Genomic DNA, 452,339 nt, shown 5'->3' with positions numbered 1-452,339 from the left:
CCTGGTACTTGCCCTGGTGGGTGAGGAGGGCGCGGTGGTTGACGTCGCCGACCGCGTAGAGCCAGTCGGATCCGCGGACGAGCATCGTGTCGTCGACCTCCAGCCACGAGCCAGGCTGGAGGTCGACGGCATCCAGCCCGAGATCGTCGGTACGCGGGACGCGACCGGTCGCGACGAGCACCTCGTCGGCGCGGACGCGCGTGCCGTTCGACAGCTCGAGCTCGACCTGACCGTCGTCGACGCGCTGGGCGGAGGCGAGGTCGGTGTGCAGCAGCACCCGCGCGCCGCGGTCGGTCAGCGACTGCGCGACGAGGTCGCCCGCGAAGGGCTCCATCGGTCCGAGCAGCCGGCTGCGCGCGATGAGCGTCACCTCGCTGCCGAGGTCGACGAACGCCGTGGCCATCTCCGCGGCGACGACACCGCCGCCGACGATCGCGAGCGAGCCCGGGATCTCCTGCACGGCGGTCGCTTCGCGACTCGTCCACGGAGAGACATCGGCCAGGCCGGGGATATCGGGGAGGAGAGCCGCCGAACCGGTGCACACCGCGACGGCGTGACGTGCGATGAGGGTGGTGAGCGAGCCGTCGGGTCCGGTGACCTCGACGCGCTTCTCGCCGGAGAGGCGGCCGTGCCCGCGGACGAGGTCGACGCCGGCCCCCTGGAGCCACTCGACCTGCGACGCGTCGTTCCAGTCGGAGGTCAGCGAGTCGCGGCGGCGAAGCACCCCGGCGACGTCGATCTCGCCCGTCACAGCCTGCTTCGCACCGTCGACCGCGCGCGCCGCGCGGAGGGCGGCGCCGGCTCGCAGCAGACCTTTCGACGGCATGCACGCCCAGTACGAGCACTCGCCGCCGACGAGTTCGCTCTCGACGATGGCGACGCTCAGGCCGCCCTGCACGGCGCGGTCGGCGACGTTCTCTCCGACGGGACCGGCTCCGATGACGACGAGGTCGTAGGTGCGTTCGCTCATGTCGCGACGCTAACCCCGGTTGCGGGCTGTGCGCCAGCACTTGCGCTCAGCGGGGTCGCGCGTGCCGCCAACGGGCTGAGCGGCTCGATCCGACCCGTGGGCGGGGATGGCAGGGGGTTGAGCCTGTGCGCGGTCCGGTCGGGCGGCGATTCGTCGGCCGGCGACGCAGGGGAGTTCTCCCCATCGACGCGGCGTCCAGGCCCCCGATAGCGTGTGAGCGTCGGCCGGACCGAGCCGGCGGAGGGGGCCCGATGTCAGACGTCGAGATCTACTATCACGCGCTCACGAGCGCCGCGGATGCGATCCAGACGCGGGTCTCGAGCGCGGTGATGGACAACGCCGACATCCAAGGCGACGACACCGGTGTCGAGAACCCCGCGCACCGGGTCGCGCTCCGTCTCGAGATGAACCGGCGGCTGAGCGGACTGAATCGCGCCGTGCTCGAGCGCACGACCGCGGCATCCCAGGTCGGCGCGTTGCTGACCGCGATCGCGACGCGCTACTCCGACCTCGACGTCGAGCTCACCGGGCAGGAGCAGCCGTGACCCTCACCTCTCCGAACCGCGGCTACCCGCTCGAACGCCTCGAGGGCAATCCCGGGTCGATGAGCTGGTGGAGCAGCGCGTTCAGCCGTGTCGCCGGCTCGCTCGGTGAACTCCGTACGACCGTCCAGTCCGCGACCGACCTCGACGGTGTCGGTGCATCGATCCGGTCGGCTCGCTCCAAAGCGCAGGAGGTCGCCAGCGCCTTGGCCGCGGAGATCGCCGAGGCGGAGCTTCTCGCGGGGGTGCTGCAGCGGTACGCGGACGCGTTCTCGTCGTCGGCGGAGGCGGCGAACCGGCTCATCGACGACATCGAGTCCGCCCACGCTTCGTTGGCATCGGCATCAGCCGCAGCCGATGAAGCGGGGCTGAACGCGCTATGGACCTCGCGCTCCGGCGAGCCGGCCGACGTCCGGCGCGCGAACGATGCGGCGCAGGATGCCGTCGCCGCCCGGGATGCCGCGGCGCGCGATCTGGCCGATCTTTGGGAGCAGTTCGAGAGCCACTACTCCGCCTGGGATGCGGCCTACGACGCGGCGCTCGCCGAGCTCGCCGGCGGTGCGGGGCCGGCGATGACGTCGCAGGCGCAGAACCTGCTCGACCAGCTGCTCGCGGCGGACACCCCGCAGGCGGTGCTCGAGCTGTGGCTCGCACACCCCGAGCTGCAAGACGAGATCGCCCGAGCGCATCCCGACATCATCGGCAACCTCGACGGCATCCCCTACGACGTCCGCGGGCGGGTCAACCGAGAGCGCCTGGAGGCGTTGTACAACTCCAACCTGACCGGAGAGTTCGGCGACCAGATCGACGCGCTCTGGAACACCCTCGTGCAAGGTGCACCGCCGCCACTTCTGGTTTCATTCGATCCGGACGGGTCGGCTCAGGTGACGGCCGCTCTCGCGTACGGCGACCTCGCGACCGCGACCGACATCAACGTGCTCGTGCCCGGGATGCTGTCGAACGTGACGGGGATGGGCGAATGGGGCGATTCTGCGCGTGCGCTCAACGCCGCCGGGTCGAACATCGCGAGTGTCGTGTGGTTCGGGTACGACTCGCCCACCGTCGCAGAGGAGCCGTCCATGCAGCGGGCGAACGACGGCGCTCCGGCTCTTCGTGCCTTTCTGCTCGGTCTTGACGCAGTGCACCCCGCGGCAGAGAAGGCCGTCATCGCGCACTCTTATGGCAGCACCACCGCCGCCCTCGCGATCGGGTCACGCCCGGACGCTCTCGGCGTCGACCAGTTCATCGCCGTGGGATCGGCCGGATTCCCGAGCGACCCGCAGATCTTGTCGAACCTTCAGAACGCCGAGGGCCTGAGGATGTACGCGACGCTGTCCGAGAACGACGCCTGGGCGCGGATCGGCCGCGACACGAGCTGGGGTGGCGCGCACGGCACCGTACCGGAGACTCTTCCGGGAATGACGGAGTTCGGCAGCGACGGTGGCCGCGCCGACGGCGAGGACCTCGCCCCGACACCTGGGCATGCCGCGCATTCGGGTGGGAACGGGCCGCTTCCCTCCGGGGACGGCGAGGGATACCTCGTGGAAGGATCGGAGTCGTTCTACAACATCCAGCAGATCATCCTGACCGGTGAGCCCGGGACGGAGATGGACGGCGAAGGCAGCGAGAGCGGCTTCTGGGATCTGCCCGACTGGCTGGAGTGGCTGCCCGTTGACCCTTACCGGACGTGACTGATGAGATCGACCTCGCGGATGACGATGACGGCGCTCGCCGTCGGATTGGTGTTGACGATGACCGGATGCGGTGGGCAGGGCGATCCCGGATCGACCGGAGGCGCCGGTGGCGGCGAGTCCGGTGAGACGTACGCCCAGGCCGAGCAGCGGTTCACGGCGCTCGCGACCGGCGTGCACTCGGTCATCATGGCCATCGAGCCGACCGAGTGGAGTGTGGTCGACGGCGCGTATGGTGCTCACCCGACCGGGTGCCAGTCGGGCCTCAGCGAAGAGGGCGGGTATCGTCTCGTGGCGGTCCGCGGGATCGAGCTTCCCGGCCGTGACCCGCTGGAGGTCGCTCAGGCGGCCACGGGAGCTTTCGATGCTCTCGGTATCGACAGCGACACCGCCGACCGTGGGCAGGGAGATGCGCGCGAGGTGACCGTCGTCGCGACAGGCGGCATCGCCGAGCGGACTGTGGTCACCATTCGCCCGGCAACGGGCCAGGTGAGGGTGTCGGCCGAGACGGAGTGCGCGCCCGGATCAGCGCACGACCTCGCGACGCAGGTCTTCGGCGAAGAACGGCTGCCCGCGGATGTCTGGCGCCGGCTCCCGGCCTTCGACGGTCCGACATCCGAGCCGTCGTTCTCGTTCCCGCCCGACGGGCCGCTGTACTACGACGAGTCCGGCAACCCCGTGCAGCCGCAGCCCAGCGGCGACTGATCGCGTGCGCGCTCGTCAGCGTCTCGCCGTCGTCGCGACGATCGTCGCCGTTGCGGGCCTGACCGGTGCGTGCGCCGGTACGCCCGACGCGGATCCGTACCCCCGGGCGCGCGAGCAGTTCACGGCGATGGCCGACGAGCTGCATACGGTGATCATGGCCATCGAGCCGACCGATTGGCGAGTCGACCAGGGACAGTACGGAGCCCGCCCGAGCGGATGTCAGCTGGGCGTCAGCTCGGACACGGGATATTCGTTCACGGCGGTGCGCGCGCTCGATCTGCCGGGCCGGGAAGCCGCGGAGATCGCGGCGGCGGCATCCGAGGGCTTCGCCGAGCTCGGTGTCGACGCGGAGACCGTCGAGCGGGGTTCAGGGGATGCGCGGGAAGTGACGGTGGTGGGCGAGAGCGATGCCGCGCGCACCGTGGTGGTGATCCGTCCGGTCGATGGCCGTGTGCTCGTCTCCAGCGAGACCGCCTGCACGCCCGGGTCGAGCTCGGAGATCCTCACTGCGATCTTCGGGGAGGAGCAGTATCCCGACGACGTCTGGCGTCGGCTTCCCGCGACGGAGGGGCCGTCATCGGTGCCGCAGTTCTCCTTTCCGCCCGGCAGCCCCCTCCACTACGACGCCACCGGCGCGCCCATCCTGCCCCCGCCCCGCTGACCTCCTCGTCGACTCGCCAGAAAGTGCGGGTGCGGGAGGGGCGGCATCCGCATTCTGTGGCGAGTCGACGCAGCAAAACCTCGGAACGGTCGTGTCCGATTTCCGCGAGCCGGTGTCGGCGGAGCGTGTCAGGCTGGGGGCATGACCAGTGACGGGATGACCTTCGACGAGCGGTATCGCGCCATCGACGCGCGCGACCGCCGCTTCGACGGCCAGTTCGTCACGGCGGTGCGCTCGACGGGCATCTACTGCCGCCCGAGCTGCCCCGCGCGCACACCTCAGCCCGCCAACGTGACCTTCTACCCGACGAGCGCCGCCGCTCACGAGGCCGGATACCGCGCGTGCAAACGCTGCCTGCCCGAGGCCACGCCCGGGTCGCCGCAGTGGAACCTGCGCGGCGACCTCGCCGCGCGAGCGATGCGTCTCATCGCCGACGGGGTCGTCGACCGCGAGGGCGTTCCGGGGCTCGCATCGCGCCTCGGTTACTCGTCGCGTCACCTCACCCGACTGCTCACCGCGGAGCTGGGGGCCGGCCCGCTCGCGCTGGCCCGCGCGCACCGTGCCCACACCGCACGTGCCCTGCTCGTCGACACCGACCTCGCCATCGCCGATGTCGCCTTCGCCGCGGGGTTCGCGAGCGTGCGGCAGTTCAACGAGACGGTCGGTGAGGTCTTCGCAATGCCTCCCGGCCAGCTGCGCGCGCGCCGGCAGGCGGGGGAGCGGATGCCGGGCCGCATCGACCTCGTCCTCCCGGTGCGCGAGCCGTTCGACGCCGCGGGCCTCTTCGGATGGATGCGGGCCCACGCCATCCCCGGGGTCGAGTCGGGCGACGAACGCTCATTCGCCCGCGTGATCCGTCTCGCCGGGGGACCGGCGTGGTTCGAGGTGCGCCAGGATGACGCGGGGCGCGTGCGCCTGCGCGCCGAGCTGGCCTCGCTGGCCGACCTGTCCACCCTCATCGCGCGGGTCCGGCGGCTGTTCGACCTCGACGCCGATCCGACGGCGATCGACGAGGCCCTCGCGCGGCATCCCGCACTCGCGCCTCTCGTGGCGCGGATCCCGGGCGTCCGCCTGCCCGCGGCGATGGACCCCGACGAGATGCTCATCCGCGCGATGATCGGCCAGCAGATCAGCGTCGCCTCCGCCCGCACCGTGCAGGGGCGCCTGACCGCCGAGCTCGGCGAGCCCGTCCAGACCGCCGCCGGCCCCGCGACACTCTTCCCGACGATGGCGGCGATCGCCGAGCGCGGCGCTGAGGTGCTGCGCGGGCCCGGGGCGCGCATCCGGGCGATCGTCGGCGCCGCCACCGCGCTCGCCGACGGCTCGCTGCGTCTGTCTCCCGGTGACGACACGCACGAGCAGCGCGCGGCGCTCCTCGCCTTGCCAGGCATCGGCCCCTGGACCGCCGACTATGTGCGGATGCGGGTGCTCGGCGACCCCGACATCCTGCTGCCCGGCGACGTCGCGGCACGCGCGGGGGCGGCCGCCGCCGGTATCCCCGCCGGCCCGTCCGAGCTGGTCGCCTGGGCCGAACGCGCCGCCCCCTGGCGCAGCTACCTCATGGCCCACCTCTGGTACGCCGCCCCCGTCACGCAGGCGTGGCGCGAAAGCGCGACCGAGCCGACCCTCCCGCCGTCCCGAAAGGCCCGAGCATGACCGCCGTCTCCCACGCCCCCGCCCCGATCGACGCCACCCGGGTCGAGACCGCTTCGATCCAGACGGTCGAGACGCCCGACGGCCCCTTCACGATCCTCGAGTCGCGCGGCGAGGTGCTCGCGTCGGGGTGGACGGCCGACCCGGTCGCGATCGTCGACCGGCTCCGGCCCGCCGCCCGCCCCATGCGGGTCGTCGAGGCTCCCACGGATGCCGCCGCCGCGGTCGCCGCGTACTATGCGGGCGACCTCGCGGCGATCGACGCGGTGCCGGTGCGCCAGTCGGGAACGGCGATGCAAAGCGCCGGCTGGCAGGCGCTCCGGCGGATCACGCCGGGCGAGCCGCTGACCTACACCGGCTTCGCGGCGGCGCTCGGTTCTCCCGGAGCCGTGCGTGCCGCGGCATCCGTCTGCGCCCGCAACGCCGCGGCCCTCTTCGTGCCGTGCCACCGCGTACTCCGCACCGGTGGGGCGCTCGGCGGGTTCGCCTGGGGCGTCGAGGTCAAGCAGAGTCTCCTGACGCGCGAGGCGCGGCTGGGCGGCTGAGCCGGCGCCAGTTTTTCCTTGCACTCAGCGAATACTCAGGTATAGCCTGGAGGGCTCCCGTGTGTGCAGCGGGTGCTCTGTCCGCTCGACCTCAGGAGGAAGCCATGTCCCCGGCCATCGTCATCACGAAGTCCGTCGCTCTCCTCATCATGATCGACGGACGCCCCGCACGCGGAGGAATCGCCCGGTAGCTCCGGGAAGCGCTTCGCCGCTTCCGACGTTTCCTCCCGCGGGGCCCCGGTCCCGCTTCGCCGCGCTCGCGCGCGCCCCTCGCCGTCTTCGGCATCCGCTCGACACACCTCAGGATCATGACTTCCTCGACGCCCCCTCGTCTGTCCACGCCGCGCGCGCTCGCGCGTCTGCTCCCCTTCGCCAAACCGGTGCTGCCCCGGCTGAGCCTCGGCTTCGCCAGCGCGCTCATCGCGAGCCTGCTGGCTCTCGGCATCCCGCTCGTCCTCGAGGTGATCGTCGGCCCTGACGGCCCGATCAACTCGGGCGACCCGTGGCTCATCGTCCTCGGCGCCGGCGCCGTGCTCGCCCTCGGTCTGCTCGAGGCCCTCATGGTCTGGGCGCGCCGCTGGTTCGTCCTCGCCCCCGCGACCAAGGTCGAGTACGAGCTGCGCACCGACTTCTTCGCGCGCCTGCAACGGCTGCCGGTCGCCTTCCACGACCGCTGGCAGTCGGGTCAGCTGCTCAGCCGGATGATGCAGGACATCAGCCTCATCCGTCGCTGGCTCGCCTTCGGCATCGTCCTGCTCGTCGTGAACATGCTCACCATCGTCGTCGGCTCGATCATCCTGTTCCGGTGGCACTGGCTGCTCGGCACGATCTTCGTCGTGGTCTCGGCGCCGCTGTGGATCGCGGGATTCATCTTCGAGAACCGCTACGGCCTGCTCTCTCGGCAGAGCCAGGACCAGGCGGGCGACCTCGCCACAGCCGTCGAGGAGTCGGTCCACGGCATCCGCGTGCTGAAGGCGTTCGGCCGCGGCGGACACGCCCTGCAGAAGTTCACGCGCCAGGCCGAGACCCTGCGCGAGACCGAGGTCAAGAAGGCCAAGGCGGTCGGCTGGATCTGGTTCTGGCTCGTGCTGCTGCCCGACATCGCCTTCGCCCTGTGCCTCGGCGCGGGCATCTACCTCGTGCAGGCGGGCGAGCTCGGCGTCGACTCGCTGATCGCGTTCTTCGCGATGGCGACGATCCTGCGCTGGCCCGTCGAGTCGATCGGGTTCCTCTTTTCGTTCCTCGTCGACGCACGGACGGCCACCGACCGCATCTTCGAGGTGTTCGACGAGCAGAACACCATCGTCGACCCCGAGAACCCCGCGACCATCGCGCAGCCGCGCGGCGAGCTCGTCTTCGAGGGCGCTCATTTCCGGTACCAGGACGCCCCCGAGAGCGAGCGCGACCTGCTCGACGGCATCGACCTCGCGCTGCGGCCGGGGGAGACGATGGCGCTCGTCGGACTCACCGGCTCGGGCAAGACGACGCTCACGACCCTGCCGGGGCGCCTGTACGACGTCACGGGAGGCCGCGTGCTGCTCGACGGCGTCGACGTGCGCGACCTGCGGCTCGACGAGCTGCGCCGTCACGTCGGCATGGCGTTCGAGGACGCGACGCTGTTCTCGCAGACCGTCCGAGAGAACGTGCTGCTCGGTCGCGAGGACCTCGAACGCGGCAGCGAGGAGGCCGAGCGCGTCATGCGCGAGGCTCTCTCGGTCGCGCAGGCGAACTTCGTCGACTCCCTTCCGAACGGCGTCGACACGGTCATCGGCGAAGAGGGGCTGAGCCTGTCGGGCGGACAGCGGCAGCGCCTGGCGCTCGCCCGAGCCGTGGCCGCGCGCCCGGCCGTGCTCGTGCTCGACGACCCGCTGTCGGCGCTCGACGTCGACACCGAAGCGCTCGTCGAAGATGCGCTGCGCGAGGTGCTGGCCGACACGACGGCGCTCATCGTCGCGCACCGCCCCTCGACCGTGACCCTTGCCGATCGTGTGGCACTGCTCGAGGAGGGGCGGGTGACCGCGGTCGGCACCCACTCCGAGCTGCTGCGCACGAGCGAGCACTACCGGCACGTGATCTCGAGCCTCGAGGACGAGCAGGACCGACACGAGCAGGAACGACAGGATGAAACGGAGGTGACCCTGTGAGCACCGTCACCGGGACGAGCGGCGAGGACCGCTCCGATTACACCCGCGAGGAGAGCCGAGAGATCCGGCGACGCTCGCTGCGTCTGCTCGGGTCGCTGGTCTCCCCGCTGCGCATGCAGCTGGCGCTGGCGGCGGTCGTGCTCGTCATCTCGACCGCGCTGCGCGTCGCGGGCCCCGCGCTCGTCGGCTGGGGCATCGCCAACGCGCTGCCGGCCGTGCAGGAGCAGGCTGACTGGATGCCGACCATCGCGGTCGTCGTCGTCTTCCTCATCACCGCCGTCGGCGGCGCAGCGCTCATCGGCTGGTACGCCGTGGTCGCGGCACGTCTGACCCAGGCGGTCATGATCGACCTGCGCAAGCGCATCTTCCGCCACACGCAGCGCCTCAGCCTCGAGTTCCACGAGTCGTACACGTCGGGGCGCATCATCTCGCGCCAGACGAGCGACCTCGACACCATCCGTGAGCTGCTCGACGGCGGCCTGAATGAGCTCGTCTCGGGTCTGCTCTACGGCGGGTTCACGCTCATTGCGCTGCTGCTGCTCGACTGGCAATCGGGCGTCATCCTCGCGGTCATGGGCATCCCGCTGTTCCTGCTCATGCGCTGGTTCTACCTGCGGTCGCAGGTCGTCTACCGCGAGTCGCGCGTCATCAGCGCGAAGGTGATCGTGAAGTTCGTCGAGTCGATGACCGGCATCCGGGCCGTCAAGGCCTTCCGCAAGGAGCCCGCGAACGACGCAGAGTTCGGGGGGCTCTCGAGCGACTACCGCGATGTCAACATGCGCTCGATCCGCCTGTTCGGAACGTTCGAGCCGGCGCTCATGGCCGTGGCATCCGTCTCGCTCGCCCTCGTGCTCGCCTGGGGAGGATTCCGGGTCGTCGACGGCACGCTGAGTCTCGGGTTCCTGCTGTCGGCCGTGCTGTACGTGCGGAACTTCTTCGCGCCCATGCAGGAGGTCGCCTTCTTCCTCAACTCGTACCAGTCGGCGACGGCGGCGCTCGAGAAGGTCTCGGGTGTGCTCGAGGAGGACCCGACGGTCCCCGACCCGACCGATCCCGTCGAGCTGCGGGAGGCCCGCGGGCACCTGCGGTTCGAGGACGTGACGTTCGGCTACTCGGATGCCGTGACTATCCTGCCCGACTTCGCGCTCGACATGCCCGCGGGGCAGACGATCGCGCTCGTCGGCACGACCGGTGCGGGCAAGTCGACGCTCGCCAAGCTCGTCGCGCGGTTCTACGACCCCACGAAGGGGCGGGTCACGCTCGACGGCGTCGACCTGCGCCGGCTGCATCCGAAAGATCTGCGCCGCGCGATCGTCATGGTCACGCAGGAGGCCTACCTGTTCAGCGGGACGGTCGCCGACAACATCGCGCTCGGCAAGCCCGACGCGACGATGGATGAGATCCAGGCGGCGGCGAAGGCCGTCGGGGCGCACGAGTTCATCGAGCGGCTGCCCGACGGATACGCAACCGACGTCAACAAGCGCGGCGGGCGCGTGTCGGCCGGGCAGCGTCAGCTGATCTCGTTCGCGCGAGCCTTCCTCGCCGACCCGGCGGTGCTGATCCTCGACGAGGCGACGGCGTCGCTCGACATCCCGAGCGAGCGGCAGATCCAGGAGGCCCTGGGCACGCTGCTGGCCGACCGTACGGCGATCATCATCGCGCACCGCCTGTCGACGGTGGCCATCGCCGACCGGGTGCTCGTGATGGAGCACGGCCGCATCATCGAGGACGACACCCCCGCCGCGCTCATCGCCGGCACGGGCAAGTTCGCCCAGCTGCACAGCGCCTGGCGCGAGTCGCTCGTCTGAGCTCACGCCGAGAACGCACCGCCCCCGCGAGAACGTACCGGGGGCGGTGCGTTCTCGGCGTAACGGTGCGTTCTCGCCGCCGGTCAGCGGATATCGCCGGCGCGGTGGGTGACCGCGGCGAGGGGGTGAGAGGTGCCGAGATCGGCGAGGGCCACCACTCCGTCGATGCCGACACCGACGGGGTCGACCAGGCGTACCGACGCATCGCCCGTGTGCAGGTCGGCGGTGAAGGCCTCGAGCAGCGGGATCGAACCGAAGACGCCGCCGATCGCGCACACCGGGAAGGTCTCCTCGTCGGTGCGCACCTGGGCGATCGCCGCGCGCACGCTCTGCGCGAGCTCGTGCGCGGCGCGGACCGAGATGTCCTGCGCGACGGTGTCGCCGGCGACGGCGGCGCGCGCGACGACGGCGGCGAAGCTCGCCACGACGCGGACCCGATCGGGATCGGCCTGCAGGCTCATGTACGCCTGCGACAGGTCAGGCCACCGGTCCGACACCGTCGCCGTCAGCTCGGTCGTCGGCCCCCGGCCGTCGTAGGCGCGCATCACGGCATCCAGGGCCTCGCGGCCGATCCAGTAGCCGCTGCCGGCGTCGCCCATGATCCACCCCCACCCGTCGACGCGCGCAGTGGTCTCCGCGCCGACGGCGAGCGTGACGACTCCGGTTCCGGCCGCGATGACGGCTCCGCGTCGGTCACCGAGCGCGCCGAGGAACGAGGTCGTCGAGTCGTGGGCGAGCACGACGCCGCGCACGCCCTGCGCCGCCGTGAGCGCGAGCATCGCGTCGGCGTCGGCGTCGGCGTTCGCGTCGGTCAGCCCCGAGATGCCCGCGACCACGATGTCAGCGGGCGAGCCTGTGCGCGCCGCGGTCTCGGCGACGACGGCGGCGAGCTGGGGGAGCAGCGGCTCACCGGTTCGGATGCCGGGGAAGAGCAGGTCTTCACCGGATGCCGCAGTCGCGCGCACCTTGATGCCGCTCTGCCCCGCGTCGATCGCGAGCACGCGTCGTTCGCTCACGGGGTGCCCCCGAGCACGCGGCGCAGGAAGCCCGCCTGCGCCTCCCACTGGTATCCCTGGCCGCCCTCGTGCTCGTTGAAGGGGAAGACCGACATCTCCTTGTGCGCGCCGCCGTAGGCGTTGAACGCGGCGTAGACCGTCGAGGGCGGGCACACCGGATCGAGCAGCCCGACCGAGAACAGGGTCGCCGCGTCGGCGCGGCGGGCGAAGTTCACGCCGTCGAAGTACGACAGCGTCTCGAAGACCCGCGCCTCGGCGCCGCGGTGCACGGCGAGCCAGCGCACGACCTCCTGGTAGGGGTCGCTGCCGGTGAAACCGATGGCGCGCTCGAAGTGGCAGAGGAAGGGAACGTCGGGCATCGCCGCGACGAGTCCGTCGCTCAGGCCGGCGGCCGCGATGGCGATGCCGCCGCCCTGGCTGCCGCCCGTGACCGACACCCGTGAGGCGTCGATCTCCGGCAGCGACCGCACCGCGTCGACCGCGCGCACGGCGTCGGTGAACACGCGCCGGTAGTAGTAGGTCTCGGGCGACTCGATGCCGCGCGTCATGAAGCCGGGCACGGCGGGGCCGGAGCCGTGGGGGTCGGGAGTCTCGCCGCCGCTGCCCCACACACTGCCCTGTCCGCGGGTGTCCATGACGAACGAGGCGTACCCGGCAGTGGCCCAGGCGAGCCGCTCGGTCGGCAGGCCGCGTCCGCCGCCGTAGCCGACGAACTCCACGACCGCCGGCAGCGGGCCCTCGCGATGCGCGGGGAGGATCAACCAGGCCTTCACGGGATCACCGCCGTACCCGGGGAAGGTCACGTCGTGCACGTCGACCGTCGCGTACAGCTCGGATGCCGCGGACACGGTCACCTCACCGCCGGCCTCACGCGATCCCGCGAGCGTCGCCGACCAGAAATCGTCGAAATCGCTGGGCTCGCTCACCTCCGGGCGGTAGTCCTGAAGTTCGGCGAGCGAGAGATCGAAGCGCGGCACGCGCTCACCCTAGCGCGAAGCCCGGAACCGTGAGAGATATCTCGACATCGAGAGAACCACCCCCGTGCGATACGCTGAGGAACGACCCTCGACGCGCTTTTTGGAGAGACGACACGTGCCCGACTCGACCATCATCTACACGTACACCGACGAGGCGCCGGCACTGGCCACCGCCTCCTTCCTGCCCATCGTCGAGGCCTTCGCCGGTGCGGCCGGCGTGGCCATCGAAACCCGCGACATCTCGCTCGCGGGTCGCATCCTCGCCGCCTTCCCGCAGAACCTCACGCCCGAGCAGCAGGTCGGCGACGCCCTCGCCGAGCTCGGCGGCCTGGCGACGCTGCCCGAGGCCAACATCATCAAGCTGCCGAACATCTCGGCCTCGATCCCGCAGCTGAAGGCGGCCATCGCCGAGCTTCAGGCCGCGGGATACGACATCCCGAACTACCCGGACGAGCCGCAGAACGTCGACGAGAAGGACGTGCGCGCGCGCTACGACCGCATCAAGGGCTCCGCCGTGAACCCCGTGCTGCGCGAGGGCAACAGCGACCGCCGGGCCCCGCTCTCGGTCAAGAACTACGCCCGCAAGCACCCGCACCGCAACAAGCCGTTCGCCGACGGGTCGAAGACTCGCGTCGCGACGCTGGGCCACGACGACTTCAAGTCGAACGAGACCTCGACGGTCATCGAGGGCGACGACGTCCTCGCCATCCGCTTCACGGCTCAGGACGGCACCGTCACCGAGCTGAAGTCGGGCCTGAAGGTGCTGCCGGGCGAGGTCGTCGACGCGACCTTCCTCTCGGCCGCAGCCCTCGACGCCTTCCTCGCCGACACGGTCGCGCAGGCCGCGTCGGACGACGTGCTGTACTCGGTGCACCTGAAGGCGACGATGATGAAGGTCAGCGACCCGATCATCTTCGGCCACGTCGTCCGCGCCTTCTTCGCCGACGTGTTCGCTCGCTACGGCGATGACCTCGCCGCTGCCGGCCTCACCCCCAACGACGGCCTCGGCGCCATCCTCGCGGGCCTCTCGCAGCTCGCGAACGGCGACGAGATCCGTGCCGCCTTCGAGGCCGCCATCGCCTCCGGGCCCCGTCTGTCGTACGTCAACTCCGACAAGGGCATCACGAACCTGCACGTGCCCTCCGACGTGATCGTCGACGCCTCGATGCCGGCCCTCATCCGCAACGGCGGCAAGCTCTGGGGCGCCGACGGCGGCGAGGACGACACGATCGCCGTCATCCCCGACTCCTCCTACGCCGGCGTCTACCAGGCGACGATCGAGGACGTCATCGAACACGGCCCGCTCGACCCGGCCACGATCGGCTCGGTGCCCAACGTCGGCCTGATGGCGCAGGCGGCCGAAGAGTACGGCTCGCACGACAAGACCTTCGAGATCCCGGCCGCCGGAACCGTCGAGGTCGTCGACTCGTCCGGGTCGGTCCTGCTGTCGCACGAGGTTCAGGCGGGCGACATCTGGCGCGCGACGCAGACGAAGGATGTCGCGGTGCGCGACTGGGTCAAGCTCGCCGTCACCCGCGCGCGTGCGACGGGCGTGCCCGCCGTGTTCTGGCTCGACGAGAACCGTGCCCACGACGCGAACCTCATCGCGAAGGTGAAGACCTACCTCGCCGAGCACGACACGGACGGGCTCACGATCGAGATCCTCGCTCCCGCCGACGCGACGCGCTACTCGCTCGAACGCATCCGCCGCGGCGAGGACACCATCTCGGTCACCGGCAATGTGCTCCGCGACTACCTGACCGACCTCTTCCCGATCCTCGAGGTGGGCACGAGCGCCAAGATGCTCTCGATCGTCCCGCTGCTGGCCGGCGGTGGTCTGTTCGAGACCGGCGCGGGCGGTTCGGCTCCGAAGCACGTGCAGCAGCTCGTCGCCGAGAACTACCTCCGGTGGGACTCGCTGGGTGAGTTCTTCGCCCTCGCGGCGTCGTTCGAGCACCTCGCCGAGTACACCGGCAACGCTCACGCGAAGGTGCTCGCCGACACGCTGGATGCCGCCACCGGCACGTTCCTCGAGCAGGACAAGTCGCCGGGTCGCGCACTCGGCACGATCGACAACCGCGGCAGCCACTTCTACCTCGCGCTGTACTGGGCGCAGGAGCTGGCGGCTCAGACGGTCGACGCCGAACTCGCCGCCGCCTTCGCGCCGGTCGCCGAGACCCTCGCCGCGAACGAAACGGCGATCGTGGAGGAGCTGATCGCGGTGCAGGGTTCGCCGGCCGAGATCGGTGGCTACTACCGTCCCGACGCCGAGCTGGTCGCGGCCGTCATGCGGCCTTCGGCGACGCTGAACGGCATCATCGACGGGCTTTGACTCCGCTCTGACACAGCGAAACGCCCCGGCCGCTTCGGCGCCCGGGGCGTTTCGCGTCGTGCGTGGGGGAGTCCGTCAGAAGCGGATCTCGGCGACGACCTCGCCGTACTCGGTCTCGTTGACCGGCGTGAAGCCGACACGGGTGAAGAACGCTTCGGGCCCGCCCTCTCCGGCCTCGTAGATCACGTTGAGGCAGTCGAAGCCTCGCTTGCGCGCCTCGTCGACGAGCTGTTCGACGGCGAACCGTCCGACACCGCGGCCCTGGTCGTCGGCGTCGACGTTGATGCGCCACAGCACCGAGCGGAAGTGCTCGTGCGGCGCGTCGGGGTCGAAGCCCGCGCTGACGAAGCCGACGACCTCGTCACCGTCCAGGATCACGCGCTGCCACGAGGTCGCCGGGTCGACCACGGTCGCCGCGATCGCGTAGCTCTCGGGCACGACGAATCGCTCCTGCCCGGGCTTCAGCGACAGGTTGTTCACCGCGACGATCGTCGACGCCGACAGTTCTTCCACTCGGAGGTCAGCCATGGTCACAGGCTAACGGTGATCGATCGACCGCGCATCGGTCGATCGGGGGATGGGCCCGGATGCGTCGATCAGGCGTGGACGTAGACGTCGGTTCCGGCGACAGCCCACTCGTAGATCTGGGCGGCGCGCGAGTCGGGCATCCCGACGCAGCCGGCGCTCATCCGGTTGCCCCAGTTGCTGTGCCAGTAGACGCCGTGGAACGCCTGGTCGCCGTTGAAGTACATCGCCCACTTCACATCGGGCTGGACGTAGCTCACGCCCGAGTCGGCCGCGGTGCCGCGCATGTCCTGGCGCGGAGTCTTCCACCCGATCGTGTAGTAGCCGGTCTGGGTGTCAGCGCCGGGGCGGCCGGTGGAGACGAGCCACGAGTCGACCACGGCGCCGTTCTCCTTGAGGTAGAGGCGCTGTTCGCTCAGGTCGACCTCGAGCAGCCGTGTGATGGTCTCCGTCGTGACGGGGACGACCTCGACGGGCAGGCGGTAGGCGGCATCACCCGTCGCGAGCTGCTCCGCGAATCCGGCGGCGATGCCGTCCGTCGAGCTCAGCGTGCGACCGTCGAGGCCGGCGTCGGAGTCGTCGATGATCTCACCCGCGGCGTTGGCGAACACCACGCCGTTGACGGGCGCCCGATCGACAAGCCCCGGAAGGGTGTCGACCACGGGCTGGATGGCGGCGGGGTCGGCCGTGATCTCGAACGAGCCGTCGTCTTTCGTGCCGACCGTGAGCCAGCTCGCGGCCGTCGCGCGGTCGACGGGGACCGTGCGCTCGTCGCCGACGTAGAAGCCGACGCCGTCGAGCATGCTGTTCAGCGAAGCGGCGGCCTCCTCCGCCGCGGCGGTGGTGGTCAGCGCCGTCACGGGCGTGAGCTCGGGGTCGATGACCGCGTCGGTCGTGCCGGAGTCGAAGGCGCTCTGCAGGCCCGCACGGGCCGCCTCGGGGTCGACGCCCGCACCGGGGACGTCGGGACTGACGACATACGACGAGCCGTCGAAGGAGACGGATGCCGCCGTAGGCTCGACGTACAGGTCGCCCGCGGCGCCTCGCAGGGCGGTGGTGGCCGTCGCTTCATCGAGGGCCACGGGAGCAGCGATGGGCTCGCCGAACCACTGGGTGATGTTCCAGGCGGGCCGCGCGTCGAAGGCGGAGGAAGCGAGCTGCGTGCCGTCGACCTGTGCTCCGAGATCCGCACCGGAGACGCTGTCTCCGCCCTCGCCGAGCGTGACAGTGGTCTGATCGAGGCGGTCCTGTACGGCGGCCGCAGCGGCGCCCGGCGTCATGAAACCGACGGGAACACCGCCGATCGAGGTGCCGGGGGCGATCAAGAAGAGCGATGCGGCGGCGCCGCCGAGCGCGACGACGCCGACGGGAATGCCGATCCACAAGCCGAGGTGCCGCTTCTTGGGCGCCGGCTCCACGGGCGCCCATTCGACGCGCTGCCCGGCATCGTCCGAGGGCGTGCCTCGCTCGGCCGTGCTCTCGTGATCATGCTTCGACGCGACATCCGTCACCGCTGTACCCCCGTCTGCGCGTGAAAGCGCACTCGGTTCTTATGGTACGCGAAGGCACTCGGAGAGCGGCCTGAGTGAAACCAGAGCGTTATCTGGCGGCGCGATCCGGATCGCGCCGATGCGTCATTCCGTGCCGCAGAGCTCGGTGTAGGTGTCGATGCTGCCCTGCACGTCGCTCAGCGCCGTGGTGAGCTCCGTCGCACGATCGGTGTCACCGGCGGCCACAGCCTCCATCGATTCGGCGGCCGAGGAGAACGCCGTCTGCAGGTCGGGCAGGATGCCGGACACCTCTTCGTTCGTCACTTGGGCGGCGGCGTCGCCCATGCCGTCCGAGATCGTGCGCAGCGCGCCGGCGGCGGCGGCGGGATCGGAGGGGTCGATCTCCTGGATTCCCTGCGTCGCCTCGGTCATGACGTCGTTGACCTGGGTGCACGCCTCCTCGACCGACTGGGTGCTTGCGGGGGTCGAGCCCCCAGCAGCGGAGCCGTCTCCGCCGGTGCACCCGGTCAGGGCGACGAGCGCCAGCGCGGTGACGGTGAGGGCGGTCAGGCGACGGTTCATGGGGTTCTCCTCGATGCAGCGATCTCTCCACCCTACGGAGGCGCGACGATCGAACGTTCCCCTTGACATCTGCAGGGGAGGCAATGTGCGGATGCAACGGGTTTGTAAACATCGCTAGCAAACCTGGACGCAACTCTTGTGTCCGCCACATTCGTAAGGTCTACTAACAAACATGGCGAGCACCGATACCGAGGCCCCGCGGCGCACGACGCGCACCCGGCGCCCGGGCGCGAAGATCCTGCCCGAGCACGCTCGGGCGCATAACCGCGCGCTCGTGCTCGAACGGCTCTTCCACGGCGGAGCGATGAGCCGTGCTGACCTCGCTCGCCAGACCGGCTTGACCCGGGTGACGATCTCCGACCTCGTCGCCGAGCTCATCGGCGACGGCTTCGTCAGTGAGCGAGGCACCCGCGAGGCCGCCGGACCGGGCAAGCCCGCGATCCTCGTCGACCTCGCTCGCGACGGCCACCGCATCGTCGGCCTCGACCTCTCCGGGAGCGACCGTTTCCTCGGTGCGGTGATGACCCTCGACGGCGAGATCGTCGCTCGTCACGAGGTCGCCGTGCCCCGAGGCCGCGACGACATCCTGCCGGCGGTCGTGCACCTCGCGCGAACACTGGTGGACGACGCGCACGCGCCGGTGCTCGGCGTCGGCGTCGGCACCCCCGGTGTCGTCGATGACACCGGAGTCGTCCTCGCGGCACCCGGCCTCGGCTGGGATCGCCTCGACCTCACCGGCATCCTGAGCGAGGCGGTCGGCGCCCCGGTGCTCGTTGCCAACGACGCCAACGCCGCAGTGCTCGCCGAGCACACGTTCGGCGGTGCCGGCGACGACATCATCCTCGTGAAGGTCGGCCGCGGTGTCGGTGCGGGCCTGCTCACGGGTGGCGAACCGCTGCGCGGCGCGCGCTCGGCCGCCGGCGAGATCGGCCACGTGACGGTGGGCACCGACGGCGGCCCCGATTGCGCGTGCGGGAAGGTGGGATGTCTCGAGGCCTGGATCTCGGTTCCGTCGCTCTCCGCGCGTATCGCTGCCGGCGCCGCGAGCGACCGCGACGGTCTGCTGCGAGACGCGGGCGAACGTCTCGGCATCGCCCTGGCCCCCATCGTGGGTGCTCTCGACCTGTCGGAGATCGTCCTCTCCGGCCCCGCGGAACTTCTCGACGGCACGCTTGCGAGCGCCGCCGCCGAGACGGTGCGCACACGCACGCTCGCCACGTTCCACGACGAGCTGCAGGTGCGGATGACGGAGCAGGGCCAGGACATCGTCCTGCGCGGTGCTGCCGTCATGGTCCTGTCAGGGCGTCTCGGCGTCTCCTGACTTCGCTCCACAGCTCCATAGCCCCACCTGCACCACCAGCTCCACACCCGGGCGAGCCATCCGACTCGTCGACACCAGAGAAGAAGGAATCACCATGAAGAAGAGCCTCGGAGCACTGTCGCTCCTCGGTGTCTCCGCCCTGCTGCTCGCCGGTTGCGCGAGCGGCGACGCGGGACAGAGCGCCGAGACCGGCGACCTGACCGTATGGCTGGTCGGCACCGACACGCCTCAGGACGCCCGCGACTACCTCAAGAAGACGTTCGAAGCAGAGAACGAGGGCTGGACGCTGACGATCGAGGAGAAGACCTGGGCCGACACCGCGGACAACTACGTCGCCGCGCTGTCGTCGAACGACGCGCCCGATCTCGTCGAGGTCGGCAACACGCAGTCGCCCGGCTTCATCGATCAGGGTCTGTTCCTCGACATCTCCGACCTCCAGGCGGACCTCGGCGGCGACGAACTGCTGCAGAGCTTCGTCGAGCTCGGGTCGGCGGACGGCAGCCTGTACGCCGCTCCCTACTACGCGGGGTCGCGCATCGTCTTCTACTCGCCCTCTTCGTACAGCGGCGAGGTGCCGACGACGCTCGAGGAGTACGTCGCCGACGGCATCGCTGCGACGACCGCCACCAAGTCGGGCATCTACGCCCCCGGCAAGGACTGGTACAACGCGCTGCCCTACGTCTGGGCGAACGGCGGCGAGATCGCGACGCAGGACGGCGACACCTGGAAGGGCGGCTTCTCCAGCTCGGGCGGCATCGCCGGTCTGACGATGCTCCAGGACGTCTACCAGAACGCGACGACCGCGCCGGCTGACGCGGACGAGACCGATCCGCAGGTTCCGTTCTGCGCCGGCGAGATCGGCTTCCTCTCGGCTCCGGCGTGGGTGAAGTGGTCGATCCTCGCGCCCGCCGACGACGCGAAGGCCCCGGGCTGCCCCGAGACGGTCGGCGCCGATCTGAAGGCGTTCGCTCTTCCGGGCATGACCGCCGGTGAGGTCGCTCCGGTCTTCGCCGGAGGCTCGAACATCGCTATCGCGGCGAAGTCGGACGCTCCCGACAAGGCCGAGGCCGCACTCAAGATCATCCTCTCGGAGGGGTACCAGAAGATCCTCGCCGAGAACGGGCTCATCCCCGCGCTGACCTCGTTCGCCGACTTCCTGCCCGATGACGAGATCACGGTCGAGGCGGCGAAGGCCGTCGCATCGTCGAAGGCCGTTCCGGCGAGCCCCAACTGGTCCGAGGTCGAGTCTTCCGGTGTGATCAAGGACGCTCTCGTCAAGATCGCGCAGGGCGGCGACGTCACGGCGATCGCGACCGAGCTCGACGGTCAGATCGAAGCCATCCTCAACAAGTAGTCGTGAGTCGTGGGGCGCGGGAGTCCGCGCCCCACGAACACCGCAGAGAGGACAGCACGATGACTAACGTGCTCACCCGAACGCCGCGACGGCCCGAGCCGCGGGCGAAGCACGGGCCGCCGCCTACCGCGCGGCAACGGTCTCGGCGTCGCCGCGACAACGTCGGCGCGCTGACGCTCCTCGGCCCCTCGCTCATCATCCTCGGGGTGATGGTCGGGTACCCCGCCGTACTGATGCTCGTGCAGTCGTTCACCGACTACGCCATCCGCAACAAGGTGCAGGGCACGCTTCCCGACTTCATCGGGTTCGAGAACTACCTCGAGGTCTTCACGCAGTCCGACTTCCCGGCCGTCCTCGTCCGCAGTCTCGGGCTGATGGTGGCCATGACCGTGCTGATCGTGGGGCTCGGCGCCCTCGTGGCGGTGCTCATGACGCGCCTGCGGCGCGGGTGGCGCATCCTCGTCTCGCTCGGTCTCCTCCTCGCCTGGGCGATGCCGCCGCTGGCGGCGACCACGGTCTGGGGATGGATCTTCGACTCGCAGTACGGCATCGTCAACTGGGCGCTGAACACGATGACCGGCTCGACCGACTGGACCAACCACTCGTGGCTGGCGAACCCGTGGTCGTTCTTCTTCGTCCTGACGGTGATCGTGGTCTGGCAGGGCGTGCCCTTCGCGGCCTTCACCCTGTACGCGGCGCTGGGGCAGGTCCCCGCCGAGGTGCTCGAGGCGGCATCCCTCGACGGCGCGGTCGGGTGGCAGCGCTTCCGACTCGTCGTGTTCCCGTATCTGCGCAACGTCGTGACGGTCGTCGTGGTGCTGCAGGTCATCTGGAACCTCCGTATCTTCACGCAGGTCTACGCGCTGCAGCAGCGTGGCGGCCTCATCTCCGAGACCAACGTGCTCGGCACCTACATCTTCCGGCAGGGCCCGGGGGAGTTCGGCGTCACGAGCGCGATCGGCGTGCTCATGGTCGTGCTGCTCCTCACCCTCTCGTGGGGATACATCCGCACCACGCTCAAGGAGGAGGAGCTGTGAGCACCCAGGTCACCCCGGCGACCCAGCTCGGCACGATCGGGGTCGATGAGGTCATCGGCGAGGTGGGCCGGGCGAAGCGCCCCCGGCCGCGCTCGCTCGCCGTGCGACGACCGCCGCGCCGCCGCATCCTCTCGCGCGCAGGACTGAACCTCGCCGCGCTCGTCGTGTTCGTGTGCTCGGTGTTCCCCGTCTACTGGATGCTGAACATGTCGTTCACGCGCGGCGAGAGCATCATCAGCCGCACCCCGAGCTTCCTCCCCTTCGACTTCACGCTCGGCAACTACGCCACGGCATGGACGCGCGAGGCGGCCCCGGGGCAGACCGACTTCGTGCACGGGCTCCTCTCGTCGACCCTGGTGACGGTCGGCGTGCTCGTCATCACGCTGGTGCTGGCCTTCCTCGCCTCGATCGCCGTGGCCCGCATCCGCTTCCGTGGGCGGCGCTCGTTCATCGTCGCCGTCCTCATCGTGCAGATGATCCCGGGCGAGGCGATGATGTTCACGATCTACGGCATGATCGACGACTGGCGCCTGATGAACACCCTCGTCGGCCTCGGCATCGTCTACGTCGCCGCCGTCATCCCCTTCACGATCTGGACACTGCGCGGATTCGTCGCGGGTGTTCCGGCCGATCTCGAAGAGGCGGCCATGATCGACGGGTGCACCCGCACCCAGGCGTTCTGGAAGGTGACGTTCCCCCTGCTGGCGCCCGGACTCGTCGCCACGGGCATCTTCGCCTTCATCCAGTCGTGGAACGAGTTCACCATGGCGTTGCTGCTCATGAAGGGCTACAACCTGACGCTCCCGCCGTGGCTGCTGTCGTTCCAGTCGGCGACGGCAGCGACCAACTGGGGCGCCGTGATGGCGGCATCCACCCTCATCTCGATCCCCGTCGTGATTTTCTTCCTCATCGTGCAGGGGCGGATGTCGGGCGGGCTCGTGTCGGGGGCCGTGAAGGGATGACGCTGCGCATCGGTGTCGACGTGGGCGGCACGAAGATCCTCGCCGTGTCCGTGGATGGCGACGGCAACGAGATCGCCCGGCTGCGTCGGCCGACCGGGTGGGGCGGCGATGTCGTCGCCGACGGCGTCGCGGCGGTCGTCGCCGACCTCGCGGGGGCTGAATCGGTCGTCGCGGTCGGCGTGGGCGTGCCCGGGCAGATCCTGCCGGGCAGCGGCGTCGTCGAGCATGCCCTGAACCTCGGAATCGACCGGTACGACCTCGCGGGAGCCGTCGCGGCGCGGATCGGCATTCGACCGGTGATCGACAACGACGTGCGGTACGCGGCGGTGGGTGCCCGGGCACTCCGTGCCGGGGGAGGATCGCTCGCTTTCCTGAACCTCGGAACCGGCATCGCCGCGGGCATCGTCGACGAGACGGGCCCGCGCCGCGGCGGGCGCGGCGCGGCCGGTGAGGTCGGGCACATCCCCATCGACCCGAATGGGCCCCGTTGCCGCTGCGGACAGCGCGGATGCATCGAGGCGTTCGCCGGCGGGGGAGCCGTCGCCGAGCGCTGGGGCGGTTCCTCGCCGCTGCCCGTGCTCGCGGTCTTCGATGCTGCGGATGCGGGGGACGAGCGCGCCGACGGCATCAGAGCGGACGTGGTGCGCGGCGTCGAGGCGGCGGTCCGGCTGCTGGTGCTCACGACCGACGTCGACGTGGTCGTCTTGGGCGGGGGCGTCGCCGCGCTCTCCGATCGGCTGCTCGTCCCGGTGCGGGCCGCTCTCGCCGCATCCGCCGGCGCGTCGCCGTTCCTGCGGTCGCTGCGGTTGGACGAGCGGGTCGAGCTCGCGCCCCGGGACGTGCCCGTGGGGGCGCTGGGTGCCGCCGTTCAGGCCCAGGCGAGCGGAAGCAGGTGCTCGGTGCTGAGCGGTGCGAGCGGCAACGCCGCGGCTTCGGGAGCGGTGAGCCAGCGCGCCTCCGCGATCTCGGCGGCGGCGCTGACCGACGCGGGGTCGAGCGTGATCGCGAACGCCTCGGCGACGACGCGGAAGCCCGGCTCGTTCGCGGCATCCGACTCGAACCGGCCGAGGTAGACGAGGTCGGGCTCGGCCACGACGACGCCGAGCTCCTCGTGCAGCTCGCGGACGAGGGCCGCGCCGGCGGACTCGCCCGGCTCGGGCTTGCCACCGGGCGCCATGAACCGCTCGGTGCCGCGCTTCCGGACGAGCAGGGTACGCCCGTCGCCGTCGGTCACGACCGCCGCACTCACGTGGACCTCCCCGGCCGGGACGGAGTCGCTCACGGCGCGAACACCTTTCCGGGGTTCAGGATGCCGGCGGGGTCGAAGACCCGCGCGATGCGCCGCTGGAGCTCCCACTGGTCGTCGCCGAGCTCGTCCGCGAGCCAGCGCCGCTTGAGGACGCCGACGCCGTGCTCGCCGGTGAGCGTTCCGCCGAGGCGCAGCGCCGACTGGAAGAGGTCTTCCGCCGCCTCCCAGATGACCTCCGGGACCTCGTCGCCGTCGAAGATGAAGTTCGGGTGCAGGTTGCCGTCGCCCGCGTGGCACACGGTCGGGATCGTCAGACCGAAGCGCTCCTCGATGCGGGCGATCTCGTCGAACATCGCGGGCAGGGCGCTGCGCGGCACCGAGACGTCCTCGATGAGCGCGGTTCCGAGGGTCTCCATCGCGGGATGCATCGACCGCCGCACCGTCCACAGTTGCTGGGCCTCGGCGTCATCGGCGGCAAGGCGCACGGTGCCGCCGGCGGCCGCGAGCACCGCGACGACGGCCTCCGCCTCGGCCGTCGCGCCCGGGCCGTCGGTCTGGACCGTCAGCTGCGAGGCACCGGGCGTGGGGGCGGGAAGCCCGAGCAGGCGGTGCGAGGCGGCGAGGGAGGTCGCGTCCATCAGCTCCATGATCGCCGGCTGGATCCCGGCCGCCGTGACCGCCGATGCCGCGACCGCGGCGGAACGCACATCGGAGAACGTCGCGGCGATCGTCCGGGCCTGGCCGGGGACTAGGCGGCGGAGCTTCAGCGTCGCCGCGACGACGACGCCCAGGATGCCCTCCGACCCGATGACGAGCGAGGTCAGGTCGAGGCCGGTCACGCCTTTGACGGTGCGATGTCCGAGACGCATCAGGCGACCGTCTGCCAGCACGAGATCGAGGCCGAGGACCGCGTCTCGCACCACCCCGTACTTCGCGCAGAGCAGGCCGCCCGCGCCGGTGGCGATGTTGCCGCCGACGGTCGAGATGTCGCGGCTCGCGGGATCGGGCGCCCACCAGAGGCCGTGCTCCGCGAGCGCCGTGTTCAGCTGCCCGTTGAGGATGCCGGGCTCGACGACGGCGATGAGGTCGTCGGGGCGGACCTCGAGGATGCGGTCCATCGAACGCAGCGAGAGCCCGATCTCACCCGCGCCCGTGTTGGCGCCGCCCGCGAGGCCGGTGCCGGCGCCCCGCGGCACGACCGGGGTGCCGGTCGCGGAGGCGATGCGCATCGTCGCCTGGACGTCCTCGACGGTGCGGGCGTGAACGACGGCGAGGGGCGATCCGGATGCCGCCTGGCCCGACTTGTCCGCCCGAGCGGCGGCCCGACCGGCATCCGAGACGTCGACGCGGTCGCCGAGCTCGGCGACGAGCCGGGCGACGACGTCGGGAGCGGTCATGACAGGCGCCGGCGACCGGCGATCACACCGCAGGTCACCGCGATGACCCCGAAGACGAGACCGACCCAGGCCTGGTCCATGCTCCACCACGCGATGGTGGCCGAGGCGTAGACGAACAGCTCGACGAGGGCGCGCACGAACGGGTGCACCATGAGCACGGCACGCGGCGAGACGAACAGGGCCCACAGGAGGATCGCGGCGACCGGAGCGCCGATGCCGAAGACCAGGTTGAGGGGGAAGTCCCACGCCGCGAAGCCCCAGATCGCGAAGGTGACGAAGGCGAAGAGCTGGCAGGCGAAGGCGAGGAGGTCGATCGCCGAGAGAGCCCGTCGCGTGCCGGCCGCCTGCTGCGGCGCCTCGGGGGTGGCGGGACGGACGTTCGGCAGTTCGGACATGCCTCCGATTCTAGGCGCCGGCCTCACGTCGCCGACCTCGGGAGGGACCTCGGGCGAACGGGTCACGCGCGCCCGGTCCAGACGCGGCGGACGCGCAGGTCGGCGTCGAGCAGGACGGCATCGGCCGGGCTCCCGATCTCGAGCCTGCCGAGGTCGGGACGTCCGATCGCGCGGGCCGGAGTAGCCGTCAGCGCCGTCACAGCTGTCGGCAGCGCCACGCCCGCGGCGACGGCCGTCCGCAGCGCGGCATCCTGCGTCAGGGTGGATCCGGCGATCGTGTCGTCGGCGAGCCGCGCCACGGAGTTCTCGACGCGCACCGCGAGCGCCCCGAGCACGTAGTCTCCGTCGGCCGATCCGGCGGCCGCCATCGCGTCGGTGACGAGCGCGATGCGCCCCGGTGCGGCGGCGAAGGCGATCCGCACCACCTCGGGGGCGAGGTGCACGCCGTCGGCGATGACCTCGAGCGTGACGCGTGGGTCGGCGGTGGCCGCGCCGATCGGACCGGGCTCACGGTGGTGGAGGCCCGGCATGGCGTTGAAGGCGTGGGTGAGGATCGTGGCGCCGGCGTCGAAGGCCCGTCGGGCGGTCTCGGCGTCGGCGTCGGTGTGACCGACGGCGGCGGCCGCACCCGCGGCGACGATCCGCTCGATCGCGGTGAGCGCGCCCGGCAGCTCCGGAGCGATCGTGACCTGGCGGATGGTGCCGCGACCGGACTCGAGCAGCCGCGCGACGGCGTCGGCCTCGGGCCCGATGAGCAGTTCCGGATCATGGGCGCCGTGATGCCCGGGATCGAGGAACGGCCCCTCGAGGTGCGAGCCGAGCACCGTGGCATCCGTTTCCGCGAGGTCGGCGATGGCGGCGACCCGTCGGACGAGGTCGTCGACGGATGCCGTGACGAGCGAGATGACCGCTCGGGTCGTGCCGTGCGCCCGGTGCAGCGCGCGCGCGGTGCGGATCGTCTCGGCACCGTCGTCGTATGCCGCGCCGCCGCCGCCGTGGCCGTGGATGTCGATGAAGCCGGGAGTGAGGATCGCGCCGGGGCCGGCGGCATCGGTGGCATCGACGACCTCGTCGACCGGTTCTTCGGCGACGGCATCGCGCCACGCGCCGCCGGTGCCCTGCGCGGCGACCCGCCCGTCGCGCACGACGAGCCAGGAGTCGGGCATCTCGCGGCCCCCGTCGACGAGCCGAACGGAATGGATGACGCGGTTCAGACCGTCCATGCGACCTCCGGGGAAGCGGGGAAGCGGATGCCGAGGGTCGTCCACAGCGGTCCGAGCGCGCCGACGCGTTCGCGGAAGGACTCCCACGTGCGGTTGTCTGCGCTGCCGGTCGCAGCCGACCAGGCGGCTTCAGCGGCCGCCGCGATGCGAGGGAAGGCGAGTGCATCGATGTCGTCCAGGTCGCGGACGGTCTCGGTCCACAGCGGCGCTTCGACCCCGAGGATGTCGTCTTCCGAGATGCCGGACACGACCTCGCCGGGCTCCCACGAGTAGGCCCGTTCGAGGCTCGTCGGACCGTTCGCCCAGGTCAGGCCGAGGGGAGCATCGGCCGTCGGTTTCATGTCGAGGTACACGGCGTCGGCGGGCGAGAGGATGACGCGGCCGCCGCGCGCGACGAAGGCCCGCGCACGTTCGTCGGCACCGTCGGTCGGCGAGACGAGGCCCCAGTACTGGCCGATCGTGCCGGGCGCGAGATCCGCGGCGGCGCCGGCCTCGTGCCAGGCGATCGGCGTCTTGCCGAGGTCGGCGATGACCCGCGAGGTGCGGGCCACGAAGGCCGCGAAGTCCTCCGCCGGGGTGCCGTGCGCCTCGTCACCGCCGAAGTGCAGGTAGGGGCCGGGGGTCAGCTCCGCCAGCTCCGTCAGGACGTCGTCGACGAAGGCATCGGTCTCGGGTGCGCCGATGCGCAGCGACGAGAAGCCGACGCCCATGCCCGTGTACGCCTCGCCGGCGACGGGAGCGGGGCCGCCCGCGGCATCCCACCCGTCCAGCGCCGGTGGCGCGGCGACCTCGGGGTAGGGGAGCCCGACGGCGTGGGTGTGGCCGGGCATGTCGAACTCGGGCACGACGGTCATGTGGTTCGCCGCGGCGCGGGCGATGATCGCGCGGTAGTCGTCGGCCGTGAAGAAGCCGCCGGCGCCGCCGCCTACCGCGCTCGCCGCCGCCCGGGCGGTGAGCTCCGGGCGGCGGGTCAGCGCGAGCCGCCATCCCTGGTCGTCGCTGAGGTGCAGGTGCAGGACGTTGAACTTGAGGCTCGCCGCCCGCTCGAGGTAGGCGGTGACGGTCGCGACGTCGTGGAAGTGGCGGGCGACATCGAGCATCACGCCGCGATACCCGAAGCGGGGGGCGTCGTCGATGTCGACCCCCGGAATCACCCAGCCGTCGGACGAGCGGGTGATCAGCTGGCCGAGAGTCTGCACGCCGTAGAAGAGGCCCGCGGAGTCGGCGCCCCGGATCGAGATGCGGCGGTGGTCGACCGACAGCCGGTACGACTCGGGCGGTCCGTCGCTGTCGACCGAGAGGTCGATCGCGGCGCCGTCGAGCTCCGCGGTGCTGTCGGGCTCCGCGGTGCTGTCGGGCTCCGCGGTGCTGTCGGGCTCCGCGGTGCCGGCGGCCGCGGTGAGGTGCACGCCGTTCCGGGTCAGGACGAGCCGGTGCAGGACGCCCGCGGCATCCGGGTCTCCCGTCACCGCGACGGTGTCCGTCAGGGTGAACGTCACCCCCTTCGCGGGCGTGACCGAGGCGGGCAACGGGACCAGCGGCAGCGACATCAGCGCGCCCCTATCTGTAAGGGTGCCTAACAAACTTTGAGCCAGCGTATCAGTGCGGCATCCGTTATGCTCGACGCGTCGCGACTGGCGTTGAGGTGGGCCACCACCGGGGAGCGACCGACACGGCATTCGACCGCACGCCTGGGCCGATGTGGAACCTTCACTGCTCGTAAGCTCCGTCCCGAAAGCCGTCGTCTGGAGATCGTCATGACCGATTCGTACTTCAACGCCCCGCTCGCCGAGGTCGACCCCGAGATCGCCCAGGTGCTCGAGCGCGAGCTCGACCGCCAGCGCGGCTACCTCGAGATGATCGCGTCCGAGAACTTCGTGCCTGTCTCGGTGCTGCAGTCGCAGGGTTCCGTGCTCACCAACAAGTACGCCGAGGGTTACCCGGGTCGCCGCTACTACGGCGGCTGCGAAGAGGTCGACGTCGCCGAAGAGCTCGCGATCGAGCGGGCCAAGGCGCTCTTCGGCGCCGAGTTCGCCAACGTCCAGCCCCACTCGGGCGCGACGGCCAACGCCGCCGTCCTGCACGCGATCGCGCGCCCCGGTGACACGCTCCTCGGCCTCTCGCTCGACCACGGCGGCCACCTCACCCACGGCATGAAGATCAACTTCTCGGGCCGGCTCTACGACATCGTCGCCTACGGCGTGAACCCGGACACCTCGCTGATCGACATGGACGAGGTCCGTCGCCTCGCCCTCGAGCACAAGCCGAAGGTGATCATCGCCGGCTGGTCGGCCTACCCCCGCCAGCTCGACTTCGCCGCCTTCCGTGCGATCGCGGACGAGGTCGGCGCGTACCTCTGGGTCGACATGGCGCACTTCGCCGGTCTCGTCGCCGCCGGTGTGCACCCGTCGCCGGTGCCGCACGCCCACGTCGTCTCGTCGACGGTGCACAAGACCATCGGCGGCCCCCGCTCGGGCATCATCCTCACCAACGACGCCGACCTGGCGAAGAAGATCAACACCGCGGTCTTCCCGGGCCAGCAGGGCGGCCCGCTCATGCACGTCATCGCCGCGAAGGCGACGGCGTTCAAGCTCGCCGCGACGCCGGAGTTCAAGGAGCGCCAGGAGCGCACCGTGCGCGGCGCCGCGATCATCGCCGACCGTCTGACGCAGCAGGATGTCGCGGGTGCCGGCATCGCCGTCCGCTCGGGCGGCACCGACGTGCACCTCGTGCTCGTCGACCTGCGCGACGCGGCGATCGACGGCAAGCAGGCCGAAGACCTGCTGCACGAGATCCACATCACCGTCAACCGCAACGCGGTGCCCAACGACCCGCGCCCGCCGATGGTCACCTCGGGCCTGCGCATCGGGACGCCCGCTCTCGCGACCCGCGGCTTCGGCGACGCCGAGTTCACCGAGGTCGCCGACATCATCGCGCTCGCGCTGCAGCCCGGCGCCGACCTCGATGCCCTGCGTGCTCGCGTGGCGACGCTCGCCGACGCCTTCCCGCTGTACCCCGGCCTGCAGCAGTAACCCGGCGTCGCCGGTCGCCGACCGGTCGCCGAGAACGCACCCTCCCCGCGAGAACGCACCCCGCACGGTACGTTCTCGCCCGGAGCGTATGTTCTCGGCGACCGCGCCCCGGCGACCGCGACCCTCTCGAACGGAGAACGACATGACCGCGCAGAAGCTCGACGGGCGGGCCACCGCCGCTGCCATCAAGACCGAACTGGCCGACCGCGTCGCCGCGCTGAAGGCCCGCGGAGTCACCCCGGGCATCGCGACGGTGCTCGTCGGGGCCGACCCGGCATCCCAGCTGTACGTCGGGATGAAGCACCGCGAGTCCGAGGCGATCGGCATGAACTCGATCCAGATCGAGCTGCCGGCCGAGTCGACGCAGGCGGAGGTCGAGGAGGTCATCGACCGCCTCAACGCCGACCCGACGTGCCACGGCTACATCGTGCAGCTGCCGCTGCCCAAGCACCTCGACACCGACCGCATCCTCGAGCGCATCGATCCGGCGAAGGATGCCGACGGCCTGCACCCCGTCAACCTCGGGCGTCTCGTGCTCAATGTCAACGACCCCATCACGACGCCGCTGCCGTGCACGCCGCGTGCCGTCATCGAGCTGCTGCAGCGCAACGGATACGACCTCGCGGGCAAGAAGGTCGTCGTCGTCGGGCGCGGTGTCACGATCGGCCGGTCCATCGGTCTGCTGCTGACCCGCCGCGAGATCAACGCCACGGTGACCCTGACTCACACCGGCACCGCCGACCTCGGCGCGCACCTGCGCGAGGCCGACGTCATCGTGGGTGCCGCGGGCGTGAAGCACCTCGTCACCGCCGCGGACGTCAAGCCAGGCGCCGCCATCCTCGACGTGGGCGTGACCCGCGAGAACGATCCCGAGACCGGCAAGTCGAAGGTCTACGGAGACATCGCGCCGGATGTCGCCGAGGTCGCGGGCTTCCTCTCGCCCAACCCGGGCGGCGTCGGCCCGATGACGGTCGCCCTGCTGATGACCAACGTCGTCGAGGCCGCCGAGCGCGCGACCGCCTGACCCTGCTTCCTCCACCCGTCGACTCGCCAGAAAGTGCGGATGCCGGCCCGCCCGGATCCGCGTTCTCTGGCGAGTCGACGGGAGCTCAGAGGAAGCGGGAGAGGAAGGCGCGGGTCCGGGGCTCGCGGGGAGCGCCGAACACCTCCGACGGCGCGCCCTCCTCGACGATGACGCCCTGGTCGAGGAAGACGACGCGGTCGGCGACATCCCGCGCGAACGCCATCTCGTGCGTCGCCATGAGGATCGTCGAGCCGGCCACCGCGAGGTCGCGGACGAGCTCGAGCACCTCCCCGACGAGTTCGGGGTCGAGCGCCGAGGTGATTTCGTCGAGCAGCAGCACTTCGGGATCCGTGGCGATCGCGCGGATGATCGCCGCTCGCTGCTGCTGACCGCCCGAGAGCCGGTCGGGGTGCTCCCCGGCCTTGTCGGCGAGCCCGATGCGCGCGAGCAAGTCCCGCGCACGCGCCTCCGCCTCGCGCCGCGGCACACGGTGCACGACGCGCGACGCGAGGGTCACGTTGTCGAGCACGGACAGGTGGGGGAAGAGGTTGTAGCTCTGGAACACCGCTCCCAGCCGCGCGCGCACCGCGTTCGCGTCGACCCGGGGGTCGGAGATGTCCGCGCCGGCGAGGAGGATCTGCCCGTCGTCGATCGGCTCCAGCAGCCCGAGGCAGCGCAGCAGCGTCGACTTGCCCGAACCGCTTGCGCCGATGAGGGCGACGACCTCGTTCCGGGCGAGCGACACATCGACGCCGCGCAGCACCTCTTTGTCGCCGAACGACTTGCGGATGCCGCGGGCGCGCAGCACGTCGGCGACGCTGCCGGGCTCGGTGTCGAGCGCACTGCCGGGTCGATTCCGGCTCACAGGATCGATCCCGTCTGCTCGCGGCGTCGGAGCCTCGCGGTGTACCAGTCCGTCAGTCGGATCGTCGGGATCGCGAGCAGCACGAACAGCACGCCTGCCACGACGTACGGGGTGAAGTTGTAGGTCGTCGCGACCACGCCCCGCGCCTCGGCGATCGCGTCGAACGCCGCGAGGATCGAGATCAGTCCGACATCCTTCTGCATGGAGATGAAATCGTTCATGAGCGGCGGGGTCATCTTGCGCAGCGCCTGCGGCAGCACGACCCGCACGAGGGTCTGCGGGTAGCTGAGCCCGAGCGCGCGGGCGGCGAGACGCTGCGACGGATGCACCGACTCGATGCCCGCCCGCACGACCTCCGCGACGTAGGCGGAGTACGTCAGCGTGATGGCGAGGACTCCCAGAAGCACCGGATCGATGCGGGTGTTCAGGATCGTCGGCAGCCCGAATCCGATCAGATAGAGCACGATGACGAAGGGCAGACCGCGGAAGAGGTCGGTGTAGGCCGCGGCGATCAGCCGGAGCGGGAAGAACACCGGTCCGCGCAGGGTCCGCAGCAGCGCCAGTACCAGCGCCACCGCGGCGACCGTGAAGACCGAGATGGCGAGCACCTGCAGGTTCACGAGGAAGCCCTGCCACACCTCGGGGAGGGCCTGCAGCGCGACGGCGGGGTCGAAGAAGCTCCGCTGGACGGTCGCCCAGCCCTCCGTGTTGATCACGGTCACCCAGACGACCGCGGCGAAGGCGAGTGTCGAAGCGACGGCGATCAGGACCGACCGGCGCTCGCGGCCGCGCCGGTACGCTCGGCGCTCGAGTTCGAGCGCGCTCGGGACGGAGGTGGTCACGGATAGACGCTAGCGCGCCCTCACTGGAGGAGCGTCACGCCCTCCGTGAGTCCCGAGAGCCACTTCTGCTCGAGCTCGGCGAGGGTGCCGTCCTCGCGCAGCTCGTCGACGGCGGCCGTCACGGCGGGGGTGAGCGGCGAGTTCTTCGCGAGCAGCAGGCCCCATTCGTCCTCGATGCCCGCCTTCGGCAGCTCGCCGACGAAGAACGAGTTCTCGATGTAGAAGTTGACCGCGAGGTAGGCGGTGGGGGTGTCGAGCACGATCGCATCGATCTGTCCCGCGCCGAGCGCGGCCACGGCATCCTCGTTCGAGTTGTACAGGCGAGCCTCGGCGTCGGGCGCGACCTCTGCGAGGGTCTGCGCGCTCGTGGAGTTGGCCATCGCGCCGATCGTGAGGTCGGTCAGCCCTGCGATGTCGGAGACGCCGTCGGCCGCGCCGCCCCGGATCGCGACGATCGACTGGCTCGCGGAGTAGTAGGGCGAGGAGAAGTCGACGCCCTGCTTGCGCTCGTCGGTGATCGTGTACTGCTGGACGTTGATGTCGAAGCTCTTCGGACCCGGCGCGATCGCGGCCTCGAAGCTCGTGCGCACCCACACGACGTCGTCCGGTGCGAACCCGAGCTTGTCGGCGACGGCGTAGGCGACGGCGGCCTCGAACCCCTCGCCCGACTCGGGGTCGTCGTCGACGAAGTACGGCTCGTAGGCCGTCTCGCCCGTGGCGAAGGTGAGCTTGCCGGGGGTGACGTAGTCCTCGGCAGCGGGTCCCGACGCGGCATCGCCCGAGGCGGCGGGCGCGGGCGAGGACGAGCAGCCGGCGAGGACGATCGCCAGAGCGGCGACGCCGATCGAGGCGGCGCGGACGAGAGAGCGGGACATCGGGGAACCTCCGGGTGCGGATGCCGCGCATCGGCGTGCTGTCACCGGCGGCTGCATCCATTCTCACCCGGCCGGGATGCCGCGGCGCGCGCGGGTCGTCGTGTTACGCGGCCTCCCTGCGGGCCCGGCTGCGGGCCCGAACCCCGCGAGGTCCCACTTGGGCCGGGTAAGCGCGGCTCACACCCGGCCCAAGTGGGACCTCGCAGGGGGTGGACCCGCGGGGGTGGGGTCGGGCAGGATCGGCGGCGTGCGAGACGACGGCGGTGGGGGAGGGTGCAGGGCAGCGGGGGCGATCACGACGCAGCGGCTGCGCTCGCACCTGCTGAGCGAACCCGCGTCGTCACTCGGCGAGGCCGGGGCCCACATGCTCGCCGTGCAGGCGCAGGAGTTCTGGTCGGGTCGATGGGCGCTGGCGGTCCGCACCGACGGCGAGCCTCCGCTGAGCGAGGTGGATGCCGCGTTCGAGGACGGCACGCTCGTGCGCTCATGGACCCAACGCGGCACCCTGCACATCGTGCGCTCGGTCGACCTCGCCGGGATGCTCGCGGTGACCGCCGACCGGCAACAGCGTGCCGCGGCGGGCATCCTGCGCGGGCTCGCGATCGACGAGGCGGTGCTGGCGACGGCTGAGCGTGCCGCCCGACAGGCGCTGCGCGGCGGGAACCGGCTCACGCGCGACGAGTTCGCCGACCTCCTGCGCGGTGCCGGCATCGGGACCGAGCGCTCGCGCGGCAACCACATCCTCTCGGCGCTCGCCGTCCGCGGAGTGCTCGCCTTCGGCCCGGTGGTGCCGCGCGAGGGTGGACCGACCCGCGACCAGTTCTTGGTCGCCGTGGACGAGTTGCCGTCCGGACGGGTGCCCGATGATCCGTTGGCCGAGATGTTCGCCGGCTACATCCGCTCGCACGGACCGGCCCGCGTCGAGGATTTCCGCTGGTGGGCGGGGCTGCCGATCGGAATGGCACAACGTGCGGCCGAGGCGGCCGGCGACCGCGTGGTCGAGATCGAGGCCGGACTGTTCGCGGCACCGGGCGCGGGGCCCGGCGTGCCGGCATCCGTTGCCGGGGTAGACCCGGAGCGCGACAGCGGGGATGTCGTCGCCCTGCCCGCCTTCGACGAGTACTTCCTCTCCTACGCCGACCGGACGACCGTCTGCGCCCCCGACCTCGCGGCTCGGATCGGCCCCACCCTGAACGGTCAAGTCGCGCCGATCCTGGTCTCCCGGGGACAGGTGATCGGCACGTGGCGCCACTCCGTCGCCGCCGGGCGGCACCATCTGCCACCTGAGCCCGCGCTCGTGACAGACCCAGCGGTCGCGGCATCCGCGATCGAGGCGTCGCTCGCCCGGGTCTCACGCTTCCTCGCCGGCTGAGCTCCCGCGTGGGGGTGCGCTAACTCCTCACACCCGCGGCGGCCATACGTCCGCACCCGCGCGAGCTCGTGATTCCGGCCTGCCGACGGCGTGAATCTGAGGAGTTATGGCGCGCCGGCCGCGAGTCAGCCGGCGGCGTGGCGGTCGAGGAAGGCGTAGACCTCGCCGTCGTCGACACCGGGGAAGTTGCCGCGCGGCAGCGGCGAGAACATCTGCATGTGCACGCGGGCGCTCGGCCAGGCCTTGCCCTCCCATCGCGACGTCAGGTCGGGGTCGGGCCGCCGGCAGCATGACTCGTCGGGGCACGTGGATGTCGCCCGCTTCTGCGTCTCGCGGCCGCGGAACCAGCGGGCGTCGTCGAACGGCACGCCGACGGTGATCGAGAACTCGCCCTCGGCGGTGGTCCCGGTCTGGCTCGAGCACCAGAACGTCCCGCCCGGGGTGTCGGTGTACTGGTAGTGCTCGACCGTGCGGTTCTGCTCCTCGAACGCCGACCGCGCCGAGAAGGCCCGGCACACGACCTGGCCCTCCACGCTGCCGGTGACGTCCATCGGCAGCGGCAGGCCGTCGTTCTCGTAGACCCGTGTGATGGCCCCCGCGCCATCCACGCGCAGGAAGTGCAGCGGGATGCCGAGATGCCGGGTCATGAGGTTCGTCATGCGCATCCCGGCTGCCTCGTGCGTCACCCCGAACGCGTCGCGGAAGTCCTCGACCGCGAGGTTGCGGTCCTTCTTCGCCTGCGACAGGAACGCGACCGAGGCCGTCTCGGGCATGAGGCAGCACGCGGCGTAGTAGTTGATCTCGAGGCGCTGCTGCAGGAAGTCGGCGTAGTCGCTCGGGGGAGTGTGGCCGAGCAAGCGGTGCGCCATCGCCTGCAGCGCCATCGACCGCAGGCCGTGACCGCCCGGGATCGAGGCCGGCGGAAGGTAGATGCGCCCGTTCTCGAGGTCGGTGACCGAGCGGGCCGAGTGAGGAAGGTCGGCGACGTAGAGCAGCTCGAACCCCAGCTGCTCGGCCATGATGCTCACGGTGCGGTGCGTCAGCGCACCCGAGGTGTGTCCGGCCGCCTTGAGCTGCTTCTCGGCGAGGCGCTCGATGTCAGGGAGGTAGTTCGCGACCTCGCGCATCCGCAGGCGCAGCTCCGTGTTCGCACGCCGGGCTTCCTCCGGGGTCGCGATCGCCTCGCGCTCGCGGCGCTGCAGTTCGCGATGCAGTCCGAGGATGGACTCGAGCGTGTCGTCGCTCATCGTCTTGCCCGCGCGCACCGGTGCGATGCCGAGTCGCCGGAAGACGGAACTGGCCTGCGCCCGCTCCAGCTCGAGCTCGAGGGCGGCCCGGCGGTTCGGGGGCTCCGGGGAGAGGAGGTCGGTCACGTCGGTGCCGGTCGCCGACGCGATCGCCTGCAGCAGCGAGAGCTTCGGCTCGCGTCGACCGTTCTCGATCAGACTCAGCTGGCTGCCGGCGACGCCGACCTGAGCGCCGAGCTCGTCGAGTGTCAGCCCGCGGGCGACACGGTGATGGCGGATGCGGTGCCCGAGGGTTGCGAGTTCGATTCCGGATGCGGCCATTCCTTGATCATAGGGAAAGAATCGGGTTTCTTGAAGGCATTAAACGCCGCAAGACGGGGTGTTCGTGCGTTGGAATCGTCAGGTATCACCGATCTCGCCGCCGACGTAGGAGACCGACATGGCCATCGCCGACCTCTTCACCCGCCCCGCCGTCACCGGCACAACCGCAGCGGGCGCCGCTCCCCGCCGCGCGCGGCCCGACCTCGGCGCCCGGCCGTCGGCGGCATCCGGTCCTCTCGGCGATCTCGTCGCCTGGGTCGACGAGATCGCCGCGCTCACGCAGCCCGATCGGATCCACTGGGTCGACGGGTCGGCGGCCGAGAACGACGCACTGCTGCGCGAGATGGTCGACGAGGGCAAGCTCATCAAGCTCAACCCCGAGTGGCGGCCCGGGTCGTACCTCGCGCGCTCGCACCCGAGCGACGTCGCCCGCACCGAGGCGCGGACCTTCATCGCGTCCGAGCGCGAGGAGGATGCCGGCCCCACCAACAACTGGGTCGCACCCGACGACATCCGGGCGACCATCACGCCCCTGTTCGCGGGTTCGATGCGCGGGCGCACGATGTACGTCGTGCCGTTCTCGATGGGGGCGCTCGGCGGCCCGCTCTCGCACATCGGCGTGCAGGTCACCGACAGCGCCTACGCGGTGGCGTCGATCGGCATCATGACCCGCGTCGGGGCGGCCGTGCTCGACGAGATCGCCGCCGGCAAGCCCTGGGTCAAGACCGTCCACTCGGTCGGCGCGCCGCTGGCGCCCGGCGAGGCGGATGTCGCGTGGCCGTGCAACGACGAGAAGTACATCGTCCACTTCCCCGACACCCTTGAGGTCTGGTCGTTCGGGTCGGGCTACGGCGGCAACGCCATCCTCGCCAAGAAGTGCTTCGCGCTGCGCATCGCGTCGGTGATCGGCCGCGATGAGGGTTGGCTCGCCGAGCACATGCTGCTCATCCGGGTCATCGACCCGGCCGGCAAGGCGTACCACGTGGCCGCGGCGTTCCCCTCGGCCTGCGGCAAGACGAACCTCGCCATGCTGCGCCCGACCATCCCGGGCTGGCGCGTCGAGACCCTCGGCGACGACATCGCGTGGCTGCGTCCGGGATCCGACGGGCGGCTGTGGGCGATCAACCCCGAGGCCGGGTTCTTCGGCGTCGCGCCGGGCACCGGCGAGTCGACCAACGTCACGGCGGTCGAGACGCTGTGGGGCAACACGATCTTCACGAACGTGGCGCTGCGTCCCGACGGCGACGTCTGGTGGGAGGGCCTCACGGATGAGGCGCCCGCCGAGCTCATCGACTGGGAGGGCAAGCCCTGGACCCCCGACTCGGGTCGGCCGGCCGCGCACCCCAACTCGCGCTTCACCGTCAGCGCCGCTCAGTGCCCGCAGATCGCGTCGGACTGGGATGCCGCCGAGGGCGTGCCACTCGACGCCATCCTCTTCGGTGGTCGCCGGGCGACGAACGTCCCCCTCGTCGTCGAGGCGACCGACTGGACGCACGGCATCTTCATCGGCTCGAACATCTCGTCGGAGCGCACGGCGGCGGCCGAGGGGACGCTCGGGGAACTGCGCCGCGACCCCTTCGCCATGCTGCCGTTCTGCGGCTACAACATGGGCGACTACTTCGCCCACTGGCTGAAGGTCGGGCAGCAGCTGCGGTTCGACCGGGCCCCGCGGGTGTTCCAGGTGAACTGGTTCCGCAAGGGCGGCGACGGGCGCTTCCTCTGGCCCGGGTTCGGTGACAACTCGCGCGTCATCGACTGGATCGTCCGCCGCCTGAACGGTGAGGTCGGCGCGGTCGACAGCCCGATCGGACGCCTCCCGCTCACCGAGGATCTCAACCTCGACGGCATCGAGGTGCCGCAGCGCGATCTCGACGAGCTGTTCGCGGTCGACACGGAATCGTGGCTGCGCGAGGCCGATCTCACCGAAGAGTTCTACGACACCTTCGGTGACCGGCTGCCCGCGGCCCTGCGTGCCGAGCTCGAGGCCCTGCGCTACCGCCTCGGCCACCGGGCCTGACCCCGGCCCGCCACGAGAACACACCGTCGCCGCGAGAACGCACCGGAAAGGGTGCGCGTTCGCGGCGATGGTGCGTTCTCGGCGTCAGACCAAGAGCTGGTGCTTCGCGAGGTCGCGGTACAGCGGGACCGTGGCGACGAGCTCGGAGTGCGTGCCCTGGCCGACGACCCGGCCGTGGTCGAGCACCACGATGACGTCGCTGTCGACGACGGTCGAGAGCCGGTGCGCGATGACCACGAGGGTGCGGCCCGTCGCGACGGCGTCGATCGCCTCGCGCATCCGCTGTTCGTTGAGTCCGTCGAGCGAGGACGTCGACTCGTCCAGCAGCAGGATCGGGGGCGCAGCGAGCAGCGCGCGGGCGATCGCGAGGCGCTGACGCTCGCCGCCCGAGAGCATGACGCCCGCCTCGCCGACGGGCGCCTGAAGACCGAGCTCGCTGCGCTCGAGCACATCGCCGAGGTTGACGGCGCGCAGCACACGCTCGCACTCCGCGTCCGTAGCCCCGGGCGAGGCGAGGCGCAGGTTGTCGGCGATCGTGCCGGCGAGGGTGGGGGCGTCCTGCTCGACGTAGCCGAGCTGCGCGCGCAGCTCGGCCCGGGGGAGGGACCGGATGTCGTCACCCCCGACGAGCACCGCTCCGCCGGTGACGTCGTAGAACCGCTCGATCAGGGCGAGGGTCGTCGACTTGCCCGCACCCGAGGGACCGACGAGGGCCACGCGCGCACCGCGGGGAACGCGGAAGCTCACGCCGCGGAGCACCTCGCCCTCGGGGACGGCGGTCGCTCCGGCTGTCGCTGCGGACGAGGCGGCGGCGTCTGCGCCGTTCGCCGGCGAACCCGTCTCATCGGCCGTGACCGCAGCGACCGCCGAGGTGTCGACGCGTGCGTCCGCGAGGGTGCGCAACGCTTCGTCGGATGCCGAGCGCCGGGCGGCGACGACGGCCTCGGGGTATCGGAAGTGCACGTCTCGGAACTCGATCGCGACATCGCTGTCGCCCGAGACGGCTACGGTGGCTGCAGCATCCGGATCGGCCGATTCCTCCGTGGGCAGGTCGAGCACCTCCTGGATGCGGCCGAGCGCGCCGAGCGCCTGATTGACGGAGGTGATCGCCCCGAGGAACGACGCGAGCGGCTGCACGAGGAAGAACAGGAACATCACGAACGTCACGAGGCTCGCGATCGAGATGGCGCCCGAGGCGACGCGGTATCCGCCGACGCCGAGCACGACGAGCAGTGACAGCTGCAGCGCGACGCCCGCGACGGGCACGACGAGGGCCGACGCCTTCGCGACGCGCACGCCCGCGTCATAAGCCTGGCGTGCGGCCCCCGTGACGGCGGCCTCCTCGCGCTCGGTCGCTCCGGCGGCGCGGATCGTGCGGATCGATCCGATCGCCCGCTCGACACCCGAGGCCAGCTCGCCGACCCGTTCCTGCTGTTCGCGCGTGGCGCGACGGATGCGGGTGCTGAGACCCACGACGACGGCGACCGAGGCTCCGATCACGATGACGATGAGCAGCAGCAGCAGCGGGTCGATGAAGAGCATCGCGACGATCGCGCCGACGAAGATGAGCGCGTTGCCGACCGAGTCGGCCAGCCCCTGGGTGAGCACGGCGTAGAGCAGGGTCGTGTCGGTGCCCACGCGCGAGACCAGGTCGCCGGTGCGTCGGGCGTCGAACTCCGAGATCGGCAGTCGGAGCAGGCGTGCGATGAGCCGGCGGCGGCTGGAGAACACCACCGCCGTGCCGGTGCGCTGGAGCAGATAGTGCTGGAAAGCGCCGATGGCCGACGAGACGACGACGAGGATCACGAGCGCCCACACGAGGATGCCGAGGGTGTCACCCACCTGCACACGCTCGATGACCTGCCCGACGACGAGCGGCTGGCCGAGCGTGGCCACCGCCTCGACGATGCTGAGTACCGCGACCGCCACCAGCACGCCCTTGTGCTCGAACAGGTACGGGAGCAGCTGCGACAGGCGGGCGCGCGGGCCCTCGTCGGTGCGGCGGCGGCCGCCGCGCAGGCGGCTGCGGGTGTCGGACATGCGGTTCCCTCGGTTCGGCGAAGCTCTCTCCTTCGACCGTACTTCTTTCATCGAGGGTGGTTGTCCGTCCGCGGTATCGATGGAAGAGTGCCCGGATGCGTTCGATCACGAAACGTCAGGCGGCACCGCTCGCCGCGGCCGCGTTCGTCGTGCTCACGCTCACCGGCTGCACCGGTCCGGTTGCAGACGGCGAAGCGGCAGAGCCGTCGGCATCCGTCGGTTCCACGCCATCTCCCACGCCGACATCCGACGCGCGCACCGACGAGCAGCAGTTGCCCCTGCCGGTCGATGAGATCGCGGACTGGGCCAAGACAGCGGTGCCCCGGTCTTCGGACACCACCGGCATGGGGACGCTGTCGGGGTGGCTGAGCCAGCACACGTCCGCACACCAGACGTCGCAGTTCTCGTCGCTCCCCGCCGGGACGTACCAGGCGCAGGTCGCGTGCCGTGGTGCCGGCACGATCACGGTGACCGCGGGCCCGATCGACAGCGCGTCATCGGGCGATCCCGTGACGTGCGACAACAGCACGATCGCCTTCGACGTGACCGTCGAGCAGCCGGGGGTGAGCGTCACCATGGACCTCGCCGGCGACCCCACCATCTACGCGCTCTCGCTGGAGCGGACTGCTTAGCCCCTCAGCGCTCGACGAGAACGCCGTCGGCGTCGGCCCAGACGTGTCGGCCCGGCGTGAAGACCACGCCGCCGATGGTGACCGGAACGTCGACCTCGCCGAGGCCTTCCTTCGCGCTCTTGCGGGGGTTCGAGCCGAGCGCCTTGACGCCGAGGTCGAGCGACGCGATCGCGACACGATCGCGGATCGCCCCGTTCACGATGATGCCCGCCCAGCCGTTCTCGACCGCCGACGCGGCGATCAGGTCGCCCACGAGAGCCGACTCGAGCGATCCGCCGCCGTCGACGACGAGAACGGCGCCGCCGCCCGGCGTCGCGAGCACGCGCTTCACGAGCGCGTTGTCGCGATGACAGCGCACGGTGCGGATCGGTCCCGCGAAGGCGGTCCGGCCGCCGAGGTCGAGGAACTGGACGCCGAGCGAGTCGAGCTCGTCGCCGCGTTCGTCATAGAGGTCTGCGGTGGCGGTCATCATGTCGACAGGGTAGCGGCGACCGCCGAGCCCAAGCCGTCAGGCGCCCGTCGCGATGGGTCGATCGGGATGCTGCGACCACTGGCTCCACGAGCCGGGGTAGAGCACCGGCCGGTATCCCGCGAGGCTGAGGGCGATGGCCTCGTGCGCGGCGCTGACGCCCGAGCCGCAGTAGACGCCGACCGTCGCGCCGGGTTCTGCGCCCAGCGCCGCGAACCGTTCGCGCAGCTCGTCCGAGCTCCGGAACCGCCCCGACTCATCGCTGTTCTGCGTCGTCGGCGCCGACACCGCCCCCGGGATGTGGCCGGCGCGCGGGTCCATCGGCTCGACCTCGCCGCGGAACCGTTCGCCCGCGCGGGCGTCGAGCAGCAGACCGGTGCGGGCCTGATCGAGGACGTCGTCGATCCCGAGCACCGGCAACTCGCCGGGCGAGACGACCGCGGTACCCGGACGCACGTCTGCCGCGTCGCCCTCCTCGAGGTCGAACCCCGCGTCGATCCAGGCGGCGAGGGCGCCGTCGAGCACCCGGACGTCGGCGATGCCGGCATCCCGCAGCACCCACCAGGCGCGGCCGCTCGCCAGGTTGGCGACATCGTCGTAGACCACGACGGTGTCGCCCTCGTCGATGCCCCAGTCGCGCACGGCGGCCTGCAGCGTCTCGGGGGAGGGCAGCGGATGCCGGCCCTCCGTCGGCTCGCCGTGCTCAGCGAGCTGGGTGTCGAGGTCGGCGTAGCGCGCGCCGGGGATGTGGCCCGCGCGGAACGCCGGGCGTCCGTCGGGGCGGTCGAGCCACCACCTGACGTCGAGCACCCGCACGGGGCCGCCGTCGGGGTAGCGGCCCGCCCCGATGGCGGTCCGGAGTTCAGCGGCAGTGGTGAGGATGCGGTCCATGCGTGCGATTCTCGCGCACCGCGGCCCCGGTCGTCGTCGGACGTCGTCGCTAGTGTTGTCGCGTGCCAGAATCCGTCATCTCCGCCCGTGGGCTGCGCAAGACCTATGCCGTGAAGGGCAAGCCCGACTTCGTCGCCGTCGACGACCTGTCGTTCGAGGTGGCGCCCGGAGAGTCCTTCGGGCTGCTCGGCCCGAACGGCGCGGGAAAGTCGACCACGATGAAGATGATCGGCGCGGTGTCCACCCGTAGCGGCGGCGACCTGCAGATCCTCGGGCTCGATCCCGATCGCTACGGCCCCGAGATCCGATCCCGGCTTGGGGTGGTGCCCCAGCAGGACAACCTCGACGGCGAGCTGAACGCCCGCGAGAACCTCTACATCTACGGGCGGTACTTCGGTCTTCCGGGCAAGGTCTGCCACGAGAAGGCCGACGAGCTGCTCGCGTTCGCGCAGCTGGAGGACAAGGCCAAGAACAAGGTCGATCAGCTGTCGGGCGGCATGAAGCGGCGCCTCACGATCGCGCGCGGCCTCATCAACGACCCGCGCATCCTGCTGCTCGACGAACCGACGACGGGCCTCGACCCCCAGGCCCGCCACGTGCTGTGGGACCGGCTGTTCCGGCTGAAGGAACGCGGCACGACGCTCGTGCTCACGACGCATTACATGGACGAGGCCGAGCAGCTGTGCGACCGGCTCATCGTGGTCGACAAGGGCCGGATCATGGCCGAGGGCACGCCGGCCTCGCTCATCCGCGAGCACTCGAGCCGTGAAGTCCTCGAGGTGCGCTTCGGGTCCGACCGCAACGAGTCCGCGGCCGCTCAGCTGCGGGGCATCGGCGACCGCGTCGAGGTGCTGCCCGACCGCATCCTCGTCTACGCGCACGACGGTGAGGCGGCTCTCGAGCGTGTCTCGGCGGTGGGGCTCACGCCGCTCACGAGCCTCGTGCGCCGATCGAGCCTCGAAGACGTCTTCCTGCGCCTGACCGGACGGTCGCTGATCGAATGAGCACCCAGACCGCGCACCCCACGCTCGACGATCTCCGGGCCGAGGCGATGGCCGGTGGGCGCAAGCCCCGGCGCTACGGCACCTGGTACGTCGCCGAGCACATGGTCCGTGCGATGCGCGCCTACGGCTGGACGATCGTCGTCGGCGCGGTCGGGCAGCCGATCATGTATCTGCTCGGGCTGGCCGTCGGGCTCGCGGCGCTCATCACCGCGCCGATCTCCTCCCACGGCCAGGAGGTCGGCTATCTCCCGTTCGTCGCGCCGGCGCTGCTCGTCACCGCCGCGATCGCCGTGGCCTCCGAGGAGATGACCTATCCGGTGATGGCGGGCTTCAAGTGGCGCCGCTACTTCTACGGATTCAACGCGTCGGCGCTGTCGAGCCCGCAGATCGCGAACGGTGTCATCATCGGTGCGACGGCGCGGATGATCGTCGCCGTCGGTGCTTACTACCTCTTCATCTGGCTCCTGCCGTTCGGCGCTGTCCCGAACCCCGCGACGGGCTGGCTGTCGATCCTCGCCGGTGTCGCGGCCGGTATCGCCTTCGGCATCCCGCTCATGGCGTATGCGGGCTCCATCCAAGACGACAAGGGGCAGTTCGCCCTCGTGCAGCGCTTCATCTTCATGCCGATGTTCCTCTTCTCGGGCACCTTCTACCCCGTGGAGACACTTCCGATCGGCCTGCAGTGGATCGCCTGGATCTCGCCCCTGTGGCACGGCGCTGAGCTGGGGCGCGCGGCGACCTACGGGGCCGACATCGGCGTCGGGATGATCGCCGTGCACGTGCTCTACCTGCTCGCGCTCGCCACCGTCGGCTACCTCTGGGGCCGCCGTGTCTTCACCGAGAGGCTCGCGAAATGAGCGCCGTGATCGCGCCGGAGACGCCGACGGGCCGCCGCGGGGGCGTACGCGCACTGTGGGCCGGCAACCCGGGCGCGGTCGTGCAGCGCGGTCTCATCGCGGCTCGTTCGTCGAGCTGGATCGTCGTCCTCTCGGGCTTCTTCGAGCCCGTGTTCTATCTCGCGTCTCTCGGCATCGGGCTCGGCGCCCTCATCGGCGAGGTCGAGACCTCGTCGGGAGCCGAGGTCCCGTACGCGGCGTACATCGCTCCCGCGCTGCTCGCGGTCTCGGCGATGAACGGTGCCGTGTACGACTCGACGTGGAACGTCTTCTTCAAGCTCAACTACGGCAAGCTCTACGAGGGGATGCTGTCGACCTCGCTCGGGCCGCTCGACGTCGCCCTCGGCGAGATCCTGTACGCGCTGCTTCGCGGTCTCGTCTACGCCACCGGCTTCATGATCATCATGCAGGTGCTGGGGCTGAACCTCGCATGGACCGCCGTGCTCGCCCTCCCGGCGGTGCTGCTCATCGCCTTCGGGTTCGCGAGCATCGGCATGGCCGTCACGAGCTACATGAAGACCTTCCAGCACATGGACTGGATCAACCTCGTGCTGCTGCCGATGTTCCTGTTCTCGGCGACCTTCTACCCGATCACGGTCTATCCCGAGTGGGTGCAGGTGATCGTGCAGGCGCTGCCGCTGTGGCACGGCGTCGAGCTGATCCGCGGGCTGACAACCGGCATCCTCTCCGCCGGAATGCTGTGGCACGTGCTCTACTTCGTCGTGATGATCGCGCTCGGTCTCGTATTCACGACCAAGCGGCTGCGCGCCCTGTTCCTCGACTGACGCGCCGCGACCGCGCAGAGACGACGGATGCCGCGAGCCCGAGGGCCCGCGGCATCCGTCGTCCGAGGCGGGGATCAGCGTGTGGCTGCCGCCTCGCCGATGTTCGCGTCGTACTCGGAGTCCTTGGTCTCCTTCGACAGCCACAGGGCGATGAAGGTGAGCACGGCGGAGGCCGTGAGGTACACGCCGACGAGCCAGGTCGAGCCGCCAGCGAGCGCCCACAGGGTCGTCGCGATGCTGGGCGCGACGGCGGCACCGAGGATCGACGCCACGTTGTACGAGATGGCCGAGCCGGTGTAGCGAACGTTGGTCGGGAACAGCTCGGGGAGCAGCGCGCCCATCGGGCCGAACGTCGCGCCCATGAGCATGAAGCCGAGCACGAGGAACGCCTGGACGAGCGCCCCGGTGAACTTCGGGTCGAGCTGCGGTGCGAGGAAGACCGCGAACAGCAGGCCGAACACCGCGATGACGCCGGTGACCCACAGCAGCAGCTTGCGGCGGCCGATCGAGTCGGCGACGGGGCCCGACAGCAGCGTGAAGATGCCGAAGAAGATCACGCCGACGATCTGCATGATGACGAAGTCGGTGAACCCGAACCCGAGGCCCGGAACGTAGGCCGCCGCGTCGAAGGCCGCGCCCGATGCCTCGGCGGTCGCCTGCGCGGTCTCGAGGGTCGGCTTGGTGCCGTACGCGAGGGTGAAGCTCGTCATCAGGTAGAAGAGCACGTAGGTCGCGAGCATGATGAAGGTGCCGAGGATCAGCGCGCGCCAGTGTCCGCGGATGACGGATCCGAGCGGGAACTTGCGGATGGCGCCGGTCTTCTCCGCCTTCGAGAACGTCTCGCTCTCGACGAGCTTGAGGCGCACCCACAGGCCGACGATGACCATGACGGCGGAGAACAGGAACGGCACGCGCCAGCCCCAGGCGAGGAACTCCTCGGAACGCTGGGCCGGGCCGTCGGGGTGCGGCAGCGCGAAGTAGATCACGAGGAAGACCGAGTTCGCGATGATGAAACCGATCGGCGCGCCCAGTTGGGGGAAGGTGCCGTACCAGGCGCGCTTGCCCTTCGGGGCGTTCTCGGTGGCGACGAGCGCCGCTCCCGACCATTCGCCGCCGAGGGCGAAGCCCTGCGCGAGACGCAGCACGAGGAGCAGCAGCGCCGCCCACCAGCCGATGTCGTTGAAGGTGGGGAGGCATCCGATGAGGATCGTCGCGATGCCCATCGTGAGGAGCGAGGCGACGAGGGTCGCCTTGCGGCCGAACTTGTCGCCGAAGTGGCCGAAGACGACGGCGCCGATGGGACGCGCGATCATCGCGGCGCCGAAGACCGCGAACGAGGCGAGGAGCGACGCGGTGTCGTCGTCGCTCGGGAAGAAGAGGATCGGGAAGACCAGGACCGCCGCGGTCGCGTAGACGTAGAAGTCGTAGAACTCGATCGTGGTGCCGACGAGGCTGGCGGTGATGACGCGGGAACGGGGGTTCGCGGGCGCGGTGGGAGCCGCGGTGGCGGATGACATGTGCGGTGTGATGCCTGTCTGGGAGAACGGGTGAGCGCCCTCGTGGGAGCGTGCCGGTGGGCGGACGTCCGAGGCGGGGTGGTGCGGCGGACGTTCGACGCGGGGATCACCGGCGGCGTCGACGGTGTCGGCGACGCACGATCGTCCATTCTACGGCGGATGCCGCGACCCGGTGTTCCGAGTCGCGGCATCCGCGCGTGGTGGACCGCAGTCCGGGGGCGTCAGCGCCAGAGCACCGCGATCGCGACGTTGGCCACCGTGCCGATTCCGATCAGCCAGAAGATGGCGGCGGGAACCGCCTGGGTGCGCTTCTGGCGGGCCGAGCCGATGCCCAGCAGCGCACCGATCACGAGCAGGATGACGAGCTTGACGGTGATCTTGACGTAGTTGAACTCGTGGTCGGTTCCCCACGGTGCTGCCAGGGCGAGCCCGGCGACACCGGCGACGAGGAGGCCGTAGCTCATGACCCGCGTGATGCGGCGGGCGCCGAGGGCTTCGACGAGCCAGGCGCCGAAGAGCGTGGCGAAACCGATGAGGTGGACGACGAGGACGATTCCGCGGAGGGTTTCCATACCCTCAGCCTAGCTGAAGGTATGGGGTGCCGACACAGTGTCAGCCGCGAAGCGAGCGCAGCGTCAGCGCCGTGCGCAGTGCAGCATCCGCCGCCTCCGCGCCCTTGTCCTCCTTCGAGCCGGGCAGACCCGCCCGGTCGATGCCCTGCTGCTCGTCGTCGAGGGTGAGCACGCCGAAACCGACCGGCTTGCCCGTGTCGATCGCGACGCGCGTCAGCCCGTCGGTGGCCGCCGACGACACGAAGTCGAAGTGGGGCGTTCCGCCACGGATGATGACGCCGAGGGCGACGACGGCATCCGCTCCGGAATCGAGCGCGGCCTTCGCTACGACCGGGAGCTCGAACGATCCCGGCACGCGCACGAGCCGCCAGGCTGCGCCCGACTCCTCGAGCACGCGCTCGGCGCCGGCGATGAGTCCGTCGGTGATGACGTCGTGCCACTGGCCGGCGACGACGACGACCTTCAGGTCGCCCGCGTCGATCTTCTGGCGTTCGGGAGCGCCGTGTCCGCTCATGCGATGTTCTCCGAGTTCTGTCGAGGGTCGGTGGTCTCGTCCGCGGGGGCCGCCACGGTGCCGCGGGCGAGCGCCGCGCTCAGCTCGGCGTCGTCGATGATGTGGCCCATGCGGTCGCGCTTCGTGGCGAGGTACTGGTGGTTGTTGGCGCCCACGCCGACGAGCAGCGGAACCTGCTCGGCGATGTCGAGGCCGAGCGCGCGCAGCTGCGACACCTTGTCGGAGTTGTTCGTCAGCAGGCGGATGCTGCCCACGCCGAGATCGGCGAGGATGCCGGCAGCCGCGGCGTAGTCGCGGGCGTCGGCGGGAAGCCCGAGCGCGAGATTCGCGTCGAGGGTGTCGAGCCCGCGCTCCTGCAGCTGGTAGGCGCGGAGCTTGTTGATCAGCCCGATGCCGCGACCCTCATGACCGCGCATGTAGATGACGATCCCGCCGTCGCGGTCGATCGCGTCGAGGGCGGCATCGAGTTGCGGGCCGCACTCGCACTTGAGCGAGCCGAACGCCTCGCCCGTGAGGCACTCCGAGTGCACACGCACGAGTGGGGCGGCATCTGCGAGGTCGCCCGAGACGACGGCGATGTGGTCGGTGCCGGTGACGCGGTCCTTGTACGCGAGGAAGCGGAACGTGCCGTGCGACGTCGGCACCTGCGCCTCGGCACGCAGGCTCACGCGGCGCCGGTTCGAAGCGGCACCCCCGGCGGGACGCGGGTCGGTCTCGTCGAGGTGCGCGATGAGCTGCTCGATCGTGATGACCGGGATGCCGTCGCGCTCGCTGAGCTCGAGCAGGCCCGGCATCCGCATCATCGAGCCGTCGTCTGCGACGATCTCGGCGATCGCGCCGACCGGCTCGAGACCGGCGAGCTGCATCAGCTCGACCGCCGCTTCGGTGTGACCGCTGCGCTCGCGCACACCGCCCTCGACGGCGCGCAAAGGCAGGATGTGGCCCGGACGGATGACGCTGCCCGGCGTCGACGCGGGATCGGCGAGCACCGTGAGGGTGCGGGCGCGATCGGCCGCGCTGATGCCGGTGGTCACGCCGTCGGCGGCGTCGACCGAGACGGTGTAGGCGGTGCCGCGGGCATCCTCGTTCGTCTCGACCATCGGCGGGAGATCCAGCCGGTCGGCCCACTCGGCGGGCATCGGCGCGCAGATGAAACCGCTCGAGTGACGGACCGTCCACGCGATCCACTCGGGTGTGGCGAGCGCGGCCGACAAGATGACGTCGCCTTCGTTCTCGCGGTTCTCATCGTCGGCGACGATGATCGGCTTTCCGGCCCGCAGCGCGTCGAGCGCCTCGGAGAGGGGAGAAAGGCTCATCGGGAGCCTCCTTCGTTCGAGAGGGTGGTGAATGCCAGCAACCGCTGGACGTGTCGGGCGAGGATGTCGGTCTCGAGGTTGACCGCGTCGCCGACGATCCGGTCGCCGAGGGTTGTCGCGGCGAGCGTCTCGGGGATGAGGGAGACCTCGAGCCAGGCCTCCGCGACGTGGGCGGCGCTCACGGCGCTGACGGTCAGGGAGACGCCGTCGACCGTGATCGACCCCTTGTCCACGACGAGCGGGGCGAGGTCGGCGGGCACGGAGATGCGCAGGACGCGCCACTGCTCGCCGGGGCGTACCTCCAGGACGTGGCCGAGTCCATCGACGTGTCCTTGCACGATGTGCCCGCCCAGCCGGGTGTGCGCCGCGAGCGCGCGTTCGAGGTTGACGGCCCGGCCCGGCTCGATCCCGGTGAGGCTCGACACGTCGAGGGTCTGGCGCATGACGTCTGCCGTGAACCAGTCGTCGCCCTGGTCGACCACCGTGAGGCAGACACCGCTGACGGCGATCGAGTCGCCGTGGCCGGCATCCGACACCGCCTTCGGCGCGCGCACGGTGATCCGCACGCCCTCGCCCGACGGCTCGACGGCGACGACCTCGCCGATCTCTTCGATGATTCCGGTGAACATCAGGCGTCTCCTTCGGACGGGGATGTCGGGGGCGCGGGGGAGGCGACGATCAGCAGGTCGTCGCCCAGGGTCTCGACCGAGCGCACGCGCAGACGTCGCTGGTCGGTGATCGTCTCGACGCCGAGCGAACGCAGCGCCGGGCGGTCGTCGCCGGCCGTGCCGGAGCCGATGAGGGTCGGGGCGATGTAGGCGAGGATCTCATCGGCGAGCCCTGCCCGAATGAAGGCGCTGGCGATGGTCGGGCCGCCCTCGACGAAGACGCGCTGCACCCCGAGCTCACGCAACTGCGTCATCAGCGAGGGCTCGTTCGCGCTCTCGCCGCCGAGGTTCTCGCCGTCGCGGTGCAGGAGGGGCAGCGGGTGTCGACGCACGAGCGCGTCGTCGGGCACGGCACGCTGACCGAGGACGACGGGCATCGGCTGCCGCTCGTAGAGAGTGCCGTCGGGACGCCGCGCCGTCAGGGCGGGATCGTCGGAGAGCAGGGTGCCGGTGCCCACGACGATGGCGTCGGCCTCGCTGCGCCGGCGGTGGACGTCTGCTCGTGCGGCGGGGCCGGTGATCCACTGGCTCGTGCCGTCGGGTGCCGCGGCGCGACCGTCGAGCGACTGCGCCCACTTCACGGTGACGTGCGGCCGGCCGAGGCGCTGCACGGTGAGCCAGTCGTGGATGAGCGCGTGACCGTCGTCGGCGAGCACCCCGCCGACGACGTCGACCCCGGCATCACGCAGGCGCTGCGCGCCGCCGGCCGATGCGTCGCCCGGGTCGGACGCGGAGTAGACCACCCGCGCCACGCCGGCCTCGATGAGCGCGAGCGCGCACGGGCCGGTGCGGCCGGTGTGGTTGCAGGGCTCGAGGCTCACCACGGCGGTGGCGCCGCGGGCCGCGCCGGCGGAGAGCTGAGTGAGAGCGTCGACCTCGGCGTGGGGAGTGCCCGCGCCACGGTGCCAGCCCTCGGCGAGCACGGACCCGTCGGGTGCCAGGAGCACGGCGCCGACCTGCGGGTTCAGCCCGCGCGGACCGTTGCCGGCGAGCTCGAAAGCGCGACGCATCGCGGCGATCTCGCGGTCGGTGGTGCCCGGCATCCTTCGTCCTTCGGTCAGTCTCCGGGGACGCGGGCGGGCGCGCGCAGCGCGAACGCTGCCGTGCTTCCTCTCATCCGGACTAGCGACTCGCGTCGCATCACCGTCGGTCCCGGAATTCCACCGGATCAACCTCTCGGCCCGAGGGCCTCGAGGGTCGCGGACTCTCACCGCCGGTTCGGATTCTCACCGACCCCGGAGCACGTTCAATACTCCGATCGTACTCAACGCGGCGCTGCCTGCGGCATTCCCGACTTCCGCCGTCACTTGAGCAGGCGGGAGAGTCGGCGATCCGCGAGCAGCTTGCCGCCGGTCTGGCACGTCGGGCAGTACTCCAGGCTGTTGTCGGCGAAGAAGACGCTGCGCACCTCATCGCCGCAGACCGGGCACGCCTCGCCGCGGCGCCCATGCACCCGCATCCCGCGGCGTTTGGCGTCCTTCAGGTCGGCAGGAGGCTTGCCCGATGCCGCGGCGACGGCCTCGGCCAGCGTCGCGCTGAGTGCGGTGTAGAGCCGGTCGACCTCCGCGTCGTCCAGATTCGCGGCCAGCGCGTAGGGCGACATCTTCGCCGCGTGGAGGATCTCGTCGGAGTACGCGTTGCCGATCCCCGCGACGATGGACTGATCGCGCAGCACACCCTTGATCTGGGTGCGGCGGCCCGCCAGCAGGCCCGCCAGGGTGTCGCGGTCGAACGAGGGATCCAGCGGGTCGGGACCGAGCCGGGCGATGCCCGGCACCTCGGCCGGATCACGGACGACGTAGACCGCGAGCGACTTCTTCGTGCCGGCCTCGGTCAGATCGAACCCCGAGTCGTCGTCGAAGCCGACGCGGAGCGCGGTCGGGGTCTTGCCGGGGCGGATGACGGTCGACGGCAGCGCGTCGTACCAGCGCAGCCACCCCGCCTTGGCGAGGTGGAAGACCAGGTGCGTGCCGCCGTCGGTGGCCAGGTCGACGAACTTGCCGTGACGGGATGCAGCGGTCACCGTCGCGCCCTCGAGGGTCTCGATCGGCGGGTCGTACGTCTTCAGCGCGGAGATCGCGCTGACCCGGGCTTTCGTGATGCGGCGTCCGGCGAGGCGACCGCCGAGGTAGTCGACGAGTCCCTGCACTTCCGGCATCTCGGGCATGGCGTCATCCTGGCACGCACCACCCCCACGCGGCACGGGCTTGCGCCCGGACCGCGGCCTGGTTCAGGCGTGGTTCAGTCGGCGAGGATCGGCCAGGGCTGCGGCGCGCGGTCGTCGTCGGGCAGGACGCCGGCGATCCAGCCGTCGTGGCGGGCGTCGCGGTGCGGGAGCCCGCGCCGCAGCATCCCTTCGTACCGGAAGCCGAGGCTGCGCGCGGTGCGCGCCGATGCGACGTTGCCGACGATCGCCCGCCATTCGATGCGCGCGAGCGACAGCGGCTCGGCGAAGCCGAAGTCGATGACCGCGCGGGCTGCCTCGCTCAGGTAGCCGTGCCCGCGCGCCGATACGCTCATCCAGAACCCGATCTCCGCGGCACCTTCCGGGCTCACGCGGTGCAGGCCGATCATGCCGATCCACTGGCCGTCCCGGCGGATGCCCCACGTCAGCTCGGACTGCTCGTCCCACCAGGCCGCAGCCTTCGCGATGAACTCCTCGGCGTGCTCGCGCGTGTAGGGAGAGGGCACGGTGGTCCAGCGCGGGACCTCGGGATCCTGCGCCGCCGCGGTGATCGCGTCGACGTCGTCGAGAGTGGGCGTCGACAGCTCGAGCCGCGCGGTTCGGAGGGTCACCGGTTTCATCCCCCGACCCTACCGAGGCGGGCCGGCCGGTTCGGGTCGTGCCCAGCCTTCGTCGCGGTGCCGCGAACAGGCTCAGCCCGGTGTCGCCGTGCCTCGCGCCCCCGGGGCCCGCTCTCAGCCTGTTGACGGCACGCGTTTCAGCTGTTCCGGGGATCGAGCTCCGGTCAGCCGACATCCCGCGCCGGGACGGAGGACTCCTCGTCGTGTGCGTGCCAGGCGGCGTCCAGCCGTGCCGTCAACAGGCTGGCGGCGCCATGGCGCCTCTCATCGCGCGGAACGCGGCGCCTGAGCCTGTCGGTGGCACGGATCAGCGACTTCCGCACAGGCAGCGGGCGAGTCTGGCTGTTCACAATTTCCTCCTGCGCAGGCCATGCACGGGACCACGGACGACACCGTGTCGGCATGGACCCTCACGCCTCGTCAGCCTGGCTTCCCGCAGAGATCATGGAGTTGCGTCGTTGGTCGACATCCGATCTGCGCGCGGGTGGTCTCCGCAAGCGCGACATCGCGGATGCCGTCTCCGCCGGGCGACTTGTGAGGCCCCTGCGGGGCTCGTACCTCGTCGCGGATGCGCCACCAACCGTCGTCGTCGCGGTCTCGCTCGGCGGTCGTCTCACCTGTGTGAGCCTGTTGCGCCTTCTCGGGGTGTTCGTCCTCGAGCCGGCCGGGCCGCATGTGCAGCTACCGCGGACGGCCTCGCGCGTGCCGACGCGCGAGACCCTCGCGGGGTCGAAGTCGGTGCTGCATTGGACACCTCCCATCGCTCCGCGCCCCAGATGGTTCGCGTGCTCGAGCATCATCGACGCGCTGGTCCGCGCGGTGCAGTGCCAGTCACCCCGAGCTGCCGTCGCGACGCTCGACAGCGCGCTTCATCTCGGGCTTCTCCAGGCCGCGGATCTCGACAGCGTCTTCGCGGCCCTGCCTCTCCGATACCGCCCGATCCGGCGTCTGATTGACGGGCGGGCCGAATCCGGACCAGAGACGCTCATGCGGCTCCTCCTGCGCGGAATCGCCAAGACGGTCGAGGTGCAGGTGCGCATACCTGGAGTCGGACGAGTCGATCTGCTCGTCGATGGTTGGTTGATCGTGGAGTGCGACAGCGATGCTCATCATTCCGGGCTCGACGCGCGCCGACGAGACAGCGCGCGCGACCTCGCGGCCGCAGCCCTCGGCTACCTGACGCTACGACCGATGGCGGCGGACATCATGTGGCGACCCGATCGGGTCCTCGAAGCCGTGCGCGGCGTTCTCGCATCCGGTGTGCGGCCGGCTCGCGTGCGCTGACGCTTCTACCAGCGGATGCCTGCTGCTCTGCGTGCCGTGCGCAGGCTGAAACGGCTCGCGGTGGGGCGTAGGGGCTTGGGTGGGGCGCTGAGTCTGTTGACGGGACGGAGATGACGCGAAGACAGGGCTGTTCTCCGGCCCGCCCGGCCCGTGGGGCGGTTCTCGCTCGGTGGGTCGACAGGTCTCGCTCGACGCGCCGACCGGGCGACCGGAGTGCGGATGCCTGCTGTTCCGCGTGCCGTGCGCAGGCTGAAACGGCTCGCGGTCGGGCGTAGGGGCTCGGGTGGGGCGCTGAGCCTGTTGACGGGACGGGGACGGCTCGAAGATGGGGCGCCGGCGCGACGGCTACCCCGCAGGACGGGGACGGCTGCCCCGCAGGACGGTGCCGGTAGGCCCGTCGGTGGCGACGGGGGTTCCGGCAGCCCCGCCGGTCGGGACGGGGCCGCCCGCAGCGGACGGGCCCCCGCAGCGGCGAGGACGGGGCCGTCCCGGGATCAGGCAGAGGGGTTCTGCGAGATGTAGACCGCCATCGCGGCGAGGTTCGTCAGGGGAGCCATCGCACCGTTGCCGGGTGCGTCGAAGACCATCGCTTCGACGCCGGCCTCGGCGTAGGACGCGACCCACGCCGCGGCCGACGGGAGCGGCACGGCGAGGAGGCGCGATGCCTCCTCTTCGGGCAGGCCGAAACCGAGGGCGGCTTCATGGGCGCGGTCGGCGGTGGAGAACGCGAAGATCACGGCGCCCTCGTCCGAGCGCAGCGCGAACGGGGTGGGCTCGTCGTCTGAGCCGCGGGCGATGAAGAGCCAGCGGTCGAGCGCGAAGGCGGCGCGCCAGAGTCGCTCCTGCACGGCGGCGTCGGCGGGGGAGGCCTTCGATGCGGCGGCCGACTCATCGAGCGCCTCGATCAGCTCGGGCGCGGGCTCGACCGGCATCTCCGGTGCGGTGGTCGCCGGCGCCGCGTTCTGGTTGCCGTCGGTCGCAGCGGGCAGTCCGGCGTCGGGCGCGGTCGATTCGTTGTCAGACACGACGCAGCAGTCCCAACTTGTCGTAGACGTCAGCGAGCGTGCGGTCGGCGACCTCGTCGGCGCGCGCGGCGTTCGACGCGAGCACCCGGTCGAGCTCGGCCGGGTCGTCGAGCAGCTCGAGGGCACGCTCGCGGACCGGTCCGAACTCGGAGACGACGACCTCGGCCAGTCCCTTCTTGAAGTCGCCGTAGCCGCGACCGGCGTACTCGTCCTCGATCGAGGGGATCTGGCGGCCCGTCAGCGCGGCGTAGATGACGAGCAGGTTCGAGACGCCGGGCTTGTTCTCGCGGTCGTAGCGAACCGAGCCCTCGGAGTCGGTGACGGCCCGCATGACCTTCTTCGCCGACACCTTCGGGTCGTCGAGCAGCCACAGCACGCCGGCATCCGACTCGGCGGACTTCGACATCTTCGAGGTCGGGTTCTGCAGGTCGTAGATGCGCGCGGTGTCCTGCTGGATGACCGGCATCGGCACGCGGAACGTCTCGCCGTAGCGCGAGTTGAACCGCTCGGCCAGGGTGCGCGTCAGCTCGACGTGCTGCTTCTGGTCGTCGCCGACGGGCACGATGTCGGTCTGGTATAGCAGGATGTCGGCGGCCATGAGCACCGGGTAGGTGAAGAGCCCCACGTTGGTGGCGTCGGCGCCGTAGCGCTGCGACTTGTCTTTGAACTGCGTCATCCGGCCGGCTTCGCCGAACCCGGTGATGGTCGAGAGCACCCAGGCGAGCTCGGCGTGCGCGCGGACGTGCGACTGCACGTACAGCGTCGAGCGCGAGGGTTCGATGCCCGCCGCGATGTACTGCGCCGCGGTGCGCCGGGTCTTCGCCCGCAGCTCGGCGGGGTCATTCGGCTGAGTGAGGGCGTGCAGGTCGACGACGGAGAAGAACGCGTCGTAGGTCTCCTGCAGGTCGCGCCACTGCATGAGAGCCCCGATGTAGTTGCCGATCTGGAGCGAATCGGCGGACGGCTGCATTCCGGAGTACAGGCGGGGCTTGGTCACCAGAAGAGTCTACGGGCGTCGCCCCGCGGGCCGTCGCCCCGTCGCCTCGATCAGCCCGGGAAGACGTAGTCGGCGACGACGGGGGCGTGGTCGCTCCACCGGGTGTCCCACGACGGCGCGCGCACGACACGGTAGTCGGTGACGCGCTCCGCGAGCTGCGGCGTGGCGAGGTGGTAGTCGATTCGCCACCCGGTGTCGGTGTCGAACGCCTTTCCGCGGTTGGACCACCACGTGTACGGACCGTCGACCTCGCCGGCGAACCGACGTCCCACGTCGACCCACCCGAGGCCGGTGCCCCGCTCGCCGTCGACGGTGTCGATCTCGACGCCGGCGGGCGCGGTGAACCGGTCGAAATAGGCCCGCTCGCGCGGGAGGAAGCCGGCCTTCTTGCGATTGCCGCGCCAGTTGCGGATGTCGAACTCACGGTGGCCGACGTTCAGGTCGCCGGTGATGACAGCGAGTTCGCCGAGCTGCGGCATCCGCTTCTCCATCGCATCGAGGAAGGCGTACTTCGCGACCTGCTTCTCGGTGTCGGCCTCGCCGGTGAAGACGTACGCGCTGACGACCGTGAGGTGCTCGCCCGCGACCTCGATGTCGGCCTCGACCCAGCGTCCCTTCGAGTCGAGATCGTCGTCGCCGAGCTCGATGCGCCAGACGTCGAGGGGCTCACGGGCGGCGATAGCGACACCTGCGCGCCCCTTCGCGAGCGCCTCGTCGGAGACGAAGTGCCAGTTCGGCAGGGCAGCGGCGAGGTCGGAGGCCTGGGCGCGGACCTCTTGGAGGGTCAGGATGTCGACGTCGGCGGTCTCGAGCCACTCGTGCATTCCCTTGCGGGCGGCGGCGCGGATGCCGTTGACGTTGACGGAGGCGATGCGAAGACGACGTGACACGTCTGCCAGCGTAACCGCGGCCTCCGACAGGGCTCACCGCGCGGCGCGCTGCTCCGCGTCGAGACGTCGCAGCAGCTCGCGCGCCCGCTTCACATCCCGGCGGGCGGGAACTCGCCGCCACCACCCGGCTTCGGCGAGGGCGTGCTCGGCGTCGCGCAGCTGTGCCTCGGCGACCACACGCAGGGCGCGCCGCTCGTCCTCGCGCCTCTCTTCCTCGGTCCTCACCTCGAGCGGGATGCCGTCATCCGCCGCCGACACGGCCACCCACGACGCCGCGACGAGGATGACGATGCCCGCGAGGCGCAGCCAGAGGAGGAATCCGATGAGCACCGAGAACGTCGCGAGGAGCGGGTTGGTGGGGGAGTAGACGGCGAGGAAGCCGGCGCCGAGCTGCAGCACGCTCAGCGCGACGCCGCCGAAGATCGATCCGGGGATGATCTTGCGCCAGGGCAGCGCGGTCCCGGTCAGAAACCGGATGAGCGCGGTGAGGGCGGCCGCGTTGATCACGATCGCGACCAGCACAGACGCGAGTCGGCTGAGCACGTCGATCGTGGTCGACTCGTACGGGATCTCGAAGAGGTCGAACACCTGCCGAACGATGCCGCCCGCCACCAGACCCAGTGCGGCGCCGAGCACGAGCGCGAGGCCGAACAGCAGGGCTGCGCCGAAGTCGCGCAGCTTCAGGAGCAGGTAGTTGCGCGTGTCGAAGGGCAGGCCGAAGATATCGCGCACCGCGCGGCGCGTGAACGTCACGAACCCGATGGCCGTCCAGATCGCGACCGCGAGGGCGACGGCACCCGTCACCGCCAGGACGCTGCCGCTGTTGCGGGCGATGTCGGCGACGTCGGTGGGGGAGACCGGACCGCTGCCGGAGATCAGCCCCGGGATGTAGCTGTTGACGACGTCGATGAGGGCGTCGATCGCCATGCGCGATCCCCCGAGCCACAGCCCGACGACGGCGAACGCCGTGTAGATGGTGGCGAAGAGGGCGAAGAGCGACTGGTAACTGATGCTCGCGGCGAGGAGGAAGCCGTTGTGCCGCAGGAAGTGGCGCCATACCCGGATCGGGAACCAGCCGAGCGTGCGACGCGTGATCGTCGTCGCACGCTCGATGGGCTGGTCGAGCCGCTCGCGCAGCCGAGACGCATCCCACCGTTCGCGCAGCGCATCTGTCGCGGAAGGGTCGGGATCCACGTCGTCGAATCTATCGGCAGCGGTGGCGCGAGCTGATCGGGCGCGAGCCCGGCCGGCTCAACGCCCGCGGAGAACCGCCTGCTTGACCTCGGCGATCGCCTTGGTGACCTCGATGCCGCGCGGGCAGGCCTCGGTGCAGTTGAAGGTCGTGCGGCAGCGCCACACGCCTTCCTTGTCGTTGAGGATGTCGAGGCGCACGTCGCCCGCGTCGTCGCGCGAGTCGAAGATGAAGCGGTGCGCGTTGACGATCGCGGCGGGGCCGAAGTACTGGCCGTCGGTCCAGAACACGGGGCACGACGAGGTGCACGCGGCGCAGAGGATGCACTTGGTGGTGTCGTCGAAGATCTCGCGGTCGGCGATCGACTGGATGCGCTCCTTGCCGGCCTCGGGCTTCGAGTTGGCGATGAGGAAGGGCTGCACGTCGCGGTAGGAGGCGAAGAACGGCTCCATGTCGACGACGAGGTCCTTCTCCAGCGGCAGGCCCTTGATCGCCTCGACGTAGATCGGCTGCGAGATGTCGAGGTCCTTGATCAGCGTCTTGCAGGCCAGGCGGTTGCGCCCGTTGATGCGCATCGCGTCGGACCCGCAGATGCCGTGCGCGCACGAGCGGCGGAAGGTCAGCGACCCGTCGACATCCCACTTGATCTTGTGGAGGGCGTCGAGGACGCGGTCGGTCGAGTAGAGCTCGACGTCGTAGTCGACCCACCTCGGCTCGCTGTCGACCTCGGGGTCGAAGCGCCGGATGATGAAGGTGACCAGGAACGACTGGATGCCGGTGTCGTTCGCCGCCTCGGCAGGGGCCGCGGCATCGGTTTCGACGATCGTCATCAGTACTTCCTCTCCAGCGGCGGGTACCGCAGTTCGCCGTTCTCGTTCTTGGTGAACACGACGGGCTTCCAGTCGAGCCGGATGTGGTCCTCGGCGTGCGACGAGTGGGGGTCGCCCGACAGATAGGCCATCGTGTGCTTCATGTAGTTCTCGTCGTCACGCGTCGGGAAGTCATCGCGCATGTGGCCGCCGCGACTCTCCTTGCGGTTGCGAGCGGCGACCACGACGACCTCGGCGATGTCGAGCAGGAAGCCCAGCTCGACCGCCTCGAGCAGATCGGTGTTGAACCGCTTGCCCTTGTCGTCGACGTGGATGTTCTTGAACCGCTCGCGCAGGTCGGCGATGACGTCCATGACGTGCAGGAGCGACTCCTCGGTGCGGAACACCTGGGCGCCCTTGTCCATCTCGTCCTGGAGCGTCTTGCGCAGGACCGCGATGCGCTCGGTGCCGGGGTTGTTGCGCACGCCTTCGATGAGTTCGCGCACGTCCTTGGCGGGGTCCGCGGGCAGCGGCACGAAGTCGGCGGTCTTGACGTACTCGACGGCGTTGCGGCCGGCGCGCTTGCCGAAGACGTTGATGTCGAGCAACGAGTTGGTGCCGAGGCGGTTCGAGCCGTGCACCGAGACGCACGCGCACTCGCCGGCGGCGTAGAGGCCCGGCACGACGGTGGTGTTGTCGGCGAGCACCTCAGCCTCGACGTTCGTGGGGATGCCGCCCATCGCGTAGTGCGCCGTGGGCATGACGGGCACCGGCTCGACGACGGGGTCGACGCCGAGGTAGGTGCGGGCGAACTCCGTGATGTCGGGGAGCTTGGTCTCGAGGACTTCGGCGCCCAGGTGCGTGCAGTCGAGCAGCACGTAGTCGCGGTGGGGACCGGCGCCGCGGCCTTCGGCGACCTCCTGCTGCATGCATCGCGAGACGATGTCGCGGGGAGCGAGGTCCTTGATGGTGGGCGCGTAGCGCTCCATGAACCGCTCGCCCGACGCGTTGCGGAGGATCGCGCCCTCGCCGCGTGCGCCTTCCGTGAGCAGGATGCCGAGACCGGCGAGGCCGGTCGGGTGGAACTGGAAGAACTCCATGTCCTCGAGCGGCAGGCCCTTGCGCCAGACGATGCCGACGCCGTCGCCCGTGAGGGTGTGGGCGTTCGAGGTCGTCTTGTAGATCTTGCCGAAGCCGCCGGTGGCGAAGATGACGGCCTTCGAGTGGAAGACGTGCAGGTCACCGGTCGCCAGGTCGTAGGCGACGACGCCCGCCGTCTGGGTCGAGCCGTCGGGCGCGGTCACCGTGATGAGGTCGAGCACGTAGTACTCGTTGAAGAAGTTGATGCCGAGCTTGACGCAGTTCTGGAACAGCGTCTGCAGGATCATGTGGCCCGTGCGGTCGGCGGCGTAGCAGGCGCGGCGCACCGGCGACTTGCCGTGGTCGGCGGTGTGGCCGCCGAAGCGGCGCTGGTCGATCTTGCCCTCGGGGGTGCGGTTGAAGGGCAGGCCCATGTTCTCGAGGTCGATGACCGCGTCGATGGCCTCCTTGGCGAGGATCTCCGCCGCGTCCTGGTCGACGAGGTAGTCGCCGCCCTTGACGGTGTCGAAGGTGTGCCACTCCCACGAGTCCTCTTCGACGTTGGCGAGCGCCGCCGCCATGCCGCCCTGCGCCGCACCGGTGTGCGAGCGGGTCGGGTACAGCTTCGAGATCACCGCGGTGCGGGCACCCGGACCGGCTTCGATCGCCGCCCGCATGCCGGCGCCGCCGGCGCCGACGATGACGATGTCGAACTGGTGGTAGTGGATGCCGTCCTTGACGACGACCGCTTCGGTCTGGGTGCTCACGGGGCGAGCCTTTCGTTGCTGTGATTCACGTCGTCGGAGCGCAGGGTCAGCCCTGGCAGGTCTCCCAGAGCATGCTGTCCGCGGTCACTCCGAGGCAGGGGTCGAAGGTGAACACGACCAGGGTGCCGAGCAGGATCAGCAGACCTGCCGAGAGCCAGATGGCCCACACGAGGACCTTCCGCGCCGTCGCACCCGTGACGTAGTCGTTCACGATCGTGCGCATGCCGTTCGCGCCGTGGATCAGGGCGAGCCAGAGCATCAGCACGTCCCACCACTGCCAGAACGGGCTGGCGAACTTTCCGGCCACGAAAGCGAAGTCGATGCCCTTGATGCCCTCGCCGAGCATGAGGTTGACGAAGAGGTGGCCGAAGATCAGGACGACCAGCAGCACGCCGGAGGCGCGCATGTAGACCCAACCCCACTTCTCGAGGTTGGCGCCCTTCTTGCGGACCTGCGGGCTGCGGGGAGCGGCAAGGGTGTCGGCGGTCATCAGTGACCCCCTCCAATCTCGGAGAGAACGATGGGCACGTGACGCGCCGCGAAACCGATGATGGTGACGGCCCAGACCGCGAGGACACCCCACCACAGCTGACGCTGGTGGCGCGTCGCCCACGGCCACAGGTCGACGGCGATGATGCGCAGACCGTTGAAGGCGTGGTAGACGATCGCGGCGACGAGGGCGACCTCGCCGAGACCCATGATCGGGTTCTTGTAGGTGCCGATAACGGCGTCGTAGGCCTCGGGCGACACGCGGATCAGCGCGGTGTCGAGCACGTGGACCAAGAGGAAGAAGAAGATGGCCACGCCGGTGATGCGGTGAAGCACCCACGACCACATGCCCTCGTTGCCGCGGTACAGCGTGCCGCGCGGGGTCTTGGATGTGGTCTGGGCTACCGACGGTGTGACGCGTGCTGGTGCAGACACGGTCGTCCTCCCTGGATCGAACACGGTTCGTGGGGGCGATCGATGCCCCGGTGGGGCGATTGACCCCCGGCGTCACATGGGCGCACATCGATTCTAGGCCGGGAAAATGACGCGGGGCGACGAAGGGCACCCTAAAGAAAGCGGGTTCTTGCGCCGGGGGCTGCGGCCGCGTCCCGGTACGCTCGGAGCATGATCGACGAGATCCCGGACTTCTACGCCGTCATCCCTGCAGGAGGCGTGGGCAGCAGGCTGTGGCCGCTGTCGCGTGCCGACGCGCCGAAGTTCCTGCACGACCTCACCGGATCGGGCCACTCGCTGCTGCGCGACACCTGGGACCGGCTTGCGCCGCTCGCAGGGCCCGACCGCATCGCTGTCGTCACCGGTCGCGCCCACCGTGCGGCCGTCGAGTCTCAGCTCCCCGGCATCCCCGACAAGAACGTGTTCCTCGAATCGGAGCCGCGCGACTCGGCGGCCGCGATCGGTCTGGCGGCCGCGATCCTCCACCGGCGGCATCCCGACGTCATCATCGGCTCGTTCGCGGCCGATCACGTGATCCGCGGCAGCCGGGTCTTCGAGTTCGCGGTCCGAGACGCGGTCGAGGTCGCGCGCGAGGGCTACATCTGCACGATCGGCATCACCCCCTCCGAGCCCGCTGTCGGCTTCGGCTACATCAAGCGCGGCGGCGAACTGATCGTCGAGGGCGCTCGCGACGCCTCTCTCGTCGAGCGTTTCGTCGAGAAGCCCGACCTCGAGACGGCGCGAGCCTATGTCTCCGACCGGTCGTACCTCTGGAATGCGGGCATGTTCATCTCGCGGGCCGATGTCCTCCTGGCCGAGATCGAGGCGAACAGCCCCGAACTGCACGCGGGCCTGCTCGAGCTCGCCGAGGCCTGGGACGATCGCGACCGGCGCGGTCCCGCCGTCGACCGCATCTGGCCGCAGCTGAAGAAGATCGCGATCGACTACGTCGTCGCCGAGCCCGCCGCCGAGAAGGGCAAGCTCGCCGTCGTGCCGGGGCACTTCGACTGGGACGACGTCGGCGACTTCGCGAGCCTCGCGAAGCTCAACTCCAACGGACGCAAGAACGACCTGGCCATCCTCGGCGAGAACGCCCGCATCCTCTCGGACGCGGCCAGCGGCATCGTGGTCAGCCACACCTCGCGGGTCATCAGCCTGATCGGCGTGAAGGACATCGTCGTCGTCGACACTCCCGACGCGCTTCTGGTGACCACGAGCGAGAACGCGCAGCGCGTCAAGCACGTGGTCGACGCCCTCAAGCTGACGGGACGCGGCGACGTTCTGTGACGCGCACATTGCGTCTTTGTAACCATTCGCGGGGCGGGGTGCGTCCGGGGTGCAACCCGGACGAAACAGTAGGTAACTTCTTTCCAGCCGCCGCGAAGTCCGCGGCGCCTTCAATGTGGAGGCTGCATTGACACTCTCGACCCCCCAGAAGCTCGTCGGCATCACAGCTGCCGCGGGCCTTCTCGTCGCCCTCGCCGGTTGCGGAGCCGCACCCGATGAGGCTGGCGGATCCGCCGCACCCGAGGCGGGCTCGGACTTCACCCCCTGCCTGGTCTCCGACGAGGGCGGCTGGAACGACCGTTCGTTCAACCAGTCGGCGAAGGAGGGCATGGACCGCGCGGCGAAGGAGCTCGGCGTCGAATCGATCGAGGTCGAGTCCACCACCGAGAACGACTACGCGCCGAACCTCGAGACGCTCGTCTCGGAGGGCTGCGACCTGATCGTCGCCGTCGGCTACAAGCTCGCCCCGGCCACCGTCGCGTCGGCCACCGCGAACCCCGACATCGACTACGCCATCATCGACGACTACGCCGACACCGATTTCGACGGCAAGACCGACGCCCCCAACATCAAGCCGCTGGTGTTCAACACCGCGGAGGCCGCCTACCTCGGTGGCTACGCGGCGGCCTCGTGGTCGGCTGAGGCCGGCGTGAACAAGGTCGGCACCTTCGGTGGCGACAAGTTCAACTCGGTCACCGTCTTCATGGACGGCTTCCAGCTCGGTGTCGAGAAGTACAACGAGGACAAGGGCGCGAACGTCGGCGTCGTCGGCTGGGACATCACCGCTCAGGACGGCAACTTCACCGGTGGCTTCACCGCCAACGACACTGCGAAGCAGGTCGCTCAGGGCATCCTCGACCAGGGTGTCGACGTGATCCTGCCCGTCGGCGGCCCGATCTACCAGAGCGCCGCGCAGGCCATCCGCGAGGGCAACCGCGACGTCGTCATGCTCGGCGTCGACAGCGACCTCGCCGTCTCGGACGACACGGTCGCCGACCTGACGCTCGTGTCGATCCAGAAGGCGATCGACGTCTCCGTCTACGACGCCACCGTCGCGGCGCAGGGCGGCGACTTCACGACCGACCCGTACGTCGGCACGCTGAAGAACGAGGGTGTCAAGCTGTCGAGCTTCCACGACTTCGAGTCGCGTCTGCCGGCCGGTCTCGCCGACGAGCTGACCGCCCTGCAGGAGGCGATCGTCGCCGGTGACATCACCGTGGACTCGCCGAACTCTCCGTGAGCTCATGAGTCGTCGGGGCCGGGGGACGGAAGTTCCCCGGCCCCGACCGCTGTCCACCCACCATCCGTCGCATAGATTGGCCGACATGAAGCTCGAACTCCGGGGCATCACCAAGCGCTTCGGCACCCTGGTCGCCAACGACCACATCGACCTCGTCGTCAGGCCGGGCGAGATCCACGCTCTCCTCGGGGAGAACGGCGCCGGCAAGTCGACGCTCATGAACGTCCTCTACGGCCTCTATCAGGCCGATGAGGGCCACATCCTCCTCGACGACGTCGTCCAGGACTTCCGCGGACCCGGCGACGCCATGAGCGCGGGCATCGGCATGGTGCACCAGCACTTCATGCTCGTCCCGGTCTTCACCGTCGCCGAGAACGTCATGCTCGGTCACGAGAACACCAAGGGCCTCGGCGTCCTCGACCTCGCCGCGGCCCGCGCACACGTGCGTGCCGTGGCCGACCGCTTCGGCTTTCAGATCGACCCCGACGCCGTCGTCGGAGATCTGCCCGTCGGCGTGCAGCAGCGCGTCGAGATCATCAAGGCGCTCTCGCGCGAGGCCAAGGTGCTCGTCTTCGACGAGCCCACCGCGGTGCTCACGCCGCAGGAGACCGACGAGCTCATGGCGATCATGCGCCAGCTGCGCGACGAGGGCACCTCGATCGTCTTCATCACCCACAAGCTGCGCGAGGTCCGCGAGGTCGCGGACCGCATCACCGTCATCCGGCTGGGCAAGGTCGTCGGCGAGGCATCGCCGACGGCGAGCAACGCCGAACTGGCGGCGCTCATGGTCGGCCGCCCCGTCGAGATGGTCGTCGCCAAGGGGGCCCCGAACGTGGGGGAGGGCGGCCTCGTGCTCGACGGCATCCGCGTCGTCACGCCCTCGGGGATCGTCGTCGTCGACGACGTCGACCTGCAGGTGCAGTCGGGCGAGGTCGTCGCGATCGCGGGCGTCCAGGGCAACGGCCAGACCGAGATCGTCGAAGCGATCCTCGGGCTGCTGCCGATCGACCACGGCTCGATCCGCCTCGACGGCGACGAGCTGGGCGGGCGCAGCGTGCGCGCGATCCTCGACCGCGGTGTCGGCTTCGTGCCCGAGGATCGCAAGGAGGACGGTCTCGTCGGGGCGTTCTCCGTGCAGGAGAACCTCATCCTCGACCGCTCCGACGACCGCGCCTTCACTCGTGCGGGCACGATCGACCGCCGCGCCCTCGAGGCGTTCGCGCGTGAGCGCATCGCCGAGTACGACATCCGCACGCAGGGCCCCGACACGGCGGTCGGCACCCTGTCGGGCGGCAACCAGCAGAAGGTCGTCATCGCACGCGAGATGGCCCGCCCGCTGCGTCTGCTCGTCGCGGCGCAGCCCACGCGCGGCGTCGACGTGGGCAGCATCGAATTCATCCACAAGCGCATCATCGAGGCCCGTGACTCCGGCGTCGCCGTCCTCGTCGTCTCGACCGAGCTCGACGAGGTGGTCGCCCTGGCCGACCGCATCGCGGTGATGTACCGCGGTCGCATCGTCGGCGTCGTCCCGGCGACGACGCCGCGCGACGTGCTCGGCCTGATGATGGCCGGCGAGGTCCCCGAGGAGTCAGCAGCATGACCACCCCCACCCCCGGTCCCGGCCCCGACCTCCCCGTCGAGCCCGCGGACTCGCAACTGCCCCCCGTCGGCGGACCCCTGACCGGCAAGCCCGAGGTGGCCCCGCCGCCGACGACGAACCGCATCATCAGCGAGGTGATGCGCAGCAGCGGCGTCATCACCGTGCTCGCCATCGTGCTCGCGCTCATCGTCGGCGGCATCATGATGGCCGTCACGGACGAGCGCGTGGCCGCGGCATCCGGCTACTTCTTCGCCCGCCCGGGCGACACGCTGGTCGCGATCTGGCAGTCGGTGTCGGGCGGATACGACGCCCTGTTCCGCGGCGCCGTGTTCAACACGCGCGTCGACGGCTTCGCGACGCAGATCCGTCCGCTCACGAACACGCTCGGCTTCGCAGCGCCGCTGATCGCGGCGGGTCTCGGTGTCGCGCTGGCCTTCCGAGCCGGTCTGTTCAACATCGGCGGCCGCGGCCAGATCCTCATCGGCGCTGCGTTCGCGGCCCTCGTGACGTTCAACCTCGACCTGCCGATGTTCATCCACCTGCCGCTGACCCTGATCGCCGGCATCGTGGGCGGGGCCCTGTGGGGCGGGCTTGTGGGACTGCTGAAGGCGCGCACCGGCGCGCACGAGGTGATCCTCACGATCATGCTCAACTACATCGCCTACTACCTCGTCAGCTGGATGGTGCGCACCCCCTCGCTGCTGCAGCAGACCGGCACGACGCAGTCGATCTCGCTGCGTACCCCGGACTCCGCGCAGTTCCCCGAGCTGCTCGGCCCGCAGTATCCGCTGCTGGACTGGGGCTTCATCGTCGTCATCATCGCGACGATCGTCGTGTGGTGGGTCATCGAGCGCTCCAGCCTCGGGCTGCGCCTGCGCGCCGTGGGCGAGAACCCGCACGCGGCACGCGCCGCGGGCATCTCGGTCGAGCGCATGTACATCTACGCGATGCTCTTCGCCGGCGGGCTCGCGGGCCTCGCGGCCATGAACCAGGTGCAGGGCCAGGTCACCACCGGCTTCACCGGCTCGATCGACGCGGGCATCGGATTCGACGCGATCACGGTCGCCCTGCTCGGGCGTTCGCGTCCGTGGGGCGTCTTCGCCGCCGGCATCCTGCTCGGCGCGCTCAAGGCGGGCAGCTTCACGATGCAGGGCTCCGAGGGCATCCCCGTCGAGATCGTGCTCGTGGTGCAGGCGCTCATCGTCCTGTTCATCGCAGCCCCGCCGCTCGTCCGGACGATCTTCTTCCTTCCCAAGACCGAAGCTGAGAAGCGCGCGTCGGGCCGCACGAAGAACTCGTCGCGCCGCGCCGCTGTGAAGGCGGGTGCCTGATGGCAACGACCGATCTGACCTCCGCCGCCGCGGCCCCCGCCGCGGTGAAGGTCCGCCACCTCAAGCCGGCCATCGCGCTCGGCGTCGCCACCGTGCTGCTGGCACTGCTGTTCGCCCTGGTCCCGCGCGGCGGCACGAGCACGTTCCGTCTCGCCGACGGCGGGTCGACGATCCCGATCCCGGACGTCGCCCTCCCGACGGGGCCGACCAGCTGGGCGCTGCTCGCCCTGATGGCCGTCATCACGGGCGTCGCGGCGTGGGACGCCCTCGCCTATCGCCGCCCTCGCACCTGGCTGATCGCGGTGGCCGGTTTCGTGGGGGTGTTCGCCTTCCTCGTCTGGGCCGCGGCCGAGGGGCTCGTGCCCGTCATCGGTCTGCTGTTCGGTGCGGTGTCGCTGTCTGTCCCGCTCATCTTCGGCGCCCTCGGCGGCGTCATCGGTGAACGGGTCGGTGTCGTGAACGTCGCCATCGAGGGCCAGTTCCTGCTCGGCGCCTTCGGCGCGGTGCTCGTCGGCAGCATCACCGGCAACCCGTTCATCGGACTGATCGCCGCCATGGTCGGCGGCGTCCTGGTGAGCCTCGTCCTCGCGGTCTTCTCGATCCGTTACCTCGTCGATCAGGTCATCGTCGGCGTCGTGCTGAACGTGCTGGTGACCGGCCTCACCGGCTTCCTCTTCGGAGCGCTCCTCGCGCCGAACGAGGCGACGCTCAACCGCGCGACGACCTTCCAGCGCCTGCCGATCCCGCTGCTCAGCGACATCCCCGTCATCGGACCCGTGCTGTTCAACCAGACGTTCATCGTCTACCTGATGTACGTCACGGTCGGTCTCGTCGCGTGGGGTCTGTACCGCACCCGCTGGGGTCTGCGTCTGCGCGCCGTCGGCGAGCACCCGCAGGCGGCGGACACCGTCGGCATCAAGGTGAACCCGACCCGGTTCTGGAACGTCAGCCTCGCCGGTGCGATCGCCGGCGCCGGTGGTGCGTACTTCACGCTGGTGTCGGTGCCGACCTTCACCAAGGAGATGACCGCGGGCCTGGGCTTCATCGCCCTCGCCGCCGTGATCTTCGGACGCTGGGACCCGATCCGCGCCACCCTCGCGGCGCTGCTGTTCGGGTTCGCGACGAACCTGCAGAACCTTCTGACGGTGCTGCGGACGCCGATCCCCAGCGAGTTCATGCTCATGCTGCCCTACCTCGTGACGATCCTCGCGGTCGCCGGGTTCGCGGGGCACATCCGTGGGCCGGCCGCCGCCGGCAAGCCGTACATCAAGGGGTGACACCGCTGTGACAGACATCGATTGGGACGAGCTGCGCGCCGTCGCGACGGAAGCCATGACGCGCGCCTACGCGCCGTACTCGCGCTACCGGGTGGGCGCGGCAGCGCTCGTCAGCGACGGACGCATCGTCTCGGGATGCAACGTCGAGAACGCGTCGTACGGCGTCGGGCTGTGCGCCGAGTGCGCCCTCGTCGGCGACCTGCACATGTCGGGCGGCGGACAGCTCGTCGCCTTCGTGTGCGTCAACAACGACGGGCAGACGATCATGCCGTGCGGTCGGTGCCGCCAGCTGCTGAACGAATTCGCCCTGCCCGGAATGCTGCTCGAGACCGTCTCGGGCATCCGCACGATCGACGAGGTGCTGCCCGATGCGTTCGGGCCCCGCGACCTCGAGGAGGCCGCCCGATGAGCGCCGAGTCCACCGCATCCGCTGTCGAGGCGTTCGACGCCGTCGACGTCATCCGCACCAAGCGTGACGGGGGTGCCGTCCCTGAGGACGCGCTCCGCTGGATGATCGACGCGTACACGCGCGAGTACGTCGCCGACTCGCAGATGGCGGCTTTCGCGATGGCGGTGCTGCTCAATGGGATGCAGCGCGACGAGATCCGCGTCATGACCGACGCGATGATCGCTTCGGGCGAGCGCATGAGCTTCGCCGGTCTCGGCAAGCGCACGGTCGACAAGCACTCCACCGGCGGTGTCGGCGACAAGATCACTCTGCCGCTCGCGCCGCTCGTCGCCGCGTTCGGCGTCGCCGTGCCGCAGCTGTCGGGACGCGGCCTCGGCCATACCGGCGGCACGCTCGACAAGCTCGAGTCCATCCCCGGCTGGCGTGCCGCGCTGTCGAACGACGAGATGTTCGCGCAGCTTCGCGACGTCGGCGCCGTGATCTGCGCCGCGGGATCGGGCCTCGCGCCCGCCGACAAGCGGCTGTACGCGCTCCGCGACGTCACCGGCACGGTCGAGGCGATCCCGCTGATCGCCTCGAGCATCATGTCGAAGAAGATCGCCGAGGGCACCGAGTCGCTCGTGCTCGATGTGAAGTTCGGCTCCGGCGCCTTCATGAAGGACGTCGACAAGGCTCGCGAGCTCGCCCGCACGATGGTCGCGCTCGGCGCAGACTCGGGGGTCGCGACGACCGCGCTCCTCACCGACATGAACGCCCCGCTCGGTCTCGCGATCGGAAACGCGAACGAGGTCCGCGAATCGGTGGAGGTGCTCGCCGGCGGCGGCCCCGCCGACGTCGTCGAACTGACCGTCGCGCTCGCGCGCGAGATGCTCGCGCTCGCGGGTCAGCCCGACGCCGACGTGGAGGCCGCCCTCGCCGACGGCCGGGCCATGGACGTCTGGCGCCGCATGATCCAGGCACAGGGCGGCGACCCGGATGCCGCACTCCCGACGCCCCGCGAGACGCACACGATCACCGCGCCGACGGCCGGCGTCGTCTCTCGCCTTGAGGCGCTGCCCTTCGGCATCGCCGCCTGGCGTCTCGGTGCCGGCCGTGCGCGTGCCCAGGACCCCGTCATCCACGCCGCGGGCATCGACCTGCACGTCAAGCCGGGCGACGAGGTGGCAGCCGGTCAGCCGCTTTTCACCCTGCTGGCCGATGATGGTGCGCGGTTCGACCGCGCTCTCGACGCGCTGCACGGCGCGTGGGAGATCGACGACGACGCCCCGCCTGCGGGGCCGCTCGTCCTCGAGCGCATCACAGCCTGAGCCCGCCGGCACACCCCGTCCGTCCACCCGCCCGTTTCTTCCGGAGGAGCCCGTCATGCCGATCGAACAGCACGCCGACGTCAAACTGCAGGGCGTTTCCGTCCGGTCGCTGCCGAAGGTGTCGCTGCACGACCACCTCGACGGCGGTGTCCGCCCCGCGACCATCGTCGAACTGGCGGACGAACTCGGGCTCGACGTGCCCGAGACCGACGCCGACGACCTCGCCGACTGGTTCGAGGAGCAGAGCGACTCGGGTTCGCTCGTCGACTACATCAAGACCTTCGAGGTCACGCTCGGGGTCATGCAGACCGGCGAGGGACTGCGCCGCATCGCGCGCGAGTTCGTCACCGACCTCGCCGCCGACGGCGTGGTCTACGGCGAGGTGCGGTGGGCGCCCGAACAGCACCTGCGCGGCGGACTGTCGCTCCAGGAGGCCGTCGACGCCGTGCAGGAGGGCATCGAGGAGGGCGAGGATGCCGCCGAGGCGAAGGGTCACGACATCCGCGTCGGTCAGATCCTCTCGGCGATGCGTCAGGCCGACCGCTCGCTCGAGATCGCGCGTCTGGCGGTCGACAACCGCGGTCGCGGAGTCGTCGGCTTCGACATCGCGGGACCCGAGGACGGCTTCCTCCCCGCACAGCACCGCGAGGCGTTCGACTACCTCGCCTCGGAGTTCTTCCCGGTGACGGTGCACGCGGGCGAGGCTGCGGGACTCGACTCGATCCGATCGGCGCTCATCGACGGCCGGGCGCTGCGCCTCGGTCACGGCGTGCGCATCGCGTCGGACCTCAACGTCGTCTCGCGTGAGGGCGAAGAGGTGCTCGTCCAGTTCGGCGACCTCGCCCGGTGGGTGCGCGACCGCGAGATCCCGCTCGAGCTGTCGCCCTCGTCCAACCTGCAGACCGGAGCCATCGCCGGATGGGGCACGCAGTGGGAGGACCACCCCTTCGACCTGCTGTACCAGCTGGGCTTCTCGGTCACCGTGAACGTCGACAACCGCACGCAGAGCCGCACCTCGCTCACGCGAGAACTCGCGACTCTGGCGCAGACCTTCGACTACGACCTCGACGACCTCCAGGCCTTCCAGCTGAACGCCGCCGCCGGTGCTTTCCTCTCGGTCGAGGAGCGCGAGGAGCTGATCGAGGTCATCGCCGAGGGCTTCGGAGCCTGACCCCGAACTGGGACCCAACTCCTCAGATTTGTGCCGATTGCGCGGAGTTTGCGCGTTCCACCGAGGCCCTGAAGCTGGATCTGAGGAGTTAGCGCGCCGGACGGTTCGACACCACAGCTCGGAGCTGGTGCGCCAGCCGGTCGCGGTGGTGGAAGATGTCCTCGGCGAGCGGACGAATGGTCATGTACCCCTGGGTCGCGGCTGCGAGATCTCGTCGCTTGTCGCGCTTCTGGGCATCCCAGCCCGAGTGGTGGGCCTCGCTGTCGCATTCGATGATCAGCCACCCCTCGACGAGGAAGTCGACGCGGCCTACCCCGGGGATGACGACCTGGCTCTCGAAGCGGCACCCGATCGACCGGAGAATGAGGCGGAGGAGCGACTCGGAACCAGATTCTGCTGAGGGGTCGAGCAGTGGACGGAGGCGTCGGTAGCGGCGCGGCAATCTCTGAAAGACATCCTCGATGTCCTCCGCGTCGATCATGCGCTGGTGCCAGGCGTTGTCGAGAGTGGCGACCGCTGCGCGCGGATCTTGGCAGCGGCAGGCCTGCGCAAGGGCCGACACGAGATCGGCGGCAACCGAAGTCGGCGGGTCGTCATCGATTCGCCAGTGCCGGATGACGCCGTCGGGCGCCGCCGGAAGCCTGCTGGACCCGACGCGGGCGTTCACATGCAGAGAGTGTCGATCCAGGACGAACACGCCGACAGCTTTCAGCAGCGACACGCAGTCGAGACGGCAGCCCAGACGCGCCGCCGCCAGGAGATCGTGATGAGTCGAGGCGGGAAGGTAACGGCCGCGGCGGACACGGACCAGCGTTCCCTCCGCGAGCGCGCGGTCGATCTCTGAACGGCGGAGACCGAGGTCTGTCGCGCTCTTCCAATCCGTCGGCAGCACTCCGGCAGTATGCGAACTCCGTGCCTCCTGCGGGGGCGTAGTGCGCTGCTGTGGACAGCAGGCCCCGGAATCAGCTCGGGGGAGGATCCGCTGCCCCGGCATCAACTCCTCAGTTTCTCAACCTCCGCAGGACCCGCTGCAGTCTCGGGCGTCTTCGGCGCCCACATCTGAGGAGTTATGCCGCCCGGGCCACCGGGTCAGCGGGGGAGAGAGGCCACGAGGTCCGACAGAGCCGCAGTAACCTCGGCGCGCATGTCGGGATCGGAGATGGTGGGGGTGCCGTCGCCGGCCTGCGGGCCGTAATCGCCGAAGGATGCGTGGCTGGCGCCGTCGATCTCGACGAAGGTCGTATCCGCGGGGAGGAGGTGGCGGTTGTCGTCGACCTTCTGAGGGGTCGTCAGGCCGTCCTCCGAGCCGGACAGGCTGAGCACCGGCAGCCCCGACGCCGACAGATCGGTCGCGCAGTACGACGCGAACAGGACGAGCCCGTCGGCATCCGCGGCCAGCTGACAGGCCCGTACGCCACCGAGCGAATGCCCACCGACCAGCCAGGTGTCCACACCGGGGACGAGCTCGGTGAACGACGAGAGCGGGCGAGGGTCGAAGAAGGCGAGGTTCAGCCACGGCCGGGTGATCACCACGGTGACGTCGTCGTCGGCGACGACATCGGCCAGGATCGCGGCGTATGCCTCGGCCTGCACCTTCGCACCCGGCACGAAGACGAGTCCGACCTCTGCCGGTCCCGCAGCCGGTTCGAGCACGAGACTGCCGCCTGCCTCCGACATGACGATGCGCTCGTCGGCGCGGACGGCGTCGAGCGGCCCCGCCTCGGCGTCCATGACTCCGACCTGGCTCCAGACCAGCATGCCGATCACCGCGGCCGCGACGATCCCGACGACCGACAGAACGACGACGAGGACGATCCGACGCCGTCGCGAGCGACGGTGCGGGCGAGCGGGCTCGTCACCCGTCGCCTGCACCGCTGCCGCGTCGCTCATCGAGCGTCGGAGCCGATCGCCGCCTGACGTTCGGAGACGGCGCGCTCGACCCGCGGGTACAGCGGGTGCGAGGGCTCGAGTCCGGTAACGGATGCCGTGAAGGATGCCGCGTCCTCGGCGCGCAGGCGCTGCTGAAGCTCGACGGACTGCGGGTCCTCCGGGTCGTCGAACGCGAGGGCGGCACCGATCGCCGCGACCAGCGCATCGACCGACAGGCCGGCCTCGGCTGCTTCCGCGGCCGGGCCGACGAAGCGCTCGTGCCGGGAGAGCTTGCGCAGTGGCTGACGCCCCACACGTCCGACGGTGTCGGGCAGCTCGGGGTTGGCGAAGCGCCGCAGGATCGTGGCACGGTAGTCCGCGAGCTCGCCGGCGTCGAGACCGTGCTTGTGGACGAGGAGCGCCGAGGTCTCTTCGAGCGCGGCCGAGACGCTCGCGGCGATCTCCGGCACGGCGAGGGCTTCGGCCACGGTCGGGGTGCCGGCCTGCGCGCCGAAGTAGGCGGTCGTGGCGTGTCCGGTGTTGACCGTGAAGAGCTTGCGCTCGATGTACGGCTCGAGGTCCTCGACGAAGTGCGCGCCGGGGATGTTCGGCAGTTCGCCGCCGAACGGGCCGGACTCGATCGCCCACTCGTAGAACGGCTCGACCGTGACGTCGACTCCGGCGCCGGCGGGCTGCGCGGGCACGATGCGGTCGACGGCGGTGTTGGCGAAGATCGCTCGGCCCGAGACGGTCTCCCACGCGTCACCGGCCTGGGCGCGGATCTCGTCGCGCAGCAGGTCGGTGGCGCCGATCGCGTTCTCGCAGGCCATCACGGCCAGCGGTGCCGCGGCCGGGTCGCGCAGAGCGAGGCCGGCGAGGATGTGGGGCGCGATGAACTTCAGAACGGTGGGACCCACCGCGGTCGTGACGACGTCCGCGTTCGCGACGGCATCCGCGACGGCCTGCGGGTCCTCCGCGCTGTTGAGTGCGCGGAAACCGGTGACGGTGCGGTCGACACCGCCCTCGCCGACCTCGTGGACGGTGTACTCGGAGGCGGCGTTGATGGCGTCGACAAGGGGAGCGGCGACGTCGGAGAAGACGAGCTCGTAGCCGCCTTCGTTCAGGAGGAGGCCGACGAAGCCGCGGCCGATGTTGCCGGCTCCGAAGTGGACCGCGGTGCTCACTGGTTCACCGAAGCGAGCAGGGCGTAGAGCTCATCGGGGGTCCGCGCGGCCTTCAGGCGAGCGACGTCGTCCTCCTCGGAGAAGAGCAGGGCGATCTGAGACAGGATGTCGAGGTGCTCGTCGCCCTTGCCGGCGATGCCGACGACGAACGAGACCGGCTCCCCGCCCCAGTCGACACCGCCGTCGTAGCGGACGAACGACAGCGCCGAGTCGAGGATCGCGTCCTTGGTCTCGTTGGTGCCGTGGGGGATGGCGAGCTCGTTGCCCATGTACGTCGACACGGTCTGCTCGCGCTGCTGCATGGCGTCGAAGTACGCGGAGGTCACGGCACCTGCGGACTCGAGCAGGTCAGCGGCCTCCTTCATCGCCTGTTCGCGGGTGGCGCTTCCGGAGTGGATGCGGATCTGACCGATGTTCAGGACCTCACGTGCCATGTCTGTCTCCTTCGAATGATGTTGCTGGGGGATGACGCGGGGCCGGGGCGGATGGACCGCCCCGGCCCCGGTCTGGGTTTCGAGCCTACGCGTCGGCGTCGTGCTGCTTGCGGACCATCTCCACGACCTCGTCGTACTTCGGCGAGTTCATGAAGTTGTCCACCGACACGTGAACCGCGTCGGGGTTCTGCGCCTTGGCGCGGTCGGTCAGCTGCTGCTGCGTGATGACCAGGTCGGCGGTGCCGTCGAGGTTCGCGATCGCCTTGTTGACGACCGTGACGTCCTCGATGCCGGCCTTCTTGAACTTGTTGCGCAGGACGCTCGCGCCCATCGCGGACGAGCCCATGCCGGCGTCGCAGGCGAACACGACCGACTGGATTGGCTTCGTCGCCGTCGCGGTGGCGGCGCCGGTCTCGGCTGCTGCACCGGTGGCGGCGGCAGCACCCGATGCGCGCAGACCCGACAGGGCCTCCGAGCTCTTGCCCTTGTTGGCCTCGGTGCGTGCGATCGCGTCCTCGAAGGTGCCCTCACCAGCCTGCTCGCGAGCGAGGTCGCGCTTGCGGCTCGCCAGCAGGATCGCCGCCGAGACCGCGAACGTCACACCGGCCGAGATGATCACCGAGAGGATGACGCCGAGGTGGCTGCCCGGGGCGGTCTGGATGAGCACCGCGAAGATGGATCCCGGCGAGGCCGCGGCGACCAGGCCGGAGTTGAAGATGGCGTTCGTGGCAACACCACTGGCGCCGCCGGCGATGAGCGCGACGATCAGGAGGGGCTTCGCCAGCACGTACGGGAAGTACACCTCGTGGATGCCGCCGAAGAACTGGATGATGAACGCACCCGGTGCGGTACCGCGCGCGATGCCGACCCCGAAGACGGAGATCGCGAGCAGGAGGCCGGCACCCGGGCCGGGGTTCGCCTCGACGAGGAAGAGCAGGCTCTTCCCGGTCTCGAGCGACTCCTGGGTTCCGAGCGGGGTGAACACGCCGTGGTTGATGGCGTTGTTGAGGAACAGAACCTTCGCGGGCTCGACGATGATGCTCGCCAGCGGGATCAGGCCGCGGTCGACGAGGAAGCCGACGGCGCCACCGAGCACGTCGGTGACGAACTTCATCACCGGGGCGAGCCAGAAGAAGGCTGCGAGCGCGGCGAAGAATGCGACGAAGCCGGCGCTGAAGTTGTCGACGAGCATCTCGAATCCGGCGCGGACCTTGCCCGCCCACAGCTTCTCGATCCACTTGAGTGCCAGGGCGGTCAGGGGACCGGCGACCATTGCGCCGAGGAACATGATGGTCCCCGAGGCGCCCACGATGACGCCCATCGCAGCGACGGCGCCGACGACACCGCCGCGGACACCGAAGACCATGCGGCCACCGGTGTAGGCGATCAGGGTGGGCAGCAGGTAGGTGATGATGGGACCGACCAGGCCGGTCCACTCGGTGCCGTCAGGGGTGACCCCGCCGCCGAGCATGCGGGAGTCGGCCCACTGCCAGGCCTCGATCGGCCCGTCCTGTCCGACCCATCCCGTGTCGATGAACAGAGCGGTGATCAGACCCCATGCGATGAAGGCCGCGATGTTGGGCATGACCATTCCCGAGAGGAAGGTTCCGAAGCGCTGGACGCGGACCCGGACCCCACCTCCCGCGGGTGGTGTTGACGTCGTTGTCATTTCTGGTTCTCCTTCTGGTGCAGTGTGTGGTGCGGGTGCTGGTGCTGATCAGATGCCGGCGGCGGTCTGGGCGGCGGCACGTGCCGAGGCCGCGTCGGTCGCGGTCAGGGCGGCCTCGGCGATGCGGCGGGCGTCGTCGAGGGTGTGGTTGAGCAGGGTGGCGCGAACGTCGGCGAGCGCGGTGGGCGCCATCGACAGGCTCGTGGCGCCGAGGCCCACGAGCACGACGGCCAGCAGCGGGTCAGCTGCGGCCTCGCCGCAGATGCCCACGGGCTTGCCGTTGGCCTGGCCCGCCTTGCCGGTCTCATGGATGAGACGCAGCACAGCCGGGTGCCAGGGGTCCTGGAACGACGACACCGAACCGAGCAGGCGGTCGGCGGCGAGCGTGTACTGGGTGAGGTCGTTGGTGCCGATCGAGGCGAAGTCGGCGACCTTGAGGACGTGGTCAGCGAGCAGCGCCGACGACGGCACCTCGACCATGACACCCGCGGTCTTGATGCCGTACTCGCGGGCGATGCCGACGAAGTACTCGGTCTCCTCGACGGTCGAGACCATCGGCGCCATGACCCACAGGTCGGCCTCGGTCGCGGCATCCGCCTCGGCGAGCGCGGTGAGCTGTTCGCGCAGGATGTCCTCGCTGGCGCGCAGGGCGCGGAGACCGCGGAGGCCGAGCGCCGGGTTCTCCTCGTGCGCGTCGTTGAGGAACGCGAGCGGCTTGTCGGCGCCGGCATCCAGCGCGCGGACGACGACCTTCTGGCCCGGGAACGCCTGCAGCAGCTTCGTGTAGGCCTCGCGCTGCTGGGCGACGGTGGGCGCCTGCGACGAGCTGAGGAAGAGGAACTCGGTGCGGAAGAGGCCGACGCCCTCGGCGCCCAGCTCGACGGCCTGTGCCGCGCCCTCGGGCTTGCCGAGGTTCGCCAGCAGCGGGATGGCGGTGCCGTCGGCGAGCGCGCCGGGGGTGATCGGGGCGGATGCCGCCGACTTGCGCTCGTCGGCACGGTTCTGCGCCTGTGCGAGCTCGTCCTCGCTCGGGTCGGTCGTGACGACGCCCTTCGCGGCGTCGACGATGACCGTCTCGCCCTCGGAGAGGCTGGCGGCGTCCGTGACGCCGACGACGGCGACGATCGACTTCTCGCGGGCGAGGATCGCGGTGTGCGAGGTGGGCCCGCCCTCGGAGGTCACCAGCGCCAGGACCATGTCGAGGTCGAGCAGCGCGGTGTCGGCGGGGGCGAGGTCCTTGGCGACCAGCACGAAGGGGTGGCCCGGCTCGGGGACACCCGGTGCGGGGACGCCGCGGAGGTGAGCGATGACGCGCTGCGCGACGTCGTCGAGGTCGGCGGCGCGCTCGCCGAGATAGCCGCCCATCGCGGACAGCTGGTCGCGGAACGAGGCGAAGGCGTCGTACACGGCGAACTCGCCGGTCTTGCCGGCCTGCAGGCGGGTCGAGACCTCGGCCTCGAGGCTCGGGTCCTCGGCCATCATGGCCTGCGCTTCGAGCACGTCGCGGGCGGCGCCGCCCGCCTGTGCGCCACGCTGTTCGAGCTCGCGCGCGACAGCGGCGACGGCATCCTTCACGCGCGCCGTCTCCTCGTCGAGCGACAGCTCCGACTTCTCGTCCTTCGGCGCGGGAAGCGGCTCCGCCATCCGTGCGATCGGTCCCTGCGCGACTCCCAGGCCGATGCCCACTCCGCGAAGCTCACTCATTGCTCGATCTCCTTCGTATCGTCCGTGTTCGTATCGATGGTCGTTCGTGGTCACTCGTCGTGATCGGTGGCGAGCAGGTCGGCGAGTTCGTCCAGGACGCTCTCGGCGCTGTCGCCGTCGGCCGTGAGGGTGACGTAATCGCCGTACTCGACGCCGAGCGCGATGACTCCGAGGATGCTCGCGGCGTTCACGGGAGAGCCCGAGCCCTTCGCGATCGTGACGTTGGCACCCGACTGCTTGACCGCCTGGGCGAACAGCTTCGCGGGACGGGCGTGGAGCCCGTTGGACGATCCGATGCGGACGGTACGCGATGCCTCGCTCATGAGGGGGTCCTCTCCGTTGAAGGGATGTCGGTGCTGGAACGTGTCGTGGTGGTGGCCGGAGCGGTGATCAGCGCGAGCGTCCGGCTCCCGTCGAGATCTCGGAAGATGTCGGCGGGCATCAGGATGACGCGCGTTCCGCGGGCAGCCGCGGCCTCGGTGATCCGGTCCAGCTTCGGGATGAGCTGGGGGCCGACGAGGACGATGTCCGCCGCGTCGAGATCGATCGGCAGTGACTGCTCGGTTCCGGCGGTGGCGGTGATGTCCAGGCCACGCGTCTGCGCCGCATGGCGCACCCGCTGTGCGACGAAAGTACTCGACGCGCCCGCGCCGCATACGACCAGGATCCTCATCGACCCGCCTCCTCCTCTCCCCATTGTTGTGAGACCCCTGAGAGGCGACAAGGTCTTCCTGCTTCCGCAGGGGCGGAAGGTCGGCCGGGCCATGATGGAATGGGAGCGTGACCAGGAGCCGGCAGGACCGCGTCCTCGCGATTCTCGCGCGCGACGGCGACTGGGTGACCGCAGCCGCGCTCGCGGATGCGATCGGGGTCACGCCGCGCTCGATCCGCAGCTACGTCACGGCCCTGAACGCCCGGGTGCCGGATGGCGTCGTGGTCGAGTCCGGACCGCAGGGCTACCGCGCGGGGCCGGAGAGCGCCGCGGCGGTGCATGTGGGCGACGCCGGCACTCCGCGCGACCGGCTGCACCGTCTGGTGCGCGCGCTGCTCGATTCCCCGGACGGAATCGACGTCTTCGAGACGGCCGAGGCCTTCTTCGTCAGCCCCGCCACGATCGATGCCGATCTCAGCCGGGTGCGCGGGCTGCTCGGCGGCACCGAGCTCAGCCTGGAACGCACGTCGTCGCGGGCACGGCTGCGCGGCACCGAGATGGCCCAGCGACGGCTGCTCAGCAGGCTCGCCCACGAGGAGACCGATGACGGCTCCTTCGACCTCGACAGCCTCCGTCGCACTCTCGGCGAACGGTCCGTCGGGGCGGTCGCCTTCGGCCCCTTCAAGGACGACCTGGTCACCGAGCTGACCGAGCTCGGCTACTTCGTCAACGAGTTCGGCATCGGGGATGTCGTCATGCACATCGCCATCGCCGCCGACCGGATCACGCGGGGTCGGGCTCTCGAAGTGGCGGAGGCCGACGACGCCGCGTTCCGCGCGGAGGTCGGCGACATCCTCGACCGCCTCACGCGCCGGCACCTCGGCGTCGTGCTCGGGTCGGGCGACCGTCAGCATCTCGCCGCCCTCGTGCTCACGCGCGTCGTGGCGCCCGGTGCGACCGAGCCGGCGGCGCTCATCCGCGAGCGCATCGACCCGGACGTCGCGACCGCCGTCCGGGACGTCGTGCGGCGGGCGGCCGCGGAGTTCCTCGTCGACATCGACCAGGAGGACTTCGTGCTGCGCCTGTCGCTGCACGTGCAGAACCTCAAGCACCGGGCACGCGAGCAGGCGTGGTCGCGCAACCCGCTCACACGATCGCTGAAGACGACGTATCCGATGATCTTCGAGGTCGCCGTGTACATCGCCGACGCGCTGCGGGGTCTGCTCGGCATCCCGCTCCTCGACGACGAGATCGCCTACATCGCGATGCACGTCGGCGGGCGCCTCGAACGCAGCCGGCTCTCGGCGCAGGCGCTGACGGCGACGATCGTGTGCCCCGGGTACTACGAGCTGCACGAGCTGTTGCGCTCGAGCGTCGACCGTTCGCTGGGACAGGCACTCGACGTGGTGGGCGTCGAGACGCGCGTCGACCCGGACTGGGCCTCCATCGACACCGACCTCATCCTGTCGACCATCGCGCCTCCGGTCATGAGCGACCGGATCGTCCACATCCAGCCCTTCCTCACCGACGCCGACATCGATCGGGTGCAGACCGCCGCCGCGCGGCTCCGCCGGGCCCGGCGCCTGACGCGCTTGCGCGCCGAGCTGGAGCGCTACTTCGACCCGTCCGCGTTCATCCGCGGGCTCGACGGCGACGGGGGAGAAGAGGCCGCGATCCGCCGGCTGGGCTCACTGCTGGTCGATCAAGGCGTCATCGACGACGACTACATCGAGCGCACGATCGAGCGCGAGCGGCTCTCGTCCACAGCCTTCACCGACGCGCTCGCCGTCCCGCACGCCATCGGGATGACCGCGACGCGTACGGCCATCTCGCTCGGGATCGCCGACCCTTCGATCGCATGGGGTGACGGCCGGGTGCAGGTCGTCGCGATGGTCGCCTTCTCGGAGTCGGACCGCGCCGCGTTCCAGACGGTCTTCGAGCAGCTGGTCGAGGTGTTCAGCGAGCGCGAGAGCGTGCAGCGCATCGTGCGACGGGGGACCACCTTCAGCGCCTTCCTCGACGAGCTCGTCGCGGTCGTCGACGGCTGATCGCTCGCGCTCAGCGGGCGAGTCGTGCTTCGAGCCCCAGCTTCACCGCAGGCCACTCGTGCGGGAGCACGGAGTACACGACCGTGTCGCGGAGCGTCCCCTGCGGGCCCAGCCGGTGGTTGCGGAGCACACCGTCCTGCTTCGCGCCGAGACGCTCGATCGCCGCGCGCGACTGGCGGTTGTGCCACGACGTGCGGAACTCCACCGCGATGGCGTCGCAGCTCTCGAACGCGTGGCCGAGCAGCAGACGCTTCGCGGCCGTGTTGACCGCCGTCCGCTGCGCCGACGGCGACAGCCAGGTGTGCCCGATCTCGACGCGGCGGTTGGGCTGGTCGATGTTGCAGAACGTCGTCATCCCCACCGCGACATCGTCGCGCAGCACGGCGAAAGGGTTCATGTGGCCCTCGTCGCGCCAGGCGAGACGCTGCGCGATGTCAGCGGGAACGGACGCGGGAACCGAGGTGTACCAGGCGTACTCGAGGCCGGCCGTGGCTCGCGCGAGGTCGTCGGCGTGGTCGAGGTCGAGCGGGACGAGTCTCACGTGGTCGTCAGCGAGCTCCACAGGTTGCGTCAGCAGCACTCCCGAAGCCTAGCGGCGCGGATACGCGATACAGACGTCGGACGGGTGGTGCTGGTGGGGTGTGCGGGGTCGCTCGAGGCGACATCAGCCCCGCGCGTCCGACGAATGTATCGCCAGAAGCGCGGGACCGTGCAGGCCGGAGGGCGGGGATCAGCCGATGGCCGCGAGCAGCTCGCGCACGCCGGCCTCGAGCGCGGCGAGCCGGGATGCCGCGTCGGCGGCCGAGTCTCCGCGAACATCGAGGTACAGCTTGAGCTTCGGCTCGGTGCCGCTCGGGCGCACGAGGATACGGGCGTCGCCCTCGAGCCAGAGGCGCAGGATGTCGCCGAGCGGCGGACCCGATACCGGAGCGGCGAGATCCTCGAACGACACGACTGCCGCGTCGCCGATGCGGGTCGGCGGTGCCGCGCGGAGCGCTGCGGTGATGCGTCCGATGACCGCGAGATCGTCGACCCGGACCGATACCTGCCCGCTCGCGAAGCTGCCGAACTCGGCGTCGAACTCGGCGAGGAGATCGCCCAGCGTCCGACCCTGTTCGCGCGCCTCGGCGGCGAGGCCGAGGATCGCGATGGCGGCCGAGATGCCGTCCTTGTCCTTCACGGTCTCGGGGTTCACCAGATAGCCGAGTGCCTCTTCGAAGCCGAAGACGAGTCCGGGGGCGCGCGAGATCCACTTGAAGCCGGTGAGGGTGGCGTGGAAGGCGAGGCCGTGGCGCTCGGCGACGACCTGGAGCGCCGGCGAGGATACGAGCGAGCAGGCCAGCGACGCGCCCTCGGCGACGCCGCCCTCCGCGGCTCGACGTGCCGCGCGCCAGCCGAGCAGCAGGCCGATCTGGTTGCCGGTCAGTCGCCGCCAGCCGCCCTCGACGGCGGTATCCGGAATGGCGACGGCGAGGCGATCGGCGTCGGGGTCGTTCGCGAGGATGAACTCCGCGTCGTTCGCGCGGGCGGTCTCGAGTGCCAGATCCATCGCGCCCGGTTCCTCGGGATTCGGGAACGCGACGGTCGGGAATCGGCCGTCCGGCTCGGCCTGCTCGGCGACCGGGACGGGGTGCGGGTAGCCCGCAGCGTCGAGGATGCGCAGCATGGTCTCGGTTCCGACACCGTGCATGGCGGTGTAGACCCAACGCATCCCGTTCGCGCCCGCGGGCGCCGGGGCGACGGTCGCCGTCGCGGCGACGTACGCCTCGACGACGGTGTCGTCGGCGGTCTCGTACTGCTCGGAGCGGGGGAGGACCGAGATGTCGCCGGCGTCCGCCACCCGCTGGATGTGCGCGGCGATCTCGCCGTCGGCGGGCGGGACGATCTGCGAGCCGTCGTCGGCCCCGCCGAGGTACACCTTGTAGCCGTTGTCGTCGGGCGGGTTGTGGCTCGCCGTGACCATCACACCGGCGTCGGCGCCCAGGTGCCGCACCGCGAACGCGAGAACCGGCGTCGGGAGCAGCCGCGGCAGCAGGATGGCGCGCAGCCCCGCCCCCGCGAAGATCTCGGCCGAGTCTCGCGCGAACCGCGCTGAGCCCCGGCGGCCGTCGTAGCCGATGACGACGACGGGGGGAGCATCCGGTCCGGCCTTCTCGAGCAGATACGCCGCGAGCCCCGCGGCTGCCTGCGTGACGAGCACGCGGTTCATGCGGTTGCTGCCGGCGCCGAGGCGGCCGCGGAGTCCCGCGGTGCCGAAGGCCAGGCGCGTGCTGAAGCGGTCGACGAGGTCGGCCGCGGCCGCTTCGTCGCCTGACTCGGCTGCGGCGATGACGGCGGCCAGCTCATCGCGGGTCTCGGAGTCGGGGTCCTGCGCCATCCAGGCGCGCGCAGCTTCCCAGGGAACCGCCGGCGTCGTCGCGTCGACATTCACGCCCGTGACCGGCTCGTCCGCGCCGGTCACAGCGCCTCGATCACGCGGGCGAGGAGCGCCGAGATCACCGGCTCGGCCTCGCGCCCGGCCTCGATCACCTCGGCGTGGCTGAGCGGGGTCTCCTGGATGCCGGCGGCGAGGTTCGTGATGAGCGAGAACCCGAGGATCTCCATGCCGGCCTCGCGGGCGGCGATGGCCTCGAGCGCCGTCGACATGCCCACGATGTCGCCGCCGAGCGTGCGAGCCATGCGCACCTCGGCCGGCGTCTCGTAGTGCGGGCCGCGGAACTGCGTGTACACGCCCTCGTCCAGCGTGGGATCGATCGAGCGCGCGATGTCGCGCAGTCGCGAGGAGTACAGGTCGGTCAGGTCGACGAACGTCGCGCCCTCGAGGGGCGAGTCGGCGGTGAGGTTCAGGTGGTCGCTGATGAGCACCGGCTGGCCGGGCCGCCACGTCGGCTTGATGCCGCCCGCGCCGTTGGTCAGCACCATGATCTTCGCGCCGGTGGCGGCGGCGGTGCGCACGCTGTGCACGACCCGGCGAACGCCGTGCCCCTCGTAGTAGTGGGTGCGGGCGCCGATGACGAGGATGCGCTTGCCCTCGGGGGTCAGGATGCTGCGCAGCGTCCCGACGTGCCCCTCGAGTGCGGGTTTGCTGAAGCCGGTGACGTCGGTGGCGGGGATGGTCGCCGTGGTCTCGCCGATGAGCTCGGCTGCCCGACCCCAGCCGCTGCCGAGGGTGAGCGCGATGTCGTGGCGCTCGACGCCGCTGATACGGGCGATGTCGGCCGCAGCCTCGCGGGCCACATCGAGCGGGTCGACAGCGGGATCGTCGAGCGGGTGCGCGGAGGAGTCAGGCATCCCCCCACTCTAAGACTCGCGACCCTCCAGACGCAGGCGTGCGCGACCGACTCCGCGGCTGAGGAAGAATGGAGACCATGTCGCCTCTCAGCTTCGAGCGCACCCAAAGCGTCGCCGTCCTCGGCGGCGGCCCCGGCGGATACGAGGCGGCCCTGGCCGCCGCCCAGCAGGGTGCGGAGGTGACGCTGGTCGAACGCGCCGGCGTGGGCGGCTCGGCCGTCATCACCGACGTCGTCCCCTCGAAGTCGCTGATCGCCACGGCTGATGCGGCCGTCGCCATCAGCGAGGCATCCGATTTGGGCGTGCAGCTGTTCGCGCGGTCCGACTCCGGCACTCCGCTCAAGCCGGAGGTCGCCATCAATCTCGCGGCCGTCAACCGCCGGCTGCTCTCTCTCGCTCGCCAGCAGTCCGACGACATGCGCGCGCAGCTCGTCGAAGCGGGCGTGCGCATCATCTCCGGCCACGGGCGCCTCGACGGCACGCACGCCCTGATCGCGGCGACAGGCCCCGGTGGCACCGACTTCGACCGCGTGGAAGCCGACACCCTCGTCGTCTCCGTGGGGGCGTCGCCGCGCGAACTGCCCAGTGCGAAGCCCGACGGGGAGCGCATCCTCACCTGGACGCAGCTCTACGACATGAAGTCGCTGCCCGAGCACCTCATCGTCGTGGGATCCGGTGTGACGGGAGCGGAGTTCGCCTCGGCCTACATGAACCTCGGGGCGAAGGTGACGCTGATCTCCAGCCGCGACCAGGTGCTCCCGGGCGAGGACGTCGACGCGGCCGCCGTCATCGAGAAGGTGTTCAAGCGCGGCGGGATGACGGTGCTGTCGAAGTCTCGCGCCGAGAAGGTCGAGCGCACCGAGAACGGCGTCGTGGCGACCCTCTCGGACGGGCGCACGGTCGAGGGGAGCCACTGCCTCATGGCGGTCGGCTCGATCCCCAACACCGCCGGCATCGGTCTCGAAGAGGCGGGCGTCCAGCTGACGGATTCGGGCCACATCCAGGTCAACCGCGTCGCGCGCACATCCGTGCCGAACATCTACGCCGCGGGTGACTGCACCACGTTCGTGCCGCTCGCCTCGGTCGCCGCCATGCAGGGGCGCCAGGCCGTGTTCCACGCGCTCGGCGACACCGTCATCCCGCTCGAGCGTCGCCGCATCACCGCGAACATCTTCACCGCGCCCGAGATCGCGACGGTGGGCCAGCAGCAGAAGGACATCGAGTCGGGCCTGGTCAACGGGTACGTGCACAAGCTCCCGCTCGCCGCGAACCCGCGCGCCAAGATGATGGGCGTCAAGGACGGCTTCGTGAAGATCATCGCGCGCGAGGGCTCGGGAACCGTCATCGGCGGTGTCATCGTGGCGCCCCGCGCCTCGGAGCTCATCTACCCGATCGCGATCGCCGTCGAGCGCCGTCTCACGGTCGACCAGGTCTCGCGGGTCTTCGCGGTGTACCCCTCGCTCACGGGCAGCATCACGGACGCCGCTCGCGCGATGCACCTCGTCCAGCGCGACGAGGACCCGCTCTCCTGAGCCGAGCGCACGAGCGTCGGAGAATCGCGCGAAAGTCGGAGTGATCCTGGCGATCGCTCCGATGTACGCGCCTCTCTCCGACGCTCACGCGCGGTCATGCGGCGCCGTGTCACCTCACATCGGCGTAGTAGCGCGTCTCCGGCTCGGCGCGGACGGCAATCCTGACGGCTGTGGTGCGGGTGGCATCAACGAGCTCGAGAGCGTGCGGCTTCTCGTCGCAGTCGATGCTCGTCTCCACGCCACGCGAGCCGGACGTCGTCGAAGCCTCGACGAACACCGTCGCGGTGTGACCGCCGAAGCACCGCACCTCGACCACACTCGCCGGCGCCGGCTCGGCGAGCGTCAGGATGACCCCTGCGCTCCGGTCGCCGGAGTTCTCCAACGGCATCGTATGGCCGCTCGTCGTGCCGATGCCGACATCCGCGCCGGCTTGTTCGGCCGCGACCGCGGCGAGCCACCCGTCGGCCGCCGCGAGGTCGACCGTGTCGGAAGCGCAGGCGCTCAGCCCGAGAGCGAGCCCCAGCAGGCAGACGATGGGAAGAACACGTGCAGGGCGGCGCATGCCCCCACCCTAGGGGTCAGGAGATGGTGAGCAGGGGGTGACCTGCGCCCACGGTGGTGCCCGGCGTCGCGTCGATGGAGCCGACGACGCCGTCCTTGTGGGCCTGGATGGGCTGCTCCATCTTCATCGCCTCGAGCACCACGACGAGGTCGCCCTTGACGACCTGCTGGCCGGCTTCGACCGCGACCTTGACGATCGTCGCCTGCATCGGTGACTTCACGGCGTCGCCGGATGCCGCGGCGCTGGCGTTGGCCGCGTGCGAGCGCCGCGAGGGCGGCACCTGGGCGGGGCGGCCCACCGCGACCGGCGGGGAGGCGACACGGTCGGGCAGGCTCACTTCGAGGCGCTTGCCGGCGACCTCCACGACGACCGTGTGGCGGCCGCTGGGCTCGGCGGGAGCCTCGAGCTCGCCGTCCCACGCCGGGATGTCGTTGACGAACTCGGTCTCGATCCACCGCGTGAACACGCCGAATGTGCCGTTCTCCGCCGTGAAGGCGGGCTCGCGCACCACGCGGCGGTGGAACGGCAGGACGGTGGGCATACCGGCGACCTCGAACTCGTCGAGCGCGCGGCGAGAGCGCTCGAGTGCCTCCTCACGGGTGCGACCCGTGACGATGATCTTTCCGAGCATCGAGTCGAACGCGCCGGAGACCGAGTCGCCGGCCGTGACACCGGAATCGAGACGGATGCCGGGACCGCCGAACGTCTTGAAGACGTGGATGCGGCCGGGCTGCGGGAGGAAGTTGCGTCCCGGGTCTTCGCCGTTGATGCGGAACTCGATCGAGTGTCCGACCGGCGCAGGATCGTCGTAGTCCAGCGTGCCGCCCTCGGCGATGCGGAACTGCTCGCGGACGAGGTCGATCCCGGTCACCTCTTCGGACACGGGGTGCTCGACCTGGAGGCGCGTGTTGACCTCGAGGAACGAGATCGTGCCGTCGGCGCCGATGAGGAACTCGCAGGTTCCCGCCCCGACATAGCCGACCTCGCGCAGGATGGCCTTCGAGGCGGAGTAGAGGATGTCGTTCTGCTCGTCCGTGAGGAAGGGCGCGGGCGCTTCTTCGACGAGCTTCTGGTGGCGTCGCTGCAGCGAGCAGTCGCGCGTGGAGACGACGACCACGTTGCCGGCTGCGTCGGCGAGGCACTGCGTCTCGACATGGCGCGGCTTGTCGAGGTACTTCTCGACGAAGCACTCGCCGCGGCCGAACGCGGCGATCGCCTCACGAGTGGCCGACTCGAACAGCTCGGCCACCTCGTCGAGCTCGCGCGCGACCTTCAGACCACGCCCGCCGCCGCCGTAGGCGGCTTTGATGGCGATCGGCAGGCCGTACTCGTTCGCGAAGGCGATGACCTCGTCGGCACCGTCGACGGGCCCGGGGGTACCGGGCGCGAGCGGAGCGCCGACCTTCTCGGCGACGTGCCGCGCGGTGACCTTGTCGCCGAGAGCCTCGATGGCCTCGGGGGAGGGGCCGATCCAGGTGAGTCCCGCGCCGATGACGGCGCGGGCGAACTCGGCGTTCTCCGCGAGGAAGCCGTAGCCGGGGTGCACGGCGTCGGCGCCGGAACGTCGCGCGACGGAGAGGATCTTCTCGATGGAGAGGTAGGTCTCGGCGCTCGTGGACCCCTCGAGGGCGTACGCCTCGTCGGCGAGGCGGGCGTGGAGCGCGTCGCGGTCCTGGTCGGCGTAGACGGCGACGGACGCCTTCCCGCTGTCACGGGCGGCGCGCACGATACGGACGGCGATCTCGCCGCGGTTCGCGATCAGGACCTTGGCGATCTCAGGCATGAATGCCAGCCTAGCGAGCACGCGGCCCCGTCTTTTGGATCACTCGCACAAAGTGACCAGCCGAACGTGAGTGGATGCCTACGAAGCGGGCCCGCCGTTCATGATGTCAGCCGCGTGGTCCAGAGGTCGGGCCAGGCCACGCCGAGCTCACGGACGAGGCGGCGCAACGTCGACAAGGACATCCCGACGACCGTGGAGGGATCGCCGTCGACCCGCGTGATGAAGGGGCCGCCGAGGCTGTCGACAGTGAAGGCTCCCGCCACCTGCAGAGGTTCGCCGGTGCCGACGTACGCCGCGATCTCGTCGGCGGTGATGTCGTCGGCGAAGGTCACCGCGGCGTCCGCGACGGCGTACGCCTCCTGCGCAACGGTCCCCGGGCGCACGCGGATCACCGAGTGCCCCGAGTGGAGGATGCCTGTGCCCCCGCGCATCCTCTCCCACCTCGCGGTCGCCACGTCGGGCCGGAGCGGCTTGCCGAGGACCTCGCCGTCGAAGGCGAACATCGAGTCGCCCCCGATGACGATGCCGTCGAAGTCGGGTTCGAGTCGCGCGAGCGTCGCGACCACGTCGGCCGCCTTGCGTCGCGCCAGCAGCAGGACGTGCTCGTCCGGCGGCAGCACGCGACCCTCCTCGGCCTCGAGGGCGGCGATGACGGCCTCCTCGTCGACCTCGGGGGCACGGGTCGCGGGTTCGATGCCCGCCTGACGCAGCAGCATGAGGCGGGCGGGGGAGGTCGAGGCGAGGCACACGCGCATGCCGTTCACGCTACCTGCGGGCGCGCGTGTGCGAGCATCGAGGGATGCAGTCCGGCGACCTCCTCGATCTCGACGTCACCGACGTCGCCCACGGCGGCGTCTTCGTCGCACGACACGAAGGCCGCGTCGTCTTCGTCCCCGACGCGATCCCCGGTGAGAGGGTGCGCGCGCGGCTGACCGACACCGCGAAGTCGTCGTTCTGGCGTGCCGAGGCCTTCGAAGTGCTCGAGGCTTCGCGGCATCGGCGACCGCACGTCTGGTCGCCCGCCGACATCGGCACCGCGCCGGAGAACCGCCCGGGCGGGGCCGACTTCGGGCACATCGACCTCGAACACCAGCGCGAGCTCAAGCAGCGCGTCCTCCGTGACGCTCTGAAGCGCTTCGGCGGTGTCGACAGCGACGTCGTCGTCGCGGCAGCCGGCGCCGACGAGACGCCGGACGGCACGGGATGGCGCACGCGCGTGAGCCTCCACGTCGACGGGGATGGACGCATCGGGCCCTTCGCCGCGCGCTCGCACCGCGTCGTCGAGGTCGACGACCTGCCGCTCGCCACCCCGGCGATCGCCGAATCGGTAGCCCGCGGCCGGTCGGCCGCTCCCGGGCGCCTCGACCTCGTGCAGCCCTCCGACGGGCGCGTGCGAGCCCTGGCCCGCCCGGAGACGCCCCGCGGTCGAGGTCGGGGCGGTCCGCGTCCGGTGGCCGACCCGGCGCTGCGCGAAACCGTGATCGAGAGGGTCGGCGACCGGGAGTTCCGCGTCGACGCCGGAGGGTTCTGGCAGGTCCACCGGCTCGCGCCGGTCGCGCTGCGCGACGCGGTCCACAGCGGCCTGCGATCCGCCGGCCGAACCGTCGATCCCGACGCATGGCACCTCGACCTGTACGGCGGGGTCGGTCTCCTCGCGGCCGCCGTCGCCGAACTGGGAGGCACGGCCACCCGCATCACGAGCGTCGAGTCCGACACCCGCGCCACCGACCACGCCGGGGAGAACCTGGCCGAGTGGGTGGGTGCCCGCGCCGAGACCGGCCGGGTCGACCGCTGGCTGGCGCAGGTCGAGGAGACCGCATCGGCTGCCGAACGCGCCCGGCTGCGCGCCGGGGTGACGGTTCTCGACCCGCCGCGGTCGGGAGCGGGACGAGACGTCGTCGATTCGCTGCTGCGGCTTCGGCCTGCGACCCTCGTCTACGTCGCGTGCGATCCGGTCGCCCTCGCGCGCGATCTCGGCATGCTGCGCGCGGGCGGCTACGCGCCGGTGTCGTTGCAGGGCCTGGACCTGTTCCCCCATTCGCACCACATGGAGGCGGTTGCGGTACTCACCGACGAGGGCCCCCTGTCCTAGGCTGAGCCCATGACACGGGTGGCACTCATCGACGATCACGAGTCGGTCCGGCTCGGGCTCGCCGCCGCCTGCTCCCGAGCGGGAGTCGGGGAGGTCGTCTTCACCGGCAGCACCGTCGCCGAGTATCTGCGATGGCGGAAGGACACGGGGGAGTCACCGGCGGATGTCGTTGTGCTCGACCTCATGCTCGGCGACGGCGCCACCGTGGCGGAGAACGTCGCTCAGCTCGTCTGGGACGGATCGCAGGTCATCATCCACAGCGTCGCCGACCGGCCGGCGGCGGTGCGTGAAGCCCTCTCTGCGGGCGCGTTGGGCGTCATCAGCAAGTCGGCGCGCACCGACGACGTCGTCGCGGCGGTTCGGACGGTGGCGCGGGGCGAACACCTGGACAACGTCGAGTGGGCCAGCGCGGTCGACGGCGACCGGGCGTTCGCCGATGCCCAGCTCTCCGCACGCGAGCGCGACGTGCTCCGCCTGTACGCCGCCGGACTGCCCCTGAAAGCGGTGGCCGAGCGGCTCGGGATCGCCTACTCCACCGCGAAAGAGAACATCACCCGGGTGCGCGTGAAGTACGTCGAGGTCGGCCGTCCCGCACCCACCAAGGTCGACCTCCTCCGCCGTGCGATGGAAGACGGTCTCGTCGGCGAAGCCTCCGATGCCCGCTGAGACCCCGGGCACCGGCACTACCCGCCCGCGTCGTCCCGCGGAGTTCCGCGAGGCCCTGGCCCAGACTCAGCGCTTCACCCAGTCGCGCATCGACCGCATCCTGGGCATCGTCGTCGGCACCGGAAGCGCCGTCATCGGAATCCAGGCGCTCGTGGGAGCGCTCAGCACCCCCGCCGGACATTCCGCCTGGCACACGATCCTGCTGATCGTGGTCCTGGGCACGCTGCTGATGATGTGCGTCGCGTTGATCACCTCGCGGGCCGTCCGCGTGTTCGCCGCGATCTTCGCCGGCGTCTTCCCGATCGCGACCGTCCTCTGGCCGCTGGCGGCCGACCGGTCGACCACCGTCGACGAGCAGCCCTGGTTGTGGTTCCTCATCAACGTGGGGACCGTCGCGGCCGTCTTCTGCATGCCGCTCGCCGGACAGATCGTCTGGGCGTTCCTTCTGCCGTTGCTGTACGGCGCGATGCGGCTCACACTTCTGCCTCTCACGCCCGCCACCGTGCTCGACGTCGCGCTCGACTCGGCGTTCGCGATCATCCTCGCGAGCGTCCTGATCGTCGTCGGCTGGATCCTCCGGTCCCTCGCGGCGAGCATCGACAGCGGACGGGAGGGCGCGGTCCGCTCCTTCGCGCAGGCGGCCGCAGCAGACGCGGTCGAGAAGGAGCGGGTCGCCGTCGCGGCACTCATGCACGACAGCGTGCTGGCAGCACTGATCGCGGCCGAACGCGCCGAGACCGACCGGGAGCGGACTCTCGCGGTCGCCATGGCCCGCGAAGCGCTCACGCGACTGGCGAACGTCGACCAGGAGGTGGGCGAGGGCCCCGACGCCCCCATCCCGGCAGGCGTCGTCGGTGCCGAGCTCGAAGCGACGGTCCACCGACTGTCTCCGGACGCCGGGGTCTCTCAGCGGATCGAACCCGATGCCCGGTCTGTGCCGGGCCGTGTCGCCCGAGCGCTGCACCTCGCGGCGGCGCAGGCGGTGACGAACTCGGTCGAGCATGCCGGCGCTGCGAATCTGCGCGTGTCGTTCCACGCCGACAGGGCTGGGCTTGCGATCACCGTCGCCGACGACGGACCCGGTTTCGAGGCGACGCGCGTCGCCGAGGATCGCCTCGGGATCCGTGCCTCGATCATCGCGCGGGTGGCCGCTGTGGCCGGGGCCGCCACGGTCGACTCCGACGCATCAGGGACGACCGTGTCCATCAGCTGGCAGGAGAGCTCATGAACCGCTCGGTCCGCTGGGTGCTGTCGGCACTCGGGGTCGCCTTCACGGCGTACTTGGCGGTCGGCGGCATGTTCTGGACGCGCCCCGTCGATGTCCCCGTCGTGCTGATCCTGAATCTCGTCGTCTACCTCGCCGTCACGGGCCTGTGCATCTTCTGGCCCACGCGGCCGATGGATGCGGCGGCGAAGCCTGCCGCGGAGGTTCCGGCGATGAGCGCCGTGACGGCGGGCATGAGCCGTCCGGCGCCGCTGCCCCTGTGGATCGCGCTCCTCGCCCTCGCGGTCACCGTCGTGATCCCGTCAGCCACCTGGTGGGCCGCGGGCGAAGAGGGGCGGCTGCAGCCGTTCGCTACCTGGAGCCTCGGCGGGCTCGGTGCCTTGATGGCTGTCCTCGTCGTTCGCCGGCGCTCGATCGTGGCCTGGTCGGGCATCGTCGTCCTGTTCCTGCAGTCGGTCGTGTGGATCGGCCCGGAGCCGACGCTCTCGCTGGGAGCCGTCGGTTCGGCGATCTGGGTGGGCGGAGCGCAGATCATCGTCCTGCTGATCGACCGCGCGGCCGTCGAGACCGCGCAGCTCACGGCGCTTCAACGCGAGGCGTCCGAATGGCTCGCCACACAGGAGGGTCGCCGTCGCGAGCGCCGGGTCCGCGTGCAGCGCGCGCTCGCCGTTGCGGGGCCGGTGCTCTCGCGCACCATCAACGCGGGCGGCGACCTCGACGACGACGAGCGTCTGCAGGCGCGGCTCGCGGAAGGGCGTCTGCGCGATGAGCTGCGCGGTCCGCGGCTGCTCGACGACGCGGTGCGCCGCGTGCTCGAAGACGTCCGGCGAGCCGGATCCCACGTCACTTTCCTCGACGAGGGCGGCCTCGACGGCCTCGATGAGCGCGAACTCGCCGCCATCCGCGCCGAGCTCGCCGACGTGCTCGATGGGGCACGGTCGGAGCGGCTCTACATCCGCACCTCGACGCATCCCGACACGGCGGTCACGGTCGTCGGTCGCTCGCGTCATGACGACGATGCCGATGAGACGGTCGATCTCTGGCGCGAGATCGCGCGGCCCCGCCCGCGTCTCTGACCGAACGGAAGGTGCTGGGGGCGAGGGGCGGCGAAGCCGCCCGCCCCTCGCCATGCGAGTGGTTACCCGAAAACCGACTCGCAGCAGTCACCGGCTAGAAGCTCGGGTGACCGAACGCAGTAGCGTTCCAGCACATTCAGTCTGCGGCAGCGTGCCAGATCCGTCTGTAGGTATTTCGGGGGACAAAATCAGTGTCGCCCGTCAACCGGTGAAACGCCCCCAGCCGAAGCCGCGCCGCAGCGGCGTCCGCAGCGCGCGTGCCGAGCGCCGCCAGGCGGACTCGGGGGCCGGCTCGGGGGCGATCGCCTCCGCGGCTTCCTGGGCGTACGACTCGCTCACGACGGCGATGACGGCGGCCAGCTCCTCCGGGGTCGGATCGCCGCGCCGCACCTCGATGCGCAGGGGTCGCTCGTCGTGGCCCGCCTCGTCCCGGGAATCCTCTCGTCCGCTCACAGCGGGATGTTCCCGTGCTTCTTCGCGGGCAGCTCGGCCCGCTTCCCCCGGAGCGCGCGCAGCGACTTCGCGATGTAGACGCGCGTCTGCGCCGGCTCGATGATGCCATCGAGCTCGCCCCGCTCGGCGGCCAGGAAGGGGGAGGCCACGTTGTAGGTGTACTCGGAGGCCAGGCGCGACCGCACCGCGGCGACATCCTCGCCTGCCTCTTCGGCGCGCTTGATCTCACCGCGGTAGAGGATGTTGACCGCGCCCTGGCCGCCCATCACAGCGATCTCCGCCGTCGGCCAGGCGACGTTCACGTCGGCGCCCAGCTGCTTGGAGCCCATCACGATGTAGGCGCCGCCGTAGGCCTTCCGGAGGATGACCGTCACGAGCGGAACCGTCGCCTCGGCGTAGGCATAGAGCAGCTTGGCCCCGCGGCGGATGACGCCGGTCCATTCCTGATCCGTGCCGGGAAGATAGCCCGGAACGTCGACGAGGGTGACGATCGGCACCGAGAAGGCGTCGCAGAAACGAACGAACCGGCTCGCCTTCTCGCCGGCATCGATGTTCAGAGTGCCCGCCATCTGCGAGGGCTGGTTGGCGATGATGCCGACCGTCCGTCCCTCGACCCGGCCGAAGCCGACGACGATGTTCGGTGCGAACAGCGGCTGCACCTCGAGGAAGTCGCCCTCGTCGACGATCCCCGAGATGACCTGGTGGATGTCGTAGGGCTGGTTGGGTGAATCGGGGATGACGACGTTCAGGGCACGGTCGTCGTCGGTGGTCTCCCACTCGAAGCCGGTCTCGTACACCGGGGCGTCCGACATGTTGTTGTCGGGCAGGAAGCTCAGGAGCGACCGGGCGTAGTCGATCGCGTCGTCCTCGTCCTGGGCCAGGTAGTGCGCGACACCCGAACGCGTGTTGTGGGTGTGGGCGCCGCCGAGCTCCTCCATGCCGACGTCCTCGCCGGTGACGGTCTTGATGACATCGGGGCCGGTGACGAACATCTGGCTCGTCTTGTCGACCATGATGACGAAGTCCGTGAGGGCGGGGGAGTAGACCGCGCCGCCCGCGGCGGGCCCCATGATCAGCGAGATCTGGGGGATCACTCCCGACGCCGCGGTGTTCAGGCGGAAGATCTCACCGTACTTGCCGAGCGCCACGACGCCCTCCTGGATTCGGGCGCCACCCGAGTCGAGGATGCCGATGATCGGCATCCCGCCGCGCAGCGCGAGCTCCATGACCTTGATGATCTTCTCGCCAGCGGACTCGCCGAGCGAGCCGCCGAACGTCGTGAAGTCCTGCGAGTAGACCGCGACGGTGCGGCCGTGGATCGTGCCGACGCCCGAGACGACGGAGTCGCCGTAGGGGCGGGACCGGTCCATGCCGAACGCGGTGGTGCGATGGCGCACGTACTCGTCGAGCTCCACGAACGACCCCGGGTCCACGAGCATCTCGATGCGCTCGCGGGCGGTGAGCTTGCCCTTCTTGTGCTGCTTCTCGCGTGCCGCGGTCTCGGCGTCGACGACGGCCGTCTGGTAGCGGGCGCGGAGGTCGGCGATCTTGCCGGCGGTCGTGGACAGGTCGGGCTGGTCGGTCACGCGTTCCACCCTATCCAGCGCGGCCCCGCAGCCGTTGGAGCACACCCACAACGACGACGGCGATCGCCTGTGGAAACCCTCGGGCGCAACCCCTCGCCGAGCCGCGATCCGGCATCGTAGGGTGACGCCATGACGATCCCCGAGAACGGCTATCCCCGCGCGGCCGCGGTCTCGCCCCGCGTGCACGTCGTCGAGCACACCGATTCGACCAACGCCCACCTGCGTCGCGACGTCGAGGCCGACCCCGATGCCCACCCGCACCTCTCGGTGCTCCTGACGACCGACCAGCGCGCCGGTCGCGGCCGGCTCGATCGCAGCTGGACGGCTCCCGCGGGCACCGCGCTCGCGATCTCGGTGCTCCTGCGCGTGGGCGCTGTGCCGGTGCACTCGCGCGGCTGGATCCCCCTGGTCGCCGGTCTCGCGATGAGCGACGCCGTCTCCGCGCAGCTGCACGACCGGCAGGTCGGTGTGAAATGGCCCAACGACGTCCTCGTCGACGGGCGGAAGATCAGCGGCATCCTCGCCGAGGTCCTGCCGGGCGAGGCCGGCGACGTGATCCTGGGTGCCGGGGTCAACACCACGATGGCCGAGGTCGACCTGCCGGTCGCCACGGCGACCTCCTTCGCCGTGCTGGGGGTGGAGGTCGACGAGGACCGACTGCTCGCGGACTACCTCAGGGGCCTGCGTGACCACATCGCCCACCTCGCGGTGAGCGGCGCCGACGACGCCCTCCGGGAGCGGGTCGCCGCGGCGTGCGTCACGATCGGCGAGGACATCGTCGTCTCGCTGCCCGGCGGCGAGACGCTGACGGGGACGGCGGAGCGCCTCGATGAGGACGGGCGCCTGGTCGTGCGGACGGGGGCTGTCGAGAGCGTCGTCGGAGCCGGCGACGTCGTGCATGTCCGCGGAGTCGGCTGAGGCCTCGCGGCATCCGGGCGTGCCGCCGAGGCGTTGTCGCACCCGCGGGCCATGATGGTGCTGTGACACAGCCAGCAGCCTCGTTCGGTCGCCCCGTCGCGCCAGCGCTGGGTGCCGCGGCCCCCGAGCTTCGTGTCGCGCGCTTGCGCCCGCACGCCGGGCCGCTCCTCTGGCCGGCGCTGCTGCTCATCGTCATCGCGGGTGTCACGGGATACTTCACCGGGAACGTGCCCGACCCCTTCACCGACGTGATGCTCTGGTCGGCCGCGGGGCTGGTGGTCGTGCTCCTCGTCGTGCTGCCGTACCTGCGCTGGCTCGCGCATTCGTACACGATCACGACCCGTCGGGTCATCGAGACCTCGGGACTCATCGTCCGTCGCCGGTCGGAGCTCAGCCATATCCGTGGTTACGGCATCGACGAGTCGCGCGGCCCGATCCAGCGCCTGAACGGGACGGGAACGCTGACGCTCTCGAACGGCGTCGACCCCGCCATGCGGCTGCGGAGCATCCCGACCGTCGCCCTCGTCCACGAGGTGCTGGCAGACCAGGTCGAGGTGAGCCAGATTCTGGCGCATCGCGACTCGCACAGCATGCCGATCATCGGCTCCGACGCCTGAGCATGATCGCGCCCGCTCGCGCGTGCGACCCCGTCTCCGTGTGCGGGATGATGGATGCGAACCCGGAGGAGGCGCCATGTCGTTGCGAGTAGGAATCGTCGGCGGAGGGCAGCTGGCCCGCATGATGATCGCGCCGGCCCTCGAGCTGGGACTCGATGTGCGCGTCCTGGCCGAGGAGCCGGGCATGTCTGCAGCCATCGCGGCGACCGCGACGGGCGACTACCGCGACCTCGAAACGGTTCGGGCCTTCGCTCGCGATGTCGATGTCATCACCTTCGATCACGAGCACGTTCCGCAGGAGGTGCTCCGGGCGCTCGTCGATGACGGCGTCGCCGTGCACCCCGGTCCCGACGCTCTCTTCTATGCACAGGACAAGCTGCGCATGCGCGCGAGGCTCGCCGAGCTCGGGATGCCGCAGCCCGAGTGGGCCGCGATCTCCGATGCCGCCGGCCTGCAAGCCTTCCTCGACGACAACGGCGGGCGCGCGGTCGTGAAGACGCCGCGCGGTGGATACGACGGCAAAGGCGTTCGTGTCGTCCGTTCCGCCGCCGACGCCGCTGACTGGCTTGACGCCCTCCAGCCGGGGGGACAGCTGCTCGTCGAGGAGCTCGTCGAGTTCACGCGCGAACTCGCGCAGCAGGTGGCGCGGCGGCCCTCCGGGGCGTGGCGTTCGTACCCCGTGGTCGAGACCGTGCAGCGCGACGGGGTGTGCGCGGAGGTCATCGCCCCGGCTCCGCGGGCGGGTCAGCGCCTGATCGAGGTCGCCGAGAACATCGGGGTCGCGATCGCGGAAGGGCTGGGTGTCACCGGCATGCTCGCGGTGGAACTCTTCGAGACGGCCGATGACCGGCTCCTCGTGAACGAGCTCGCGATGCGCCCGCACAACAGCGGCCACTGGAGTCAGGACGGCGCCGTGACCGGACAGTTCGAGCAGCATCTCCGCGCAGTGCTCGATCTGCCCCTCGGCGACACGGCTCCGCGAGCGCCGTGGTCGGTCATGATCAACATCCTGGGCGGTCCCGTCTCCGACTCGCTCGCCGCGCGCATCCCCGCCGCTCTCGAAGCCCACCCCGGTGCGAAGGTCCACACCTACGGCAAGGCCCCGCGTCCCGGGCGCAAGGTCGGACACGTCAACCTGTCGGGCGACGACCTCGACGCCGTCGTCGGCGACGCCCGCGTGGTGGCGGCGAACTTCGACGACTGAGCCCTCGGGGGTACCGCGCCGCTCCGGGGATTCCACAGGTGGCCCGCCTAACCTGGGTCGGTGACATCCTCGCCGCTGCATTCGTCGGACGCTCCGCTCGTCGGAGTCGTCATGGGTTCGGACTCCGATTGGCGCGTCATGAGCGACGCATCCCAGGCGCTCACCGACCTCGGTGTCGCGCACGAGGTCGAAGTCGTCTCGGCCCACCGCACCCCCGACAAGCTGCTCCGCTACGGTCGTGAGGCACGCGCGCGAGGGCTGCGCGTCATCGTCGCCGGCGCGGGGGGAGCGGCGCACCTCCCGGGCATGCTCGCGTCGCTGACGCCGCTGCCGGTCGTCGGCGTGCCGGTGCAGCTCGCGACCCTCGACGGACTCGACTCGCTGCTGAGCATCGTCCAGATGCCCGGCGGCATCCCCGTGGCCACCGTGTCGATCAACGGCGCGAAGAACGCCGGCCTCCTCGCTGCGCGCATCATCGGCGCGGGCGACGCTGAGCTCGCCGATCGGCTGGAGGAGTACGCCCGCAGCCTCGAGCAGCAGGTCGAGGAGAAGAACCTCCGACTCAAGGAATCCCTGTGACCGTCACCGCTCCGCCGCGCAACTCCGCACGGCCGCGACGCGGAAGCCTCATCGAGGAGCGGCCGCTGCGGCATCCCGACACTACCTCGCCCGAGGTCATGGGTCGTCGCGGGTGGTGGCTCGTCGTGCTCAACTTCCTCCTGCCCGGCTCTGCCCAGGTGCTCGCCGGGAATCGCCGACTGGGGCGTTTCGGTCTCGCCGCAACGATCACGATGTGGGTCATCGCACTCCTGACCGTGCTGACCGGTCTGCTGTGGCGCCCGCTGCTGCTCTCGCTCGCCACCAACTGGTTCGTCCTGCTGATCGTCCAGGTTGTGATCGCGTTCTACGCGGTGCTGTGGGTCGTGCTGACGGTCGACACGTTGCGTTTGGTGAAGCTCGTGCGCGCGGGCACGGTGGCCCGCATCGGCGTCCCGCTCCTGGCCATTCTGCTCGCCGTCGCGTCGACGTCGGCCGCCGCGTGGACGTTCGACCGCGTGAACTCCGTTCGCGAGACGCTCAGCACGGTGTTCGGTGCGAGTGGGCCGAGCGTTCCGCCGTCGGACGGCTACTACAACGTCCTCCTGCTCGGTGCCGACAGTGGTGAAGGCCGCGACTCCATGCGCTTCGACTCGATCTCCGTCGTGTCCGTGAACGCGGAGACCGGGGCGACCACGATCACCGGTGTCCCGCGCGACATGGGGCACTTCCCGTTCGCTCCGGGGCCGATGAAGGATCTGTATCCCGACGTCCACGAGGGACGCGTCGACCCGAACTGCGGGTGGAGCAGCGGCATCAACCAGCTGCAGACCGAGGTGGAGATCTGCCGCGACGGCAACGCGATGTACCCGGACGCTCGAGGCGACGGGTCGTCACCGGGGGTCGAGGCGACCAAGGACGCCGTCGAGGGGATCCTCGGAATCACGATCCCGTACTACGTCTTCATCGACATGAAGGGCTTCGCCGACCTCGTCGACGCCCTCGGCGGTGTCGACATCAACGTCGTGGAGCGCCTGCCCAAGGGCGGCGGGCCCCAGTACGAGGGGCAGCCGGCCGAGGACTGGGCCGAGGGATGGATCGAGGCGGGTCAGCAGCACATGGACGGTGACACCGCCCAGTGGTATGCCCGGTCGCGCTACACGACGAGCGACTTCGACCGGATGCGTCGCCAGCGCGAGCTGCAGCAGGCGATCCTCGCGCAGATGACACCGCAGAACGTGCTCGACCGCTTCACCGAGATCGCGGATGCCGGGCAGGTGCTCGTCCAGACCGACATCCCCGCCGATCTGCTGCCGTTCCTCGCCGATATCGCGATGAAGGCCAAGGAACAGCCGGTCACCACGATCGAGCTCACGCCCGAGAACGGAATCGAGGAAGCGGATCCCGATTGGGCCCTCGTCCGGCAGATGGTGCAGGACGCGCTCCACCCGCAGACCCCGACCCCCGCGCCGGAGGGCTGAGCGATGACCACGGTTCTGCGGGTCGTGCTCGACCAGCTGGTCGATGTCGTCGACGCCGATTCCGCCGAGGCGTCCCTCGAAGTGGCGCGCGCGCTGGTCGCGACGGCGCCGGCGCGATGCGAGGTCGCTGCGGTCGTCCCCTCGGACGCCGCGGAGGCGGCTGCTGGGGTCGGCGGCCTGGCCCAGACCGTCCGAGCCCCGTTCCCGCGGACCGGTCTGCTGGCCTCCTGGCCGATGGGAATCCCGGGAGGCGTCGCGGGAGGGCTGCTGCATGCGCCGACCCTGCTCGCGCCGCTCGTCAAGCACGATCGGGCTCATGACAACGAGCAGACCGTCGTCACGCTGTGGGACCTCGCGGTCTGGGACACGCCCGCACTGTTCCCCCGCGCGACGGTGCTCGCGCACCGCGCGCTGCTCAAGCGCGCCGAGAAGCACGCGGACGCCGTCATCGTCCCGGCGCATGCCACCGCGCATCGCCTCGCGGAGATCGCCCCCAAGCTCAGCGGCCGGATCCGCGTCATCCCCGGGGCCGCGCCCGCCGCCTTCCGTGTTCCCACCGACGCCATCGGGCGGCGGCGCGAGCTCGGCGTGCCCGACCGGGCGGCGGTCGTCGCGGGCGGCACAGAAGAACAGCTGCGGGCCGTGCTGGCCTCCATCGCCGGAGAGCAGACCTCCAGCATCGTCGTGTTCGACGAGCCGGCCGACCTCGCGAGCGCCATCGCCGAGTCCGGGATCGACCGCGGCCGGGTCATCGTGCCCGGCCGGCTGGATGCTGCCGATCGCGCTGCCGTGCTCGACGCGGCCGTCCTGCTGATCGCGCTCTCGGACGGATCGGGCTTTCCCTGGCGGGCCGTAGAGGCGATGGTGCTCGGGGTGCCGGTCGTGGCCTGCGACTCGCCCGTGCACCGCGAGGTGCTGCTCGACGGTGCGCGCATCGCGCCGTTCGACGAACTGCGGGATGCGGCGGGGGAGGTGCTCTCGTCGCCGGACGAACTGCACCGGTGGGCTGTGCGCGCCGGCGATCGTGGCCGCGCGTTCTCGTGGCGCGATCACGCCGAGCGGGTGTGGGCGCTCCACGCCGAGTTGTGACGCGGGCGCCGGTCCCCGTCGTGCGCGGTGTGTCGCCGGAGCTCCGCCCTCCGATGGGTGGGACAGGGAGTCCCGGCTAAGATGACTTGGTTGAGCGGAGAGAACGGTACGCGCGTATGAGCCTGCATGATCGCCCAGACCCGACGGTCGACATCGTCATGCGCACGAAGGACCGCCCCCTCTTCCTCGCCCGCGCGATAGACGACGTCCTCGCTCAGACGCACACCGGATGGATGCTCGTCATCGTCAACGACGGCGGTGCCCCCGGTCCCGTCGACGCGATCGTCGCCGACCGTGCACATGCGCTGGCTGGTCGCGTCAGCGTCCTGCACCGTGAGGTGTCCGGGGGGATGGAGAGCGCGGCGAACGCGGCTATCCGCTCCTCCGGCAACACATGGATCGCCGTCCACGACGACGACGACACGTGGGATCCGCGCTTCCTGGAAAGCACGTCCAGCTGGTTGAGCGACAACAACGATGCCTCGGCCGTCGCGGTGCGCACCGAGATCGTCTGGGAACGGGTCGAGGGCGAACGCATCGTCGAGACTTCACGCGAGATCTTCCTGCCCGACTTGCAGCAGGTGACCCTCGCGCAGCTCATCCGCTTCAACTGCTGCGTGCCGATCTCGCTGCTCTACCGCCGCTCGGCGCTCGAAGGGGTCGGTCTCTTCGACGAGAGCCTCGAAGTCGTCGGCGACTGGGAGTGCAACGTCCGCCTCGCTGTCGCGGGGCCGATCGGGTTCCTCCGCGACGAGCCGCTCGCGCAGTGGCGCCAGCGTCCTGGTCTTGCGGGAGTGCTCGGCAACTCCGTCATCACCAAGCGGGACGAGCACTACCGGGCCGACCGCCTGGTGCGCGACCGCGAGCTGCGCCAGGTCGTCGAGCGCGACGGCGTGGGGATGCCGCTTTACCTGACCCGATTCCTCGACGACCGGTTCGACGAACTGCACCGGCGACTCGACGATGTTCGAGATCGGCTCGCGCGCCAGCAGGCGGTCGAGGACCGACGCCCGGTGAACCGCCTCAGACGACTTGCTCGGCGCACGCTGCGCCGCGGAGGGAGATCATGACCGCCGACGTTTCCGTCGTGGTGCCGACCCACGCTGAGGGTCGCATCCTCGTGTCGACACTGCGATCCGTCGCCGAGGCCGCGTCCCACGCGGCGAGTGCGGGCCTGCAGGTCGAGCTCGTCCTCGTGATGGATCGTATCGACGCCGAGACCCGTCGGGTCATCGAGGTGCACGCGACCCCGGCATCCGTGGCGCCGGCGGAGCTGCGGCTGCTGGAGGTCGACAACGGCGACCTCGGGATGTCACGCAACGACGGCGTCGCCGCGGCGACCGCGCCGGTCATCGCGATCCTCGATGGCGACAACCTCGTCTCGGCGACGTGGCTCGCGCGCGGGGTGCAGACGATCCGCGAGCGCGGCGAGCGCGCCATCGCGCATCCGGAGAGCATCGTCTCGTTCGGTGCGCGCCGCACGCGCTGGGACCTCCAAGGCAGCGGCGACGCGGACTACCGGCCAGGCCTTATCGCGGCGGTGAACCCGTGGGACGCGTGCGTGATCGCCCACCGCTCCACGTTCGCCGAGGTTCCCTACCTGTATCTCCCTCCGTCCCGCGGACACGGCCCGGAGGACTGGGCGTGGAATCTCGCGACCCTCGACGCCGGCTACGAGCACGTCGTGGTCCCCGAGACGGTCATGTTCTACCGTGTGCGCCCCGGATCGCTTCTCGACGCCCACGGCGACAACCTCCTGCCGCCCTCGCCGTACCTCGCCTCCCTCGAGCGTGCGGCGTCTGTCGTCGCGACAGAGCCGGCCGCTGACGACGCGGTCGCGCGCACCCCGCGCGACGTCTTCCGCGAGGTCGTCCCGCGCCCGATCCGCCTCGCCGCACGCACCGTCGTGCGCGGGGGGCTTCGCGCGGCGCGCATCGGCGAGAGTGTCGTGCGCGGGCGGGGGCTGCCGTCGGCGCCGGCGGAGCATGACGACGACCTGCTGAGCCCGTGGCTCGACGACGCCTGGCGTGCGGCGAACCGGATCGAGCCCGAGGTGCCGTTCCCGCGCGCGGACGCTGTCGCGTCCTACGAGACCTGGGGGCACCCGTGGGGGCCGTGGGAGAGTGAGCGGGCCGTCGCCTACTGGCGGCTGGTGGACGCGTTCGGCGGTGCGCCCGACTACCTTTTCGTCGCCCCGTGGGTGCGCACGGGAGGTGGTGATCGGGTGCTGCTGCAGTACATCGCTGCCGTACGCCGACTCCGTCCCGACGCGCGGATCGTGCTGCTGACCACCGAGCCCGACGAGTCCACGCGGCTGTCGGAGGTGCCCGCGGGCGTGCGCGTCGTGCAGCTGCGCGATTACCTCTCGCGCGCGGTCGACCGCGAATGGATGGTCGGCCGGTTGCTGCCGCAGCTGCTCACCCAGCTGCCGCCACAGACCGTGCACCTCTTCAACTCGACCGTCGGCTACGACGTGGTCGAGCGCTTCGGGCGGATACTGTCGCTGCGCACGGCGTTCTTCGTCTCGACGTTCGTGCTCGACCGCACGCCCGACGGCGAACGCACCTCGGTGCTGTTCTACCGGCATCCGCGCTTCCTCGACCCCATCCAGGCCGTGCTGGTCGACAGCGAGGCCTTCGCCGCCACGATGGTGCGCGAGCAGGGCTACGCGGTCGAGAAATTCCGGGTGCAGCGCCAGATCGTCGCCGACGTCGCGGTGCCGACCCGTAACCGGCCCGACCGATTCACTGCCGCCGACCCGCTCCGCGTGCTGTGGGCGGGTCGGTTCGACCTGCAGAAGCGGCTCGACGTGCTGGCGGACGTCGCCGAAGAGGTGCAGCGGCGGGGGCTGCCCGTGCAGATCGACTTCTACGGAGAGGCGGTGATGGGCGATCCGGGGCTCGAGGATCACCTGAGCCGGCTGCGGGCGGCGGGAGCGGTACGTCATCCTGCCTACCACGACATCGCTGAGGTGCCGCTCGAGCAGTACGACCTCTTCCTCATGACGAGCGAGTGGGAGGGTGTGCCCAACACCCTGCTCGAGGCGATGATGGCCGAACTGCCCGTGCTCGCCCCGCTCGTGGGCGGCGTCGGCGAAGTGCTCTCGGAGCAGACCGGCTACCCGGTGGCGCGGTTCGACGATGCCGGCGGGTACGCCGACGCGCTGGCCCGTGTCATCGACGGTGCGCCGGCGGCGCGTTCACGCGCACGAGCGGCGCGCCAGCTGGTGAGCGAGACGTTCTCGCAGGCGGCGTTCGACGCGGGCATTGGTGCCCTGCCGTCGTACCTCGACGGGCTGAGCGAGTCCGCCGAGACCGGCGTCACGGCGGCGGACCCCAGCATTTGCTTCGTCGCGGACGACGAGACGGTCGAGTTTCTGCAGTCGGACGCGCGCCGCGTGCTGCTGTTCGCGGGTTCGGCCGGATACGCGAACCTCGGCGACATCCTCCAGCACAAGAACGTCCTGCACCAGTGGAAGCAGGACGCCCCGGACGTCGTGCCGGTGAGTGTGTTCCACGTCGGATCGGCCGAGAGCCCGGACCACCTCGAGCAGCTGCGCAGCTGGTACGCGACGCGCCACATCGTGTTCTTCCACCGTCCCGACGAGGAGGTGCCCGAGTGGCTGCGGCCGACGATGGCCGCCGAGGAGCGTCGCGCGCCCGTCCACGTCGTGGGCGGCGGGTATCTCAACGCAGAATGGGGACCGGGCTACCTCGCCGTGCTCGACGCGATGGATACGCACTTCGGTGCCGAGACGTATGTCTTCTCGGGGATGCAGATCGACGAGTTCATCGTGCCCCTCATCGTCGACTTTGCCGCGCGCCATCACCTCAGCGCTTTCGGCACGCGCGACGACGAGTCGTTCGAGCGTGCTCGCGCGGCGCTCGGCGCCGTCGCAGCCCGCACGTTCGACGACTTGTGGGAGATCGTCTCGCGCTGGGTCCTCCAGCCGCAGCAGGGCGAGCATGGGCCCTTTCATCTGGGACTCCACATCAACGCCTCGGGGTACGTCGGCACGGACGTTGTGGAGCAGATCGCGGGTATGCTCCGCGATGTCCTCGAGGCGCACCCCGACGCTCGCGTGACACTGCTCAACGCGTACGACGACCGCCGCGCGGAGGTCATGGACACGCTCGCCGCGCTGCGGCTGTTCGGAGACAGTTTCCCGTTCACTCAGTTCGACGTGGTAGATCTCGCGCGGATCTCACTCGAGACCGGGCCTCGCGACGACACGCCCACCGAGATCGCGCAGCTGCACCTCGATGCAGCTATCACCTGCTCGTATCACACGACGATGATCATGCACTCCCTCGGGATACCGGCGTTCCTGCTGCGCCGCACCGCGTACTACGCGCAGAAGGCGCGCATCTTCGAGCTGCCTGACGATTTCGCTACCTTCCTCGCCGAGCCCGCCCGCTTCCTCAAGGACTTCTCCGCCGAGGAGCGCGAGCGTCGGCAGTGGACGTCTCGTCTGGCCGCGTGGATCCGCGGCGAGTCGGTCGTCCTCGGTGAGCGATCGTGAGCGCAGCCGGCGTCGCGTCGAAGAACTTCCGACCTGAGATTCAGGCCCTTCGCGCCCTCGCGGTCGCGATCGTCGTCCTCAACCACCTGTGGCCCGGGCGCCTGCCCGGAGGCTTCATCGGCGTCGACGTCTTCTTCGTCATCTCCGGCTACCTGATCACCGCGCATCTGATGCGCGAGGCGGGTCGCAGCGGGAAAGTACGGCTCGGTGCGTTCTGGGCGCGACGTGCGCGGCGGCTGCTGCCGGCGAGCATGCTCGTGCTCGTCGTCTGCGCCGTGGCCGTCGTCACCATCGTGCCGATGGCGCAGTGGGAGCTCGCTCTCGGACAGATCGCCGCAGCGGCGATCTACGGCGTCAACTGGCTGCTCATGGCCCAGGCCACCGACTACTTCACCTCCGCCAACTCGCCGTCGCCCGTGACGCACTTCTGGTCGCTCTCGGTGGAGGAGCAGTTCTACCTCGTGTGGCCGCTGCTGATCGTCACCGCCTTTCTGCTGGCGCGCGGCTCGCGTCGCCGCGGGGCGATGCTGACCTCCGTCATCCTCGGAGGGGTGTTCGTCGCGTCGCTCGTCTACAGCATCGCCATCTCGGGCTCGCAGCCGAGCGTCGCCTACTTCTCCACCCTGACTCGTGCCTGGGAGTTCGCGGCCGGCGGCCTGCTCGCCCTCGCCCTCGCAAAGGCCCAGCTCCCGGCGCGGGCGAGCGTCTGGGCGAGCTGGCTCGGATGGTCCGGTCTCGCGCTGTCGACCGTGATCATCTTGCCCGAGACGGTGTTCCCCGGATGGATCGCGCTCGTCCCCGTCGTCTCGACTCTGCTGGTCATCGCCGCGCGCAGCGGCACCGGGGGACCGAACCTCAACGACGCGTCGGGCTTCGCGCCCGTGCAGTTCATCGGCGATATCTCGTACTCGCTCTACCTGTGGCACTGGCCGCTCATCATCCTCACGCCTTTCGTGCTCGGCCGTGAGCTGGGCGACCTGTCGCGCATCGCGGTACTCGTGCTGAGCGTCGTCCTGGCGTGGGCGAGCAAGCGCTGGATCGAGGATCCTGTGCGCTCCTCGTACGTGCTGACTTCGCGCAGATCGTGGGTCACCCTGACGGCGACCGTCACCGCGATGGCCGTCGTCGCCGCGGTCGCGCTTGTGCCGGCCTCGCGCGTCGGGGTCATCCGTCAGGATGTCAGCGACCAGATGTCGGCGCTCGCCTTCGAAGCCGACCCGTGCTTCGGCGCCCTCGCCGCAGAGAACGACTGCGCCGACTCGCACGAGCTGCGCTATCCGGATGCGGTCGTCATGGACTTCTCCGCGAACGGCGGCACGGTCCCCGGCTACGCGCCCGAGTGCGTCACTCCCGAGGCGGCCCCGCTCGTCACGGCCTGCACGTACGGCCCACCCGCTGACGGGGCGACGCGCACCGTCGCGCTCATGGGCGACTCGCACGCGGCGCATTACACCTCGGCTCTCGCCAAGCTCGCGGTCACCGAGGGATGGCGCGTGGTGTCGGTCGCGCAGTCCGGCTGCATGCCCGTTGGGTTCGACGACCGGCTGGTGGCCCTGTGGGCCCCCGAGAAGGCGAGCGACTGCCGCGCCTGGGCGGAGCAGGCGATTGGCTACCTCGCGCAGCGCTCCGACATCGACACCGTCGTGTACTCGAGCATCTCGCGGGAGTACGGCTACGTCGACGGCACGCCGACGGACCAGCAGGACATCAGCGAGAGCTACATGCGCTCGTGGCAGCCCTGGGTCGACGCGGGGAAGCGCGTGCTGGTGCTCGCCGATACGGCGTTCCTCAATCGCGGCGGCATCCTGGAGTGCCTCGCAAAACAGGAGGGCGTCGCCGACCCGTGCGCGAGCCCCCGCGACACCGTCCTCGCCAAGCCCGATCCCATGATCGTCGCGGCCGAGCGGATGGCGCCCGGCGCCGTCGGCGTCTTCGACCCGAACGACTTCATCTGTGATTCGGACCTCTGTCACGCTGTCGTGGGCGGCATTCCCGTCTTCGTCGACCACAATCACTTGCTGCAAGCTTTCGCGATGACGCTCGCGGGCCCGATCTCGGCTGCGATGCGCGCGCTCGAAGGAGAATCATGAGCTCAGAAGGCGCGCCGTCATCGCGACGCACCTCTCTCGCCGCGCGCGCACGACGCGCGGGCGTGCCGTTCCGCGGACCCATCGTCGAGACGGGGCGCTGGACGCGTCGGATTGTGTTCGTAGCGTTCGTCGCCGCGGTGGCCTTCCTCGGCGTCCAGGCGGTCACGAGCGTCTTCCAGGCCCTCGACCACGCCACTCGGTTCTCCGGCTACGCCCTCGACGGCGCGTTCCAGCTGTACAACCCATTGCGACGCCTTGCTGACGGCCAGCTGCCGGGCCGCGATTTCCCCTTCTTCCACGGAGTCGGCATGCCGTGGATCCATTACCCGCTGTACGTCGTGTTCGGACAGAACATCTTCGCGTCCGAGATGTCACGCTGGCTGCTCAGCCCCGTGATGTTCGCCATCAGCGGCGGTGTGTTCCTGCGCGCCCTCTTGGGGACGTGGACCCGCGCCGTCATCGGGCTCGCCGTGATGACGGCGATGTCGAACACGGTCCCGCAGCTGAACCTGGTAGATCCGGGCAACTCGATGATCGGCATCCGTTCGATGACCGTGCTGTTCATCGCCGCGGCGATGCTCTGGCCGGTGCGCCGGCAGCGGTTCGCCTTCGGCTTCTTGCAGGCGAACACGCCCCTGCTCATCGCGTACGCTCTCCTCGGGGTCAGCCTCGCGCTCGGCAGCGAGCAGGGCGTCGCCGCGATCGGCGCCTTCCTGCTCGTACGGTTCTTCCAGAACGTTCGCCGGCTGCGCTGGGGATGGCGTCCGTTCGCGCAGAGCGCCGTCGACGCCCTCGCAGCCGTGTCATCCGTGCTGGTGGTGCTCACGATTCTCACCGGGGGATCGGCCCTGAGCGCGCTGCGGTACGCCCTGGTCGACATCCCCGCCGATCAGGGATGGGTGTTCGGGTCGATCCCGAACGTCGCGCCGACAGCCGATGCGCTGGTGTGGGACCTCATCGGCGGTCCCGTCCTCGACCTGCGGGCGATGGTGCCCGGCTTCCTCCTCACCGGGCTCGTCGCCGTCGTGCTCGTCGTCATCGCGCGCCGCATGCGGGCCATCCCCCCGGTCGCTGTGCCCGTCGTGATCATGCTTTTCCTCGCAGGCCTCGCGACCCTCGCCGCCTTGCTGGGCTACATCTCGCTCATGACGCAGCTCGCCCCCTTCGGGCGTCTTGCGACGGCGGTCGCGGTGGGCGCCGGCACGGCGATTGTCATCACTGCGATGGCACGCACCGAGGCCGCGATCCGCAGCGGTCGCCGATTCGCGCCCGCCTTGGTCGCGCGCCCCGTGGCGGCGGCGGCCATCATCGTGGCGGGCGTCTTCTTCGTTGCCACGAGTGTGGCCGCGCGCACCCCGGTGCTGCAGGAGATCCCCAAACGAGAGGTCATCGCTGCGGCGATGCAGGGTCCGACGCAGGACGACTACGAGGTGGCGGGTCCAGGATTCCGTGGTGCCATGGACGCGATCCTCTCTCGGATTCCCCCGGGCGCCGACATCTGGGCGACCTACTCGAGTCTGTTCAACAGTCAGCGTGACGTGTTCGTGCCCGCGCCGGGCGGCGAGGACTACATCATCCACGCTCTCGGCGCCGAGCGTCGCGAGGCTTACGAGAACGCGTTCGACAGCGTCAAGCCCGAGGCCGTCATCACGACGAACCCCAACTACACGATCTACGAGGAGTGGCTGTGGGGACGCTACCCCCAGTTCTACGCCACGCTCTTCCAGGACTACACGCTCACCGTCGAGACCGGCAGTCACCTCCTTTGGCTGCGCAACGAGGTGCCCGCGCCCCGCGACGCGCCCACGGTGCAGGCGGATGTGCAGGGCGACGGGACGTTCTCCCTGCCCGGCAACAACACCGACCGGGTGCAGTACTACGAGCTGACGGTGCAGTACGTTGCTTCTGGCGGTGATCTGCCCATCGTCAACAGACTGCCGCGGTTCTACCTCGACGTCAGCGGCTCCGGGCTCGCGCTGAGCGGGGAGATCCTGCCCCCGGACGAGACGAGCTGGTCGATCACGGTCCCGGTGCTCCCGGGGTCGGCGGGCGTCTCGGTGAGCCCGTACATCGGAGGCGTCGCGCGCTTCGCGTCGCTCGATGTGACCGGTGCCGAGTACCGTCAGCTCGACGTCGCGCCCGAGAACGACCGACTGATGCTCCTCAACTACTGCTCATGGAACAGGACCAATGATCTCTGCACTGGCTAGAAGGGCGCGTACCTCCGCCCTGTTCCTCGCCGCGAGCGGGCGCCTCGGCGTCGGGTGGTGGCTGCTCGTGCTGGTGGGCGTCTATCTCGTCCTCCAGATCGTATTCGTCGTCGCCAGCTTCGGCTCCGCGCTCGTTCCGAACGGCCCCGTCACCTCCGCACTGCATACGGGACTCGCCTCGAACCTGTGGTCCACGGTGGATTACCCGGCGGACGGCGTGGGACATGCCAGCGAACGGTACCCTTTCGCGGGCATCAGCGACGCGTTCACGCAGTGCATCGCACTGACGATGAACGTGCCCCATCCCGATGGTGGACTGCTCGACGCCGCCTTCGCTGGACGGCACCTGGGCACGTGCTCCGAGGCGGCGCCCGCCCTCGAGCAACTGTTCGCCGGGGCGACGGACGTGCCCGAACGTACGTACAACCGCTACTGGAACGGCTACTCGATCCTCACCCGCCCGCTGCTCGTGCTCGGCGGGGTCGGTGCGGTCCGCGTCGTCGTGGCAGCGCTATTCGCGGCCGCCCTCGTGTTCGCCGCCGTCATGCTGGGTCGCCGAGTCTCCCGTCTCGCGCCGCTCGCGCTCGTCCCCGTGCTGCTCTCGACCAATCTGCTGACGCAGACTCTCGACGCCTTCCCCCACGTGCTGGCTTTCGCCGTGCTGCTGGCGGGCGTCGGCGTCGGCGCGTGGGTCGGACGGGCCTCATTGCCGTTCATCTTCCTCACGGGAGCGGCGGTCGCCGGCGTGTTCAACTTCGTCGACTATCTGCTCAACCCGCCGGTGGCGTGGTCGCTGTTCGTCTTCGCCGTCGTCGCGGCGCGCTGGGCGGGCGGTCGGGTCGGCATCCGCGGTCTCTGGTCGGCCGGGGGAACCGCGGCGCTGGCGTGGATCGTCGGCTACGGCGCGACCTGGGTCACCCGGTGGGCGATCGCAATCGCGATCTTCGGCGACAGTGCCTGGAAGGAGATCCTCAGCGTCATCGGCACGCGAATGCAGGGGCAGTCCGACGGCCTCGTGCTGGCCGGACCCCTGGAGGCTTCGAAGCGCAACGTGGGCTTCTGGCTCACGACGATCCCCACGGCGCCCGCGGTCGCCGTGGTTTCGGCGCTCGCGGTCGTCGTGGTCCTCGTCGTTCTTGCCGTGCAGCGGCGGTGGCAGGCAATCGGGGTGTTCGCCGCGCTGGCCGCGCCCTCGATGCTCGTGCCGCTATGGTTCGAGCTGCTCAACAATCACTCGCAAGTCCACCTCTTCTTCGTCTACCGCGCCGTCCCCGCCGCGGTGGGCATCGCGCTCGCCGCGGCACTCGTCGTCGTCGCGCGTCCGCGCCGCAGGCGTGACACGACCGCGCCCGCGGCCGCGAACGAAGGGATCGCCCTGTGAAGCGTCTGATGATCCAGACCGCCCAGTACTTCTGGGTCGCCCTTGTCGGCTTGGTGGTGGACTTCGGTACTCTCGTCGTGCTGACCGAGTTCTTCGGAGTCAACCCCCTGCTGTCGGCTGCCGCCGGCTTCCTCCTGGGTCTTGTTGTGAACTTCGTCCTGAGCGAGCGCTTCGTCTTCCGAGACCCGAAGTTGGGATCGCGCTGGGTCCGGTTCGGCCTCTTCGCCGTCATCGGACTCGTCGGCCTGGGCATACTGACGTTTCTGATGTGGTTGCAGGTCGACGTCCTGGGCTGGAACTACATCGTCGCGAAGGTCGCGGCGACCGTGTTCGTCTACGCCTGGAACTTCATCGCGCGGCGAGCGATGTATCACTCATGAGCTCCACCACGATGAGCTCCACGACCACAAGTCGCGACGCATACGACCTGATCGTCATCGGGGGAGGGTTTTTCGGGCTTCGCCTCGCGCTGCACGCGCGCGAGGAGATCGGCCTTGATCGCGTAGCCGTCTTCGAGCGCGAGCCCGAGCCGATGAACCGGGCCTCCTATGTCAACCAGGCTCGTGTGCACAACGGCTACCACTATCCGCGCAGCATCCTCACCGCCTACCGGTCGCGCGTCAGCTCGTCGCGCTGGGCGCAGGAGTATCCGGATGCGGTGGATGCTGACTTCACGCACTACTACGCCGTCGCACGCAAGATGTCGAAGGTGACCGCGAAGCAGTTCGAGGTCTTCGCGGCCCGCATCGGCGCGTCGCTGGCCGACGTCTCGGATCCGTTCATCGCCGGAGCGTTCTCGCCCCTTATCGAACGAGCATGGGAGGCCGAGGAATGGGCGTTCGACTCGCGCAAGCTGCGTTCTGTCGTGCTCGACCGCATCGCTGCGATCGGCGGAATCGACGTGCGCTTGGGCGAGGGAGTGGACCGCATCGAGCGGATCGAGAGCGGTCTCGCCGTCGTCACCCCGGTCGCACGTGCATCGGCACCGTTCGTCGTGAGCTCGGTCTACTCGCAGATCAACACCTTGCACCGAGCTTCAGGCATCCCGACCGTACCCCTGCAGCTGGAAGTCACCGAGATGGCGCTTGTGCGCCTGCCGCAGCGCTTCCGGAAGTCGGCCTTCACGGTCATGGACGGGCCGTTCTTCTCGATCATGCCGTTCCCCTCGCGCGGCCTGCACACGCTCTCGCATGTGCGTTACACGCCGCACCTGCGCTGGCTCGACACCGCCGCGGCGCCCGACACCCGGGCGATACCGTCCGTGGAGGCGATGAGCGCGGGCGCGAGCACGTTCCGTGAGATGATCGCGGACGTCCGGCGCTATGTCCCCGCCCTCGCAGACACCGAATACGTCGATTCGCTCCGCGAGGTGAAGGTCGTGCTGGCGGATCAAGACCGTACCGACAGTCGGCCGATCCTCGTGCGGACGGAGCCGGCGCTCCCAGGATATGTGTGCATCATGGGAGGCAAGATAGACAACGTCAACGACGTCCTACACGAGGTGGCTGCAACACTCGACCTCGGCCGCCCGTTCTCTGGAGATCCCACGAATGACCCGATCTGATACCGGCGCGCCCGCGCGCACCGACGCGTTCGTCAGCGTCGTGACCGTGGTCGATGCCGACGTCGACGACGTGCGCGGCCTGATCCTCGCGACCCAGCAGCTCCTCGAGCGCGACTACACCAACTACGAGGTGATCGTCGTCGACAACGGCCTGCGGCCCGAGACCGTGGCTGGGCTGCGAGAGCTGTTGACCGACATCCCGTGCGTGCGCGTTCTTCGGCTTTCGCGCCGGTTCCCCTACGACACCGCACTGTTCAGCGGGCTCGAATCGGCCATCGGTGACTTCATCGTGGTCTTCGAGGCGGGGCGCGACCCTGTCGGGATGATCCCGGCGTTCGTCTCGGCGCTGCTCAACGGCACCGACATCGTGCAGGGCACGAGCACCGGTCCTATCGAGGGATCCCCCATTCACCGGGCGGGCCGGTCGCTGTTCTACTGGTACAACCGTCAGGCGCTGCGCATCGTTATCCCGGTGCGTGCGACCTACTTCACCGCGTTCACCCGTCGGGCCGTGAACTCGCTGCTCAGCTCCGACCGCCAGTACCGCTACCTGCGCCATCTCATGCGCCACATCGGGTACTCGATCCTCGACCTGCCGTATACGCCCCGGCGCGTCGCGGCTCCTTCTCGCGGATTCTTCTCGGCCGCCCACGACGCCGTCGAGATGGTGACGAGTTATTCGATCCGGCCGCTGCGCGCTGTCTCGATCACTGGCGTCCTGGTCGCCGCGCTCAATCTGCTGTATGCCCTGTACGTCGTCATCACCTTCTTTGCAGCAGACGGGGTGGAGCGGGGATGGACGACGACGAACCTCCAGCTCGCGGTGATGTTCTTCGTGCTCTTCCTCTCGCTGGCCGTCATCTCGGAATACGTCGCGCGACTGCTCGCCGAGACTCGACGAGAGCCTGCGTACTTCATCATGGAAGAGCTCACCAGCGACCGGCTGCTCGCCGACGAGACGAGGCGGAACATTGTCTGATTCACCCTCCCGCGTGGTTCCCGATTACCGCACGGACGACTTCCGCCCGCGCGGCTCCGACGTTCTCGTCGCCGTGTTCGTCATCAACGAGGGCGAGAAGGTTCGCGGTCAGCTGCGTCGGATGCAGCCCTATACCGACGATCTCGACGTCATCGTCGCCGACGGCGGCAGCACCGACGGATCGCTCGACGAGCAGTTCCTCCGTGAGGTCGGCGTGCGGGCCCTGCTTACCAAGACGGGCCCCGGCAAGCTGTCGGCGCAGATGCGGATGGCATTCGCCTGGGCGCTCGAGCAGGGCTACGCGGGCGTTATCGCGATCGATGGCAACGGCAAGGACGGCATCGAGGCTCTGCCTGAGTTCGCCCGCCTGCTCCGCGAGGGATACGACCATGTCCAGGGTTCGCGCTTCATCCCTGGCGGTCGCGCCGTGAACACGCCGCTGTCGCGTCTCATCGGGCTGCGCGTGCTCCACGCACCCCTCATCAGTCTCGCGTCGGGTATCCGCCAGACCGACACGACGAACGGCTTCCGCGGCTACAGTGCGGCGCTGCTCGGCGACCCGGTGGTCGACGTGTTCCGCGACGTCTTCCAGACCTACGAACTCCACTACCATCTCGCGATCGAGGCGGGCCGCAACTCTCACTTCCGGACGATCGAGACTCCCGTGAGCCGTACCTACCCCCGGGGCAAGGTGCCGACGAAGATCAGTCCCGTCCGCGGGAACGCGCACGTGCTCGGCGTCCTCTTCCGGGCCGCAGCCGGCGCCTACCGCTCACCCCTCGCCAAGGACAAGCTCTCATGACGAACGCTCTTATTGGATACACCGGATTCGTCGGGGGAAACCTCCGCGCAGCTCGGAAGTTCGACGCGCTCTACAACTCTTCGAACGTCGCGGATGCGGCCGGACGCGCCTTCGACGAGGTCGTCTTCTCGGCGGCGAAGGCCGAGAAGTGGCGGATCAACCAAGAGCCCGAACGGGATGCAGCGCACATCGCCGAGCTCGAGGGCATTCTGTCGTCATTCGAGGCGCGCCGTCTCGTCCTGATTTCGACCGTCGACGTCTACCGCGACCCGGTGGCCGTCGATGAGGCGACAGTCCCCGAGACCGAGGGCCTGCACGCCTACGGCCTGCACCGCCTGCAGCTGGAGCAGTTCGCGCGCGAGCGCTTCGACGAAGTCCTTATCGTCCGGCTCCCCGGTCTCTTCGGCCCCGGAATCAAGAAGAACGTCATCTTCGACCTGCTCAACGACAACAACATCGACCGTATCCACCCCGACGGCGAGTTCCAGTACTACGACCTGACGCGCCTCGCCGACGATCTCGATATCGCACGCGCGGCAGGCCTCGAGCTCGTCAACCTCGCCACCGAACCCGTCTCGACGCGGCGTGTCGCGACCGAGGTCTTCGGCCGCGATCTCACCGCGCCCGATGGTGTGTCGGCCGGCCGGTACGACATGCGCACGCGGCACGGCGAGGTCTGGGGTCGCCACGACGGCTACCTCGCGTCGGCATCCGAGGTCGTCGACGCCATCGACGCCTTCGTGCAGAGCGAGAGGTCGCGCTGATGGGCGTTCTGGCGGTCTCCAACATCGCGTGGGATGCCTCGGAGGAGGCCGACGTCGCTGCTGCGCTGCAGCGCGCCGGAGTGCGCTCGGTCGAGATCGCGCCCACGAAGGTGTTCGCGGACCCGACCGACGTCTCGGACAACGCGATCGCGACTTACCGTGCCTTCTGGGCGGACCACGGCATCTCGGTCGTGGCGTTCCAGTCGATGTTGTTCGGGTATCCAGATCTGTCGATCTTCGGCGATGACACGGTCGCGCGACAGACGATGGACCGACTCAGCGCCTTCATCGACCTGGCGGGACGGATGGGCGCGGGAAGGCTCGTCTTCGGCTCACCGCGCAATCGTCGCCGACCCGAGGGCGTCGCCGACGATGTCGTGTGGCGCCGGGCGATCGACTTCTTCGCCTCGGTCGGGGAGCGTGCCGAGAGCGCCGGTGTCGTGTTCTGCATCGAACCGAACCCGCCGCAGTACGGCTGCGACTTCGTGACTACCGCGGCCGAGGGCGAGCAGCTCGTCCGAGACACCGCGACGGCGGGCTTCGGCCTGCACCTCGACGTGGCGGGCATGACACTGGCGGGCGACACGCCGGCCGAAGCAATCCGGTCGGCGCGCGACGTGCTCTGCCATTACCACGTCAGCGCTCCTGAGCTTGGGCCGATCGAGGAGGACGTCGTCGACCACGTGTCGGCGTTCCGCGCGCTCGGCGAGATCGGCTACGACGGCCACGTGTCGATCGAGATGCGCTCGGGCGCGGTCGGCGAGGGTGTTTCGCGCGTCGTAGCCGCCGTCGCGGTGGCGCGTCGCGCGGCCGAGGCCGCGAACTTCGACCTCAGTGAGACGGGAGCGCGAGCATGAGCGCGGAGTCGACACGCGGCGACCAGAACCTGGTCGCTCCGGGAGCTTCCCTCGGCCTGCTGTCAGTGCTCGCGCGCCGTCACCTGCTGTGGCTGCTCGTGCGGAAGGACGTTCAGATCCGCTACCGCGGCTCGGTCCTCGGCTGGGTCTGGTCCTACCTCAAGCCAGCGGCGCAGTTCGCGGTGTACTACATCGCGGTGGGGGAGTTCCTCCGGCTGAACAGCTCGATGCCCAACTTCCCGATCTACCTGTTCTCGGGGCTCGTGCTCATCAACCTCTTCAACGAGGCGTTCGGCAATTCCACGCGCGCGGTCGTGGACAATTCCGACCTCATCAAGAAGATCTACCTGCCGCGCGAGCTCTTCCCGGTCTCGTCGGTGATCATCGCCTTCGTCAACTTCCTGCCGCAGCTGCTCGTGCTGCTCGTGGTGTGCGGGTTCGTCGGATGGCACCCGTCGCTGCTGCAGATCGCTTGCATCCTGCTCGCGATGCTGATCATCGTGACGCTCGCGCTCGGCCTGGGGCTGCTGTTCGGGGCCATCAACGTCGGACTGCGCGATGCGCAGAACATCGTCGAGATGATCCTGCTGTTCACAACCTGGCTGTCGCCCGTGCTCTACAACATCTCGCTCGTGCGCGGCGTGGTCCCCGACTTCGTGCTCGTGCTCTACCAGCTGAACCCCATCACGGGAGCCGTGGGGCTCATGCATTATGGCGTCTGGTTCCCCACGACCGACCAGACGCCCGAAGTCGCCTCGCTCGTGGGATCCGACATCCTCTTGTTCGGCGGGCTCGGTCTCGCCCTCTCGCTCGTCCTCCTCATCGTGGGGCAGGTCGTCTTCCGCAAACTGGAGAAGTCCTTTGCACAGAACCTCTGACAGCGCCGTGCACTCGCCCTCGGCCGCGATCGTCGTCTCGGACGTCACGAAGCGGTTCACCCTGCGTCACACGCACTCGATGAAGGAGACCTTCGTCGCGTGGACGCGCGGCAAGCCCATCTCCGACAGCTTCCTCGCCCTCGACGATGTATCGTTCTCGATCGACCAGGGTGAGTCCGTGGCCCTGCTCGGCCTCAACGGCTCGGGCAAGTCGACCTCGCTCAAGCTCATTTCGGGCGTCCTCGTCCCGGACGAAGGGGAGGTGCTGACGCGTGGCCGGGTGGCTGGACTGATCGAGGTCGGCGCGGGATTCCACCCCGACCTGTCCGGCCGAGAGAACGTCTACCTCAATGCTGCCATCCTCGGGATGTCGCAAGCCGAGACGGATGCGCGCTTCGAGGAGATCGTCGCGTTCAGCGGCATCGAGCGGTTCATCGACACCGAGGTCAAGCACTACTCGTCGGGCATGTTCGTGCGCCTGGCGTTCGCCGTCGCCATCCACACTGAGATGGACACGCTGCTCGTCGACGAGGTCTTGAGCGTGGGCGATGAGCCGTTTCAGCAGAAATGCATCGAACGCATCCGAGAGCTGAATGATGGCGGCAAGACTTTGGTTGTGGTCAGCCACGATCTCGCGACGGTGAGCCAGATCTGCCGACGCGGCGTCGTGATGCAGTCGGGCCGAGTGCTCTTCGATGGTCCGATCGACGAGGCGGTATCGGCGCTGCGCGCCTCTGCAGCCTGAATCTGCCCCACAAGTAACACCTGTCACATCCGCATCACCCGAGTTAGAATCCCCTCATGTCTCTGCGTGCGCGTATGTGGACGCTCGTCGCGGGCGTGTTCGTCGTCGTTCTCCTCGGCGCGATCATCGTGATCGGGATGTCGCTCTTCGGCGACCGCGAGGGTGACGCGGCCGGTCCGATCGATCCGCCTGACAGCGAGCAGTTCGTCACTCCGCTGCCCACCCCGACCGCCCTTCCGCCAGAGCAATCGGCCGCCCCGACCGACCCGTCAGCGCCATCGCTCGCGGCCGTGACCGTCGTCCTCGCCGCATGGCAGGTCACAGACGCCGGCGCGATCGAGGCATCCGCGTTCGTCCAGGCTCTCGTCGAAGACGACGGAACCTGCGTTCTCCACGCCCGGTCGGGTGAGACCGTTCGCGAGATCGCGGGCACCGCCACCCCGACCGGCCAGAACACCTCGTGCGGCTTTCTCGTACTGCCGGCCGATGAGCTGGCCGCGGGGGACTGGACGATCTGGTTCGACTACACTTCACCGACGGCAGCAGGCACCTCGGAGGCCGTCACCCTCGCCTACGACAAGGACGCTCGATGATGTCTCGTCTCCTCACCGCGCGCACGCTCGGTGTGCTGATCGTCGCGGTGCTGCTGGCCGGAGTGATGGTGTCGGTGACGCCGCCGACTTCGGCCAGTGCCGCCGACGCACGCAACTTCGATCCCGGCAACATCATCTCGGACGCGAACTTCTACTCCACTTCGACGATGAACGCCGGCGACGTCCAGGCATTCCTCGACGCCAAGGGCAACCGCTGCTCACAGAACTGCCTCAAGAACTTCTCGATGAACACCGTCGCGAAGCCGTCGGAGGCGGGGCTCTGCAACGGCTACACCGGCGGTCTCCGCCGAACCGCCGCGGAGATCATCGACGGCGTGGCGAAGTCGTGCGGCATCAGCCAGAAGGTGCTCCTCGTGCTCCTCGAGAAGGAGCAGAGCCTCGTGACGATGAACAACCCCGCGGACTGGCGATACCGCTCCGCCACGGGCCAGGGGTGCCCCGATACGGCGCCGTGCGACGCCGCGTACTACGGCTTCTTCAACCAGGTCTACGGGGCCGCGCGCCAGTTCAAGATTTATCAGAAGTACGCCGACACCTACTGGTACAAGGCGGGGATGACGAACAGCATCCTCTATTCGCCGACTCAGTCGTGCGGCCGCAAGTCGGTTTACATCGTCAACCAGGCCACCGCGGCGCTGTACATCTACACTCCCTACACGCCCAATGACGCGGCGCTGCGGGCGCAGTGGGGCGAGGGCGACGGCTGCTCGGCGTACGGCAACCGCAACTTCTACATGTTCTGGGCGACGTGGTTCGGCGACCCACGCGGCTCGCTTCCCGAGGCCGAGATCCAGGCCGTCCGCGAGGCCAACCCGGCGCTGGGTGCCGCCCGGTCATCGGTCGAGTGCAACGATGCACGCACGGGATGCCAGCAGCGCTTCGAAGCGGGCGGGGTCTTCTGGACCGTAACCGACGGCGCGAAGAAGGTCGACGGGGGCATCTGGGGCCTCTACCAGCAGAGCGGGCAGCAGACCGGATACCTGGGCTACCCGAAGGGCAATGCCGTCTGGTCCGACGTCAACCAGGGCGGGTGGATACAGCCGTTCCAGCTCGGCTCGATCTACTGGTCGTCGGTGGCGGGCGGTCGTATCGTCTCGAGCTCGATCGGCACTGAGTACCAGCGTTGGGGCGGCCCCGCGGGCGCACTCGGCTGGCCGATGACCGACCAGCGCTGCGGCCTCGTCCGTGGGGGATGTGAGCAGGTCTTCCAGAACGGTTCGGTCTATTGGTCGGCGAACGGCGGTGCATGGGGCGTCCGCGGCGGCGTCAAGCAGAGCTTTGACGCTCTCGGAGGCCTCGGCGGAACGATCGGCTACCCCGTCGGGCCGGAACAGCACCGCACGGTCAACGCAGAAGGGTGGGTGCAGGGCTTCGAGGGCGGTGCGATTTACTGGCGCGACGGCTGGGGCATCCACATGTTCGGCGCGATCCGTGATGCTTATGCCGGCGCCGGATACAGCGATGGACGCCTGGGCTGGCCCACCTCCACGCAGAACTGCAGGTCGGACGGATGTCGTCAGGACTTCCAAAACGGCTCCATCCTGTGGACCGCCGCAGGGGGCGCAAAGATCGTCGAGGCGGCGTTCCTCCCCGTGTACGCGGCCCAGGGCTATGAGAAGGGCGGACTGGGCTACCCCACCTCCGACGCGCTGACGCGCTCGGGCAATGGCGACGGCCTCGTCCAGGGCTTCCAGGGCGGTGCGATCTACGCTCCTGCCGCCAGCGGCAAGGTGATCCTGATGTCCGGACCGATCCGCGACGAGTACGCGCGCCAGAACTACAACTGGGGCGACCTCGGCTGGCCACTCGACACGCAGAAGTGCGACCTTGCTCAGGGTGCATGCAAGCAGGCCTTCGCCGGAGGCGACATCTACGCGCATCCGACGCTAGGTGTCTCGCGCATCGATAAGGCCATTGTCGTTCCGTTCAACGCGCGCGGGGCCGAGAGCGGCTTCCTGGGCTTCCCGCTCGGTGCAACGCAGCGACGTGACGGCAATGGCCAGGGCTTCGCGCAAGCGTTCGAGAAGGGTGCGCTGTATGTCATCGGCTCACGCGCGTCGGTCATCACCGGCCCTATCCGCGACGAGTATGCCCGCCAGAACTACAACTTCGGCACTCTCGGATGGCCGAAGGCAGATGCCGTGTGCGGCCTGACCGGCGGCGGATGCAAGCAGGAGTTCGACACCGGTTGGATCGTGTCGTCCGCGAAGACGCCGGCGATCCGCATCGACGGCGGCCTCTGGGAGACCTGGATCGCGCGCGGCGGCGAGAGCGGCGAGCTCGGATACCCGACCTCGGCGGCCTACGCGCGCAACGGTGGTGGCTGGAGTCAGGACTTCGAGCGCGGACGCCTCTCGTGGACCGGCGATCGCGGCGGATTCGTCGAGTCGTCGTCCTCCTCCAGCGCGACAGCCCGCAACCGATCCACCCCCGAGACTGGCACCGCTCCCACGACCGAGAACTCACCCGCCACCGGGAACACGCCCGCGCCGAGCGAGACGCCGACCACAGGAACTGCCCCCGCGACCGGCACCACGCCGGGGACGGGGTCGGCCCCCGCGACGCAGCAGCCCGCGACCGGGTCGCTCTCGGGCAACGGCTAATCCCGCTCGGCCGGGTGGCGGGCCCGACGGTCCCTGCCCGGTCGAGCCCCCGTGCGAGCCTCAGCCCCGGGTCTCAGCGCTCGGTCGCCGCGTAGTAACGCTCGACCCTGTCCTTATCGGCGGCCCACCACGCCTCGTTTGCGCGGTACCAGTCGATGACCTGTCCCAGGCCCGTCGCGAAGTCTCGGTGGCGGGGACGCCATCCCAGCTCGTCGCGGAGCTTGGTGGCGTCGATCGCGTACCGGCGATCATGACCCGGGCGGTCCGCGACGAGGTCGTAGGCGTCCGAGGGCTGTCCGGTGAGCTCGAGGATGAGCTCGACGACGCGGCGGTTGCTGCGTTCGCCGTCCGCACCGACGAGGTACGTCTCGCCGATCGTGCCGTTCTCGAGAATGGCGAGGACCGCCGATGAATGGTCGTCGACGTGCATCCAGTCGCGGACGTTGCGTCCGGAGCCGTAGAGCTGCGGACGACGCCCCCGCAGCACATTCGTGATCTGGCGGGGGATGAACTTCTCGACGCTTTGGTATGGGCCGTAGTTGTTCGAGCAGTTGCTGATAGTGGCGCGGATGTCGAACGAGCGCACCCAGGCCTTCACGAGCAGGTCGGAGGCGGCTTTACTCGCGGCATACGGTGACGACGGGTCGGGTGCCGTCCGCTCGTCGAACCTCGCGGTGTCATCGTAGGCGAGGTCTCCGAAGACCTCGTCCGTCGAGACGTGGTGCAGCCGCGCGCCGTGCGCACGTACCGCTTCGAGCAGTGTGAAGGTGCCCACCACGTTCGTCTCCACGAACGGACGCGGATCGTGCAGTGCCCGGTCGTTGTGCGACTCGGCGGCGAAATGCACGACGGCGTCGCTCTCGGCTACCAGCGGCGACACGAGAGCCGCGTCACCGATATCCCCCAGCACGAACCGCACGCGCGGCCCGAGCAGGTCGGACACCGTGTCGATCCGCCCTGCGTATGTGAGCTTGTCCAGGATCGTCACGTCGTGCGAGGTGGCGCCCATGACGTGACGGACGAAGTTCGAACCTATGAAGCCGGCTCCGCCGGTGACGAGGAGTCTCGTGTCGGCCTCCTCGCTCAGGCCGCGAGTACGCCGCGGAAGTAGTCGATCGTTCGCTCGAGGCCGGCGGTGAGTGCGACCGACGGCTTCCAGCCGAGCTCGCGCTGGGCGATGTCGATGTTGGGCTGGCGCTGCTTCGGGTCATCCTGCGGCAGCGGGCGGTGCTCGATCTCGGAGGTGCTGCCCGTGATGCGCAGAACCTCGTTCGCGAGCTCGAGCATCGTGAACTCGCCAGGGTTGCCGACGTTGATCGGCCCCGTGACGCCGTGATCGGTGTTCATCAGGCGAACCATGCCGTCGACGAGGTCGTCGACGTAGCAGAACGAGCGGGTCTGCGATCCGTCGCCGTAGATCGTGATGGGCTCACCGCGGAGAGCCTGAACGATGAAGTTCGACACGACACGGCCGTCGTTCGGGTGCATCCGAGGCCCGTACGTGTTGAAGATGCGGATGACCTTGATCGAGAGGTCGTGCTGGCGCCGGTAGTCGAAGAACAGGGTCTCGGCGGCGCGCTTTCCCTCGTCGTAACAGGAGCGGGGCCCGATGGGGTTGACGTTGCCCCAGTAGTCCTCGGTCTGCGGGTGGATCGCGGGGTCGCCGTAGACCTCCGAGGTCGATGCCTGGAGGATCGGCACGCGGAGGCGCTTCGCGAGACCGAGCATGTTGATGGCGCCCATGACGCTCGTCTTCGTGGTCTGCACCGGGTCGTGCTGATAGTGCACCGGCGACGCGGGGCACGCGAGGTTGTAGATCTTGTCGACCTCGAGGTACAGAGGGAAGGTCACATCGTGACGGATCACCTCGAAGTGCGGGTTGTCGAAGAGATGCTCGACGTTGCGTCGGGATCCGGTGAAGAAGTTGTCGACGCAGATGACTTCATCGCCTTCGGCGAGAAGGCGCTCGGACAAGTGGGACCCGATGAACCCGGCTCCGCCGGTGATCAGAACTCTCGATGACACTTCCGCAGTCTACCAGCGGGACCCGCGCGCCTCAGCGGGTCGTCGAGACCATCCGCGCTTTTCCGAAGGTGCGGCCTAGCTGCCCCTCGAGGCGCCCGACGAACATCGGCCAGCCGTCGCCGATCGTGATCGGCGCGGGGTTGCGGACCCCGTACAGCAGACCGGCACCCGTGAAGGCGAACCGCCACCACAGCGGGTAGCGGTGGACTCCGAGAACCCGGGCAGTACCACGACCGTATGCACGCAGCTTGCGGCGCCGCTCGGAGGTGGACAGACCGAACCCGGTCGAGATCCCGTCCACGTGGACGTCCGCGGGGAGCCAGCGGAAGTCGTGCGTCAGGCGCGGCTCGTGTGCGAGCGCTCGCAGAAGAAGGTCGGTGCCCTCGGCGACCTGCCACGGGGTGGCGGCACCCGGGCCGAGCCGCTCGTCGAAGCCGCCGATGGCGTCGAAGAGCGATCGGCGCATGAGGATGCCCATCTCGATCACAGCCCAGACGTTGAAACGGTCGAGGGGCGTGCCGGGCGCGGGGAGCGTGGTCTTGGGTCCGCGCTCATCCCACGACGTGAAACCGCCGGCGATGAAGTCGTCGGCGTCGACGGCCGCATGCAGGGCGGCGACCGTCCCTGCCGGGTAGACCGTGTTGTCGTTCGGGAACGTGACGACTCGTTCGCCTGCGGGAAGCGCGGCGACGCCGGTGTTCCGACCGAGCGAGGCGCCGCGGGCGGAGGTGGCGGCGGTCACGGCCATCCCGCGGCCCGCGTATTCGGCGACGAGGGCCGCGACCTCGTTCTGTTCGCCCTGCGCGACGATGGCGACTGCATCGCCGTCGCGCAGTTGCGGCTCGAGGGAGTCGAGCAGGGTGCGGAGCGGGCCGAGGCGGCCCAGGGTCGTCACGACGAAGCCGAGGTTCACGCTTCTGATTGTCCCCTGTCGACGGGGCCGACGCGCAATCCCGCCGAACTCAGCGATGATTCCCGTCCAGCAGTGCGTTCCACGCGGTGGTCGTGGCCGCCCAGGTGAATCGTTCCGCGTTGTGCCGGCTGCGCTCGCGCAGGTCGGTCCGGCGAGCGGGATCGCGCACGAGCTCCATCATCAGTGCACCGAGAGCCGCAGGCTCTGCCGCGGGGAAGTAGAGCGCCGAGTCCTGCAGGATCTCGCGGTTGACGGGGATGTCGGAGGCGAGCACGGGCGCTCCGTAGCTCTGCGCCTCGAGAGGTGGCAGCCCGAAGCCCTCGTGGAAGGACGGCCAGATGAACCCGTCGGCGTCGGCGAAGACGCCGGCGAGCTCGGAATCGGAGACGGGGCCGCGCCAGCGGATGCGTCGCGACGGGATGCCCTTCTCCGCGGCGTAGGGCTCGAGGTCGGGATCGAGCCTGCCGACGAACTCGACGACGATCGGCACATCGTCGTCGACATGACGCAGCGCGTCGATGACGGCGCGGGTGTTCTTCGCGGCGCCGTGGCGTCCGAAGGCGACGAAGCGGATCTCGGTGTCGTCCGCGGCCGGGCGCGTCGCATCCGGCGACCCCAGGCTGTCGGCTCCCTCGTAGACCACGTCGATCGTCTCGGGCGACACACGGAACCGCTCGGCGATCTCGCGCTGCGATGTGTGGCTCACCGTCACGAGCCGTTGGCCACGGCGCAGCATCCCGAATCGCACGGCGAGGTGCCACTGGACGCGGAACAGGAAGGTGAAGTCCCCAGGACGGATCGTGGGCGCGATGTCGTGCAGGACGGTGAACTGGTTCCGGTATGCCACGGGTGCGATGTTCGCCAGGTTCAGCAAGACGGGGGAACCGTGCCGGTGCAGCCAGCGGGGGAGCTCGAGCTGTTCCCAGACCGGCCCGGCCGACCGTCCCACCTTCTCGATTCGAACGCCATGGATGCCTGATGTATCCGCCGAGGCGGGGACGAGCAGAACGACGTCGTCGCGAGACGCCGCGAGATGCTCGGTGAGCTCGGTCGCGAAGCGGCGCACGCCCCCGAAAGAGTCAATGAGGAAGCGGCCGTTGACGGCGATGGTCATCGTGCGGTCCTTTCGGATGAAGCCGCCCGAGCGGCGCTCACGGCGTGGGCTCGACGCGGGTATTGCGGAGATCATGCAGAACGCGCAGGCACCGGCGGGCGAGGAGCACCGTGGCCGCGCCCTCGGTGACGGCGTAGCCGAGGGCCGCGCCGACGGGACCCCAGGCGATGCCGAGCCCGATCATCAGCGGAATGCCGAGGGCGGTAGCGATCAGCGTCGCACGCATGACCGCACCGGCTTGCCCGGCGGGAAAGAGCACCAGGCGCGCCACGGCCGTGCGGACCGAGAAGAAGAAGAACACCGCTCCCAGGACGGCGAGGATCTCGAACGGCGCTGGTGCGTTGGGCAGGTAGACGCTCGTCAGCCAGGGGCCGACCAGGGCCAGTCCCGCCCACCCCGCGACACCGGTCGCGGTCGCCAGGCCGATCGCGATCGTCATGCGGCGTCCGCGATGGCTTCCGTGCGCCTCGCCGATCCACGCCTGAAGTGCGTTCGCGAGCGTCATGGGGATGAACTGGCCGAGCTTGAGCATCTTGTCGCCCGTTGCATAACCGGCCGCGGCGATGGGTGTCGCCGTGACGTTGACGACCGGGGCGGGGACGCTGGAGTAGCCGCTCAAGCCGGCGTCGTTGAGGGCAACTGACAGGTTGGAGCGCAGAAGGCGGGGCAGGTCGCGGGGCCGCGGCCACGGACCGGGATGCCGACGAAGCAGGCGCACCGTGAAGATCGAGGTGCCGACCAGCGTGACGAGGATGCCGGCGAGGGGATACAGCACCACGATGCCCGTCGAAAGCACGAGCCCGGCCGCCGCGAGGTTCGCGAGCAGACGCGGCGCCGCGTCGTAGATGACGATCGTGCGGGGGTCCCCGATGCCGGCGCAGAACCAGGTGAACGACAGGGCGATGAGCGCCCCCTGCATCCCCATCAGGATCGTCAGCCATTCGGAGCCCGGCGTCGCGATCAGCCAGCAGATGACCGCCAGTGCGGGCAGCGCCAGGATCGAGATCGACAGGCGCACCGCGATCGACTCGCGATAGAGCTTCGCGCGCTCGTCGTCGCCCGCGGCGACCGAGATCAACGCCGGGCCGATGGTGGCCCACCCCCAGCCGATCGCGATGGCGGCGAACGTGCCGATCGACTCGCCGGCGATCGCGCTCGCCCACCCGCCGGGACCCGCGATCGTGGTGACGGCAGGCAGGGCGATGATCGGGGAGAGCGCCGCGATCGCCGGTACGAGAAGGAAGCCGAGCAGGCGGCGCTTCATCGAGGGTTGAGTGGTCACCGGGAGGACTCCGACAGGGTCGCCTCGAGGACAGCGGCGGTGGCGTCCGCGGCGTCGTCCCAGGTGAATCGTGAGGCCCAGGTCTGCGCGGCGGCTCGTGCCTCGGCATCCCCGGGGTCGCTCACGGCTCTGGTGATCGCTGCGCCGAACTGCCCGGGGTTCGTCGCGTCTGCATAACGGGCGGCATCGCCCCCGACCTCGCGCAGCACCGGCACATCATTGGCGAGGACGGGGACACCCCGGCGCAGCGCATCGACGACCGGAAGCCCGAACCCCTCGACGAGCGAGGGGCAGACATAAAGGTCCGAGACCTGGAACAGCGCTTCGAGCTGGTCGTCGCTCACCCAGCCGGGCAGGAGGACGTCGCCGTCGAGCCCGAGCCGCGAGACCTCGTCCGCGAGCGGGTCGGGGAGCCGGCTGCCGGCGATGACCGTGAGAGGGCGGGCCTCCGCGGCAAGCGTCGCGAGCGCCTCCAGCAGCCCGACGAAGTTCTTGTGCGGCATCCGGTTGCCGACGCTCAGGGCGATCGGTCGATCGGTCGGGAGCCGGAGCGTGTCGAGGGCAGACCACGGGTCGTCGACGGGGCGGGGGTCGGCGCTGCCGTTGTGAACGACCGAGATGCGCTCGGCGGGGACGCGCAAGTTGCGCGCGATGCTCGCGGCGGCAGCATGAGACACCGTCAGCACGCGATCGGCTGTCTGCGCGGACCGGCGCATGAGCGTCGAGGTGACGGTCCGTTGCGCACGTTGCGCGAGGGTTCCCCGCACCTCGTCGTAGATGGCGTCGTGCACCGTGACCACGCGCGGCGTGCCGCGGAGGATCGGGCCGAAGTTGGCCGGAGCCCAGACGAGGTCGGCGCGCCCTCGGCGGGCGACGACCTCGGTCGCCGCCACGGCCCCCAGCGCCCACGTGGCGGGGTCCGCGCCGATCCAGGCGAGCGACTGGACGTGCCCCGGGAAGAAAGCACGGACCTTGTCGGCTCCGACTCGCCCGGTCAGCGCGGCGAACCGCACGTCGGGGAATCGCTCGGCGAGTCGAGGGGTCAGCTCGCGCACATAGGTCTCGGTGCCGCCGCGCGACCCGGTGAACCCCAGCAGGTCGACGAGCACCCTCCGCGACGGCATCAGCTCTCGATGACGGCTTCGGGACGCTGCTCGCGCCGCGGCGTCGTGAGGACGCCCGAGAAGAAGCTCATCATGATGGTCTGGAATCCGAGGATGATGGTGAGCGCGCTCGGAACGGCGATGCGGACCGCCTGCGCGGCATCCTGCTGGCCGAAGTCGGCGCTGCCCCAGACGCTGACCTGCACGATCCCGATCACGATCCCGAGCAGGAACAGAGCGACGCCTGCGAGCAGCCCGCGTTCGGCGGACCATTTCGCGACGATACGGCGGTACCGCTCACTGGTCGGGAGGAAGCCCTCCTGGGTCGCGTACAGCTTCGTCAACCAGAAGAAGAGCAGCGCTTGGAAGCCCGTGACGCAGAGGGCGCTCGCATAGACCATCGTCGTGACGTCGAAGCCGATCCCCCCGATCTCGACGCCGCCGAACGCGAGCACCGCGACGGCGATGGCGCCGAGGAAGAACGCCACGAGGCCGGGGTAGACGAAGAGCCAGCGCGGAGCGAAGAGAAGCAGGAACCGCAGGTGACGCCAGCCGTCGTGCCAGCTGCGGAGGTGCGGCGGACGGGACCGGCCATCCTTCTTCAGCGTTGTCGGGACCTCTTCGATCCGGTACTTCGCGAGGGAGGACTTCACCACCATCTCGGAGGCGAACTCCATACCCGTCGTCTGGAGGTCCAGCGCGCGCATGCGGTCGCGGTTGAAGCCCCGGAGGCCGCAGTGGAAGTCGCGGACGTTCGGCCGGAAGAAGAGCTGACCGATCGTGGACAGCACCGGATTGCCGAGGTACTTGTGCAGCGGCGGCATCGCGCCCGGGGCGATGCCGCCGGCGAAACGGTTGCCCATCACGAGGTCGGCTCCCGCGCGCAGACGCTCGACGAACGGCTCGAGGTTCTCGAAGTCGTAGCTGTCGTCGGCGTCGCCCATGATGATGTAGCGGCCGCGGGCGTTGTCGATGCCGTTGATGAGCGCGGCGCCGTATCCGCGACGGCTGGCCGCCGATACACGCGCGCCGAGGCGGAGCGCGATCTCCTGCGAGCCGTCCGTGCTGCCGTTGTCGGAGATGAGGACTTCGCCGGAGATCCCGGTGCGGGCGAGGAAGCCCTGGGCCTTGCGGATGCAGACCTCGAGCGTCTCGGCCTCGTTGAGGCACGGCATGAGAATCGTCAGTTCGACCTCGGTGGACGGGGATGCAGCTGTCACGGAGTGTCTTCTTTCGTCTTCCGGGCGATGCGCCGCGGGGGTTCGAGGGCTTCGAGGATTCCCTCGACGGTACGGCGGATTGTTCGGGTCTCGATGGCGGAGTCGTACCAGGCGCGTGCGGTGCGACGGAGCTCGTCGCCGCCGTCTGCGACGGCGCAGATGGCGGCCGACAGGTCTTCGGCCGACGCGGAATCGGCGACGACGCCGTTGACTCCCGCCTCGACGAGTTCGGTGGCGGCGTTGCCGGGGTCGGACACGAGGACGACGGGCGTGCCGTGCGCGTTCGCCTCGACGACCACCAGGCCGTAGCCCTCGCGCCGTGACGGATTGACGACGCAGAGGGCTCCTTGCATCAGCTCCGCGAGCCGTTCCTCGTCGACGAAACCCGGGAACTCGGTCCACTCCTCGCCGGCGGCGTCCGCGACGGCGGCGCGGACGGTGTCGCCGCTCGGTCCTCGCCCCAGCACGACCAAGCGCAGTCCGGGGAGGTCACGACGTGCCTGCGCCACCGCGGCCGGGAGAGTCTCGACCCGCTTGTCGGGGATGTGTCGCCCCACGTAGAGGACGTACGGCGGTTCCGACGCGGGGGTGACCGGGCCGGCCTCGACCGTGCCGTCGATGAGTCCCGGGCTCACCACCGGAGCCGAGCGCAGGCCTTCGGCCCGCAGCCGTGTCGCGCTGAGCTGAGAATGGCAGGTCGCGAGCGGCGTGACCGCGATCGCGACGCGCTGGAGCACCCAGGCGATGGTGCCGGTGACGGCACCGGAGTATTCGATCCACTGGCGCCGCGGCCAGACTTCGAGGTAGTCGACGACCAGCCGTGTGCCCGACCCGAGAAGCGCGAGACGGGCGGCGAACACATTGAAGATCGGTAGTCCGCTCACGATGACCGCGCCGTAGCGACGACGCCGGCGTACGAGCGTCCCGAACAGGCCTGCCGCGAACCGGATCGCCGCGGGGATGCGCCGCACGCCGTCGGCGGAGTAGAGGGAGAGGCGGCCGGTGACCGGAACCACCGTGAAGGCCTCCGGCAGTTCGCCGTCATCGTCCCACTGACGCGACGTGAGGTAATCGACCTCGTGGCCGAGCTCCACCAGCTCGTCTGCGAAGGCGCGGTACTGCCGCTCCCCGCCTCCGGTGGTGAAGGGGAAGAGGCAGTCGTAGGCGACCGCGACACGGCGACGCGGGATCACCATCAGCATCCTTCGATGCGGAACAGGCGTGCTTCGGGACCTTCGGAGTCCACGAGAACGAGGTGCTGGCCCGGTGCGAGATCTTGGATGCCGTCGTAGGTGACCGCCTGCGACTGGTCCATCACGTCCTGGCGGCCGAAGTCCAGGACGTAGTCAATTCCGAGGTCGTCGACCGTCGAGCAGACGGCCGGGTCGGCGTCGATGTTGCGCAGATGGGAGTTGAGGTACACCAGTTCGGGGGAGGGGGATCCGAAGATGTGCCGTTGAGTCACATCGCGATCGGACAGGGCGAGCGCGAGCGACGCGCCGGTCCGCGGGCTTCCGATGATGAGCGCGTCCTCGGTGGTCTCCTCGGGCAGTCGGTCGAGCAGAGCTCGTTCGTCGGCGGTGAGGAGGATCGAGTCGTCGGTGTAGGCGTAGGCCTCGTGAACCTGGGAGATCGCGATGCGGACGTTGGGGCCGACAGCGACGGAGAAGAGGGCGATCAGAGCTACCACGAGAGCGACGACGCGGGCCCAGTTCGGGGCTGAGAGCCGCGCGAGGGCTCGGCGGCCTGCGTCGTAGATTCCCATGGCACCGAGGACGGCGACCGGGATGGCGGCCATCGGCAGCAGAGCCGCCAGACGGTTCGAGTCGTTGTACCAGGGGTTGGTGAGGAACTCGCGGAGCGGGTGGTCGATACGCAGGCCCGAGGCCACGACGAACAGCAGTACGGCGACGGCGAAGGGAGCGAGCATGGGGAGAGACTTCGGTCGTCGCATCGCCACGACCGCTCCGGCCACGAGGAGGACGGCGATCACGATGGTCGGCGTGTACCCCCGAGGGGAGGCCAGCGCGGCCTCACCGAACGCTTGCGCAAGGTTCTGCCAGGGCTTCCAGCCCGAGTGCTCGGCCGAAGTGCGGAAGATCGACCACGTCGCGGCACAGACCACGGCAAAGCCCGCGGCGCTCGCAGCGAGCGTCCACCACTCACGCCGCGACCGGCCCGCGATCGCGCGTGCGAGCAGCGTGCTCAGCGTGGTCGCGGCAGAGAAGGCGAGAAGGGCCAGGAAGGCGTTCGGGTGTCCGAGGAAGACGCCGCCCGCGAGAAGCACCACGAGGAGCACCGCGCGGACGACCCCAGCGGGTCGGCGCTCGCGGAGCGAGAGGACCACAGCGGCGAGCCCGGCGGGCGCCATGGCGTAGCCGACGAGGTTGGGGTAGAGCACTCCCCAGTTGAGGAAGAGTGCGGGGAACGCGCCGAAGCCCGTCGACAGAGCCGCGGCGGCGACGTAGGCGGCTCTGCGACGGTGGAACATCGCCCCGACGAGCGCCATCATCGAGGCAGGCCACAAGATGGCGACGAAGCCAAGATTCGCGGCGTTGATCCCCACCGGAACCGAGACGCCCGTCAGCTCGACGACGAGCGTCGTGATGGCGTGCCACGCGTTGGGGTAGCCGCCAATGTCCGAGGTGGCGCCGATCTGGAACGGCGACGCGCTGCCGCTCTTCACGGCGAGGGCGATCGCGTTGAGGTGGACGATGTTGTCGAATCGCTGAGCGATGTTCTCAGGACCGCCGAAGGCGCGTGCGAACAGGAGGCCGAGGCCGCCGGCTGCCGCCGCCAGTGCGCCGGCCGTGGTCAGCAGTGTGCCGCGGGATGAGGGCGCGTCGTCTCCTCCCGCGAAACGGCGGAGCACGAGACCGATACCTGCGACGACCGCCGTGATGATTGCGAGCGGGATCAGACCCCAGCGCAAGCCGACGAGCGGTGCGATCGTGGCGGCGATGGCGGCGATGGTGACCGAGATGGCCGGCGCGAGGAGCCAGCGAGAGGGGTTGCGCACCCCCCATCCGGCAGCCATAACGATGCTGCCCGGGATGATCAGGAGGAGCGCAGCGACGAGGATCGACGGAAATATGCTGATCCAGCTGTCCATTCGATCCCGACTCCGTCACTTCGACAATTCGACATGCCATCGTAGCCGACGCCTCCGACAGGCTTTCCCACGCTTTCCTCAGGCCAGCGGAATGCGTCGCGTAGGATCGATGATGCCCCGCGCGGGGGCGCCCATTCGCTTGCCCCGTAAACGAAAGCCTTCGCCCATGGACCTCCTCATCGTCGGCTCCGGCTTCTTCGGCCTCACCATCGCCGAGCGTGCTGCAGCAGCCGGCCGCAAGGTGACCGTCATCGACCGCCGTCATCACATCGGCGGCAACGCCTACACCGAGAACGAGCCGACGACCGGCATCGAGGTCCACAAGTACGGGGCTCACCTGTTCCACACCTCGAACGCGACGGTGTGGGAGTACGTCAACCGCTTCACGCAGTTCACGAGCTATGTCCACCGCGTCTATACGACGCACAAGGGCGTCGTATACCCGCTGCCGATCAATCTCGGCACGATCAACCAGTTCTTCCAGGCGGCCTACACGCCCGGCGAGGCACGCGACCTCATCCAGGAGCTCGCCGGCGAGTTCGACCCGAAGCAGGCCAACAACCTCGAGGAGCGCGCCATCGGTCTCATCGGCCGACCGCTGTACGAGGCGTTCATCCGCGACTACACCGCGAAGCAGTGGCAGACCGATCCGAAAGAGCTCCCGGCGGAGATCATTTCGCGTCTCCCGGTCCGTTACACCTACGACAACCGCTACTTCAACGACACGTGGGAAGGCCTCCCGGTCGACGGCTACACCGCCTGGCTCGAGCGGATGGCCGATCACGCCAACATCGAGGTGAAGCTGAGCACCGACTTCTTCGACGAGTCGCAGCCGCTCAACAAGAAAGACACCGTCGGCCAGGTGCCCGTCGTCTACACCGGTCCCGTCGACCGCTACTTCGACTACACCGAGGGCGAGCTGTCGTGGCGCACGCTCGATTTCGAGCAGGAGGTCCTCGACATCCCCGACTTCCAGGGCACGAGCGTCATGAACTACGCCGACGCCGATGCGCCGTACACCCGCATCCACGAGTTCAAGCACTTCCACCCGGAGCGTGCCGACCGCTATCCGACCGACAAGACCGTCGTCGTGCGGGAGTACTCGCGCTTCGCGACCCGTGCCGACGAGCCGTACTACCCCGTGAACACCGCCGACGACCGCGCCGGTCTGCTGGCGTACCGCGATCTCGCCAAGGGAGAGCAGGACGTGCACTTCGGCGGGCGCCTGGGCACCTACCAATACCTCGACATGCACATGGCGATCGGCTCCGCGCTGTCGATGTGGAACAACCACCTCGCGTGAGGCTGTCGTGGGTTCGTTGACGACCCGTCCGCGCGGCACGGCCAGCGCGGCGACGGATGCAGACCGCTGGGGATATCGCGCCGACATCGACGGTCTCCGCGCCGTCGCCATCCTGCTGGTCGTGACCTACCACGTCTGGCTGGGGAGGGTGTCGGGCGGCGTCGACGTGTTCCTGATGCTGTCCGCCTTCTTCCTCACGCGGACGTTCCTGCACCGCATCCACACCGGAACGCCACCAGACATCGCACGCCGGCTGGTCGGGACGTTCCGGCGGCTCCTGCCCGCCGCCGCGGTCACGCTCCTGTTCGTTCTCGTGCTGGCGCGAGTGGTCTACCCCGCGACGATGTGGCGTTCGCTCTGGGAACAGACATGGGCGTCCTTGCTCTACGTCCAGAACTGGGTTCTGGCCGCAGATGCGGTCGACTACTACAACCGCGGGGAGGCGCCCAGCCCGCTCCAGCACTTCTGGTCGCTCTCCGTGCAGGGGCAGGCGTTCGTGCTGTGGGCTGTTCTCTTCGCGCTCTGCCTCCTGATCATCCGGCGCTTCCGATGGTCACCCGACGCGGTCGTCGCGGCGGTCTTCGGAACGGTGTTCGTGCTGTCGCTGGCCTACTCCATCGTGCGGACGGATGCCGCTCAGCAGCTCGCGTACTTCGATACGGGCGCTCGACTGTGGGAGTTCGCCGCGGGGTCGTTGCTGGTCGTGGTGCTCCCGCATCTGCGCCCCGGGCCCACCGTGAGCGCCGTCCTCGGTTGGGTCGGCATCGGCGGGCTCCTCGCCTGCGGCGTGGTGCTCGACGTCGAGGGCGGGTTCCCCGGATACCTCGCCCTCTGGCCCGTCGTCTGCGCCGCGATGATCGTGGTCTCGGGGACCGGTGACGCGGGGCGCGGCCCCGCCCGGTTCCTCGCGTCGCGACCGCTTCGACTCGCCGGCCGCGACGCTTACGGCCTCTACCTCGTGCACTGGCCGATTCTCGTCACGTGGCTCGTCGTGCGCGAGCGCACCGAGGTCGGAGCCGTGGGCGGTGTGGCGATCGTCGCTGCCTCCCTGGTCGGCGCGAGACTGCTGACCTTCGCCGTGGACCACCCCGTCCGGCAGTGGCGGCGCTCGGAACGCAGCGTCATACCCTCCATCGCTGTCGTCGCGGTCGCCGCTCTGGTCGTCGTGGTCCCCGTCGGGACATGGCAGGGTGTGACCGCCTACCGAGAGCAGCGGATCGCGGCGCAGCAGCTGACGGCGAACCCCGGGGCGCACGTGCTCTTCGACGACGAGGTCTCCGAACCCGACCCGGAATTCCCGATGATCCCGCTCGCGACGGCGATCGAAGACGAATGGGTGCAGCTCGAGCTCGAGTGCAGCGGTGCGCGCGCCATCACCGACGACATCCTGCACGGGTCTTGCTCGGAAATGCCCGGGACCCAGCGCGCGAGCGAGCTGATCGCGGTGATCGGCGACTCGCATGCGCAGCAGATGACAGCGGCTCTCCTTCCGATCGCGGAGCAGCGCGGCTGGGGTGTCATCACCCTCGTGCGCGGTGGCTGTGCCATGGGCCTCGACGATCCCGGCTTCGATCCCGACTTCTGCCCGCAGTGGCGTGAGGCGGCCATCCGCCACGTCGAGGCAATCAAGCCGTCGGCGGTCATGACCATCGTCACCGCCGCTGATGCGGGCGAGGAGGACGAGAGCCTCCGGCCGGGTATCGAGCAGTTCATCGACCGGATGGACGCCGCCGACATCCCGATCATCGCGGTTCGTGACAACCCGCGGTTCGGTTACAACATGTTCGGTTGCGTCATCGAATCCGATGATCCGGAGGGCTGCTCCATGCCGCGGGGCAGCTCGCTGGCGGCCGCGAACCCGGCGCGCGTCCTGCAGCGCGAGAGCATCACGCACGTCGACCTGACCGAGTGGATCTGCCCGGATGACGTCTGCCACGCCGTCGTCGGCAATGTCGCCGTCTATCGCGACGACAATCACCTCTCCAGCACCTATGCGCGTACGCTCGCGCCGGTGCTCGAACGGCAGCTCGCGTCTCTGCGGTGAGGCTCTTTGCGGAGTCCCGCGCTCACAGGACCGTAGGATCGAACGCGTGAGTCCCGCCGTCGTCGGCGCCCCCGGATCGCCGCGGCGCTACCTCCACTCTCTGTGGCTGCTGTCGGCACGCGACCTGCGGGTGCGCTACTCCACGAGCGCGCTCGGCTACCTCTGGTCGGTCCTCGACCCGCTCGTCATGAGCGGCATCTACTGGTTCGTCTTCACGCAGGTCTTCCACCGGGACGTCGGTGAGACCCCGTACATCGTGTTCCTCATCACCGCACTGCTGCCGTGGGTGTGGTTCAACTCCGCCGTCACTGACTTCACGCGCGCGTTCAACAAAGATGCCCGGCTGGTGCGGTCGACCTCGATCCCTCGATCGATCTGGGTGGGACGCATCGTCCTGAGCAAGGGCATCGAGTTCCTCTTCTCGCTCCCCGTGCTCGCGGTGTTCGCGATCTTCGGGGGAGCGACGGTCAACGCTGCGCTCCTGCTCTTCCCCCTGGCCGTCGTGCTGCAGGTGATCCTGCTGCTCGGCCTCGGGCTCATCGTCGCGCCGCTCTGCGTGCTCTGGGGAGATCTCGAGCGCACCACACGGCTCGTGCTGCGGGCACTGTTCTACGCGTCGCCGATCATCTACGGCGTGGCCGACCTGCCGGGAGTCTTCAAGGAGATCGGCGCCCTCAACCCTCTGGCCGGCATCTTCACGCTCTACCGTGTCGGGTTCTTCCCGGACCAGTGGGACACGCTGTCGGTGATCGTCGGGGCCGTCACCAGCATCCTGGTCTTCGGGCTCGGACTTCTCGTCTTCGGACGACTTGAGCGCCCGGTGCTGAAGGAGCTGTGATGACCGGTCTCGCGATCGAGGTACGCGACCTCGGTGTCCGATTCCGCCGCAATCGGCGCGGCAGACGCAACCTGAAGGACCTGTTCGGCGGCGCCTCGCGTCGCAGTCGCCCGGGCGAGTTCTGGGCTCTTAGAGGCGTCTCGTTCTCGGTCGAGCCGGGCGAGTCGATCGGCGTCGTCGGGCGCAACGGACAGGGTAAGTCGACGCTCCTCAAGCTCGTCGCCGGGGTTCTGCTGCCCGATGAGGGCCGCGTCGATGTGAACGGTGGGGTGGCGCCGCTCATCGAGATCACGGGCGGCTTCGTCGGCGACCTCACCGTGCGGGAGAACGTGCGCCTGACAGCGGGTCTGCACGGGATGTCGAAGGCCGAGGTCAACCGCCGGTTCGACGACATCATCGATTTCGCTGAGATCGGTGATTTCGTCGACACCCCCTACAAGCACCTCTCCAACGGGATGAAGGTGCGCCTGGCGTTCTCGGTGGTGTCGCAGCTCGACGAGCCGATCCTCCTCGTCGATGAGGTGCTCGCCGTCGGTGACCGTGCCTTCCGCGCGAAGTGCTACAAGCGCATCGATGAGCTGCTCGCCGAAGGGCGGACCCTGTTCTTCGTCAGCCACAATGAGAAGGACCTGCGGCGCTTCTGCAAGCGCGGCCTCTACCTCGACAAGGGGTCACTAGTCCTCGACGGATCGATCGGCGACGTGCTCGACCGGTACAACGAGGACCACAACGGGGGAGCCTGAGGCTCAGCGCTTCGCCGGGTCGAAGATGCTCTCCCACGACTCGGGGGACGTCAGCTGACCCATGGCGCGGCGATATCGTCGCGACAGCTTCGGCCAGTCGCGCCTGAGCTGCGCATGCAGGCGCAGGCTCTCGCGGAGCATGCGCCGGAAGGCCGCCCGGTCGCGGGTGTAGATGTTCTTGCCCGCCCCGTCGGCCGCGCTCACCAGGGCGCTGTCGTAACGAGGTACGCGCCACCAGTTCGCATCGCCCTTGCCGAATTCCACCTCGGGCTGAGCGACGTTCTCCGGGCGCGGAGCGTGCAGCCAGTGCGACGCGAGCGTCGAGAGGGTGAACCAGCGCAACGCGAGGCCGGTGGGGCTGTCGAAAGTGTGCCGGGGGAGACGCTTGAAGACCTGGCGTCCTTTACGGGAACGGAGCGGAACGCCGGTGTCGCGGTGCACGACGGTCTCGGGGAAGTCCTTCTGGAGAGCCCGCGCGGCCGGCATGGCCGTAGCGATCCCGGCCGCCATGTGGTCGGGCCCAGACAGGATGTCGCGCAGCGCGCGATGGCGCAGCGCGACGGGGTAGTACTGCATCATCATGAGGTGCTTGAGGTCGAGACGCCGGCTGTGTCGTAGCAGCGTGCCTCCCCGCGGGCTGTTCGAGTGCAGCAGTGCCGCGACGATCCGGTTGCGGGCGTGGAAGTAGGCCTGCCAGTCGATCGAGTCGTCCTTACCGACCCACGACACGTGCCAGAGTGCGACTCCGGGCATCGAGACGGTGGGGAACCCGGCGTCGCGGGCACGCAGGCAGTACTCGGCGTCGTCCCACTTGATGAAGGCGGGCAGAGACAGCCCGACCTGGCGGATGACCTCGACCGGGATCAGGCACATCCACCAGCCGTTGTAGTCGGCGTCGAGCCGCATGTGCAGCTCGGGGGACTGCCGCAGGTTCGCGACCGAGAAGTCGTGCGGCATCTTCTCCTGCTGCAGCGTGCGCCACATGAACGGCTCATCGTCGACGACCTCGGCCCAGGCGTGGAGCTTCGGACGGTCGAGCAGATCGAACATGTGGGCGCCGACGATCGTCGGCGTCGTGGCGTACCGACCGAAGACGATCGAGCGACGGAGCGACTCCGGCTCGATGCGCACGTCGTCGTCCAGCAGCTGCACGAAGTCGCTCTCCGGCCGCTGCAGCGTTTCGTGCATCGCGCGGGCGAAGCCGCCGGAGCCGCCGAGGTTCGGCTGCGTGACGATCTGGAGCGTCTCGCCGAGACTGTCGGCGACCTCCGTGAAGTCGGGCTGAGCATCGACGCGATCCGTGCCCTGGTCGATCAGGAAGATGCGATCGACCAGCTCGAGGACGTCGGGTGCCGCATCGAGGGCGCGGAGGGTCTCGACGCAGTAGTCGGGCTTGTTGTAGGTCGTGATGCCGAGCGAGGCCTTGCCCGACCGGGCCGGCTCCTGCTCGGTCGTCCACTCCGCCCCGAGGAACCGGGCATCGTCGCGATCCGCCGCGATGTCGAACCAGATCCATCCGCCGTCGCTGTACTGGTTGAGGGTGAGGTCGAACGTGCTGGTCGCTTCGCCGGTGACCTCGCGGGTCTCCAGCCGCTGGCGGGTGCCGCCGCCGTTGGAACGGTAGACGAGGACCGTGGCGGTACCCTCGGTGCGCACCGTGAGCGTCACATCGCGCACCGGTGTCCAGTGCTGCCAGTACGACGCCGGGAACGCGTTGAAGTAGGTGCCGAACGAGACCCGCCGCCCGCTGACGATACGTGCCTCCGAGCGGCCGAGGATGTTCGACAGCTGGGCCCGCGACGACACGCGCACGGGCTCCTCGTCGATCTCGGTCCACGTCTCGGGGTCGACGTAGAGCGGCAGGAGATCGGGGTCGTGCTCGAGCGGGAGGACGGCGCGCTGCAGCAGGTGGGGCATGATCTGTCTTTCGTCAGGGACGGGCCGGCTGATCGATCAGCGGCTTCATCGGCTGCCAGGAGCGGTCGCGTGCGATGCGCCGCCCGTCGCGGAGGCCGCGGAAGAGGTTGGAGGTGCCGCGCACCGTGCGCTCGACGAGGAAGAGCCGGATCAGCTCCTTGCCGAACGTGAGCGTCGTCCCGAGGCCGAACAGCACCGGGTTGTAGACGCCCTTCGTCCGGTAGTACTGCTTGATGTGCGCCCGGTTGCGCATGATGTAGTACCGGTAGGCGTCGCTCGAGGCGTTCATGTGGCGGATGCCCATGTCCCACTGGCGGATCTCGCGCGTGCGGCGCAGGACGAATTCGTCGACGATGACCGACGTCGTGATTCGCGAGGCGAGCCAGCCGTAGAGCTGGTCGTCCCAGTAGATGAAGAAGCGCGGGTCGGGCAGTCCGATGCGGGCGACGATGTCGCGGTGGATGAACATGCCCTCGAAGCAGCCGGAGTTCATCTCCTTGTACCCGGACTCGCCGAAACCGGCGGGCGCGAAGGGGATGGGGATGCCCATGCGTTCGGCGATGCGGTACTGCCAGTAGAACTCGCTGCCGTCGTAGTCGTACCGGCGACCCTGGATGCTGCGGAACCGCGGCGCCCAGCATCCCATCTTGGCGAGCCCGTCGGGCAGCACCTCGACGTCGTCGTCCATGAGCCAGATCCACTCGGACCCGAGCTCGTAAGCGACGCGCACGCCCTCGCTGAAGCCGCCGGATCCGCCCGTGTTCGTCTCGAGACGCCGGTACTCCAGCTGCGTCCCCAGCCGTTCGCGGAACGACTCGACGACGGATGTCGTGTCGTCGGTCGATGCGTTGTCGATGATGACCACGCGCCCGGGCTTCGGTTCCATCCGGACGATGCTCTCGAGCAGCCGCGTCAAGAGCGCGGAGCGGTTGAAAGTGACGACGGCGATGGTCGCCGATGTCGGGTCGAAAACCTGCACGCTCACCGGCCCGATCCTACCGTGCGATGCCGTGCGTTCCCGTCGAGGTGTCGTCGGGCAGCCCGGCGGCGGGCGATCCCGGCCGCGCGGCGTCCCGGATGTTCTCGCGCCACGACTTCGACTGCCCGGCTCGCAGCGCGCAGAGGACGAGCATCAGCCAGCCGTACCCGTGCAGCGGGAAGCTCTCGAACAGGGCGTCGACGAGGACCGTCACGAGGATGAGGGGAGTCCAGGCGTAGAGGATCGACCGGCGTTCGCTCGCGACGAGCCACGCGCGTCCCAGTGCCAGTCCGGCGAAGGTGATGAAGATGAGGAGACCGACCCACCCGAGCTGGAGCACGACGTCGACGTACGCGTTCAGCGCCGAGTTGTGGCGGTCCCCGAGCGCGAAGTTGATCGCGTTGAAAGGGAAGTCGGTGCGCGACCACGGCCCGAACCAGCCCCATCCGCGCACCGGCTCGACGCGAACGAACGAGGCGACCTGGTCCCACAGCTCGGCCCGGATCGAGAAGTCCGTCCCGGCTCCGATCCACGCGATGATGCGCTCGCGCAGCAGATAGCCGACCATCGCGCTGACGATCACGGTGGCACCGAGCACGGACTGTACGGTGCGTCGGAGTGCGTGTCGGGTGCGACGCACGAGGCCGAGTGCCGCCGTCGCGACGGCCGTGGCGACGGCGAGGACGAGGACGGTGGGGGAGTCGGAGAGGGCGGCGAGGAGCGCGGCCAGCACGGCCGAGAACAGCGAGACACCGGTTCGCACCGACACCGTGCGCCACTCGATGTAGAACGTGATCAGTGCCAGGACCGCGATGAAGCCGAGGGAGTTGCGGGTGCCGAAGATGCCCTGAACCGGCCCGAGAGCGGCGATGTCCCCTTCGATGCCGAGGAAGGTGAACGGCATGTCGAAGAACACACCCGAGAGCAGCTCGAGCAGGAGCGACAGCACCAGCAGCACCCGGAAGACGTCGGCCAGCGCGCGGACCGTCTGCAGGGTGTCGCGCGTGTTCGCGATGACGACGGCGAGGAACGCGATCGCCGCGAGCGCGAGCCAGCCACTGACGGTCCCGGAGGTGTCTGTCGTCCACGTGACGCTCGCGAGGGCCCAGCCGAGGAACAGCACGAGGGTCGATGGGATGAGGCGCACGAGGGTGAACTCGCGACGGCGGACCAGCAGCACGGCCGCGCCGACCGCGCACAACCCCGCGATCACGGTGAACCAGGTGACCCGGCCCGCGGTGCGGTCGACGAGGTGCTGAGCGAACACCGCGGCGATCGCCGTGTGTGCGAACGCCTGCGCGAACGCCGCGGAGTCGAGGGTGCGGACGACCCAGGAGGCGGACAGCCCGGGCGGGGTCGTCACGCCACGCCTTCGACGGGCGCGCCGCGCTCGATCGGGGCACCGCCCTCGAGGGGCCACGCGGCAGCGAGTGTCGAACGACGCCGGACGGGTGTGCCGCGAACGGAGGCGGGGGCCTGCTTGATGGCGAAGGCGAGCATCACGAGCAGGAACCATCCCCAGTTCAGCAGAGGCGACGACTCGGTGATGCTCTGGACGAGAAGGATCGTCGCCACGAGCGCGGGGATCAGCAGGAGGCGCGACCGCGGTTCCCGCTGGGCGCCGGGGCGGGGGATGCGGCCGAGCGCCAGGAACCATGCGCGCCAGGTGAAGGCGCCGAGGGCGACGGCGAACAGCACCACGCCCACCACCCCGAGCTGCATGGCGACGTCGAACCAGGTGCTGTGCGCTTGCATCACCGTGACGCCGCGGTCGACGATCCAGCCGTCGAAGAAGGGATCCGTGGGCACCCACGGCACCGAGTAGCCCCAGCCGATGATCGGGCTCTCGGCGAATCGCTCGCCCACCGTCGCCCAGATCTCCTTCCGACCGCTGAGGTCGGAGGAGCGTCCGAGCATCTCGAACAGGGCTTCGCGGACGAGCCACAGGGTCGTGATGAGGGCGACGCCCGTGACGGTGAAGACGATGTAGAGGATGCGGCGGGTGCGCGCTGTGCGCGCGCGTCGCATGAGCAGGACGACCACGATGACGATCGCGATGGCGATCGCGCACATCGCGGCAGTGGCCGACGAGCCGCGCCAGAAGCAGAAGGCTGCCAGCAGCGTCCACACCACCAGCGGGCCCCGGCGGCCGGCGCGGGTGTTGATCTGCAACCCGAAGACGACGAGTCCGAGCAGCGCGATGTAGGCGAGCGAGTTCGCGTTGCCGAAGATCCCCTGGATGCGGTCATCCGTGAAGAGCTTGTCGCGAGACCAGAACATGATCGGGTCGCCCGTGAAATCGGGCCCCGGGCGGACGAAGCCCGGGAGGATCGGCCCGCGCCAGATGAGCGAGACCCACAGCTCGAAGGCCAGGGAGAGCGCCAGCATCCACTTCACCGCCGCAGCGATCGCCTCGATGATCTGACGTCCCGTGAGGACGGACGCGACGAAGATGGCCTGCGCGGTGGTCGCGAGCAGCAGCGCCAGCGTCATGGCGGTCGCGCGCGGCCATTCCGTCCACAGCAGCGAGACCACCGCCCACCCGACGTAGGCCAGGGCGAACCACGGCAGGCGGCGCCAGCGGCGGCGGGGTCGCTGAATCAGCCAGATCGCCGCTGACACCGTCGTCGTGACGGCGACCACGACGGCCGAGCCGCCGACCCCGATCGCCATGAGCCAGGCCGTGCCCGCCATCGAGGAGGCGATGATCAGGGTGCACCAGGCTCGCACGAGCCGGAGCGGGAGGCGCCGCGGCGATGAGGTCGTCGCCGCATCCGTTCCGGATTCCCCGCGCGTATGACTGGCCATGATGCTCTCAGATTAGCCGCAGGGGCTGAGAGCCATCACGTACCCCGGAGCGCCTCCGGCTGCTCGGGAAGGCGGTCGCCCTGCTCCGCGTCGAGACGTTGCTCGGCCGGACCGCGCCCGACGAGCGGGGCCTGCTTGATCTTGAACGCGAACAGGATGATGAGGAACCATCCCCAGTTCAGCAGCGGTGCCGACTCGGCGAGCCCCTGGACGAGCAGGATGGTCGCGACGAGGGAGGGAACGAGCGTCAGAGCCGTATACGGGCGATCGGCCACGAGGTCCCACCGGGGCCGATCGACGGCGAAGAACCAGGACCGCCAGACGAACGCCAGCAGGGCGAGCGCGATGAGAGCGACGCCGATGAAGCCGAGCTGGAGCGCGACGTCGAGCCACATGTTGTGCGCCTGCATGACGCTGACGCCGTGGTCGACGATCCAGCCGTCGAACGCCGGGTCCGACGGAACCCAGGGGGTCGAGTAGCCCCACCCGATCAGCGGCCGCTCGGCGATGCGCTCGCCGACGGCGTCCCAGATCCGCTGACGTCCCGTCAGATCGGACGAGCGGCCGAGCAGATCGAACACCGTGTCGCGCGCGAGCCCCACGACGGCGCCGCCGAGGCCGGCGACGACGAGGTACATGACGTAGAAACGCGTGCGCTCGCCGGGGCGGCGCGCGGTGCGCATCAGCAGGATCGTCACGAGCACGACCGCCACAGCGATGGCGCACAGGAGCGCGGTGGCCGAGGCCGCCCGCCAGAAGAGGAAGACAGCGAGCGCCGTCCAGAGCCCGAGCAGGAACCTGCGCGGCGCGCCCGATGCCATTCGCACGATGAAGACGATGATCGCCAGGAGGGCGATGTAGGCGAGGGGGTTGGCGTTGCCGAAGATCCCCTGCAGGCGGCCGCCGTTGAAGAGGTTGTCGCGTGACCAGAGGGTGATGGGGTGGCCGGCGTAGTCGGCATCCGGTCGGACGAAGCCCGGGAGGATGTCACCCCGCCAGATGAGGGCGACCCACAGTTCGAACATGATCGACAGGGCCAGCATCCACTTGAGCGCCGCCGCGACCGCGCGCAGGATCTCGCGCCAGGTCAGCACCGCGCCGACGAACATCGCCTGCACGGTCGTCGATACGAGCAGCAGCAGCGTGAGCTCGGTGGCACCCAGCCACGCGGACCACAGCATCGACATCACGGCCCACGCGACGTAGGCCAGCGCGAACCACGGCAGGCGGCGCCACTGCACCCGCGGCCGCAGAGAGACCCAGAGGACCGTCGACACGAGTCCGGTCGCGACGACGACGACGCCTGCGACCGCCGGGCCGAACGCCATCAGCCAGCTCGTGCCGGCCATCGACGCGGCGATGACGAAGACGCACCACGCCCGCAGGAGGAGATGCCCGGTGGTCTCTCGCGCGGGCGCCGCGGGAGGCGCCGAGACGGGGTGGCGTGAGTAGACGGCCATGGTGCAGACAGGCTATCGCGGCGGCGCGTCCGGCACCCGATCCGACAGTGCGCGCGCTCTAGGCTGGGCTCGTGCTGATTCCGATCTCGAACATCGCCAGAGACTACGCATGGGGCTCCCAGACGCTCATCGCCGAGCTGCAGGGTCGCGAGCCGTCGGGGGAGCCCGAAGCGGAGATCTGGTTCGGTGATCATCCGGGCAGCCCGTCGCGCGTCGACGACGGCACGGGACGCCCGCTCGACCTCGCCCTGTCCGAGGCCGGGCTCGCGCCGCTTCCCTACCTGCTGAAGATCCTCGCGGCGGCGACATCGCTGTCGATCCAAGCGCACCCTTCCCGAGAGCAGGCAGCCGTGGGATTCGCGCGCGAAGAGGCGGCGGGCATCCCGCGGGATGCCGGGGACCGCCTCTACCGCGACGAGAATCACAAGCCCGAGATCATCGTCGCCCTCTCGGATTCATTCCGCGCGCTGGTCGGATTGCGGCCGATCGCCGACACCCAGCGTCTGCTCGCCGCTCTGGGCGAACGTGCGGGCGTCGTCGCGTTGGCCGCTGCGCTCACGCCGACCGACGCCGAGGACGAGTCTGCGGCGCTCCGCCGCGTCATCGGATGGGCGCTCTCGGGCGAGGCATCGGATGTCGTGACCGACCTCGCCGCTGCGCTCGATCGATCCGTGGGGGCGGGCCGCTCGGACTCGGACTTCGCCGCCGAGACGGCCGTGCTCAGCGAGATCGCGGGTGCATTCCCCGGCGACCCGGGGCTCATCGTGGCGACCCTCATGAATCTCGTCGAGCTGCGACGAGGCGAGGCGCTCTTCGCGCCGGCGGGTGTGCTCCACGCTTATCAGGAGGGCCTCGGAGTCGAACTGATGGCCGCCAGCGACAACGTGCTCCGCGGTGGCCTCACGCCCAAGCACGTCGACGTGACGGAGCTGCTGCAGATCGTCAGCACCGACAGCGGTCCCGCGCCGATCGTCGAGCCCATCGAGGTCGCTCCCGGGGTGTTCGGCTATGACGTCGGCGTGCCGGACTTCCGTCTCGCGCGCGTCGAGACGACCTTCGAGGCGGTCACCGAGATCGCGCTCGCCGGCACGGCGATCGTCCTCGCGACCCGCGGCGACGTCGTCGTCGAAGCGGACGGTAAGCGCGTGGAGCTCGTGCCCGGCACGGCGGCCGTCGTCGCGGCGGCGTCCGTCGCGATCGGCGGCGCGGGGGAGGCATTCGTCGCGCAGCCCGGCGCCTAGCGAGTCGCGACACGCCGATGGAGCGTCGCGAAGCTTAAACATGGGCTTGAGGGTTTACGATCCGCGACTTGACCCAGAGGAATCACACGGGTGTAATTAATGCGAGACACGCGGCTCGCGTGCCGGCCGGCGAGGAGGGGACACGATATGACGGCATACCGTTCGGGCGTTCCCGACAACTGGTTCGTCGATCCGGTCAACCTGGGCGTGCCCGGTGTTCGCCGCGTCGACACCGACGGTGACGACAATGCGCTCGCCTGGCAGACCGACGCGCTCTGCGCGCAGACCGACCCCGAGGCGTTCTTCCCCGAGAAGGGCGGCTCGACCCGCGACGCCAAGCGCATCTGCACGTCGTGCGACGTCCGCGGGGAATGCCTCGAGTACGCCCTGCAGAACGACGAGCGCTTCGGCATCTGGGGCGGCCTCAGCGAGCGCGAGCGCCGCAAGCTGAAGCGTCGCGCAGTCTGACGAGCTCCGGCGGCCGGGGTCGCTGATATCGGCGAACCGCCTCGCCGCTGTCGAGCTCGCTCAGAATCGCCACCTAGGCTTGCTCCGTCATGCCCGCCCGTGTTCATGCGCTCCTGGTCGTGCGTCCCGATGGACGCGCACCGGCGGCCTTCCATCTCACGCGCACGCTCGCCGCGCTGCGCGATCAGACGCGCGCCGTCGACGCATTGACGATCGTGCTGTGCGGCGGCGACGACCGTCTGCGCGCTCTCGCGGAGGAGTCGGGTGCCGAGGTGGTGATCGCCGCGCCGTCCCGAACGGGCTTCGCTGCCGCGCTCCGGCTGGCGTCACGACGTCTCGACGGTGACGCGGTGTGGCTGCTGGCGCAGGACGTCGCGCCCGAGCCGCAGGCGCTGCAGCGGCTGGCCGCCGCCCTCGAGACGGCGCCGTCCGTCGCGATCGCCATTCCGAAGCTCGTCGAGTGGGATGACAACACGCGCATCGTCTCGCTGGGACGCTCGATGACGAGGTTCGGCGCTGCGGTCGGTCTCGCTGACGGTGAGCACGACCAGGGCCAACACGACGGTACGGACGACGTCCTCGGCGGTGATGTGCGCGGCATCCTCGTCCACACCGCGGCGTGGCGGGAGCTCGACGGGCTCGACGATGCCCTCGCCGGTGCCGACGAGGGGCTCGATCTCGGCGTGCGTGTGCGTCTGGCCGGCGGCCGCGTGGTCCTCGCGCCCGGGGCGCGCATCGCCGTCGCGCACGACGGCGTGGCCGGCCCCCCAGCACCGCGGACCACGGGCGCCCGCGCCCGCGTCACGCATGCCGCACGCGTCGCGCAGCTGCATCGGCGATTGGTTTACGCCCCGCCGCCCGTCGTCGTACTGCACTGGCTCACGCTCCTGCCACTGGCGCTCTGGCGCAGCGTCGTCGACCTCGTCGGCAAACGTCCCGCGCGGATCGGCCCGGAATGGTCGGCCGCCGTGACCGTGCTGGTCCGGTTGCGTGCCGTCGCCCGCGCCCGACGTCGGATCGCTCGTCACCGGCGCGCATCCTGGTCGCAACTGGCGTCGCTGCGAGTCAGCTCACGGGTCATGCGGCAGCGTCTCATCGAGGATCAGCCCGCCGGCGACGGTCCGCGTCGGACCGAGCTCGGCTTCTTCTCCGGCGGTGGTGCGTGGGCAGTCCTCGCAGCCCTCGTCGTCTCGATCGCGGCGATGCCCGCGGCATTGAGCTGGCCCTCCATCGGCGGCGGAGCCCTCGCTCCGCTCGCCGCCAACGCGGCCCGCGCCTGGTCCGAGGCGACGGGTGCGCAACGACCGCTCGGGTGGGAAGCGGTCGGCCCCGCTGACCCGTTCAGCGCCGTTCTCGCTGTGCTCGCATCGTTCTCGCCGACGGACCCGTCGCGCGCGCTCGTGGTGCTGTGGCTCCTCGCCCTCCCGCTCGCGGTGCTCGGCGGATGGTTCGCTGCCACGCGCGTCACCGAGCGTGCGGCGCTGCGCATTGTCGGTGCCGCGATCTGGGCACTGGCGCCGATGTTCCTCGTGGCACTGGTCGACGGGCGCCCGGCATCCGTCATCGTCCACCTCGTGCTGCCGTGGCTGGCGTTCACCGCTGCCGGCGCTCACCGTTCGTGGGGCAATGCCGGTACGGCTTCGATCCTCCTCGCCGTCGTCTTGGCCTGCTCCCCGGTTCTGTCCGCTCCCGTCGTGATCATCTGGGTCTTCGCCGTCGTGCTGTCGATGGTGTTCCGGGGCCGGCGCGCGGCGTTCCGGTGGCTGTGGATCATCGTCCCGTCGCTCGCGCTGTCGGCACCGCTCGTTCTCGCCCGGCTCCGCGCCGGAGACCCGTGGTCGCTGCTGGCCGACCCGGGGGTGCCGTGGAGCGGCCCGCGATTCGCCGATGATGTCGTCGGGAGATTCCTGTTCGCCGCCGGGTTCCCTGCGGATGCGGGGTGGGCGGCCTTCACGGGAGCCTCCGGCCCGGTGTGGTGGTTGCTGCTGTTCACCGCGCCGCTGCTCGCGCTCGCGCTCGCCGCTGCCGCGTCGACGCGTCGCTTCGTCGGAATCGTGCTCCTGGCCGTCGCGGGTCTCGGAGTCGCGACCGCCTTCGCCGCGGCAGGCCTGGCCGTCGCCATCGACGGGACGACCGCGATCCCGCTCTGGCCGGGCGCCGCCCTCAGCCTCGCGTGGATCGGAGTCGTCGGCGCGGCGCTGTTGACGCTCGACAGCGTGGTGCCGGTTCGAGCGGTCCGGACGGTCGCCGCCGCGATCGCCGTCGCCGGTCTGGTCGTCGCAGCCGTCCCGACGCTGACCGCTCACGCGCGGGATGCCGCGGCCGTCGGTCGCGGCGAGACGAGCACCCTTCCCGCGTTCGTGGCGGCCGAGGGGGCGAACACGCCGGGACTCGGAACCATCGTGCTGACTCCCACCGACGACGGTGTCGCGGTCGATGTCGTCTGGGGCGGCAGCGCGACCCTCGGCGGCCAGTCCTCACTCGTCACCGCGCGCACGGAGCTGACCGATGCCGATCGGGAAGCGGCGCAGGTCGCCGCCGACCTCGTCGCCGATACCGCGAACGACGTCGTCGGCGAGCTGCGCGACCACGGTGTCGCGTTCATCCTGCTCGCCTCGAACGGCGACGACGAATCCGCGGCGGCCCGCAGCACACGCCTCGCGGCGGCGACGGCGCTGGGCAGCCGCGACGGCTTGGACGCCGTCGGCTCGACGGACAAGGGCGAGCTGTGGCGCCTGTCCGGTGAGGTGGCTCCCCGGGCGGACGCGCCGGCATCCGCGCGCGCATTCGCCGCCGCAGCGTGGAGCGGCATCGCCGCGGTGTTCGCCATCGCCCTGCTGCTGGCCCTGCCCACGCGGGGCAGCCGATCGGCATCTCGGGCCGCTCCGCGTCTCGTGGGGATACGCGCGCTCCGCAGGAGGGACCGATGACCACGCGAACTGCACTCGTGACCCGTCTCGCGGCGGGAGCCGTGACCGCTGTCGTCATCGGCGGCGGCGTGATCGCTGCCGCTGCCGCGCCGTGGCCGACCCTCACGCGCGAGCCGATGTCGCTCGACGTTGTGCCCGAGGCGGCGCGCTCGGTCGCGGCGTGCGACGGACCCCTGCTCGCGCTCGGCCGTGACGCGACGGCTGCGAGCGCGATCACCAGCGCCGCGTCGTCGACCGTCGTCGCGGCTGCCGACGGGGCCGAACCCACCGAGTACACCCTCGCCGCCCCTGACCGTGCGGACGACGGTGCACCGCCGGCGGCCTTCTCGGCAGAGCCGACGGGAGGTCGGCCGACGGATCTCGGCGCGGCGTCGGCCGCATCGCTCGACGAGGCCGACCTGCGCGGACTCGCCGTCTCGGCCTGCACGCGTCCCGCGATGGAGTCGTGGCTGGTCGGCGGATCGGCGGCGACGGGCGCCAGCGACCTGGTCCTCCTGACGAACCCGGGCGATGTCGCCGCGACCGTCGACCTCCGCGTGTTCGGCGCCGACGGTATGCAGGAACCCGTCGCGGGACAAGGCATCGTCGTCGGGGCTCGCTCGCAGCGCGCCGTCCCCCTCGCGGCTCTCCGTCGCGGCGAGCAGAGCCCGGTCGTGCAGGTCACGGCCCAAGGCGCCCCCGTCCGGGCCTCGCTGCAGTCGACACTGACCCGCACGCTCATCGCGGGCGGAGTGGACCAGATCGGCGCGAGCGCGCTCCCCGCTCCCCAGCAGGTGATCCCGGCCGTGAACGTGACGGTCGCACCCGACTCCGGCGCTTCGGCCGGAGGGCTCTCGGTGCGCCTGATGGCCACAGCGGCCGACGCAGGCGCGAGCGTCACGGTGCGTTCCGTCGCGGACGGCGGCGTGGTGTCCCAGCAGGATGACATCGCCCTCACCGCCGGCCGGCCGGTCGAGCTCGAGGTGACGGGGATGCCCGTCGGCGACTACACGGTGACCGCGACCGCGGATGCGCCTCTCGTGGCGGCGGCCTGGACATCGACCGACCTGGCGGCCCCTGCCGACTTCGCCTGGGCGGTGGCAGCGCCGCTCGTCGAGGCCCCCACTCTCGTCGCCGTCGCGCCGGCCCCCGCGCCGACGCTCACGCTGACGGCCGAGCGCGAGACCGTCGCCACGGTGACGCCGGTGAGCGGCGGAACGCCCCGGACGGTCGAACTCGCCGCCGGGCAGTCGCGGACGATCGATGTCGAAGCCGGGACGATCTACCGGGTCGACCCCGGGGCCGGCGGCATCCGCGGTTCCATCGGCTTCTCGGGCGACGGACAGCTCGGAACCTACCCGGTGGCCGGTTCCGCCGCAGCAGCGGCCGAACTCACCGTCTATCCCTAGGCGTCGGTCAGAGGAAGCGGAAGCGATCGGGCCCGAGATCCCACGGGTCGCGATCGAGGTACTCGGCCGCAGCGCGGAAGACGCAGCTCTCGACCATCATCCGGCGGTGCAGGTCGTCGTTCCGGTGCAGTCGGTTCAAGCGCTCTATCGGCAGGCGGTACAGCACGATCCGTTTCTCGGCGGCGAAGACCTGCCAGCGAGGGATGCCGTCTTCGTCGCTCGCCGCGGGCATCCCGGCGACCTCGAAGCGGACCTCCCGCAGCTCGGGCCAGGCGCTGCGCAGGAACTCAGCAGCGGTGCCCACCGACAGATCGAATCGCTCGGAGCGCGTCTCGAGGGGAGGGAGTGGCGGCCGCACGACGGGGCTCCGGTCATCGCGGCCATGACGGCCGTGCCGCGACGGCCGGTTCCGCCGCGGCGGGACGGGTCGGGAACGACGCCGGATCATGAGGCCATCCTATGCCGCGAGGGGCGGAGGCTCGGCGCGGCATCCGGACGTACGGGGTACACGGCGTTACCGTGGATGCGATGCGCGAGAGACTGTGTTCGAAGGTGGGCTGCGCCCGCGAGGCCGTGACGACCCTCACCTTCGACTACGGCGACCAGATGGCCGCCCTGGGTCCGCTCGGCGGCGGAACGGACCCGCACGCGCACGACCTCTGCGCCATCCACACCGAGCGCCTGTCGGTGCCGAAGGGCTGGGTCGTCATCCGGCACGAGACCCTGCGGGTCTGACCGGGAATCCGCGCGGCGTCCCCTGGGCCGCGCCGACGAGCGCCGCTGCGCGCTCGTCGGTTCGCATGATCGCGGCGTACTCGCGGTCGCGTCGCACCGCCACGACCGCTCGCACGAGCGTCTCCGGGTCCGAGTGCGGCAGGGGTGAGACGAAAGGTGCGATCTCGGCGGCGATCATCGCCGCCGAGCGCGAGCGCGCCCCCGGTTCCATGCCCTCGGCCGAGCGTGCGAACTGAGTCGCCCGTCGGGCGATGCGGTCGGGCAGTCTTCCCACATCGGCCACCTCCGCCCATTCCTGCAGCTGACCGGGGACGGGCCCGGCGGGGGTCGGGAGGCGGGGCGCGCGCGTGCGTTCGCAGTACGTTCCCGCGACCATGTCGCCGAGGCGGGTCGATCGCGGGGTGAACGTCGCGACGATCCCCGCGAGTGCGCCGAAGGTGAACCAGATCTCCAGCACACCGACGAGGGCGCGGATGAAGGCCTGTCGGAATCCGGTGGCGCCACCGTCGGTGCGGACGATGCGACCGCCGACCGCCAGCTTCCCGAGGCTGCGGCCGCGCGTGAGCGTCTCGATCGCCGTCGGGATGACGACGAGCACGAGGACGAGCGCCGAGACGACGAGGATTCCGGACAGGTTCTCGAGGCCGAGGCCCCCGACGACGAAGCCTCCGACGAAGTAGGACAGCAGCAGCAGCGCGACGCCGCAGAGGACGTCGATGAGAGCTCCGAGCGCGCGGAGGAAGAAGCCGAGGGGCTGAACGTCGAGTGCGACCGCCTCGCCGGTGAGGATCTCGTCCTGGGCGATCTGCACCGGGGGAGCGGGCGTGGTCATGGGTACAGTTAAGCAAATGGACCTCGACGCCCTCGTCGCCGCGCGTCGCGCCGAATGGGATCGGCTCGACGCGCTCGGCCGCGCCCGCCGCTTGTCGAGCGACGAGGTCGACGAACTGGTCACCCGCTATCGCGCGGCGTCGGCCGATCTCGCCGACATCAAGACCTCGGCGGGTCGCAGCGTCGAGGGCGATCGGCTCTCGATGATCCTGTCGCGCGCACGTCTGCGGCTGACCGGAGCCCCCGAGAACGTGCTCCGGCAGCTGCCCCGCTTCTTCCTGCAGCAGCTGCCGGCCGCGCTGTACCGCGTGCGCTGGACCACGCTGGCGGTCGCCGTCGGCTTCGTCGTGATCAGTGCCCTCGTCGCCTTCTGGGTCTCGGGCGATCCGGCCGCGGTCGCCGCCCTCGGCTCGCAGGCGCAGCTCGAGCAGTATGCCGAGAACGACTTCACCGCCTATTACAGCGAGAACCCCGCCGCGGTGTTCGCGGGAACCGTGTGGACGAACAATGCGTGGATCGCCGCCCAATGCGTGCTGTTCGGGATCACCGGCCTGTGGCCGGTCATGGTGCTCATGCAGAACGCCGTCAGCATCGGTCAGGCAGCGGCGATCCTCATCTCGTTCGACCGCGGCGACGTCTTCCTGCTGCACATCGCACCGCACGGCCTGCTCGAGCTCACCTGCATCTTCGTGGCCGGGGCGACGGGTCTGCACATCTTCTGGGCGTGGGTCGCGCCCGGGCGGCGCAGCCGCGGCGAGGCGCTCGCAGCCGCCGGCAGATCCCTCGCGACGGTGGCGATCGGACTGATCCTCGCCCTCGCGCTCTCCGGGCTCGTCGAGGGCTTCGTGACGCGTCAGCCCTGGCCGTGGCCGATCAAGATCGGCATCGGTGCACTGGCCCTCGCCGTGTTCCTCGCATACATGCTGGGCCTGGGCCGCATCGCGGCGCGGCGGGGCGAGACCGGTGACCTCACCGAATACGAGGCCGGCACCCCGCGTCTCGTCGCGGGCTGACGAGCGCGTTCACCGCGGCTTAATTTGATCTGATCAAAAATGCCGGATACGATCGGGGCATGACGATCGCGACCGCTCCCGAGGCCATCCGCGCCTTCGGTCTGCGTGTGACCGAGTCCCGCTCCGCCGTCTACGACGCTCTGCATGCGAGCCCCCACGCCAGTGCCGACGAGGTCTATGCGGCCGTCGTCCAGCGGATGCCGCAGACCAGTCGGCAGTCGGTGTACAACGCCCTCAACGACTTCGCCGACGCCGGTCTCGCTCGGCGCATCGAGCCCGCCGGCCGCTCCATGCTGTTCGAGCTGCGCGTCGGCGACAACCACCACCACCTCGTGTGCACCGAGTGCGGCCGGGTCGAAGACGTCGACTGCGCCGTCGGGCACACGCCGTGCCTGCACCCGTCCGACGACCACGGGTTCGAGGTCGCCTCGGCCGAGGTGACCTACTGGGGTCGGTGTGCGGCGTGCGCCGCATCCGCGCCCCCGGCAGCATCCTGATCTTCTCTCTCTCCCGAAAACCCCCAACGGAAGGATCCCCATGAGCGATCGCGACCAGCAGTCCGCGCCCATCGGCGAGGACGTGACCGACACCGACCAGGCGGTCACCCCCATCGACACACCCGAAGACGAGCGCGCCGACGGCGAGACCCGGCCGCGTTCCAACGACGCCGGCGGCTGCCCCGTCATCCACGGCGGCGAGCAGGGACAGGGGCACGGCCACGGATCGCACGGCGGACAGCCTCACCCGACGGTCGGCAACGCCAACCACGTCTGGTGGCCGAACCAGCTCAACCTGCGCATCCTGAAGAAGAACCCCGCCGTGGCCAACCCCGTCGGTGAGGACTTCGACTACAAGGCTGCGTTCGAGTCGCTCGACCTCGCCGCCGTGACGAAGGACATCGAAGAGGTCCTGACCACGTCGCAGGACTGGTGGCCGGCCGACTTCGGTCACTACGGCCCGCTCATGATCCGTATGGCCTGGCACTCGGCCGGCACGTACCGCGTCACCGACGGCCGCGGCGGCGGTGGGGCCGGCCAGCAGCGCTTCGCCCCCCTGAACAGCTGGCCCGACAACGTCAACCTCGACAAGGCTCGGCGCCTGCTGTGGCCCGTCAAGAAGAAGTACGGCCAGTCGATCTCGTGGGCTGACCTCATGATCCTCGCCGGCAACGTCGCGCTGGAGTCCATGGGCTTCTCGACCTTCGGCTACGCCGGCGGCCGTCCCGACGTCTGGGAGCCGGACGACGACGTGTACTGGGGCCCCGAGACGACGTGGCTCGCCGACGAGCGCTACTCCGGCGACCGTGACCTCGAGAAGCCCCTCGCCGCCGTGCAGATGGGCCTCATCTACGTCAACCCCGAGGGTCCGAACGGCGAGCCCGACCCGCTGAAGTCGGCCCGCGACATCCGTGAGACGTTCGGCCGCATGGGCATGAACGACGAGGAGACCGTCGCCCTCATCGCCGGTGGCCACACCTTCGGCAAGACCCACGGCGCGGCCCCCGACTCGAACCTCGAGGACAACCCCGAGGCCGCGGGCGTCGAGATGCAGGGCCTGGGCTGGAAGAACAACTTCGGCACCGGCCACGGCGACGACACGATCACGTCGGGCCTCGAGGTCACCTGGACGTATCACCCCACCCGCTGGGACAACGAGTTCTTCCACATCCTCTACGCCTACGACTGGGAGCTCATGCGCAGCCCCGGCGGCGGACACCAGTGGCGTCCCGTCAACGGTGCCGGTGCCGACATGGTGCCGCTCGCGCACTCCGACGGCCGCCGCGAGCCGCGCATGCTCACGAGCGACCTCGCGCTGCGCATGGACCCCGCCTACGACGAGGTCTCGCGTCGCTTCAAGGACGACCCGGTGGCCTTCGGCGACGCGTTCGCTCGCGCCTGGTTCAAGCTCACGCACCGCGACATGGGCCCCATCGCCCGCTACCTCGGACCCGAGGTGCCGCAGGAGGAGCTCATCTGGCAGGACCCGCTGCCCGCCGTCGACCACGAGCTGATCGATGACGCGGATGCCGCCGACCTCAAGGCGCGCATCCTCGCGACCGACCTGACCGTGAGCGAGCTCGTCTCGACGACGTGGGCCGCGGCCTCGACGTTCCGAGGCAGCGACAAGCGCGGCGGCGTCAACGGCGCCCGCATCCGTCTCGCCCCGCAGAAGGACTGGGAGGCCAACAACCCGGCCCAGCTGCAGCGCGTGCTCGGCGTGCTCGAGAGCGTGCAGGCGTCGTTCAACGACGGCCGTGCCGACGGCAAGAAGGTCTCGCTGGCCGACCTCCTCGTGCTGGCGGGCAACGCCGGTGTCGAGAAGGCCGCGCGCGACGGCGGCGTCGAGGTGACGGTTCCCTTCCGTCCCGGACGCACCGACGCCACCTCGGAGCAGACCGACGAGCTGTCGTTCAGCCACCTCGAGCCGGTCGCCGACGGGTTCCGCAACTACTACGGCCCGAACGCGTTCCTGCCGGCGGAGCACCACCTGATCGACAAGGCGAACCTGCTGACGCTGAGCGCTCCCGAGATGACCGTGCTCGTCGGTGGCCTTCGCGCCCTGGGAGCGAACTACGACGGATCGTCGTTCGGCGTGTTCACCGAGCGTCCGGGCGTGCTGACGAACGACGTGTTCGTGAAGCTGCTCGACCTCGGCGCCACCTGGAAGCCGCTCGACCCCGGCTCGCACGCCTTCCGCGGCGTGAACGCCGACGGTTCGGAGATCGGCATCGGCACGCGCGTCGACCTGCTGTTCAGCTCCAACTCGGAGTTGCGCGCCATCGCCGAGGTGTACGCCTCGGATGACGCGAGCGAGAAGTTCGTGCGCGACTTCGTCGCCGCCTGGACCAAGGTCACCGAGCTCGACCGCTTCGACCTGCGCTGACCCGCAGCATCCCTGCGAAGGCCCGTCCCGATTCCCCGGGGCGGGCCTTCGTCGTCGCTGCTCGCGCTGGTTCGGGTTCGGGTTCGGGTTGGCAGTTGGGGCCCCAACCTGGGTCTCGTAGGGGCGCGAGCTGCCAGGTGAGCAGGGGCTGCGGGTTTGGGTTGGCAGTTGGTGCCCAAACTTGAGGCTCGAGAGGGCGCGAGCTGCCAGGTGAAGGGGATGCTGCAACGCGGGGCCCGGGGTGGGGCAGGGCTACACGGCTGGGTTGGCAGTTGGTGCCCAAACCCGGCTCGGAAGGGGGCGCGAGTTGCCACGTGAGCAGGGGCTGCGGGTTTGGGTTGGCAGTTGGGGCCCCGACCTGGGGCGTGTAGGGGCGCGAGCTGCCAGGTGAAAGGGATGCCGCAACGCGGGGCCCCGGGGTGGGGCGGGGCTGCGGGTTTGGGTTGGCAGTTGGTGCCCAAACTCGAGGCGCGAGAGGGCGCGAGCTGCCAGGTGAAGGGGATGCCGCAACGCGGGGCCCGGGGTAGAGCACGGCTGCGGGTTGGGTCAGAGGCGGCCGGCGGCCTTCAGTGCGAGGTAGTGGTCGGCGATCGCGGGGGGCAGCACGTCGGGCGTCGCGCTGAGGGCGGCGCCGCCGGCGCGACGGATCGCCGCCGCGACCGACTCCGAATCACGCGTGGCGTGCGCGATCGCGGCTTCGCGGTAGACGTCCTCGGCGGTACGCTCAGCCGGCGCAGCCTCGGGTGCATCCTGTGCCGACCCGACGAGAACGGTGGCGCGCTCCGTCAACGATGGCAGGGCTCCGAGGAAACCCCGGGCGGCATCGGGGGCGTCCTGCGCGGTCAGCAGCACCACGAGAGAGGGCCGTGACGTCAGCGCACGCACCTCCGTGAGTACGGCGTTCCAGTCGGTGTCGATGAGCGTCGGCTCGACCGGTGCCATCGCGTCGACGAGGGCAGGCAGCAACCGCGGGCCGTCGATGCCGGTGACTCGCGCGCGCCGAGCACGGTCGAACATGAGCAGATGGACATGGTCGCCGGCACGTTGGGCGAGGGCGCTGAGCAGCAGCGCCGACTCCATCGCGGCATCCAGACGGACACCGTCACCCACGCGCGATGCGCTGGTGCGGCCCGTGTCGATGACGATCACGACGTGTCGATCGCGTTCCGGACGCCAGGTGCGCAGCATCGTCGTCCCGGCGCGGGCGGTCGCGCGCCAGTCGATGGAGCGGACGTCGTCCCCTCGCACGTATTCGCGCAGGCTGTCGAACTCCGTGCCGCGCCCGCGCACCTGGACGCTCGTGTTGCCGTCGAGCTCGCGCAGCCGGGCGAGCCGCGACGGCAGATGCCGACGCGAGGCGAACGGGGGCAGCACGCGCAGCGCACCCGGTGCCGCGATCACCCGCTGCCGCCCCGCGAGCCCCAGCGGGCCGCGGCTGCGCAGCGCGACGAACGCCGAGCGCAGCTCGCCCCGGCGCCGGGGCAGGAGCGGCATGGCGACAGCTCTCCGCTCACCTGCAGGAAGGTCGACGGCGGCGCGCGCGTCGCCGGCACCGGCGGTCGGCTGCCAGCCGTCGCGAAGGAGACCACGGATACCGCGGGCCCCGCGATTGCGCAACAGGATGCTCGTCTCGACGGGCTCGCGCGCCCGCGCGCGTGAGGGGATGCGGCGCTCGATCTCAACGGTGCGCAGCGGTCCGGCGGCTATGACGTCGACGGTGGCGAGGACGAGGCACAGCCCGATCCACGCGAGCGCCGCCCACGCCGCATCGAGCCCCGCCGCGGGGGCGAGGACGACGGGCACGACGCCGGCGGCGACGAGCAGCACGAACAGGCCGGAGAGGTACACGACGCCTCAGATCGGTACGCGGGTCTGCTGCAGCACGGAGCTGAGGATCGTGTCCGCGGAGACGCCCTCGATCTCGGCATCCGGGCGCAGCTGCAGCCGGTGGCGCCACGCGGGAACGAGCATCGTCTGCACGTGGTCGGGCGTGATCGCCGGGTAGCCGCCCAGCCAGGCCCACGCCTTGGCGGCGGCGAGCAGCGCGGTCGCGGCGCGCGGGCTCGCGCCCAGCTGGACGGACGGGGACTGCCGTGTCGCCCGGGCCAGATCCACGACGTAGCCGAGGACGTCGTCGGAAACCGCCACAGCGGCCGCGGCCTGCTGAGCGGCGCGGATCTCGGCGGCGGTGACGACCGCCGACACGCCCGCGCTCTCGAGGGATCCGGGTCGGAAGCCGTCGGCGTGGCGGCGCAGCACGGCGATCTCGTCGTCGCGCGCGGGCAGGTCGATCACGAGCTTGAGCAGGAAGCGATCGAGCTGGGCCTCGGGCAGGGTGTAGGTGCCTTCGTGCTCGACCGGGTTCTGCGTCGCGGCGACGAGGAACGGATCGGGCAGCGGACGCGAGACGCCGTCGGCCGAGACCTGGCGCTCCTCCATGGCCTCGAGCAACGCGGCCTGCGTCTTCGGCGGCGTGCGGTTGATCTCGTCGGCGAGGAGCACATTGGTGAAGACGGGCCCGGAACGGAACTCGAACTCTCCGGCGCGGGCGTCGTAGACGAGCGATCCGGTGACATCGCCCGGCATGAGGTCGGGGGTGAACTGGATGCGGGCGGTGTCGAGGCCGACCGCTCGGCTGAAGGTGCGCACGAGCAGCGTCTTGGCGACGCCGGGCACGCCCTCGAGCAGCACGTGTCCGCGGCCGAGAAGCGCGATCAGGAGGCCCGTGACGGCCCCGTCCTGTCCGACGACGGCCTTGCCGACCTCGAGCCGGACGCGGTTCATCGCCTCGCGCAGGTCGCCGGGTGCGGTCTCGCTCATGGGGTGTTCCTTTCGGGACGGACGGATCGGAGGACTGCTGCTTCCACCTCGCGCAGACGGTCGGCGGCGTCGACGAGGTCGCGATCGTTACGGGGGAGGTCATCGAGCAGGATGCCGCGGACGCGCGCGCGATCGTCTCCGATGCGGCTCGCCGCGGCATCGGAGACCGCGCCGGCGTCGGCGGCGCCGAGTCCCAGCAGGCGCGCGATGCGGCGCAACGTCTCGCGGCGGAGCTGGTCGAGCGCGTGCACGGGGTCGGCTGACGCGGCGTACAGGCGTGCCCGCCCCTCGGTGGTCTCGGACGCGCGGACGGTGACGGGCAGATTCTCCGCCACGAGCGGGCCGAAGCGCCGGCCCCGCCAGATGGCGGCCGCGACGGCCGAGGCGACGAGCAGGAGAATCGACGGCGTCACCCAGGGAGGCGTGAGCTCACCCAGCGACGGCGCGGCGGTGAGGGAACCGTCACCGATGGACGGCAGGTACCACACGACAGTGCCGGTGCCGCCCAGCAGATTCAGGCCGAGCGCGGCGTTGCCCTCTTCGGCGAGCCGTTGGTTGACCAGCAGCGCGGTCGCGTCCAGAGCGACGACGGTGTCGGCGCCGCGGTCCGAGACGATGAGGCCGTAGCCGTCGCCGGCCGCGTAACAGGTGCGGTCTGCCCCCTCTCCGCTGAACACCTCGCCCGGCCGGACCGGTCCGCTGACGGCGGCGGCGGGCAGGTCGCACGAGGGTGCGGCGGCTGAGCCGTCGCCGAAGCCGGCACTGCGCGGGTCTCCGAGGAGCACACGCAGATCGCGCGTGCGTGGCTCGAGCAGGACGACGCCGGAGGCGGCATCCCGCAACTCCCGGAGGTCGTCGTCGTCGAGGGGTGCGGTGTCGGCTATCGCGAGCGTCGCGTCGCCGCCCTCGAGCGCCTGGAGGGCTGCCGTGCGGTCGCGGGCGATCTCGACCTCGACGCCGCGATCGCGCAGCAGTTCGGCCAGTGCGCGCGAGCCCTCCGGCCCCGCGGCCTCCGGATCGAGGAGGCCCTGTGCCGGCATGGTGTTGATGCCGGCGATGGCGGCGACGGCGATGCCGGCGACGAGAAGGCCGGCGGTCACCGCCGCCCAGCCGAGCACCGAGCGCGATCGACGGGCGACGGGCGGCGTCGCGACCCCCGCGCTCATACGGGCACCTCGACCCGCGCGCCGGCCAGTCGCTCATCGAGGGCGCGCACGGCGGCGTAGCCCTCGGCTGTTCCCGGGCGTCGAAGGTAGCGAACGTCGTCGAAGGTCCGCGCCACCGCTTCGAGCTCCACGCTCTCTGCCGGGAAGGCGCGCCCCGCCTCAGCAGCGAAGCGATGCACGGTCGTGCCCGGGGCCGGGTCGACGATCGTCCGCTCGGCGAGTCCACGGGCGAGCGCACGCATCCGCAGCACGATGGCTTCGTCCCACGCGCTGCGGCGCGCGGCATCCTCGGCGTCCGAGCGCAGCTGAGCGGCGCTTCTCGTCTCGTCGTCACCGAAGAGCGGCACGCTCGCGCGCGAGCGGACGACCGCGCGGGGACGCCCCCAGATGAGGATCGCCACGGCGACCAGCACCAGCAGCACCACGATCGCGCCGACCGCGAGCCACGGGCCGAGCGTCGCGGGTACCTGCCCGCTGAAGAGAGCCGCGAAGAAGTCGACGACGCCGCGCGCGAAGCGGTCGATCGGGGTGGGCTCGGCTTCCTGGTACGCGGTCTTCGACAGTTCCTCTTCCGCCCATCGACGGGCTTCGTCCGGGTCGGGCGCGATCGGGGTGGCGAAGAGCCTCATGCGCGGTCAGCGCCCGGAGCGGTCCAGTCGGTCGACGACGGGCGGTCCGCCGGTGCGACGGGGGGCTCGGCGGCCGTGGCGGGCTGTTGCGGCGCGGGCGATCCGGCGGGCGGGGACTGAACGGGCTGATAGCCGGCGTACTGCGCGGGCGGCGGCGGGTAGCCCGGCTGCGTGCCAGCATAGGCCGCGGGCGGCTGCCAGCGTCCGTCCATCGCGCGTCCCACGTTTCGCCGATACGGATCGGGCGCAGGCGTGCCGGCATCGCGCTGATCGATGTACGCCGACAGATCGAGGTCGAGTCCCTCGCGGCGCATCCGGCAGTCGATGTAGACGAGCGCGCCGGCGGTCGACTGGACGATGACCGCGATGGTCTGGATGAGGGTGACGAACGCCTGGGCGAACAGCGTGCCGACGAGCAGGGCGATGATCTGGCCGGGTTCGGGGTCGCCGGTCGGAGTGATGACCGATGTCAGCCCCATCGTGACGAACGAGAAGGGCACGCTGATGACCTGCGCGAGGATGCCGAAGCTCGTCGAGATGATGACGATGATCCCGAGGGTCGGCCAGAACCGGCCGCGGGTGAGCCGCCAGGATCGCCCGATCGCCCCGAAGACGCTCGCCTGCTCGAGGACGATGACCGAGGGCACCAGCAGCAGCTTCGTGCTCAGCCACAGGCTGAGCGGTATCGCCGACAGGGCCAGGAGGATGGCGAGGACGATCGCCGCCGGCCCCACGCTCACGGCGAGCCCGATGACGCCCGCGGCGAGGACGCCGATGACGACGGCCACGATGAGGAAGACCAGAGCGGAGTATGCGATCAGTCGCCACGCCACCGGCTTCACCCGCCGCCACAGCGCGCCGAGCGTGTGCTTCTCGGCGACGACGGCATGGGCCACCTCGCTGACCACGACGCCTTGCACGAGTACGCCGAGCGCGCCGGAGGCCAGCGACAGCACCAGCGCCGTCGCCCCGCTGATCGCGATGGACCCGGCCAGGACCGTCTCGAACTCGTCGGTGCCGGGGCGCAGCGACGCGAGTCGGCCGAAGGTCGCGAAGCCCACCGCGACGATGCCCGCGGTGGCGACGAGGATCGCGACCGTCTGCACGACCAGCGCGAAGCCCAGCAGCACCTTGGGGTTCTGCCGTAGGGCGGAGAACGAACGGCCCAGGATCACCCCGAACGAGAGTGGATGAAGCGGGATGATGCCGGGACGCGGCGCCGGCGTCCACGCGGGGTATGACGTCACGATGCACTCCTGGAACAGTCGGCTCGGTCGAACCCATCGTGTCACACGAGGGCGCGGCATCCGGAGTCGCGGGTCCGTGGGTCGGGTACGGTGAATACGCGCACGTCGCGCGCGAGCCCGAGCCGAAAGACGAACGCCGCCCATGACTTCTCGCATCCTGGTGGTCGATGATGACACCGCACTGGCGGAGATGATCGGCATCGTGCTGCGCACCGAGGGGTTCGACACCGTCTTCTGCGCCGACGGCGCGGCGGCTGTCGAGACCTGGCGCACCGAGAAACCCGACCTCATCCTCCTCGACCTCATGCTCCCCGGCGTGGACGGCATCGAGATCTGCACGCAGGTGCGTGCGGAGTCGGGCGTGCCGATCATCATGCTGACCGCGCGCACCGACACGGCCGACGTCGTGCGCGGGCTCGAGTCGGGCGCCGATGACTACATCGTCAAGCCGTTCAATCCCAAGGAGCTCGTCGCCCGCATCCGCACGCGCCTGCGCCCCGCGGTCGCGTCGGCCTCCGAGTCGCTGCGCATCGGCGATCTCGTCGTCGACGTCGAGGGCCACGAGGTCCGGCGCGGCAGCGACGCCATCGCGCTGACGCCGCTGGAGTTCGAGCTGCTCGTCGCGCTCGCCTCGAAGCCGCAGCAGGTCTTCTCGCGCGAGATGCTCCTCGAGCAGGTGTGGGGCTACCACTACAAGGCCGACACGCGGCTCGTGAACGTGCATGTGCAGCGGCTGCGGGCGAAGGTCGAGATCGACCCCGACAACCCGCGCATCGTGACGACCGTCCGCGGCGTCGGCTATCGCGCCGGCGCCGTCATCTGACGCGCCGATGCCCATCCGCACCGTCACGACGGCGACGGTCGCGACGCACGGCTGGCGGTCCTGGGGGCGGCGGCTCGCCCGGACCTGGCGACGATCGCTGCGGTTCCGCACCGTCGCGATCACGCTGGGTGCCACGGCGCTGACGATCACCGTGGCGCTGGTGTGGATGTCGCTGGCGATTCAGAACGACCTCTTCGAGTCGCGCACCTCGCAACTCCTCGGAGAGGCTCAGCGCGCGACCCAGTCGGCGCAGGCGACCCTGGATGCCGCCGAGGTCGGGGGCGATGTCGTCGCGGTCGACAACCTGATGGAGAGCGTGCGCACGTCCATCCAGCGGCAGTCCTCGACCGATCGCATCGCCGCCTTCCGGATCTCCTCGGAACCGTCCGCCATCGCGCCGCAGGACTTCGACTCGGCGGGTCTCCCGGCCGACCGCATCAGCGACGCGCTTCGCGCACAGGTGCAGAGCGACGACGAGCTGCAGTGGTGGCAGCCCGTCGGCTTCGCCGTCTCCGGCGGCGGGCAGGTGCCCGGCATCGTCGTCGGGCAGCAGATCGTGCTGCCGGAGGTAGGCGCCTACGAGCTGTATCTCGGGTACGACCTCGCCAGCGAGGCCCAGACGCTCGGCTTCGTCCAGATCACGCTGTGGATCGTCGGCGTGGGGCTGGTCGTCCTCATCGGCGCGATCTCGTGGATCGTGCTGCGCTCGGTCACCGAGCCGATCGCCCAGGCCGCCGAGAGCAGCTCGCGACTGGCGGCGGGAGACCTCGCGGTGCGGCTGCAGGTGCGCGGCGAGGACGAGTTCGCGACCCTCGGACGGTCCTTCAACGCGATGGCCGACAGCATCGAGTCCCAGATCAAGGAGCTGGCGGAGCTCTCGCAGGTTCAGCAGCGCTTCGTATCGGATGTCTCGCACGAGTTGCGCACGCCGCTGACGACGATCCGGCTGGCCTCCGACATGCTGAACGATCGGCGCGAGGAGTTCGATCCGGTGGCGGCGCGCGCCGCGGAGCTGCTGCACGACCAGGTGCACCGGTTCGAGGTGCTGCTGACCGATCTGCTCGAGATCAGCCGTTACGACGCGGGCTCGGTGCAGCTCGAGAGCGAGCCGACGAGCATGACGCAGCTCGCGGAGGATGTCATCGCATCGATGGAGCAGCTCGCGGAGCAGCACGGCAGCGACGTGCGCCTCGTGGCACCCGGGGGCTACTCGCCCGTGGAGATGGACCCGCGACGCGTGCGCAGGATCGTCCGCAACCTGCTGGGCAACGCGATCGAGCACGGCGAAGGCCGACCGATCGTCGTCAGCGTCGACAGCGATGCCCGAGCGGTCGCGATCGGCGTGCGCGACTACGGCCTCGGGATGCGCCCGGCCGACGCCGAGCGCGTCTTCGACCGTTTCTGGCGCGCCGATCCGTCACGCAAGCGCACCATCGGGGGCACCGGCCTGGGGCTCTCGATCGCCCTCGGCGACGCGCGGCTCCACGGCGGCACCCTGGCGGTGTGGTCCGAGCTCGGGCGCGGAACGAATTTCGTCCTCACCATCCCTCGACGCAGCGAGCCGCTCGACGGGCACTCCCCGCTCCCGGTCGATCCCGGTGAGGATGGCGTACCCTTCGACGACCTGGGCCTGACCCAGCCGATCTCCCTTCCTCGTTCCGCGAAAGGCTCGTCGTGATGCGTCTGCGCCCGGTCGCCGCCGTCCTGGGGATGCTGTTCGTGCTGCTGCTCGCGGGCTGCACGGGGCTGCCGACCTCCGGTCCGGTCGTCGCGGGCGCCCCGATCGATCAGGAAGCCGGCTCGGTCGACTTCTCGTTCCTGCCCGACGATCCGCCCCCGGGAGCAACGCCGCAGCAGATCGTCGCGGGCTTCCTCGCGGCCGGGTCGGGGCCTCGGGACGACTGGGGGACCGCCCGGCAGTTCCTCGCACCGGACTTCCGATCGTCGTGGCAGCCGACCGCGCGCGCCACGATCGACCTTCCCGGCGAACGGGTGTACACCGTCGCCGGCGACGGGACCGTCACGGTCTCCATCACCCCTGAGGCCGCGGTCGACGCGTCCGGCGCACTGTCGGTGACCGACGGCGGATCCATGCCGCTCGACTTCGCTCTCGTCGAGGTGGACGGCGAGTGGCGCATCTCGGACGCCCCCGACGGCGTCGTGCTCGACCGTGCCCGGTTCCAAGCGGTCTTCCGCGAATACTCCGTGATGTACTTCGATCGCTCGTGGACGTATCTCGTGCCCGATCGTCGCTGGTTTCCGGCGACCAACGCGGCCACCCACATCACCGAGGCCCTCATCGACGGCGACCCGAGCCCGTGGCTGTCCGGCGCGGTGTACTCGGCGTTCCCCGAGAGCCTCGAGCTCGCGACCCGCGCGGTTCCGCTCGAGGGGGGCGTTGCACAGGTGCCGCTGTCGCAGTCTGCGCTCGCGATCGTGCCCGAGACCCGCAACCGGATGCAGGCGCAGCTCGACGCGAGCCTCCAGTCCGCCGGCATCCGCGGCGCCCAGATGTCGGTCGACGGTGAGCCCGTCGCTGCGCAGGCGGTGGACGTCCGTCCTATCCGCGTCGACGTCCGACCCGCCGTGCTCACCGAAGACGCTTTCGGGTTCCTCTCCGGCTCCGAGATCGAGCCGCTGCCCGGGCTGTCGACCGTCATCCCCGAGCTCGACCCCGAGTCGATCCAGGTGGGGACCGACCGGAGTGCGGCCGCTGTGCGCACGGCCGCCGGTGCCGTCGTGCGCGCGCGCGATGACGCCACCTTCGAGATCGTCGACGAGCGGGCGGGCCTGATCGACCCCACGATCGATCCGCAGGGATTCATCTGGAGCGTTCCCGCCAGTGCGCCGTCGGGACTGACGGCGACCGGGGCGGACGGAACGGTCGTCTCCATCGCGAACGCCTGGCCGGGCGCATCGCAGATCTCGAGCATCGAGGTGTCACGGGACGGAACGCGCATCGCCGCCCTGGTTCGCGACGGCTCGCGCCCGGCGCTGTGGATCGCCGGCATCCTCCGCGACGACGACGGCTCGCCCGTCGGGCTCGGCGATCGTGAGACCGTGACCCAGCTGCCGGGTACGGGCATCGACGCGAGCTGGGTCGACGGTTCGACCATCGCGGTCCTCGCCGAGGACGGCGACGCCGATGTCGTCATCTCGCAGTCGGTGGGCGGGTTCGGCGAGCGGATCACGGCGCCGGCGGGGCCGGTCGCCATCGCAGCGACGAATCAGTTGCGCGCCGTGCGGCTGCTCGACGGCGAGGGCGTGCTCTACGCGCAGAAGGGCCAGGCCTGGCCGACGGTCGCGGGCGGCATCCGGGTGCTCGCCAGCCAACAGGGTTCGCCGCGCTGACTCCTCCCCACCGACCGTGTCGGCGCTCTCTTCCACAACGGGGAGGTTCGGTGCCAGGGGCGACGCGAGCGCCTCGACAGCATGGAAGCGTGCAGCCGATCGCCTCCCGTTCCGAGTCCTGGCGAGAACACCTCGCGGACGCGCTCGACCTCCTGATGCCCGTCTGGTGCGCCGGATGCGACGCACCGGGACGCGCGCTCTGCGCGACGTGCGTCGCGGAGCTCCCGCGACCGCGCCGGCGCGATGCCGACGGTCTCGACGTCCGGAGCCTCGCGCGGTACGAGGGCGCTGCGGCACGCATCATCCGAGCGCTCAAGGAAGACGGCCGCACCGGATTGTGCCGCCCCCTCGGCCGTCTGGTGGCAGGCCTCGTCCGCGATGCGGGGTGGGAGGACGCCGTGCTCGTTCCCGTTCCGCCGTCTCGGGCGGCCCTGCGACGACGGGGGTACGCCGTGCCCGAGATGATCGCACGGCACGGCGACGTCCGCACGGCACGTCGGCTCCGCGTGCGCGGCCGCGTCCTCGATCAGCGCCGCCTCGACCGCGCCGAGCGGCAGCGGAATGTCGCGGGCTCGTTCGTGGCACGGCCCGGGACGACGGCCGCTGTCATCGTCGACGACGTCATGACCACCGGGGCGACGCTGCGCGAGGCGCAGCGTGCGCTCCGCGAGGCCGGCTCACGCGTCGTCGGCGCCGTCGTGCTCGCGGACACGCCCTTGCGGATGACGGTCGGAGATATTCCTGGCGGTTCATGAGTGACATTGCTCGCTCGCCGCACTAGCGTGGGGGAGACCAAGGCGAACGAAGGTCCGCCCTTGAACCGGGCGGACCGGAGCAAGGAGGTCAGGATGGAAACCAGCATCGTCGGCGTGGGAGTCGGGATCACGGATCGCTTCCGCACGGTGGCTGAAGAGAAGTCCAGTCGCATCGAGACGCTCGCACCCCGTGCGCAGCGCCTCGACATCAAGGTCACGCATCACGCCTACCGCAACGGGCGCATGGATGATGAGACCGTCGAACTGACCCTCACCGGAAAGGGACCGATCGTTCGGGCCGAGGCCACGGACGGCGACAAGTTCGTCGCCCTCGACCTCGCGGTCGACAAGCTCGTAGAGCAGGTGCGTCGCGCCAAGGACAAGCGGGTCGACGCGCGGAACCACCCCCGCGGGGCCAAGCTCGACAAGGGAACCGGAGCCCTGGAAGGCATCGACGTCGAACCGGCGTCGGTCGACGTCCTGCGCGCCGTGGCGACGGGCGAGGTGCCCGTCATCGGCGACTCGGCGGAGGAAGAGGACTACACGCCCGTCGTCATCCGCACGAAGGAGTTCGGTGCTGAATGGATGACCGTCGAGGAAGCCGTCGACCGGATGGAGCTCGTGGGCCACGACTTCTTCCTGTTCATCAACGCGCGCACCGACCACCCGAGCGTCGTGTATCGCCGCAAGGGCTGGGACTACGGTGTCATCTCGCTGACCGCAGCCGCCCCGCCGGAGGCCGAGCTGGCGTCCTGACCTGAGGACGACGACGGGGGCGGGTGCCATCACGGCATCCGCCCCCGTCGTGTGCCGGTCGAAACCGGGCCGTCAGTCGAACATGCCGTCGAGCATGCTGCCGATCACGAGACCGCCCAGGATGCCGCCGACCATGTTGCCGCCGCTGCCGCGACCGCCCCAGCCGCCGCCGTATCCTCCGGGGCCGCCCCAGCCGTCGTTCGGGCGCGAGCCGTCGATGTCGCGCTGGGCGAGCTGCAGGGCTTCGCCGGCGAGAGCGGCGCAGCGCCGCGCGTCGGCCAGCGCCTTCTCGCGATCGTCCTCGGAGATCGGACCGACCGGGGCGAGCCCGAGTCGCAGGCTCTCGGCCTCGGCCAGTCGCGTGCGCGCGTCCGCACCGATCCAGCCGCGGTGTCCGGCGATGACGCTGCGCGCGACGGACAACTGTCGGTCGGCGTCGTCGATGGCGTGTCGCACGTGGCTCTCGGGCGGGATCGGGCGGGCCGCCCGCTCGCGGGCGGTGTCGACGGCGACGTCCAGCGCGGCGTTCTTCTCGCGGAGCATCGACAGCTCGGCGAACGGGTCGCCCTTCGAACCGGCGGGGCTGACGCGGGTCAGCGCCTGCTGGAGCTCCGCCATCGCGGTGGTGACCGCCGGGGTCTGCGGTGCCGTCCGCGCGGCGACGAGGTCGTCACGCGAGTCGGCCACGACATCGGCGAGCGTCGACTGCGCTCGCAGCGCTTCGACCTCGAAGTCGTCGACCGCGTCGAGCAGCGTGCGCGCGCGGCGCACCGCTTCGGTCGCCGTCTCCAGCGCGATGTTGGCCGGCCCGCGCTCGCCGGCAGCACGCCGGCGCTCGGCGACATCCGCCCCGTGCTCGGCGAACTCGAGGAGTCCGGCGGCCTCGTCCGCGTTCCCGCTGACCCGGTTGAGCGCGTCGGGGTGATAGCGGCTCGAGACCCGGTCGATGACGGCGCGTGCGGGGTCGATGCGCTCGCGCAGAGTGGCGACGTCGGCGCGGATGCCGGCGAGGATCTCGGGCGCCCGCCGCGCGCGCTCGATCGCCTCCGACAGGGCCGATACACGGTCGTCGAGCAGATCCTGAGCCCACTCGCACAGCTGGACGATGCGCGCGTTGCGCGTGCGCACCTCTTCCGGCGTGTCGGGGATCTCGTCGTGGTTGAGCTGCTTGAGGTGGAACGCCTCACCGAGGTGGTGGCGCACGGCGGCGATGGCCTCGCGCAGAGGAGCCGTGGCCTCCTCGCCGAGCTCGGCCTCGGCGAAGACCATCTCGTCGCTCGTGACGCGCAGGCGCTCGTCCGCCCCGACGAGGGCGATGTCGGCCTCGCGTGCCAGGTTCGCGTCCGCGTCCGCGACGTCCTGCTGTTCCCGCTTGCGTCTGCCCCAGAATCCAGCCATGTTCCGATCCTAGGTCTCGGCGGTCGGCGGAGGAGGGGATGTCGTCGTCTCTCGCAGGCGACGCCAAGGTCACGGGCCGATAACATGGCTCCATATGCCCGTGCGTACGCGCGGGCGCGGCCGACGTGGCGTCGGCGCACCCGACAGATGGAGATCCGCTGTGGCCAACCCTCTCGAGAAACTGCTCCGCGCCGGTGAGGGCCGTGTGCTGCGCCGCCTGCAGCAGATCGTCAAGGCCGTGGGCGCGCTCGAAGAGGACTACGCCCGCCTCACCGACGACGAGCTGCGGAACGAGACCGCCGAGCTCCGCACGCGTCACGAGGCCGGCGAGACGCTCGACCGGCTGATGCCGGAGGCGTTCGCCGCGGTCCGCGAGGCCGCCAAGCGCACGCTGGGTCAGCGCCCCTACGACGTGCAGGTCATGGGCGGTGCGGCCCTCCACCTCGGGAACATCGCCGAGATGAAGACCGGTGAGGGCAAGACGCTGACGGCCACCTTCGCGGCCTACCTGAACGCCATCGCGGGCAAGGGCGTCCACGTCATCACCGTCAACGACTTCCTCGCCTCGTACCAGTCCGAGCTCATGGGTCGCGTCTATCGCGCGCTCGGCATGACGACGGGGACGATCGTCTCGGGTCAGACCCCCGAGGTCCGACGTGAGCAGTACGCGGCCGACATCACGTACGGCACCAACAATGAGTTCGGGTTCGACTACCTGCGCGACAACATGGCGTGGCGCCGCGAAGACCTCGTGCAGCGCGGCCACTTCTTCGCGGTCGTCGACGAGGTCGACTCCATCCTCATCGACGAGGCCCGGACCCCGCTCATCATCTCGGGGCCGTCGTCGGGGGAGGCGAACCGCTGGTTCGTGGAGTTCGCGCGCGTCGCCCTCACCCTCGAACCGGGTGTCGACTACGAGGTCGACGAGAAGAAGCGCACCGTCGGAGTGCTCGAGCCCGGTATCGAGAAGGTCGAGGACTACCTCGGCATCGACAACCTCTACGAGTCGGCGAACACCCCGCTCATCTCGTTCCTGAACAACTCGATCAAGGCGCGTGCCCTGTTCAAGCGCGACACCGATTACGTCGTGATGAACGGCGAGGTCATGATCGTCGACGAGCACACGGGTCGTATCCTCGTCGGCCGCCGCTACAACGAGGGCATCCACCAGGCCATCGAGGCGAAGGAAGGCGTTCCGGTCAAGGCCGAGAACCAGACGCTGGCCACCGTCACGCTGCAGAACTACTTCCGCCTCTACGACAAGCTCTCGGGCATGACCGGTACCGCCGAGACCGAGGCGGCCGAGTTCATGTCGACCTACAAGCTCGGCGTCGTCCCGATCCCGACGAACAAGCCGATGATCCGCAAGGACCAGCCCGATCTCGTCTATAAGAACGAGACCGCGAAGTTCGCGCAGGTAGTCGAGGACATCGTCGAGCGTCACGCGACGGGTCAGCCGGTGCTCGTGGGCACGACGAGCGTCGAGAAGAGCGAGTACCTCTCGCGCCTGCTCGCGAAGAAGGGCGTCAAGCACGAGGTCCTCAACGCCAAGAACCACGCCCGTGAGGCCGAGGTCGTCGCCCGCGCCGGCCGCCTGGGCGCCGTCACGGTCGCGACCAACATGGCCGGTCGCGGTACCGACGTCATGCTGGGCGGCAACGCGGAGTTCCTCGCCGTCCAGGAGATGAAGTCGCGCGGGCTCGACCCCCTCGAGACCCCGGAGGAGTACGAGGCCGCGTGGGACGAGGTCTTCGCGTCGGTCCGCGAGACCGTCGCCGAAGAGGCCGAGAAGGTCGTCGCAGCCGGTGGTCTGTACGTCCTCGGCACGGAGCGTCACGAGTCGCGCCGCATCGACAACCAGCTGCGCGGTCGTTCGGGCCGTCAGGGCGACCCCGGTGAGAGCCGGTTCTACCTGTCGCTGACGGACGACCTGATGCGTCTGTTCCAGTCGGGCGCGGCCGAGGCGATCCTCGCGCGGACGAACTTCCCCGAGGACGTCGCGATCGAGTCGTCGATGGTCTCGCGGGCGATCAAGAGCGCGCAGGCGCAGGTCGAGGCGCGCAACGCCGAGATCCGCAAGAACGTCCTCAAGTACGACGACGTGCTCAACCGTCAGCGTGAGGCGATCTACGCCGACCGCCGCCAGGTGCTCCACGGCGACGACCTGTCGGAGCGCGTGCAGCACTTCATCGAAGACGCCATCAGTGCCGTCATCGACGACCACACGTCGTCGGGCCACACCGAGAGCTGGGACTTCGACGCTTTGTGGACCGAGCTGAAGACGCTCTACCCCGTGGGTGTCACGATCGACGAGGTCGTCGCGGAAGCGGGGAACAAGGGGCGGATCACCGCCGAGGTGCTCAAGCGCGAGCTGCTCTCCGACGCGAAGATCGCCTACCAGAACCGCGAGGAGGCGCTCGGCGAACCCGCTATGCGTGAGCTCGAGCGGCGCGTCGTGCTGCAGGTGCTCGACCGCCGCTGGCGCGACCACCTCTACGAGATGGACTACCTCAAGGACGGGATCGGCCTGCGGGCCATGGCTCAGCGCGACCCGCTCATCGAGTATCAGCGCGAAGGCTACGAGATGTTCCAGTCGATGATGAGCCAGATCAAGGAGGAGTCGGTCGGCTTCCTCTACAACCTCGAGGTCGAGGTGCGCTCCGCCGAGAGCGGCGAGGTCGACGCCAAGGGGCTCACCCCGACGCCCGTCGAGACGCAGAAGCTCGAATACTCCGCCCCGAGCGACACCGGATCGGGCGAGGTCGAGGTACGCAACGACCGCGGTCAGGTGCAGAAGAGCGCCACGGCGAAGGCCCGTCAGCACGCCGCGGAGCAGGAGGCGCCCGCCGACGCACCGCGCGGCGCGTTCGGCCAGAAGACAGGCACGGCCGAGGACGCCGGCGACGCGGGCAACCGCGCCGCACGACGCGCCGCAGGCAAGAAGAAGTGATCCGGCGAGCGGGCCACGCATCGTCGATCGGCCCGCTCGAGCCCCGGATATCCTGATCGGATGAACCGCCGAATCCTCGATCAGTCATCGAAGCTCAAGGACGTCCTGTACGAGATTCGCGGCAGCGCCCTGGCCGAGGCCGACCGACTGGAGGCCGACGGCCACAGGGTGCTCAAGCTCAACACCGGTAACCCCGCCATCTTCGGGTTCGAGGCCCCCTTCCAGATCGTCCGCGACATGATCGAGTCGGTGCCCAACGCGCACGGCTACAGCGACAGCCGCGGCATCCTCTCCGCGCGGCGCGCCGTCGTCTCGCGGTACGAGGAGGTTCCCGGGTTCCCGCACGTCGATCCCGACGATGTCTACCTCGGGAACGGTGTCTCCGAGCTCATCACGATGACGATGCAGGCTCTCCTCGACGAGGGCGACGAGGTGCTGATCCCAGCGCCCGACTATCCGCTGTGGACCGCCATGACGAGCCTCGGCGGCGGCAAGCCCGTGCACTACCTGTGCGACGCGACACAGGGCTGGGAGCCCGACCTCGACGACATCCGCTCGAAGGTGACCCCGCAGACGAAGGCGATCGTCGTCATCAACCCGAACAACCCCACGGGTGCGGTCTACAGCCGCGAGGTACTCGAAGGCATCGTGCAGATCGCCCGTGAGAACTCGCTCCTTCTGCTCTCGGACGAGATCTACGACCGGATCCTCTACGACGAGGCGACCCACATCCCGCTGGCGACGCTCGCTCCCGATCTCCTCTGCCTGACCTTCAACGGCCTCTCCAAGACGTACCGCGTCGCCGGATACCGGTCGGGCTGGCTCGTCATCACCGGGCCGAAGGCGCACGCGAAGGGCTTCCTCGAGGGCATCCAGCTGCTCGCATCCACGCGGCTGTGCCCGAACGTGCCGGCGCAGTTCGCGGTGCAGGCGGCGCTGTCGGGCGTGCAGTCGATCGAGGCGCTCATCGCCCCGTCGGGGCGGTTGCACGAGCAGCGGGATGCCGCATGGCAGGGTCTCGAGAGCATCCCCGGCGTGACCTGTCACAAGCCCGAGGGTGCGCTGTACGCCTTCCCGCGCCTCGACCCCGAGGTCTACGACATCCATGACGACGGCAAGCTCGTCTACGACTTCCTCGTCGCGGAACACGTGCTGCTGGTGCAGGGAACCGGCTTCAACTGGCCCGATCCGGATCACCTGCGCATCGTCACGCTGCCCGAGGCGCGCGTGCTGACCGAGGCGATCGAGCGGCTGGGGAACTTCCTCTCGTCTTACAAGCAGTAGCCCGTCACAGCAGGGCGAGCGACGTCGCGCGCCACCGCCCGTCGAGGCCTTCGAGCCGGAGCGCGACGGCCCGCGTCCGATGCGGAGTGGTGACGACCACCGTGCCCTCGACGACGCCGTCCGCCGGCTCGCACGTGCGGACCGAGACGATCGAGTGGACGGGCCGCGCCGGCGTCACCTGTCGGGCACTGCGTGCACGCGCCGCGAGATTCGCGCGCGTGACGAGAACGCGGAAAGCATCCTCGCTCAGCCATCGAGCGAGCTGCTCGACCTCGCGCACTCCCGCCAGCACCTCGAGGACCCCGCGGGTCAGGTTGCGGATCAGCGGCTCGGGATCGGGCAGATCTGCCGTCGACGTCGGCTGCGCTGCGAAGTACTCGGCGACGTCGAGCGAGGACCCGATGCGGGGGTACCGGCGGGGTTGGTTCGCGCTCATCGACGTCATCGCACGCTCCTCCTTCCATCGGCTGTGTCAACGCCGACGAGTACAGCACACCGCCGAATCTGGCCGGATGAGAATCCTCCAACCTGTGGAAAGCGCCCTCGGGGTGCGCCGCGTCACCGCTAGCCTCACGGGGTGCGATGGCGGCGGTTCTTCGAGGATCTCGAACACCAGCTCGACTCCGAGTGGGAGGCCGAGCGAGCGGCGCTCGACACCGAGGCCGAGCGGTTGCGACTCTCGCGGCTGACTCTGCGCGAGCGGCTTCAGGAATCGATCGGCGCAGAGGTGACCGTCGATGTGGCCGCCGGTGATCCGATCCGCGGCCGCCTGACGGGGGTGGGAGCCGACTGGGTGGGCCTGGACCGCGCGGACGGCCCCGGTGCCGCCGTCGTGCCCTTCGCCGCTGCGTCGTCGGTCGTCCTCGCGGAACCTGATCTGCTCCGCAGCGCGCGTCCCGCGGGACGCGGCTCGGCGCTGTCGGAACGGATGACGCTCGGGTTCGTGCTGCGTGACCTGGCGCGCCGTCGCGTCCCCGTGCACATCGTGGTCGCGGGCGGAAAGACCTGGGCGGGGACGATCGATCGCGCAGGCGCCGACCACCTCGATCTCGCGCTGCACGACGCAGCTGAGCCGCGGCGACCGAGCGCTGTCACGGGGCACCGGATGATCGCCTATTCGGCTCTGCGGGTCCTGCACCTGCAGAGCGGCCACGGCTGAGAAGTCAGTCGCTGCGGTTCCGCCGCCCCCACAGCTCGGGGAAGCTGGCGACCTGCGACTGCTGCCACAGGGCGGCGCGGCGGGCGTCCTCGACTTGCGCGTCGAGGTAATCCTCGACGCTGGACGACTCGATCCGCCAGCGGGGCGGTGTTCCGACCTTCGCTCCGACGAGACGCCCCTCGACGGCGAGCGCGACCACTTCGTCGACCTCGATCTGCAGCATCTCCGCGACCTGGGAAGGCGTCAGGAAGCGCGCGCTGTCGGGCGTGGCGGGCATGGTCCCATTATCCGCGGGCGAATGTTCGCCCGCTCGGCTCTTGACAGCCCTGTGGACAACCAGCACGGCCGTGGCACCGCCTCGCCCACGATGGTGGCATGGTCGCACGAACCTCGTTCCGTAACCGCATCCGTCGCGCCGACGCACGCGTCATCATCGGCGTCGTCCTCGTGTCGATCTCCGTCGCGGGGGTCTGGGCCGCGGTGTCAGCGGCGCGGCAGACGTCGGCGGTCCTGACCGCGGCGCGGACCATCGTCGTCGGTGAGACCGTCGAGGCTGCCGATCTGCGCGTCGTGGAGGTGGCGCTCGGATCGGCTGACGACATCTATGCCGCACCGGGTGCGCTCGAGCCGGGCGGTGTCGCGACGCGGACGATCCCCGCCGGCGAGTTCGTGCCGCGCGCCGCAGTCGCATCACCGGACAACGTCGAGGTGACGACCGTCGTCGTGCAGACAGCCGGTGCCGTGCCCGGCTCCGTGTCGCCGGGAACCCGCGTCGAGGTGTGGAGTGCGCCGCAGCGCGAGCGAGGGGTCTTCGGCGAGCCGCGCATCCTCGTCCGAGAAGCCACGGTGCGCGCCGTGCAGGCCGGCGACGGGCTCATGGCACAGCAACGATCCGCCGCTGTCGAGCTGGTGGTGGCGCGCACGGACGTCTCGGCCGCGCTCGCCGCTGTCGCGGCCGGTGACGCGGTGTCGGTGATCCCGGCCGCGGGCGGGACGCGCTGATGCGTATCATCGTGGCGATTCCCGATGCCGCGCCGTTCACCGAGCGACTGCGCGCCGGAGGTTTCACCGAGGTAACCGCGCTCGCGCCCGAGGATGTGGCCGCGGCAGCGCACGACGCGACCTTCGCATGGTCCGCTCCACAGGCGCGCGAGCTATCCGGTACCGCTGCCGTGATCGCAGGCGCGGACGTGCTCCTTCTCGCAGCATCCCGTTCGTGGCTCACGCGCGACGTCGTCGAGTTGTGCGACCGCACCGCGACCAGGATCGTCGCGTGGAGCCGGGGCGCGGCCGAGCATCGAGCGGCCGAGATCCTCGGGGTCGCGGTCGTCGATTCGACCACTGATGCCTTGGACGCCGTCACCGCCGTTCCCGCATCGACCCCGCCCGTTCGGTCGCGCGGGAGGGTGATCGTCGTGTGGGGCGCCTCGGGCGCGCCCGGTCGCACGACGATGTCGATCGAGATCGCTCGCGAGACGGCGCGCGATGGGCGCAGCGTCGCGCTCGCGGACGCGGACGCACACGCGCCCGCCGTCGCCGTCGCGCTGGGCGTTCCCGACGAGGGGCCGGGCCTGGCCGGCGCGTGCCGACGTGCGTCGCGCGGCGAACTGACACCGGCGGAACTGGCTCGCATCGCGGAGCCTGCGGGCGCCGTCGATGTCCTCGTCGGCATCAACCGGCCGGCGCGCTGGCCGGAACTCGGGTTCGAGCGTGTCACGCGCGTCCTCGAGACCTGTCGTGACTGGGTCGACGATGTCGTCGTCGACGTCTCGGCATCGCTCGAACGGGATGAGGCGATCGTCAGCGATCTCGACGGGCCCCGGCGCAATGCCGCGACCCTCGCCGCGCTCGAGTCGGCCGACCTGGTCGTCGCGGTCGCTGCCGCCGACCCCGTGGGGCTCTCGCGGTTCCTGCGGGCTTACCCCGAGCTGCGCGCGACCGTCGGGGCCGTGCCCGTCCACGTCGTCGTCAACAAGCTCCGGGGCGGCCCGCTCGGGATCGATCCACGAGGCCAGATCCGCCGCAGCTTCGAGCGGTACGCCGGGATCGAGCGATGCTGGTTCGTCCCGTGGGACCCGCGCGCCACCGATGCGGCTCTGTTGGGGGCCCGGCCCGTCGGCGAAGGAAACGGTCGGGGCCCCATCCCGGCAGCCGTCCGCCGACTCGTCGGCGAAGCGATCTCGCCCCCGATGCGCGCGGTCGCGGCGTCGCGCCGCCATCGTGTGACGGCGCACGCCGCGTCGGCGGGATCGGCCCCCTAGTCTGGGATGGTGTCGACCCTCAGCGATCTCGTCCATGCTCAAGGACTGTCCACCGACGCCGACGTCGAGTGGCTCCACCGCCTCGCCGGTGACGGTCAGCTGCTGGCCGATCTCGCCTTCGCCGACATCGTCATCTGGGTGCCTACCGCGGACGACTCGTTCATCGCCGTCGCGCACACCCGGCCCGGGGGAGCCGCGACCCTCTTCTATCGCGACATCGTCGGCGATCGGGTGCGCCCGCAGTGGCGCACGCAGGTGAAGGATGCCTTCACCCAGGCGCGCATCGTCGACTCGGCCTCGCCCGACTGGTTCGAGGAGACGCCCACCCGCGTGCGCGCGGTGCCGATCGTCCGGGAACGGGCGACCGAGGGGCGCGCCGCGCACGTGGTCGGTGTCCTCACACGACACACGAACCTCGGCGAGGCACGGACTCCCTCGCGTCAGCAGATCACGTTCAACGACTGCGCCGACGACCTGTTCGGGATGGTCGCCTCGTCCGACTTCCCCGATCTGAACGCCCCGACGGCTCCGCGTCGCGGCGCTCCGCGCGCATCCGACGGGCTCATCCGGCTCGATGTCGACGGCATGACCACCTTCGCCAGCCCGAACGCTCTCTCGGCCTTCAACCGGTTGGGCTTCGAGGACGAGCTCGAGGGCGAGCCTCTGATCGAGGTGGCAACGGCGATCCTTCCCAGCAAGCGCGAGTTCGACGAGTCGCTGCCGATCGTGATGGCCGGCCGTGCACCCTGGCGCGCCGACATCGAGGCCCGCGGCGTCACGGTGTCGCTGCGCACCATCCCGCTGCGCGACCACGGCACCCGCATCGGCGCGATCGTCCTATGCCGCGACGTGAGTGAGATCCGGCACCAGGAGCAGGAGCTCATCACGAAGGACGCGACGATCCGTGAGATCCACCATCGCGTGAAGAACAACCTGCAGACCGTCGCCTCGCTGCTGCGTATCCAGGCCCGCCGGACGCACTCCGAGGAGGCGCGTGACGCTCTCACCCAGGCGATGCGCCGGGTGTCGGCGATCGCGGTGGTGCACGACACCCTGTCGGAGGGGCTGGCACAGAACGTCGACTTCGACGAGGTGTTCGCGCGCGTCCTCAAGCTCGTCGCCGAGGTGGCGGCCGCGCCGAACACCCGCGCTCGCACGCGGTCGTCGGGGCGCTTCGGCACCCTGCCGAGCGAGTACGCGACGCCGCTCGCGCTCGCGCTCACCGAACTCGTCACGAATGCCGTCGAGCACGGGCTGGCGGGCACGGAGGGCGATGTCGAGATCGTCGCGGAGCGTTCCGCGGAGCGCCTCGAGGTGAAGGTGCGCGATTCCGGCAGCGGCTTGCCGGAGGGGCAGGTCGGGCGCGGCCTCGGCACGCAGATCGTCCGCACTCTGATCCAGGGCGAGCTCAGCGGCACGATCGACTGGCACACGCTCGTCGGCAGCGGAACCGAGGTGACCATCGAGATCCCGCTGCGCTACATCGAGCGCGACGCGGGCTGAGCGCGTCGCGGGGTCCCCGTCAACGCGCGGACCCCGCGCCGACGTGTCGGCAGCGGGGTCGGGGAGCGGGTCAGGACGCGCGGCGAGCGCGTGCAGCGCGGCGCTTCAGTGCGCGACGCTCGTCCTCGGACAGGCCGCCCCAGACGCCCGAGTCCTGGCCGGTCTCGAGGGCGTACTGCAGGCAGATCTCCGTCACGGTGCAGCGGGCGCAGACGGCCTTCGCCTTCTCGATCTGGTCGACGGCGGGGCCCGTGTTGCCCACGGGGAAGAAGAGTTCGGGGTCGACGGTCAGGCAGGCAGACTTGTCGCGCCAATCCATGTGGTGCTCCTTGGGGTGGTGATTCTGTCGGGCCGGACTCGGGTAGTCCGGTACCCTGGTTAAGTGTGCGAGCGGATGCTCGCCCCACTTCGCTGTGGGAGCACACGGCTTGATCTATCGTCCCATAGCCCGGACAGATGAATCAAGGGTGAACTGCGGATTTGCTCGCCGCCGGGCCGTGAATACCGGTATCGCGCGGCTCTGATCGAAGGTCGGATGCCATGGCCCCCACTGCTGTCGAACGTCTCGCGGGAGCCGTGCTCGCCGCAGAAGCCATCGCGTTGCTCGCGGTCGTCGGCTGGGAGATCGTCGCGCTGGTCGGCGGCGACACCATCGACGTTCCCAGCTCCGTCGCCCTCATCGTGTTGACCGCCATCGGTGCCGTGGCCCTCGCAGCATTCGCCGTGTCGGTCTGGCGCCGGGTGTCGTGGGGCCGTTCGGGCGGCATCGTCGCGCAGCTTCTGATCCTGGCGGTCGCCCTCGGCGCTGCCACGGGTCAGTACGCCGACGCCGGCACCGCTGTGCTCATCGCGGTGCCGGGCGTGGTCGGCTTCGTGCTGCTGGTGGCCGCGACCCGGCGTGCAGCACGCGGCCGCGGCGACGCCTGAGTCGTCGAGGCCCTCAGTCGAGACCGAGCAGCGCGCGGACTCGCGCGACGTGACCCGTCGCCTTGACGTTGTAGAGCGCGTGCTCGATCCGGCCGTCGGCGTCGATGACGAAGGTGGATCGGATGACGCCTTCGACGGTCTTGCCGTAGTTCATCTTCTCGCCCCATGCGCCGTACGTCTCGTGCACGGCGTGGTCGGGATCGCTGAGAAGCGGATAGGTGAGCTGCTCCTGCTCGCGGAAACGGCGCAGCTTCGCCTCGTCATCGCGCGAGATTCCGATGACCTCGATGCCCGCTGCGCGCAGCGACTCGACGCTGTCGCGGAAATCGCAGGCTTCCCGCGTGCAGCCGGGAGTCATGGCCGCCGGGTAGAAGAACACGACCGTGCGCCGTCCGCGCAGGTCCGACAGCGAGAGCGTCGAGCCGTCCTGGTCGTCGAGGGAGAATTCGGGGGCGAGGTCACCCGGTTGCAGACGCGTCATGATTCCAGCCTAGAACGGCGAACCGCCGGGTCGACCCCGGCCGAGAAGGTGCCGAGCAGGCGCTGAAGCGAGTCGAGTCGCGCCGGGCCACGTTCTCCCAGCCGGCCCTGCGCGACGGCCTCGACGATCGCGCAGTCGGGCGCATCGGGAAGATGCGTGCAGCCCCGCGGGCACTCCTCGGCGACAGCGGCGAGGTCGGTGAACGCGGCGAGGATGTTGGCGGGGTCGACGTGCCCGAGGCCGAACGAGCGGACCCCGGGCGTGTCGATGACCCAACCGCGCCCCTCGGGGCCGAGATAACGAAGCGATACCGTCGAGCTCGACGTGTGGCGACCTCGACCGGTGACTTCGTTGACGTGTCCGGTCGCCCGCGCGGCTGTCGGCACCAGGGCGTTCACGAGGGTGGACTTGCCGACGCCGGAGTGACCGACGAACACCGTGGCGTGGCCCACGAGCTTCGCGCCGAGCTCGTCGACCGGCATCCGTCCCCGCCCGCTCGTGAGCACTTCGAGGTCGTCGACCCCCTCGAAATGCGCGAGGAACGCGGCCGGGTCGGCGAGATCGGTCTTGGTCACCACGAGCAGGGGATGGATGCCGGCGTCGAGCGCCGCGATGAGGTAGCGGTCGACCAGGCGCGGGCGGGGCTCAGGGTCGGCTGCGGCGACGACGATGACCATCTGATCGGCGTTGGCCACGACGATCCGCTCCACCTGGTCGGTGTCGTCGGCGCTGCGGCGAAGCAGCGTCGTGCGTGGTTCGATGCCGACGATGCGTCCGAGAGTGCCTTCGTCTCCCGACACGTCGCCGACCACGCGTGCCCGGTCGCCGCTGACGATGGGCTGCTTCCGCAGCTCGCGAGCGCGCACCGCGAGCGTGGTGTGCTCGTCGTCGCCGTCCTCGTCGATGAGCACGGTGTAGCGGCCGCGGTCGACACCCACCACGCGCGCCACCTGGGCGTCGCTGTGGGCGGGTCGTCGCTTGGTGCGCGGCCGATTCGCCTTCGGGTTCGGACGCATCGGGATGTCGGACTCGTCGTACTCCTCGTCGAGGTCGTCGTCGCCGCCGAGCCAGCTCACCCGGCGACCTGCGCGTCGGATCCGAGCATGTCTGCCCACAACTGGGGGAACTCGGGCATCGTCTTCGCGGTCGTGCCGATGTCGTCGACCTCGACGCCCGGGACGCGCAGGCCGATGATCGCCCCCGCCGTGGCCATCCGGTGGTCGTGGTGCGCCCGCCAGAGCCCGCCGCGCAGCGGCGTGGGCGTGATGCGGATGCCGTCCTCGAGCTCTTCGGCCGAGCCGCCGAGCGCTCGGAGGTTGCCCACGAGAGCGGCGATGCGGTCGGTCTCATGGCCGCGGATGTGGCCGATGCCGTGCAGTGTGCTCGGCGAGTCGGCGAACGCCGCGAGCGCGAAGAGCGACGGGGTCAGCTCGCTCGCCGCCGACAGGTCGAGGTCGACGCCGCGCAGCTCGCCGGTGCCGGAGACCGCGAGAACACCGCTGCGTCGCGTCACGCGGGCGCCCATCTCGGTCAGGATGTCGACGAGCAGCGCACCCGGCTGGGTCGAGTGCACGGGCCAGTGCGGGATCGTCACCCGCCCGCCCGTCAGCGCGGCCGCGGCCAGGAAGGGGGCCGCGTTGGACAGGTCGGGCTCGATCGTGAGCTCTTTGCCGCGGAGCGGACCGGCGGGGACGAGCCACTCGCGGTCGCTCGGACGCTCGACGTTCACGCCACGGTGGCCGAGGGCCTCGACCGTCATGTCGATGTGCGGCAGGCTCGGCAGGCGGTGACCGTCGTGCACGAGGCGGAGCCCGACATCGAACCGGGGCGCCGCCAGCAGGAGCCCCGACACGAACTGGCTCGAGGCGCTCGCGTCGATCGTGACCTCGCCGCCGCGAACGTGGCCGTGCCCGTGCACGAGGAACGGCAGCGTCCACCGGCCGCCGTCGTCGATGTCGACGCCGAGCTCGCGGAGGCTCCGGATCATCTCCGCCATGGGCCGGTGCAGGGCGCTCTCGTGGGCCGTGACGGTGACCTCGCCGCGCGCGAGTCCGGCGAGGGGAGTGACGAAGCGCATGACGGTGCCGGCTTGCCCGCAGTCGACCACGGCATCGGCCGGTTCCGCCCCGAGCGGCGTCACGACGAGGTCGGGGCCGAAACGGCCCTCGCCGGGCACGGCTTCGATCTGGGCGCCGAGAGCTCGCAGCGCGTCGATCATGCGCGCGGAGTCGTCCGAATGCAGCGGCGCGATCAGGCGCGAGGGAGTCTCGGCGAGGGCCGACAGCACGAGCTCGCGGTTGGTGAGCGACTTGGAGCCGGGCACGGCGACCTCGGCCCGGACGGGGCTCTCAGCGACGGGCGCGCGCCACGGCGCGCCGACGTCGGCGGTGCGGGGGGAATACGCGGCGGTGGTCATGGGTTTCACAGTATCGAACGCCCTCGTGCTGTCGAGGTCGTTGGTCCCACCGAGTGAGAGGAGCCCATGATCGCACTCGCCGATCCTGCGGTCGCGCCGTGGGACGCCCACGTAGACTGGCCGCTGATGGAAGAGCAAGCGGTCACCGATCCGAGCGCCCAGTTCGAGGAGCAGGCGCTCCCGTTCATGGACCAGCTTTACGCCGCCGCCATGCGGATGACCCGCAATCCCGCTGACGCAGCGGACCTCGTGCAGGAGACGTTCGTCAAGGCGTTCGCCTCGTGGTCGTCCTTCACGCAGGGGACCAACCTCAAGGCGTGGCTGTACCGGATCCTGACCAACACCTACATCAACACCTACCGCAAGAAGCAGCGGGAGCCCTACCAGGGCACCATCGACGACCTCGAGGACTGGCAGCTGGGAGGAGCGGAATCCACCACCGCATCCCGGAGCCGCTCCGCCGAGGCTGAAGCGATCGACCACATGCCGGCGTCCGCGGTCAAGGACGCGCTGCAGTCGATCCCCGAGGATTTCCGGTTGGCGGTGTACCTCGCGGACGTCGAGGGCTTCGCCTACCAGGAAATCGCCGACATCATGAAAACCCCGATCGGCACGGTCATGAGCCGTCTGCACCGTGGCAGACGCCTGTTGCGTGACCTGCTGGCCGACTATGCGAAGGAGCGGGGCATCGAGATGCCCCCCACGAGGAGCAAGAAATGAGTGACTGCGGCTGCGAGAAGGCGCGACGCGATCTGGAAGAGTACCTGCGCAACGAGGTCTGCAAGACCGAGCACGCCGACATCCGGGAGCACCTCGAGTCATGCCCGGCTTGTCGCGACGAGGCCCTGGTGTCGCGCACGCTCACCGAGGTCGTCGCCCGAGCGTGCCGGGAATCGGCACCCGAGGAGCTGCGCGACCAGGTTCTGGCGCGTCTGCGGGAGGCTCAGGAGGCCGCTCACGCGTGAGCGCGCTCCGCGCCCGAGCCCGATGACGGCCTGAGCTCGGCCGTGAGAGCAGAAAGGGGCGGACGTTCGCACGTCCGCCCCTTTCGCTACCGCTGGCTCAAAGCGTGAGCGCCTGCTCGATGAGCTTCGCCTGCTCCACGGCGTGCACCTTCGGCGAACCGGTCGCCGTCGACGCCGCCGCAGGCCGGGTGATGCCGCGCACCGAGCGGCCATCGAGCTTGGCGGCGGCTTCGAGGGCGATGAACGGCCAAGCGCCCTGGTTCTCGGGCTCGTCCTGGACCCACACGACCTCGGCGTTCGGGTAGCCCGCGAGGACCGCCTTCAGCTCGTCGATCGGTGCCGGATAGAACTGCTCGAGACGCACGAGCGCGATGGCCGGGTTCGGCTTCTTGTCGAGCTCGGACTTCAGGTCCCAGTGGATCTTGCCCGAGTGCAGCAGCACACGCTTGACCGCGCTCTTGTCGGTGATCGCGCTGTCGTCGATCACGGGCTCGAACTTGCCGCGCTGGAAGTCCTCGACCGGGCTCGTCGCACCGCGCAGGCGCAGCATCGCCTTCGGCGTGAACACGACGAGGGGGCGGCGCGGACGTGCGTAGGCCTGGCGGCGCAGCAGGTGGAAGTACGACGCGGGGGTGGAGGGCCGCGCGACCGTCATGTTGTCCTGAGCGCACATCTGCAGGTAGCGCTCGATGCGAGCCGACGAGTGATCCGGCCCCTGGCCCTCGTAGCCGTGGGGGAGCAGCAGGACGACGCCCGACTGCTGGGCCCACTTCTGTTCGGCCGACGAGATGAACTCGTCGATGACCGACTGCGCGCCGTTGGCGAAGTCGCCGAACTGGGCCTCCCAGAGCACGAGCGAGTCCGCGCGCTCTACCGAATAGCCGTACTCGAACGCCATGGCCGCGTACTCGCTCAGCAGCGAGTCGTAGACGTAGAAGCGGCCCTGGTTCTCGGACAGGTTCGCGAGCGGCAGCCACTCCTGGCCGTTCGAGCGGTCGTGGAGGACGGCGTGACGCTGCACGAACGTTCCGCGACGCGCATCCTGACCGGCGAGGCGGACGTTCGTGCCCTCCATGAGCAGCGAGCCGAACGCGAAGAGCTCGCCCATCGCCCAGTCGATGTTGCCGTTGCGGCTCATATCGTGGCGCTTGTCGAGCAGCTGCTTGAGCTTGCCGTGCACCGTGAAGTTCTCGGGGGCGTTGACGAACGCGTCGCCGATCTGATGGATGACGTCTTCACCGACACCCGTCGTCTCCGGGGCGCCGACGGCCTGATCGATCGGTCCCGACAGGCCCACCGGGCCGGACGCGCCGGTCTCGGCGGCGTGGGTCTCGGCGAACGCGACCTCGAGGCGGTCCTGGAAGTCGCGCTTGGCCTGCTCGTACTCTTCCTCGGTGATGTCGCCGCGTCCGACCAGCGACTCGGTGTAGAGCCGGCGGACCGAGCGCTTGGCCTCGATGAGGTTCGTCATGAGGGGCTGGGTCATCGACGGGTCGTCGCCCTCGTTGTGACCGCGACGGCGGTAGCAGACGAGGTCGATCACGACGTCGCGCTTGAACTCCTGGCGGTAGCGGAACGCGAGCTGCGCGACGTGGACGACGGCCTCGGGGTCGTCGCCGTTGACGTGGAAGATCGGCGCCTGGATGGTCTTCGCCACGTCCGTCGCGTAGACCGAGCTGCGGGCGTCGAGGGGGAGCGTCGTGAAGCCGACCTGGTTGTTGACCACGACGTGGACCGTGCCGCCGGTCCGGTACCCGCGCAGCTGCGACATCTGCAGCGTCTCGACGACGACGCCCTGACCGGCGAACGCGGCGTCGCCGTGGACGAGGATCGGCAGCCACGAGAACGAGCCGATCGGGCCGCGGTCCTGCTTGGCGCGCACGATGCCCTCGAGAACGCCGTCGACGGTCTCGAGGTGCGACGGGTTCGCGGCGAGGTACACCGGCAGTTCGTCGCCCTCATCGCCGACGAAGGTGCCCTCGGTGCCGAGATGGTACTTCACGTCGCCCGAGCCGCTCTTCGAACCGATCGCGACGGAGCCCTCGAACTCGCGGAAGACCTGGCCGTAGGTCTTGCCGGCGATGTTCGTCAGGACGTTGAGACGGCCGCGGTGGGCCATGCCGATCGCGGCGCCCTCGAGGCCCGTGCGCGCCGCGCCCTGGAGGACCTCGTCGAGCAGCGGGATCAGCGACTCGCCGCCCTCGAGGCTGAAGCGCTTCTGGCCGACGTACTTGGTCTGCAGGAAGGTCTCGAACGCCTCGGCCTGGTTGAGCTTGCCGAGGATGCGCAGCTGCTCGTCGTGACCGGGCTTCTGGTACTTGACCTCGACGTTGTCCTGGAACCACTTGCGCTGCTCGGGATCCTGGATGTGCATGTACTCGATGCCGATCGTGCGGCAGTACGAGTCGCGCAGAACGCCGAGGATCTCGCGGAGCTTCATGACGCGCTTGCTGCCGAACCCGCCGGTGACGAACTCGCGGTCGAGGTCCCAGAAGGTCAGACCGTGCTGCTCGATCTCGAGGTCGGGGTGCGTGCGCTGGCGGTACTCGAGCGGGTCGATGTCGGCCATGAGGTGGCCGCGCACCCGGTAGGAGTTGATGAGCTCCTGCACGCGGGCCGTCTTGTCGACGCGCTCGGCGAGGTCGACGTTGATGTCGGTCGACCACTGGATGGGCGCATAGGGGATGCGCAGGGCGGCGAAGATCTCGTCGTAGAAGCCGTTCTTGCCGATCAGCAGTTCGTGAACGGTCTTGAGGAACTCGCCCGAGCCGGCACCCTGGATGACGCGGTGGTCGTAGGTGCTGGTGAGAGTGATGGTCTTGCCGATGCCGAGGTTGACGAGCGTCTTCTCGCTCGAGCCCTGGAACTCGGCCGGGTAGTCGAGCGCGCCGGCGCCGATGATGCTGCCCTGGCCGCGCATGAGCCGCGGAACCGAGTGCACCGTGCCGATGCCGCCGGGGTTGGTCAGCGAGATCGTCGTGCCCTGGAAGTCGGCAGCGGTGAGCTTGTTCTTGCGAGCACGGCTGACCAGGTCTTCGTAGGCGGCCAGGTACTCGCCGAAGCTGAGCGACTCGGCGCGCTTGATGCTCGGCACCATGAGCGCGCGCGTGCCGTCGGGCTTGGGGAGGTCGATCGCGATGCCGAGGCCGACGTGCGCGTGCGCGATCACCGACGGCTTGCCGTCGACCTCTGCGTACGAGACGTTCTGGCTCGGGAAGGCCTTGAGCGCCTGGATGAGCGCCCAGCCGATGAGGTGGGTGAAGCTGATCTTGCCGCCGCGCGTGCGCGACATGTGGTTGTTGATGACGATGCGGTTGTCGATCATCAGCTTGGCGGGGATGGTGCGCACACTCGTCGCGGTCGGCACCGTGAGCGAGTCGTCCATGTTCGCCGCGAGGGTCTTCGGCATGCCGCGCAGCGGGGTGACGACATCCTCGCGCTGCTCGACCTCGGCGGCGGGGGTCGTCGGGGCCTGCGCGGGCACCGGCTGCGCGGCGGCGGGCCGAGCCGTCGTGCGAGCGACCGGCTGCGAGCCGACCGTCGGCACCGGGGCCGTCACGGGGTGCGCCGCCGCCGCGGGCTGTGCGGGGGCGGGTTGCGCGGGAGCGGTGCCGGCGGGCTGCGCCGGGGCGGACCCGGCGGGCTGGGAAGCGCCGCCGTTCACGTGAGCGGCGTAGGCCTCGAGCGTCGGCCACCACTCCTTGTCCACCGAGTTCTTGTCTTCGCGGAACTGTTCGTACAGTTCCGCGACGAGCCATTCGTTCGCCCCGAACTCGCCGTCGTTCGAGGTTCCGATTCCGGTCGCCTGGCTGGACACGGCAGATCGCCTGCTTTCATCGGTGAAGATCGGTTCTCACGGCGGTCGTCCGCCGCCGCGCACAGTCTCCTAGGGTAGCCCAGATCAACCGACCGGATGCCGCGGCGACACCCGTGGTATCGCATCGTGATGGAGCCCGCCCGGCCCTCTCGCCGCACGCCCGGCTGTCTGTCGGGTCCGCGGCGTAGCGTATGGAGCATGCGTTTCTCCGGTGCTGAGCCCACGGTCGACCTGACGTACTCCGACGTCTTCCTCGTGCCCCGCCGATCGGCGATCACGAGTCGGCTCGATGTCGACCTCGCCCCCGGCGACGGCACGGCGGCCACGCTGCCGATCGTCTCGGCGAACATGAACTCCGTCACCGGCCCGCGTCTGGCCGCCACGCTCGCCCGCCGCGGCGGACTCGGCGTGCTGCCGCAGGACATGCCGCTGCAGGACCTCGACGCCGCCATCCGGTGGGTCAAGGCTCAGCCGGTCGCATGGGACACCCCCATCGTGCTCTCACCGGATGCCACGGTCGACGACGCATCCCGCATCCTTCCCGCGCTGGATGGGCACGGCATCGTGGTCGCGGACCCGTCGGCGCCGACGCTGCGTATCGACGACATCACCGGGATCGTTCCCGCGGCCCGCCTGGCCACCGCCCTGCCGGACGCCCGCCTGGGCGACCTCGTACGCGACCGTGCGACCGCGATCGACGCCGATGACGTCTCCGGTCCTCGCGCCGCCTTCGACCTCATCGACGCGGCCGATGTACCGGTCGTCGCAATGCTCCATCAGGGTGCGCTCGTCGGCACGCTGTCGCGTCGCAGTGCGCTGCGCACCGCGATCTACCGCCCCGCCGTCGACGGCGACGGGCGTCTCATCGTCGCGGCAGCGATCGGGATCAACGGCGACGCGGCAGCCAAGGCGCGGGCGCTCGCCGCCGCGGGCGTCGATGTGCTCGTCGTCGACACCGCCCACGGGCACCAGGAGGGGATGCTGCGCGCACTGCGCGAGGTCGCGGCGCTCGACCTCGGTCTGCCGATCGTCGCGGGGAACATCGTCACGGCCGACGGCGTCGCAGACCTCGTCGAGGCGGGTGCCACGATCCTCAAGGTCGGCGTCGGCCCCGGGGCGATGTGCACGACCCGCATGATGACGGCCGTCGGACGGCCGCAGTTCTCCGCCGTGCTCGAGACCGCGCAGGCGGCGGCGGAGCGCGGGGCGCACGTCTGGGCCGATGGGGGAGTCCGCTATCCCCGGGATGTGGCGCTGGCGCTCGCCGCGGGCGCGGCATCCGTCATGATCGGCTCCTGGTTCGCCGGCACGATCGAGTCGCCCGGCGAGGTCCAGCTCGACGACGAGGGGCGTGCGTTCAAGGAGTCGTGGGGCATGGCTTCGACGAAGGCCGTCGTCGGCCGGTTCGGGCGCCTCGACGCCTACGAGCGAGCCCGCAAGGAGCTGTTCGCCGAGGGCATCTCGTCGTCGCGGATCTACCTCGACCCGCTGCGCCCGGGCGTCGAGGATCTGCTCGACATGATCACCTCGGGTGTGCGCTCGTCCTTCACCTACGCAGGAGCCGCGACGGTGGCAGAGTTCCACGAGCGCGCGACGGTCGGTCTCCAGTCGGCCGCCGGCTACGAAGAGGGCAAGGCGCTTCCCGTCAGCTGGTAGAGCTCGCCGCCTGCGCCGGCCTCTGGCCAGACGACTCCCATTCGTCGCGCAGTACACCCATGACGACCGAGTCGTACCGTCGGCCGCGCACCTCGCGCGCATCGCGGAAGCGCGCCTCCTCGACGAAACCGAGACGGTGGCCGACAGCGAGCATCCGCTCGTTCCCCGACCAGGTCGCGAAGTCGAGCCGGACGACGGAGGTCGTGCGGAAGAGGTACTCGGTCCAGAGGCGCAGGGCCTCGGTGCCGACCCCGCGGCGGCGCTGGGTCGGGTCGTAGACCGTCAGGCCCATCCGCCGCCAGTCCGAGACCTCCGACTCCCAGTGCCACGAGACCGTGCCGAGCATCGTCGCCGGATCGTCCGCCGTGACGATGACCGCCCGCGTCAGCGGGGCGTGTGCGCCGTAGGAGCCGTCGGCGATGCTGGATGCGAGTCGTGCGCACGCGGCATCCACCCCCGCGACGTCGAGCTTCGGGAAGTAGGGGCCGTCCCAGCGATGCCAGTCCTGATGGGGCTGGAGCCACCTCCGGTAGGGCTCTACATCGGCCGGCACGAACGGACGAACCCGGATGCCACGGCTCTCGCCGATGCCCGTGGTGCGGTCTTCCGTTCTCCCCGGCGCGCTCGTCGAATCTGTCATGAGTCGATTGTCGCGGCTGCGCCCGGCGCGCGCCTCGGACAGGCGTAAGATCGGGCGCACGATGGACGACCCTCCTAGTTGCCGACCCTCGCCCCGCCGACCCCGACCGATCGGGGGTGACGCCTGATGGATTTCATCATGCTGGGCGTGGGGCTCCTGCTGACCGTCGGCACCGGTCTGTTCGTCGCGAGTGAGTTCGCGCTCGTCAATCTCGATCGCGCGGACCTCGAGGCCCGCCAGGCGGCGGGCGAATCGCGCCTCTCGATGACGATCGCGGCGCTGCGGATCACCTCGACGCATCTGTCGAGCGCGCAGCTCGGCATCACGCTGACGACGCTGCTCACCGGTTACACGATGGAGCCGGCGATCTCGAACCTGCTGTCGCCGGTCTTCGAGGCGTGGGGCTGGGCCGAGACCGTGTCGCGGCCCGTCGCCGCCGTCGTGGGCGTGTCGATCGCGACGATCTTCTCGATGATCCTCGGCGAGCTCGTCCCGAAGAACTTCGCTCTGGCGATCCCTCGTCAGACGGCGAAGCTCGTCATCCCGTTCCAGACCCTCTTCACGACCGTGTTCCGGCCGGCCGTCACGGTGCTCAACGGCAGCGCGAACGGAGTGCTCCGCTCGATGGGCGTCGAGCCCAAGGAGGAGCTGTCGGGGGCCCGTTCGGCGGAGGAGCTGTCGAGCCTCGTGCGCCGGTCCGCGAGCGCGGGCGTGCTCGAGAAGGACACCGCATCGCTGCTGGACCGTTCGCTCACCTTCGCTCGGCTGACCACGGCCGACGTCATGACGCCGCGCCCGAGCCTGCACGCGGTCGCTGCGGGCGACAGCGTCGAGGACGTCATCCAGCTCGCGCGGCGCACGGGCCACAGCCGGTTCCCGGTCTTCGGTGACTCGATGGACGACATCACCGGAATCGTCCACGTCAAGCAGGCGGTGAGCGTCCCGCGCGAGCGCCGCGCAGACGTTCCCGCCGCCGCCATCGCGGAGGATCCGCTGCGGGTGCCCGAGGCCGTGCATCTCGACGCCGTGCTCAGCGAACTGCGCGCCCGGGGGTATCAGATGGCCATCGTCGTGGACGAGTACGGCGGCACGGCCGGTGTCGTGACGCTCGAGGATCTCGTGGAGGAGATCGTCGGCGAGGTGCTCGACGAGCACGATCGCAACCGCGCCGGGGTGCTGAGGGTCGCCGGCGGCATCGTCTTCCCCGCCGAGCTGCGTCCCGACGAGGTGCTCGACCGCACCGGCATCCGGGTTCCCGAGGGCGACGTCTACGACACCGTCGGAGGGTTCGTGATGAGTGTGCTGGAGCGCATCCCGGTCGTCGGCGACACCGTCGAGATCGAGGACGGCACGCTCACCGTGCAGCGGATGGACGGCAGGCGGGTCGACCGCGTGCGTTTCGAGCCCACCCCGGTGCCCGAGGAGGCACCGACCGCGTCCCCGGTCGAGCCGATGCGACCGGCGCCGCGCCGCGAGGACGGTGATCGTCGATGAACGACTGGGCGGGACTGGCCTGGCTCGTCGTGCTGCTGGCCTTCAACGCCTTCTTCGTCGCGAGCGAGTTCGCCGTCATCTCCGCGCGCCGATCGCAGATCGAGCCCCTCGCCGACAAGGGGTCGCGCTCGGCGAAGACCGCGCTGTGGGCGATGGAGCACGCGACCCTCATGCTCGCGACGTGCCAGCTGGGCATCACGATCTGCTCGCTGGTGATCCTGAACGTCTCCGAGCCGGCGATCCACCACCTGCTGGCCGTGCCGCTCGGGCTCACCGGGTGGGGCGAGGCGGTGGTCGATGTCGTCGCCTTCGCCGTGGCGCTCATCGTCGTGTCGTACCTGCACGTCGTGTTCGGCGAGATGGTTCCGAAGAACCTGGCCTTCTCGCTGCCCGACCGAGCCGTGCTGCTGCTGGCGACGCCGCTGCGGTGGGTCTCGCGGCTCTTCTACCCGATCATCGTGGCCCTGAACTGGATCGCCAACCACGCGGTGCGTCTGTTCCGGGTCGAACCGAAGGACGAGGCGACCTCGACCTACACGCTCGACGAGGTCGCGACCATCGTTGCGACGTCCCGTATCGAGGGCGTGCTCGACGATGCGTCCGGAACGGTCGCGGCCGTCGTGGAGTTCACCGACAAGAAGGCGGCGGATGTCGCCGTGCCGTTCGGCGAGTTGGTGACCCTGCCCGAGACCGCGACGCCCGAAGACGTCGAGCGCGCCGTCGCGCGGCACGGCTTCTCGCGCTACGTCATCGTCGATGACACCGAGCAGCCGGTCGGGTACGTGCACCTGAAGGACGTGCTGCGAGAGGCGGAGGATGCCGACGGCGCGGCATCGCGGCCGATCAAGTCCAAGCGCATCCATCTCATGGTGCCGGTCGCCGAGACGACCGACCTCGAGGACGCGCTTGCTCTGATGCGCCGATCGAGCCGTCACCTCGCTCAGGTTCGGGATGCTGAGGGGCGGACCACCGCGGTGCTCTTCCTCGAGGACATCATCGAGGAGCTCATCGGCGAGGTGCACGACGCCACGCGCCGCGCACCTCGCTGGGCCTGAGCCTGGCCGGGTGACGACGCTCGCTCAGCGGCGCCGCGCGCGGACGTACTGGGGCGGCCAGACCGAGGCGTCCTCGCCCAGCTCGTCGGCCGCACGGAGCCCGAAGTGGGGGTCGCGCAGCCACTCGCGGCCGGCCATGATCGCGTCGGCGTCTCCGGCGGCGAGGATCTCCTCGGCCTGCGTGCCGGTCGTGATCTCGCCGACCGCGCTGACGGGCAGCCCGGTGGTCGCGCGGATCTGGCTCGCGAAGGGCACCTGGTAACCCGGTCCCGTGGTGATTCGCTGGTGTGCGACGAGGCCGCCGCTCGAGACGTCGATGAGGTCGGCGCCGCGCTCGTGCGCCCAGGCCGAGACCGTCGCCGTCTCGGCGACATCCCAGCCGCCCTCGGCCCAGTCGGTCGCCGAGAAGCGCACGAACAGCGGGGCGTCGGGAGCGGCGGCGCGAACCGCCTCGACGATGAGCAGCAGGAGCCGGGCGCGGTTCTCGAGCGACCCGCCGTACTCATCGGTGCGCTGGTTCGACAACGGCGACAGGAACTCGTGCAGCAGATAGCCGTGGGCCGCGTGGATCTCGAGCACGTCGAAGCCGGCTTCGCGTGAACGGCGTGCCCCATCGGCGAACGCGGTCACGAGGGCGTCGATCTCAGCGCGCTCGAGCTCGTCGGGCCGGGCGTAGCCGTCGAAGGCGACGGCCGAGGGGGCGAGTGCCTGCCAGCCGCCCCCCGCCTCCGGCACGGTCCCGCGCTCGGCGGCGAACGGCGAATACGTCGACGCCTTGCGGCCCGCGTGCGCGAGCTGGATCGCGGCCACGGCGCCGCGGTCGTGGATCGCCGTCACGATCGGGCGCCAGGCGTCGCGCTGCTCGTCGTTCCAGATGCCGGTGTCTTCGGGGGTGATGCGACCCTCGGGCACGACCGCGGTCGCCTCGGCCATGACGAGTCCGGCGCCGCCCGAGGCGAACTGCGCGAGGTGGACGTGATGCCAGTCGTTCGGCATGCCGTCCTGCGCCGAGTACTGGCACATGGGGGCGACCCAGAGGCGGTTGCGCACCTCGACGGTTCGGATGGTCAGGGGGCTGAACAACTGGCTCACGCCGGGCTCCTTCGGGGCGCCGATAGGGTGGCGCCATGGTCGAGATCCACGAATGGGATGCGCGCGACACGGTCGCGCTCCTGCGCAAGCCAACTGCCGACGACCACAAGTATTCCCGCGGGGTGCTCGGTGTGCGAACCGGATCGCAGGAGTATCCCGGTGCCGCCGTGCTCGGTGTCGAGGCCGCCTGGCGGACGGGCATCGGGATGGTCCGCTACCTCGGCCCCGAGCGTCCCGCCGACCTCGTGCTCCAGCGCCGGCCCGAGACGGTCACGGCGCCCGGCCGCGTGCAGGCGTGGCTGATCGGATCGGGGACGGATGCCGCGACCCGGCCCGCCGCCGAGACCGCACGGCTGGGAGAGCTGCTGCAGGGCGACCTCCCCGTCGTCGTCGACGCCGGGGCCCTCGACCTGGTCCCCGGCGCGACCGCCCCGCTCGTCGTCACGCCGCACCAGAGCGAGCACGCGCGCCTGCGCGGGCTGCTCGGCCTCGACGACGTGACACCGACGTCACTGACCGACCGCATCGAGGCCGCCCGCGAGACCGCGGCCGCGGCCGGGATCACCGTGCTGCTCAAGGGCGCCGAGACCGTCGTCGCGGCCCCCGACGGATGGACCGCCGTCGTCCGGGCCGGCACCGGGTGGCTCGCCACCGCGGGCACCGGTGACGTGCTCGGCGGCATCCTGGGTGCTGTCGTGGCGGCCCGGGGCGCGCAGCACGATCTGGATGCCGCGGCCCTGGCACCGCTGGCCGCCGCGGCGGCGTACATCCACGGACATGCCGGTCGCGGTGCCGGTCCCGGCCCGATCACGGCGCTGGACGTCGCCGAGGCCGTACCCGCCGTGATCCACGTGCTGCTCTCCGGCGGCGACCCGGCCGCCCGCTGACACCACCGGTGGGCCCCAATGGCCTCACCGTAGGATGTGACGGTGTCGAGACGGGGAACGCTGTGGGTCGCGTTCGCGCTCGTCCACGTCGTGGTCTCGGTGCTCGGATTCGTGCTCCCGAATCAGCCGATGGGGGATGTCTACCTCGTCTACGAACCCTGGTCGCAGCGAGCGCTCGCCGGTGAGGGCATCGTGGGGATCGACGAGGACTGGGTGTACCCCCAGCTCGCCCTCGTCCCGCTTGTGCTCGCCCACGGGTTCGCGTGGATCGCCGGCTACACGGTGGGCTGGGCCATCTTCGTCACGGCTCTGGACGCCGTCGCCTTCGCGGTCCTCGTGGGCCGCGCGCGATCGCGCGGACGCGTGACGGCGGCGTGGTTCTGGCTCGCGGCGATTCTGCTCCTCGGCCCGGTCGGCCTCTACCGGCTCGACGCCGTCACCGTCGCGCTCGCCGTGATGGGTGGCCTGTGGCTTCGCGGACGGCCCTGGCTGGCCGGCATCCTGCTCGCCGTGGCGACATGGATCAAGGTCTGGCCCGCGGCGATCATCGCCGCCGCGGTCATCGCGCTCCGGCGGCGGTGGGCGCTCGTCGGTGCCGGGCTCGTCGTCTCGGTCGCGACGCTCGCGGCCGTCGTCGCCGCCGGTGGCCTCGACCATGCGCTCGGGTTCATCGGAGATCAGACGGGGCGCGGTCTTCAGGTCGAGGCGCCCGTGAGCATGTTCTACCTGTGGGGGCAGATGCTCGGCATCCCGGGGTTCTTCGTCTACTACTCGACCGAGATCCTGACGTTCCAGGTAACCGGCACCGAGATCGATCCGGTCATCGCGTCGATGACTCCGATCCTCATGATCGGGGTGGGGGCCGTGGCGGTCGTCGCCGCCCTCAAGGTGCGCCGTGGCGCTGCGGTGCGCGACCTTCTGCCCGTCGCGGCGCTCGCGATCGTCACCGTCTTCATCGTGCTCAACAAGGTCGGTTCGCCGCAGTACCTGTGCTGGCTCGTCCCGCCCGTCGTGCTCGGACTGGTCGTCGCGCGCCGCGCCTGGGTGCGACCGGCGATCCTCGTCCTCGTGCTCAGCGCGCTCACCCAGCTCGTGTACCCGGTGTTCTACGGCGAGGTCCTCGCGGCGCATCCCCTCGGCGTCGGCATCCTCACCGTGCGCAACGCCCTGCTCATCGTCCTCGGTGTCTGGATGGTGGTGCGCCTCGTCCGGGTGCCGGTCCGGACGCCGTCATCCATCCCCGCCTGATCCGGAGGTCCATCATGCTCATCGCCTTCTCCGTCGCTCCCAGCGGCACCGGCAGCAATCCCGACGGCTCGGTGCACGATGCCGTCGCCGCAGCCGTGGCCGTCGTGCGGGCATCCGGCCTGCCGCACCGCACCACTTCGATGTTCACCGAGGTCGAGGGGGAGTGGGACGAGGTGATGGCCGTCGTCAAGCACGCGACCGAGGCGGTCATGCCGTTCGGGTCACGCGTATCGCTCGTGCTCAAGGCCGACATCCGGCCGGGCTACAGCGGCGAGCTCGACGGCAAGATCGAGCGCCTCGAGGGCGCGCTCGAATCGATTCGACATGAGGGGGAGCGCGGCGCTACGCTCCCGGAGTGACGACGCCCGCCATCTCCCGCCCGACCGCCCGCCGGGCCCTGCTCTCGCTCGCGATCGGCAGCTTCGGCATCGGGATGACGGAGTTCGTCGTCATGGGCCTTCTGCCGGAGATCGCCGGCGAGCTGCTGCCCTCCGTCTACGCGAGCGATCCGGAAGCCGCGATCGCCCAGGCGGGGTGGCTCATCACGCTCTACGCCGCCGGCGTCGTCGTGGGGGCGCCGACCATCGCAGGAGTCGTGGCGAAGTACCCGCGGCACCGGGTCATGGTCTTCCTCGCGCTCGCCCTCACCCTCGGCAACGCGCTGACGCTCGTGCTGCCGACGTTCGAGCTCGTCGCGGCATCCCGGTTCCTCGCGGCCCTGCCACACGGTGCCTACTTCGGCATCGGTGCTCTCGTCGCCGCCGACGTCCTGGGTCCGGGCAAGCGTGCGCAGGGCGTCGCGTTCGTGCTGACGGGCCTCACGATCGCCAACGTCGTGGGTGTTCCGCTCGGCACCTTCCTCGGCCAGCAGTTCGGTTGGCGGGCCGCGTTCCTCGTCGTCGCGGCGATCTTCGCGCTGGCCACCGTGGCGATCGCACTGACCGTCCCGCATCACGCAGGGGAGCCGTCGCGCACCCTGCGCGCCGAACTGCGGGTCTTCGGCATCGGCCAGGTGTGGTTCGCGCTCGGCATCGGGGCGATCGGCTTCGGCGGCTTCTTCGCGGTCTACAGCTACGTCGCGACCCTCGTCACCGAGGCGGCCGGCTCGCCGCAGTGGGCGGTGCCGATCGTGCTCGTCGTCGCGGGTCTCGGCATGACCGTCGGGAACCTCGTCGGAGGCAGGCTCGCCGACAACGATCTGCGGCGAAGCCTTTTGGGCGGCCTGCTCGCTCTTGCGGCGGTTCAAGCGCTGCTCGCACTGACGGCCGGCTGGATCGTGGCGGTCGGCCTGTTCGTCTTCCTGGTCGGGTTCTTCTCGTCGGCGTTGAGCCCGACCATCCAGACGAGGCTGATGGATGTCGCGGGCGACAACCAGTCGATCGCGGCGGCGCTGAACCACTCGGCGCTCAACATGGGCAACGCGTTGGGTGCGGCACTGGGCGGAGTCGTCATCGCCGCCGGGCTCGGGTTCGTCGCGCCGGTCTGGGTGGGGGTCGTCCTCGCCCTCGCCGGGTTCGGGGTCGCGTGCGCGAGCTTCGCCGTCGAGGCTCGTGCGCGGCGGCGCTCGCCTTCGCTGATCGACCGATCCGACGCGCCTGCGCCGACACGCTGAGACGTCAGCTTTCGAGCAGCCGTCGCAGGTGAGCGCCGACGATCGGCGTCTCGATCAGGAAGGCGTCGTGCCCGAAATCGCTCGAGATCACCACCGCCGCCTCGTCGATCGTCGATCGGATGCCGCGGGCGATGCGGTGCTGGCCCTCGACGGGGAACAGCCGGTCGGAGTCGATGCCCAGCACGAGGGTGCGCGCGGTGACGCGCGCCAGGGCGTCGTCGATCCCGCCGCGGTCACGGCCGACGTCGTGCGAGTTCATCGCCTCGACGAGCGTGATGTAGCTGTTCGCGTCGAAGCGTCGCGTGAACTTGTTGCCGTGGAAGTCGAGGTAGCTCTCCACCGCGAAGCGTCCGCCGAGACCGAGCGGGCTCTTGCCTGACTGCCACGTGCGCTGGAAGCGCAGGTTCAGCTCGGTCGGGCTGCGGTAGTTCAGCAGAGCCATGCGGCGCGCGAGCGCGAGACCGCGGTGCGGGCCGTCGCCGTCTGCCGCGTCGTAGTACTCGCCGTCCTGGAACCTGGGGTCGATGCGGATGGCTTCGAGCTGGACCGAGTTCAGCGCGATCTGGTCGGCGGTGTTCACGGGCGGGGCGGCGAGGATCGCGAGCCGCTCCAGGCGGTCGGGGTGCCCGATACCCCACTCGAGCGCGTGCATGCCGCCCATCGATCCGCCCACGACCGCGGCCCACACCTCGATCCCGAGGGCGTCGGCCAGCCGGACCTGCGCGGCGACCTGATCGCGGATCGTGAGGTACGGGAACCGAGCCGCCCATTCGTAGCCGTCGGACGAGATCGACGAGGGGCCCGTCGACCCCTGGCAGCCGCCCAGCATGTTCGGGGCGACCACGAACCAGCGGTCGGTGTCGATCGCCAGACCGGGACCGACGATGTCCTCCCACCAGCCTGCCGTCGGGTGCCCCGGGCCTGCCTCGCCGCGCAGGTGGCTGTCGCCGGTGAGGGCGTGGAGCACGAGCACGGCGTTGTCGCGTTCGGGTGAGAGCTCGCCCCACGTCTCGTAGGCGAGGCGGAAGCTCGGCAGCTGCTCGCCGCTCTCGGTGATGAGCGGACCGAACGCACCGAAGCTCCGGTGGCCGACAGGGTCGCCGTCGCGCCAGGCGCCCGTGGCGGGCGGGCGTCCGCGCAGCAGGCGCGCATCGGCCTCCGTGATCGGCGCGCTCGGCACCGTGTCTTCGGAGGTCTGCCAGTCCATGTCGCCATTCTCCCGGGTCGTGGCGCACGCTGCTCGCGTGTTACGTCACGACCGGAACGGAGACACCTCGTAGGTCGCGCCGTGCTGGCCCGCGAGTGCGACGGGCATCCCGTCGATCGTCTGGACGAAGCTGCCGGTGGGGTCGACGCCGTGCGGCATCCGTCCGTCGATCTCCGGCAGGGTGCCCACCGTCTCGTTCGAGATCCAGACGACGTGACGGTTCACCCGTTCGCCGAGAGCGCTCACGAGGTCGGCGAAGCGGCGACGTTCGTCGGCACCGAGGTAGAGGAGCACCGCGCTGTGGAAGACCACGAGCGTCGCCTCGGGCGGGCTCTCGGCTGCGACCTCGGGAAGGAGTTCGAGGATGTCGCCGGCGACGATGCGCGGTGGGTCGGCCCGCGCCACCTCGACGGCAGCGCGGAGTCGCCCGATGCGCTCGTCATGGACGGGGCCGGGTCAGATGAGCGTCTCGAGCCAGGCGATCGCATCGGCGTCGCGCACGTCGATCGGGGCGAGGTCGATGCCGGCGCGCCAGACGATGTCGGGAAGGGACTCGGGCACGGCGCCGGGGTTGTCGATGCGGCAGCGCAACAGCGGGCGATGGGCGGCATCTGACCCCTCAGGAACGATCGCCGGCAGCGGCTCGCCGCCGGGCGACGCGTACTCGTACGCGTACCGGTCGGGCTAGAGGCAGAGGCCCGCGGCTGTGCCGGTCTCGAGGAGGGCGATCGGTCCGTCGATGCGGGAGAGGAGAGGCAGGAGGGTGGCGCAGCGTCCGACCTCGTTGGTCTGCGTGCGGCGCTCCGCGGTGATGGCGGCGACCCGGTCCCACTCCGAGATCAGCCGCTCGCGCCAAGCGGCGAACGGCCCGAGTCCGCAGCCGGCCCATCGCGCCGCGGCGAAGACGAGATTCGGCTGGCCGCGCCGCTCGCCCAGGAGCGCGATCCGCTCGGTGAGCTCGTCGTCGCCGGCTCGGCATAGAGCGGCGAGCTGCCCCGGGCCCAGTCGGCGAACGCATGGTAGCGGCGGGAGGTGTCGGCGTCCATCGCTTCAGGGTAGATGCGCTGAGCGTCACGATCGTCGCGTAAGATACCGCGAAGCAAGGGGAGTACTTCCGCCTGCGGCGCTCTCGTCATTACGGATCCGACGTCGGATTCCGGGACGCCGGTCCCTCCGGGGATGAAGGAGACCTGGCCGTTCGCTACTGTCGACCCCTTGGAGCCTTCGTGGACATCACTCCGCTCGTGTGGATCATCACCATCGCGGTGACCATCGCCTTCTTCGTGTACGAGTTCTTCGCGCACGTGCGCACGCCGCACGAGCCGACGATCGCCGAATCGGCGCGCTGGTCGGCGTTCTACATCGGCCTCGCGCTCATCTTCGGCGTGGTCATCGGCTTCGTGCCGGGCTGGGGCTGGGTGTTCGCGGGCGAGTACTTCGCCGGTTACCTGACCGAGAAGGCCCTGTCGATCGACAACCTCTTCGTCTTCCTGATCATCATGACCGGCTTCGCGGTGCCGAAGAAGTACCAGCAGAAGGTGCTGATGATCGGCATCGTGATCGCGCTCATCATGCGCGGTGCGTTCATCGCCATCGGCGCGGCGCTCATCGACAACTTCTCATGGATCTTCTACATCTTCGGTGCGCTGCTGCTCTTCCTCGCCTACCGTCAGGCCTTCTCGCACGGTGACTCCGACCCGGCCAACGGCAAGTTCATGACGTTCGTCCGCCGCCACCTTCCCGTGACCGACGAGTACAACAGCGACAAGCTGACGGTGCAGAAGGACGGCAAGCGCTTCGTCACGCCGATGCTCCTCGTCATCATCGCGATCGGCTTCATCGACCTCGTCTTCGCGGTCGACTCGATCCCAGCGATCTACGGTCTGACCAACGAGGCCTACATCGTCTTCACGGCGAACGCCTTCGCCCTGATGGGCCTGCGCCAGCTGTTCTTCCTCATCGGCGGTCTGCTGGAGCGTCTGGTCTACCTCGCGCAGGGCCTGGCGGTCATCCTCGCCTTCATCGGCGTGAAGCTCGTGTTCCACGCGCTCCACGTCAACGAGCTGCCCTTCATCAACGGCGGTGAGCCGCTGTTGTGGGTTCCCGAGATCCCGATCTGGTTCTCGCTGCTGTTCATCGCCGCTACCGTCGCGGTCGCCACCGTCGCGAGCCTCGCCAAGACGCGCGGGGACAAGGCGAAGAACGACCGCGAGCAGGTTCAGGGCGAGCAGATCACGACGGCCACCGACGCCGACTGACGGCGCCGCGAACGACGGATGCCCCGGCCCCACCGCTCGCGGTGGTCCGGGGCATCCGGTCGTTCTGAGGAGGAACGATCAGGCGCGCGCCGCTTCGGCGACGTTGCGCGCGGCGGCGAGGGCCTGCTCGAGGTCGGCTTTGAGGTCGTCGATGTTCTCCAGCCCCACGGACAGGCGGACGAGGCCGGGGGTGACGCCCGTCGTGAGCTGCTGCTCCGGGGTCAGCTGCGAGTGCGTCGTCGACGCGGGGTGGATGACGAGCGACCGCACGTCACCGATGTTCGCGAGGTGGCTGAACAGCTGCAGCGAGTCCACGAACGCGCGGCCGGCGGCGACGCCGCCCTTCAGCTCGAACGACAGCACCGCCCCGACGCCCTTCGGCGCGTAGCGGTTGGCCGCGGCGTACCAGGGCGAGGTCGGCAGGCCCGAGTAGTTGACCGAGGCGATGTCCTCATGGTTCTCGAGCCACTCGGCGATCTCCTGTGCGTTCTGCACGTGGCGCTCGATGCGCAGGGAGAGCGTCTCGATGCCCTGGATGAGCAGCCATGCGCTCTGGGGTGAGATCGCCGCGCCGAGGTCGCGCAGCAGCTGGACGCGCGCCTTGATGACGTAGGCGAGGCCGTCGCCGACAGCCTGCGTGTAGACGGCGCCGTGGTACGAGGGGTCGGGCGTCGTGAGCCCCGGGAAGCGCTCGGAGTGCTCCGTCCAGGGGAAGCTGCCGCCGTCGACGATGACGCCGCCGATGACCGTGCCGTGGCCGCCGAGGAACTTGGTGGCGGAGTGCACGACGATGTCGGCGCCGTGCTCGAAGGGACGGATGAGGTAGGGCGTGGCGATCGTGTTGTCGACGATCAGCGGCACGCCGGCCTCGTGGGCGACGTCGGAGACACCGCGGATGTCGAGGACGTTGATCTGCGGGTTGCCGATCGTCTCGGCGAAGAACAGCTTGGTGTTGGGGCGCACCGCGCGGCGCCACTCCTCGAGGTCGTCCTGGTTCTCGACGAACGTGACCTCGATGCCGAGCTTGGCGAGCGTGTACTTGAACAGGTTGTAGGTGCCGCCGTAGATCGAGCTCGAGGCGACGAAGTGGTCTCCGGCTTCGGCGATGTTGAGGATCGCGAACGTCTCGGCGGCCTGACCCGACGCGACGAGGAGAGCGCCGGTGCCACCCTCGAGTGCGGCGAGGCGCTGCTCGACGACATCCTGCGTGGGGTTCTGGATGCGCGTGTAGATGTTGCCGAACTCCGCGAGCGAGAACAGGTTCGCGGCGTGGTCGGAGTTGTCGAACACGTACGAGGTCGTCTGGTAGATCGGCGTCGCCCGTGCCTTGGTGACCGGGTCCGGTGCGGCTCCGGTGTGGATCTGCTTCGTCTCGAAGCGCCAGTTCTCGGATGCGGACATGCGTGGCTCCATCGGGTCGGAAAGCGGCGACGGTCGCCGGCCTGGGTCGAGCGTACGGAAACCGCGTATGCCCGACAACGCGCGGGACACGCTGCGTAACCTGACGGCTACGGTGGGAGCATGACGCGACGTGCAGTGGTCACCGGTGCGAGTTCGGGAATCGGCGAGGCGGTCGTCCGCGCGCTGCGGGCGTCGGGGTGGGAGGTCGTCGGCGTCGCCCGGCGGGCGGAGCGCCTCGAGGCGCTCGACGTCGAGGTCGGCTCCGCCTCATTCGCCGCGGATCTGACCCGCGAGGGGGATGTCGCCGCCCTCACCGAGCACCTCGCCGCCTCCGGCGATGTCCACGCCCTGGTCCACGTCGCCGGCGGTGCTCGCGGCACCGACCGCGTCGAAGACGGCGCGGCCGAGGATTGGCAGTGGATGTTCGAGGCGAACGTCCTGTCGGCGCAGCGGCTGACCGCGGCTCTCCTCCCGCTGCTGCGACGCGCCGTCGCGGCGGGCTCCGGCCATGCCGACACCGTCTACGTCACCTCGACCGCCGCTCAGACGGCCTACCCGGGAGGCGCCGGCTACAACGCGGCGAAGGCGGGGGAGTCGATGCTCGTCCACGCGCTGCGGCTGGAGCTGAACGGCGAGCCCATCCGCGTGGTCGAGATCGCGCCGGGCATGGTGCGCACCGAGGAGTTCACGCTGAACCGTCTCGGCGGCGACCAGGAAGCGGCGGACCGCCTGTACGAGGGCGTCGAGCAGCCTCTCGTCGCCGAAGACGTGGCGGATGTCGTCGCGTACGCGCTGAACGCGCCGGGGCACGTCAACCTCGACCTCGTGACGATGCGTCCCGTCGCGCAGTCCGCGCAGCACCTGCTGGCGCGCGGTCCGCTGCGTCCGCGATCGACCGGAGCCTGACCGCCGGGCGATCAGCCTCCTCAGCCGCGGGGCTGGGCGATGGTCCCGTCCGTGCCGCCCGCGGGCTGCGGAGCGGCATCCTCGGCGTCGGCGAACGCCACGCGCGGCACGACGAACAGCAGGACCGCTGCGACGAAGCCGCCGGCGGCGCAGATGGCCCACACCGTGAGGTAACCGCCGAGGGAGGCGGCGGTCTCGCTCGCGACGACACCCGCGCCGGCAGCCAGCACGACACCGAAGATCGCCGACGAGAACGTTCCGCCGATGGTCTTGGTCGTGTTGGTCATGGCCGACGCCACACCGGTCTGCCCGCGCGGGGCGGCCGCTGCCGCCGCAGCCGGCATCGCGCCGACGAGCGCGCCACAGCCCAGGCCCGCGATGCAGAGGTTGAGCAGAACCTGCCAGAGTTCCTGGTGGAACGGCAGGAAGAGCGCGTACCCGATGCCGACGAGCAGCGCCGCGCCGATGAGGACGACCCGGGGGCTCGCGCGGCGAGACGTGACGGCGAACAGCACGGCGCCGACGATGAGCGACACGAGGTAGACCCCGATGATGTTCGACCGGTCGGTGGCGTCGAGCCCGAGACCGTAACCGAGCGCAGGGTCCGTGCCCGCATAGGTCGACAACGGGCCCTGGGCTCCGAGCAGACTGATGCCGACGAGGAACGCGGTGGCCTGCACCGGCCACATCTCCGGGCGGGCGAGCATCCGAATATCGACCGCGGGGTCGGGCTGGCGCAGTTCGAACCGTCCGAAGACGACGAAACCTACGATTCCCGCGAGGAGCAGCGCCCACACCCAGAAGGCCGCGGGGCCGTTCAAGCGGAGGAACGTCAGGGCGCTGGTGACGAACAGCAACGAGACCGCGAGGAGCACGAAGCCACGTGAGTCCAGCTGCCGCCGGCCCGGCTCCGGCTTCGACTCGGGCACCCAGAGCCAGATGACGATCGCGACGAGGGTCACCGCCACCGCCGGCACGATCAGCGTCAACGTCATGTCGCCGGCTGTGGCGGCGTAGATCCGGCCCGCGGCCAATGCGCCCATGATCGCGCCGGCCTGAAGCCCGACGACCAGGAGCCCCGCCGCGCGCCGGGTGAGCGAGACGCCCCGGCTCTGCCGCCTGCCCCGTTCGAAGATGAGCGCGATCTCGAGGGGGAGCCAGACGACGTAGAAGCCCTGCAGCGCCCAGGCGATGAGGAAGGTCCAGAAGGATGCCGCAAACGCGAGCCACCAGGTCGCCGCGGCGGTCAGGACAGCTGCGACCAGCAGGATCCGCTTGTGCCCGTACATGTCGCCGAGCTTGGCCAGCACCGGTACGACGAGCGCCGACAGCAGCAGTTGCGCGGCCTCGAACCAGTTCACGTCCGAGTCGTGGATCCCGAGCTCGGCGACGATGTCGCTGAAGAGCGGAACGTAATAGCCCTGCAGGATGCCGCTGACGATCTCGACCAGGATGAACCACCCGATCAGACCCGCGGTGACGCCCAGAGCGGAGGTGCGCAGCGTCGTCGACACGGGGCGAGCATACCGGCACGACCGGCCTACCCTGAGAGGGTGACGCCCCATTCCCTGCCCGAGCTCGCCGCCGCCGGTCTGATGGCCCCCGATTGGGCCGAGGCGCTGCAACCCGTCGCCGGTGACATCGCGTCGCTGGGTGACCGGCTGCGCGCCGAGACCGCCGCCGGTCGCGGGTACCTGCCGGCGGGCGACCGGGTGCTGCGCGCCTTCCAACGGCCGATGGCCGACGTCCGCGTCCTGATCGTCGGTCAGGATCCCTACCCGACCCCGGGGCATCCGATCGGACTCTCCTTCGCGGTCGACGCCCACGTGCGGCCATTGCCCCGGAGCCTCGGGAACATCTATCGGGAGCTCGAATCGGACCTCGGCATCGCCCCCGCGCCGCACGGCGACCTCTCCGCCTGGAGTGATCAGGGCGTGCTGCTGCTGAACCGAGTGCTGACGGTCGCCCCCGGGGCACCGGCATCCCACCGGGGGTGGGGCTGGGAACGCGTGACGGAGCACGCCATCCGCGCGCTGGTAGCGCGGGAGCGCCCCCTCGTGGCGGTTCTCTGGGGGAAGGATGCCGCGACCCTGCGGCCGCTGCTCGGCGACGCGGCGATCGTGGCGTCGCCGCATCCCTCACCGCTCTCGGCGAACCGTGGCTTCTTCGGGTCGCGCCCCTTCTCGCGCGTGAACGAACTGCTCGTCGCGCGGGGTGGCGAGCCTATCGACTGGCGCATTCCGGAGGCCTGAACCGCCGTCGTCATCGGCGCGAAACGTCTGCGCCGTAGAGTTGCTGCATGCTCGAGGAGGACTCCAACCGCGACCGCCGACGCCTGCCGCGGCACCTGCGCCGTCCGGCCGAAGCCGAACGGCCCTTCTCGTACGAGATCCGGCCGGCGCGCCCGGATGACCTCCCCGACATCCGCGAGATCTACAACTACTACGTGACCAACTCCGTCGTGACCTTCGACGAGAAGAAGTGGTCGCTCGCGCAGTGGCGCGAGAAGTACGACTATCTGACGAAGCTCAAGCTGCCGTTCCTCGTCGCGGTGTCGCCGACGGGGCAGATCCTGGGATACGCACTCGCGTCGCCGTGGAACGGCAAGACCGGATTCCGCTACACCGCCGAAACGTCCATCTACCTCGGTCAGGCGGCCACCGGGAAGGGCCTCGGGCGTGCGCTGCTCGAGGCACTCATCGACGCATGCCAGCAGCTGGGACTGCGCGAGATCGTCGCGGTCGTGAGCGACAAGGGCGCCGAGGCGTCGATCGCCCTGCACGAGCGTTTCGGGTTCGTCGAGGTCGGCCGGATGGGGCGCGTGGGTCACAAGTTCGGCCGGTGGCTGGGCACGATCTACCTGCAGAAGTCGCTGGAGCAGCCGAAGAAGGGGCTGCGCGGGCTTTTCACTCAGAAGTCCGGCTGAGGCCTCACCCCGCGTCGTCGGCATTCGGGTCGGGTTCGGCCGGGTGACCGGTTCGCACCGCCTCGACGAGCGATCGCCACGGTTCGTCGAGGTCGTCGTTCAACTCGGCCTGACGCGTCGTCTCGCTGTCGGTGACGGCGATCCGCCAATGGAAGCGGTCGGCCCCGCCCGATCCGGTCTTGCCTGCCGGTGCCGACGCGTCGATCTCCTGCCAGGGGCACCGCCCTATCAGCTCGCGCCACCCGTCGCGGTCAGCCGGCGTCGGCTCGACGCGCCACGTCCGGGTCAGGCCGGCGAAACCGCCGGTGCGCTCCACGACGATCCGCAGCTGCGCCGCGGAACCGTCGTCACGGGTGTCAGGCATCCTCCAGCACGCCGACGCCCTGCCATCCGGCACGCACGGCGGCGACCTCCTCCGTCTCCTCACCGTACTCGTCGACGGCCTGGGCGATGGTGGCGGCGGCGAAGGCAGCGAAGTCGGAATCGGGGGAGAGCGCTCCCGAGGCGAGTGTGCGATACCAGATGAGTCCCGCGCGTTCCCAGGCGTAGCCGCCCAGCCGCGCTGCGACGAGGTGGAACGCTCTGTTGGGAATGCCCGAGTTGATGTGAACCCCGCCGTTGTCGCTGGTCGTCACGACGTAGTCGCGCATGTGCCCGGGCTGCGGGTCGCGTCCGAGAACATCGTCGTCGTAGGCCGACCCGGGTTCGGCCAGCGACCGGAGGGCGCGCCCCTGGACGGCATCCGTGAATATGCCCGCGCCGATGAGCCACGACGCCTGCTCGGCGCTCTGGCCGAGTCGGTGCTGCTCGGTGAGCGCGCCGAACACATCGGACAGCGACTCGTTGAGAGCGCCGGACTGACCCGCGTACGTCAGGCCTCCCGAGGACTCGGTGATGCCGTGGGCCAGCTCGTGGGCGATGACGGTCAGCGACCCGGTGAACCCGGTGAACACCTCGCCGTCGCCGTCGCCGAAGACCATGCGCTCGCCGTTCCAGAACGCGTTGTCGTACGCCTCGCCGTAGTGGACGGTGGCCGCGAGCACACCGCCTCGCCCGTCGAGCGAATCGCGGCCGTAGGCGTCGCGGAAGAACGAGAACGTCGCGCCGAGCCCGTCGAAGGCCTCGTCGACCGCGCGATCGCCGGTGGGCGGGTCGTCTTCGCGGCGGACGAGGACGCCCGGAAGCTCTTCGCGGCCCTGCGCGTCGGATACGGCCCGGTCGGCTGCGGCGATGCGCTCGGCGACGAGAGTGCCGCCCGGCTCGACGGAGAGACGCAGCTGCGAACGTCCGGCCAGATCGGACGGACGCGCGGCGAGGGTGGTCCGCGCGGCGACCGCGGCCCGCGCGAGGTGGGGCTCGCGAGCGGAGGCGACGCGGGCGAGGAGGTACGGGGGGATGATCGCGCGCATGGCCTTACGGTAGCGGCGGTCACCGACATCGAGTGCGGAAGGGGACGTCTACTCCTGCGTGCGATGCGGGTCGATCACGGGCACCGAGGCGAGGAGGCGACGCGTGTAGGCCGCCTGCGGCTGGAGCAGCACCTTCTCGGTGGGGCCCTCCTCGACGATGCGCCCCTCGGTCATCACGATGACCTCGTCGCAGAGGTTCTGGACCACGCCGATGTCATGCGAGACCAGCAGCAGCGTCATCCCCTGTTCCGCACGCAGACGGCGCAAGACCTCGAGGATCTGCGCCCGCACCGTCACATCGAGCGCCGACAGCGGCTCGTCGCCGACGAGGATCGCCGGGCGGTGCGCGATCGCGCGGGCGAGCGCGATGCGTTGGCGCTGACCCCCCGAGAACTCGTGCGGGTAGCGCTCCGCCGCGTCGGCATCCAATCCGACGTCCGACAGCACCTCGTGGACGCGCGCGCGGCGGTCGCCGGGAATGTCGAGCGCCCACAGGGGCTCAGCGATGATGCGGCCGACGCTCATGCGGGGATCGAGCGAGGCGTACGGGTCCTGGAAGACGATGCCGGTGCGTCGGCGGAGCCAGTGCAGGCTGCGAGCCGACGCGCGGGCGTCCACGGGACGCCCGTCGATCGTCACCGTTCCCGTCGAGGGCGTGTCGAGGCCCAGGAGGAGCCGCACGAGGGTCGACTTGCCCGACCCCGATTCGCCGATGATCCCCAGCGCCGAGCCCGAGCGGACATCGACGTCCACGTCGTCGAGCGCGACGGTCTCGCGTCGTGGCGCACCCGCACCGCCGGCGCGCACCCGATAGCGCTTGCTCAGGCCGCGCGCCGAGATGAGCACCTCGCCTGTCATGCGTCTCCCTCCGGCCGCCAGACCGTGGCCGTCGCGTCGCGGAGCAGGCCACGGGTGACCTCCGACTGCGGAGCGGTGAGCAGGTCGGCGACCGTGCCGTCCTCGACGACGCGACCATGCTCGAGCACGACCGCCTCCGACGCGACCTGAGACAGCACGGCGAGGTCGTGGGTGATGAACAGCAGCGACATCCCGTCGTTCTCGACCAGCTCTCCCAGGAGCGCCAGGATCTCGGCCTGGATCGTCACGTCGAGCGCGGTCGTCGGCTCGTCGGCGATGAGCAGGCGCGGCCGAGCGGCCAGGGCCATGGCGATCGCCACCCGCTGGCGCTGGCCGCCCGAGAGCTGATGCGGGTAGCGGCGCAGCGCGCCCTCGGGGAGCCTCACCCGATCAGCATCGGCCTGAGCCCGTGCGAGAGCCTCACGCCGGCCGGCGCGGCCGTGGATGCGCAGGGGCTCCGCGACCTGCCGGCCCACCGTCCGCAGCGGGTTCAGGGCGGTCTGAGGCTCCTGGAAGACGATGCCGATCTGCTCGCCGCGGAGAGCGGCCAGCTCGCGGTCCGGCAGGCCGATCAGCTCCCGCCCGTTCCACCGGATGCTGCCCTCGACCTCGGCGCCGTCGGGAAGCAGCCCGAGCACAGCCAGGGCGGTCAGCGACTTGCCCGACCCCGATTCCCCGATGAGCCCGACCCGCGCGCCGTCGGCGACGCCGAACGACACGTCGTCGACCACGCGGCGCCCGTCGAGCACGACCGACAGGCCCTCGACCTCGAGACTCATGCGACCACCGCCGGAGTATGCGATGCGGCGGGGGAGCGCCGCCGGGCGAGCGTCGGGTCGGTCGCCTCGCGCAGACCGTCGCCGAGGAGGTTGAGTCCCAGCACGGTGATCGTGATCGCGAGCCCCGGCCACACGACGCTCAGCGGATGCGCCGTCAGGTACGTCTGCAGCTCGCTCAGCAGCAGCCCCCACGAGGGCTGCGTGGGGGGAGCGCCGAAACCGAGGTAGCTCAGGCCCGCCTCGGCGAGGACCGCGACCGCCATGCCCCACGACAGCTGCACGATGAAGACGGGCGCGACGTTCGGGAGCAGGTGGCGCAGGGCGATCTGCGACGGCGTGAGGCCGTTGGCGCGCGCCGCGAGCACGAAATCGCTGTGCAGCGTGCGGCGCAGCTCCGGCCGGGTGACGCGCGCGATGTTGACGCCGAATCCGATGCCGACGGAGATGACGACCACCCACAGTGAGCCACCCCACACCGCCGAGATCATCATCGCGATCAGCAGCACGGGAAAAGCGATCAGGATGTCGACGAGCACGGCGACGACCTCGCGGGTCCAGCGGCGGGTGAGCGCGCCGAGGCAGGCGAGTGCGATACCGATCAGCGTGGCGACGACGCCCGCGCCTGCGGCGACGAGGACCGTCGTGCGCGCCCCCGCGATCAGCAGCGAGAGGATGTCGCGACCCGACGCGTCGGTGCCGAGCAGATGCGGCCAGCTCGGCGGGCTCCACCGCGCCGGGATGTCCACCCGCTGCGGGTCGAACGGGGTCCAGACGAGCGAGACCGCGGCCACGACCCCGATGGTGACGACCACGATGAGCCCGAAACGGCTGGCAGGAAGCGACCACAGTCGCCGCAGCCACGGCATCCGGTCGTTCATGAGGCCTCCCGCTGTCTCGGATCCAGACCGCGATGCACGAGGTCGACGATGAAACCGACGACGAGAACGACCGCCGTGAGCGCGAGGAGCTCGCCCTGGACCTTCGGCAGATCGCGCAGGCCGACATCCGAGACCAGCATCCGGCCGATACCCGGCAGGGTGAACAGCTGCTCGATCACGACCGCTCCCACGACGATGCCCGCGACCTGCAAGCCCAGGACGCTGATGATCGACAGGCCAACCGTCGGCAGGCCGTGGCGAAGCAGCGCGGCACGGCGCGTGAGTCCCTTGGCAGCTGCGGTGCGGACGAAATCCTGCCCCATCGCCGAGAGCGTGGCGCTGCGGACGAACCGCATCAGCATCGCGCCCTCGACGACGCCGATGGTGACCGCGGGAAGGATCAGTGCGGCGAAGGCCCGCGCCGGGTCGCCCCACCCGCCGCGCGGGAAGCCCTGCGCGGGCAGCCAGCCAAGCCAGATCGCGAACACGACGACCAGCATCATGCCCGCCCAGACCACGGGTACGGCGGCGATCGCCTGCGCGCCGAACGAGAGCGCCGTGCCGTCGGCGCGGCCGCGACGGATGGCCGCGATCACGCCGAAGGGAAGCGCGATGATCAGTGCGACGAACATCGACATGAGCCCGAGGGGAACGGTGACCTGGGCCTTGGCCGCGAGTTCGGCCGCGACCGGCGAGCCCGTCACCAGCGACGTGCCGAGGTCGCCGCGCAGCAGCCCCGACACCCACTCGAGGTACTGCGTAGGCAACGGCACGTCGAGACCGAGGCGTTCACGCAGCGCCGCGACCTGCTCCGGCGTGGAGTTGGTTCCGGCGATCTGCTGCGCGACATCGCCGGGCAGAACCCGCAACGTCACGAAGATCAGCACGCTGGCGACGACCAGACCCAGCAACAGCAGGGCCAGTCGCGTCAGCGCGTAACGGATCACCCGTCGCTCTTGGCGATCTCGGCGAGGCTGATGCGCGCGTTCACGTTGTCGACGGGCATACCCGAGACGTTCGTGGCGACCGCGACCACTGAAGCCCAGTTGTAGAGCCAATCGGCGGCGTGGTCCTCGGACACGATCCGCGCGGCCTTCTTCAGGAGGTCATCGGCGGACTGCTCGTCCGTCGCGAGCAGCGACTGCGCGTAGAGATCCTGCACCTCGGCGTTGTCGTAGGTGAAGTAGTAGTCGGGATTCGCCCAGTTCTCGAAGTCGCGCGGCTCGGCGTGGTTGACGACGCTGAGCTCGTAGTCCTTATTGGTGTACACGTCGCTGAGCCAGGTGCCGAAGTCGACGGGGTTGACCTTGAGGTCGATCCCGACGTCGTTGAAGTTGGAGACCAGGATCTGCGGGAGCGTCGTGCCGTAGGCCGACGGGATGGTCAGGGTCAGCGCGAGATCGCTGACGCCGGCCTCACTCAGCAGCGCCCGGGCTGCCTCGGGGTCGTAGGAGACGACATCCGAGAGGTCCTCGTATCCGGGGTCGGCCTCGGGGATCGGACCGTAGAGCGTCTGCCCTGCACCGACGGCCTCGACGATCGCGTCGTGGTCGATGGCGGTTCGGATCGCCTCGCGCACCCGGACATCAGCCAGGGGCCCCGACGTGGAGTTCATCGCGAGCACGCTCTTATCGGTCGCGCTGCCGGTCTCGACGACGAAGTCGCCGCCGCCCTCGACCTGATCGGCGAGGTTCGCGTCGAAGCCGACGACGACGTCGATCTCGCCGGCGAGAGCGGCGTTGATGGCTGCTTGGTTGTCGGGGATGAAGTCGAACGTGACGTCGGCTACCTGAGCCGCATCCCCCCAGTACGCCTCGTTCCGCTCGAGCGTCAGGCTGGCGCCCTGGCGCCAGTTGGCCAGGCGGAACGGGCCGGTGCCGTTGGCGGCGGTGTTGTAGTCGACGGTGTCGCCCTCTTTGAGGATGATGCCCGCGCGGCCCGTGAGGTTCCACAGCAGCGACGAGTCGGGCTGCGACAGCGTCAGCACGATCTTCTGCCCGTCGGCGGTGACCGACGTGACGTTGGCGAGTCGTTCGCTGTCCGCCCATTCGGCGGTGGCCTGCCGGGTGGTCAGCGACGACACGACATCCTGAGGCGTGAGGGGTTGGCCGTCGTGGAAGGTGACTCCCTCACGCAACGTGAACGTGTAGGTCAAGCCGTCTGCGGAAACCTCGTGGGCGCTGGCGAGCGCGTCGACGATCTCGCCCTCCGCGGTGCGGGCGACGAGGCCCTGATAGACGTTGTCGATGAGCGTCTGATCGAGCGAGATGCCCGCGGTCTGCCGGATGTCGAGGTTCGAGGGCTCGAGCACCAGGCGGATGTTGACGCTGGCGTCCGGGTCAGGGGCGCCCATGGTGGCGGACGGCCCGGGCTCGGTCGACCCGGTGCAGCCGGCGAGGAGGAGGGTGCCTGCAGCCAGCAGTGCGGCGGCGGTCACGGTGGTGCGGCGGAGCATGTGGAGGAGGGTTCCTTTCGCAAGGGCGGTGGCATCGTTGCTGTCCGATGCGCGTCCGCGAACTCAGTGCGGCATACAGCCTAGGGTCCGCCACGACCGCGAGACGCATTCACCGACGTCCAGCGTCGCACGGCGACTCCCTATTTCATCGAGAGCGGGCCGTGCGCAGGCTGAGCGCGGGCTGCGGGGCGGGTGAGACGGCCGCAGGCCGGTTGAGCCTGTCGGCGGTACGGCTTGGCCGGTGGAGCTCGCCGCAGTAGCGCAGACCGGGCCGATCTCCGCCGACCAGACGCGCCCTCCAACCCGGCGATGCCCGCTGTTCGCGGGGGTTCCGTCGCCAGGATGAACAGCTGAATCGCGCGACGCAGCTGGGCCACGCGCGCGTTGAGCCTGTCGGCGGCACCGCAGCACGGCTTCGCCGCGGCGCCGCGGCCGTTGACAGGCTGAACAACCCTCCTGCGGCGCCCGGGTGCCCGTGACGTCGGCTCCGCCTGTTGACGGCACAAAGCCCGCAGTATGCGGGGGAGTCAGGCGGTGGCGGCGTCGCGGATGATGCGGGCGAGCTCGGTCGGGAGCTCCTCCTGCACGTTGTGGCCCGATTCCACCGTGACGATGCGCGCTGCGGGAAGGCGCTCGCCGAACCGATCGACGTCGGCGTCGGTCAGATAGCCCCGTGTGCCCCGTACGAGCGTGATGGGCGCCGCCACGGCGGCGAAGTCATCCCAGCCCGATGCCGCGAGGGCCGGAGCCAGCGCATCCTGCCGCTCGGATGCCGCGGCCGCGGCGCCGGGGTCGCCGGCGAGCCCGTTGGCGATGCGTGCGAAGTGGTGCTTCCACTCCACGCGGCCGTCATCGCGCACGCGCGAGTTGAGGAAGACGCCGCGCTCGGCCGCGGTGCGGTCTCCGCCGAGCCCGAACGACAGTGCACGCTCGACCATCTCCGCGCGAGAGGCCCAGCTGGTCGGTCCGGCGAAGAACCGCCGGATCTGCGACGCCGCTCCGGCGGGGTCGAGCCCGGGCGCGATGTCGACGATCACGAGGGCACGCACCAGCTCGGGGTGCGCTGCGGCGAGGGCCGCGGCCGTGAGGCCGCCGAGCGACTGCCCGACCACGACCTGCGGAGTCGTCGTCCACTGCGCGAGCGCCGGTGCGATGTCGGCCGCGAGCGTCCGTCCCGTGTAGTCGGCGTCGTCGCGCCACGCGGAGTCACCGTGTCCCGGCAGGTCGATCGCCAGCGCCGGCCGCCCGAGCGCGAGGACGGTGCGATCCCACGTATGGGCGTTGAGGCCGGCCCCGTGAAGAAGGGTGACCTCGGGCTCGCCGTCGCCGAGTCGGAGCGCGCTGACCGGTCGCCCGTCAGGGGCGAAGGTGAACAGCCGCTCGGCCGCGGGTGTCGGAACGCCGGCCTCAGCGGCCTGGACGGGCAGGAACGAGAACTCGTCGAACGTGTCGTCGTGCACGGTGATCCTTCGCATCGGGGAGGGACCATTCTCCCGCGACGGGGGAGGGCGGTGGATAGGGTTGACGCATGAATCCGGAGCGGCGCATCCATCTCGCCAAGGCGGCTCGTCCGGCCTACGACGCGCTCGACGCGTTCGCCCGCACGGTCGGGACCATCGCGCAGGATGCCGGCATCGACGAGCGTCTGAAAGAGCTCGCGCTCGTCCACAGCTCGCAGCTCAACGGCTGCGCCTACTGCGTGCGTGTGCATGTGGGTCGGGCGGTGGCTGCCGGTGTGACGGCCGACGAGATCGCCCAGCTCGCCACCTGGCGCGAGTCGGGGGTCTTCGACGAACGCGAGCGTACGGCTCTCGAGCTCGCCGAGGCGTATGTGCACATCGCCGACGAGGGCGTCTCGGACGAGCTGTACGACCGCGTGGGCGGGGTCTTCTCCGAGGCGGAGTACGTCGCGCTGAGCTGGCTCTTCATCTCGATCAACGCGTTCAATCGCCTGACGATCGCGGGCCGGTACCCCGTGCCGCCGCTCCCGCGTCCCGGCGGATGAGCGGCGCGGCATCGCTGTCGGTGCCGGGAGCCCTGAACTTCCGCGACACCGGCGGCCTGCGGGCGGGAAACACCTCGACACGATCGGGCGTGCTCTACCGTTCGGGCAACCTCTTCCGCGTCGACGACGCCGGGCGCCGCGCTCTCGGCGCGCTCGGGCTGCGTCGCATCATCGACCTGCGCGACGACGACGAGGTGCGCTCCGAGCCCACGGTGCTCGGAGATCTCTCCATCGAGACCCAGCGGGTGCCGCTGTTCCTGGGGTCGGTCGCCTCGCTGTTCCGCGCCGACATGTCGCTCGAGTCGATGTATCGCTCGCTCATCGACGACTCGGCTCCGCGCGTGCTCGAGGTCGTCCGCGGGGTCATCGCCGATCAGCCGGTGCTCGTGCACTGCACGATCGGCAAGGACCGCACCGGAGTGACGATCGCGATGATCCTCGCGGCAGCGGGAGTGGACGAGGATGCCGTCGTCGACGACTACGCCCGCACGGAGACGTTGCTGCCGGCCGAGCGCAACGCGCCCATCCTCGCGTATCTCCGCGCGCACCACCCCGACGCCCCGCAGCTGGTCGACCTGGCCACGCGGTCGCCCGCGCCGGTGATGCGCGGGCTCCTGGCCGACCTGCGCGAGCGATTCGGTTCCCCGGCCGACTACCTCCGGTCGCATGGACTCGCCGACGACGAGCTCGCCGAGCTGCGCCGCATCATCCTGATGTGAGACCTCGGGGGGCCGTCCGGTTTCGGCTACGTAGGTAAGGCATGCCTACACCGCGGGTATAGTGGAGTCATCATGACCGAGCTCCACAGCGCCGCCGCCTGCCGCGCCTCGAAGCACGTCCGGGTGCAGCACCTGGTGACGGCCGACGAGCACTCGCTCGCCGAGCTCGAGGCGCTCCTCGCCACCCTGCCGCTGTGCTCGACCGGCCGGGTCTTCATCGAGGTGCCCGACGCCGCCTGGATCGGCACCGTGTCGGCGCCGGCCCGCATGGTCGTGACCTGGCTCGACCGTTCACGCCGAACCGGTGCTCCGGGTTCGGGCCGGGGCTGCGGGTCGGGCGAGGCGCTCTCTCGCGCGGTCACCGCGTGGGCCGACGAGATGCTGTGCACGGATGCCGCGAAGGCGACGCGCGTGCACCTGCTGGGCGGGTTCCTCGGCACGGTCGACATCGTCGATCACCTCACCGCGCGCTGCGGAATGACCGCCGCGTCAATTCACACGCCCGAGCGCTTCGGGCTCGCGACCGCCCGCTGAGGTCCGTCAGCGGCTCTTGGCGCGCCGGGGGATGTAGTTGCCGTCGGCCAGTCCCGCGTCGATCTCGAATCGGTTGCGCAGGGGATCGCGGCCCGCGATCAGGTAGAGCAACGGCATGAGGAGCCCGTATCGCCGCCACTGCCGAGCGTGCACGGCCTCGTGCGTGAGGATCCGCTCGCTCGGTTCACGGTCGCCGGTCAGGAAGCACGACCCGACGCAGACGCCCCCGCGGCCGAACGTCCATTCCGGCATCCCGCGGAAGACCCACAGCCCCTGACGTCGCTCGACGCGGCCGGTCGACCACAGCGTGCCCCAGACGAACCCGAAGGCGGTGCCCGCCCGGGCGCCGAACTCGCTGACGGGGGAGTCCAGCAGCATCCGGGGGATGAGCCGGTCCACCGCCGCGCCTCGCGCGACCGCCGCGTCGGCTCGCTGCCGCCATCCGGCGGGCGGGATCCGGACGCTGCTCACGCCAGAGCCCCGACGACCCGCAGCACGGAGCCCATGTCGTCCACGACGGCCTCGGGATGCGGCGGAGCGAACCCGGAGACGGACGCTCCGGCGAACGAGAACCGCCCGCGCAGGATGCCGATCGCGTTGGTGAGGGTTGGGATGTCGATTCCGAACGGCACGGCCGCGCTCACACCCGTGATCGCCGCGGGGTCGAGGACGTCGAGATCGACGTGAACGTAGACCGAGCCGGCGCCGGTGGCAGCGACCGCGTCCGCCAGACGGGCGGGATCGGCCAGATCGTCGACGCCGAGATGCGTCAGACCCGCGATCTTCGCCGCATCGGTCTCTGCGTCGTCGAACTCGCGGGCGCCCGCAAGGACGATGCGATCGGCGGGCACCGCGGCATCCGGTGACAACGGGGTCGTCTCGAACACCGCGCGCAGGGCCATCCCCGCGAACGCACCCGAGGAGGACGATTCGGGGGTATGCAGGTCGGCGTGCGCGTCGAACCAGACGACGGCCATGTCGGGATGCAGCGCGGCCGCATGCGCGATCGCCGGCACGGCCACTCCGCAGTCGCCGCCGACGACCAGCACGTGGCCGCTCGGGCTCGCGCCGTCCGCGGCACCGTCGGCCTCGGTGAGGGCGGCCGTGACCAGGTCGCGGGTGCGCTGGAGCGAGCTGAACCGCCGGATGCCGCTGCCGAGCGCCTCGCCGGCCTCGATCGGCACGTCGACCCGGACGGTCGCGCTGCGCGGGAGGTCGCCCGCGATCGCGTCAGCGCCGTCGATCAGCGTCATCGATCGAGTTGAGGGCGAGCCCTGCCATTGCGGGACCACGATGAATCGGGTCATTCCTTCGTCCTTCGTCGGGCGTTCTCAGCGGTTCGAGCGTCGACGCCCGGGCGGCAGAGCCGGCCCGGGCGTCGACATCGGCACTCAGCGCTCGATGGCGCCGGCGGCTCCGCCCGTCTTCAGCGCGGCGAGTCGCGCCTCCACCTCGGTGAGCTGGCCCACGTCCTCGAGGCTCTCGAACTGCGCGTCGAGGCTCGAGGCGGCGAGTTCCTGCTTGCCGGCGGCGAGCGCCTCCTGGCGGCGGACCTTGTCTTCGAAGCGTCCGAGCTCGCTCGTCGGGTCGAGTACGTCGATCGACTTGACGGCGTCGTGGACGCGGTTCTGCGCCTCGGCAGTCTTCGCGCGCGCGAGCAGCTCGGAGCGCTTCGCGCGGAGCTGGTCGAGCTTGACCTTCATGCCGTTGAGGCCGTCCTTGAGCTTCTCGACGACCTCGGTCTGGGTCGCGATCGTCGGCGCGATGGTCCGGGCCTCGTTCTCCTCGCTGATCTGACGCTGCAGCGCGACCTTCGCGAGGTTGTCGAACTTGTCGGCGTCGGCGGTGTTGCCCACCGCGCGCAGCTCGTCGGCCTTCCGGCTCGCGGCGAGGGCCTTGTTGCCCCACTCTGCCGCGGCCTGGACATCCTCCTGGTGGTCGCGCTCGAGCAGGCGCAGGTTGCCGATCGTCTCGGCGATCGCCGACTCCGCGTCGGCGATCGAGTTGGTGTAGTCCCGCACGAGCTGGTCGAGCATCTTCTGCGGGTCCTCGGCCTGGTCGAGGAGGGCGTTGATGTTCGCCTTCACGAGCGTCGAGATGCGACCGAAGATGGACTGCTTTGCCATCGGGGTTCCTTTCGTGGGTGGTCGGGAAGAGGGAGAAGTCGTCAGAATCGGCCGCCGCCGCGCCGAGAGCGGCCGCCGCCGAACCCGCCGCCGCCGCTGCGACCGCGTGAACCGCCGCCGAACCCGCCGCGCGAGCCGTTGAAGCCGCCGCCGAAGCCGCTGCCGCCGAAGCCCGACGAGCGGCGTCCGGACGACCCGCCCCCGAGGAGCGAGTTCAGCACCATGCCGCCGATCATGGCACCCATCATGCCGTTCGAGTTCGATCCGGGGGAGCCGGTTGCGAAGCCGCCGACATCGGTGCGTGCCGCGTCGATGGCGAGCCCGCTCAGCTGGGTGGCGCGCGTCGCGTCGGCCAGTGCCCGCTCGGGTTCGATCTGCGCGGTCGCCTCCGCCCGGTCGAGCGACGCGCGAGCTTCCGCGACTCGCGTGCGGGCCGTCGCGCCGACGGCTCCGCGTCGCGTGCCGATGTAATCCTCGGCGGCCGACACCTGCGCCCGGGCCTGCTGCAGCTGCTGTTCGAGCGTCTGTCGCGCGCGGGCGGCTCGCTGCGCGGCATCCCGGGCGCCGGCCAGCGCGGCGTCGATCGCCGAGTTCGCGCCCAGCAGCGTGGACAAGGCGGCCTGCGGGCGACGGTGCTCGCCGGTCAGCTGGGAACGGGCGGCGTCGATGTGCTGCCGGGTGGCGGAGGCGACCGCGGCGAGCGTGCCGTCGGGGTCGGGTACGCCGACCGCTGCCGCAACGTCCTGTTCGAGGTCCGTGATGAGCGCCGCAGCGTCGCGCTCGGCGGTGGCGAGATCCGCGGCGACCTTCTCGACCGCGGCCTCCAGCTGAGCGGCCTGCGCGACGGCTCCTTCGGCGGCACGCAATGACACGGCCGCCGCAGCGCCGTCCCCCGCGGCGATCGAACGCTGCGCCGTCGCGAGCTGCTCGTCGGCGTAGTCGAGGCGGCTGCGCACCTGCTCGGGGTTGTCGCCGATGGTCGCGAGTTCCTCGGGGGCGTACGCCGATCGAAGCCGCTCGAGAGAGGCGACCGCTCCGTCGAGCCCGGTTCCGGCGGCGCCGCGTTCCTGCTGGATGCGAACGAGCGCTTCGGGGGCGTTCTGCTCGAGGTCGCGCAGACGGTCGAACTCCTCGGCGCGCGCGTCGAGCTCGGAGTCGGCGTGCGCGCACAGCTCGAGGATGCGGGTGTGGATCGCGCGGACGTCCGCCTCGGTGTCGGGCTGATGGTCGTCGAGGCGCTGCTGCAGCGTGAACGCCTCGTCGAGGTCTCGGCGTGCCTGCGCCAGGGTCTCGGCGAAAGCGGTTGCCGCCTCGTCGCCGAACTGCGCCGTCGCGAAGCCGAGCTCCTGCTCGCTCGTCCGGATGGCGTCGTCGGCTGCCACGAGCGCGCTGGCGGAGCGCCGGGCGAGCTCCTCGATCGGCTCGGCGGCCGCGCCACGGGCGGAGCCGGGGCCGGCGCCCGCCCGACGACGGCGCACCAGGACGACGATGACGGCGATCACGGCACCGACCGCGAGAATTCCGAGGACGATCGTCAGGCCCGACATGCCCGAGCCGCCCGCCGCGCCGCCGGATCCACCGACCGCCGCCGCGAGTCCGCCGGCGGCGGCGAACGCGGCGCCGCCCCAATCCTCCGACCGGAGCTCTGGAAGGATGTCGCGCGTCTCGATGTCGCCGAGCGTCTCGCCGTCGACGGGGCCGTTGGTGTCGCCCGACAGGTAGAAGTTTCGCTGCTCGGTCGCGATCGCCAGTACGTACTGGTCCACGCCGAGGCCGCCGCGCTGGGCGACCGCGTTGGCCCAGCCCTCGGCGTCGGACGGGCTGGTGAACGCGTCGACGTACACGACCCACAGGTCGATGCCCGCCTCCGAGCTCAACGCGGTGAGCCTCTCGTCGACGGCACGCTCTTCGCCTGGAGTCAGCGCGTCGGCCTGATCCACGACGCGTCCCGAGCCGAGGTCGACCGGGTCGGTCGCCCAGGCCGCGGCGGAACCGCCCGCGACGAACATCAGGCTCGCCAGAATCGAGAGCGTCACCGCTCGGAGCACGCGCATCCGTTCCCCTTCCGAGGTCGGAGGACCGGCCTCGTCTCCACTCTATTGAGGGCGTCGTGCCTGAGCCTATGCCGGGACTGTGAATCAGCGGCCAGCGGAATCGCGGCGCGGATACCCGGCGACGGGAACGGCCGCGGTTACGCTGACCCGCGGCCCGACGGGGCGCGAGGCGGGAGGAACCATGGACGACAGATACGGCACCGATGTGCTCGCAGCCGGATGGCGCGATGCCGGACGCACGGTGGTGCCGGAGGTGCCCGCCGATCCCGATCTCGTCGTCGAGGTGGCGGCCGACGGCTACTGCGGAGCGGTCGTGGCCGTCCGCGGCGGGAACGTGGAACTCGAGGACCGCCTCGGCAAGGTGCGTCTGTTCCCGCTCGGGGGCGGCTTCCTCGTCGACGGCGAGCCCGTCAAGCTCGTCGCTCCGAAGGCCGCACAGCCCGCGGGTCGGCTGCGTACCGCTTCGGGGTCGTTCGTCGCGCCGCAGCAACGGGCGCGCGTGGCACGCGCGTCGCGCATCCTGGTCGAGGGACGACACGACGCCGAACTCGTCGAGAAGGTCTGGGGCGCCGACCTCCGCGTCGAGGGCGTCGTGGTCGAGTACCTGCAGGGGATCGACCTGCTGGAGGACCTCCTCCGAGACGAGCCGCCCTCTGCCGAGCGTCGCTACGGGGTGCTCGTGGACCATCTGGTCGCGGGCTCGAAGGAGACCCGCATCGCGGAGCAGATCCTGCGTGGTCCGCACGGTGCCCACCTCAGGATCGTCGGGCACCCCCACATCGACGTCTGGCAGTGCGTGCGCCCCGAGGCCGTCGGCATCCGCGCGTGGCCGCAGGTGCCGCGCGGCATCGAGTGGAAGACCGGCGTCTGCCGGGCGCTCGGCTGGCCCGCCGAGGACCAGGCCGACATCGCGCATGCCTGGCAGCGCATTCTCGGATCGGTTCGGACGTACCGCGACCTGGATCCTGCGCTGCTGGGCCGGGTCGAGGAGCTCATCGATTTCGTCACGGCCTGACGCCCCAGGTCCGCTCGGCGCACCTCCCGTCGCTCGATACCCTGGACTCATGCCGCAGACCGACGCGCCCGACACCGGTGACGAACCCCGCTACCGCGAGCGGCCCGTGTCGTTCGCCCGCCGCAGCGGGCGGATGAGCGACGGACAGGAGCGCGCCTGGAACCAGCTCGGCGACTTCTACAACGTCCCCGTCGAACGGGATCAGGCTGTGCTGAGCGTCCGGCCGGGCTCGGAGGTCGACCCCGCCGCGCTGTTCGGTCGCAGCGCGCCGCTCGTGGTCGAGATCGGCTCGGGCCAGGGGCACGCGATCGTCGCGGCTGCGCAGGCCGCGCCGGAGACGGATTTCCTCGCCGTGGAGGTGTTTCGGGCGGGGCTCGCCCGCACCATGCTCGACGCCGATCGTGCGGGCGTGCGGAACCTCCGCCTCGTCGAAGCGAACGCGCCCGAGGTACTCGAGCACCTGCTGCCCGCGGCATCCGTCGACGAGCTCTGGATCTTCTTCTCCGACCCGTGGCACAAGACGCGTCACACGAAGCGGCGCCTCATCTCGCCCGACTTCACGCCGCTGGCGGCGCGGGCGCTCAAGCCCGGGGGCGTGCTCCGACTCGCGACCGACTGGGAGGACTACGCGCGCCAGATGCGCGAGGTGATGGGGGATGCCGCGGGCTTCGTCCCCGACTTCGAGGATGACTGGGCGCCGCGTTTCGAGGGCCGCGTGATGACGGCCTTCGAGCGGAAGGGCATCGCCAAGGGGCGCGACATCCGCGACCTCGCCTATCGCCGTACCGACGCGGTCTGACGGAGGGCGGACGCCGTGAAGACGCACCCGGGACTGGCCGCCCGCCCCGTCGTCTCGGCGAGCACCGTGCCCGCCCTTCTGGTCTGCCTGGCGGCGCCGGCGTTCTTCGTGCTGCTGCAGCCCTGGCTCGGGTGGACGCTGCTGGTCCTGGGGCTCGTCTCGGCTCTCGGCGTCGACCGCTGGCGGGTGGGTGAGGAGACGCGGCCCTCGCTGGCGCGCGATCTCTCCCTGATCGCCCTCGGTCTCGTCGTCGTGAGCCTCATCGACCTGAAGGCCGAGCTCGACAACCTCGCGATGCTGCGTTTCACCCTCGCGCTGGGCGGGGCGGTGCTGCTGCCGTACCTCGTCTCGCGCTTCGTGTATCGCGATCACGCCATCCGCTTCCCCTGGCGCGGCGGAGGGCGCTGGACCACCTTCCAGTGGGTCTGGCTCGCCGCGGTCCTCGTGCTCGGCTGGCTGATCCTGCCGTTCTACTTCATCACGTCGGGCGTTTACACCAACTGGCCCGTCGTCGACACCCCCGACCTCATCGCGCGCCTCTTCGTCGGCGTCGGCGCCGTAGGCATCTGGGACGAACTGTTCTTCATCTGCACCTGCTTCGCGCTGCTCCGGCGGCACTTCGCCGATGTCTCGGCCAACGTCCTGCAGACGATCGTGTTCGTCTCATTCCTCTGGGAGCTCGGCTACCGCGCCTGGGGACCGGTGCTGACCATCCCGTTCGCGCTCTTGCAGGGCTACATCTTCCTGCGCACGCGGTCGCTCACCTACGTCGTGACGGTGCACCTTCTCTTCGACGCGGTCGTCTTCGGCGTGCTCGTCCACGCGCACAATCCGGGTCTCCTCGACGCGCTGTTCCTCGTCCCGGCGCCCTGACCCGCGGCTACGCTGGGTCGCGGGGCCCCGACGCGGGGCCCGCGGACGAGGGAGCAGTACCCGCAACGGACAAGACTGACTCGGACAGGTCTGTCATGGCATGGGTGATCCTGATCGCAGCCGGCGTCCTCGAGGCGGTATGGGCTGCCGCGCTCGCGGCATCCGAGGGATTCCGCCGCAAACGGCCCGCGTCGCTCTTCGTCGTCGCGCTCGCCGCGAGCATGGCGGGCCTCGCATACGCGATGACCGAGCTGCCGACCGGCACCGCCTACGCCGTCTGGGTCGGGGTCGGAGCGACGCTCACTGTCGTGTGGGCGATGGTGACCCGTCGCGAGCGCGCGTCGACCGCGCGCATCCTCCTGCTTCTGCTCCTGGTCGCCTGCGTCGTCGGCCTCAAGGTGGTGAGCTGACATGACGCGTGCATGGACGATCCTGCTCGCCAGCGCGGTCTGCGAGGCTGTCTGGGCGACGGCCCTGGGCGAATCGGACGGGCTACGCGACCCCGTGCCGAGTGTCGTGTTCGCCATCGGTCTGCTGCTCAGCATGCTCGGGCTCGGACGCGCTATGAAGCACATTCCGATCGGTACGGCCTACGCGGTCTGGGTGGGGGTGGGCGCGGCGCTGACCGTGACCTGGTCGATCGCGACGGGCGCTGAGGCGTTCGCTCCGGGCAAGGTGGTCTTCATCGCCGGCATCGTGGTCGCTGTCATCGGCTTGAAGCTCGTTCCGGCCACGAGCAGGACTGCGGCGCGAGGGTCACAGCCGAGCGAGGAGCGCGGGACCGAAGACGAGAGCGGCGGCGATCGGCACGACGAGCGCCGCTAGGGCGATGATGCCGAGGATGGCGATGTTGCCCAGGATCGAGCCGAGCAGGGCGCGACCGCGGCCAGCGGCGAGGTGGATGCGGTCGAGGGGAGAGAGGGGAGCGGCGGTCACAGTTCGACGCTACGAACCGGTGGCCCTGCGACGCGTCGGTCGATCGGCTGAGAAGCATCCCCCTGCGGGATGATCCGTGCCTCACGTGTGTCAATACCCTCGGTCCGCGCCGGCTCGGTGCGTAGCGTCGCGGTCACGCAACGACGAGAGGACGAACACATGAGTGACCGAGAGCGTCCCGACATCCCCGGCGACGACATCGAGACCGGAACCGCCACCGGCGGGGCATCGGCCTTTCCGGGGGCTCCGAGCGCGGCGCCCGACGAGCCCGCACCGGAGGGCCATGGTGGAGATGCCGACACGACGACCGATGGCGACGGTCAGCCGCTCGAGAACCCCTCGGGCGGTTGAGGGGTCGCGCGACTGTCGCGCATCGAGTCGGCTGTCAAGACGGCGACCGAGGGCTGGTCCCGGTGCGAGCCTGGACCCACGGATGACGACCACGCCAGATCGAAGGAGAAACGATGAGTGACAACGAAGACCCCCGCGCGATCCTGGCGGAGCTGCTGCCCGAGTTCCGGTTCGCCATGGTGACGACGGTCGACGAATCGGGGAAGCTCACAGCGCGCCCGCTGACGGTGCAGGAGGCCGAGTTCGACGGAGACCTCTGGTTCGTCGTCGACCGCGGATCGTCCGTCGCGACGCACGTGGCCTCGCGGGCCGCCGTCGGCGTCGCCCTCAGCAAGGACGACGCGTGGGTCTCGCTCGCCGGTGAGGCGACCATCGTCGACGACCGCGCTCGCCTCGAACACTACTGGTCGAGCACTCTCGAGGCCTGGTTCCCCGACGGCCCGGACGACCCCAGCATCACGCTGCTGCGGGTCGACGCGATCTCGGGGGAGTACTGGAGCAGTGCCGGCGGACGCATCGCGACCGCCATCGGCCTGATCAAGTCGAAGATCACCGGTGAGACCTATGAGGGCCGCAACGAGAAGCTGGACCTCTGAGTCTTCGGGCCTCTACGCCACGATGGGCCGTCGCCGCTGCTGCGGGACGGCCCATCGTCGTCGAGCGGAGCAGGCCTACTTCGCGAGGAAGGCGAGCAGGGCGTCGTTGAACTCGCGGGCGTGGCTCACGTTGAGGCCATGAGGTGCGTCTTCGATGAGCGCCAGCTCACTGCCCGGAAGCTGCTCGTGGGTCCGCTTGCCCGAGCCTTCGAAGGGGACGGTGCCGTCGCCGTCGCCGTGGATGATCAGCGCGGGCACGGTCACCGCGGCCAGATCGCGGCGGAAGTCGGTCGTCGCCCACGCCTCCATCGACTTCAGTGCCGCGTGGTGGTCGGCCTGGCGCGCGAGCGCGAGGGCCTCCTGGCGCTGCTCCTCCGTGACCTTGAGCTCGCCGTCGACGGAGAAGAAGGCGGTCGTGAAGCCGTCGTAGAAGGTCGCTTCATCCGCGCGGAGGCCGTTCTCCATCTCGTCGGCGGCCTCCTGTGTGAGCGGGCCCTCCGGGTTATCGGGCGTCTGCGCGAGGTACGGCGGCACCGCGGCGGCGAACACGACGCTCCGCAGCCGATCCTGGCCGTGATTGGCGACATAACGGGCGACTTCGCCGCCTCCCATCGAGAAGCCGACCAGGGTCACGTCGCGCAGGTCGAGGGTGTCGAGGACGGATGCCAGGTCCTGAGCGAACGTGTTGTAGTCGTAGCCCGAGCGAGGCTTGTCGCTGCGCCCGAAGCCGCGGCGGTCGTAGGCGACGACGCGGTACCCGGCGGCGGTGAGCGCGGGAATCTGCTCGGACCACGATTCCGCCGACAGCGGCCAGCCGTGGATCAGCACGACCGGGCGACCCGATCCGCCGGTGTCGTCGACGTGCAGCTCGATGTCGTTGAAGAGGCCCTTGTGGGCGGTGATCTCAGTCATGCCCACATCGTCATCGCTTCCGAAGCGTTTTTCGAGCAGTTGACGGTTCTCGGAGCCGAGGCTAGGCGCCCGCGGCAGACTGGAGGAATGAGGTCGGCGTGATGTCCGGGGGAGCCCGTGCCGGAAGGTGACAGCGTCTTCCGCATGGCAGCCCGGCTCCGGCCTCAGGTCGTGGATCGGACGATCTCGTCCGGAGAACTGCGCTCTGGCCCGGCGGCCGGGACATCCCTCGCCGGTTGGCGGATCGCTGGGCTCGAGACCCGGGGCAAACATCTGATCACCTGGCTGGATCCCGATTTCGCACTCCACACGCATCTTCTGATGCAGGGGTCGTGGACGGTCACCCGTTCGGGGCGCGTCGTTCCCGTGCGCGTGCAGCCGGCCGTGCGTGTGCGAGCCGAGTTGGACGACGGCGCGACGCTGTGGGGCATCGACATGCCCGTCGTCGAACTGCTGCGCGCGAACGGCGTCGCGACTGCGCTCGGTCACCTGGGGCCGGACCCGCTGCGCGACGACTGGGATGCCGTCGAGGCCCTTCGGCGGCTCGATGCTCGTCCGGATCGGACGTTCGCCGGCGCTCTGCTCGATCAGCGCAACATCGCGGGTCTGGGGAACCTCTGGGTGAACGAACTCGCGTTCCTCTCGGGTGTCCACCCGTTCGACCCCATTGCGACCGCTGACCTCGAGTCGCTCGTCGCCCGTGCCGCGCGCGCTCTGCGCTTCTCCGCGACAGTGCCCGGTATGTATCAGGTGACCACCGGCACCGCGCGTCGGGGGAGCGCGCACTGGGTGGCCGGCCGCGCCGGCAAACCGTGCCTCAGGTGCGGGACGCGCATCCTCGTGCGCGCCGAGGTCGCGGGCGATTCGGAACAGCGGCGCACGTGGTGGTGTCCCGCCTGCCAGCCGCGCCGAAGCTGACGGATCAGCCGGCCGGCGCTGCTCCGCGCTGGCGCTGCAGACTAGGGGCCGGTTCGACGGAGTCGACCGCATCTTGCATCCGCGAGAGGAAGTCGATCACGGCCGCGGTCGCCTCGGGCGTGGTCTCGTCGGCCACCTGATGCATACGGTCGTGCATGGCCGACAGTGTGGAACGGACCTCGTCGTCTGCGCGTTCCGTCGGTTCGAGATAGACGCTGCGCCGGTCGCTCGGATGCGGCACGCGACGGAGGTAGCCGGCGGACTCGAGGCGGTCGAGAAGGCTCGTCGTGCTGGCCGTGGAGATGCCGAGGTACTTAGCGACGTCCCCCGGCTTCACGGGAACGTTGCGCGACTGCGCGCGCAGAAGCTGACGGATGACCAGCAGCTCGTTCTCTCCCATCGACATCGACTCGCGCGTGCGGCGTCGCATCGCCGCCTCGGCCGCTTGGTAGAGACGCAACGCCTCGAGCGCGCTGGTCGCGCGCTGACGATCGTCGTTGTAGAAGAAGCCGCTCATCTGCACACCTCCGCGGTCCTGGCTGATGCGTTTTACCTTACCAGATATCTAACTTGACGAGATACTTTCCCAACTAGTAGCGTTCCCAACAAGTCATCCAGCATCTGTGAGGAGCAACAATGGGCCAGCTGTTCTACGGCAACGCGTCCGAGTCGATCGAGATCCCGGACCGCCTGCTCGCGCACCTCAAGGTGCTGACCGCGACCAAGCTCCGCCGCTCCGAGAGCTTCACGCTCACCTGGCGTCACGGCGCCGACATCGCGGCGGGGCGTCAGACCATCTGGCTGCAGCCCGCGATCCCGCTCCGCTTCGTCTTCGGCGGGGCGGAGATGGAAAAGCTCGACTCGGCGCTGCTCACCGAGATGGCACGGGCGGCAACTTCCTCCACCGGCCTCGTCGTCGACTTCGCGGACTTCGACGCGGCTCCTGCTGCCCCGATCGCCGATGCTCCCGCCGCTGCCGAGAGCATCGCAACCGCTCCGAGCGCGCTGGCGACGGCAGCATGACCCTGCTCGAGCGCGCCCCCGAAGCGCCGCGCATCCTCACCGCCCGAACGATCACCTGGTCGACGGTCGCCCCCGGTTTCTACGTCGCCTCCACCGACGGGGAGTTCGTCGGATCCGTCGACACCTCTTCTGACGGGCACTTCATCGCGTTCGACGGTCAGGCCACCCCCATCGGCCGCTTCGCAACGCTGAAGGAAGCGCAGCACTCGCTTCTGACGACCGAGGCGCCCGGAAACCGGGCTCGGAAGTCCCGCGCACGTCGTCATCTGCGGATGACGGCCACCGCCTCGGGCGCTGTCGCGGGCGCACTCGCCCTGACCGCCGGAGCACTGGCTCCGTTCATCTGAGACCGGACGGCATCGGCCGTCGCCGAAGAGAAGGAGAACGCCATGAGCAACGATGACACCCGTCGCGAGACCGACGAGAACGCTTACGAGGGACCCGACGTCGAGGTCTCCACGGCCGACACCGACGGCGACGGTACGCGCGAGCCGGGAGGTCTCGGCAAGGACGGCACCATCCCGAGCAACCCGGACGGCGTCGCGGCCGGACACACCGGAACCGCCTCGACTTTCGAACCGGAAGAAGACGAGAAGTCCTGACCCGATCGATGTGCCCGGAGACCTGCTCTCCGGGCATTTTCGCGTCAACCGGGGTGTTCTTGCCTGGACGACGCGACGTTCACAGAGTCACAAGCCGTCAGCAGGCTCCGTAGCCGTGGACCACTGATCGAAGTCATCCGCGTCCGGGGCGATTCGACCCCAGCTCGCATCGACGGTCATGTCGGCGTTCAGCAGGCACGCGTACTCGAGCGGCGCATCGACCGTGGGATCGGTGACGGGGACGACGACGTACCAGAGGCCATCCGGGCGGAGCGCGGATCGGGCACTACCGCTCTCGACCGTGGAACGATCGAGTTGCTCGGACGCCGGAGCGTTTCCGTCTCTGACCGCGACGAGGCACGCATCGAGCAGATCGGATGTCGACAGGGACGGTGCCGGCGAGGAGATCGGGGGCGTCGTCGAGTCCGGCGTCGCGGACGGTTCCGGCTGAGCCGTCGGTGACAGGGTCTCGCTCGGGGTCGGCGATGGCGAGGGTGCTGCCGCGCCGCCGATGCCCGGGGTGGCGCACCCCGCGGTGAGCAGCGCGAATGCGAGGATGGCTGGCACACTGATGCGACGCCGAAGGACGATGCCGGTCATGGGTACTCCTCGTTATCAGTTCTCGACGCTTGCGGGCACGCGGAAGCTGTCTCCCTCGTACTGCCAGATGTCAGGCCAGCGCGCGATCACGCCGTCGCGCTCCTCCGCGCGCGGCATGCTCGGCAGGCGTCTTCACGCTGTAGGTCAGGGCTCGGGCGGGTGTCGCAGAGGCGAGCACCAAAGAGCCAGCCGCGACGGATCCAAGCAGCACCGCGCGGCGGCTGAGCGCGCGCGGGGTCTCGTTCTCGTCCGTCGACACGAGAAGAACCTAACAGGAGGCTGAGATTCCGCCGAGGTCCGGGTGAGCCGCGTACCCGGGACCCACGGATTCTGATCGCGAAAGATCCCGCCGATAGGGTCGGATGGTGCTCCGCCTGATCTTCTTCGCAGCTGTCGGCGCGCTCCTCGGTGGCGCGGTGGTCGAGTACGTCGGGCCGCCGGACGCCGGCTGGGCGATCATCAGCATCGCGCTTCCGGTCGCGATCATCAGCGGGACGTTCATCCTCATCGGCCGATCGATGGCCGGGGGAGTGGCGGTATCGAAGGACGATCTCCGTCGCGCTCTCGATTCGCGGCGGCTCGGCCTCGCCCGCGTCGATGCGATCCGGCAGACCGGTACCCAGATCAACGATCAGCCGTTGTGCGAGATCGATCTGACCGTGCGGCCGATCCAGGGGGAGGCGTACGCGACCACTCTGCGCACCGTCGTCGCCCTGACGGAGCTTCCCGCGTTCCAGCCCGGAGTTCAGCGCCAGGTCGCCATCCTTCTCGACGGCGGACCCGAGGTCGCCTTCGTCGACGGTGAGCTCTCACCGTCTGAGGTCGGCAACCTCACGGTCCCCGATCGGTCGTCGGTTGGGTTCGTCCCCATCGCGAGCCACACCCGGATCTCCGGCGGGCGCCGCAAGGGGCCGCTGATCGGCGTGGGCAGACGCGGCCGGCCGCTGCGCCTGCTCGTGTTCACGGCTGTCGCCGTCGCGGTGGCCGTCGCTGTCGTCGCGCCCTATCGGGAGGCGGTGGCACAGACCGTCGAGGCGGTGCTCGACGGCAGGGCGCACGTCGACATGCGTCAGCCCGGGCCGCTCGCCCAGGCCCAGGCCGCCCTCGAACGCGAGATCGGCCACGACCGCGTGAGCTCGATCTACGTCACCCCGGATTTCGTCATCGTCGAGGCTCCCGTCACCGCCGGCACCACGCATACCGACAGGTGGATGTACCGCGGTGGTCAGGTGGAGCATTCCGGCGCCGTGTCGATTCAACCGAAGTCGGCCACGGAAGCGTTCTCATGGGAAGACGTCGATCTTGCAGGCATTCTTCCGGCCATGGAAGAGGCTGCGTCCCAGAGCGGGCTCCCCGTCGATGACGCGGGGGCGACGGTCATGCGCACGTGGGGTGGCGCCGAAGCGGTGTCATCCGGAGAGAAGTCGGGGCCCATCGAGATCAACTTCTCACTCGAGGACGACTACGAGACCGCGTCGTTCCGGATGTCGGCTGACGGCAGCGGGCTCACCCGCGACTGACCCCCAGGCCGGCGCGACTCACGGGCGGGCGAGGTCGTCCGACCCGAGCCGAGTGAGCGCGGAACGAACGCTGCTCTCGGCGAGAGCGTCGTCGGGCGGGGCGTACGGCGGCAAGAACATGCGTGTGATGAGGGGGCCCATCAGCATGTCGTAGACCTGATCGGCATCCACGTGCGGGGGCTCGGTCTCTCGTCGCGCAAAAGCGGCATCGATCACCTGCTTCACGCGGGCGCGGCGCGGGCGGATGAACTCCGCGTCGAGCAGCGCCGAGAGATCTTCGTCCGTCCTTGCGACCCCCACGAGGTCGACCACGCTGTTTCGAGCGACCGGGTCGGAGAGCACAGCGATCCCCTCCCGCTGGACCGCCCGAAGGTCGCCGGCAAGCGAGCCGGTATCGGGCAGCGGCCCCGGTTCGAATCGGCGAGACAAGACGGCGACGGCGAGGTGGGCCGTGCTTCGAAACCGCCGATAGAAGGTGGGGCGCGTCGACCCGGCCCGGCTCACGAGGCCGTCGACCGTGAGAGCGCAGAAGCCCTCCTCGGCGAGGACCCGCTCGCCTTCCCGGAGAAGTTCCTCGGTGATGTCCTCGACGCGCGGGCGACCGACCCTTTTCCCGGACATGCCCGTCACTGTAGCTGTGGTCTCTTCGCGCATGTCCGCGACGCTTCGTGGTGCGGATCGTTCGGCGCGGGTTCCGGTGCCCCGTGCCGCGCAGGCCTTGGCCCGGTCTCGCCGACGGCCCGCTATCCTGTGAGTGCCCACCCGTGCCCTATCGAGAAAGAACACCCGTGAGCAATCGCCATTCCTCCACCGACCAGGAGGGTCGATCTTCGTACCCCCTCGCTGAGAGAGGGGGTGAATCCGAATGATCGAAGCAGTCCTAACGCTGCTGTTGGGAATCCTGCTGACACTGGCGATCATCGCCGCCTGCGGCTTCTTCGTCGCGCAGGAGTTCGCGTACATGTCCGTCGACCGGTCGCGCATGGCCGCCCGTGCCGAGAAGGGCGATGCCCAGGCGGCACGTGTGCTCGCGATCACCAAGCGCACGTCGTTCATGCTCTCGGGTGCGCAGCTCGGCATCACGGTCACCGGCCTGCTGATCGGTTACGTGGCGGAGCCCCTCATCGGCGAGTCCATCGGCACGCTGCTGGGCGGCGTCGGCATCGATCCGGCTGTCTCGGTGCTCATCGGAACGGTGGGCGCGCTGCTGCTGGCCACCATCGTGACGATGATCTTCGGCGAGCTGTATCCCAAGAACCTCGCCATCGCCAGCCCGGAGCCCCTGGCCCGCGCCCTCGCGGTTCCGACCCGCATCTACCTGATGCTCTTCGGCTGGCTCATCACGGTGTTCGATGTCGCCGCGAACGCCCTGCTGCGGCTGCTGCGCATCGAGCCGCTGGAAGACGTCGACGAGAGCGCGACCGCGCGCGACCTCGAAGCGATCATCGAGGAGTCCCGCGCGAGCGGCGATCTGCCCGACGATCTGTCGATGATCATCGACCGCATCCTCGACTTCCCGCAGCGCGACGTCGAGCACGCGATGGTCCCGCGCTCGCGCATCGACTCGATCTCGCCCGACACGACCGTCGGAGAGGTGCGCGCGCTCATGGCGACCGGCCACACCCGTTATCCCGTCATCGGCGAGGAGGACGACCCGGTCGGTGTCGTCGAGCTCATCGACCTGCTCCGCGGCCGCCACGACGACGACGCGCCCGTCTCGACGATGATGCGCGAGGCGGTCGTGCTACCGACGACGATGCAGCTGCCGGTCGCCCTCGACCGCATGCGGCAGACGCGCAACGAGCTCGCCTGCGTCGTCGACGAGTACGGCAACTTCGACGGCATCCTCACCATCGAGGATCTGACCGAGGAGGTCATCGGCGAGATCTCCGACGAACACGACCTCGAGGTCCACGAGATCGTGAACGTCGGCGAGGACCATTGGCGTCTGCCCGGCGACGTCCATCTCGACGAGGTCGAGCGCCTGATCGGCTTCGACCTGCCGCGCGACGACGCCGAGACCATCGCAGGTCTCATCATCAGCGAGCACGGTGACCTGCCGCCCGAGGGCGCGGTCGTGCGCATCGACCTGCCCGAGCGGGCGTCCGAGACGGTGCAGGGGCTGCGGATGCAGCGCTGGCTGGATGTCGAGGTCGCCGAGGTCGCCCGTCTCGTGCCCTCCGAGCTCGTCGTGCGTCTGCACGAGGTGGATCTGGATGCCGTTGAAGCCGGCCCCGAGGTCGGCGTCGATGCCGTCGTCGCGGCTGGCGCGACCGAGGAGGTCACCCGATGAGCTGGTGGGTCGTCACGATCATCACGATCGCGCTCATCCTGGCGAGCGCGTTCTTCGTCATCGTCGAGTTCGCGCTGCTCGCGGCTCGGCGCCACCGCCTGGAAGAGGAGGCCGACCGCAGCGCGTCGGCGCGTGCCGCTCTCCGCGGCGTCAACGAGCTGACCGTCATGCTCGCGTTCGCCCAGCTCGGCATCACGGCGTGCACGTTCCTGCTCGGTGCCATCACGAAGCCCGCGATCGACTACGCGCTCGCTCCGGTGTTCGAGCAGTGGGGACTTCCTTACGTGCTCGCCGACATCATCGCGTTCATGCTGGCGCTCATCGTGGTGACGTTCCTGCACCTCGTCATCGGCGAGATGGCGCCCAAGTCGTGGGCGATCGCCCACCCCGAGGTGGCCGCGAAGGCGACGGGCATCACCGCCCGTGCGCTGACCTGGCCGCTGCGTCCCTTCCTGCTGTGGATCAATCACATCGCCAACCGGCTCGTGAAGGCCTCGGGTGTCGAGCCCGTCGAGAAGGCTGCCGCGGGCGGTCAGGACGCCGACACCATCCGCGAGATCGTCGCGCACTCGCGCGCCGCGGGAACGCTCGAGGAGCAGTACTCCGAGCCGATCGCACGCGCCATCGCCCTCGGGTCGCTGACGGTCGGCGACATCGTCCGTACCGACCGAGTGCCCACCGCGGTGCCGGCGACGGCCAGTGCCGCCGATGTGCAGGCGGCCGCCGCATCCTCCGCGCACCTGCGCATCCTCGTGGGGGAGGGGCCTTCGAGCCGCGTCGCGCACGTTCGCGACACGCTCGCGGTGGCTCCCGAGACGCCGGCGCTCGAGATCGCCCGTGACGCGCTCGTGCTCGCGCCCGATGCGTCGGCGTACGACGCGCTCGCGCGTATGCGCCGGGGTCATGTGCAGCTCGCGACGGTCGTCGACGGTGACCGTCTGCTCGGCGTCGTCACACTGGACGACCTGCTGCGCGAGGTGCTGCCCGGCGCCGCTGAGGCGGAGTTGGTGGCGCCCGCGAGTTGACCCGACGGCGCGAGCTCGTTCAGTTGGCAGGTCCCGCCCCATCCCGCTCGATGTGGCGGCGGGAACTGCCAGGTGAGCGCCCATCGTGCCGAGACCCCCACTAAGCTACTGGTAGTAACTTAGCGGGAGGCGTGATGAGCGACGGTGCGCGACAGCGGCGGATGCCGCGGCGCGAGCGGCGCGCGCAGCTGCTGGCGGTCGCTCGCGAGCTGATCCGCGAGCGCGGGACCGACGAGTTCACGCTGGGTCGGCTCGCCGAGCGCGCGGGGGTGACCAAGCCCGTCGTGTACGACCACTTCGGCGATCGCGCGGGCGCCCTGGCCGAGCTCTACCGGGAGTTCGAGGAGCAGCAGCGGGCGGCTCTCACCGCGGCGCTCGCCGACGAGCCGCTCGCGCTCGATGCCGTGTGTCGCGCCGTCGCGGGAGCCTACATCGACTGCTCGCTGGCCGAGGGGCGCGAGCTGGCGGACGTCGTCTCGGCGCTCGATGGATCCGCGATGCTCGTCGAGGTGCGGCGCGAGGCGCAAGGCGCCTACCTCGCGTTGTGCGATGACGTGCTCGCCTCGTGCGGCGTTCGTCTCGATGACGCCGGCGCGCAGGCTCTCGTCGGGGCCGGCGACGCACTCTCGCGGGCGGCGCTGGACGAACGCGTGAGTCCCGCGGCCGCGCGCTCCACCCTCACGCGCGTCCTGCGCGCCCTCGTGACATCAGCCACCGAACCGGAGGAATCATGACCATCTCGCACGAGCCCGCGCCGGGCGTCGCCCACTGGGTGCTCGCCCATCCGCGATCGACCTCTTTCAACGCCCGGCTCTTCCGTGACGGGGTCGCCGAGCTGTCGCGAACGCGCAGTGTCGAGACATCCGATCTGTACGCGCAGCGGTTCAATCCGGTGTTCCCCGACAGTGAGCTCGACGTCACGCTTGGGCGGGCGGCGGGCCCTGCGGGGGGCGAGTACGGCGGCGTCCCCTTCCCGGACGACGTGCTCGAGGAACAGCGCAAGCTCGCTGCCGCGGAACTGCTCGTGCTGCAGTTCCCGCTGTGGTGGTACGGGCCGCCCGCGATCCTCAAGGGGTGGATCGACCGCGTGCTCACCAACGGCTTCGCCTACGGCGACATGGATCCGGAGCTCGGTGTCCCGCGGCGCTACGGTGACGGCGGGCTGGCCGGCCGGCGTGCGCTCGTCGTCGTGACGGTGGGAGAGGACGAGCGCTCGATCGGGGAGCGCGGAATCAGCGGCGACCTCGACTCGCTCCTGTTCCCGCTGACGCACGGCGCGCTCTGGTACGTCGGGATCGAAACCCTCGACCTTCACGTCGTCTACGACGCCGACGGGTTGGATGCCGCGGGCGTCGACCGCGAGGCCGAGCGCCTGCGTGCCCGCATCGCCGGGCTCGACAGCGAGACGCCGCGTCGCTACCGGGCGCTCCGCGACGGTGATTACCGCGGCACCCGGTCGCTGCGCAGCGACATCCATCCGGGGCGGACCGATTTCGGCATCCACCTCGCCGACTGAGCCGGACCGTGCCCACGATGGATACACCTCTGGGTACGCAGAAGGGCAGTCGAACCCTCGACTGCCCTTCTGCTCACTGGTGCCCCCGACAGGAATCGAACCTGCGACCTTTGGTACCGGAAACCAACGCTCTATCCCCTGAGCTACGGAGGCGTGCCGATCGAGACTATCACCGCGGAGGCGACCGGAACGACCGTGGGAGAGGTGGCAGCATTGGCTTTACAACTGTTAAAGTCGTTGCATGACGCAAAACAGCTTCGCTTACGATGACGCAGCCCGCATGGTCGCCATCGGGACGAAGGCCGAGAGGGATGCGCGTCGCGCGACGCGCTGGTTCCGGATCTTCGTCGTGGCGCAGGCCGCGTACGCGCTCGCGTTCACCCTGTCGATCGACGTCGCCGGCGTCGGCTACTGGAAGGCCTTCGCACCCTTCCTCCTCGCCACGCTCTGCATCTGGACCATCGCGTTCCGCTACCAGCGGTCGGTGCCCCGCAACGGACTGCGGAACATGGGGATCGCGGTCGCGACCTGGTTCGCGCTCTACACGCTGATGCTCGACCCGGCGCTCCAACTGCTCCAGCTCTCGTCGCCGTGGTGGTGGGTTCTCGCGGGAGTCGTGTCAATCTCTCCGATCTTCGCCTGCCTCTTCCCGAGCTCACGCCGATGAGTCACCCGCGCAAGGACATCGACGCCCTCATCCATTCGCCCGTGCGCTTCTCGCTGCTAGCTGCCCTCCGCAATCTCGAGGACGTCGACTTCCGCTTCCTCGCCGACCTGCTCGAGGTGAGCGACTCGACCCTGTCGCAGACGCTCACCGTGCTGGCCGACGCGGGGCTCCTCGAGGTGCGGAAAGAAGCCGTCGGCCGGCGGACGCGGACGTGGGTCGGCATCACGGATGCCGGTCGCGAGGCGTTCGCCCGCCACCTGGCGACGCTGCAGGCGATCGTCGAATCCGGTTCCGCGACGCCGACAGCACCGGCATCCGACCGCAAGCAACCCAAGGACGCACCCGCATGACACCTCGCACTCGTCTTGCCGCCGAGAACGAACTGGATGCCGCCGCCGACGCTCTCGCGGAGGCGTTCGAGCATTACGCGTGGACACGCCATGTCATCCCCGACGATGACTACGCGTGGCGGCTCCGTGAGCTGCAGCTCGTCTACCTGCGGCACGCGCACGCCCACGGCTTCGTCGGGGTCGCGGGGCCCGCTGACGGAGTGATCGCCGTGCTCCCGCCGGATGCGCCCGACCCGGCACCGGCCGTCGTCGACCGCATCGTTCAGCTGCACGGCGACCGACTCGGACGACTCGGCGACGCCGCTGACACGCCGTCCGAGCCGGACTCGTGGCGGATCGAGACGGTCGGCGTCGTGCCCGCCCGTCAGGGGCAGGGCCTCGCATCCGACCTCATCCGGTTCGCGCTCGCGGAGGGCGGGCGACGGGGTGCCGACCGCTTCGCGCTCGACACGTCGGACGAGCGCAACGTCCGGCTCTACGAACGACACGGCTTCTCGGTCGTCTCGCGGGTCGAACCGCGGGACGCGCCACCGGTGTGGAGCATGAGCGCCGTCGTCGGCGCCGCCGCTCCGATGAACGAAAGGACCAAGACATGACCGCATCCGAGACGCTCGCCCGCTACATCGCCGCGACCAACACGCATGACTTCGACGAGGTTGCACAGGTGCTCGACGCGAGCGCGGTGTACTACTTCGGCGATGCCACCTGCGTCGGCCTCGCTTCCGTCCGCGCCTACTTCGAGCGGACGTGGACGCTGATCCCCGATGAGGTCTACGGGGCGGAGGACGTCGAGTGGGTCGTGGATGCCGCCGACGCGGCGGTGGCCGTCTACACGTATCGCTGGAGCGGACACATCGACGGACAGGCCCGAAGCGGTCGCGGTCGGGCGACCAACGTCTTCCACCGCACCGGCTCGGGCTGGCGCCTCGTGCACGAGCACCTCAGCACGGGCCCTTCGCCCCACAGCGGCGCTTAGGCGGCGAGACCAGCGGGTCAGGGGACGAGCGGCTCGGGAACGGGCTCGGCGGCGACGGCCGGTGCATCCGTGATCGCCGCGACGTCGGCTGCGAGGCGATCGGCGAGATACGCGTGCCCCGCTGTCGATGGGTGGTCGCGCCCCGTGGCACTGGTGTCGATGACGTCGCTGTAGTTGGCGTCGGTGATCCAACCCTCGGCGATGGGGGAGAGGTACCACCAGCCGCGGGCGCCGGCGAGCTCGGCGAGATCCCGGTCGATGCGGGCCGTCTCACTCTCGACCGGGAGCACCTGCGGTGCGGGGCCCAGCACGACGATGCGCGCTTCGGGGTAGGTCGCCGCGAGATCGTCCCACGCCGCGTTCACGGCGTCGCGGTACCCGGCGGCACCTTGCTTGCGGTCGTTGATCGACCCCTGGATGATCACGAGGTCGGGATGGAGTGCGGGGTCGAGCGCGGCGATTCGGTCGCCGAACGCGGGACCGTCGATGCCCGGCTTGAGGTAGCCGCTGCCGCGGACGCCGTCGACGATCGTCGTCCACCCGGTTCGCTGGGCGACGACATAGGCGTATCCGAGGGTCGGATCGGATGCCGCGGAGCCGTAGGTCCACGAGTCGCCGAAGATCAGAACGCGAGCCCCCGTGGGAAGCGCGAGAGGCGGCGCCTCGATCCTCGCGACCGCGCCGGGTCCCGCCGCCACCGGTGCCGCCGTGGGAGCCGCCCAGGGCCGCAGGAACGCCGTCAGCGCCAGCGCGACGACGGCGGCCGAGATCGCCGAGACGGCCCACACGCTTCTGCGGCGGGGACGGGCGTTTCGGGTTCGCACACGCTGAGGGTACGTCATCGGACGGGGTGCCGGGACGCCTGCGTGGCAAGACCGCGCGGCCCGAGGCTCGACCCCTCAGTCGCGGACGGCGGCGACGGCTTCGATCTCGACGAGCTGATCGTCGTAGCCGAGCACCGTCACGCCCATCAGCGTGCTGGGCACGTCGTGGTCTCCGAAGGCGTCGCGCACCACCTCCCAGGCGGTGACGAGGTCGGCCTGCGAGCTCGACGCGACGAGCACACGCGTGCTGATGACGTTCTCGATCCCCGCGCCGGCGGCAGCCAGGGCGACCTTCATGTTCTCGATGCAGGATGCCGCCTGGGCGGCGTAGTCGCCGACGCCGACCGTCGACCCGTCGGCGGCGAGCGGGCACGAACCGGCCAGGAAGATGAGGCGCGCGTCGGCGGGCGCGGTGGCCGCGTACGCGTATTCGGCGGCATCCGACAGGGATGACGCGCGGATGAGGGTGACGGTCTTCGACATGAGGGCTCCTCGTTTCATGGCCGACCACCAGCCTCTCATCGCGGCCGATCCGATCACCGCCGGGAGCGGCCCGACGGCGCTTCGCTGCGTGCGAGGATTACCCGGTGCAGCGCATCCTGACGGCCGAACTCGACCTCCAGCTGACCGGTCCCGTCGACGTCATCCTGCAGATCGCCGCGTCGCGCGCGGCGTCTTTCCGCAACGAAGAACTGAGCGTCACGCTCGCCGGCCGCTCGCTGTCCGTCTCCGAGATCGTCGACCCGCCCGCGTCTCCCGCGGGCACGCGCATCCATCGCCTCGCGGGAGAAGCGGGCACGATCTCGGTTCGGTACCGCGCTGTCGTCGACGGCTCCGCCGCCCCGGCGCCGACGAGCGAGCTCGAGACCATCGCGTACCTGCGGCCGAGTCGCTACGCGCAGTCCGACGAGGTGTTCGCGCACGCGCGTCGGCAGTTCCGGGGCCTGCAGGGCCGCGAACTCGTCTCGGCCATCAGCGACTTCGTGGCCTCGAACACGACCTACGCGCCGGGTCTCAGCCTCGGCACCGACTCCGCGGTCACGACCCTCGCGACCGGACAGGGGGTGTGCCGCGACTACGCCCACCTCGTCATCGCGCTGCTGCGCGCGATGGACGTTCCCGCGCGCTATGCCGCCTGCTACGCGCCGGGGCTTCGCCCGATGGATTTCCACGCCGTCGCCGAGGCGTACGTCGACGGCGCCTGGCACGTCATCGACGCGACTCGGCTGTCGAACCGCCGCGGGCTCGTCCGGATCGCGACCGGCCGGGATGCCGCCGACTGCGCGTTCCTCAGCTACTACGGCGGCAACGTCGCGCTCACGCATCTGCGGGTCGATGCCGAGGTCGCCGGGGGAGACGCCGCCGTCGACGATCCCGCCCGAGACGATCACGAGGCTTTCATCACCCTCGCGTGATGCCGTCCGCGAGACGTTCAGCATCGGGCCCGTGGCCGCCCGCCTAGAATCGGAGGGCTATGAATCCCGATGCTCTTGCCGAAGCCCTCCTGTCCGTCGTCGCCCCGCTCGCCGAGGCGCGACGCCCCGGCTCGAGCGATGGTCTCACCGCCGCCGACTTCGTGTTCGAGCGCCCCAAGAACCGGGACCACGGCGACTGGGCGTCCAACGCGGCGATGAAGCTGGCCAAGCGTGTCGGTGCGAACCCGCGTGAGTTCGCCGCCGAGATCGCCGCGGCGCTCGCCGAGACGCCGGGGGTGGCATCCGTCGAGGTCGCCGGCCCCGGGTTCATCAACATTCGCCTGGATGCCGCCGCCGCCGGCGCGCTCGCCCGCGAGATCGTCGAGGCGGGGGCCGCGTTCGGCCGCAACGACAGCCAGGCCGGCAACTCGATCAATCTCGAGTTCGTGAGCGCGAACCCCACCGGTCCGATGCACATCGGGCACACGCGCTGGGCGGCGCTCGGCGACGCGATCGCCCGTCTCCTGCTCGCCAGTGGGGCCGAGCTCGTCCGCGAGTTCTACATCAACGACGCGGGAGCGCAGATGCAGCGGTTCGGCCGCTCCGTGCTCGCGAGCGCCAAGGGAGAGCCCACGCCCGAGGACGGCTACCCCGGCGCGTACATCGACGACCTCGCCCAGCGGGTGCTGTCGGCGCGCCCGGATCTGCTGACCCTCGCCCTCGAGGAGCAGGAGCAGGTCGCTCTCGACCTCGGCTACGAGCTCCAGATGGCCGACCTCAAGGACTCGCTCGAGAAGTTCAACGTGCACTTCGACGTGTTCTTCAGCGAGCGGCTGCTGCACGCGACCCCCGCCGACGGTGGACCGAGTCTCGTCGACCAGGCCGTGGACCGGCTGCGTGCGCAGGGACACGTCTTCGATCAGGACGACGCCGTCTGGGTGCGGACGACCGACTTCGGTGACGACAAGGACCGCGTCATCCGTCGTTCCAACGGCGAGTACACCTACTTCGCCGCCGATGCCGCCTACTACCTGAACAAGGGCGACCGCGGTTTCGCGCACAAGATCTACCTGCTGGGCGCTGATCACCACGGCTACGTCCACCGTTTGAAGGCCCTCGCAGGCGCGGCCGGTGACGACCCCGAGAAGGACATCGAGGTGCTGATCGGCCAGCTCGTCTCGGTCAACGGTGCGCGTCTGTCCAAGCGTGCGGGCAACATCATCGAGCTCGACGACCTGCGCGACTGGCTCGGCACCGACGCGCTGCGCTACTCGCTCGCGCGTTACCCCGCCGACTCGCCGCTGACCCTCGATCCCGAGATCCTGCAGAAGCGCACGAACGACAACCCCGTGTTCTACGTGCAGTACGCGCACGCCCGCACGCACAACGTCGCGCGCAACGCCGCCGACTCCGGGGTCACCCGCGATGCGTTCGCCCCGGAGCTGCTCGACCACGAGACCGAGTCGGCTCTCCTCGGCGCGCTCCAGGAGTTCCCGCGCATCGTGGCGTTCGCTGCCGAGCTGCGCGAGCCGCACCGGGTCGCCCGGTACCTCGAGGAGCTCGCGAGCCTCTACCACCGCTGGTACGACACCTGCCGTGTCACGCCGCTCGGAGACGAAGAGGTCACCGACCTCCACCGCACTCGCCTCTGGCTCAACGACGCCACCGGGCAGGTGCTGCGCAACGGGCTCGACCTCTTGGGTGTCAGCGCCCCCGAACGGATGTGACCGACGTGAGCGGTGCCACTCAGCCCACCCTTCCGCTGCCCGAGGCTGTCGCCGTGCCGCCGAAGCGACGGCGGCGGGCGCTGCCGTGGATCATCGCTCTCGTCGTGGTCGTCGGCCTTGCGATCGCCGCGTGGTTCGTCGCTGAGAGCATCACGCGCAGCATCCTCACGAATACCGTGCGCGAGCAGGTGATCACCCGGCTCGCACTGCCCGAGGACCAGCAGATCGACGTCGGCTTCGACGAGCCGGTGCTGCCCCAGGTCATCGGGGGCCGGCTCGACCGTCTCGATGTGGCGAGCGACGGGATCCCGCTCGGCGACGTCGTGGCCGACGTGTCGGTGCGCGCGACCGATGTTCCCATTCGAGCCGACGGAGGCGACATCGGATCGGCGGGGGCGACGGTGGTCTTCGCGGAGGACCAGCTCGAGACCCTGCTATCGCAGGTCTCCGGCGTCTCAGGTGCGGGGGTCACGCTGGATCCGCCGAACGTGACGGTCGACGTCGAGATGCCGCTGTTCGCCCTCTCGGTTCCGCTCGGGCTCGACCTGACGCCGAGCGCTGCAGACGGTGACATCGTCCTGACGCCCACTGCTGTCCGGCTCGGTGGCGCGGCGCTGACCGGCGACGATCTCCGCCAGCGATTCGGCTCGGCCGCCGACGGCGTGCTGCGCGACTACCCGATCTGCATCCGCGATCGCCTTCCCGCCGGGCTGACGCTGCGCGAGGTGCGCGTGGAACCCGGCGCGCTGGTGGCCGAGGTCGATGTCGACGGAGCGATCATCCGCGATCCGGCGCTTCAGGCCGACGGCACCTGCGCCTGAGCCGGCCGCCCCACCCGGACGCCTGCCCCGGCTCAGTGGCCGTGAGCGAGGAGAAGCGCGACGGCGACCGCCGCGACCAGCCCGAGCAGCAGCGCGGATGCGACCAGGCGCTGCAGCGCGGTCAGGCCCGTGCGCGCACTGGCGAGCAGCACGACACCGACCAGCACCGCCGCGTCGGCGATGATCCCGATGATCAGCGCCGTGTCGAGGTCGATGAGGTCGAGCAGGGCGAGCAGCAGCGCGAGCAGGGGGAGCGACGCGGTTCCGAGGGCGACCACGGCCGTGCGCGCCATGACCGCCAGCTCTCGTCCGCTCGGGAACTGGCGATGCCCGATCTGATGGGCGATGACTTCGGCGACGAAGCCGGCGGCCGCGATCGCGAAGATGCCGACCGCGAGGGCGAAGATCGACTCGGTGACCGTGACGTGCTCGGCCGTGAGGAGTCCCGCCAGGATCGCCAGCCCGGTCACCGTCGCATAGATGCGTTCCTTCAGCGCACCGATACGCTCGTCGAGTCCGGCCGGTTCGCGCGTTCCATTGCCCATCATCGCCTCCTGCGCCAGGCTACAAGCGTGGAGTGCTCATGACAGCGGACGACGGAGGCCCGGCTCTCCTCGTCGTCTCGGATGCGGCCGCGTGGCGAGCCTGGCTCGACGCGCACGAGTCCGACTCCGACGGCGTGCGGCTGGTGCTCGCGAAGAAGAACGTGACGGAGCCGACGTCGCTGACGTACGCCGAGGCGCTCGACGAGGCGCTCTGCAGCGGCTGGATCGACGGGCGGCGCAACTCCCGCGATGAGGCCACCTTCCTGCAGCTCTTCACGCCGCGCCGCGCCCGTTCGATCTGGTCGCTCCGCAATGTGGGGATCATCGAGCGGCTGGTCGCGGAGGGGCGCATGCGTCCCCGCGGCCGGATGGAGGTCGAGCGTGCGCAGGCCGACGGGCGCTGGGAACGCGCTTACGCAGGCCAGGCCGGGGCCGCGGTGCCGGCGGACCTCGAGGCTGCGCTCGCGGCGTCGCCCGCGGCATCCCGCCGGTTCGCCGCGCTCCGCGCCGCCGAGCGGTACTCCGTCCTGCATCCTGTCCTGAGCGCGCCGTCGGATGCTGCGCGGGCGGCGCGGATCCGCCGGGCCGTCGCCCGGCTCGCGGAAGAGGACGCGCCCTCGTCGCTCTCGTGAGCGGGCTCACGGCCGCGTCTGTCGCGGGCGGTCACACCGGCGGAGCCCGCGCGGCGGGTGTCCTAGACTGGCGGCACCGTCGCGGCCCCGTCTGCCGGACGGTCAGCGTCTCTCCCGATTGGTGTTCCCGTGTCCGCGTCCGACGTCCGCCCTGCCGTACCGGAATGGCTGCTCCCTCCCGCTGACGTCAACGAGCTGGTCGAAGCCGTCTGGCCGCCCCGCGCCGAGCGCGACGACCTCGGTGCGCTGTCCATCGGCGGCATCGCGACGACCGACCTCGCCGCTCAGTTCGGCACGCCGCTCTACGTGCTCGACCAGGATGCCGTCGTGGCGCAGGCGCGTCGCGTCCGTCAGGCATTCGACGCCGCCGCCGCACGCCACGGCACGAGCGCTCGGGTGTACTACGCCGGCAAGGCGTTCTTGAGCACCGAGATCGTGCGATGGGTGACGGCGGAAGGGCTCGCGGTCGACGTCGCGACCGGCGGTGAGCTCGCCGTCACCCTGGCTGCGGGAGCGGATCCGGCGCGCATCGGACTGCACGGCAACAACAAGTCGCGCCTCGAGCTCGCGCGCGCCGTCGAACTCGGAGTCGGTTCCGTCATCGTCGACAGCCTCGTCGAGATCGACCGGCTCGCCGAGATCGCCGCCGCACGCGGGGCGGTCCAGCCCGTGCTGGTCCGGGTCAACAGCGGCGTGCACGCCGAGACCCACGACTTCCTCGCGACGGCCCACGAGGACCAGAAGTTCGGCTTCGCGCTCACGGATGCCGAGGCCGTGGTCGCTCGCATCCGCGAGCTGCCCTCGCTGCGTTTCCTCGGGCTCCACTGCCACATCGGATCGCAGATCTTCGGTACGGCGGGCTTCGCCGAGTCGGCGTCACGGCTCGTGGCCGTCCACGCCCGCCTTCTCGGCGGCGGCGAGGTTCCGGTGCTCAATCTCGGCGGCGGCTTCGGCATCGCCTATACGAGCGTCGACGACCCGACCCCGATCGAAGAGCTGGCCGACGGCATCGTCGCGGCCGTCGCTCGCGAGTGCGAGGCCCACGGCATCCCGCTGCCGATGCTCGCCTTCGAGCCCGGTCGGGCCATCGTCGGCCGCGCCGGGGTGACCCTGTACGAGGTCGGCACCACCAAGCCGGTCCGCGTCAGCGACGAGCTCGAGCGCCTGTACGTCAGCGTCGACGGCGGCATGAGCGACAACGCACGGCCCGCCCTATACGGCGCGGCCTATTCGGCACGAGTCGCGAACCGTCGCAGCGACGCGCCCGCCGCGCTCTCGCGTGTCGTGGGTCGGCACTGCGAATCGGGCGACATCGTCGTCGACGCCGAATACCTGCCCGCCGACGTCACTCCGGGCGATCTGCTGGCTGTCCCGGCGACGGGTGCCTACTGCTACTCGCTCGCCAGCAACTACAACTACGTCCCGCGCCCGCCCGTCGTCGCCGTCTCGAACGGCGTAGCCCGGGTGATCGTCCGCGGCGAGACGATCGACGACCTGCTCGCCCGCGACGCGGGCATCCCCACAGAAGGAGCCGAATGACGGACTACCGCCGCCTGCGCGTGGCCCTGCTCGGAGCCGGCGCCGTCGGCTCGCAGGTCGCCGCCCTGTTGCTCAAGCACGGAGACGAACTGGCCGATCGCGCCGGAGCCGCCCTCGACCTCGTCGGCATCTCGGTGCGCGACATCGACGCGCCGCGCGACGTCGAGCTGCCGCGCGAGCTGCTGACCACCGATCCCGAGCCGCTCCTCGTCGGCTCCGACATCGTCATCGAGCTGATGGGCGGGATCGAGCCCGCGCGCACGAGCATCCTGAAGGCCATCGGCGCCGGAGCCGACATCGTCACGGCGAACAAGGCGCTGCTCGCCACGCACGGACCCGAGCTGTTCGAAGCGGCCGACCAGGTGGGCGCGTCGATCTACTACGAGGCTGCGGCCGCCGGCGCCATCCCGATCATCCGCCCGCTGCGCGACTCGCTCGCCGGCGACCGGGTGCAGCGCATCATGGGCATCGTCAACGGAACGACGAACTACATCCTCGATCGCATGGACCGCGAGGGATCGGACTTCGCCGACGTCTTGGCCGACGCGCAGGCGCTCGGGTACGCCGAGGCCGACCCGACCGCCGACGTCGAGGGGTACGACGCTGCTCAGAAGGCCGCGATCCTCGCGTCGCTCGCCTTCCACACCGCCGTGCCGCTGAATGCGGTGCACCGCGAGGGCATCACCCAGATCGACGCCGACATGATGGATGCCGCGCGCAAGGCCGGCTTCGTCATCAAGCTCCTCGCCGTGTGCGAGCGCCTCGCCGATGCCGAGGTGTCGCCGTCGGGCGAGACGATCTCGGTGCGCGTCTACCCCGCGCTCGTGCCGCGCGAGCACCCGCTCGCGAGCGTGCACGGAGCCAACAACGCCGTGTTCGTCCAGGCGGAGGCCGCGGGCGACCTCATGTTCTACGGCGCGGGCGCGGGCGGGGTGCAGACCGCGTCGGCTGTGCTGGGCGACGTTGTATCGGCGGCCCGCCGCCACATCGCCGGCGGTGTGGGCGTGGGGGAGTCGACGCGGGCGAACCTGCCGGTCGTCCCGATCGGTCACGTCACCACGCGCTACCAGATCACCCTCGAGGTCGACGACCGCTCGGGCGTCCTCGCCGCGGTGGCGGGACTGCTCAGCGACGGCAACGTCTCGGTGGCGACGCTCGAGCAGACGATCGTCGCCGACGGCGACGTGCAGACGGCCCGCCTGGTCATCGGCACGCACACCGCCCGCGAGCAGGACCTCAGCGACGCTGTCGCCTCGCTCGGCGAGAGCGGCGTCGTCAAGCGCGTCGTCTCGGTGCTCCGGGTCGAGGGAGACTGACATGGCACACGTGTGGCAGGGGGTCCTGCGCGAGTTCGCCGACCGTCTCGACGTCACCGAATCGTCGACGATCGTGACGCTCGGCGAGGGCGGTACGCCGCTGGTGCCCGCTCGCGAGCTCTCGCGGCGCACCGGCGCCGACGTCTGGGTGAAGTTCGAGGGCATGAACCCGACGGGGTCGTTCAAGGACCGCGGGATGACGGTCGCGCTCTCGCGCGCCGTCGAGCACGGGGCGAAGGCCGTCATCTGCGCCTCGACGGGCAACACGTCGGCCTCTGCTGCGGCCTACGCCGCCCACGCCGGAATCGCAGCTGCCGTCCTCGTCCCCGAGGGCAGGATCGCGATGGGCAAGCTGAGTCAGGCGGTCGCGCACGGCGGCCGTCTCATCCAGATCCGCGGCAACTTCGACGATTGTCTCGAGATCGCGCGCGAACTGGCCGACCACTATCCGGTGCACCTGGTCAACTCCGTCAATCCCGATCGCATCGACGGGCAGAAGACCGCGGCGTACGAGATCGTGTCGCAGCTGGGCGACGCGCCGGACTTCCACTTCGTGCCCGTCGGCAACGCCGGCAACTACACGGCCCATGCTCGCGGCTACCGCGAGGAGGCGGCCCGCGGGGCGGCGACGCGCGTTCCGCGGATGTTCGGCTTCCAGGCCGCCGGATCGGCGCCGCTCGTCCGCGGCGAGGTCGTGAGAGACCCCGACACCATCGCGACCGCGATCCGCATCGGCAACCCGGCCTCGTGGCACCTCGCCCTCGAGGCCCGTGACGCGACGCAGGGCTGGTTCGGCGCCATCGACGACGACCGCATCCTCGCGGCGCAGAAGCTCCTCGCGAGCACGGCCGGCGTGTTCGTCGAACCCGCGTCCGCGATCACCGTCGCCGGCCTGCTCGACCGGGCCGAGGCGGGCGTCATCCCCGCGGGCTCGACCGTCGTGCTGACCGTCACCGGTCACGGCCTGAAGGACCCGCAGTGGGCCCTCCGCAACGCGGACGGCACTCAGGCCGAGCCGATCGTCGTCGACGCGGCGACGTCGGAAGTGGCATCCGTGCTCGATCTCGCGCCGGAGGCGACGGCATGACCCGCTCGGTTCAGGTGCGTGTTCCCGCGACCAGCGCCAACCTCGGTCCCGGCTTCGACACCCTGGGTCTCGCGCTCAGCGTCTACGACGAACTGATCGTCACGGAGCTGCCGGCACCCGGCCTCGAGATCACCGTTTCCGGCGAGGGAGCCGCCGACGTCCCGACGGACGCCTCGCACCTCGTCGTGCGGGCGATGGCCTACGCGTACGAGGCGTTCGGGCGGACGATGCCCGGCGTGCGCCTCGAAGCGGTCAACGCGATCCCGCACGGGCGGGGGATGGGCTCGTCGGGCGCCGCAGTCGTATCGGGACTCCTCGCGGCGAAGGGCCTCCTCGCGGGCGACGTGGAGATCGGTGCCGACGCGCTGCTGCGCCTCGCGACAGAGCTCGAGGGCCACCCGGACAACGTCGCGCCGGCCCTGTTCGGCGGCCTCACGATCGCCTGGGTCGACGAGCACGGCCCGCAGCACAAGAAGCTGCTCGTGCACCGCGGCGTCGCGCCGCTGGTGTTCGTGCCCGACTTCACGATGTCGACCTCGGTGGCGCGGGGGTTCGACCCTCTGCAGGTCACGCGCGAAGACGCGATCTTCAATCTCTCGCGTTCGGCGCTGCTCGTCGCGGCTCTCACGCAGAGCCCTGACCTGCTGTTCGCGGCCACCGAGGACAAGCTCCACCAGTCGTACCGCGCCCAGGCGATGGTCGAGACCGACAAGCTCGTCCGGGCTCTGCGTGCCGAGGGGTTCGCGGCGGTCGTGTCGGGTGCCGGCCCCAGCGTCCTGGTGCTCGCCGACGGGCCGGGGCAACGTCTTGCGGCCGCCGAGGTGGCCGCGCATACCACAGACACCCCGTGGGACGCGCGGATGCTGGCGGTCGATGTGCGCGGTGGTATGGTGAGGGACCATACGGAGGGTTCCACACCTTTGTGATCTGAGCCTCCGTCGCAATTCTGCGAATCACCGCGAACACCCCTGATCCATACCCCGTGCCGTCGGCCGGACGCGTGTGGCAGGTGGATGGCGCCCGCCGTGGACGGCGCTGGACGCGGTTCTGTCATATCCACCGTTTAAGAGGAGCACTCGTGGAGTCCAACTCCGAGAACCCGACGATCGACGAGACCGTCGACGCCCCAGCCGAAGAGGCGACCGAGCAGCAGGATGCCGTCGTCGAGACGCCCGCTGAGGAGGCCGCCCCCGTCGAGGACGCTGCCCCCGCTGAGGAGGCCGCCCCCGTCGAAGAGGCGCCCGTCGAGCAGGCGCCCGCCGAGGTGGCCGCCCCCGCCGAGGTGGCCGAGCCCGCTGAGGCGGCTGAGCCCGCCGAGAAGCCGGCGAAGGCGCCGCGCAAGCGAGCACCCCGTCGCGCGAAGAGCACGGATGCCGCGCCTGCGGCGGCCGCTGACGAGACCCCGGCCGCCGCCTCCGAGGCAGCAGCGGAGGAGCTCTCCGCCGCCACCGATGCGCCGGCCACCGCCGATGCTCCCGCAGCCGACGCCGTCGCCGCCGACGCGCAGCCGGCCGCGGATGAGAGCGCGTCTGACGCCACGGCCGAGGCCGTCGAGGCGGAGCCCGCGGAGGCGCCGAAGAAGCCGGCGCGAGGCCGTGGCCGCGGACGCAATGCCAAGAAGGAGGCCGAGGCCGAGGCTGAAGCCGCCCCCGCGGGCGATGCGGCCACCGAATCCGCTGACGCTCCGTCTGCGGAGGGTGCCGTCGACGCTCCCGCCGAGCAGGCGCGGGACGCCGACGCCTCCTCCGACGACTCGTCGAAGTCCGACTCCGGCGAGGGCGAAGGCGAGTCGACCGGCCGTTCGCGCAGCCGTTCGCGCAGCCGCAACCGCAACCGCAACAAGGACAACGCGCAGGGCAGCCAGGGCCAGGCCGGCCAGAACCAGGGCGGCAACCAGAACCAGGGTGGCAACGGCCAGGGCGGCAACAACAACGCCGCCGATGATGACGACGCCTCGGGACAGAACGGTCGGGGACGTCAGCGCAACAAGCGCCGCGGCCAGGGCAGCGGCGACGAGTTCGAGACCGAGATCAACGAGGACGACGTCCTCATCCCGATCGCCGGCGTGCTCGACGTTCTCGACAACTACGCCTTCGTGCGCACGACCGGCTACCTCCCCGGTACGCAGGATGTCTACGTCTCGCTCGGACAGGTGAAGAAGTACAACCTGCGCAAGGGTGACGCGGTCGTCGGCGCGATCAAGCAGCCGCGCGAGGGCGAGCAGTCGAGCCGTCAGAAGTACAACGCGCTGGTCAAGGTCGACTCGATCAACGGCCTGTCCGTCGAGGACGCCGCCGACCGGGTCGAGTTCGGCAAGCTGACGCCGCTGTACCCGCAGGAGCGTCTGCGCCTCGAGACCGGCCCCGAGAAGCTGACCCAGCGCATCATCGACCTCGTCGCTCCCATCGGCAAGGGCCAGCGCGGTCTCATCGTCGCACCGCCCAAGGCCGGCAAGACGATCGTGCTGCAGCAGATCGCCGGCGCGATCGCGCAGAACAACCCCGAGGTCCACCTCATGGTCGTGCTGGTCGACGAGCGGCCCGAAGAGGTCACCGACATGCAGCGCACGGTGAAGGGCGAGGTCATCGCCTCGACCTTCGACCGTCCCGCCGAGGACCACACGACCGTCGCCGAGCTCGCGATCGAGCGCGCCAAGCGTCTCGTCGAGCTCGGCCGCGACGTGGTCGTGCTGCTCGACTCGATCACGCGCCTCGGTCGCGCCTACAACCTGTCGGCCCCGACGTCGGGCCGCGTCCTGACCGGTGGTGTCGACGCTTCGGCGCTGTACCCGCCGAAGCGCTTCTTCGGTGCAGCGCGCAACATCGAGAACGGCGGCTCGCTCACGATTCTCGCGACGGCGCTGGTGGAGACCGGCTCCAAGATGGACGAGGTCATCTTCGAAGAGTTCAAGGGCACGGGCAACAGCGAGCTGCGCCTGTCGCGTCAGCTGGCCGACAAGCGCATCTTCCCCGCCGTCGACGTCAACGCCTCCTCGACGCGGCGTGAAGAGATGCTCCTCTCCTCCGACGAGGTCAAGATCACGTGGAAGCTGCGCCGTGCGCTCGCGGGTCTCGACCAGCAGCACGCGCTGGGCGTCATCCTCGACAAGCTCAAGGAGACGCAGTCCAACGTCGAGTTCCTCGTGCAGATGCAGAAGTCGATCCCGGCGCCGACCACGCACTCCGGCGGGCACGACAACAGCATCCGCTGATCGTGTTCGAGTCGGTCCGGGGGCTGCTCGACGAGCACCGCGCGGTTCAGGAGGAGCTCTCCGACCCCGCGGTGCACGCCGACGCTGCGCGCGCGAAGCGCGTGAACCGGCGGTACGCCGAGCTGTCGCGGATCGTCGCGGCCCACGACGCGTGGGTCGCGGCATCCGACGATCTCGCGGCGGCTCGCGAGCTCGCCCGCGAGGACGAGGCCTTCGCCGCGGAAGTGCCCGCGCTCGAGGAGGGGCTGCGCGAGGCGCAGGAGCGGCTTCGCCGTCTGCTCATCCCGCGCGATCCCGACGACGCCCGTGACGTCATCATGGAGATCAAGCAGGGCGAAGGGGGAGCGGAGTCCGCTCTCTTCGCCGCCGACCTGCTGCGGATGTACATGCAGTACGCCGCCTCGCGCGGATGGAAGACCGAGCTGCTCGAGCGCAACGAGTCCGACCTCGGCGGGTACAAGGACGTCCAGGTCGCCATCAAGGGCTCGTCGTCCGACCCGTCGCAGGGGGTGTGGGCCCACCTGAAGTACGAGGGCGGGGTGCACCGCGTGCAGCGTGTGCCCGCCACCGAGTCGCAGGGGCGCATCCACACCTCGACGACCGGCGTGCTCGTGTTCCCCGAGGTCGATGAGCCCGAAGAGATCACCATCGACCCGAACGACCTGAAGATCGACGTCTTCCGTTCGTCCGGCCCGGGCGGGCAGTCGGTCAACACGACCGACTCGGCCGTCCGCATCACCCACGTGCCGACGGGCATCGTCGTCTCGATGCAGAACGAGAAGAGCCAGCTGCAGAACCGCGAGGCCGGCATGCGCGTACTGCGCGCCCGGCTGCTCGCGAAGCAGCAGGAGGAGCGGGATGCCGCGGCATCCGACGCCCGCCGCTCGCAGATCCGTGGGATGGACCGCTCCGAGCGCATCCGCACGTACAACTTCCCCGAGAACCGCATCGCCGATCATCGGACCGGGTACAAGGCCTACAACCTCGATCAGGTGATGGACGGCGCCCTCGCGCCGGTCATCGACAGCTGCATCGCCGCCGACGAAGAGGCCCGCTTGGCGGCTCTCGCCGACGACTGAGCCCCGCTCCTCCTCCCGCCGGCGCGTCGACTCGCCGGGATCTGCGGATCCGTCCGGCCCCGCACCCGCCGTTTCTGGCGAGCCGACGGGGCAGAGGGGGGGAGTCAGATGTGGTACTCGGGGGCGGTCAGGACGGCGCGGGTGTCCTCGCCCTCGCGGCGGACACGCGGCCGGGCGGGGACGCCGACGAGCACCGAGTCGGCCGGGGCATCCTTCGTGACGACCGCATTGGCGCCGACGACGCTTCGGGCGCCGATCGTGATCGGACCGAGGATCTTCGCGCCGGCGCCGACGGCGACGCCGTCCTGGAGGGTGGGATGCCGCTTGCCGGCATGACGGGTGCGGCCGCCGAGGGTGACCCCGTGGTAGAGCATGACGTCGTCACCGATGACGGCGGTCTCGCCGATCACGACGCCCATGCCGTGGTCGATGAAGAACCGGCGGCCGATGCGCGCCCCCGGGTGGATCTCGATCCCCGTGAGCCAGCGGGTCAGCTGCGACCCGGCGCGCGCGAGGAAACGCGCGCGCCGGAGCCACAGCCGATGCGTGATGCGGTACGACCAGACCGCGTGCAGCCCCGGGTACAGCAGCGCGATCTCGATGCCGCTGCGAGCCGCGGGATCGCGGAGCTTCGCGGCGGCCAGGTCTTCGCGGATGCGTGCTCGGAGCCTTCCCATCAGTCTTCGCGCAGGTCCTCGAACAGCGGGGTCGAGAGGTAGCGCTCACCGAACGAGGGGATGATCACGACGATGTTCTTGCCCTCGGACTCGGGACGTGCCGCGACCTGGAGCGCGGCCCAGACGGCGGCTCCCGACGAGATGCCGACGAGGATGCCCTCCTTCTGCGCCACCTCGCGCGCGACGCGGACAGCGTCGTCGAAGGTGACGTCCTGCACCTCGTCGATGACGCCCTGGTCGAGGATCGGCGGGATGAAGTTGGGCCCGATGCCCTGGATCTTGTGGGGGCCGGGCTTTCCCTCCGTCAGGAGGGGCGAGTCCTTCGGCTCGACCGCGACGACCTTCACATCGGCGACGCGCTCCTTGAGCACCTGGCCGACGCCGGTGATGGTGCCGCCCGTGCCGATGCCGGCGACGAAGTAGCCCACCTGGCCATCGGTGTCGCGAAGGATCTCCTCCGCGGTCGTGCGGCGGTGGATGTCGGGGTTGGCCTCGTTGGCGAACTGCTTCGCGAGGACGGCGCCCGGCGTCTCGGCGGCGATCTTCTCCGCCTCCGACACGGCGCCCTTCATGCCCAGCGACGGGTCGGTGAGCACGAGCTCGGCGCCGTAGGCCTTGAGCAGGAGGCGACGCTCCATCGACATGGAGGAAGGCATCGTGAGGATGACGCGGTAGCCCCGCGCCGCGCCGACCATCGCCAGGGCGATGCCGGTGTTGCCGCTCGTGCCCTCGACGATCGTGCCGCCGGGCTGCAGGGCACCGGCCTTCTCGGCCGCATCGACGATGGCGATGCCGAGACGGTCCTTGACGGATGACGCGGGGTTGTAGAACTCGAGCTTCGCGAGAACCGTGCCCGGCAGGCCCTCGCTGACGCGGTTCAACCGCACGAGAGGCGTGTTGCCGTACGCGGTGGTGATGTCGGGGTGGATGCCGTGAGTGACCGGGTCGGACATGTCTGCCTTTCGGGTTTTCGAGCGGATGCCGCGTCGCGGCGGGATCGTCGCCCCAGCCTATTGTCGCCCTTCGCCACGGGAGCCGAATGTGACGAATCCGCACTCGTGATTAGGCTTGTCGGCGCCATGAGCACCGCGCCCCTTCCCGCACCGACCCTGACCGAGGTCCTGCGTGCCGCGACCGCCGAGCTCGAGGCCGCCTTCGTCCCGACCCCGCAGGTCGACGCCGAGCTCCTCGCCGCACACGTCCTGGGAGTCGGCCGCGGCGAGCTGTCGGCCGCCGTCTTCCGCGGCGATGCGATCGGCGCCGAGGATGCCGCGCGACTGGCTGAACTGGTCGCGCGTCGCGCGTCGCGCGAGCCCCTGCAGCATCTGACCGGCGTCGCGCCGTTCCGCCACCTCGAGCTCCGCGTCGGCCCCGGTGTGTTCGTGCCGCGCCCCGAGACGGAGTCGGTCGCTCAGATCGCGATCGACCTGCTGCGCGCGGCGGCCGGCCCCGAGCCCGTCGCGGTCGACCTGGGCACCGGTTCGGGAGCGATCGCCCTCGCTCTGGCGACAGAGGTGCCGCACGCACGCGTCTACGCCGCCGAGAATTCCGTCGACGCGTTCATCTGGACGAAGGAGAACTTCGCCCTCGTCGGGGCTCCGAACGCCCGCCTCGCCTTCATCGACCTCGAGCGCGCGTTCCCGGAGCTCGACGGCACCGTCTCGGTGCTCGTGTCGAACCCGCCGTACGTGCCCGACGACGCGATCCCGCGCGATCCCGAAGTGCGGCTGTGGGACCCGCCGGCGGCGCTCTACGGCGGCGCGGACGGCCTGGACGTCGTGCGGACCCTGTCGCGCGTCGGGCTCCGCCTGGTGCACCCCGGGGGCAGCATCGTCATCGAGCATGGCGAGCTGCAGGGGGCCGCGATCCGCGGCATCCTGGCCTCCGACGGGTGGTCGGCGACCGCGACGCATCCCGACCTCACGATGCGCGACCGCACCACGACGGCCATCCGCTCCTGAGTGCGGCCGGGGTCCGCCGTACACTGGAGCGGTCATGTCTCCCGTTTTCGACTGCCGCGACGAGACCCAGGTCCTCCCCGGCATGCGCCAGGCGCGCCAGGCCATCGGTCGCGGCGATCTCATCGTCCTGCCCACCGACACCGTCTACGGTGTCGCCGCCGACGCCTTCAGCGCCTCGGCCGTCGCCAAGCTGCTCGCCGCGAAGGGACGGGGTCGTCAGTCGCCGCCCCCGGTGCTCGTCGCCGGCATCGCGACGATGCGCGCGCTCGTGGCCGAGGTCCCCGAGCCCGTCGAACGGCTCGTCGAGGCCTTCTGGCCGGGCGGCCTGACGATCGTCCTGCCGGCACAGCCGTCGCTGTCGTGGGATCTGGGGGAGACCCGCGGGACCGTCGCCGTGCGCATGCCCGCCGACAGGTTCGCCCTGGAGCTCCTGGAGGAGTGCGGGCCCTTGGCCGTCTCGAGTGCGAACCTCACCAAGATGAACGCCGCCGTCACGATCGACGACGCGGTGCGGATGCTGGGCGACAGCGTGTCGGTCTATCTCGACGGCGGCCCCGCGGCGACCGGCGTCGCATCGACGATCATCGACGCGACGCCCCTCGTCGGCCCCGACCCCGCCCCGGTGCGCGTGCTGCGTGACGGGGCGGTCACACGTGAGGCTCTGCGCGACGTCCTCGGCGACCTGCTCGAGCCCGACGTCGAGCCGGAGCATGCCGAGGCGGCGAATCGCACGCCCATGGAGTCGGGCTCGGCCGGTGTCACCGGCGGAGAGACCGCCGGCGGCAGCGTCGCGTGAGGCTCTACCTGGCCACCTTCGTGGTCACGGCCCTCGTCACCTTCGGGCTGACCTGGCTCGTGCTGAGGGTGAGTCTGCGCTACAAGCTCTATCCGGAGATCCGCGAGCGCGACGTCCACAAGACACCGACACCGAGGCTCGGCGGCGTCGGGATGTTCCTCGGCGCCACCGCCGTCATCCTGACTTCGTCGCAGATTCCCTTCTTCTCGATCTTCTGGGCCAGACCCGAGCCCATCTGGGCCATCCTGGCGGCGACCGCCCTCATCGTCGTCGTCGGCGTCGCCGACGACCTGTGGGACCTCGACTGGCTCATCAAGCTCGGCGCGCAGTTCGGCGCCGCAGCGATCGTGGTCGGGTTCGGGGGCGTGCAGATGTACACGATCCCGCTCGGCGGGCAGACTGTCGTCTCGAGCTCCGCGAGCTTCACGATCACGGTCTTCTCGATCGTCGTCGTGATGAACGCCGTCAACTTCATCGACGGTCTCGACGGCCTCGTGGCGGGCGTGGCACTGATCGCGAACGGGGTGTTCTTCACTTACACCTACCTGCTCGGTCGCGACTTCGGTGCGAGCAGCTACGCGAACCTCGCCTCCTTCCTCGCCGTGGTGCTGCTCGGGGTCTGCGCGGGCTTCCTGCCGCTGAACTGGAACCCTGCGAAGCTGTTCATGGGCGACTCCGGAGCGCTCATGATCGGGTTGCTCATGAGCTGCTCGGCCATCCTCGTCACGGGCACCCTCGTCCCGGCCACGGGTGACAACGACGTGTTCGGCCGCTCGCAGCTGCTGGGTGCGTTCATCCCCATCCTGCTGCCGGTCGTCGTGGTCCTCCTGCCGCTGCTCGACTTCGGGATGGCGGTCATCCGCCGCATGTCCCGGGGCAAGTCGCCGTTCTCGCCCGACCGCAAGCATCTCCATCACCGCATGCTCGACATGGGTCACAGCGACCGCGACGCCGTCCTGATCTTCTACGCCTGGACCACGGTCGTCAGCCTCTCGGTGCTGCTGATGTACATCGGCACGACCGCCGCCTGGCCGGGGGACTACCTCTTCGGCCTCGGCTTCCTCATCCTCGGCGTCGCCGCGTGCCTCGTCGTCACCCTGATCCCCGCTCGGTCCGCGCGGGATGCCTCACCCGTGGAGAACTCATGAATCAGAAGACCCTCTCGAGCACGCCGATCCTGCGTGCCGCGCTCACCTGGGGCCTCATCGTCGGTGCCGTCGTCGCTGTCGTCGCCGCCGTCGCGGGCGCGGTCGTCGCCGGACCCGAGGGTGCGTGGAGCGGAGTGATCGGTGCGGCGGTGGGAGTCATCTTCCCCGCACTCACCGCGCTCAGCATCCTGATCGCCAACCGGTGGTACGGGCAGGACACGTTCCTGCCGATCTACTTCGGCATCGTGATGGGCGGCTGGGTGGTCAAGTTCGCCCTCGTGCTCGTGGCGCTCCTGGTCATCAGCCGCATCGAGTGGATCGTGTCGCCGATGTTCTTCTTCGCCCTGGTGGCTGCGGCGATCGGCGCGATCACCGTCGATCTCGTCGTGATGGCGCGGATGCGACTGCCGCACGTATCGGACACGACGCTGCCGGAGACGAACCCCGAAGTCTGACGTCTAGGCATTCGGATGACGGGCAGTGCCCGGTTGTTTGATAGGCTGACACAGCACTTCACGGATGGTGGGCAGCGGCGACGCTGAGGCCCCGTGGAGATCTCTTCTCATACTTACCGAGCTGGTTCACGCTGGCACGAGAAGCTGGAGCCAACCCGTTGACTCAAGCGGCAATGATCGCCATGGCGGCCGACAACGAATTCCACCCGCCCTCCATCAGCGACTTCTTCCCTGAGGTCCTGCTCTTCGAAGGCACTCCGTTCGCGTTCACGCGGATCTCGATGGTGCAGTTGATCGCGACCGCGGTGCTGGTGCTCATCCTCGTGATCGGCGCACGGCGCATGACCGTCGTGCCGGGACGCTTCCAGAGCGTGCTCGAGCTGGGCTTCGGCTTCGTGCGCGAGCAGGTCGCCTATCAGGTCCTGGGCGAGAAGGACGGCAAGCGGTTCCTTCCGATCCTGACGTCGCTGTTCTTCGGGATCCTCTTCCTGAACCTCACGGGCATCATCCCGTTCCTCAACATCGCGGGCACCGCGGTCGCGGGCGCGCCGCTGATGTTCGCGCTGGTCGCATACGTCGTCTTCGTCTACGCCGGCCTCAAGAAGCACGGCCTCGGACGTTTCCTGAAGAACTCGCTCGTGCCGAGCGGTGTGCCGATCGTGATCGTGCCGCTGATCGCCCTGATCGAGCTCATCTCGATCTTCGTCGCGCGGCCCTTCTCGCTGTTCCTGCGACTGCTCGCCAACATGATGGTCGGCCACCTCATGCTCGTGCTGTTCTTCGCAGCCACCCAGTTCTTCCTGATGAGCTTCAACTGGTTCTCGATCCTGTCGGCCGGTACCCTCGCGATGGGTTTCGCCTTCACCCTGTTCGAGATCTTCGTTGCCGCCCTGCAGGCATACATCTTCACCATCCTGACCGCGGTCTACATCCAGCTCGCTGTCGCCGAAGAGCACTGACGATCAGCCACCCGGCTGCTCGCCCTACGAAAGGAAAAATCCAGTGGACGCTACGACGATCCTTGCCGCCGTCACCGGAAACATCGCAACCGTCGGCTACGGCCTCGCCGCCATCGGTCCGGCCATCGGCCTCGGCATCATGATCGGCAAGACCATCGAGTCGACGGCCCGTCAGCCCGAGCTCGCCGGTCGCCTCCAGGTGACGATGTTCATCGGTATCGGCCTCATCGAGATCCTCGCGCTGATCGGCATCGCCACGCCGTTCATCTTCAACGCGCTCTGATCCGCTCGTCATTCACCAAGAGGGAGGCATGATGGTCGACGCACTGCTCACCGTCGCCGCCGAAGAGGGCTCCGGCAACCCGCTGCTGCCCGCCTACTACGACATCATCTGGTCGGGCGTCTGCTTCGTCATCATCGTTCTCGTCGTCGTCTTCTACGCGCTGCCCCGTGTCACCACGGTGCTCGACGCGCGCAGCGCGGCCATCGAGGGCAACATCGCCAAGGCTGACGAGGCGCAGCGCAAGGCGGAGGCAGCGCTCGAGGAGTACACCGCTCAGCTGGCCGAGGCCCGCAAGGAGGCCGGTGAGATCCGCGACGCCGCTCGCGAGGACGGTCGCAAGATCGTCAGCGAGGCGAAGCAGAACGCATCGGCCGAGGCCGAGCGTCTCACCGCTGCCGCGCACACGCAGATCGAGGCCGAGCGCCAGGCTGCCGTCGTCTCGCTGCGCAGCGAGGTCGGCACGCTCGCTCTCGACCTGGCCGGCGGCGTCATCGGCGAGACCCTGTCCGACGACCAGAAGGCGCAGGCCGTCGTCGACCGCTTCCTCAGCGAGCTCGAGGCTTCTGAGAAGGCGTCGAACTGATGGGCAGCGCGACCACTCAGGCACTCGTCGCGACGACGGCGGCCATCGCCGAGACCCCCGGGCTCACGCTCGACGTGTCCGGTGAGCTGTTCGTCGCGGCGCGGGCTCTGGCGGACTCGCCGCAGCTGAGCGGCGCGCTGACGGACAACGCGGCTTCGCCGCAGGCTCGCGACAAGGTCGTCGGCGACGTGTTCGGTCCGGCCTTCGCGGCGCAGACCGTGTCGCTGCTGCGCACAGCCGTCGCGCAGCGCTGGTCCTCGGTCGACGACTTCGTCGACGCCGTCGAGGAACTGGCGATCCGCGCCGCAGCCGTCGCCGATCAGGGCGATCTCGAGAACGAGCTGTTCGGTGTGCTGCACACCGTGTCGGCGAACCCCGAGCTCGAGCTCGCTCTCGGCAGCAGGCTGGGGGAGGCCTCGGCCAAGGGGGCTCTCATCGAGCGCCTTCTCGACGGGCGTTTCGGTGCCGCAACGCGTCTCATCGCTTCGTCGATCGTGCAGCGTCCGCGTGAGCGCCGTGTGCGGCAGCTGCTCGAGCGGGCGATCCGCATCGTCTCGGACCAGCGCGGCCGCGTCGTCGCGAGCGTTCGCACGGCGACCGCTCTCAGCGATCAGCAGCGCGCCCGCCTCGCCGAGACCCTCTCGAACCGCTACGGCACGCCCGTCGCGCTCAACCTCGTCGTCGACCCCGCGGTCGTCGGGGGGCTGCGCATCGAGATCGGCGACGACGTGATCGACGCGACCGTCGCCTCTCGCCTCTCCGATCTCCGCCAGCGACTGGCGGGCTGACCCACCTCACCGCCCGCAGGGGCGCACCGGCCGGATGCATCCGGACCCTCAGACTCAGGACCGAAGGAACACCATGGCAGAACTGTCCATCAGCCCGGATGTCATCCGTGACGCGCTGAAAGACTTCGTCGCCGCGTACGAGCCCACCGGGGCCGCCGCGACCGAGGTCGGCACCGTCGTCGACGCGGCCGACGGCATCGCCCACGTCGAGGGTCTGCCCGGCGTCATGGCGAACGAGCTCGTCCGCTTCGAGAACGGCGTCGAGGGCCTCGCGCAGAACCTCGACGAGCACGAGATCGGTGTCGTCGTCCTCGGCGACTTCGCCGGTATCCAGGCGGGCCAGAAGGTCACGCGAACCGGTGAGGTGCTCTCGGTCGGAGTCGGCGAGGGCTACCTCGGCCGTGTCGTCGACCCGCTCGGCAACCCGATCGACGGTCTCGGCGAGATCGCCACGACCGGCCGTCGCGCACTCGAACTGCAGGCGCCCGGCGTCATGCAGCGCAAGTCGGTCCACGAGCCGATGCAGACCGGCATCAAAGCCATCGACGCCATGATCCCCGTCGGCCGCGGTCAGCGTCAGCTGATCATCGGCGACCGCCAGACCGGCAAGACGGCCATCGCGATCGACACGATCATCAACCAGAAGGCCAACTGGGAGTCGGGCGACGTCAACAAGCAGGTCCGCTGCATCTACGTCGCGATCGGCCAGAAGGGCTCGACCATCGCTTCGGTGAAGGGCGCGCTCGAGGACGCCGGTGCCATGGAGTACACGACGATCGTCGCGGCTCCCGCATCCGACCCCGCCGGCTTCAAGTACCTCGCTCCGTACACCGGCTCGGCCATCGGCCAGCACTGGATGTACGAGGGCAAGCACGTCCTGATCATCTTCGACGACCTGTCGAAGCAGGCCGAGGCCTACCGTGCGGTCTCGCTGCTGCTGCGCCGTCCGCCGGGCCGCGAGGCGTACCCCGGTGACGTCTTCTACCTGCACTCGCGTCTGCTCGAGCGTTGCGCGAAGCTCTCCGACGACCTGGGTGCCGGATCGATGACGGGTCTGCCCATCATCGAGACCAAGGCCAACGACGTCTCGGCGTACATCCCGACCAACGTGATCTCGATCACCGACGGCCAGATCTTCCTGCAGTCCGACCTGTTCAACGCCAACCAGCGTCCGGCGGTCGACGTGGGCATCTCGGTGTCGCGCGTCGGCGGTGACGCTCAGGTCAAGTCGATCAAGAAGGTCTCGGGAACGCTGAAGCTCGAGCTCGCTCAGTACCGCTCGCTCGAGGCGTTCGCGATGTTCGCGTCGGACCTCGACGCCGCGTCGCGTCGTCAGCTGGCTCGCGGTGCGCGTCTGACCGAGCTGCTCAAGCAGCCGCAGTACTCGCCGTACCCCGTCGAGGAGCAGGTCGTCTCGATCTGGGCCGGCACCAACGGCAAGCTCGACACGATCGAGGTCGAGGACGTCCTGACCTTCGAGCGCGAGCTGCTCGACTACCTCAAGCGCAACACGTCGATCCTCGACACGCTGCGTGAGACGAACGTGCTGGGCGATGACACCGTCGCCGAGCTCGAGAAGGTCGTCGACGAGTTCGTGCTCGAGTTCCAGGGCGGAAAGGGCCAGGCCATCAACAAGCCGGGCCACGAGGAGACCGCTGCCGCCGAGGCCGACGACGTGAACCAGGAGCAGATCGTCAAGGGCCGCCGCGGCTGACGCGGAGGACGACACACACTTATGGGCGCACAACTCCGGGTCTACAAGCAGAAGATCAGTTCTGCTCAGACGACCAAGAAGATCACGAAGGCGATGGAGCTCATCGCGGCTTCGCGCATTCAGAAGGCGATGGGACGCGTCCGCGCATCCTCTCCCTTCGCGCGAGCTGTGACGCGCGCCGTCTCCGCGGTGGCGACCCACTCCGACGTCGAGCACCCGCTGACGACCGAGCGCGAGACGATCCGTCGTTCCGCGGTCGTCATCTTCGCCTCCGATCGCGGCCTCGCCGGCGCGTTCAACTCGCAGATCCTCCGCGAGGGTCTCGAGCTGGCCGAGCTGCTGCGGTCGCAGGGCAAGGAAGTGGACTACTACCTCATCGGTCGCAAGGCCGTCGGGTACTTCCAGTTCCGCCGGATGCGGGCTGCGGGCGAGTGGACGGGTGACACCGACACGCCGCACTTCAGCACGGCCGAGCAGGTCGCCGGGGCTCTCCTCGACGCCTACGCTCAGGGCGGCGAAGACGGCGGCGTGGACGAGATCCACCTCGTGTACAACCGCTTCGTCAGCATGATGACGCAGACACCTGAATCAGTCCGTCTGCTGCCCCTCGAAGTCGTCGAGGCCGATGCGGCGACGGCGGACCAGGCTCCGGTCTATCCGCTGTACGAGTTCGAGCCCGACCCCGAGACGGTGCTCGACGCGCTGCTGCCGGTGTACGTCCAGAGCCGCGTGTTCAACGCGCTGCTCCAGTCGTCCGCCGCGAAGCACGCCGCGACGCAGAAGGCGATGAAGTCGGCGAGCGACAACGCCGACAAGCTCATCACCGACTACACCCGCCTGCGCAACAACGCTCGCCAGGCCGAGATCACTCAGCAGATCGCCGAGATCGTCGGCGGCGCCGACGCTCTGGCGTCGGGCAAGTAAGACCAACCGAAAGAGACAGACATGACTACCGTCACTGCCGAAGCCACGTCGGTCGTCGGCCGCGTTGCGCGCGTCACCGGCCCCGTCGTCGACATCGAGTTCCCGCACGACTCGATCCCCGACATCTACAACGCGCTGAAGACCACGATCACGATCGACGGCGAGTCGACCGAGATCACCCTCGAGGTCGCTCAGCACCTCGGCGACGACCTCGTTCGCGCCATCTCGCTGAAGCCGACCGACGGCATGGTCCGCGGCCAGGAGGTGCGCGACACCGGCGGCCCCATCACGGTCCCCGTCGGGGACGTCACCAAGGGCAAGGTCTTCAACGTCACGGGCGACGTTCTCAACGCCGCCGAGGGCGAGACCGTCGAGGTCACCGAGCGCTGGGGCATCCACCGCCAGGCGCCGAGCTTCGACCAGCTCGAGTCGAAGACCCAGATGTTCGAGACGGGCATCAAGGTCATCGACCTCCTCACCCCGTACGTCCAGGGTGGAAAGATCGGCCTCTTCGGTGGTGCCGGCGTCGGCAAGACCGTCCTCATCCAGGAGATGATCCAGCGCGTCGCGCAGGACCACGGTGGTGTGTCGGTGTTCGCCGGCGTCGGTGAGCGCACCCGTGAGGGCAACGACCTCATCCACGAGATGGAGGAGGCGGGCGTCTTCGACAAGACCGCCCTCGTCTTCGGCCAGATGGACGAGCCGCCGGGGACGCGTCTGCGCGTCGCCCTGTCGGCCCTGACGATGGCGGAGTACTTCCGCGACGTGCAGAAGCAGGACGTGCTGCTGTTCATCGACAACATCTTCCGCTTCACGCAGGCCGGTTCCGAGGTCTCGACGCTGCTGGGCCGTATGCCCTCGGCCGTGGGCTACCAGCCCAACCTCGCCGACGAGATGGGTGTGCTCCAGGAGCGCATCACCTCGACGCGCGGTCACTCGATCACCTCGCTGCAGGCGATCTACGTCCCCGCCGACGACTACACCGACCCGGCTCCGGCGACGACCTTCGCGCACCTCGACGCCACGACCGAGCTCTCGCGCGAGATCGCGTCGAAGGGTCTGTACCCGGCCGTCGACCCGCTGAGCTCGACGAGCCGCATCCTCGACCCGCGCTACATCGGTGAGGACCACTACCGCGTGGCCACCGCCGTCAAGCAGATCCTGCAGAAGAACAAGGAGCTGCAGGAGATCATCGCGATCCTCGGTGTCGACGAGCTCTCCGAAGAGGACAAGATCGTCGTGTCGCGTGCACGCCGCATCCAGCAGTTCCTCTCGCAGAACACCTACATGGCGAAGAAGTTCACCGGTGTCGAGGGCTCCACGGTCCCGATCAAGGAGACCATCGAGTCGTTCGACGCGATCGTCAAGGGCGACTTCGACCACGTGGCCGAGCAGGCCTTCTTCAACGTCGGCGGTATCGGCGACGTCGAAGAGAAGTGGGCGAAGATCCAGAAGGAGAACAGCTGACATGGCTCTGACGGTCACGCTCGTCTCCGCCGAGGCGGAGGTCTGGTCGGGCGAGGCGTCCCTCGTCGTGGCCAAGACCGTCGAGGGCGAGATCGGCTTCATGGCGGGTCACGAGCCGGTGCTCGCGATCCTCGCCGAAGGTCAGGTGCGTATCACGCAGCCCGGCGGCGAGAAGATCGTCGCCAATGCGCAGGACGGCTTCCTGTCGATGGAGGGCGACGAGCTCACCATCGTGGCGGGTAACGCCGCGCTCGCCTGACCCGCACCGCGTCTACGAGAGACCGCACCCTCCGGGGTGCGGTCTCTCGCGTTGAAGGGAGATTTCCGGATGCTGCTCCTGCTGCCGCCGTCCGAGACCAAACGCGCCGGGGGTACCGGTGCGCCGCTCGACATCGACGCCCTGGCCCTGCCGCAGCTGGCGCCCGAGCGCCGCGCGGCCGTGGACGCGCTCGTCGCGTTGTCGGCGGATCCGGACGCCGCGGCGCGGGTGCTCAAGCTCAGCGCGCGTCAGCTGGGCGAGGTGGCGGTGAACTCCGCGCTCATGACCTCTCCGACGATGCCCGCCGTCGACCGGTACACCGGCGTCCTCTTCGATGCTCTCGATGCGGCCGCGCTCGACGCCGGGGCGCGGGGCTGGCTCGGCGAGCATGTGCTCATCCAGTCGGCGCCCTTCGGTCCCGTCGCCGCGCTCGATCCCATCCCGGCGTATCGGCTGGCGGCGGGCACGGCGCTTCCGGGCATCCCGCCGCTCCGCCGGCATTGGGCTGCGGCGAGCTCGGCCGCCTTGATGGGGGCCGGGGCGCCGTTCGTGCTCGATCTGCGCTCGGAGGCCTACGTGGCCCTGGCTCCGGTCCCCGCGGCGATGCCCTCCGCGTTCGTCCGCGTGGTCTCCGCCGGCGCCGATGGAACAGTGCGCGCCCTCAACCACTTCAACAAGCACGCGAAGGGCGAGTTCACGCGTTCGCTCGCCCGTTCGGCTGCGACCGTGAGCTCTCGAGACGACCTTCTCGCGTGGGCCGCGTCACACGGATGGGTGCTGCGCGAGACGGCTGGATCGTCCGAGCTCGAGCTCGTCGTCTGATGCCCCATGCCCGGTGCTGTCGAGGTCGCACGCCGGGTCCGGTGTTTCGCTAGCATGAGCGGCGACCCACGGCGCGAGCGCTTCGTGCCGGGTCGCGACTGAGGAGGTCGTACATGTCGGGTTACTACGACGATGGTGCGGGCGCGGGCGCTTTCCTCGCCCTCATCCTGCTGATTCTTCCCATCATCCTGATCATCGTGCTCGCGGGCTACATCATCAGCTCGTTCTTCTACATGAAGATCTTCGAGAAGGCCGGCGTGCAGGGAAAATGGCGCGCCTGGGTTCCGGTCTACCGCGAGATGGTCTTCGCGAAGCTCGGTGACATCTCTCCCTGGGTCATGCTGGGCGCGCTCGTCGCGACGGCGGTGCTGAGCAACATCCCGGCGATCGGATTCATCTTCAGCTACCTCGCGATCGTCGCGCTGGCTCTGGCCAGCGTTCGCGTCGGTCAGAAGCTCGGCAAGGACTGGCCGCTCGTGCTGCTGTACATCATCCCCGGCATCGGCGGGCTGATCTGGCTCGGTATCGCCGCGTTCTCGAGCTCGCCGTGGAATCCCCACGTGCAGCCCTCGCCGTGGCGCACCTCGTTCCTGCGCGACACGACGGTCTGGCAGGGCATCCCGGTCCAGCCCGACGGCGGCGCGGCACCCGCACCGGGCGCGTACGGCTCCACCGGTGCCGGCTATGCATCTTCCTCCGCTCCCGCCGCGCCGCCGGCCGGTTCGTACCCGCCGCCGGCCACGCCGCCGGCGCCCCCGGCCGGTGCCTACCCGCCGCCGGCGGCACAGCCGCCCGTGACGCCTCCGACCACCGAGCCCCCCGCGCCGGACGCCCCGCGGCAGTGAACACCCGAGGAACCCTCGTCGTATGACGGGGGTTCCTCGCCGTAGCGGGCGCCGACCCCACGGATTCGGGTCTAGCGTGGAGGGATGGACGACGCAGTGCACACCCGCCGACTCGGAACCTCCGGCCTGCTCGTCTCGGCCGTCGGGCTGGGATGCAACAACTTCGGGCGGCGGGGAACTCCCACGCAGACTCTCGACGGCACGGTCGCGGTGCTCGACGCCGCTTTCGACGCCGGCATCACCTTCTTCGACACCGCCGACATCTACGGCGGCGAGCCCGGTCTGTCCGAGACGCTGATGGGTGAGGCCCTGCGGGGACGTCGCGACCGCGTCGTGGTCGCCACGAAGTTCGGTCACAGCGCCGTGGACCTCGGGCTGCCGGGCGCGAAAGGATCTCGCGCCTACATCCGACGCGCGGTGGAGGCCTCGCTCGAGCGCCTGCAGACCGACTGGATCGACCTCTACCAGCTGCACACCCCCGACCCCGAGACGCCTATCGAAGAGACGCTCGACGCGCTGTCGGAGCTCGTACGGGAGGGCAAGGTCCGCTACATCGGACACTCCAACTTCGCGGGTTGGCAGATCGCCGAGGCCGAGGCCGTGGCGCGTGCACGCGGTGATGTGCCGTTCGTCTCCGCGCAGAACCACTACAGCCTGCTCGCACGCGCCGCCGAGCGTGAGGTCCTGCCGGCCGTCCGTCATTTCGGGAGGGGATTCCTCCCGTACTTCCCGCTGCACAACGGCTTGCTCACCGGGAAGTTCACCCGCGACCACATCCCCGCCGACTCGCGGGTCGCGAGGGAACGGCGTCATCTGTGGGAGAACGCTCCCTGGGACGCCATCGAGGCGTACCGGACCTTCTGCGACGAGCGTGGCATCACGATGGTGCAGGCGACCTTCGGCTGGCTCCTGGCGCAGCCGGCCCTGAGCAGCGTGATCGCCGGCGCGACCTCACCCGAGCAGGTTCACTCGAATGCGGCAGCCGCCTCGGCGTGGCACCCCGATGCTGCCGAGCTGGCCGCGATCGACGCGCTCTTCCCGTTGCCGTCCGACCCCGCCGCGGGGTGAAGAAATCACGCTCAGCGGGTGCGTCCACTAGAGTGTGACACGCCCATCCGTCGACGAAAGAAGAGTGACAGCGTGCCCGACCCCACGACCCAATCCCGGATCGTGGACGTCCCGTCCGGTGCGATCGAACTCCGGTGGGCCGCCGCGACCGACACCGGACGCCGCCGCGACAGCAACCAGGACGCCGTCCTTGCGCAGTATCCGCTGTTCATCGTCGCAGACGGCATGGGCGGACATATCGGCGGCGAGATCGCGAGCGCGAGCGCCGTCGACCGGCTCCGTGGTGTCGCCGAGCGCGGAGTGGTGACTCCCGAAGACATCGAAGAAGCCCTCGAGCGCGCCGTCGGAGACATCGCGGATCACCCCGAGACGACGGATGACGGAACGGGAACGACCGTCACCGGCGTGTACCTCGACATCGTCGACGGCGAACCGCAGTGGACGACGTTGAACATCGGCGACTCGCGGGTGTACCTGCTGCGCGACCAGGCGATCGCCCAGGTCACGACGGATCACTCCGTGGTGCAGGAGCTCGTGGCGGCCGGCCGGCTCAGCCCCGAAGAGGCGGAGCAGCACCCCTACGGGAACGTCATCACCCGCGCGGTGGGACCGAGCGACGGAGTCACCCCCGACTACGTTCGCCTCGATGTCGTCGATGGCGACCGCTTCGTGATCTGCAGCGACGGGCTCACGAAAGAGCTCACCGACTACGGCATCCTGCACTTCCTGCTCGAGAACGCCGATCCTGCGGCGGCCGTGTCGGCGATGATGACGGCGGCGTTGGAGAACGGGGGCCGTGACAACGTCACGGTCATCGTGCTCGACGCGCACGTGCGTGCTTCGAACGACGACTCCTCCCCGAACCAGGGCTGAGCCCGATCCTCCACCGCGGGCCGTGGCGCCTCTCCGGCGGCGTCTCGTCATCGCTTGACTGGGGTGCGTGCACTCCTCAGCCCGACTCGACGACCCCATCCGGCTGTCCACGTCGCTGACGCAGACGCAGGCGCGGCGATCATCCTTTCCGCTGTGGGCGGTGGTGGTCCCCATCGCCGGGGCGGTGATCCTGTGGCAGGTGACCGGCTCGCCGACGGTGCTCTGGTTCGCTGCGCTCGGTCCTCTCGTAGCCACCGCCACCATGCTCGATTCTGCACGCGTCGCGCGGCGGGAGCGGCGGCGGGCCGCGAAGCACGCAGCGGCGAGCATGCACAGAGCGCGCCTCGAGGTCGACGAGCGGCACGCGCTCGAGCGCGCGGAGCTCTGGCGTGCCACGCCGGATGTCGCGCGGCTGCTCGACGACCCCGACGAGCTGTGGCGCCCGAGGGCGGTACGCGATGTGCTCGTGATGGGAGCGGGCGATGCGCGGTCGTGTGTGCGGATCGAGGGCGAGCCGACGCCGGAGCTCCGGCATGCCGCAGGGGTGCTCCGAGATGCACCGGTCACGATCCCACTGACTGCAGGAGTAGCCGTCGTCGGACCGGCTGCGGCGCCAGCGGCGATCGCGCGCGCTCTCGTGATGCAGATCTGCCTCGTCCACCCGCCCGGTGAGGTGTGGGTGGTCGGCGCCGCTGAGGACTGGGCCCGTGACCTCCCGCACGCATCGACTCCGGGCGGCCGGCGCCTGTGGTGGGGGACCGGGGTGCCGCCTGCCGATGCCGACATCGTCATCGTCTCCGCGGGCTCCGGCGCACCGCCGCCGCAGTGTGCGGCCGTGCTCCGCGTGGGGGACGCCGACGCGGCGGTGCTCGCGTACAGCGGTTCGTCGCGGCCGATCCGTCCGGAGCCGCTCGGACGGGAGCAGGCTGCTGCGGTGACCGCTTTGCTGCGGGAGCGCGCGGAGGCGATGGGTGGTGACGCGGCGGCACCTCCGTCATTCGATGATCTCCCCGTCGTCGGAGGGGCCGGCCTCGCTGCCGTCCTCGGGGCGGGGCCCGACGGCCCGCTGGCGATCGACCTGGTCGACGACGGGCCGCACGCCGTCGTGGTGGGGGTCACGGGCAGCGGCAAGAGCGAACTGCTCGTGACGTGGATCGCCGCGCTCGCGCGGAGTCTGCCGCCCGAGCGGGTGAATTTCCTGCTCATCGACTTCAAGGGAGGTCGGGCTTTCGATGCCCTCGCGTCGCTGCCCCACGTGACCGGCGTCGTGACGGATCTCGACGAGCGCAACGCGGTGCGCGCGATCGAGAGCCTCACCGCGGAGGTGCGCCGTCGCGAGCGCGTTCTCGCCGGCCTCCGGGCCCGCGACATCGCGGATGTGCCGGACGCTCTGCCGCGATTGGTCGTCGTCGTCGACGAGTACGCCGCGCTCACCTCGACACACCCCGCGATGCACGATGTCTTCGCCGACATCGCCGCTCGAGGCCGCGCACTCGGGATGCACCTCGTGCTCGCGACCCAGCGTGCTGCGGGCTTCCGTGAGGCGGTGCTCGCGAACGCACCGTTGCGGGTCGCGCTTCGCGTGACCGACGTCGCGGATTCGCGCGCCGTGCTCGGTTCGGGCGACGCCGCCATGCTTCCCGGCGGCCGCGACGAGCGCGGGACCGCGCTGGTGATGCGTCCGGCTGATGTCCATCCGCACGTGATTCGGGTGAGCCGGTGCCCGTTGCCGGCCATCGAGTCGATCGCGCGAGCCGCGGCGGGTGCGGCCCCCGCGCGTCGGCCCTGGTTGCCGCCCTTGCCGGATGGCGTCGCGCTCGCCGACCTGCGGGGCGAGGGGTCCGTGGTGCTCGGTCTGGCCGACGAGCCGGATGCGCAGCGTCAACGTGCGGTGACGCTGGACCCTGGAGCGCCGGGGGTGGCGGTGCTCGGACGAGCCGGAGCCGGGCGCACGACGGTGCTCCGGACCATCGCTGCCCAGGTGCCCCACGATCGGGTGTGCTGGCTGCCCGACGATCTCGAGGCCGCGTGGGACGTCATCGTCGGACTCGACGACATCCCGCCGGGGTGGCTCATCGTCGTCGACGATCTCGACCGTGTGCTGGCGAGGCTGCCGGATGACTACAGCGCCGCCGCCGCGGCGATCCTGGAACGTGTGGCGCGCGACTCGCGGTCGCGTGGCGTTCAGTTCATCTGCTCTGCACAGCGGATGACCGGCGCCGTCGGCAGGATCGTCGACCAGCTTCCCGATCGCGCCGTGCTCGCCGCCGTGTCCCGGTCGGAGCATGTCGCCTTCGGCGGTGAGGGGGCTCACCATGACCCGACGGCCCCAGCGGGCCGCGGGAGGTGGCGCGGCATACTCGTGCAGTTCGCGGACGCCGGAGCGTTCGACCCCGCGCGGGAGCGGGCCCGGCCGCCCGACGTGTTCGAGCCGCGCCACGCCACGGCGTTCGTCGCGCCGCCCACCGCCGCCACGCGTGCCGCGCTGGAGCATTGGAATCGTCGGGGCTTCGAGATCGCGACCGTCGAGCAGACGACGTCGCTGCGGTCGAGGAGGGTGGTCTGGGGCACCCCGGACGCCTGGATCGGTCGGTGGCGCGCAGCGGCGACCGCCGCGCAGACCCGATGCCAGCTCGTCATCGATGCCTCGTGCGTGGGGGAGGTGCGGCTTCTGACCGGCAACAGAGATCTGCTGCCGTACGCCGCTCCCGGGCGCGGCCGCGCCTGGGTCATCGACACGCGGACGGATCGGGTCCGGCGGGTGGTGCTGCCCCTCAGCTCAGCGCGTCATCCAACGACCCCGCGGTGATGCCGTGCGCCGCCGCGACGCCGGAGTTGACGACGTGGCCTCCGGCGGTGTTCAATCCGGCGGCCAGGGCGCCGTCTGCCCGCAGGGCAACGCGCCAGCCGTGGCGGGCGATCTGCCGGACGTAGGGCAACGTCGCGTTGGTGAGCGCGGATGTCGAGGTATTCGGCACGGCGCCCGGCATGTTCGCGACGCAGTAGAACACGGTGTCGTGCACGCGGAAAGTCGGGTCGGCGTGGGTCGTCGGTCGCGTGTCCTCGAAGCAGCCTCCCTGGTCGACCGCGATGTCGACGAGCACCGAGCCCGGCCGCATCCGTGCGACGGTCTCGTTGCGCACCAGTTTGGGAGCCTTCGCCCCGGGGATGAGCACCGAGCCGATCACGAGATCGGATGCCACGACCGCACGTTCGAGATCGAGCGGGTTGGATGCCGCGGTCTTGACGCGCCCCTGGAAGTGATCGTCGAGGAAGCGGAGACGCTGGATGTTGGTGTCGAAGATCGTGACGTCCGACCCGAGACCCGCCGCGATGTACGCCGCGTTGGCCCCGGCGACCCCGCCGCCGATGACCGTCACCGCGGCGGGCCGGGTTCCGGGAACGCCGGACATCAGCAGTCCGAGGCCCCCGGCGGAGCGCAGCAAGGTTGAGGCCCCCACCATCGGGGCGAGGCGGCCGGCCACTTCGCTCATCGGGGCGAGGAGCGGCAGGCCCCCGCCGGGCAACTGCACCGTCTCGTAGGCGATGGCGGTCATGCCGCTTTCCAGGAGCCGGTCGGTGAGCGGACGGTCGGCTGCAAGATGCAGGTAGGTGAACAACACGAGGTCGTCGCGGAAGCGGTGGTACTCGCTCGCGATCGGCTCCTTGACCTTCAGCAGCAGCTCCGCGCGTGCCCAGACTTCGTCGGGGTCGTCGAGGAGCACCGCGCCGGCGTCGGCGTACTCGGAGTCGGGGAGCGACGATCCTGCGCCGGCCCCGCGCTGGACGAAGACCTCATGACCTGCGACGACCAGGTCGTGCACGCCTGCGGGGGTGAGGGCGACGCGGTACTCGTTGTTCTTGACCTCGGTGGGAACGCTGATGCGCATGGCAGTCCTTTCTGCGCTCCCTCGTGAGGAGCCGCTACACCGTCGGCCGGATGATGCCGACGTTCTGTCCGCCGCCGAGCACGGTCAGCGGAAGATGAGAGATCACGCGGGCCACCGGCGCCGCTTCGAGCGCACCGGCCTTCACGAGGAGCGTGAGTGCGATCGCCGTCGCGGCTCTCCCGTTGCCGTCGAGCACCTTCAGGGCCACGGTGGTGCCGTCGGGGGCCACCATCACGAGCACACCCTCGGCACCGGTCTTCGCGAAGACGCCGAGGCGCTCGATCGCGACGGTGTCGGGCCGGCCGGGGCCGTCGATCGTCCACGGGTTCTCGCGAACTGCTCGGACGAGGGCGCCGGCCATGCGGTGCAGCGCGAAGGGCGACCGCTCGCTCGCGGTGCCGATGCGCTGGATAGCGCGTCCGAGCGCGATGAGGCTCATCGCGTAGACGGGGGCGCCGCAGCCGTCGATCGCCATCGCCGACGCCTTGGTGCCGGTGAGTCGCTCGATGACCTCGCGGGTGTGAACCTGAAGCGGGTGGTCGGGGTCGAGGTAGGTGGTGGTGTCCCATCCGCTCGCGACGCAGGCAGCCAGCATCGCGGCGTGCTTGCCGGAGCAGTTCATCCGGATGCGGGTGGGGGAGCCGAGTTCGCGGACCATCTCGTCGCGCGTCGCGGTGTCGCCCGGCCAGGCGGGAGGGCAGCCGAGGTCGTCCTCGCCCAGCCCGACGTCGTTGAGGATGCCTCGGACGACGGAGACATGCCGGTCGGTGCCGGAGTGGCTGGCCGTCGCCAGGCCGAGTCGCTCACCCTCGAGAGAGGCCCCGGCGGTCAGGCTGGCGAGGGCTTGGAGGGGCTTGAGCGTCGAGCGCGGCAGGATCGGGGCGTCGACGTCGCCGAGGGTGCGGATCGGTGCGCCGTCGGCGCCCAGGACGACCGCTGCACCGGCATGTCGCGACTCGATGAAACCGCTGCGCTCGACGACCGCGAGCTCGACAGCGGCGGGAACGGCGAAGGTCTGCGGCACCCCGACAGCCTACCGTCGCGGACCCCGCGATGCCGCGTGCCAGACTGTCCGCATGTTGGGTGAGCATCACTACTCCGTGCGGGCTGAGTGGACCGGCAACCGCGGCACCGGGACGAGCGGCTACCGGGACTATGACCGGGCCGTGACGTTGAGCATCGAGGGCAAGCCGCCCCTCGCCGCGTCGAGCGATAAGCCCTTCCGCGGAGACCCGAGCCGGTGGAATCCGGAGGATCTTCTGCTCTCGGCGCTCTCCGAGTGCCACCTGCTGTCGTATCTGCACGCCTGCGTGACGACCGGCGTCGTCGTCGTCGAGTACACGGACGACGCCACCGGGATGATGCGCGAAGACGGGCGTGGCGGCGGTGCGTTCACGGAGGTCGTTCTGCGGCCCCGCGTCGTCGTCGCTGAGGAGTCGATGCGCGAAGCAGCCATCGCGGCGCACGCGCAGGCGAACGAATGGTGCTTCATCGCGAACTCGGTGAACTTCCCGGTCCGGCACGAGCCGACGATCGTCGTGTCGGGCGAGGGATGATTCGCTGCGTCAGCGGCGCTCGTGGGGCAGGGCCTGCTTGATCCGTTCGACGGCGTTCTGCGGCGGGGCCTCGTTGTAGGCGCCGGCGAGCTCCTGACCCGACAGGGCGTGGATCGCGGCCATGATCTCGTCGGTGGCATTGCGGCGCGCGCGACCGGAATCCGCCGACCCGTGGTGGCTGAGGTCGAGCGGCTCGCCGAATCGCACGGTGACGCGTGGGCGCAACCGCGGGAACTTGGCGCCGACGGGCATGATCTCGCTCGTGCCGATCAGTCCGACGGGGATGACCGGTGCGCCGGTCTGCAGAGCCAGGAAGGCGACCCCGGTGCGGCCCTTGTACAGGCGGCCGTCGAGTGACCGCGTGCCTTCCGGGTAGAGAGCCGTCGACCATCCCGCGTCGAGCATCTTCTTCTGCTGATCCAGGGCATCCAGCGCAGCCTGGCCGGCACCGCGCCGGACCGGGAACGCGCCGGCGGCGTAGAAGAACTCGCGCGAGAGCCACCCGCGGAAACCGGTGCCGTCGAAGTAGCTCGACTTCGCGAGGAACCGCACCGGACGGGGCGAGGCCATCGGGATGACGAAGGAGTCGATGAACGAGAGATGGTTGCTCGCGAGGATGACGGCGCCTTTACGGGGGAAGTTCTCGCGGCCCTCGATACGCGGGCGGTAGAGCATGCGCGCCAGCGGCGCGAGCACCCAGCGGCCGATCACGTAGGTGAGACCGATTCCGGGAACGGCTTCGACGGCGGCTGCGGCTTCTTCGTGCTCGCCGGGCTCGCCGGACTGCGGCTCGGTTGCGTCAGCGTTCACCAGACGAGGCTACTGCGGAACGCATAACTCCGCGGACATGTTGTCTCAGCGCGCGCACCCGCCGAGCGCGCGCGCCGAACTCGCGGAGCGGGCCGAACTCGCGGAGCGCGCGTCGAAGGGTGAACTCGTCAGAATGGCGGGGCCCCGGGGTCGGGTGGCTCTGCGGACGTGAAGGCGACGAGTGGTGGTGGTGCGTCTTCGCGGTAGACCCGTCCGGTGGGTGATGTCCAGATCAGTTTTCCGCCCGCGAGTTGTTGGACTCGCCATCGGGTGTGGTGTTTGACGTCGTGGTGTCTCTTGCAGAGGTTGGCAAGGTTGCACACGTGGGTGGCACCGCCGTCGGATGCGGCGATGGTGTGGTCGAGTTCGCAGCGGATGGCGGGTTGCCGGCATCCGGGGAACCGGCAGTGTCGGTCCCGTGCACGCAGCAGCCTGATCATCGCGGCGGTGGGCCGGTAGGTGTCGCATTCGAGGACGGTTCCGGTGACCGGGTGGGTGAGCAGCCGGTCCCAGGAGGTCGCGTTGCCCGCGAGTTCGCGTGCGGTGGCGGCGTCGATGGGGGAGCGCCCCGCGAGGTCGGCGGGCCCGTCGTCCTGTCCGATCAAGGTCAGTGCCGACACCGCGACCTGCACGTGCGCCCGGATCGCTCCCAGAGTCCCGTTGCCGTCACCGGTGCCGGTGGGGTCGAGGGCGGGCGTCCCGGCGAGGAGGAGGTCACTGAACACGTCGGCGCGGACCTGGTCGATGGTGCGGGCGTCGTCGACGAAGGACGACCCGTCGCCAACCGCGTTCTCAGCCTCGCTCGCCACCTCGACACCAGCCGCGTCGCCCTGCACCCGCGCATTGATGATCTCCCGGGCCTGGCGCGTCAGCCGGTCCACGATTCCGTCGGCGATCACGGTCGGCAGCGTCGCGATCAGGTCCGACATCCCATCCGGCCCGGGCTGCACCCGCACGCACCGCCCCGCGGCGGCGTCTTCGTGCCGCTCGGTGAACGTCCGCGGGTTGATCCGCTCCGCCAGCATCCGCAGCGCTTCGCGCACCCGGTTGGGCGTCTCGCCCTCGCACTTCTCGATCGCGGCGCGTTCGAACTCCGCCCGGCCCTCTGCGGGCACGAGGCATCCGACCTCCTGAATCACCCGCACATGCCCGCGGACGATGCGCCCGTCCTCCCACGCGGCCATCGCCAGCGGGAAGTTGTCGACCAGATCCCGGGCCTCGTCGATGCGGCGCTGCAACGTCCGGTCGGTCGCGACGAACACCCCGGCGAGCTCCGCCGCGATCCCCCGCAGCGCCATCTCGCGCGCCTTGACCTTCTCGGACGCGCCCGCGGCCTGCTTCTCCGCGAGCACCGAGGCCGCGGCGAGCACCCGAACCTCACGCACCTGACCAGCCCGAACGACGTCCGCCGCTCCTTCGGCATCCGCGACCAGCTCCGCGAGCGCATCGACGTCTGCGTCACTGCCCATCCCGCCGCTCAACCCGCCATTCGAATGCATGTTCTAATATTCCCACGGACCTCCGACATCGCCCCGCGGTTCTCCACAGCCCGAAGGGGCACGTGCATCCGCCGCTCTCAGCGCACACCGATGCTCGTGCGAGAGGATGAGAGCTCCCACCCCCGATCGAAGAGGTTCTTCCGTGCGTCTGCGCCCGTTCGCCGCCCTGTCCGTCGTCGCCGTCTCGGCGCTTGCGCTCGCCGGTTGCGCGAGCGGTGACACGGCCACCGAGTCGCCCAGCCCGAACGCCTCCGGTGCGTCGGAGCAGTGCCTCGTGAACGCCCAGCCGGGGGAGTCCTCCGACAGCATCGAGGTCTCGGGGTCCGCACCCGAGCTCACGGCGAAGGTCAATCCGGGCCTCGAGCCCGCCGAGATCGAGCGGACGCTCACGACTCGCGGCGACGGCGAGGACCTCGTCTCGGGCGATCTCGTCTCCGGCTCCTACGCGATCTACGACGGCGCGACGGGCGAGCTGCTCGAGCAGTCGCGCGACACCTCTCCCGATGACTCCGGTCTTGTGCCGGTGCTGCTCGACCCGCAGCAGTACTCGGTGTTCGTCGCGGCTCTCGAATGCGCGCCGCTCGGCTCGACCGCCGCCCTCGCGATCCCCGGCTCGGCCTTCGGTCAGGATCGGACATCAGTGGTCGTCGTCGCCGAGGGGGTCGAGAAGCTTCCGACGCGAGCCGACGGCGCCGACCAGGCCCCCGTCGACGGAATGCCGACCGTCGCCCTGGCCGACAACGGCGCCCCCACCATCACCCTCCCCGGCACGGACGCGCCGACCGAGGTGCAGCTGGCCAACCTCAAGACCGGTGACGGCGCCACCATCCAGCCCGGTGACACCGCGTTCGTGCAGTACACCGGCGTGAAGTGGTCGGACGGCTCGGTGTTCGACTCGAGCTGGGACCGCGGCCAGCCCGCAGCGTTCGAGACGAATAAGGTCGTCGCCGGCTTCCAGCAGGCGCTCGAGGGGCAGCAGGTCGGCTCGCAGGTGCTCGTCGTCATCCCGCCGGCCGCGGGTTACGGTGCGCAGGAGGGCAGCGAGCTCCAGAACGAGACGCTCATCTTCGTCGTCGACATCCTCGGCGTCCAGCGCACCCCGGCCCCCGCCGCGGGCTGAGGTCACCCACCGCCGCGGCAACTAAACCGGCACACCCGCAGCACCTAGGCTGACGGCATGCGTCGCGTCCTCATCCTCGGCTCCACCGGCTCGATCGGAACGCAGGCGCTCGACGTCATCGACTCCCGTCGAGACCGGTTCGAGGTCGTGGGACTCGCCGCGGGCTCGAACGCTCGGATGCTGGAAGAGCAGGCGGCGCGGTTCGGTGTGGCCCACACCGCACTCGGTGCGGCCGACGCGGAACGTCTTGTCCGTGACGTCGAGGCCGATGTCGTGCTCAACGGCATCACGGGGTCGGTCGGGCTGGGCCCGACCCTGGCCGCCCTGGAGTCAGGTCGCACCCTCGCGCTGGCGAATAAAGAATCGCTCATCGTCGGCGGCGAGCTCGTCACGTCGCTCGCTGCGCCGGGTCAGATCGTTCCTGTCGACTCGGAGCACTCCGCCATCGCGCAGGCGCTGCGGTCGGGCGAGCCTGACGAGGTCCGGCGGCTCGTGCTCACGGCATCCGGCGGGCCGTTCCGCGGCCGTTGCCGCGACGAACTGGCCTCCGTCACACCGGACCAGGCCCTCGCTCACCCCACGTGGGACATGGGACGCGTCGTGACCACCAACTCCGCGACCCTCGTCAACAAGGGGCTCGAGGTCATCGAGGCGCACCTGCTGTTCGGCGTGGAGTACGACCGCATCGACGTCGTCGTGCATCCCCAGTCCGTCGTGCATTCGATGGTCGAGTTCCTCGACGGGTCCACCATCGCCCAGGCCTCGCCGCCCGACATGCGCCTGCCGATCTCGCTCGGTCTCGACTGGCCGCGCCGGGTCGCGGGCGTCGGCGCTCCGCTCGACTGGACGCGCGCGAGCGCGTGGACCTTCGAGCCGCTCGACGACGCCGCGTTCCCGGCCGTCGCCCTCGCCAAACGCGTGGGTCGCGAGGGCGGAACCTATCCGGCGGTCTTCAACGCCGCGAACGAGCAGGCCGTCGAGGCGTTCCATGCGGGCGCGCTGAGCTTCCTCGGCATCGTGGAGACCGTCGAGCGCGTCGTCGAAGCGCACCGCCCGCCGAGCGAACTCTCGCGGGAGTCGCTCGCGGAGGCCGAGTCGTGGGCCCGGAACGCCGCTGACCGGGCGATCGGTGCGACGCGATGACGACCGCCGTCAGTAGACGGTGAGGCCTCGCGCGGCGAACTGACCGCGGACCCGGGCGAGCAGCTCGGCATCCGGCGTCGGTCGCCCGGCGAGCGGATAGGGGATGCCCAGACGCTCCCACTTCGACGTGCCCATCTGATGGAACGGCAGCACCTCGACCCGCTGCACGTTCTGCCACCGGGCGACGATGTCGGCGACGGCGTCGACGTTCTCCGCGGCATCCGTGAGTCCGGGCACGAGCACGAACCTGATCCACACCGGAGTGCCGCGGGCCGCGAGGCGGTCGCCGAACTCGATCGTCGGCTGCAGGTCGCGGCCGGTGACCTCGCGATAGGTGTCGGGCAAGCCCGACTTCACGTCGAGCAGGACGAGTGAGACGTCGTCGAGCAGCGCATCGGATGCCGCGCGGCCGAGGTTGCCGGAGGTGTCGATGGCGACGTGCACCCCGAGCTCGGCGGCGGCTCGGGCCAGGCGGGTGACGAAGGCCGACTGCTGCAGCGGCTCGCCGCCGGAGATCGTGAGCCCGCCGCCCGTCGCGCGGAAGACCGGCAGGTACCGGCGCAGCCGGGCGACGATGTCGTCGAGAGCGGTGAGCTCGCCGTCGCGCTGACGCCAGGTGTCGGGGTTGTGGCAGTACTGGCACCGCAGCGGGCATCCCGCGAGGAAGAGGGTCATCCTGGTGCCGGGGCCGTCCACGGAAGTGACGAGCTCCCAGGAGTGCACACTCGCGACGTGCCCGGACCGTCGTGCGGCGAGACGGTCATGACGGGGATCGCTCAGATCGGCGGTGCAGGCTTCGCCCGGCACCAGGATGGCGGACACGGGAGTCAGACCCCCGTGTGGAAGGTGCGGCTGAGCACGTCGAGCTGCTGCTCTCGGGTCAGTCGCACGAAGTTGACCGCGTAGCCGGACACCCGGATGGTCAGCTGCGGGTACTTGTCGGGATTGACCATCGCATCCTCGAGCGTCTCGCGCGTCAGCACGTTGACGTTGAGGTGGTAGCCGTCCGACGCCATCTGCGCATCGAGCAGCCCCACGAGGTTGCGCACCCGTTCCTCGGGCGTGCGCCCGAGACCGCTCGGCGTCACCGTCGTGGTCAGCGAGATGCCGTCCTGGGCCTGGTCGAAGGGCAGTTTCGCGACCGACAGTGCCGCCGCCAGCATCCCGTGCGTGTCGCGCCCGTTCATGGGGTTCGCGCCCGGGGCGAAGGGCTGACCGGCACGGCGACCGTCGGGGGTGTTGCCGGTGGCCTTGCCGTACACGACGTTCGATGTGATCGTCAGCACCGACTGGGTATGCACCGCATCGCGGTACGTCTGGTGCTTGCGGATCATCGACATGAAGTCCGACACCAGCTCGCGGGCGATCTCGTCGACGCGGTCGTCGTCGTTCCCGAAAGTGGGGAAGTCGCCGTGCACGAGGTAGTCGACGACGAGCCCCGACGCATCGCGCACCGGCTCGACGGTCGCGTACTTGATGGCCGAGAGCGAGTCGGCGGCGACCGAGAGCCCCGCGATGCCGCATGCCATGGTGCGCAGGACGTTGCCGTCGTGCAGAGCCATCTCGAGACGCTCGTAGGCGTACTTGTCGTGCATGAAGTGGATGCAGTTGAGCGCGTCGACGTACGTCTCGGCGAGCCACTCCATCATCACCCGGAAGCGCTCGCGCACGTCGTCGTACCCGAGCACGTCTCCCGAGACGGGGGCAGCGGCCGGTGCGATCTGCTTGCCGCTCACCTCGTCGCGTCCGCCGTTGATGGCGTACAGGAGAGTCTTGGCGAGGTTGACCCGAGCCCCGAAGAACTGCATCTGCTTGCCGACCGTCATTGGCGAGACGCAGCACGCGATGGCCGCGTCGTCGCCGCACAGTGCGCGGATGTGGTCGTCGGACTCGTACTGGATCGACGAGGTGTCGATCGAGACCTGCGCGCAGAACTCCTTGAAGCCGTCGGGCAGGGCGTCGGTCCACAGCACGGTCAGATTGGGCTCGGGTGCGGGGCCGAGGTTGTAGAGCGTCTGCAGGAAGCGGAAGGCGGTTCTGGTCACGAGCGTGCGTCCGTCCTCGCCGACGCCGCCGATCGACTCGGTCACCCAGGTCGGGTCGCCCGAGAACAGTGCGTCGTACTCGGGTGTGCGCAGGAATCGCACGATGCGCAGCTTGATGACGAGGTCGTCGACGAGCTCCTGGGCCTCGGCCTCGGTCAGGATGCCGCGCGCCATGTCGCGCTGGATGTACGCGTCGAGGAACGCGGTGTTGCGCCCGAAGCTCATCGCGGCGCCGTTCTGCTCCTTCACTGCGCCGAGGTAGGCGAAGTACAGCCACTGGATCGCCTCGCGGGCGGTGGCGGCGGGCCGGGTGATGTCGAAGCCGTACGAGGCGGCCATCTCGGTGAGCTCGTGCAGCGCGCGGATCTGCTCGGCGTTCTCTTCGCGCGAGCGCAGGATGTTCTCCGTCGAGGGGTGCATGTCGAGCTCCGCCCGCTCGACGTTCTTCGCCGCCACGAGTGCGTCGGTGCCGTACAGGGCGACGCGGCGGTAGTCGCCGATGATCCGGCCGCGGCCGTAGGCGTCGGGAAGGCCCGTGATGATGTGGCTGCTGCGGGCGCGGCGGACGGCCGGCGGGTAGACGTCGAACACACCGTCGTTGTGCGTCTTGCGGTACCGCGTGAAGATCGTCTCGAGGGTCGGATCGACCGGATAGCCGTACGTCTCCAGGGCGCCCTTGACCATGCGCCATCCGCCGTTCGGCATGATCGCCCGACGGAGGGGCGCGTCGGTTTGCAGACCGACGATCAGCTCGTCCTCTCGCCGGATGTAGCCCGGAGCGTGCGACGTGATCGTCGAGGGGGTGAGGGCGTCGACGTCGTACACGCCGCGCTCGCGCTCCGCCGGGAACATCTCGCTGAGCGTCTGCCAGAGCCCGGTCGTGCGGGCCGTCGGTCCCACGAGGAACGATGCGTCACCGGTGTAGGGCTCGTAGTTGCGCTGGATGAAGTCACGGACGTCGATGTCGTCCTGCCACGGGCCCGGGGCGAAGCCCGCCCACGCGGCGGGGACCGCGTCGTCGTCGTGTGCTGTCGTGGTCGGGATGACTGTGCTCATCGTGGGTCCTTCGTCCTGTCGGAAGGCCCGCCGGGGAGCGGGGAAGGCGCTGGTCGTGCCTGCCGCGGCGTGCCTGTGGCCGACGCTACGCCGCACCCGCAGGTGGTGGAGGAATCGTGCACGCGAGCGACAGGACGGCGGGAGACCCCTGATTTTTCACAGTGGTCCGACCACAAACGCGCTCAGTCGGCGTAAGGCACGGCCCAACTCGGTTCGGGCACGGGCCAGCCGGCGTCTCGGAGCGCGCGACGGGCGAGCTCCCGAGCGGAATACGGCGTGCGGACTCCGCGGATGTCGCGATAGTCCTGGTGTCCCGGCCCCGCCCACAGGATCGCGTCGCCTTCTCCGACGAGCGAGACGGCCTCGATGATCGCCTTCTCGGGCGGCGACGACTCGCGGATGTCGGCATCCGGTCGCGCTCGCCGAGCGCCCTCGAGGAGAGTGGCCCGGATCGCGTCGGGATCCTCGAACCGTGGGTGGTGGTCGGTAACGATCAGGATGTCGCTGCCGAGGACAGCGGTGGCACCCATGTCGTGCCGCTTGGTCTTGTCGCGATCGCCGTCGGCCCCGAAGACCATGACGACGGTCCCGGGGGTGACGCGCCGCACGGCGGCCAGGGTCTTCTCGAACGCATCGGGGGAGTGCCCGAAGTCGACGTACACGGCCGGGCCGCGGTCACCCGAGACGCGCTGCGTGCGCCCAGGCAGGTGAGCGTCGATGCGTCGCCCGTCCAGCACGCGCACGAGCTCGTCCCACGCGTAGCCGCCCTCGAGCAGCATGACGATCGCGAGGCCGGCATTCGCGGCCATGTGCCGTCCGATGACCGGAACCGTCGTGGTGAGCTGTCGTTCGTCCGGCCCGACCAGGCGGAACTCGGTGCCGCTCTGCCGCTCCGCGACGATCTCGACCGTCCAGTCCGCGGTCGCGGAGGGCGACTCGGCGATCGCGGGTGTGACGATCGTCGTCACGGGAATCTCGGCCCGCGCGACGATCTGGGTGCCGGCTTCGGAGTCGAGGCAGACCACGCCCCGCCGCGCACGGTCGGCACGGAACAGGGGGAGCTTGGCCTCGAAGTACTCCGCCATGTCGCGGTAGTCGTCGAGGTGGTCGTGCGTGAGATTGGTGAACCCGGCGACGTCGAAGACCACACCGTCGACACGGTGACGTGACAGTGCCTGCGCGCTCACCTCGACGGCGACCGCCTCGACGCCGCGTTCCCGCATGAGGGCGAGCAGCGCGTGGAACTCCGAGGCCTCCGGCGTCGTGAGCCGCGAGACGATGACCTCGCCCGCGATGTGGCGCTCGGCCGTGGACGACAGCCCGGTGACGGCTCCGAGCTGACCGAGGATGCCCTCGATGAGGTGCGACACGCTCGTCTTGCCGTTCGTCCCGGTCGTGCCGAAAAGAAGAGGAAGGCGGTCGTCACGGCCTGTGCCGTAGACCCAGGCAGAGAGCTCGCCCAGTCGGGCCCGGGGGTCGTCGACGACCACGATGGGCAGGCCGGCGTCGGCGGCGAGCTCGGCCCCGCGGGTGTCGGTGACGATCGCGGCGGCGCCCGTCGCGGCGGCCTGCGTCGCGAACTCGGCGCCGTGCCGCGCCGCGCCGCGGATCGCGACGAACGCTTCCCCCGGACGCAGGTCGGCCGTCGCGAGGGTGATACCCGTGACCGAGACGTCGGATGCATCGCCGACGATCCGGCCGCCGACGTGGGCGGCGAGCTCGGCCAGGGAGCGGCGCGGCGGCGTCTCGGGTCGGAGGACGGGAGGGAGGTTCGGGGCGTCGGTAGGCATTCCCACCATTGTCTCATCCCGGTTCCGGGGCGGCCGCGCCGATTGACGCGCCCGCCCCGGCTGTGCTCACGCGCGTCGGCGGGTGATCGCCAGGACGAGCGCCGCGGCCGCGAGGACGAGTGCGCCGGCCGAGAGCCAGAGCGGCAGCGGGTCGGCCGCGGGCGCGGCCGCGGCCGTCGCCTCGGCATCGGCCGCGTCGGACGTGCCCGCGGACGAATGGCCGCTCTCGGAGTGACCGCCGTGCGCGTCGGCTGCGGCCGCCCCCACAACCACGACGGGAGCGGGGTACTCGAGGTCGTCCGGGTCCTGGCCGTCCTCGGCGACCTGCACCCAGGCAGCCTCTCCTGCCTCGCACTGCTGCGTCACGGGGAAGGCGAAGCTCTCGCCCTCGGCCGATCCCGGGAAGATCACGTTCATGCCGGCGGAGGCCGCGTAGGCGTCGGGGATGGGCGCCACCGCCGTATACGTGACGCGCGTGGGGATGCCGTTCTCGCCCGCTTCGGTGGTGATGGTCCACGCGCCGTCGATGACGGGGGTCGCTCCCTGTGCCTCGGCGGGGATGTCGACGACGAGCGCCGTCGTGGGCGATCCGTCGCAGCCGTGGCTGAACGAGAAGTCGATGCGGGTCGAGCCGTTGGCGGCGACTTCCTCCGGCGTCACGTGGACGTGCGCGGAGGCGGCCAGCGGAAGGGCCAGGGCGAGGGCGGCGCCGGCGGTCACGCCGACGGCCAGGCGCGCACGGCGGCGCGCGGTGATGGTGAGGGTCATTGTCGTCTCTCGGAACATGCGGGCGGCGTCGTGCCGTCCGCTACGGGAAGGGGAGGTCACGCGGCGGCGACCGGCGGGCCCCGCAGCGACAGAGAGGAACGGAGACGACGTGCCGGGACGACGCGCGTGCTCCCGACGGCGGGACGCAGCAGGGGCGTCCGCGCGCGAACCGACGGCGACATCAGACGCACGAACCGACGGATGCCGCGATGGATGAGGCGCACGAGGCGCTCGCCGGCGACGAGCGTCGCGACGGTGACGGCGGCCGCGAGGACGTGCGTCGCGGTCATGTTCGTGCCGGAGGCGTGCGTGTGCGCGACAGGCCCGAGCGCGGCGAGCGTTCCGCCGTGGACGTGCCCGAGGGTCGCCGTCGGGTCAGTGGAGCCGGCGATGGAGAAGAACGTGTGGAACAGGCCCTGGCTCGCCAGCACGACGAGGCAGGTCCGCCATGCCGAGGGTGCCCTGCCGACGAGCCAGACGGCCGCGGGGGCCGCGAGCAGCGTCGCGACGACGATGAGCCAAAAGGGCGCGAGCCCGCCCGAGATGGTGTGGGCGGTGGCGGCGAAGACGGTGGCGATCGCGGCGGAGGCGGTTCCGCGCAGCGCGCGAGCACGCCGCACTGTCGCACTCTGCGCCCGCTCCATAGTGGGAGTTTACGGCCTGGGCCGATTCAAAGACTCGGCGGGTACTCTGAGCGGTCGTGACCGTCCTCGCTTTCGTCATCGGCGTCGTGCTGCTCGTCGTCGGGCTCGCCGTGTCGATCGCGCTGCACGAGGTCGGCCACCTCGTGCCCGCCAAGCTGTTCGGCGTGCGCGTCGGCCGGTACATGATCGGCCTGGGGCCGACGCTCTGGTCGCGGCGCTTCGGCGAGACCGAGTACGGCGTGAAGGCGCTGCCTCTCGGCGGCTACATCTCGATGTCGGGCATGTACCCGCCGGCACCCGACGAGCCCGACGCCGCCACCCGGCGCAGTGGTCGCTTCTTCGGGGCGATGGTGCAGGACGCCCGTCTCGCCAACGCCGAGACCCTCGTCGAGAACGACACGCGCCCGGCGTTCTACCAGCTCTCGGTGTGGAAGCGCATCGTCATCATGGTCGGCGGGCCGCTGATGAACCTCGTGCTCGCGATGGTGCTCTTCGGCATCGCGCTGAGCGCCATCGGGCTGCCGAGCGTCTCCACCACGATCGCCGGTGTGAACGAGTGCGTCGTTCCGGCCGGCGTCGAGCGCACGACATGCGAGCCCGGTGATCCCGTCTCACCGGCCGCGGCAGGCGGCATCCGCCCCGGCGACGTCATCGTCGCCGTCGACGGCACCGAGGTGTCGGGCTACGCCGAGGCGACCGCCATCGTCCAGGCGTCGCCGGGACGCACGATCCCGGTCGTCGTCGAGCGCGACGGCGACCGCGTGACGCTGGAGGTCACCCCGATCGCCGCCGAACGTCCCGTGACGACGGCGGACGGCACGACCGAGGTCCAGGAGGTCGGGTTCGTCGGCATGACGGGAACGCGGATCAACGTGCCGCAGCCGATCTGGACCGGACCGCAGGCGGCGGTCGAGCGGCTCGGTGCCGTCGCGAGCGTCATCTGGCAGCTGCCGGTCAAGGTCTACGAGACCGGGGTCGCCCTCGTGACCGGCGGGGAGCGCGATCCCAATGGTCCGCTGTCGGTCGTCGGTGCCGGGCGTATTGCCGGGGAGGTGGCCGCGACCGACGCGCCGATTCAGGACCGTGCCTTCCAGGTGCTGAGCCTGCTCGGCTCGCTCAACATCGCGCTGTTCATCTTCAACCTGCTGCCCCTGCTGCCTCTCGACGGCGGACACGTCGTGGTGGCCCTGTGGGACGGGATCAAGCGCGCCTGGGCGAAGCTCTTCCGCCGCCCGCCTCCGCGCCCCGTCGACGCCACGAAGCTCGTGCCCGTCACCTTCGTCGTCGTGATCGGGCTCATCGTCATGGGCGGCACGCTGATCCTCGCCGACGTCTTCAACCCGATCTCGATCCTCGGCTGACGCGCTCGCCGCCGACGCGGCGCGATCAGGCGGAGACGGGCTCGAGCGCGAATCCGATGAGCCGCTCGAGTGTCGGCAGACCATCTCGCGACAGGATCGACTCGAGATGCCCCTGCACGGAGGCGTACCCCGGTCCCCGGAGCGCGTACACGTCACCCGACGACGGGTCCGCCGCGATCTCGGTGTCGCCCAGGCGTTCGGTGCCGGGGGCGACGCGTGCCGTGAACGTGTTGTAGAAGCCGATGGACGCGGGTTGTCCGAACACGTCGACGCTCTTCTGCAGGCCCTGATGGGGCGACGCGAGGGGGGCCAGCGCGATCCCGAGCCGGTCGGCCAGGATCTGGTGGCTCAGGCACACCGCGAGCAGCGGCCGCCCCGCCTCGGCCCGGCGGGCGACGAGTTCGCGCATGCGCGCGATGCGAGGGCTCGCGTCGTCTCGCGGATCGCCGGGGCCGGGCCCGAAGACGACGAGCCCCGCGTCGTCGACCGCGGCATCTGTGACCTCGTTCCACGGAGCGATGCGCACCGAGAATCCGAGGTGGCGCAGCTGATGGCCGAGCATGGTGGTGAACCGGTCCTCGGCGTCGACGACCAGCACCTCGCGGCCCGCGTAAGGACCGCCGTGCGCCGCCTGCGGGTCGAGCCAGAACTGCGCGAGCCGCGCGTTGCGCGAGGAGAGGAGGGCGGCGATCGTCGGGTCGTCGCCGAGTCGCGGACGATGCGCCGCGGGCGCGTCTTCGTCGACGGCCGCGGTGTCGGCGATGGAGGCGGGCGCCTCGTCACGGTCGACGGCGCCGATCGCGCCCAGGACGCCGGCCGCCTTGCCGTGGGTCTCGCCCACTTCGCCCGCCGGGTCGGAGTGCCGCACGAGCGTCGCTCCGACGGGCACGCGCAGCCGGCCGTCGACGAGATAGGCCGTGCGGATCAGGATGGGGGCGTCGAGGTCGTGGCCGCCTCCCGCCGCGGGGGTGAAGAGGGCGGCGACACCGGAGTAGTAGCCGCGGGGCGTCCGCTCGTGCCGCGCGATCACCGTGCACGCGTTCTGCATCGGCGACCCCGTGACGGTGGGTGCGAACATCGTCTCCCGAAGGATGTCGCGGGGGTCCATGGTGCTCGAGCCGCGCAGCATGTACTCGGTGTGGGTCAGGCGCGACATCTCCTTCAGATGAGGGCCGGTGATACGGCCCCCGTCGGAGCAGACCGCAGACATCATCTTCAGCTCTTCGTCGACGACCATGAACAGTTCCTCGGTCTCCTTGGTGGAGGAGAGGAACTCCGTCAGCGTCTCGGCGGTCGCGCCACCGCGGGGATGGCGGAAGGTGCCGGAGATCGGGTTCATCGTGACGATGCTCGTGCCGGGCTCCGCGGGCGCCCCGCTGCGCGCGCTGACATGGGCCTCCGGGCTGGCGCCGACCGCGACGTGACCGTCGGTCACGACGAGGAAGGTCCAGTAGGCGCCGCGCTCGTGCTGCAGCAGCGCCCGGAACCAAGTGAGGCCGGCGGTGACGGCATCCGTCTCGACCGTCGCGGTGAAGTCGCGCCGGATGACGAAGTTGGCGCCCTCGCCGCGGCCGATCTCGTCGGCGATCACGCGACGGACGATGTCGGCGTAGTCCTCGTCGGAGATGTCGAACCCGGCGTCCTCGAGCGGCACCCGCTCCGACGGCAACTGGCGCAGTGCCTCGGCCAGGGGCAGGGAATCGTGGTCGGCGACACGCAGGCAGCGCAGCGGTGCCCGGTCGTCGTGGCAGACGAAGCCGCGTTCGACGACCTGGCGGAACGGCACGAGGGCGAGCACTTCGCGCGGTGTGCCGTCGGGATCGTCCAGCGGGATGTCGGCGAGCCGGTCGACGTCGACGACGTCGCCGCGGAGCACCTCGACGGTCGCCCCGTCGCGCGCGATGAGCGCGAAGGGCGCACCGCTCGCCGCGAGATCGGTCAGGGTCGGGAGAGAACCGGTCATCGTCGTCTTTCTTCGTCGGAGCGCCCGCCCCACGAAGAAGACCGCCGGGCCTTCAACGCCGGGCGGTCTGAAACGTGTGCACGTCGAACACACCGCCTAGGCGGTGTGCCACCAGGAGAGGCGCGTGCGCATGGGCCGAAATTATCACACCCGCGCCGGGGACGCGGTGTCGCGCGGCTCCCAGCCCGTCTGCGGCGGTGCCGCGTAGGCTGTGCCCGTGCCAGCTGTCAATCTCGGGATGCCCCAGGTTCCGGACGTCCTCGCCCCTCGCCGCAAGAGCCGGCAGATCCGCGTCGGGAAGGTGCTCGTCGGGGGAGGAGCCCCCGTCAGCGTGCAGTCGATGACGACGACGCCGACCACCGACATCAACGCGACGCTGCAGCAGATCGCCGAGCTCACGGCATCCGGCTGCGAGATCGTGCGCGTGGCCGTTCCCTCGCAGGACGACGCGGATGTACTGCACATCATCGCCAAGAAGAGCCAGATCCCCGTCATCGCCGACATCCACTTCCAGCCGAAGTACGTCTTCCAGGCGATCGACGCCGGATGCGCCGCGGTGCGCGTGAACCCGGGCAACATCCGGAAGTTCGACGACCAGGTCGGTGCGATCGCGAACGCGGCGAAGGCCGCCGGCGTCTCGCTGCGCATCGGCGTCAACGCCGGCTCTCTCGACCGGCGCCTGCTCGAGAAGTACGGCAAGGCGACGCCGGAGGCCCTCGTCGAGAGCGCGGTCTGGGAGGCCTCGCTGTTCGAGGAGCACGACTTCCATGACTTCAAGATCTCGGTCAAGCACAACGACCCGATCGTCATGGTCAAGGCCTACCGGCAGCTCGCCGAGCGCGGCGACTGGCCCCTGCACCTCGGGGTGACCGAGGCGGGGCCGGCGTTCCAGGGCACGATCAAGAGCGCCACCGCGTTCGGCATCCTGCTGGGCGAGGGGATCGGCGACACCATCCGCGTCTCGCTGTCGGCGCCGCCGGCCGAGGAGGTCAAGGTCGGACACCAGATCCTGCAGTCGCTCAACCTGCGGGAGCGCAAGCTCGAGATCGTCTCGTGCCCCTCGTGCGGGCGTGCGCAGGTCGACGTCTACACGCTCGCCGACGACGTCACCGCGGGTCTGAAGGATGTCACCGTGCCGCTGCGCGTCGCTGTCATGGGCTGCGTCGTCAACGGGCCGGGCGAGGCGCGGGAGGCCGACCTCGGCGTCGCGTCGGGCAACGGCAAGGGGCAGATCTTCGTCAAGGGCGAGGTCATCAAGACTGTGCCCGAGTCGGAGATCGTCGCGACCCTCATCGAAGAGGCCCGCCGTATCGCCGACGAGCTCGGTCCCGACGCGCCGCTCGGCACGGCACAGGTCGTCACCGCCTGAGATCGGTTCCATAAAGCTTCGACGGCGGATGCCGCTGTCGGCATGTCGGCCCTGCCAGGCTGACCGCATGCTCCGTCGTCCTGTCGCGCTTCTCTCCCTCGCGCTCGCCGCCGCCCTTGTGGCGGGGTGTGCTCCCGTGGAACGCACGGCGGAGACGCCGACGCCCTCAGCGCCGAGCGAGATGCCGGCCTCGCCGACGCCGACGCCGACGCCGACGCCCACGCCGAACCTGGAGCCGGTTCGCGCGTTCGACGGCGACTGCGATCGAATGCTCACGACCGAGCAGCGCGACGAACTCCTCGGGGTCGGGGCGCTCACTCGGGCCGAGCAGTACCTCGCGTGGGACGCGGATCGTCCGGTGGAGGTCGACGTCGAGCCCCTCGGGACTCTCGGTGGCCTCGCCTGCACGTGGTTCGCCGCTGACGGCGCGGATCTCCCCGAGGGTGTCGGAAACCTCACGTTGACCGTGGTCCCCGCAGCCGAGGTGAGCAACGAGTTCGCAGCGCGCTACTCCGTGGCGACCTGCGAGCCCAGCTACGACGCCAACCACTGTCGTCTCGGGCGCGTGGTGGACGACGTGTGGGTCGGCGCGAATGCCGGCTGGGGCGCGGTCGAGACCCCGGACGAGCTGCTGGGTGCAGCCATCGAAGCGGTCGCCGCCAACCTACCGACGGCGACGCAGCCTCGGCGCGCTGCCGCCACCGATGACGTCTGGCCGGTTCCCGACTGCGTGTGGCTCGGCGAGGCCATGGGCCTCGAGGAACTGATCGGTCCGTATCGCCACGGCTACTGGGAGGGTTCCGAGCAGCCGGAGGAGGTCCTGCTGGCAGCGGCGGGTGTCTTCCGAGCGTGTCCGCTGTTCTCCGACGGCGAGCGGATAGATTACGAGACGGACGAGTTCCACATCCTCTCGCCGCAGGTCGCGCCGGGCCTGGGGTGGCAGTGGGACGAGTTGCGCGGGCGGGCGGCGGAGTCATCGGTTGTCGAGCTGGACGTGGCCGGTGCGACCGACGCCTTCGCCACAGATTGGGGTTACGGCTCGTACAAGGCGTTCGCGACCGACGGAGTGAACGTGGTCAGCCTCTACGACGAGAATCTCGACCTCGCAGGGCAGGTCCTCGGGCGAATGCTCTCCGCGCTCTCGAGCTGACGAGGCAGCTGCCTCTCACCAGATGGAGCCTGCCGCGTACGAGTGGTCCACCTCAGTGTCCAAGGAGGTGCGGATGGCGATGCGCAACGCTTGCGCAATGTCCGAGAGCGGCAGCGACGGCTGGCCCTCGGGTGCGTTCTCGGTGGCGTAGGGAACGTGGATGAAGCCGGCGGCGCGATCGCCCGGCTCGCCGCCATCCAGGGCCGTGAACATCACGTGGTTGCAGACGAAGGTGCCCGCCGAGTATGAGACCGAGGCGGGGATGCCCGCCGCCATGATGTCCGCGGCGATCGCTTTCACGGGCAGCGTCGCGAAGTGTGCGTCGGGCGCGTGCCCGACCGACGGCTCGTCGACGGGCTGCTCGCCGCTGTTGTCCGGGATTCGCGCGTCCTTGAGGTTGAGCGCCACTCGTTCGACAGCGATCCCCGTGCGGCCCCCGGCCAGGCCGGTCGCGATGATGACGTCGGGGGAGTGCTCGATGATGAGCTCGAGCAGCTGCAACCTGGCCCCGTGGAAGGTCACCGGCAGCACCGCCATGACCAGGTTCTCCGGGCCCGTCCAATGGTCGGCGACCAGGTTCACCGCGTCCCCCGATGGGTTCGTCGCGTCTCCGGCGAACGGCTCGAATCCAGTCAGCAGCACGGTTCTCATGAGTTCAGGCTAGGCGGCCGCTCCGACATTCGACCGGGGCGAGTCGCTGCTCCACGGCCTCCGGCACGGTCGTCATCCGCTCAGATTAGTTCGCACGACCGCGAACCTTCTCGGTGGTGCCGGACACTGCATGGTGTGGGAGATGATGAGGCCGCTGCATGGCAGCGACTGCGGGCGGGCGACGAGTCCGCGCTGGGAGACCTGTTCGACAGATACGAGTCGCGACTGTTCCGGCACGCGACCCGGCTGCTGACCGATCGCGAGGATGCGAAGGACGCGGTCGCCATCGCGTTCTTCGAGCTCTGGCGCAAGCGCGCGAGCGTGCGCCTGGTCGACGGGTCGCCGCTGCCGTGGCTCTTGACGACCGTCGCGAACGCGGCTCGCAATCTCGAGCGAGCGGGGCGGCGCTACCGAGCGCTGCTGGCGAAGACCCCTGCGGCGTCCGCATCCGCGGCACCGTCCGCCCACGACGAGAGCGGTGTACTCGCGGCGCTCAAGCAGCTGCCGGCCGGTGAGCAGAGCGTCGTCGTCCTCAGCGTGCTCGAGGGCTACCCGGAACGCGACGTCGCGCAGACCCTGGGCATCCCGGTCGGCACGGTGAAATCACGCCTCTCACGGGCGAAGAGCCGGCTACGAGACGAGATGACGGCGTTGGAGGCATCGTGGACCTGAACGATCAGCTCACCCCGAACGAGCACGGCGATCTGCGCGATCGTGTCGTCGGGGGTGTGAAGCGGCTGCGCGCCGCCCGCGCGCGCCGCTCGCGCATCGTCGCGGGAGCGGCCGCGTCCGCCCTCGTGGCCGTCGTCGTCGCAGGCGTCGCCTTCGCGGCCCTCCGCCCGGACGACCGCATCCTGACTCCGGTCGAGACGTCCACGCCGACGCCGACGCCCACACCCACGCCTTCCCCCACTCCGACGGCGGAGCCTTCGCCCACCCAGACAGCGACTCCGGATGCGGAGCCGCAGCTGTCCGCGCCGACCATGGCCTTCAGGGGCGATTGCACACAGGTGTTCGATGCGAGCGCGCTCTCGTCGGCTGTCGGGGTCGAGCTCGGCCCCGCGACGGACCTCAGCACGCCCGAGGTCCGGACGCTCGGCGGTCTCGATTGCTCGTGGGAATCCAGCACTTTCGAATCCGTGCAGGTGTCCGCCCTCCCCGCGGACGTTGTTCCCGCGAGCGTCGTCTCCACGTACTCCGACACGGTCTGCGAAGGTTTCCGCTACGACAGCGAGGGTTGTCGTCGGGCGGTGTCCGATGGCGACACCTGGATGCTCGTGACGGTCAGCGGCGTGTTCGGTAACGCTGACGGGGTCAGCAATGACGTCGTCACGGCCCGACTCGACGCGGTTGCCCCGCTCTTCATGTCAGCCCTCGAGAATGCCGGTCGTCCGATGCCGGCGGCGCGCACTTCCTCGTGGTGGTCTCCGACGACGTGCGATGAGCTGCGGGAACGGGTCTCGGTGGCCGACATCCTCGGCACGACCGACTTCGTCGAGGGGTACCCCTCGGCTTTCGGCACAGACGTTCACATCGAGATCGCGCGCGACGCGGGGCTCGGCACCGTCTGCCGCTGGTACGCGCCGAACTCAGCCCGTCTCGACGCGGTCATCGTGACGATCTATCCCGGAGGCGCATGGGAATGGAATCGACTCGCCGCAGGTGACGGCCGACGCGACGTCCCGGTGCCGGTCGACGTCGCGGGCGCGACCGAGGCCGTGCGGGGCGTCGGGGCTATCCGTCCTGACAGCTCCTACCTCCTCGCGACAGATGGCGTGAACGTCGTCGAGATCATGGAGGCGCCGGACGTCGTGGATGCCGCGGAGCGCGTGCTGTCGGCGATGCGGGACGCGGCGGGGTGAGGAACGATCGCGCGCGCATCGCGGCCCCGCGGCATCCGTAGACTCGACTCGTGGTCACCCGTATGTCGCACCTGTTCCTCCGCACGCTCCGTGAAGACCCCGCGGGCGCCGAGGTCGCCAGTCACAAGCTGCTGATCCGCGCCGGCTACATCCGACCGCAGGCGGCGGGCATCTTCGCCTGGCTGCCTCTCGGCCTGCGCGTCAAGGCCAAGATCGAGCGCGTCGTGCGTGAGGAGATGGCGGCGGCCGGTGCGCAGGAGGTGCACTTCCCGGCGCTGATGCCGCGCGAGGCGTACGAGGCGACGGGACGCTGGGAGGAGTACGGCGACCTGCTGTTCCGCCTGCAGGACCGCAAGGGCGGCGACTACCTGCTCGCTCCGACCCACGAGGAGGCCTTCACCCTCCTCGTCAAGGACCTCTACTCGTCGTACAAGGACCTGCCGCTGACGATCTACCAGATCCAGGACAAGTACCGCGACGAGGCCCGTCCCCGTGCCGGCCTGCTGCGCGGCCGCGAGTTCACGATGAAGGACGCGTACTCGTTCGACGCGAACGACGCCGGGCTCGAGGCGAGCTATCAGGCCCAGCGCGACGCGTACGAGCGCATCTTCCAGCGCCTCGGTCTCGAATACGTCATCGTGCAGGCGGATGCCGGGGCCATGGGCGGCTCCCGCTCGGAAGAGTTCCTGCACCCGACCCCCGTCGGCGAGGACTCGTTCGTGCGATCCGCGGGCGGGTATGCCGCGAACGTCGAGGCGTTCACGACGGTCGTGCCCGAGGCCGGGCCGATCGACGGGCTGCCGGAGCCGGTCGTCTTCGACTCGCCCGACACCCCCACGATCGAGACGCTTGTCGCACACGTCAACGCGAACCTCGAGGGTGAGTTCACCGCGGCGCATACGCTCAAGAACGTCGTGCTCGCCCTCACGCACCTCGACGGCACGCGTGAGCTCGTCGTCGTGGGCCTGCCCGGCGACCGCGACGTCGACGACAAGCGTGTTGAGGTCGCCTTCGCGCCGGCCGAGGTCGAGCCGGCGACGGCCGAGGACTTCGCCAAGAACCCGCTGCTGGTCAAGGGCTACATCGGCCCCTGGTCGCCCGAGGGCCCGGTGCTCGGCGAGGAGTCGGCCACCGGCATCCGCTACGTCCTCGACCCCCGCGTCGTCGACGGGACCTCGTGGATCACGGGCGCGAACATCGACCAGAAGCACGTGCACTCCCTCGTCGCGGGCCGCGACTTCACGGCCGACGCGTTCGTCGAGGTCGCCACCGTGCGCGAGGGCGACCCGGCGCCCGACGGCTCGGGCCCGGTCTCGATCGCGCGGGGCATGGAGATCGGTCACGTCTTCCAGCTCGGCCGCAAGTACGCCGAGGCACTGGGGCTGAAGGTCCTCGACGAGAACGGCAAGCTCGTCACGGTCACGATGGGCTCGTACGGCATCGGTGTGACCCGCATCCTCGCGATCATCGCCGAGCTCAACAACGACGAGCGTGGACTCATCTGGCCCGCGTCGGTCGCTCCGTTCGACGTGCACGTCGTGGCGACCGGCCGGGACGCCGCGGCCTTCGAGCTGGCCGAGCAGCTCTCGGGCGAGCTCGAGGCGACGGGCCTGGAGGTCGTCTACGACGACCGCCCGAAGGTGTCGCCCGGCGTGAAGTTCGGCGACGCCGAGCTGGTGGGCGTGCCGCGCATCCTCATCGTCGGGCGCGGCGCGGCCGACGGCCAGGTCGAGCTGTGGGACCGTCGGACGGGCGAACGCGAGACCCTCGCCGCGGCCGACGCGGTCGCGCGACTCACCGCCCGCTGATCTCAGCACCCGGTCGCCGGATGCCGCGCAGGTTGCGGCATCCGGCGCACGTGTTCCTGCGCTCGACAGGCCGAGGTGCGCCCGCAAGCGGGCAGCCGCCGAGAGACCCGGGGGTCAGAGGTCGGCGTAGCGCGCGCGGAAGACCGTGAACACGCCGTAGGCGATGAGCCCGGCCCCCACGACGACCACGATCTCGGGGCCGAAAGCCAGGTCGAGCAGCGCCCGGATCGCAGCATCCAGGCTGCCGGCCTGGTCGGCGCGCGAACGCACGGCGGCGACGATGAGCACACCGCCCAGCGACCCCAGAGCAATGCCCTTCGCGATGAAGCCGAGGATCCCGAGGCCCTCGACGGCGCGACCGACCGCTCCGTCGGGGATCGTCATCTTCGAGTGGAAGGAGCGCCGCACGCCCATCACGACGAAGACCACTCCCGCGATCGCGACACCGGCCCCGACGAGCACGATCGCGAACACGCCGCCCGGAAGCGCGAGGATGCCGCGGCTCGCGTCGCGCGCGGCTTCATCGGCCTGCGGGCGTGCGCCGAGCGCCACGGCGGCGGACAACCCGCCGAAGAACAGGAACACGACCGCCTGTCCCCATTCCGAGACCCGCAGCCCCCAGACGGCGGCGCCGCGCTGGCGCCGCGAGGCCAGCATTCCCTCGGCGAGATGCCACACGCCCAGCGCGGTCAGGAGAGCGGCTGCGGCCCACAGCGCAACGAACCCGAGCGGAAGCTCGGCGACCGCGCGGAAGGCTCCCGTCTGGTCGGCGTCGCGGTCGCCGCCGAAAGCGACCGCGACGATGAGCGACCCGATCAGCAGGTGCACGAAACCGTTCGCGACGTAGCCGCCCCGGGCGAGCACGCGCGCCGCGGGATGCCGCTCGACGGCACGCGCCGCGTCGTGCACCCCGTGTTCGGCCATCCCGAGAGCCTACGACGGCACGAGGGCGAGGGGGCGGCGGCGGGCCGGGACGCGACGGATGCCGCCGCGCCCCGGCCCGGGGGATCAGCCGCGAGCGATGCGTCGGCGACGCAGCGCCAGGAGCACGCCACCGAGGACGGTGAGCACGGATGCCGCCACGGCCAGCGGCATCATGAGGCCCGAGTCACCGCCGGTGGCGGCCAGCGAACCGTCGACGTCCGCGGCGGGTGCGCCGGTCGGCACGGTGCCGCTCGGCACGGTGCCACCGGGCTGAGCCCCGCCGGGAACGGCGGGGGCGGGCGTCGTGGGAGCCGGAGCGGGCGCAGCGGCCGCGATCGCGAAGGCGACGCGCTGCGGCGTGATCGAGCGCGCTCCGAGAGCCTGCGAGAGCTCGACTGCGTGCTCGCCGGCGGTCAGGCCCGAGGTGACGACGATCTCCCACGTGCCGTCCGCCGCCACGGCGGTGACGGCGCCGCCGAGGTCGGCACGTGCCGCCACGCCCTCGGCGGCGGGCGCCAGGCGCACCTCGGCGCCGGGGAAGCCGACGCCCGCGAAGCGCACGGACGACACATCGGCGGCGAGCTCGCCCGACGGCGCCTCGCGCACCCCGAAGCCGGTCAGGTCGGCGCGCTGCGTCAGCCACTCGTCCGGCGTGGTCGGGCGGTCGATGATGCGCGTCTCGCCGATGCAGCCGTGCCATCCGTTGCGGGCGGCGTCATCGGTCCAGTCGGCCCCGAGGACCCACGAGTGTCCCTCGTGCCAGGCCATACCGCCGACGTTCGTGGCGTTGCGCAGCACCGGGGCCCCGTCGACAAACATGGTCGTCGTGCGCGACTCGGGGTCGTTCACGATCGCGACGTGCTGCCATTGGTCGACCATGATCTCGCCCGACCAGTTGACGCGGTCGCCGAGCGTCGCGTCGGCGTCGAGGCTCGTGTACTGGAACTCGCGCAGGTTCGAGATGCCCAGCGCGGTGGGGGAGGCGGTCCAGTCCCAGCGGGTCTCGGGCACACCGATCTGCGACCGGTTGCCGGTGCGGGTCAGGGCCTTCGACCATCCGTTCGCCGAGGCGTTCCAGTCGGCGTCCATCTTCACGAAGGTCTCGATCGTGTACCCCTGCGACAGGTCTGCCTCATTGATCGGGGCGTCGGGGGCCGTCGTCAGGTAGCTGAAGCGCGATCCCGACGAGTCGTCGAAGCACACGGCCGCCGCGTCCGACGAGTAGCCGTGCACGTCGGAGGACTGGACGGTCACGTCCTCCCAGAGCGTTCCGACCGCGTTCGTGTCGGCGGGGTCGGGACGGGTGAGGTCGTTGTCGCCGGCGATGTCCTCGATCACCGTGTCCGCGTCGACGACGCCGTCCTGACCGTTGAATCGCCAGTGGGCGAGCGTGCCCTCGGCCTCGACGAAGTCGAGTTCGTTGCCGGGGGCCTCGGTCGAGATCGGATCGGGGCCCTCGAAGCCGTCGAGGAGGATCGCGCGCGCGGCCTCCGTCAGCCTCGGCTCATCGGCGGAACCGGCGGTGAACCCGGGAGCGAAGCCGGCGAAGCGTTCCCGGAAGTCGATCGGAACCGAGAAACGCTGATGCTCACCGTCGAGGAGGGGCTGGTCGTAGCTCGTGAGGCTCTCCTGCGGCTTCTGCACAACCCACGGCGACCCCGTTTCGAGCGACAGGCGGCCGTTGGTGAGGTCGAACTCGACGAGGCCGAGGTAGCCGTTGCCGCCCTCGTACGCCATCTGATAATCCATCAGCACCTGATGCACGTCGTGGCCGAAGTCGTTCTGCTTGACCTGTCGCGTCGCGCCGTGGAAGTGGCCGTTGAAGGTCAGGAAGATCTGGTCGTTGCCCCGGATGAGGCGGTCCCACATCCGCTGGCTGTCGCCGGTCTCGACGGGGGAGGTCTGGTCGGCCGCGACGTTGATCAGTGCGTGCGAGGTGAGGATGACCGGGACGTCCGGGTGCGCGTCGAGCACGCTCTGGGCCCAGGCGAGCGTTGCGTCCGAGGCGTTCCAGGCGACGGCGAGCGACATGAACCGCTGGCCTTCGGCCTCGAAGATGTGGAACTGGCTCAGCCCCAGCGGGTCGCTGCCGCCGTACGTGCTCTGCGTCGCCGCCCGTGTCGCGCCGAACCAGCGGTTGAAGGGCTCGTTCGCGACGTCGAGCTGGTCATCGCGGACGCCACTGTTGAGCACGTCGTGGTTGCCGGGAAGGATCGAGTAGGGCGCAGCGGCCTCGTCCATGGTGCGCATGGCGACGTCGGCCGCACGCCACTCGGCCTCGACCCCGGCGCGGTCGACGATGTCCCCGAGGTGCAACGTGAAGGGAATGCGCAGGTCGTCCGCGTGAGCCGTCAGCCACTCCGTCTGCGTCGCGAACGGGTCGGTGCCGTAGCGCGGCAGGAACTGGTCGGCCGAGTAGCGCGAGTAGAACTGCGTGTCGGGCAGCACGGCGAGGGTGAAGCGGGAGGCGAGGTCTTCGGCGGGAGGCGCGGCGGCGGTCGCCGCGGTGGTTGCGGGCGCGGCCACGGCGAGACCGGCGGCGAGGCCCGCCACGGTCAGGGCGGCGGCGGTGCGACGCGTGCGGGTGGCTGACGGAAGGCGTGAGGACACGCGGGAACTCCTGTTCGACGGGGAGGGCGGCGCGATGTGCGCCGATCCCGACTCTGGAGAGACTCCGTGACGGCTAGGTGTCCGAGGGGCGACCGCCGGGTGGCTCAGCGATGGCCGAAGTCGTGCCGCCAGACGGAAGGAATCGGGCCGGAACGCGCAGCGATGTGCGTGCTCCGGCCCGATCGGCGTATCCGGGTCGTCAGTCCATGACGAGGACGGCCTTGACCGCCTTGCCCGACTGCGTGTCGGCGATGGCCTGCTCGATCTCCGAGAACGGGTACTTGGTGATGAGCTGGTCGAACGGGAAGCGTCCGGCCTCGTGCAGCGCGAGCATCTCGGGGATGAACTTCTGCGGCACCGCGTCACCCTCGATCGCGCCGACGAAGGTCTTGCCCGAGCCCGAGATGGACGCCAGCGCGATCTCCGTGCCCGGCTTCGGCACACCGACCAGCGCGATCTTCGCGCCGAACGCGGTGGCGGCGACGATCGTGTCGACGACCGCGGGAACGGCCGTGGTGTCGACGGCGAAGTCCGCGCCGACCCCGCCGGTGATCTCGAGGATGCGCGCCACGGCGTCTTCGTCCTTGCTGTTGACCGTGTGGGTTGCGCCGAGCTTCGCCGCGAACTCGAGCCGCTCCGGGATGATGTCGACCGCGATGATCGTCGTGGCGCCGGCCACCTTCGCGCCCATGATCGACGACAGCCCCACGGCGCCGGTGCCGGTCACGATGACCGATGCGCCGGCGGGAACGTCGAGCGAGTTGAGCACGGTGCCGGCTCCGGTCTGCACGCCGCAGCCGAGGGGGCCGGCGATCTCGACGTCGGCGGTCGTCGGCAGCTTCACCGCGTTGCGGGCCTCGACGATGACGTGGCTGGCGAACGAGGACTGACCGAAGAACGAGCCGTGCACGGCGGAACCGTCCGCGGCGGTCATGGTGGCAGAGCCGTCCTCGCGCGCCCCGCCGAAGTTGAGCGCCATGAAATTGCGGCAGTAAGCCTCGCGTCCCGTGAGGCAGTTGGTGCAGTGGCCGCACGAGGCGAACGACACCGCGACCTTGTCGCCGACGGCGTAGCCGACGACGGCATCGCCGACCTGCTCGACGGTGCCCGCGCCTTCGTGGCCCAGGACGAACGGGAACGCCGCGGGGATGTGACCATGCTGCACGGCGAGGTCGGTGTGGCAGAGGCCGGTGGCGGCGACCTTCACGAGCAGTTCGTTCGGACGGATGTCGTCGAGGGTGATCTCCTCGAATGTGAACGGTGCGTCCTGGCCGTGGAGAACGGCGGCGCGCGCGTTGGTGGTCATGAGAGGTTCCTTTCGCGTTGCGGTCGCGGCGGCAGAGCCGTCGTCGCGACCGATGTCACGATCGGGCGTGGTCTCCCGCAGCGCGGGCCGCCCGGTCCTCAAACAGTATGCGCCTGAATCGATACAGGGGAGGCGACCCGGAACCACGCGGGCCCCAGCGGCAGGATGCTGCGACCGAGCGTTCGCGCGTAGAACTTCTCGAGCAGCATGTACGCCGCGAGCGCGGAGGCCAGGAGCAATGCGACCGAGCCGGCTGCTCCGACGGCCGGCGGCCCGCCGAACGCGGTGACCGTCTGCAGGCCGAGGCCGGCCGCGACGGCCAGCAGTGTCACCGGCAGCACGGTGTTGCGCGATGCCGCCGAGAGGGCGAACACGAGGGCCAGGATCGAGAACATGAGCGTGAACACGCCACGCGCGGGCCCCTCGACCTCGAAGAACCCGAGCTCGCCGCCGAGCAGGAAGCCTGGCATGCAGATCCAGTACCACCCGAAGGCGTTGTAGACGATGAAGTGGAAGTCGTCGCCCGCGAAGTACGACAGCATCCCCGCGGTGACCTGAACCACGCCGCCGAAGACGGCACCGACCCAGAACACCGGGCTCTCGTTCTGCAGTCCGAGATGCTCCAGCTGTGCCGTGAGCGTGGCGATCACGAAACCGAGCAGTCCGATCAGTCCGGGGTCGGCGAGGCGGGGAGCGCGTTCGGTCATGCCCCCAGTATCCCGAGATGGCCCGCTCGACGTGGCGTCCTCGGCGCCGGGCAAACACGTTCCCCGCCCCATCGGGTAACGTGGGATGGATGCCGGGAGCGCGAAACGCGCCCGGACAAGAGCTGAATATGGAGGGCCCCCATGGACATCGATCTCTCACTGCTGCGCACCGTCGAGCGAGAGAAGGAGATCCCCTTCGACGAACTCGTCCGCATCATCGAGCAGGCGGTCCTCACGGCGTACGCCAAGCACACCTCGCCCGACGGCGAGCTGCCCGAAGGGGCTCGTGCGGAGCTCGACCGCAAGACCGGCCACGTCGCCATCTACGTGCCCCTCCGCGATGACGAGGGCGCGGTCGTCGGCGAAGAGGAGTCGACTCCCGACGACTTCGGCCGCATCGCCGCCTTCGCCGCGAAGCAGGTCATCAGCCAGCGCCTGCGCGACATCGCCGACGACGCCGTGCTGGGGGAGTTCCGGGGCAAGGAGGGCGACATCGTCGCCGGTGTCATCCAGCAGGGGCCGAACCCGCGCATGGTGCACGTCGACCTCGGCACGATCGAGGCCATCCTCCCGCCCGAGGAGCAGGTCGCGGGCGAGGAGTACCGGCACGGCTCGCGTCTGCGCGTCTACGTGACCTCGGTCTCGAAGGGCACCAAGGGCCCCTCGATCACCGTCTCCCGCACGCACCCCGGACTCGTCCGCAAGCTCTTCGCCATGGAGGTGCCCGAGATCGCCAACGGTCTCGTCGAGATCACCTCGCTCGCGCGCGAAGCCGGTCACCGCACGAAGATCGCGGTCAAGGCCAACGATCCCTCCATCAACGCCAAGGGCGCCTGCATCGGCGAGTTGGGCCGCCGCGTCCGCGCCGTCACCGAAGAGCTCGGCGGCGAGAAGATCGACATCATCGACTACAACGCCGACCTGCCGGCGTTCGTGGCCAACGCCCTGTCGCCGGCCAAGGTCACCTCGAGCTTCGTGCTCGACGCGGCCACGAAGGCCGTCCGGGCGCTCGTCCCGGACTACCAGCTGTCGCTCGCCATCGGCAAGGAGGGGCAGAACGCCCGCCTCGCCGCGAAGCTGACCGGCGCGAAGATCGACATCCAGCCCGACTCGATCCTGGAGTCCTGACGAAACCGGGACGTCGGTCGAGGGGGTAGAATGGAACCTGTTCGAACGTGCGTGGGCTGTCGCGCGCGTGCCTCCCGGTCCTCACTCCTACGAGTCGTGGCCCGCGACGGCGTCTTGATCGCAGATCGAGCCGCGTCGCTGCCGGGCAGGGGCGCGTGGGTGCACGAGACGCACGAATGCATGGATGCCGCGTTGCGGCGCCGCGCGTTCGGACGAGCCCTGCGGGTGTCCGGCCCACTGGACACGCAGGATTTCCCGATTGATCACCAGCGCAAAGGCTGAACGGCTATGGACACGAAGTGAACGGCTCGAAATGAGACCCGTCCGCGCTTAAGCGGTCCGCCCTGTCCGAGGGTGGGCCTTCAGACAGGAGAATTGTGGCAAAACCACGCGTACACGAGATCGCTTCCGAACTCGGCGTCGACAGCAAAGTCGCGCTCGCGAAGCTGAAGGAGCTCGGCGAGTTCGTCAAGAGCCCCTCGTCCACCATCGAGCCCCCCGTGGCTCGCAAGCTGCGGGCTGCGCTCGAGGCTGAGGGCGGCTCTGCCGCCGCGGCTCCCGCTCCCGCTGCGTCGGGCGGCGCCAAGCCCGGTGCCGCTCGTCCGGGTGCTGCGCGCCCCGGCGCCGGCAAGCCCGGTCCCGCTGGAGCGAAGCCCGGCCCGGCCGTCAAGCCCGGCCCCGCGAAGCCCGCCGCGCCCGCAGCCCCGGCTGCCCCCGCGGCATCCGCCCCGGCAGCTCCTGCTGCCCCTGCCGCGCCGTCGGCGACCCCTGCGGCGCCTTCCGCTCCGTCGGCCCCGACGCCCGGCGCCGGCAAGCCCGGTCCGGCCAAGCCGGCAGGCCCGACGCCCGGCGGCTCGCAGCCGCCGCGTCCGGGTGGCGCACGCCCCGGCAACAACCCCTTCGCGCCCTCGCAGGGCATGGGCCAGCGTCCCGCCGGTCCCCGTCCCGGCAACAACCCCTTCGCCTCGGCGCAGGGCATGGGCCAGCGGCCTACGCCCGGCAACATCCCGCGTCCGCAGGCCCCGCGACCCGGTGCTCCCCGTCCCGGCGCTCCGCGCCCCGGTGGCGCCGGTCGTCCCGGTGGCGGCGGTCGTCCCGGTGCTCCCTTCCAGCAGCGTCCCGGCGGTCCCGGTCGTCCCGGCGGTGCCGGCGGCTTCCAGCGTCCGGGTGCTCCCGGTGGCGGTTTCGCCGGTCGTCCCGGTGGCGGCGGTGGTCGCGGTCGCGGCCCCGGCGGCGGCACCGCAGGCGCCTTCGGCAAGGGCGGCGGCAAGTCCAAGCAGCGTAAGTCGCGTCGGGCGAAGCGGCAGGAATTCGAGATGCGGTCGGCGCCGGTCGTCGGCGGCGTCAACGTCCAGAAGGGCAACGGCGAGATCATCCGCCTGCGCCGCGGTGCATCGATCGCCGACTTCGCGGACAAGCTCGAGGCGCTGCGCGGCTACACGGTGCAGCCCGGCACGCTCGTGACGATCCTGTTCAACCTGGGCGAGATGGCCACGGCCACCGAGTCGCTCGACGAGGCCACCTTCGAGGTGCTCGGCGAGGAGCTCGGCTACAAGATCCAGATGGTCTCGCCCGAGGACGAGGACAAAGAGCTCCTCGAGGGCTTCGGTCTCGATCTCGACGCCGAGCTGGAAGCGGAGAGCGACGAAGACCTCGAGATCCGTCCTCCGGTGGTCACCGTCATGGGCCACGTCGACCACGGTAAGACGCGACTGCTCGATGCGATCCGTCAGACCAACGTGGTCGCGGGCGAGGCCGGCGGCATCACGCAGCACATCGGTGCGTACCAGGTCTGGACCGAGCACGAGGGCATCGAGCGTGCGATCACCTTCATCGACACCCCGGGTCACGAGGCGTTCACCGCCATGCGTGCCCGTGGTGCGCAGGTGACCGACATCGCGATCCTCGTGGTCGCGGCCGACGACGGCATCATGCCGCAGACGGTCGAGGCCCTGAACCACGCGCAGGCCGCCAACGTGCCGATCGTGGTCGCGGTGAACAAGGTCGACAAGCCCGACGCCAACCCGGCCAAGGTTCGCCAGCAGCTCACCGAGTACGGTCTGGTCGCCGAGGAGTACGGCGGAGACGTCATGTTCGTCGACGTGTCGGCTCGACAGGGCACCAACATCCAGGAGCTCCTGGACGCCGTCCTGCTCACCGCCGACGCCGGTCTCGACCTGACGGCGAACCCGAACAAGGCGGCGCGCGGTGTCGCGATCGAGGCCAAGCTCGACAAGGGCCGCGGTTCGGTCGCCACGGTGCTCATCCAGTCCGGAACGCTCCGCGTCGGCGACGCGATCGTCGCGGGAACGGCCTACGGTCGCGTCCGCGCCATGATCGACGAGAACGGCGACGCGGTCGACGAGGCCTACCCCTCGCGCCCGGTGCAGGTGCAGGGTCTGAACTCGGTGCCCCGAGCCGGCGACGTGTTCATCGTCACCGAGGAGGACCGCACCGCGCGTCAGATCGCGGAGAAGCGCGAGGCTGCCGAGCGCAATGCCCAGCTGGCCAAGGCCCGCAAGCGCATCTCGCTCGAGGACTTCACCCGTGCTCTCGAAGAGGGCAAGGTCGAGTCGCTCAACCTCATCATCAAGGGTGACGTCTCGGGTGCCGTCGAGGCCCTCGAGGAGTCGCTGCTCAAGATCGAGGTCGACGACTCCGTCCAGCTGCGGATCATCCACCGCGGCGTCGGCGCCATCACCGAGTCGGACATCAACCTGGCGACGATCGACAACGCGATCGTCATCGGCTTCAACGTCCGTCCCGACACGAAGGCGCGGGAGCGTGCCGCCCGCGAGGGCGTGGACGTCCGGTTCTACTCGGTCATCTACAACGCGATCGACGACGTCGAGCAGTCGCTCAAGGGCATGCTCAAGCCGGAGTACGAAGAGGTCCAGTCGGGTGTGGCCGAGATCCGCGAGGTGTTCCGCTCCTCGAAGTTCGGCAACATCGCGGGTGTCATCGTCCGCTCGGGCACGATCACGCGCAACGCCAAGGCGCGCGTCATCCGCGACGGTGTCGTGATCGCCGATGGTCTCGCCATCGAGTCGCTCCGCCGGTTCAAGGACGACGTCACCGAGGTCCGTACGGACTTCGAAGCCGGTATCGGCCTCGGCAAGTACAACGACATCCAGATCGGCGACGAGATCGAGACGACCGAGATGGTGGAGAAGCCGCGCGGCTGATTTCGTCAGACGCTACGGCGTTGGATGCCTCCTCGATAACGGGACCCCCGAGACCCCGACTATCGAGGAGGCATCCAACGCCTTCGCTGCATCCATCCGCCGAGCGGGCGGAGGGGAAGAGGGAGAAGAAGGTATGTCCAGCGAACGTCAGTCGCGTCTGGCCGATCGCATCCGCGTGCTCGTCGCGGAGCGGCTCGAGAAGGGCCTGCGCGATCCGCGCCTCGGCTTCGTGACCATCACCGACGTGCGTGTGACGGGTGACCTGCAGCACGCGTCGGTGTTCTACACCGTGTACGGCTCCGACCAGGAGCGAGCCGACTCGGCCGACGCCCTGCGCGCGGCGACGGGCATGCTCCGCAGCGAGGTCGGTCGCAAGCTCGGCGTGCGGGTGACCCCCACGCTCGAGTTCATCCTCGATGCCATCCCCGAGAACGCGGGTCACATCGAGCACCTGCTGCGCGAGGCGCGCGAGCGGGATGCCGCCACCGCGGCCACCGCGACGGGCGCGAGCTACGCGGGAGAAGCCGACCCCTACGTCAAGCCTCGCGAGGCCGACGAGGACGAGGACTGAGAAGAGGGATGCCGCGCTGCCGCGGCATCCCCCTTCCGTCCCGTCACCGGGGGAGGCGCAGCCGGCCGTCGACGGCTTCGACGAGGCCGTCTGAGACGAGCGAGTCGATCGCGCGGTCACGCTGAGCGGCGTCGGGCCAGTCGCCGATGACGTCCTCGGCGGCGACGTCGTGCGTCGTCGCAGCGCGCAGGACTCGGAGGATCGCGCCTCGTGCCTGCCGGTCGCTGCCCTCGTACCGCGCCTGCTTCACGCGGGTGTCGCCGGTGTCGGGATAGCCGGCGGCGCGCCATGCGCAGCGGTCGGCCAGCGGGCACGCAGCGCACCTCGGTACTCGGGCTGTGCACACGAGCGCTCCCAGCTCCATCGCCGCCGCGTTCACGACGGCCGATGCGGCGATGTCGTGGGGCAGGATCTCGGTCATGTCGGCGAGGTCGCGCTTCGCCGCCGGCCCGGGCTGCGAACGCCCCTGCATGGCTCTCGCCAGGACGCGGCGAGTGTTCGTGTCGACGACCGGATGCCGGTCGCCGTACGCGAAGACGGCGACGGCACGCGCGGTGTAGTCGCCGATGCCGGTCAGCGCGAGCAGGTCGTCGACGTCGCGGGGGACGACGCCGGCGTGGCGGTCGCGGATCTCGACGGCGGCACGGTGCAGCCAGAGCGCGCGCCGCGGATAGCCCAGGTTGGCCCATTGCCGGACCGCGTCGGCTGGGGCCGCGGCGGCGAGATCCGCCGGTGTCGGCCATCGCTCGAGCCACGCCTCCAGCAGGGGGATCACCCGGGCGACGGGAGTCTGCTGCAGCATGAACTCACTGACCAGGGTTCCCCAAGCCCCGAATCCCGGGCGTCGCCACGGGAGATCGCGCGCGTTGTCGCGGTACCACGCGATGAGCGGCGAGGCGAGGTCGGGCATCCGTTCAGCCTACGATGTCGTGACTGTGCTCCTCCGTCGCGGGGTGCGCCGCAGTCTCAGGGTGACGGGCTCATCGCGCAGCTCGACGACGCGCGCGCTGCCGTCCGCGTCGCCCTGCTCGTCCCCCCACGTGAACCCCGAGCCGGTATGCATGATCGTGGTTCCCGCCGGACACAGCCACGAGGCCGCGGGGAGTCTGCGCAACTCGACCGTCGCCGAGGCCTCATCCCACGCCAGGCGGTCGATCACGATGCCGCCGCGCGCGCGGAGCCCCGTGACCTCGCCACGCGGCCACCGTGCCGGAAGCGCAGGCAGCAGATGGAGGGAGTCCATCGTCGACCGAGTGAGCATCGACGCGACGACGGCGGGCAGCGCTCCGCTGGCGTCGAGGTTGAAGATGCTGTCGGCGTCGTGGGTCGTCGTGAGCGACGGCCGCCAATGCAGGAGTGCGAGCCATTCGACGCAGCGCACCGCCGCCTCCGCATCGCCGAGAGCGGCAGCCGCCTGACCGAGCTGCCCGAGCCCGAACGCCATCTCCATCCGGCCCGGCGGGGGAGCGGTATCATGCGCACGCCAGGCGATCTTCGCGTCGATCGTCCGACGAGCGGCCTCGCGCAGCGCGGCGGACGAGGGGCTGTCGGCGGCGAACATCTCGTCGGCGTCGTACCAGAGCGGGTACAGCTGCGAGACGTGTCGGTGCGCGATGTTCTCCGGTACCGCCGGATCGAGCCACTCGGCCAGCGTCCCGTCGGGCGCGACCGCCAGGTCGGGGAGGCTGTTCGCCAGCGCGTCCCACCGCTCGTCGAGCGAGCCGTCTGCCCGGGCTCGACCGAGCAGACGGGCCGCGCGGGCAGCGTCGCGGTAGGCGGCGACGTCGACGGCGGCGTCGACCGCGAGCGGCGTCGCCCACCCGGCCGGAGTGTTCTCGGGTGAATAGCTCGGTGAGAAATGGCGGATGCCGTCGACGACGACCGTCGCGGTCTCACCGAAGGACAGCACGCCCTCGACGAGCTCCCAGAGGCGATCGTCCACGATCGAGCGGTCGCCCGTGAGCGCCAGGACGTCGGCCGCGATCCGGAGGACCCAGGGGCCGGCGCCGGCCCAGAAGACGTGCGGGTAGGCGCGGTCGACATGGTTGGCGATGCCGTGCGTCGACATGCGCGAGGGGAGCAGCATCCCGTCGGCGCCGTAGATCCGCCGCGCATTCTCCCGGTAGTCGTCGAGGTGCGGAAGGACGAGCCCGAGGAGCGAGAGCGCGAGCTCGGGTGTTCCCGTCACGCCCACGCCGGCGAGGGCCCCGTTCTGCACGTTGCCGTTCATCGTGTAGTCGGCCGACCATGCCGGCCTCCAGGTGCCCTGCCAGACGCCCTGGAGGGTCGGCGGCAGCTCTCCGGCCGACGAGATGATGTTCGACCGGCCCGAAACATAGGCGATCTCGATCGCGCGACGGACGGCGTCGGCGCTTCCCGATCGGGCGTCCCGCCACAGCTCACCGGTCGTCGCCGTGCCCACGCCGGGTGCGACGTCGAGGTCGAGCAGCGATGAGGTGACCAGGGAGCCGTGATCGCGCTCCTGCGAGCGGAGCCGGTCCTCCCAGTCGGCAGCGCGCGCGGGAGCGAACGGCTGCCCCACGACCGACAGATCGACGCGCACCGTCCGCCTCACCCTCGCGGGTACGAGCACGCGAGCCTCGAGCGCGTCCGCATCCTCCCGCCAGGCGACGCCCGGCTCGGGGATCGCCGCGGTCACGGTGGCGAGGAGTCGACCGGCGACGTCGACGATCTCGAGGCATCCGGTGTCGCCCGCGCGCAGGCGCCCCGTGACGGTTCCGGTGTAATCGGGGGCGAACGACGCGGCGGGGGTGTCGTCGACGGGAGCGAGTGCCAGGCGGATCCGCATCTCGGTGTCGGTGTCGGCTTCGAGGGCGAGCTCGATCGTGTCGGTGTCACGCGGGGCGACGACGCTGACCCGATGGGACGCGCCGGAGTCGTCGCGCCAGGCGACGCTCGCCACGCCGCGGACGAGGTCGATCTCGCGCGTCTCGGTCGAGCATCCCCCCGTCGTCGCCACCGTCAGCGAGCCGCACAGCGCGAGCGGGTCGGTCCAGACGAGCTCGGCGAACCCGGCTTCGGTCAGCGCGGCGTCGAAGATCTCGGCGGCCAGCGCCGGGTCGCCGCTCCCGAGGGCCGCCCGCAACCGCGGCAGGGCGGGATGCAGCCGGGGTGCCGGTGGCCGCGGGTTCGCGGGCAGGAAGAACCTCTCGTGGGCCATCGAGATGCGCAGCTCGTCGCCGGGTCCGTGGACGACGGCGCCGACACGACCGCTTCCGACGATGAGGCCGTGCTCCCACGACTCGGCGGGCTCCGTGCTGCGGAAGACCAGATCCGGGTCGGCTTTCACGAGCGCTTCGAGGTCACAGCGATTCCCGGTGCACGAGCGAGGTGGGCAGCACCTGCACACGCTCGACGTCGTCCCCGCGGATGGCGCCCAGAAGCGTGCCGGCGGCAGCACGGCCCATCTCCTCGAGCGGTTGGCGCACGGTGGTCAGCGGGGGGTCGTTCGCTGCGGCGAGCAGGATGTCGTCGAAGCCGACGAGCGAGACGTCGGTGGGCACACGCCTACCGGCCGCTTGCAGCACGCGCATGGCGCCCGCGGCCATGAGGTCGGAACAGGCGAACACCCCGTCGAGGGTCGGGACGCGCTGCAGCAGCCGGGCCATCGCCGCCGTGCCGCTGTCGAGGGTGAAGTCGCCGTGGACGATGGGTCCGGGCTCGATGCCGTGGCGCGCGAGCTCGTCGGTCCATCCGCGGGTGCGCTCGCGCGCCTGATCCATGTCGAGGGGGCCCGTGATGATGCCGATGTTGCGGCGCCCGTGCTCGACGAGCGCCCGTGCGGCGAGGACCCCGCCGCCGTAGTTGTCCGAGTCGATCACGATCGGGTCGGGGCCGATCTCGCCGCGTGGGCGGCCTACCCACGCGATGGGCACCGGCGAGTCGGCGAGCCGGTCGACGAGGTGGGTGATCTCGTGCTGGAGCACGACGATGGCGCCATCGAGTGCTCCAGATCGCAGGAACCGCGGGATGCGATCGAGGTCCTCGTGATCGGCGGGAAGCAGGACCGGTTGCACCTCGCCGGCAGAGAGGCCCTTGGCTGCGCCCTTCATGACCGCGGTGAAGAACGTGCCGCTCAGCCCGCCGAGCTCGTCGAAGGCGATGACGAGTCCGATCGCGCCGGCGCGCCCGCCGCGCAGCACGCGCGCGGCGAAGTTCGTCTCGTAGCCCAGGCGCGCGGCCTCGCGGCCGACGGCGGCCGCCATCGCCGGGTCGACGTTCGTCGCTCCAGCCAGGACGCGCGCTGCCGTAGCGCGTGAGACGCCGGCCGCGCGGGCGACGTCGACGATGGTCGGTCGAGACATGGCTCCCTCTTCCTAGGTCGGGTTCAGCGAGCGAAAGATCGATCTCTGACGCGATGATCTTCGCACGACAGCAGCCGCTGCGCGCAACCCATCCGTTCATGGTCCCGGTCTTGCAGTGCGTGTGACGAAACTGGCGGATGCCGCGGCTTGCCAGCTGTTCGATCTCGGGATACTGTTTCCCGGCATGAGAGAACGATCTCTCAGTGGGGTCTCTGATCGCCCCGCGCACATCACATGTCCCCAAAGAAGAGGAGCAGTTGTGAATCGTCGCAGACTGGCCCTGCCCGTCGCAGCTCTCGGCGTCGTCGCGATCGCGATGACCGCGTGCACGTCCGGTGGATCGGGCGGCGGGTCAGACGACCCGAACGCCGAGTTCGAGTTCTGGTCGTTTACGGGAATCGGGCAGCAGGACTCCGTCAACCAGTACCTCGAGCAGAACCCGGACGCGAAGGTGAAGCTGTCGGAGGTCGGCAGCACCGCCGAGACCGCGACCGCGCTCACCGCGGCCCTGGCCGGCGGACGCGTCCCCGACCTCGTCATGATCCAGAACGACGAGTTGCCGAAATTCATCGAGAACCCCGGGAACTTCATCGACCTCCGCACGCTGGGCGGCGACGACATCGGCGAGGGCTACCTCGACTGGGCCATCGCCGAGGCGACGGGTGAGGATGGCTCGATCATCGGCATCCCGACCGACATCGGCGGGCTCGGCTTCGCCTACCGCGCAGACCTCTTCGAGGCGGCAGGACTGCCGACCGACCCGGACGAGGTCGCCGAGATGTGGTCGACGTGGGACGGCTTCATCGAGATGGGCAAGAAGTACACGGCCGCGACCGGAGAGCCCTTCGTCGACAACGTCGAGACGAGCGTCTTCTTCTCGACCGTGAACCAGGTCACCGAGAAGTACTACACACCGGACGGCGAGCTCATCTTCGACACCAACCCGCAGGTGGAGGAGGCGTTCGACGTCGCGGTGCGCACCTACGAGGCGGGCATCAGCGCCGGCATCGCCGCCTGGTCGTCGGGCTGGGCTCCGGGCAAGGCGAACGGCGCGTTCGCGGTCAGCACTGCGCCCTCCTGGATGCTGTCCGGCTACAAGAACGACGCTCCCGACACCGAGGGGCTCTGGCGAGTCGCCGCGATCCCCGGCGTCGGCGGCAACTGGGGTGGCAGCGTCATCGCGATCCCCGCCCGCGCGAAGAACCCGCAGGCCGCGTGGAAGTACATCGAGACGATGCTCTCGCCGGAAGGACAAACGGCGCACTTCGCCCGCACCGGCACGTTCCCGGCGGCCAAGAGCGCTCTCGAGAGCAGCGAGGTGACCGGCTACACCGATCCCTTCTTCGGGGACTCCCGGATCGGCGAGGTCATCAGCAACTCGGTGCTGCAGTTCCAGTCCTTCCACAACGGGCCGGACACGAGCGCGATCGGGGCGGCGCTGCTCAATGCCCTCGTCGACATGGAAGCGGGCAACGTCGCGCCGCGCGACGCGTGGCAGACCGGCGTCGACAGCGCCCGGGCCGCGATCGGCGGTTGACCTTACCCGCTCGGTGGTGGTCCGCCCGTGGGCGGGCCACCACCCTCATCGAGGACGCATCATGACCGCGACAGCCACCGCCACCGCCATCACCATCGACAAGAAGACCGCTCGGCGCGAGCGTCCGCCGAGACGCGCCATCCGCCAGCCGCTCGCGGAGCGCATCGCGCCGTACATCTACATCGCCCCGTTCTTCGTGATCTTCCTGATCTTCGGGCTGTTCCCCCTGCTGTTCACGTTCTACGTGGCCTTATTCGACTGGAACCCGATCGGGGAGCAGACGTTCGTCGGTCTGGCGAACTTCGAGCGGCTCGTCCAGGACTCCCGGTTCTGGAACGCGTTCGTGAACACCTTCGGGATCTTCCTCATCTCCACGATCCCGCAGCTGCTGCTGGCGCTCGGCCTCGCGCACCTGCTGAACCACGCCACCCTCAAGATGGCGAACTTCTTCCGCATGGCGCTGCTGGTGCCCTACATCACCTCGGTCGCCGCGACCGCCCTCGTCTTCGCTCAGATCTTCGACAAGAACTTCGGGCTCATCAATTGGGTGCTCGACCTCTTCGGCATCCCGGCGGTGAACTTCCTGTCGTCTCAGGTCGGCTCGTGGATCGTCATCTCGTCGATGGTGATGTGGCGATGGTTCGGATACAACACGCTGCTCTACCTCGCCGGGCTGCAGGCGCTCCCGCGCGAAATGTACGAAGCGGCCTCGGTCGACGGCGCGTCCGGCTGGCAGCAGTTCATCCACCTGACGATCCCGTCGCTGCGGCCCATCATCATCTTCACCGTCATCATGTCGACCATCGGCGGGCTGCAGATCTTCACGGAGCCCCTGCTGGTGGCTCCCGAGTCGGGGCTGACCTGCGGCGGCGGGCGACAGTGTCAGACCCTCGCGCTGTTCCTCTACGAGCAGGGCTTCAGCCAGTTCGAGTTCGGCTACGGTTCGGCGATCGGTGTCGCCCTCTTCGTCGTGGTCGTCGTGGTCTCGGCGATCAACTTCTTCCTGACCACCCGCACCCGAAAGGCCCGATGATGTCCGACGCCGTCGACACAGCTGTGCCGCGTCCCCTCGATCCGACCGCGCTGAGCGCGCCCCGCAAGCGTCCGCGGCGCGGAGGCGGGCGCGTCGGACGCGTGCCCTGGCCGGTCTACGTGCTGCTCGGGATCGCGGTCGTGATCAGCGTCTTCCCGCTGTACTACATGTTCGTGATCGCGTCGGTGGGTGCCTCCGCGGTCACCTCGATCCCGCCGCGCTTCTACCCGGGGCTCAACTTCTTCGACATCGCGACGAAGGTGTTCGACACGGTGCCGTTCTTCCAGTCGCTGCTGAACAGCGCGATCGTCTCGCTCTCGATCGCCGTCATCGCATCACTGCTGTGCGCGCTCGCCGGTTTCGCCTTCGCGAAGCTGCAGTTCCGGGGCCGGAACGCGCTCTTCGTCATCGTGCTGCTCACCATGACGGTGCCCGCTCAGCTGAGCGTCATCCCGCAGTACCTGATCATCTCGTGGCTGGACTGGGTCGACACCCTGCAAGCGATCATCGTCCCGGGGCTCGCCAGCGCGTTCGGCATCTTCTGGATGCGGCAGCACATGGCGACCACCCTCAACGACGAGCTCATGCACGCGGCCCGCATCGACGGGGCGAACAGCTGGCAGATCTTCTGGCGCATAGGGTTCCCGGTCGTGCGGCCGGCGGCCTTCGTGCTCGGCCTCATCACGTTCACCTCGGTGTGGAACGACTTCATGTGGCCGTTCATCGTGCTGAAGTCGCCCGAGCTGTTCACGGTGCAGATCGCCCTGAAGCAGCTGCAGGCGAACCGGTCGATCGACCTGGCGCTGACGATGGGCGGGTCGTTCCTGGCAACCTTGCCGCTGCTCATCGTCTTCTTCGTCGTCGGGCGCCGCATGGTGGCGGGCATCATGGACGGGGCGTTCAAGGGGTGACGGGCACGACATCCACCCCCATCCGCGTGCTGGTGTGGGGCGAGAACCATCACGAGAAGCATCACGACATCCCGCGCGCCCTCTATCCCGAAACGATGCACGGGACCATCGCCGCGGGCCTGCGGCGACTGCTCGGCGACGCTGCCGTCGTCGAGACGGCGACGCTCGACGATCCGGAGCACGGGCTGAGCGAGGAGCGCCTCGCGCAGACGGATGTGCTGTTCTGGTGGGGGCACCTCCTGCACGACGAGGTCGACGACGTCGTGGTCGAGCGGGTCCATCGGCACGTGCTCGGCGGGCTCGGTTTCGTGGCGCTGCATTCGGCGCACTTCTCGAGGATCTTCATCCGTCTCATGGGGACGACCTGCGCGCTGCGCTGGCGGCAGGCGCATGACCGGGAGCTCGTGTGGACGGTCTCGCCGTCGCATCCGATCGCCGCCGGCGTGCCGCAGCCGATCGTCATCCCCGAGCAGGAGATGTACGGCGAGTTCTTCGACGTGCCGCAGCCGGACGAGCTCGTCTTCGTCTCGAACTTCTCGGGCGGCGAGGTGTTCCGCTCGGGCATGACGTTCTTCCGCGGTCACGGGCGGGTGTTCTACTTCTCGCCGGGTGACCAGGACTATCCCGTCTACCATCAGCCCGAGATCCAGCTCGTCCTCGCGAACGCGGCGCGATGGGCTCGGAACGACCGCCCCCGCGCCGCCGCCCGTCTGGCGATGCATCGCACGGGGGAGTGGGACGTTCCGCGGGAGTGGGACGGCGAGGAGCAGTCGTGACGGGGCGCGCCCGTCGTGTCGTCATCGTCGGGGCGGGAGCGATGGGGAAGGCGTGGATCGACACGGCCGCTCGTCGTCCTGATCTCGAGATCGTCGGGCTCGTCGACATCGTCGCCGACGCCGCGCGGGCCGCGGCAGTCGAGCGGGGACTCGATGTCCCGAGCTTCGGCTCGGTCGATGATGCGCTCGACGCCGTCGACGTCAACCTGGTCGTCAACGTCACGATCCCGCAGGCGCATCTCGAGGTGAGCGCCGCGGCGCTGCGGGCGGGTGTTCCCGTCCTGAGCGAGAAGCCGGTGACGCCGACTGTGGCCGAGGCGCTGCTGCTGTCCGCCGTCAGCGCGTCGACCGGGACCCTGATGGCGACGAGTCAGTCGCGTCGGCACTCCCGCGGGATCCGGGCGTTCCGCGACGCCCTGGCCAGCCTCGGCGGGGCCGAGCAGCTCGACGTCCGCTTCTTCCAGAACCCCCGGTTCGGAGGTTTCCGAGACGAGATGCCGTCGCCGTTGCTCGTGGACATGGCGATTCACCAGTTCGACCAAGCCCGGTACCTGCTCTCGAGTGAACCCGTGTCGGTCTTCTGCGAGGAGTTCTCGCCCAGCTGGAGCTGGTATCGCGGCGCCGCCGCGGCCGAGGCGATCTTCCGCTTCGCCGATGGACGTCGGTTCTCGTACTCCGGCAGCTGGTGCGCCGACGGTCTGACGACCTCGTGGAACGGCGACTGGCGGGGAAGCGCTGCCCATGGATCCGCTGCCTGGGACGGAGAGACCGACGTCGTGATCCAGCCACGTGAGGGCGGCGCGCAGGCTGCTGTGCTGGCGGACGGGGCCGAGGGGCTGGATGCCGCCCTCGCCGAGTTCGTCGCAGCCCTCGACGGCGGTCCGGTGCCGTCCGGCGAGATCACGCGCAACATCGGCAGCCTAGCCATGGTCGAGGCTGCCGTGGCGTCCGCGGCCGCCGGCGTCCCGGTCAGGTTCGACGACCTGTTCGAGCGGGCATCGGCGCGCGCCGCGGAGCTCGCTCGCGTCGGTGGCTTCGATGACGCCGTCGGCAGACTCGGGATCGACCCGCGCCGCGCGTCCTGACGGTCAGCCGAACGCGAGCAGACGCGTGTCGTCTTCCGGCGGTGCGGCCGGCGGCCGCGGGCATGATGGACGGCGCTCTCGCGGTGTGACGGGCACGGCAACCACCCCCTCCCGCGGGCTGGTTCAGGGCGAAGACGATCCCGTCAGAACGGCGGAGCGGACCCCCGAGGCGCGTCGGGTCGCCCCAGTGATCGTGGTGGGGGAAACGCTCCGGGTGGTGCTTGATCGCCTCGGCGATCGGTTGGCTCGTCGATGGTGAAGGCGACGAGTGGTGGGGGTGCGTCTTCGCGGTAGACCCGCCCGGTAGGTGAGGTCCACACGAGCCGCCCACCCGGGAGTTGTCGGACATGCCATCGGGTGTGGTGTTTGACGTCGTGGTGTCTCTTGCAGAGGTTGGCGAGGTTGCACACGTGCGTGCCCCCGCCCTCGGATGCGGCGATCGTGTGGTCGAGTTCGCAACGGATGGCGGGTTGCCGGCATCCGGGAAACCGGCAGTGCCGATCCCTCGCCCGTAGAAGTCGCACCATGGCGGCGGTGGGGCGGTAGCTGTCGCACTCGAGCACGGTTCCGGTGACGGGGTCGGTGAGCAGCCGGTCCCACGAGGTCGCGTTGCCCGCGAGCTCGCGTGCGGTCGCGGCATCGATGGGGGAGCGGCCGGCTAGATCGGCCGGCCCCTCGTCCTGACCCATCAGCGTCAACGCCGACACGGCAACCTGCACGTGTGCCCGGATCGCCCCGAGCGTTCCGTCGCCGTCACCGGTGCCAGTCGGGTCGAGGGCCGGCGCCCCCGCGAGGAGGAGGTCACTGAACACGTCGGCGCGGACCTGGTCGATGGTGCGGGCATCGTCGACGAACGACGACCCGTCGCGAATCGTCGTGTCGGCATCGGGTGAGCCGCCGTTCGCGTCGGCTCGAGTGTCAGGCGTGCCAGGCGCATCAGCCTGCTGCCGCGCGTTGATGATCTCCCGCGCCTGTCGGGTCAGCCGGTCGACGATCCCGTCGGCGATCACCGTCGGCAAAGTCGCGATCAGGTCCGACATCCCATCGGCGCCGGCCTGCACCCGCACGCACCGCCCGGCCGCGGCCTCCTCGTGCCTCTCGGTGAACGACCGCGGGTGCATCCGCTCGGCGATCATCCGCAACGCGTCGCGCACCCGGTTCGGGGTCTCGCCCTCGCACCGTTCGATCGCGACCCGTTCGAACTCTGCCCGTTCCTCCGCGGGCACGAGGCATCCCGTCTCCTGAATCACCCGCACGTGCCCGCGGACGATTCGCCCGGCTTCCCAGGCCGCCATCGTTACCGGATAGTTCTCCACCAGGTCTCGCGCCTCGTCGATGCGCCGCTGCAACGTCCGGTCGGTCGCGACGAACACCCCGGCGAGCTCCGCCGCGATGCCACGCAGCGCCATCTCGCGCGCCTTGACCCGCTCCGCCGCCCCAGCCGCCTGCTTCTCGGCCAGCACGCCAGCTGCCGCGAGCACCCGAACCTCACGAATCTGCGCCAACCGCGCAGCATCCGCCGCCCCCTCCGCATCCGCGACCAGTTGAGCGAGGACGTCGACATCAGCGTCGCTGCCCATCCCGCCACTAAGCTCGCCGTTCGAATGCATGTTCTAATGTTGCCACGGGCCTCCGACATCGCCCGTGCCTTTCCACAGCCGGCCCGCTCCTCCTCCCGACGGTCAGCCGAAGACGAGCAGCCGCGTGCCGTGAGCCGGCACCGTCAGCGTGACGCGTCCGTCGGCGACCTCGACGGCTTCGCCGCTCCACACATCCGTGCACGAACCCGCCGTCCCCATGTCCGCGATCCCGAGCCCGAGCCCGAGCCCGAGGTCGGCGAGGTGGACGACGAGCTCCTGCTCGTCATCGCCGAGCCAGAACACCGCACGGTACTCGCGCGCGCCCACGCGCGCGCTCCAAATGACCAGGTGTCCGTCGCGCACGATCTCGCGCGACTCCTCGCCGTCACGCAGCGCGAGGACGCCGGGATTACGCAGCAGCGCGAGCGTCTCTGGCGGAGTGTCGGGCAGGTGGCCGCCCATCATGAGCGGTGAGCGCATCATGCTCCACAGCGTCATGACGGTGCGCTGCTCGTCGACCGACAGGCGGCTGAGACGGTCTTCGCCGACGTGTCCGCGCACGCCGATGCGTCCGAAAGGGAGCATGTCGGCATCCGCCCACGCACCGCGCCGCTGGAACGGCGCCCAGCGGGCGGCGCGCTGGAACTGTTCGACCACGTGCGCCCAGTCATCCCAGAAGTCGTCCGAGATCCGCCACATCTGGCCGTGTTCGCGCAGCGTCTCGAGGTGCGCGAGCGACAGTCGCTTGCCGGGCGACAGGCTCAGGACCATCGCCCGTCCCGACCGATCGATCGCGCGCGAGATCGCTGTGATCTCGGCGGTCTCGACGGGCGGGTAGAGCACATCGTCGAGCTTCACGAAGTCGACGCCCCAGGCGGCCAGCTGCGCCATGACCGAGTCGTAGTACTCCTGCGCACCGGGTGCCGTCATATCGACGCCGTAGTTGTCGGGGTTCCACACGCAGACGTTCGAGCGGTCGGCGATCGAGTCGCACGTCGCGTCGGGATGGCCAGAGACGGGCAGAGCCGCATCCGCTGCGGCGCGCGGCACGCCCCGCATGAGGTGCACCCCGAAGCGCAGGCCGAGCTCGTGGACGCGGTCGGCGAGCGGCTGGAAGCTCCCGTCCGCCGCGGAGGGGAAGCGTCCCGGCGCGGGGAGCGGCCGGCCCCAGGCATCCAGCAGCGGCCGAGAGACCTCGCGATAGTCGTGCGCCCCCGGATCGGGTTCGTACCACTGGATGTCGACGACGATCGTGTCCCAGCCGAACGCGAGCAGGTGCTCCGCGACGTATTCGGCGTTCGCCAGCACCTCGGCCTCCGTCACGGACGACCCGAAGCAGTCCCAGCTGTTCCACCCCATCGGGGGACGGGATGCCGCGGCCCGGCGCTCGCCGATCACGGCGCTGCCACCGCCGCGAGGTGAACGACCGCCGCGCGGTCGGGGTGGAACGTGGGGAACTCCAGCCCCACCCGTGCGAGCACGGTACCCGCGATGACCGGGCCGTCACCCACACGCTCGCCGTCACCGTCACCGTCACCGCCGAGCTCGGGGCTCTCCCGAAGCCACGCCGGAACCTGCCAGGGCGGTCCGAAGGAGTCCGAGCCGCTCACCGACACCCGGTAGCTGCGGTCGGTCGACAAGCCGGGGAACCGCACGCGGGCGATCGTGTCGGCCGAGGTCGTCGGCGTGACGATCGTGAAGAGCGCCTCCGACCCGTTCGGCGCGACCACGCCGCGCACCTGCGGAGCCGCGGCGTCGAGCTCACCCGAGCCGACGGTGCGCCCCGTCGCGATGAGGTGGCGGTGCCGGCGGTATCGTGCGATCCAGTCGCCGAGGACGCGCCGGTCGTGCTCGTCGAGATCGCGGATGTCCCACTCGATGCCGAAGTGGCCGAGGAAGGCGACGGCGCACCGGAACTGCAGGTCATGCGCGCGTCCCGTGACGCTCGACACGGGGGAGGCGACGTGCGATCCCATCATCTCCGGCGGCACCAGGAGTCCCGTCCAGCGCAGGATGCCGAAACGGTCGTGGGGGTCGTGGCTGTCGGAGGGATGGATCCGGTCAGTCCGTTCGAGGATCCCCAGGTCGACCCGCCCGCCGCCGGAGGCGCAGCTCTCGATCTCGAGGTCGGGATGGCGACGGCGGAGCTCGTCGATGAGGCGGTACACCGCGAGGGTCTGCTCGTGAACGGCAGGGGCGCCCGAGGCGGGGTGCCCGGCCGCGATGAGGTCGCGGTTGTGGTCCCACTTGAGGTAGCTCACGCCGATGTCCTCGATGAGCCCGTCGAGCACGCCCAGGATGTGGTCGAAAGCGGCCGGATGCGTGAGGTCGAGCACCTGCTGGAACCGCTGGCGCGGCGGCAGCTCGGGCCCCGCCCGAAGGATCCACTCGGGGTGCGCACGGGCGAGATCGGAGTCCTCGTTGATCATCTCCGGCTCGACCCAGAGCCCGAACTCCATGCCGAGAGAGCGCACCTCGTCGGCCAGTGGGCGGAGGCCGTCGGGCCACGCAATCGGGTCGGGCGCCCAGTCGCCGAGCCCCGCGCGGTCGTCATTGCGCCCCCGGAACCAGCCGTCGTCGAGGACGTAGCGCTCGACGCCGAGCTCGGCGGCGCGGGCCGCCAGATCGACGAGCACGCGGTGGTCGTGGTCGAAATACACCGCCTCCCAGACGTTCATCGTCACGGGGCGGGGGCGGCGCGACGAACGCGAGCGCTCACGCAGGTAGGAGTGGAAGCGCGCCGCAGCGCCGTCGAGTCCGCGCCCGTAGCTGCCGAACACCCAGGGGCCGGTGTACTCCTCGCCGGGCGTCAGCCGGATCTCGCCGGGAAGGATCGACTCGCCGCCCCGAAAGTGCAGGCGCCCGTCGGTGCGCTCGATCGTGTGCTCGTGGTCGCCGCTGAATCCGACGTGTCCGATCCATACCTCGCCGGAGCCGGCGGAGAACCCCGGCGTGCCGACCGCCTGCACCAGCGTCGCGTCGAGACCGGTGCGGCCGCGCCGCGAGACGCGCGAGTGATCACCGCGGACGACCGGATGCCGCTGGGGGATGCGCTCGTGCCCCCATCGGCCGGTGAAGTCGAGCACCTCCTGCGCCCACGTCGGTATCGGAAGGGCGACGGCGAGGGACTGGATCTCGAGCGGTGCCGCCGCCTCGGTTGCGCCGGCGGTGTTCCGGACCCGAGCGCGGGAACGCACGAGGCCGTCTCGTGTGAGATCGATCTCTACACCGAGCTCAATCTCAGCAGCATCGTCGTGGAGGACCGCGTCGACCCGCCCCGCTCCGCCGGACGTCACGCCCGGTCCGGCCTCGGCGCCGTCGAGAGTCAGCGAGCGCAGCACGAACCGCGGCGCCCACCCCGAGCCGTCGCGATGTGCGGACAGCCCCGGGGCTCCGAACCACCCGCGGCTGTGCTCGGGCAGCACGCTCGCGCGGTACGGAACGTCGGAATCACCGGTCATCCCGTTCCGCTGCTCGGCCGCGACGAATGCGAGGAGGTCGGGCTCCGCCGACGTCACCGCCTCGCCCCAGTGGACGATCTCCGGCATCCCATCGTCCGCCGTTGCGATCACGACGGAGACGTCCTCGGCGTTGAGGTGGATCACGCGCATGGAATCCATGCTCCTATTCTGCTGACATCGCTCGGGCGGTACAGTCAGAGATCGATCTCAGCACATCGAAGGAGATGTCACAACCATGACCGCATCCGCCCTTGCGCCCGATGCCTCCCGGCTGCTCCCGGGAACCTATGATCGTCGTCGCCGCACCAATCGCACGTACCTCGTGTCGCTCGACGAGCACGCTCTCGTGCAGAACCACCGCATCGAAGCGGGCATCGGCGATCAGGCCTGGCACCTGAAGCCGTCCGTCACACCGGGCGTCGAGAACGGCTGGGCACGTCATTGGGGCTGGGAGACGCCCGGCGCACTCTTGCGGGGCCATTTCGTGGGGCACTGGATGTCGGCGGCCGCGCGCGAGATCGCCGTCACCGGCGATCCGGTGCTGCGGGGCAAGCTGGCCGTTGTCCTCGACGAGCTCGAAGCGTGCCAGGATGCCGGCGCGGGCTGGGTGTTCGGCATTCCGCAGACGTTCCTGCGCCGGCTCGCCGAGGGGCGCGAGGTGTGGGCGCCGCAGTACAACATCCACAAGACCTTCATGGGTCTGGTGGACGTGTACCGAGACCTCGGCGACGAGCGAGCCCTGCGCATCGCCCACCGCGCTGCGGCGCTGATCGCGGAGTGGGCGCGGGAGTTCGAGCGCGACGAGTTCCAGGCCATCCTCGAGGTCGAGACGGGCGGCATGCTCGAGGTGTGGGCAGACCTCCTCGAGGCCACCGGCGACGACATGTATCGCGAGCTCCTCGACCGATACGACCACCGGTCGCTCTTCGACGGTCTGCTGGCGGGCGAGGACATGCTGACCAACATGCACGCGAACACGACCATCCCGGAGGTGCTCGGTGCCGCGCGGGCCTTCGAGGTCACGGGTGAGGAGCGCTGGCGACGCATCGTCGAGGCGTACTGGGACTGGGCCGTCACACGACGCGGAACCTTCTGCACGGGCGGACAGACCTCGGGTGAGATCTGGACGCCGCCGTTCGCCTTCGCCGCGCGACGGGGCACGAAGACCCAGGAGCACTGCGCCGTCTACAACATGATCCGGCTGGCCGACGTGCTGTTCCGATGGACGGGCGAGGCGTCGTACCTCGACTACATCGAGGCCAACCTCGTCAACGGCATCCTGGCGCAGCAGCATCCCGGCACCGGCATGGTGAGCTACTTCCTGCCGCTGCAGAGCGGAGCGCGCAAGGAGTGGGGATCGCCCACCGAGGACTTCTGGTGCTGCCACGGCACGGTGGTGCAGGCGCACACGCGCCACTCGTCGCTGGCGGTGTACAGCGACGGCGAAGCCGTCACCGTCGCGCAGTACATCCCCGTCCGCGCCGACGTCGCCACGGCAGCAGGCCAGCTGGTCGTCGAGGTCCGCACGATCGACGACGCCCTCTACGTCGGTCCGGACGCGAACGCGGGCCCCGGCGGCCCGGCGCATCGGCCGCACGCTCTTCGGGTCTCGGTGGTGGTCGAGTCGCCGGCGACCGTTCGGGGCCGCGTCCGGACGCGTGTGCCCGCCTGGACCGCGGGTGAGGTGCACGTCCGGTCGGACGTCGCCGTCGTGCGGCGCGGCAGCTTCGTGGAGATCGATCATCCCGGCGGGCGCACCGAGATCGAACTCGGTTTCGGATTCGAGCTGCGGACGGTGCCGATCCCGGATGAGCCCGAGACCGTCGCCTTCGTCGAGGGCGCCGTGGTGCTCGCGGGTCTCGTCGACCGTGAGACGCCGCTCATCGGCGACAGCTCCGACCCGGCGACGCTGCTGGCTGCCGACGACGAGAGGCAGTGGTCGCAGTGGCTCACGCGATACCGCAGTGTCGGCGGCTCGGCCGGCATCCGATTCGTGCCGCTGAACGAGATCGTCGACGAGCGCTACGCCGTGTACTTCCCGGTCGTCGCGCCCGAGTGAGCCCCGTCGGTGGCGGCCTCGGTCAGCGCGGACGGCCGGTCGAGCCGCGGGCCACGAGAACCGTCGGCAGCTCGACCACCTCGTCGGCGAGCTGCGCACCGCCCGCCATCTGAGCCAGGAGCGTGACCGCCGCAGCGGCCATCTCGCGAATGGGCTGACGGATCGTGGTGAGCGGCGGATGCAGCCACCGCGCGCCCCGCACATCGTCGTATCCCACGACGAGAACGTGGCGCCCCACCGCGAGCCCAGCCTCGGCGATCGCCCGGTAGGCGCCCGCGGCCATCTCATCGGAGCAGGCGAAGAGCCCGATGGGGCCCTCGCCGCCGAGGTCATCGAGCGCCGCGGCGCACGCTCGTCGCGCGTCCGCCGCACCCCAGTCCGCCGTCGTCAGGATGCGGGGCGCAGCCGGGGCCGTCTCGTCGAGCGTCGAGAGGAAGCCCTCGATCCGCGCACGGCCGTACCGGTACGACGGAGCCCCGCCGATGACGATGAAGCGCCGCGCGCCCTGCGCCAGCAGGTGCTCCGCCGCCGCCGAGCCGCCCGCGTGATCGGTGTTCCGCACGCTCGGCACGTGCTGGGTGGTCCCCGACGGAGGCTCGAGCAGGACGACGGGGATGCCCGCGCCCTGCACGACCTCCAGCTGGGCCGCGGTGGGCAGGATCAGACCGAGCACGACCCCCGCCGATCCCCGGGAGCGGATGCGGGCCGGCCAGTCATCGCCCGGATCGTCGCGCTCCGCGGTGAGGACGAGGTCGTAGCTCAGGCGCGAGGCCGCCGTGTGCGCCCCGGCGACGACCTCGTCGGTGTAGGGGTCATGGAAGTGCCCGAGAACCAGATCGAAGATGCGGGACGTACCGCCGCGGGGCCGGCCGCGCGGTGTCCCGCTTCGCGTGTACCCGAGCCGTTCCGCCGTCTGCAGCACACGCGTGCGGGTCTCGGGCGACAGCTCGCCGCGGCCGCGGAGCGCCCGTGAGACGGTCGCGACGCTCACGCCCGCGGCCGTGGCGACGTCGGTGAGGCTCGGTCGGGAAGACGGCATGCGCCTATTTTGCGCAAAGCCCGATGTCCGCGTCGAGAGGCTGTGACATCGTGGTCCGCGATCACACGCACCGGTGCGGAGGGAGACGAGGATGTCGAGACGATTGCGCATCGCGATCATCGGGACCGGGTTCATGGGACGGATGCACGCGCACGCCTGGCGCACCGCTCCGCGGTTCTTCGATCTGCCGGTCGAACCGGAGGTGGTCGTGCTCGCGGGCAGCGACGCGCAACGCGCGGCCGACGCCGCATCGCGGTTCGGCATCGCCGAGTCGAGCGACGACTGGCGAAGTGTCATCGCACGCGACGACATCGACGCCGTCGACATCTGCACCCCGGGCGACACCCACGCCGAGATCGCGCTCGCAGCCCTCGACGCCGGCCGTCACGTGCTGTGCGAGAAGCCGCTGGCCAACGACGTCGCCGACGCCGACCGGATGACGGATGCCGCCGCCGCGGCGGCATCGCGCGGGGTCGTCGCGATGTGCGGGTTCAGCTACCGCCGCACGCCCGCCCTCGCTCTGGCGCGACGTCTGATCGAGGAGGGACGCATCGGCCGCATCCGGCACGTGCGCGCCCAGTACCTGCAGGACTGGCTCACCGACCCGGAGGCGCCGTTCACCTGGCGTCTCGATCGCGATCGCGCGGGATCGGGTGCGCTCGGCGACATCGGGGCGCACAGCATCGATGCCGCCCAGTGGCTCACCGGCGCGCGCATCACGAGCGTCTCCGGCACACTCCGCACCTTCGTCGACGAGCGCCCGGTCCTCGACGAGCGCGTCGGGCTCGGCGGCCGAGCCGGTGCCGGAGCCGCAACTGAACGCGTGACCGTCGACGACGCCGCGGCGTTCACCGCATCGTTCTCCGACGGCGCCCTCGGCATCTTCGAGGCGACGCGCATGGCCACGGGGTACCGCAACGCCAACCGCATCGAGATCAGCGGTGACCGCGGGGCCGTCGCCTTCGACTTCTCGCACCTGAACGACCTGCTCTTCGCCGACGCGACGCTCCCTGCCGGTGAGCAGGGGTTCCGCCGCATCGACGCGACCGAGCCCGAGCATCCCTACGCCGGAGCCTGGTGGCCGGCAGGACACGGACTCGGCTACGAGCACTTGTTCACCCACCAGAGCGTCGACTTCGTCCGCGCCGTCGCCGGTGAGATCGAGGTGCACCCGTCGTTCGCCGAGGCCGCGGGCGTGCAGCGCGTCCTCGCGGCGGTCGAGGAGAGCGCGGCATCCGACAGCAGAAGCATCCGAGTGGAAGGGGTCATCTCATGACCGCGAGACAGGCGCTCATCGTCCGAGGCGGCTGGGAGGGGCACAAACCCGTCGAGGCCACCAACCTCTTCGTGCCCTTCCTCGAAGAGAACGGCTTCGAGGTCCGCATCGAAGAGGACAACGAGGTCTACACCGACCGGGAGACGATGGAGCGCACCGACCTGATCGTGCAGTCGGTGACGATGTCGAAGATCTCACGCGAGGCCTTCGCCGGCCTGCGCGACGCGGTCGAGCGCGGAACGGGGCTGGCGGGCTGGCACGGCGGCATCGCCGACTCGTACCGCGACAACTCCGACTACCTGCAGCTCATCGGCGGCCAGTTCGCGACGCATCCCGCGAAGCACCCCGATGCCCGCGTCGGCGACGAGACCGACAACTACCTCTGCTACACCGTCGACCTCACCGACGCAGGTCGCCGCTCGGAGATCATGGCGGGCCTCGAGGACTTCACGCTCCGCACGGAGCAGTACTGGGTGCTCTCCGACGACCTCAACGACGTGCTCGCGACGACGACGCATCCCGTGCAGCCGTACCACCCGTGGCACCGCCCCATCACCTCGCCTGCCGTCTGGACGCGCGAGTGGGGACAGGGCCGCATCTTCGTCGCGACGCCGGGGCACAGCCTCGTCGTGCTGCGCGACGTCAACGTCCGCACCATCATCGAGAGGGGGATGCTGTGGGCGAGCCGCACGGCATCGGTGTAGTCGGCCTCGGGGTCATCTCGGGCCAGTATCTGGAGACGCTGGGCGATCACCCCGCCGTCCGTATCGTTGCGACGGCCGACCTCGACGTCGACCGCGCCCGGTCGGTCGCCGAGCGGTTCCCCGGAGCCCGCGCCCTATCGGTCGCCGAGCTCGTCGCCGACCCGGCGGTGCAGACCGTGGTCAACCTGACGATCCCCGCCGCTCACGGCGAGGTCGCGCGCGCGGCGCTCGCCGCGGGCAAGAACGTCTACGGCGAGAAACCGCTGGCCGCGACCTTCGACGAAGCGCTCGGGGTCATGGCCGGCGCGGCCAGCGCCTGGGTCGGCGGGGCACCCGACACCGTGCTGGGATCCGGTGTGCAGACCGCGCGAGCGGTCGTCGACGCCGGCGAGATCGGCCGACCGGTCGCGGCCGTCGCGACGTGGCTGTCGTCGGGCCACGAGGCCTGGCACCCGCATCCCGACTTCTACTATCGCGAAGGCGGCGGACCGCTCTACGACATGGGGCCGTACTACCTCACGGCACTGTTCCACCTGCTGGGACCCGTCGTCAGCGTGTCGGGTGCTTCGTCGCGATCACGCGACGAGCGCACGATCGGTTCGGGCCCGCGAGCGGGGGAGCGCATCCCCGTCGAGATCGACACGCATGTCACCGGCGTGCTCGAGCACGCCGGCGGCGCGGTCTCGACGGTCACCTTCAGCTTCGACGCCGCCGCAACCCACGCCGCACCGATCGAGGTGCACGGCGAGAGCGCATCGCTGACCCTGCCCGACCCCAACTTCTTCGACGGCGACGTGACCATGCGGCGACCCCGCGCGGAGGAGTGGACGGCGATCGCGCCGCGCGCGGGCTATCGAGGCGCGGGCCGCGGCATCGGGGTCCTCGACTTCGTACGCGGCGGCGCCGGTGCGGGACGTGCGAGCGGTGAGGTCGCCCTGCACATCCTGGAGATCATGAGCGCCCTCACCCGGTCGGCGCGAGAGGGACGCCGCATCACCCTGACCACGACCGCGGAGCGTCCTCCGCTGGTCCCGCTCACCGAGCACGAGCACTGGAGAACCACATGACCTCGTCCGCACGTGCGGTCATCGACCTCGACGTCGTCGGCGATCGCATCAGCCGGCACATCTACGGGCACTTCGCCGAGCACCTCGGGCGCTGCATCTACGACGGCTTCTGGGTCGGCGAGGATTCGGCGATCCCCAACACCCGCGGCATCCGCACCGACGTCGTCGAGGCCCTCCGCGCGCTCGACATCCCGAACCTGCGCTGGCCGGGCGGTTGCTTCGCCGACACGTACCACTGGCGCGATGGCATCGGTCCGCGCGAGCAACGCCCGAAGATCGCCAACACGAACTGGGGCGACGTCGTCGAGAGCAACCACTTCGGAACCCACGAGTTCATGGATCTGTGCGACCTGCTCGGCACCGAGGCGTACGTCAACGGGAACGTCGGTAGCGGCACGGTGCAGGAGATGTCGGAGTGGGTCGAGTATCTCACGCGCGACGACGACAGCCCCATGGCGCGTCTGCGCCGCGAGAACGGTCGCGACGAGCCCTGGCGTGTGCCCTTCTGGGGCATCGGCAACGAGCCGTGGGGATGCGGCGGCAACCTGTCTCCCGAGTTCTACGCGGAAGAAGCGCGGCGCTACGCGACCTATTGCCACGACCACGGCGAGAACAGGTTGACGCTCATCGCCGCCGGCGCCAACGAGGACGACTTCGAGTGGACGCGGGTGCTCGTGAAGACGCTCGTCGAGTCGCACGCCGCGAACCTGTACGACAAGCATCCGTACCAGGCGATCTCGTTCCACTACTACACGCACACCGGATCGGGCATCAATCGCGAAGACGCGACGACCTTCACCGACGAGCAGTTCTACGACACGATGGCCTACGCCCGCGACTTCGAGCGGGTCGTCCGCGGACACGTCGCGGTCATGGACTCGTACGACCCCGAGAACCGGGTGAGCCTCGTCTGCGACGAGTGGGGCACGTGGTGGAACGCCGAAAAGGGCACGAACCCGGGCTTCCTGTTCCAACAGAACACGATCCGCGACGCGCTCGTCGCCGGCATCCATTTCGACATCTTCCACCGGTACGCGCGGCGCATCTCGATGGCGAACATCGCACAGACGGTGAACGTCTTGCAGGCGATGATCCTCACCGACGGTGAGAAGCTCGTTCTCACGCCGACCTACCACGTGTTCGAGATGAACAAGGGGCACCAGGACGCCCGTGCGCTCGCCGCCCACGTGCTCGACGCGCCCGCGACGACGGCGCGCGGGGGAGAGCTGCCGCTGGTGTCGATGTCGGCCTCGACGAAGGAGGGGGCGGCGCTCATCTCGCTCACCCACCTCTCGGCGGACGACGAGTGCGAGGTGCGCATCGGCCTCCGCGGACGTGGCGCCCGCGTCGTGCGTGCCCGGGTGCTGGGAGCAGAGAGCGCGACGACGTACAACGACGCCGACGTGCCCGCTCGTGTCGAGCCGCGGCCCCTCGCGACCGCCCTCGATGGGGGCGAGCTCGTCGTGACGATGCCGCCGCACTCCTTCGCGACCATCGAGCTGGCGCTGGACTGACCGGGGGAGGCGTCGGCGACGCGAGTCGGGCGCAGTTCGGAGGTTGAGGCGCAGACGTAAGCGCGCCCGATGTTGTGAACTGCGCCCGAAGCGCCGCGGACGGGGCCGGCGGGGCATCGCCGTAGGCTGGGAGACATGCCCGAACCCGCGCCCCGCGGCATCCTGCTCGTCGACAAGCCGGGCGGGATGACCAGTCATGACGTCGTCGCCCGAGCCCGTCGAGCCCTCGGCACCCGCAAGATCGGCCACGCCGGCACTCTGGATCCGATGGCGACGGGGCTGCTCGTCCTCGGTGTGGGGCCGGCGACCCGCCTGTTGACCTACATCGTGGGGCTCGACAAGACCTACGAGGCGACGATCCGCCTCGGCGTCTCGACCGATTCCGACGACGCCGACGGCACCGTGACGGAGCACGCGACGAACCAAGCCCTCGCCGCGGTCGACCGCGCCGGCATCGATCGCGGCATCGCGGCGCTCACCGGCGAGATCGATCAGGTGCCGAGCCGGGTGTCGGCGATCAAGGTCGGCGGGAAGCGGGCGTACGACCTCGCTCGCGCGGGCGAAGAGGTCGAGCTGAAGGCGCGTCGCGTCACCGTCTCTCGCTTCGATGTGCGCGACGTCCGCGACGTCGTCCTGAACGATGTCGCGGGCGGATCCCGCGCGATCGACGTCGACGTCATCGTCGACTGCACGAGCGGTACCTACATCCGCGCCTTGGCCCGCGACCTGGGAGCAGATCTCGGCGTCGGCGGGCATCTGACGGCGCTCCGGCGCACCCGCATCGGACCTTTCGAGGTGTCGGATGCCGAGGCCGAGATCGCCCCGGACGCGACGCTGCTGCGCGACGCGGATGTCGCGGCCGCGGTGCTCGGCGCCTTCGAGGTGACCGCCGACGAGGCGCGCGACCTGCGCCACGGCAAGCGTCTCGTCGGAGCGGCGGCGCGCCTGTCGGCGCCGCACCCGGCGGCGATCGACCCCGATGGGCGACTGGTGGGGATCGTCGAGCGTCGCGGCGACGACGTCAAGAGCCTGATGAACATGGCGGAGGACGCATGATCACGGTCTTCACCATCGTTCAGGTGGCGGTGGCGGTCGCCGCCGGTCTGCTCTGTACCGTCCTCGGCCTCGCGAACCGCCGCCCGAGCGACCTCTCGGTCGGGTCGCTCGCCCTCGTCGAGGTGCTTCTCATCACCCAGGTCGTCGTCGCGATCATCGCCCCGCTCGCAGGCAACGCCCCTTCGGGCAGTCTCCTGGAGTTCTGGGTGTATCTCGTCTCGGCCGTCCTGCTGCCGCCTGCCGCTGTGTTCTGGGCGCTCATCGAACGCAGTCGCTGGAGCACCGTCATCCTCGGCGTCGCCGCCCTGTCGGTCGCGATCATGGTGTGGCGGATGCAGGTGATCTGGACGGTTCAGGTCGTCTGAAGCCATCCGCGCGACGCCTATCATTGGTGGGGTCATGGATCATCCCCGCCCTCGAATGACCGGCATCGGCCGCGTCCTCGTGGTCGTGTACGCCGTGATGGCGCTCGCCGCGACGGGACGCTCGTTCGTCCAGATCGTCGAGGACTTCTCCAACGCACCGCTCGCGTACTCACTGTCGGCGGCCGCGGCGCTGGTGTACGTGCTGGCGACCGTCGCGCTGGTGAAGTCGGGCTCGCGCACCTGGTACGCGATCGCGTGGGTCGCGATCTGCTTCGAGCTGGCTGGGGTGCTCGTCGTCGGCACGCTCAGCCTCGTGCTGCCCGACCTGTTCTCGCACGACGCCACCGTCTGGTCGGGCTACGGCTTCGGCTACTTCTGGGTTCCGCTCGCCCTGCCCTTCGTGGGGATCTGGTGGCTCGTGTCGCACCGCAACGGTGCCGGGGAGAGCAGCGAGCGCCCGGCCGTCCTGGAGGGATCGTCATGGTGACCGTGTACCGAGACCCCGCGGAGGTCCCCGCGGACTTCGGCCCGAGCGTCGTGGCCATCGGCAAGTTCGACGGCGTGCACTCCGGACACCGCGCGGTCATCGACCGGGCCCGGGTGGATGCCGCCGCCCGCGGCGCGCGTGTGGTGGCGGTCACCTTCGACCGCAACCCGCTGAGCCTGCTGCGTCCGGAGCTCTGCCCCGAGCCGCTCGTCGCTCTGGATCAGAAGATCGGGCTCCTCGCGGCGGCCGGGGTGGATGCCGTCCTCGTGCTGCGGTTCGACGCCGAGCTCGCCGCGCTCTCAGCGCGTGACTTCGTCGAGAGCATCCTCGTTCGCGCGCTCGGTGCCGTCGGCGTTCTCGTCGGCGACGACTTCCGCTTCGGTCGAGGCGGCGAGGGCGATCCCGAGGTGCTGGCCGCACTCGGGCGCGAGCACGGTTTCGATGTCGACGTCGTCACGGACGTCCGTGCCCGCGACGCCGGCCGGCGCGTCTCGTCGACGTGGGTGCGCGATCTGCTCGCGGCCGGCGATGTCGCCGGTGCCGCCCGCCTGCTCGGCCGCCCTCACGCGGTCGAGGCCGAGGTCGTCCACGGACTCAAGCGCGGCCGAGAGCTCGGCTATCCGACCGCGAACCTCGCCACCGACGCCGCGGGCTTCATCCCGGCCGACGGTGTGTACGCCGGCTGGCTCGTCGACCTCGGGATGCCGGGTGCCGACGGCGCGATGCCGGCGAGTGTCATCCGGTATCCGGCGGCGATCTCGGTGGGCACCAATCCCACGTTCGACGACGTGCCGCAGCGACAGGTCGAGGCGTACGTGCTCGACGAGACGGATCTCGACCTCTACGGTCACCGCGTCGAGGTCCGCTTCACGGCCCGCATCCGCGGGATGGTCGCGTTCGCGGGTATCCCGGCGCTCATCGAGCAGATGGACGACGATGTCGTCCGCGTGCGCGAGGCCCTCGCCTGAGGCCAGCCTCGCGCGCCCGTGCGGGCCGCAGCCCGCGGGATCAGTACGACGACTCGTCGACCGCGCCGGTGGCTGCGCCGCCGGCCTCGAGTCGGCGCGCTTCGCCGAGGATGGTCGCGCTGCCGCTCGTGCCGAGGCGCGTGGCGCCTGCGTCGAGCATCGCGACGGCGTCAGCGAAGCTGCGCACGCCGCCGGAGGCCTTGACCTGCACGGCCTCGCCGACGTTCTCGCGCATGAGGCGGACGTGGGGGACTGTCGCCCCGCCGCCGGCGAAGCCGGTCGAGGTCTTGACGAAGTCGGCGCCGCCGGCCTCGGTCAGGCGGCTGCCGCGGGCGATCTGCTCGTCGTCGAGCAGGCTCGTCTCGAGGATGACCTTGACGATCTTGCCTTCGGCGGCCTCGACCACGGCGCGGATGTCGTCGACCACGACGTCATCGAAGCCCGAGCGCAGCGCGGCGATGTTGACGACCATGTCGAACTCCGAGGCGCCGTCCGCGGCGGCCTGACGGACCTCGGCGACCTTCGCCGCCGTGGACGTCGTGCCGTGGGGGAAGCCGATGACCGTACCGACGGCGACACCGGTGCCCGCGAGACGCGCGACAGCGTGCGGGATGTCGGAGGGGCGTACGCACACCGAGAAGACTCGCCACTCGGCGGCGATGTCGAGCTCGGCGTCGACCTGGTCGCGGGTCAGCTCGGGCTTGAGGATGGCGTGGTCGAGGGTCGCGGCGAGCTCGCGCTCGGAGATCGTGGACATGCTTTCAGCGTACGCCGTCCGGATCTCGAGGCATCGACGGGAATACCCCTGGGGGGTATCCTGTTGTCGTCGCTGAACCACGAAGGAGCATCATGACGACTCAGACCTACACCGTCGAAGGCATGACCTGCGGGCACTGCGCCGCAGCGGTGACCCGCGAGCTCGGGCTCGTCCCGGGCGTCTCCGACGTCGCCGTCGACGTCGACGCCGGCACCGTCGCGGTCACGGCTGTGCAGCCGCCCGACGACGACGTCGTCTCGGCCGCTGTGGCCGAGGCGGGCTACACGGTCACCGGACGCCGCTGATGAGCGCGGACACCGCCGGGCGGGAGAGCAGCCATGCCGTCCTCGACATCGAGGGGATGACGTGCGCGAGCTGTGTCGCCCGGGTCGAGAAGCGGCTGCAGCGCCTGGACGGTGTCCACGCGACGGTGAACCTCGCGACCGAGTCGGCGCGCGTCGAGCATCCCGCCGCCGTCTCGGTCGACGACCTGGTCGAGGCCGTCGGCCAGGCGGGGTATACCGCTCGAGTGCGCTCCTCTCCGGCGCAGCATCCGGCGGAGCATCATGACGCTCCGGGCCACCAGCACGACGTCGAGGACATGCCGGGGCGGACCACTCTGCGCACCCGGCTGATCTGGGGCATCGTGCTCGCCGCGCCCGTCGTGGCGCTCGGCATGGTGCCGGCGTGGCAGTTCCCCGGCTGGCAGTGGGTGTCGCTCGTCCTGACCGCGCCGGTCGTGTTCTGGGCGGGTTGGCCGTTCCACCGCGCCACGTTCGCGAACGCGCGCCACGGCGCGCTGACGATGGACACGCTCGTCACATTGGGCACCTTCGCGGCCTTCGCCTGGAGCCTGTGGGCGGTGCTGTTCGGCTCCGCCGGGCGCATCGGCATCCGTCACGATGTCGTCCTCTTCGGCCCCGTGCACGACCCGACATCGCTCGTCTACTTCGAGGTCGCCGCAGCGGTGACCGTGCTCATCCTGCTCGGTCGCTACATCGAGCAGCGCTCGCGGCGACGTGCGGGCGCCGCGCTGCGCGCCCTGCTCGAGCTCGGGGCGGCGGATGTCGAGCTGCCGGACGGGCGTCGCGTGGGCATCGACGCGCTGCATGCGGGCGACGAGTTCATCGTGCGGCCCGGTGAGAAGGTGGCCACCGACGGCATCGTCGTCGACGGCGCGGCGGCGGTGGACGAGAGCATGCTGACGGGCGAGTCGGTGCCCGTCGACGTCGGCCCCGGTTCCGAGGTCACCGGCGGCACGATCGCCTCCGGCGGACGGTTGCGGGTACGCGCCACCTCGGTCGGCGACGAAACCCGCCTCGCGCATCTGGCGCGGCTGGTCGACGAGGCCCAGTCGGGCAAGAGCCGCGTGCAGCGTCTCGCCGACCGCGTCTCGGCGGTGTTCGTCCCCGTCGTCATCGTCGTGGCAGTGCTGACCCTTCTCGGCTGGATCATCGCCGGCGCACCCGTCGCCGCGGGCTTCACCGCCGCCGTCGCGGTCCTGATCATCGCCTGCCCGTGCGCGCTCGGGCTCGCGACGCCCATCGCCGTCCTCGTCGGCACCGGCCGAGGCGCCGAGCTCGGCATCCTCATCACCGGTCCCGAAGCCCTGGAGGCCGCCGAGCGCATCGACGTCGTGCTCATGGACAAGACCGGCACCCTCACCGAGGGGCGGATGTCCGTCGCCTCGGTCGTCACCGCGGCCGGAGCCGATCGCGACGACGCGTTGCGGGCGGCCGGCGCCGTCGAATCCGCCTCGGAGCACCCGATCGCGCGCGCGATCGTCGCAGCCGCTGGCACCGTGCCGCCGGTGACGGAGTTCACGGGCGTCGCCGGAGGCGGCGTCAGCGGCGTAGTCGAGGGGCGCGAGGTCACCGCGGGGAGCGTCGCCTTCGTCACCCAGCGACTGGGCGAGCTGAGCTCCGAGCTCGATGAAGCCGCGCGCGACGCCGCGGCATCCGGTGCTTCCGTCGTCGCCGTCGGCTGGGACGGGGCGGTCCGTGCGGTCATCGCGGTCTCGGACCGGGTCCGCGACGACGCCCGCGAAGCCGTGGCGCGGCTGCACCGCACCGGGGCCTCGGTGGTCCTGGTCACCGGCGACAACGCCGGCGCCGCGGGGACGGTCGCCCGCGAGCTGGGCATCGACGACGTGGTCGCCGACGTGCGTCCCGAGGGCAAGCTCGAGGAGGTACGCCGCCGCCAGGCCGCGGGGAAGCGCGTCGCGATGGTCGGCGACGGCGTCAACGACGCGGCCGCCCTCGCCGCTGCCGACCTCGGCATCGCGATGGGCGGTGGCACGGATGCCGCCAAGCACGCCAGCGACATCACGCTCACCGCTGGCAGCCCCCGGGCCGTGGCCGAGGCGATCGAACTCAGCCGCCGTACCCTCGGCATCATTCGCGGCAACCTGTTCTGGGCCTTCGCCTACAACGTCGCCGCCGTGCCGCTCGCGGTGGCCGGTCTGCTCAACCCGATGGTCGCCGCGGCCGCCATGGCGTTCTCGAGCGTCTTCGTCGTGCTCAACAGCCTGCGACTGCGATCGGCGTTGCGGCCCGCGCGCCGGAGCGGATAGCCGACCCGGCTCGTTAGGATCAGTTCATGGCCGTCAGACACCGCACAGCTCTCCGCTTCATCCCGGTCGTCACGGCGGTCGCGCTGCTGGCTACGGCATGCGCGACTCCCGCCGGCGGAGCTGCTACACCCGCTCCGTCCGAGTCGGCCGCGACGCCGTCGCTCGCGCCCACTCCGTCGGAGACGCCAAGCCCTGTCGAGACGCGGTCGACAACCGACGAGATCAATCTGCCGTCGTCATGCGACGAGCTCTTCACGGGCGATCTGCGCGCCACGCTCGACGCTGAGATCGCCCCGCTGAACGACCCTGGCGTGACGATGTACTCGACCGAGAACGCCGAGGCCCTGACGGTGCTCGAATCGGGGGTGCCGAGCTTGCGTTGCACGTGGGGAAAGCCCTCCGACCGAGGCATCGCGACCACCGTGGCACTCGTCTCGCCCGCCCAGTCCGAACTCATCGCTGACGCGTTGTCCACCGCGGGCTTCGGCTCAGAGGAAGCTTCGGGAGGCGTTTACTCCCGGACATCGCAGCAGATGCTCTCGATGGACGAAGAAGTCGTCGACTTGGGTGAGACTCACTTCCTTCGCGGGAACGCCTGGGTGTCGACGCGCTGGGTCAACTACAACCCCGATTCCTACACCCCCGGCATCGTCGCTCAGCTCTGGCGCTGAGTAACGCCCCGCATCGCGGGGCGCGCCTGACATGGCATAGAATGGACGACAGGGACATCGTCGGGTTCGACGCCGCAGCTCGCTGAAGCGAGTGCCCGTGGCCGACCGACGCGAACGCCCTTCGCTCGCATGACGCTCCGGTGTCCGTTCGAGCGGCACCTCGTACGTTTCCGTCACGACGGAACTCCGGCACTCAGGCTCAGGAGGAGCATGCCGACCATGGCCACCGCCGCAGCGACCGCCAACCGCCGACGGAGATCTTCGTCCGCCCGACGCGATGATGACGCGCCGCTGATCCCGATCCTGGCGCGCAAGGTGCGCGAGGTCGAGGCCAAGGCCCAGCGCGGAAAGCTCGGACCCACGAACCGCGTCAAATTCCAGGTCATCGCCTTCTTGGTGCGCGAAGAGCGCGCGCGGGTGAAGGCCGACGAGAACGTCTCCACCGCCGCCCGAGCGGAGCTGCTCAAGCGGCTCGACGGCGTCGCCACGATCCTCGCGAAGACGGCCGCGCGCGACACGTCTCTCATCCAGCTGCTCGAGGTCGACCAGGCGACGTCGCCGGTGGCGAAGCGGATGCGGCGCGACTGGCTTCTCGAGTCGGGTGCCGAGCTGCCGGAGGACGAGCTCATCATCACCGATGCCGCTCCCGTTCAGGCGCCCGTCGTGCCCGCGGCTCTCGCCGACCGCCAGGTCACACCGCCGCAGGTGATCGCACGACGCGAGGCGAACCCCTTCCTCGCGCCCGACCTCGAGCTGCACGCGCCGCACGACACCCCGCGTCGGAGACTCGACGGCTGGGAGTTGATGGGGCCGCTCTACAAGGCGTTCGAGTCCGGCGCCGGCGGGGCGGCTGCCTCGATGGACCTGCCTCCCGTGCCGGAGTTCGACCGCCTGTCGCCCAAGGGTCTCGAGATCATGCCGCACCAGTCGCGGTTCCTCGAGTCGGTGCGAGCCGGTCACCGCTCGTTCCTGCTCGCCGACGAGCCGGGTCTCGGAAAGACGGCGCAGTCGGTGCTCGCAGCATCCGTCGCCGGCGCCTATCCGCTGCTGGCCGTCGTGCCGAACGTGGTCAAGATGAACTGGGCGCGCGAGGTCGAGCGCTGGACGCCGCAGCGACGCGCGACCGTGATCTCGGGCGACGGCGATCAGATCGACGCGTTCGCCGACGTCTTCATCGTCAATTACGAGGTGCTCGACCGCCACCTCTCGTGGCTCGGTTCGATCGGCCTGCGCGGCATGGTCGTCGACGAGGCGCACTTCATCAAGAACCTCAGCTCGCAGCGTTCGCAGAACGTGCTCGCCCTCGCGGGCCGCATTCGCGAGCAGGTGCGCGACCCGCTCATGCTGGCCCTCACCGGAACCCCGCTGATCAACGACGTCGAGGACTTCGACGCGATCTGGCGGTTCCTGGGATGGACCAACGGCGAGAAGCCCGGCCCCGTGCTCATGGAGCGTCTGGACGAGACCGGCCTCACGCCCGCTGACAAGGCGTTCTATCCCGCTGCCCGCGACGCCGTCATCTCGATGGGCATCGTGCGCCGCAAGAAGAAGGACGTCGCCGCCGACCTTCCCGACAAGCTCATCGCCGACCTGCCCGTGCAGCTCGACGACGAGTACGGCCGGTCGATCCGCCAGGCCGAGCACGAGCTCGGCGAGCGTCTCGCCGCGCGGTACCGCCGGATCATCGAGGCGCGCGGCGACCGTGTGCTCATCGGCGAGGCCGACTCCGACATCGTGCGCCTCGTCGCGACGCAGGAGCTCGAGGAGTCGAAGGCCGCAGGCACCGGCGCCGAGAACGTCTTCACGATGGTCCGCCGCATCGGCCAGGCCAAGGCCGTGCTCGCCGCCGACTACGCGGCCCAGCTGCAGCGCTCCGTCGGCAAGGTCGTGTTCTTCGCCAAGCACATCGACGTCATGGATGCCGCTGAGGCCCACTTCGCGGCCGCCGGGCTGCGGACCGTGTCGCTGCGCGGCGATCAGAGCGCGACGGCACGCCAGGACGCGATCGACGCGTTCAACAACGATCCCGATGTCGCCATCGCGGTGTGCTCGCTGACGGCTGCCGGCGTCGGCGTGAACATGCAGGCAGCCTCGAACGTCGTCCTCGCCGAGCTGTCGTGGACCGCGGCCGAGCAGACGCAGGCGATCGACCGGGTGCACCGCATCGGTCAGGAGGAGCCCGTCACCGCGTGGCGGATCATCGCCGCTCACACGATCGACACGAAGATCGCCGAGCTCATCGACTCGAAGCAGGGTCTCGCGGCTCGGGCGCTCGATGGTGAGGCCGTCGACCCGACCTCGAGCGACTCGGTGCAGCTGTCGGCTCTCATGCACCTGCTGCGTCAGGCGCTCGGCGCGGACTGAGCCGTCCTCTCCGTTGTTCGTCGGTGGTCGGAGGGCGCGCCTGGTCGCATCCGCGCGGGCCTCGCGAGTTCTCCCGGCGGGCTCGCCTGGCAGCACCCGCGCCGCGACGATAGTCTCGACCTGAGGCAGCGTCGCCACACTCCACCCTGAGCAACAACGAAGGATCTCCCCATGAAGATCGGCATCCTCACCAGCGGCGGCGACTGCCCCGGACTCAACGCTGTCATCCGAGGCGTCGTGCTCAAGGGCACCACCTCGTACAACATCGAGTTCGTCGGCATCCGCGACGGCTGGCGCGGCGTCGTCGACGGCGACTTCTTCCCCCTCACGCGCCACGAGGTGAAGGGCCTGTCGAAGGTCGGCGGAACCATTCTGGGTACGAGCCGCACCAACCCGTACGAAGGCCCCCGTGGCGGCGCCGAGAACATCGCGGCGACCCTCGACAAGCACCGCATCGACGGCATCATCGCCATCGGCGGCGAAGGCACGCTCGCTGCGGCCAACCGTCTCGCCAACGACGGCATCAACGTCCTCGGTGTGCCGAAGACGATCGACAACGACCTGAAGGCGACCGACTACTCGTTCGGCTTCGACACCGCCGTCAACATCGCGACCGACGCGATGGACCGCCTGCGCACGACCGGTGACTCGCACCAGCGCTGCATGGTGGCCGAGGTCATGGGCCGTCACGTCGGCTGGATCGCCCTGCACGCCGGCATCGCCGCCGGCGCCCACGTCATCTGCATCCCGGAGGTGCCGATGTCGATCGAGGAGATCACGGCGCAGGTGACCAAGGCGTTCGACCGTGGCCGCGCCCCGCTCGTCGTCGTGTCGGAGGGCTTCAAGCTGAAGGGTCAGGACGAGGCCTACAGCGACAAGGGCCTCGACGCGTTCAACCGTCCCCGTCTCGGTGGCATCAGCGAGGTGCTCGCTCCCGAGATCGAGCGCCTGACCGGCATCGAGACGCGCGCCACCGTGCTCGGTCACATCCAGCGCGGCGGCTCGCCGTCCGCGTTCGACCGTGTGCTGGCCACGCGCCTCGGGCTCGCGGCGGCCGACGCGCTCGTCGACGGTGCCTGGGGTCAGATGGTCTCGCTCAAGGGCACCGACATCGTCCGCGTCTCGTTCGACGAGGCCCTCGGCGAGCTGAACACCGTTCCGCTGTACCGCTACGAGGAGGCCGCCGCGCTGTTCGGCTGATCTCCGCGTCGCTTCGTCTCGGCCGCGTCCGCGGCAGGTTCCCCGCCTGCTCGTGACGCGGCCGTTTCGCTTCTCTTGGTTTCAGCGCACCCGCGCACGCGCACGGATGACCGACCCCAGCGACGCGCGGAGCGGCTGGCCGAGGTAGATGCCGAGCGACGCACCCACCGCCAGGGCGATGCCGACGGTCGCGGCTGCCGCGAGGGTGCTGAATCCGGTGAGCAGGGTCGCCGGGCTGTCACCCGACTCGACCACGCCGAGGAGCCCGCGGAACACCGCGGCACCGGGGACCATGGGCAGGATCGCCGCCGTCGTGATCGCGACAGACGGAACGTGCAGACGATAGGCGGCGAGAATGCCGACGAGGCTCCCGACGAACGCGCCGACGCCGCTCGCCGCCGCCGTCTCGAAGCCGAGCGAGGCCGCGGCCACGTATCCGAGCCACGCGACGACGCTGAGCGCGACGCTGACGACGATGATGCGGAGCCCGGCCCCGTTGATGACGGCGACGGCGAGGGCGATCAGACCTGCGCCGAGGAACTGCAGCGGCACGGGTCCGAGCGGCAGCGCCTCCGTCGGGGCCTCCAGGCCCAGCCCGATGACTCTCGCGGTCTCGATGCCGGCGAGGATGCCGAGCACGACGCCGAGAGTCTGCGTCACCAGCTCGAGGATGCGGCCCATCGCCGTCAGCGCGAAACCGTCGATGGCGTCCTGAGCCGCCCCGACCACGGTGAGGCCCGCCAGCATCAGCACGATGCCCGAGGCGACGATGACGGAGGGGCGCATGGTCATCGCGGCCTCCCACCCCGTCGCTCGAAGAAGCGGGGAGGCCGCAGCGACGATCGTGAGCACGAACGCCCCGGCGATCTGACTGAAGAAGAACGGCACGCGCGCCCGGCCCAGGAGGAACTGGGTCACCGCCGCCGACCCCGCGGCGAGGAACGACAGCACGATGACGAGCCAGTTCGCGCCGAACATCACCGCGACTCCGACCGCCAGCAGCGCCTGCGCCGAGACGGCGACGGGCTGGTGGTACCGGAACGGTGTGCGACGGATGCCGCGGAAGCGCAGGGCCGCGGCATCCAGGGGGAGTCCCGACCGGATCTCGGTCACGAGCGCTTGCAACCGCTGCAGACGCGCATGGTCGGGCGCCGCGCCGCGGACCACGCGCATCAGGGTGATGGGCCGGTCCTCACCGCTGCGATGGTGCGCGACGGTGATCGAGTTGTAGGTCACGTCGACGTGCACGGGGTCGAGTCCGTACACACCCGCGACCCGCACGATCGTCAGCGTCACTTCGCTGGCGGGCGAGCCCGCCACGAGCATCGTCTCGCCCAGCCTGATCGCCAGATCGAGCACCCGCACGGCGAAGGCGTCGTCGATCACCGGGAGCATCTCGGTCGCCGGGCCGCCGGCCGGATCGGCGGTGTGGACGAGCGCGTTCAGCGCCGTGAAGAGCGAGCGGCGTCCCATGGGTTCCAGCCTAGGTCCGTGCGCCCGGAGCCTCGCCCGCGGGCGGGTCGTCACATGGCGCTGCGCGCATGGGACGCTCCGTAAGATGGTCCGGTGGGCGCGGCATCCGGGCGCCCGTAGCAATCGCGCCGGCACCGGCATCCGGGAGTCCCACATGGCATTGATCGTGCAGAAGTACGGCGGGTCGTCCGTCGCCGACGCGGAGAGCATCAAGCGGGTCGCGAAGCGCATCGTCGACACCCGCCGCGCCGGTCACGACGTCGTCGTCGCGGTGAGCGCGATGGGCGACACCACCGATGAGCTGCTCGATCTCGCGAACGAGGTCGCACCGATCCCGGCTCCCCGCGAGCTCGACATGCTCCTGAGCTCGGGCGAGCGCATTTCGATGGCGCTCCTGGCGATGGCCATCCACTCGATGGGCTTCGAGGCACGGTCGTTCACCGGCAGCCAGGCGGGCATGATCACGGATGCCACGCACGGTGCCGCGCGCATCGTCGACGTCACGCCCGTGCGGCTGCGCGAGGCCCTCGACGAGGGAGCGATCGTCATCGTCGCGGGGTTCCAGGGGTTCAACCGCGACACCCGCGACATCACGACGCTCGGCCGTGGCGGATCCGACACCACGGCCGTCGCGCTCGCCGCAGCGCTCTCGGCCGACGTCTGCGAGATCTACAGCGACGTCGACGGCATCTACACCGCCGACCCGCGCGTTGTGCCCAAGGCTCGCAAGCTCGGCGTCGTCTCGGCGGAGGAGATGCTCGAGCTCGCCGCGAACGGCGCCAAGGTCCTCTACATCCGTGCGGTGGAGTACGCCCGCCGTCACGGCGTCATGATCAACGCCCGGTCGACGTTCAGCTCGGGGTCCGGCACGTTCGTGCTCGGTCCCGGGATGACGCTGCCCGAAGGCCGAAAGGAAGAAGAGATGGAAGAGCCGATCGTCGCGGGCGTCGCCACCGACCTCAGCCAGGCCAAGATCACCGTCATCGGCGTGCCCGACGTCCCGGGCAAGGCTGCCGAGATCTTCAAGATCGTGGCGAAGTCGGGCGCGAACGTCGACATGATCGTCCAGAACGTCTCGGCGGCCACGACGGGTCGCACCGACATCTCGTTCACGCTGCCCAAGACGGATGCGACCGTCGCGCTCCGCGCCCTCGCGGGCGAGCAGAGCGAGGTCGGCTTCGAGAGCCTCGTGCACGACGATCAGATCGGAAAGCTCTCCGTCGTCGGTGCCGGGATGCGCACGCACTCGGGCGTCTCCGCGACGCTGTTCGAAGCGCTGTCGAACGCCGGGGTGAACCTCGAGATGATCTCGACCTCGGAGATCCGCATCTCCGTCGTCGTCCGCGGCGACGAGCTCGCCGAGGCGGCTCGCGTCGTGCACAGGGCCTACGGGCTCGACGGAGATACCGAAGCGGTCGTCTACGCCGGCACCGGGCGCTGACGCCCCGCCGGCCGTCGACGCCCCGCCGGCCGTCGACGCCCCGCCGACGCCGGGCAGGCGCGGCACCTGCGACAATCGAAAGCCGTCCCCGACCCGTCACCGAGGAGCCCCGCGTGCTGTACATCTCGACCCGAGGCGGCGCTGAGCCGCTGCCGTACTGCGACGCTCTCCTCGAGGGGCTCGCGACCGATGGCGGTCTCGCCGTGCCGCAAGAGATGCCCTCGGTCTCGCCCGAGACCCTGGAGCGCTGGCGTGCCCTGACCTACCCGCAGCTGGCCACCGAGGTCCTGGCGCTCTTCGCCACCGACATCGAGCGCGACGACCTCGCCCGCATGACCGAGGCCGCATACGCTCCCTTCCCCGATGCTGTCGTGCCGCTGCGGCGGATCGGTGGCGGGATCACGCTGGTCGGGCTCTCCGAGGGCCCCACGCTGGCCTTCAAGGATCTCGCGATGCAGTTCCTCGGTCAGGTCGTCGAGCACGCTCTCGCGCGCACGGGGTCCGTGCTCAACGTTCTCGGTGCGACCTCGGGCGACACCGGATCGGCCGCTGAGTACGCGCTGCGCGGCAAGGAGCGCATCGCCGTGTTCATGCTGTCGCCGCAGGGCCGCATGAGCCCGTTCCAGCGGGCGCAGATGTTCTCGCTCGACGAGCCGAACATCCACAACATAGCCATCGAGGGCGTTTTCGACGACTGCCAGAACCTGGTCAAGGAGCTCGCGGGCGACCTCGAGGTCAAGCGGTCGCTGCGCCTCGGCGCGGTCAACTCGATCAACCTCGCCCGCATCACGGCGCAGGTCGTCTATTACTTCTGGGCCTGGCTGCGCGCGACGGACGCCGACGGCCACGCCGAGGTCTCGATCACGGTGCCGTCCGGCAACTTCGGCAACATCCTCTCGGGGTTCTACGCGCGCGAGATGGGTCTGCCGATCCGTCGGCTGGTGCTGGCGGCGAACGAGAACAACGTGCTCGACGAGTTCTTCCGCACCGGCATCTACCGTCCGCGCTCCGCCGCGCAGACGTTGCAGACCTCGAGCCCGTCGATGGACATCTCCAAGGCCTCGAACCTCGAGCGCTTCATCTTCGAACTCGTCGGGCGAGACCCCAAGCGCGTCGTCGCGGCGTGGAAGGATCTCGAGTCGCAGGGCTTCGCGGACTTCTCCGCCGACCTCGCTCGCTTCACCGCCGAGTTCGGCATCGTCAGCGGAACGTCCACGCATGCCGACCGGCTCGCCACCATCCGCGAGGTCCACGAGGAAGCGGGCGAGATCATCGACCCGCACACGGCCGACGGAGTCACGGTGGCCCGCGAGTACGTCGAGCCCGGCGAGATCATGCTCGTCCTCGAGACCGCCAAGCCCGAGAAGTTCGCCGAGACCATCCGTGAAGCCATCGGGATCGACATGACCTACTCCGACGAGCTGCAGGCGATGCTCGATGCGCCGCAGCACGTCGTCGACCTGCCCGACGACGCCGCCGCGCTGACGGCCTTCATCCGCGAGCGCGCCCTGAGCTGATCCCGCCCGTCCGCAGTCGGCCCCGCCGCGGCGTGCCGGTGGCGATACACCTGCAGGACCGGTGGTGCTGGTGTCGCCTCCGCGTGACTCTGAGTGCGCGTGGGCACCACACATCCGACGGATGTATCGCGCCCGGCCAGGGGTTGAGCGTCAGCTCGCGGCGCGGAGCGCGACGATCGCGTCCCAGATTGCGCGCGCGACGGCGTCCTTCGGACCGGAGGCTTCGGCGACAACCGTGCCGCCGTGTCCGATGACGGCGACGGCGTTCTCGCTCGCACCGAAACCGGCGTCCCACCCGACCTCGTTCACGACGAGGAGGTCGACGCCCTTGCGGTCGCGTTTGCGTCGCGCGCGCTCCAGCAGGTCGTCGTCCCGGGTCTCGGCGGCGAACCCGACAACGGTCTGACCGTCGCGGCGAGCGGCGGCGAGCCCTGCGAGGATGTCGTCGTTCGGCACCAGCTCGATCGTCTCGAGCGGACCGTCCTCCTTCCGCAGCTTGTGCTCCGACACTCGAGCGGCGCGATAGTCGGCGACGGCTGCGACCATGATGACGATCTCTGCGGCGGCGGCGGCATCCGACATCGCCCCGCCGAGCTCAGCCGCGGTCTCGACATGCTGGACCGTGATGCGCGGGTGCGCGATGGCGGCGTCGAGAACGCCGGCGTCGACGGATGCCGCGACGAGCGTCACCGTGGCGCCGCGCCGCGCCGCCTCGACGGCGATCTCCGCGCCCTGACGACCGCTCGACCGGTTGCCGAGGAAGCGCACGGGGTCGAGCGGTTCGCGGGTGCCCCCGGTCGAGACCGCGACGTGCAGGCCGTCGAGGTCGGCCGGCGCGGGGGACACCAGCGCGAGAGCCGCCGCGACGATGTCCTCTGGCTCCGACATGCGGCCCGGGCCGCTGTCGCCGCCGGTCAGCGGGCCGTCCGCGGGCCCGACGAGCAGCACGCCGCGCTCGCGGAGCGTGGCGACGTTGGCGGCGGTCGCCGGGTGCCGCCACATCTCGGTGTGCATCGCAGGGGCGACCACGACGGGTGCCGTGGTGGCGAGGAGCGTCGTGCCCAGCAGGTCGGATGCCAGACCCGCGGCCATCGACGCGATCGTGTTGGCCGTCGCGGGCGCGACGATCACGAGGTCGGCGCTCTGGCCCAGGGCGACGTGCCGCACACGCGCGACGTCGTCGTGGACGGACGTCGTGACGGGGTTGCGGCTGATCGCCTCCCATGTCGTCAGGCCGATGAAGCGCAGCGAGTCCTCGGTGGGGATGACGTGGACGTCGTGCCCCTGCTGGACGAGCAGCCGTACGAGCTGGACGCTCTTGTAGGCGGCGATGCCACCGGTGACCCCGACTACGATGAACATGCCCCCGATCCTCCCACGGCCCCGGGCGGGGTGCGCGGATCGACCACCGGCCGCCGAGAGCGAGTGATCCCATGTGCACCGTCGTCATCCAGGTGCCCGCCGATCCGAGCCGGCCGGTTCGGCTGCTGGCCGTCCGCGACGAGGATCCGTCGCGCGCGTGGGACCCGATCGGTCCCTGGTGGCCCGACACGTACGCCGATGTCGTCGGCGTGCGCGACCGTCGCGCCGGCGGGGCCTGGCTCGCCGCCGACCCGGCCGCTCGCCGGCTGGCCGTCATCCTGAATCGAGCCGACGTGCTCCCGGATGGCGCGCCGGCGCTGTCGCGCGGCGGCATCGTCCTGGATGCGGTCGCGGGCTCGCCGCCGACGGGCGCCCCGCCCACGCACGGCTTCAATCTCGTCGACGTCTCGCCCGGTGGGGTCCGCGTCTCGATGTGGGATGCCGCGACCCTGCGGACGGTCGACCTCCGTCCCGGCACCCACATGATCGCCCACGACGACGTCGACGATCCGCGCACCGCCCGGATCCGTCGCTGGCTCGGCGAGTTCGCGGCGGCCGCGCCGGAGCTCGATCGCGCGGACGGCCTGCAGCCCTGGCTCGACGTGCTCCAGGACACCGCGGCCACCCCGGCCACCGACGACGCCGCGATCATCCGCGACAACCGTCCGTACGGCGTCCCGACCTTGTCGCTGCTCGTCTGCACCGCCTCCGTCGGCACTGGCGGGGTCGACCTCGCTTACGGCGCCCTCGACGTGCCGGGGGAGTGGAACCGCCCCGAGATGGCGTGAATCGCGCGGTCATCGGCCGTCACGTGCGTCGGACCCGCCCCGGTGCGCCGATAGAATCGCCGAAACCCGATCACGCTCCACGCAAGGAACCGCTATGACCCGCATCTCCGATTCCGGACTCTCCGTCGCCGTCGTCGGCGCCACTGGCCAGGTCGGAAAGGTCATGCGCGAGATTCTCGTCGAGCGGAACTTCCCGATCCGCGAACTGCGCTTGTTCGCCACCGCGCGCTCGGCGGGCACCTCGATCGAGTTCGCCGGGCACGATGTGATCATCGAGGACATCGCCACCGCAGACCCCGTCGGCATCGACATCGCCCTCTTCTCTGCGGGGGCGACCGGATCGCGCGCGCACGCGCCGCGCTTCGCAGAAGCGGGCGCCGTCGTCATCGACAACTCCAGCGCCTGGCGCATGGACCCCGAGGTTCCCCTCGTCGTCAGCGAGGTCAACCCCCACGCCACGGTGAACCCGCCGAAGGGCATCATCGCGAACCCGAACTGCACCACGATGGCCGCGATGCCGGTGCTGAAGGTGCTCGACACCGAGGCGGGGCTCGAGCGCCTCATCGTCTCGACCTATCAGGCGGTCTCGGGCTCGGGCCTCGCCGGCGCCGAAGAGCTGCTCGGCCAGGTCGAGGGAGTCCTCGCTCAGGGACACACGCTCGATCTCGTGCACGACGGCTCGGCGGTCGACTTCCCGCAGCCCGAGAAGTACATCGCCCCGATCGCGTTCGATGTCATCCCGTTCGCCGGCAACCTGGTGGACGACGGCGACAACGAGACCGATGAGGAGAAGAAACTCCGCAACGAGAGCCGCAAGATCCTCGAGCTGCCCGACCTGCGTGTCGCCGGCACCTGCGTGCGCGTCCCCGTGTTCACGGGTCACTCGCTGTCGATCCACGCCGAGTTCTCGCGCGACATCACGCCGGAGCGGGCGCGCGAGGTCCTGGCCGCGGCGCCCGGTGTCGTGCTCGAGGAGGTCCCGACGCCTCTGCAGGCAGCCGGCAACGACCCGAGCTACGTCGGCCGCATCCGCGCCGACCAGTCCGCGCCCGAGGGCAAGGGACTCGTGCTGTTCATCAGCAACGACAACCTCCGCAAGGGTGCCGCGCTGAACGCGGTGCAGATCGCGGAGATCGTCGCCGAGCGTCTCTGACGTCAAGGCGGGGCGGCGGGATGCCGCGCGCCGCCACCGGGATAGACTGGTGCATCGTGAGTGAAAAGGTCGACGTCGTCCTGATCGGCGGGGGCATCATGAGTGCCACGCTCGGTGTGCTGCTGAAGCAGCTCCAGCCCGATTGGAAGATCGAGGTGCACGAGCGCCTGTCGGATCTGGCGCAGGAGAGCTCGAACCCGTGGAACAACGCGGGCACGGGTCACGCCGCGCTGTGCGAGCTGAACTACACGCCCGAGGCGTCGGACGGCTCGGTAGATCCCGGCAAGGCGATCACGATCAACGAGCAGTTCCAGCAGAGCCGTCAGCTCTGGGCCTCGCTCATCGAGCGCGGCATCCTCGACGAACCGTCGACGTTCATCAACGCGACGCCTCACATGACCTTCGTCCGCGGTGAGAAGGACGTCGCGTTCCTCAAGCGCCGCTACGAGGCGCTCAAGGACCAGCCCCTCTTCGCGGGCATCGAGTACTCGGAAGACTCGCGCGTCATCAACCAGTGGGCGCCGCTGCTGATGCAGGAGCGCCGCAAGGGCGAGCCGTTCGCGGCGACGCGCGTCCCCGCCGGCACGGATGTCGACTTCGGATCGCTCACCCGGCAGCTGTTCTCGCACCTGCAGGAGCAGGGCGTGGAGGTCATCACCGACCGTGAGGTGCGCACGCTGAGCCGCCAGAAGGACGGCTCGTGGCGGGTCTTCTGGCGCAATCGCCTCGGCAAGACCCCCGGGCACACCGACGCGCGCTTCGTCTTCGTCGGGGCCGGCGGCTGGGCGCTGAAGCTGCTGCAGAAGTCGGGTATCCCCGAGATCAAGGGCTACGGCGTCTTCCCGATCGGCGGGCAGTTCCTCAAGACCACGAACCCCGCCGTCGTCTCGCAGCACAAGGCCAAGGTGTACTCGCAGGCCTCGGTGGGTGCTCCGCCGATGTCGGTTCCCCACCTCGACACGCGCGTCGTCGACGGCGAGGCCTCGCTGCTGTTCGGACCGTTCGCGACGTTCAGCCCGAAGTTCCTCAAGAACGGCCGCATCACCGACATCGTGTCGCAGGTGCGCCCCCACAACCTGCTGCCGATGCTGAAGGTGGCCGTCGACAACCCGAGTCTCATCTCGTACCTCGTCGGCGAGCTGCTCAAGAACCACCGCAAGAAGGTGGAGTCGCTCCGCGTCTTCATGCCGACCGCGAAAGACGAGGACTGGGAGCTGATCCAGGCCGGTCAGCGTGCTCAGGTCATGAAGAAGGACCCGAAGAAGGGCGGCGTGCTGCAGTTCGGCACCGAGGTCGTGACCTCTGCCGACGGGTCGATCGCCGGTCTGCTGGGGGCCTCGCCGGGCGCCTCGACTGCGGCATCCATCATGCTCGGACTTCTCAAGACGTGCTTCCCCGACCGCATCGCGGGCTGGGAGCCCGAGCTGAAGAAGCTCATCCCGAGCTACGGGCAGCCGCTGAACCCGCGGGCGGATGCCGCTCGCGCGTCGATCGAGGCGACGGCCGAAGCGCTCTCGATCAATCCCTGACGGGCATGGCCAAGCTCTACTTCCGTTACGGAGCCATGAACTCCGGCAAGTCGACGGCTCTCCTGCAGGCGGCTTACAACTACGAGGAGCGCGGCCAGCACGTGCTGCTCGCGAAGCCCGAGATCGACACGAAGGGCGCCGGCCAGATCGCAAGCCGGCTGGGCGTCGAGCGAGACGTCGACTTCCTCGTCGGTGCGGACGACGACCTGCGGGCCGTCTTCGGCGTGCATCGTGAGCGCGTGCGCGCCGAGACGGGAGCGGATGTCGCCTGCCTCCTCATCGACGAAGCGCAGTTCCTGACGTCGGAGCAGGTCGACGATCTGCTGCGGACCGTGGTGGAGGAGAACGTCCCGGTGCTCGCCTACGGCATCCGCACCGATTTCCAGACCCGCGCCTTTCCCGGTTCGGCGCGTCTGATGGAGCTCGCGCACAGTCTCGAAGAGCTGAAGACGATCTGCCGCTGCGGGCGGAAGGCCCTCTTCAACGCACGTCTGGTCGGCGGACGCTTCGTGTTCGAAGGCGACCAGGTGGCGATCGACGAGCTCGCTCTCGACCGGGTGACGTACGAGTCGATGTGCGCTGAGTGCTATCTCCGCGAGTCGGGTGGTCGCCTCGCCTGAGGCATCCGGCGACTGATACGTTTCACGACGCGGCTGTCCAGGGCTTTGCGCGGTCAGACCACAAGATGTATCGTGGTCCGGCCACCAAGGAGAGGGGCGTCATGGCTGACGGAACCCCGGCGCGCGCCTGGCGCGTCGTATTGGAGAAGATCGAATCCGATCTTCTCGCCGGCAAGCTCGGTCCCGGCGACCGACTGCCGTCCGAGCGCGACCTCGTCGCGCAGCTCGGGGTCGGGCGATCCAGCGTGCGCGAAGCGCTCCGCGTGCTGGAGGTCATGGGCCTCATCCGCACCGCGACGGGATCGGGGCCGAGCGCGGGGGCCATCGTCGTGGCCCGCCCGACCGGCGGCATGCAGGCGCTCCTTCGGTTGCAGGTCGCCGCGCAGGGCTTCGCCATCTCGGATGTCGTGAACACGCGTCTCCTGCTCGAGGAGTGGGTCGCCGGTGAGCTGGCCGGCTCGTCCGACGTCGATCTCGAGCGGGCGCGCGAAGCGCTCCGTGCGATGGATGCCGCGGACCTCAGCCCCGCCGACTTCCTGGTACTCGATGCGCAGTTCCACGTCGCCTTGGCCGAGGCGTCGGGCAACGAGGTCGTGGCGGCGATGATGGCGGGCCTCCGATCGTCGATCGAGGACTACGTGCTCCAGGGTGCCGCGCGCATCCCGGATTGGGACAGCGCGGTGGACCGCCTGCGCGACGAGCACAACGCGATCGTGGCGGCGATCGACGAACAGCGGGTAGACGATGCCCGCACCGCCGTCCACGACCACATCACGGGGTACTACGCGTCCGCGAACCCCGTGCGCCCCGAATCCACCTGAACCCATCCGGTCCGACCCCGTCGGCCCCGCCGGAACTGAGGAGAGAATATGGTCACCCGACAGTTGCCCAAGATTCCCGAGCTGCTCGAACTGATGCAGTTCAAGGCCCCCGATCTCAATGGACGCCGCCGCCGACTCACGTCGGCCCTGACGATCGATGATCTGCGGACCATCGCGAAGCGCCGCACGCCCAAGGCGGCGTTCGACTACACCGACGGTGCCGCGGAGGGCGAGATCTCGCTCGCGCGAGCACGGCAGGCGTTCCAGGACATCGAGTTCCACCCCGACATCCTGCGTCCGGCGGAATCGGTCGACATGTCGACCGAGATCCTCGGCGGGCGCTCGGCGTTGCCGTTCGGAATCGCCCCGACCGGATTCACCCGGTTGATGCAGACGGAAGGCGAGAGCGCGGGGGCATCCGCCGCGGGCGCGGCCGGCATCCCGTTCACCCTCTCGACGCTCGGGACGACGTCGATCGAGGGCGTCCGGGCGGCCAACCCGCACGGACGCAACTGGTTCCAGCTCTACGTCATGCGCGATCGTGAGATCTCATATGGTCTCGTCAAGCGGGCGGCCGAGGCGGGCTTCGACACTCTCATGTTCACCGTGGACACCCCGGTTGCGGGAGCGCGCCTGCGTGACAAGCGCAACGGGTTCTCCATCCCGCCCGCGCTGACCGTCGGGACGATCGTCAACGCCATCCCGCGCCCCTGGTGGTGGATCGACTTCCTCACGACGCCCAAGCTCGAGTTCGCGTCGCTCACGACCACCGGCGGCACCGTCGGCGAACTCCTCAACGCCGCGATGGACCCGACCATCAGCTACGACGACCTCGAGGTCATCCGCAGCATGTGGCCCGGGAAGATCGTCATCAAGGGCGTGCAGAACGTCGAGGACTCCAAGCGGCTCATCGACCTCGGAGTCGATGGCATCGTGCTCTCGAACCACGGCGGCCGCCAGCTCGACCGCGCCCCCGTGCCGTTCCACCTCCTGCCGCAGGTCGTGCGCGAGGTCGGGAAGGACGCCACGGTCATGGTCGACACCGGCATCATGAACGGTGCCGACATCGTTGCCTCCATCGCGCAGGGCGCGAAGTTCACTCTGATCGGACGCGCTTACCTCTACGGGCTGATGGCGGGCGGCCGTCAGGGCGTGGACCGGACCATCGCGATCCTGCGCAGCGAGATCGAGCGCACGATGCAGCTGCTCGGCGTCTCGAGCCTCGAGGAGCTCGAGCCGCGTCACGTCACGCAGCTGCAGCGGCTCGTGCCGATCACAGGCTCAGCGCCGCGTCGCGCCGCCACGCGCGCCAAGACGGCGTCGCGAGCCTGACGACGGGACGCGAAGCAACGGGCCCCGGTGCCGGCAGTCGTCAGGCTGCTCGGCCCGGGGCCCGAATGCGTGGCGCGGTGTCGCCCGCGTCAGGGGGTCAGCGCAGCGGAAGCGTGGGGATGAGCTGGTCGAGGAAGTCGGCGGTCTCTTCCCAGCCCTCGACCGCGTGGCAGGCCACGCCCATCGCGAGCACCGGATAGTCGTTGCCGTTCTCGTCGAGACGGTCGCCGACGAACAGGATGTCGTCCTGCGGGATGCCGCTCTGCTCGATCAGCCGGGTCATGCCGTAGGCCTTGTCGATGCCGCGCTCGGTGATGTCGACCGACGTCGAGCCGCCCGCGCGCACCTCGAGGTCGGGGATGCGGTCTGCCACCGCCGCTCGCAGCGCATTCTTCTTCTCGCCGGAGGGATCCCACGCCATCTTCGCGTCGACGGGAGCTTGCTGGCCCAGCGCGGAGAACGTGATCTGAGACCCACGGTCCTCGAGGATGGGGCCCCAGGTCTCGCTCTCCCACAGGCCGAGCCGACGCGCCTCTTCCTCGACCGCGGCGAGGGCGCGGGACTTCTGGTCATCGGTCAGCGAGCGGGCGTAGACCGTCTCGATGCCGGCGGGGGAGAGGCGGTAGTACTGCGTTCCACAGGTCGGCAGCAGGTGGAAGTGCGACAGCAGGTCTGCATCCGTCTCGGGCAGCTGGTCGACGACCTGCGCGGTGAACTGCGCGAGCTGTCCGCCGGAGATGATCGCGACCTCGACGCGGGCCGCAAGATCGAGCAGCTGGCGCCCGATACGCGGGTTGATGGCGCTCTTCGAGGGAGCGAGGGTGTCGTCGAGGTCGAAGGCGACCAGTCGGGGGATGGGCATCCGTGCTCCGTTCTCCGGTGGCATGAAAGAGGCCCCGCCTTGCGGCGGAGCCTCTTCGCTGTCGGGGTGACAGGATTTGAACCTGCGGCCTCGTCGTCCCGAACGACGCGCGCTACCAAGCTGCGCCACACCCCGTGGCAACCCTCCAAGCTTACCCCGATCCGGCTCGGAAGACGAATCGGCTCACGCCCGAGCGCGGAGGACCAGCACGGAGGCCTCGGGGCGGCACCCGAAACGCACCGGCGCATAGATGGAGTGACCGAGGCCCGCGCTCACATTGAGTGGGACACGGTCCGCACCCCATGAGCTCAGGCCGCGCGCCTGATCGAGCGGAATATCGCAGTTGGCGACGAGGGCGCGCGAGGCGAAGGGGATGCGGACCTGCCCGCCGTGAGTGTGGCCGCCGAAGACCATGTCCGCCCCCAGATCCACGAAACGGTCGAGCACGCGGCGATACGGGGCGTGGGTGACGCCCAGGGTCAGGTCGGCGCTTCTGCGGCCTTGCAGGGCCGCCAGAGCGCCCGGCAGCACGTCGAGGTCGTCCCAGTCGCGGTGCGCGTCGTCGACCCCGACGCCGTCGATTCGCATGCCGGCCACGCGCACGGCAGCGGCGGCGTTGTCGAGCTCGGACCAGCCGAGGTCGTCGGCGAAGAACGAGTCCATCGCCGCGGTGTCGAGTTTCGGCGCCGCTTTGGCGTGACGCGAGGGGCCCGTGAAGTAGCGCAGCGGGTTCCGCGCGCTCGGCTCGAACACGTCGTTCGACCCGTGGACGAAGAAGCCCGGCACGCCGCGAAGGGGAGCAAAGGCGCGGCGGATGCCGGCGAGGCCGCGGGCATGGCCGAGGTTGTCGCCCGTGTTGATGACCAGGTCCGGCTGCGTCGTCTCGGCCAGCTCTGCGATCCACCGCTGCTTGCGCTGCTGCCACGGCGCCATGTGGGCGTCGGAGAGGTGCAGCACGGTGATGCTGGGGCTGCCCTCGGGCAGCACGTGGACTTCGTGGCGACGGACGGTGAACAGATGGCGCTCGATGCCCACCCCCCAGAAGACCGCACCGCCGGCGCCCAGGGCGCCGGCGGTGGCGATCGTGGAGAGCGTCCTGCGGACGCCTGCCATCAGCAGTTCTTCGCGGTGTACTCGATGGTGATCTGCGTCCCGCGGCCGACCGCCTCGCCTGCGGCAGGGCTGGTGCCCGTCACCGTCGGCTGCGGCGGGTCGTCCTTCTCGGTACACGCCGTTGTCACGCTCGTGAAGCCGGCGGCTCGCAGTTGGCGCTCGGCCTCCTGCGGGTTGCCCGTCACCGGCGGCACCGTGGCGCCCTGACCGTTGCTCGGTGTGATCGTGATGGTCGCGCCGCCCGCGGCGCGACCCGCGCCCGGATCCTGCGACACGATCCGGCCTTCGGGCTCGGTCGAGTCGGTGGGCTCGGCGACGTTCACCGAGAAGCCGGCCGCCTCGAGGGTGCCGCGCGCCTCATCGACGTTCTGACCGACGACGTTCGGGAGCTCCGTGAGGGTGTTCTTCGTGAGGTTCGTGTCCGGGGTCGGGAACCGATCGCCGCCGAACTTGGCGTTCGCCGCTCCCTGCATCTTCGGCCAGATCGCGTTTCGGATCTGATCGAGTCGCCAGCCGTTGACGCGGTACTCGTTGAGCTTCGCGAAGCCGTCGACGTTGCCGACCCAGACCACGGTGGCCACCTTGGTGCTCGCACCGTCCATCCAGGTGTGCTCGTACTCGTGGATACCGGTCTTGCCGAACACCGGCACGCCGTCGAAGATGCGGGCGCCCTGGCCCGTCGCGTTCATGACGCCTTCGAGCGCGAAAGCGGCAGTGGCGGCGACGTTGGCGGAGATGGCCTGGTCGCAACTCGTCTGCGGCGTGATGTCGGTGCCGTCGGACTTGACCGCACGGTCGATGACCTTCGGCTCGCACCGCGTGCCTCCACCGGCAATCGCCGCGTAGGCCTCCGCCATGTCGATGGGTGCCACCGCCGCGGATCCCAGCACATCATAGGGGTTGTTGTTGACGTCCAGCGGGTCGCCGTTGGACTGCATGACGCCCATCTTCATCGCGACCTGGTTGGTCGAGCACACCGAGATGCGCTCGGCCATCGCGAGGAAGCCCGAGTTCAGCGAGTCTTCGGTGAACTTCTTGATCGTGCCCGAGTAGCCGTTGCTGCTCTGGAAGTTGCCGATCTCGTTCGGGCGGCCGCTGTTGCCGGTGCGGACGTTCTGGGTGGCGCCGTCGCAGCTCGTCAGCACGCGCTTGTTCCCGACACGGCCGTTGATCACTTCGTTCACGGAGTGCCCCTGCTCGAGCCAGTTGATGAGGCTGAACACCTTGTAGGTCGAGCCCGCGGAGTGACCACCGCCGCCGTCCTGGTTGCGCACGTTGTAGTTGACCGGGGTCACCGTGCCGGCGTCGTCTCCGGTGGGCGCGAACGGGCGATTCTGCACCATCGAGAGCACGCGGCCGGTGCCGACCTCGACCTGGACGCCAGAGGCGCCGAGGTTCAGACGGTCGTCGGTCGCGGGCACGACGGACATCGCGTCGAGCGCGGCATCCTGGAGCTGCGGGTCGAGAGTGGTGTAGATCTTCATGCCGCCGCGGCGCAGGTTCTGTTGGCGCTCCTCGAGCGACTCGCCGAAGGCCGGGTCGTCGAGGACGATGTTGCGGACGTACTCGCAGAAGAACTCGGCGCCGGCGGCGAGCTGGCAGCCCTGCGGGCGCTCCTGGATGTTCGGGGTGATCGGCTCCGCGATAGCGGCATCCCGCTCTTCCTGCGTGATCTTGCCATCCGAGAACATGCGTTTGAGCACGTAGATCTGACGGTCCTTCGTCAGCTCGTAGCCGTTCGCGGCGCCGTTCGACTCGCTGTCGGGACGATCCAGACGGTAGGTGTTCGGCTCCTGCACCATGCCCGCGATCGCCGCGGCCTGGCCGATCGTGAGCTGCGAGGCGGGCACGCCGAAGTAGTACTGCGACGCCGCGCCGATGCCGTAGACGGTGCCGCCGAAGTGCGCGATGTTCAGGTAGCCGAGCAGGATCTCGTTCTTCGGATACCGCTTCTCGAGCTGGATCGCGTACCGCATCTCCTGCAGCTTGCGCTCGATGCCGTCGGTGCCGGAGGAGACGGTGGTCGAGCGGAAGCACGCCTCGACCTCGTCCTGCGACTTGGCTTCCTTCTCGCACGCCTGTTGCAGCACGTTCTTGACGTACTGCTGGGTGATCGACGAGCCGCCGCGGGTGTCGCCGCCGCGCAGGTTGCCGAACACCGCACTCGCGGTGCCGAGAAGGTCGACGCCGCCGTGCGTGTAGTAGTTCTTGTCCTCGCTCGACGTGATCGCGTCGAACATGACCGGCGCGACCTCATCCCACGTGACCGGGATGCGGTTCTGGTCGTAGAACTGCGTCATGAGGACGTCGTTGCCGTCTGCGTCCTTGCGGTAGAACTCGGTCGGCAGCATGAGCTCGTCGACTTCGAGGTAGCTCGGCATGTTGTCGAAGACGTCGATCGCGCTGGTGGCTGCGTAACCCGACACGGCGATGGCGGGGGTCACGGTAGCCGTGACGAGGATCCCGGCCACAGCGCTCAGGCCGACCAGGCCGGCGAGACCGCCGAGCACACCGGTGGCCGTGCGTTTCTTGTGAGGCATAGGGTGATCGTAAGCGAGATACCTGGGCATCCGCCTCAGGACCACCCCTTGCGCGCGTGCGTCCGCGCATGCCGGCGCGCGAGCGAAAGCCACAGATCGGAGCCCCGATGACGACGTGGGAGTACCTCACCACGCCCCTGCTGATCCACAACACCGCGGCGATCCTCAACAACTGGGGCAAGCAGGGCTGGGAGCTCGTGCAGGTCGTCCCTGGACCCGAGGGCGGGCTCGTCGCCTACTTCAAGCGTCCCGTGGGCGGGGGAGCAGCCAACGCCGGTCTCGGGGCGGCCCACCAGGCTGCCCAGCAGTTCGAGGGCACGGGCGCATGAGCGTCTCGGCGCGTCTGGCCGAGCTCGGCATCCAGCTTCCGCCCGTCGTCCCGCCCGTCGCCGCCTACATCCCCGCGACCGAGCACGACGGTCTCGTCTACACCTCCGGGCAGCTGCCCATGGTCGACGGTGCGCTGCCCGCGATCGGCAAGGTCGGCGAGGGCGACGGTCTCGTCGCCGCCGACGCGGCCAAGCAGCTCGCGCGTCAGTGCGCGCTCAACGCCATCGCCGCCGCGGCGGATGTGGCCGGCGGTGTCGACAACCTCGCTCGGGTCGTGAAGGTGACCGGGTTCGTGGCGTCCGTCCCCGAGTTCACGGGACAGCCCGGTGTCATCAACGGTGCGAGCGAGGTGCTGGGCGAGATCTTCGGCGACGCGGGTCGTCACGCACGGTCGGCGGTCGGGGTGCCGGTGCTGCCGCTCGACTCCCCGGTCGAGGTCGAGGTCGTCTTCGCCCTGGTCTGATCGCCGGGCTCTCCGCCCACCGCGAACCTCGGGCGGAACACCGCCCGTCCGGTCGCCCGCGGCTCTACGCTCTGGTGTGGACCACGCGGAAGGGCGGTAGGGATGCAGGGACTCGAGGTCACGGTTCTGCTGGGCATCGCCCTTCTCGTCGGAACTGTCCTGGCGCCGCGGTTGCGTGTCGCGACGCCGCTGGTGCTGCTCGTGATCGGTCTGCTGCTCGGATTCGTGCCCGAGCTGCGGGCGATCGAGCTGCCGCCGGAAACGGTGCTGCTGCTCTTCCTGCCGGTGCTGCTGTTCCGCGAGGCGTGGACGACGTCGCTCCGCTCAGTCCGCCGCTCGCTGCGCTACATCGTGCCGATGAGCACCCTGCTCGTCGTCGCCTCGGCGTTCGCCGTCGCGGCGGTCGCGACCTGGCTCGGCGTGCCGTGGGAGGCCGCCCTCGTGCTCGGGGCTGCGGTCGCGCCGCCCGACGCCACCGCGGTGGCCGCGCTCGGCAGACTGCTGCCCGCCCGCACCTTCATGAAGCTCAAGGCCGAGAGTCTTACGAACGACGGCACTGCCCTCGTCCTCTATGCCATCGCGGTCTCGCTCCTGCTCGGCGACCAGGTCAGCGCCCTGTCGATCACGGGCATGGTGCTGCTGTCGTACCTCGGCGGCGCTGCGGCCGGCATCGCCGTCGCGGCGCTCGTCTTCCTCGCACTGCGGCGGATGCAGTCGACCCTGACGATCAACCTGACGCTGCTGCTCGTTCCGTTCGTCGCGTTCCTCATCGCCGAGCTGATCGAGGCGTCCGGCGTGCTCGCCGTGGTCTTCGCCGGGCTCATCATCGCCTGGGTGTCCCCGCGCATCACGACGGCGATGTCGCGCCGTGCCGCCGATGCCACCTGGCCGTTCGGGGTGTACCTCCTCAACGGAGCGCTGTTCGTGCTCATCGGCCTCGAGGTCCAGCTGGTGCTGCATGAGATCTCGCCGTCGGAGATCGGCATCCTGCTTCTCGTCACTCTCGCGGCGTGGGTCGCCCTCTTCGTCGTGCGCTACCTGTTCCAGTGGCTGTTCTCGCCCTTCTCGCGCCCGGCGGCCGGGTCGAGCAGATCGCTGCGTCATCGCTCGCGGGTCGTCAGCACGGTGTCGGGGTTCCGCGGCGCCGTGTCGCTCGCCATCGCGCTGTCGGTGCCGATCACGACGGCTTCGGGGGAGCCGGTCGAGGGACGCGACTCGATCGTGTTCGTCACCGCGGGGGTCATCGTGCTCACGCTGCTCGTGCAGGGGCCGTTGCTGCCCGTCGTCATCCGGTGGGCGAAGCTCCCTGCCGACGATGCGGCGATCGAGGAGTACGAGCTCGCCCAGCGGGCCATTTCGGGCGCCGCTCTCGCAGCGCTCGACGACCTCGCCGCGGAGCACGGGGTCAGCGATCGTGTCCGCGACCGTGCCCGGCACGAGGGCTACGAACGCCTCGAGCTCGCCAACGCCCGCGCCGTCGCGCGCCAGCGGGCGGCGGAGGAACGCGACCCGGATGCCGACATCGACGACGACTCGCCCGACGAGGATGCCTCGCGCATGGGCCCCGTGCCGCCCGGGCCGTCGGACGGGGACGGGCATCGGCCTGCGCCGCAGCTCGAGATGCTCGCCGTGAGCGACGACATCGACCTGACGCAGCGCTCGCCGCTCATCCGGCACCGGGAGGCGACGCGGCTGCGGCTGGCGATGCTCGATCGCAAGCGCGAGGTGCTGCTGCGCCTGCGGCGCGACGGCACGATCGACGACCTCGTGGCACGCCGCATCCTCGCCGACCTCGACATCGAGGAGATCCGGGCCCGCGGACTCGATCGCGACGCCGAGTGACGCGATCGAGCCCGCGCGCGGGCTACTTCAGCTGTGCGCTGATGACCGACATCACCGCGGTGTCGGCGAGTGTCGTGGTGTCGCCGACCTCCCGGCCCTCGGCGACATCCCGCAGCAATCGTCGCATGATCTTGCCCGAGCGGGTCTTCGGCAGCTCGCCCACGATGTAGACGTCGCGCGGCCGTGCGATGGGTCCGATCTGCTCGCCGACCCATTGCCGGAGCGACGTCGCGAGACCGTCGGGGGAGTGGGCGTCGAGGTAGCTCTGCTTGATGATCACGAACGCGACGACGGCCTGGCCCGTGGTCTCGTCGGAGGCTCCGACGACGGCCGCCTCGGCGGTCGATTCGTGCGCGACGAGCGCGGATTCGATCTCGGTCGTCGACAGGCGGTGGCCCGAGACGTTCATGACATCGTCGACGCGGCCCATGAGCCAGATGTCGCCGTCGTCGTCGAGCCGGGCGCCGTCGCCGGCGAAGTAGTAGCCCTGCTTCTGGAACTTCTCCCAGTAGGTCTCGACGAAGCGGTCGGGGTCGCCCCAGATGCCGCGCAGCATGCTCGGCCAGGGCTCGGTGATGACGAGCAGCCCGCCGTTGCCCTCGCCCACGCGGTTGCCCTCCTCGTCGACCACATCGATCGAGATGCCGGGGAGAGCGACCTGCGCCGATCCGGGCTTGGTCTCGGTAACCCCCGGCAGCGCGGAGATCATGATCGCGCCGGTCTCGGTCTGCCACCACGTGTCGACGATGGGCGCCTTCTTGCCGCCGATGACCTTGCGGTACCACATCCACGCCTCGGGGTTGATGGGCTCGCCCACCGAGCCGAGGAGGCGGATGCTCGACAGGTCGTACTGCGCCGGAACCTGACGGCCGACCTTCATGAAGGACCGGATCGCGGTGGGGGCGGTGTAGTAGATCGTCACGCCGTACTTCTGGATGATCTCCCACGAGCGGCCCGAGTGGGGCGTGTCGGGGGTTCCCTCGTAGAGCACCTGTGTCGCGCCGTTGGCGAGCGGTCCGTACGTGACGTAGCTGTGGCCGGTGACCCACCCGATGTCGGCGGTGCACCAGTAGACGTCCGTCTCGGCGTGCAGGTCGTGCACGACGCGGTTGGTGAACGCGGCCTGCGTGAGGTAGCCGCCGGAGGTGTGCAGGATGCCCTTCGGCTTTCCCGTCGTGCCCGAGGTGTACAGGATGAACAGCGGGTTCTCTGCGGGGAACGCCTGCGCGTCGTGATCGGGGGATGCCGCGGGCACGACGTCGTGCCACCACAGGTCGCGCTCGGCGTTCCACTCGATGTCGTTGCCGCCGCGCCGTACGACGATGACGTGCTCGACGGTGAGCTGCGGGCCGGTACCCCGGTCGGCCAGCGCCTGGTCGACGGCGGGCTTGAGCGGCGAGACCTTGCCCTTGCGATAGCCGCCGTCGGCGGTGATCACGAGCTTGGCTCCGGCGTCGTCGATGCGGGTCCGCAGGCTGTCGGCGGAGAACCCGCCGAAGACGACGGAGTGCACGGCGCCGACGCGGGCGACGGCGAGCATCGCGGCGACGGCCTCGGGGATCATCGGCATGTAGATCGCGACGCGGTCGCCCTGCTCGATCCCGAGCTCGGTCAGGACGTTGGCGAGGCGCTTGACCTCATCGGTGAGCTCGCCGTAGGTCACAGCGCGGTCATCGCCCGGCTCGCCCTCCCACAGCAGCGCCACACGGTCGCCGAGGCCGGCCTCGACGTGACGGTCGAGGCAGTTGTACGCGACGTTCAGCTCACCGTCGGCGAACCACTCGGCGAACGGGGGATTCGACCAGTCGAGTACCTGCGTGAAGGGCTTGTGCCAGTGCAGCTCCCGGGCCTGGTCTGCCCAGAAGCCCTCGCGGTCGGCTGCGGCGCGCTCGTAGAGCTCGGCGGTGCCGACGGCGGATGCGGCGAACTCCGGCGACGGCGCGAACCGCCGGGTCTCGGTCAGCAGGTGGTCGATCTGGCTGCTCATACGGCACGCTCCTTCGCGGTCGATGGCGCCCGCGCGCGGGCGGCGTGCGGTCAATCTAGACCGCGGCGAGATCAGGAGACTACCGCCGATAGTGGGTGGTCATGCCGAGGGTGGTGTGGGCGCGCGGTGATTGGGTAGCAGCCGGTTCGACAGCGTAAGCTGATCCGTGGCTGCGACATCGTTCGCGCCCGTGGCGGCCCGACCTACCCCCCAAGCGGCGGGACGTTGCGTGGGCGGCACCCCTATCCCCCAATGTGGGGTGCCGTCCTTCTTCTTTTCTCCCGGGTTTCACGCGGCGAGGTGGTGCTTCCACTCGTCCGGCAGCGCACGGTGGGGCCGCAGCGGCGAGAGAGCGAACGCGGCCGCTGCGAGTGTCAGCAGCAGAGGCGACAGCAACAGGGCGACACCGTTCGATGCCGCGCTGCCGACGATGCCCGCGACGAGTGCCCCGAGGGGCATGGCGCCCTGCGTGACGAATCGGTTCGCGGCGGTGGCTCGTCCCATCAGCTGCGGCGGAGTCACCTCGGCGCGCAGGCCAGCGGAGCTGATCATCGTCGTCACGACGATCAGGCCGAAGGCGAAGCTCGACCCCGCGACGAACACGACCGAGGGAAGCGGCACCACGTACGCCGACGGCAGGATCAGTGCGGCCACGGGAAGCAGGCAGTATCCGGTGAGCATCGTTCGGATGGGACCCAGGCGGGTGCGGATCCGCATGGCGACGAACGACCCGATGATGGCCCCGGTCGCCCCGATGCCGCTCGCGAGCGCGTAGCCGCTCGTGGTCATCCCGAGGTCGTCCAGCGCGACGAGAACGATCAGCGTTGCGAAGACGCCGGCGCCGGCGTTGATGAGGGCATTCGTGACGAGCATGGTCCGGAGAACGGGATGCCGCCGGGCGAACGCGATCCCCTCGACGAGCGACGCCCAGAACGGGGGAGGGGCGACACCCTTCTCGCGAGGCTCCGGTGCGCGGATGAGCGAGGCCGCGACGGCGGCCAGGATGCCGGTGACCGACGTGATGACGTAGAGGAGCGGTGCGGCCAGGCGTGTGAGCACGGCTGCTGCCAGCGCGGGGCCGACGACCTGCATCGAGGTGTCGGTCGACTGGATTCGAGCCGTTGCCTCGGATACCCGCGACGGCCCGACGATGGCCGGGGTGAACGCCGTCTGCGCCGTGTCGGAGAATACCGACGTCACGCTGATGATCGCGGCGACCACCATGAGCTGCCACACCGAGAGCCAGCCGGCGATGTACGCGACCGCGACGCTCGCCGCAGCGACAGCACGGATGAGCTCGGTGCACACGAGGACGGGCCTCTTAGGCCACCGATCGACCCAGACGCCGGCCGGGAGACCGATCACGAGATAGGCGCTCAGGCCGAGCGCGGAGATGACACCGACCTGCCACGCCTCGGCTCCGAGGACGGCCACCGCCGTCACCGACAGGGCGAGTGTCGTGAACTGGCGCCCGGCCTCCTGGAGGGCGTTCGACGCCCACAACCATCGGAAGCCCCTGTTGCGGTGAACCGCACCGGACGACTCGTCCTGAACCACCATGCCAGTGTCTCGTTCCGGTTCCTCCCCAACGGGGATAAGACACGGCTTGTGCCACGAATGGCGGCGGCCCGCGAATGAGGGCGGGGGCGCTTTCTAGTGTCGGGGCATGGCATCAGCATTCGTCGTCGTTCCGCGCCCGGGCTCCGCTGCGGCCTCACGCGGCGAACCGGCGTCGGTGCCGGGACCGCGGCGACAGCTCCCCGATGATGCGGCGCTCGACCCGCTGCGCGAGTACCTGCTCGATCCCGATGTGACGGACGTCTTCGTCAACGGGGAACGCGGCGTCTTCATCGACCGCGGTCGGGGCGCCGAGGCCGTCGAGGGGTGGTGTCCGAATGAGGCGGAGGTGCGCGCTCTCGCCGTCGCGTTGATCGCCCTCGGCGGGCGTCATCTCGACGACGCTACGCCCTGTGCCGACGTGCGCTGGGCCGGCGGCATCCGGGTGCACGCCGTGCTTTCGCCGGTGGCCTGCGAGGGGTCGGTGATCTCGATCCGGCTCCCCGCGGTCGAGCAACTGAGTCTCGCCGATCTCGAGCAGCGAGGCATGTTCGACACCGCGGTCGCCGCGGACCTTCGTCGGCTCGTCGAGGAGCGGACCAACCTCCTCGTCACAGGGGCGACGGGCGCCGGCAAGACGACGCTCCTCGCAGCGCTGCTCTCGGCCGCGAGCCCGACCGACCGGATCGTCACGATCGAGGATGTCGCCGAGCTTCGGCTCGATCACCCGCACCATGTGAGGCTCGAGGCGCGCCAGCCCAATCTCGAAGGCGCCGGAGCTGTGCCGCTCGCTCGGCTGGTCCGGGAGGCGCTGCGCATGCGGCCCGATCGGCTCGTGGTGGGCGAGTGCCGCGGCGAAGAGGTCCGCGAGTTGCTGACCGCCCTCAACACGGGGCACCAGGGCGGAGCAGGGACGGTGCACGCGAGCGGTCTGGCTGAGGTCCCGGCCCGGCTCGAGGCGCTCGGTGCGCTGGCGGGCCTCGACGATCACGGCGTCGCCCGCCAGGTGGTGAGCGCGATCGGCGCGGTCGTCCACGTAGGAAACGTCGACGGTGTGCGACGGGTCATGGGGATCGCCCGCCCGGTCCTCCGGGACGGGCGCCTCGGGATCGAGGAACAGGCATGACGCGGACTTGGCGCTGGCGCCGTTCCGCGGCTGAGTCGGATGCTGCAGCGGCGGATGTCGCACCCGTCCTGCATCGTCTCGCCGTGCTCCTCGAAGCAGGCATCGCACCCGACCGGGCCTGGGAGCACCTCGCCGCCTCGGGTGACTCGGCACCTCGGCGCGTGCACGAACGACGACGAGCGGGCCGACCGCTCGCCGACGCCATCGCTGCCGAGGAGGGCGCCTGGCGCGAGGTCGCCGAAGCCTGGCAGGTCGCGACGACGGTGGGCGCCCCGCTCGCGCGCACGCTGCGCGGGATGGCCGAGGCGCTCCGCGACGCCGAGGCAGCTCGTGACGACATCCGCGTCGCGCTCGCCGAGCCGACGGCCACGGCGCGCCTGGTCGGGTGGCTGCCGCTCGCCGCCGTCGCGCTGGCACTGCTGCTCGGTTTCGATGTGCTCGCCACGCTGCAGCACCCTGTGGGCGCAGCGTGCCTCGTCGTCGGGGCGCTGCTGATGGTGGGCGCGCACGTGTGGACACGTCGTCTCGTAGCTCGCGCCCGGCCGGGCGGTGGTATCCCGGGCATGTCGGCGGAACTCCTCGCGATCGCGCTGTCGAGCGGCGTATCGATCGGCCGTGCGGAGGAGGTACTGGCATCCGTCGACGTCTCGCCGGCGGATGCCGACCGAGACGTCCTCGATCTCTCGACCTCGGCAGGCGTGCCGGCGGTGGACCTTCTGCGCGCCACCGCGGAGCTCGAGCGCCACCGCGCCCGCATCGAGGGGCGGATGCGGGCGGCGCAGCTGACATCACGGCTGCTGCTGCCGCTCGGGGTCTGCACCCTGCCCGCGTTCCTCCTGATCGGCGTCGCGCCGATGCTCCTCAGCGCGATGACGAGCACCTCGGTGACGCTGTGACGTCGCTACCCCCGCGCGAGCGCGCTCACGTCCGACCAGACCCAGACCGTGCCCACCGTGCCCGATCCGAACACTCAACGACAGAACGGAGCGAACATGAACCGATCCCTTCCTCGATTGACGCGAGCGCGCGCTGCGAGGCTCTTCGCCGACGAGTCCGGCGCCGCGACGGCGGAGTACGCCATCGCGACGATGGCCGCCGTCGCCTTCGCGGGCCTGCTGGTGATGATCATGCGCAGCGACGAGGTGCGCGGCATCCTCACCGACCTCGTGCGGCGGGCGTTGACCGTCGAATGAGGTTACGCCGAGACGAGCGCGGCTCGGTGGCCGCCGAGTTCGCGGTCGTCGTTCCGGCGGCGATGCTCCTGGTGCTGCTCGCCGTCGCCGCGTTGGCGGCGGCGGGCACGCAGATCCGGCTCGAGCATGCGGCTGCTCAGGCCGCGCGGCTCGTCGCGCGGGGCGAGGATCCCGGGCGGGCGGCGGCGGTGGTGCAGGCCGCGGCAGGGGGTGCCGTGCTCGACGTGCGATCCGAGGCGGACCTCACGTGCGCGATCGTGACGGCCGATCATGCGATCCCGCTGCCGCTGCCGTCACTGCGCGCGGAGAGCTGCGCGCTCTCCGGAGGGCTCTGATGGCGGGCGTCGCGACGGCCATCGGCGTTCTGGCAGTGACGGCGACGGTCGCGGCGGGCTGCGCCCTGGCGGGAGTCGCGGCGATCCAGTCGGCGCGGGTGTCTGCCGTCGCCGACACGGCGGCGCTCGCGGCGGCCGATGCCGCGCTCGGGTTCGTCGGGGGAGTGCCGTGCGAGCGAGCCGGGCACGTCGTCGCACGGTCGGGGCTCGCGCTCACCGCGTGCGAGGTGGACGGCGTGGTCGCCACCGTCGCGGTCGGGTCGTCGGCCGGCGTATTCGCCGTTCAGGCGCGCGCCCGGGCCGGCCCGCCGGAGTGACTCATTCGATGTCTCGACCGCGGTCGTGAACCCGCCGCCCAGGGGAGCGGCCCGGTCGCCTCAGCCACCGGGCCTGGCCGAGTGGGACTGATCAGGAACCGCCGGCTTGCTGCGATCGTAGGAGGCGCCCGGCATCCCGCGCGTGCCGGTCATCCGCAATGCGTGATTCCCGGCTGAACCCCGTCGCATCGTGCCGTCGCAGACGGGCCTGTGAAGGGTGTATTCCGCGTGCCCGCGCGCGCCCGCGCGGCTCGTGAGTCCTGGCATGCCGACGGGAGGATATGGCGCGCCGTTCCCAGCATCCTCCACCGTGTGGCGCGTGTATGGTGTGCGCTGGAGAAAGGAAGACTCGTGGCAGGCGGCAAGAAACTCGTCATCGTCGAGTCCCCGACCAAGATGAAGTCGATCCAGGGCTACCTGGGCGACGAGTACGAAGTGCTCAGCTCGGTCGGGCACATCCGGGACCTCGCTAAGAAAGAGGACATCCCGGCCGACAAGAAGCAGGCGTACGGCAAGTACTCCATCGACGTCGAGAACGGCTTCGATGCGTATTACGTGGTCAGCGATCGCAAGACCAAGACCGTTGCCGAGCTCAAGCGCGCCCTGAAGGACGCCGACGAGGTCCTGCTCGCCACCGATGAAGACCGCGAGGGCGAGGCGATCGCCTGGCACCTGCTCGAGGTGCTCAAGCCCAAGGTCCCCGTCAAGCGCATGGTCTTCCACGAGATCACCAAGGACGCGATCCGCGCGGCCGCCGACAACACCCGCGAGCTCGACCTCGCACTGGTCAACGCGCAGGAGACCCGCCGCGTCCTCGACCGCCTGTACGGGTGGGACGTCTCGCCCGTGCTCTGGCGCAAGATCGGTTCCGGCCGCGACGGCCAGGCGCTGAGCGCCGGCCGCGTGCAGTCCGCCGCCACTCGCATGGTGGTCGAGCGCGAGCGCGAGCGGATGTCGTTCGTCTCGGCGTCGTATTGGGACATCGAGGCCCACGCGGCGAAGGACGGCGGCTCGTTCTCGACCCGTCTGGCACGTCTCGACGGCGCCCCGCTGGCCCGCGGCACCGACTTCGATGACACCGGTTCGCTCAAGAAGGCGGTCGTCGTCCTCAGCGAGAAGGATGCCCGCGAACTCGCCGCAGCGATCGAGAAGGCCGCCACCGCCGCCGTCACCGCGGTCGAGGCCAAGCCCGGAACCCGCAGCCCCAAGCCGCCCTTCACGACCTCCACGATGCAGCAGGAGGCCGGCCGCAAGCTCTCGATGAGCGCCAAGCACGCGATGAGCGTCGCCCAGCGTCTCTACGAGAAGGGCTACATCACCTATATGCGTACCGACTCGACCGCGCTCTCGGCGCAGGCCGTGACGGCCGCGCGCACGCAGGCGGTCGCGCTGTACGGTGACCGTGCGGTTCCCGCGAGCCCGCGCTCGTACCGCAACAACGCCAAGAACGCCCAGGAGGCGCACGAGGCGATCCGCCCGTCGGGCGAGGAGTTCCGCACGCCTGCATCCGTCGCGTCCGGTCTCGACCGCGACGAGCAGCGCCTGTACGACCTCATCTGGAAGCGCACCGTCGCCAGCCAGATGTCCGACGCGAAGTACGAGACCACGACCGTCACGCTCGAGGTCGACGCAGCCGGCAAGCGGGCCGCTTTCACGGCATCCGGCACCGTCTACACCTTCAAGGGCTTCCTCGAGGCGTACGAAGAGGGCAACGACGAGAAGCGCGGCGACAACGACCGCTCCGCCGACCAGTCGCTGCCGGCCGTCGCCGTGGGCGACGAGCTCGCGCTGTCGGATGTCGAGCCCAAGGGGCACGCGACGAGCCCCAAGCCCCGCTACACCGAGGCGAGCCTCGTCAAGGCGCTCGAGGAGAAGGGCATCGGCCGTCCGTCGACCTTCGCGAGCATCATCGACGTCATCCTCGAGCGCGGCTACGTCACCAAGCGTGGCCAGGCGCTCGTCCCCAGCTGGCTCTCGTTCAGCGTCGTGCGGCTGCTCGAGCAGCACTTCTCCGACCTCGTCGACTACGACTTCACGGCCGCGCTCGAGGACGACCTCGACGCCATCGCCCGGGGTGAGCAGGCGCGCGAGGCGTGGCTGAAGGAGTTCTACTTCGGCTCGGACAACCACGTGGGCCTGCGCAACATCGTCGAGAACCTCGGTGACATCGACGCCCGCGAGCTCAACGCGACGCCCATCGGCGACGTGGCGACTCTGCGGTTCGGCAAGTACGGGCCGTACCTCGACGTCCCCGTCGGCGAGGGCGAGACGCGCATCGTCAACGTTCCGGACGATCTCGCGCCCGACGAGCTGACGCCCGAGAAGGCGCAGGAACTCATCGACGCTCCCGTCGCCGGTGACCGCGTCCTCGGTGAGAACCCCGAGAACGGCAAGCTCATCGTCGTCAAGGACGGACGCTTCGGCCCCTACGTGCAGGAGCTCGAGCCCGAGCCCGAGGAGACCGTCGACGAGGCGACCGGTGAGGTCGCCCCCGCCAAGAAGAAGACGACGAAGAAGAAGGAAGCGGCCCCCAAGCCGCGGACCGCGTCGCTCTTCAAGTCGATGAGCGTCGACACGGTCGACCTCGAACAGGCGCTCAAGCTGCTGTCGCTTCCTCGCGTCGTGGGCGTCGACCCCGAGTCGGGCAACGAGATCACCGCGCAGAACGGCCGCTACGGTCCGTACCTGAAGAAGGGCACCGACTCGCGCACGCTCGCGAGCGAGCAGCAGTTGTTCGACATCACGCTCGAGGAAGCCCTCGCCGTCTACGCGCAGCCCAAGTACGGCGCTCGCGCGGCGTCCAGTGCGCTCAAGGAGTTCGAAGCCGACCCCACCAGCGGCAAGCCGATCAAGCTCAAGGACGGCCGCTTCGGTCCCTACGTCACCGACGGCGAGACCAACGCGACGATCCCGCGCGGTGAGAACGCCGAAGAGGTCACGTTCGAACGCGCCGTTCAGCTGCTCGCCGACAAGCGCGCTAAGGGACCGGCGCCCAAGCGCAAGGCGGCGGCGCGCAAGACCACGACGACGCGCAAGCCCGCGGCAAAGAAGAAGTGACCGGCTCCGCCGACCGCGGACTCTGGATCACCCTCGAGGGCGGCGACGGGTCGGGGAAGACCACCCAGGCGACCGCTCTCGAGGCCTGGCTCCGCGAGGGCGGACGCGAGGTCGTTCGCACGCGCGAGCCGGGCGGCAGCGACGTGGGCGTGCTCATCCGCGACATCGTCCTGCACCACCGGGGAGACATCGCTCCGCGCGCCGAAGCCCTGCTGTACGCCGCCGACCGCGCTCACCACGTCGCGACCGTGGTCCGTCCGGCCCTCGTACGCGGCGCCGTCGTCGTGCAGGATCGGTACCTCGATTCGTCCGTGGCCTACCAAGGGGCCGGGCGGGTCCTGGATGCCGGTGAGGTGCGCGACCTCTCGCTGTGGGCCACCGACGGCGCGCTGCCCGACATCACGGTGCTGCTCGACCTCGACCCCGCCGCCGCCCGAGCACGTCTCGACGCCGACGACAAACCGTTCGACCGGCTCGAGGCCGAGAAGGCCGATTTTCACGAGCGTGTGCGCACCGCCTTCCTCGGGCTCGCCGCCGCGGAACCCGAGCGGTTCCTCGTGCTCGACGCATCCCGTCCGCCGGTCGACCTGTCCGTCGAGATCCGCGCACGCGTCGAACGTTCGCTGCGCGGCTGAGTCGGCGCGGGCGGCGGACTGTGGCCCGCGCGGCGCGGGGTAACCGAGGTCGGGGGCTCCCCGTAGGCTGGACCCATGACCGCCTCCGCTCCGCTCGCGCCGCCGTGGGGCGAGGTCTGGGGTCAGGACTCGGCCGTCGCGGCGCTGCAGGCCGCGGCATCCGACCCCGCGCAGCTCGCGCACGCCTGGCTCATCACGGGACCGCCCGGCTCGGGGCGTTCGACGCTCGCGCACGCGTTCGCGGCAGCGCTGATCGCCGAGCCGGGGGATGAGGGCGCGATGCGGCAGGTCCTCGCGGGCACGCATCCCGATCTCACGGCCCTCCGCACGGAGGGCGTGGTCATCTCCATCCGTGACGCCCGAGCGCTCGTCGAACGGTCGTACTTCTCGCCGTCTCTCGGTCGCTACCGCGTCATCGTCGTCGAAGACGCCGACCGGATGGTCGAGCGGACGAGCAACGTTCTGCTCAAGGCTCTCGAAGAGCCGCCAGAGCAGACGGTCTGGGTGCTGTGCGCGCCGAGTGATGCCGATCTGCTGCCGACGATCCGCTCGCGCGTGCGGACACTGCGACTGCGTGAGCCCGACGTGGTGGATGTCGCACGGCTCATCTCCGCGCGCACGGGCGTCGACGAAGCGGTGGCCGAGCAGTCCGCTCGTCTCGCCCAGCGCCACATCGGTATGGCTCAGCGCCTCGCGACGGATGCCGCCTCTCGGGAGCGCCGCGATGCGACGCTGCGCGCGGTACTGGCGGTGCGCGGGGTGTCCGACGCCGTCGAGACGGCCGGTCGCATCGTGAGCGCCGCGACGGAAGATGCCAAGGCTCTGACGGCCGAACGCGACGAGTCCGAGCGCGAGGCGCTCCGGCGTACGCTCGGGGTCGCTCCGGGTGCACCCGTGCCGCCCGCCGTGCGCGGTCAGCTCAGCGCGCTCGAGGACGAGCAGAAGCGTCGGGCGACGCGCAGCCTGCGCGACGGCATCGATAGGGTCCTCACCGATCTCGAATCGATGTACCGCGACACGCTGATGCTGCAGTTCGGTCGGGAGGGCGACCTCATCAATCGCGAGCTGACGAGCGAGCTCGCCGCTCTCGCGTCGGCATGGACTCCCGACCGCACGCTCGTCGTGCTCGATCGCATCTCGGCCACCCGGAGCGCCCTCGAAGGCAACGCGGCCCCCCTGCTCGCCCTCGAGAGCATGCTCATCACCGTCGCCAGCGGAAGGACACCGTGAAAGCTCCCCGTCGTCTGGTCACCGTCATCGCGATCGCCGCGGCCACGGTGACGGTCCTCACCGGATGCGTCTTCAAGGGAAGCTCCGATCAGGCCTCGCCCGCGCCGAGCCGCACACCTGTCACCGAGGGCGTCTCAGCGGATCTGATGCCGTTCTACGGGCAGGAACTCGAATGGGAGTCCTGCGTGGGCGCCGACTCGGGTTCATACGATTGCACGACGGTGCGCGCGCCGCGTGACTGGAACGATCCGTCCGCGGGCGAGATCGAGCTCGCGGTCGTGCGGCGGGCGGCGGGATCGGGCGAAGCGCTCGGGTCGCTGCTGGTCAATCCCGGCGGTCCCGGCGCGAGCGGGTACGACCTGATCGCCGACAGCGCCCAGTTCGCGGTCGGGTCAGTGCTGGCCGACGCCTACGACGTCATCGGGTTCGACCCGCGCGGCGTGGGCCGCTCGAGCGCCGTCGCGTGCTTCGACGCCGCGGGCACCGACGCCTACTTCTTCGACATCCCGGCCGCCCCTCGCGGTACGCCCGAGTGGGAAGCGGAGTTGACCGCCCGCAACGAGCAGTTCGCCGCCGCCTGCGACGAGAACAGCGGCGGCATCCTGCCCTTCATCACGACCGAGTTCGCCGCGCGCGACATGGATCTGCTGCGTGCGGTGCTCGGCGACGAGAAGCTCAACTACCTCGGGTACTCGTACGGAACCTTCCTCGGGGCGACCTACGCCAAGCTCTACCCCGAGAACGTCGGGCGTCTCGTGCTCGACGGTGCGATCGACCCGAGCGTGTCGTCTCTCGATGTCAGCGCCACCCAGGCGGTCGGCTTCGAGTCGGCGCTGCGCGCGTTCATGGCGGCCTGCATCGAGGAAGAGGACTGCCCCTTCCGAGGGAGCGTCGATGACGCGATGACCGACCTCGGGACGCTGCTTGCGAGCGTGGACGCCTCGCCCCTGCCGGCATCCGACGGTCGCCGGCTCGGCGCCGACTCGCTCATGACCGCGATCATCGCCGCGCTGTACTCGCAGGACAACTGGCCGATCCTGCGGCAGGCTCTCTCGCAGACGCTGGCGGGCGACCCGCAGACGGCGTTCCTGCTCGCCGACTTCTACTACGCGCGCACGCCCGATGGGCAGTACTCGGACAACTCGTCCGAGGCGTTCCGCGCGTACAACTGCATGGACTACCCGGTCGAGAACGATCCCGAGGCCGAGGCCGCGTCGAAGGCGCGCCTCGCGGTGGAAGCGCCGACGGTCGCACCGTACTGGGAGGGCGTCGACGCCTGCGCAGTCTGGCCGTACCCGCCCACCGGTACCCGCGGCGAGATCACCGCCGACGGTGCCGCGCCGATCGTCGTCGTGGGCACGACCAACGATCCCGCCACTCCGTACGAGTGGTCGGAATCGCTCGCCGATCAGCTCGCCTCGGGCGTGCTCGTCACGCGAGAGGGCGAGGGGCACACCGGGTTCCAGAAGGGCAACTCGTGCGTCGACGACGCGGTCGAGGCCTTCTTCCTCGACGACACGGTGCCCGAGGACGGCCTCGTCTGCCGCTAGGTCTCTGCTCCCTCGGCATCCCCCCCAGCTCCCAGCTTGCCGCGCGAGGTCCCAGTTCGCCCGGGAACGGGGCCGCTGAAACCGGCCCACGTGGGACCTCGGCGGTGGTCAGGACGGGCGAGGCAGGGTCCGGAGCATCTCGACCGCTGCCCGCGCGCCCTCGGGTGAGGCGTTGAGCGCGCTGAGAGCAGCGGCGACCCGGATGTCGAAGTCGGCCGGGGCCGAGATCAGACGAGAGACTCCCGGGACGATGCCCTTCTCGTTGATCGCCCAGGCTCTGGCGTCGGCGTGCCACGCGTACCCGAGCCGCACGGCCGCGTTGCTCAGGCAGAGACTGAGGTAGGCGGTGTCGCCGCGACCAGCGACCTTCGCTGCGGCGTCCACGAGGAAATCCACCTGCCACAGATCGTCGAGGAAGGCCTGCCGCAGCGGCTCGGGGTAGGGAATGAGGGCAGCGGAGCTATCGCGCAGGAAACCCGCGCCATCCACGAGCGGCTTCGCGAGCGCGACCTCGCCGGCGTATGCGACGTCCAGGAACCCGAATGGATGCCCCGGCTGTGCGTGGAAGGCGAACTCGCCGCGGCGAGCCCTCGCGACCTGAGCTCGAACGCGGTCGGCGTCGCGGATGATGACGTCGACGGGCATTCCCGCGATCGTCGCCCACGCGCCGCTGTCCACCCACGGGCCCCAGCTCCCGGACGGTCCGATTGTGACCGGTGTCGTCGCCCAGCGAGACACCGCCGCCGAGAGAGCATCGCGATCGATAGTTCGCCCGTCGACGTAGACGCCGAGATCGACGTCCGAGTCGGCGGCATGCGTGCCGCGCGCGCGGCTGCCGCCGAGCGCCACCGCGACCACGCCCGGCGTCGCTGCAAGATCACGGGCGATGCGAACCAGATCGGCATCCGAAAGCATGCCGCCAGGCTAGCCCCCGCCGCCGAGGTCCCACTTGGGCTGGGAATGATGCCGCCATACCCGGCCGAACTGGGACCTCGACGGGCGCGGACCCCGCCCAACGGGGACCTCGGCGGGTATCAGCGCCGAAGGATGCGGCGCGCGAGGGCGTTGCCGAGGAACTGTACGCCCTGCACGAGCAGGATGATGATGATCACGGCCGCCCAGGTCACCCACGGGTTGAACTGACGGAAGCCGTTCACCAGCGCGAACTGACCGAGGCCACCCGCCGCGATCGCGCCGGCGACCGCGGTCATGTCGACGAGCGCGACCACGATGAAGGTGTAGCCGAGCACGAGCGGTCCGAGCGACTCGCGGGGGACCAGCCGGAACAGGATGCGCGAGCGGCTCGCACCGGCGGCGCGGGCAGCCTCGATCACCCCAGGGCGCACCGTCAGCAGGTTCTGCTCGACGATGCGTCCGATGGCGAACATCGACGCGATCGAGATCGCGAAGACGGCGAACTCAATGCCGATGCCGCGGATGCTGAACGCGCGGGCGAGCGGCTGAACCGCGGCCATGAAGATGATGAACGGGATCGGCCGGAACGTGTTGACGATCACATTGACGATGCCGAACACGACGCGGTTGGGGAACAGGCTGCCGGCCCGGGTCGCGTACAGTGCGAGGCCGATAAGGAAGCCCGCGATACCGCCGAACACGAGGCTCAGCGTGATCATGTAGAGCGTCTCGGCCGTCGCCGGCCAGAGGTCGGGGAGCAGGTCGATGAGCCTATCCACGGGAGTCCTCCTCGATGAGCGGTGCGTGGGCGGATGCCGCCGCCACGGCACGGTCGACGGCGTCCTTTTCTCCCGACAGAGCGAGGGTCAGATGGCCGAAGACGCGACCGCGGATGTCGTTGATGCCGCCGTGGATGAGCTCGAACCGTACGCCGTGCGACGACAGCGCCGCGAACACGTCCGCCTGCGGCGACTCGCCCTCGCGGATCGTGAACGTGACGATGCGGCCGGGATGCCGGGCGCGAAGTGCCGCGAGCTTGTCGCCCGTGGGCGCCTCATCGATGATGCTCGCCACGAAGCGGCGCGTGGCCTCGTGCGACGGTGCCGAGAGAACGTCGAACACGTCGCCGCTCTCGATGACGCGTCCGTGCTCCATCACGACGACGCGGTCGGCGATCGCGCGGACGACTTCCATCTCGTGGGTGATGACGAGGATCGTCACGCCGAGCTCGGTGTTGATGCGCTTCAGGAGGGCGAGCACCTCCTGGGTCGTGTCGGGGTCGAGAGCGCTCGTCGCCTCGTCGGCCAGCAGGATGCGGGGGCTCGTGGCCAGCGCCCGCGCTATGCCGACGCGCTGCCGCTGCCCGCCCGAGAGCTGTTCGGGGTAGTTCTTGGCCTTGCCCGAGAGCCCGACGAACTCCAGCAGTTCGGCCACGCGTTGTTTGACCTCGGCACGCGAGCGTCCGGCGACCTCGAGCGGGTACGCCACGTTGCCCGCGACAGTTCGCGAGTCGAACAGGTTGAACTGCTGGAAGATCATGCCGATGTCACCGCGCAGGGTGCGCAGCTCGCGCTCGCGGAGTCCCGTGATGTCGCGGCCGTCGATCTCGACGCTGCCGCTCGTCGGCGTCTCGAGGGCGTTGACCAGGCGCAGCACCGTGCTCTTTCCCGCGCCGGAGTACCCGACGATGCCGCACACGGTTCCGGCCTCGATCTCAAGGTCGACGTCATCGACCGCGACGACGGGCTCGCCGCCCTTGGTCGACGGTGGGAAGCGTTTGGTCACGCCGGACAGGCGGATGAGGGTCATGCGGGGCTCCTCGAACGGGACATGCGTGTGCGGCCCGTCCGGGGGAGCGGGCCGCACACGCGGGGATGTCACTGGTTGGCGCGGATGTCGTCCTCGACCTGCTTCAGGGCGGAAGCCAGCTCGTCCTTCGGCGTCTTCACGAGCACGGCCGAGCCGCCGGACGCCTCCTGCAGTCCGTCGGTGACCGCCTGGGTGTCCTGGAAGATCTCGACGAGCTTCTGGTAGGTCGGGTTGTCGGCGTCCTCGGCCTTCGCGGCGAAGATGTTGATGTACGGCTGCGCGCTCGGGTCGCTGGGGTCGTCGGTCGCGAGCGCGTCGTCGAACTTCAGGCCGGCATCCTCGACGAAGTCGTTGTTGATGATCGCGGCGGCGACATCGGGCAGCGACGTCGCGGTGAGGGCGGCGTCGAGCGCCTCGACCTTGACCTTCGAGCCGGGCTCGACGTCGGCGGTCGTCGAGAAGACCGACCCCCCGTCCTTGAGCTCGATGAGGCCTTGCGCCTGCAGCACGAGCAGCCCGCGGGCCTGGTTGCTCTCGTCGTTGGGGACGGCGACGGTGGCGCCTTCGGGGATGTCGTCGACCGAGTCGTACTGCGTCGAGTACAGGCCCAGCGGGTAGGTCGCGGTCGAGCCGACGGCCACGAGGTCGTCTCCCGCGTTCACGTTGTAGGTCGCGAGGTAGATGATGTGCTGGAACTGATTGAGGTCCAGCTCGTCGGCCGACAGCGCGGGGTTGGGCTGCGTGTACTCGGTGAAGTCGACGATGTCGACCTCGATGCCTTCCTCGGCCGCGGCCTCCTTGTAGGTCTCCCAGTAGGGGTCGCCCGCGCCCACGACGCCGATGCGCACCGGGCCGTCCTGCGCGGCGTCACCGGCGTCGCCGGCGCTGGCGTTCGACGCGCACGCGCCGAGCAGGAGGGTCAGGGGGAGGGCCAGGGCGGCCGCGGTCAGAAGTCGCTTGGACATGAGTGGTGCTCCTCGGATCGGGCACCGCGGGGCGGTGACCCGCCCGTGCGCGACCGGGGTCGCGCTCGCCTCATCGCGGTGCCCTCCGACGGTAAGCGCCACGGGTGGACGGGGAGTAATCGTCGCGTAACACGGCGTCTCCCGATATAAGGGCGTCGGCCGCGCCCCCGGTTCGCGACGGGGTCGGAGACCATGTAACATTGCTGATCGTGCATCGCACAGCGACGCGCGCCGCCTTAGCTCAGACGGCAGAGCGATTCACTCGTAATGAATAGGTCAAGGGTTCGATTCCCTTAGGCGGCTCCACAACGAAAGGCCCGAACTCCGAAGAGTCCGGGCCTTTCGCGTTCCCGTTGGACGGGCCGCCGCGCGGCTTACAGCGTCGCGGCGAACGGGTCGAAGTCGACCGGCACGGTGGGCACGGGCGCCACGGTGCTCGCGACCTTCACGAACTCGCCCGAGGCGGCCGATTCCTGCGCCGAGAGCATGACGTCGAGCACGTGGTAGCCGAGCTCGCCGGTGGCGACATGCGGCCGGTCCTCCGCGATCGCGCGGACCATGTCGAGCAGGCCCAGGCCGCGGCCGGTGAGCTTGCCCTCCTGCTCGATCTCGATCCACTCCTGCTCGCCCCAGTTGCCGTCCGAGATCGACTTCCGCGCCTTGACGTAGGCGATGCGTCCTTCGAACTGGTTGGGGTCGGGGAGCACGATGGAGCCCTCGGTGCCGTGCACCTCGAACACGCCGTGGCGTTCGAGGGCCGAGTCGAAGCTCAGCAGGCTCGCCGCCTGCTGACCCGCCTCGAAGGCCGTGATGACCTGCATCGTGGTGGGCACCTCGACGGGGAAGACGGTGCCCGCGTTGGGCCCGGCCTGGATGGTTCGCTCCTCGAGCTTCTTACGCCCGACGGCGGCGACGCGGTCGACCGACCCGAAGAGGCTGACGAGACCACTGAAGTAGTACGGACCCATGTCGAGCAGCGGTCCGGCTCCCTGGGCGAAGAGGAACGCGGGGCTCGGGTGCCACAGGTCGGGGCCGACGGTCTGGAACGTCGTCGACGCGAACATGGGCTCGCCGACCACACCGCTCTGGATCGCGCGCTTCGCGGTCTGGAAGCCGGGGCCGAGGAGCGTGTCGGGGGCCGAACCGATGCGCAGGCCCGCGGCATCCGCCTGGCGCAGGAGCTCCGCCGTGCTCTCGCGGTCGAGGCCGAGCGGCTTCTCGGTCCAGACGTGCTTGCCCGCCGCGATCGCGCGCGAGGAGATCTCGACGTGGACGGCGGGGATCGTCAGGTTGACGACGACGTCGACATCGGGGTGCGCGAGGACATCGTCGGTCGTGCCCCATCCGGCGACGCCGTGCTTCTCGGCCTGAGCCTTGGCGCGGTCGACGTCGAGGTCGCCGAGGATGACGACGCGGACATCGGGAAACGAGCCGAGGTTCTCGAGGTAGGTGTCGCTGATGACACCGACGCCGACGAAACCGACTCCGACGGGCCCGGTCATGCGCTGACTCCGTTCTCACGCAGGAACGCCAGGCTGGCGGCGACGTCGGCGAAGACGTCGCCGGGTGCCTTGTCGTATTCGACGACGGCGTACTTCAGAGCGGTCGCCGCGCGCAGCGACTCGGCGAGGGGGACGTCGCCCGTGCCGGCGTGACGCTGATCGAGGCTGTCGGATCCGAACTCCGCGGCTCCTGGGGCCCAGGGGTTGGATGTCGGGACGACGCCGTCCTTGACGTGGACGGCGATGAGCCGGTCGCCGAGGCTCTTCACGAGGGCCGGGACGTCCTGGCCACCGGTGAGCGCCCAGAAGAGGTCGAGCTCGAGCGTGACGCGCTCGTCGAGGAGCGAGACGAAGCGCTCGTAGGCGCTCTGACCGTCGAAGGACGCGACGAACTCCTGCGCGTGGTTGTGGTAACCGACGCTCAGGCCGAAGCCGGCGGCGATCTCGGCCTGCGCGTTCAGGCGCTCCGCGATGTCGGCGACGCCGTCCTCGGTGAGCCACCGCTCGGGGGCGACGAACGGGTCGATGACCGTCTTCATGCCGATCGTTGCGGCGGCCTCGTAGACGACCTCGGGTGCGGGGGTGGGGATGGAGCCGTCCGGCGTCCAGAGCTCGTCGGTCAGCAGGGGAGCGTGACCGGTCGGCGAGGTGAGGCCGGCGGCATCCAGCGCCGCGCGGATCTCGGTCGGACGCGAGACGAAGTCGAACGCCTCGACGTGTGCGAATCCGATCTCGGCGAGCTTCGCCAGCGAGCCGGACATGTCGGCGGAGAACTCCTTCGCAAGCGAATAGAGCTGGACGGATGCCTGGACCTGAGTCACAGTCGACCTTCTTTCGTACGTCATCGTGCGGGGTGCCTGTGGTGGCACGACGTCACGCTAACACGTAATACATCCAGGTGGAGGTTTCTTGTTACAGTCGCGGTGTGAGCAACGACGATCGCGCGAAGATGGGGCGCCCCGGCGCGTACGCCAAGGGTGTGGCGCGACGTCAGGAGATCCTCGACCGCGCGATCGAGGTCTTCCAGGAGCGTGGGCTGCAGGGAACGTCGCTGCGGCGGATCGCCGAGGCCATCGGGGTCTCGCACGCCGCACTGCTGCACTACTTCGAGTCGCGCGAGCAGCTCCTCGTGGCCGTGTACGAGCACGCTGAGACGCAGCGCGGACAGCGCGGTCGGACTCCGCCCGAAACGGCGGTCGGGGTGATGACGCGCGCAGCCGTCGACAACCTCGAGGTTCCGGGCCTCGTCGAGCTCTACTCGATCCTCGTCGCCGGTGCGCTCGAGGCGGGGAGCGAGCACGGCAAGCGCTTCTTCACGGCCCGGTTCGAGCGCATTCGAGGCGAGCTGGCCGAGCGGCTGCGGGCCGAGCAGCGTGCGGGAACCGTTCGTGACGACGTGCCGGCGGAACAACTGGCGGCTCTGCTCATCGCGGCATCCGACGGCTTGCAGATCCAGTGGCTCCTCGAGCCCTCGATCGAGCTCGAGCGCACGCTCGCCTCTCTCGCAGTGCTCCTGCGTCCGTCATGAATTCGCACCCGGCGTGAACCATACTGAGTGCATGGCCCGAGCGACCCGCTTCCCGAGCCGGCGGCGCGCGTGACGACGACTCTCGATGCGGTCCTCGAGATCCTCAGCTGGGCGGGCTTCGGCGGCGCTGTCACGTTCGGCGTCGCGCTCCTCGTGCTGTGGGCGGCGGACGGGACGTGGCTTCCGGCCGACGCGCTCGTCGACCACGAGCCCGACGGCACGTGGGTGCGCTGGTTCGACGACGAGGGTGAGGCGAACAGCGCGCGGGTCGATGAGCACACGGCGGCGCTCCTCGCGGGCCGCGATCGCGCCGACATCTGGTATCGCCACGGGTGGCGGGGAAGGATGCGGCTGACCCGTCGGCCGCCGGTTCGCCGACTGCTCGTCGGCTTGTCATCCGGATTTCTCGCTGTGGGCGTCGTCGCGCTCGTCGCATCCTGGGTCGTCCTCTTCGTCCGCGGCTGAGCGGGGTCTCGAGTCGGCAGACGGACTGGCGTATCCGAATGTAGCTAGATAAGCTACCTACGTGAATAGCGAACGAAGTGTCCCACGCTGGCTGCGCATCGGCATTCCCGCCCTGCTCGTGCTCGTCTGGCTCGTGGGCGGCTCGGTGGGTGGACCCTACTTCGGGCGCGTCAGCGAGGTGGCCACGAACGACCAGTCCTCGTTCCTCCCCGCGAGCGCCGACGCGACGAAGGTCAGTGAGCGCCTGACCGACTTCACCGGCGGTGAGGAGATCCCGGCGGTCGTCGTCGCCGCGGCATCCGATCCGCTCGACGAGGCGCAGCTCGCAGCACTCGGCGAGCTCGGCACCGCCATCGGCGAGCTCGACGGTGTCGGCGAGGTGTCGCCGCCCATCCCGTCCGAGGACGGTCTGGCTGTCCAGGTCTTCGTGCCGATCGACGCCTCGGGGGAGGTACGCGACGTCGTCGAAGAGGTCCGGGCGCTCGTCCGGGAGGACCTGCCCGCGGGCGTCGAAGCGTGGGTCACGGGGCCCGCCGGGTTCACGGCGGATCTCGCCGAGGGCTTCCTCGGCATCGACGGACTGCTTCTGATCGTCGCGCTGGCCGCGGTGTTCATCATCCTGGTCGTCGTCTATCGCTCGCCGTTGCTGCCGATCCTCGTTCTGCTCACATCGGTCTTCGCGCTGTGCGTCGCCCTCCTGACGGTCTGGTGGCTCGCCAAGGCCGACATCGTCGTCCTCAACGGACAGGTGCAGGGCATCCTCTTCATCCTGGTGATCGGCGCGGCGACCGACTACGCCCTGCTCTACACGGCTCGTTACCGCGAGGCGATCGGGGCGGGCGCATCCCGCTGGGACGCGACGCTCCGCGCCTGGAAGGGCGCTGTCGAGCCGATCCTCGCCTCGGGCGGCACCGTGATCGCGGGCCTTCTCTGCCTGCTGCTCAGCGACCTGGCGAGCAACAAGGCGCTCGGTCCGATCGCCTCCATCGGCATCGCGTTCTCGATGCTCTCGGCGCTGACCTTCCTGCCGGCACTCCTGGCGCTGTTCGGGCGGGCCGCCTTCTGGCCCTTCATCCCCCGCACCGGCGCCATCGATCTTCCTGACGACCCGCGTGAGCCGGTTCGCGGACTCTGGCCGCGTCAGGCGCGTTTCGTCGCACGTCGTGCCCGGACGGTCTGGATCGCGAGTACCGTCGTGCTGCTCGTCGGAGCTGCAGGCGTGCTGCAGCTCAACGCAAACGGTGTGCCCTCGAGCGACCTCGTGCTCGGAGCCTCAGAAGCCCGCGACGGTCAGGCCGCTCTCGCCGAGCACTTCCCGGCGGGGTCGGGCAGCCCGGCGTCCGTCATCGTTCCGCAAGACCGTCTCGCCGACGCGCTCGCCGTGCTCGAGGAGAACCCCGGCATCTCATCGGTCGCCGCGGTCGCAGCGGATTCACCCACCGGACAGGTCTCGGTGGCTCTCGAGGGCGGCGAGCCGGTCTTCACCGCCGCCGGGCCCCCGGGGGCACCGGCCCCCGAGCCGACGGTGTCGGAGGGCGATGTCCTGCTGTCGGTGACGCTCGCCGATCCGGCGGACTCGCTCGAGGCCGAGCAGACGGTCCGCGATCTGCGAGCAACCTTCGCCGACGAGGCACCCGAGGTACTCGTGGGCGGGACCACAGCGACGAACGTCGACACCAACGACACCTCGATCCGCGACCGGACAGTCATCATTCCGGTCATCCTGGTCGTGATCCTGCTCATCCTGATGCTGCTGCTGCGCTCGATCCTCGCGCCGGTGCTGCTCATCCTGAGCACCATCCTGTCGTTCGGCACGGCGTTGGGAGTGAGCGCCCTCGTGTTCAACCACGTGTTCGACTTCCCCGGAGGCGATCCCGCGGTGCCGCTGTACGGCTTCGTGTTCCTGGTGGCGCTGGGGGTCGACTACAACATCTTCCTCATGTCGCGTGTTCGTGAGGAGACTCTCGAACACGGAACCCGTCGAGGCATCGCCCGGGGGCTCGTGGCGACCGGAGGTGTCATCACCTCGGCGGGGCTCGTGCTGGCGGCGACGTTCGCGGCTCTCGGCGTCATCCCGATCCTGTTCCTCGCGCAGATCGCCTTCATCGTGGCCTTCGGGGTGCTGCTTGACACCTTCGTCGTCCGCTCGCTCCTCGTCCCCGCACTCGCTCACGACATCGGCCCCGCCATCTGGTGGCCCTCGAAGCAGTGGCGACGCGAGCGGGACGTGCAGCGCGAGGACACGCGGCGTACCCTCGACGCATGACCCGTGCCCTGTTCATCGTCGATGTCCAGAACGACTTCACCGAAGGCGGAGCACTCGGTGTGACCGGGGGTGACGCGGTCGCCGCGGCGATCACGCGTCACCTCCGGGAGCACGCCGGCGATTACGAGATCATCGTCGCCTCGCGCGACTGGCATCACGGCGATCATGACAACGGCGGGCACTTCGCCGTCGACGAGCCCGACTACGTCGACACCTGGCCGGTGCACTGCGTCGCCGACACCGCGGGCGCGGAGTACGACCCCGAGCTCGACGTGTCCGCCGTGACCCATCACGTGAAGAAGGGGCAGGGCGTGCCCGCGTACTCGCTCTTCGAAGGGACGACCGAGGAGGGGCATGCCGTCGCCGACCTGCTGACGCAGAACGGGGTCGTCGACGTCGACATCGTCGGCATCGCAACCGACTACTGCGTGCGCGCATCGGCCCTCGACGCGATCGCGCACGGTCGTCGGGTACGCATCCTGACCGACCTCGTGGCGGGCGTCGCGGAAGAATCGAGCGCGGCCGCGCTCGCCGAGCTGGCCCACGCGGGCGCGGCGCTCGCCGCCAGCACGGACCGCTGAGAGCTCAGCCGCCCGGCTTCTCCGGCTTCCCCGGCTTCTGAGAGCCCGGACCGTTGGACGTCGGCCCCGCGCCGCTGTTCGCGCCGGGACCGTTACCGTTGCCGCTGTTCTCGCCCGGCGCTGATCCGTTGCTCCCCGCGGGAGGCGCGTCGCTGATGACCGTTTCGGTGGTCGGGGTGTCGGCTGGCACGATGTCGGCCGGCACAGTGTCGGTGGTTTGCGTCGGAGCGCCGGCCTGACCGGTGCCGGGGGCGACGACAGTCTGCGTCCCCGTCGTGACATCGTCCGCGGGCGTTTCTGGCTCCTCGCTCTCGCCTGCATCGCCGTCGACGCCCGAAACGGACGGGGACGGAGTCTCGACGACGGTCGGCACGGCGACATCCGTCACCGGAGAGGCCTGCGGCGGCATCAGCATGAGATGTGCGGCGACCACCACGCCAGCCGACGCTGCGGCGAGGGCGCCGACAGCCATCGCCGTCCGCTTTCGGTGACGCTGTCGGGCGGCGGTGACCCGTTCCGGTGCGGACGTTGCGGTCGCACTGAGGCTGGGCGAGAAGAACGTGGGTTCCGTGCCCGCTCCGCGTGCCGCGAGAGCCGCGGCTGCCGTCACGGGGGCGTCGAGGTTCGTCGGCGACGCGGTCCCGCGCGTCGAGGTGAGCGGCCACGCGGCGGTCGCGACGTCAGACTGAGCGGCGCGGCTCGCGGCGGGCACGAAGCCGGATCGCGTCGCTGCTGTGCTCGCCGGGAAGGCGACGGTGGCTTCTCCCGCGACGTCGGCCTGGGCGCGCGCCCCACTCAGCCGTGACATGACCTCGAGCGCGGTCGGGCGATCCTCGGGGCGGCGTGCTGTCATCGCGCACAGCAGGTCGCGCCAGTGATGATCGAGCCCCTGGGGCATGTCGGGATCGCGTGACAAGCGTGCCAGCAGCTGGCCGCGATTGCCGTCCGACCCGGAGAACGCGCGCTCGCCCGTTGCCGCCTCGAGCATCACGAGGCCGAGGGCGTAGATGTCCGACGGCGGGGCCGGGTCGGCCCCGTGCAGCAGCTCGGGAGCAATATAGGCGGCGGTGCCGATCAGCAGGCTCGGTGAGGTGACACGTTCGCTGTCCAGAAGGTGGGCGATGCCGAAGTCGGCGAGCTTGGCGCGCAGCGGAACCCCCGGGACCGTCGAGCGCGCGAGGAGGATGTTGGACGGCTTCACGTCGCGGTGCACGATTCCCGCGTCGTGGACGACGTGAAGCGCGTCCGCGAGGTGGCCGCCGAGCGCTGTGAGCTCGCCCTCGTCGAGCACACCTGTCGCGATCCGCTGGGCCAGCGTCGTCCCGACGACGTGCTCCATCACGAGGAAGCGCGGTTCGGCCGTCAGATGGGCGTCGAACAGCGTGACCAGTCCCGGGTGGTTCAGCGAGGCGAGCAGGCGGGTCTCGATCGCCGCACGATCGGACGCGGCATTGTCGGTCAGCTCGGGCCGCAGCACTTTGACAGCGACCGGGCGGCCGAGGGCCTCGTCGCGCGCGAGGAACACCCGCGCCATGCCGCCCGAGCCGATCGGCTCGACGACGCGATACCGGCCCGCCAGGAGGGCGCCCGGCAGCGCGACATCATCGTTCGCGACACCGTCGATCATCCCGCGTCCTCGTCCTCGGCCGTCCCCACCGCGAGCAACGGTAGACCTGCGCGATCCCGAGCGAAGAGGACTGGCGCTCGGGCCCGGTCCGCGCTATGGGGCGACGGTTCAGGCGTTGCCGCGCAGGGCGACGACGGGTTCGATGCGAGAGGCTCGTCGAGCCGGGATGCCGCCGGCGGCGAGGCCGATGATCGCTCCGAGGACCGTTCCGCCGAGTGCTACCCACGGGTCGAGGACCGGCGACCACTGCTGCACGATCGAGACCCCCAGCACGGCGAACACGCCGAGCGCCGACCCGATGAGGCCACCGAGCAATCCGATGACGATGGACTCGACGACGAACTGGCCGGCGATCTGCCTGCCGGTGGACCCCAGCGCGCGGCGCAGCCCGATCTCGCCGGTGCGTTCGAGCACCGAGAGGGTCGTGACGTTCGCGATCCCCAGCCCTCCCGCCAGCAGCACGATGACGCCGAGGATGAGGAAGACCACATTCACGTCTCCCTGCACGTCGCGGGCGAGGTCGGAACGCCCCTGCGGCGCGCTGACCTCGAGCGTGTCGACCGCGTCGGGGGCGAGGGCCAGCGGTGCCTGCTCGCGCAATTGCGGTCCTGTGCCGACCACGATGCGCGCGATCGCGTCGCCGGGGGAGGCGAGCTGGAAGTCCTGCCGGGCAGCGCCCGTGGGGATCACCACGGCATCGACGACCTCGGCGCGGCGGTCGAGTTCGTCGAAGATGCCGACGATGGCGTAGGCCACCCCTCCGATGAACACCGACGGCTGCGTGTCGACGCGGTTGATCGCGAGCCGCTCGGCGGCCCGCGACCCCAGCATCGCGACGCGGTCGCCGCGTGCGTCGTGCCCCTCGTCGAACGATCGGCCGGTGACGATGCGCCCACCGAGAGTGTCGAGGATCTCGCCCGAGGCCGCGAAGAGCGCCGGCGGAGCGGGCGCCGCGATCGAGGGATCGTTGATGGGGACGGTGGTGATCGTGTTCTCGCGCAGCGTGACGGGCGCCAGCACGGCGGCGGACTCGACGCCGGCGAGGTGCTCGAGGCGCAGGGGGGCGTCCCACGGCAGCGAGGCGGTCGCGACCCGCTGTCCGCCCCGCGCCTGCGCTTCGGTCGGGGCGATGCTCAGATGGGTGGCTGCGGCCGCGTCGAACTGTCGGGCGATCTGCCCGGCTGCGGTCTGCGCGAAGCCGACGGTCGCGACGAGCGCGCCGATGCCCAGCACGGTTCCCATGACGGTCATCACGAGGCGTCCCGGGCGTGAGCCGATGTCGGTCGTCGCCTCGAGCACGAGGTCGCCGAATCCGAAGCGATCGGCGCGCGCCACCTGGCGTGCCTCAGCGACCGCAGTCGTCGTCTCGACGTCGGTGCGGCGGCGAGAGACGCGCCCGCGGAGCTTCTTCCAGAACGCCGGCATCAGCTCAGCTCGCTCATGCGGCCGTCGGCGATGCGGATGCGCCGTGCCGCGCGGTCGGCCACGCCTTGGTCGTGGGTGATGACGACGAAGGTCAGCCCACCCGCGTTCAGCTCCTCGAACAACGCCATGATGTCCGCCGTCGTGGACTGGTCCAGATTGCCGGTCGGCTCGTCGGCGAGGATGACCCGCGGCTGCGTGACGACGGCACGCGCCACCGCCACCCGCTGGCGCTCGCCGCCCGAGAGGAGACCGGGCCGGAAGTCGACGCGGTGGCCGAGGCCGACGCGCTCGAGCGCGGCCCGTGCGCGGTCGGCGCGCTCGGCCCGCGGTGTGCCGCTGTAGAGCATCGGCAGCATGACGTTCTCGAGCACGGTCCGCCGCGGCATCAGGTGGAAGGCCTGGAACACGAACCCGAGCCGACGTGCTCGCACCGCGGCGCGCTCGTCCTCGGTGTATCCGCCGGTGAGCTCGCCCGCGAGGCGGTACTCACCCACCGTCGGGCGGTCGAGGAGGCCGAGGATGTTGAGCATCGTCGACTTGCCTGACCCGCTCGGCCCGACGATCGACACGTACTCACCGTCGGAGACGGTCAGATTGATGCCTTTGAGCGCCTGCACCTCGGGCGGTCCGGGGAACGATCGAGTGACGTCGCGCAGTTCGATCACCGGCGGAATTTCATCCGATCGGATGACGTCCTCGCCCGCGTCAGGCGCGGCGGAACGGTCGGAGGTGGCGACGATCGTGTCTGTCATCGCCCGACCACGACGAGATCGTCCTCCGCCAGTTCGCCCTCGGTGGCGCGCACCTCGACGGCGCCGCCGGCCGACAGTCCGGTCTCCACGACGACGAGCCGGGTACGGGCGTCTGGGTCACGCGGGTCGCCCTCGACGACCTCGACGCGGGTCTCGCCGCCCGGCCCCGCCGTCAGCGCCGCCGCGGGAACGCTCAGCACGTCGCCGGCGGTCGCGCCGACGGCGATCGTCACGCGCACGTTCGTGCCCTGGAGCTGCGAGATCTGCTCGGGGGTCAGCTCCGCCGGCTCAAGGCTGACCTTCCACCGGCTTTCGCCACCGGTGCCCGGTTCCACCGCGGTCACGGTCGCGGCGTGCTCAGCCCCATCGGGCAGCGCGAAGGTGGCGGCCGAGCCGACTGTGAGCAGCTTCGCGTCGGCCTCGGCCGCCGAGCCGTTCAGCGCCACGGTCGCTCCGGAGACGGTCATCGCCGCGCCGGAGAGGATGCTGCCGCGCTCGGCCGTGACCGCGTCGACGCGGCGGGGCAGCTCGGTCAGATAGAGCACTTCGCCGGCCGGCAGAGCGGGCAGCGCTTGCTGGCGGGCTCGGGCGAGGTCGTCCTGCGCCTGCGAGAGCTGGCTCGCGGCGGCGTCGACGGCGACGCGCTCGCTGCTCGTGTCGGGGGCGGCGTTCGCCTGCTCTCGCGCGAGTTCCGCGGTAGCCACCTGGTTCTGGGCGGCGACGATCTCGTCCCAGGAGGCGCCGTTATCCCGCGCACCCTGCAGGACCGCGCGGGCGTTCGCGACCTCGAGGTCGGCGCGAGCGATGGCGTCGCCGTCTCGCCCGGCCGAGGCCAGCTGAGCGCGCGCGGCGGACAGAGCTTGCTCGGCCGATCGGACGCTCTCCTGCGCCGCGCGCACCGCGCTGTCACCGTCTTCTTCCGACTCGGGGCCGGTGTAGCCGACAGCGGCGTACAGCGCGGTGACCGCGTTCGCCGCCTGCTCGTCGAAGACGTTGTCGGCGGGATCTCCCGCGTCGATGCCGACGGAGCGCATGGCCTCCTTGAACTGCACGACATCGGGGCCGGAAACGCCGAACCGGAGTGTGCGGTACGCAGGCAGCTCGCCGGGCAGCGTGATGACGGGACGCCCCGCCACCTCGAGCGCGACCGAAAGTTGCGTCAGCTCGGCTCCCAGAGCCGGAACCTGCCCGGTGACGACGGCCGGACCCGAGATCGCGGACGTGTCGATCTTCACCTCGACGGGGTCGGCGAAGCCCACCTCACCGCGGATGGTGACGTCATTGCTCAATGGGCCGAACTCCACCGGAACGGTCACGAGACCCGGTGCGGGGGCGTCGTCCGCCGCCGCCGAGGCGGGCGCCATGACGAACCGGCCGACGAGCAGCCCGCCGACCAGCGCGACCACGGCGACTGCTGCGGAGATCCAGAGCACGCGGTTGCGTGAGACGACCGACCGCCAGACGGCGAGTCGCCCACCTCCCGCGGCCGGCGTGGATACCGCGGCATCCGTGCTGTCGGCGGCGTCGGGCGCTTCCGCGGGGTCGCCGATGAGTTCATCGAACGAGTCGTCAGCCTCCGAGACGGCGTCGTTCACGCGCTCACCACTCACGGACGAGCCTGCTCAGCAGCCGCCTTCATCGCCTCGAGCTCCGTCTTGTGATCGGCGATGAACTGCTCCTCGGCGTCGAACTGCGCCTTGTCGTACTTCGCGCGGTAGTCGGTCTCCTTGCGGCAGTCGAGATCCGCGAGCGCGAGTTCGACCTCGCGCTCGTAGATGTCGTCCATCGTCGCCTGGTCGGGCCCGGCTTCCGTCATGGTCTCGTACATCTTGTTGAGCTCGTCGAAGATCGAGTTCTGGGCGTCCGCCTGCGTAGCGAATCCGGGGTATCCCGCGGCATCCATGCACGCGGACCATTCGCGGTCGAGGTCGACGATGGCGGGGAGCGACGCGGAGTTCTCGTAGAACTTCGTGATGGCGTCCATCACGTCGGCGAATTCGTCGGACTGCAGGGGGTCGTCGCCGCTGATCTCGTGAGAGGCCCAGCCGTTGCAGCCGGCTGTCTCCCAGTTGTATTCGTACGACCCGTCCTCCGACATCTCCTCTTCGCTCGGGGTCGGCCCGTACAACGCCTCGTAATACGCGGCCTGTTCCGACTCGGAGAGCGCCATGACGTAGTCCGAGTTGGGGTCGGGGGTCATCTGCTCGGGCTCAGGCTGCTCGTCCGCCTCGGGGTACTTCACAGCGCCGTAACCCCACTGGGCCACGAAGTCGCGATCCTCGGGCTTCCATTCGGTGCCCGAGCTGAACGACATGCTGCTGGGGGCGGGGATGTACTCGAAGCCCTCGTCCTGCATGCATTGCGCGACGAGTTCTTCGCGCTGCTTGTTCTCCTTCTCGAACTTCGCCTGCTGCTCTTCCTCGCTCATGTCGCTGCCGTAGAAGGCGGAGAAGTACTCGGAGAGCGGCGATTCCTCAGCCGCGTCGGCGGAACCGTCGGCGGCCGTGCAACCGGCCAGAACGAAGACGAGACCGATCGCGGCCGGTGCGGCCCATCGAAGCGTTTTGCGGTGCACGTGCAACCCCCTTGTTTCAAGATCGCCTCAACACTATGGGGTCGCTGAGAGTCGCGAATCATCCATGAGGATGACGTTTGAGTGAAGATGGGCGACACAGACGGAGGGAACCGCGATGACGCGACGCGACTCGGAAAGCGACGACCTCGGCGAATTCGGGGAGTTCTTCTCGGCAGCCGCTGGGGTGCCTGTGGCGTCCCCGGAAGAAGTGTCGGCATCGCGCCGCCGTCGACGCCGCACCGGCTGGATCGCCGCAAGCGTTACGGCCGCGATCATGCTCGGTGCGCCCGGGGGATACGCCGCCTGGGCGTTGACCGCCCCGCTCAAGCCGGCTGCGGGCGAGGTCTCGATTCCCCGAGCGCCCGCCCCGCCGGCTGCCGTCGACCTCGGTCTTACCGCTGATGGCGCAGCCGCCCTCTCGGTCGCGGGCGCCGAGCCGTATCTCGGCCCGGAGGCAGCCGGGGTCTGGATGGTCCAGGGCGGTGACGATCCTCGCCCGATCGCCAGCATCACCAAACTCGTCACAGCGCTCGTGGTCCTTGACGCCTACCCGATCACCGACGGCGACCGGGGGCCGACGCTCACCTTCGACCGCGACGATCACGCGCTCTACGACGCGTACTTCGTCCGTGACGCGACGATCGCTCCGATGCCGATCGGCAGCTCGCTCTCGCTGCGCGACGCCCTTGCGACCATGCTCATCCCGTCGGCGAGCAACTACGCCGAGGCGATCGCCGTGTGGGCGTTCGGCTCGGTGTCGGGCTTCCGCGCAGCTGCCGATCGGTGGCTCACGGCGAACGGCCTGGAGCGGACGAGCATCGTCGAGCCGTCTGGCCTGGATCCCCGGAACACCAGCTCCCCGAGCGACCTGATCGCACTCGGTCGCATCGCCGCGGCAGATCCGACGGTGGCGGCGATCGCCGCGACGCCGTCTCTGACCCTGCCGGGGCCGGGGGCCATGGCGAACACCAACCGGTTGCTCGGACAGAGCGGGATCACGGGACTCAAGACCGGCACGCTCGAGGAAAGCGGTGCGAATCTGCTCTACACAGCGACTGTCGACGTCGGTCTTCCCGAGCCGCTGAGCGTCGTGGGGGTGGCACTCGGCGGCTCATCGCAACGCGGCGTGGGCGCCAGTGTGCTCGGCATCCTGCAACGTGTCTCCGACGGGTTCCACGTCACCTCTGTCGCGCAGCCCCGTCAGCAGATCGGCACGTACACGACCGCGTGGGGCAGCTCGGCCCGGGTCGTGCTGGGGGAGGGGGCCTCGTTGCGCACGTGGTCCGACACGCCCATCGTCGTCGATGGAGACGTGCGCGAGCCCCGCCTCTGGACCGACGGCGAGGTACTCGGCGAGATCACCTGGTCGGCCGGCCCGGAGTCGGTCACCGTACCCGTCGTGCTCGACGGCGAGATCGAGCCTCCCTCCGAGTGGTGGCGTCTCACTCATCCGGGTGAAATCGGCTGATCGATTTCCGCGGTCTCCGCGACCGGCGGGAGGGATGGTGTCGGTTGTAGGTCGACCCGTCGTATGCCGCATCCCGCGCATCGGACGTAACGGACGATTCCCTCCGACGTCGGGTGCGCGGACTCGGTCGTCCAGCCGTGCTCGTGAGTGCGCGTGTGAAGCGGTGCGGCGGACGATGCGGGGGAGGAGGGTGACATGATTCGATCGTGATGTAATGCCGTTATGCAGCTCAACCCTTACGGCGAGTACGCGGTCCTGCTCGCCGCTTCGCTGGCCAACGACTGGCCGAGCGATCGAGATGGGATCGTCGCGCGCACATACGAGTTCGGGATGACCGCGATCTACGCCCCGGCGGCCCCGTCCGACCTCGATGCGACCCATGCGGTCATCGACTCGTGGCTCGAGGTCGTCGATGCCAAGTCGGCAGCGCAGCGCGCCACGCTGCTCAACCGGCTCATGGCCGCAGCGACGGCGTACCCCCGGCTGACCGACCACGACGGCGAGTGGCACCTCCACTACCGCGACGACGACCAGCGTTTGCCGCAGGTTCTCCGCGCGGTCATCGCGGTCGGAACAGCCCTGCACGTGACGACGCGGGGGATGGAGCGCCTGTCGCGGTGCGCCGCGGGCCGTGTTCCCGGCGACCCGTGCCGCAACGTCGTGGTCGACGTGACCCGTAACGGTCGGCAGCGCTACTGCTCGGTTCGCTGCGCCAATCGCGACGGCGTGCGTCGTCACCGGGCGCGCTCGGCGGTAGCGCATCGGGTGGGCTGACCGCAAACACCGGCGCGCGTCGACGCGGATGGTCACAGTGGAGGGATGCACCACGCCCCCTCCCCGTTCCGGGGTGTCGAGCCGCCGGAGGGCTTCGGGCTCGTCGTCGGCAACTGCCAGGCCGAATCGATGCGTATCGTCCTCGACGCCCCCGACCGTCCGACGGTTCGCGTGCCTCCCGTCCACGAGATGGATGTCGCCGACGTCGAGCGCCTGCACGAGCTGCTTCCCCGGGCTTCCTTCCTCGTCGCTCAGCCTGTTCGTGATGACTACCACGGTCTACGCCTCGGAACCCGCCAGCTGGCGGAATCCCTCGCGCCGTCCGCCCGCCTCGTGACCTTCCCGGTCGTCCGCTACGCGGGCCTGCACCCGTTTCAGGCGGCGCTGCACGTGGACGGGATCGAAGAAGTGCCGCCGATCGTGGCGTACCACGACATCCGCACCCTCGCCGCGGCGGCGGGACTTCCCGCGCTTCCGCTGCTCGACCGCCGGGCCGTGCACGAGGTTGAGAGCGACTCCCTCGCCGAGCTGCGTCGCCGGGAGGAGGCGATCGACGTCGCTGCGTCAGACCTGCTGCGGCCCACCTCCGCCGAGGTCATGCGCACGATCAACCATCCGGGCAACGGCGTCTGGATGCCCCTGGCGGAGCGCGTGCTGTCGGCGCTCGGCCTGCCCGGCGGCCCGACCGACCCGGGGAGGCCCCTGCTGAACGCCGTGCGGGCCCCGCTCGAGGACTGGGTGGTCGACGCCTGGGGGCTGCCCGATGCACCGCGTCGCTCGTGGATCGTCGACGGGGTCGAGGTCGATCCGGCACTCGTCGCCGAAGCTCACGCCGAGTGGTACCGGACGCACCCCGACTTCGTCGCCGCGGCGATCGTCAGGGTCCGCGAGCTGGCCGGGCGGTGGAGCGGTTGACCCCGTCCGGCCCCCGCTCATCGGGGGCGTGCTAGCGTTGAAACGTCCCTTCGGGGCTCGTGTGTCGTTCGCCTGGCTCACTGTCGAGCAGATCGTCCGACGCGATCACTGGTTCATCCAGCTCCCTTCTTCTTCCGCGCATCATGCTGTGCGCGCTCATTCTCAGGACATCGTGCTTTCAACTCTTTCTTCTTCCGCGCCCGCGCTCGTCTGGCGACAGGCGGACACCGACTTCTTCGTCGCGACCCTCGACGGCCAGTACGCCGGATTCGTGACCACCGGTTCAGCACCGGCGACCTTCGACGCCGAGAGCGGCCACGGCGCCGACCTCGGCACCCACGCCTCGCCCGACGCGGCTGCTGCAGCCGTTGCCGAAGCGGCCCGGCCGGCGTCTGCGCGCCGCAATGCGCGCTCGCCGCGACGACGCACCCGCGGCCCGGCGTCGCCTCAGCGCGTACGCGCCTGAGCTCCGACTCCACCCTGCGAGGTCCCACGTGGGCCGGGTTTCCCGCCGGTTTTTCCGGCCGAAGTGAGACCTCGGTCAGCCGTGGTGCGGGGGATCGGCCTCGAGGTCGCGAGCGACCGTCGCGACGCCTCGGCGCATCTCGAGGTAGATCTGGCGGACGCTCGCGCGCTCGTTGAGCTCGGCACGCCGGACCCACTCGTCGATCGTGAGCCGGAGGACGAGGGCCATCGTCGAGACGGCCGCGCGAGCCGCGAGCACATCGGCGTCGGCGCCCGCCGCGTCGACGGCGGCGTCGGTGAGCTGCTCGACCTCTTCGGCCTCATTGCGCAGCGCGACGGCCAGCAGCGACGGCTCCGAGCCGACGAGACGGCGGATGCGCAGCGCGCGGATGTGCTCGTCGGGATGCGCGTCGAAGCGGTCGAGGAGCTTCAGCCAGCTGCGTTCGATCCCTTCGACGACGGACGCTCCCGCGCGCACGGCGTCGATGGCGTCGCCCACGACGCGCGCCGAGTCGTCGGCGCTGGCGAACACCGCTGCCTCCTTCGTCGCGAAGTAGCGGAAGAAGGTGCGCTGCGACGTGCCGGCGCGGCGTGCGATGTCGTCCACCGTCGTGCCATGCACGCCGTGCTGCTCGAAAAGGTCGAGCGCGGCATCCGACAGCTCGCGCTGGGTCTCCTGGCGTCGGCGTTCGCGCAGACCCGCGGGATGCTCCTCGATGATCGGGGCATCGTTCTCGCCGTCGCGGTGCATGGCATAAGTGTCGCACAGCGCCAACGTGGCAGAGACTGCCATATAATCAGTCAGTGACACTTGAGCAGCAGCATCCCGATACCTCAGCCATTCCGACATCTTCTGCCTCCCGCGCGACATCCGTGCGCACCGGCCCCGTCATCGCACTGCTCGTCGCCTCGGCGTTCGTGGTCATCCTCAACGAGACGATCATGGGTGTCGCGCTTCCGCGGCTCATGGTCGACCTGGAGATCACCGCCGCGACCGCGCAGTGGCTCACCACCGGATTCCTTCTGACGATGGCCGTCGTCATCCCGCTGACGGGGTACGTGCTCGCACGCTTCCCGATTCGCGGCGTCTTCTTCACCGCGATGTCGCTGTTCGCCGCGGGCACGCTGATCGCGGCGCTCGCGCCGGGCTTCGGGATGCTGCTCACCGGTCGCGTCGTGCAGGCCTCCGGCACCGCCATCATGATGCCGCTGCTCATGACCACCGTCCTGAATGTGGTCGAACCCGCTCGTCGTGGGCGGATGATGGGCGTCATCAGCATCGTCATCGCTGTCGCCCCGGCGATCGGACCGACCGTCTCGGGTCTGATCCTGTCGGTGCTCGACTGGCGCTGGATGTTCTGGCTCGTCCTCCCGATCGCGCTGCTTGCGCTCGGCCTCGGCGCGATCTGGGTGCAGAACGTCACCGAGACACGCGAGGCGCGCTTCGATGTCGGATCCGTCGCGCTCTCCGCTCTCGGCTTCGGCGGGCTGATCTTCGGGTTGAGCTCGATCGGGGAGTCGGCGACCGGCCACGCACCGGTCCCGGTGTGGATACCCCTCGTCGTGGGTGCCCTGTCACTCGCCGCCTTCGTCGTGCGTCAGCTGAAGCTGCAGCGCACCGATGCGGCCTTGCTCGACCTGCGGACCTTCCAGTCGCGGTCGTTCAGCCTCGCCGTCGTGCTGGTCGTGGTCGTGATGTCGGCGCTGTTCGGATCGCTCATCCTGCTGCCGCTCTACCTGCAGCAGGTGCTCGGTCTCGACACCCTGACCGTGGGCCTGATGCTGCTGCCCGGCGGCGTGCTCATGGGGCTCATCGCTCCCGTGGTCGGCGCGCTGTTCGACCGGTTCGGCCCGACCCCGCTGGTCATCCCGGGCATGATCGTCGCGGCATCCGCACTCTGGGGCATGACGACGTTCGGAGTCGGAACCCCGATCGCCTGGATCATCGCTGTTCACATGGGCCTCAACCTCGGCCTGGGGTGTGTGTTCACGCCGCTGCTCACCTCAGCGCTGGGCTCGCTGCCGGTGCGGCTGTACTCCCACGGCAGTGCGACGGTGAGCACACTGCAGCAGGTCGCCGGCGCAGCCGGAACCGCTCTGTTCGTGACCCTGATGTCGGTCGGTGCCGCATCGGCTGTCGCTGACGGCGTCGATGCGATCTCCGCGACCGCCACGGGCGTCCACACGGCGTTCGTCACCGGCGCATGCATCGCCTCGGCGGCGGTGGTGCTGACGTTCTTCGTCCGCCGCCCGGCCCCCGCCGCGACGCCGGGGCGCTGACGGTCGCCGAACCGACGCGAAAGGCGGTGACGCGCGAAGCGTCACCGCCTTCTTCGTCGGGTCGAGGGATGAGGTCGATCAGCTCCGTGCGGTGACCGAGCGGAGGGCCTCGAGAACGCGCTCCTCCGTCATGCCGCGCTCGCGCAGAGCGTCTGCCGCGGGAGCGGAGAGGCCGAACTCGTCGATGCCGACCACGGCGCCCGTCGAGCCCACGATCTCGTGCCAGCCGAACGGCGACGCCGCCTCGACCGCGACTCGCGCGTGGAGCGACGGCGGCAGGACCGCGTCGCGGTACGCCGCGTCCTGACTCAGGAACCACTCACGGCTCGGCATCGACACGACCCGGACCGCGAGCCCGGATGCTGCGGCCGTCTCGGCGGCCGAGAGAGCGAGGGCGACCTCGCTCCCGGTCGCGATGATGACGGCGTCCGCATCCGCGGCGTCGCGCACGACGTAGCCGCCGCGGCGGACCCCGGCGTGCACGTCATCGATCGGGATGTCGAGCACCGGCACGCCCTGCCGGCCCAGCACGAGCCCGGCGGGGGAGTCCGCCTCGACGATCGCCTGCCATGCCGCTACGGTCTCGTTCGCGTCGGCTGGGCGGACCACGGAGAAGCCGGGCATCGCGCGCAGGCTCGCCAGGTGCTCGATCGGCTGGTGGGTGGGACCGTCCTGACCCAGCGCGACCGAATCGTGCGACCACAGGTACGTCACCGGAAGTCCCATGAGCGCCGACAAGCGGATCGCGGGGCGCTGGTAGTCGCTGAACACCAGGAATGTGCCGGCGAAGACGCGCCAACCGCCGGCGAGGGCGATGCCGTTCATCGCGGCACCCATCGCGTGCTCGCGGACGCCCCAGTGGATGTTGCGGCCCGCTCGCGTTCCCAGGCCCGTCTCCTCGGGCAGGAACGATCCGCCCGCGTGGATCTCGGTGCGGTTGGGCTCGGCGAGATCGGCCGATCCGCCCCACATCGCGGGCAGCGCCTGCGCGAGGGCCTGGATGGCGGCACCGGAGGCGTCGCGCGTCGACACCTCCGTGCCGGGGTCGAAGCGGGGGAGTCGCGCGCCGAGATCATCGGGCAGACGGCGTGCCCGGAACGTGGCGTGCGCGTCGGCTCGAGCGGCATCCGATGCCTGCCACCGTGCGAACGCCTCGTCCCATTGCGCGTGCAGACGCGCACCGCGCGCTCGAGCGACGCGCGAACGGCGCAGGACCGCCTCGCTCACGTCGAAGGGCGCAGCCTGCGTGCCGAGCGCGTCGCGCAGCAGTTCGATCTCGGCGGCCCCCAGCGGAGCGCCGTGGGATGCCGCGGTGTTGAGGGCTCCGGGCGAGGGGTACGCGATCTGCGACTTCAGGATGACCAGGCGCGGCTTGCCGATGGGGTTCGGAGCGCCCAGGACGCGGTCGAGCTCGTCGACGTCGACGTCGCCGCTTGCGGCCAGCTCGATCCGTTCGACGTGCCACCCCTGGGCGCGGAAGCGGGCGCCCACGTCCTCCGACGACGTCAGACGCGTGTCGCCCTCGATCTGGATGTCGTTGTCGTCGTACACCACGGTGAGGTTGTCGAGTCCATGACGGCCCGCGAGGGCCCCGGCTTCGTACGAGATGCCCTCCTGCAGGTCGCCATCGGAGGCGAGGACCCACACGTGCCGGTCGAAGGGCGATGCGCCCCGCGGGGCGTCGGGGTCGAAGGTCGCCCGCTCGTGCAGCATCCCCATGGCCATGCCGACGGCGGTGGCGAGGCCCTGTCCGAGCGGCCCGGTCGTCGTCTCGACCCCGGCGGTGTGTCCGAGTTCGGGGTGGCCGGGAGTGCGCGAGCCGAGCGTGCGGAAGGCGCGGAGGTCATCGATCGTGACGTCGTACCCGGTGAGGAAGAGCTGCGTGTACAGCAGGATGCTCGCATGCCCGCACGACAGCACGAAGCGGTCACGACCCTGCCACTGCGGGTCGGCGGGGTCGTGCTCGATGTGCCGCTGGAAGAGCGCGGTCGCGATCGGCGCGAGGGCGATCGCGGTGCCCGGGTGTCCGGAGCGAGCGGCCTCCACAGCATCCGCAGCGAGCAGGCGGGCGGCGACGACGACGTCGTGCTCGGTGGCTTCGGTGGTATCCGGGACGGTGGCCGGTGCGGCGGGCGTCGAGATCAAGTTCTCCATAGTCATCATGATGTCATAATGACCCTGTGACGCAATCTTGCAGAAAAGTCGGGTTTCGGGCATGATCGACCTCGGATTAGTCATGACGTCATGATGACGCGAGTCAGCAAGGAGGCGACCGATGGTGACAGCAGCCGGAACCGCGAAGTACCGGACCGTCCACGACGAACTCCTGCGACGCATCCGCGAGATGGCCGTCGGCGACCGGCTGCCGTCCGAGCCCGAGCTGTGCGAGGAGTTCGAGGTGAGCCGCATCACCCTGCGCAAGGCCGTCGACGGGCTCGTGCAGGACGGATGGCTCGCTCGCGAGCACGGCCGCGGCACGTTCGTCACCGAGCCGGTTGCGGGCGATCACTACCCGGAGCACTTCGCCGACGTCGTCACCGGGTTCCACCGTCAGCAGACGAGCGCGGGCAACGTCGTCACGACCCGCGTGCTCCGTCAGGAGCTCGTGCCCGCCGGTGCGCAGGTGGCCCGCCTCCTCGAACTCGAGGAGGGGGAGGGCGTGGTCGAGCTCGTCCGTCTGCGCTACGTCAACGGCCAGCTCCACCAGCACGTGTTCACGTGGGTTCCGCACGCCCGGTACCCCGGGGTGTACACCGGTGACTTCTCGGACCAGTCGCTGTACGCCTTCCTGCAGGAGCAGTACGGAGTCAGCCTCGTCCGCAACGACATGACGGTGCGCGTCGACGAGGCAGCGCCGGACGTGGCGCTGAACCTCGGGGTGAGCGCCGGCCTGCGGCTGCTCACCATCGATTCCCTCGTGTTCGACGCCGACGGCACGCCGGTCGCCTTCGGCACGGCACGCCACGCTCCGGAGAACAGCGAGATCTCCCTCACGCTCCACGGCCCTCGGCCCGGCGTCTGACCGGAAGGACCCCCATGCTCATCGAACAGCTCAGCGACGACCGCATCCAGTTCGCGACCGACCTCGACGGATGGCGCGCGGCCATCGAGACGGTCAGCCGACCGCTTCTCGACGACGGCTCCATCACGCGGTCGTACATCGACGCGATGATCGAGTCGACCGCCGCCGGCGGCACCTACATCGATCTCGGGTTCGGTATCGCGCTGGCCCACACCCGCCCCGAGAAGGGTGTCGTGCGCACGGGACTCTCCGCGCTCTGGGTCGACCCCGCCGTCCTGCTCAACGACGAAGAGGCCCACCCCATCACCCTCTTCTTCTGCCTGGCGGCGACCGACACCGAGTCGCATCTCTCGACGATGTCGGAGCTCGCCCGACTGCTCAGCGACGACCGCGCCCGTGCGGTTCTGCTTTCCGCCCGAACCACCGCCGACGTCCGCGCGGCCCTCATGACAGGAGTCACCCAATGACCAAGTTCCTCGCCGTCTGCAGTTCCGGCCTCGGCAGCAGCTTCATGGTGCACATGAACATCGAGAAGGTGCTGAAGGAGCTGGGAGTCTCCGGCATCACCGTCGATCACGCCGACCTCGGCTCGGTCGCCCGGGGCGACGCCGACACCATCTTCGTCGGCCGCGACATCGCGGAGGCCGCGAGCGGCCTCGGCGACGACGTCGTCGCTCTCGACAGCATCATCGACCTCGCGGAGCTCCGGACGAAGGTCGACGAGGCCGTCAAGCGGCACTCCTGACCCGACCCTCCCTCCACCCGACGCTTTCACCGACGAAAGGAGCATCCGCGATGGATGCTGTCATCGATGTCCTGCTCGACATCTTCACTCAGCCGGCGGTCATCGTCGCGCTCATCGCCCTGATCGGTCTCGCTGTGCAGGGGAAGTCGTTCAGCGACGTCCTCAAGGGCACGATCCGCACCCTGGTCGGCTTCCTCGTGCTGGCCGCCGGCGCCGGCGTCGTGGTCGGCTCGCTCGATCCGTTCGGCGCGATGTTCCAGCACGCGTTCAACGTGCAGGGCGTCGTCCCCAACAACGAGGCGATCGTCGCGCAGGTGCTGCTCGACTACGGCTCCGCCGCCGCGCTCATCTTCTTCTTCGGCATGATCGTCAACATCGTGCTGGCGGCGACCACGCGCTTCAAGTACATCTACCTGTCGGGTCACGTCGCGTTCTACATCGCGGCCATGTTCGCCGTCATCCTCGGTGTCGCCGGCTTCGAGCCGTGGGCTGTCGTGCTCTGGGGCTCGATCGCGCAGGGCATCTACATGGTGGTCTCGCCTGCTCTCGTCCAGCCGTTCATGCGCCGCGTGACCGGCAGCGACGACGTCGCCCTCGGGCACACCGGCGGCGCCGGCGTCGCCCTCAGCGGTCTCGTCGCCCTGATCACTCGGGGCAAGGGCCGCTCGAAGTCGACCGAGGAGATCTCATTCCCCAGCGGGCTCGGCTTCCTCCGCGACACGACCGTGATCGTCGCGCTCTCGATGGCCGTGATCTACATCATCGTCGGACTGTTCGCGGGAGCCGCGTACATCGAGGGGGAGCTGTCGAACGGACAGAACTTCATCGTCTTCCTCGCTCTGCAGGCCGCGACGTTCTCGGCCGGCGTCTTCATCATCCTCGCCGGCGTGCGCGTCGTGCTCGCCGAGATCGTGCCCGCCTTCAAGGGCATCTCCGAGAAGCTCGTGAAGAACGCCAAGCCCGCGCTCGACGTGCCGATCGTCTTCCCCTTCGCCCCGAACGCGGTGCTCATCGGGTTCCTCGCGAGCTTCGTCGGCGGCATCGTCGGCATGCTCGGGATGGCCGCGCTCGGCACAGCGATCATCATCCCCGGCGTCGTGGCGCACTTCATGACGGGTGCCGCCTCGGGCGTCATCGGCAACGCCGTCGGCGGCCGCCGGGGCGCCGTCCTCGGAGCCTTCGCCAACGGTGTGGCGATCACCTTCCTGCCGCTGTTCCTGCTGCCGGTCCTCGGTGACATCGGGTTCTCGAACTCGACCTTCTCCGACTCGGACTACGGCGTCTTCGGCCTGATCCTCGGCGGAGTCTCCGGTGCCGGCGGCCAGATCGCCGTCATCGTCGCGCTCGCCGTCGTCCTCGTCGCGCTTTACGGCACGACCTTCGCCCTGCGCGGTCGCGACCGGCGCAAGGTGGCGGAAGCCGAGGCCGACGCGAGCCCGGCCCCCGCAGCCACGTCCCGCTGAACCGAACCGATGCCCGCCGGGGTCCGCCCCGGCGGGCATCGTCCTCCTTGGAGCATCCTGTGACCACCATCACCCCGCGCGCCGTGCTGTTCGACTGCGACGGCGTGCTCGTCGACTCCCTCGAGGCCGCCGCCATCGCATGGGACGCCTGGGCGAGGCGGTACGCCCCGGGCTTCGACTTCCGCACGCAGATCGAGCACGGGGTGCGCGCCGCCGACACCGTCGCGACGCTCGTGGCGGCAGGGCTGCGCGACGAGGCCGTCGCCGCTCTCGAGGAGGCGGAGGTCGCATCCGCCGCACTGACGGCGCCGATCGCCGGCTCGGTCGCCCTCACCTCACGTATCCCGTCGGGGTCGTGGGCCGTCGTGACCTCGGCCACGCGCGAGCTGGCGCACCGGCGACTCGCGGCCGCGGGGCATCCCGTCCCGTCCGCGCTCGTGTCGGCGGAGGACGTCGGTCACGGCAAGCCCGACCCTGAGCCCTACCTCGCCGGCGCCGCCCTGCTCGGCGTCGACATCGCGCGATGCGTCGTGTTCGAGGATGCCGAGGCCGGCGTGCGTTCGGCTCGCGCCGCCGGAGCGGGATGGGTCGTCGGCGTGGGGGACCACCTGGGTTCCGCCGTCGTCGACGCTCGGATCGATGACCTCCGCTCCGCCGACTGGCGAGACGGCAGCCTGCACCTGCGGGAGTGATGACCTCTTCCGTCGCCGAGCCGACGCGAAAGGCGGTGACGCGCGGAGCGTCACCGCCTTTTCGGTCGGCTCAGGGCTTACCGCGCGGAGGTCCGCACGAGCATCTTGCCGGTGTTGGCCCCGCGCATCATCGCCAGGAAGGCGTCGACGGTGTTCTCGATGCCGTCGACGATGGTCTCGTCGTAGGCGATCTTCCCCTCGGCGAACCAGGCGGTCATCTTCTCGGTGAACTCCGGCGCGAGGTGCAGGTAGGCGGCGAGCGTGAAGCCGGTCGCGGTGAGACCACGGGTGATCATGTTGGCCATGTTGTCGGGCCCCGGCGTCTTCTCGGTGGTGTTGTACCCGGTGATCGCGCCGCAGAGCGCCATACGACCGCCGGTGTTCATGACGTCGAGCGCGGCCTCGAGGTGGTCGCCGCCCACGTTGTCGAAGAACACGTCGACGCCGTCGGGGGCGTGCGCGGCGAGCTGCTCGCGGACGGGCGCGTCCTTATAGTTGAAGGCTGCGTCGTAGCCGTACTTCTCGGTGAGCAGCGCGACCTTCTCCGCAGAGCCGGCCGAGCCGATGACCCGGCCCGCTCCGAGCAGCTTGGCGATCTGACCGACGGCGGTGCCGACGGCTCCGGCTGCACCCGAGACGAAAACAGTGTCGCCCGGCTTCATGTGCGCGATGGCGGTGAGGCCGACGTAGGCGGTCAGGCCCGTCATCCCGAGGATGTGCAGGCGCACCGACAGCGGCAGGCCCGGCACCTCGGGGACGGCACGGAACGTCGAGGCGTCGGCCTGGACGACATCCGACCACCCGTGCTGGTGCAGCACGACCGTGCCCACGGGCAGATCGTCCGAGGCGCTCGCCACGACGCGGCCGATCGCGCCCCCGGCGATCACGTCGCCGAGGGCGTACGGCGGGACGTAGCTGCGGACATCGTTCATGCGCCCGCGCATGTACGGGTCGACGGAGACGAACTCGTTCGCCACGCGCACCTCGCCCGGAGCGGGCTCGCTCAGCTCGACGCGCCCGATCGAGAAGTCGTCGGGCGTCGGCCAGCCCTGAGGGCGGCGAGCCAGACGGATCTGCGTGCTGGTTCCGTGGGTCATGTTTCTCCTTCGTGAGGGGTCGGTGACGGATGCCGCGGGCTCGGTCGGAGTCGCGGACGAGAGGGCGGCGCGGATGGGCGCCGGGTCAGATCGCGAGGCCGAGCGCGAGTGCGATGACGCCGAGAGCGGGGATCACGCCCTGCTTCAGGGCGGCGGAGGCCTTGGAGCGGTCGGAGAGGATGAGCACGAGGCTGGCCGCGACCATGGAACCTGCTCCGGTGAAGACGAGGGCCGCGCCGACCGGGACGTTCCCGGCGATGACGAATGCGATGCCGATGAACACCGTGATCGCGAGGAAGAGGTTGTAGAAGCCCTGGTTGAAGGCGAGGGCCTTCTGCGTCTCGGCCTGCGCGACCGTTCCGGTGCCGAACGTCTTGCGGGCCCGCTCGCTCGTCCAGGCGATGGACTCGAGGTAGAAGATGAAAACGTGGATGAGCGCTGCGAGGCCCGCGAGCGCAAGACCGACGATGATCATGAGCTGTTCCCTTCCGGCGGTGGACACCGCAGTTTCTGTATCGCTTGGTTCAATATATACTGAACTGACCGATACACAAAAGGGGGCGCGGCGCATGGGCCGAACGCCGAGCTACGACCGCGACGACGTCGTTCGCGCGGCGCGGAGCGTCTTCTGGGAGCAGGGCTACGAAGGCGCGCCGTTGCCCGAGCTCGAGCGCGTCACCGGCCTGAACCGATCGAGCATCTATCACGCATTCGGCTCCAAGCGCGGCCTTTTCGACGCCGCGGTCGAGAGCTACCTCGACGAGATCATCCGGCCCCGACTGTCGCCTCTGACCGTCGATGAGGTCGCCCCGGGCGCCCTGGAGGAGTACCTCCTCGGCCTGCGAACCGCCCTCAAGCAGCCCGCTTCGCTTCCGGCGTCGAGCGGGTGCCTGCTCGTGAACACGGCAGCGGCGCCCATCGGGCGCGACGAAGCCGTCGCGCACGTGATCGCCGGGTACCGATCCGAATTGCGCTCAGCCTTCGGTCGCGGTGTCGCCGCCCGCCGCTCCGACCTCGACGGTGCTCAGGTCGCGACCCTGGCGGACGCGTGCACGGGGTTGGTCGTGTCGGCCTTCGCCCTCGCGCGCGTGGATGCCGCCGGTGCGGCGGACGCTGTCGGCACGGCGATCGCGCTCGTCACAGGGTCGCCGCAGTCCTGACAGCGGCGGGCGGGTCCGCAGGGCGTCGGCCGGTGATCCGCTTTACGCCCCTCCCTTGACTTTTGGCAAGCGTTCGCGCCGAGTTTCGGCCGAGACCTACCGTGAGCCTGTGGAGCACAGCGATCAGTACACCTTCGACAACCCGGTGACCCGATACGACCGGGTCGAGCCGCCCGTCCAGCACCAGCCCGAGCCGGGCATCCAGGCCGACATGCAGCCGGTTCCCGACCTCGGCGAGCAGACGTACCGCGGTTCGGGGCGCCTGTTCGGTCGCAAGGCCCTGATCACCGGCGGAGACTCCGGCATCGGCGGCGCCACCGCGATCGCCTTCGCCCGGGAGGGGGCCGACGTCGTGATCGTCCACCTGCCCGCCGAGCAGCGCGACGCCGACCGCATCCTCGGCCTCATCGCCGACGCCGGCGTGCGCGGGCATGCCATCGCCGCTGACATCTCGACGGCCGAGGCGTGCCATGCGCTCGTCGCGGAAGCCGCCGACTTCCTCGGGGGCATCGACATCCTGGTCAACAATGCGGGAAAGCAGGTCGCGGTCGAACGGCTCGAAGATTTGACCGACGAGCAGTTCGCCGCGACCTTCCACACGAACGTCTTCGCGAACTTCTGGATCACGAAGGCGGCTCTGCCCCACCTCCCGGCGGGCGCCTCGATCATCAACACCGCCTCGCTGGAGGCGTACAAGCCGGCACCCGACCGGGTCGACTATGCCGCGACGAAGGCCGCGATCAACAATCTCTCGAAGGGGCTTGCACAGCAGCTCGCGCCCCGCGGCATCCGGGTCAACGTCGTCGCGCCCGGTCCGACGTGGTCGGCGCTCCAAGTGAGCGACGGCGTCTCGGACGACCAGATGCAGGCCTTCGACGACGAGAGCACCTACCAGCGCGCCGGCCAGCCCGCCGAGATCGCTCCCGCCTTCGTCTTCCTCGCCTCTGCCGAGTCGAGCTACGTCTCCGGCGAGACCCTCAACGTCAACGGGGGCATGGTCACCCCGTGAGCGACACCCCCTTCGCGGTCGTCTCGCTTCGCGGGGACGTACCGCAGCTCAACGACGCATCGGACGATTCCGTCGGCGCGTTCCGGCAGATCACGGTCGACCCGGCGCTCGGCGCCGACGCTCTGATCGAGGCCATCGCCGCTGCCGAGATCACCACGCCGTGGATCCTCGTGGCCGGCCACGACGATCACGGGCTCGCGGAGTATCTCGTCGAGCGGATTCTCGACGGCGCGCTCGGCGTCTTCGGTCTCGCCGGGCTCGTGGTCGAGGGGGCGGTGATCCCCGACGGCATCCGCGAGCACGAGGTGCCCGCGACCCTCGTGACGGAGGACGTCGCGGCGTCGGTGCGCGACCTCGCGGCCGACATCGCCGCGTGGGGGCCGCGCGTTCCCGAGGCGTGGGCGCAGGTCATCGCGTCGTCACGGACGGATGCCGCCGTGCGCGCCACCCTCGCCCGACGTGCGCTCGTCGACGATCCGGCCTACCGTCCGACGGCCCTCACTCCCGCGCAGCTGGCGCTCCTGCGCGACGTTGCGCGCCGCATCATCCCACAGGGCGCAGGAGCGACGATCGATCTCGCTGCCCGCCTCGACCGCATGATCGAAGCGGGGGAGAGCGACGGCTGGCGTCCCACCGGCATGTCGACCGATGCCGAGGCATACCGGGCCGGACTCGATGCACTGGCCGCCATCTGGATGCGCGGACCTGCCGCCCAGGATGCCGTCATCCGTCAGGTGATCGAGGGTGAAGCCCCCTCCGGCACGGTCCTCACCCCCGATCAGCTGAGCCTGTGGTTCGAGGACGCCCGTAACGACCTCGCCCGCGTCTGGCTGTCGCACCCGGCGTCGCTCGCACGTGTCGGCTACACCGGCTTCGCGACCGGCGGAACCGGGCCGGAACCCGCCGGCTACCTCGTGCTGGCCGCGGGCGAGCGCGAGGAATGGGAACCCGAAGAGCTCGGACGCCTCGGCGCCGTGAAAGGACGCACCGCATGAACCTCTCCGGAATGCGCCGATACGACCTCGACGAGGTCGTGGATGTCGTCGTCGTCGGGACCGGAGCCGGCGGCGGGCCGTTGCTCAGCAGGCTCGCCGAGCGCGGACTGCGGGTCGTCGCGCTGGAGGCCGGACCGAACCTCGAGATGGACGAGTTCACCCCCGATGAGCGCGAGGCGACGCGCATCAACTGGATGTCCGACCGGTTCAGCGGCGGCGACACCCCCACAGCCTTCGGCCCGAACAACAGCGGCTGGGGCGTCGGCGGTGGGACGCTGCACTGGGGTGCGTTCACCCCGCGCCCGGACCGCCGCGACCTCTCGTTGCACAGCGAGACGGGGCAGGGCCACGACTGGCCGGTGGACTACGACGAACTCATCCGGTACATCGTCGAGGTCGAGCGGGTCATCGGCGTCAGCGGTCCGACTCCCTACCCGTGGGATCCGCAGCGCGAATACCTCGACGGTCCGACCCGCCGTAACGCGCCGGCCGATCTCGTGCTGCAGGGCTGCGAGCGTCTGGGGATCACCGCGACGGACGCTCCGGCCGCCATCATCACCAGCGATCGCGACCAGCCGCACTACGGCCTGCGTAAAGCGAGCATCGACGTCGGCGGCATCCATCAGGGCGACCGATTCGGGTACAAGGCGACGACAGCCATCACCTATCTGCCCGTCGCGGTCGCTCACGGAGCCGAGATCCGGCCGGACTCGATGGTGCACCGCACCGAGCAGGATGCCGCGGGCCGCGTGACGGGCGTCGTCTACCTGCACGAGGGCGTCGAGTACCGGCAGCGCTGCGCTGCTCTGGTTCTCGCGGGCGGGGGCATCGAGACGCCGCGGCTCCTGCTGAACACCGGGATCGCGAACTCGAGCGGACAAGTGGGGCGGAACTTCCTCGCCCATGGCGCCGTGCAGGTGTGGGGCCGGTTCGACGAGAGCGTCCGGGGCTACCGCGGCTATCCGTCTGCGGCGATCACGGAGGACTTCGTGCGGCCCGAGGGCGTCGATTTCGCGGGCGGCTACCTCATTCAGAGTCTCGGTGTCATGCCGCTGACGTACGCGACATCGCTCGTGCGCGGCGGTTCGCTCTGGGGACAGGACCTCATGGACGCCCTCGACGCCTGGCAGTTCTCCGCGGGCATCGGGATCAACGGCGAGTGCCTCCCGTCCGACGATAACCGGCTGATCCTCTCGGACGAGACCGACGAGTGGGGCATCCCGCGCGCGGAGATCAGCTTCTCGCCCGGGCCGAACGAGAAAGCGATCGACGACCACGCCGTGGGAATCATGACGCGGATCCTTGACGCTGCGGGCGCACGCGAGACGCGCGTCCTCGCGCGGACGGCCCACACGATGGGCACGTGTCGCATGAGCAGCGATCCCGGTGACGGCGTCGTCGATCCGGAGGGTCGGTCTCACGACATCCCCAACATGTGGATCTGCGACAACTCGACGTTCCCGAGCGCGCTGTCGGCGAATCCGGGACTGACGCAGATGGCGCTGTCTCTGCGCACGGCGGATCGGCTGCTCGCCTCGGCCTGATCGGCGGGAAGACGGGGAAGGGCGGATGCCGCGTGCTGTGGCATCCGCCCTTCCCTCGTCCGTGCCGTGTTCGATCAGCTCTTCACGAGCTGCTTCTCGCGCTTGCGGGCGACGACGCGGCCCCGCACCGAGACGATCAGCACGAGCGCGAGGAGCGCGTAGAGCACGATCGTGATCGGGCTCTGGACGAGCACGGAGAAGTCGCCGTTGGAGCTCATCGCCGCGTCGCGCAGGCTCGTCTCGGCCAGCGGCCCCAGCACCATGCCGATGATCAGCGGCGCGAGCGGGAAGTCGAGCGCGCGCATGAGGAACCCGAGCAGTCCGATGCCCAGCAGCATGAGCAGGTCGAACGTCGAGCCCGAGGTCGCGTAGATGCCCAGGCCGCAGAACACCGTGATCCCCGCGTAGAGGTACGGGCGCGGGATCAGCAGCAGCTTCGCCCACAGCATCGCGAACGGGAGGTTCAGGATGAGCAGCACAACCATCGCGATGAAGAAGCTCGCCAGCAGCGACCAGACGAGGTCGGGCGCCCGGTCGAACAGCAGCGGGCCGGGCTGCAGGCCGTACTGGCGGAAGGCGGCCAGCATGATCGCGGCCGTCGCCGAGATCGGCAGCCCGAGCGCGAGCAGCGCACCCATCGCCATACCCGTCGTGGAGTTGCCGGCGGCTTCCGGAGCGGCGAGACCACGGATGGCGCCCTTGCCGAACTGCGGGTTCTTGCGCCGCGCGTCGAGTCGCTTCTCCAGGCCGTAGGCGAGGAAGGTCGGGATCTCCGAACCGCCGGCGGGCACGACGCCGAACGGCAGACCGATCGCGGTGCCGCGTGCCCAGGCGGGTGCGGCTTCTTTCAGCTCGCGACGCGAGAGCCACGGCCGTCCCGTCGGCTTGATGAGCGCTTTGTTCGAGGTATGCCGTTCGAGGCAGGCGACGTAGATGACCTCGCCGAGGGCGAGGATCGCGACCGTCACCGTGACGAGGGAGATGCCGTCGAACAGGTTGGGGGAGTCCATCGTGAAGCGCGGAGCGCCCGACACGCCGTCGATGCCGATCACGGCGATGCCGAGGCCGATGAACAGAGCGGTGAGGCCCTTGACGACGTTGTCGGTGACGACCGACGACGTGGCCGCGAACGCGAAGACGGCGAGCGCGAAGAACTCGGCGGGGCCGAACCTGCTCGAGAAGTCCGCGAGGGCTGGAGCGACGAAGACCACGACGATCGACGCCACGAAGCCGCCGATGAACGCGCCGATGGCTGCCGTTGCGAGTGCCTGTGCCGCGCGTCCGTTCAAGGCCATCTTGTGGCCCTCGAAGGTCGACGCGATCGCCGAGGCCTGGCCGGGCGTGTTCATGAGGATGCCCATGGTCGAGTCGCCGAACAGGCCGCCGAAGTACACGCCCGCGAACATGATGAAGGCGGCCGTCGGGTCGAGCGAGAACGTGATCGGCAGCAGCAGGGCGACCGCCATCGAGGAGCCGAGGCCGGGAAGAACGCCGACGGCCGTGCCGAGGAGGCATCCCACGAGCACCCAGAGCAGGTTGGCGGGGGTCAGTGCGCCGGCGAAGCCCTCGCCGAGAAGCTGAAGCACATCCATGTCAGAACCCTCCGAGGATGCCGGAGGGGAGCGGCATCCCGAGCACCATGTCGAAACCGATGTAGGCGATCGAGCTCACCGTGAGCCCGACGACGAGTCCGCCGAGATGCCTCGTCGAGCCGAAGGCGCGCGCGACGCACCAGAAGAGGAGACCTGCCGCGATGATCCACCCCAGGACCTCGAGCAGGAAGGCGAAGCCGAGGAACGACAGGACGACCCACAGCAGCGAACGCACGTCCACCCGGACGGCCCGGGCGGGAGCGGAGCCGTCGGATTCGGCATCCGCTTCGTCGCCGCCGATGACGTCGGCGCTGACCGCTGCGATGTCGGGCTGTGCCGCGCTCGTCTCGCGCATCTCCTTCACCGCCGAGACCACGAGCGCCGCGGCGAAGATGTAGAGGCCTCCGGCGATGATGGCGGGGAAGAACTGCGGCCCGGGGAACACGGCGTTGGCCGGCACCTTCATCGTGAAGATGCCCACCACCAGATAGGTGGCGAAGGCGGCGATGATCACCGGCATCGTCAGCCCCTTGAGCAAGGCGGCGATGCCGGGGCCCGAGACGAGCCGCAAGCGATCGCCGACGACGGCCGAGGTCGCGGTCGGGTTCGGGGGGAACGTCATAGTCCCATCTCCTCGTACAGGTTCGTGATGCGCTCTTCCTCGTCGTCGAGGAAGGCGGTCAGCTCGTCTCCGGTGATGATCCGCTCGGTCCAGCGGTAGCGCTCGATCGCGTCCTGCCACTCCGGGGTGGCGACAGAGTCGAGCACGAGCTCGGTCAGAGCGGTCACGTCGGCCTCATCGAGCCCCGAGGGCGCCGCGAGCATGCGCCAGTTCGACAGCGAGATGTCGTAGCCCTGCTCAGCGGCGGTGGGGATGTCGATGCCGTCGATCGGTTCCTTCGCGACGAGCGCGAGCGCCCGCAGTCGGCCCGCCTCGATCTGATCGATGTTGTCGGGGTAGCCGCCGGCGGCCGCTTTCGCGGTGCCGTTGAGGAGCGCCTGGATGGCCTCACCACCGCCGTCGGACGAGATGTAGGTCGTGTCGACGGGGTCGATGCCTGCGGCGAGGGCCAGGTCGGTGACCACGAGCTGATCGAACGATCCGCCGCCCGTCCACGGAATCGACTTCGGGTTCTCGCGCCAGGCGTTCACGAGGTCGTCGAGAGTCTCGTACGGCGAGTCGGCCGGCACGACGATGACGTCGTACTCCTCGACGACGACCGCGAGCGGAGTCACGTCGCTGAGCTTGGCGGCTGAGTCGAACTGGATTGTCGCCGCAAGCAGCCCGGTGCCGCCGACGAGCATGTTGCCCGGTTGGCCGTCGAGCACCGAGACGTTGCCGAGCGCGATCGTCCCGCCCGCGCCCGGCATGTTCACCACCTGCACGTTGTTGACGAGGCCGTTGGCCTTCTGCGCCTGCTGCAGCTCGCGGGCCACGCCGTCCCAGCCGCCGCCGGCGGCCGCGGGGGCGATGATCGTCATCGAGGCGTTGATCTCCTGGCCGGTGGCGGCCGAGGTGACCGAGCCGACCGCAGCGGTCGTGATGGCCGCCGCCGCGACGGCGCCCCCGATGATGCGGGCCGCGAGCGTGCGGCCGCGGTGCGCCGGGCGCGCGCCGGCGTCTGTCGCGCTATGCGTCATGATCACTCCATTCGCGCGGACATCGTCGTCTCCGCGAGATCGAATTAGGATGGCACTTCGCTGAGCCGCCCCCGAGCGTGGCGGCATTTGTTCTCATAGATGCGCACGGGCACGGCCCGACAGCGTCCGATCGCACGAGGAAGTGGACAGGATGCCGTTCACGGTGAGAGCGTCTGCCGCGCGCCTCGTGCTGCTCGTGCTCCCGTCGGTGGTGACCCTCGCGGCGTTGTCGGCCACGGTGGCCACAGCCCTCGCGGCGCAGGAACGGACGATCCGAGAGGCGACGACCGAACGCGTGCTCGAGGTGGCGTCGAGCCTCGCCGACCTTCCGGAGGTGCGCGAGGCCGTGACCGGAGCGATGAGCGCGGGGTCGCCGAGCGTGCTCGCCGACGCGGCCGATCTCGCGCCGGCGACCGCGATCCTGCAGCCGATCGCCGAGCTCGTGGGCGAGGCGGCCGGCGTCTACTACGTCGTCATCACCGACGACGAGGGTGTCCGGATCACCCACCCCCTCGCGTCCGAGCGCGGCGTGCAGGTCGAGACCGCCAACGCCTCCGTGCTCGCGGGCGAGACGTTCGTCGGCACGGAGGTCGGCGCCTCGGGGCCGTCGCTGCGCGCGAAGGTCCCGGTGCGCGGTTCGGACGGAACACCCATCGGGATGGTGGCTGTGGGGGTGCTCGAGTCCCAGATCGCCGGCGAGCTCGACGAGGCCGTCGGCGCCCTGCTGCCCTGGGCGATCGGTGCGCTCGTCGTCGCGACGCTCGCGAGCTCGATCCTGACCGCCGCGGTCGAGCGCCGGTTCCGCCGGCTGGATGTCATCGCCGCGGAGCACGCGCAGATGCGGCGGACGGCGACGGCGCTGCGCGAGCAGTCGCACGAGTTCAGCACACGGCTGCACGTCATCCACGGCCTCCTGTCGCGCGGCGACACCGACGAGGCTCGCGGATACATCGAAGACATCGCGAGCGTGCGCCGCCCCCTCGGCACCGGCGACGACGGGGCCCGCGACGACCAGCCCGTGCTCGCCGCGATGATCCCCACCGTGCGTGCCGAGCTGCACGAGATCGGGGCTCGGGTGCGCTTCGACCTCGACATCGATGACGACATCGACGAGGGGGTCGTGTCGGTGGTGTCGAACCTGTGCCGCAACGCGGCGGAGGCGGGCGCGGCGAATGTGATCTGCGAGCTGGGCCGCCGGGGGTCCCGCATCGTGGGCTCGGTCGACGACGACGGCCCGGGTGTCGAGCCGCGCGTCGCCCGCCGCATCTTCGCGCCCGGTTACTCCTCGAAGACCGACACGACGGGCCTCGGTCGAGGCTTAGGACTGGATGTCGTACGCCGAATCGTCACGGCCCGATCGGGCTCGGTCGAGGTCGGGAGATCGGCACTCGGGGGAGCGCGATTCGCCTTCGAGCTGGAGGCTGCGCGATGACCGGACCGATCCGGGTCCTCGTCGTCGATGACGACCGCGGTGCGCGCGCCCTCCACGCGGGATTCGTCTCCGACACCCCCGGATTCGTCGTCGTCGCCACCGCGGGTACCGGCGAGGCGGCTCTCGAGCACAGCCGGTCCGGGGTCGACCTGATCCTGCTCGATATGCGGCTGCCCGGCATCAGCGGCATCGAGGTGCTCCACCGGCTGCGCACGCTCGGCGACGACGGACCCGACGTGCTGGTCATCAGCTCGTCGCAGGATCAGACCACCGTGCGTCAGGCTCTCGCGGCGCGGGTCGTCGGCTACCTCGTCAAGCCCTTCACGCAGGCCGCGCTGAGCGAGCGACTCGAACGCTATGCCGCCGACCGCGAGCGGATCGTCAGCGGCGACCGTGACGCGCTTCTGGCTCAGGGCGAGATCGACCGGCTGCTGTCGACCGGCACCATCCGAACCGCGCCGGTCGCGGCATCCGGATCGCACCGGGGGGAGGGACGGATGACGGGCGGTGGTGACCACGCCGGCCTGCCGAAGGGCCTCGCTGCGCCGACGCTCGCGCAGGTCGTCGCCGCCCTCGACCCGGTCGTCGCGCTCACGGGAGCCGAGGTGGCCGCGGCCTGCGGCATCTCTCGCGCTACCGCGAACCGCTACCTGACGCACCTGGTCGACACCGGCGTCATCCATCTCTCGCATCGCTACGGCAAACGCGGCCGTCCGCAGGTGCTGTACCGGCTCGCCCCGTCGCCCGAGCGCTGAGCGTCGCCGCGTCGTCGGCGGCTTCGGCGTGCCACCGACGCGCGGGCGTAGCCTGAACGGATGAGTACGCCCGAGGTCTTGCGATACACCGCGTTCAGCACGCGACCCGAAGGTGGGAATCCCGCCGGCGTGATCCTGGATGCCGGCGCACTCGATGCCAGCGCCATGCAGCGCATCGCTGCCGACGTCGACTACGCCGAGACGGCCTTCGTCACCGGCACGACCGCCGACGGTGCACGCTCGGTCCGCTACTTCTCGCCCATCGCCGAGGTTCCGTTCTGCGGCCATGCGACGGTGGCCACGGCGGTCGCGCTCGCCGCGCGGGGCCAGGTCGCCTCCGACGGTGCGGTTCGTTTCGATACCCCCGTCGGCGTCGTGTCGATCGCGGTCTCGCGCGACGACGACGGCATCCGCGCGTCCTTCACCAGCATCGAGCCGTCGGTCCGCGACCTCGACGACGCCGATCTCGAGGCGATTCTCGGTCTGCTCGGCCTCACGCGGGCCGACCTCGACCCCGAGCTGCCGCCGCGGCTCGCGAACACGGGCAACACGCATCCGGTCATCGTGCTGGCAGAGCAGAAGACCTTCGACGACTTCTCGTTCGACCCCGACGCGGTTCGTGCGCTGCTCGACGACCGAGGGTGGCCCGCCACCATCACGGTGGCTCTCCGCGCCGCTTCCGATCGCTTTCAGGCCCGCAACCTGTTCCCCGTCGGCCGCATCACGGAGGACCCGGCGACGGGTTCGGCTGCCGCGTCGTTCGGCGCGTATCTGCGCGCGCTCGGCGCCGTCGACGCTCCCGCGGTCGTGGTCATCGAGCAGGGGGCCCATGTCGGCAGGCCGGGGGAGCTGACCGTCGACATCCCCGTGGAGGGCGGCATCACCGTCTCGGGTCACGCCGTCGCCATCGTCTGATCAGCTGCGCCTCGCCGTCGCGGTCACAAGCGATCGGTGCGGATGCGAGCGTTACGGCCGCCGAGCCACCAGACGAGCGGGCCGGCGATCGGGAAGACGAAGATCCCGATGATCCACAGCAGCTTGCCCCCGCCGGTGTAGCGAGGCGCGGCGAGGATCGAGATCAGGCTCGAGATGAACAGGATCGCGACGACGGCAGCGACCACGGCGGATACCACGGCGACCGACGTCGTCACCCCCGGCATCCACTCGCGAGGCAGCCACTCGTCTGAGACGACGAGGAATCGTGCGGTTTCGATCATGCTTCCAGCCTCGCCCCAGGCAGGGCTCGTGTCGTGAGCCTGTCGATGGTTCTCGGCTACGCCGGCAGGATGACGTTCAATCCGCGAAGAGAGTGATCAGCGAGATCGCCACGAACGCGATGAGCGGCAGCATCAGGATGCCGAGCGCGACGGCGTTGAGCACGAGGTGGTCGCGCAGCAGGGCGAGGTACTCGCGCAGCAACGCGCTCGGCCGGTAGTAGCGGGCGGTGCGCGCGCCGATCGCGTGGCCGGGCATGCCGAGGGTGCGCAGCAGCGTCGCGGCGCGGAACGCGTGATAGTCGCTCGTCACGGCGAGCACCGGGCCGGTGATGCCGCGTTCTGCGAGGATCGCGCGGGTCAGTGTGAGGTTCTCCTCGGTGGTGCGAGATGCACTTTCGACGAGCAGCCGATTCGCGGGCGCGCCGAGCTCGCCGGCGTACTCCGCCATCGCCGCCGCCTCGCTTCGCGGTTCGTCTGCGCCCTGGCCGCCCGAGACGACGAGCATCGCGCCGGGGGAGCGCTGCAGGGTCTCGACCCCGAGCGCCACGCGTTGGGCGAGCAGCGGCGGCACGCTCCCGTCTCGGCGCAGACCCGACCCGAGGGTGACGATCGCTGCCGGCGCGGGCGCGCGTCGCGCGAGGCGCGCGTACACCGCCGACCAGCAGAGGTAGGCGACGAACCCCATGCCGACGTAGCCGATCGGAGCGGCGAGCAGCAGAAGGATGACGGCGAGCTCGAACCATCCCGCCGTGACGGCGACGATGCCGAGCGCGAGGATGGCCAAGACGCCGACTCCGGCCAGGAGCGAGAGGCGGTTCGCCAGCGACCGTCCTTCGCGCTGGATCATCACCACGCCGTTGGCGAGCAGCGCGACGCCGAGTCCCACCGCTGCGAGCAGGGGGATGCTGAAGATCAGCACGAGCGACACGACGCTGTTCCCGGGAACGGTCAGTGTCGCCACCACGAGCCCGACGCCGAGGATGAAGATCACCACCTCGGCCACGAGCGCACTCGTTGCAAGCGTCAGCAGGACGCCGGGCAGCATTCGACGGGGGTCGCGGGCGGCGAGGAGGATGCCGAGCGCCGCGAAGAGGAGTGTGAAGAAGCCGGGCACGACCTCAGCCTAGAGAGCGTGCATGAGACGCCGGGTCCGACGCTGGTTCGTCGCCGACGGCGCCGGGCTGCCGCAGAGACCGCGCCATACGCCGCAGCGCCCGGAACGTCGTCAGCCTGTCGGTGTCATCGAGCCCTGCCAGCATCCGCAGTTCCACTCCGCGTACCGCCGCCGTCGCCGTCGCCAGTCGTTCACGCCCGCGCGCGGTGAGCTCCGTCGGCAGTGCCTTGCCGGCTGCAGGCGTGTTCGCACGCGTGACTTCGCCGTCTCGTTCCAGAGTCTGCAGCAGGACGTTCATGCTCTGTCGCGTGACGAACGTGCCCCGAGCGAGCTCGGAGTTCGACAGTCCGGGGCGCTGTGCGAGCAGCTCCAAGCACGAGTAGTGGGTGATGTTCATGCCGAACGGGCGCAGCACGTCTTCCATCGCCGATCGAAGGGCGCTCGATACCTCCTTCACGAGGTACCCCATCGACGTCTCGAGGTCGATTCCGTCGCGATCTTGACTCATGTCAGTATTCTGACATAGTGGGATGTGTCAGATAACTGACATACGAAAGGAATCTGCTCATGCCTGTCACCGGACCCGACTTCATCTCCCTCCAAGTGCGCGATCTCGCGGCCGCCCACGCGTTCTACGAGCGGTTCCTCGGGCTCGAGCAATCGCCGCAGGGGCCGCCGCATGCCGTCGTCTTCTCCACCACGCCGATCGCGTTCGCCCTGCGGGACCCGATGCCCGGCGTCGACCTCGACGCGCTCGAGCAGCCCGGCCAGGGCGTCGCGCTGTGGCTCCATGCGACCGGCGTGCAGGATATCCACCGCGAACTTCTTGCTGCCGGCCACCGAATCGTGTCTGAGCCTGTCGACGGGCCATTCGGGGTGACCTTCACCTTTGCCGACCCCGACGGGTACCACGTCACGCTCCACGACCGGGCCTGATCGACTGTTAGGTTCGCTGGGTGCAGAGTCTGTGGCAGCGAATCGGAACGGCCTCCGCCGCAACCCCGTTCGGCGTCATCGTCATGCAGACGATCGTCTGGGTGGGGATGTCGGCGATCTGGATTCCGTGGGCGATCAACGGTGGCGACGTCATCCGCATCGTGCTTGCCGTCATCTCGCCATTTCTCGCGCTCTACTGGGTGGTGGCGCTGATTTTCGGCATCCGTCGGCGGCGAGCATCGCGGACGTCCCGCGATTGATCATCTCCGCGCAGGACTTCGCCGCATCCGCGTGACCGCATCCGGGATTTCCGCGCGGGGCCGTGACCTGCGCGTTCAGCCGCCGGCATCGGCGTCATCCGACTGATCGCGGCGACGCGCGTCGGCCGCGACGCCCAGCACGATCCCGAGGGAGAGGCCGATCGCGCCGCCGAGCGCGATGTTGTCGAACGCGAGCATGCCGATGGCGCTGCCGAGCGGAAGGCCGAGCGCGATTCCGATCGCGACCCCGTTCACGCCGCCGCTCTTGCTCTCGCTATCGCCGGATGGCTGCTCGGTCATGGGATCCTCCGTCCATCGGGGAGAACGAGAAATGGCTCAGGCCTGGAGGTGCCTGAGCCATTTCTGCGAGGGATGCGGTCAGTTGGCGGCTCGGTAAGCCTCGATGATGGATGCCGGAACTCGGCCGCGCTCGTTGACGGTGTGACCGTTGGAGCGCGCCCATTCACGGACGGCCGTCAGGTCGAGGTCGCTCTTGTTCGCGCGAGACGACCGCGAACGCGAAGGCGTGTTCGCGCGGATCGAGCGGGCGACATCTACGAACGGTGCCAGCGCCTTGTAGAACTTCTCGGCGTTGTCGTCGGAGAGGTCGATCTCGTAAGCGCGTCCCTCGATGGAGAAGGTGATCTGCTTTCCTTCGCCGCTCTCGAGAACGGTTCCGTCGAGATCGTCGATGAGCTGGGTGATTTGTTTGCGGGCCATGGCTGACATATTAACGGTTTGATGGCGTTCTGCATCACCACGTGACCGCAGTATTTCGTGTCGTGGCTATCTGATGCTCAGGCCACCTGTGCGCGCGCATTGGGAACGCAATGAGTCATCTGAAGACCTGCCACGTCGCGAGGGCCGTTGTGCCCGAGATTGCGCAGTCGCTCGAGCTCGTCCTCGCTGAGCGTTTGCGACTGCAGAGGCGGCAGGTCCTTGATTTCTTCCAGCGTGATTCCCAAGCCCTCGCCGACGCGACGGCCGAGGTCGTCCTCCACCATGTAGAAGTGCCAGAGCATCCGCTCTTGGACGGGGCGAGCGGCCTGTCCGATCAGGTCGACGAAGTTCGCCACGAGGTCATCGCGCTCCCAGTCCTCCATCAGCAGGTACCGCTGTCCGGCCTGCGTGTAGTCATTGGTCCGGGAGATCCGCTTGCGCGTCAGCCGCCCCACGATCTCCGGCCCCTGCTCGTCGTGGGTCGGGTACTGGGCCTCCCGGAGTCCGCCGGTGATCGACGGCTCGTAGTTGACGTGGGGATTCTCACCGCCGTTGTCGACGTGGTACGCCATCTGTCCATCGCGGAGGTTCGTCGCCACCGATGCGTTCTTCGGGGAATTGACCGGCAGCTGCAGGTAATTCGGACCGACGCGGTAGCGCTGAGTGTCGGAGTACGAGAACGTGCGCCCTACCAGCATCTTGTCGTCGGAGAAGTCGAGGCCGTCGACGAGGACGCCGGTGCCGAACGAGATCTGCTCGTTCTCGGCGAAGAAGTTCGACACGTTCCGGTTGAGCACCATCTTGCCGACCACGCGCGGCGGGAACTCGTTCTCGGGCCACACCTTCGTGTCGTCGAGCGGGTCGAAATCGAGCTCGGGGTGGTCGTGGTCGTCCATCATCTGCACCTGGAGCTCCCATTCGGGATACTCGCCGCGCTCGATCGCCTCGTACATATCGCGGGATGCGTGACCGAGATCACCGGCTTGCACGGCGGCGGCATCCGCTTCGGTCATCGAGCTGACGCCGACCGAGGGGATCCAGTGGTACTTGACCAGCTTCGTCTCGCCGTGCTCATTGACCCATTTGTAGGTGTTGACCCCGAAACCCTGCTGGGTGCGATAGTTCGCCGGGATGCCGCGGGGGCTGAAGAGGTTGACGAGCATGTGCATCGACTCCGGCGTCTGCGACATGAAGTCGAAGATGCGCGCCGGCTCCTGCCGGAAAGTGATCGGGTCGGGCTTGAGCGAGTGGATGACGTCGGGGAACTTGATCGCGTCACGGATGAAGAAGACACCGAGGTTATTGCCGACGAGATCCCAGTTGCCGTCTTCGGTGTAGAACTTCACGGCGAAGCCGCGCGGGTCGCGCGCCGCCTCCGACGAATCGCGTCCGCCGATGACGGTCGAGAACCGGACGGCGAGGTCGGTGCGCTTGCCCGGCTCCTGGAAGAGCTTCGCGCGCGTGAACTGCGAGATGGGCTCGTCGCCCCACATCCCGGTCGCCTCGAAGTAGCCGAAAGCGACGAAGCCGCGCGCGTGCACGACCCGCTCGGGGATGCGCTCGCGGTCGAAGTGGCTGATCTTCTCGAGGAAGTGGTAGTTCTCGAGCGTCGCCGGCCCGCGAGCTCCGACCGTCCGCTGATTCTGGTTGTCGTAGACGGGGTGTCCCTGTCGGGTCGTCAGCTCGGGACGGTCGTCGCCCTCAGCCGGGCCCTGGTTCGATACATCGGTCATCGCGTCCTCCGTATGGTTCGCATCGTCGTGGGGATGCGGCCGACGCTACGGGGGAGCGGATGCGGTCGGAAGGGGGTTGCGGGGGTGCCCCGATCGTCGACTCGTCACGAATCGCGGATTCTGGGCCTGCAGGCATGCGCAGGTCCTGGCGAATCGACCGAGGGGACTCCTGATGCGCGGGCGCGCCGGCGTGCTCGGGATAGACCGTTTTAGTTGGGGTTCGGGCCGGTGTATTGCACCTTGACATGTCTCGGACCAAACCGGTTTACTAGAGGTGCAGCATCCGACGCCACAACGAACGCGGCCCGCACGCGTGAATCATGGCAGGACGCGACTTCGAACTCGTTCCGGCGAGCAGAAGTCGTCGCCGATGACCGCATCGGGAGCCGCATCACAGTGAAGTTCCGTCGCTGACGCGGGCAGCGCCATACGAAGGAGTTAGCGCGCAATGAAGCGTTCCGTTGTCTCGGCCGCCGCACTCGTCGCCGTCGCCCTGCCGCTCACCGCCTGCGCAGGTGGCGGAACCGGTCCCGGCTCAGGCTCTGAGCTGACCGAAGGCCCGATCAAGATCTGGTACTCGACCAACGAGCAGGAGATCGCGTGGGCTGAGGCCGTCGTCGACGCGTGGAACGCCGAGAACCCCGACGCGCAGGTGACCGCCGAGGCCATCCCCTCGGGCAAGTCTTCCGAAGACGCGATCGCGGCCGCCATCACCGCGGGTAACACGCCGTGCCTCGTCTACAACACGGCGCCTGCTGCGGTACCCGCGTTCCAGAAGCAGGGCGGTCTGGTCAACATCTCGAAGACGTTCGACGACGGTGAGTCATTCATCACCGAGCGTTCGGGCGATGCCGCAGACGGATTCCGTTCGCCCGACGGTGACCTGTACCAGGTGCCCTGGAAGGCGAATCCGTTCATGCTCTACTACAACAAGACGGCCTTCGCCCAGGCCGGATTGGACGCCGAGAACCCGAGCCTGTCGACGTACGACGACGTGCTGGCCGCCGCGGCGGCGATCAAGACCGCGGGTTCGGCGGACTTCGCGCTGTACCCGCCGGCATCCGGTGATTACACGAACGCCCTGTTCGACTTCTACCCCTTCTTCCTGGCCAACTCGGGCGGTGAGCAGCTCGTGGCTGACGGGGCCGCGACGTTCACGAGCCCGGAGGGACTCGAGACGCTCGAGTTCTGGAAAACGCTCTACGCCGAGGGCTACTCGTCGGCCGAGGCCTACTCCGGCGACGCCTGGGCCGGCCCGTTCGCCGACGGCGTCGCGGCGATGGGTATCGCGGGGCCCTGGGGCGCCGCGCAGTTCGAGGGCAAGGTCGAGTTCGGAGTGGTGCCGCTGCCCACGGCCGACGGCATTCCGCTCGCGGAGACGTACACATTCGGCGACTCGAAGAACGTGGGCATCTACTCCTCGTGCGAGAACAAGCAGACCGCGTGGGACTTCACCCAGTTCTCGATGAACGCAGACAACGACCTGGCGCTGCTCGAGACGACGGGGCAGTTCCCGATCCGCACCGACCTGACCGAGGTCGCCGCCGACTATCTCGCCGGTGACCCGCTGCTCGCCACCTTCGCCGAAGAGGTGCCGCTGACGGTCGACGTGCCGAACATCGCGAACGCGTCGGAGATCTGGCAGACCTTCCGCGATGCCTGGGGCGCAGCGGTGCAGACCGGCAGCGCCGATCTCGACGAGACCATGCAGAGCGCAGCCGACACGATCGACCAGCTCGCCTCGCAGGGCTGATTCCCAGGCCGGGCGGAGGGTGTCCTCCGTCCGGCCTTTCCGTTCCGTCGACGGTGTTCATGCCGTCCTGCATCATCCCCATCTCCGCAGTGCTGCGTACCGACGCTCCGCTGCGCCCGTCAGGCCGAAGGAGCCGTCTTGAGATCTCTTACCGCGCTCGCCGCGACCATCACCGCCCTGGTGCTCGGCGTCGGCGCCCTCATCGCTCCGCCGGCGGCTGCTGCCACCCCCGACGACGACGTCGACACGATCGTCAGCCGCCTGCAGGACTACTACCTGGGGCAGGGCGATGACATCATCATCGCCAACGGCATCTACCTCGCGCGCGCGTCGGAGGCCCAGGAGTACGCCGCCTCGCAGAACGAGGACGGCTCGTGGGCAGACGTGAACTACGCCGACCGCACGAGCTCCGCGAACGGCTCGACGTGGTCCGCCTACATCGCCCTGTACCGCATGCTCGCGATGGCGCAGGCCTACCGGTCGCCCGACGCCCCCGGGTTCGAGGACCCTGAACTGATAGCAGCTCTCGATCGCGCCCTCCTGCACTGGGATCGGGTCGACCCCGGCAACCAGAACTGGTGGGAGACCGAGATCGGCGAGTCGATGGTGATGGGCCGCATAGCAGTCTTCGTGGGCGATGAGCTGTCGGGCGAGGCGTTCGACGCGGCGCAGGAGCACAACACCGGCAAGCTCGACCCCGTCGGCGCTAACGGTGCGTGGCGCACGACCAACTACCTCTTCGAGGCGGTGTCGACCCGCAACTTCGAGGACATCACCGCCGGCTTCGCCACGATGGTCGAGACGGTCGAAGTCGACGAGTCCGGTGACGTCAACGAAGCGGTGCAGCCCGATGCGAGCTTCTGGGCCCACGAGGCCCAGCTGTACAGCGAGGGCTACGGCATGGCCCTCTTCACCAACGTCGCGATATGGGCGGATGCTGCACGCGGGACGAGCCTCGGCTTCACCCGGGAGCAGCTCGACACGATCGCGTTCTACATCATCAACGGCACTCGATGGATGATCCGCGGCGAGGTCGGGATGCTGTATCTCGGCTACCGTCCGCCCAAGACGGTCGACGGTGTCACCGGTTACGCTGCCGAGTTCCTCGAGCCGCTTGATCAGATGGTGCGCACCGACGCTCTGTACGCCACCGCGTACCGCGATCTCGCGGCCAACATCCGCGGGGAGGCGGCCGGGAACGGAGTAACCGGAAACAAGTATTTCTGGCGCTCGGAGTTCTCCTCGCACCTGCGCGATGACTACGGCATCTTCACCCGCCTGAACTCCAGCCGCACCGTCGGAGCCGAGTACCGGTCGACGTTCCGCCCCGCAGTCGGCAACGAGGTGTACTGGAACTCCGCCGGCGCGACCGCGATCCAGGTGTCCGGTCGCGAGTACCTCGAGCTCGGGCCCGCCTTCGACTGGTTCCATTACCCGGGAGTGACCGCTCCCTACGTCAAGGAACAGACGCGCGGCACGAACGGGCGCGTCGGCAACGGCGGCAGCTTCACCGGCGGTGTCTCCGACGGCACGTACGGTGCGAGCGTGTACACGCTCGATCGTTCGTCGTCGAAGGCGAGTAAGAGCTATTACTACTTCGACGACGAGATGGTTGCTCTCGGCACCGGCATCCGGTCGACGTCGGACGGCGCCGTGCACACGGTTGTGAACCAGGCGTCCGCGAAGCCGAACGCCTCGGTGGGTGGCGAGACGATCGAGGCCGGCACGGCGGACCAGCCGCTCGACGGCGCCCGCTGGGCCTACAACGACCAGGTCGGCTACGTCGTGCCGGACGACGGCTCGCTGCGTGTCTCGCGCCAGCTGCAGAGCGGCAGCTGGGTGGGTGAAGACGTCGTCGAGCGAGACGCATTCACGCTCTACTTCGATCACGGCGTACGGCCGACGGATGCGAGCTACGAGTACACGGTCCTGCCGGCGGCCGGCCCCGGCGAGGTCGCCGCGTATGCCGCCGCCCCCGCAGTCGAAACGCTGCGCAACGACAGGTCGGTGCAGGCGGTGCGCCACGCAGGGCTCGAGCGCACGATGGCCACGTTCTACGAAGCGGGTGACCTTGATCTCGGCGACGGGCGCGTGCTGCGCGTCGACCAGCCCGCGATCGTCATCCTCGACGAGTCGGGCGACTCTCCGGTCGTCAGCCTCGCAAACCCTGATAAGCCGGCGCTCCTGGTGCGGGTAGACCTCATCGGGGCGGAGAAGAGCCAGCGCGGCACGTTTGCGCTCGGTTCGGGCGCCTATCTGGGACAGACGGTGACCGCGCCGCTGACCGATTCCGAGGGCGGCGCTGCGTCGCCATTTCCCGCCAGCAGCACGGCGGCCGGGTCCGACGCCGCGTTCGCGGGCGATGGTGACGCCGGCACCGCGTGGCGATCGAGCGAGGCCGGTGTGCAGTGGCTCACCGCCGATGTCGGCGTCGGGTCGTTCGTCACAGGGGCCACGATCGAGTGGGAGGATGCCGCGGCCGAGCGCTACCTGCTGCAGACATCTCTCGACGGCCGCACCTGGGTCGATCAGCGGGTCGTGCAGGACGGCGACGGTGGTACGGATTCGGTCGAGTTCGCGCCGCAGGCGGCCACCTACGTGCGCCTGCTGATGCTCGAAAGCGTCGGCGACGGGTCGTACGGAGTCGCGGAGTTCGAGGTCAGCTCGACGCGCAACATCGCCCTCGGCCGGTCGGTGACCGCGTCGGGAGGCAGCGCGATCGGCAGCATCACCGACGGCAACATGGCCACCCGGTGGAGCTCGAACCTGTCGGACACCGCATGGACGCAGGTCGACCTGGGGTCGGTGCAGCCGATCGGAGCGGTGCGGCTCTGGTGGGAAGCGTCGTACGCGACCCGCTACCGCATCCAGGTCTCCGATGACGCCGCGTCGTGGCGTGATGTCTACACCACCCCGGAAGCCGGCAGCGACGGGGGCGTCGACGTGCTCGAGATCGACGCAGACGCCCGGTACGTCCGGATGCAGGCGTCGGCACGCAGTGCCTCGCAATACGGCGTTTCGCTGTGGGAGTTCGAGGTGTTCCCCGATGACCTGATCGTCTCGGCGAACGCAGCGCCCGCGGGGCGCGAGAATCTCGCCCTCGGCAAGGACACGACAGCCGACTCGCAGTTCAGCGATGCGCTCGCCGCTCAGTACGCGACCGACGGCAACACGACGACCCGGTGGGCGTCGCAGCGACAGAACGCGCCGTATACGACTCCGCGCTGGCTGCAGGTCGACCTGGGTGCTGAGCGCACGGTCAACCAGGCGGTCATCACGTGGGAGGCGGCGACGTCTAACGACTACCGTGTGCAGGGATCGATCGACGGCGCGACGTGGAGCGAGCTCGCGCGGGTGCAGAAGACATCGGCCGAGCTGCGCAACGTCGTCGATTTCGCCGACACCGAAGTGCGCTACGTGCGCGTCGAGGGGCTGCCCGTCACTCGTTACGGCATGTCGATCTTCGAGCTCGAGCTGTACGGCGGGTACAACTTCGCGTCGCTGTCCGAGTCGGTGACCGCCGAGGCGGACAGCACCGCGGTGGTCGCGGCATCCATCACCCCGCTCGACGACGACGACACGTTCTCGGCGTACCCGCTCGACGCTGCGGTCGCGACCGTCGACGGCGACGCCCGCGTGACGGCCGACGGCCGGATCGAGTTCGACCTGGCAACGGGCCGGTCGGGGTCGACGCCGGTGCTGCTGCTGCACGCCAACGGCGACGAGCCGGTCTGGTCGAGCGTGAGCATCGCCATCTCGACCGCGGAGCTTCAGACGCTGGTCGAGCGGGCGAACGCGCTCGACAGCACGCAGTACACCGCCGAGAGCTGGCAATCGCTGCTTCCGGCCCTCGAGGCCGCGAAGGCGGTGCTGCGGGCGCCCGCGGGCATCTCGCAGCAGACGGCGGATGCTCGGGCCGCGGCGCTCCGTGCGGCGATCGATGGGCTGCTCGTCCATGAAGCACCCGCGACCCCGACGCTGTCGGTGTCGGGCGAGGTGGGGGCCGGGTCGCCGATCAGCGTCGTCGGCACCGGGTTCGAAGGCGGCGCCGAGTACATGGTGCAGCTACGTTCGACGCCTGTCGACCTGGGGGCAGTCATCGCGGATGCCGACGGGGCGTTCGAGCTGAGGGCGACGGTGCCTGCCGATGTCGCACCGGGGGAGCACACGCTCGTCGCGATGCAGGGCGAGACGGATGTCGCGTCGCTGGTGGTCACGGTCGCCGCTGCGCCCTCGGATGGCGGCACGGGCGGTGGCTCGGACGGCGGCGCAGGCGGCGGTTCGGGTGGCGACCCCGCCGGCCCGCCGTCCGCCGGGGACCCCGACCGCGACGGTGAGCTGTCGGCTACGGGCGGGCAGATCGCGGGCGTCATGTGGGCGATCGGCATCGCCGGGGCGCTGCTGGTAGCGGGAGCCGCCGCGGTGCGCGGCGCTCGTCGAAACCGCGGCTGAACCCGGAGCGACAGTGCGGCCGGAGCCCTGCGGGGTACCGGCCGCACTCGTCTGTGCGACCCGCAGGTGCCCGAGTGCGCACACGACGGAACCCCCTCCCGATGGAAGGGGGTTCCGTCGTGCGCGGCTCGGTTCGCGGTGCGGATCAGTCGGTCGTGCGCCGCAGCTCTGCGACGCCGATCGACGAGTCGGCCATGCCGTAGAACACGAAGTCGCGCCCGCCGATGGTCTCGATGGCCGTCGGGAAGACGACGTTGCCGAGCGTGCCCGACACCTCTTCTGCGACCTCGGGCGCGAGCAGCGGCTCGGACGAGCGCGCGATGATCCGGCGTGGGTCCGCCGCGTCGAGGATGATGGCGCCCGCGGCGTACTTCGAGCCGTGTGCGAGCTCGAACCCCTTCGGCTGCGCGCCCGAGACGCCGTGGTGCAGCAGCAGCCAGCCTTCGGGAACGCGGAGCGGGGAGGGGCCGGCGCCGATCTTCGCGCTCTCGTACCAGGCCTCCGGCGCGACGATCATCTCGGACTTCTCGATGTGCGTGAGCGCCGACAGGTCGCGTGTCGCAGCCTCGAGGTCGATGTACCCGATCCAGATCGAGGGGCGGTCGTCGTCGATGCCCGCCGGAGGGCGCGCTCCTTCGCCGTCGCGCAACCAATCGAGGTCCCACATGGGGCGGTGCAGCACCGCGAGGCTCGGGCGGCCATCGGGGCCCGGAACGGCGTCCGGGAAGAACACGATGTCTTTATTGGGAAACAGGTTCAGGTCTGAGTCGAGTTCGGGCTGGTACGCGAATCGCACGGGTCCGAGTCGACGCCACGTGACGGTGTCGGTCGACACGGCCATGGCCGACTTCGGACCGAGCGGGCCGTAGGCGACGTAGGTCATCACGTGCAGACCGAGCGGCTCCACGAACGTGATGCGCGGGTCCTCGACGCCGGCGTTGCTCGCGCCGTACTCCCATCCCTCGTCGGGCGAGAGCACGACGCCGAGGCGCTCGACCGCGACCGGCTCGCCGTCGTCGACGACGACGCGGGCGCGCGCGATGCGCGACACGTTGCCCTCGGCGACGATGCGCGGGTAGAGGTACAGCTCTCCATCGGGGCCCCAGGCGGTGCCGGGGTTGAGCACGCCTTCGACTTCGAACGGATCGTTCACGTCGGAGGTCATGATCGTGCCGATCCGGCGCAGCGCGTACGGCACGTCGGTCATCGATTCCACGGGGGAATGAGTGGTCATCGTGTGTCTTTCATTCGGAGGGACGGGCTGCGTCAGCCCTTGACGGCGGACCCGAGGTTCGCCGAGGTGAAATGGCGCTGGAAGAGCAGGAACAGCACGACGACCGGCACGGCCAGTACGCAGGCTCCGGCGAGTACGGCACCCATCGGGTTGGCGAGGAAGGTGCCGTTGGACTGCGAGAAGTTGGCCAGGCTCACGGCGAGGGTCTGCAGGTCGGCGTTCTTGGTGACCAGGAAGGGCCACAGGAACTCGTTCCACGGCCCGATGAAGGTCACGAGCATGGCGGTCAGCACTGCGGGGCGCACGAGGGGCACCGCGATCGAGCGCAGGATGCGCATCTCGCTCGCCCCGTCGATGCGAGCGGCGTCGAAGATTTCTTTCGGGATCTGCAGGAAATACTGGCGGAAGATCAGAACCGCGACCGAGTTGATCGCGAACGGCAAGATCATGCCGATGTAGTTGTCGGCGAGGTTGAAGTAGCGCACGACCATGACGTAAAGCGGGATCATCAGCAGCTGGAAGGGGATCGCCTGCACCAGCAGCACGAGGGCGAACACGAGGCCTTGACCGCGGAACTGGAGGATCGACAGCGCATAGCCGACGAGCAGGCCGAACACGAGGGTGCAGCCGACGACACCGGCCGTCATGATCAGCGAGTTGCCGAGCGAGCGCAGCAGATTGATCGACTCGTTGACCTCGGTGAAGTTGTCGAGCGTCAGGTTGCCCGGAAGCGGGAGCAGGCCGAACAGGCTGGTGTCGCGTTCGCGCTGCAGCGCCCCGATGACCATGTAGTAGAAGGGGACGAGCGCGGCGAGGGCGCCGACGCCGAGCGCGCCGAAGCGGAGCGCGGCGAGGACACGCGTACCGCCGGGCTTTCCGGCGCGCGTCCTTCGTGCGTCTGTGGGAAGGGAAGCCTCGGTGGTCATCAGTTCTTCCTCTCCGTCAGGCGTCGCGACACGAGCGACACGAGCATCACGGCCACGACGAGGATCATGCCGATCGCGGCGGCGATGTCGGGCTGCCCCTGCTGGATGCCCTTCTGGTACATGAGCAGAGCCGGTGTCAGCGAGGCGCCGTTGGGCCCACCGCCGGTGAGCAGGTACGGCTCGGTGAAGATCTGGCCGGTCGTGATGATCGACAGCAGAATGACCAGTGACGTCACCGGAGCCACTCCCGGCAGGGTGACCGAGCGGAAGCGCTGCCAGCGGCCGGCACCGTCGAGCTGCGCGGCCTCGTACTGCTCTTCGGGCACGTTCTGCAGTGCGGCCAGATAGAGCAGGATGTAGAAGCCGAGGTTCTTCCACGTCACGTACACCGCGATCAGCGGCATGATGATCGTCGGATTCGCGAGCCATGTCGGGTCGGGAGAGAGGCTGCCGAGTAGCGCGTTCACGACGCCGTTGCCGTTGAACAAGAAGATCCACACGGCGATCGTCGCGACCGACGCGGTGACGTAGGGGATGTAGTAGGCGACGCGGAAGAAACCCTTCCAGTGCACGACGGCGTTGAGGCCGCTCGAGAGCAGCAGACCGAGCACGACCGTCAGCGGCACGTTGATGACGAGGAAGATCAGCAGGTTCAGGAACGCTTGCCGCACCTGGCTGTCGGCGAGCACCGTGGCGAAGTTGTCGAATCCGACGAACGGATGCGGGACCGCGACGCCGGGGGCGGTGAAGAAGAACTCGTGGAACGACATCCAGATGCCGAAACAGAACGGCACGAGGAAGACGACGACGACGAAGGCGACATAGGGGCTGCTCAACAGCAGGCCGATCGGATTCTCGCCGAGCCAGCGATGCACTCGTCGCTTCCGTCGCGGTGTTGCGGTCGTCCGGGGCGAGACGACGCCGGTCGGATCGGAGACCCTGTCTGCTACGCGCGTCATCGCGGCACTCCTCATTCTCGAGTCGCGTGCGCCGTCGGTATTGGGTGGACGGCAGGCATCCCGACGATGGTAGTAAACCGGTTTGTCTCCCGTAGGTCAACTCCCGGGCGCGAACGCGTCGCCGCCGCACCAGAACGCGGATCAACGCGGTCGATCCGTACTAAAAGAGCGCTAAAACGCGCGCTATGATGGAGCGATGACCACGCCCCCGCCAGGCCCGGCTGCTTCGCAGAGCCCCGAGGGCCGGCCCCGCCCCTCCCGCGGCGAGCATCGGGAGCGCAAGGTGACCATCGGCGACGTCGCCGCGCGCGCGGGCGTATCGAAGAGCGCCGTGTCGTTCGTCTTCAATGGACGCGGCGGTGTGGGCGACACCGCTCGTCAGCGCATCCTGCAGGCTGCGGCCGATCTCGACTGGCGCCCTGATTCGCGTGCGCGTGCCCTCTCGCGCAGCCGTGCGCAGGCTCTGGGCTACGTCGTGCGTCGCGAGCCCGAGCTGTTCAGCACCGACCCCTTCTTTCCGCAGTTCATCGCTGGCGTCGAGAGCGGCCTGTCGGGCATCGGCTATGCGCTCATGCTCCAGGTGGTCGAGAGCGAAGATGCCGAGCACGCGGCGTATGTCAGCTTCGCGCGCGAGTCGCGGGTGGATGGCGTCTTCCTCGGCGACCTGCGTATGGACGACACCCGTCCCGATGAGTTGACGCGCCTCGGCATGCCGTTCGTCATGGTCGGGCCAGCTGGTCCCGCGAGTGGCGACATAGCGCCCATCGGCTTGGACGACGCCGCTGGCGTGCGGCGCGCCGTGCGCCACCTGAGTGCCCTCGGGCACCGACGGATCGCGCATGTCGGCGGCCCGGACCGCTACATCCACTCCCACGTCCGCCGGCAGGCCTGGGAGCAGGAGATGGCGCACCTGGGGCTGCCCCCCGGGCCTGCTGTCAGCGCCGATTTCACCGGTGCGGCGGGGGCCTCGGCGACCCACGAGCTACTTGATCTGTCGGATCCTCCGACGGCGATCGTCTACGCCAACGACCTGATGGCCATCGCCGGGATGTCGGCCGCCATCGACCGCGGGCTGACCGTGCCTGGTGACTTGTCGATCGTCGGGTTCGACGACATCCCGCTCGCGCCGTACATCGTGCCGCCCCTGACAACGGTGCGTCAGGACGTGATCGCCTGGGGTAGAGCATGTGCGCATGCGCTTGTCGCTCTGGTTGAAGGCGAAGAACCTGAGGCCGTGCAGCTGCCGTCGGTGGAGTTCGTGGTCCGTGCAAGCACGGCCCGAGTGCAGCGCTGACCGCGTTCTTCGTGGCATTCCGTTCCCCAACGCCCCGGGTCGTCAGGCGATACGCGCGGGCACGCTCGAGGGTGTGACGGCAGCATGCTCGGGCCGCGCGGCCCTGTCGAGAAGGCTCGCGAGCGCTCGGAGCGCGGGAGTCGTGCGGTCGGAGCGCCACACGAGGGCGATCTGACTGGTCTCCTCGAGCCCGCGGACGGCGACGAAGCGGATGTCGCTGCGCTGGTGTTTCTCGACGAGCGGCCGACACACGAGCATGGCGTGCGGGCCGGACGCGACCAGGCTCATTCCTTGGCCGACGCTGGTGATCCCGGCCGACGACGAGATGGGTGTGCCGGCCGGGGTGGTCGCCGGTGTGCGTGCGGCTTTCCAGTAGTCCGGTGCATCGCCGAGGCGGTGCAGCAAGTTCACGCTGGCGAGATCCTCCAGATCGAGCGCCTGGCGTCCGGCGAGCGGGTGGTCGGCGTTGATCGCGACGAACTGGTCTTGCGGTGGGAAGGAGAATCCGATGGTGAGCTCGGGCTCGTGGACAGGGAGCTCGGCGATCACCGCGGGGCTGTTGTCCGCGGTCGCATCCCCGCTCGCTCCGCGGCTGTTGGGCGACCGTGATCGCCGAAAGGTCCTCGCGGCGGCGATGATCGTGCTGGCCCTCGGGAACGTCCTCACGGCCGTCGCGGACGGCTTTGCGATGCTGATGATCGCGCGTGTCGTCCTCGGCATCGGGATGGGCGTGGTGTGGGGCATGGCGTCGGCTATCGCTGCGCGCCTGGTGGCGCCGCGCAGTGTCGCCCTGGCGGTCTCCTTCGCACTCGGCGGCGTCGCGTCGGCGTCTGTGCTCGGCGTGCCGCTCGGTACCGTCGTGGGGAACGCCTTCGGCTGGCGGGTCGCGTTCGCAGTGCTCGCCGCATTGGCCGTCCTCGTCGCCGCCGGGCTCATCTTTCTGCTGCCGGTGCTGGGCCGACCGGGGGGGGACCGCGCCGGGGCCGCGCCGGTCGCTCGCGCGTCCGAGCGTCATCACCGGGCTCATCGTCGTCGGTCTGGTCGTGATGGCGCACTTCGCCGCGTACACCTACATCCGACCCGCCCTCGAGACGCTGTCCGGCCTCACGGCGACATCCATCGCAGGGCTGCTCTTGCTCTACGGCGTCTTCGGACTGATTGGAAACTTAACTGCCGGATTCGCGGCGGGCCGGCGCCCCGTCGTCACGGTGTTGCTTCTTTCGGGCGGCATCACGGTCGCTCTGGTGGTCTTCGCCTTCTTCGGCGGGAGCGGGGTCGTCGCCGGTATCGCGGTCGCACTGTGGGGAGCGGCCTACGGCGGCTTGTCCGTCAGTGGGCAGCTGTGGATGACGGCGGCAGAGCCTGATCGTAGCGAGCACGTCACCGGTGTGTATGTCGGCGTCTTCACCGCTGCGATCGCGCTTGGTGCCGCGGCGGGCGGATGGGTCATCAAGAGCGTCGGGGTGGTCGCCCTGCTGTTGTCGGCGAGTGCACTCGCGCTGGGCGCGGGCTTTGTCGGCATCGTCGGGCGCGGACCGACTCGCGGGAGCGGTGTCGTCCGCTGATGCGGGGGAGTTTACGGTGGGCCCCGTGGGGCTCGAACCCACGACCCGCGGATTAAAAGTCCGATGCTCTACCGACTGAGCTAGAGGCCCTGAGCTTCCCAGCTTAGTAGCCGCGGGGGAGGCTCCGAACCGACGACCCCGGCGCCCGCCGACATCCCGACCCGCCGACATCCGTCCGGGCACGACAAAGCCGCCGGTGTGCTCGCACCGGCGGCTTCGCCTCGGCCACGGAGATACCGAGGCCGTGCCGCGGGAACCCCTCACCGCGGCTGTTCGGGTCACATCGGGGGCATCAGCACCGTGTCGATGAGGTAGACCGTGGCGTTGGCCGTCGTGACGCCACCGCAGATGACCGCGGCGCTGTCGTTGACCATGATGTTGTCGCCCGAGCCGGTGACGGTCAGGTCGGCACCGTTGACGGTGGTGTGGGTGCCGTCGATCTCGTCGGGCGCGATCTGGCCGGGCACGACGTGGTAGGTGAGGATCGACGTGAGGGTCGCCGAGTCGGTCTTCAGCGACTCGATGGTGGCGGGGTCGATCTTCGCGAAAGCGTCGTCGACGGGAGCGAAGACGGTGAACTCGTCACCGTTCAGCGTGTCGACGAGGTCGACGTCAGGGTTGAGCTGTCCGCTGACGGCGGCGACGAGGGTGGTGAGCAGCGGGTTGTTCGAGGCTGCGGTGGCCACCGGGTCCTGAGCCATGCCGGCGACCGAGCCGGATCCGTCCGGAACGGCTGCGGCGTAGTCGGCACAGCCGGGGCCGACGAGGTTGGCGGCCGGGTCCATCGAAGCGTCGGGCGAAGCCGTCTCCATGGGAGCGGCGGACGACGAGGGGGCCTCGGTCTCCTCGGTCATGGTGCCACCCGATCCCGACGAGCAGGCCGACAGAGCGAGGGCTCCGGCGAAGCCGAGGGCCAGGGCAGCAGTGAACTTCTTCTTGGTGCTGAGCATGATTGCCTCCGTGTGTTCTCCGCCGTGGGTCCGTCCCCGGCGTCGAGGGTTCTTCGGAGGCCCCCACCGATCGGATCGGAAAAAGTTCAAGAAAGTTCGAAACCGAGTTTTCAGGCATCCGAAGCACCCCTCTCATACGAAGAAGGGCGACACGGATGCCGTGACGGCCGTGGCCGCGAAGTGCGGCAGGTAGAGAACCGATAACAGGTCGGCGCTGCATCCGGGAACAGGTCGGAGGATGCGGCATGCTGGTAGCGATGGTCATAGATGGAATGGACGTGCCCGACGACGGGCCGTCGACGGATCACGTCGCGGAGCTGATCCAGCGTTGCGCCGACGGTGACCACAGTGCTTTCGCCCGCCTGTACGACACCCTGTCGGGGCGGGTCTTCGGACTCATCCTGCGCGTGCTGGTCGACCGCGCGCAGAGCGAGGAAGTGCTCCAGGAGGTCTTCCTCGAGGTGTGGCAATCCGCTTCGACGTTCGCTCCGAAGAAGGGGCAAGGAAGATCGTGGGTTCTCACGATCGCCCACCGCCGAGCGGTAGACCGAGTCCGGTCGTCGCAGGCGAGCAGCGATCGCGATGTACGTGCGGGCTACCGAGAGATGGCGACACAGCCCGAAGGCGTCGCCGAACAGGTGGAGCTGCGCATCGAAGGACGGCGCGTCGCTCGGGCTCTCAGCTCTCTACCCGAGGCGCAACGAGAGGCCATCACCCTCGCCTACTACGGGGGTTACAGTCAAAGCGAGATCGCAGCGCTGGTGGGAGCGCCGCTCGGAACGATCAAGACACGGATGCGTGATGGATTGACCAAGCTCCGTAGTGCAATGGGGGTGACATCGTGAACGAACAGACATTCGCCGAGCTCTCGGCAGGGTACGCGCTCGGAGCGCTGTCGCCTGAGGACGAGCTCGCCTATCGCGAGGCCCTCGACGCGCACCCCGAGTGGATGCCCCTGGTCGAGGCGGATGCCGAAGCGGCGGCTCTGCTGTCGGAAGGTGTCGCCGATGTGACGCCCCCGCCCGGCCTGAAAGCGAGCCTGCTCGCGCAGATCGGTGCGTCCGACGCCGTCGAGCCGCAGGCCGAGACGTCCGCACCCGTCGAAGCGCCGCGCCACGAAGACGACATCGCCGACCCGGCGGACGAGCTCCAAGACGACGACCCGCGGGCCGCGGCATCCGGCTACTCCGTCGGCTCTCCCGTGACCGAGGAAGTGCAGCTGGTGCAGCGTCGCAATTGGACGCGCAGCCTCTTCGCACTGACCGCTTCGATCGCGTTGCTCGTCGGCATCGGCTGGGGCGTCGGCACCCTGACGCAGGACATGCGCTCTCCGTCCGCCGAGAGTGTGCTCGCGCAGATCGAGCGCTCCGGCGACGCGCAGTCGAGCACCGCGCAGTTGGGCGACGGCGGCGAAGCCACGGTCCACTGGTCGCCGAGCGTCGACGGCGTCGTACTCGTCGCCGAAGGCCTGCCCGAGATCGCCGACGACCAGTCGTACGAGGCATGGTTCGTGCGCGGCAGCGCGCCGATCCCGGCGGGCGCGTTCGAATCGAGTGACGGTTCGGCCGCCATGCTTCTCGAGGGTGACATGCAGCCTGAGGACGTCATCGCCCTCACCATCGAGCAGAGCGGCGGGTCGCCCAGTGGCCTGCCCACCACCGACCCCATCGTCGCCATCCCGACGAGCGCCTGACTGCCCGACCCCGTTATCCGGCAGCGGAACGGCCGGCCCCGCATGGGCCGGCCGTTTCGTCGTTTCCAGCTTGTGCCCGCGAGGGCCGGAGGGTTGCCGCTCTCGCTTAGCCTGGAATGATGACGGACGGATCCCGGGACTACCACAAGCCCGTTCGGCGACCCGCCGACGAGTTCGATCGGCACTTCGCGGGCGAAGATCCGGCGGAGGTGTCTCGCGTCGCCCACGCGACGGCAGGTGCCCTGTTGTCGCGGGTGCGCGAAGACCCGAGCGACGCCGTGGTCGACCGCCTCGTCGGATTCACCGCCGAGCACGGCATCGACACCGTCGCCGAGCTGTGGTCGCGATCGCCCGCGAAGTCGCTGCCGGGCGCGCTCTGGCGGCTGTACCTCCTGCAGCTGATGATCCACCGCGACCCGCGCACCGCCGCGCTGCTCTATGAACGCGGACGGGTCGTGCTGCGTTCTGCCGACGAAGTGATCGCGGGGGCTCCCACACCGGCGGGGCCGGAAGAGCTCGTGGCCCTCATCGACGTGATCATGCGCGGCGTCTTCCGCGGCGACTTCGCGGTCGCGCTCGAACGCGCCGCGTCGTTCTGCCGGGTGCAATCCGCCGGAGCGACCTCGGTGGCCGACGACCACGACGTCAGCGAACCCGACCGTTCGTCGGCGCTGACCGCACGCGCCCTGCGCCTGAGCACGTACGCCGACGACCTGGGCTCGTGCGCGGGGCTGTGGCGCCGCGAGGCTCTCACCTGAGGTAGCGCCGGCGTCCGGAGAAAAGCCGGCAAAGACCCCGGAAAAGAGAAGTGCCGGGCCGCAGAACGCCTCTCGGCGCGTGGCCGCTCGCAGCGGCTGAAGATGGAGCCCGGGGTTACTGCGGCCCGGCACATACAGTCTAACGGAGCCTCGGACGTGGGCATTCCCGGGGTAGACAAAACCGGTGGTCGGCCGGTGCTGGAGGGGGCTCGCGGGCGGCGGCGGGCGGGCCGCGATGCAAGGGATCGCGGGCGACGCGCCGGGGGAGCGGCATCCGTACCGGGGTGTCGCGCAGGATGTCGTGCATCCCGGCACCGGGCGCGTCGTAGGCTCGGCGCATGGCACTGCGTTTCGCGCTGATGATCGACCCGCTCGCGGCGGATGACACCCGGTCGGACCTCGCGTCGACCTTCACCGCGGTCGATCCCGCGGCCCCGGCGCTGACGGTGGGGGAGCTCAGTACCCAGCGCGGCGACGGCATCTTCGAGTCGATCGGCGTGGTCGACGGCCATCCCCAGGAGGTCGAGGCGCACCTCGAGCGTCTGGCGCACTCCGCCGAGCTCTGCGACCTGCCGGCGCCGAACATCGCCCAGTGGCGGGCGGCCGTGGCTGTCGCGGCATCCGAATGCGGTTCGGGAGAGGGAGTCGTGAAGCTGATCCTCAGCCGCGGCATCGAGCACGGACCGACCCCGACGGCGTGGGCGACGGCAGCGGCCGCGGCGGACTTCAGCGAGCCGCGCACGAGCGGCATCCGCGTCGTGACGCTCGACCGCGGCTACGCCATCGACGCGCCCGCGCAGGCTCCGTGGCTGCTCCTGGGGGCGAAGACCCTGTCGTATGCCGTGAACATGGCCGCCCTGCGCGAGGCGCACCGGCGGGGAGCCGACGATGCGATCTTCATCAGCTCCGACGGGTTCGTGCTCGAGGCGCCGACGGCATCGCTCATCCTGCGGCGCGACGACACCTTCGTCACCCCGGCGCCCAACGGCGGGATCCTGCACGGCACGACGCAGCTGAGCCTGTTCGAGCACCTCGCGGAGCGCGGCTTCGAGACGGCGTACGAGACGATTCCGGTCGACGAGCTGCGACGAGCGGATGCCGCATGGCTGGTGTCGAGCGTCCGGCTCGCGGCTCCCATCATCGAGCTCGACGGCGCCGCTCTCGACATGGACGCCGAGTTCACGGCATCCCTCAACGCCTACCTGCTCTCGCCGCGCGACTGACCCCCGGTCTCGGCGGTCAAGGCCGAGGGTGTGGAGTGGGCATCAGGCGGATGCCGCGAGCTGCAGGCTCGGGTGGGAGCGCAGGGCGCCGAGGGCGGCGGACTCGACGAGCTCCCAGTCGTGGCCGACGAGCGCGTAGTCGAAGCGCAGTGTCACGTAACCCCATGAGGCAGCGTTCGCGTCGCGAGTGAGGTCCTTGTGGCGCTTCGCCTCGCCGTGGTGATTGGCCCTGCCGTCGAGCTCGACGATGAGCCGGTCGCCGATCAGCGCGTCGACGACGCCGACTCCGAAGACGGAGACCTGCGTCCTCACCCGGAGGCCGTGCTTCCGTAGACGCCACCGCAGGAGCGACTCGAGTCCGCTGTCAGCATCCGTTCGAGCGAGGCGCAGCGCCTCCCGGCCGCGGGCATGGGTGTGCCGGCGGAGCCACCGCAGGTCGTCCCTCGTGAGGCGGCGCTGTCGCAGCGCGGATTCGAGCGTGACGAAGCGCTCAGGGCCGCGGCATCCGAGGATCTGGCGCAACACCTGCCGGAGGGGAAGAGGACCGGATGCCGCGTCACGTGCATCTCGGTCCCAGTGCTCGATGCACCCGCAGGACCCGTCGTGGTGGGCTCGCTGGCCGGTCTTCAGCCATACGTGCGGTTCGTCGTCGTCATCGAGGGTCCAGAGGCCGTGATGCCTCGCGGCCGTCACGCATGCCATCGAGCCGCCGTGCGCTGCAATGGTTCGGGCCGAGGCGCGCGCGCCGGGGGAAGCGTACATGCCGATCCGGATGCGGCTGAGACGGCCGGAATCGACCGCCGCGGTGATCTCGCGACGCGTCAGCCCGTCGGCCCGGAGCTCCCGGGTCGTGAAGACCGATCGCGACTCGCACATCTCCTCACCGTCGCCGGCCCGGAGCCCGTCCGCGGGCCACATGGCTCGTTCTGTGCACTGCTCGGGTGCTCGGTGCCGCGTGCAGGAACCGGCCCACCCGCCGGCCCCGTTCCGCGATGCAAGGGATCCGATGCGATACCCCGCCCGAACGGCATCCTCACCGGGGTGCCGGCACGGATCCCTTGCATCCGGGCACGACGGCCGCCCGAACGCCCGACGCAGCCCGCCGCACCGGGATGCAAGGCGGAAACGGCGACGCGCCGGGCGAGGAGTCCTCGCACCGGCGCGTCGCGCACGATCCCTTGCATCCCGGCCCTTGCCGGACCCGGCCCACGACGAGCCGGGGGCTCGACTCACCCGAAGCGGCCGGAGACGTAGTCCTCGGTAGCCTGCACGGACGGGGTGGTGAAGATCGACGTCGTGTCGTCGTACTCGATGAGCTTGCCGGGCTTGCCGGTTCCGGCGATGTTGAAGAACGCGGTCTTGTCGCTGACGCGCGACGCCTGCTGCATGTTGTGCGTGACGATGACGACGGTGTAGTCGCTCTTGAGCTCCTGGATGAGCTCCTCGATCGCGAACGTCGAGATCGGGTCGAGGGCCGAGCAGGGCTCGTCCATCAGCAGCACGTCGGGCGAGACCGCGATCGCGCGAGCGATGCACAGACGCTGCTGCTGTCCGCCCGAGAGGCCGGAGCCGGGCTTGTCGAGGCGGTCCTTGACCTCGTTCCAGAGGTTCGCGCCGCGCAGCGACTTCTCGACGAGCGCGTCGGCGTCCGACTTCGAGATGCGACGGTTGTTGAGCTTGACGCCGGCCAGCACGTTCTCGCGGATCGACATGGTCGGGAACGGGTTCGGCCGCTGGAACACCATCCCGACCTGACGGCGCACGAGCACCGGGTCGACCCCGGGTCCGTACAGGTTGTCGCCATCGAGCAGAACGCTGCCCTCGACGCGAGCGCCGGGGATGACCTCGTGCATGCGGTTCAGGGTGCGCAGGAAGGTCGACTTGCCGCAGCCCGACGGGCCGATGAAGGCGGTGACGCTGCGGGGTTCGATGTCGAGGGAGACACCCTCGACGGCGAGGAAGTCGCCGTAGTAGACGTTGAGGTCGTTGACTTCGATGCTCTTGGACACGGAGGTTTCTTCTTTCGGGTCAGCGGCCGGTCTTGGGTGCGAAGAACTTGGCGATCAGGCGCGCCACGAGGTTCAACAGCATCACGATGACGATGAGGGTCAGAGCCGAAGCCCAGGCGCGGCCGACGAAGGCCTCGGCGGGGATGCCCTGGTTCATGTACTGGGTGTAGGTGAAGACCGGCAGGGTCTGCATACGACCGTTGAAGAGGTCGTAGTTCATGGATGCCGTGAAGCCGGCGGTGATCAGCAGCGGGGCGGTCTCGCCGATGACGCGCGAGATCGAGAGCATCACACCGGTGGTGATACCGGCGATGGCGGTGGGGAGCACGACCTTGGCGATCGTGAGCCACTTGGGCACACCGAGCGCGTACGACGCCTCGCGCAGCTCGTTGGGGACGAGACGCAGCATCTCCTCGGTCGAGCGGACGACGACCGGGATCATCAGCACCGCGAGTGCGACCGACCCCATGATGCCCAGGCGGATGCCGGGGCCGAGGAAGAGCGCGAACAGGGCGTAGGCGAACAGGCCCGCGACGATCGACGGGATGCCCGTCATGACGTCGACGAGGAACGTGATGCCCTGAGCCAGACGCTTCCCCTGGCCGTACTCGATGAGGTAGATCGCGGTGAAGATGCCGATCGGGATCGAGATCACAGCTGCGGCGAGAGTGATCAGGACCGTGCCCATGATGGCGTGCAGCGCGCCGCCGCCTTCACCGACGACGTTACGCATCGACGAGCTGAAGAACTCGCCGCTCCAGCTGGGAGCGCCGAGCGTGATGACGGTGAAGGCCACCGAGACGAGCGGCACCATCGCGATGAGGAACGCGACGGTGACGACCCCGGTCACCAGGCGGTCGACCGACTTGCGGCGGCCCTCCACGGCGGCCGAGACCGCCGTGATGAGCACGAGGTATGCCACGGCCGACAGGATCAGCCATCCGGGGACGTTGAGCGCATCGCCGGATGCCGCGGCGATGACGCCGAAGAAGATGCCGACGACCACGAGCGAGGCGCCGAGGATCGCCCAAGGCCCCCACTTGGGCAGGTGCCCCGTGGTGAGGCTCGTCGAAGCGCTGCGCGCCGACGTGCTCGGGGGAGTGAGAGTCGCGGTCATGTCAGTTGGCCCCCGAGAATTCCTTGCGGCGGCTCACGATGTAGCGCGCGACCGCGTTCACCGCGAAGGTGACGACGAAGAGGATGAGGCCCGTGGCGATGAGGACGTTGACGTTCGTCCCGTAGGCCTCGGGGAAGGTGAGAGCGATGTTCGCCGCGATCGTCGAGGGGTTGCCCGACGTGAAGAGCGCGAACGTGACCCCGCCGGACACGGACAGGACCATGGCGACGGCCATGGTCTCGCCGAGTGCTCGCCCGAGGCCGAGCATGGCGGCCGAGACGATGCCGCTGCGGGCGAAGGGGAAGACGGCCATCCGGATCATCTCCCAGCGCGTCGACCCGAGGGCCAGCGCGGCCTCTTCGTGCAGGGTCGGGGTCTGGAGGAAGATCTCGCGGCAGATCGCGGTGATGATCGGGGTGACCATGACCGCGAGGACGACGGATGCCGTGAAGATCGTGCGGCCCGTGCTCGAGACCGGACCGTTGAAGAGCGGGAACCACCCGACGTTGTCGACGAACCAGCTGTAGATCGGCTGCACGGCCGGTGCCAGTACGCCGATGCCCCACAGGCCGAAGACCACGGAGGGAACGGCCGCGAGCAGATCGACGACGTACCCGAGGGCCTGAGCCAGCCGGCGCGGGGCGTAGTGCGAGATGAAGAGGGCGACGCCGAGCGACAGCGGCACGGCCATGAGCAGCGCCAGCGCGGCTGCCCAGACGGTGCCGAAGACGAGCGGCCCGACGTACGACCAGAAGTTGTCGGGCAGGATCGAGGCGTCTTCGTTGGTGGCGACGAAGGCGGGGAGCGACTGGATGACCAGGAAGATCGCGACCGCGGCGAGGGTCACGAGGATCATCGAGCCGGCGAAGAGCGCCGTGCCGGAGAACCAGCGGTCGCCCGCTCGGGTCTTGGCCTTCGGGGCTCCGGTGCGGGTGACCTCGGGTGTGGTGGTCATGGCTTCGATTCTGTGCGACGGACGGGAACCGCGCGAGGTGCCCGGTCCGGCGCAAACCGGACCGGGCACCCGGAGCGTATTACTTGATGGCCTCGATGGCCTCGGTCACCTGCGTGCGCAGGGTCTCCGAGATCGGAGCGGAGCCGGCAGCGGATGCCGCGGCATCCTGGCCCTCGGCGCTCGCGGCGTAGCTGAAGAAGCCCTTGACCATCTCAGCGGTCGCGGCGTCCTTGTACTCGGCGCAGCCGATGAGGTAGCTCACGAGCACGATCGGGTAGACGCCGGCCTCGGTGCTGGTGCGGTCGAGCTTGATCGCGATGTCGGTGGCGGCGCGACCCTCCTCCTCGGGCGAGGCGTCGACGATCGCGGCAGCAGCCTCGGGGGAGTACTCGACGAATTCCTCGCCGACCTTGATCGCGACGGTGCCGAGGTCGCCGGCGCGCGAGGCGTCGGCGTAGCCGATGGTGCCCTGGCCGCCCTCGACGGCCGAGATGACACCCGACGTACCCTGAGCGGCTTCGCCGCCGAGGGCCGGCCACTCCTCGACCGAACCGGCGGTCCAGACGTCGGGAGCGGTCTTGCCGAGGTAGTCGGTGAAGTTGCCGGTGGTGCCCGACTTGTCGGAGCGGTGAACCGGGGTGATCGCGGTCGCGGGCAGCTCGACACCCTCGTTGAGGGCCGTGATGGCCGGGTCGTTCCACGTCGTGATCTGGCCCGCGAAGATCTTCGCCAGCGTCATGGCGTCGAGGTTGAGCGAGTCGACACCGTCGATGTTGAAGACGACGGCGATCGGCGAGATGTAGGTCGGGAGCTCGACGAGGTCGGAGCCCTCGGCGCACGCCTCGAACGGGCCGGCGGTGATCTCGTCGGTCTTGAACGCGCGGTCCGAGCCGGCGAACTGAACGGCGCCGGCCTGGAACGACTCGCGTCCTGTGCCCGAGCCGGAGGGGTCGTAGTCGATCGTGAGACCGGGGTTGGCGGTCTGCAGGCCCTGGGTCCAGGCCTGGACGGCGACCTCCTGCGACGAGGCGCCGCCACCGACGAGGTTGCCCTCGAGGGAGGGGGCCGAGGAGTCGCTCGAGCCGGCGCCGACGTCGGGAGCGCCGCCTTCGTTCGCAGCGCAGCCCGCGAGGGCAAGAGAGGCCACGGCGGCCACGGCGCCCAGCTGGGCGAGTCGGGAGAGCTTCACTGTGTGAATCCTTCGCATGTTGATGACGAGAACCCGGTGCAGGTTCGTCCCGAACGGTAGACACCGTCCCTTACGAGAGTGCGCTGTGGGGGTGAACAGAAGGTGAACGGCGCTCCCCAGCCCCGGAAAGACGCGGCTATCGGGGGATCATCGCGCGCGAGATCACACCTTCGGCATGTGGGTTTCGATTGCGACGATCCCGGCCCCGGGGTTCTCCCGCGGCAGGTGCACGACCGAGAATGCGCCCGTCTCGAGCGACGAGGCGCTGCCGAGATACGACCCGCGCAGGGTGCCGGTGGCCAGCGCCATCTCGCTGAGGAGGTCGGGCAGCACCGGGCCGTGGGTGCAGAGCACGACCGGCTTGCGGGCGCGCACGCGATCACCGACGACCGACCGGACATCGGCCTGACCGTTCTCCCAGGCGTCCTGCGAAAGGTGCGGAGACTTGTCGATCCGCTTGCTGATCGCGGCCGCCAGGGGCGTCACGGTGCGCACGCATCGCCGCGCGTCGGACGAGATGATGCGGCGGACGCCGAACGCGACGAGCGGGCCGACGATCGCGTGCGCCTGCTTCTTGCCTCGGGACGAGAGCGGCCGCGCGGCATCCTCGCCGTCCCAGTCCTCGCGAGCCACGGCTTTCGCGTGCCGCAGCGCGATGAGGGGGAATGTGTCGATGGCGCGCTCGTCGACGAGCCGCACGAACTCGTCGAGGATCTCGACGTCGACGGGGTAGCTGAGCGCTTTGCGAGCCTTTTTCAGACTCATCCACTCGAGCGCGGCGATCTCCTTGTTCGGTACGAACGTCGACATCCTGATCGCCAGGTCGGTCGCCTCCGCCGCCCAGTAGTGAACGATCTTCTGCTTCTTGCTCGGCAGGTGGTACTTCGAGACACCGACGGGCGGACCGAGCCGGACCGAGATGCCGGTCTCCTCCCGGATCTCGCGCACGGCCGTCTCGGCGAGCATCTCACCGGGATCGACCTTGCCCTTGGGCAGGGTGAGGTCGCGGTACTTGGTGCGATGGATGATCAGCACCCTGACCTTGTCGTCGACCCACCGCCAGACGACTCCGCCTGCCGCGTACACCGCGGTGTCGGTCATCGCACCGCCCGCGCCCGGCGGCGCCGCTGCACCTGAGCCATGGTGCGGTCCTGCAGATCGACCAGCGGCTTGCCGTCGTCGTCGAACGCGTGGCGCGTCCACACTCCGCCGTCACCGAGGTGCCACGAGCTGGTCGAGTCGCTCATCGCCAGGTCGAACAGCGTCGTCAGCTCCTTCACGTGGGCAGGAGCGACGACGCGCACCAGGGCCTCGACGCGGCGGTCGAGGTTGCGGTGCATCATGTCGGCGCTGCCGATGTACGCGATCGTGTCGCCGTCGTTGTGGAACGTGAAGATGCGCGAGTGCTCGAGATAGCGCCCGAGGATCGACCGGACGGTGATGTTGTCGGTGACGCCGGGAAGGTCGGTGCGCAGCGAGCAGATGCCGCGCACCCATACGTCGACACGCACGCCCGCCTGGCTCGCCCGGTACAGGGCGTCGATGATCTGCTCATCGACCATCGAGTTGACCTTGATGCGGATGTGAGCGGGCTTGCCGTCGAGCGCGTTGCGGCGCTCGGCGTCGATGTGCCGAAGCAGCCCCTTCCGCAGGTGGAGGGGTGCGACCAGCAGCCGCTTGAACTTCTTCTCGATCGCGTAGCCGCTGAGCTCGTTGAACAGACGCGTCAGGTCGCGGCCGACCTGCTCGTCGCTCGTGAACAGGCCGAAGTCCTCGTAGAGCCGGCTGGTCTTGGGGTTGTAATTGCCGGTGCCGATGTGGCTGTAGCTGCGGAGCGTGCCGTCCTCTTCGCGGATGACGTGCAGCAGCTTGCAGTGGGTCTTCAGCCCCACGAGGCCGTAGACGACGTGCACACCGGCCTTCTCGAGCTTGCGAGCCCACACGATGTTGGCGGCCTCGTCGAAGCGGGCCTTCACCTCGACGAGCGCCAGCACCTGCTTGCCGCGCTCGGCGGCGTCGATCAGCGCCTGCACGATGGGGCTGTCGCCCGAGGTGCGGTAGAGCGTCTGCTTGATGGCGAGCACGTGGGGATCGCGGGCCGCCTGCTCGAGGAACGCGACGACACTCGTGGTGAACGACTCGTACGGGTGGTGTACGAGGACGTCGCCAGCACGGATGGCGCCGAAGAAGTCGGTGCGCCCGTTCTGCTCGGCGGGCTGGAAAGCGGTCGCCGTCGTGGGGACGTGGGGCTTGTACCGCAGCTCGGGGCGGTCGATGCGCGCGAGGTCGAAGAGTCCGCGCAGATCGAGCAGTCCCGGCAGCCGGTAGACCTCTTGGTCGGTGATGTCGAGCTCGCCGAGGAGCAGGTCGAGCGTGACGTCGTCCATGTCCTCGGTCACTTCGAGCCGGATCGGCGGCCCGAAGCGACGCCGGAGCAGCTCGGCCTCGAGGGCCTGGATCAGGTTCTCGGTCTCGTCCTCCTCGATCACGACATCCTCGTTGCGCGTGAGCCGGAAGGTGTGGTGCTCGAGGATCTCCATGCCGGGGAAGAGGTCTTCGAGGTTGTTCGCGATCAGGTCCTCGAGCGGCAGGTAGCGCTTGACCGATGTGCCGGTGTTCAGCTCGACGAACCGCGGGAGCATCGGCGGCACCTTCAGGCGCGCGAACTCCTGCCGGCCGGTCTTGGCGTTGCGGATGCGGATCGCGAGGTTCAGCGACAGCCCCGAGATATAGGGGAAGGGGTGTGCCGGGTCGACGGCTAGCGGCATCAGAACGGGGAAGACCTGCGCCTGGAAGTAGTCGTACAGTCGGCCGCGCTCGGAATCGTCGAGGTCGTCCCATCCGACGATCTCGATGCCCGCCTCCGCCAGGGCGGGCTGCACCATGTCGCCCCATGCGCCGGCGTGGCGCAGCTGCAGCGCGTGCGCCTCGGCGGAGATGTCGGAGAGCACCTCCTGCGGAGCTCGGCCGACGTTGGTGGGTACCGCGAGGCCGGTGACGATTCGCCGCTTGAGGCCCGCGACGCGCACCATGAAGAACTCGTCGAGGTTGCTCGCGAAGATCGCCAGGAAGTTGGCCCGCTCAAGCACCGGCAGCGTCGGGTCTTCGGCGAGCTCGAGCACGCGCTGGTTGAAGGCGAGCCAGCTGATCTCACGGTCGGTGTAGCGGTGGTCGGGCAGCTGTGCGTCGACGTCTTCGACGGCCGGGTCGAAGTCGTCGTCGTCGGCGTCGCCCAGACCGGAGTCCAGAGCCTCGGTGTCGATCATCCCCTCATCATGGCAGTCCTGCGTGTCCTGCCGGTGAACGAGGCGGAGAGTCAGCTCTGCGCGGATGCGCCGCCGGCGGGAACCGGCTCGTCTTCGTACACGTTGAAGCGGTAGCCGACGTTGCGGACGGTGCCGATCAGCTGCTCGAGGTCGCCGAGCTTCGCGCGCAGTCGCCGGACGTGAACGTCGACCGTGCGCGTGCCGCCGAAGTAGTCGTATCCCCAGACCTCGCTCAGCAGCTGCTCGCGGGTGAACACCCGCGAGGGGTGGGTCGCGAAGAAGTGCAGCAGCTGGAACTCCTTGTACGTGAGATCGAGCGGCCGTCCGTGCACCTTCGCTGAGTACGACGACTCGTCGATCGTGATGCCGGAGGTCTGGATGCGGCTCGAGACCGCCTCCTTGCTCACACGTCCGATCGCCAGACGGATGCGCGCGTCGATCTCGGCGGGGCCGGCGGTCGCGAGAATGACGTCATCGATGCCCCAGTCGGTGGAGACGGCGGTGAGGCCGCCCTCGGTGACGATGAGCACGAGCGGTGCGTCGATGCCGGTGCTGCCGAGGATCTTGCACAGCGACTTCGCCCCCACGAGGTCATGACGCGCGTCGACGAAGACGACTTCGGCGCTGGGGGCGTTGACCAGCTGTGCGGGTTCGGCGGGGATCTGCCGCACCCGGTGGCTGAGCAGCTCGAGCGCCGGGAGCGCGAGACCACCGCCGTGCGTGGAACTCAGAACGAGAAGCTGTGCCAACGGGGATTCCTCCGGGAGCGGCCGGGACGTGACCTCATCTTAGGCGTTCGCTGGGCGCGGCCTGTGCGCACCGTCGCACCGCGCGACATGGTGGGCCACAATGGGAAGGTGACCACGCCCGATCTCGCACCCCCGCGCACCGTCGTCGGAGTCGTCGCCGTCTGGATCGCCGCGGCCGTCGCCGCAGTCCTCGTGGGGATCCTCGCCCCCGCCGAAGACCGGGCCATGTGGATGCCGGTGGCCCTCGGCGGCTGCCTGATCCTCGCCTTCGCGATCCAGCTGGCGCTGGGACGGGTGCGCGGCTTCATCGAGCGCGTGGCCGTGAGCGTGCTCGGCGCGCTGTTCGTCATGGGCTTCATCGGCATCGGGTTCGGGCTCGCGTCGCTCGTCGGAGCCTGACCGCAACCGCTTGCCACAGGCGTGAACGGTCCGCGCGGGCATAGAGTAGAGATATGGATCTCCTCGCGCTCGAAATCTTCTACGTGGGCCTGCTCGGACTGGCGTCGCTCGCCATCGTCTTCGTGTCGGGTGTCGTCGTGAAGAACCTCTACCGCGGCCAGCGCTGACATCGTGCTCGAGCTGCCCACCGACCTGCCGGCGGACCTCGTCCCGCTGTCGTGGCTGCTCGGAGTCTGGGAGGGCTCGGGCGTCATCGACTACGAGACGGCCGACGGTCATCTGACCGGCGAGTTCGCGCACCAGGTGAGCTTCAGCCACGACGGTGGCGACTATCTGAACTACTCCGCCAGCGCCTGGCTCCTCGATGACAGCGGTGCACGCATCCGCCCGCTGGTCGCCGAGACCGGCTATTGGAGGGTCGCGCGTCCGGCAGGAGCCGAGGATGCGGGACCGGGACTGCTTCCGGCATCCGCACCCGGGCGCGAGCGCACCGTCGACGACGTCGAGGCGCTCCGCAACGCTGAAGGCGGCTTCGACCTGGAGGTCGCCCTCGTGCACTCCGACGGCGTGAGCGAGCTCTACCTCGGGCAGGTCCGCGGGCCGCGCATCGACCTCGCGACGGACGCCGTCGTCCGCACGGCGGGGGCGAAGGAGTACACCGCGGCGACTCGCATGTACGGGCTGGTCGACGGCCACCTCCTCTGGGCGTGGGACATCGCGGCGCTCGGCGGCGAGCTCGCCTCGCACGCGTCCGCCCGTCTGGCCAAGGCCGAGTGATGCCGGGCGACGGCGCGACCTTCGCCGGCGTCGACGGAGCGGTGTGCGACGACCTGGGGCTCACGCACATCGGCAATCCGATGCGCGAGCAGCAGCTCCTCGACAGTGGCGGTGCGGTCGCACCCCTGGGCGACCGTGCAGTGGTCACGGTCGCGGGCCCCGACCGGCTCAGTTGGCTCGACTCGCTCACGTCGCAGGCGCTGACGCAGCTGCTCCCGGGGGAGAGCACCGAACTGCTCGTGCTCGACCCGCACGGTCACGTAGAGCACGCGGCATCCGTCGTCGATGACGGCGAGACGACCTGGCTCATCACCGACGTCGAGCGTCTCGAGGCGCTGGTCACCTGGCTCACGCGCATGCGGTTCCGGCTGCGGGTCGAGGTCGTCGATCGTTCCGGCGACACGGCGGTCGTCGGCGGAACGGCATCCGCAGTGGCCGACCTCGCATCGTCCGCCGTGTGGCGCGACCCGTGGCCCGAGGTCTCGATCGGAGGGTGGGGGTACGCGGCCGGCGAGGGGCATCCCGGCGCCGGACGCGACTGGGCCGAGGCGATCGTCGACCGCGAGGACCTCCGCCGGCTCGCCGACGATGCCGCCGCGGGCCGTCGCCGTGTCGCCGGGCGATGGGCCGCGGACGCCCTGCGCGTCGCCGCGTGGCGGCCGCGCGCGGCCACCGAGGCCGACGGCATGACGCTTCCCCACGAGGTCGACTGGCTCCGCACCGCCGTCCACCTGTCGAAGGGCTGCTACCGCGGCCAGGAGACGGTGGCGAAGGTGCACAACCTCGGCCATCCACCCCGACGGCTCGTGGCCCTGCAGCTCGACGGCAGCGACGCGGTGCTTCCGGAACGCGGAGCGGTCGTGCGCCGCGACGGCGACGAGGTCGGTCGCATCACCTCGGTCGCCCGGCACTTCGAGCAGGGCCCGATCGCCCTGGCCATCGTCAAGCGGTCGGTGCCCGTCGACGCCGAGCTCGTGGTGGACGCGGACGGCGAGAGCGTGGCCGCTGTGCAGGAGGTCGTCGTGCCGCCCGACGCCGGGCGCACCGCTGCGCCGCCGAGGCTGCCGCGCCTGAGCCGCCGCACCTGACGTGTCGCCCGAGCGCTCCGACGAGCCGCCCGCCGTCACCGCACCCATCGCGACCGGCTGGCGGGCGCGCGTGCGCCCGCGTCGGGGTCTCGAGCGCGCGCGCGACTCCGCTCCGGCGATCGTGCAGATCGTCGTCGCGGCATCCGCGGCCTACGCCTTCGCGCACCTCGTGCTGGGGCATCCGTCGCCTCTGCTCGCGGCGACCGTGACCATCTCGAGCCTCGGTCTGGTGCGCGACGCGCGGCCGCGTCGGGTTCTCGAGACGGTGATCGGGATGCTGGTGGGCGTGCTCGTCTCGGAGCTCATCGTGGTCGTCGTCGGATCGGGAACCTGGCAGCTCGCCCTGGCTCTCGCCGCGACGCTGCTCACCGCACGGGCGCTCTCGGCGCAGCCGAGCTTCGCGATCTCGGCGGCGATCCAGTCGGTGATCGTGATCGCGATTCCCGGAAGTATGCCGTTCCTGCGCCTCGTCGACGGGTCGGTGGGAGCGGTGGCCGCGCTGCTGGCGACGGCCCTGCTGCCGCGCCGGCCGCTGCGCGAAGTCTCGCGCGCGGGCCGCGCCCTGTTCGCGGACTTCGACGGCGCGGCGGCGACCGTCATCCAGGCGCTGCGCCGCGGCGACCGCGTGCGTGCCGACCGCGGACTCGAGAAGGCGCGGGCGCTGCAGCCGCTCGTCGACGACTGGACGACCTCGCTGGACTCCGGGCTCGCCGTAGCGCGCATCTCGCCGTTCCTCCGGCGCCAGCGTGAGGAGCTGCAACGGCAGGACCGGATGCGCGCATCCCTCGACCTCGCGACACGCAACCTGCGGGTCATCGCGCGCCGCGTGGTGTACGCCCTCGAAGACCGCCAGCCGCGCCCGATCGCGGCGGACCTGCTCGCCCAGATCGCGCGCGCCGCCGACCTGCTGGGTCAGTCGATCGACGACATCGCGCTGGAACCGGCCGCCCGAGAGTCGCTGCTCGCGGTCGCGACCCGGCTCGATCCGACCAGTCTGGCGCCCGGTTCCTCACTCGGCGACCAGAACGTCATCACGGCGCTGCGTCCACTGGTCGTCGATCTGCTCACGGCGGCGGGAATGCCGCAGGCCGAGGCCCGCGCGGCGATGCCGCGGATCTGAGCGCCCGCCGACGGTACGGCAGGCAGCAGGGGTTCGCAACCGCCTCGCGCGGCATCCCGGCGCCTCCCTAGCGTGGTCGTCTTCCCCTGGAGCGAGGAGCGATCATGAAGGCAGTGGTCTGGCACGGCATCGGCGACATCCGGCTCGACGAGGTCGACGAACCGCGCATCGAAGACGGGCATGACGCCATCGTCCGCATCACCCGCAGCGCGATCTGCGGCACCGATCTTCATTTCATCCGCGGCACCATGTCGGGGATGAAGGAGGGCACCATCCTCGGACACGAAGCGGTCGGCGTCGTGACCGATGTCGGCGAACATGTTCGCGGCTTCCAACCCGGTGACCGTGTCGTGATCAACTCGACGATGTCGTGCGGCGCGTGTCGTTACTGCCGCGACGGGCACACCGCGCAGTGCGATGTGGCGAACCCGAACGGGCCGCACGCCGGCACATCCTTCTTCGGCGGGCCCGAGGCGACGGGTCCGGTCAACGGCCTGCAGGCCGAGTATGCGCGCATCCCGTGGGCACAGAACACGATGACGAAGCTGCCCGACTCCGTCACGGACGATCAGGCGATCCTGCTCTCGGACATCTTTCCGACCGCCTGGTTCGGCGCTCAGCTCGCCGGTGTCTCCCGGGGTGACGTCGTCGTGGTGCTCGGAGCGGGGATCGTCGGGCAGTTCTCCGTCGTCTCGGCCTTCAAGCAGGGGGCGGGACGCGTTATCGTCGTCGACGGCGTCGCGGATCGCCTCGCACAGGCACGGACCCTCGGGGCGGAGGTCGTCGACTTCAACGACGTCGACCCCGTGTCGGCCGTCATGGAACTGACGAACGACATCGGGGCCGACTGCGTCATCGACGCCGTGGGTGTGGACGCCGAACGTCCGGCTCGTGGGCCGGCCGCTCCGGATGACGACGCCGCGGCGGAATTCGACGAAGAGGTCGCGCAGGTCGCGCCCGACATCGCGCCCCAGGGCGATCTCTGGCGACCGGGCGACGCTCCGTCGCAGGCGTCGCGCTGGGCGGTCGAGATGGTCGCCAAGTACGGCCGCATCGGGATCATCGGGGTCTACTCACCGCTGGCCGAGGTCTATCCGATCGGGCAGGCCATGAACAAGAACCTCACGGTGCGGATGGGCAATTGCGATCACCACAGCGTCACGCCTCCGCTAATCGACATGGTCGCCGCCGGTGTCTTCGATCCCACCGCCCTCATCACGGCGCACGAGTCGCTGGCGGGCGTCATCGATGCGTACGAGGCCTTCGACCGCCGCGAGCCCGGCTGGATCAAGGTCGCCCTCGACATCGGCGGCTGATCCGGTCGGGCGTCACCGCAGCTGCGGCACCATCACGACACGACGGCGCCGCGGTCGTGCACGAGTTCGCCTCCGACGATCGTCGCGCCCACCTGTATCGACGAGATGCGCTTGGGGTCGACCTCGAGCAGGTCGTCGCTGAGGACCGCGAGGTCGGCGAGCATCCCGCGGCGGATGGTGCCCTTGACATGCTCTTCGCGCGCGGCGTAGGCGGAACCGTAGGTGTAGGCCCGTAGAGCCTGAGCGGGGGACACCGCCTCGGCGGGCGCGAGCGGCACACCGGCCGCCGTGCGGCGGTTGACCATGTCATGGATGCTCGCGATCGGGTCGGGGTGCACGATGGGGGCGTCGGTCGAACCGGGCAGCTCGACACCGCGGTCGAGCCAGGTCCGCATCCGGTAGACCATGTCGGCGCGCTCGGGTCCGACGGCCGCGAGCAGGCCATCGCCGGTCTCGGAAACGAACCGGCCCTGCGGGCTCGGGATGAGGCCGAGTGAGACGACTCGGTCGATCTGGTCGGGACGCGAGACGCCGCAGTGCTCGATGCGGTGCCGCGGATCATGACGGGGGAACTCCCGCTGCGCGGCGTCGACGGCATCCATCAGCGCATCGAGCGCTCGGTCGCCGATCGCATGAGTGGCGATCTGCCAGCCGTTGCGGTGCGCGTCGCGGATCATCTCGCGCAGCTGCGGTTCCTCCCACACCAGGAAGCCCCGGTTGCCCGGGTCGTCACTGAAGTCGCAGCACATCGCCGCTGTGCGTCCGATGAGCGAGCCGTCGCTGAGTACTTTGGTCCCCGAGATGCGCAGTCGGTCGTCGCCGAGCCCGGTACGGGCTCCCAAGTCGAGCCCCCATCCTCGTGCGCCGCCGCCGATCGCGCCCAGGTCGTGCATGACGCGGATGTAGGGCATGGCGTTGATGCGCAGGCGGATGTCGCCGGCCTCGATTCCCTCCTGGTAGGCGCGCAGCTCGATGGGGCTCTGCCCGATCTGCCCCGGTGCCCCGATGCCCGGCTCGGTCACGGTCGTGATGCCGTATCCCAGCAGGTCGGCCGAGGCTAGCCGAGAGCCCTCGCGGTGCGTATCGAGTGTCACCGGCAGGAATCCGCCCGTGACGAGCTCCTGCGCCCGCTCCTGCAGCAGGCCGTCGGGGTGGCCGTCGGCGTCGCGTGAAATGTGTCCGCCGTCGACGTGATGCGGCAGCGCGGCGGGGTCGAGGCCCATGGCCCGGAAGGCGGCGCTGTTGGCGACGCCCATATGTCCCGAGGTGTGTTCGAGGTAGACCGGGTTGTCGGGCGCGATGCGATCGAGATCGGCCAGCTGCGGGTGGCTGCCGAGCTTGTTCTGGTCGTGTCCGCGCCCGAGCACCCACGCGCCGCGAGCGGTGGCAGTCACGGCCGTCGCGATCGCCGCGTAGACGGCGTCGAGGTCGGGCTGTGCCGTGTGCGAAAGATCGAGCCGGAGGAGCTTCTGCCCGTGGAGGCTGAAGTGCAGGTGCGCGTCATGGAAGCCGGGCACCGCTGGAGCGCCGCCGAGGTCGAGCACGCGCTCCGCGGTCGCACCGTCGATCTCCTCATCGACCCCGACGACCCGCCCAGCGAAGACCCCGACCCGCGAGACCATCGGTCGCTCGGCATCGCCGGTGCGGATGCGCCCGTTCTCGATGATCGCGTCGAGTCTCATGCGGACACCTCGCGCTCGCGCTTCTCCGCGGCGGCCGAGAAGCCGCTGCGCACCGTCACGCCCACGACACCTACGAGGGTGATGCCGATGAGGATGACGTAGAAGACCGCGATCCCGACCCAGCTGCCCCCGCCGATGTTCAGCGCGAGCTGTGCGAGCAGGGGAGTGGTGCCGCCGATGAGGGTGGCGCACAGCTGATACGCGGCCGAGATGCCCGTGTAGCGGATGCGCACGGGGAACGCCTGAGCGAGGAAGCCGGCGAGCACCGCGTAGTAGCCCGAGGTCGGGATCATGACCGCAGCGAGAACCAGGAAGATGCCGAGTGGCTCGCCCGACGAGATGACGAGGAATGCCGGGAACGCTATGACGATCGCCGCGACGAGGCTGACGACCATGAACCGTGCCGTCCCGACGCGCTCGGCGATGCGCGCCGCGATCGGCTGCCAGGCGAACTGCACGAAGACCGTGCCGAGCAGGATCATCAGCATCGTCTGACGGTCGACGCCCAGCTGGGTCGTCGTGTACGAGAGCATGAACGTCGAGGTGAAATAGGCGCCGCCGATGCCGAGGCCGCACGCGAGCACGCCGACCAGCAGGGTGCCCCAATGATGACGCAGCAGTTCGCTGATCGGAATGCGGGGCACATCGGCATCCGACGCAGCCGCCTCGAACTCGGGCGACTCCTCGACCTTGAGCCGGATGAGCAGCCCGACGGCGACGAGCACGGCCGAGGCGAGGAAGGGCACCCGCCAGCCCCACGAGAGGAAGGCCTCCTGGTCGAGCAGCCCCACGAGCAGGAACGCGACGGTGGCGAGGATGCTGCCGACCGGTGAACCCTGCTGCACCCACATCGCCGACCGCACGCCCCGTCCCTTCTGCGCGCTCTCCGAGGCCATCAGGACGGCTCCGCCCCACTCGCCGCCGACCGCGAACCCCTGTGCGGCCCGCAGCACGATGAGCAGGATCGGGGCGGCCATCCCCCAGGCGTCGGCCCCGGGGAGGAGCCCGATGAGGAAGGTCGCGACGCCCATGATCATGAGCGTGACGACGAGCGTGTTCTTGCGTCCGAGACGGTCGCCGATGTGGCCGAAGAAGAGTCCGCCGAGGGGCCGCGCGAGGAAGCCCGCCCAGAAGGTCGCGAACGATGCCAGCAGCCCGATGGCCGGATCCGCGCCGGGGAAGAACACCGTCGGCAGCACGAGAGCGGCTGCGGTTCCGAACAGGTAGAAGTCGTACCACTCGATCGAGGTGCCGACGAACGAGCCGAAGGCGGCGCGGCGGGCTTTGCGCTCATCGTGGAGCGCGGGGGCGGAAACGGTCATGGGGGCGGGTCCTCTCGTATCGACGCAGCAGCGCCGTCCGGCCATGCTCCCGGGAGCCCGCCATGTTGTCGAATGATATTCGGGCATTGAGGTATGTTCTCGATGCATGGCCGACCTGTTCGCTTTCGCGTCCTTCGCCGCCGTCGTCGAGGAGGGCTCGATCTCGGCGGGTGCGCGTCGCCGCAGTATCACGCAGCCGGCGATGTCACGGCAGATCCAGCGGCTCGAGGAGGAGCTCGGGGTTCGCCTGCTGGTCCGGGGCAACGGGCCGGTGCGCCCGACTCCGGCCGGTGCCAGATTTTACGATCGCGTAACCGACCTGCTCGCGCTCGCCGAGAACGTCGTGGGACGGACCAAGCAGGAGAGCGGGCAGACCCGAGCCATTCTGCACGTCATCGCGCCGTCGGCGACCATCACGTCGGCGATCGCCCCCTACCTCGTCGCACGGGGTGCGGCCGCGCCGGTGCTCGACTGCGACGACGCCGACCCGTTCCGCGTGTTCGACCTGGCCGCCACGCGAGGCGCGGACCTCGGGATCTCGACGACGACGCCGCGGCCGGGGTGGCGTGGGCGCCGTCTGTCCGCAGCGCGCGTGTGGGCTCATGTGCCGCGCGAGCACGACCTCGCGCGGCGCGCGGAGGTCGGCGTCGGCGAGCTCGTGCAGCATCCGCTCGTGCTGCTGACGCCCAATAGCGCGGCGCGACGTGCCCTCGACCACGAGGTCGGCCGGGCCGGCCTCGCCTACGACGACCCCATCACGGTGCGTCAGCCCGCGATCGCTCGCGCGCTGGTGGCCGCGGGACGCGGGATCGCCGTGCTGACGGACGACCCGGCTCCGGGAACGGTGACGGTCCCGATCGCCGGGGCTGACGGATGCCTCGAGGCGCAGTTGTACGCGGGGTGGGATGCGGACGGGCCGCGGGCTCCGCTCATCGAAGCCGTCGTCGACGACTTGGCGGGCTTCCTCGCCGAGCGCGGTCGCGGGCGGGCGCGACAAGCCGCGCGCCGCAGCCGCCTCGTGAGATCGGCCGGATCCGAGCCCGAGGGCCGCTGAGCGTGTTCGATAGGAGACGAGGAGCCACACCATGACCAGTGAGAACATCCCGTCCGCCGACGACGCCCCCACGGCCGCGGATCTGCTGCGCCGCGCACTGGCCTCACCCGACGGGTCGGAGCGGGTTCGCAGCGCGATGGCGGCGGGAACCTACCCGCGTCCCGAGTACGTTCCGGTGCTCGTCGAGCAGTGCGCGCACGAGCCCGACCTCACCGTTCGCGAGACCCTGACCTGGGCCCTCACCCGGCAGGACCGCGACACGACTCTCGATCGGGTGCTTCCCGAGCTCGGATCGCCGTTCCCGAGGGCACGGGCTCAGGCGCTCCACACGCTCTCGAAGATCCGCGACCCCCGGGCCTGGCCCGCGATCACATCGGAGCTCCTGCACGACGAGAACGCCGAGGTCGCGCGGACCGCGTGGCGTACGGCAGCCGGACTCGCACCCGAGGCCGAGCGCGCCGCGCTCGCATCGGAACTGGCGGCGCACTTCGGCCTCGGGCCGGACGATCTGCAGCAGAGTCTGAGCCGGGCGTTCGTGATGCTCGGCGAATCGGGCCGCGACGCGATCGACCGGGCTGCGGCAGCGGGGGAGTGGAACGTCCGCGTGCACGCCCTCGCGACGGAGCACCTCGTCTCGTACCCCGAGGAGGGCTACGAAGCCGCTGTCGCCGTCGCTCGCCGTGCTGCGGCGCGACGGGACGCCGCTGACTGGAACGAGGGCTGACCTCGCGCGATGACGGACGCGGCGGGCGTCAGTGCGGCGCGACTGCGCTCCACGGAACGGTGAACTCGCCCAGGCGCCACCGTGAACGGTCGCCGAGGTCGATTCCGCGGTCAGCCATCGCCCCCAGGGCCGTCCGCCACCGTTGCACCGGGCCGAAAGCGGATGCCGGCGCGGCCCGCCGCCACTCGTCGTCGAGCGACGACAGCAGCTCGTGCACCCGCTCACCGGCGACGTTCCGGTGGATGAGGGCCTTCGGCAGACGTTCGGCCGCGATCGCGGGGGAGTCGAGCCCCGCGAGACGGAGCGAGATGGTGAGGCTGCGGGGTGCGGCACCCGGGCCCACCTCGATCCAGGTGCTCACCCGGCCGATCTCGTCGCACGTGCCCTCGACGAGCATGCCGTCGGGTGCGAGGCGCGACGTCATCCGGGACCACGCGTCGGCGACATCCGCTTCGTCGTACTGGCGCAATACGTTGAAGGCACGGATGATCGCCGGCCGGCGGCTACCCGGCACGGGCACCTCGAACCCGCCTCGCGCGAATCCGACGCGGGCGTCCGGGGCGAAGGGCGTCCGTCCGACCCGCACCTCCTCGAGTTGCGTGCGCGCGCGAGCGACGCGCTCGGGATCGATCTCGAGCCCGAGCACCTCGACGTCGGGTCGCGCGGGGCGCAGGCGTGCCTCCAGCTCGAACGCCGTGACGCCGCTCGCGCCGTAGCCGAGGTCGATCACCAGGGGGTCGGCGCACCGGCGCAGCACGGGATGCCGCGCGATCCAGCGATCGACGCGACGCAGGCGGTTCGTGTTCGTGGTTCCACGGGTGGCCTGCCCGATATGTCCCGGGGCCATGACCCCATGATCGCAGGCCCCGGCTCGATAGACTCGGAGCATGAGTGCGCCCTACACGCTGATCCTCCTCCGCCACGGGCAGAGCGAGTGGAACAAGTCCAACCAGTTCACCGGCTGGGTCGACGTCCGACTCACCGACCAGGGCAAGGCCGAGGCCCAGCGCGGCGGTGAGCTGCTCGCCGAGGCGGGCCTGCTTCCCGACGTCCTGTACACATCGGTCCTCAGCCGCGCCATCCAGACCGCTCAGATCGCGCTCGATGCGGCCGACCGCCTCTGGATCCCGGTCAAGCGTTCGTGGCGTCTGAACGAGCGCCACTACGGCGCCCTGCAGGGCAAGGACAAGGCGCAGACCCTCGCGGAGTTCGGCAACGAGCAGTTCATGCTGTGGCGTCGTTCGTTCGACGTGCCGCCGCCGCCCCTCGCCGACGACGACCAGTACAGCCAGGTGAACGACCCGCGCTATGCCGACATCGACGGCGAGGTGCCCCGCACCGAGTCGCTGAAGCTCGTCATCGACCGTCTGCTGCCCTACTGGGAGTCCGACATCGCCACGGACCTGCGTGCCGGCAAGACCGTGCTCGTCACCGCTCACGGCAACTCGCTCCGCGCGCTCGTCAAGCAGCTCGAGGGCATCAGCGACGACGACATCGCCGAGCTGAACATCCCCACCGGCATCCCGCTGGTCTACAAGCTCGACGAGGACCTGAAGCCGCTCGGTCCGGGAGAGTACCTCGACCCCGAGGCGGCCGCAGCGGGAGCTGCTGCCGTGGCCAACCAGGGCAAGGCCTGAGTACGACACGCACGAAGGGGCGGTGCCGATCGGCACCGCCCCTTCGTCGTCGAGACCGGATGCCGGTCAGAGACCGCTCTCGCTCACGATGACGTTGATCGTCTCGGTGTCGGGGCGCCATTCACCCGTCGCGAGGTAGGCCACGCGCTTGCCGACCGTCACCGCGTGATCGGCGAAGCGCTCGTGGTACCGGCTGGCGAGGGTCGCGTCGACCGTGGCCGCGGCCTCGCCCTGCCAGTTCTCGCTGAGCACCTTCTCGAAGACGCTGAGGTGGAGGTCGTCGAGCCGGTCGTCGAGAGCACGCAGCGTCTCGACGAGCGCGAGGTCTTCCGAGCGCAGCAGCTCGGTCAGCGTGCGCGCGACCTCGACGTCGATCTCGCCCATCTTGGTGAAGGTGCCCTTGAGGCCCTTCGGGATCGCTCGCTCGGGGAAGCGCATGCGGGTGAGCTGCGCGATGTGCTCGGCGATGTCGCCCATGCGCTCGAGCGACGCACTCGTGCGCAGCGCTGAGACGACGATGCGCAGGTCACGGGCGACCGGCTGCTGGCGGGCGAGGATCTCGATCGCCAGCTCGTCGATCGCGATGGCCTTCTCATCGATCACGGCATCCGCGTCGATGACCTCTTCGGCGAGGGTGATGTCGCTCGTGCCGAATGCACGCGTGGCCTTCTCGATCGCGACGGTCACCAGCTCGGAGATCTCGACCAGGCGGGTCTGGACGTCCTCGAGGGACTGGTGGAACACTTCGCGCATCGGAGCACCTTTCCTTCTTGCGGAGACAGCACGACGCCGTACTCACGGCGACGCGATTGTCGCTCGACAAGGTTAACGAACGGTGCCGAGCCGATGAACATCCGCGCCAGTCGGGGTAGGAACGGCCGAGACGCGATGGGCGGACCCTGCGCCGCGTTCTAATCTGGAGGAATGAATCCGACGCAGCTCGCGCTGCTCGCCCTTCTCGCGGGCGTGTTCGTCGGCCTTCTCATCAGCGCCGTGGCCTTCCTCGCCTGGCGTGCTCGCGCTCAGGCGCAGGAACAGGCCGACGGTGAACTGCCTGCGGGCGCGCGTGAGGTTCTGGGCGCCCTCGACGAGGCTGCGCTCATCGTCGATGCGTCGTTCACGATCGTCGCGACGTCGCCCTCCGCCGAGTTGTTCGGTCTCTTCGAGGGCGAGTCGATCCCCGGCGACGAGCTGCGCGAGCTGCTGCGGTCTTCCCGCGGCGTGCCGCACTCCGAGACGGGAACGCTGAAGCTCCGACGCGGCGTCGCGCCGGCGGAACCGCGCCTCATCGTCGCGCGCGCCAGCAGCATCACGCCGCGTTTCACGCTCGTGCTGGTCCGCGACATCACCGAGCGCGAGCGGCTCGCTGAGATGCGCCGCGACTTCGTGGCCAACACGAGCCACGAGCTGAAGACACCGGTCGGAGCCGTCACTCTGCTCGCCGAGGCGATCGAGTCGGCCGCCGACGACCCGGAACAGGTGCGCTCGTTCGCCAGCAGGCTGAGCGCCGAGGCGATGCGGCTCGGCAACCTGACCTCGCGCATCATGAGCCTGTCTCGCCTGCAGTCCTCCGACGAGCTGACCGAGCTGCGCGACGTCGCGATCGACGAGGTCGTCACGTCGGCGATCGAGACGCACGCGATCGCTGCCGAGTCGGCGGGCGTCGCCCTCGTACGCGGTGGCGACCGCGGTCTCTACGTCCGCGGGGACGTGCAGGTGCTGAGCGAAGCGGTGGGCAATCTCATCGCCAACGCCATCGTCTATTCGCCGCCGGCGAGCCAAGTGGGCGTGGGCATCCGCGGCAACGGCGACACGGTGGAGATCGCCGTCACCGACCGGGGCATCGGGATCCCCGAGAGCGAGCAGCAGCGCGTCTTCGAGCGCTTCTACCGGGCCGACTACGCCCGTTCCCGACGCACCGGGGGCACCGGGCTCGGGCTGTCGATCGTCAAGCACGCCGTCCAGCGCCACGGCGGCGAGGTCCAGCTGTGGTCGCGGCCGGGCCGCGGCTCCACGTTCACCATCCGCCTTCCCGCGATCGCCGCGCCCGACGGCGCGGCGCCGACGCCCAGGAAGACCAGAAAGAAGATCGCCCGGGCCCTTCCCGCCCGGGCGAAGGGAGACCCATCATGACCCGTGTCCTGCTCGTGGAGGATGAGCCCGACCTCGCCGACCCGCTGGCCTACCTGCTGCGACGGGAGGGCTTCGAGGTCGAGATCGCCGAGGACGGACCCGCTGCGCTCGAGGCTTTCGAGTCGCGTGGTGCCGACATCGTGCTGCTCGACCTCATGCTGCCCGGGATGCCGGGAACCGAGGTGTGCCGCATCATCCGGACGACGTCGAAGATCCCGATCATCATGCTCACGGCCAAGGACTCCGAGGTCGACATCGTCGTCGGGCTGGAATTGGGCGCCGACGATTACGTGACGAAGCCGTACTCGTCGCGCGAGCTGCTGGCGCGGATGCGGGCTGTGCTGCGCCGTGCGGCGACCGCAGAGGTCGATGTCGACGAACGCGTGCTCGTCGGCGGTCGGGTCACGATCGACCTCGACCGTCACACGGTCGCCGTGGACGGCAGCGTGATCAACATGCCGCTCAAGGAGTTCGAGCTGCTCGAAGTGCTCATGCGCAACGCCGGACGCGTGATGACCCGCGGGCAGCTGATCGACCGCGTGTGGGGCAGCGACTACTTCGGTGACACGAAGACCTTGGACGTGCACATCAAGCGCATCCGCTCGCGTATCGAGAGCGACCCGGGGCAGCCGTCGATGCTGCTCACCGTTCGAGGCCTCGGCTATCGATTCGAAGGCTGACGCTCGCGAGCGCGATGAAAAGAGAGGGCCCGGCGATGAACGCCGGGCCCTCTGTTCGCGTCAGATGCGCCGAGTCGTCACGGTGTCGGGGTGGCCGACGGGGTGGGGGTCACCGACGGGGTCGGCGTCTCGAGCGGGACGTACTCGGTGTAGTAGGGAAGCTTGCCGTCGAGGACGGGCACGTCGATGCGCACGCCCTCGGCGTCGCCCGACTGGAACGACATCGGAAGGGTCGCGCCGGGCTTGGTGTCGATGCCGTCGAGCAGGATCGGCTCGTTGCCGTCGACGCCCAGGCTGATGCTGTCGCGGGCCGGAACCTCGATCTCGGTGGTGACGCCGTCGAACCCGAAGATGAGCGTGT

The 452,339-nt window shown here is 70.0% G+C and carries 416 protein-coding genes, 4 tRNA genes, 3 pseudogenes and 2 riboswitches (2 of these 425 cut by a window edge); of the genes and pseudogenes, 240 read left to right on the top strand and 183 right to left on the bottom strand.

Going from position 1 to position 452,339, the window contains the following annotated elements:
* Positions 1 to 970 carry the 5' portion of an NAD(P)/FAD-dependent oxidoreductase gene (locus ACI2K6_RS13485; RefSeq protein ID WP_274178962.1) on the bottom strand. The gene continues 458 nt to the left of window position 1, outside the view, so the window shows 970 of its 1,428 coding nt (coding positions 1-970); it begins with the start codon at positions 968 to 970; its stop codon lies beyond the left edge, outside the window.
* A gap of 251 nt (positions 971 to 1,221) precedes the next feature.
* Between ACI2K6_RS13485 and ACI2K6_RS13480 the strand changes: the two genes are divergently transcribed.
* The 8 genes from ACI2K6_RS13480 (at position 1,222) to ACI2K6_RS13445 (ending at position 10,719) form a co-directional block, all read left to right on the top strand.
* Positions 1,222 to 1,515 carry a hypothetical protein gene (locus ACI2K6_RS13480; RefSeq protein WP_274178961.1) on the top strand — a complete coding sequence of 98 codons (294 nt, stop codon included), beginning with the start codon at positions 1,222 to 1,224 and terminating at the stop codon, positions 1,513 to 1,515.
* Positions 1,512 to 3,203, top strand: coding sequence for an alpha/beta hydrolase (locus ACI2K6_RS13475; protein WP_112617460.1), 1,692 nt, complete (start codon positions 1,512 to 1,514; stop codon positions 3,201 to 3,203). The genes ACI2K6_RS13480 and ACI2K6_RS13475 overlap by 4 nt, the downstream gene beginning before the upstream one ends.
* Before the next feature lie 3 nt (positions 3,204 to 3,206).
* Positions 3,207 to 3,908, top strand: a complete 702-nt coding sequence (locus tag ACI2K6_RS13470) for a hypothetical protein (protein WP_274178959.1) — start codon at positions 3,207 to 3,209, stop codon at positions 3,906 to 3,908.
* A 4-nt stretch (positions 3,909 to 3,912) separates the two neighbouring features.
* Positions 3,913 to 4,569, top strand: coding sequence for a hypothetical protein (locus ACI2K6_RS13465; protein WP_274178958.1), 657 nt, complete (start codon positions 3,913 to 3,915; stop codon positions 4,567 to 4,569).
* Positions 4,570 to 4,710: 141 nt separating this feature from the next.
* Complete coding sequence (locus tag ACI2K6_RS13460) at positions 4,711 to 6,225, top strand: AlkA N-terminal domain-containing protein (protein WP_274178957.1); 1,515 nt, start codon at positions 4,711 to 4,713, stop codon at positions 6,223 to 6,225.
* Positions 6,222 to 6,767 carry a methylated-DNA--[protein]-cysteine S-methyltransferase gene (locus ACI2K6_RS13455; RefSeq protein ID WP_274178956.1) on the top strand — a complete coding sequence of 182 codons (546 nt, stop codon included), beginning with the start codon at positions 6,222 to 6,224 and terminating at the stop codon, positions 6,765 to 6,767. Before ACI2K6_RS13460 ends, ACI2K6_RS13455 begins: the two co-directional genes overlap by 4 nt.
* 308 nt (positions 6,768 to 7,075) lie before the next feature.
* A complete protein-coding gene (locus ACI2K6_RS13450; RefSeq protein WP_274178955.1) occupies positions 7,076 to 8,911 on the top strand; it encodes an ABC transporter ATP-binding protein in 1,836 nt (611 codons plus the stop codon).
* The gene (locus ACI2K6_RS13445) at positions 8,908 to 10,719 is read left to right on the top strand and encodes an ABC transporter ATP-binding protein (protein ID WP_274178954.1); all 1,812 of its coding nucleotides are present in this window, start codon (positions 8,908 to 8,910) and stop codon (positions 10,717 to 10,719) included. Before ACI2K6_RS13450 ends, ACI2K6_RS13445 begins: the two co-directional genes overlap by 4 nt.
* Before the next feature lie 83 nt (positions 10,720 to 10,802).
* Here the strand turns inward: ACI2K6_RS13445 and ACI2K6_RS13440 are convergent, their stop codons facing one another.
* Positions 10,803 to 11,735 carry an N-acetylglucosamine kinase gene (locus ACI2K6_RS13440; RefSeq protein WP_404568815.1) on the bottom strand — a complete coding sequence of 311 codons (933 nt, stop codon included), beginning with the start codon at positions 11,733 to 11,735 and terminating at the stop codon, positions 10,803 to 10,805.
* Positions 11,732 to 12,712 carry an acetylxylan esterase gene (locus tag ACI2K6_RS13435; RefSeq protein ID WP_323986446.1) on the bottom strand — a complete coding sequence of 327 codons (981 nt, stop codon included), beginning with the start codon at positions 12,710 to 12,712 and terminating at the stop codon, positions 11,732 to 11,734. The genes ACI2K6_RS13440 and ACI2K6_RS13435 overlap by 4 nt, the downstream gene beginning before the upstream one ends.
* Positions 12,713 to 12,827: 115 nt before the next feature.
* On the opposite strand from ACI2K6_RS13435, the gene ACI2K6_RS13430 reads away from it, so the two are divergent.
* Positions 12,828 to 15,044: an NADP-dependent isocitrate dehydrogenase gene (locus ACI2K6_RS13430; protein ID WP_112617452.1), complete on the top strand. Its 2,217-nt coding sequence runs from the start codon at positions 12,828 to 12,830 to the stop codon at positions 15,042 to 15,044.
* A gap of 75 nt (positions 15,045 to 15,119) precedes the next feature.
* Here the strand turns inward: ACI2K6_RS13430 and ACI2K6_RS13425 are convergent, their stop codons facing one another.
* From ACI2K6_RS13425 to ACI2K6_RS13415, 3 genes are all read right to left on the bottom strand, one after another.
* Positions 15,120 to 15,572 (bottom strand): GNAT family N-acetyltransferase, encoded by a 453-nt coding sequence (locus ACI2K6_RS13425; RefSeq protein ID WP_274178950.1) that lies wholly within the window; start codon positions 15,570 to 15,572, stop codon positions 15,120 to 15,122.
* A gap of 68 nt (positions 15,573 to 15,640) precedes the next feature.
* Complete coding sequence (locus ACI2K6_RS13420; protein WP_404568814.1) at positions 15,641 to 17,080, bottom strand: L,D-transpeptidase family protein; 1,440 nt, start codon at positions 17,078 to 17,080, stop codon at positions 15,641 to 15,643.
* A 123-nt stretch (positions 17,081 to 17,203) separates the two neighbouring features.
* On the bottom strand, positions 17,204 to 17,641 hold the full coding sequence (locus tag ACI2K6_RS13415) for a hypothetical protein (RefSeq protein WP_269267931.1): 438 nt from the start codon (positions 17,639 to 17,641) through the stop codon (positions 17,204 to 17,206).
* 172 nt (positions 17,642 to 17,813) lie between these two features.
* Between ACI2K6_RS13415 and ACI2K6_RS13410 the strand changes: the two genes are divergently transcribed.
* The 5 genes and pseudogenes from ACI2K6_RS13410 to ACI2K6_RS13390 form a co-directional block, all read left to right on the top strand.
* On the top strand, positions 17,814 to 18,962 hold the full coding sequence (locus ACI2K6_RS13410) for an ROK family protein (RefSeq protein WP_274178948.1): 1,149 nt from the start codon (positions 17,814 to 17,816) through the stop codon (positions 18,960 to 18,962).
* Between the two features lie 94 nt (positions 18,963 to 19,056).
* The gene (locus ACI2K6_RS13405) at positions 19,057 to 20,316 is read left to right on the top strand and encodes an extracellular solute-binding protein (RefSeq protein WP_274178947.1); all 1,260 of its coding nucleotides are present in this window, start codon (positions 19,057 to 19,059) and stop codon (positions 20,314 to 20,316) included.
* Between the two features lie 59 nt (positions 20,317 to 20,375).
* Positions 20,376 to 21,353 (top strand): carbohydrate ABC transporter permease, encoded by a 978-nt coding sequence (locus tag ACI2K6_RS13400; RefSeq protein WP_274178946.1) that lies wholly within the window; start codon positions 20,376 to 20,378, stop codon positions 21,351 to 21,353.
* Positions 21,350 to 22,315: a carbohydrate ABC transporter permease gene (locus ACI2K6_RS13395; RefSeq protein WP_274178945.1), complete on the top strand. Its 966-nt coding sequence runs from the start codon at positions 21,350 to 21,352 to the stop codon at positions 22,313 to 22,315. Before ACI2K6_RS13400 ends, ACI2K6_RS13395 begins: the two co-directional genes overlap by 4 nt.
* Positions 22,312 to 23,076 (top strand): annotated as a pseudogene (locus ACI2K6_RS13390) (ROK family protein); the annotation flags it as partial. The gene ACI2K6_RS13395 and the pseudogene ACI2K6_RS13390, both read left to right, overlap by 4 nt.
* A 107-nt stretch (positions 23,077 to 23,183) precedes the next feature.
* Here ACI2K6_RS13390 and ACI2K6_RS13385 read toward each other — a convergent pair.
* From ACI2K6_RS13385 to ACI2K6_RS13365, 5 genes are all read right to left on the bottom strand, one after another.
* The gene (locus tag ACI2K6_RS13385) at positions 23,184 to 23,597 is read right to left on the bottom strand and encodes an NUDIX domain-containing protein (protein WP_162815470.1); all 414 of its coding nucleotides are present in this window, start codon (positions 23,595 to 23,597) and stop codon (positions 23,184 to 23,186) included.
* On the bottom strand, positions 23,594 to 24,961 hold the full coding sequence (locus tag ACI2K6_RS13380; RefSeq protein ID WP_274178944.1) for an FAD-binding oxidoreductase: 1,368 nt from the start codon (positions 24,959 to 24,961) through the stop codon (positions 23,594 to 23,596). Before ACI2K6_RS13380 ends, ACI2K6_RS13385 begins: the two co-directional genes overlap by 4 nt.
* Entirely contained in the window at positions 24,958 to 25,356 is a 399-nt protein-coding gene (locus ACI2K6_RS13375) for a YrdB family protein (protein ID WP_274178943.1), read from the bottom strand. The genes ACI2K6_RS13380 and ACI2K6_RS13375 overlap by 4 nt, the downstream gene beginning before the upstream one ends.
* A gap of 62 nt (positions 25,357 to 25,418) precedes the next feature.
* Positions 25,419 to 26,579 carry an N-acetylglucosamine-6-phosphate deacetylase gene (gene nagA, locus ACI2K6_RS13370; RefSeq protein WP_404568813.1) on the bottom strand — a complete coding sequence of 387 codons (1,161 nt, stop codon included), beginning with the start codon at positions 26,577 to 26,579 and terminating at the stop codon, positions 25,419 to 25,421.
* Positions 26,567 to 28,129: a family 20 glycosylhydrolase gene (locus tag ACI2K6_RS13365; protein ID WP_404568812.1), complete on the bottom strand. Its 1,563-nt coding sequence runs from the start codon at positions 28,127 to 28,129 to the stop codon at positions 26,567 to 26,569. Before ACI2K6_RS13365 ends, nagA begins: the two co-directional genes overlap by 13 nt.
* Positions 28,130 to 28,199: 70 nt before the next feature.
* Positions 28,200 to 28,283: riboswitch (ZMP/ZTP riboswitch) on the top strand.
* Positions 28,284 to 28,336: 53 nt separating this feature from the next.
* Between ACI2K6_RS13365 and glyA the strand changes: the two genes are divergently transcribed.
* On the top strand, positions 28,337 to 29,611 hold the full coding sequence (gene glyA / locus ACI2K6_RS13360) for a serine hydroxymethyltransferase (RefSeq protein WP_274178940.1): 1,275 nt from the start codon (positions 28,337 to 28,339) through the stop codon (positions 29,609 to 29,611).
* A 142-nt stretch (positions 29,612 to 29,753) separates the two neighbouring features.
* The gene (locus ACI2K6_RS13355) at positions 29,754 to 30,635 is read left to right on the top strand and encodes a bifunctional methylenetetrahydrofolate dehydrogenase/methenyltetrahydrofolate cyclohydrolase (protein WP_274178939.1); all 882 of its coding nucleotides are present in this window, start codon (positions 29,754 to 29,756) and stop codon (positions 30,633 to 30,635) included.
* Positions 30,636 to 30,720: 85 nt separating this feature from the next.
* Here the strand turns inward: ACI2K6_RS13355 and ACI2K6_RS13350 are convergent, their stop codons facing one another.
* From ACI2K6_RS13350 to ACI2K6_RS13340, 3 genes are read right to left on the bottom strand one after another with little or no spacing between them, the layout of a single operon-like run.
* Positions 30,721 to 31,500, bottom strand: coding sequence for an amino acid ABC transporter ATP-binding protein (locus ACI2K6_RS13350; protein ID WP_274178938.1), 780 nt, complete (start codon positions 31,498 to 31,500; stop codon positions 30,721 to 30,723).
* On the bottom strand, positions 31,497 to 32,342 hold the full coding sequence (locus tag ACI2K6_RS13345) for an amino acid ABC transporter permease (RefSeq protein ID WP_023955608.1): 846 nt from the start codon (positions 32,340 to 32,342) through the stop codon (positions 31,497 to 31,499). The genes ACI2K6_RS13350 and ACI2K6_RS13345 overlap by 4 nt, the downstream gene beginning before the upstream one ends.
* Before the next feature lie 20 nt (positions 32,343 to 32,362).
* Positions 32,363 to 33,217 (bottom strand): ABC transporter substrate-binding protein, encoded by an 855-nt coding sequence (locus ACI2K6_RS13340; RefSeq protein WP_112617438.1) that lies wholly within the window; start codon positions 33,215 to 33,217, stop codon positions 32,363 to 32,365.
* A 247-nt stretch (positions 33,218 to 33,464) separates the two neighbouring features.
* On the opposite strand from ACI2K6_RS13340, the gene ACI2K6_RS13335 reads away from it, so the two are divergent.
* Positions 33,465 to 34,589 carry a winged helix DNA-binding domain-containing protein gene (locus tag ACI2K6_RS13335; protein ID WP_323986431.1) on the top strand — a complete coding sequence of 375 codons (1,125 nt, stop codon included), beginning with the start codon at positions 33,465 to 33,467 and terminating at the stop codon, positions 34,587 to 34,589.
* Between the two features lie 125 nt (positions 34,590 to 34,714).
* Here ACI2K6_RS13335 and ACI2K6_RS13330 read toward each other — a convergent pair whose 3' ends face one another.
* Positions 34,715 to 36,157, bottom strand: a complete 1,443-nt coding sequence (locus ACI2K6_RS13330; protein ID WP_269267914.1) for an XRE family transcriptional regulator — start codon at positions 36,155 to 36,157, stop codon at positions 34,715 to 34,717.
* A 118-nt stretch (positions 36,158 to 36,275) separates the two neighbouring features.
* Here ACI2K6_RS13330 and ACI2K6_RS13325 point away from each other — a divergent pair, with 118 nt between their 5' ends.
* The gene (locus tag ACI2K6_RS13325; protein WP_404568811.1) at positions 36,276 to 38,174 is read left to right on the top strand and encodes a phosphoenolpyruvate carboxykinase (GTP); all 1,899 of its coding nucleotides are present in this window, start codon (positions 36,276 to 36,278) and stop codon (positions 38,172 to 38,174) included.
* Positions 38,175 to 38,258: 84 nt separating this feature from the next.
* Here the strand turns inward: ACI2K6_RS13325 and ACI2K6_RS13320 are convergent, their stop codons facing one another.
* Positions 38,259 to 40,214, bottom strand: a complete 1,956-nt coding sequence (locus tag ACI2K6_RS13320; RefSeq protein WP_282501403.1) for an ABC transporter ATP-binding protein — start codon at positions 40,212 to 40,214, stop codon at positions 38,259 to 38,261.
* Between the two features lie 95 nt (positions 40,215 to 40,309).
* Between ACI2K6_RS13320 and ACI2K6_RS13315 the strand changes: the two genes are divergently transcribed.
* Positions 40,310 to 40,846: a hypothetical protein gene (locus ACI2K6_RS13315; protein ID WP_404568810.1), complete on the top strand. Its 537-nt coding sequence runs from the start codon at positions 40,310 to 40,312 to the stop codon at positions 40,844 to 40,846.
* Positions 40,847 to 40,850: 4 nt separating this feature from the next.
* Here the strand turns inward: ACI2K6_RS13315 and rraA are convergent, their stop codons facing one another.
* Both rraA and ACI2K6_RS13305 read right to left on the bottom strand, forming a co-directional pair.
* Positions 40,851 to 41,318, bottom strand: a complete 468-nt coding sequence (rraA, locus tag ACI2K6_RS13310; RefSeq protein WP_404568809.1) for a ribonuclease E activity regulator RraA — start codon at positions 41,316 to 41,318, stop codon at positions 40,851 to 40,853.
* 36 nt (positions 41,319 to 41,354) lie between these two features.
* On the bottom strand, positions 41,355 to 42,206 hold the full coding sequence (locus tag ACI2K6_RS13305; protein WP_404568808.1) for a sulfurtransferase: 852 nt from the start codon (positions 42,204 to 42,206) through the stop codon (positions 41,355 to 41,357).
* A 62-nt stretch (positions 42,207 to 42,268) separates the two neighbouring features.
* On the opposite strand from ACI2K6_RS13305, the gene ACI2K6_RS13300 reads away from it, so the two are divergent.
* The 3 genes from ACI2K6_RS13300 to ACI2K6_RS13290 are packed head-to-tail and all read left to right on the top strand — an operon-like array spanning position 42,269 to position 44,891.
* Positions 42,269 to 43,210, top strand: coding sequence for an ABC transporter ATP-binding protein (locus ACI2K6_RS13300; RefSeq protein ID WP_112617431.1), 942 nt, complete (start codon positions 42,269 to 42,271; stop codon positions 43,208 to 43,210).
* Positions 43,207 to 44,067 carry an ABC transporter permease gene (locus ACI2K6_RS13295; protein WP_404568807.1) on the top strand — a complete coding sequence of 287 codons (861 nt, stop codon included), beginning with the start codon at positions 43,207 to 43,209 and terminating at the stop codon, positions 44,065 to 44,067. Before ACI2K6_RS13300 ends, ACI2K6_RS13295 begins: the two co-directional genes overlap by 4 nt.
* Positions 44,064 to 44,891: an ABC transporter permease gene (locus tag ACI2K6_RS13290; protein ID WP_404568806.1), complete on the top strand. Its 828-nt coding sequence runs from the start codon at positions 44,064 to 44,066 to the stop codon at positions 44,889 to 44,891. Before ACI2K6_RS13295 ends, ACI2K6_RS13290 begins: the two co-directional genes overlap by 4 nt.
* A gap of 74 nt (positions 44,892 to 44,965) precedes the next feature.
* On the opposite strand, the gene ACI2K6_RS13285 is transcribed toward ACI2K6_RS13290, so the two are convergent.
* The 8 genes from ACI2K6_RS13285 to ACI2K6_RS13250 all read right to left on the bottom strand — a co-directional run bounded on the left by ACI2K6_RS13285 (position 44,966) and on the right by ACI2K6_RS13250 (position 52,283).
* Positions 44,966 to 46,408, bottom strand: coding sequence for an MFS transporter (locus tag ACI2K6_RS13285; RefSeq protein ID WP_269267903.1), 1,443 nt, complete (start codon positions 46,406 to 46,408; stop codon positions 44,966 to 44,968).
* Positions 46,409 to 46,629: 221 nt separating this feature from the next.
* A complete protein-coding gene (locus ACI2K6_RS13280) occupies positions 46,630 to 46,980 on the bottom strand; it encodes a Fe-S protein (RefSeq protein ID WP_274178928.1) in 351 nt (116 codons plus the stop codon).
* Between the two features lie 40 nt (positions 46,981 to 47,020).
* Complete coding sequence (gene ribH, locus ACI2K6_RS13275) at positions 47,021 to 47,494, bottom strand: 6,7-dimethyl-8-ribityllumazine synthase (protein WP_112617425.1); 474 nt, start codon at positions 47,492 to 47,494, stop codon at positions 47,021 to 47,023.
* Entirely contained in the window at positions 47,491 to 48,810 is a 1,320-nt protein-coding gene (gene ribA / locus ACI2K6_RS13270) for a GTP cyclohydrolase II (protein WP_404568805.1), read from the bottom strand. Before ribA ends, ribH begins: the two co-directional genes overlap by 4 nt.
* Positions 48,807 to 49,439, bottom strand: a complete 633-nt coding sequence (locus ACI2K6_RS13265; RefSeq protein WP_354450003.1) for a riboflavin synthase — start codon at positions 49,437 to 49,439, stop codon at positions 48,807 to 48,809. The genes ribA and ACI2K6_RS13265 overlap by 4 nt, the downstream gene beginning before the upstream one ends.
* On the bottom strand, positions 49,439 to 50,521 hold the full coding sequence (gene ribD / locus ACI2K6_RS13260) for a bifunctional diaminohydroxyphosphoribosylaminopyrimidine deaminase/5-amino-6-(5-phosphoribosylamino)uracil reductase RibD (RefSeq protein ID WP_274178926.1): 1,083 nt from the start codon (positions 50,519 to 50,521) through the stop codon (positions 49,439 to 49,441). The genes ACI2K6_RS13265 and ribD overlap by 1 nt, the downstream gene beginning before the upstream one ends.
* A 260-nt stretch (positions 50,522 to 50,781) precedes the next feature.
* Positions 50,782 to 51,645: an Fpg/Nei family DNA glycosylase gene (locus ACI2K6_RS13255; RefSeq protein WP_404568804.1), complete on the bottom strand. Its 864-nt coding sequence runs from the start codon at positions 51,643 to 51,645 to the stop codon at positions 50,782 to 50,784.
* Positions 51,646 to 51,719: 74 nt separating this feature from the next.
* Positions 51,720 to 52,283: a GNAT family N-acetyltransferase gene (locus ACI2K6_RS13250; RefSeq protein ID WP_404568803.1), complete on the bottom strand. Its 564-nt coding sequence runs from the start codon at positions 52,281 to 52,283 to the stop codon at positions 51,720 to 51,722.
* A 402-nt stretch (positions 52,284 to 52,685) separates the two neighbouring features.
* Between ACI2K6_RS13250 and ACI2K6_RS13245 the strand changes: the two genes are divergently transcribed.
* Positions 52,686 to 53,567 carry an endonuclease domain-containing protein gene (locus tag ACI2K6_RS13245; RefSeq protein WP_274178924.1) on the top strand — a complete coding sequence of 294 codons (882 nt, stop codon included), beginning with the start codon at positions 52,686 to 52,688 and terminating at the stop codon, positions 53,565 to 53,567.
* A gap of 494 nt (positions 53,568 to 54,061) precedes the next feature.
* Here the strand turns inward: ACI2K6_RS13245 and ACI2K6_RS13240 are convergent, their stop codons facing one another.
* The 8 genes from ACI2K6_RS13240 to sdhC are packed head-to-tail and all read right to left on the bottom strand — an operon-like array spanning position 54,062 to position 61,251.
* Positions 54,062 to 54,592, bottom strand: a complete 531-nt coding sequence (locus ACI2K6_RS13240) for a hypothetical protein (RefSeq protein ID WP_404568802.1) — start codon at positions 54,590 to 54,592, stop codon at positions 54,062 to 54,064.
* Entirely contained in the window at positions 54,585 to 55,589 is a 1,005-nt protein-coding gene (trpS, locus tag ACI2K6_RS13235; protein WP_112617419.1) for a tryptophan--tRNA ligase, read from the bottom strand. Before trpS ends, ACI2K6_RS13240 begins: the two co-directional genes overlap by 8 nt.
* Positions 55,590 to 55,639: 50 nt before the next feature.
* Complete coding sequence (locus tag ACI2K6_RS13230; protein WP_112617418.1) at positions 55,640 to 56,479, bottom strand: exodeoxyribonuclease III; 840 nt, start codon at positions 56,477 to 56,479, stop codon at positions 55,640 to 55,642.
* 33 nt (positions 56,480 to 56,512) lie between these two features.
* Entirely contained in the window at positions 56,513 to 57,673 is a 1,161-nt protein-coding gene (locus tag ACI2K6_RS13225) for a YihY/virulence factor BrkB family protein (RefSeq protein WP_323986419.1), read from the bottom strand.
* Between the two features lie 57 nt (positions 57,674 to 57,730).
* Entirely contained in the window at positions 57,731 to 58,501 is a 771-nt protein-coding gene (locus tag ACI2K6_RS13220; protein WP_094260201.1) for a succinate dehydrogenase iron-sulfur subunit, read from the bottom strand.
* Complete coding sequence (gene sdhA, locus ACI2K6_RS13215; RefSeq protein ID WP_354450012.1) at positions 58,501 to 60,327, bottom strand: succinate dehydrogenase flavoprotein subunit; 1,827 nt, start codon at positions 60,325 to 60,327, stop codon at positions 58,501 to 58,503. The genes ACI2K6_RS13220 and sdhA overlap by 1 nt, the downstream gene beginning before the upstream one ends.
* A 46-nt stretch (positions 60,328 to 60,373) precedes the next feature.
* Positions 60,374 to 60,817: a succinate dehydrogenase hydrophobic membrane anchor subunit gene (locus tag ACI2K6_RS13210; RefSeq protein WP_023955540.1), complete on the bottom strand. Its 444-nt coding sequence runs from the start codon at positions 60,815 to 60,817 to the stop codon at positions 60,374 to 60,376.
* Entirely contained in the window at positions 60,817 to 61,251 is a 435-nt protein-coding gene (sdhC, locus tag ACI2K6_RS13205; RefSeq protein WP_023955538.1) for a succinate dehydrogenase, cytochrome b556 subunit, read from the bottom strand. The genes ACI2K6_RS13210 and sdhC overlap by 1 nt, the downstream gene beginning before the upstream one ends.
* A 189-nt stretch (positions 61,252 to 61,440) precedes the next feature.
* Here sdhC and ACI2K6_RS13200 point away from each other — a divergent pair, with 189 nt between their 5' ends.
* The 8 genes from ACI2K6_RS13200 to ACI2K6_RS13165 all read left to right on the top strand — a co-directional run bounded on the left by ACI2K6_RS13200 (position 61,441) and on the right by ACI2K6_RS13165 (position 70,891).
* On the top strand, positions 61,441 to 62,556 hold the full coding sequence (locus ACI2K6_RS13200; protein WP_282501399.1) for a mannose-1-phosphate guanylyltransferase: 1,116 nt from the start codon (positions 61,441 to 61,443) through the stop codon (positions 62,554 to 62,556).
* A 127-nt stretch (positions 62,557 to 62,683) separates the two neighbouring features.
* Entirely contained in the window at positions 62,684 to 63,796 is a 1,113-nt protein-coding gene (locus tag ACI2K6_RS13195) for a BMP family protein (RefSeq protein WP_114588573.1), read from the top strand.
* Between the two features lie 85 nt (positions 63,797 to 63,881).
* Positions 63,882 to 65,396: an ABC transporter ATP-binding protein gene (locus tag ACI2K6_RS13190; protein ID WP_112617412.1), complete on the top strand. Its 1,515-nt coding sequence runs from the start codon at positions 63,882 to 63,884 to the stop codon at positions 65,394 to 65,396.
* A complete protein-coding gene (locus ACI2K6_RS13185) occupies positions 65,393 to 66,727 on the top strand; it encodes an ABC transporter permease (protein WP_274178918.1) in 1,335 nt (444 codons plus the stop codon). The genes ACI2K6_RS13190 and ACI2K6_RS13185 overlap by 4 nt, the downstream gene beginning before the upstream one ends.
* Positions 66,727 to 68,004, top strand: a complete 1,278-nt coding sequence (locus ACI2K6_RS13180) for an ABC transporter permease (protein WP_282501397.1) — start codon at positions 66,727 to 66,729, stop codon at positions 68,002 to 68,004. Before ACI2K6_RS13185 ends, ACI2K6_RS13180 begins: the two co-directional genes overlap by 1 nt.
* 7 nt (positions 68,005 to 68,011) lie before the next feature.
* Complete coding sequence (locus ACI2K6_RS13175; RefSeq protein ID WP_023955526.1) at positions 68,012 to 68,413, top strand: cytidine deaminase; 402 nt, start codon at positions 68,012 to 68,014, stop codon at positions 68,411 to 68,413.
* Positions 68,410 to 69,720 (top strand): thymidine phosphorylase, encoded by a 1,311-nt coding sequence (locus ACI2K6_RS13170; RefSeq protein ID WP_114588570.1) that lies wholly within the window; start codon positions 68,410 to 68,412, stop codon positions 69,718 to 69,720. The genes ACI2K6_RS13175 and ACI2K6_RS13170 overlap by 4 nt, the downstream gene beginning before the upstream one ends.
* A 55-nt stretch (positions 69,721 to 69,775) precedes the next feature.
* Positions 69,776 to 70,891 (top strand): adenosine deaminase, encoded by a 1,116-nt coding sequence (locus ACI2K6_RS13165; RefSeq protein ID WP_274178917.1) that lies wholly within the window; start codon positions 69,776 to 69,778, stop codon positions 70,889 to 70,891.
* An 88-nt stretch (positions 70,892 to 70,979) separates the two neighbouring features.
* On the opposite strand, the gene ACI2K6_RS13160 is transcribed toward ACI2K6_RS13165, so the two are convergent.
* The 8 genes from ACI2K6_RS13160 to ACI2K6_RS13125 form a co-directional block, all read right to left on the bottom strand.
* Positions 70,980 to 71,783: an endonuclease domain-containing protein gene (locus ACI2K6_RS13160; RefSeq protein ID WP_274178916.1), complete on the bottom strand. Its 804-nt coding sequence runs from the start codon at positions 71,781 to 71,783 to the stop codon at positions 70,980 to 70,982.
* Between the two features lie 197 nt (positions 71,784 to 71,980).
* Positions 71,981 to 72,781: an alpha/beta hydrolase gene (locus ACI2K6_RS13155; protein ID WP_404568801.1), complete on the bottom strand. Its 801-nt coding sequence runs from the start codon at positions 72,779 to 72,781 to the stop codon at positions 71,981 to 71,983.
* Positions 72,778 to 73,944 carry a mannitol-1-phosphate 5-dehydrogenase gene (locus ACI2K6_RS13150; RefSeq protein WP_274178914.1) on the bottom strand — a complete coding sequence of 389 codons (1,167 nt, stop codon included), beginning with the start codon at positions 73,942 to 73,944 and terminating at the stop codon, positions 72,778 to 72,780. The genes ACI2K6_RS13155 and ACI2K6_RS13150 overlap by 4 nt, the downstream gene beginning before the upstream one ends.
* Positions 73,941 to 74,378 carry a PTS sugar transporter subunit IIA gene (locus ACI2K6_RS13145; protein ID WP_274178913.1) on the bottom strand — a complete coding sequence of 146 codons (438 nt, stop codon included), beginning with the start codon at positions 74,376 to 74,378 and terminating at the stop codon, positions 73,941 to 73,943. The genes ACI2K6_RS13150 and ACI2K6_RS13145 overlap by 4 nt, the downstream gene beginning before the upstream one ends.
* 85 nt (positions 74,379 to 74,463) lie before the next feature.
* Positions 74,464 to 76,047 (bottom strand): PTS mannitol transporter subunit IICB, encoded by a 1,584-nt coding sequence (locus tag ACI2K6_RS13140; protein WP_112617403.1) that lies wholly within the window; start codon positions 76,045 to 76,047, stop codon positions 74,464 to 74,466.
* Between the two features lie 48 nt (positions 76,048 to 76,095).
* Positions 76,096 to 77,751: a phosphoenolpyruvate--protein phosphotransferase gene (gene ptsP, locus ACI2K6_RS13135; RefSeq protein WP_112617402.1), complete on the bottom strand. Its 1,656-nt coding sequence runs from the start codon at positions 77,749 to 77,751 to the stop codon at positions 76,096 to 76,098.
* 50 nt (positions 77,752 to 77,801) lie between these two features.
* Positions 77,802 to 78,074: an HPr family phosphocarrier protein gene (locus ACI2K6_RS13130; RefSeq protein ID WP_023955516.1), complete on the bottom strand. Its 273-nt coding sequence runs from the start codon at positions 78,072 to 78,074 to the stop codon at positions 77,802 to 77,804.
* On the bottom strand, positions 78,071 to 78,424 hold the full coding sequence (locus ACI2K6_RS13125; protein ID WP_112617401.1) for a PTS sugar transporter subunit IIB: 354 nt from the start codon (positions 78,422 to 78,424) through the stop codon (positions 78,071 to 78,073). The genes ACI2K6_RS13130 and ACI2K6_RS13125 overlap by 4 nt, the downstream gene beginning before the upstream one ends.
* Before the next feature lie 107 nt (positions 78,425 to 78,531).
* Between ACI2K6_RS13125 and ACI2K6_RS13120 the strand changes: the two genes are divergently transcribed.
* Entirely contained in the window at positions 78,532 to 80,451 is a 1,920-nt protein-coding gene (locus tag ACI2K6_RS13120) for a transcription antiterminator (protein ID WP_112617400.1), read from the top strand.
* 10 nt (positions 80,452 to 80,461) lie between these two features.
* Here ACI2K6_RS13120 and ACI2K6_RS13115 read toward each other — a convergent pair whose 3' ends face one another.
* The 3 genes from ACI2K6_RS13115 to ACI2K6_RS13105 all read right to left on the bottom strand — a co-directional run bounded on the left by ACI2K6_RS13115 (position 80,462) and on the right by ACI2K6_RS13105 (position 83,742).
* On the bottom strand, positions 80,462 to 81,031 hold the full coding sequence (locus ACI2K6_RS13115) for a GNAT family N-acetyltransferase (RefSeq protein WP_274178911.1): 570 nt from the start codon (positions 81,029 to 81,031) through the stop codon (positions 80,462 to 80,464).
* Between the two features lie 150 nt (positions 81,032 to 81,181).
* Positions 81,182 to 82,828 carry a phospho-sugar mutase gene (locus tag ACI2K6_RS13110; RefSeq protein ID WP_404568862.1) on the bottom strand — a complete coding sequence of 549 codons (1,647 nt, stop codon included), beginning with the start codon at positions 82,826 to 82,828 and terminating at the stop codon, positions 81,182 to 81,184.
* An 80-nt stretch (positions 82,829 to 82,908) separates the two neighbouring features.
* Complete coding sequence (locus tag ACI2K6_RS13105) at positions 82,909 to 83,742, bottom strand: purine-nucleoside phosphorylase (protein ID WP_274178910.1); 834 nt, start codon at positions 83,740 to 83,742, stop codon at positions 82,909 to 82,911.
* Positions 83,743 to 83,810: 68 nt separating this feature from the next.
* Between ACI2K6_RS13105 and ACI2K6_RS13100 the strand changes: the two genes are divergently transcribed.
* Complete coding sequence (locus ACI2K6_RS13100; protein ID WP_114588564.1) at positions 83,811 to 85,274, top strand: NAD(P)H-quinone dehydrogenase; 1,464 nt, start codon at positions 83,811 to 83,813, stop codon at positions 85,272 to 85,274.
* Positions 85,275 to 85,383: 109 nt separating this feature from the next.
* On the opposite strand, the gene ACI2K6_RS13095 is transcribed toward ACI2K6_RS13100, so the two are convergent.
* The 3 genes from ACI2K6_RS13095 to ACI2K6_RS13085 all read right to left on the bottom strand — a co-directional run bounded on the left by ACI2K6_RS13095 (position 85,384) and on the right by ACI2K6_RS13085 (position 88,374).
* Positions 85,384 to 85,836 carry a hypothetical protein gene (locus ACI2K6_RS13095; RefSeq protein WP_274178909.1) on the bottom strand — a complete coding sequence of 151 codons (453 nt, stop codon included), beginning with the start codon at positions 85,834 to 85,836 and terminating at the stop codon, positions 85,384 to 85,386.
* A 16-nt stretch (positions 85,837 to 85,852) separates the two neighbouring features.
* The gene (locus ACI2K6_RS13090) at positions 85,853 to 87,619 is read right to left on the bottom strand and encodes a biotin carboxylase N-terminal domain-containing protein (protein WP_112617395.1); all 1,767 of its coding nucleotides are present in this window, start codon (positions 87,617 to 87,619) and stop codon (positions 85,853 to 85,855) included.
* 98 nt (positions 87,620 to 87,717) lie between these two features.
* Positions 87,718 to 88,374, bottom strand: coding sequence for a Maf family protein (locus ACI2K6_RS13085; protein WP_404568800.1), 657 nt, complete (start codon positions 88,372 to 88,374; stop codon positions 87,718 to 87,720).
* Positions 88,375 to 88,418: 44 nt separating this feature from the next.
* On the opposite strand from ACI2K6_RS13085, the gene ACI2K6_RS13080 reads away from it, so the two are divergent.
* Genes ACI2K6_RS13080 through ACI2K6_RS13065 form a run of 4 tightly spaced genes read left to right on the top strand, consistent with a single transcriptional unit; the run spans position 88,419 to position 92,678 of the window.
* A complete protein-coding gene (locus ACI2K6_RS13080) occupies positions 88,419 to 89,711 on the top strand; it encodes a class I SAM-dependent RNA methyltransferase (RefSeq protein WP_404568799.1) in 1,293 nt (430 codons plus the stop codon).
* 9 nt (positions 89,712 to 89,720) lie between these two features.
* Positions 89,721 to 90,377 carry a response regulator transcription factor gene (locus tag ACI2K6_RS13075; protein ID WP_114588562.1) on the top strand — a complete coding sequence of 219 codons (657 nt, stop codon included), beginning with the start codon at positions 89,721 to 89,723 and terminating at the stop codon, positions 90,375 to 90,377.
* Positions 90,367 to 91,605, top strand: a complete 1,239-nt coding sequence (locus ACI2K6_RS13070) for a sensor histidine kinase (RefSeq protein WP_274178905.1) — start codon at positions 90,367 to 90,369, stop codon at positions 91,603 to 91,605. The genes ACI2K6_RS13075 and ACI2K6_RS13070 overlap by 11 nt, the downstream gene beginning before the upstream one ends.
* Positions 91,602 to 92,678, top strand: coding sequence for a hypothetical protein (locus tag ACI2K6_RS13065; RefSeq protein ID WP_112617392.1), 1,077 nt, complete (start codon positions 91,602 to 91,604; stop codon positions 92,676 to 92,678). Before ACI2K6_RS13070 ends, ACI2K6_RS13065 begins: the two co-directional genes overlap by 4 nt.
* A gap of 201 nt (positions 92,679 to 92,879) precedes the next feature.
* Here the strand turns inward: ACI2K6_RS13065 and ACI2K6_RS13060 are convergent, their stop codons facing one another.
* Entirely contained in the window at positions 92,880 to 93,131 is a 252-nt protein-coding gene (locus tag ACI2K6_RS13060; protein ID WP_181574234.1) for an acyl-CoA carboxylase subunit epsilon, read from the bottom strand.
* Entirely contained in the window at positions 93,128 to 94,717 is a 1,590-nt protein-coding gene (locus ACI2K6_RS13055) for an acyl-CoA carboxylase subunit beta (protein WP_181574233.1), read from the bottom strand. The genes ACI2K6_RS13060 and ACI2K6_RS13055 overlap by 4 nt, the downstream gene beginning before the upstream one ends.
* A 129-nt stretch (positions 94,718 to 94,846) precedes the next feature.
* Between ACI2K6_RS13055 and ACI2K6_RS13050 the strand changes: the two genes are divergently transcribed.
* The 21 genes from ACI2K6_RS13050 (at position 94,847) to ACI2K6_RS12950 (ending at position 120,572) form a co-directional block, all read left to right on the top strand.
* A complete protein-coding gene (locus ACI2K6_RS13050; protein ID WP_404568798.1) occupies positions 94,847 to 95,635 on the top strand; it encodes a biotin--[acetyl-CoA-carboxylase] ligase in 789 nt (262 codons plus the stop codon).
* A 62-nt stretch (positions 95,636 to 95,697) separates the two neighbouring features.
* Positions 95,698 to 96,252 carry a PH domain-containing protein gene (locus tag ACI2K6_RS13045; RefSeq protein ID WP_404568797.1) on the top strand — a complete coding sequence of 185 codons (555 nt, stop codon included), beginning with the start codon at positions 95,698 to 95,700 and terminating at the stop codon, positions 96,250 to 96,252.
* A gap of 76 nt (positions 96,253 to 96,328) precedes the next feature.
* Positions 96,329 to 97,456 carry a 5-(carboxyamino)imidazole ribonucleotide synthase gene (locus tag ACI2K6_RS13040; protein WP_404568796.1) on the top strand — a complete coding sequence of 376 codons (1,128 nt, stop codon included), beginning with the start codon at positions 96,329 to 96,331 and terminating at the stop codon, positions 97,454 to 97,456.
* Positions 97,457 to 97,567: 111 nt separating this feature from the next.
* Positions 97,568 to 98,035, top strand: a complete 468-nt coding sequence (gene purE, locus ACI2K6_RS13035; RefSeq protein ID WP_112617590.1) for a 5-(carboxyamino)imidazole ribonucleotide mutase — start codon at positions 97,568 to 97,570, stop codon at positions 98,033 to 98,035.
* On the top strand, positions 98,032 to 99,474 hold the full coding sequence (locus ACI2K6_RS13030; protein WP_404568795.1) for an LCP family protein: 1,443 nt from the start codon (positions 98,032 to 98,034) through the stop codon (positions 99,472 to 99,474). The genes purE and ACI2K6_RS13030 overlap by 4 nt, the downstream gene beginning before the upstream one ends.
* Positions 99,475 to 99,477: 3 nt before the next feature.
* The gene (locus ACI2K6_RS13025) at positions 99,478 to 100,563 is read left to right on the top strand and encodes a glycosyltransferase (RefSeq protein ID WP_404568794.1); all 1,086 of its coding nucleotides are present in this window, start codon (positions 99,478 to 99,480) and stop codon (positions 100,561 to 100,563) included.
* Between the two features lie 116 nt (positions 100,564 to 100,679).
* A complete protein-coding gene (locus ACI2K6_RS13020; RefSeq protein ID WP_404568793.1) occupies positions 100,680 to 101,633 on the top strand; it encodes a glycosyltransferase family 2 protein in 954 nt (317 codons plus the stop codon).
* A complete protein-coding gene (locus ACI2K6_RS13015; RefSeq protein WP_404568792.1) occupies positions 101,630 to 105,085 on the top strand; it encodes a glycosyltransferase in 3,456 nt (1,151 codons plus the stop codon). Before ACI2K6_RS13020 ends, ACI2K6_RS13015 begins: the two co-directional genes overlap by 4 nt.
* Entirely contained in the window at positions 105,082 to 107,175 is a 2,094-nt protein-coding gene (locus tag ACI2K6_RS13010; RefSeq protein WP_404568791.1) for an acyltransferase family protein, read from the top strand. Before ACI2K6_RS13015 ends, ACI2K6_RS13010 begins: the two co-directional genes overlap by 4 nt.
* Complete coding sequence (locus tag ACI2K6_RS13005) at positions 107,172 to 109,385, top strand: hypothetical protein (protein ID WP_404568790.1); 2,214 nt, start codon at positions 107,172 to 107,174, stop codon at positions 109,383 to 109,385. Before ACI2K6_RS13010 ends, ACI2K6_RS13005 begins: the two co-directional genes overlap by 4 nt.
* Positions 109,366 to 110,766, top strand: coding sequence for a hypothetical protein (locus ACI2K6_RS13000; RefSeq protein ID WP_404568789.1), 1,401 nt, complete (start codon positions 109,366 to 109,368; stop codon positions 110,764 to 110,766). The genes ACI2K6_RS13005 and ACI2K6_RS13000 overlap by 20 nt, the downstream gene beginning before the upstream one ends.
* Positions 110,763 to 111,146, top strand: coding sequence for a GtrA family protein (locus tag ACI2K6_RS12995; RefSeq protein ID WP_404568788.1), 384 nt, complete (start codon positions 110,763 to 110,765; stop codon positions 111,144 to 111,146). Before ACI2K6_RS13000 ends, ACI2K6_RS12995 begins: the two co-directional genes overlap by 4 nt.
* Positions 111,143 to 112,330 carry an FAD-dependent oxidoreductase gene (locus ACI2K6_RS12990; RefSeq protein ID WP_404568787.1) on the top strand — a complete coding sequence of 396 codons (1,188 nt, stop codon included), beginning with the start codon at positions 111,143 to 111,145 and terminating at the stop codon, positions 112,328 to 112,330. Before ACI2K6_RS12995 ends, ACI2K6_RS12990 begins: the two co-directional genes overlap by 4 nt.
* Complete coding sequence (locus tag ACI2K6_RS12985) at positions 112,317 to 113,309, top strand: glycosyltransferase (RefSeq protein WP_404568786.1); 993 nt, start codon at positions 112,317 to 112,319, stop codon at positions 113,307 to 113,309. Before ACI2K6_RS12990 ends, ACI2K6_RS12985 begins: the two co-directional genes overlap by 14 nt.
* Complete coding sequence (locus tag ACI2K6_RS12980; protein ID WP_404568785.1) at positions 113,302 to 114,111, top strand: glycosyltransferase family 2 protein; 810 nt, start codon at positions 113,302 to 113,304, stop codon at positions 114,109 to 114,111. The genes ACI2K6_RS12985 and ACI2K6_RS12980 overlap by 8 nt, the downstream gene beginning before the upstream one ends.
* The gene (locus tag ACI2K6_RS12975) at positions 114,108 to 114,875 is read left to right on the top strand and encodes a hypothetical protein (protein WP_404568784.1); all 768 of its coding nucleotides are present in this window, start codon (positions 114,108 to 114,110) and stop codon (positions 114,873 to 114,875) included. The genes ACI2K6_RS12980 and ACI2K6_RS12975 overlap by 4 nt, the downstream gene beginning before the upstream one ends.
* On the top strand, positions 114,875 to 115,732 hold the full coding sequence (locus tag ACI2K6_RS12970; protein ID WP_404568783.1) for a sugar phosphate isomerase/epimerase family protein: 858 nt from the start codon (positions 114,875 to 114,877) through the stop codon (positions 115,730 to 115,732). The genes ACI2K6_RS12975 and ACI2K6_RS12970 overlap by 1 nt, the downstream gene beginning before the upstream one ends.
* Positions 115,729 to 116,610, top strand: coding sequence for an ABC transporter permease (locus ACI2K6_RS12965; protein WP_404568782.1), 882 nt, complete (start codon positions 115,729 to 115,731; stop codon positions 116,608 to 116,610). Before ACI2K6_RS12970 ends, ACI2K6_RS12965 begins: the two co-directional genes overlap by 4 nt.
* Entirely contained in the window at positions 116,594 to 117,355 is a 762-nt protein-coding gene (locus ACI2K6_RS12960) for an ABC transporter ATP-binding protein (protein WP_404568781.1), read from the top strand. Before ACI2K6_RS12965 ends, ACI2K6_RS12960 begins: the two co-directional genes overlap by 17 nt.
* A gap of 56 nt (positions 117,356 to 117,411) precedes the next feature.
* Positions 117,412 to 117,948: a hypothetical protein gene (locus ACI2K6_RS12955; RefSeq protein ID WP_404568780.1), complete on the top strand. Its 537-nt coding sequence runs from the start codon at positions 117,412 to 117,414 to the stop codon at positions 117,946 to 117,948.
* A complete protein-coding gene (locus ACI2K6_RS12950; protein ID WP_404568779.1) occupies positions 117,945 to 120,572 on the top strand; it encodes a hypothetical protein in 2,628 nt (875 codons plus the stop codon). The genes ACI2K6_RS12955 and ACI2K6_RS12950 overlap by 4 nt, the downstream gene beginning before the upstream one ends.
* Positions 120,573 to 120,645: 73 nt before the next feature.
* On the opposite strand, the gene rfbB is transcribed toward ACI2K6_RS12950, so the two are convergent.
* From rfbB to ACI2K6_RS12905, 9 genes are read right to left on the bottom strand one after another with little or no spacing between them, the layout of a single operon-like run.
* Entirely contained in the window at positions 120,646 to 121,659 is a 1,014-nt protein-coding gene (gene rfbB / locus ACI2K6_RS12945; RefSeq protein WP_404568861.1) for a dTDP-glucose 4,6-dehydratase, read from the bottom strand.
* The gene (locus ACI2K6_RS12940; RefSeq protein WP_404568778.1) at positions 121,656 to 122,597 is read right to left on the bottom strand and encodes a UDP-glucuronic acid decarboxylase family protein; all 942 of its coding nucleotides are present in this window, start codon (positions 122,595 to 122,597) and stop codon (positions 121,656 to 121,658) included. The genes rfbB and ACI2K6_RS12940 overlap by 4 nt, the downstream gene beginning before the upstream one ends.
* 31 nt (positions 122,598 to 122,628) lie before the next feature.
* A complete protein-coding gene (locus ACI2K6_RS12935) occupies positions 122,629 to 123,510 on the bottom strand; it encodes a glycosyltransferase family 2 protein (protein WP_404568777.1) in 882 nt (293 codons plus the stop codon).
* Between the two features lie 49 nt (positions 123,511 to 123,559).
* Positions 123,560 to 124,624: a glycosyltransferase family 4 protein gene (locus ACI2K6_RS12930; protein WP_404568776.1), complete on the bottom strand. Its 1,065-nt coding sequence runs from the start codon at positions 124,622 to 124,624 to the stop codon at positions 123,560 to 123,562.
* A 37-nt stretch (positions 124,625 to 124,661) separates the two neighbouring features.
* Positions 124,662 to 125,906 (bottom strand): lipopolysaccharide biosynthesis protein, encoded by a 1,245-nt coding sequence (locus ACI2K6_RS12925; RefSeq protein WP_404568775.1) that lies wholly within the window; start codon positions 125,904 to 125,906, stop codon positions 124,662 to 124,664.
* Entirely contained in the window at positions 125,903 to 127,030 is a 1,128-nt protein-coding gene (locus ACI2K6_RS12920; protein WP_404568774.1) for a glycosyltransferase family 4 protein, read from the bottom strand. The genes ACI2K6_RS12925 and ACI2K6_RS12920 overlap by 4 nt, the downstream gene beginning before the upstream one ends.
* The gene (locus ACI2K6_RS12915; protein WP_256977408.1) at positions 127,030 to 128,229 is read right to left on the bottom strand and encodes a glycosyltransferase family 2 protein; all 1,200 of its coding nucleotides are present in this window, start codon (positions 128,227 to 128,229) and stop codon (positions 127,030 to 127,032) included. The genes ACI2K6_RS12920 and ACI2K6_RS12915 overlap by 1 nt, the downstream gene beginning before the upstream one ends.
* Positions 128,226 to 129,425: a glycosyltransferase family 4 protein gene (locus ACI2K6_RS12910; RefSeq protein WP_404568773.1), complete on the bottom strand. Its 1,200-nt coding sequence runs from the start codon at positions 129,423 to 129,425 to the stop codon at positions 128,226 to 128,228. The genes ACI2K6_RS12915 and ACI2K6_RS12910 overlap by 4 nt, the downstream gene beginning before the upstream one ends.
* Positions 129,425 to 131,341: a DUF6541 family protein gene (locus tag ACI2K6_RS12905; RefSeq protein WP_404568772.1), complete on the bottom strand. Its 1,917-nt coding sequence runs from the start codon at positions 131,339 to 131,341 to the stop codon at positions 129,425 to 129,427. Before ACI2K6_RS12905 ends, ACI2K6_RS12910 begins: the two co-directional genes overlap by 1 nt.
* A gap of 166 nt (positions 131,342 to 131,507) precedes the next feature.
* Here ACI2K6_RS12905 and glf point away from each other — a divergent pair, with 166 nt between their 5' ends.
* Genes glf through ACI2K6_RS12885 form a run of 4 tightly spaced genes read left to right on the top strand, consistent with a single transcriptional unit; the run spans position 131,508 to position 136,269 of the window.
* A complete protein-coding gene (gene glf / locus ACI2K6_RS12900; RefSeq protein ID WP_404568771.1) occupies positions 131,508 to 132,644 on the top strand; it encodes a UDP-galactopyranose mutase in 1,137 nt (378 codons plus the stop codon).
* Between the two features lie 7 nt (positions 132,645 to 132,651).
* Positions 132,652 to 134,688, top strand: a complete 2,037-nt coding sequence (locus tag ACI2K6_RS12895; RefSeq protein ID WP_404568770.1) for an acyltransferase family protein — start codon at positions 132,652 to 132,654, stop codon at positions 134,686 to 134,688.
* Between the two features lie 46 nt (positions 134,689 to 134,734).
* A complete protein-coding gene (locus ACI2K6_RS12890; protein ID WP_404568769.1) occupies positions 134,735 to 135,526 on the top strand; it encodes an ABC transporter permease in 792 nt (263 codons plus the stop codon).
* Positions 135,526 to 136,269 (top strand): ABC transporter ATP-binding protein, encoded by a 744-nt coding sequence (locus ACI2K6_RS12885; RefSeq protein WP_404568768.1) that lies wholly within the window; start codon positions 135,526 to 135,528, stop codon positions 136,267 to 136,269. Before ACI2K6_RS12890 ends, ACI2K6_RS12885 begins: the two co-directional genes overlap by 1 nt.
* A gap of 3 nt (positions 136,270 to 136,272) precedes the next feature.
* Here the strand turns inward: ACI2K6_RS12885 and ACI2K6_RS12880 are convergent, their stop codons facing one another.
* The 5 genes from ACI2K6_RS12880 to ACI2K6_RS12860 are packed head-to-tail and all read right to left on the bottom strand — an operon-like array spanning position 136,273 to position 143,433.
* Complete coding sequence (locus ACI2K6_RS12880; protein ID WP_404568767.1) at positions 136,273 to 138,186, bottom strand: glycosyltransferase; 1,914 nt, start codon at positions 138,184 to 138,186, stop codon at positions 136,273 to 136,275.
* Between the two features lie 13 nt (positions 138,187 to 138,199).
* Positions 138,200 to 139,165: a glycosyltransferase gene (locus ACI2K6_RS12875; RefSeq protein WP_404568860.1), complete on the bottom strand. Its 966-nt coding sequence runs from the start codon at positions 139,163 to 139,165 to the stop codon at positions 138,200 to 138,202.
* 16 nt (positions 139,166 to 139,181) lie between these two features.
* On the bottom strand, positions 139,182 to 140,528 hold the full coding sequence (locus tag ACI2K6_RS12870) for an O-antigen ligase family protein (RefSeq protein WP_354450037.1): 1,347 nt from the start codon (positions 140,526 to 140,528) through the stop codon (positions 139,182 to 139,184).
* Positions 140,525 to 141,973, bottom strand: coding sequence for an O-antigen ligase (locus tag ACI2K6_RS12865; RefSeq protein WP_282501356.1), 1,449 nt, complete (start codon positions 141,971 to 141,973; stop codon positions 140,525 to 140,527). Before ACI2K6_RS12865 ends, ACI2K6_RS12870 begins: the two co-directional genes overlap by 4 nt.
* 35 nt (positions 141,974 to 142,008) lie before the next feature.
* Entirely contained in the window at positions 142,009 to 143,433 is a 1,425-nt protein-coding gene (locus tag ACI2K6_RS12860; RefSeq protein WP_404568766.1) for an O-antigen ligase family protein, read from the bottom strand.
* A gap of 71 nt (positions 143,434 to 143,504) precedes the next feature.
* Here ACI2K6_RS12860 and manA point away from each other — a divergent pair, with 71 nt between their 5' ends.
* From manA to ACI2K6_RS12840, 4 genes are all read left to right on the top strand, one after another.
* Positions 143,505 to 144,674: a mannose-6-phosphate isomerase, class I gene (gene manA / locus ACI2K6_RS12855; RefSeq protein ID WP_404568765.1), complete on the top strand. Its 1,170-nt coding sequence runs from the start codon at positions 143,505 to 143,507 to the stop codon at positions 144,672 to 144,674.
* A 147-nt stretch (positions 144,675 to 144,821) separates the two neighbouring features.
* Entirely contained in the window at positions 144,822 to 145,142 is a 321-nt protein-coding gene (locus tag ACI2K6_RS12850; RefSeq protein WP_023955405.1) for a WhiB family transcriptional regulator, read from the top strand.
* 89 nt (positions 145,143 to 145,231) lie between these two features.
* A complete protein-coding gene (locus ACI2K6_RS12845; protein WP_404568764.1) occupies positions 145,232 to 148,072 on the top strand; it encodes a glycosyltransferase family 2 protein in 2,841 nt (946 codons plus the stop codon).
* On the top strand, positions 148,069 to 149,460 hold the full coding sequence (locus tag ACI2K6_RS12840; protein WP_404568763.1) for a DUF5719 family protein: 1,392 nt from the start codon (positions 148,069 to 148,071) through the stop codon (positions 149,458 to 149,460). The genes ACI2K6_RS12845 and ACI2K6_RS12840 overlap by 4 nt, the downstream gene beginning before the upstream one ends.
* A 7-nt stretch (positions 149,461 to 149,467) precedes the next feature.
* Here ACI2K6_RS12840 and ACI2K6_RS12835 read toward each other — a convergent pair whose 3' ends face one another.
* Positions 149,468 to 149,908 carry a metallopeptidase family protein gene (locus tag ACI2K6_RS12835; protein ID WP_023955399.1) on the bottom strand — a complete coding sequence of 147 codons (441 nt, stop codon included), beginning with the start codon at positions 149,906 to 149,908 and terminating at the stop codon, positions 149,468 to 149,470.
* A gap of 80 nt (positions 149,909 to 149,988) precedes the next feature.
* Between ACI2K6_RS12835 and ACI2K6_RS12830 the strand changes: the two genes are divergently transcribed.
* Positions 149,989 to 150,195 carry a DUF3499 family protein gene (locus ACI2K6_RS12830; protein WP_036305938.1) on the top strand — a complete coding sequence of 69 codons (207 nt, stop codon included), beginning with the start codon at positions 149,989 to 149,991 and terminating at the stop codon, positions 150,193 to 150,195.
* Here ACI2K6_RS12830 and ACI2K6_RS12825 read toward each other — a convergent pair.
* Positions 150,167 to 151,027, bottom strand: a complete 861-nt coding sequence (locus ACI2K6_RS12825; RefSeq protein WP_274178867.1) for an RDD family protein — start codon at positions 151,025 to 151,027, stop codon at positions 150,167 to 150,169. The genes ACI2K6_RS12830 and ACI2K6_RS12825 overlap by 29 nt on opposite strands.
* Before the next feature lie 16 nt (positions 151,028 to 151,043).
* Between ACI2K6_RS12825 and ACI2K6_RS12820 the strand changes: the two genes are divergently transcribed.
* From ACI2K6_RS12820 to katG, 3 genes are read left to right on the top strand one after another with little or no spacing between them, the layout of a single operon-like run.
* The gene (locus ACI2K6_RS12820) at positions 151,044 to 152,039 is read left to right on the top strand and encodes a stage II sporulation protein M (protein ID WP_274178866.1); all 996 of its coding nucleotides are present in this window, start codon (positions 151,044 to 151,046) and stop codon (positions 152,037 to 152,039) included.
* Positions 152,040 to 152,098: 59 nt separating this feature from the next.
* On the top strand, positions 152,099 to 152,536 hold the full coding sequence (locus tag ACI2K6_RS12815; protein WP_274178865.1) for a Fur family transcriptional regulator: 438 nt from the start codon (positions 152,099 to 152,101) through the stop codon (positions 152,534 to 152,536).
* A gap of 40 nt (positions 152,537 to 152,576) precedes the next feature.
* Positions 152,577 to 154,922 (top strand): catalase/peroxidase HPI, encoded by a 2,346-nt coding sequence (gene katG / locus ACI2K6_RS12810; RefSeq protein WP_404568762.1) that lies wholly within the window; start codon positions 152,577 to 152,579, stop codon positions 154,920 to 154,922.
* A gap of 546 nt (positions 154,923 to 155,468) precedes the next feature.
* Here the strand turns inward: katG and ACI2K6_RS12805 are convergent.
* From ACI2K6_RS12805 to ACI2K6_RS12785, 5 genes are read right to left on the bottom strand one after another with little or no spacing between them, the layout of a single operon-like run.
* Positions 155,469 to 156,770: a DUF58 domain-containing protein gene (locus ACI2K6_RS12805; protein WP_404568761.1), complete on the bottom strand. Its 1,302-nt coding sequence runs from the start codon at positions 156,768 to 156,770 to the stop codon at positions 155,469 to 155,471.
* 6 nt (positions 156,771 to 156,776) lie between these two features.
* Entirely contained in the window at positions 156,777 to 157,742 is a 966-nt protein-coding gene (locus ACI2K6_RS12800) for a MoxR family ATPase (RefSeq protein WP_269267817.1), read from the bottom strand.
* Positions 157,739 to 158,908, bottom strand: coding sequence for a DUF4350 domain-containing protein (locus ACI2K6_RS12795; protein WP_404568760.1), 1,170 nt, complete (start codon positions 158,906 to 158,908; stop codon positions 157,739 to 157,741). Before ACI2K6_RS12795 ends, ACI2K6_RS12800 begins: the two co-directional genes overlap by 4 nt.
* The gene (locus ACI2K6_RS12790) at positions 158,905 to 159,537 is read right to left on the bottom strand and encodes a DUF4129 domain-containing protein (RefSeq protein ID WP_282501349.1); all 633 of its coding nucleotides are present in this window, start codon (positions 159,535 to 159,537) and stop codon (positions 158,905 to 158,907) included. Before ACI2K6_RS12790 ends, ACI2K6_RS12795 begins: the two co-directional genes overlap by 4 nt.
* Positions 159,534 to 160,784 carry a hypothetical protein gene (locus ACI2K6_RS12785; RefSeq protein ID WP_404568759.1) on the bottom strand — a complete coding sequence of 417 codons (1,251 nt, stop codon included), beginning with the start codon at positions 160,782 to 160,784 and terminating at the stop codon, positions 159,534 to 159,536. Before ACI2K6_RS12785 ends, ACI2K6_RS12790 begins: the two co-directional genes overlap by 4 nt.
* A 142-nt stretch (positions 160,785 to 160,926) precedes the next feature.
* Between ACI2K6_RS12785 and mtrA the strand changes: the two genes are divergently transcribed.
* The 5 genes from mtrA (at position 160,927) to hpf (ending at position 166,469) form a co-directional block, all read left to right on the top strand.
* Positions 160,927 to 161,607, top strand: a complete 681-nt coding sequence (gene mtrA, locus ACI2K6_RS12780) for an MtrAB system response regulator MtrA (protein ID WP_112617343.1) — start codon at positions 160,927 to 160,929, stop codon at positions 161,605 to 161,607.
* A 7-nt stretch (positions 161,608 to 161,614) separates the two neighbouring features.
* Positions 161,615 to 163,285: an MtrAB system histidine kinase MtrB gene (gene mtrB / locus ACI2K6_RS12775; protein ID WP_274178859.1), complete on the top strand. Its 1,671-nt coding sequence runs from the start codon at positions 161,615 to 161,617 to the stop codon at positions 163,283 to 163,285.
* The gene (locus ACI2K6_RS12770) at positions 163,285 to 164,958 is read left to right on the top strand and encodes an LpqB family beta-propeller domain-containing protein (protein WP_114588516.1); all 1,674 of its coding nucleotides are present in this window, start codon (positions 163,285 to 163,287) and stop codon (positions 164,956 to 164,958) included. Before mtrB ends, ACI2K6_RS12770 begins: the two co-directional genes overlap by 1 nt.
* Positions 164,959 to 165,047: 89 nt before the next feature.
* Positions 165,048 to 165,713 carry a ComF family protein gene (locus ACI2K6_RS12765; RefSeq protein WP_282501347.1) on the top strand — a complete coding sequence of 222 codons (666 nt, stop codon included), beginning with the start codon at positions 165,048 to 165,050 and terminating at the stop codon, positions 165,711 to 165,713.
* 93 nt (positions 165,714 to 165,806) lie between these two features.
* A complete protein-coding gene (hpf, locus tag ACI2K6_RS12760; protein ID WP_112617340.1) occupies positions 165,807 to 166,469 on the top strand; it encodes a ribosome hibernation-promoting factor, HPF/YfiA family in 663 nt (220 codons plus the stop codon).
* A gap of 72 nt (positions 166,470 to 166,541) precedes the next feature.
* On the opposite strand, the gene ACI2K6_RS12755 is transcribed toward hpf, so the two are convergent.
* Positions 166,542 to 167,867 carry a hypothetical protein gene (locus ACI2K6_RS12755; RefSeq protein ID WP_282501346.1) on the bottom strand — a complete coding sequence of 442 codons (1,326 nt, stop codon included), beginning with the start codon at positions 167,865 to 167,867 and terminating at the stop codon, positions 166,542 to 166,544.
* A 160-nt stretch (positions 167,868 to 168,027) separates the two neighbouring features.
* On the opposite strand from ACI2K6_RS12755, the gene secA reads away from it, so the two are divergent.
* Both secA and ACI2K6_RS12745 read left to right on the top strand, forming a co-directional pair.
* Positions 168,028 to 170,817 carry a preprotein translocase subunit SecA gene (secA, locus tag ACI2K6_RS12750; protein ID WP_274178856.1) on the top strand — a complete coding sequence of 930 codons (2,790 nt, stop codon included), beginning with the start codon at positions 168,028 to 168,030 and terminating at the stop codon, positions 170,815 to 170,817.
* Positions 170,818 to 170,877: 60 nt separating this feature from the next.
* Entirely contained in the window at positions 170,878 to 172,101 is a 1,224-nt protein-coding gene (locus ACI2K6_RS12745; protein ID WP_269267808.1) for a pyridoxal phosphate-dependent aminotransferase, read from the top strand.
* A gap of 4 nt (positions 172,102 to 172,105) precedes the next feature.
* Here the strand turns inward: ACI2K6_RS12745 and ACI2K6_RS12740 are convergent, their stop codons facing one another.
* On the bottom strand, positions 172,106 to 172,537 hold the full coding sequence (locus ACI2K6_RS12740) for an Rv3235 family protein (protein WP_274179036.1): 432 nt from the start codon (positions 172,535 to 172,537) through the stop codon (positions 172,106 to 172,108).
* Between the two features lie 141 nt (positions 172,538 to 172,678).
* On the opposite strand from ACI2K6_RS12740, the gene ACI2K6_RS12735 reads away from it, so the two are divergent.
* Positions 172,679 to 173,260, top strand: coding sequence for a hypothetical protein (locus tag ACI2K6_RS12735; protein WP_274178854.1), 582 nt, complete (start codon positions 172,679 to 172,681; stop codon positions 173,258 to 173,260).
* A 4-nt stretch (positions 173,261 to 173,264) separates the two neighbouring features.
* Here ACI2K6_RS12735 and ACI2K6_RS12730 read toward each other — a convergent pair whose 3' ends face one another.
* Complete coding sequence (locus ACI2K6_RS12730; RefSeq protein WP_112617334.1) at positions 173,265 to 173,537, bottom strand: helix-turn-helix domain-containing protein; 273 nt, start codon at positions 173,535 to 173,537, stop codon at positions 173,265 to 173,267.
* A 98-nt stretch (positions 173,538 to 173,635) separates the two neighbouring features.
* On the opposite strand from ACI2K6_RS12730, the gene ACI2K6_RS12725 reads away from it, so the two are divergent.
* From ACI2K6_RS12725 to ACI2K6_RS12715, 3 genes are read left to right on the top strand one after another with little or no spacing between them, the layout of a single operon-like run.
* The gene (locus tag ACI2K6_RS12725; protein ID WP_354450069.1) at positions 173,636 to 174,262 is read left to right on the top strand and encodes an SAF domain-containing protein; all 627 of its coding nucleotides are present in this window, start codon (positions 173,636 to 173,638) and stop codon (positions 174,260 to 174,262) included.
* On the top strand, positions 174,262 to 175,521 hold the full coding sequence (locus tag ACI2K6_RS12720) for a CpaE family protein (protein ID WP_404568758.1): 1,260 nt from the start codon (positions 174,262 to 174,264) through the stop codon (positions 175,519 to 175,521). Before ACI2K6_RS12725 ends, ACI2K6_RS12720 begins: the two co-directional genes overlap by 1 nt.
* A 9-nt stretch (positions 175,522 to 175,530) precedes the next feature.
* Positions 175,531 to 177,024: a sensor histidine kinase gene (locus tag ACI2K6_RS12715; protein WP_112617585.1), complete on the top strand. Its 1,494-nt coding sequence runs from the start codon at positions 175,531 to 175,533 to the stop codon at positions 177,022 to 177,024.
* Between the two features lie 70 nt (positions 177,025 to 177,094).
* Here the strand turns inward: ACI2K6_RS12715 and ACI2K6_RS12710 are convergent, their stop codons facing one another.
* Entirely contained in the window at positions 177,095 to 177,343 is a 249-nt protein-coding gene (locus tag ACI2K6_RS12710) for a WhiB family transcriptional regulator (RefSeq protein WP_023955350.1), read from the bottom strand.
* 221 nt (positions 177,344 to 177,564) lie between these two features.
* Between ACI2K6_RS12710 and ACI2K6_RS12705 the strand changes: the two genes are divergently transcribed.
* Positions 177,565 to 177,951: a histidine kinase gene (locus ACI2K6_RS12705; protein WP_282501343.1), complete on the top strand. Its 387-nt coding sequence runs from the start codon at positions 177,565 to 177,567 to the stop codon at positions 177,949 to 177,951.
* Positions 177,952 to 177,964: 13 nt separating this feature from the next.
* Here the strand turns inward: ACI2K6_RS12705 and bcp are convergent, their stop codons facing one another.
* From bcp to aroA, 3 genes are read right to left on the bottom strand one after another with little or no spacing between them, the layout of a single operon-like run.
* Complete coding sequence (gene bcp / locus ACI2K6_RS12700; RefSeq protein ID WP_282501342.1) at positions 177,965 to 178,432, bottom strand: thioredoxin-dependent thiol peroxidase; 468 nt, start codon at positions 178,430 to 178,432, stop codon at positions 177,965 to 177,967.
* Positions 178,429 to 179,508: a ribosome small subunit-dependent GTPase A gene (gene rsgA / locus ACI2K6_RS12695; RefSeq protein ID WP_282501341.1), complete on the bottom strand. Its 1,080-nt coding sequence runs from the start codon at positions 179,506 to 179,508 to the stop codon at positions 178,429 to 178,431. The genes bcp and rsgA overlap by 4 nt, the downstream gene beginning before the upstream one ends.
* Entirely contained in the window at positions 179,505 to 180,848 is a 1,344-nt protein-coding gene (gene aroA / locus ACI2K6_RS12690) for a 3-phosphoshikimate 1-carboxyvinyltransferase (RefSeq protein ID WP_404568757.1), read from the bottom strand. Before aroA ends, rsgA begins: the two co-directional genes overlap by 4 nt.
* 66 nt (positions 180,849 to 180,914) lie before the next feature.
* Between aroA and ACI2K6_RS12685 the strand changes: the two genes are divergently transcribed.
* Together ACI2K6_RS12685 and ACI2K6_RS12680 are read left to right on the top strand one after the other, a co-directional pair.
* Positions 180,915 to 181,568 carry a sigma-70 family RNA polymerase sigma factor gene (locus ACI2K6_RS12685; RefSeq protein ID WP_378719613.1) on the top strand — a complete coding sequence of 218 codons (654 nt, stop codon included), beginning with the start codon at positions 180,915 to 180,917 and terminating at the stop codon, positions 181,566 to 181,568.
* Complete coding sequence (locus tag ACI2K6_RS12680) at positions 181,565 to 181,813, top strand: zf-HC2 domain-containing protein (protein ID WP_112617327.1); 249 nt, start codon at positions 181,565 to 181,567, stop codon at positions 181,811 to 181,813. The genes ACI2K6_RS12685 and ACI2K6_RS12680 overlap by 4 nt, the downstream gene beginning before the upstream one ends.
* Positions 181,814 to 181,910: 97 nt before the next feature.
* Here the strand turns inward: ACI2K6_RS12680 and ACI2K6_RS12675 are convergent, their stop codons facing one another.
* Positions 181,911 to 185,630 (bottom strand): multifunctional oxoglutarate decarboxylase/oxoglutarate dehydrogenase thiamine pyrophosphate-binding subunit/dihydrolipoyllysine-residue succinyltransferase subunit, encoded by a 3,720-nt coding sequence (locus ACI2K6_RS12675; protein ID WP_404568756.1) that lies wholly within the window; start codon positions 185,628 to 185,630, stop codon positions 181,911 to 181,913.
* A 198-nt stretch (positions 185,631 to 185,828) separates the two neighbouring features.
* On the opposite strand from ACI2K6_RS12675, the gene ACI2K6_RS12670 reads away from it, so the two are divergent.
* Positions 185,829 to 187,286 (top strand): GuaB1 family IMP dehydrogenase-related protein, encoded by a 1,458-nt coding sequence (locus ACI2K6_RS12670; protein ID WP_404568755.1) that lies wholly within the window; start codon positions 185,829 to 185,831, stop codon positions 187,284 to 187,286.
* Here the strand turns inward: ACI2K6_RS12670 and ACI2K6_RS12665 are convergent.
* Positions 187,276 to 187,926 (bottom strand): GNAT family N-acetyltransferase, encoded by a 651-nt coding sequence (locus ACI2K6_RS12665; protein ID WP_404568754.1) that lies wholly within the window; start codon positions 187,924 to 187,926, stop codon positions 187,276 to 187,278. The two genes, ACI2K6_RS12670 and ACI2K6_RS12665, sit on opposite strands and share 11 nt — an antisense overlap.
* 126 nt (positions 187,927 to 188,052) lie before the next feature.
* On the opposite strand from ACI2K6_RS12665, the gene ACI2K6_RS12660 reads away from it, so the two are divergent.
* A complete protein-coding gene (locus ACI2K6_RS12660; RefSeq protein WP_354450080.1) occupies positions 188,053 to 189,420 on the top strand; it encodes a hemolysin family protein in 1,368 nt (455 codons plus the stop codon).
* Positions 189,417 to 190,475 (top strand): hemolysin family protein, encoded by a 1,059-nt coding sequence (locus ACI2K6_RS12655; RefSeq protein ID WP_114588501.1) that lies wholly within the window; start codon positions 189,417 to 189,419, stop codon positions 190,473 to 190,475. Before ACI2K6_RS12660 ends, ACI2K6_RS12655 begins: the two co-directional genes overlap by 4 nt.
* A 24-nt stretch (positions 190,476 to 190,499) precedes the next feature.
* Here ACI2K6_RS12655 and ACI2K6_RS12650 read toward each other — a convergent pair whose 3' ends face one another.
* Positions 190,500 to 191,567: an NADH:flavin oxidoreductase/NADH oxidase gene (locus ACI2K6_RS12650; protein WP_404568753.1), complete on the bottom strand. Its 1,068-nt coding sequence runs from the start codon at positions 191,565 to 191,567 to the stop codon at positions 190,500 to 190,502.
* A 35-nt stretch (positions 191,568 to 191,602) separates the two neighbouring features.
* Between ACI2K6_RS12650 and ACI2K6_RS12645 the strand changes: the two genes are divergently transcribed.
* From ACI2K6_RS12645 to ACI2K6_RS12630, 4 genes are read left to right on the top strand one after another with little or no spacing between them, the layout of a single operon-like run.
* Complete coding sequence (locus tag ACI2K6_RS12645; protein ID WP_274178844.1) at positions 191,603 to 192,454, top strand: ADP/ATP-dependent (S)-NAD(P)H-hydrate dehydratase; 852 nt, start codon at positions 191,603 to 191,605, stop codon at positions 192,452 to 192,454.
* Positions 192,455 to 192,496: 42 nt separating this feature from the next.
* Complete coding sequence (locus ACI2K6_RS12640) at positions 192,497 to 193,702, top strand: glycosyltransferase family 87 protein (RefSeq protein ID WP_274178843.1); 1,206 nt, start codon at positions 192,497 to 192,499, stop codon at positions 193,700 to 193,702.
* A 14-nt stretch (positions 193,703 to 193,716) separates the two neighbouring features.
* Positions 193,717 to 194,061, top strand: coding sequence for a thiamine-binding protein (locus ACI2K6_RS12635; RefSeq protein WP_112617321.1), 345 nt, complete (start codon positions 193,717 to 193,719; stop codon positions 194,059 to 194,061).
* Positions 194,058 to 195,314: an MFS transporter gene (locus tag ACI2K6_RS12630; protein WP_404568752.1), complete on the top strand. Its 1,257-nt coding sequence runs from the start codon at positions 194,058 to 194,060 to the stop codon at positions 195,312 to 195,314. The genes ACI2K6_RS12635 and ACI2K6_RS12630 overlap by 4 nt, the downstream gene beginning before the upstream one ends.
* Before the next feature lie 4 nt (positions 195,315 to 195,318).
* On the opposite strand, the gene ACI2K6_RS12625 is transcribed toward ACI2K6_RS12630, so the two are convergent.
* The 3 genes and pseudogenes from ACI2K6_RS12625 to ACI2K6_RS12615 form a co-directional block, all read right to left on the bottom strand.
* On the bottom strand, positions 195,319 to 196,521 hold the full coding sequence (locus ACI2K6_RS12625) for a homoserine O-acetyltransferase (RefSeq protein WP_269267789.1): 1,203 nt from the start codon (positions 196,519 to 196,521) through the stop codon (positions 195,319 to 195,321).
* Between the two features lie 45 nt (positions 196,522 to 196,566).
* Positions 196,567 to 197,334, bottom strand: a pseudogene (locus tag ACI2K6_RS12620) (DUF2332 family protein).
* Between the two features lie 26 nt (positions 197,335 to 197,360).
* Positions 197,361 to 197,567 carry a hypothetical protein gene (locus tag ACI2K6_RS12615; RefSeq protein WP_404568751.1) on the bottom strand — a complete coding sequence of 69 codons (207 nt, stop codon included), beginning with the start codon at positions 197,565 to 197,567 and terminating at the stop codon, positions 197,361 to 197,363.
* Positions 197,568 to 197,747: 180 nt separating this feature from the next.
* Here ACI2K6_RS12615 and ACI2K6_RS12610 point away from each other — a divergent pair, with 180 nt between their 5' ends.
* Entirely contained in the window at positions 197,748 to 198,779 is a 1,032-nt protein-coding gene (locus ACI2K6_RS12610) for a TerC family protein (RefSeq protein WP_112617318.1), read from the top strand.
* 78 nt (positions 198,780 to 198,857) lie between these two features.
* On the opposite strand, the gene ACI2K6_RS12605 is transcribed toward ACI2K6_RS12610, so the two are convergent.
* Positions 198,858 to 200,180 (bottom strand): bifunctional o-acetylhomoserine/o-acetylserine sulfhydrylase, encoded by a 1,323-nt coding sequence (locus ACI2K6_RS12605; protein ID WP_323986304.1) that lies wholly within the window; start codon positions 200,178 to 200,180, stop codon positions 198,858 to 198,860.
* 120 nt (positions 200,181 to 200,300) lie between these two features.
* Here ACI2K6_RS12605 and ACI2K6_RS12600 point away from each other — a divergent pair, with 120 nt between their 5' ends.
* The gene (locus ACI2K6_RS12600) at positions 200,301 to 201,086 is read left to right on the top strand and encodes an SDR family oxidoreductase (protein ID WP_404568750.1); all 786 of its coding nucleotides are present in this window, start codon (positions 200,301 to 200,303) and stop codon (positions 201,084 to 201,086) included.
* A gap of 20 nt (positions 201,087 to 201,106) precedes the next feature.
* On the opposite strand, the gene ACI2K6_RS12595 is transcribed toward ACI2K6_RS12600, so the two are convergent.
* The gene (locus tag ACI2K6_RS12595) at positions 201,107 to 202,588 is read right to left on the bottom strand and encodes an MFS transporter (protein WP_404568859.1); all 1,482 of its coding nucleotides are present in this window, start codon (positions 202,586 to 202,588) and stop codon (positions 201,107 to 201,109) included.
* A 93-nt stretch (positions 202,589 to 202,681) separates the two neighbouring features.
* Here ACI2K6_RS12595 and ACI2K6_RS12590 point away from each other — a divergent pair, with 93 nt between their 5' ends.
* A complete protein-coding gene (locus ACI2K6_RS12590) occupies positions 202,682 to 203,338 on the top strand; it encodes a uracil-DNA glycosylase (RefSeq protein ID WP_404568858.1) in 657 nt (218 codons plus the stop codon).
* A 47-nt stretch (positions 203,339 to 203,385) separates the two neighbouring features.
* Positions 203,386 to 204,012 carry a GNAT family N-acetyltransferase gene (locus tag ACI2K6_RS12585; RefSeq protein WP_274178837.1) on the top strand — a complete coding sequence of 209 codons (627 nt, stop codon included), beginning with the start codon at positions 203,386 to 203,388 and terminating at the stop codon, positions 204,010 to 204,012.
* A gap of 4 nt (positions 204,013 to 204,016) precedes the next feature.
* Here the strand turns inward: ACI2K6_RS12585 and ACI2K6_RS12580 are convergent, their stop codons facing one another.
* From ACI2K6_RS12580 to ACI2K6_RS12545, 8 genes are all read right to left on the bottom strand, one after another.
* Positions 204,017 to 204,376, bottom strand: a complete 360-nt coding sequence (locus tag ACI2K6_RS12580; RefSeq protein ID WP_404568749.1) for a protealysin inhibitor emfourin — start codon at positions 204,374 to 204,376, stop codon at positions 204,017 to 204,019.
* Entirely contained in the window at positions 204,369 to 205,421 is a 1,053-nt protein-coding gene (locus tag ACI2K6_RS12575; RefSeq protein ID WP_354450089.1) for a M4 family metallopeptidase, read from the bottom strand. Before ACI2K6_RS12575 ends, ACI2K6_RS12580 begins: the two co-directional genes overlap by 8 nt.
* Positions 205,422 to 205,469: 48 nt before the next feature.
* Positions 205,470 to 206,279, bottom strand: coding sequence for an ABC transporter ATP-binding protein (locus ACI2K6_RS12570; protein ID WP_404568748.1), 810 nt, complete (start codon positions 206,277 to 206,279; stop codon positions 205,470 to 205,472).
* Complete coding sequence (locus ACI2K6_RS12565) at positions 206,276 to 207,058, bottom strand: ABC transporter ATP-binding protein (RefSeq protein WP_274178835.1); 783 nt, start codon at positions 207,056 to 207,058, stop codon at positions 206,276 to 206,278. Before ACI2K6_RS12565 ends, ACI2K6_RS12570 begins: the two co-directional genes overlap by 4 nt.
* Positions 207,055 to 207,936: an ABC transporter permease gene (locus tag ACI2K6_RS12560; protein WP_354450092.1), complete on the bottom strand. Its 882-nt coding sequence runs from the start codon at positions 207,934 to 207,936 to the stop codon at positions 207,055 to 207,057. Before ACI2K6_RS12560 ends, ACI2K6_RS12565 begins: the two co-directional genes overlap by 4 nt.
* On the bottom strand, positions 207,933 to 208,883 hold the full coding sequence (locus tag ACI2K6_RS12555) for an ABC transporter permease (RefSeq protein WP_274178833.1): 951 nt from the start codon (positions 208,881 to 208,883) through the stop codon (positions 207,933 to 207,935). Before ACI2K6_RS12555 ends, ACI2K6_RS12560 begins: the two co-directional genes overlap by 4 nt.
* Positions 208,880 to 210,391: an ABC transporter substrate-binding protein gene (locus ACI2K6_RS12550; protein WP_354450094.1), complete on the bottom strand. Its 1,512-nt coding sequence runs from the start codon at positions 210,389 to 210,391 to the stop codon at positions 208,880 to 208,882. Before ACI2K6_RS12550 ends, ACI2K6_RS12555 begins: the two co-directional genes overlap by 4 nt.
* A gap of 527 nt (positions 210,392 to 210,918) precedes the next feature.
* Positions 210,919 to 211,866 (bottom strand): alpha/beta fold hydrolase, encoded by a 948-nt coding sequence (locus ACI2K6_RS12545; RefSeq protein ID WP_404568747.1) that lies wholly within the window; start codon positions 211,864 to 211,866, stop codon positions 210,919 to 210,921.
* Positions 211,867 to 211,919: 53 nt separating this feature from the next.
* On the opposite strand from ACI2K6_RS12545, the gene ACI2K6_RS12540 reads away from it, so the two are divergent.
* The 3 genes from ACI2K6_RS12540 (at position 211,920) to ACI2K6_RS12530 (ending at position 213,649) form a co-directional block, all read left to right on the top strand.
* On the top strand, positions 211,920 to 212,396 hold the full coding sequence (locus tag ACI2K6_RS12540) for a carboxymuconolactone decarboxylase family protein (RefSeq protein ID WP_274178830.1): 477 nt from the start codon (positions 211,920 to 211,922) through the stop codon (positions 212,394 to 212,396).
* Positions 212,393 to 213,115, top strand: coding sequence for a tyrosine-protein phosphatase (locus ACI2K6_RS12535; protein WP_274178829.1), 723 nt, complete (start codon positions 212,393 to 212,395; stop codon positions 213,113 to 213,115). Before ACI2K6_RS12540 ends, ACI2K6_RS12535 begins: the two co-directional genes overlap by 4 nt.
* Before the next feature lie 72 nt (positions 213,116 to 213,187).
* A complete protein-coding gene (locus ACI2K6_RS12530) occupies positions 213,188 to 213,649 on the top strand; it encodes an SIP domain-containing protein (RefSeq protein WP_354450097.1) in 462 nt (153 codons plus the stop codon).
* A gap of 6 nt (positions 213,650 to 213,655) precedes the next feature.
* Here the strand turns inward: ACI2K6_RS12530 and ACI2K6_RS12525 are convergent, their stop codons facing one another.
* The 4 genes from ACI2K6_RS12525 to ACI2K6_RS12510 all read right to left on the bottom strand — a co-directional run bounded on the left by ACI2K6_RS12525 (position 213,656) and on the right by ACI2K6_RS12510 (position 217,829).
* Positions 213,656 to 214,120 (bottom strand): Fe-S oxidoreductase, encoded by a 465-nt coding sequence (locus ACI2K6_RS12525; protein ID WP_404568746.1) that lies wholly within the window; start codon positions 214,118 to 214,120, stop codon positions 213,656 to 213,658.
* On the bottom strand, positions 214,117 to 214,956 hold the full coding sequence (locus tag ACI2K6_RS12520; protein WP_404568745.1) for an arginase family protein: 840 nt from the start codon (positions 214,954 to 214,956) through the stop codon (positions 214,117 to 214,119). Before ACI2K6_RS12520 ends, ACI2K6_RS12525 begins: the two co-directional genes overlap by 4 nt.
* 84 nt (positions 214,957 to 215,040) lie before the next feature.
* Positions 215,041 to 215,775: a PspA/IM30 family protein gene (locus tag ACI2K6_RS12515; protein WP_112617301.1), complete on the bottom strand. Its 735-nt coding sequence runs from the start codon at positions 215,773 to 215,775 to the stop codon at positions 215,041 to 215,043.
* Between the two features lie 41 nt (positions 215,776 to 215,816).
* A complete protein-coding gene (locus tag ACI2K6_RS12510) occupies positions 215,817 to 217,829 on the bottom strand; it encodes a TPM domain-containing protein (RefSeq protein WP_404568744.1) in 2,013 nt (670 codons plus the stop codon).
* A 181-nt stretch (positions 217,830 to 218,010) separates the two neighbouring features.
* Here ACI2K6_RS12510 and ACI2K6_RS12505 point away from each other — a divergent pair, with 181 nt between their 5' ends.
* From ACI2K6_RS12505 to ACI2K6_RS12485, 5 genes are all read left to right on the top strand, one after another.
* Positions 218,011 to 218,844, top strand: coding sequence for a DUF3097 domain-containing protein (locus ACI2K6_RS12505; protein WP_404568743.1), 834 nt, complete (start codon positions 218,011 to 218,013; stop codon positions 218,842 to 218,844).
* A 49-nt stretch (positions 218,845 to 218,893) separates the two neighbouring features.
* Positions 218,894 to 219,643, top strand: a complete 750-nt coding sequence (gene trmB, locus ACI2K6_RS12500) for a tRNA (guanosine(46)-N7)-methyltransferase TrmB (protein ID WP_112617298.1) — start codon at positions 218,894 to 218,896, stop codon at positions 219,641 to 219,643.
* A gap of 15 nt (positions 219,644 to 219,658) precedes the next feature.
* Entirely contained in the window at positions 219,659 to 220,516 is an 858-nt protein-coding gene (locus ACI2K6_RS12495) for a CPBP family intramembrane glutamic endopeptidase (RefSeq protein WP_274178823.1), read from the top strand.
* 19 nt (positions 220,517 to 220,535) lie between these two features.
* A riboswitch (guanidine-III (ykkC-III) riboswitch) is annotated at positions 220,536 to 220,601 on the top strand.
* Between the two features lie 10 nt (positions 220,602 to 220,611).
* A complete protein-coding gene (locus ACI2K6_RS12490; protein WP_114588482.1) occupies positions 220,612 to 220,926 on the top strand; it encodes a multidrug efflux SMR transporter in 315 nt (104 codons plus the stop codon).
* 1 nt (position 220,927) lies between these two features.
* Complete coding sequence (locus ACI2K6_RS12485) at positions 220,928 to 221,341, top strand: multidrug efflux SMR transporter (protein WP_274178822.1); 414 nt, start codon at positions 220,928 to 220,930, stop codon at positions 221,339 to 221,341.
* Here ACI2K6_RS12485 and ACI2K6_RS12480 read toward each other — a convergent pair.
* Positions 221,273 to 221,452, bottom strand: coding sequence for a hypothetical protein (locus ACI2K6_RS12480; RefSeq protein ID WP_112617295.1), 180 nt, complete (start codon positions 221,450 to 221,452; stop codon positions 221,273 to 221,275). The two genes, ACI2K6_RS12485 and ACI2K6_RS12480, sit on opposite strands and share 69 nt — an antisense overlap.
* A 159-nt stretch (positions 221,453 to 221,611) precedes the next feature.
* Between ACI2K6_RS12480 and ACI2K6_RS12475 the strand changes: the two genes are divergently transcribed.
* Both ACI2K6_RS12475 and ACI2K6_RS12470 read left to right on the top strand, forming a co-directional pair.
* Positions 221,612 to 221,803, top strand: coding sequence for a hypothetical protein (locus tag ACI2K6_RS12475; protein WP_274178821.1), 192 nt, complete (start codon positions 221,612 to 221,614; stop codon positions 221,801 to 221,803).
* 113 nt (positions 221,804 to 221,916) lie between these two features.
* Positions 221,917 to 222,399, top strand: coding sequence for a pyridoxamine 5'-phosphate oxidase family protein (locus ACI2K6_RS12470; RefSeq protein WP_404568742.1), 483 nt, complete (start codon positions 221,917 to 221,919; stop codon positions 222,397 to 222,399).
* A gap of 75 nt (positions 222,400 to 222,474) precedes the next feature.
* On the opposite strand, the gene ACI2K6_RS12465 is transcribed toward ACI2K6_RS12470, so the two are convergent.
* Complete coding sequence (locus tag ACI2K6_RS12465; RefSeq protein ID WP_323986285.1) at positions 222,475 to 223,311, bottom strand: alpha/beta hydrolase; 837 nt, start codon at positions 223,309 to 223,311, stop codon at positions 222,475 to 222,477.
* Positions 223,312 to 223,428: 117 nt separating this feature from the next.
* Between ACI2K6_RS12465 and ACI2K6_RS12460 the strand changes: the two genes are divergently transcribed.
* The gene (locus ACI2K6_RS12460; protein ID WP_354450103.1) at positions 223,429 to 224,229 is read left to right on the top strand and encodes a DNA-formamidopyrimidine glycosylase family protein; all 801 of its coding nucleotides are present in this window, start codon (positions 223,429 to 223,431) and stop codon (positions 224,227 to 224,229) included.
* Between the two features lie 4 nt (positions 224,230 to 224,233).
* Here the strand turns inward: ACI2K6_RS12460 and ACI2K6_RS12455 are convergent, their stop codons facing one another.
* On the bottom strand, positions 224,234 to 224,746 hold the full coding sequence (locus ACI2K6_RS12455; protein ID WP_282501325.1) for a MarR family winged helix-turn-helix transcriptional regulator: 513 nt from the start codon (positions 224,744 to 224,746) through the stop codon (positions 224,234 to 224,236).
* Positions 224,747 to 224,865: 119 nt separating this feature from the next.
* Between ACI2K6_RS12455 and ACI2K6_RS12450 the strand changes: the two genes are divergently transcribed.
* Genes ACI2K6_RS12450 through ACI2K6_RS12440 form a run of 3 tightly spaced genes read left to right on the top strand, consistent with a single transcriptional unit; the run spans position 224,866 to position 225,854 of the window.
* Complete coding sequence (locus ACI2K6_RS12450; protein WP_404568741.1) at positions 224,866 to 225,252, top strand: hypothetical protein; 387 nt, start codon at positions 224,866 to 224,868, stop codon at positions 225,250 to 225,252.
* A complete protein-coding gene (locus ACI2K6_RS12445; protein ID WP_274178815.1) occupies positions 225,249 to 225,599 on the top strand; it encodes a peptide ABC transporter permease in 351 nt (116 codons plus the stop codon). The genes ACI2K6_RS12450 and ACI2K6_RS12445 overlap by 4 nt, the downstream gene beginning before the upstream one ends.
* A gap of 42 nt (positions 225,600 to 225,641) precedes the next feature.
* Entirely contained in the window at positions 225,642 to 225,854 is a 213-nt protein-coding gene (locus ACI2K6_RS12440) for a hypothetical protein (protein WP_114588477.1), read from the top strand.
* A gap of 87 nt (positions 225,855 to 225,941) precedes the next feature.
* Here ACI2K6_RS12440 and ACI2K6_RS12435 read toward each other — a convergent pair whose 3' ends face one another.
* Positions 225,942 to 226,454, bottom strand: a complete 513-nt coding sequence (locus tag ACI2K6_RS12435) for a hypothetical protein (protein WP_404568740.1) — start codon at positions 226,452 to 226,454, stop codon at positions 225,942 to 225,944.
* A gap of 362 nt (positions 226,455 to 226,816) precedes the next feature.
* Between ACI2K6_RS12435 and ACI2K6_RS12430 the strand changes: the two genes are divergently transcribed.
* On the top strand, positions 226,817 to 227,974 hold the full coding sequence (locus ACI2K6_RS12430) for a hypothetical protein (RefSeq protein ID WP_404568739.1): 1,158 nt from the start codon (positions 226,817 to 226,819) through the stop codon (positions 227,972 to 227,974).
* An 18-nt stretch (positions 227,975 to 227,992) separates the two neighbouring features.
* On the opposite strand, the gene ACI2K6_RS12425 is transcribed toward ACI2K6_RS12430, so the two are convergent.
* The gene (locus ACI2K6_RS12425) at positions 227,993 to 228,595 is read right to left on the bottom strand and encodes a TetR/AcrR family transcriptional regulator (RefSeq protein ID WP_274178813.1); all 603 of its coding nucleotides are present in this window, start codon (positions 228,593 to 228,595) and stop codon (positions 227,993 to 227,995) included.
* Between the two features lie 244 nt (positions 228,596 to 228,839).
* Between ACI2K6_RS12425 and ACI2K6_RS12420 the strand changes: the two genes are divergently transcribed.
* The 4 genes from ACI2K6_RS12420 to ACI2K6_RS12405 all read left to right on the top strand — a co-directional run bounded on the left by ACI2K6_RS12420 (position 228,840) and on the right by ACI2K6_RS12405 (position 232,808).
* Positions 228,840 to 230,267, top strand: coding sequence for a hemolysin family protein (locus ACI2K6_RS12420; RefSeq protein WP_274178812.1), 1,428 nt, complete (start codon positions 228,840 to 228,842; stop codon positions 230,265 to 230,267).
* A complete protein-coding gene (locus ACI2K6_RS12415) occupies positions 230,264 to 231,292 on the top strand; it encodes a CNNM domain-containing protein (protein ID WP_112617286.1) in 1,029 nt (342 codons plus the stop codon). Before ACI2K6_RS12420 ends, ACI2K6_RS12415 begins: the two co-directional genes overlap by 4 nt.
* A gap of 134 nt (positions 231,293 to 231,426) precedes the next feature.
* Positions 231,427 to 232,026, top strand: coding sequence for a TetR/AcrR family transcriptional regulator (locus tag ACI2K6_RS12410; RefSeq protein WP_274178811.1), 600 nt, complete (start codon positions 231,427 to 231,429; stop codon positions 232,024 to 232,026).
* The gene (locus tag ACI2K6_RS12405; protein ID WP_282501322.1) at positions 232,023 to 232,808 is read left to right on the top strand and encodes an NAD(P)H-dependent oxidoreductase; all 786 of its coding nucleotides are present in this window, start codon (positions 232,023 to 232,025) and stop codon (positions 232,806 to 232,808) included. Before ACI2K6_RS12410 ends, ACI2K6_RS12405 begins: the two co-directional genes overlap by 4 nt.
* Positions 232,809 to 232,885: 77 nt before the next feature.
* On the opposite strand, the gene ACI2K6_RS12400 is transcribed toward ACI2K6_RS12405, so the two are convergent.
* Positions 232,886 to 232,961 (bottom strand) — tRNA-Arg (locus tag ACI2K6_RS12400).
* Positions 232,962 to 233,049: 88 nt separating this feature from the next.
* On the opposite strand from ACI2K6_RS12400, the gene ACI2K6_RS12395 reads away from it, so the two are divergent.
* The 4 genes from ACI2K6_RS12395 to ACI2K6_RS12380 are packed head-to-tail and all read left to right on the top strand — an operon-like array spanning position 233,050 to position 234,801.
* A complete protein-coding gene (locus tag ACI2K6_RS12395) occupies positions 233,050 to 233,475 on the top strand; it encodes a hypothetical protein (protein ID WP_282501321.1) in 426 nt (141 codons plus the stop codon).
* Positions 233,472 to 233,825 carry a transcriptional regulator gene (locus ACI2K6_RS12390; RefSeq protein WP_282501320.1) on the top strand — a complete coding sequence of 118 codons (354 nt, stop codon included), beginning with the start codon at positions 233,472 to 233,474 and terminating at the stop codon, positions 233,823 to 233,825. The genes ACI2K6_RS12395 and ACI2K6_RS12390 overlap by 4 nt, the downstream gene beginning before the upstream one ends.
* A complete protein-coding gene (locus ACI2K6_RS12385; RefSeq protein WP_282501319.1) occupies positions 233,822 to 234,421 on the top strand; it encodes an N-acetyltransferase in 600 nt (199 codons plus the stop codon). Before ACI2K6_RS12390 ends, ACI2K6_RS12385 begins: the two co-directional genes overlap by 4 nt.
* Positions 234,418 to 234,801, top strand: a complete 384-nt coding sequence (locus ACI2K6_RS12380; protein ID WP_274178806.1) for a nuclear transport factor 2 family protein — start codon at positions 234,418 to 234,420, stop codon at positions 234,799 to 234,801. The genes ACI2K6_RS12385 and ACI2K6_RS12380 overlap by 4 nt, the downstream gene beginning before the upstream one ends.
* A 17-nt stretch (positions 234,802 to 234,818) precedes the next feature.
* Here the strand turns inward: ACI2K6_RS12380 and ACI2K6_RS12375 are convergent, their stop codons facing one another.
* The gene (locus ACI2K6_RS12375) at positions 234,819 to 235,625 is read right to left on the bottom strand and encodes an SGNH/GDSL hydrolase family protein (RefSeq protein WP_282501318.1); all 807 of its coding nucleotides are present in this window, start codon (positions 235,623 to 235,625) and stop codon (positions 234,819 to 234,821) included.
* Positions 235,626 to 235,700: 75 nt separating this feature from the next.
* Positions 235,701 to 236,108 (bottom strand): RidA family protein, encoded by a 408-nt coding sequence (locus ACI2K6_RS12370; RefSeq protein ID WP_114588469.1) that lies wholly within the window; start codon positions 236,106 to 236,108, stop codon positions 235,701 to 235,703.
* Between the two features lie 104 nt (positions 236,109 to 236,212).
* Between ACI2K6_RS12370 and ACI2K6_RS12365 the strand changes: the two genes are divergently transcribed.
* The 3 genes from ACI2K6_RS12365 to ACI2K6_RS12355 are packed head-to-tail and all read left to right on the top strand — an operon-like array spanning position 236,213 to position 239,588.
* Positions 236,213 to 237,040: a transglutaminase family protein gene (locus ACI2K6_RS12365; protein ID WP_274178803.1), complete on the top strand. Its 828-nt coding sequence runs from the start codon at positions 236,213 to 236,215 to the stop codon at positions 237,038 to 237,040.
* A gap of 59 nt (positions 237,041 to 237,099) precedes the next feature.
* Positions 237,100 to 238,767 carry an arginine--tRNA ligase gene (locus ACI2K6_RS12360; protein ID WP_282501317.1) on the top strand — a complete coding sequence of 556 codons (1,668 nt, stop codon included), beginning with the start codon at positions 237,100 to 237,102 and terminating at the stop codon, positions 238,765 to 238,767.
* 5 nt (positions 238,768 to 238,772) lie between these two features.
* Positions 238,773 to 239,588, top strand: coding sequence for a DUF2993 domain-containing protein (locus ACI2K6_RS12355; RefSeq protein WP_282501316.1), 816 nt, complete (start codon positions 238,773 to 238,775; stop codon positions 239,586 to 239,588).
* A gap of 32 nt (positions 239,589 to 239,620) precedes the next feature.
* Here the strand turns inward: ACI2K6_RS12355 and ACI2K6_RS12350 are convergent, their stop codons facing one another.
* A complete protein-coding gene (locus tag ACI2K6_RS12350; protein ID WP_282501315.1) occupies positions 239,621 to 240,136 on the bottom strand; it encodes a hypothetical protein in 516 nt (171 codons plus the stop codon).
* 35 nt (positions 240,137 to 240,171) lie between these two features.
* Between ACI2K6_RS12350 and ACI2K6_RS12345 the strand changes: the two genes are divergently transcribed.
* From ACI2K6_RS12345 to prfA, 7 genes are all read left to right on the top strand, one after another.
* Entirely contained in the window at positions 240,172 to 240,765 is a 594-nt protein-coding gene (locus ACI2K6_RS12345) for a YdeI family protein (RefSeq protein ID WP_274178800.1), read from the top strand.
* A gap of 129 nt (positions 240,766 to 240,894) precedes the next feature.
* Positions 240,895 to 242,304 carry a diaminopimelate decarboxylase gene (gene lysA / locus ACI2K6_RS12340; RefSeq protein WP_282501314.1) on the top strand — a complete coding sequence of 470 codons (1,410 nt, stop codon included), beginning with the start codon at positions 240,895 to 240,897 and terminating at the stop codon, positions 242,302 to 242,304.
* Complete coding sequence (locus tag ACI2K6_RS12335; protein ID WP_269267739.1) at positions 242,301 to 243,620, top strand: homoserine dehydrogenase; 1,320 nt, start codon at positions 242,301 to 242,303, stop codon at positions 243,618 to 243,620. The genes lysA and ACI2K6_RS12335 overlap by 4 nt, the downstream gene beginning before the upstream one ends.
* 1 nt (position 243,621) lies before the next feature.
* On the top strand, positions 243,622 to 244,707 hold the full coding sequence (gene thrC, locus ACI2K6_RS12330; RefSeq protein ID WP_282501313.1) for a threonine synthase: 1,086 nt from the start codon (positions 243,622 to 243,624) through the stop codon (positions 244,705 to 244,707).
* Positions 244,704 to 245,633, top strand: a complete 930-nt coding sequence (gene thrB / locus ACI2K6_RS12325) for a homoserine kinase (protein ID WP_112617273.1) — start codon at positions 244,704 to 244,706, stop codon at positions 245,631 to 245,633. Before thrC (ACI2K6_RS12330) ends, thrB begins: the two co-directional genes overlap by 4 nt.
* Before the next feature lie 152 nt (positions 245,634 to 245,785).
* On the top strand, positions 245,786 to 247,918 hold the full coding sequence (gene rho / locus ACI2K6_RS12320; RefSeq protein WP_282501312.1) for a transcription termination factor Rho: 2,133 nt from the start codon (positions 245,786 to 245,788) through the stop codon (positions 247,916 to 247,918).
* Between the two features lie 2 nt (positions 247,919 to 247,920).
* The gene (prfA, locus tag ACI2K6_RS12315; protein WP_112617271.1) at positions 247,921 to 248,997 is read left to right on the top strand and encodes a peptide chain release factor 1; all 1,077 of its coding nucleotides are present in this window, start codon (positions 247,921 to 247,923) and stop codon (positions 248,995 to 248,997) included.
* Positions 248,998 to 249,101: 104 nt separating this feature from the next.
* Here the strand turns inward: prfA and epsC are convergent, their stop codons facing one another.
* Positions 249,102 to 249,674, bottom strand: coding sequence for a serine O-acetyltransferase EpsC (gene epsC / locus ACI2K6_RS12310; RefSeq protein ID WP_323986160.1), 573 nt, complete (start codon positions 249,672 to 249,674; stop codon positions 249,102 to 249,104).
* A complete protein-coding gene (gene cysK, locus ACI2K6_RS12305; protein ID WP_269267732.1) occupies positions 249,674 to 250,627 on the bottom strand; it encodes a cysteine synthase A in 954 nt (317 codons plus the stop codon). Before cysK ends, epsC begins: the two co-directional genes overlap by 1 nt.
* Positions 250,628 to 250,753: 126 nt before the next feature.
* On the opposite strand from cysK, the gene prmC reads away from it, so the two are divergent.
* From prmC to ACI2K6_RS12220, 17 genes are all read left to right on the top strand, one after another.
* A complete protein-coding gene (gene prmC / locus ACI2K6_RS12300; RefSeq protein ID WP_323986157.1) occupies positions 250,754 to 251,635 on the top strand; it encodes a peptide chain release factor N(5)-glutamine methyltransferase in 882 nt (293 codons plus the stop codon).
* 34 nt (positions 251,636 to 251,669) lie between these two features.
* Positions 251,670 to 252,431 carry an L-threonylcarbamoyladenylate synthase gene (locus ACI2K6_RS12295; RefSeq protein ID WP_112617267.1) on the top strand — a complete coding sequence of 254 codons (762 nt, stop codon included), beginning with the start codon at positions 251,670 to 251,672 and terminating at the stop codon, positions 252,429 to 252,431.
* A complete protein-coding gene (locus tag ACI2K6_RS12290; protein ID WP_404568738.1) occupies positions 252,428 to 253,579 on the top strand; it encodes an MraY family glycosyltransferase in 1,152 nt (383 codons plus the stop codon). The genes ACI2K6_RS12295 and ACI2K6_RS12290 overlap by 4 nt, the downstream gene beginning before the upstream one ends.
* Positions 253,576 to 254,034 (top strand): hypothetical protein, encoded by a 459-nt coding sequence (locus ACI2K6_RS12285; RefSeq protein ID WP_112617265.1) that lies wholly within the window; start codon positions 253,576 to 253,578, stop codon positions 254,032 to 254,034. Before ACI2K6_RS12290 ends, ACI2K6_RS12285 begins: the two co-directional genes overlap by 4 nt.
* 182 nt (positions 254,035 to 254,216) lie before the next feature.
* Positions 254,217 to 254,993: a F0F1 ATP synthase subunit A gene (gene atpB / locus ACI2K6_RS12280; RefSeq protein ID WP_309300110.1), complete on the top strand. Its 777-nt coding sequence runs from the start codon at positions 254,217 to 254,219 to the stop codon at positions 254,991 to 254,993.
* Positions 254,994 to 255,036: 43 nt separating this feature from the next.
* Positions 255,037 to 255,276, top strand: coding sequence for a F0F1 ATP synthase subunit C (gene atpE / locus ACI2K6_RS12275; protein ID WP_091502856.1), 240 nt, complete (start codon positions 255,037 to 255,039; stop codon positions 255,274 to 255,276).
* Between the two features lie 31 nt (positions 255,277 to 255,307).
* Positions 255,308 to 255,859, top strand: a complete 552-nt coding sequence (locus ACI2K6_RS12270; RefSeq protein WP_112617572.1) for a F0F1 ATP synthase subunit B — start codon at positions 255,308 to 255,310, stop codon at positions 255,857 to 255,859.
* Positions 255,859 to 256,647 carry a F0F1 ATP synthase subunit delta gene (locus tag ACI2K6_RS12265; protein ID WP_112617263.1) on the top strand — a complete coding sequence of 263 codons (789 nt, stop codon included), beginning with the start codon at positions 255,859 to 255,861 and terminating at the stop codon, positions 256,645 to 256,647. Before ACI2K6_RS12270 ends, ACI2K6_RS12265 begins: the two co-directional genes overlap by 1 nt.
* A 73-nt stretch (positions 256,648 to 256,720) precedes the next feature.
* Positions 256,721 to 258,361 carry a F0F1 ATP synthase subunit alpha gene (gene atpA, locus ACI2K6_RS12260; protein ID WP_274178794.1) on the top strand — a complete coding sequence of 547 codons (1,641 nt, stop codon included), beginning with the start codon at positions 256,721 to 256,723 and terminating at the stop codon, positions 258,359 to 258,361.
* Positions 258,362 to 258,382: 21 nt separating this feature from the next.
* Positions 258,383 to 259,285, top strand: a complete 903-nt coding sequence (locus ACI2K6_RS12255; protein ID WP_112617262.1) for a F0F1 ATP synthase subunit gamma — start codon at positions 258,383 to 258,385, stop codon at positions 259,283 to 259,285.
* 21 nt (positions 259,286 to 259,306) lie between these two features.
* Entirely contained in the window at positions 259,307 to 260,752 is a 1,446-nt protein-coding gene (atpD, locus tag ACI2K6_RS12250) for a F0F1 ATP synthase subunit beta (RefSeq protein WP_091502862.1), read from the top strand.
* A 1-nt stretch (position 260,753) separates the two neighbouring features.
* Positions 260,754 to 261,011: a F0F1 ATP synthase subunit epsilon gene (locus tag ACI2K6_RS12245; RefSeq protein ID WP_023955192.1), complete on the top strand. Its 258-nt coding sequence runs from the start codon at positions 260,754 to 260,756 to the stop codon at positions 261,009 to 261,011.
* 69 nt (positions 261,012 to 261,080) lie between these two features.
* Positions 261,081 to 261,833 (top strand): YaaA family protein, encoded by a 753-nt coding sequence (locus ACI2K6_RS12240; RefSeq protein ID WP_282501307.1) that lies wholly within the window; start codon positions 261,081 to 261,083, stop codon positions 261,831 to 261,833.
* A 113-nt stretch (positions 261,834 to 261,946) separates the two neighbouring features.
* Positions 261,947 to 262,678, top strand: a complete 732-nt coding sequence (locus ACI2K6_RS12235; RefSeq protein ID WP_112617260.1) for a large exoprotein — start codon at positions 261,947 to 261,949, stop codon at positions 262,676 to 262,678.
* 84 nt (positions 262,679 to 262,762) lie between these two features.
* A complete protein-coding gene (locus tag ACI2K6_RS12230) occupies positions 262,763 to 263,746 on the top strand; it encodes an aldo/keto reductase (protein ID WP_112617259.1) in 984 nt (327 codons plus the stop codon).
* A 72-nt stretch (positions 263,747 to 263,818) separates the two neighbouring features.
* The gene (locus ACI2K6_RS12225; RefSeq protein ID WP_114588455.1) at positions 263,819 to 264,619 is read left to right on the top strand and encodes a PP2C family serine/threonine-protein phosphatase; all 801 of its coding nucleotides are present in this window, start codon (positions 263,819 to 263,821) and stop codon (positions 264,617 to 264,619) included.
* A gap of 67 nt (positions 264,620 to 264,686) precedes the next feature.
* Entirely contained in the window at positions 264,687 to 267,428 is a 2,742-nt protein-coding gene (locus ACI2K6_RS12220) for an FtsK/SpoIIIE domain-containing protein (RefSeq protein WP_282501306.1), read from the top strand.
* On the opposite strand, the gene ald is transcribed toward ACI2K6_RS12220, so the two are convergent.
* Together ald and ACI2K6_RS12210 are read right to left on the bottom strand one after the other, a co-directional pair.
* Entirely contained in the window at positions 267,394 to 268,509 is a 1,116-nt protein-coding gene (gene ald, locus ACI2K6_RS12215) for an alanine dehydrogenase (RefSeq protein WP_274178789.1), read from the bottom strand. The genes ACI2K6_RS12220 and ald overlap by 35 nt on opposite strands.
* A 34-nt stretch (positions 268,510 to 268,543) precedes the next feature.
* Positions 268,544 to 269,533 (bottom strand): asparaginase, encoded by a 990-nt coding sequence (locus tag ACI2K6_RS12210; RefSeq protein ID WP_112617255.1) that lies wholly within the window; start codon positions 269,531 to 269,533, stop codon positions 268,544 to 268,546.
* 52 nt (positions 269,534 to 269,585) lie between these two features.
* Between ACI2K6_RS12210 and ACI2K6_RS12205 the strand changes: the two genes are divergently transcribed.
* The gene (locus tag ACI2K6_RS12205; RefSeq protein ID WP_112617254.1) at positions 269,586 to 270,065 is read left to right on the top strand and encodes an OsmC family protein; all 480 of its coding nucleotides are present in this window, start codon (positions 269,586 to 269,588) and stop codon (positions 270,063 to 270,065) included.
* A 9-nt stretch (positions 270,066 to 270,074) separates the two neighbouring features.
* Here the strand turns inward: ACI2K6_RS12205 and ACI2K6_RS12200 are convergent, their stop codons facing one another.
* Together ACI2K6_RS12200 and ACI2K6_RS12195 are read right to left on the bottom strand one after the other, a co-directional pair.
* The gene (locus ACI2K6_RS12200; protein WP_378719934.1) at positions 270,075 to 270,878 is read right to left on the bottom strand and encodes a lysophospholipid acyltransferase family protein; all 804 of its coding nucleotides are present in this window, start codon (positions 270,876 to 270,878) and stop codon (positions 270,075 to 270,077) included.
* A gap of 125 nt (positions 270,879 to 271,003) precedes the next feature.
* Positions 271,004 to 272,374 (bottom strand): DUF222 domain-containing protein, encoded by a 1,371-nt coding sequence (locus ACI2K6_RS12195; RefSeq protein ID WP_404568737.1) that lies wholly within the window; start codon positions 272,372 to 272,374, stop codon positions 271,004 to 271,006.
* Positions 272,375 to 272,516: 142 nt separating this feature from the next.
* On the opposite strand from ACI2K6_RS12195, the gene ACI2K6_RS12190 reads away from it, so the two are divergent.
* Entirely contained in the window at positions 272,517 to 273,494 is a 978-nt protein-coding gene (locus ACI2K6_RS12190; RefSeq protein WP_274178787.1) for an FKBP-type peptidyl-prolyl cis-trans isomerase, read from the top strand.
* Positions 273,495 to 273,551: 57 nt separating this feature from the next.
* On the top strand, positions 273,552 to 274,637 hold the full coding sequence (gene dxr / locus ACI2K6_RS12185) for a 1-deoxy-D-xylulose-5-phosphate reductoisomerase (protein ID WP_404568736.1): 1,086 nt from the start codon (positions 273,552 to 273,554) through the stop codon (positions 274,635 to 274,637).
* 9 nt (positions 274,638 to 274,646) lie between these two features.
* On the opposite strand, the gene pflA is transcribed toward dxr, so the two are convergent.
* The 5 genes from pflA to ACI2K6_RS12160 form a co-directional block, all read right to left on the bottom strand.
* Positions 274,647 to 275,450: a pyruvate formate-lyase-activating protein gene (pflA, locus tag ACI2K6_RS12180; RefSeq protein ID WP_274179033.1), complete on the bottom strand. Its 804-nt coding sequence runs from the start codon at positions 275,448 to 275,450 to the stop codon at positions 274,647 to 274,649.
* 14 nt (positions 275,451 to 275,464) lie between these two features.
* Positions 275,465 to 277,738, bottom strand: a complete 2,274-nt coding sequence (pflB, locus tag ACI2K6_RS12175) for a formate C-acetyltransferase (protein WP_404568735.1) — start codon at positions 277,736 to 277,738, stop codon at positions 275,465 to 275,467.
* A gap of 182 nt (positions 277,739 to 277,920) precedes the next feature.
* Complete coding sequence (locus ACI2K6_RS12170; protein ID WP_404568734.1) at positions 277,921 to 279,528, bottom strand: Mur ligase family protein; 1,608 nt, start codon at positions 279,526 to 279,528, stop codon at positions 277,921 to 277,923.
* A gap of 66 nt (positions 279,529 to 279,594) precedes the next feature.
* Complete coding sequence (locus tag ACI2K6_RS12165; protein ID WP_404568733.1) at positions 279,595 to 280,296, bottom strand: DUF1775 domain-containing protein; 702 nt, start codon at positions 280,294 to 280,296, stop codon at positions 279,595 to 279,597.
* A gap of 56 nt (positions 280,297 to 280,352) precedes the next feature.
* Positions 280,353 to 280,916 (bottom strand): hypothetical protein, encoded by a 564-nt coding sequence (locus ACI2K6_RS12160; protein ID WP_404568732.1) that lies wholly within the window; start codon positions 280,914 to 280,916, stop codon positions 280,353 to 280,355.
* An 80-nt stretch (positions 280,917 to 280,996) separates the two neighbouring features.
* Here ACI2K6_RS12160 and ACI2K6_RS12155 point away from each other — a divergent pair, with 80 nt between their 5' ends.
* Positions 280,997 to 282,301 (top strand): M50 family metallopeptidase, encoded by a 1,305-nt coding sequence (locus tag ACI2K6_RS12155; protein WP_404568731.1) that lies wholly within the window; start codon positions 280,997 to 280,999, stop codon positions 282,299 to 282,301.
* A gap of 25 nt (positions 282,302 to 282,326) precedes the next feature.
* Here the strand turns inward: ACI2K6_RS12155 and ACI2K6_RS12150 are convergent, their stop codons facing one another.
* Positions 282,327 to 284,264: an anthranilate synthase family protein gene (locus ACI2K6_RS12150; RefSeq protein WP_404568730.1), complete on the bottom strand. Its 1,938-nt coding sequence runs from the start codon at positions 284,262 to 284,264 to the stop codon at positions 282,327 to 282,329.
* Positions 284,265 to 284,502: 238 nt separating this feature from the next.
* On the opposite strand from ACI2K6_RS12150, the gene ispG reads away from it, so the two are divergent.
* Positions 284,503 to 285,633, top strand: a complete 1,131-nt coding sequence (gene ispG / locus ACI2K6_RS12145) for a flavodoxin-dependent (E)-4-hydroxy-3-methylbut-2-enyl-diphosphate synthase (RefSeq protein WP_023955151.1) — start codon at positions 284,503 to 284,505, stop codon at positions 285,631 to 285,633.
* A gap of 67 nt (positions 285,634 to 285,700) precedes the next feature.
* A complete protein-coding gene (locus ACI2K6_RS12140; protein ID WP_404568729.1) occupies positions 285,701 to 286,783 on the top strand; it encodes a hypothetical protein in 1,083 nt (360 codons plus the stop codon).
* A gap of 15 nt (positions 286,784 to 286,798) precedes the next feature.
* Here ACI2K6_RS12140 and pcp read toward each other — a convergent pair whose 3' ends face one another.
* The gene (pcp, locus tag ACI2K6_RS12135; protein ID WP_354450138.1) at positions 286,799 to 287,434 is read right to left on the bottom strand and encodes a pyroglutamyl-peptidase I; all 636 of its coding nucleotides are present in this window, start codon (positions 287,432 to 287,434) and stop codon (positions 286,799 to 286,801) included.
* A gap of 135 nt (positions 287,435 to 287,569) precedes the next feature.
* On the opposite strand from pcp, the gene ACI2K6_RS12130 reads away from it, so the two are divergent.
* Genes ACI2K6_RS12130 through ACI2K6_RS12120 form a run of 3 tightly spaced genes read left to right on the top strand, consistent with a single transcriptional unit; the run spans position 287,570 to position 291,104 of the window.
* A complete protein-coding gene (locus tag ACI2K6_RS12130) occupies positions 287,570 to 288,106 on the top strand; it encodes a sigma-70 family RNA polymerase sigma factor (protein WP_354450140.1) in 537 nt (178 codons plus the stop codon).
* The gene (locus ACI2K6_RS12125) at positions 288,097 to 289,296 is read left to right on the top strand and encodes a hypothetical protein (RefSeq protein ID WP_274178776.1); all 1,200 of its coding nucleotides are present in this window, start codon (positions 288,097 to 288,099) and stop codon (positions 289,294 to 289,296) included. The genes ACI2K6_RS12130 and ACI2K6_RS12125 overlap by 10 nt, the downstream gene beginning before the upstream one ends.
* A 50-nt stretch (positions 289,297 to 289,346) precedes the next feature.
* Positions 289,347 to 291,104 carry a proline--tRNA ligase gene (locus ACI2K6_RS12120; RefSeq protein WP_323986151.1) on the top strand — a complete coding sequence of 586 codons (1,758 nt, stop codon included), beginning with the start codon at positions 289,347 to 289,349 and terminating at the stop codon, positions 291,102 to 291,104.
* Between the two features lie 114 nt (positions 291,105 to 291,218).
* On the opposite strand, the gene ACI2K6_RS12115 is transcribed toward ACI2K6_RS12120, so the two are convergent.
* The 4 genes from ACI2K6_RS12115 to ACI2K6_RS12100 all read right to left on the bottom strand — a co-directional run bounded on the left by ACI2K6_RS12115 (position 291,219) and on the right by ACI2K6_RS12100 (position 296,651).
* The gene (locus ACI2K6_RS12115; RefSeq protein ID WP_404568728.1) at positions 291,219 to 292,028 is read right to left on the bottom strand and encodes a DUF1206 domain-containing protein; all 810 of its coding nucleotides are present in this window, start codon (positions 292,026 to 292,028) and stop codon (positions 291,219 to 291,221) included.
* Positions 292,029 to 292,112: 84 nt separating this feature from the next.
* Positions 292,113 to 294,638, bottom strand: coding sequence for a LamG-like jellyroll fold domain-containing protein (locus ACI2K6_RS12110; protein ID WP_404568727.1), 2,526 nt, complete (start codon positions 294,636 to 294,638; stop codon positions 292,113 to 292,115).
* 199 nt (positions 294,639 to 294,837) lie between these two features.
* A complete protein-coding gene (locus ACI2K6_RS12105) occupies positions 294,838 to 295,944 on the bottom strand; it encodes an NAD(P)-dependent alcohol dehydrogenase (RefSeq protein ID WP_404568726.1) in 1,107 nt (368 codons plus the stop codon).
* A gap of 98 nt (positions 295,945 to 296,042) precedes the next feature.
* Positions 296,043 to 296,651 (bottom strand): acetate uptake transporter family protein, encoded by a 609-nt coding sequence (locus tag ACI2K6_RS12100; RefSeq protein WP_269267706.1) that lies wholly within the window; start codon positions 296,649 to 296,651, stop codon positions 296,043 to 296,045.
* Positions 296,652 to 296,792: 141 nt separating this feature from the next.
* Here ACI2K6_RS12100 and nusA point away from each other — a divergent pair, with 141 nt between their 5' ends.
* From nusA to rbfA, 4 genes are all read left to right on the top strand, one after another.
* A complete protein-coding gene (gene nusA, locus ACI2K6_RS12095; protein ID WP_274178771.1) occupies positions 296,793 to 297,779 on the top strand; it encodes a transcription termination factor NusA in 987 nt (328 codons plus the stop codon).
* Positions 297,780 to 297,809: 30 nt separating this feature from the next.
* Positions 297,810 to 298,061 (top strand): YlxR family protein, encoded by a 252-nt coding sequence (locus ACI2K6_RS12090; protein WP_112617239.1) that lies wholly within the window; start codon positions 297,810 to 297,812, stop codon positions 298,059 to 298,061.
* Positions 298,062 to 298,156: 95 nt separating this feature from the next.
* Positions 298,157 to 300,964, top strand: a complete 2,808-nt coding sequence (infB, locus tag ACI2K6_RS12085) for a translation initiation factor IF-2 (RefSeq protein ID WP_112617238.1) — start codon at positions 298,157 to 298,159, stop codon at positions 300,962 to 300,964.
* Between the two features lie 133 nt (positions 300,965 to 301,097).
* Positions 301,098 to 301,535, top strand: coding sequence for a 30S ribosome-binding factor RbfA (rbfA, locus tag ACI2K6_RS12080; RefSeq protein ID WP_071919310.1), 438 nt, complete (start codon positions 301,098 to 301,100; stop codon positions 301,533 to 301,535).
* A gap of 43 nt (positions 301,536 to 301,578) precedes the next feature.
* On the opposite strand, the gene ACI2K6_RS12075 is transcribed toward rbfA, so the two are convergent.
* The 3 genes from ACI2K6_RS12075 to ACI2K6_RS12065 are packed head-to-tail and all read right to left on the bottom strand — an operon-like array spanning position 301,579 to position 305,860.
* Positions 301,579 to 302,445, bottom strand: coding sequence for an A/G-specific adenine glycosylase (locus ACI2K6_RS12075; RefSeq protein ID WP_404568725.1), 867 nt, complete (start codon positions 302,443 to 302,445; stop codon positions 301,579 to 301,581).
* 9 nt (positions 302,446 to 302,454) lie between these two features.
* Positions 302,455 to 304,845, bottom strand: a complete 2,391-nt coding sequence (locus ACI2K6_RS12070; protein WP_404568724.1) for a glycosyl hydrolase family 95 catalytic domain-containing protein — start codon at positions 304,843 to 304,845, stop codon at positions 302,455 to 302,457.
* A gap of 13 nt (positions 304,846 to 304,858) precedes the next feature.
* Entirely contained in the window at positions 304,859 to 305,860 is a 1,002-nt protein-coding gene (locus tag ACI2K6_RS12065; protein ID WP_404568723.1) for a LacI family DNA-binding transcriptional regulator, read from the bottom strand.
* A gap of 259 nt (positions 305,861 to 306,119) precedes the next feature.
* Between ACI2K6_RS12065 and ACI2K6_RS12060 the strand changes: the two genes are divergently transcribed.
* From ACI2K6_RS12060 to ACI2K6_RS12040, 5 genes are all read left to right on the top strand, one after another.
* On the top strand, positions 306,120 to 307,397 hold the full coding sequence (locus ACI2K6_RS12060; protein ID WP_269267698.1) for an ABC transporter substrate-binding protein: 1,278 nt from the start codon (positions 306,120 to 306,122) through the stop codon (positions 307,395 to 307,397).
* A 61-nt stretch (positions 307,398 to 307,458) separates the two neighbouring features.
* A complete protein-coding gene (locus tag ACI2K6_RS12055) occupies positions 307,459 to 308,430 on the top strand; it encodes a carbohydrate ABC transporter permease (RefSeq protein WP_404568722.1) in 972 nt (323 codons plus the stop codon).
* A complete protein-coding gene (locus tag ACI2K6_RS12050; protein ID WP_240309720.1) occupies positions 308,427 to 309,341 on the top strand; it encodes a carbohydrate ABC transporter permease in 915 nt (304 codons plus the stop codon). Before ACI2K6_RS12055 ends, ACI2K6_RS12050 begins: the two co-directional genes overlap by 4 nt.
* Positions 309,338 to 310,117 carry a ThuA domain-containing protein gene (locus tag ACI2K6_RS12045; protein ID WP_274178763.1) on the top strand — a complete coding sequence of 260 codons (780 nt, stop codon included), beginning with the start codon at positions 309,338 to 309,340 and terminating at the stop codon, positions 310,115 to 310,117. Before ACI2K6_RS12050 ends, ACI2K6_RS12045 begins: the two co-directional genes overlap by 4 nt.
* On the top strand, positions 310,114 to 311,202 hold the full coding sequence (locus tag ACI2K6_RS12040; RefSeq protein ID WP_404568721.1) for a Gfo/Idh/MocA family protein: 1,089 nt from the start codon (positions 310,114 to 310,116) through the stop codon (positions 311,200 to 311,202). The genes ACI2K6_RS12045 and ACI2K6_RS12040 overlap by 4 nt, the downstream gene beginning before the upstream one ends.
* Before the next feature lie 143 nt (positions 311,203 to 311,345).
* Here the strand turns inward: ACI2K6_RS12040 and ACI2K6_RS12035 are convergent, their stop codons facing one another.
* The 3 genes from ACI2K6_RS12035 to ACI2K6_RS12025 all read right to left on the bottom strand — a co-directional run bounded on the left by ACI2K6_RS12035 (position 311,346) and on the right by ACI2K6_RS12025 (position 316,402).
* Entirely contained in the window at positions 311,346 to 312,812 is a 1,467-nt protein-coding gene (locus ACI2K6_RS12035; RefSeq protein ID WP_404568720.1) for a DUF222 domain-containing protein, read from the bottom strand.
* A gap of 72 nt (positions 312,813 to 312,884) precedes the next feature.
* A complete protein-coding gene (locus ACI2K6_RS12030; protein ID WP_404568719.1) occupies positions 312,885 to 314,180 on the bottom strand; it encodes a glycoside hydrolase family 27 protein in 1,296 nt (431 codons plus the stop codon).
* Positions 314,177 to 316,402, bottom strand: coding sequence for an alpha-galactosidase (locus ACI2K6_RS12025; RefSeq protein ID WP_404568718.1), 2,226 nt, complete (start codon positions 316,400 to 316,402; stop codon positions 314,177 to 314,179). Before ACI2K6_RS12025 ends, ACI2K6_RS12030 begins: the two co-directional genes overlap by 4 nt.
* Positions 316,403 to 316,478: 76 nt before the next feature.
* Between ACI2K6_RS12025 and ACI2K6_RS12020 the strand changes: the two genes are divergently transcribed.
* Positions 316,479 to 318,302, top strand: a complete 1,824-nt coding sequence (locus ACI2K6_RS12020; RefSeq protein ID WP_404568717.1) for a beta-L-arabinofuranosidase domain-containing protein — start codon at positions 316,479 to 316,481, stop codon at positions 318,300 to 318,302.
* A gap of 22 nt (positions 318,303 to 318,324) precedes the next feature.
* Here ACI2K6_RS12020 and ACI2K6_RS12015 read toward each other — a convergent pair whose 3' ends face one another.
* Positions 318,325 to 319,341, bottom strand: a complete 1,017-nt coding sequence (locus ACI2K6_RS12015; RefSeq protein WP_112617226.1) for a LacI family DNA-binding transcriptional regulator — start codon at positions 319,339 to 319,341, stop codon at positions 318,325 to 318,327.
* 91 nt (positions 319,342 to 319,432) lie between these two features.
* Here ACI2K6_RS12015 and ACI2K6_RS12010 point away from each other — a divergent pair, with 91 nt between their 5' ends.
* The 8 genes from ACI2K6_RS12010 (at position 319,433) to ACI2K6_RS11975 (ending at position 326,778) form a co-directional block, all read left to right on the top strand.
* Entirely contained in the window at positions 319,433 to 320,617 is a 1,185-nt protein-coding gene (locus ACI2K6_RS12010; RefSeq protein ID WP_404568716.1) for a Gfo/Idh/MocA family protein, read from the top strand.
* Positions 320,614 to 321,321 carry a ThuA domain-containing protein gene (locus tag ACI2K6_RS12005; protein ID WP_114588427.1) on the top strand — a complete coding sequence of 236 codons (708 nt, stop codon included), beginning with the start codon at positions 320,614 to 320,616 and terminating at the stop codon, positions 321,319 to 321,321. The genes ACI2K6_RS12010 and ACI2K6_RS12005 overlap by 4 nt, the downstream gene beginning before the upstream one ends.
* Complete coding sequence (locus ACI2K6_RS12000; protein WP_404568715.1) at positions 321,294 to 322,388, top strand: Gfo/Idh/MocA family protein; 1,095 nt, start codon at positions 321,294 to 321,296, stop codon at positions 322,386 to 322,388. Before ACI2K6_RS12005 ends, ACI2K6_RS12000 begins: the two co-directional genes overlap by 28 nt.
* Positions 322,385 to 323,902, top strand: a complete 1,518-nt coding sequence (locus tag ACI2K6_RS11995; RefSeq protein ID WP_404568714.1) for an alpha-N-arabinofuranosidase — start codon at positions 322,385 to 322,387, stop codon at positions 323,900 to 323,902. Before ACI2K6_RS12000 ends, ACI2K6_RS11995 begins: the two co-directional genes overlap by 4 nt.
* A 135-nt stretch (positions 323,903 to 324,037) precedes the next feature.
* A complete protein-coding gene (gene truB / locus ACI2K6_RS11990; protein WP_354450169.1) occupies positions 324,038 to 324,958 on the top strand; it encodes a tRNA pseudouridine(55) synthase TruB in 921 nt (306 codons plus the stop codon).
* A complete protein-coding gene (locus ACI2K6_RS11985) occupies positions 324,955 to 325,323 on the top strand; it encodes a hypothetical protein (protein ID WP_274178752.1) in 369 nt (122 codons plus the stop codon). Before truB ends, ACI2K6_RS11985 begins: the two co-directional genes overlap by 4 nt.
* 34 nt (positions 325,324 to 325,357) lie before the next feature.
* On the top strand, positions 325,358 to 325,810 hold the full coding sequence (locus tag ACI2K6_RS11980; protein WP_112617219.1) for a hypothetical protein: 453 nt from the start codon (positions 325,358 to 325,360) through the stop codon (positions 325,808 to 325,810).
* Positions 325,807 to 326,778 (top strand): bifunctional riboflavin kinase/FAD synthetase, encoded by a 972-nt coding sequence (locus ACI2K6_RS11975; RefSeq protein ID WP_112617565.1) that lies wholly within the window; start codon positions 325,807 to 325,809, stop codon positions 326,776 to 326,778. Before ACI2K6_RS11980 ends, ACI2K6_RS11975 begins: the two co-directional genes overlap by 4 nt.
* A gap of 40 nt (positions 326,779 to 326,818) precedes the next feature.
* On the opposite strand, the gene deoC is transcribed toward ACI2K6_RS11975, so the two are convergent.
* Complete coding sequence (gene deoC, locus ACI2K6_RS11970; protein WP_404568713.1) at positions 326,819 to 327,535, bottom strand: deoxyribose-phosphate aldolase; 717 nt, start codon at positions 327,533 to 327,535, stop codon at positions 326,819 to 326,821.
* A 92-nt stretch (positions 327,536 to 327,627) separates the two neighbouring features.
* Here deoC and ACI2K6_RS11965 point away from each other — a divergent pair, with 92 nt between their 5' ends.
* The 5 genes from ACI2K6_RS11965 (at position 327,628) to ACI2K6_RS11945 (ending at position 334,342) form a co-directional block, all read left to right on the top strand.
* Positions 327,628 to 327,840: a heavy-metal-associated domain-containing protein gene (locus ACI2K6_RS11965; protein WP_023955083.1), complete on the top strand. Its 213-nt coding sequence runs from the start codon at positions 327,628 to 327,630 to the stop codon at positions 327,838 to 327,840.
* Positions 327,840 to 330,107, top strand: a complete 2,268-nt coding sequence (locus ACI2K6_RS11960) for a heavy metal translocating P-type ATPase (RefSeq protein ID WP_404568712.1) — start codon at positions 327,840 to 327,842, stop codon at positions 330,105 to 330,107. The genes ACI2K6_RS11965 and ACI2K6_RS11960 overlap by 1 nt, the downstream gene beginning before the upstream one ends.
* 26 nt (positions 330,108 to 330,133) lie before the next feature.
* On the top strand, positions 330,134 to 330,778 hold the full coding sequence (locus tag ACI2K6_RS11955; RefSeq protein WP_404568711.1) for a hypothetical protein: 645 nt from the start codon (positions 330,134 to 330,136) through the stop codon (positions 330,776 to 330,778).
* A gap of 210 nt (positions 330,779 to 330,988) precedes the next feature.
* The gene (locus tag ACI2K6_RS11950; RefSeq protein ID WP_112617215.1) at positions 330,989 to 333,142 is read left to right on the top strand and encodes a DEAD/DEAH box helicase; all 2,154 of its coding nucleotides are present in this window, start codon (positions 330,989 to 330,991) and stop codon (positions 333,140 to 333,142) included.
* A 171-nt stretch (positions 333,143 to 333,313) separates the two neighbouring features.
* The gene (locus ACI2K6_RS11945; protein WP_023955073.1) at positions 333,314 to 334,342 is read left to right on the top strand and encodes a 6-phosphofructokinase; all 1,029 of its coding nucleotides are present in this window, start codon (positions 333,314 to 333,316) and stop codon (positions 334,340 to 334,342) included.
* Between the two features lie 81 nt (positions 334,343 to 334,423).
* Here the strand turns inward: ACI2K6_RS11945 and ACI2K6_RS11940 are convergent, their stop codons facing one another.
* Complete coding sequence (locus tag ACI2K6_RS11940; RefSeq protein WP_094259967.1) at positions 334,424 to 335,815, bottom strand: threonine/serine exporter ThrE family protein; 1,392 nt, start codon at positions 335,813 to 335,815, stop codon at positions 334,424 to 334,426.
* A gap of 154 nt (positions 335,816 to 335,969) precedes the next feature.
* On the opposite strand from ACI2K6_RS11940, the gene ACI2K6_RS11935 reads away from it, so the two are divergent.
* Complete coding sequence (locus ACI2K6_RS11935) at positions 335,970 to 337,256, top strand: aspartate kinase (protein WP_404568710.1); 1,287 nt, start codon at positions 335,970 to 335,972, stop codon at positions 337,254 to 337,256.
* A 113-nt stretch (positions 337,257 to 337,369) separates the two neighbouring features.
* Positions 337,370 to 338,773 carry a threonine synthase gene (gene thrC, locus ACI2K6_RS11930; protein WP_404568709.1) on the top strand — a complete coding sequence of 468 codons (1,404 nt, stop codon included), beginning with the start codon at positions 337,370 to 337,372 and terminating at the stop codon, positions 338,771 to 338,773.
* A gap of 150 nt (positions 338,774 to 338,923) precedes the next feature.
* On the opposite strand, the gene coaBC is transcribed toward thrC (ACI2K6_RS11930), so the two are convergent.
* Positions 338,924 to 340,135, bottom strand: a complete 1,212-nt coding sequence (gene coaBC, locus ACI2K6_RS11925; protein ID WP_404568708.1) for a bifunctional phosphopantothenoylcysteine decarboxylase/phosphopantothenate--cysteine ligase CoaBC — start codon at positions 340,133 to 340,135, stop codon at positions 338,924 to 338,926.
* A 71-nt stretch (positions 340,136 to 340,206) separates the two neighbouring features.
* On the opposite strand from coaBC, the gene ACI2K6_RS11920 reads away from it, so the two are divergent.
* The 6 genes from ACI2K6_RS11920 to ACI2K6_RS11895 all read left to right on the top strand — a co-directional run bounded on the left by ACI2K6_RS11920 (position 340,207) and on the right by ACI2K6_RS11895 (position 346,378).
* Positions 340,207 to 340,923: an NRDE family protein gene (locus ACI2K6_RS11920; RefSeq protein WP_323986127.1), complete on the top strand. Its 717-nt coding sequence runs from the start codon at positions 340,207 to 340,209 to the stop codon at positions 340,921 to 340,923.
* A 94-nt stretch (positions 340,924 to 341,017) separates the two neighbouring features.
* On the top strand, positions 341,018 to 342,076 hold the full coding sequence (locus ACI2K6_RS11915; protein WP_323986125.1) for an aspartate-semialdehyde dehydrogenase: 1,059 nt from the start codon (positions 341,018 to 341,020) through the stop codon (positions 342,074 to 342,076).
* Between the two features lie 20 nt (positions 342,077 to 342,096).
* On the top strand, positions 342,097 to 343,605 hold the full coding sequence (locus ACI2K6_RS11910; protein WP_181574220.1) for a malate:quinone oxidoreductase: 1,509 nt from the start codon (positions 342,097 to 342,099) through the stop codon (positions 343,603 to 343,605).
* 5 nt (positions 343,606 to 343,610) lie between these two features.
* Positions 343,611 to 344,225: a thymidine kinase gene (locus ACI2K6_RS11905; RefSeq protein ID WP_274178744.1), complete on the top strand. Its 615-nt coding sequence runs from the start codon at positions 343,611 to 343,613 to the stop codon at positions 344,223 to 344,225.
* Between the two features lie 101 nt (positions 344,226 to 344,326).
* Complete coding sequence (locus ACI2K6_RS11900; RefSeq protein WP_274178743.1) at positions 344,327 to 345,046, top strand: FadR/GntR family transcriptional regulator; 720 nt, start codon at positions 344,327 to 344,329, stop codon at positions 345,044 to 345,046.
* 48 nt (positions 345,047 to 345,094) lie between these two features.
* Positions 345,095 to 346,378 (top strand): alpha-hydroxy acid oxidase, encoded by a 1,284-nt coding sequence (locus ACI2K6_RS11895; RefSeq protein WP_112617206.1) that lies wholly within the window; start codon positions 345,095 to 345,097, stop codon positions 346,376 to 346,378.
* Positions 346,379 to 346,475: 97 nt separating this feature from the next.
* Here ACI2K6_RS11895 and ACI2K6_RS11890 read toward each other — a convergent pair whose 3' ends face one another.
* The 4 genes from ACI2K6_RS11890 to ACI2K6_RS11875 all read right to left on the bottom strand — a co-directional run bounded on the left by ACI2K6_RS11890 (position 346,476) and on the right by ACI2K6_RS11875 (position 350,893).
* Positions 346,476 to 347,240: an HAD-IIB family hydrolase gene (locus ACI2K6_RS11890; RefSeq protein ID WP_274178742.1), complete on the bottom strand. Its 765-nt coding sequence runs from the start codon at positions 347,238 to 347,240 to the stop codon at positions 346,476 to 346,478.
* 61 nt (positions 347,241 to 347,301) lie between these two features.
* Positions 347,302 to 347,375: transfer RNA gene (locus ACI2K6_RS11885), tRNA-Pro, on the bottom strand.
* A gap of 48 nt (positions 347,376 to 347,423) precedes the next feature.
* Positions 347,424 to 348,353, bottom strand: coding sequence for a metallophosphoesterase (locus tag ACI2K6_RS11880; RefSeq protein ID WP_404568707.1), 930 nt, complete (start codon positions 348,351 to 348,353; stop codon positions 347,424 to 347,426).
* Complete coding sequence (locus ACI2K6_RS11875; protein ID WP_323986121.1) at positions 348,353 to 350,893, bottom strand: transglycosylase domain-containing protein; 2,541 nt, start codon at positions 350,891 to 350,893, stop codon at positions 348,353 to 348,355. The genes ACI2K6_RS11880 and ACI2K6_RS11875 overlap by 1 nt, the downstream gene beginning before the upstream one ends.
* Positions 350,894 to 351,000: 107 nt before the next feature.
* Here ACI2K6_RS11875 and ACI2K6_RS11870 point away from each other — a divergent pair, with 107 nt between their 5' ends.
* From ACI2K6_RS11870 to ACI2K6_RS11860, 3 genes are all read left to right on the top strand, one after another.
* Entirely contained in the window at positions 351,001 to 351,222 is a 222-nt protein-coding gene (locus tag ACI2K6_RS11870; protein WP_094261190.1) for a DUF4177 domain-containing protein, read from the top strand.
* Positions 351,219 to 351,686 (top strand): RidA family protein, encoded by a 468-nt coding sequence (locus tag ACI2K6_RS11865; protein ID WP_112617202.1) that lies wholly within the window; start codon positions 351,219 to 351,221, stop codon positions 351,684 to 351,686. Before ACI2K6_RS11870 ends, ACI2K6_RS11865 begins: the two co-directional genes overlap by 4 nt.
* A 102-nt stretch (positions 351,687 to 351,788) precedes the next feature.
* Complete coding sequence (locus ACI2K6_RS11860; RefSeq protein WP_274178739.1) at positions 351,789 to 353,528, top strand: Na+/H+ antiporter; 1,740 nt, start codon at positions 351,789 to 351,791, stop codon at positions 353,526 to 353,528.
* Between the two features lie 22 nt (positions 353,529 to 353,550).
* Here the strand turns inward: ACI2K6_RS11860 and acs are convergent, their stop codons facing one another.
* Together acs and ACI2K6_RS11850 are read right to left on the bottom strand one after the other, a co-directional pair.
* Positions 353,551 to 355,515 carry an acetate--CoA ligase gene (acs, locus tag ACI2K6_RS11855; RefSeq protein ID WP_404568706.1) on the bottom strand — a complete coding sequence of 655 codons (1,965 nt, stop codon included), beginning with the start codon at positions 355,513 to 355,515 and terminating at the stop codon, positions 353,551 to 353,553.
* A 288-nt stretch (positions 355,516 to 355,803) separates the two neighbouring features.
* Entirely contained in the window at positions 355,804 to 357,075 is a 1,272-nt protein-coding gene (locus ACI2K6_RS11850) for an MFS transporter (protein WP_404568705.1), read from the bottom strand.
* 106 nt (positions 357,076 to 357,181) lie between these two features.
* Here ACI2K6_RS11850 and ACI2K6_RS11845 point away from each other — a divergent pair, with 106 nt between their 5' ends.
* The 9 genes from ACI2K6_RS11845 to ACI2K6_RS11805 all read left to right on the top strand — a co-directional run bounded on the left by ACI2K6_RS11845 (position 357,182) and on the right by ACI2K6_RS11805 (position 366,515).
* Entirely contained in the window at positions 357,182 to 358,198 is a 1,017-nt protein-coding gene (locus ACI2K6_RS11845) for a TadA family conjugal transfer-associated ATPase (protein ID WP_274178737.1), read from the top strand.
* Entirely contained in the window at positions 358,195 to 359,094 is a 900-nt protein-coding gene (locus tag ACI2K6_RS11840; protein ID WP_274178736.1) for a type II secretion system F family protein, read from the top strand. Before ACI2K6_RS11845 ends, ACI2K6_RS11840 begins: the two co-directional genes overlap by 4 nt.
* Positions 359,095 to 359,190: 96 nt before the next feature.
* Complete coding sequence (locus tag ACI2K6_RS11835; RefSeq protein ID WP_114588405.1) at positions 359,191 to 359,391, top strand: DUF4244 domain-containing protein; 201 nt, start codon at positions 359,191 to 359,193, stop codon at positions 359,389 to 359,391.
* A complete protein-coding gene (locus tag ACI2K6_RS11830) occupies positions 359,388 to 359,726 on the top strand; it encodes a TadE family type IV pilus minor pilin (RefSeq protein ID WP_274178735.1) in 339 nt (112 codons plus the stop codon). The genes ACI2K6_RS11835 and ACI2K6_RS11830 overlap by 4 nt, the downstream gene beginning before the upstream one ends.
* The gene (locus ACI2K6_RS11825; protein ID WP_274178734.1) at positions 359,726 to 360,043 is read left to right on the top strand and encodes a helicase; all 318 of its coding nucleotides are present in this window, start codon (positions 359,726 to 359,728) and stop codon (positions 360,041 to 360,043) included. Before ACI2K6_RS11830 ends, ACI2K6_RS11825 begins: the two co-directional genes overlap by 1 nt.
* Before the next feature lie 351 nt (positions 360,044 to 360,394).
* Entirely contained in the window at positions 360,395 to 363,100 is a 2,706-nt protein-coding gene (gene topA, locus ACI2K6_RS11820; protein ID WP_282501277.1) for a type I DNA topoisomerase, read from the top strand.
* Positions 363,097 to 363,735: a dTMP kinase gene (gene tmk / locus ACI2K6_RS11815; RefSeq protein ID WP_404568704.1), complete on the top strand. Its 639-nt coding sequence runs from the start codon at positions 363,097 to 363,099 to the stop codon at positions 363,733 to 363,735. Before topA ends, tmk begins: the two co-directional genes overlap by 4 nt.
* Before the next feature lie 75 nt (positions 363,736 to 363,810).
* Entirely contained in the window at positions 363,811 to 364,965 is a 1,155-nt protein-coding gene (locus ACI2K6_RS11810) for a DNA polymerase III subunit delta' (RefSeq protein WP_323986109.1), read from the top strand.
* Positions 364,962 to 366,515, top strand: a complete 1,554-nt coding sequence (locus tag ACI2K6_RS11805; protein ID WP_323986107.1) for an alpha/beta hydrolase — start codon at positions 364,962 to 364,964, stop codon at positions 366,513 to 366,515. Before ACI2K6_RS11810 ends, ACI2K6_RS11805 begins: the two co-directional genes overlap by 4 nt.
* Positions 366,516 to 366,623: 108 nt before the next feature.
* On the opposite strand, the gene ACI2K6_RS11800 is transcribed toward ACI2K6_RS11805, so the two are convergent.
* From ACI2K6_RS11800 to ACI2K6_RS11785, 4 genes are all read right to left on the bottom strand, one after another.
* Positions 366,624 to 367,430: a nucleotidyltransferase domain-containing protein gene (locus ACI2K6_RS11800; protein WP_404568703.1), complete on the bottom strand. Its 807-nt coding sequence runs from the start codon at positions 367,428 to 367,430 to the stop codon at positions 366,624 to 366,626.
* Positions 367,431 to 367,549: 119 nt separating this feature from the next.
* A complete protein-coding gene (locus ACI2K6_RS11795) occupies positions 367,550 to 368,209 on the bottom strand; it encodes a methionine ABC transporter permease (RefSeq protein ID WP_181574219.1) in 660 nt (219 codons plus the stop codon).
* A complete protein-coding gene (locus tag ACI2K6_RS11790) occupies positions 368,202 to 369,239 on the bottom strand; it encodes a methionine ABC transporter ATP-binding protein (RefSeq protein WP_323986104.1) in 1,038 nt (345 codons plus the stop codon). Before ACI2K6_RS11790 ends, ACI2K6_RS11795 begins: the two co-directional genes overlap by 8 nt.
* A gap of 68 nt (positions 369,240 to 369,307) precedes the next feature.
* Complete coding sequence (locus ACI2K6_RS11785) at positions 369,308 to 370,204, bottom strand: MetQ/NlpA family ABC transporter substrate-binding protein (protein WP_282501271.1); 897 nt, start codon at positions 370,202 to 370,204, stop codon at positions 369,308 to 369,310.
* 230 nt (positions 370,205 to 370,434) lie between these two features.
* Here ACI2K6_RS11785 and ACI2K6_RS11780 point away from each other — a divergent pair.
* A tRNA-Thr gene (locus ACI2K6_RS11780) sits at positions 370,435 to 370,510 on the top strand.
* A 68-nt stretch (positions 370,511 to 370,578) separates the two neighbouring features.
* On the opposite strand, the gene ACI2K6_RS11775 is transcribed toward ACI2K6_RS11780, so the two are convergent.
* Positions 370,579 to 371,706, bottom strand: coding sequence for a Gfo/Idh/MocA family oxidoreductase (locus ACI2K6_RS11775; RefSeq protein WP_323986103.1), 1,128 nt, complete (start codon positions 371,704 to 371,706; stop codon positions 370,579 to 370,581).
* Positions 371,703 to 372,467 (bottom strand): sugar phosphate isomerase/epimerase family protein, encoded by a 765-nt coding sequence (locus ACI2K6_RS11770; RefSeq protein WP_404568857.1) that lies wholly within the window; start codon positions 372,465 to 372,467, stop codon positions 371,703 to 371,705. The genes ACI2K6_RS11775 and ACI2K6_RS11770 overlap by 4 nt, the downstream gene beginning before the upstream one ends.
* Before the next feature lie 188 nt (positions 372,468 to 372,655).
* Here ACI2K6_RS11770 and ACI2K6_RS11765 point away from each other — a divergent pair, with 188 nt between their 5' ends.
* The 4 genes from ACI2K6_RS11765 (at position 372,656) to ACI2K6_RS11750 (ending at position 376,546) form a co-directional block, all read left to right on the top strand.
* Positions 372,656 to 373,234 (top strand): TetR/AcrR family transcriptional regulator, encoded by a 579-nt coding sequence (locus tag ACI2K6_RS11765; RefSeq protein WP_269268033.1) that lies wholly within the window; start codon positions 372,656 to 372,658, stop codon positions 373,232 to 373,234.
* 69 nt (positions 373,235 to 373,303) lie between these two features.
* The gene (locus ACI2K6_RS11760) at positions 373,304 to 373,699 is read left to right on the top strand and encodes a hypothetical protein (protein WP_404568702.1); all 396 of its coding nucleotides are present in this window, start codon (positions 373,304 to 373,306) and stop codon (positions 373,697 to 373,699) included.
* A gap of 61 nt (positions 373,700 to 373,760) precedes the next feature.
* Complete coding sequence (locus tag ACI2K6_RS11755) at positions 373,761 to 375,965, top strand: MMPL family transporter (protein ID WP_404568701.1); 2,205 nt, start codon at positions 373,761 to 373,763, stop codon at positions 375,963 to 375,965.
* Positions 375,962 to 376,546 carry an isochorismatase family protein gene (locus tag ACI2K6_RS11750; protein ID WP_274178723.1) on the top strand — a complete coding sequence of 195 codons (585 nt, stop codon included), beginning with the start codon at positions 375,962 to 375,964 and terminating at the stop codon, positions 376,544 to 376,546. Before ACI2K6_RS11755 ends, ACI2K6_RS11750 begins: the two co-directional genes overlap by 4 nt.
* Positions 376,547 to 376,550: 4 nt before the next feature.
* Here ACI2K6_RS11750 and ACI2K6_RS11745 read toward each other — a convergent pair whose 3' ends face one another.
* The 5 genes from ACI2K6_RS11745 to ACI2K6_RS11725 all read right to left on the bottom strand — a co-directional run bounded on the left by ACI2K6_RS11745 (position 376,551) and on the right by ACI2K6_RS11725 (position 382,925).
* Complete coding sequence (locus ACI2K6_RS11745; protein ID WP_404568700.1) at positions 376,551 to 378,173, bottom strand: protein kinase; 1,623 nt, start codon at positions 378,171 to 378,173, stop codon at positions 376,551 to 376,553.
* Between the two features lie 108 nt (positions 378,174 to 378,281).
* A complete protein-coding gene (locus tag ACI2K6_RS11740; RefSeq protein ID WP_112617183.1) occupies positions 378,282 to 379,598 on the bottom strand; it encodes an ABC transporter permease in 1,317 nt (438 codons plus the stop codon).
* Complete coding sequence (locus tag ACI2K6_RS11735; RefSeq protein ID WP_112617182.1) at positions 379,598 to 380,350, bottom strand: ABC transporter ATP-binding protein; 753 nt, start codon at positions 380,348 to 380,350, stop codon at positions 379,598 to 379,600. Before ACI2K6_RS11735 ends, ACI2K6_RS11740 begins: the two co-directional genes overlap by 1 nt.
* Positions 380,347 to 381,960, bottom strand: coding sequence for a hypothetical protein (locus tag ACI2K6_RS11730; RefSeq protein WP_404568699.1), 1,614 nt, complete (start codon positions 381,958 to 381,960; stop codon positions 380,347 to 380,349). The genes ACI2K6_RS11735 and ACI2K6_RS11730 overlap by 4 nt, the downstream gene beginning before the upstream one ends.
* Positions 381,957 to 382,925 (bottom strand): hypothetical protein, encoded by a 969-nt coding sequence (locus tag ACI2K6_RS11725; RefSeq protein ID WP_274178718.1) that lies wholly within the window; start codon positions 382,923 to 382,925, stop codon positions 381,957 to 381,959. Before ACI2K6_RS11725 ends, ACI2K6_RS11730 begins: the two co-directional genes overlap by 4 nt.
* A 115-nt stretch (positions 382,926 to 383,040) precedes the next feature.
* Here ACI2K6_RS11725 and ACI2K6_RS11720 point away from each other — a divergent pair, with 115 nt between their 5' ends.
* The 4 genes from ACI2K6_RS11720 (at position 383,041) to ACI2K6_RS11705 (ending at position 386,548) form a co-directional block, all read left to right on the top strand.
* A complete protein-coding gene (locus ACI2K6_RS11720; protein WP_282501261.1) occupies positions 383,041 to 384,393 on the top strand; it encodes a D-alanyl-D-alanine carboxypeptidase family protein in 1,353 nt (450 codons plus the stop codon).
* 222 nt (positions 384,394 to 384,615) lie between these two features.
* Positions 384,616 to 385,167: a CGNR zinc finger domain-containing protein gene (locus ACI2K6_RS11715; RefSeq protein WP_282501259.1), complete on the top strand. Its 552-nt coding sequence runs from the start codon at positions 384,616 to 384,618 to the stop codon at positions 385,165 to 385,167.
* Positions 385,168 to 385,212: 45 nt separating this feature from the next.
* Positions 385,213 to 386,082 carry a WcbI family polysaccharide biosynthesis putative acetyltransferase gene (locus ACI2K6_RS11710; RefSeq protein ID WP_404568698.1) on the top strand — a complete coding sequence of 290 codons (870 nt, stop codon included), beginning with the start codon at positions 385,213 to 385,215 and terminating at the stop codon, positions 386,080 to 386,082.
* A 172-nt stretch (positions 386,083 to 386,254) separates the two neighbouring features.
* Positions 386,255 to 386,548 (top strand): hypothetical protein, encoded by a 294-nt coding sequence (locus tag ACI2K6_RS11705; RefSeq protein ID WP_404568697.1) that lies wholly within the window; start codon positions 386,255 to 386,257, stop codon positions 386,546 to 386,548.
* A 75-nt stretch (positions 386,549 to 386,623) separates the two neighbouring features.
* Here the strand turns inward: ACI2K6_RS11705 and ACI2K6_RS11700 are convergent, their stop codons facing one another.
* A complete protein-coding gene (locus tag ACI2K6_RS11700; RefSeq protein ID WP_112617175.1) occupies positions 386,624 to 387,298 on the bottom strand; it encodes a TetR family transcriptional regulator in 675 nt (224 codons plus the stop codon).
* Between the two features lie 53 nt (positions 387,299 to 387,351).
* On the opposite strand from ACI2K6_RS11700, the gene ACI2K6_RS11695 reads away from it, so the two are divergent.
* On the top strand, positions 387,352 to 388,827 hold the full coding sequence (locus ACI2K6_RS11695) for a DHA2 family efflux MFS transporter permease subunit (RefSeq protein ID WP_404568696.1): 1,476 nt from the start codon (positions 387,352 to 387,354) through the stop codon (positions 388,825 to 388,827).
* A gap of 78 nt (positions 388,828 to 388,905) precedes the next feature.
* Here the strand turns inward: ACI2K6_RS11695 and tkt are convergent, their stop codons facing one another.
* Positions 388,906 to 390,981: a transketolase gene (gene tkt, locus ACI2K6_RS11690; protein ID WP_404568695.1), complete on the bottom strand. Its 2,076-nt coding sequence runs from the start codon at positions 390,979 to 390,981 to the stop codon at positions 388,906 to 388,908.
* A 121-nt stretch (positions 390,982 to 391,102) separates the two neighbouring features.
* Between tkt and ACI2K6_RS11685 the strand changes: the two genes are divergently transcribed.
* The 5 genes from ACI2K6_RS11685 to ACI2K6_RS11665 are packed head-to-tail and all read left to right on the top strand — an operon-like array spanning position 391,103 to position 394,749.
* Positions 391,103 to 391,849 (top strand): GntR family transcriptional regulator, encoded by a 747-nt coding sequence (locus ACI2K6_RS11685; RefSeq protein ID WP_112617172.1) that lies wholly within the window; start codon positions 391,103 to 391,105, stop codon positions 391,847 to 391,849.
* Between the two features lie 14 nt (positions 391,850 to 391,863).
* Positions 391,864 to 392,316 carry a PTS sugar transporter subunit IIA gene (locus ACI2K6_RS11680; protein ID WP_404568694.1) on the top strand — a complete coding sequence of 151 codons (453 nt, stop codon included), beginning with the start codon at positions 391,864 to 391,866 and terminating at the stop codon, positions 392,314 to 392,316.
* Positions 392,313 to 392,594, top strand: coding sequence for a PTS sugar transporter subunit IIB (locus tag ACI2K6_RS11675; RefSeq protein ID WP_023954969.1), 282 nt, complete (start codon positions 392,313 to 392,315; stop codon positions 392,592 to 392,594). The genes ACI2K6_RS11680 and ACI2K6_RS11675 overlap by 4 nt, the downstream gene beginning before the upstream one ends.
* Before the next feature lie 50 nt (positions 392,595 to 392,644).
* Positions 392,645 to 394,057 (top strand): PTS ascorbate transporter subunit IIC, encoded by a 1,413-nt coding sequence (locus tag ACI2K6_RS11670; protein WP_404568693.1) that lies wholly within the window; start codon positions 392,645 to 392,647, stop codon positions 394,055 to 394,057.
* Positions 394,058 to 394,116: 59 nt separating this feature from the next.
* Positions 394,117 to 394,749, top strand: a complete 633-nt coding sequence (locus ACI2K6_RS11665; RefSeq protein WP_404568692.1) for an HAD-IA family hydrolase — start codon at positions 394,117 to 394,119, stop codon at positions 394,747 to 394,749.
* Positions 394,750 to 394,826: 77 nt separating this feature from the next.
* On the opposite strand, the gene ACI2K6_RS11660 is transcribed toward ACI2K6_RS11665, so the two are convergent.
* On the bottom strand, positions 394,827 to 395,846 hold the full coding sequence (locus ACI2K6_RS11660; protein ID WP_274178708.1) for an NADP-dependent oxidoreductase: 1,020 nt from the start codon (positions 395,844 to 395,846) through the stop codon (positions 394,827 to 394,829).
* An 85-nt stretch (positions 395,847 to 395,931) separates the two neighbouring features.
* The gene (locus ACI2K6_RS11655; protein ID WP_274179031.1) at positions 395,932 to 396,321 is read right to left on the bottom strand and encodes a DUF1304 domain-containing protein; all 390 of its coding nucleotides are present in this window, start codon (positions 396,319 to 396,321) and stop codon (positions 395,932 to 395,934) included.
* A gap of 94 nt (positions 396,322 to 396,415) precedes the next feature.
* Between ACI2K6_RS11655 and ACI2K6_RS11650 the strand changes: the two genes are divergently transcribed.
* From ACI2K6_RS11650 to ACI2K6_RS11635, 4 genes are all read left to right on the top strand, one after another.
* Positions 396,416 to 397,006, top strand: coding sequence for a TetR/AcrR family transcriptional regulator (locus ACI2K6_RS11650; RefSeq protein WP_404568691.1), 591 nt, complete (start codon positions 396,416 to 396,418; stop codon positions 397,004 to 397,006).
* A 109-nt stretch (positions 397,007 to 397,115) separates the two neighbouring features.
* On the top strand, positions 397,116 to 398,015 hold the full coding sequence (locus ACI2K6_RS11645) for an SDR family oxidoreductase (protein WP_404568690.1): 900 nt from the start codon (positions 397,116 to 397,118) through the stop codon (positions 398,013 to 398,015).
* Positions 398,012 to 399,010, top strand: coding sequence for a hypothetical protein (locus ACI2K6_RS11640; protein ID WP_404568689.1), 999 nt, complete (start codon positions 398,012 to 398,014; stop codon positions 399,008 to 399,010). Before ACI2K6_RS11645 ends, ACI2K6_RS11640 begins: the two co-directional genes overlap by 4 nt.
* Positions 399,007 to 400,554: a GMC family oxidoreductase gene (locus tag ACI2K6_RS11635; protein ID WP_404568688.1), complete on the top strand. Its 1,548-nt coding sequence runs from the start codon at positions 399,007 to 399,009 to the stop codon at positions 400,552 to 400,554. The genes ACI2K6_RS11640 and ACI2K6_RS11635 overlap by 4 nt, the downstream gene beginning before the upstream one ends.
* A 74-nt stretch (positions 400,555 to 400,628) precedes the next feature.
* On the opposite strand, the gene ACI2K6_RS11630 is transcribed toward ACI2K6_RS11635, so the two are convergent.
* Genes ACI2K6_RS11630 through ACI2K6_RS11620 form a run of 3 tightly spaced genes read right to left on the bottom strand, consistent with a single transcriptional unit; the run spans position 400,629 to position 403,787 of the window.
* Positions 400,629 to 402,146, bottom strand: coding sequence for a tripartite tricarboxylate transporter permease (locus ACI2K6_RS11630; RefSeq protein ID WP_274178703.1), 1,518 nt, complete (start codon positions 402,144 to 402,146; stop codon positions 400,629 to 400,631).
* A 1-nt stretch (position 402,147) separates the two neighbouring features.
* Positions 402,148 to 402,768 carry a tripartite tricarboxylate transporter TctB family protein gene (locus tag ACI2K6_RS11625; RefSeq protein ID WP_274178702.1) on the bottom strand — a complete coding sequence of 207 codons (621 nt, stop codon included), beginning with the start codon at positions 402,766 to 402,768 and terminating at the stop codon, positions 402,148 to 402,150.
* Positions 402,765 to 403,787, bottom strand: coding sequence for a tripartite tricarboxylate transporter substrate binding protein (locus ACI2K6_RS11620; RefSeq protein ID WP_274178701.1), 1,023 nt, complete (start codon positions 403,785 to 403,787; stop codon positions 402,765 to 402,767). Before ACI2K6_RS11620 ends, ACI2K6_RS11625 begins: the two co-directional genes overlap by 4 nt.
* A gap of 163 nt (positions 403,788 to 403,950) precedes the next feature.
* Here ACI2K6_RS11620 and ACI2K6_RS11615 point away from each other — a divergent pair, with 163 nt between their 5' ends.
* From ACI2K6_RS11615 to ACI2K6_RS11605, 3 genes are read left to right on the top strand one after another with little or no spacing between them, the layout of a single operon-like run.
* A complete protein-coding gene (locus ACI2K6_RS11615) occupies positions 403,951 to 405,219 on the top strand; it encodes an ATP-binding protein (RefSeq protein WP_274178700.1) in 1,269 nt (422 codons plus the stop codon).
* The gene (locus ACI2K6_RS11610; RefSeq protein ID WP_112617160.1) at positions 405,216 to 405,974 is read left to right on the top strand and encodes a response regulator; all 759 of its coding nucleotides are present in this window, start codon (positions 405,216 to 405,218) and stop codon (positions 405,972 to 405,974) included. The genes ACI2K6_RS11615 and ACI2K6_RS11610 overlap by 4 nt, the downstream gene beginning before the upstream one ends.
* A 60-nt stretch (positions 405,975 to 406,034) precedes the next feature.
* On the top strand, positions 406,035 to 406,889 hold the full coding sequence (locus tag ACI2K6_RS11605; protein WP_274178699.1) for a PhzF family phenazine biosynthesis protein: 855 nt from the start codon (positions 406,035 to 406,037) through the stop codon (positions 406,887 to 406,889).
* Between the two features lie 23 nt (positions 406,890 to 406,912).
* Here ACI2K6_RS11605 and ACI2K6_RS11600 read toward each other — a convergent pair whose 3' ends face one another.
* From ACI2K6_RS11600 to ACI2K6_RS11590, 3 genes are all read right to left on the bottom strand, one after another.
* A complete protein-coding gene (locus ACI2K6_RS11600; protein WP_404568687.1) occupies positions 406,913 to 407,191 on the bottom strand; it encodes a PLDc N-terminal domain-containing protein in 279 nt (92 codons plus the stop codon).
* Positions 407,192 to 407,267: 76 nt separating this feature from the next.
* On the bottom strand, positions 407,268 to 408,305 hold the full coding sequence (locus ACI2K6_RS11595; protein ID WP_404568686.1) for a YdcF family protein: 1,038 nt from the start codon (positions 408,303 to 408,305) through the stop codon (positions 407,268 to 407,270).
* A gap of 4 nt (positions 408,306 to 408,309) precedes the next feature.
* Positions 408,310 to 408,813, bottom strand: coding sequence for a MarR family winged helix-turn-helix transcriptional regulator (locus tag ACI2K6_RS11590; protein ID WP_404568685.1), 504 nt, complete (start codon positions 408,811 to 408,813; stop codon positions 408,310 to 408,312).
* Positions 408,814 to 408,872: 59 nt separating this feature from the next.
* On the opposite strand from ACI2K6_RS11590, the gene ACI2K6_RS11585 reads away from it, so the two are divergent.
* Together ACI2K6_RS11585 and ACI2K6_RS11580 are read left to right on the top strand one after the other, a co-directional pair.
* Positions 408,873 to 409,241: a VOC family protein gene (locus tag ACI2K6_RS11585; protein WP_404568684.1), complete on the top strand. Its 369-nt coding sequence runs from the start codon at positions 408,873 to 408,875 to the stop codon at positions 409,239 to 409,241.
* A gap of 20 nt (positions 409,242 to 409,261) precedes the next feature.
* Complete coding sequence (locus tag ACI2K6_RS11580) at positions 409,262 to 409,501, top strand: hypothetical protein (protein WP_274178694.1); 240 nt, start codon at positions 409,262 to 409,264, stop codon at positions 409,499 to 409,501.
* Positions 409,502 to 409,576: 75 nt separating this feature from the next.
* On the opposite strand, the gene ACI2K6_RS11575 is transcribed toward ACI2K6_RS11580, so the two are convergent.
* The 3 genes from ACI2K6_RS11575 to ACI2K6_RS11565 all read right to left on the bottom strand — a co-directional run bounded on the left by ACI2K6_RS11575 (position 409,577) and on the right by ACI2K6_RS11565 (position 411,954).
* Complete coding sequence (locus tag ACI2K6_RS11575) at positions 409,577 to 409,801, bottom strand: hypothetical protein (protein WP_404568683.1); 225 nt, start codon at positions 409,799 to 409,801, stop codon at positions 409,577 to 409,579.
* 78 nt (positions 409,802 to 409,879) lie between these two features.
* Positions 409,880 to 410,221: an Lsr2 family protein gene (locus tag ACI2K6_RS11570; protein WP_269267624.1), complete on the bottom strand. Its 342-nt coding sequence runs from the start codon at positions 410,219 to 410,221 to the stop codon at positions 409,880 to 409,882.
* 77 nt (positions 410,222 to 410,298) lie between these two features.
* Complete coding sequence (locus ACI2K6_RS11565; RefSeq protein WP_404568682.1) at positions 410,299 to 411,954, bottom strand: catalase; 1,656 nt, start codon at positions 411,952 to 411,954, stop codon at positions 410,299 to 410,301.
* 448 nt (positions 411,955 to 412,402) lie between these two features.
* Between ACI2K6_RS11565 and ACI2K6_RS11560 the strand changes: the two genes are divergently transcribed.
* A complete protein-coding gene (locus ACI2K6_RS11560; RefSeq protein ID WP_274178691.1) occupies positions 412,403 to 413,707 on the top strand; it encodes a sugar ABC transporter substrate-binding protein in 1,305 nt (434 codons plus the stop codon).
* Positions 413,708 to 413,845: 138 nt separating this feature from the next.
* A complete protein-coding gene (locus tag ACI2K6_RS11555; protein ID WP_404568681.1) occupies positions 413,846 to 418,159 on the top strand; it encodes a polysaccharide lyase family 8 super-sandwich domain-containing protein in 4,314 nt (1,437 codons plus the stop codon).
* Positions 418,160 to 418,304: 145 nt separating this feature from the next.
* Here the strand turns inward: ACI2K6_RS11555 and ACI2K6_RS11550 are convergent, their stop codons facing one another.
* The 3 genes from ACI2K6_RS11550 to ACI2K6_RS11540 are packed head-to-tail and all read right to left on the bottom strand — an operon-like array spanning position 418,305 to position 421,278.
* Positions 418,305 to 419,393 carry a glycosidase gene (locus tag ACI2K6_RS11550; RefSeq protein WP_404568680.1) on the bottom strand — a complete coding sequence of 363 codons (1,089 nt, stop codon included), beginning with the start codon at positions 419,391 to 419,393 and terminating at the stop codon, positions 418,305 to 418,307.
* Between the two features lie 32 nt (positions 419,394 to 419,425).
* The gene (locus ACI2K6_RS11545) at positions 419,426 to 420,319 is read right to left on the bottom strand and encodes a carbohydrate ABC transporter permease (RefSeq protein WP_274178688.1); all 894 of its coding nucleotides are present in this window, start codon (positions 420,317 to 420,319) and stop codon (positions 419,426 to 419,428) included.
* The gene (locus ACI2K6_RS11540) at positions 420,319 to 421,278 is read right to left on the bottom strand and encodes a carbohydrate ABC transporter permease (RefSeq protein ID WP_274178687.1); all 960 of its coding nucleotides are present in this window, start codon (positions 421,276 to 421,278) and stop codon (positions 420,319 to 420,321) included. The genes ACI2K6_RS11545 and ACI2K6_RS11540 overlap by 1 nt, the downstream gene beginning before the upstream one ends.
* Positions 421,279 to 421,474: 196 nt before the next feature.
* Between ACI2K6_RS11540 and ACI2K6_RS11535 the strand changes: the two genes are divergently transcribed.
* On the top strand, positions 421,475 to 422,572 hold the full coding sequence (locus tag ACI2K6_RS11535) for a LacI family DNA-binding transcriptional regulator (protein ID WP_274178686.1): 1,098 nt from the start codon (positions 421,475 to 421,477) through the stop codon (positions 422,570 to 422,572).
* A gap of 42 nt (positions 422,573 to 422,614) precedes the next feature.
* On the opposite strand, the gene ACI2K6_RS11530 is transcribed toward ACI2K6_RS11535, so the two are convergent.
* Positions 422,615 to 423,121 (bottom strand): LysR substrate-binding domain-containing protein, encoded by a 507-nt coding sequence (locus ACI2K6_RS11530; RefSeq protein ID WP_404568679.1) that lies wholly within the window; start codon positions 423,119 to 423,121, stop codon positions 422,615 to 422,617.
* Here ACI2K6_RS11530 and ACI2K6_RS11525 point away from each other — a divergent pair.
* Positions 423,081 to 423,503 (top strand): annotated as a pseudogene (locus ACI2K6_RS11525) (MFS transporter); the annotation flags it as partial. The gene ACI2K6_RS11530 and the pseudogene ACI2K6_RS11525 sit on opposite strands and share 41 nt — an antisense overlap.
* Positions 423,403 to 424,137 (top strand): hypothetical protein, encoded by a 735-nt coding sequence (locus ACI2K6_RS11520; protein ID WP_404568856.1) that lies wholly within the window; start codon positions 423,403 to 423,405, stop codon positions 424,135 to 424,137. The pseudogene ACI2K6_RS11525 and the gene ACI2K6_RS11520, both read left to right, overlap by 101 nt.
* Positions 424,138 to 424,154: 17 nt before the next feature.
* On the opposite strand, the gene ACI2K6_RS11515 is transcribed toward ACI2K6_RS11520, so the two are convergent.
* Both ACI2K6_RS11515 and ACI2K6_RS11510 read right to left on the bottom strand, forming a co-directional pair.
* Positions 424,155 to 424,227: transfer RNA gene (locus tag ACI2K6_RS11515), tRNA-Lys, on the bottom strand.
* 188 nt (positions 424,228 to 424,415) lie between these two features.
* A complete protein-coding gene (locus ACI2K6_RS11510) occupies positions 424,416 to 425,087 on the bottom strand; it encodes a fasciclin domain-containing protein (RefSeq protein ID WP_404568678.1) in 672 nt (223 codons plus the stop codon).
* A gap of 245 nt (positions 425,088 to 425,332) precedes the next feature.
* On the opposite strand from ACI2K6_RS11510, the gene sigK reads away from it, so the two are divergent.
* The 4 genes from sigK (at position 425,333) to ACI2K6_RS11490 (ending at position 428,761) form a co-directional block, all read left to right on the top strand.
* The gene (gene sigK, locus ACI2K6_RS11505) at positions 425,333 to 425,932 is read left to right on the top strand and encodes an ECF RNA polymerase sigma factor SigK (protein ID WP_274178682.1); all 600 of its coding nucleotides are present in this window, start codon (positions 425,333 to 425,335) and stop codon (positions 425,930 to 425,932) included.
* Positions 425,929 to 426,780 (top strand): anti-sigma factor domain-containing protein, encoded by an 852-nt coding sequence (locus ACI2K6_RS11500; protein WP_404568677.1) that lies wholly within the window; start codon positions 425,929 to 425,931, stop codon positions 426,778 to 426,780. Before sigK ends, ACI2K6_RS11500 begins: the two co-directional genes overlap by 4 nt.
* A gap of 119 nt (positions 426,781 to 426,899) precedes the next feature.
* Positions 426,900 to 427,538, top strand: a complete 639-nt coding sequence (locus ACI2K6_RS11495; RefSeq protein WP_036306059.1) for a hypothetical protein — start codon at positions 426,900 to 426,902, stop codon at positions 427,536 to 427,538.
* 338 nt (positions 427,539 to 427,876) lie between these two features.
* The gene (locus ACI2K6_RS11490) at positions 427,877 to 428,761 is read left to right on the top strand and encodes an aminodeoxychorismate lyase (protein ID WP_404568676.1); all 885 of its coding nucleotides are present in this window, start codon (positions 427,877 to 427,879) and stop codon (positions 428,759 to 428,761) included.
* Between the two features lie 42 nt (positions 428,762 to 428,803).
* Here ACI2K6_RS11490 and ACI2K6_RS11485 read toward each other — a convergent pair whose 3' ends face one another.
* The 8 genes from ACI2K6_RS11485 to ACI2K6_RS11450 all read right to left on the bottom strand — a co-directional run bounded on the left by ACI2K6_RS11485 (position 428,804) and on the right by ACI2K6_RS11450 (position 438,046).
* The gene (locus tag ACI2K6_RS11485) at positions 428,804 to 429,637 is read right to left on the bottom strand and encodes a type IV toxin-antitoxin system AbiEi family antitoxin domain-containing protein (RefSeq protein WP_404568675.1); all 834 of its coding nucleotides are present in this window, start codon (positions 429,635 to 429,637) and stop codon (positions 428,804 to 428,806) included.
* Positions 429,638 to 429,990: 353 nt separating this feature from the next.
* Complete coding sequence (pstB, locus tag ACI2K6_RS11480; RefSeq protein WP_112617144.1) at positions 429,991 to 430,770, bottom strand: phosphate ABC transporter ATP-binding protein PstB; 780 nt, start codon at positions 430,768 to 430,770, stop codon at positions 429,991 to 429,993.
* A gap of 19 nt (positions 430,771 to 430,789) precedes the next feature.
* A complete protein-coding gene (gene pstA, locus ACI2K6_RS11475; RefSeq protein WP_112617143.1) occupies positions 430,790 to 431,887 on the bottom strand; it encodes a phosphate ABC transporter permease PstA in 1,098 nt (365 codons plus the stop codon).
* A 1-nt stretch (position 431,888) separates the two neighbouring features.
* The gene (gene pstC, locus ACI2K6_RS11470) at positions 431,889 to 432,842 is read right to left on the bottom strand and encodes a phosphate ABC transporter permease subunit PstC (RefSeq protein ID WP_112617142.1); all 954 of its coding nucleotides are present in this window, start codon (positions 432,840 to 432,842) and stop codon (positions 431,889 to 431,891) included.
* Positions 432,843 to 432,921: 79 nt separating this feature from the next.
* On the bottom strand, positions 432,922 to 434,031 hold the full coding sequence (gene pstS, locus ACI2K6_RS11465) for a phosphate ABC transporter substrate-binding protein PstS (RefSeq protein ID WP_404568674.1): 1,110 nt from the start codon (positions 434,029 to 434,031) through the stop codon (positions 432,922 to 432,924).
* Positions 434,032 to 434,193: 162 nt separating this feature from the next.
* On the bottom strand, positions 434,194 to 435,132 hold the full coding sequence (locus ACI2K6_RS11460) for an NUDIX domain-containing protein (protein WP_112617140.1): 939 nt from the start codon (positions 435,130 to 435,132) through the stop codon (positions 434,194 to 434,196).
* Positions 435,129 to 437,297, bottom strand: coding sequence for an RNA degradosome polyphosphate kinase (locus tag ACI2K6_RS11455; protein WP_112617139.1), 2,169 nt, complete (start codon positions 437,295 to 437,297; stop codon positions 435,129 to 435,131). The genes ACI2K6_RS11460 and ACI2K6_RS11455 overlap by 4 nt, the downstream gene beginning before the upstream one ends.
* Positions 437,298 to 437,347: 50 nt before the next feature.
* Positions 437,348 to 438,046 carry a response regulator transcription factor gene (locus ACI2K6_RS11450; RefSeq protein ID WP_112617138.1) on the bottom strand — a complete coding sequence of 233 codons (699 nt, stop codon included), beginning with the start codon at positions 438,044 to 438,046 and terminating at the stop codon, positions 437,348 to 437,350.
* A gap of 108 nt (positions 438,047 to 438,154) precedes the next feature.
* On the opposite strand from ACI2K6_RS11450, the gene ACI2K6_RS11445 reads away from it, so the two are divergent.
* The 5 genes from ACI2K6_RS11445 to ACI2K6_RS11425 all read left to right on the top strand — a co-directional run bounded on the left by ACI2K6_RS11445 (position 438,155) and on the right by ACI2K6_RS11425 (position 442,746).
* Positions 438,155 to 438,445: a hypothetical protein gene (locus tag ACI2K6_RS11445; protein WP_404568673.1), complete on the top strand. Its 291-nt coding sequence runs from the start codon at positions 438,155 to 438,157 to the stop codon at positions 438,443 to 438,445.
* Between the two features lie 171 nt (positions 438,446 to 438,616).
* Positions 438,617 to 439,222, top strand: a complete 606-nt coding sequence (locus tag ACI2K6_RS11440) for an FABP family protein (RefSeq protein WP_112617137.1) — start codon at positions 438,617 to 438,619, stop codon at positions 439,220 to 439,222.
* Positions 439,222 to 440,310, top strand: a complete 1,089-nt coding sequence (locus tag ACI2K6_RS11435) for a YgfZ/GcvT domain-containing protein (RefSeq protein WP_404568672.1) — start codon at positions 439,222 to 439,224, stop codon at positions 440,308 to 440,310. The genes ACI2K6_RS11440 and ACI2K6_RS11435 overlap by 1 nt, the downstream gene beginning before the upstream one ends.
* 1 nt (position 440,311) lies before the next feature.
* Positions 440,312 to 441,430 carry an FUSC family protein gene (locus ACI2K6_RS11430; RefSeq protein ID WP_404568671.1) on the top strand — a complete coding sequence of 373 codons (1,119 nt, stop codon included), beginning with the start codon at positions 440,312 to 440,314 and terminating at the stop codon, positions 441,428 to 441,430.
* A gap of 104 nt (positions 441,431 to 441,534) precedes the next feature.
* On the top strand, positions 441,535 to 442,746 hold the full coding sequence (locus tag ACI2K6_RS11425) for an alcohol dehydrogenase catalytic domain-containing protein (RefSeq protein ID WP_404568670.1): 1,212 nt from the start codon (positions 441,535 to 441,537) through the stop codon (positions 442,744 to 442,746).
* Positions 442,747 to 442,778: 32 nt separating this feature from the next.
* On the opposite strand, the gene ACI2K6_RS11420 is transcribed toward ACI2K6_RS11425, so the two are convergent.
* Positions 442,779 to 444,428, bottom strand: coding sequence for an amidohydrolase (locus ACI2K6_RS11420; RefSeq protein WP_404568669.1), 1,650 nt, complete (start codon positions 444,426 to 444,428; stop codon positions 442,779 to 442,781).
* A complete protein-coding gene (locus ACI2K6_RS11415) occupies positions 444,425 to 445,750 on the bottom strand; it encodes an MFS transporter (protein ID WP_404568668.1) in 1,326 nt (441 codons plus the stop codon). The genes ACI2K6_RS11420 and ACI2K6_RS11415 overlap by 4 nt, the downstream gene beginning before the upstream one ends.
* Positions 445,751 to 445,856: 106 nt before the next feature.
* Here ACI2K6_RS11415 and ACI2K6_RS11410 point away from each other — a divergent pair, with 106 nt between their 5' ends.
* Entirely contained in the window at positions 445,857 to 446,804 is a 948-nt protein-coding gene (locus ACI2K6_RS11410; protein WP_112617131.1) for a LysR family transcriptional regulator, read from the top strand.
* Positions 446,805 to 446,835: 31 nt separating this feature from the next.
* Positions 446,836 to 447,528: a HEAT repeat domain-containing protein gene (locus ACI2K6_RS11405; RefSeq protein WP_404568667.1), complete on the top strand. Its 693-nt coding sequence runs from the start codon at positions 446,836 to 446,838 to the stop codon at positions 447,526 to 447,528.
* A gap of 28 nt (positions 447,529 to 447,556) precedes the next feature.
* Here ACI2K6_RS11405 and ACI2K6_RS11400 read toward each other — a convergent pair whose 3' ends face one another.
* Positions 447,557 to 448,375 carry a class I SAM-dependent methyltransferase gene (locus ACI2K6_RS11400; protein ID WP_274178670.1) on the bottom strand — a complete coding sequence of 273 codons (819 nt, stop codon included), beginning with the start codon at positions 448,373 to 448,375 and terminating at the stop codon, positions 447,557 to 447,559.
* Positions 448,376 to 448,415: 40 nt separating this feature from the next.
* Here ACI2K6_RS11400 and ACI2K6_RS11395 point away from each other — a divergent pair, with 40 nt between their 5' ends.
* Positions 448,416 to 449,165: a phosphoglyceromutase gene (locus tag ACI2K6_RS11395; RefSeq protein WP_112617128.1), complete on the top strand. Its 750-nt coding sequence runs from the start codon at positions 448,416 to 448,418 to the stop codon at positions 449,163 to 449,165.
* Between the two features lie 66 nt (positions 449,166 to 449,231).
* Here the strand turns inward: ACI2K6_RS11395 and phoU are convergent, their stop codons facing one another.
* Positions 449,232 to 449,918, bottom strand: a complete 687-nt coding sequence (phoU, locus tag ACI2K6_RS11390; RefSeq protein WP_274178669.1) for a phosphate signaling complex protein PhoU — start codon at positions 449,916 to 449,918, stop codon at positions 449,232 to 449,234.
* A gap of 171 nt (positions 449,919 to 450,089) precedes the next feature.
* On the opposite strand from phoU, the gene ACI2K6_RS11385 reads away from it, so the two are divergent.
* Both ACI2K6_RS11385 and ACI2K6_RS11380 read left to right on the top strand, forming a co-directional pair.
* Positions 450,090 to 451,298 carry a sensor histidine kinase gene (locus tag ACI2K6_RS11385; RefSeq protein ID WP_404568666.1) on the top strand — a complete coding sequence of 403 codons (1,209 nt, stop codon included), beginning with the start codon at positions 450,090 to 450,092 and terminating at the stop codon, positions 451,296 to 451,298.
* Positions 451,295 to 451,978, top strand: a complete 684-nt coding sequence (locus tag ACI2K6_RS11380; RefSeq protein WP_112617125.1) for a response regulator transcription factor — start codon at positions 451,295 to 451,297, stop codon at positions 451,976 to 451,978. Before ACI2K6_RS11385 ends, ACI2K6_RS11380 begins: the two co-directional genes overlap by 4 nt.
* Positions 451,979 to 452,055: 77 nt before the next feature.
* On the opposite strand, the gene ACI2K6_RS11375 is transcribed toward ACI2K6_RS11380, so the two are convergent.
* Positions 452,056 to 452,339 carry the 3' portion of a DNA modification methylase gene (locus tag ACI2K6_RS11375; RefSeq protein ID WP_114588359.1) on the bottom strand. Its footprint extends 232 nt past the window's final position, so only the last 284 of its 516 coding nucleotides appear in the window; the start codon falls outside the window, past its right edge; it ends in the stop codon at positions 452,056 to 452,058.

Source organism: Microbacterium sp. NPDC006705, from assembly GCF_044903545.1.
GTDB classification, from domain to species: domain Bacteria; phylum Actinomycetota; class Actinomycetes; order Actinomycetales; family Microbacteriaceae; genus Microbacterium; species Microbacterium plantarum.
The sequence above is the reverse complement of the archived record's forward strand: the minus strand, read 5'-3'. Positions and strand labels throughout refer to the sequence as shown.

Coding starts and splice junctions, on each gene's coding strand:
- ACI2K6_RS11675 (WP_023954969.1), top strand. CDS start 392,313: ATGACCAAGTTCCTCGCCGTCTGCAGTTCCGGCCTCGGCAGCAGCTTC.
- ACI2K6_RS11910 (WP_181574220.1), top strand. CDS start 342,097: ATGCCGCGCGCCGCCACCGGGATAGACTGGTGCATCGTGAGTGAAAAG.
- ACI2K6_RS11860 (WP_274178739.1), top strand. CDS start 351,789: ATGCAGGGACTCGAGGTCACGGTTCTGCTGGGCATCGCCCTTCTCGTC.
- ribD (WP_274178926.1), bottom strand. CDS start 50,521: ATGCCGGGCACCACCGACCGCGAGATCGCCGCGATGCGTCGCGCTTTC.
- ACI2K6_RS11790 (WP_323986104.1), bottom strand. CDS start 369,239: ATGACCCTCATCCGCCTGTCCGGCGTGACCAAACGCTTCCCACCGTCG.
- ACI2K6_RS11875 (WP_323986121.1), bottom strand. CDS start 350,893: ATGCCTCACAAGAAACGCACGGCCACCGGTGTGCTCGGCGGTCTCGCC.
- ACI2K6_RS13155 (WP_404568801.1), bottom strand. CDS start 72,781: ATGAGCGACGCGGCAGCGGTGCAGGCGACGGGTGACGAGCCCGCTCGC.
- ACI2K6_RS12535 (WP_274178829.1), top strand. CDS start 212,393: ATGAGCGGCGCGGCATCGCTGTCGGTGCCGGGAGCCCTGAACTTCCGC.
- ACI2K6_RS11535 (WP_274178686.1), top strand. CDS start 421,475: ATGACCACGCCCCCGCCAGGCCCGGCTGCTTCGCAGAGCCCCGAGGGC.
- ACI2K6_RS11490 (WP_404568676.1), top strand. CDS start 427,877: ATGGCACTGCGTTTCGCGCTGATGATCGACCCGCTCGCGGCGGATGAC.
- ACI2K6_RS12665 (WP_404568754.1), bottom strand. CDS start 187,926: ATGACAGATTCGACGAGCGCGCCGGGGAGAACGGAAGACCGCACCACG.
- ACI2K6_RS12230 (WP_112617259.1), top strand. CDS start 262,763: ATGGACGACGCAGTGCACACCCGCCGACTCGGAACCTCCGGCCTGCTC.
- ACI2K6_RS12570 (WP_404568748.1), bottom strand. CDS start 206,279: ATGACAGGCGAGGTGCTCATCTCGGCGCGCGGCCTGAGCAAGCGCTAT.
- ACI2K6_RS12755 (WP_282501346.1), bottom strand. CDS start 167,867: ATGGCTGGATTCTGGGGCAGACGCAAGCGGGAACAGCAGGACGTCGCG.
- ACI2K6_RS12075 (WP_404568725.1), bottom strand. CDS start 302,445: ATGCCCGACCTCGCCTCGCCGCTCATCGCGTGGTACCGCGACAACGCG.
- ACI2K6_RS11670 (WP_404568693.1), top strand. CDS start 392,645: ATGGATGCTGTCATCGATGTCCTGCTCGACATCTTCACTCAGCCGGCG.
- ACI2K6_RS11635 (WP_404568688.1), top strand. CDS start 399,007: ATGAACCTCTCCGGAATGCGCCGATACGACCTCGACGAGGTCGTGGAT.
- ACI2K6_RS13095 (WP_274178909.1), bottom strand. CDS start 85,836: ATGCGCCGCCCTGCACGTGTTCTTCCCATCGTCTGCCTGCTGGGGCTC.
- ACI2K6_RS12430 (WP_404568739.1), top strand. CDS start 226,817: ATGGTGCTCCGCCTGATCTTCTTCGCAGCTGTCGGCGCGCTCCTCGGT.
- ACI2K6_RS12490 (WP_114588482.1), top strand. CDS start 220,612: ATGGCATGGGTGATCCTGATCGCAGCCGGCGTCCTCGAGGCGGTATGG.
- ACI2K6_RS13065 (WP_112617392.1), top strand. CDS start 91,602: ATGAACCGCTCGGTCCGCTGGGTGCTGTCGGCACTCGGGGTCGCCTTC.
- ribA (WP_404568805.1), bottom strand. CDS start 48,810: ATGAGCCTTTCTCCCCTCTCCGAGGCGCTCGACGCGCTGCGGGCCGGA.
- ACI2K6_RS12585 (WP_274178837.1), top strand. CDS start 203,386: ATGCTCGAGGAGGACTCCAACCGCGACCGCCGACGCCTGCCGCGGCAC.
- ACI2K6_RS12475 (WP_274178821.1), top strand. CDS start 221,612: ATGAGTGACCGAGAGCGTCCCGACATCCCCGGCGACGACATCGAGACC.
- ACI2K6_RS11680 (WP_404568694.1), top strand. CDS start 391,864: ATGCTCATCGAACAGCTCAGCGACGACCGCATCCAGTTCGCGACCGAC.
- glf (WP_404568771.1), top strand. CDS start 131,508: ATGGACCTCCTCATCGTCGGCTCCGGCTTCTTCGGCCTCACCATCGCC.
- ACI2K6_RS12965 (WP_404568782.1), top strand. CDS start 115,729: ATGAGCGCGGAGTCGACACGCGGCGACCAGAACCTGGTCGCTCCGGGA.
- ACI2K6_RS11945 (WP_023955073.1), top strand. CDS start 333,314: ATGAAGATCGGCATCCTCACCAGCGGCGGCGACTGCCCCGGACTCAAC.
- atpB (WP_309300110.1), top strand. CDS start 254,217: ATGGCGGCCGACAACGAATTCCACCCGCCCTCCATCAGCGACTTCTTC.
- ACI2K6_RS12850 (WP_023955405.1), top strand. CDS start 144,822: ATGACGGCATACCGTTCGGGCGTTCCCGACAACTGGTTCGTCGATCCG.
- aroA (WP_404568757.1), bottom strand. CDS start 180,848: ATGACCACCGCCGCGTATTCCCCCCGCACCGCCGACGTCGGCGCGCCG.
- ACI2K6_RS11890 (WP_274178742.1), bottom strand. CDS start 347,240: ATGCCCATCCCCCGACTGGTCGCCTTCGACCTCGACGACACCCTCGCT.
- ACI2K6_RS11460 (WP_112617140.1), bottom strand. CDS start 435,132: ATGACCGACACCGCGGTGTACGCGGCAGGCGGAGTCGTCTGGCGGTGG.
- ACI2K6_RS11575 (WP_404568683.1), bottom strand. CDS start 409,801: ATGACCGAGCAGCCATCCGGCGATAGCGAGAGCAAGAGCGGCGGCGTG.
- ACI2K6_RS11495 (WP_036306059.1), top strand. CDS start 426,900: ATGACGGACGGATCCCGGGACTACCACAAGCCCGTTCGGCGACCCGCC.
- mtrB (WP_274178859.1), top strand. CDS start 161,615: ATGCCCATCCGCACCGTCACGACGGCGACGGTCGCGACGCACGGCTGG.
- ACI2K6_RS13355 (WP_274178939.1), top strand. CDS start 29,754: ATGACCGCGCAGAAGCTCGACGGGCGGGCCACCGCCGCTGCCATCAAG.
- ACI2K6_RS12530 (WP_354450097.1), top strand. CDS start 213,188: ATGACCGAGCTCCACAGCGCCGCCGCCTGCCGCGCCTCGAAGCACGTC.
- ACI2K6_RS12485 (WP_274178822.1), top strand. CDS start 220,928: ATGACGCGTGCATGGACGATCCTGCTCGCCAGCGCGGTCTGCGAGGCT.
- ACI2K6_RS13315 (WP_404568810.1), top strand. CDS start 40,310: ATGCGTTCGATCACGAAACGTCAGGCGGCACCGCTCGCCGCGGCCGCG.
- ACI2K6_RS13265 (WP_354450003.1), bottom strand. CDS start 49,439: ATGTTCACCGGAATCATCGAAGAGATCGGCGAGGTCGTCGCCGTCGAG.
- ACI2K6_RS13285 (WP_269267903.1), bottom strand. CDS start 46,408: ATGTCATCCGCCACCGCGGCTCCCACCGCGCCCGCGAACCCCCGTTCC.
- ACI2K6_RS13085 (WP_404568800.1), bottom strand. CDS start 88,374: ATGCGCGTGTGCCTCGCCTCGACCTCCCCCGCCCGCCTCATGCTGCTG.
- ACI2K6_RS12880 (WP_404568767.1), bottom strand. CDS start 138,186: ATGCCCCACCTGCTGCAGCGCGCCGTCCTCCCGCTCGAGCACGACCCC.
- dxr (WP_404568736.1), top strand. CDS start 273,552: ATGCGTCGCGTCCTCATCCTCGGCTCCACCGGCTCGATCGGAACGCAG.
- ACI2K6_RS12975 (WP_404568784.1), top strand. CDS start 114,108: ATGACGAACGCTCTTATTGGATACACCGGATTCGTCGGGGGAAACCTC.
- ACI2K6_RS12450 (WP_404568741.1), top strand. CDS start 224,866: ATGGGCCAGCTGTTCTACGGCAACGCGTCCGAGTCGATCGAGATCCCG.
- ACI2K6_RS12950 (WP_404568779.1), top strand. CDS start 117,945: ATGATGTCTCGTCTCCTCACCGCGCGCACGCTCGGTGTGCTGATCGTC.
- ACI2K6_RS12885 (WP_404568768.1), top strand. CDS start 135,526: ATGACCGGTCTCGCGATCGAGGTACGCGACCTCGGTGTCCGATTCCGC.
- ACI2K6_RS12515 (WP_112617301.1), bottom strand. CDS start 215,775: ATGGCAAAGCAGTCCATCTTCGGTCGCATCTCGACGCTCGTGAAGGCG.
- ACI2K6_RS12540 (WP_274178830.1), top strand. CDS start 211,920: ATGAATCCGGAGCGGCGCATCCATCTCGCCAAGGCGGCTCGTCCGGCC.
- ACI2K6_RS12285 (WP_112617265.1), top strand. CDS start 253,576: ATGAATCAGAAGACCCTCTCGAGCACGCCGATCCTGCGTGCCGCGCTC.
- ACI2K6_RS11895 (WP_112617206.1), top strand. CDS start 345,095: ATGGTCACCCGACAGTTGCCCAAGATTCCCGAGCTGCTCGAACTGATG.
- ACI2K6_RS12705 (WP_282501343.1), top strand. CDS start 177,565: ATGGCCCCCACTGCTGTCGAACGTCTCGCGGGAGCCGTGCTCGCCGCA.
- ACI2K6_RS13320 (WP_282501403.1), bottom strand. CDS start 40,214: ATGTCCGACACCCGCAGCCGCCTGCGCGGCGGCCGCCGCCGCACCGAC.
- ACI2K6_RS11915 (WP_323986125.1), top strand. CDS start 341,018: ATGACCCGCATCTCCGATTCCGGACTCTCCGTCGCCGTCGTCGGCGCC.
- ACI2K6_RS12025 (WP_404568718.1), bottom strand. CDS start 316,402: ATGGATTCCATGCGCGTGATCCACCTCAACGCCGAGGACGTCTCCGTC.
- ACI2K6_RS11590 (WP_404568685.1), bottom strand. CDS start 408,813: ATGAGTCAAGATCGCGACGGAATCGACCTCGAGACGTCGATGGGGTAC.
- epsC (WP_323986160.1), bottom strand. CDS start 249,674: ATGGGAAGGCTCCGAGCACGCATCCGCGAAGACCTGGCCGCCGCGAAG.
- ACI2K6_RS13460 (WP_274178957.1), top strand. CDS start 4,711: ATGACCAGTGACGGGATGACCTTCGACGAGCGGTATCGCGCCATCGAC.
- ACI2K6_RS13245 (WP_274178924.1), top strand. CDS start 52,686: ATGGACCCTCACGCCTCGTCAGCCTGGCTTCCCGCAGAGATCATGGAG.
- ACI2K6_RS12830 (WP_036305938.1), top strand. CDS start 149,989: ATGCGCGAGAGACTGTGTTCGAAGGTGGGCTGCGCCCGCGAGGCCGTG.
- ald (WP_274178789.1), bottom strand. CDS start 268,509: ATGCGCATCAGCGTTCCCACCGAGGTCAAGAACAACGAGTACCGCGTC.
- ACI2K6_RS11485 (WP_404568675.1), bottom strand. CDS start 429,637: ATGTGCGAGTCGCGATCGGTCTTCACGACCCGGGAGCTCCGGGCCGAC.
- ACI2K6_RS13470 (WP_274178959.1), top strand. CDS start 3,207: ATGAGATCGACCTCGCGGATGACGATGACGGCGCTCGCCGTCGGATTG.
- ACI2K6_RS12840 (WP_404568763.1), top strand. CDS start 148,069: ATGACCACGCGAACTGCACTCGTGACCCGTCTCGCGGCGGGAGCCGTG.
- ACI2K6_RS13220 (WP_094260201.1), bottom strand. CDS start 58,501: ATGACGATCGTCGAAACCGATGCCGCGGCCCCTGCCGAGGCGGCGAAC.
- rbfA (WP_071919310.1), top strand. CDS start 301,098: ATGTCCAGCGAACGTCAGTCGCGTCTGGCCGATCGCATCCGCGTGCTC.
- ACI2K6_RS12590 (WP_404568858.1), top strand. CDS start 202,682: ATGGCCCCCGATTGGGCCGAGGCGCTGCAACCCGTCGCCGGTGACATC.
- ACI2K6_RS11605 (WP_274178699.1), top strand. CDS start 406,035: ATGAGTACGCCCGAGGTCTTGCGATACACCGCGTTCAGCACGCGACCC.
- ACI2K6_RS13125 (WP_112617401.1), bottom strand. CDS start 78,424: ATGAGGATCCTGGTCGTATGCGGCGCGGGCGCGTCGAGTACTTTCGTC.
- ACI2K6_RS12580 (WP_404568749.1), bottom strand. CDS start 204,376: ATGCCTGACACCCGTGACGACGGTTCCGCGGCGCAGCTGCGGATCGTC.
- ACI2K6_RS12105 (WP_404568726.1), bottom strand. CDS start 295,944: ATGACCACCAACGCGCGCGCCGCCGTTCTCCACGGCCAGGACGCACCG.
- ACI2K6_RS13415 (WP_269267931.1), bottom strand. CDS start 17,641: ATGAACCGTCGCCTGACCGCCCTCACCGTCACCGCGCTGGCGCTCGTC.
- ACI2K6_RS11940 (WP_094259967.1), bottom strand. CDS start 335,815: ATGGGACGCCGCTCGCTCTTCACGGCGCTGAACGCGCTCGTCCACACC.
- ACI2K6_RS12670 (WP_404568755.1), top strand. CDS start 185,829: ATGCGTTTCTCCGGTGCTGAGCCCACGGTCGACCTGACGTACTCCGAC.
- ACI2K6_RS13375 (WP_274178943.1), bottom strand. CDS start 25,356: ATGTCCGAACTGCCGAACGTCCGTCCCGCCACCCCCGAGGCGCCGCAG.
- ACI2K6_RS11560 (WP_274178691.1), top strand. CDS start 412,403: ATGAAGCGTTCCGTTGTCTCGGCCGCCGCACTCGTCGCCGTCGCCCTG.
- ACI2K6_RS13090 (WP_112617395.1), bottom strand. CDS start 87,619: ATGCCTGAGATCGCCAAGGTCCTGATCGCGAACCGCGGCGAGATCGCC.
- ACI2K6_RS11600 (WP_404568687.1), bottom strand. CDS start 407,191: ATGATCGAAACCGCACGATTCCTCGTCGTCTCAGACGAGTGGCTGCCT.
- ACI2K6_RS12990 (WP_404568787.1), top strand. CDS start 111,143: ATGAGCTCCACCACGATGAGCTCCACGACCACAAGTCGCGACGCATAC.
- ACI2K6_RS12295 (WP_112617267.1), top strand. CDS start 251,670: ATGTCTCCCGTTTTCGACTGCCGCGACGAGACCCAGGTCCTCCCCGGC.
- nusA (WP_274178771.1), top strand. CDS start 296,793: ATGGACATCGATCTCTCACTGCTGCGCACCGTCGAGCGAGAGAAGGAG.
- ACI2K6_RS11865 (WP_112617202.1), top strand. CDS start 351,219: ATGAGCGTCTCGGCGCGTCTGGCCGAGCTCGGCATCCAGCTTCCGCCC.
- truB (WP_354450169.1), top strand. CDS start 324,038: ATGCCCGAACCCGCGCCCCGCGGCATCCTGCTCGTCGACAAGCCGGGC.
- ptsP (WP_112617402.1), bottom strand. CDS start 77,751: ATGAGTGAGCTTCGCGGAGTGGGCATCGGCCTGGGAGTCGCGCAGGGA.
- ACI2K6_RS11765 (WP_269268033.1), top strand. CDS start 372,656: ATGGGGCGCCCCGGCGCGTACGCCAAGGGTGTGGCGCGACGTCAGGAG.
- ACI2K6_RS11565 (WP_404568682.1), bottom strand. CDS start 411,954: ATGACCGATGTATCGAACCAGGGCCCGGCTGAGGGCGACGACCGTCCC.
- hpf (WP_112617340.1), top strand. CDS start 165,807: ATGGAAACCAGCATCGTCGGCGTGGGAGTCGGGATCACGGATCGCTTC.
- pstC (WP_112617142.1), bottom strand. CDS start 432,842: ATGACCACCACACCCGAGGTCACCCGCACCGGAGCCCCGAAGGCCAAG.
- trmB (WP_112617298.1), top strand. CDS start 218,894: ATGCCGCAGACCGACGCGCCCGACACCGGTGACGAACCCCGCTACCGC.
- ribH (WP_112617425.1), bottom strand. CDS start 47,494: ATGAGCGGACACGGCGCTCCCGAACGCCAGAAGATCGACGCGGGCGAC.
- ACI2K6_RS11830 (WP_274178735.1), top strand. CDS start 359,388: ATGAGGTTACGCCGAGACGAGCGCGGCTCGGTGGCCGCCGAGTTCGCG.
- ACI2K6_RS12930 (WP_404568776.1), bottom strand. CDS start 124,624: ATGACCATCGCCGTCAACGGCCGCTTCCTCATTGACTCTTTCGGGGGC.
- katG (WP_404568762.1), top strand. CDS start 152,577: ATGAGCGATCGCGACCAGCAGTCCGCGCCCATCGGCGAGGACGTGACC.
- ACI2K6_RS11720 (WP_282501261.1), top strand. CDS start 383,041: ATGACGCGACGCGACTCGGAAAGCGACGACCTCGGCGAATTCGGGGAG.
- ACI2K6_RS13110 (WP_404568862.1), bottom strand. CDS start 82,828: ATGGCGCAGGACCCCGACTCCGAGACCCGCGATGAGCTGGCCGCCGTC.
- ACI2K6_RS11880 (WP_404568707.1), bottom strand. CDS start 348,353: ATGGCAGGCGTCCGCAGGACGCTCTCCACGATCGCCACCGCCGGCGCC.
- ACI2K6_RS11965 (WP_023955083.1), top strand. CDS start 327,628: ATGACGACTCAGACCTACACCGTCGAAGGCATGACCTGCGGGCACTGC.
- purE (WP_112617590.1), top strand. CDS start 97,568: ATGGGTTCGGACTCCGATTGGCGCGTCATGAGCGACGCATCCCAGGCG.
- ACI2K6_RS11980 (WP_112617219.1), top strand. CDS start 325,358: ATGGATCATCCCCGCCCTCGAATGACCGGCATCGGCCGCGTCCTCGTG.
- ACI2K6_RS11380 (WP_112617125.1), top strand. CDS start 451,295: ATGACCCGTGTCCTGCTCGTGGAGGATGAGCCCGACCTCGCCGACCCG.
- ACI2K6_RS13200 (WP_282501399.1), top strand. CDS start 61,441: ATGATCGACGAGATCCCGGACTTCTACGCCGTCATCCCTGCAGGAGGC.
- ACI2K6_RS12005 (WP_114588427.1), top strand. CDS start 320,614: ATGACCGCGAGACAGGCGCTCATCGTCCGAGGCGGCTGGGAGGGGCAC.
- nagA (WP_404568813.1), bottom strand. CDS start 26,579: ATGGACGGTCTGAACCGCGTCATCCATTCCGTTCGGCTCGTCGACGGG.
- ACI2K6_RS12235 (WP_112617260.1), top strand. CDS start 261,947: ATGTCGGGTTACTACGACGATGGTGCGGGCGCGGGCGCTTTCCTCGCC.
- ACI2K6_RS13290 (WP_404568806.1), top strand. CDS start 44,064: ATGAGCGCCGTGATCGCGCCGGAGACGCCGACGGGCCGCCGCGGGGGC.
- ACI2K6_RS11415 (WP_404568668.1), bottom strand. CDS start 445,750: ATGACCGTTTCCGCCCCCGCGCTCCACGATGAGCGCAAAGCCCGCCGC.
- ACI2K6_RS12815 (WP_274178865.1), top strand. CDS start 152,099: ATGACGATCGCGACCGCTCCCGAGGCCATCCGCGCCTTCGGTCTGCGT.
- ACI2K6_RS12685 (WP_378719613.1), top strand. CDS start 180,915: ATGATCGCACTCGCCGATCCTGCGGTCGCGCCGTGGGACGCCCACGTA.
- deoC (WP_404568713.1), bottom strand. CDS start 327,535: ATGTCCACGATCTCCGAGCGCGAGCTCGCCGCGACCCTCGACCACGCC.
- ACI2K6_RS11870 (WP_094261190.1), top strand. CDS start 351,001: ATGACGACGTGGGAGTACCTCACCACGCCCCTGCTGATCCACAACACC.
- coaBC (WP_404568708.1), bottom strand. CDS start 340,135: ATGTTCATCGTAGTCGGGGTCACCGGTGGCATCGCCGCCTACAAGAGC.
- ACI2K6_RS12415 (WP_112617286.1), top strand. CDS start 230,264: ATGAGCTGGTGGGTCGTCACGATCATCACGATCGCGCTCATCCTGGCG.
- glyA (WP_274178940.1), top strand. CDS start 28,337: ATGACCGATTCGTACTTCAACGCCCCGCTCGCCGAGGTCGACCCCGAG.
- ACI2K6_RS13455 (WP_274178956.1), top strand. CDS start 6,222: ATGACCGCCGTCTCCCACGCCCCCGCCCCGATCGACGCCACCCGGGTC.
- ACI2K6_RS11950 (WP_112617215.1), top strand. CDS start 330,989: ATGCCGACCATGGCCACCGCCGCAGCGACCGCCAACCGCCGACGGAGA.
- ACI2K6_RS11655 (WP_274179031.1), bottom strand. CDS start 396,321: ATGATCATCGTCGGTCTTGCGCTCGCGGGCCTCGCAGCGCTCATCCAC.
- ACI2K6_RS11825 (WP_274178734.1), top strand. CDS start 359,726: ATGGCGGGCGTCGCGACGGCCATCGGCGTTCTGGCAGTGACGGCGACG.
- ACI2K6_RS12420 (WP_274178812.1), top strand. CDS start 228,840: ATGATCGAAGCAGTCCTAACGCTGCTGTTGGGAATCCTGCTGACACTG.
- ACI2K6_RS11920 (WP_323986127.1), top strand. CDS start 340,207: ATGTGCACCGTCGTCATCCAGGTGCCCGCCGATCCGAGCCGGCCGGTT.
- ACI2K6_RS12015 (WP_112617226.1), bottom strand. CDS start 319,341: ATGCCGTCTTCCCGACCGAGCCTCACCGACGTCGCCACGGCCGCGGGC.
- ACI2K6_RS12165 (WP_404568733.1), bottom strand. CDS start 280,296: ATGACCCTCACCATCACCGCGCGCCGCCGTGCGCGCCTGGCCGTCGGC.
- ACI2K6_RS13005 (WP_404568790.1), top strand. CDS start 107,172: ATGAGCTCAGAAGGCGCGCCGTCATCGCGACGCACCTCTCTCGCCGCG.
- ACI2K6_RS12745 (WP_269267808.1), top strand. CDS start 170,878: ATGAACCGCCGAATCCTCGATCAGTCATCGAAGCTCAAGGACGTCCTG.
- ACI2K6_RS11710 (WP_404568698.1), top strand. CDS start 385,213: ATGCACCACGCCCCCTCCCCGTTCCGGGGTGTCGAGCCGCCGGAGGGC.
- mtrA (WP_112617343.1), top strand. CDS start 160,927: ATGACTTCTCGCATCCTGGTGGTCGATGATGACACCGCACTGGCGGAG.
- ACI2K6_RS13170 (WP_114588570.1), top strand. CDS start 68,410: ATGAGCGCCGAGTCCACCGCATCCGCTGTCGAGGCGTTCGACGCCGTC.
- ACI2K6_RS11745 (WP_404568700.1), bottom strand. CDS start 378,173: ATGATCGACGGTGTCGCGAACGATGATGTCGCGCTGCCGGGCGCCCTC.
- ACI2K6_RS11810 (WP_323986109.1), top strand. CDS start 363,811: ATGACCGCCTCCGCTCCGCTCGCGCCGCCGTGGGGCGAGGTCTGGGGT.
- ACI2K6_RS12445 (WP_274178815.1), top strand. CDS start 225,249: ATGACCCTGCTCGAGCGCGCCCCCGAAGCGCCGCGCATCCTCACCGCC.
- ACI2K6_RS12100 (WP_269267706.1), bottom strand. CDS start 296,651: ATGACCGAACGCGCTCCCCGCCTCGCCGACCCCGGACTGATCGGACTG.
- ACI2K6_RS13410 (WP_274178948.1), top strand. CDS start 17,814: ATGGCGAGCACCGATACCGAGGCCCCGCGGCGCACGACGCGCACCCGG.
- ACI2K6_RS11510 (WP_404568678.1), bottom strand. CDS start 425,087: ATGCTCAGCACCAAGAAGAAGTTCACTGCTGCCCTGGCCCTCGGCTTC.
- ACI2K6_RS11735 (WP_112617182.1), bottom strand. CDS start 380,350: ATGACAGACACGATCGTCGCCACCTCCGACCGTTCCGCCGCGCCTGAC.
- atpA (WP_274178794.1), top strand. CDS start 256,721: ATGGCAGAACTGTCCATCAGCCCGGATGTCATCCGTGACGCGCTGAAA.
- ACI2K6_RS11620 (WP_274178701.1), bottom strand. CDS start 403,787: ATGACGCATAGCGCGACAGACGCCGGCGCGCGCCCGGCGCACCGCGGC.
- ACI2K6_RS12510 (WP_404568744.1), bottom strand. CDS start 217,829: ATGCGCGTGCTCCGAGCGGTGACGCTCTCGATTCTGGCGAGCCTGATG.
- ACI2K6_RS13365 (WP_404568812.1), bottom strand. CDS start 28,129: ATGTCGCTGCCGCTGGTCCCGTTGCCCGCCTCGGTCACGCCCGCGAAG.
- ACI2K6_RS13340 (WP_112617438.1), bottom strand. CDS start 33,217: ATGTCCCGCTCTCTCGTCCGCGCCGCCTCGATCGGCGTCGCCGCTCTG.
- ACI2K6_RS12720 (WP_404568758.1), top strand. CDS start 174,262: ATGCGTATCATCGTGGCGATTCCCGATGCCGCGCCGTTCACCGAGCGA.
- ACI2K6_RS11960 (WP_404568712.1), top strand. CDS start 327,840: ATGAGCGCGGACACCGCCGGGCGGGAGAGCAGCCATGCCGTCCTCGAC.
- ACI2K6_RS12150 (WP_404568730.1), bottom strand. CDS start 284,264: ATGACCGGTTCTCTCCCGACCCTGACCGATCTCGCGGCGAGCGGTGCG.
- ACI2K6_RS12550 (WP_354450094.1), bottom strand. CDS start 210,391: ATGCTCCGCCGCACCACCGTGACCGCCGCCGCACTGCTGGCTGCAGGC.
- ACI2K6_RS12605 (WP_323986304.1), bottom strand. CDS start 200,180: ATGTCCGCATCCGAGAACTGGCGCTTCGAGACGAAGCAGATCCACACC.
- bcp (WP_282501342.1), bottom strand. CDS start 178,432: ATGACGCGTCTGCAACCGGGTGACCTCGCCCCCGAATTCTCCCTCGAC.
- ACI2K6_RS12865 (WP_282501356.1), bottom strand. CDS start 141,973: ATGGCCAGTCATACGCGCGGGGAATCCGGAACGGATGCGGCGACGACC.
- ACI2K6_RS13305 (WP_404568808.1), bottom strand. CDS start 42,206: ATGGACCGCATCCTCACCACTGCCGCTGAACTCCGGACCGCCATCGGG.
- ACI2K6_RS12035 (WP_404568720.1), bottom strand. CDS start 312,812: ATGCATTCGAACGGCGAGCTTAGTGGCGGGATGGGCAGCGACGCTGAT.
- ACI2K6_RS13295 (WP_404568807.1), top strand. CDS start 43,207: ATGAGCACCCAGACCGCGCACCCCACGCTCGACGATCTCCGGGCCGAG.
- pflB (WP_404568735.1), bottom strand. CDS start 277,738: ATGAGCACAGTCATCCCGACCACGACAGCACACGACGACGACGCGGTC.
- ACI2K6_RS11625 (WP_274178702.1), bottom strand. CDS start 402,768: ATGACGTTCCCCCCGAACCCGACCGCGACCTCGGCCGTCGTCGGCGAT.
- ACI2K6_RS12440 (WP_114588477.1), top strand. CDS start 225,642: ATGAGCAACGATGACACCCGTCGCGAGACCGACGAGAACGCTTACGAG.
- phoU (WP_274178669.1), bottom strand. CDS start 449,918: ATGCGCGAAGTGTTCCACCAGTCCCTCGAGGACGTCCAGACCCGCCTG.
- ACI2K6_RS12615 (WP_404568751.1), bottom strand. CDS start 197,567: ATGGACGCCGACACCTCCCGCCGCTACCATGCGTTCGCCGACTGGGCC.
- ACI2K6_RS11540 (WP_274178687.1), bottom strand. CDS start 421,278: ATGACGCGCGTAGCAGACAGGGTCTCCGATCCGACCGGCGTCGTCTCG.
- ACI2K6_RS12505 (WP_404568743.1), top strand. CDS start 218,011: ATGGACGACAGATACGGCACCGATGTGCTCGCAGCCGGATGGCGCGAT.
- ACI2K6_RS12600 (WP_404568750.1), top strand. CDS start 200,301: ATGACGCGACGTGCAGTGGTCACCGGTGCGAGTTCGGGAATCGGCGAG.
- atpD (WP_091502862.1), top strand. CDS start 259,307: ATGACTACCGTCACTGCCGAAGCCACGTCGGTCGTCGGCCGCGTTGCG.
- ACI2K6_RS12065 (WP_404568723.1), bottom strand. CDS start 305,860: ATGTCTCGACCGACCATCGTCGACGTCGCCCGCGCGGCCGGCGTCTCA.
- ACI2K6_RS12985 (WP_404568786.1), top strand. CDS start 112,317: ATGACCCGATCTGATACCGGCGCGCCCGCGCGCACCGACGCGTTCGTC.
- ACI2K6_RS12370 (WP_114588469.1), bottom strand. CDS start 236,108: ATGTCGAAGACCGTCACCCTCATCCGCGCGTCATCCCTGTCGGATGCC.
- ACI2K6_RS13080 (WP_404568799.1), top strand. CDS start 88,419: ATGCAGTCCGGCGACCTCCTCGATCTCGACGTCACCGACGTCGCCCAC.
- ACI2K6_RS12265 (WP_112617263.1), top strand. CDS start 255,859: ATGGGCAGCGCGACCACTCAGGCACTCGTCGCGACGACGGCGGCCATC.
- ACI2K6_RS11955 (WP_404568711.1), top strand. CDS start 330,134: ATGGCCGTCAGACACCGCACAGCTCTCCGCTTCATCCCGGTCGTCACG.
- ACI2K6_RS13050 (WP_404568798.1), top strand. CDS start 94,847: ATGACGATCCCCGAGAACGGCTATCCCCGCGCGGCCGCGGTCTCGCCC.
- ACI2K6_RS13165 (WP_274178917.1), top strand. CDS start 69,776: ATGCCGATCGAACAGCACGCCGACGTCAAACTGCAGGGCGTTTCCGTC.
- ACI2K6_RS12245 (WP_023955192.1), top strand. CDS start 260,754: ATGGCTCTGACGGTCACGCTCGTCTCCGCCGAGGCGGAGGTCTGGTCG.
- cysK (WP_269267732.1), bottom strand. CDS start 250,627: ATGTCCGACCCGGTCACTCACGGCATCCACCCCGACATCACCACCGCG.
- ACI2K6_RS11800 (WP_404568703.1), bottom strand. CDS start 367,430: ATGCTTTCGGATGCCGATCTGGTTCGCATCGCCCGTGATCTTGCAGCG.
- ACI2K6_RS11700 (WP_112617175.1), bottom strand. CDS start 387,298: ATGCACCGCGACGGCGAGAACGATGCCCCGATCATCGAGGAGCATCCC.
- ACI2K6_RS12115 (WP_404568728.1), bottom strand. CDS start 292,028: ATGGCCGAACACGGGGTGCACGACGCGGCGCGTGCCGTCGAGCGGCAT.
- ACI2K6_RS13105 (WP_274178910.1), bottom strand. CDS start 83,742: ATGCCTGACTCCTCCGCGCACCCGCTCGACGATCCCGCTGTCGACCCG.
- ACI2K6_RS13405 (WP_274178947.1), top strand. CDS start 19,057: ATGAAGAAGAGCCTCGGAGCACTGTCGCTCCTCGGTGTCTCCGCCCTG.
- ispG (WP_023955151.1), top strand. CDS start 284,503: ATGCCCCAGGTTCCGGACGTCCTCGCCCCTCGCCGCAAGAGCCGGCAG.
- ACI2K6_RS12050 (WP_240309720.1), top strand. CDS start 308,427: ATGATGTCCGACGCCGTCGACACAGCTGTGCCGCGTCCCCTCGATCCG.
- ACI2K6_RS12195 (WP_404568737.1), bottom strand. CDS start 272,374: ATGCATTCGAATGGCGGGTTGAGCGGCGGGATGGGCAGTGACGCAGAC.
- ACI2K6_RS12335 (WP_269267739.1), top strand. CDS start 242,301: ATGACGGACTACCGCCGCCTGCGCGTGGCCCTGCTCGGAGCCGGCGCC.
- ACI2K6_RS12345 (WP_274178800.1), top strand. CDS start 240,172: ATGACAGCGGACGACGGAGGCCCGGCTCTCCTCGTCGTCTCGGATGCG.
- ACI2K6_RS13330 (WP_269267914.1), bottom strand. CDS start 36,157: ATGGCCGCATCCGGAATCGAACTCGCAACCCTCGGGCACCGCATCCGC.
- rraA (WP_404568809.1), bottom strand. CDS start 41,318: ATGATGACCGCCACCGCAGACCTCTATGACGAACGCGGCGACGAGCTC.
- ACI2K6_RS12410 (WP_274178811.1), top strand. CDS start 231,427: ATGAGCGACGGTGCGCGACAGCGGCGGATGCCGCGGCGCGAGCGGCGC.
- ACI2K6_RS12425 (WP_274178813.1), bottom strand. CDS start 228,595: ATGTCCGGGAAAAGGGTCGGTCGCCCGCGCGTCGAGGACATCACCGAG.
- ACI2K6_RS11995 (WP_404568714.1), top strand. CDS start 322,385: ATGACCTCGTCCGCACGTGCGGTCATCGACCTCGACGTCGTCGGCGAT.
- ACI2K6_RS12730 (WP_112617334.1), bottom strand. CDS start 173,537: ATGCCCGCCACGCCCGACAGCGCGCGCTTCCTGACGCCTTCCCAGGTC.
- ACI2K6_RS12380 (WP_274178806.1), top strand. CDS start 234,418: ATGACCGCATCCGAGACGCTCGCCCGCTACATCGCCGCGACCAACACG.
- ACI2K6_RS11660 (WP_274178708.1), bottom strand. CDS start 395,846: ATGACCCACGGAACCAGCACGCAGATCCGTCTGGCTCGCCGCCCTCAG.
- ACI2K6_RS12920 (WP_404568774.1), bottom strand. CDS start 127,030: ATGCCGTCGCGGAGGGTGCTCGTCGACCTGCTGGGGTTCACCGGGTCG.
- ACI2K6_RS11550 (WP_404568680.1), bottom strand. CDS start 419,393: ATGACCACTCATTCCCCCGTGGAATCGATGACCGACGTGCCGTACGCG.
- ACI2K6_RS12350 (WP_282501315.1), bottom strand. CDS start 240,136: ATGATGGGCAATGGAACGCGCGAACCGGCCGGACTCGACGAGCGTATC.
- ACI2K6_RS11610 (WP_112617160.1), top strand. CDS start 405,216: ATGACCGGACCGATCCGGGTCCTCGTCGTCGATGACGACCGCGGTGCG.
- ACI2K6_RS11545 (WP_274178688.1), bottom strand. CDS start 420,319: ATGACCACCGAGGCTTCCCTTCCCACAGACGCACGAAGGACGCGCGCC.
- ACI2K6_RS11410 (WP_112617131.1), top strand. CDS start 445,857: ATGGCCGACCTGTTCGCTTTCGCGTCCTTCGCCGCCGTCGTCGAGGAG.
- ACI2K6_RS11835 (WP_114588405.1), top strand. CDS start 359,191: ATGAACCGATCCCTTCCTCGATTGACGCGAGCGCGCGCTGCGAGGCTC.
- ACI2K6_RS12860 (WP_404568766.1), bottom strand. CDS start 143,433: ATGGCCGTCTACTCACGCCACCCCGTCTCGGCGCCTCCCGCGGCGCCC.
- ACI2K6_RS12270 (WP_112617572.1), top strand. CDS start 255,308: ATGGTCGACGCACTGCTCACCGTCGCCGCCGAAGAGGGCTCCGGCAAC.
- ACI2K6_RS12910 (WP_404568773.1), bottom strand. CDS start 129,425: ATGGTGATCCCGCGTCGCCGTGTCGCGGTCGCCTACGACTGCCTCTTC.
- ACI2K6_RS13130 (WP_023955516.1), bottom strand. CDS start 78,074: ATGAGCGAGGCATCGCGTACCGTCCGCATCGGATCGTCCAACGGGCTC.
- ACI2K6_RS13185 (WP_274178918.1), top strand. CDS start 65,393: ATGACCACCCCCACCCCCGGTCCCGGCCCCGACCTCCCCGTCGAGCCC.
- ACI2K6_RS11935 (WP_404568710.1), top strand. CDS start 335,970: ATGGCATTGATCGTGCAGAAGTACGGCGGGTCGTCCGTCGCCGACGCG.
- ACI2K6_RS12240 (WP_282501307.1), top strand. CDS start 261,081: ATGCTGCTCCTGCTGCCGCCGTCCGAGACCAAACGCGCCGGGGGTACC.
- ACI2K6_RS12825 (WP_274178867.1), bottom strand. CDS start 151,027: ATGACCACGCCCGCTCCCCCGGTGCAGATCGCCCAGGACGAGATCCTC.
- thrB (WP_112617273.1), top strand. CDS start 244,704: ATGACCCGCTCGGTTCAGGTGCGTGTTCCCGCGACCAGCGCCAACCTC.
- ACI2K6_RS11750 (WP_274178723.1), top strand. CDS start 375,962: ATGACCCGTGCCCTGTTCATCGTCGATGTCCAGAACGACTTCACCGAA.
- pcp (WP_354450138.1), bottom strand. CDS start 287,434: ATGAGAACCGTGCTGCTGACTGGATTCGAGCCGTTCGCCGGAGACGCG.
- ACI2K6_RS13450 (WP_274178955.1), top strand. CDS start 7,076: ATGACTTCCTCGACGCCCCCTCGTCTGTCCACGCCGCGCGCGCTCGCG.
- ACI2K6_RS13140 (WP_112617403.1), bottom strand. CDS start 76,047: ATGACAACGACGTCAACACCACCCGCGGGAGGTGGGGTCCGGGTCCGC.
- ACI2K6_RS13145 (WP_274178913.1), bottom strand. CDS start 74,378: ATGGCACGTGAGGTCCTGAACATCGGTCAGATCCGCATCCACTCCGGA.
- ACI2K6_RS11395 (WP_112617128.1), top strand. CDS start 448,416: ATGAGTGCGCCCTACACGCTGATCCTCCTCCGCCACGGGCAGAGCGAG.
- ACI2K6_RS12010 (WP_404568716.1), top strand. CDS start 319,433: ATGTCGAGACGATTGCGCATCGCGATCATCGGGACCGGGTTCATGGGA.
- ACI2K6_RS11405 (WP_404568667.1), top strand. CDS start 446,836: ATGACCAGTGAGAACATCCCGTCCGCCGACGACGCCCCCACGGCCGCG.
- ACI2K6_RS13210 (WP_023955540.1), bottom strand. CDS start 60,817: ATGACCGCCGACACCCTTGCCGCTCCCCGCAGCCCGCAGGTCCGCAAG.
- ACI2K6_RS12635 (WP_112617321.1), top strand. CDS start 193,717: ATGCTCATCGCCTTCTCCGTCGCTCCCAGCGGCACCGGCAGCAATCCC.
- ACI2K6_RS12455 (WP_282501325.1), bottom strand. CDS start 224,746: ATGAGCGGCTTCTTCTACAACGACGATCGTCAGCGCGCGACCAGCGCG.
- ACI2K6_RS12740 (WP_274179036.1), bottom strand. CDS start 172,537: ATGAGCGCGAACCAACCCCGCCGGTACCCCCGCATCGGGTCCTCGCTC.
- ACI2K6_RS13020 (WP_404568793.1), top strand. CDS start 100,680: ATGAGCCTGCATGATCGCCCAGACCCGACGGTCGACATCGTCATGCGC.
- ACI2K6_RS12655 (WP_114588501.1), top strand. CDS start 189,417: ATGAACGACTGGGCGGGACTGGCCTGGCTCGTCGTGCTGCTGGCCTTC.
- ACI2K6_RS12725 (WP_354450069.1), top strand. CDS start 173,636: ATGGTCGCACGAACCTCGTTCCGTAACCGCATCCGTCGCGCCGACGCA.
- ACI2K6_RS12680 (WP_112617327.1), top strand. CDS start 181,565: ATGAGTGACTGCGGCTGCGAGAAGGCGCGACGCGATCTGGAAGAGTAC.
- ACI2K6_RS12395 (WP_282501321.1), top strand. CDS start 233,050: ATGACGCAAAACAGCTTCGCTTACGATGACGCAGCCCGCATGGTCGCC.
- ACI2K6_RS12845 (WP_404568764.1), top strand. CDS start 145,232: ATGCCCGCCCGTGTTCATGCGCTCCTGGTCGTGCGTCCCGATGGACGC.
- acs (WP_404568706.1), bottom strand. CDS start 355,515: ATGAGCAGCCAGATCGACCACCTGCTGACCGAGACCCGGCGGTTCGCG.
- ACI2K6_RS12360 (WP_282501317.1), top strand. CDS start 237,100: ATGAATCCCGATGCTCTTGCCGAAGCCCTCCTGTCCGTCGTCGCCCCG.
- ACI2K6_RS13280 (WP_274178928.1), bottom strand. CDS start 46,980: ATGGAAACCCTCCGCGGAATCGTCCTCGTCGTCCACCTCATCGGTTTC.
- ACI2K6_RS12405 (WP_282501322.1), top strand. CDS start 232,023: ATGACCATCTCGCACGAGCCCGCGCCGGGCGTCGCCCACTGGGTGCTC.
- ACI2K6_RS11570 (WP_269267624.1), bottom strand. CDS start 410,221: ATGGCCCGCAAACAAATCACCCAGCTCATCGACGATCTCGACGGAACC.
- ACI2K6_RS12465 (WP_323986285.1), bottom strand. CDS start 223,311: ATGACTGAGATCACCGCCCACAAGGGCCTCTTCAACGACATCGAGCTG.
- ACI2K6_RS12645 (WP_274178844.1), top strand. CDS start 191,603: ATGGTCGAGATCCACGAATGGGATGCGCGCGACACGGTCGCGCTCCTG.
- ACI2K6_RS13000 (WP_404568789.1), top strand. CDS start 109,366: ATGATCTCTGCACTGGCTAGAAGGGCGCGTACCTCCGCCCTGTTCCTC.
- ACI2K6_RS12090 (WP_112617239.1), top strand. CDS start 297,810: ATGGAACCTGTTCGAACGTGCGTGGGCTGTCGCGCGCGTGCCTCCCGG.
- ACI2K6_RS12545 (WP_404568747.1), bottom strand. CDS start 211,866: ATGCGAAGGATCACCGTGCACGACGACACGTTCGACGAGTTCTCGTTC.
- ACI2K6_RS11775 (WP_323986103.1), bottom strand. CDS start 371,706: ATGACCGGGCCCGTCGGAGTCGGTTTCGTCGGCGTCGGTGTCATCAGC.
- ACI2K6_RS12790 (WP_282501349.1), bottom strand. CDS start 159,537: ATGAGGCTCTTCGCCACCCCGATCGCGCCCGACCCGGACGAAGCCCGT.
- ACI2K6_RS12520 (WP_404568745.1), bottom strand. CDS start 214,956: ATGACCCGATTCATCGTGGTCCCGCAATGGCAGGGCTCGCCCTCAACT.
- ACI2K6_RS12800 (WP_269267817.1), bottom strand. CDS start 157,742: ATGAGCGAGACCGCACCCGGCGACCTGCGCGAGGCGATGAACCGCGTC.
- ACI2K6_RS11425 (WP_404568670.1), top strand. CDS start 441,535: ATGAAGGCAGTGGTCTGGCACGGCATCGGCGACATCCGGCTCGACGAG.
- ACI2K6_RS11900 (WP_274178743.1), top strand. CDS start 344,327: ATGGCTGACGGAACCCCGGCGCGCGCCTGGCGCGTCGTATTGGAGAAG.
- ACI2K6_RS12660 (WP_354450080.1), top strand. CDS start 188,053: ATGGATTTCATCATGCTGGGCGTGGGGCTCCTGCTGACCGTCGGCACC.
- ACI2K6_RS13425 (WP_274178950.1), bottom strand. CDS start 15,572: ATGGCTGACCTCCGAGTGGAAGAACTGTCGGCGTCGACGATCGTCGCG.
- ACI2K6_RS13480 (WP_274178961.1), top strand. CDS start 1,222: ATGTCAGACGTCGAGATCTACTATCACGCGCTCACGAGCGCCGCGGAT.
- ACI2K6_RS13400 (WP_274178946.1), top strand. CDS start 20,376: ATGACTAACGTGCTCACCCGAACGCCGCGACGGCCCGAGCCGCGGGCG.
- ACI2K6_RS11585 (WP_404568684.1), top strand. CDS start 408,873: ATGCCTGTCACCGGACCCGACTTCATCTCCCTCCAAGTGCGCGATCTC.
- ACI2K6_RS12970 (WP_404568783.1), top strand. CDS start 114,875: ATGGGCGTTCTGGCGGTCTCCAACATCGCGTGGGATGCCTCGGAGGAG.
- ACI2K6_RS12170 (WP_404568734.1), bottom strand. CDS start 279,528: ATGCCTACCGACGCCCCGAACCTCCCTCCCGTCCTCCGACCCGAGACG.
- ACI2K6_RS12710 (WP_023955350.1), bottom strand. CDS start 177,343: ATGGATTGGCGCGACAAGTCTGCCTGCCTGACCGTCGACCCCGAACTC.
- ACI2K6_RS13380 (WP_274178944.1), bottom strand. CDS start 24,961: ATGACCGCTCCCGACGTCGTCGCCCGGCTCGTCGCCGAGCTCGGCGAC.
- ACI2K6_RS13325 (WP_404568811.1), top strand. CDS start 36,276: ATGGCCATCGCCGACCTCTTCACCCGCCCCGCCGTCACCGGCACAACC.
- thrC (WP_282501313.1), top strand. CDS start 243,622: ATGGCACACGTGTGGCAGGGGGTCCTGCGCGAGTTCGCCGACCGTCTC.
- ACI2K6_RS12575 (WP_354450089.1), bottom strand. CDS start 205,421: ATGCGCGCGATCATCCCCCCGTACCTCCTCGCCCGCGTCGCCTCCGCT.
- ACI2K6_RS13015 (WP_404568792.1), top strand. CDS start 101,630: ATGACCGCCGACGTTTCCGTCGTGGTGCCGACCCACGCTGAGGGTCGC.
- ACI2K6_RS11420 (WP_404568669.1), bottom strand. CDS start 444,428: ATGAGACTCGACGCGATCATCGAGAACGGGCGCATCCGCACCGGCGAT.
- ACI2K6_RS13100 (WP_114588564.1), top strand. CDS start 83,811: ATGGAGACCATGTCGCCTCTCAGCTTCGAGCGCACCCAAAGCGTCGCC.
- ACI2K6_RS12955 (WP_404568780.1), top strand. CDS start 117,412: ATGTCTCTGCGTGCGCGTATGTGGACGCTCGTCGCGGGCGTGTTCGTC.
- ACI2K6_RS11650 (WP_404568691.1), top strand. CDS start 396,416: ATGGGCCGAACGCCGAGCTACGACCGCGACGACGTCGTTCGCGCGGCG.
- ACI2K6_RS11385 (WP_404568666.1), top strand. CDS start 450,090: ATGAATCCGACGCAGCTCGCGCTGCTCGCCCTTCTCGCGGGCGTGTTC.
- ACI2K6_RS12795 (WP_404568760.1), bottom strand. CDS start 158,908: ATGAGCGCGGGGGTCGCGACGCCGCCCGTCGCCCGTCGATCGCGCTCG.
- ACI2K6_RS11905 (WP_274178744.1), top strand. CDS start 343,611: ATGGCCAAGCTCTACTTCCGTTACGGAGCCATGAACTCCGGCAAGTCG.
- prmC (WP_323986157.1), top strand. CDS start 250,754: ATGAGCACCGCGCCCCTTCCCGCACCGACCCTGACCGAGGTCCTGCGT.
- ACI2K6_RS13180 (WP_282501397.1), top strand. CDS start 66,727: ATGGCAACGACCGATCTGACCTCCGCCGCCGCGGCCCCCGCCGCGGTG.
- ACI2K6_RS11985 (WP_274178752.1), top strand. CDS start 324,955: ATGATCACGGTCTTCACCATCGTTCAGGTGGCGGTGGCGGTCGCCGCC.
- sigK (WP_274178682.1), top strand. CDS start 425,333: ATGCTGGTAGCGATGGTCATAGATGGAATGGACGTGCCCGACGACGGG.
- ACI2K6_RS12020 (WP_404568717.1), top strand. CDS start 316,479: ATGACCGCATCCGCCCTTGCGCCCGATGCCTCCCGGCTGCTCCCGGGA.
- ACI2K6_RS12205 (WP_112617254.1), top strand. CDS start 269,586: ATGTTGGGTGAGCATCACTACTCCGTGCGGGCTGAGTGGACCGGCAAC.
- ACI2K6_RS13025 (WP_404568794.1), top strand. CDS start 99,478: ATGACCACGGTTCTGCGGGTCGTGCTCGACCAGCTGGTCGATGTCGTC.
- ACI2K6_RS11400 (WP_274178670.1), bottom strand. CDS start 448,375: ATGGCCCCGGGACATATCGGGCAGGCCACCCGTGGAACCACGAACACG.
- ACI2K6_RS11685 (WP_112617172.1), top strand. CDS start 391,103: ATGGTGACAGCAGCCGGAACCGCGAAGTACCGGACCGTCCACGACGAA.
- ACI2K6_RS12770 (WP_114588516.1), top strand. CDS start 163,285: ATGCGTCTGCGCCCGGTCGCCGCCGTCCTGGGGATGCTGTTCGTGCTG.
- ACI2K6_RS13190 (WP_112617412.1), top strand. CDS start 63,882: ATGAAGCTCGAACTCCGGGGCATCACCAAGCGCTTCGGCACCCTGGTC.
- ACI2K6_RS12625 (WP_269267789.1), bottom strand. CDS start 196,521: ATGGACTGGCAGACCTCCGAAGACACGGTGCCGAGCGCGCCGATCACG.
- ACI2K6_RS13040 (WP_404568796.1), top strand. CDS start 96,329: ATGTCGTTGCGAGTAGGAATCGTCGGCGGAGGGCAGCTGGCCCGCATG.
- ACI2K6_RS11785 (WP_282501271.1), bottom strand. CDS start 370,204: ATGTCCAAGCGACTTCTGACCGCGGCCGCCCTGGCCCTCCCCCTGACC.
- ACI2K6_RS12565 (WP_274178835.1), bottom strand. CDS start 207,058: ATGAGTCTCGAGGTCGAGGGCCTGTCGGTCGTGCTCGACGGGCGCCGC.
- ACI2K6_RS12835 (WP_023955399.1), bottom strand. CDS start 149,908: ATGATCCGGCGTCGTTCCCGACCCGTCCCGCCGCGGCGGAACCGGCCG.
- ACI2K6_RS12470 (WP_404568742.1), top strand. CDS start 221,917: ATGAGTGACAACGAAGACCCCCGCGCGATCCTGGCGGAGCTGCTGCCC.
- ACI2K6_RS11770 (WP_404568857.1), bottom strand. CDS start 372,467: ATGTCCGGCTCGCTGGCGAAGCTCGCCGAGATCGGATTCGCACACGTC.
- ACI2K6_RS11845 (WP_274178737.1), top strand. CDS start 357,182: ATGGCATCAGCATTCGTCGTCGTTCCGCGCCCGGGCTCCGCTGCGGCC.
- ACI2K6_RS12435 (WP_404568740.1), bottom strand. CDS start 226,454: ATGACCGGCATCGTCCTTCGGCGTCGCATCAGTGTGCCAGCCATCCTC.
- ACI2K6_RS12820 (WP_274178866.1), top strand. CDS start 151,044: ATGGACCTCGACGCCCTCGTCGCCGCGCGTCGCGCCGAATGGGATCGG.
- ACI2K6_RS13255 (WP_404568804.1), bottom strand. CDS start 51,645: ATGCCCGAGATGCCGGAAGTGCAGGGACTCGTCGACTACCTCGGCGGT.
- ACI2K6_RS12390 (WP_282501320.1), top strand. CDS start 233,472: ATGAGTCACCCGCGCAAGGACATCGACGCCCTCATCCATTCGCCCGTG.
- ACI2K6_RS13075 (WP_114588562.1), top strand. CDS start 89,721: ATGACACGGGTGGCACTCATCGACGATCACGAGTCGGTCCGGCTCGGG.
- ACI2K6_RS13250 (WP_404568803.1), bottom strand. CDS start 52,283: ATGAAACCGGTGACCCTCCGAACCGCGCGGCTCGAGCTGTCGACGCCC.
- ACI2K6_RS11740 (WP_112617183.1), bottom strand. CDS start 379,598: ATGCCGGCGTTCTGGAAGAAGCTCCGCGGGCGCGTCTCTCGCCGCCGC.
- ACI2K6_RS12905 (WP_404568772.1), bottom strand. CDS start 131,341: ATGGACAGCTGGATCAGCATATTTCCGTCGATCCTCGTCGCTGCGCTC.
- ACI2K6_RS11715 (WP_282501259.1), top strand. CDS start 384,616: ATGCAGCTCAACCCTTACGGCGAGTACGCGGTCCTGCTCGCCGCTTCG.
- ACI2K6_RS11435 (WP_404568672.1), top strand. CDS start 439,222: ATGCCGGGCGACGGCGCGACCTTCGCCGGCGTCGACGGAGCGGTGTGC.
- ACI2K6_RS12140 (WP_404568729.1), top strand. CDS start 285,701: ATGCTCCGTCGTCCTGTCGCGCTTCTCTCCCTCGCGCTCGCCGCCGCC.
- ACI2K6_RS12255 (WP_112617262.1), top strand. CDS start 258,383: ATGGGCGCACAACTCCGGGTCTACAAGCAGAAGATCAGTTCTGCTCAG.
- ACI2K6_RS12055 (WP_404568722.1), top strand. CDS start 307,459: ATGACCGCGACAGCCACCGCCACCGCCATCACCATCGACAAGAAGACC.
- ACI2K6_RS12385 (WP_282501319.1), top strand. CDS start 233,822: ATGACACCTCGCACTCGTCTTGCCGCCGAGAACGAACTGGATGCCGCC.
- ACI2K6_RS11850 (WP_404568705.1), bottom strand. CDS start 357,075: ATGGTGGTTCAGGACGAGTCGTCCGGTGCGGTTCACCGCAACAGGGGC.
- pstA (WP_112617143.1), bottom strand. CDS start 431,887: ATGACCGCGACTCTCACTCCCCCGAGCACGTCGGCGCGCAGCGCTTCG.
- ACI2K6_RS11840 (WP_274178736.1), top strand. CDS start 358,195: ATGACGCGGACTTGGCGCTGGCGCCGTTCCGCGGCTGAGTCGGATGCT.
- ACI2K6_RS11455 (WP_112617139.1), bottom strand. CDS start 437,297: ATGATCGACACCGAGGCTCTGGACTCCGGTCTGGGCGACGCCGACGAC.
- ACI2K6_RS11630 (WP_274178703.1), bottom strand. CDS start 402,146: ATGGATGTGCTTCAGCTTCTCGGCGAGGGCTTCGCCGGCGCACTGACC.
- tkt (WP_404568695.1), bottom strand. CDS start 390,981: ATGGAGAACTTGATCTCGACGCCCGCCGCACCGGCCACCGTCCCGGAT.
- ACI2K6_RS13070 (WP_274178905.1), top strand. CDS start 90,367: ATGCCCGCTGAGACCCCGGGCACCGGCACTACCCGCCCGCGTCGTCCC.
- ACI2K6_RS12560 (WP_354450092.1), bottom strand. CDS start 207,936: ATGAACGACCGGATGCCGTGGCTGCGGCGACTGTGGTCGCTTCCTGCC.